We start from the raw sequence: 461,373 nt of genomic DNA on the forward strand, positions 1-461,373 counted from the left end.
TGTGCAAATAGCCAATAAAGGCTTCCTCAAGCGTGGCCTGGCCGCTATCTTTCACTAAGGCCGCCGGCGTATCGCTGGCCAGCACCTTGCCGGCGTGCATCAGCGAGATGCGGTCGCAACGCGCGGCTTCGTTCATGAAGTGGGTGGAAATAAAAATGGTGACCTGGTCGTGGCGCGACAGCTCTATCATCAGCTCCCAGAAGCGGTCGCGTTCGATAGGATCGACACCGGAAGTCGGCTCATCAAGAATCAACAGATCAGGTCGGTGGATCATGGCTACTGCGAGTGACAAGCGTTGCCTGATTCCCAGCGGTAGCGCATCGGGCAAGGTATCTAAAACCGCATCGAGCTGGAAGCGCTGGGCCATTTCGACAACTCGGCCTGGAATTTCCGCCGCCCGCAGATGAAACAGCTTGGCGTGCAATTCCAGATTTTGCCGGACCGTCAGCTCGGAATACAGCGAGAAGGCCTGCGACATATAACCGACCCGTTTGCGGGTGGCCAGATTGCCGGCATCGACCACTTGCCCAAACAATAAGGCCGTTCCCGAGCTAGGTTGCAGCAAGCCGGTGAGCATTTTCATGGTGGTGGATTTGCCGCAACCGTTGGAACCCAAAAACCCAAAAATCTCACCACGGGCTATGCGCAGGCTGACATTGTCCACCGCCAGAAATTCGCCAAAGCGCATGCTTAAATCATGAGCTTCGATAGCGATGTCCTGATCATTGTTTTGCCGGGGCGGAATCACGATGGCATGGTGGCCGCGGCGTTTGGCTTCCGGTAGCAAAAGGATAAACGCTTCTTCCAGACTATCGGCTTTGGCTTGCGCACGCAGTTCGGCGGCGGTGCCGGTCGCCAGTATCTTGCCGGCGTCCATCGCCACCAGCCAATCAAAGCGCTCGGCTTCGTCCATGTAAGCTGTCGAAACCAGCACGCTCATCCCGGCGCGGCGCTGACGCAGGCTGGCGATCAGCTCCCAAAATTGGGCGCGTGACAGCGGATCGACGCCGGTGGTGGGTTCGTCCAGCACCAGCAGGTCGGGGTCGTGGATCAACGCGCAGCACAAACCCAGTTTTTGTTTCATGCCGCCGGACAATTGCCCGGCAGGCCGGTCGCGGAAGGTTTCCAGGTTGGTGCTCTTCAGTAATTCGGCGATACGTTGCTCGCGCTCGGCTTGCTGCTGACCGAACAGCCGGCCAAAGAAATCGACGTTTTCGAACACCGACAAGGTCAGATAAAGATTTTTGCCCAGCCCTTGCGGCATATAAGCAATGCGCGGACACACGGCGCGGCGATGGCTGGCATCGGCCATGTCACCGCCCAACACCTCGATTTTGCCTTGTTGAATTCTGCGTGCGCCGGTCAGCAAGGACATCAGGCTGGACTTGCCGACGCCGTCTGGGCCGATCAAGCCCAGCATTTGATTGGCCGGCAAATCCAGATTCAGATTATCCAAAGCCAACTGTTCGCCATAGTGCAAACTCAGATTTTGTATCCTCACCACTGGTTTGGTAGAGGTTAGGGTATTCATTGCGGCAGTTTGATGGCCAGGTTTACCGGCCACTCGGCTTTCGGGTCTATCTTCACATAGGCCACGCCGGGCACACCGGTTTTGACTTGATTGAGATGTTGTTTCAGCAATTCCGGATCGAGTCTGGCGCGCACCCGAAACATCAGCTTCAGGCGTTCTGTTTCGGTTTCCACCGTTTTGGGGGTGAATTGGGCCACGCTTGCCACGAAGCTGGCCGTGGCCGGGATGACCAAATCCGGCACCGCATCCAGCACCAGCCGGATCTCGCTCCCTAAGGCGACCTTGCCGGCCGCTTCGGTAGGCAGAAAAAAAGTCATATACACGTCGGCGAGATCGACCATGTTCAACACCCGGCCACCAGCCGCCAACACTTCGCCGGGCTCGGCGACGCGGTATTGAATGCGACCATCGCGCGGCGCTTTCAATACGCTGTCTTCTATGTCGGCTTGCAATCGACTGACGGTCGCTTGAGCCGCTTCGATTAGAGTTTGCGACGCCACCGCCTGCGATTTCGCCGCTTCGATACCGGCACCTGCCGCCGCGACCTGAGCTTGCGCTGCATTGATCGCCGCCTGCATACCCAGCACTCTAGCCTGATCGTCATCGACTTCCTGTTGCGGCGTCGCGCCTTCGCCGACCAGGCGTTGCGAACGTTTTAAGCGTTTGCTGGCGGCATCGAATTCAGCTTGGCGTTGTGCGACCACGGCCAGCGCGGCGTTGCGTTCGCTTTCGCGCTGCACGATGACCGCTTTGGCGGTGATTCGGGCGCTTTCGGCGTGACGGACTTGGGCTTGGGCTTCGGTTTGCTGGGCTTGTAATACTTGGGTGTCCATCCGTGCCAACACCATGCCAAACTGCACAAAGTCACCTTCGTACGGCAGAATCTCGACAATCCGACCAGGTGTCTTGGTGGCAATGTCAATCTCGGTGGCTTCAATCCGGCCATTGCCGGTGACAATGGCTTCCGGCAGCGGGGCAGGGCGCATCCACCACCAAATCAGCATCGCTACGGCTAGCAATGCCAGGCCCGGCAAGATGAACTTGCGTATTGAGCGAGCCGGTTTCGTCGGCGGTGCAGTTGCGGTTTCCGGTTTGGCCGGTTCCTTTACGCTAGCCATTATTGATCCTCGGAAAGCTGCGATTGCACGGTGCTAATATCCGGGCCGCCGCCCAGGGCTTTATACACCGCAATCAGATGGGTGGAAGTGTCTGCTTCGGAGCGGGCCAGTTCGATTTCGGCGGCATACAGGCTGCGTTGCGAGTCCAGCACATCCAAGAACGAGATTACGCCTTCCTGATAGCGTAGTTGCGACAGCCTCAGCGATTCGCGCGAGTCCAGCGTGGAATTGGCTAGTAACTGTCGGCGCTGCTCTTCATTTAAATATCTACTCAACACGGTTTCGGTTTCCCGCAGCGCTTCCAACACGGTTTTTTCGTAGGTCAGAAAAGCTTCCTGTTGCCGTGCGTCGGCCAGATCGATGCCGGCGCGGACCCTGCCAAAATTGAGTAAGGGTTGCAGTAGATTGGCGGCGGTGCCATAGGAGAAAGCCGCCGATTTGAATAAGGATTCTAAGTCCGTGCTGCGCAGGCCCAGAAAGGCGGACAAGGAAATTTTCGGAAACAGTTCAGCGACAGCCGCGCCTTGCAGTGCAGTGGCGGCGGCCAGCTTGCGCTCGGCGATTTGCAAATCCGGCCGGTTGCGTAGCGTTGCTGCCGGTGAGGTCAACAGGTCTATGCCCGCTGACTGCGGTACCGCGCCCAACTCGCTTAACTCAAGCGCCAGAGTGCCGGGATGCGCGCCAATCAGCAGTTCCAGTTGCCGCAGCAAGCCGGTCAGTTTGGCTTGCAAGGCCGGAATTTGCGCCATCGTGGTTTCGGTCAGCGCGCGGGCGCGTACCACTTCATGGCGAGCAACCACGCCTTCGTTGAACAGTTTTTCGGTGAGTGACAGCGTGGCTTGCTGGGTGTGCAGATTAGAAGTGGTGATGCGTAGTTGGTTCTGGGTGCTGCGGTATTCGACGTAACCGCGGGCCAGCTCCGCGCTCAGTGTGACCAGCGTTTGCCGGTAGCCGGCGTTTGCACCATCAAGCTCGGCCAAAGCCGCTTCCAGACGCCGTTGTTGGCGGCCGAATAAGTCGATTTCCCATAGCGCGTCGAAACCCAGTTCGAACATGTTGTAGCGCAAACCGGGGGCCAGTGCCGGTAAGGGGTTTTCCTGGCGTTGGGCACCGGCCTTAATATTTACGGTGGGGAATAACTCTGCTTGCGTGCCGCGTCGTTCGGCTCGGGCCTGATCGATTCGGGTCAGGGCGATTTTTAGATCCAGATTGCCGGCCAAGGCTTTGGCCATCAACGCATTCAAGGGCACATCTTTAAAGCGCAGCCACCAGTTTTGCAAGGGCTTGGGGTCTGATGTTGTTATGGCCGGATTGTTGATTTCAGCCTGCCAACTAACCGGAACATCCGCTGTTGGTTCATGGTAATCCGGACCAACGGTGCAACCGCCAGCAGCGATCAAGATGATTATCCATGCCGGCTTATGCGGCATTGGGCTCTTGAAACCGATGAGCTAGACGCTGCCTGAATAACTCAGATTTAGTACGTTCCATGGCACGGTCCTGTATGAATCTTACCCAAGCAGCGTAATGGTTGAGGTAAGTCAGGTCTGTGCGTTAGCGTACTTAACTTGACCCATTTTTTGTTGAACCAATGTGTGGCAGATATGTTCGATAGCGTACAGACGATGGATTTTTTTAAGCCTAGAGTCTGGTATAGAGTTTGGCGCCGCCTTACAACGCTCTGCGGGGGTAATCGATTCCCTAGAGCGCGGATATATTTTTCACTAAGAGGTAAGTAGTCATGAACACGACAATTACAAACGAAAAACCCACCGAAGATTTCGCAGCGTTGAAAAAACTGACTGCAACAGTCTATCTATGCCAAGTATTAACCTTTGCCTTTGCCGGCTTACCGCTATTAGTCGGCGTAGCGATTAATTTTTTCTACCGCAACAATGTCAAAGGCACTTGGCTGGAATCGCATTTTAATTGGCAGATCAAAACCGTCTGGGTGACGTTGGCAGGCTTTGCCTTGTCCGGTCTGGTGTTGATGCTGGACATACAACTTAGTTTGATTGTGTTGCTTCCGACCTTACTGTTGCTGATCTACAGAATCGTCATTGGCTGGACCAATTTGACTGCCGAGAAGTCTTTGCAAGATCTGAGTTAAACCATCGCAGACTCGCTTAGCCAACGTCGTCTACATCGGCGTTGGCTAAGCCCCGCTTCTTCAAGCCCCTAAAATACGCTCGTAAGTGTCCCGCTCGGTTCGATAGCATTCGCAAGCAGCGCCTTCCAGGCCGCCACGATCCAGAACCGTAATATCCCCGCGCCGATAGCTGATCAACTTTTGTTCCTGCAAGGACAGCGCGGCTTTGGTGATGCCGACTCGCCGTACACCCAAGATATAGGCCAGGAAAATATGCGTGACATGGAAGGTGTCGGCGTGCGCGCGGTCATGCGTCATCAGCAACCAACGCGCCAGACGCGCTTCCACCAGATGAAAGCGGTTGCAGGCCGCGGTTTGCGCCAATTGACTCATGGATACATATAAGTAGCGTTTTAACTCCAGCTGTAAGGGCCTGCTACGTTCCAGTTCCTGTAAAAACAGTGGCACGCTTATACGCAATGCCGAACCTGCGCCTTGCACCAGCGCTTGAAATGGCGCGATATCGACACCCAATGTCAGGGTGATGCCCAAAATACCTTCGTCCCCGATTAAACCCACTTCCAGACCGGTATCGCCATCGACCGGCGTTACCAGGGAAATAAAACTATCGATTGGAAAATACACATGCGGAATCTTGGTGCCAGCTAGATAGAGCACTTCCGCAAAGCTTAGATCGACCGGTTCGCAGTGAGCAAGCAAGTGCTGGCGGTCACTATCCGGTAGGGCATTCAAGAGGCGATTGGCCGCGGGAACAGCGGGTATGGACGACACTAGCGTTCTCCGGCGGTGTGTTGAGGTAGCCCGACAGAAGATAACAGATGCGAACAGATGTAAATCGCTATGCCGGTGCTGGTCAGCGGCTTTACGCCAGCTGTTTGGGGGGCAGGTTAGCGGTTAGGGAATTGCTTGTCTGTATGTTAGCGCACGTACTTACAACTAACTAAGCAGGTTCCGGTTCATAAGATTAGTTTTGATTTGTTCGAGCGTATGTGCCCCAGCGTACAGACTTCAGCAAGGCGCTGCCGTAATCTAGTGCCAGCTTAGGTGGAATCACCCAGCAGCCGGGATGTAGACATTCAGTAATAGTTCGGTCGTCGCGGTTTTAGAGCAGGATGCCAGCTCTTGAGCAGCTTTTATTTAAGCGAGCGATAGTGGTTATTTTGCACCTTTATAGAATATATACACCGGGTAAATTTATGAAAATTAGACACTTTTTAATGGCATTGCTGTTATCTTTCGGATCATTGGCCGCGCATGCCGCCGGTAGTCCGTTGAACGAAAGCTTTACCAATCTGCTCGCTCTATCCAACAACGCCTTGGAAGTAGGCAAGACTGGCGATACCAAAGCCTTTATAGAGAGCGCTACGGTCGCTTGGGAGGCAATGAAAGTTCAAAATGAAAAGGGTAGCTCCATTCGTCTACAACGGGCTAACGCCAAATTAAAAGCGGCGATAAAAGCTGCTAAAGCCGGCAACTTGCAAGAAGGTATTGCCGAGGTTGAACAAGGCATAGAAGAAATGAAATTGGCAAAGGTTAACGGACAGTAACAACTACGCTATCCGTTAAAAGCAGTTTTATGTTTTAGTACATCTACAAAGCCGGTCATCACCGGCTTTTTTTGTGGCTGGTGCTCAACGATATTGGTTCACCGTTTTGGCTTGGGGAGGCTTTGTCATGCCGATGAAGGGGAAGAAACTAAGCGGGGGAAGATGCGGATTGGTGCTACTATTCAACTGTTGGTCACAAACACGAAGACCCGCAACTTAAAGCAATATATGTAATGCCCATCTCGTTATGAATCCCGCCGACTTACGCCGCTATGCCGAGCAAAAGCTCGCCGCTCGTCCGCTGAAAAGCAAAAAATCGCCAAACGACGAACAGCGCTTGCTGCATGAGTTGCTGGTGCATCAGATTGAACTGGAAACAGTTATCGAAAATTTACGCCATACGCAAGACGAGTTGGCGGTATCACAGGCGCGTTATTTCGATTTATACGATTTGGCGCCGGTAGGCTATTTGACCGTCAGTGCGCATGACATCATCCTGGAAGCCAATCTTACCGCCACTCAATTACTGGGCGTGCCGCGCCATACTTTGCATTCCCAAGTCCTAAGCCGCTACATCGCCTTTGCCGACCAGGACATTTATTATCTGCACCGCAAAGCGCTAATGGAAAGCAAGCAAGCGCAGACCTGCGAACTTAATTTTGTAAAGGCGGACGGCGCCGACTTCTGCGTCAGACTGGAAATGAATCTGGCGATTGCCGCCGATGGCGAGCAGATTCTGCGGATTGTAATCAGCGACGTTAGTCGGGAAAAAACCAAAGACCAATTTTTACGCCAGGCGGCGGCCATGTTCGAAACCGCCCGCGAAGGCGTGATGGTTACCGATGCCGATATGCGGATTTTGGTGGTTAATCGGGCTTTTAGCGAATTAACCGGCTATTCGGCGGATGAAGTGTTAGGAAAAACGCCGAAAACCCTGAAGTCCGGCCGGCAGGACCAAGCCTTTTACGTGGATATGTGGGGGCAGATTAACGACAGCGGTTATTGGCAAGGCGAAATTTGGAATCGGCGCAAGGACGGCGAGATTTATCCGCAAATGCTCAGCATCAGCGCGGTACGCGACGAAAATAATCGGGTGACGCATTACGTTGGGGTGTTTTCCGATATTTCCCAGCTTAAGGATGCGGTCGCCCGCCTGGAGTTTTTGGCTCACCACGATCCTCTAACCAGTTTGCCTAATCGTTTGTTATTGTTTGCGCGCCTGGAACATTGCATAGGCTTGTCGCGCCGCGAACGGAAAGCGGCGGCCTTGTTGATGCTCGATCTGGATCGATTTAAAGACGTTAACGACAGCTTCGGCCATTTGGCCGGCGACGAGCTGCTGCAACAAGTGGCGGCAAAATTAAGCAGCCGGCTGCGCGGCATCGACACCGTGACCCGTCTGGGCGGCGACGAATTTGCCATATTGCTGGAAGATTTGGCGCATCCGCAGGATGCGGCGCTGGTAGCCGCCGAGATTATCGAATCGCTCAACGAACCGTGGCGTTTGTCCAACGGTTCCGAAGTGCGGGTTGGTGTCAGCATAGGCATCAGTTTACTGCCGGAACATGGCAACAGCTCCGAAGAGCTTTTGCAACACGCGGACGCGGCTTTATATCGCGCCAAAGCGGAAGGGCGCGGTAATTTTAAATATTTCTCGGAAGACCTGACCCAAGCGGCCTTGCGCCGTATCAATTTGGAGTCGTTATTGCGGCGGGCGCTGCGTCGTCAAGAATTACTGGTTTATTATCAACCGCAAGTAGACATCAGCACGGGCCGCATTATCGGCGCGGAAGCCTTGTTGCGCTGGCATCATGCGGAGGAGGGCGTGATACCGCCCAGCCAGTTCATCCCGGTGGCCGAGGAAATTGGCCTGATAGCCGAGATCGGCGAATGGGTGTTAAAGGAAGTGTGTAGGCAAGGTCGGCGTTGGCTGGATGCCGGGTTAGCGCCGATCAAGCTGGCGGTCAATCTGTCCCCGCATCAGCTGCGGCATGGCGACATAGCCGCCAGTATTGCTGCGATACTCAGCCAAACCGGCTTTCCGCCCGAGCTGTTAGAGTTGGAATTAACCGAGAGCGCGTTGATGGAGAGGGAGACGGAGGTGGTGTTGGTCCTCTGTAAGCTACAGGCCTTGGGTGTGCGGCTGGCCATCGACGATTTCGGCACCGGTTATTCTTCGCTGGCTTATCTCAAGCATTTTCCGTTGGACATTCTGAAAATCGATAAAACCTTTATCGACGACATTCCGCAGTTGGAAGACGATAAAGAAATCGCCTCGGCGATTATCGGCATGGGCCATACCTTGCGTTTGCAAGTGTTGGCGGAAGGCGTGGAAACCCAAGAACAACTGGATTTTCTGCAAGAACATGGCTGCGATTTTTATCAGGGCTATTTGAAAAGCCCGGCGCTGGCGGCGGCGGAGTTTTCTGCGTTGTTGCAGAGCCAACTTTGAGGTGTCCGTGATAGGGCCGAATTCATTCGATCTATAAAAGCGGTTAGTGCGAATTCTTCGCACCTGCAAGCTCGCCTTGTCACAAGGCCATTAATTCATCATCGGGGGGGGGGGGGAGAAGCCTATCCGACTCGGCTCTCACCACCTGGTAGCATTCGCAAACCCGTGCTTCCAAACCCGGCCTATCCAGCACCGTTATTTTCCCTCTGCTGTAATGGATCAATCCCGCATGTTGCAGTTTCCCGGCGGCCTCGGTAACGCCTTCGCGCCGCACGCCCAGCATGTTGGCGATCAATTCCTGGGTCATGGTCAATTCGTTAGACGGCAGCCTGTCCATGCTTAACAACAACCAACGACAGAGCTGTTGATCCACCGAATGGTGCCGATTGCACACCGCGGTTTGCGCCATTTGCGTGATCAGCGCCTGGGTATAACGCAGCAGCAAATGCAGCATGCCTTCGTAGCGGTTGAATTCTTGCATCAACAGTTGCCCGCGCAAGCGAAACGCATGGCCGGCACTTTGCACCACGGCGCGGTTCGGCATGCTGCCGCCGCCCATGAACAATGCCACGCCGATGATACCGTCGTTGCCGACCACGGCGATTTCCGCCGATGCGCCGTTCTCCATCACATACAGCAAGGAGACGATACAGGTAGTGGGGAAGTAGACGTAACGCAGCTCGCCGCCCGATTCGTAAATTACTTCTCCCAACGGCATCTCCACGTGTTCCAGGTGCGGTAACAGTCGTTCGTATTCCGCTTCCGGTAACACTTTTAGCAAATGGTTGTATTGCGGGCTATCGAGATCGGTCATCTGCTGCCTAGGTAGTTATCGGACAAAATAGATTGGCTCCTGCAATCGGTGCTAGTGTAAACCTTAATTGTATTTAGAAATGAAATTCCTCTCTGTGCGCTAAGGAACAGAGCAATTGGGCTTTTTGTGCGCAGAGCGCAAACAGGCTTATGTGCGGTAACGTACAGACCGGAATTAACCAGGCTATTACCCTGTCTATTTACGAATCAGGCCAACGCAATATTTAACCTAAGCCTGCATCGCTCTTCACTTTACAGGGCCTCCATGACCATGTGTGCGACTCGCCGCAGCAACGTTCTTCAGTTGCGGCGGTTTTTTTTGAGCGGCTTTTTGCCAGATTGGATGCCGCGTGAAATGCCTACCTGCTCAGTGAAATCAGAGAACTAAATCATGCTAATAGAAAACTCGTCACTATCCGGTGCGGATGTCAGCCACGCGAATATGCCTGGCGGTGCTGAACCGGTAAATCCGGATGCCGGTATTGCATTAGCCAAGGCTGGCTTGCTGAGCTTACAAAACCCGGCCGGTTATTGGGTGTTCGAACTGGAAGCCGATTGCACCATCCCCGCCGAATACATTCTGATGATGCATTACATGGCGGAGATCGACACGGCCTTGCAAGTCAAAATCGCCAACTTCCTGCGCAGCCAGGCCGGCGCGGACGGCAGTTATCCGCTGTACAAAGACGGCCCTGGCGACCTTAGTTGTACTATCAAAGCCTATTACGCATTAAAAATGGCGGGCGACGGCATGGACGCGGTGCATATGGTCAAAGCGCGCGAGTGGATATTGATGCACGGCGGCGCGGCGAAGGCCAATGTGTTTACCCGCATCATGCTGGCAATGTTTCAACAAATCCCCTGGCGCGGTGTACCGTTTATTCCGGTGGAAATCATGCTGTTACCCAAATGGTTTCCGTTTCATATCGACAAAGTGTCGTATTGGTCGCGGACCGTGATGGTGCCGTTGTCGATTTTGTGTACCTATCAGGTCAAAGCCCGCAACCCGCACAAGATTGATATTGCCGAGTTGTTTCTAACGCCGGCAAACTTGGAAAACCATTATTTTTCCCATGTCAAAACGCCGCTAGGCAAAGCTATTTTAGTATTGGATCGAATTGGCCGACTGCTGGAGCCGTTGCTACCCGGCTTTATCCGCCGCAAGGCCACCGCCAAAGCCACGGATTGGTTCATGGCGCGGCTAAACGGCTACGATGGGCTGGGGGCGATATTTACCGCGATGGTCAATGCTTACGAGGCGATGGATTATCTGGGGATTCCGTCGGACAACGCCCAACGCCAAATCGCCAGAGCGGCCATCGATAAATTGTTGGTGGTGAAAGACGATACGGCTTATTGCCAGCCTTGCGTGTCGCCGATCTGGGATACCGGTTTGGCCGTGTTGGCTTTGCAGGAAGTCGATAGTCACGAGCGCGATCCGCGCAGTCTAAAAGCCACGCAAGCGGCCTTGCGCTGGCTGGCGAGCAAGCAATTGAGCGATGAGCCGGGCGACTGGCGTGTACAACGCCCGAACTTGGCAGGTGGCGGTTGGGCTTTTCAATTCGGCAATAGTTATTATCCGGATGTGGACGATACCGCCGTGGTGGCGTATGCGATGCAGCAAGCCGAGATGCCGGAATTTACCGAGAATATCCGGCGCGCCGCACACTGGATTAGCGGCATGCAATCGCGCAATGGCGGCTATGGGGCTTTCGATGCCGACAACGATCACTATTATTTAAACCAAATTCCGTTTGCCGACCATGGTGCGCTGTTAGACCCGCCAACTGCCGATGTGAGCGCGCGTTGTATCATGCTGTTGGGTAAACTGGACATGCCGCAGTATTGCCCTGTTATCGACCGCTGCGTCGCTTATTTACGTGCCGAGCAGGAGGTCGATGGTTCTTGGTTCGGGCGCTGGGGCACCAATTATATTTACGGCACCTGGTCGGTATTGCTGGGATTTGCCGCAGCCGGTATTCCTGCGGGCGACGCCAGCGTGCGTCGGGCCGTGACTTGGTTGAAATCCAAGCAACGCGCCGATGGCGGCTGGGGCGAGGGCAATATCGGCTATCACGACCCCAGGATTCGCGGCGAATTCGAATGCAGTACCGCATTTCATACCGCCTTGGCCGTCATGGCTTTGCTGGCCGCGGAGGAAACAGACTGCCTGGAAGTCAGCGACGGCGTGAACTATCTGCTGAGAAATCAACAGGCCGACGGCTTCTGGCACGACGACTGTTTTAACGCGCCGGGTTTTCCGAAGTTTTTTTATCTGAAATATCACGGTTACGACAAATTCTTTCCGTTGTGGGCTCTAGCCCGTTATCGCAACGCGCGGGCAAGCGGATAAAACCATTATGGCCTTTCCTCATGCAACCCGAACCAGCGCATTCGTCGCCGGCTTGTCGCTATCGGCACCGCTGACCTTGCTTGCCATCCTTAACACCAGCGGTTTACTGGGTGTTGGCATTGCCGACCCGCAAGTTGTGGCATTTTTTGTGATCTACGCGCTGCTGACTGGGTCGGTATTCGTGCTCGATGTGCGGAGTTTTGTACCCAAACAACTGAAAACCCGGATTCCCTTGGTCTATTTTCCAACCGATCAGGCAGGTATGGACTTTCTAATATCGGTATTCGGAAGAATACTAATTTGGGTAGCGGGTGTGGTGGCGGGCGTGGGTATGCTGGTGCCGCTCTGGTACTTCCTGCAGAAGCAATAAAATAAAGTTTCAAAGGTTTCGATTACTCTCGGCGACTCGAAATCCTCGCAAGTTGCCAAAAGTCTGTTCCCTCTCCTGATGGAGAGGAGATTTAAATCAGTAAAAGTAATCTGTTTTTATTCCCCTCGCCCCAGCCGGAGCTTGGTGTTGATACTGCACGCTGAATAGCTAATTAAGGCTTTGCCGCGAGTTTGGCTTTGTCGATTTTCGTGCGGGATTTCTTGGTGGATTTAGTCTCGATCTTGACTTGCGCAGTGCCGTCTTTTTTCATATCCAGCTTGTTCGCCGCACTGCTGGAAAGGTCTATTGCTCTATCTTCCTTGGCCGCCGGGCCTCTATCGTTGATGGTCACTTCTACTTTTTTACCGTTATCCAGATTGGTCACGGTGGCTTTGGTTCCCATGGGCAAACTCGGGTGCGCGGCGGTGAGTTTTTTCTGATCGAAAGTCTCGCCGCTGGCCGTCTCCTGGCCGTGGAAGCCGGGTCCATACCACGATGCTTCGCCGACTTCCTTATGCTTAGTTTCCTTGGGAACGCCTGCTTGATCCGGCGACTGCTGTGGAGCTTGCTCGTTGGAGCGATCCGAGCGACAACCGGAGCTAGCCCATAAACCAATCAGTAATGCGCCTATAAATCCCGAAATTCTACGATGCGTTGCCATGCCCATTCCCCTGCTGTTTTATAGGCAAAACATGCGCCGAATCGACCGGCAAGTCTGTGCGCTAACGTACCTAGTTTTGCGCCCAACCTGCGGGATCGATAGTGCACAAATCGATTTGCTGACACGGCCAAGCAAATTCCGCCTATGTGTCTTTCCGTACATATTCGTGTATCAGGCAAGCGCATAATTTGAAGCTAATGAAACAGCCTGTTTTTAGACACCGGAGGAGGAAGCGGGATATGAGCGCCCATGAATTGCGAGCACAAGCGCGCCGGTCGGTGCAAACGCGCCGTTTACGCGACAGAAGGCAGACTGACTATCCGTTTGGTTCACCGGAGTGGCTGGAAAATATCAAAAACGCTTATGTAGCTTGGCCGAAAGCCGACCGTCGCGACCATATGCGGCGCGCGGAGGACAGGCGTATGGCGGATAGACGACACACACAGGCGTCCGAACAGCAGCGCGCGGCCCAAAAATATTCCCGAGTCGTGTTAACCAGCGAAGAAAGACAGCTAATTCAAAGCTTGTATTTGCCTGATACCCATCAGTAGGATGGTGTGCGGTTTGGCGGACTGAAGTCGATTCAGGATTTGCCTATCTCCGTTATAGAGACCAGCAACACCGATGCATCACCCAGTTCTCGGTGTTGGCAATCAAGATGGGCGGTAAACCGCGTCCCATCGTGGCGCATCATCTCTAAATCCAGAGCCAGTCTCTCGGTTGTAACCAAATCCATCATGTTTCGGAACTGCAAAGACCAACGCTGCTGATCTTCGACGGCCACAAATGTCGAGAACCGCAGCTTGAGTGATGATCCATGCGGGATACCCAGTAATGCGGCGCCCGTCAGGTTAATTTCATCGATTTGTTCTGCAGAATCGATAACGAGATAGCCAATCGGGGCGAAGTCGTACAGATCCCGGTAGCGGTCTCGCGCTGTGGTCAAGGCGGTATCTATTCTTTGCAACTCGTCGAATTGCATTTCCAGTTCAATCTTGTGCACCAACAATTCGTGCAGCAGCATTTCCGCCGGTTTAGCCCTAAGCTGCTCGGGGAATAAGTTTGCCACCATGGCTTCGGCTGTCTTTCTCAGCGACTTACGCCGCTCGATTCCATCCCATTTTTGGTCCATGCCTTGGTTCTCCAGGTCGAGGGGCCGACCAATTGTGTAGGTAGTCACCAAAAAAGGATGGCTGCGGTTTGCGCCGAGCTTAGTCGATTGGTATGAATGACAACAGTGCATGACCGCTATCTGTTGCTTGGCAAAACTGTCGGGTCGAACCTGTCGATGAACCGGTCGGTTTGGCTTATGTACGCTAACGAACTGTGTTTCATCGCACAAAGGCGTCTAATTCCTTATAACGCTTTCCCAGCCCGCGACTCCGCTAATCCTACCACCCGATCCGGCCCGGGGCGCAAAAATTTCACAGGGCGAATCGCTAGCCAGCCGCAACGGCCTAGCCTGGAAAGCCGGTTAGCGATGCTATTCGATGTTTAACTCACAGGAAAAAATCATGAAAACAATTACATACCCCGGATCGTTAACGACGATCTATGGCGTAAGCCTGATCGCGGCGCTCTTTGCCGTCGGTTGCGCGAGCATTCCGGCACCGACCGAACAAATGGCGGTGTCCAAGGCGGCAGTGAACAGCGCCAATAGCGCCGGCGGCAACGAATTTGCACCGGTAGCTTTGCGAGCGGCCATGGAAAAAATGGACGCCGCCGAACGGGCGATGGCGCGCGAAGATTATCTAATGGCCAGACAGCAAGCCGAACAAGCCCAGGTTGATGCGCAACTTGCGGCCTCTACCGCTCGTGCTGCCAAGGCGCAAAAGGCTGCTAGCGAGCTGCAGGAAGGCAATCGCGTGTTACGCGAAGAACTCAATCGCGTAACCCAATAATTCACAATGGAGACCATTATGCATACCTATCGATATTTATCCCTAACCCTGCTTGCCGCTGCGGTTGCTGCCGGCTGTAGCTCGGTGCCCAATGCATCCTTGATCGATGCTCACAACAGTTATAACAACGCCCGTATCAATGCCGACGTCAGCACGCTGGCAGAGCTGGAAATGAAGCAGGCGTCGGATACCCTGAAAAAGGCCGACGACGCTTATGCAAAGGACGACGATGATGAAAGCGTCACCCATCTGGCCTATATCGCTAACCAACAAGTGGCCATCGCGCAGGTAACCGCCAAGCGTAAAACCGCGGAAAAGGCGGTCAACAGTGCCGAAGCCAAGCGCAACGAGGTGCGTCTCGATGCCCGAACCGCGGAAGCGGATGCCGCCAAACGCCAAGCGGCGGCGAGTCAACTGACCGTGGACCGGCAAGCAACGGAATTGGTCATCGCCGGTATCAATAGCGAGCGCGACGAGGCCTTGATTGCGCAACAGGAAATCTTGATTAACCAACTGAATGCGAAGAAAACCGCACGCGGTTTGGTGATTACCTTGGGCGACGTGTTGTTCCGCACTAATAAAGCCCAGTTACAAGCCGGCGGAATGCGCAATGTCGACAAAATAGGCGACTTCCTAAAGGAATATCCCGACTATAAGGTATTGGTCGAAGGCTATACCGACAGCAGGGGTAGCGACGAACATAATTTGGAACTCTCCGACCGCCGCGCTTATGCGGTGCGCACCGCTTTGGTGGACGCCGGTGTGAACAGTGACCGAGTCAGAACGCGTGGTTACGGCGAGGAATACCCGGTTGCCGGTAACGATACCGCATCCAGCCGGCAGTTGAATCGCCGAGTGGAAATTATCATGTCGGACGAGAAGGGCAATATTGCCGCGCGTTAGTGCTATTTAGACAATTCGTCATTACCGGGTACAGCTTTATGTCACTGGGCTCCCGCTTTCGCGGGAGCGACGATTTGCGAACTCACGCGATATACCCTTTACGTCCTCCAACCACGGAGCAAGGACCATGAAACTAATCCAATACGCACTGATTTTGCCTTGGCTTGTCTACAGCTTTTCCGCTAGTGCGGATTCATCGCCACTGCTTACCCAAACCCAAGGCGACGTGGTTTTTGTCAGCGGCGGGATAGGCGGCGATGAACGGGATGCGCTGCAAGCGGTGCGCTCAGATTACAATCTGAGCCTGCAATTTTCCATGCAAGGCTCCGGCGAGTATCTCAGCGACGTGGCCGTCAGGATTAGCGGCGCAAATAATCAGACCGTACTGGAAACGGTCGCCGATGGCCCGATATTGTTTGCTAAACTCAAACCCGGACGGTATCGAATTAGCGCCGAACATGAAGGACAAGAGATCCGCAAAAGTGTAACGATAGACAACAAACACCGGTCGCCACTGTTGTTTACTTGGCCCAATAACTAGAATCGTCAGCTAAGCGTGATTCCTACAAGAGCCCGCAATACATTCAATCGCAGAGTGTGCGGCCAAGTATTAACCCGGCCTTTAATATCGTCGCTCCCGCGCAGGCGGGAGTCCATTTGCACGCTGGATTCGCTTCGCGGTCGCTTTCGCGGGAATGACGGCCACAGGGAGCAAAAGCGCACAGCTACTAAGCCAGCTCTAGCGTAATATTTGAACCACACGATCATCGTGGACTTTACCCGTTCCTGCTAAGATTAATTCAGTTTCGCAGCACTGCGAAGCAATCGAATCTACCAGCTGCGACATTGAAATGTCCCAAATACACGGAGGAAATCCATGAAATGGCTAAATAACACCGAACGTTACGGCACGCTCTCAATGGCGCTGCACTGGATAATCGTATTGTTGTTTGTCGCGATTTACGCCAGCATCGAACTACGCGAACTGTTTCCCAAGGGCAGCGATCCGCGCGAGGCCATGAAAGCCTGGCATTTTATGCTGGGTCTAAGCCTATTGGTGTTGATTGGACCGCGCTTGCTGTTTATGTTTCAAGGGCGGTATCCGGCTATCCAACCCGAACCGCCGCGCTGGCAAAATCTGCTGGGTCGCAGCATGCATCTGACTCTGTACGCGCTGATGATAGTCATGCCCTTGTCGGGATGGTTGCTACTCAGCGCCGAAGCCAAACCAATTCCATTTTTTGGCTTACAACTGCCGGCGCTGATCGGCGAAAGTAAGAGCTTTGCCGAATTGATAGAGGGTTTTCACGAAACCGTCGGTACATTGGGTTATTTTCTGATCGGTTTGCACAGTGCCGCCGCGCTGTATCATCACTATATGCTGCGCGACAATACCCTGCGGCGGATGTTGCCGAAGTGCGGCGATTCCACCAAGGATTTGCCGGAATAACCGAGCCTGCCAAATCGAAAACGTTGTTGCCTAAACCCCGGCGTTCGAGCTATTTGCGGCATCGCTTTAGCTCTAAGCTCGGCGGTCCAAGTTATTTGTTTCATCGCTCAAGCTTTGAGCGTGGCTGTCTGAGTTATCTGCTCGATGGTTCTCGCGCCGAAGCTGGCCGTCGCAGCTATTTTCGGCATCGTTAGTGCTCAGAACCCGGATGGTCGAGAACAATGCCCGATGGTCCGGGCGCCGAACTAAACGCTTGGGGTTTAGAGCCTGACGATCCGACCTCCTGGCCCGGCAACACTTATAGAAAACGAGACCACTATGCGCCTTGATAAATTTATCCTTGAAAATCTTGAAGGTATCCTGCATGAGTGGGAAGAATTCGCCGCAAACTACCTGCCGGACGCGGACGGCATGAATAAGCGCGAATTGGGCGATCACCTCAGACAGATGCTGCTCACGATTGCCGCTGATCTGGCTCGTCCCCAGTCCGCGAAGGATCAAAGCCAAAAGGCAAAGGGTCAACAAATCTCCGATGGTTCCGTAACCGCGGCAACCACGCATGGATCGGAACGTTTAGCGGCAGGTTTCAGCCTCAATTCCACGGTCTCCGAATTTCGTGCCCTGCGTGCCAGTGTGACCAGACTCTGGATAAAGCAGGATTTCAAGCAGATTAATGCAGAAACCGACTTGGGAGATCTGATCCGCTTCAACGAAGCCATCGATCAAGCGATCACCGAGTCAGTGGTCGGTTACTCGACCGAAAAAGAATACGACTCCCGCATGTTCGAGACCATACTGGCGTGTGGTTCCGATCTAATCTTTAGCTTCGATCTTGACGGCAGGTTTGTGTATGCGAATAAACAACTGAAGGATTTATTCGGTCTGACGATGGAGGAAATGATAGGAAAAAATTGCTACGATCTGCACGTGCCGATTGCGGCAGAGCTACAGGCACAAGTTGAGCAGGTGATTCGTTCCAAAGGGTCCGTTAGCCGGGAAGCGCCTTATACAGCCAGCTCCGGAAAACCGGTCTGGCATGACTATGTATTTACACCGGTGTTCAACAAAGACGGTGAGGTAGAGTCAGTCGTCTGTATAGGACACGACGTCACCGAACGTAGAGCCTCGGAACATAATAACTGGACTAAGGCCAACTATGATGATTTGACCGGATTGCCCAATCGCAGCTTTTTCACCCATCGGCTGGAAGAATCCGTCAAACACTCCCACCGTTTTGGTTCGCCCATTGCACTGCTGTTTATTGATTTGGATTATTTCAAGGAAATCAACGATCAATTCGGCCATGAGGCTGGCGACAGTTTGTTAAAGCAAACAGCAGAACGCATTCACGCCTGTGTTCGGGAAAGCGATACCGCTGCGCGTATCGGGGGCGATGAATTTATCGTTATCTTGAAGAACTTACAAAATCCGGAGCACGTTCAAATCGTCGCCGAAAAAATTCGGCAACGGCTGGCCGAACCCTTCGATCTTGGCAACCATACCATTCAAATCTCGGCAAGTATCGGCGTGTCGCTCTCTCCGCAGGATACGACTTATGCCACCGAGTTGGTGAATCATGCGGATTCTGCAATGTATGCCTCGAAAAATAAGGGACGGAATCAGGTCAACTTTTTCTCACCGGATCAGACCCACCAAATGGGCTAATGGCGGATCGCAGGGTTGCTGTCGTGTAACAGCAATTGTTAGCTAAACGTGCTACTGCAAGACCTGTCCATCTTTGTTCAGGCGCTCTTTTTATTGAAGGCTCATGGCCTAAAGCGTAGGAAGCGTCGCAGTGGGGATAGTATCGGGATTCGTGATCACGCGGCGCTGCGGCAGGTAATCGAGCAGCAGATCCGTTTCCTTCTTGACCACGCTGTAGCACTCGCAACTCAGCGTTTCAAGTTTCGGCCGGTCGAGCACCTTGATTAACCCGCGCGAATAGGAAATCACCCCCCGCTGCTGCAAATTTAGCGCGGCCTGGGTGACGCTTTCGCGGCGCACACCGAGCATATTGCTGATGAAATCCTGTGTCATGGTTAAGTGGTTGTGAGACAGGCGATCCATGGAAAGCAGGAGCCAGCGGCAGAGCTGCTGGTCAATAGAATGTTGCCGGTTGCACACCGCGGTTTGCGAGATTTGCGTGATCAAGGCTTGCGTGTAGCGCAGCATCAGCATCAACAATTGGCCGTGGCGGTTGAATTCCTGTTTCACCTGTAGTCTGGGGAGCCGATAAGCAAAACCGGCACTCTGTACCATCGACCGGCTCGGTGTGCTCTCGCCGCCCAAAAACAAGGTGATGCCCAGCAAGCCCTCATTGCCCACCACGGAGATCGCGGTCGATGCCCCGTTTTCCATCATATATTGCAGCGACACTATAGAGTCTGTGGGAAAGTAAACGTGGCGCATGGGCCGCCTGGATTCATACAACAGTGCGCGCAATGGCAAGGGCACCAGTTCCAGGTAAGGAAACAAACGGCTTTGCACGTCCGGCGACAAGGCCGCGAGAAGATGATTGTGTTGCGGCTCAGGTTTGGCGGGCATTTAGACTCTTTTGGAGCTGAAAGGTTAACAGGCTGTTGAAATTCTATACAGAACCTTAATCAGTATACCTAATGCTACCTCCGCCAACTACAACTCATTGAAATACAAATATTAGCATTCGGCATAGTCAGCTTCTTGATATGTTAAAGCCCGTTGTATGGCCCAAGGAAGCGCTCACCATTGAAGTGGATCAGGTGCGACGGTGAATCAGCCACCGAAACCTCAGTCTCCCAAGCGATTTCACCTAGATACCGGCCCATGATTGCTCGGTTCGGGAAAGTGGTCAAATAGACTAGGCCGGCAGTGGCTCCGGCAAATAGCTCTGCGAGTTCTGCATGGCGTTTGCCATCGACCGGGCCGTGACTGGTTACGGATTCGACCAACAGTAGCCAATTTTTTGCGATGTAGTGCAGGACCACGTCAGGCATCTTGCCGTGTGAATCCACGTTGACATCAAGTCCGACTAGCAGGGCAGCGTTGAAGTAGCCCCACTTGTCGCCCGTGTCTCCGACATAGACCAAAACGCTCTCTGGCGCGAAGTCCTCAATGATGGCCCGAATCAGTTCGCTGTGTTGGCCGGGGCTAAGGGTAATTTGCCGGCCCGGTGCAATCTCCAGCGGAATACGGTTATGCTCGCGTTCCATGGCATATTTGGCTACCAGGGTTTCGCGTTCGGCCAGGTACGCGGCGAGATTGCCATGCCACGCCGGCGTGTTGAAGGTGCGAATTAGGGCTAGAGCGGTGGGTTCGATCTGATAGACCGCTTTCGGGCTATTCGCCGATCTGTCGGGTTTGTCTGGGTTATAAAGGACCACACCAGCATCGCAGAACTGGTGCATGGATTGGCGGCGGAATGTCTCGCGGGTGTTGGGTGCATAGTCTTTGGCATAGTATTCCTGAGCCCACTTCATGATTGGGGTAATGCCTAAAAGCGGATTCTCCGATTCGGTCCATGCCTTTCCCGGCGTGAGGTTCAGCAGGGCCAACAGGCACAGTGCGGAACGCTCGTTCTGTTGCGCTCTGGGCAGACCCAAGGAAATGATGATCTGCTGTGCTGCCTTGATGTAGTTGTTCTTGTTGTTCATACGGTCAGGGTTTCTAGCTTGTTGTCGATTTGGTCTTGTGTGAGCGTTTCTCGCTTCATAGCCCACTCGCCAAGCTCGATCAGGGAGATCCGGCTTGGGTACTTTAGCAACTTGAGGTCGGTGGCATTAACCTGCGTATGGCCGTTGAAGCGCCGGAAATACTCATCTACTGCCGTCGTATTCAGGAACACGGCCAGTCCACGGGCCAGCGATTCGGGCAGACCATGTTTGTCCTCGTGAAACAGGTTCATGTGGTTTTCAAAACCCAGCATGGAATGATTGCCAAAAGCCGCAGGATCAACCACGCTCGCCACCACACGTCGCTTTTCCTCCTTCGATGAGAAGCGACGCACCACGCAATAAAACCCCGCTGAAAATCTTGGAAACGGAGCGCCAGCGAAGTGAAGATTTTTAGTCCCCGATAGCCGTAGCGCCGGGCGGGTTTTCGCAGCGAAGCGGAGAAAACCTGCAAGGCATCGCGACACGGCGTTAAGTCATGCGAGAGCCGATGTTTCGACCCCTTGTTGGGCCGGAACGGGGTGACGCGGACGAATCGGGGCGCTGCAGGCATAAGCGGTCGCGTAATTTTTGCCGATTTTTTCCAGCAGGATGCCCGAAAAAATCTTTCGGCAAAAATAGCGACTCCCCGGTCCAAACACCAGATTTAGTTATAACTCGCGGGCTTCCATTATCAGCTAACGCAACGAATTTTAGTGCCTTGTTTTTTGGTGCGGGCCTGCCGATTGCCAACAAGTATCGATGTAAATACCGTACTTGGCAAAAGGATATGGTTGAATGGTCAGGCTATTTTCCGGTGGCGTTTATCTGACATTGCTCAGGTTTGCCGTCCTTATAAGCTGCCGAGATACCGCCAGGACCGGTGGCACCGGTGATCAGCAAATAGGCTTGGCCGTCGATACACACCTTGTGTAAGCGCCAGGTTTGGATCTGGCCTTGAATATTGATGTGCTCCAGGCTTATTTCATCCAATGGCAATGATCTCGCCTCCGGCGGCGGCAGGGCGTTGGCGGTGGCTGATGCAATCGCGAGCAGTAAACCAAACATAAATTGCTGCATATTTTTCACCTGTGTGTTTTAGGGGCCAGCACCGCTTCAGGGCGACTGTATCAATGTTACTCGATGAACCGAACGCTTTCGAAATTATGGTTAGAGCAGGGTAATTGGGACGCTAGGGACTATTGCCTGCGGCAGCAGGTATTTTCCCACAGATTTAAGGGCGCGGCAGTCGTACAGTGACTATGCCGACATCACAGGGATTGGTGATAGGACTGATAGTCGTTCGTTGCCGGTCGGAGAGAAATAGGCCTTACTTTCTGGCTCTAGGCAGAAAATGGACCTTTCTGGTCACGAGCAATTGTCAGTTGAATCGTCCTGCCTTAATGATCGGTTCGGCTTGCGGTTTGGAGCCACCTTTTTACAGGTGGTAATTTTTCGATATTTCAAAGGAGCCAGTCAAATGAACGCTCAATTAAATCAAAGTTTCAGAGTTCTGAATGCTGAAGAACTGCAAAATGTATCCGGCGGTTGGTGCGGAACTACTTACCCCGGTTTTTGGAAAGGACCAAAACCCGGCCCTCTGCCCGACCTGTTCAATAGCGCGGTTAGCAGGCTTAACATGGTAAGCCTTAATCCCCAACCGTTACCACCCGCTGAGATCGGCTTCTTCGTAAAGTAAGAGGTTCTGATCAGAAAGCCGGCCAAGTGCCGGCTTTTTTACGTTTTGGCAAGCAACTAAATAAACGTCTTCTTGGCATAGCTGAGTGACTTTATAGGCAAAAAAACCATGCCGCCAGCAAGATGATCGCCAACGGCATGGCAGGTAGGAAGGAAGGGAGCGCAGGATGATTTACGCGGCGGCTTTTCGACGTTTACCCAATCCCATTACCCCTAGCATGCCGCTCAGGAACAGCCAGGTGGCGCCGGGCAGCGGTACCGCGGAAACGCCGGATACCGAGAAGGCTTGGTTGAAGGTGGTGCCACCGACGATGTCGGTGCCGATTCTCAGCCAGTCAGGGTCCAGGTTTTCATCGCGTATCCAGGATTGCAGATCGGGTGTGAACGGGCCGCTACCGCCGACTATCGGTTTAGCAGCCGACAACCAAATGAAATTACCGTTTTTCAATTCCACCTGCGGCACGAAAAAGTAATGGTCGGCCGCCAGAGAGATTGCGTCGTTAAAATTGATGTCGAATCTGACTTCCTGCCCGGAAACCGCGCCTTCGCCGCCGGTGGTTTGATCGGGCAGCGGATGGATGCCGTTTATTACCGAGTTGGCGGCCGAGGCATTACCATTTAGCAAGGTGACGCTATAACTCAGCGAGTTGCTGGCCGATTCGCGGCCCAAAAAAGCCACATCCGAAGGTGAGTTGACACGGGTCGGGACGCGGCCGGATGGCGGATTGACCGAATCCTTACCGAATACCCTATAGATTTCTACATTAACATTGGCGATGTCGCCGAGCGTGGCACCGTTGGCCAGTAAACCGGTGAATGTGGCCTGGTTTAGCTGGGTATGTTGCGTCAACACGAAATCGTCCGCTGATTCTATTTCCTTGCTGGTGCCGCCAGCTTGTGCGCCGGTGGCGATTCTGTAATCCGAATCGCCGGTGCTAAACGAGAAGGCTGCGGCGTCGGCGTTGGCGGCGAATAGTGTGGAAATGGCCAGAATGGGGATTAATTTGGTTTGCATGGGGATACTCCTAAAATGGTTAAAGTGCTGAGAATTTATCTCGGATAAAGAAACTGCTGGCAGCTTCTGTTTCTAACAATGCGAGTAACGTGCCAAAAGTGTATTTTTTAAATATAGGTTAAAAATCAGTGTATTAAGCCTGTTTTTGACATTATTGCTCTGGCGAGGGGGTGCGCCGAAAGTTGCAGCAAATGTGCTTGAAAGCGGTGTGATGCGAAGCATTAAGCGGCAGAGGACGGTTGTCAGGGCTGCTTATTCAGCAACTTTTGTCGCAGGGTTGCGGTGTTGGGTTCAACGAATTAAGCCGACGATCCCTGTTTATCCGAATGCTGGCATGGATTGAAGCGGTTACCCCGCCCCTGGAACTGGTGCTAAATTTAGGCTTACCGCTATTTCAATCGAGGATAGAATGAAGATCGGATTCGTAAACCAAGCTTCAACACCAGCAAACATGACGCAGAAAAGTAATCCTGGGCTTTTTTTAGCGGGATGTATAGGTATAGCCTTATCGGTTGCCGCGCAAGCTCAAACGCCGGAACCGCTGGCACCGTTGCCGCTCACGGTGGACTTAAATACGCCGCGTGTGGTGTTGGGGCAGCGCTTATTCCACGATCCCAAACTCTCCGACCAAGGTCAGCGCTCTTGCGCCAGTTGTCATCCGCTAGACAGCGGCGGCATGGACGGCAAGGTCCGTGCCGAATCGGCGGACGGTGTTTCGCTGCTACGCAATACTCCCAGCTTGTTCAACGTTTCCTTTAACTACTTTTTCAATTGGGATGGGGTAGTCACCACTTTGGAGGCGCATACCGAAAAAGTCATGCTCAATCCGAAAATCATGAACGCCAAATGGCCGGAGTTGCTCCAGCGTCTGCGCGCGGTTCCTGAGTATGGGGATGCGTTTAACCGGACCTATCCGGACGGATTGACGAAAGCCAACGTGGTCGATGCCTTAAGCAATTTCGAACGCAGTTTGGTTACGCCCAATGCGCGCTTCGACCGTTTTCTGCGCGGCGACACTGCGGCGCTTGATGCTGATGAACAGCAGGGTTATCACCAGTTCAATGCCTTGGGTTGCGTGGCCTGCCATCAGGGTGTCAATCTGGGCGGCAATTTATTCCAGAAGTTCGGCATATTCGGCGCACCGCAAGGCCAGCAGGGCCCCGTGGATCAGGGGCGTTATAGCGTGACCGGCAACGAGCGGGATCGGGGCGTGTTTCGGGTGCCCAGTTTACGCAATGTCGCCGTAACAGCGCCATATTTTCATGATGGTCGTGCCGCCAATCTGGAAGCGGCGGTGGATACGATGGCCGAGCATCAATTAGGTAAACGGCTGGCGGCGAAACAGCGCGATGCTATCGTCAAATTTCTGCGGACATTGACCGGGGAATATGCTGGCAAGGCTTTGGTCGTCAAGAACACAACCAATCCATGACTGCTATTTCCTGGCCGCCCAGGCTGATCGTCGCCGGTCTGTTGCTGGCCTTGACCTATCTCTGGCTACAAAGCGCCAGTCCGGAACTGGAAAGGCGTAACCGCCTGCAAACTACGCTGCGCATCATCGAATTGCGCGATGCCGAATTGATGCGCGATATTTTGCTGGCCCGTGCCGGTCTGCTCGCTAACTACGATTCACTAACCAAAGCCGGTCAGGAGTTGCTGCGTCTATCGCAGAGTTTGCAAACCGAATTGCAACCGGCAAATGCTGACGCCGAAAAACTAATGGGTAAATTCGCGGACCAGCTCACCGCGACTGTCCAGGATAGCTTGGTGCAAATCGAGTATCTCAAATCGGACAATGCCTTGCTGCGCAATTCGGTGATGTCCTTCGACGAGATCGGTAAGAACTTGCGGGCCACAGCAAAGCCCGGTGACAGCGCAAAGCTTGGCAATTTATGGCGCTTGATGTTCAGTTTCATGGACAGCCCGCAGCCGGAATTAGCCAACGAAATTCAGCAGGAGCTTGATCTGCTGGCCGGACTTGCTTCGTTGTCAGATGACTATCGGGTACTGATCGCCCATGGCCGGCTGATCATCGACGTATCGCCCAAAGTGGATACACTATTACGGCAGATCATTGCCCAGCCTATCGTCAGCCGGGTTGATGACTTGCAACAAGCCTTGCGCCAATACAGCGACAGTGTGGAGCAACAAGCCGGAGCCTATCGTTTGGCGCTGTATTTGGTCGCTGTGGTCCTACTGGCGTATTTGCTGTATCAATTTGCACGGCTCAGGGCGAACACACTGGCGTTACGAAAGGCTCACGCCAATTTGCAACAAGAAACCAACGAACGCTTGCAAGCGGAATCCTGGTTGCGAGAAAGTGAAGCCCGGCTGCGGGCTATCACCGACTCAGCCCATGAAGCGATTATCTCCGCGGACATGCAAGGTAATATCGTGTCCTGGAACCAGGGCGCGCAATTGATGTTCGGGTTTACGGCAGACCGGGTGTTGGGGCAGCCATTTCAGCAGTTGCTGGCAAACCCGTCGCCAGACTTTTTCGAACAAATCCGGGAAGAAGGGGCGATAAATCGACTTAATAGCCCGGTGCTGGATTCGATAGCTTTAAGGCAGAGCAGCAGCGAGTTTCCGGTCGAATTGTCCTTGTCCAGTTGGACGCGCGGAACAGAACGCTATCTGACTGCGATCATCCGCGACATCAGCGCCCGTAAACACTTGGAAGAAATAGCCCGCCAGCAAGAATTGCAGCTAATCCAAGCCAATAAGATGACGGCCTTGGGTACCTTGGTATCCGGCGTCGCCCACGAAATCAATAATCCCAATCAACTGATTTTGTTTAACGCCGGTTTGCTCGCCGATATTTGGAGCGATGCGCTGGAGATTTTGGAAGATCGCTATCAGGCGAGCGGTGAATTTTCGTTGGGCGGTTTGCCTTACAGCGAAATGCGTAATAGTGCGGCGGTGCTGATCCATGACATTAACGATGGTGCAAAACGTATCGAACGCATCGTCGCCGAACTGAAAAATTATGCCCGCCCGCAAAGTGCGGAGGCCTCGGTGTCTTTTGCTATCAATGACGTGGTGGAACGGGCAGTGCGCTTATTGAAACATTTGATAGACCAAAAAACGCAGCATTTCAAAACCGATTTTGCCGAAAACTTACCCTTGTCGTGCGGCGATCCGCAGCAGGTGGAGCAAGTGCTGGTCAATCTGCTGATCAATGCACTGGAAGCACTTCCGGACCCGCAAAAGTCTGTTAGCGTTGCCACCAAACTGCTGGACGACGGCGGGCACGTGTGTGTGGAAGTCCGCGACGAAGGCATTGGCATAGCCGCCGAGCATATCCAGCAACTATGCGACCCTTTCTTTACCACGAAGCAGGCCAAAGGCGGCACCGGGCTGGGTTTGGCAATCAGCGCCTCCTTGCTGCGCGCCCAGGGCGGCCGCTTGAGTTTCTCATCCTTGCCGGGTCAAGGCACCTGCGCTCGGGTTATTTTTCCGCTAAACACTATGCCTGAAACGGACGTTAATCATGCAATGTAAAGACCTTGGCAACCTGCCTATCTTGTTGGTAGACGACGAAACGCAGTTGTTGCACAGCGCCAGTCTGGTATTGCGTAGCGCCGGTTTCGCGGAGGTGCTGACCCTGGACGACAGCCGGGCGGTGCTGCCTTTGCTGGCAACCCGGTCCATCGGCGTAATAGTGCTGGATCTAACCATGCCGCATCTGTCCGGCAAGGAGCTATTGGAGCAGATCGCCGCCGAGTATCCGGAAATCCTGGTGATCATGATGACCGCTACCAACGATTTGCAAATCGCGGTGCAGTGTATGCGTAGCGGCGCCAGCGATTATTTGCTAAAACCGGTGGAGCAAAATTGTCTGGTGGCTGCGGTGCGGCGTGCTGTGGAGGCCAGGGTGCTGCGCGCGGAGTTTTTGTCGCTGAAAGACCGTCTGTTAACCAACAGCCCGCACGAACCCGGCGGATTTGCCGACATCGTTACCCAAAGCCCGGCCATGTTTGCGATATTTCGTTACATCGAAGCCATTGCCGCCTCTCCGCAGCCGGTGCTGATCACCGGCGAAACAGGGGCCGGCAAAGAATTGATTGCTCGGGCCTTGCATCGTCTGTCCGGACGGCCGGGCGACTTGGTGGCGGTCAACGTCGCCGGTCTCGACGATACGCTGTTTTCCGACACGCTGTTCGGCCATGCCAAGGGCTCGTTCACCGGCGCCGAGCGGGCTCGGGACGGTTTGATCGCCAGTACCGGCGAGGGCACACTGTTTCTGGATGAAATTGGCGACCTCAGCATCGCTTCGCAGGTCAAGCTGTTGCGCTTATTGCAGGATGGCTCGTTTTATCCGATAGGCGCGGATCGCCCTCGGCAAAGCCGGGCGCGTATCATCGTTGCCACTCATTGCGATGTCAGACGGCAAGTCGAGCTCGGCGCCTTTCGCAAGGATTTATATTTCCGGTTGCGGACCCATCACATCCAACTGCCGCCGCTGCGCGAACGTCGGGAAGACTTGCCGCAACTGACGCTGCATTTCGTGGAAAAAGCTGCCGACAGCCTGGGAAAGCCATCGCCCAGCGTGCCTCCGGCGCTGTTTCAGTGGTTGCATAACTATGCGTTCCCCGGCAATATCCGCGAGCTGGAAGGCATGGCATTCGATGCGGTGGCTCGTAGTCAGGGCGCTGTGTTGTCCTTGCAGAGTTTCAAGGAGACCATTGCTGACCAAGCGCTGATGAATGCAGATGGCGATGCAACGGACGGACTGACCGCTTTGTCCGGCCAGTTTCCGGAGCGTTTGCCAACTCTGAAGGAAGCCGAAGAAGCGCTGATTGCCGAAGCATTACAGCGCGCCCAAGGCAATCAGGGTGTTGCCGCCGGTTTGCTGGGCATAAGCCGGCAGGCTTTAAACAAGCGCCTGATTCGCCGCGACGCGGAGAATTTCTGAGCCGATAACCAGCGCATTTGGGGTGAGGATAGATACTGCGAGACTCCAGATAGAATCTAATAAAACCAAGCTAAGGAGAGCCGTTCATGGCTTTAATATCATTGCGACAACTTTTGGATTACGCGGCGGAACACAGCTTTGCCGTGCCGGCTTTTAACATCAGTAACATGGAGCAAGTACAGGCCATCATGCAGGCGGCCGATGCCTGCGATAGTCCGGTGATCATGCAAGGCTCGGCCGGGGCTAATCGTTATGCCGGCGAGGTGTTTTTGCGGCATTTGATATTGGCTGCTGTCGAGCAATATCCGCATATTCCGGTGGTGATGCACCGAGACCACGCGCCTTCGCCCGACATTTGTGCCCAGGCCATTCAATCCGGCTTTAGCTCGGTGATGATGGATGGCTCTTTGCTGGAGGACATGAAAACCCCGGCTGCTTTTGACTATAACGTCGAGGTGACCAGCCGTGTTGTGAACATGGCGCATGCCTGTGGCGTGTCGGTGGAAGGGGAAATCGGTTGCCTGGGCTCCTTGGAAAATCAGCAGGATTCGAATCATAGTCGCTTGCTGACCGATCCTGACGAGGCGGTAGAATTTGTCGAACAAACTCAAATCGATGCGTTGGCGGTGGCCATCGGCACCAGTCATGGCGCGTATAAATTCAGCAAGCCGCCCACCGGCGAAGTGTTGGTGATCAGCCGCTTAAAAACCTTGCAACAGCGTCTGCCGAATATGCATTTTGTCATGCACGGCTCCAGTTCGGTACCGCAAGACTGGCTGCAAGTCATCAACGAATACGGTGGCAATATTGCAGAAACCTATGGCGTGCCGGTTGCGGAAATTGTGGAAGGCATTAAATACGGGGTCCGCAAAGTCAATATCGATACCGACTTGCGCATGGCGTCCACCGGCGCGATTCGCCGCTTTGTCGCCCAGCCGGAAAATGCTGCGGAGTTGGACGCGCGCAAGATTTACCAGGCCGCCAGAGACGCCATGCAGACGCTTTGTCAGGCGCGTTACGAAGCATTCGGTTCGGTTGGGCATGCCGGTAAAATTAAAGCCAAATCGTTAAGCGAAATGGCGAAACGCTATAAGTGAGCTACTCATGGGCTGCTCGGATCATCCGCAATTTGCAGGAAATCTGCGCACTGCCTTCCGCATTCCCGACGACCGGTCGCAGACACACAGTCGCGATAGGATCCAAGATATTGCCGGGACATTTCCAAGCTACACCGGTCGGTGGCCTCAGTTTTTATACTTGGTTGAACAAAAGTGTTGAGGTTCAGGCTAATGAAAACCTTTTCAGGTCAAACCATGTCATGCCGGATATTTGCGGATCGCTGCAATAAGAGGCTACCAACCGCCTAAGGAATTTGAATTAAACCGCCAAGAACAGCGAGATAGATCGCGGGGTATCCAAGCATGCAGACCGTATTGGCAAGGTAATTAAGATGAAAAAATTATTTATCTTAAAAGTGTTACAATCGGACCTTGTTTAGGTTTGTCTGAAAGTGTGCTGTTTAATTTGTCTGTGATGCCGGGAGCAGCCTACGGCATGATCTTCAGGAGGTAACATGAGAATTTTAGCTATGGTTTTAATTGCATCGCTTGGATGGTCGATGACAGCCTGTAGTAAGGCGAATCAGATCAATGCCCGGAGTTTGCAGTCTGCTCAGAAGTCGGTTTTTTACATTAAAGATCATTTACCGCTGGAAGAACGTATACCGTTTGAGGTGGCTTATTGGCTGTTGCGCGATCAAATCAAGAACAATGATGAATTTTTGCAAGTCATCAATGGTAAAACATCGAAAGAGCTGGTTGGTTTGGGGAAAGACAATTTCGCTAAACGCAAAGCATCGGGCGATACGGAATATGCCCAGTATGAAAACTGGGAGCAGATGATTTCTAAATCCGTGCAACAACATAGCGCTCAAGATAACGGTGACAGTGCCGATCCGCGCGATAAGAAAGGCTATCCGAGGGTCGACTATAAAATGCACGCGATGTAATTTATCCGCCTTCGCCGAACTGAAGTTTAGGTACTTTAGTTACCGGACCCCTCCTTTATACCCATGCAACCAGTGAAGTCAGTCTAGGTATCTTGCAAGTCAAGCAAAGGCTTGATTAGAGGGAGTGTGTTTCCAAAGACTACCCGCATAAGGCTCCGATAGCCTGAAGTTATTAACGAATGGATAAGCCGGGATTGTTGGTATGAAAAATAAAAAATAATTCACACGTTTGTAGCGTTTTGTTATCCTCGCAAAGAATCAGGTTGTAGTTAAGCCTGGAGCTTATGCCGATCAGGCTGGACAGAAAAAGATCAGAGGATTTATATGAAGAATGCCTTGCAATTATTAACAGGATTGTTAGTGGTTGGTGACGTGAGTTTGGTTTTTGCCGAATCATCAGTTCATTCGCCAGCTGTCGGAACGGAATCACTAAAAACGGGCGGGCAAAATATTGAGAAACTTCCTGATATCGAGGTGGCTGAAAGCGTTGAGAAAGCCGCGACCTTTTCCGGCTCGACGGCCGTAATCGATAAGCAAACCCTGGAGCGCGACCAAGTGTTTACCGTCAACGAAGCCTTGCGCAAGGCGCCCGGCGTGTTTGTCCGCGACGAAGAAGGTTTCGGCATTCGTCCCAATATCGGCATACGCGGCCAGAATCCGTTCCGCTCCACCAAGGTGTTGTTTCTGGAAGACGGCCTGCCGTTCAACTTCGCGCCTTATGGTGACAACGACATTTACTATCATCCGCCGATCGAGCGCTACGACGGTATTGAAATTTATAAAGGTGCGGATCTGACCCAGTTCGGCCCTCAAACTCTAAGTGGTGCGGTGAATTACCTGACACCGAAAGTGCCGACCAAACCTGGAGGTTTTGCCAGTTTTACCGGCGGCAATCGCGACTATTTGAACGGTCACGTTCGCTATGGCGGCATGTTCAATGACATTCCCGGCGTCGACAGCACCGGTGGCACCATCGACTACATCCACAAGGAAGGCGACGGCGCCCGCGACAACACTTTCGCCAAACTCGATGATGTTAATTTAAAAAGCATCGTCGATATAAACGCCAAGCACCGCTTGACCTTGCGCGGCGACTTTTATCAGGAAGATTCGCAATCCACCTTCGGTTTGACCGAGGCGGAGTACCGTAGCTTCGGCTCGCGCTACAACCCGTTCAAAAACGACCGTTTTACTACTAACCGCTGGGCGGCGTCGGCGACGCACGAATACAGTTTCAATACCGATGCAACGCTGGAAACCAGTTTTTATTGGTCCGGATTTCACCGCGATTGGTGGCGGCAGGAAAATCAGCAGCCGACTGACGTCGTGGGCTGCGGCACGGCGTTTCGTAGTGCGCGGATGAACGGCGAGGCCGTTAATGTCGATACCGATTGCCCGTGGGTGCGGGGTCGCTTGCGCGATTACGAAACCTGGGGCGTCGCCCCGACTCTTCACGCCAAACATGACTTATTCGGCGTAGAGAGTCAGCTGGACGCCGGGTTTCGCGCCCATATGGAGACTCAATACCGGCGCACCGAGGAAGGCACTTCGGGTACTGCCCGTAGCGGCACGCGCAGCGAATTTCAGGAGCGCTTCGCCGAGGCCTATTCCGGTTTCGTGCAGAACAAATTCATCTGGCGCAACTGGACCGCGACGCCCGGCGTGCGGGTCGAGTCGGTCGGTTACGAGCGCTTGAACAAGTTGAATGGCGCCCGAGGCGGTTCGTCGGTGACCGAGCCATTGCCGTCGTTTGCGATGACCTATTCGCCCATTGACGAAGCGACGCTGTTTTTCGGCGTACACAGAGGATTTGCGCCGCAACGGGTCGAGGATACTATCGGTGCCGACGGCAACAGCGTGGAAATCGACGCCGAGAAAAGCTGGAATTTCGAGTTTGGCGTCCGCGGTCGTCCGCTGCTCGGCGTCAAAAGCGAGTTGGCCTTGTTCCATCACGATTTTCAGGTGCTCACCGCGCTGGGTACGGTAGGCGGCAACGATTCTCCGGTTGCCCAGGGTTCGGCCTTGTTCGAAGGTGTGGAGTTTTTCAATCGTGTCGATCTGGGCGATGTGTTTGGCTGGAACCACAATCCCTATTTGCAGATTGCTTATACCTGGCTGCCGACCGCTGAATCGACATCGGCGTTCCGTTGCATGTTGCGCTCCAACGGTACGCCGCAGCCGGAAAGCAGTTGCCCAAGCGGTAACGTCTACGGTTCTGCAACTGGCAAGCGTCTGCCGTATGCGCCGGAAAACCTGCTGACCGCTACCGTCGGCTATGCGCATCCCAGCGGCTTCGATGCGCATTTCGAAACGGTGTTCGTCGATCAACAATTCGGCGATTTCATGAATCTGCAAAGCGGTGCCCAACACCCCAACGGTGCCAGCAGCGTGGAAGCCCTGTCAGGCCAATACGGTAAAGTTAACGAATACATTGTGGTCAATTTCGCGACCTCTTACAAAGTGCAAAAAAACCTGACTTTGCACGTCTCGCTGAAAAACATGTTGGATAACGATTATCTGGTAGACCGGGTGCGCGGTATGTTGCCGGGCTCGCCAAGGCTGATGCAGGCCGGTATTAAATATGAATTTTGAGAGAATTATTAACGGGGCATGCGGTAGAAAAATTGTAAGAAATTTTATTTTAATTTCATAATAGTGCTAAAATTGCTTTGCCTTCCAAGCAATAAAAGTAGGGTTTGATAAATTCTGAATATGTTTTTGCGACCGGATTCTATGAAGGCTTTTTTCGTGTATGAAGCTTAATGGCGCAATAGGTGCCCCAGGAGGAAGCGCTGTGAATCTCTTTTAAACAAAGTGCGTTTCTAAAACTTATTGCGCCTTTTTTGGGAATTGCCAAACCAAATTGAAAATCAAGTTTTTGAGAGTTTTATCGAGTATTTAGCGGCTTTTTTTTCGATGAAGATTTAGACCTTACCGTTTATTTTTTGAATAACTTCGACATTTTTTAAAACGAAGTTCGCGGATAAACAAGGCAGATTAGCTACTGCCAAACCCAAGTATAGAGAATGCCGTTGCCCAACAAGGCATAGTGGAAATGCAAAATAGATATAAAGGACTTAGGAATTTAGCCGGCTAATTGGGTGAGAAAGTCCGTCAGGCCCCCACCGCTTGAGTTTCTATTGCTTCGGCAAACTTGGAAGTGGCTTGGCGCTTTTGTGTTTTTACGCTGGCAGATACGTCAAGATTTTTTGAATACATACCAAATTCCAGTCACATTTTATGACTTAGCTTAGAGGATAGCCATGAATAGCAAGGCAAGATATTTTCAAATACTCGGTTTGGCGGCATTCTTGCTGCCGCTCTATGTCAACGCTCACCCTTTACACGGGGCGACCGGCGACGTCGGTTTTCTGAGCGGCATAATCCATCCGCTAGAAAGTTTCGATCATGTTTTAACGATGCTGGCGATGGGGTTATGGTTGTCCCGATCCGCTAAACAAACCATTTATTTCATGCCTTGGGTTTTTGTGGCTTTGATGCTAATCGGTAGCAGCCTGATTTTCATGCCTGTTGAAATCGTTCATGCCGAGAACATTATGAATTTATCGGTATTGCTGTTGGGTTTGATGCTGGCGTTTAGATTTAAGGCTTCATTGCTTATAGAAGCGCTTATCGTCGGTAATGTCATGGTGTTTCATGGTTATGTGCACGCCTATGACATATGGTTGGATGTGGATGCCTTCGCTTATACCGTTGGTTTCTCCGTGGCGACTGCGATGCTGATGGCGACCGGAATTGCCGCAAACCAGCTGTTCAATCGGCTCGAAGACAAATATTCGCTCGCAGGGCGGACTATCTAACGCCGTTTTAATGCGGCGACATTCTCAAATTGTGGTTTATAGGGGAGGTCCCAATTAAATAATTCACGTTAAAAGGAGTACAAAATATCCTGAAATAAAACGCTACATTAAATACATCCGTTGTTTACCTACAAAAAAATTATTCATCGAAGAGATTTAGATATGACATTAAAAAAAATATTTATTGCATTTATCATGATTTTTGCAATGCTGGGTTTATCCGGTTCATCCTTTGCAAAGGAAGCCAAGAAAGATGTGCCTGAGATATTGAAAGAAGTGGATGCCAAAGTTCAACTAGCCTTGAATGCTATTCCTTCCGGCAATTCGCAAGAAATTGCCACACTGATTAAGGATATTTCCGAAAATGCCAGCGAGCTTAGCGCCAACTACAAATTTGAATTTGAGCGTGACAAGGTGGTGCTGAGGTTGAAAAAAGCGAGAGACTTAGCAAAAAAGTCTGATTTTGCAGGCACAGAACAAGAGCTCAAAGAAGTCCGCGAAGCATTTGCCAAATTGACAAATTACCTGTAACGGAAAATAAGGACAAGCATACAACCATGGGCTTGTTCCCTGGTTGTATGGTCATCGCACTTCAAATTTCGGTTTTTTGATTTCCTCTCCCCAACCCTCTATCCGAGAGTGCGGATGTGCCGAAACTTGAAGTAGGAAAGTATATATTCTCTCTATTCCCGTCTAGTTATGCCACAAGGCACGAATAATTAAGCAGTTTACAGCTAATTGCCGCTGCCAAACGCCTGATTCGCGAATGGATTAAAGCCGGGTTGCGTCACCACATTAAAACCAAACTCGGTGCCCTGATGGCAAGCATTGCAGGCCGCAGTGAGTGAGTTGTAATTTTCGATAAACATCTGCAAGTTTTTGTCCTTGATAGCTTGTTCAAGTCCCGCTAGTGGCCTATCTATATGCTGAGCAATCAATTCCGGGATCGGCTGTTTAATCTGCTTGTGGGTAGGATGATACTTGCCGGCATCTGTAAAGCCCTCGCGTAACTCATCGACTTCATATGCTGCAAGGTCCCAGTTTCGCGCCTGCCCGGCAAACCAAAGTTTGCTGTGACGAACCGCAGTTTGCGCCATGATTTCACCGAGTCCGGGCGTAAAATATGCACTTTGTTGATGCTCGTGTTCATGATGATGTAGATCGGCGCAGGCAAATAATAAACTCGTTGAGCCAATGAGCATGGTGGTGGCCAAGCGTGATAAGTTCATGATGGAATCCTCAATCGATGGTCTTGGGTTGAATTTGGGTAAGTTTTGGCCGAGTGGGCATGCGGTGCGAGAGCGCGCCGGAGTGGAATAAAACCTCTATTAGTTGGACTCGCTCTGTCGGGCTTTCTTGGATTTACTCAGGCGTTGTAGCGGTTGGTTTTGAGTTCAGCAGGCGTGGCAGGAAGTACGCCAAACCTGCTACCAATAAGCCGATAACGATAAAAAATATCCACAGAGGCTTCTCGCTGGCAGGTTGTTCGACAGCCAAAGCGACCGTCAGCGGGATATGCAAGGCGCTGATTTCCGGATCGATATTCAAATCGGTGTCTTTGACCTGCAATACCGCCTGATATTTGCCGGCAGATTTGAAATCCACGCTGACCGAAACCACCCCTTGCTTGGCGACCGCCATCGGCAGTTCGGCAAGCGTTTGGCCGTCTTCGCGGAGGATTTTCAGCGCCACCTGTTTTTTGCGTACATCTCTATCCAGCAAGTCCAGGGTTATCTGGGTTTTACCCACCAACGGGATGTCGATACATTCCGCGGTCGGCAGAGTTTTCATATCCTTGGATTGGCTGAGATCGGATTGATAGGCCGCGAAGTTGACGACGTAATATTCGTTGCTTTGCATACAACCGTACATATCAAAGGCGCCGCCCACGCCTTTTCGATTTCCGCCCAGCGGCACCGAAGCGCCGGCTTGCCAGGTAAAACCCAACATCAATAGCGCCACTAGACAGATTTTCAAAGTAGTCATGGTTTTGCCTCAGTGCTTGCGGTGTTGTCTGTGACGGTAAATTTCAGTACACCGCTGACGATTAGCCCATCCTCGGTGACGACCCGGTAACGAATCGCATGCGGGCCGGGCTGTAAGGCTTGGGTGCTGGCCGTTAAGCGATGGCGTTCGCCCAATACCAATCGGGTATCGGCATTGTCGACGCGTTTACCTTGACCATCGACTACCACCACGGATGGCGAGCGTTCGCTGACATTGCCGCTAAACCAGAGTTTGATATTGCCATCGAAGTTCGCTACCTCGGTATTGTCTTTGGGCTCGGATTTGAGCAATACGCCTTCCGCATGGCATGCCAGACTGAAGCCAATTAACGCCAGTGCGGCGACCAGGGTATTCGTTGTCTTGTTGTTCATAAATTCCAGTAGGACTTTTCAGAATAAATCCGAAATAAATAGCACGATGGGATCAGATAGCGGATGGAAGAAACCCAGCGTGATCAAGCCTAGTGCGACGATAAAAACCTTAGTCCAAGTATTTAGCGATAAATTTTGTTTTCGCCAAAGCAAATGGAACAGCAGCCAGCTGCCAAACCAGACAGTTAAGGCCAAGGTTTCTTTGCCGGTGTAGGAACCGATACTCCCGTCCGGACCGCTGCCCTGCGAGCCAGGTATCCAGTAGCCGAAGCTGTGTACCATTTTGTCCAGTCCGGGGGATAACCGGGAAATATGGTGGCTAACCATCAGCGTGAAAAAGGCCAGCAACACAGATAAGCTGGCTGCCACGGCAGGACCTGTATAGGGTGGTTGTTCCGAGGTTGGCTGGTCGTGTTGATCAATTTCCATCGTAAGCTCCCCTAAACGAAACGCAATTTGGCCAGGATCAGACCGACCACGAATCCGAGCATCAAAAAACTCCAGGACACCAGGATGGTAATGCCGACAAATTTACATAAATCCCGGCGGATTTGTATCGGCAGGCCGTAGTAATAGAGTAATACGGTGGCGGATAGCATTAACGGAAACGGAAATAGCGAGATGAATTCCTTGAATTCCATCAACACGTTATGAAACAGCGGTCTATGCGCCAAGATCCAGTCGCGCGGCCCATCTTGGCCCCGGTAGCGCATGTAGATCCAATTGCCGCTGATCGCGCCGGCCAGATTCAGCAGAGTGGCGGCCAGCAACCAGCGGCGTAACGACTCCAAATTGACTTTCATGCCTTTAATTAACGGGAAAGCTTTGTGGGTCAAAAAGGTGCCTACCAATACAGCCAAAATGGCGCTTACGCCGTGAATGCCGGCTTTCAGACTGTAGGCGGACGGAAACCAGAAATCCGCCGCCACAAGCGCGAGCAGCAGCAAAAGTGCAATCAAAACCTGGCTGCGTATCAGAATCTTGCTGAAGTTATCGTGCGTATACTGCCCGGCGGACATGAAATGCCTCTGTCAAAAGTGTGCCGGAAAACCGGCGGAATGTTACTTGTTGCTGGAACCGATTCGCGCTGGCGGAGGCTGTCGAGACAGGCGTTGCGCTATAATCCGGCATTTTTTAATAACAATAACGAGGAGCATACTGTGGAACGCTTCACCATCTCACTCAGCGACGAACTTGCCGCGCAATTCGACCAATGGATAGCCGCGCGCGGTTATTCGAACCGTTCCGAGGCTGTGCGCGATTTGTTGCGCAAGGAAATCGAAACCAAGCGTCTGGTTCAGGATCAAGCCATCTACAGTATTGCCACCTTGTCTTATGTCTACAATCATCACGAGCGCAATCTGGCGGAACGTTTGACTAATCATCAGCACGAAGCCCATGATCTGGTAGTTTCATCTATGCATGTGCATCTGGATCACGATGACTGCCTGGAAACTTTGTTCCTACGCGGCTTGACTGCGCAAATTCGGTCCCTCGCCGATAAAATGTCTGCCGAAACCGGCGTGCGGCACAGCTCGCTGAATCTAATTCCGGTCAAAATTGCCGCCCTGCAACATTCCCATCACGGTCACTCTTCTCACGCGCACTTTCATACGCACAGTTAAAAATCGACTAGCCCACGGACATTCTTTCAACTAAGCAAGACGTCGCAGAACCTAGTATTAAGAATGTTTTTTTTATTTTCATACAAAATCAGCCTCAATGTCTAGTTCCGTTTTCTGGTCGACTCGATTCAAGGGGGATTTCATAAGTGTTTCTATTAAAGCCGTGGACAATTCGATGGGGTTGTTGACGGCAAAAGCGTGTGGGAGCAAGCCCCGGTAAAGCTTGCGTTAAGCCGACGTTCTGGCTGGATAAACGCTTCATGGACAATTTTCAAGCCGCGGCGAGTAACTAAATTAAGCTCGAAATTTTTAATTTCATATTTTTGCGGTATCATCGCACCCCTCTTCACCTTGCACTGTGACTTGGGCTGATGTTACTGGGGCTGAATAGAAGAAGGTGACATCTCGCCGAAATGGGGTGGCCTAGCCGGAGAAGGATGCTTTCTATTTCAAGGAGAGCAGTAGAGGTTTTTGAAGTTTGTGTTTTTAATTGAATCGATATTTAAACTAGCTTTTCTAATTTTCCCATAATCGTCATGAAATCCAATCCCACAAGCAAATTCGCCGATACCGGACGCAGTCCGGGCAAGCTATTGCTATCGTTTGGATTGCCGCTGTTTCTCTTACTGGCCTTCCTGGGCAAACAATTTATCGGTTTTGACAGCATAGGTTGGCATAACGGTTTTAATCACCCGCTAATCGGTCTGGACCACTTGGTGACGATGTTGGCCGTGGGCATCTGGGCTGCGCAATTGCGCGGACAGGCTATTTGGATGTTGCCGCTGGCCTTCGTTGGGGTGATGAGTCTTGGCGGTTTGGCCGGCGCTGCAGGTATCGCGCTGCCCAGCGTCGAAGGCATCATCCTGTTATCGTGCGCGGTATTCAGCGTCTTGATTACCCGCAAGGTGCGTTTCAGCGCCAAAGTTAACGTGTTGATCGTGGCGTTTTTTGCGTTTTTCCACGGATATGCGCACGGTCAGGAAATATCCACCTCGGCCAGTCTGATTTCATACACTCTGGGATTCATGCTGGCGACTTTGCTGCTGCATGGCGCCGGCATCTTGGTAGCCAAATTGGTGGTGTTCTGTGCCACTTGCCTGTTGACCGCCATGTTTGCCAATGCGGCGCTGGCTAAATCTGCCGATTCCGTCGAGGAAGGTCAATTGAATGCGTCTGCCAAATTGGTCCAAGATTCCGGATTGCAGCAACCCGCGCTGTTCTGGCTGACGAAGCAGATAGCAGGAGGGGCTGGGGATGATAACGCGCTCTCCCGGCAGCGAATACTCGTTGCCGAATCGACATGTTGTCGAGACCAGCTAGGCAGTGTCGGATCACACAGCGGTTCCAGTGGCTCAAAGTTATTGGTTAGCGCCGAGCATTCGCACAGTCATCAGTTGTTGGCCAAAACCGAGCCTGCTCAGGGTCTGGCTATTTGCCGGGATAGGGCCATATTCGATGGCGATCATCTGGTCAATGCCGGATTGGATTTCAAGCACTACTATCGGGATGTCAATCACACCCCCGGAAAACATCTGCTCAGCAACGGCGTCGGCCTCACTTCGCCGCCCGTATCAAGTGTTTTAGCTCCGCAAGCGTTCCAAAATTCCTGCACCACCCCGAATTCATTCATTGAAGAGTCTGATCTTCAATCGAAATTTGCCCAACCTCATAGCGGCAATCTCCATACCCAAACCCTCGAATACTCCAGGCCTGATTGCGCCGTTCGTAATCAAGATCTTACCCGGCAATCCGCTCATGGCAGCTTTTTCTGCCCCACTAAATTTCTATCGTACTTAACCGCCGATGCCAGGTCTCCAGGCGGCATTTTTAGAGTTCATGTGCTTCCAGCAAGCCGAATTAGCTTGCCGTTTGCAATGTCAGTAAAACCGCTCGACCGAGTGTTTCCCGTTCCAAACATAACAATAAAAATCAACGAAGTATTCAACTTATGAGGAAAGCAATGCACACCCTAACCCACGTCCGCTGTGCCCATGTCTTTTATGCGCTAACACCTGTTAACGGTCAGTAAAGGAGCTGAAATGAATCCGTATATCGCAATGATGAAAAAGAAACCTTTGATTGTCGCCCTGGAAATCATTTTGGGCCTAAGCTGCGCGACGCTCCAGGCTGCACCCGGCACAGAGCAGCCGGAACAACAGGCGCAGTCCGAAGCTACCGATACTGCCGACAAACCGGCTAAAGCCAAGGTGAAGGCCAAAGCCGATAACACGGAAGAGCTAGGCGCGGTGGAAGTGGAAGAAGACGGCCGCGGCAAGAATTTGATCGGTATTGCACCGTCGGCTTCGCAAGGCGAAGTCAGCCAGAAGCAATTCGAATACCGGCCGTTCTCGCGTAACGGCGAATTGGTCGAAGTAGTACCCGGTGCCGTCGCCACCCAGCACAGCGGCTCCGGCAAGGCCAACCAATACTTCCTGCGCGGCTTTAACCTGGACCACGGTACCGATTTTACGACCTACGTCGACGGTATTCCGATGAACATGACTACCCACGCCCACGGCCAAGGTTATATGGACATCAACAGCATCATTCCGGAGCTGGTGAAAAAAGTCGAATACGGTAAGGGTCCGTATTACGCGGAAGTGGGGGACTTCTCGGCGGCCGGTTACGCCAAAATGTTCAGTATGGACAGGCTGGATAAAGGCATCGCCAAATTTACCGCCGGTTCGTTTGATTACTACCGAACGCTGGTGGCCAACTCCCATAAACTCGGCGACGGCGATTTGCTGTATGCCGGCGAATTCAATCTGTACGACGGCGTCTGGGAAGTGCCGGAAGATTCGAAAAAATTCAACGGCCAGCTGCGCTACACGCTGGATCGCGGCGATTGGGGTATGGCAATCAACGGTAAGGCCTATACCAACAGCTGGACAGCCACCAATCAGATACCGCAGGCTTCCATCGATAATCGCGAGATTGGTTTGTATGGCAGCATGGACCCCACCGATGGCGGCGAGACCAACCGTTACAGCGTGTCCGGCAGCTTCTGGAACCAAGGCGATAACTGGAAAAACGATGCCAATATTTATGCGGTCTATACCGACTTGAATTTGTTTTCCAACTTCAGCGGTTTTACCCGCGGCGACGGCGGCGACCAGATTTTGCAGTCCGAGCGGCGCGTGCAAACCGGGGGGCATTTCGAACACACCCGCTATAACAAGCTGTTCGGGTTTGAAATGGACAACAGCATTGGCGTGCAATTTCGTAACGACCAGATCATGGACTTAGGTCTATACGAAACCACAGCTCGGCAGATCGTCAATACCGTCAGCAAGAGCAATGTCGGGGTGACCACCGTGGGCACCTATTTCAAAAACACCACGCACTGGCACGATAAAGTTCGCACCATTGCCGGTTTGCGCGGCGATTTCATCAATAATGAGGTTGAGGTTTTGGCCAGCGGCAGCGGCACAGCCGAGACTAACGCCGCCAACTCCGGCAGCCGCGGCAAAGCCATGATCAGTCCGAAGCTGAGTCTGGTGGTCGGTCCTTGGTACAACACCGAATACTTCGCGAATATCGGTTACGGCTATCACTCCAACGATGCGCGCGGCACCACGCTGCAAGTACATCCAGTGACCGGCACCGATTTGGACCCGGACGGCAATATGGTTAGCCCGCGGATTCGCCCGGCGGCGTGGTCGCGCGGTGGTGAAGTTGGTGCACGCACTAATTTCATTCCCGGTTTGAACAGTACCGTTGCCTTGTGGTGGCTGCAATCCAGCGAAGAGTTGGTGTTCGTCGGCGATGCCGGTACTACCGAAGTCAATGGTAAATCGCAACGTTACGGTATCGAGTTTACCAACTACTACAAACCCACCGAATGGCTGACGCTGGACGCCGATTATGCGCTGACCACCGCGCAATTCAATAAAGCCCCGGACGGTGCCACCAATAAATTCATCCCTAATTCGGTGGGCCGGGTGATCAGTGCCGGTGCTCTGATCGAAGCGCCCAACGGCCTGTTCGGTACCTTGCGGTTTCGACACTTCGGCAGCGTGCCGTTGGATGAATCAGGTGCAGTCTGGGCCGGCGATACCAATATCGTTAACCTGGGTGCGGGCTATAAGCAAAAGCAATACAAGTTCGAGATCGATATCTTCAACATCCTGGGTTCGCAAAGCAACGATATTGCCTACAACTACGAATACAACTATCCGAACGGCGTCGCCGGGGCTGGCTTGATGAAACATCCGGTAGAACCGCGCATGGTACGCGGCACCATCACGGTCAATTTTTAAGGATAGCGTGATGATATTTCGCACCTTTAAAGATGGACGATGGCTGATGGCGGCATTGTTGATGTGCCAATCGGCCTGGGTTTGCGCGCATCCGCCGGGCCTGAGCTCGCTGGATGTGACGATTAAACCCGCACAAATCGACGCCAAGGTGACTTTTGCGTTGCAAGACATCGAAGCCTTCGCGCCGATGGATGGCGATTTGGACGCGGAAGTGACCGATGCCGAGCGTGAAGCGGCCAAGCCCAATATTGCCAAACTGCTAGCCGCGCAACTGCGCGTCAGTGTCGATAGCCGGGATGTTCTGCCCAGCGAACCTGGGCAGGTTAGCTTCGACGATCAAAATAATGCGCGTGTCGAACTGCACTATACGGCCGTGGCGCAAACGGCTTTGTTGCTACAGTCGAAGTTTTTGGCTTTGCTGCCCGATGGTCATCAGCAGTATTTGACGCTCAGGGACGCCAACGGCAAAGCGCTTACCGAGAAAATGCTGGGCAAACACGACGATCAAATCAGTTTACCAATCGCCAGCGCCGCGGCAGCGGAGTCCCCCCAAGCTCCGTTCGCGGCGTTTGGCGATTTTTTTAAGCTGGGCATGGAACACATCGTCACCGGTTACGACCACCTGTTGTTTTTGTTCGCGTTGCTGGCGGTGACGCATAGTTTCTGGCCGGCGCTAAAGATCATCACGTTTTTCACGATAGCCCATTCCATCACCCTGGCCTGCGCCGGACTTAACTTGATCGAGCTGCCCAGCAGTTTCGTCGAGCCGTTCATTGCCGCGACGATTATCTATGTGGGCGTGGAGAACATCATCCGCGGCGACCACCCCAAGGGCCGGCACTGGCTGACCTTTGGCTTTGGTTTGATCCACGGCTTTGGTTTTGCCGGCGTGTTGCAGGAAATGGATATTAGCTCCGGCGACACCGGCATCTTAATGCCTTTGCTGTCGTTCAACTTAGGCATAGAAACGGGGCAAATCGCCGTCGCCGCTATCGTGTTGCCGATGATCTGGTGGCTGAATAATAAAGTCGAGACTGCCGACAAGTTTCTAAAAGCCGGCTCCATTGCTGTCAGCTTGATGGGCGCATTCTGGTTGGTGGAGCGAACCATGCTGTAAATACAACCGAATGGCGGGATCCAAGCCCGCCGTTGCTGCCTCAAGGCCACCTAAACTGGCCTGATTCAATCCTGATCCAAAAAAATGGTTCATCCGAGCCACGGATTGCTATTGCCTGTCGTTTGGGTAAAGCGGTGATGGGTTTTCAGGTAAGCGTCTGAGTAAAAAAGATTTTTTAATAAAACAACAACAATTTTATAGAGGAGGAAGGCCGTGGAACTCACCCATACACTAGAACAAATTCTGTACATGATCTCGTCGTCGCTCTACCTGCCGGTATTGCTGATCGTCACTTTGCTGGCCGCTTATTCGGTCTATGTCTGCGGTCGTTTGGCGCAGGAATGGCTGGAACGACGCAAAGCCGGCTCGCGTACCGTGCGCCTATTCAATCTCGATCTGGCCGTCGCGCTGGGGCGCCAGCAACGCGCCAATGCCGCGCCGCTGGACGTGGAATTGGAGTTGCTGCTGCAAACCCACGAACATCGGCAATTGATCAAGTTGGACCAAGTTCGCTTTGTCATTAAATTGGGGCCGGCGCTGGGCTTGATGGGCACTTTGATTCCGATGGGTATTTCCCTGGCTGCCTTGGCACAAGGCAATATTCCCAGTATGGCCGGCAGCATGGTCACCGCGTTTACCGCCACCGTGACCGGTTTGGGCTGCGGCGTGATTACCTATCTGGTTGCGTTAGTGCGTGAACAATGGCTGCGCGCCGATTTTGCCGCCATGCGCCATCAGGCCGAACTGGCTGCCAGCCGGGTTTTGGATGCGCAGGATTTGGCAATCGAGGAGGACGGCCATGCGCTATCTGAGACGCTCTAGTTTGCATCGCAATAGCGAACCGCTGGAAGACCCGATTGCCGGCGTCGCCAATCTGTTCGATGCCAGCGTGGTATTCATCGTCAGCATGATGGTGGCCTTGTTCATGGCCTACAACATGCTGGATTTGATGAACCCGGAATCGACCGTAACGATGACCAAGGAAAACGCCGATGGCACCATGGAAATCGTCAGCAAGAAAGGCTCGCAAATCAAAGTATCCAAAGTCACCGACCGCAAACTCAGCGGTTCCGGCGAACGCTTGGGTACCGCCTATCGCTTGAACGACGGTAAGGTGGTTTATGTACCGGAATAAAATGTGGGCCTATCTGCTGGCGCTTGGCTTAATGCTGCTGTCTGGGCCGGTGTTTGCCGAGTCGGCGACACTGAATTTGAGCCTGATTCTCGGCGATTTGGATTCACAAACTGCCGTCGAAGCGACCGCCAAACTGCAAAACGATCCGCTGTTAAAAGGCGTGTCGATCCGCGTCTATTCCAGCTCTAAACTCGCGCAAGCCGATAACGCTGAATTGCAAAAATCTAACTTAGTGTTGGCGCAAATCACCGGCCGCGGCATTCTGCGCGAAGGCGGCGACGTCTTTAAACAGATCGCCGCTAACGGTGGCAAGCTGTATGCGGTCGGTTTGAGTTACGACGCCGATTTCGCCGATTACGGGCTGCAACTGGACAAAGCCTTGCAAGCCTATATGTCGGCGGGCGGCGCCGACAATGCCGCCAACATGATCCGGCTGGCCTTGGCCAAATTCAAAAACGTCCAGGCCGACATCGCGCCGCCGCAAGCTCAGCCGGAAATCGGCGCCTTCGACGTGCGCAGCAAGCAATTGTTCGCGGATTTTGATAGCTACCAAAAAGCTTACGCGGGTTTCAAAGCAGGCCAACCGTGGATAGCCATTTTGTTCTATCGCTCCTCGGCGCTGTCCGGGCAAACCGATACGGTAAAAACCTTGGCCGAAAATCTGGAGGCCAAAGGCTACAACGTACTGCCTGTGTTCGGCTACCCGTACGACAAAACTCTGGAAAAAATGCTGATCAATGCCGACGGCAAATCCCGGGTCGAAGCCATCGCCGCGCTAGCCTTGAAGATCGGCGCCAGCCCGGACAAAACCGTACCGACGCTGACGCGTTTGGGGGTGCCGGTGTTAAACGGCATTGCCTTGAATAGCCAAAGCCAGACGCAATGGACCGAGTCCGCAACTGGTCTGGACGTCATGGAGCGGGCCTGGCAAGTGGCCTTGCCGGAATTCGCCGGCGAAATCGCCCCGACCGTGGTCGCCAGCAAGGAGAGCGTACACGACAAGATCACCGGCCAGGATTTCGTCCGCGAAACCCCAATCCCGGAACGCATCGCCCGCTACGCCGACCGCCTGGACAAGTGGGTGAAATTGCGCAGTACCGGCAACGCCGACAAAAAAGTCGCCTTGATGTACTACAACTACCCGCCGGGCAAGGAGAACATCGGTGCCTCCTATTTGAACGTGTTGCCGGAATCGTTGCTGCAAATCTTGGAGAGACTGCGTAAGGAAGGGTATCAATTGGGCAATGCGCCGCAAGATGGCGAAGCGTTGAAAGCCGCTGTCAAAAATCACGGCATCAATCTGGGTAACTGGGAACCCGGCGCGATAGCCGAAGCGGCCGCCAGTGGGCGCGCGGTGTTGTTGCCGATTGAAGATTACCAAAAATGGTTCACCGCTTTGCCGGAAACCTTTAAAGCCGCCATGCTCAAGTCTTGGGGCAAACCGGAAGACAGCAAAATCGGCGCCTGGACCGATAGCAAAGGCCAACGCTTTTTGGTGCTGCCGGCGCTGCAATACGGCAACTTGCTGTTAGCACCGCAACCGTCTCGCGGCTGGGAGCAGGACATCAAGAAACTCTACCACGACGTGACCATGCCGCCACACCACCAATACGTCGCGTTCTACTTATGGCTGCAAAAAGGCTTCGGCGCCAACGCGATGATTCACCTAGGCACTCACGCCACCCACGAATGGCTGTCCGGCAAGGAAGTCGGCTTCACCGCTGCCGATCCCGGAGAGATTCTGATGGCCGACGTGCCGCAAATTTATCCTTACATCATGGACGACGTCGGCGAAGCCTTGCAGGCCAAGCGCCGGGCCATGGCGACCATTATTTCGCATATGACGCCGCCGCTGGACAAGGCCGACTTGAATCCGGAGCTAGCCAAATTGGCCGGGCTGATGGACGACTACAACGTCGCCGCCCAAAAGAGCGAGCAACTGGCCAAGATCAGGCTGGATGAAATCAATCAAATCGCCGGCAAGGCCGGGCTTTTAAAAGATCTGAAAATGGAGCGAGCAGAAACCGGCGACCAGTTGGAAGAACTGGAACACTATCTGAAGGAAATCCGCGAGAAAAAAGTGCCGATGGGCTTGCATACCTTTGGCAAGGCGCCGGACGAAGCAACCCGCTTGCGTTTTGCCGAAGCCATCGTGTCGCGCGACACCAAGCTGAAAGGTGAGGCCCGCAAGCAGAAAATCCAGGCCATGGCCAACATCATAGCCGACAGCGCCAACGCCGAAATGGACGCGCTGATGGATGCGCTGGCCGGCCGCTATATCGCAGCCGGCAGCGGCGGCGACCCGTTGCGTAACCCGGACGCGTTGCCGACCGGCAAGGATTTGTACGGTTTCGATCCGTCGCGGATTCCCAGCGAGTCGGTTTATAACGAAGGCGCACGACTGGCGGAGCAAGTGGTCGCCGATTTCAAAAAGCAGCACGGCCACTATCCGGAGCGGCTGGTATTCAATTTGTGGGGCGTGGAAAGCTCGCGCCACGAAGGCGTGATGGAAGCCGAGATCATGCATCTGCTCGGCGTCAAACCGCATTGGGATGAGCGGGGCCGCACCCAGGGCGTTGATGTGATTGCCCGCGAGCAATTGGGTCGGCCGCGTGTCGATGTCACCATCATTCCGTCCGGTTTGTATCGGGATTTGTTCGCCTCAGTCATCAAATTGCTGGATCAGGCCGAAACCAAGGCTCAGGAACAAGACGAGCCGGATAATCCGTTGCGTCGGCATATCCAGGAAACCCAAGCGGAATTGATGAAGCGCGGTTTAAAGCCCGAGGAAGCGTTGGACATGGCCTCGGCGCGCTTGTTCAGCGTACCGTCCGGCGCGTACGGTACCAATCTGGATCGGGCGATTCCGCTGTCCAACACCTGGACCGACGAAAAACAACTGGCCGACGTGTTCTTCAACCGCATGCACCACGTTTACGGTCGCGGCCATTGGGGCGAAGCAGCCAGCAAGGACGCGACGCTGGCGGTGGACTTATTCAAAATGTCGTTAAAGGATACCGACGCGGTGATCCACAGCCGCTCTAGTAACGTCTACGCCAGCCTGGACGGCGACGACTTCTTCCAATATCTGGGCGGCACCGCGATGGCGGCAAGGCAGGTCAACGGCAAAATCCCGGAAGTGTTGGTCGCCGATTTGGCCGACCCGACCGCTGCCAAGACCATGAGCCTGGAGCGCTATCAGGGCCGGGAGATGCAGAGCCGCTACCTGAACCCGAAATGGATCGAGTCGATGTTGAAAGAAGGCTATGCCGGGGCGCGTTTCATCAACATGGTCGCGGAAAATCTGTGGGGTTGGCAGGTGACGGTGCCGGAAGCGGTCGGCGCCGAAAAATGGCAAGCCATGTACGAAACCTACGTCGAGGACAAATACCAGTTGGACATCCAGAAAAAGTTCGAGCAAGCCGACAATTTGCTGGCCTATCAAGCGATGGTGGATCGGATGCTGGTGGCTATCAACAAAGGCTACTGGAAAGCCGATCCGGCGGTGAAAGCCAAGCTGGAACAAGTTAACAAGGAAGTCATTGCCAAAGCTGGCGTGGCCTGCAACAAGGACACTTGCAGCAGCCCGGAAATCACCAAGCTAGCCGAACAACAGGATGCAGCCAAGGCTGCGAAAGCAGCGGCGCCGGGGGCGCAAGCCCAACCACCGGCATCCGTAGCGGCTCAGTCACAGCCGCAGCCCATACAGAGTCAGCCGCAATCGCAACAGCCACCCGCGCAGTCTCAAGCGCAAACAGCACCGGACGCCGCCAAGCCTCTGGAAGGCTATGAGATGGAAGAGAAGAAAGCCGCCAGCGACAGCGCCGAGCAACAGCAACCGTTAAGTTCGGCGCAAAGCTGGTGGTTGAGTTTCGCGATCTTGCTGTTATTTGTTGCCGGTTATCTGCGCGGTAGTTGGGAGCATCGCGAGCAAAAAACATAGAGGTCGACTGGAAAAACTTTGGTTTTGTCGTTCCAGCCAAGGCGGTAACCCAGGAAAGTCGGAATTCTGGATCCCCGCTTTCGCGGGGATGATGGCTGCAGGGAATTTAGGGGGCTCACTTAGACCCGATATGAATAATAGCGTGGCGCATCGGAGGGGAAACTCAAGAAGTGGCCTGCTCTTGATGTAAGAAGAATTAAAAATAAATCTAACATGACCATGAAGCGCCGTTTTTTTAAAGGTGCATTACCGGAGGAATCGACTTTGTCTCGTTTACACGTAATAACGCTGTTGGCTTTGACCAATTTGGCTTACAGCAATCAAATCCTGGCAGAAGATAGCGACCAAAGTGTCGTGGGGCCAGCCGAAACCGCTAAGACCGACAATCCGGCTAGCAACAATGACTCGCTGGGCACGATGGTGGTTACAGCTACTCGCTCGGAAATCAGTGCAGCGATGGCGCCGGCCAATGTCAGTGTGATTACTGCTGAAACTACCGAAAACCGCCTGACCCAACGTATCGGTGACGCCTTGAAGGATGTGCCGGGGGTGTATTTACGTGGCAGTGCTTATGGCACCAGTTTCCCGGGCTCCAGTGTTAGCTCGTCTGCATTCCATGGCATCAGCGGTACGAATCGATCTTTATTTTTAGTTGATGGGCTGCCGGTAAACAATGCCAATTCAGGGCTGGTTGACTGGAATATCCTAAATATGGATGACGCTCAGCAAGTGGAATATGTACCCGGGCCATTTTCAGCACTTTATGGTAGTGGCGCGATGGGCGGTGTACTCAATGTGATCTCCAAAGTACCCACTAAACGCGAAGGACGTCTGTCATTTGGTGCCGGTGGCGCAGCTGTTGACCAATGGGGCATTAAAGGCCGTTACCGGGATCGTTTCGAAAACGGCGTGGGGATTTCCGTGACCTTCAACCACATGGATAGCGATAACTGGGCGGTGTCGGATTACGTGACGGCTTCGCCGGCTAGCTTTACGCCATCGGCGACAGCGATACCGAATGCGGTAGTAAGAGCGAATACGGCTACCGCGTTAAGAAACGCCGCGACACCGGTATTCGGCGCCATACCGACCACAACCACCCAAGGCGGTTCGACCTATATCGTCGGTGATAAAGGGGAACGCCCTTGGGAGCAGAACACCGCGTCCTTACATCTTTATTACGATTTGACTGAGCGCACCGAGATTGATGGGGGAATGAGCTGGAGTCGGAGCGAAACAAGCGCAGGGACATTTAACAGCTATTTAACCACTGCCGGAGGCTCGCCAATAGCAATTGCTACCGGAAACCCCTCTGTCACTTCAGTTGCCAGTGTGGCCGGCCTAGCGCAAAGCAATAACTTGAATTTGAATGGCCAGCGCCTTTCTGTCTATGAGCAGCAGTTCTTGCATTTTCTGCCGTCAGTGGAAGACACTCGTCGTTATTTTGCTCACCTGAAACATGATTTTGGGCATGACGTGAAATTGAATGTCGATTTTCAATACATGGATCACGAGACTTATTCACCCAGCCCAAACAGCGCGGCGTTCGACGATACCTTGAGCGGTGGAAGAGGCCAATTAACCGTCACGCCTAGCCAACGGATCGACGGTAACGTGGCATTGCGCTTCCCGTTTTTGTGGGATCAACGTAACTTTGTCACGGTCGGTTTTGGCGCAAACCATAACAATTTGGAAGGTCAAAAACGTTTGGCCTTAAGTAATTGGCAAGATTGGTCCTCAGTGACGAATACTGTTTACGATGGTAAGGGCGAGTCGAGTATTTACTCAGCCTTTATTCAGGACGAAATTTGGCTGCGTAAAAACGTAATTGCTCATCTGGGTGTGCGTTATGACGACTGGTCCACATCAGGCTCCATCGTACAAAAGGCCACGGTCACTTCGACAGGTACTACCACTAACCTGACGCAAAGTTACAGCGAGCGTTCAGTGTCGCAATTTAATCCCAAATTTAGTTTGACCTGGTTGCCGGCAGATGGCTACAAGCTGTTTGCTTCAACAGGTTGGGCATTTCGTCCACCCACCAACTCGGATTTGTATTCGACATCGCAAACGGCTAGCGGCAGTGTTTTTACCTTGACGCAAGCGGGGCCAGATTTAAAACCAGAGACCATGTATTCATGGGAAGTTGGCGGAGAGGCAACCCCCATTGAGGGCACAACTATTGCCGCCACCTATTTTCATCACTACATTTCTGATTTGATTTACCGTAAAGATACGACGTTAAGCGCAACCAATCGGCTCCAAGAACGGCAAAATGCTGGTGAAGCTGAGGTTGAAGGCGTGGAGGCCAAATTAAGGCAGAAATTGTATTGGGACTGGCTGCACTTTACGGGAACCTATACTTTAAACGACTCGATAATTACCAAGAACGAGGCGAATCCGCTTTCTGTCGGCAAGCAGATGGTGTTATTGCCGGAGACAATGTTCAGTGGCGGGTTGGATGTCAAATATGAGCAATGGAGCGGTGGCATTATTGGACGCTATGTTAGCCAGCAATATACGAACGACCAAAACCTGGATCAGGTGACCAACGTTCCCGGCAGTTATGACCCTTATTTTCTGGTCGATACCCGTATCGCCTATCAGGCGACGAAAAATATCGATCTGTCGTTTTCGGTAAACAATCTATTGGACCGGGAATATTCCTCTTTTTACCAACAAGCCGGCCGCACGGTTTATGGGGAAGTGTCTTACAGCTTCTAATGTGAGTGAATGTTGTTCCCGCCGCAACCAGCTCCGGATATTCCCAAACCGAGTATCCGGAGTAATGGCTATTTGCAGGTTATAGCGCTCGCTTAGCGTGCACAGTTCACAAAAATTGGCGATGTAAGCGCTGGCTTTGCCGTCTTCATCTGTTCTTAATCTTTTCCTAATCAAGACTTAAACATTGCTCTCTAGAATCAACTCATAGATGAATTATTCTCGATAAAGGGGATTTATGTTTAGAGTGGCAAGTGTCGTTGTAATTAGTCTGTTGGTTTCGCCGTTAGCGATGGCTGATGGGCATGGGCGAGGTCATCACAAACATCACCACCATGACCGGTACGTCGAGGTCGAGCGGGTGTATGTACCGGAGCGGGTTGTGCAATACGTCCCGGCACCGCCGCCTGCACCGCGCTACGACAGTAACGACCAACGATCTACTCAGGGCTTGGTAGGCGGCGCGTTAGGCAGTGTAGCGGGTTACGAAATGAGTAGAGGCGATCCGTTGGGAGCCGGCATCGGTGCCGCCGCGGGCGCTTGGATCGGCAACAGTATGAGTCGTTAATAGGCTACCGCCAATTAATTAACCGGCTTTGAATTTTTGGATGCTCATGCGACAGGAGGACAAAATGAGAATAAAAAATGGTAAAAAATATCAACAAGAGCAATACAGTAGAGTGGAAAAGTTATTGAATGTATTGTTGTTTTTTGTCGTTGTCTATTACAGCTACTATGTGTTGTCTTTCTCCCAAATGGGCGCTTGAGATTACTGGCAGTAGCGGTTTATTGTCAGTCTGCGTTCCCTTTATACAGTCCGGATAAGCAAACGCTAGATCAAATCAAAACCCTGCAAGGTGCAAGACTTGCAGGGTTTTTTATTGCCCGTTGTTGGACAATATCGAAGATGTGTCTAATAAATTGCAGTTCCGGAAAAACTGCCCGTCTATCAGTTCTTGATAAGATTGATGTTTCGGAGATTCAATCCCAGCCCTTGAATGCGCTGGCTGTGCTTAGTTTATTGATTACCTGTTCAAGCCGTTGACAATGCTGAACCCAGCTGATAGCTTTGCTGTCTGGCACTCACCAATATCGAGTGCTAACGGAATTTGGGGGATGACGTGGCTGGCGGACAAGATTTAAACGAAAGATCGCTGTATTTATTGAAAACCTTGGTTGAGCGGTATATCCAGGACGGCCAGCCTGTTGGTTCGCGATTGTTGTCTAAAGATCCGCAACTAAAGCTTAGTCCTGCCAGTATTCGCAATGTGATGGCGGATCTGGAAGAAATGGGCTTGATCCATTCCCCGCACACCTCCGCTGGCCGAGTGCCAACCGTGAGTGGCTACCGTTTGTTCGTCGACAGTTTGTTAACGGTCAAGCCTTTGGCATCCAGCGAGTTGGATCAACTGCAACATGGCTTGAAAGGAGAGGCGGATAAGGCTAGCGACGTGTTGAGCAAGGCCTCTAAATTGCTGTCGGACGTGACGAGGATGGCCGGCGTGGTGACTTTGCCCCGCAGAGAAAGCGTCACCTTGCGGCACATCGAATTTCTGCCGATGTCCAACACCCGGGTGTTGGTGATTTTCGTCACCGACGACCAGGAAGTGCACAACAAAATCATTCATACCCACAAGCAATTCAGTCCTGCGGAATTACAACAGGCTGCCAACTATTTGAATTCGGTTTATTCCGGCCGCAGCTTGGCGAAAATTCGCGATTTGATCGTGCGGGAGATGGAGCACGATCAGCGGCAGGTCAATCAAGGCATGATGGACGCGGTGAACATGGCGCAGCTCACCTTCAGCGAACAACCCAACGACGATTATGTATTAAGCGGCGAAACCAACCTAATGGGTTTTTCCGAGTTGTCGGACATGGAGCGTCTTAAACAGTTGTTCGAAGCTTTTAGCCAAAAGCGTGGCGTCATCCATTTATTGGATCAGTGTCTACAGGCCGAAGGTGTGCAGATTTTTATCGGTGAAGAATCCGGCTATAGCGCATTCGATCATTGTAGCTTGGTGACGGCGCCTTATTCAGTGAATGACGAAGTGGTTGGGGTGTTGGGTGTGATTGGACCGACCCGCATGGCTTACGAAAAAGTGATTCCGTTCGTGGATGTGACGGCAAAATTATTGGGCGCGGCCTTGAATCCCAAATAAATGGCCCTATCGTTAGGCCAACAAAAAAATTTAGAACCATGGAGTAAGTAATGAGTCATCAGCAATCTAGCCACGAACCACAATCGGATAGCGATTTGATCGCCGAAGTCTTGGAGCAAACCAAGCCAATGGACACCGACGAACAGCCAGCCGAAGTGTCTGGTACCAGCGCCGCAGTCACTGTGGAAGCCTTGCAGGAACAATTGGAACAAGCCCAACAACAGGCTGCCGCCAATCTGGATAAAGCCATCCGCACCATGGCCGAGATGGAAAATTTAAAAAAACGCGTGCAAAAAGACTTGGACGACGAACGCAAATACGGTCTGGCGAAATTTGCGAAAGAATTGCTGAGTGTTTTGGATAGTCTGGAATTAGGCCTGCAAGCGGCGAACGGCGATAGCCCGGAAATAGTGAAATTGCGCGAAGGCAGCGAATTGACCATCAAACAATTCGAGTCGGTATTTGCCAAGTTTAATATCGAAACCGTCGACCCCATCGGTCAAGTGTTCAATCCGGAATTGCACCAGGCCATGGTGATGCAACCCAGCGCCACCGCCCAACCCAATACCGTGTTAAACGTCTTCCAAAAAGGTTATGTATTGAACGGCCGTTTATTGCGCCCTGCCATGGTGGTGGTGGCCAAAGCCGACGATAAACCAGCCGATAGCGCAAAAATCGATGAGCAGGCTTGAAATTAAGACGATCAACCGCATATCGCTAACAACTTTTTAATTTATTACCAAATCAAGTCTGGAGAATATCAATGGGCAAAATGATCGGCATCGATTTAGGAACCACTAACTCCTGCGTAGCAGTCCTGGAAAACGGCACCGCGCGGGTTATCGAAAACAGCGAAGGCGCGCGCACCACGCCTTCCATTATCGCTTTCACCGGCGACAACGAAGTATTGGTCGGTCAATCGGCTAAACGTCAGGCGGTCACCAACCCTGAAAATACCTTGTTCGCGATCAAACGCTTGATCGGCCGCCGTTTTAAAGAAGACGCGGTACAAAAAGACATCAAAATGGTGCCTTATAAAATTATGGAAGCCAACAACGGTGACGCTTGGGTGGAATGTCACGGTAAAAAAATGGCGCCGCCAGAAGTATCGTCACGGGTGCTGATGAAGCTGAAAAAAGACGCGGAAGCGTTTTTGGGCGAAGAAGTCACAGAAGCGGTTATCACCGTGCCTGCGTACTTTAACGACTCGCAACGTCAAGCGACTAAAGACGCCGGACGTATCGCTGGTTTGGACGTCAAACGTATTATCAACGAGCCGACTGCGGCCGCGTTGGCGTTCGGTATGGACAAACCAAAAGGCGACACCACCATCGCTGTTTACGATTTGGGCGGCGGAACCTTCGATATTTCCATTATCGAAATTGCCGAAATCGAAGGTGAACACCAATTCGAAGTATTAGCCACCAACGGCGATACTTTCCTGGGTGGTGAAGACTTTGACTTGCGCATAATCGATTTCCTGGCTGGAGAATTCAAACGCGACAGCGGCATTGATTTGCACAACGATCCATTGGCGTTGCAACGTCTGAAAGAAGCGGCAGAAAAAGCCAAAATTGAGCTGTCATCAGCGGAACAAACCGACATTAACCTGCCTTACATCACGGCCGATGCGTCAGGTCCGAAGCACTTGAATGTGAAACTGACTCGCGCCAAACTCGAGTCCCTGGTTGACGAACTGATCGAACGGACCAAAGGTCCTTGCTTGCAAGCGATTAAAGATGCCGGTATTTCGACATCTAAAATCAACGATGTAATTCTGGTGGGCGGTCAAACCCGGATGCCGAAAGTGCAAGCCTTCGTCAAAGAACTTTTCGGCAAAGAGCCACGCAAAGACGTTAACCCTGATGAAGCGGTAGCTCTGGGTGCGGCAATTCAAGCCGGCGTATTGGGCGGCGACGTCAAAGACGTATTGTTGCTGGACGTTACGCCACTGTCTTTGGGTATCGAAACCCTGGGCGGCGTGATGACCAAATTGATCGAGAAAAACACCACGATCCCAACCAATGCGTCGCAAACCTTCTCGACTGCGGACGACAACCAAACTGCGGTCACCGTGCACGTGTTGCAAGGTGAGCGGGAAGTTGCTGCGGGTAATAAATCTTTGGGTCGTTTTGACTTGCAGGACATTCCGCCAGCGCCGCGCGGCATTCCGCAAATCGAAGTGTCGTTCGACATCGACGCCAACGGTATCTTGAACGTATCGGCGAAAGACAAAGCCACCGGCAAGAAACAATCCATTGTGATTAAAGCCTCCAGTGGTTTGTCGGATGACGAAGTCGAACGCATGATCAAGGATGCCGAAGCGCACGCGGACGAAGACCGCAAACTGAAAGAACTGGTGTCGGCACGTAACTCGGCGGAAGGCATGATCCACGCCACCGAAAAATCCCTGAAGGAATTGGGCGACCAAGTCGGCGGCGACGAAAAATCGGCTATCGAATCGGCGATTAGAGATCTGCAAGCAGTGCTCAAATCTGACGATAAAGATGCGATTGAAGCGAAAACCCATGCCTTGACCGAGCTGTCCGGCAAATTAGCCGAGCGCGTTTACGCACAGAAAGGTGCTGAAGGCGGTGCTGAGGCCGGACATGCCGCAGGCGCTGCGGAAGCTGCCGCGGAGCATGATCACAATGTGGTCGATGCCGAATTTGAAGAAGTTAAGGACGATAAAAAGTAAAGACTATACCCGTTCTCCTCTCCACGGCGGAGAGGGGTGAGGCGAAGGTGTATGCTATGCTGGTATCATCCCTCATTCCTTTAATTCAACACCTACTTATAACCGCCGGTTAGCGCCGGCGGTTTTTCTCGTTATGGCAAAAGAAGACTTTTACAAACTGCTGGAACTGGATCGCAACGCGAGCGAAGCCGAGATCAAGAAGAGCTATCGCAAGATGGCGATGAAATTTCATCCCGACAGAAATAAGGACAATCCGGAAGAGGCGGAGAAGAAATTCAAGCTGGTTAAGGAAGCATACGAGATTTTGTCCGACCCCAAAAAGCGTGCGGCTTACGATCAATTTGGGCATGCCGGTGTCGATTCGTCGATGGGCGGCGGTCGAGGTGGATTTAGCGGGGCGGAGAATTTTAGCGATATCTTCGGCGACGTGTTTGGGGATATTTTCGGAGGCGGTCGGCAGCAGCGCAGCAGCGTGCAACGCGGTGCCGATTTGCGCTACAACCTTGAACTGACCCTGGAAGAAGCGGTGGGCGGTACTGAAGCGACCGTCAAAGTGCCGGTATTGGTGGCTTGCGTTGAGTGTAACGGCAGCGGCGCTAAAAAGGGCAGCAGCCCGGTCACCTGTAATACCTGTCATGGTCACGGCCAAGTCAGGATGCAACAAGGTTTTTTCTCGGTACAACAAACCTGTCCGACTTGTCGGGGTACCGGCAAACAAATCAAGGATCCTTGCCCGAAATGTTACGGCCAAGGCCGCGTGCAGGAAACCAAGACTTTAAACGTCAAAGTCCCGGCCGGTGTCGATACCGGTGACCGGATTCGTTTGGCTGGAGAGGGCGAAGCCGGTGCGAACGGCGGGCCAGCGGGGGACTTGTATGTACAGGTGCAGGTCAAGGATCATCCGATCTTCACCCGCGATGGTGCGAATCTTTACTGCGAAGTGCCAATCAGTTTCCCGATGGCCTGTTTGGGTGGCGAGTTGGAAGTACCTACGCTCGACGGCAAGGTGATGTTGAAAATTCCGCCGGAAACCCAAACCGGACGCATGTTCCGTTTGCGCGGTAAAGGCGTGAAACCGGTCAGGGGCGGCGCGGTCGGCGACCTGTTGTGCAAAGTGCAACTGGAAACACCGGTGCATCTGACCAAAGATCAAAAAGCCATGATCGAGAAGTTGGGCGAATCCTTATCCGGCGGCGGCAAACACCACAGTCCGCAAGAGCATGGCTGGATGGATGGTGTTAAAAACTTCTTCGATAAATTAACAGGCTAACTCATGGTAAGGATCGCGGTAGTTGGCGCTTCCGGGCGTATGGGCTTATGTCTGCTGAAAGCTGCGCTGTCGGCGGAAAGCGCCGAGTTAACGGTAGCGGTATCCCGTCCGGATAGTTTGGCAATCGGCAAGGATGCCGGCGAACTGGCCGGTGTGGCGGCGGCTGGTATTAAAGTCGGCGATGATCTGGTAGCACTGGCGGACCAATTTGATGTATTGATCGACTTTACCCGACCCGACGCGTCGATGGATTACATAGAAATCTGTCGGCAAGCTGGCAAGAAAATAGTAATCGGCACTACCGGTTACAGCGATGCGCAAAAAGCCGCGATTGCCGAGGCTGCCAAGGATGTCGCAATTGTCATCGCGCCAAATTTCAGTGTCGGCGTCAATCTGTCTTTAAAGTTGCTGGAGATGACCGCCAAGGTGATGGGCGATTACACTGACATCGAAGTGATTGAGGCGCATCACAGGCACAAAGTCGATGCGCCGTCCGGTACCGCGTTGCGGATGGGCGAGGTAGTCGCCGCTGCGTTGGGACGCGATCTGAAAGACTGCGCCATCTACGGTCGTGAAGGCGATACAGGTGCTCGCGACCGCAAAACCATCGGCTTTTCCACCATCCGGGCCGGCGATATAGTCGGCGAGCACACCGTGATGTTTGCCGACGAAGGCGAGCGGGTGGAAATTACCCATAAAGCCACCAGCCGCATGACCTTCGCCAACGGTGCGGTAAGAGCAGCAACGTGGCTGGCTGACAAACAGAACGGCCTGTTCGATATGCAGGATGTACTGGGTTTGAAAGGCTAAGCCGCCCCAAACCCAGCCTACAGACCAGTGAATCAGGTAAGTCTTATATTCGTAGAGGCGTTACCTCGCCAGTCAGTTTATAATGCCAGTAATCCGCAATAACCTGAGCATGATCGAAAGCCAGCAGGCTTGGCAGATTGTCAAAATTGAACAGTCCGTAGTTTTTCGCATCGTCCGCAGCCATTGGCGTACCATGGGCTTGCGCCAGGTAGACGGCGGTGACAGTGTGATTGCGCGGGTCGCGTTGCGGATTGGAGTAAAGACCCAGCAATACGGTTAGTTCCACATCCAGGCTGGTTTCTTCCTTGGCTTCGCGGATTGCCGCGTGCTCAAGCGTTTCGCCGACATCGACAAAGCCGCCAGGTACCGCCCAGCCGTAGGGTGGGTATTTCCGCTCTATCAACACGAAGGGGCGCTGTGGATGATCGATCAATTCGATCAAAATATCGGCGGCTAATAACGGTGTGATCGGCTTTGCCATGGTCTTCCTGATAATGATGAGTTTTAGCGCATAGAAAATATGAGTGTTCTGCTAAATTTAACCATGTTTTCAAGCGTTGCTGAAATTCTCGATTCTTTTTCCTCGACAAATTAATCATGAATTAATCCGCTTTTCATATCATCCCGGCTGCTTTACGCGGCGCTTTTAAAGTCGAATTAAATTTCCAAGAAGTAAAACATGAATGAGTTTATTCCCGGCCAACGCTGGATTAGTAATACCGAATCCGAATTGGGTTTAGGTATGGTGATGGATGCTGAATTTAACCGTGTCACCGTATTGTTTTTAGCGACCGGCGACCGGCGGGTTTACGCCAGAGATAACGCGCCTTTGACCCGGGTGCAGTTCAACGAAGGCGATGTGATCGAATCGGCGGATTTCGCGAAGATTAGCGTGCAGCAGGTGCAGCAGCACAACGGTTTGTTGACCTACATAGGTGTTGATGAAGACGGTCAGTTGCAGCAAATCGATGAGATGGAGCTTAACCATCATATTCAATTTAACAAACCGCAAGATCGTTTATTTACCGGTCAATTCGACCCGACAGCCTGGTTTTTACTGCGCTACGAAACCTGGCGACGTCAGCAACAGCATCAGCAAGCGGCTACCAAAGGTCTACAGGGCGCGCGAGCGTCACTGATTCCGCATCAGCTCTATATTGCCCATCAAGCCGCCAGCCGAGCCTTGCCGCGCATCATGCTGGCCGACGAAGTGGGTCTGGGGAAAACCATAGAAGCGGGTTTGATCATTCAGCATCGCTTGATCAACGGCTTAAGCAAACGCGTGTTGATTTTGGTGCCGGAGAGCCTGCTGCATCAATGGTTGGTGGAGATGCTGCGGCGCTTTAATCTGCGCTTCAGTATTTTCGACGAAAGCCGTTGCTTTGCCAGTCCGGACGAGAACCCGTTTCTTAGCGAGCAATTGGTACTTTGCAGCCAGCGCTTTTTTGCCGATTCTCCGCATCGTCAGCAACAAGCCTTGGAGGCCGGTTGGGATCTGGTGGTGGTCGACGAAGCGCATCATCTGGAATGGAGCGAAGACGCACCCAGCGCTGATTATTTGTTTGTCGAGCAATTAGCTCTGGCGTCTCCCGGTCTGATTCTGTTGACCGCTACGCCCGAGCAATTGGGTAAGGAAAGTCATTTTGCGCGGTTGCGCTTGCTTGACCCCGACCGTTTTTATCGTTTCGAACAGTTTTTGCGCGAAGAAAGCCAGTTTGAACCGGTGGCACGACTGGCGAATTTGCTGATTTCCGGCGCAGCGCTGGATGCCGAACAGCAGGAGCAATTGAAAAATCTATTAAAACAGGACAATGTCGACACACTGCTGCAACAGGTCAACGACACTCAAACTAATGCTCGGGAAGAACTGATCAAGTTGTTGCTCGATCATCATGGCACCGGACGGATTTTGTTCCGAAACTCTCGGCAAACCGTGCAGGGCTTTCCGGATCGGCAACGCCATGCTTATCCGCTGCAAGGTGAAGACACGGCGGATTTAGCCAACAGCCCTTATCTGCATTGGCTGGTTGTGCAGTTGAAAGCCCTGGGCGACGAAAAAGCCTTGTTGATCTGCAAACGCGCGGAAACCGCAATCCAGCTGGAGCAATTATTACGGCAGCACGTTGGGCATACCGCAGCGGTGTTTCATGAAGGCATGAGTATCGTCGAGCGGGATCGGGCGGCGGCGTTTTTTGCCGACGAAGAAAGTCGCGCGCAAGTGTTGATTTGTTCGGAGATCGGTAGCGAAGGCCGCAACTTTCAATTCGTGCGTCATCTGTTCTTGTTCGACTTGCCTGAAAATCCCGATTTGCTCCAACAACGCATCGGCCGACTGGATCGAATCGGCCAAAAGCACGTGATTCAAATTCATATTCCTTATTTGCTCGATAGTGCTCAGCACGTGTTATTCCGCTGGTACGACGAGGGCCTGGACGCATTCCGGCATAACTGTTCGGGTGCCGCGCAAGTTCTGAAATTGCTTGGCGAAACCCGCGATAACGCGTTGCTTAGCCGCGATGCGGCGGCAGTGGAGGCCTTGATCGCCAACACGAAGGCCTTGAACAGTCAGGTGGAAGAAGAGCTGCATAAAGGCCGCGATTTGCTGTTGGAGCTAAATTCTTGCCGCCCGCAAGAAGCCGCGCGTCTGGTGGACGAGATCACGGCCGGCGAACGCGACGGTAGTTTATGGCCGTTTATGGAAGCGATGTTCGATTGTTATGGTGTCGATGTCGAAGATCATTCGCGCGATTGCCATATCCTGTGGCCCAGCGAAAATCTGCGCATCGCCCATTTCCCGATGTTGCAAGACGACGGTTTGACGGTAACCGTCAATCGTGACATCGCGTTGGCCAGGGAAGACATGCAATTTCTCACCGCCGAGCATCCGATGGTGTTGTCGGCCATGGATTTAGTGTTGTCCAGCGAGACCGGCAATGCCGCAGTGAGTGTGGTCAAGCATCCGCAACTGAAAGCCGGCCAATTCCTGCTGGAGCTGTTGTTTGTTGCGGAATGCAGCGCGCCCGCCGAATTACAAATCGGCCGGTTTTTACCGCACACGCCGCTACGCGTGTTAGTCGATCAGCATAAAAAAGATCTAACGCTTGTTATCAGCCACGACAGCTTGATTGAGACCGGCGATAGCTTCGATAAGGCGCAAATCAGCCAATTTTTGAACAGTCAACGCCAGCATATTCAGGACATGATCAAAGTCGCGGAGCAGTTGGCGAGCGCGCAGATGCAGAAATTGGTAGCAGAAAGCAGTAACCTGATGATTGCGACCTTAACCGGCGAAATCAAGCGTTTGGTACGGCTGAAAAAGATCAACCCCGGCATCAAGGAGCAGGAAATAGAGCAACTCAAGGAAATGACCATGCTCTCGCACGAAAGCATACAGGAAACTCAGTTGCGGCTGGACGCGGTGCGATTTGTTATTACCAGCTAGCTCTGGACGATAGGGGGCTTTAGCCGTGGTGTTGTTTAAACGGTTTTGATCAACACCGTGGTGTCGTCAAGTTCGATGCATTCAAACATCAGGTCGTCGATAGAACCCTCGACGTGGTCTACGTAGTGTAAGCCGCATTCCGAGTCGACATGTTGATGTTTCAGAATGCCGTGTACACTGAACGGCGTTCCCGATTCAGGCAATACCATGGTGATTTTAACTTTGCCGGCAACATCGGGACTGATGGGGTCTTGAAGTTTAACTCGGATGCCGCTATAGCTGATGTCCAGAATTTCCGCATTCAGCGAAATTTCCCGGGCGGTTTTGCTGTGGAAAATAATGCCTGCCTGCAGGCCTCTAGGTTTTACTCTACGGTGAATTCGTTTTTCGAAACTCATTTGTTTTGACCCCTGCTGAAGAATCGCGGTTACGCTATCGAGGATTTATTGTAGGTGTAAAGTTAACTTTTGCTACTTTAGGTGTGTTCATCATGCCATATCTTTTCTATTCATACACCCGTTAATTACGGGTATAAAATAAGGCTTTTTCATGTTATTTTCAGAATTGGGTTTGTCCGAGCAACTACTTAAGGCAGTTGCCGAGCAAGGCTATGAAACCCCGACGCCGATACAGGCGCAGGCCATTCCGGTCATTTTACAAGGCCGCGATGTGCTGGCCGGCGCGCAAACCGGTACCGGTAAAACTGCCGGATTTACCTTGCCTTTGCTCCAGCTATTGCAAGGACAGCCGGTTCCGCAAAAGCCGCGGCCGGTTCGGGTATTGATCTTAACGCCGACCCGCGAGTTGGCGATGCAGGTTTATGAAAGCGTCAGAACCTACGGCAAGCATTTACCGTTTTTTGCGGAAGCAATATACGGCGGCGTCAGTATTAATCCGCAGATTCAAAAGATACAACGCGGCACCGATATTGTGGTCGCGACGCCCGGTCGTTTATTGGACTTGATTCAGCAACAGCATCTGGATTTATCCAAGGTTGAACATTTCGTACTCGACGAAGCCGACCGGATGCTGGACATGGGCTTTATCCGCGATATTCGTCGAATCATCGCCTTGTTGCCAAGTAAACGTCAGAACCTGCTGTTTTCGGCGACCTATGCCCCGGAAATCAGCGCGCTGGCCGAACAAATCCTCACCGATCCAGTTGAAATCGCTGTCGCCAAACGCAATGCCGCCGCCGATACCGTCTCGCAGCTGGTGTATGGCATTAACCGCGAATACAAGCGCGAATTACTGTCCTATTTGATAGGCAATGGTCATTGGCAGCAGGTGTTGGTATTCGTCCGCACCAAACACGGCGCGGATCGTTTGGCCAAACAGCTGATCAAGGATGGAATCCGTTGCGCGGCCTTACACGGCGACAAAAGTCAGGGCGCACGGGTGCGGGCACTGGAAGAGTTTAAAAACGGCTCGATTACCGCATTAATTGCTACCGACATCGCCGCTCGCGGTTTGGATATCGACCAATTACCGCATGTGGTGAACTTCGATTTGCCGCAAGTAGCGGAAGATTATGTGCATCGTATTGGTCGCACCGGTCGTGCTGGCGCCGAAGGTCAGGCCATTTCGCTGGTCGATCCGGAAGAGGCCTATTTGTTGGCTGCTATCGAGAGACTGTTGAAAAGGCAGATTCCGCGAGTCGATGATACCGGGTACCCCAACGTGTCATTGGCGGTGACCAATAGCAAGCCGCAGCCAAAGGCGGCTCAGCCGAACAAGCCAGCGGCCAGACGGCCGCAGAATGGCCGGCCAGGGGAGCCGGCTAAACGCGCGCCAAATTCGCGTAAACCGCGTCCGCAAACAGCAAAGCCCCGCTAATCAGCTTGACTTGTCGTGCCCGGCCATGGGCACGGCAGTCGTCTCCCGCCGAACGCCCGTTTATTCCGCAACCGGCTCCGCGAAAATATGGATAGCCAGCCATATAGATTCAATGTCCGGATGGGTCCATTCCACCCGGTGCCGACAATGCGCCGGAATCAGCAGATAGTCGCCCGGCTTCAGGTCCACAGGTGCGGATTGAGCAAATGTCAGCCTGGCTTCGCCTTGTAACAACATCACCCACTCGTCCTGATTTTGATCGTACCACTCGTTTTCCGAGCTGCAATGCCCCTTGGAAACGATGCGCTCGATGCGAATAGTAGGCTTGCTAAACAAGGTTTGGCATAATTCTATTGGCAACTGAGCTGGAATGTCTGTAAAAATGCACGAACTGCTGATATTCATAAAAGCGGGTACATAATAAAAAATTGGGGGAGGGGAATGAAAATGAATAATACGTCTTTTGCTTCGTTAATGGCGGTGGCCATCGATAAACTACCGGGGATTATGCAGCTGTCCAAACGCATTTGCGATACTGCTAAATGCGTGGATTTTTTGGCGCCGCTGTTTCTGCGGCTTTATTTGGCGCCGGTGTTTTGGATGGCGGGCACCAAAAAATTCGCCAATTTTTCCGACACGGCCGAATGGTTCGGTAATGTTGAATGGGGCTTGGGTTTGCCGGCGCCTTATGTGTTGGTATTTTTGGTGGCGCTATTTGAAATTGTCGGCGCCTTGTTTTTATTGTTCGGCTTTGCTACTCGACCGATTACCGTTCCGTTGATGGTGATCATGGTGGTGGCCGCCATCAGTGCCCATATTCAAAACGGTTGGCTGGCCATTGCGGCCGGTAGCGGTATTTTTGCCACCGAACGCACGATAGGCGCGATAGAACGCCTGGAGCGCGCCAAGGAAATTTTACAGGCGCAGGGCGACTATCAATGGCTGACCGAAAACGGCGCTTTGGTAATACTGAATAATGGGATTGAGTTTGCCGCCACCTATTTCATCATGCTGCTGGCGCTGTTTTTTCTCGGTGGCGGCAGGTTTGTCAGTGTGGATTATTGGCTGGCGCGCAAATACTTGCCTGAACTAGCACCCAAGGCCTGACGACAACAGCCCAAACCGAGCTGTTGGCGCTGATCCATTCGCCGGCCTGTCGATCCGAAACATGACCGATTAGGCCGGCATCCAGCCATTGTGCGACCTGAGTTTTATTGTCGCGCGAAAACTGGTAAGCCACTTCGACCAGATCTAGCTCCTCTGCGACCGAGATTGCCAGTCCGGCTGCGAAAAATCGTTGCAACTCGGCCCAGGGAATGGACGAGGTTTCCAAATTCACCTTGGCTTTTTCCAGATCGGGGAGTGACTCGTTCATTAACATTTTCCGGTTGGGATGTTGTAGTATGCCCAGCTATTTTATCGTAACCCGATTTATAAAACAGAAGTGAGGATTCATCGATGTCGCTATTGAGTTCATTTAAAAAGCGTTCCACCCTGGATGCGGCGATCAAGCAAGTTGCCCAGGCCCGTAAAAGCGAAGGCAGCAAAGCCGAGCAATTATACAAGGGTGCGTATCAAGGCTTTGCTAATGTCATCGCCGACCATTTGATTGTTTCCGAAGCGCTGTATCACTGGGGTTTTGGTTTATTGCACGAGGCCCGGACTCAGGAGCCGAAAGCCGCTATCGAAATTTACGAAGACGCCATTTCCAAGTTTTCTTTTTGCTTGCTGATTTCGCCTAACTATTTAGGTGCGGCGATAGACGGCGGCGTAGCATTTATGGAATTGGCTCGCATTAGCTCGGAAGCAGCCAAACCCGATCTATACGAGTTGGCGGAAGATTTTTTCGAAAAGGCCTGTGCTATTCAAAAAGGCAGTGCGGCTTACAATTTGGCCTGCGTTTATGCGTTGCGCGGCGATAACGATGCCTGCTTGGCTGCGTTGCAAACCGCCAGGGACTTTGGCAGTTTGCCCGACGAACAAAATATATTGCAAGACGAAGATATGGCTGGCGTGATCAATGCCCAATGGTTCAAGGAGTTTATGGAGGAGGTCCGTGCCACGCCGGCACCGGAAAAAACCAAACTCAAGGACATTGAAATCAATGTGGAGCCGGGCTTCAAGATAGAGAAAAAAGAGGATTTTGATTACTACTCTTAAATTATTGGGCCATTCAAACTTTAATACCCTGCGGGAACCGGCTTAGCGGGGTTTTAGGTCCGCATGAGTCGGGCTCTCCATCCGCGCGGTTTTCAATATAGCCAACCCTTTTTTTCTGCGGACGAGGGGTGAAAAGCACTAATTGAATAGAAAGTTAAAGGCGTTATCGGCGCCGATGCCGTTCGATTGAAATCGATACATTAAACAAGCGGCCGATAGCGGTTTCCATCGGCAATTGAAACCCGCTCGCGCATCTTGGTCGAAACCCCAATCGACCATGCGGCGCGTACTTTGGTCATCGCTTTGGCGCCGCCTATCCCGCCCGCCGAGATCAACAGTTCGCAAAGACCAGTTGATAGCTCCCATTTTTGCCGCGTGAATGCGGAACAACCTGTTTGATCCAGCCTTGGAAACCGTTCTAAAAACTTGAGCGCCGGAATTAATCCGGCTTGATCGTTCAGGTCGTTCGTGGTGTCGGCAAGGCGAACTTTGCTAGGTCTTTCAGGATTTAGCTGATAGTGAATGTTCTTCGGTTTCGATAGCAGGCTTGGCGTCGCCGACATCTTTGTAGCGCTGAGCGGTTTCATTGAATGCCTCGGCGATAGCCAAAAAGGCATCGGTGATATCCGGATCAAAGTGAGTTCCCCGGCCTTTCGCGATCAGTCGCACAGCTTCTTCGTGGGGATACGCTTCTTTATAAACGCGTTTGCTAATCAAAGCGTCGTAGACGTCGGCGATTGCCATCAAACGGGCGCTCAGCGGTATTTGCTCTCCCGAAAGCCCTTGCGGATAACCGGCGCCATCCCATCTTTCATGGTGACAATAAGCAATCTCCACCGCGTAATTCAAAAATGACCAGTCGCTGTCGCCAAAATCCCGTGCCGCCGACAAGATGGCAGACCTTCCCTCCTCGCAGTGCGTTTTCATAATCGTCCATTCATCCGGCGATAACTTTCCCGGCTTAAGCAGTATCGCATCGGGAATGGCAACCTTGCCGATGTCGTGCAGAGGTGCGGATTTAAACAACAGCTCGATGGCTCCATCGGAGAGACTATAGCGGGCATTAGAGCTTAACCGTTCGGCCAACAGCTGCACGTATCGTTGGGTACGGCGTATATGGTTGCCGGTCTCGTTGTCCCTGACCTCTGCCAACGCACAAAAAGCGGCGATGATGGAGCTTTGCGCGGCGATCAGCTGCCGATCTTTGCGGAACAACTCTTCCGTGCGCTCGGCCACTAATTGCTCAAGGTTTTCGTTATGCTGTTTAAGCTCGCGTCTGGTGGTGGCTAGGACCAGATGATTATGGACCCGGGCCAACACCACCGGCGCGGAAGCCGGTTTGTGAATAAAATCCTCGGCGCCCAGCGAAAGGCCACACTCCTCGTCCACGGCGCTATCCAAGCTGGTCAGAAAAATCACCGGAATATCGCGAGTCGCGGGGTCGGCTTTAAGGCGCTTACAAACCTCGAAGCCGTCGATACCCGGCATCATGACATCCAGCAATATCAGTTCCGGCGCGTCGCGGCCGATCAGCGCCAAAGCTTCGGCGCCATCGCTGGCAAAGCTCGTGCTGTATCCCTTGCCCAGGATGTTGCTCAACACCTCGATATTATTTAAGGAGTCGTCTACGATCAATATTTTTGGTCGTTTATCTTGGCTATTCATGGTCTGTCCAGCTATTTCGTTCTAAGAGTTTCTCTAATGCGATCAACGCTGCATCGTAGCGCAATTCTTGTGTCGCTTGCGCAATTTCCGCAAATTCCAAGGCTAGTTCGTGATCGCCTATCTTGCGGACGAGATCGGTGACCGAATATCGGGCATCCAGATTCTTAGCTTTCAACTGGCGAAGCAATTTCTTTAGTTCGGGAATCAGGTTGTTATTTTTAAACAGTTCTTTTGAATCGATAGATGAGGCAAGCAGTCTATCGTCAGCATTTTCTAATGACTGACTCAATAAAAGTAGTGCGGCCTCGCATTCCTGTGCAAGTACTTCCGTTTGCGCCATCAAATTCCTCTCCTCACCGTTTTTGAGCATCCGGCACAGTCGGTCGGCCGAGGATTGAAGCGCGCCGAAACCTAAATTGCCGGCCTCGCCTTTCAGGCTGTGAGCGACGAAAAACAGTTGCTCCGAATTGTCATCAGCAAGCCGTTGGCGCAATAGCGTTGCAGCGTTCCGATGCTGTTCGGCAAATGCGAGCAATAGGCGCCGGTAAAGGGCGATGTTGCCTCCCAGTCGGGCCAAAGCCGCTTGCACCGCCACGCCTGGCAGATTGCTCTCGAGTTTGGCAATTGCCTCGGTATCCGGGCAAATCTCGACAGCTTTTTCCTGTTGCGCCGCAGCGGGTTTGGGTTTGACCCACCTCGCCAGCGCATTGGCAAGTTCTTCCGGTTCGACAGGCTTGGCGATGTGGTCATTCATGCCGGCCGCTAAGCAGGCCTCTTTATCCTGATTCATCGCCGCCGCGGTCATCGCGATGATGGGTAATTCCTTTAACGCCGCCGATTGGCGAATCCTGCGGGCGGCCTCCAGGCCATCCAGCACCGGCATATGCAGGTCCATCAACACCGCATCGAAATTAGATTTCTCCAGCCAATCCAAGGCCTCCAGGCCATTGTTGGCAGTCGTGACCTCCAAACCGCCTTTAATGAGAAATTCCTGTGCCACCTGTTGATTGAGTTTATTATCCTCAACCAGTAAGATCCGAGCGCTACGGATGGCTGCTAGCCTGGTTCGGGTGGCGTTGAAAACTTCGGCGACGGGAACAGGCTGGCTGGTTTCGTTTCGTTGCAGTTGAACCAGGGTGTTGAGCAGGCTGGAGGGAGTGACCGGCTTGGCGATGATCGCATCCACCCGAATGTTGCCGGCCGACTTGGCCAGTGCCTCGTGCTCATAAGCCGTGATCATGATGGATATTGGCGGCCGGCTGTTATGCTCGCTATCGGCTATGGTCTCGGCCAGCTCCAGACCGTTCATGCCGGGCATTTTCCAATCCAATAACAACAGCTCGAAGGGTTTGCCACATCGCGCCGCTTCGGCGAACAAGCGCAAACCTGTTTCGCCCGACCGGGCCGTCGCCACCTCGAACTGCCAAGCTTCCAAAATCGAGCGCAGTATCGTCAGCGAGGTTTCCTGATCGTCGACTACCAGGGTGCGCATGGGGTGTAAATCCTGCAAACGCCGGCCCGGTGTCTGCACGCTTGACGAAATGCCGGCCGGCAGGCCTAGTCGAACCGTAAATGCAAAGGTACTGCCGGATTCGGGTTCGCTCTCCAGGGTGATTTCGCCCGCCATCAATTCCACCAGGCGTTTCGAGATCGTCAGCCCCAAGCCGGTGCCGCCGAATTTGCGGGTGATACTGGCGTCGGCCTGCGCGAAAGGCTGAAACAGCTGACCGGCTTGTTCGGCCGTGATGCCGATGCCGGTATCTCTCACCGCAAAACGCAGGCGTATGGCATCGTCCGTCCTTTCCTGTGCCTCGACGCGAAGGTGGACTTCGCCATGTTGCGTGAATTTAATGGCGTTGCCGACCAGGTTGTTAATGATCTGGCTGAGGCGGAGCGGGTCGCCTAGCAGCTGATCGGGCACATCTAACGCCATATCGATGAACAGCTCGAGGCCTTTTTCATCGGCACGTATGGAGAACAAGTCTGCCGTCGCCCGTAGTATTTCTTCCAAGTTGAATTCGATGGCCTCGATGTCTATGCGCCCGGCTTCGATTTTCGAGTAATCGAGAATGTCATTGAGAATACCCAGCAAGGCTCGCGACGAATTCAATACCTTGCCGAGGTAATCGCGTTGCTTCTGGTTCAGCTCGGTATCCAGCGCCAGTTGCGTCAGGCCGATGATGGCGTTCATCGGGGTACGTATTTCGTGGCTCATGTTCGCCAAGAAATCGGATTTGGCCAGGTTGGCGTTGTCGGCTTGTTTTCTGGCGTCCAACAACTCCGTCGTGCGCTCATTTACCAAGTGTTCGAGATGATTTTTGTAGTGCTCCAATTCGACTTCGTAGCGTTTGCGGTCGGTGATGTCCATGCGTATGCCCAGGATGCGGGTGACCATGTCGTCTTCGCCTCGCTGCACGCAGAACGCTTTAACACTTATCCAGCGATAGGTGCCGTTGGCATGGCGCATCCTGGCTTCGTAACTGTAGGCATTGGCCCGTTTCGACAATACGGCACCAATTTTTTCAGCGATGTCGGCCCTGTCGTCCGGATGGAGCCGCTCCAGCCATTCGTTACGATCACCCGGACCGGGTTTCGCCTGATAGCCCAGCATCGTGAAATAAATCGGTGACACCTCGAAACTGTCTTTTTTGACATCCCAATCGAAAACGCCGATTTGTGCCACATCCATCGTCATACGCAGACGCTCTTCCGATGTTTTGAGCTGTTCTTCGACTTGCTTGCGTTCGGTAATGTCGAGTGTAAAACCGTTGATCTGTCCGCTTTCTTCATCCAGGTAGGCGGACATCGAGAACCATTTGGTTTGCCCGGTTATGAGCACCGCTTGCGCTTCAAAGTCGCGTACCTCTTTATCTGTCTGCAGCAACTGATAAAAGGACTTCAATTGATTGAGATCGGCCCACAACTTCTCGGCCGGAACATAACGTTGCAGAAAGGTATCGACGGAGTCGCATTCCAATTGGCGTGCCAAAGTGAGATTCAGAAAGCTAAACTGACCTTCAAAATTTCTCTGAAAAATGCCGACCGGTGCATTCTCGATGATGTAGCGGTAATTTCTTTCGTTGTTCTGCCATGTCAAACGGCTGTGTCGCGCAACCAACGCCAACACTAACGAAGCGATCAAGATGACGAGTCCGGCCGTGCCGTACCAAACCAAATGTTTTCGCCACTCGGCCAGATAATCCTGTTCGGCGATGGCGGCCAACACGTACAAGGGATAATCGCCGACCCGCCGAAAACTATAGAGGCGTTTGACGCCATCGGCCGGGCTGGCCTGTAAGTAGGAACCGTGGGCCATACCCTTGGCAACGTATTGGTTCAGGGGGTGGTTAGGCATGGCCTTGCCTAGATTGGCTTCCAGGTGCGGATGGCGAGCCCAAAGCCGCATCTGTTCGTCGCGGAGTAAAACCGCGCCGTGCTCGCCAAGGTTCAGCGTCGCGTAAAAACTTTCGAACGAACTCAATTGCACAATGACGTTAACGTACCCGGCAAAGCCGCCGTCGGGAAAATCGATGCGCCGGGTTAGGGATATATGCCAGATGCCCAAGGTACGGGATATTTCCGGCGGGGAAATGTGTAAGCCAATCTGGCGATGATTTCTATGAATTTGAAAGCTTTCTTTGTCGGTGACTTTGATGGCCGGCTGAGCGTCGATGGAGCTGTAGATACAATCGCCGTTGGCATTGAATATCTGGATTCCGCCGATCTCGATTACCGCCGCTTGCTGAATATCCTTGGCCTTTTCCTTCAGCAAGGCTCGCATAGCATGGTTTTCAACGGCGTTATCGAACTGGCTGCTGCGCATGTCGTCGGGTCGAATATGCCCCTGAAGATCTTTCAGAATCAGATCGATTTTTTGTATCGTGGCCAGTGCATGCCCCTCTAAGACCAGAGCGATATTTGCCGTTTCGATACGCGCGTGTTCTATGTGGCTATCGCGCTCTTGCTGCAGACTCAAACCCATCAGCGCCGCAAATCCCAAGATACCGACCAAGCCCGCGGCGATTGCCAAACCAAAAGCGGATATTCTTGGAAAACGTTGTTTCATGTGTCACTCCCGGCTATAAATTATCATCTAAATCCGGCAATTGCTAAAAAGCCGGCGAAATGGCCGCGTAATCGGCATAGGCTAATGGGTAGGCTTATTCATTGAACGGTCCTGATTTTCAAGGAGGTTTTTTAGTCATGAATTCGGGTCGCATGGTCTTGCAACAGGCCCTTGCGACAGTCAATTGCCGATATTCAGGCAAGCTCAGCCTTGGTGAGGCATGAAGTGCTTGCCAATTTGCCGGCATCGTCCAGCTGGGGTAAGGGGCTTCCGGTCTCTGCGAATGGGATGGCTATCAATACCCAAAGGAACCAAGTTGAGCCGTGATGAGATCGTCGCGCATAAACTGGCGCGAGACGAATTCCATAGTGAATGGCCTTATCCAATCCCACCGTAAGAACAATTCGACAGGCTTATTTTGCGACGCCGCCTTGCTATCAGAACGCTGCTAATTTTGAAACGAGAAAACCGAACGCATAAGGGCAAAGGTTTCCGCTACTGTTGGTAGCAGGCATTTACAATCGCCCGCAATTTTTCCAGGCCCAATTCGCGGGTAAGCGCTATATTGCGATCGGGAATCCCCTCCGGGTCGGGATGACTAGCGACAGCTTTTTCGATACCGTCCTCGCGAATCAGATGCAGCATGGGGTAAGGGGAGCGGTTGGTGTAATTGCTGGGGTCGTTTGTCGGCGTTTGCGCAAAGCAATAGTCCGGGTGAAAACTAGCCAATTGGTAGATGCCTTCGTAGCCTTGATCGATCAGCAATTGCTCGGCGATAGCCAGCAAATCCAGGAAATCCTCAAAGTCGGCAAACGCCTCGCTAAATATCAACAAGGTAGTTTCGGTGTCGGGTTCGGAATCGAGATGTACGCACTCGGCAATCACCGCTTCCAGGCTATCCTCGATGCTGTTGCTCGACACGACCTGATAGCGAATACTGTCTTTTTCCTGCTCGCGGCGGGCAAACGGGCAAATATTGTATTCAATAACAAAAGTTTTTAGCCAAGCCTGAGTGGCGGCGATAATCTGTTGGTTAGTCATGGTGATCGAAAAAAATGATGAAAAGCACTAAACACTGTCTTTGGCTGTTGGCGTTATTGCCGGCTTTACTGAACGCCGAAGTCTATCAATGGACCGATCAGCAAGGTCGCCGCCATTATGCTGATCATGGCAATGAAAACGCCAAAGTTGTAAGCATCGATCCAGGCGTCGCGTATTACCGGGTAGAAAAGGTGTTCGATGGCGATACTATCTTACTAAGCGACGGCCGGAAAGTCCGTTTTTTAGGGATCAATACGCCGGAGGTTGCCGGTCGTAACAAGTCAGCCGAAGCCGGCGGCGAGCAGGCCAAGGCCTGGTTGAAGCAAAAGTTGGAGCAGCGGAAGGTATTCCTGCAAGGCGATGTGGAAAAACAGGACAAATATCAGCGCACCTTGGCCTACGTGTTTACCGAAGACAAGGAGCATATCAATCTGGAGCTGGTGAAACGCGGTTTGGCGACGGTGAATATCTACCCGCCGAACTTCAAATATCTCGACACCTTGCTTGCGGCTCAGCGCAGTGCCGAGCAAGCCAGGCTGGGGATTTGGGGTGAAGAGGCCTATGCGCCGCTGGCTGCGGAGCTGCTCGATGAAAATAATTATCAGGGCTGGAAGCGCCTGACCGGACGTATCCGCGGGGTCAAAAAGACCGCCAAACACAGTTATCTGCAATTCTCCGATACGGTGTCCATTAGCGTGGAGCCAATATCTGCGGGGTTGTTTCCGCCGCTGGAAACCTATGTAGGCAAAGACGTGGAAGTGAGGGGCTGGGTGAGACGCTCGAAACAGCGTTTTGCCTTGCAGGTCAGGCATCCGGCGGACATCGTGCTGCGCTGATGCGGCCCGTGTCAGGCTAGTCTTCTTCCGCAAATAAAGCCTGAATCATCAGCTTTTCTTCGTCGTTGAGGATATGCTCAGCCGAAAACCAGCGGGTGCGTTGAAACGGGATTTCCCGCTCCGCGTCGCGCATTCCAGCGCGACGATCAATCTCGCGGCGCTCGGCGCGCCGGCGATCTAATACCCGTCGGTCTTGTTTTGGCCACAGCACATATTGTTGCTGAACGAAAGCGATCCACTCCGCTGAGTTGAAGGCGAACGGATTAGTCCGACGTTCTTGCTGACGGCGCGCCCCTCGGCGGCGCGCCGAATCATCGCTAGTCATCATAGTGGCTACCACTGACCTATGCCGCCGCATACACGAATGCTGTAGAGGACAACCGGCGAATTGATGTTGAAAAAATAGTTCCTAAATAACATTCGACCAAAATAATAAACTTCCCAAGAAAATCTGAGTATTTAGGTCGGGATTTTAAATGCACTCGCCAAAATGCTCAATCAAACTTAATCCTCCGATGTCATATTACTGGACAAAGTTCCCGGTAAACGCAGCAGTTGATCGTCCATAGTCAACAATTTGGGTGTCGAGCTAAAAATTCGGCTGCTATTACACTGCGGTTTTTTGTTTTGTAATAAGTTGTTGGTCCGACGAAAGGCCACTACACCGATGCCTAACCTGCAAAACGGCGTTGACATTGCTGATGGAAACCCGGGAGAAATTGTTGGCTATGCCTTATTCCGCCGAATAAGGTAGGCCTGCAACAGCTTTTTTATGGCAAAGCCTTTGCTGTTTTGGCGGCTATGGAGCTATGCGCCATTCGCATCTGGAGAGCTCCGGGAACAATGTATTAATTAATAGCCGCGAATCAACCAAGCCTTTTTTCATCAGCGCAATCAATGTTTTATTAGTGGACCCAACCGGTACGACAGCCCACTCCTTAGGGCATTTATTCAGTAGGTTTTTTTGAGCGGTAGTAAGTTTTTCTCTAGCCATCGTTACACCTATTTTCGGATTTGGTATTGCTAACGAGTCTTGTATATGGGGTTTTACTTGACGTTGGCATACGTTAAGCCAAAAAACAGGATTTGTTAAATTAGTAATATTCATCAGGTCTATTAATAGCGTGCATTTGGGGCTATCTATAATTATTAGGCTCCGCCGGCGTGGAAACAAGGATAGTGAAGGGCCTGACTAACGGGATAGATGCACTCACAGTCGGCAGGCCTCATAGATCCGGGCGAGTTCCAGCAGATTCGTCGCGCCGGTTTTCTCCATCACTTTGGCGCGGTGGATTTCAACCGTACGGTGACTAATGCCCAAGCGCCGGGCTATTTCTTTGTTGGTTAGGCCGGCCACCACCATCTCCATAATCTCCAGTTCACGTGAAGTCAGACCGCTTAGCCGATTACACTGCGCTTGTCCTTTTATGGCCTGTGCGTGAGTGTTGATTTCAATCTGTAGCGCTGCCTGTACCCTGTCGAGCAACAGATCGGTACTGACCGGCTTGGTGAGAAAATCAACAGCTCCCGCCTTCATCGCGCGCACCGTCATCGGTATGTCGCCATACGCGGTCAGAAAAATGATGGGTAGGTGGATGTGGCGGCGGATGAGTTCGGCTTGCAGCTCGTGACCATCCAGTCCCGGCATGTTGACATCCAGCACCAGACAGCCGGGCTGGTCCGGGCAATAGCGTTCCAGAAAGCATTCGGCGCTGGCAAATGTTTGATACGCGAGGCCCGCGGTTTCAAATACCAAACCCAGACTATCGCGGACCGCATCATCGTCGTCCACTACGAATACGCAGGGCTGAGTATTCATTTTGCAAACGGTAAGGTAAAGAACAGGCTCAGACCGTCGCCGACATTCCGCTCCGCCCACATATTGCCGCCATGGGCTTGAATCAAGGCGCGGCTGATGGCCAAGCCCATTCCCAGGCCCGCGGGTTTAGTCGAGTAAAAAGGTTGAAACAGGGTTTTCAGGGCAATGGCATCCGCCAAGCCTTTACCGCTGTCACAAACACAAACTATTGCCATATCAGGATCGTCGGCGTAACGGCCGGTGGTTACGCGCAATACCTCGGACAGCTTGCCGTGTTCCTGCATCGCTTCCAGACCATTGCTGATCAGATTGACCAGCACCTTTTGAATTTGCAGTGCATTGACCGTCGTCTGCGGTAAGTCGACAGCAAGGTCCAGTTCTATGTTAAACGTGTCTAAGGTTCTGTCGTTTTTTACAAATGCGCAGGCTTCTGTCACTAAAAAGTTAATATCGACCCGTTCGCCGACGGTCTCGGTTTTATTCAAATGGCTGAATAGCTGCCGTATGACTTCGCCGGCACGCTGAGCTTGTTGCACGCAGGCTTCCAACACGTGCTTGAGTTTTTGCGCATCCGGTTTTTCTGATTGGTATAGGCGCAACGCCACATCGGCATACGAGGAAATGGCGGCCAGGGGTTGGTTAAGTTCGTGGGCAATCGCCGCTATCGTCTGTGTCGCCAGCGATACCCGAAATGACTGTTCCATCCGATTTCGGCGTTCGCTCAATTCCCGGGTCAATTTGTAGTCGGTGATGTCGAAATTGATGCCCAGCAGTCGATAAGGCCGGTTATTTTTGTCGTGCAATAAGCTGCCGCGCGTATGGATCCAGCGATAGGAGCCATTCTTGTGGCGCAAGCGGAATTCCAGTTCGTAAGCCGACTGATGGCCGGCGAGATAGTCTTCGGTGCTTGCCAAGACCCATGCCCGATCATCCGGATGCAATCGAGATTCCCATTCTTCCCAGCGGTTTAGCAACTCATGATCGTCAAAACCGATTTGCCGTTTCCATTCCGGCGAGAGAAATAAGGTTTGCGACACTAAGTCCCAGTCCCAATAACCGGCGTTCACTTCGTCGATGATCAGCGCCAGACGGGTCTCGGTATGCCGCAATTCCGCGTGGGTGCGCTTCAGTTCGGTAATGTCTACATGGGTAATAATCATGCCCTGGAAACCTTGGGTAATACGTTTGGCATGCATCATAAACCATAGCTCGCCAAGCGCGGTCCGACACGGATATTCCATCATAAATTCCGGCTGATGCCCCGCTATCAGGCTTTCAAGACCGGTCAAAGCCTTCTGCGCGTCCCGGTCGCCTGCTGCCGACGAACGACGGCAAACCTCAAGGTAGTTGGCGCCTTCCGACAATTGACTGGACGAACCGCCGTTCTCGATAGCAAAGCAATCCCAAGGCGTGTTGACTGTAGTCACCAAGCCGCTATCATCCAGCACTGCCACATGCGCGGGCAGTGAATTCAAAATACAGCGCACGAAAGCCTCGCTGCGGCGCAGGGCGTCATCAGCCACTTTGAGCGGAGTAATGTCCAAAAATGCCCCGACGGCCCCGCGCGGTTGACCCTTATCGTCCAGCAATGGCGATGCATTGGACACCACGGTAATGACTTTGCCGTCCGGGCGGACTATATCCAGAGTCTCGTCGGTCACCACTTCTCCCCGGCAAGCACGCTGGATCGGCAGATCCTCGGCGGCCAACGGATAGCCGTTTTGCAATACCGTGATGGCCGGCGGGTTCCCGCTGGACAGCGATAGTTCCGAGGTAGGGGGTAAGCCTAACATTTGCTCATTAGCCCGATTTCCGCGGATATGTTGCCCGCTATTGTCGCCGGCGATGGCGAGTCCAATGGGTACCGTGTTGTAAATAACCTGCATTTCCTCCACGCGGCGCTGCAAGCGTTGGTTCAATAGGGCAATTTTCTGCTCGGACTGTTTGCGCTCTTCGATGTCGATAACATGCACCACAATACCTTTCCGCCGTCCTGTTTCATCAGCATTAGGAATATAGGTCGCATGCACCCAGCGGGGTTTGCCGCTGCCATAGGGGATTTGTTGATCAAAGCTCACCTGCTCGCCCGCTAATGCCCGTTCCAGATACGGGCGGACGATGTCCCACGCCGAGACACCCAGAATATCCGGCACGGTGCGGCCGATAACCTGTTCCGGAGAGATGCCGAACCAGCGTTCGTAAGTCGCATTCACGCGCACATAGCGAAAATCGACATCCAAATAGGCGATCAGCGCCGGCGTGGCATCCATGATCAGTTGCAGTTCCCTATCCTGATCGCGGTATACCGATTCAGCCTGTTTTCGCGCGGTAATATCTTGAAGATAGCCATGCCATAAAATGCTGCCGCCCTGTTCACGCATCGGCATGGAATGCCCTTCTATCCAGATTTCGCCTTTACTGGGATGTTGGTAGCGGAAGGTGTCGCGCCAAGGTTCAAGGCTGCGCGCCGATTCGCTGATGGTTTCGTTGATAAGTTTGATGTCGTCGGGATGAACTCTGGCAAATACCGGACTAAAGTCCTCGGCCACCGCTTCGGGAGCCAGTCCGTACAGGGATTCAAGCGCCTGACTGGCATAAGGCATGCTGGCTGAACCATCCGCAGCCAAACGGAACGAACAAATAACGCCGGGTACGGAAGCCGCCACTTTGGACAGTTGATCCTGCAAATGACGTCCGGCTTGCAGGAGGCTGCGCCCGTCCGCATCGCGCAGAATGAGGGAATACAAGGTTTGCCCGCCAGTGTCTATCTCGGAAATGACGGCTTCCATCGGAAATTCTTCGCCGTTAGCGCGCACACCGGTCACTGTGAGAAGTTCGTTCGCCAGATGATCGCTAGCGTCTCCCGATTTTGGTGCTGAATAAATTGCCGGAAAACCAGCCGGAATAAAGTGTTCGATAGCGTCGCCAATGGCTTGATCCGCGCGGCAGCCGAACAGGTTGCCGGCTGCGGGATTGAATAATACGATACGGTATTTTGCGTCGATGCAGACGATTGCATCCCGCGCCGATTGTATAAGCGCCGCGCACAGCGTCGGGCTTTGCGCCTGCACCGATGATTCTGCTTGTGTTTGTCGAGTGAGGTCGGTGAGGGTAATGCGCAGTTCCGGCTGGTCGGCGAGATCGGTGACCATTAGGCAGTCGAGTCTGGCAGGAAATGCAGTGTTGTCGCCACGCAGCATGTGCAATTCGCAAGATTGATTTTCTCTGCTTTGCTGAATCTGCAATAAACGCCTTTGCCAAAAATCGCGGCTCTGATCGGCAATCAAGTTTGAAAAATCACGGCCAATTACGTTTTGGCACTCAACACCCAACAATGCCGCGGCGGCGAGGTTTATGGCGGATATTAGATGGTCCGGGCTGAGTGTGAGGTAGGCGAGCGGGGCGAAATCGTAAAGATGCTGGAAGCGGTCTCGCGACTGCTGAAGTGTATGTTGGGCCTGAAGCAGCGATTGATTTTGGGTCTCTAATTCAATCTGACGCACTTGCAGTTCTTGCAAGATTGTCTCTGGAGCATCCTGGGAACAGGAGGTTTTTTTTGAGTTTGGGTGTCTGTTCTCCACTTCTGGTCTAAATGGACTTGCAGTGTTTGCAGACTTGTAACGCTCGTCAGTCATGAGTCATCTTCCAGTTGGGATAGCATTGAGACCGCTTCGGGCTTATCTTCGATGGGTGTCACTCAAGCAGTATTGTGCGGATGTGGGTAGCCGGTAAGCCCTGTTTCGGCAACAGAGGGCGTTAGCAACCGGGTTTTTATCCGGCCATAGCCGAAATAGCCAGCCTTAGTTTGTGATGAGCTATGCATGGACTTGGCTTCTTGCCCCAGTTCGCGAAGAAGTATGCTGGCGAAAAATTGACCCTGTCAAACTTATCTTCAATGCTCGGTCGCTTTTGCCCATTTGCAACTTTCAGCGAATTCGCTCCGCAGTGTTTACAGCTTGGCGAGTATAGGGAATCTGCGGGCAAGGTGAATAATCAGATTTCCGCCTAAGTAGCAGTACGTATTTTTACCGGATAGCCGCTGTGTTAAAACGCGCCATGTTGGTATGGATTTCCCGTTTCAGCAATATGAATACCTGATGCAGCCCTCGCCAAACAATCCGGAAATAACTGATGAGTGAAATGGACCAGCCAAGACAAAACCAGCTACTCGCCATGCTGCCCGAAGCCAATTACGCGTACGTTTCAAAACTACTGGAACGGGTTGAAATGCGTTGCGGCGATGTGCTCTGTGAACCGGATGAATCACTGCGTTATGTCTATTTTCCAGTCACCGGCGTGATAGCCAAGCTTTACTTTACTGAGAATGGCGCCTCCAGCGAACTGGCCTTGATCGGCAACGAAGGCATGCTGGGCATTTCGCTGTTCATGGGTGGGGAATCCATGCCGCATCAAGCTGTCGTGGTCATACCGGGCTATGCCTATCGTTTGCGCAGGAGTCTATTTGAGGAGGAAATTGAACGGATAGGTGGACAGCGTAGCGGCGCGTTACATGGCATGTTACTCCGCTATACCCAGGCATTGATTACGCATATGACGCAGATAGCCGCCTGCAACCGGCACCATTCAATTGATCAACAATTCTCGCGCTGGCTGTTGATGATCCTGGACCGGCAGATTGGGAGCGAGATAGCGATAACGCAACAATCCATCGCCACCCTGTTGGGCGTGCGCCGCGAAGGCATCACCGAGGCTGCCGGGAAATTACAGCAAGCCGGGGTGATTCGGTATTGCCGTGGGCACATCAGCGTGCTGGAGCGCGCCGGCCTGGAAGCGCAAAGTTGCGAGTGTTACCAGGTCATCAAAAACGAGTTTGCTCGGCTAGTGGCTATTAGCGCTAAGCTGTCGCCGCTGTCCAAACCTATTACTGCAATAACGTCTTATGGACATGTCAAAGATCTCAGGAAGCGCTACGCGTTTGGCTGATAAAGTCTACCGGCGCTGAAAAATCGCCCCGTGATTTTGTCTGGTCACTCAGGCTATTGAAACCCAGTCACCGATAGGGGGCGATTTTATGAACACTGCATCAGCCAAAGCCAATAGCTGCTTACTAGTTATGGACTACGATCCTGCCAATCGGATGGCTAACAAACATTCCTTAGCGGCGTTTCAAGATCACGATTCGGTATTTTGCGAGGAAGAACCCAGTCATCACGGTCTCAAACTCGCTGAAGACCGTCAGCCCGAACGAATGCGCTGGGACCGGCAATTACCCGATATGCTGGACACTGGCAACTTCGCTGATCAAGCGGAAACGGTCAAACAGGCTAAGGTGTCCATCCTGATGCAGATAGCATCGGATGATGCGGCCTTTGTCGCGGACAAATCTGATGACTGCACTAGCAACGCGGACGCCGAATCGCCCACTGAAGTTTGCCGAATGCAGCATGAACAACAAATGCTTGCGGAGAAGACCGAAGCCCTGGATCAATTGCGTGAGGCGGAAGCTAAGTACCGGAGCTTGGTAGAACAAATGCCGGTCATCACCTATATCGCATCGCTGGAAACGCCGGTAAAGCTGTTATATGTCAGCCCGCAAATTTCTCAATTGGGCTATACCCAGCAAGATTGGCTTGATGATCCGCAAGGTTTGCTTAAGCAGGTGCATCCGGACGATCTGGCCGTGACCGTGGAAGCCTACGCCTATACCTATGAACATCATGCGCCTTTGCGATGCGAATACCGATTACGCAATCACGACGGACACCATCGCTGGTTTCTGGACGAAGCCAATGTGGTGCGGAATGAAGCTGGCGATAGTTTGTTTCTGCAGGGTGTGCTTGTGGACATTACCAAAGACAAGGAAACCGAGCAGGAACTGAGCTATTACCGGCAACGCCTGGAGGAACTGGTATTTAAGCGTACGGAACAACTGGAAAAACAATGCGCGATCCTCAAGTCCGCCAATGCCAGCCTTGACGCCACCTTAGTTAAGCTCAAACACGCCAATACCGAGGCGCGCAACAGCGAGAGGCGCTTTCGCTTACTGCTGGACTCGGCCGGCGAAGGTATTGTCGGTCTGGATGCGAATGGTCGTTGCAGCTTCGTTAACCGGGCCGCGTTGCAAATGTTGGGTTATTCCGAAGAAGACGCTCTGGGGCAAGACATAATCACCATGCTAGCTGACGATTTAACACTAGCCCTGGAAGCTCTCAGGTCGCCCGATCTTGCCCGCGATATAGCCGCTCAGCGCAGTGTCGCCAGTTTTAAGCGCAAGGATGGCGGTTCACTTCCGGTCGAATATTCGTTTTATCCGGTCGCGCTGGATGGATTTGTCGACAGCGTGGTGCTGGTGTTTTGGGACATGTCCGCATCTCACACCAAAATTCGGAGTTTGGCCTATCAGGCCAGTCACGATCCTTTGACTGGACTAGTCAATCGGACAGCCTTCGAACAACGTGTGGCCAGAGTATTGGCCAGTGCCCGCCCCGGCTATTTTCAACACGCGCTTTGTTATATCGACCTGGATCATTTCAAGCAGGTTAACGATACCTGCGGACACGCAGCCGGGGACGAATTATTGCGCAGAATAAGTGCCGTTTTGTCCTCCAAACTGCGGCAACGCGACACTCTGGCCCGGCTGGGCGGTGACGAGTTCGCGTTGTTGCTGGAACACACCACACTTGACCAGGCACGCAATATCGCCCATGAACTCTGCGACAGCCTACGCAATTTCAAATTTAACTGGGGGGGTACCGAATTTACCGTTAGCGCCAGTATCGGAGTAGCCGCGGTGACCTGTACTGTTCGAGATGTTGATGAGTTTTTAAATAACGCCGACAGCGCGTGTTACCGAGCCAAAGAAAAAGGCCGTAATCAGGTACATGTGTTTTTACCCGACAATGTCGAGCGCCTCAATCAATTCGGCCAATGGAAAGCTTATGGATTTTGCTAAAACGCATTTTGTGTATGAAGTATGGAGCCAGCGAATTACTAAGTTGCTAATCCGGCCCTCTTTATTACCGGTATCCCGCTCCGGCTAAGTTTATCGAAGCCAAGTGGGCTATATCTTCCGGCAAGCCCGGAGCAAACGGTATTGAACGACCGGATAAAAACTCAGTGTTCAGGATGAATGTTAACTTACTCGGAGTATCGCCATGAAACACTATCTATTAATAATACTGGGCATTTTGCAATGCCTTATCGTCGTGCAAGCCATTGAACATGCGCCCGCTAAACCCATCAATCAAGAACAATTACAGACAATAGTGCCTTACGCGGTGAAGGGGACGGTACAAACCTTTACCAAAACGGTTCACGGCGGCGTCCAGCATGTGGTAATCAAATCGGCGGACAACACCTCGCAAATCAAATTAATCCAGGCGCATTTGCAAAAAAGGGCCGAGCAATATAAAGCAGGCGATTATTCTGTCACCGAACGTTTGCACGGTGCGGCAATGCCGGGGCTGGCGCAGTTAAAAACGGCTAAAGCCGATGATATTAAAGTGCAATATCAAGCTTTGGATAACGGCGGACAGATTCATTTTTCCACCGAATACCCCCAATTCGTTCAGGCCCTGCATGAGTGGTTCGATGCCCAAACCCAGGACCACGGCAATCCGGACATACCCGGTCACAATAGCCATCATTCACCGCCTGCTGAATGATATTGTTGACTCGGCCCTTAATTACCTGGGGCCTTCATTCCCGCAAAGGCGGGAGCCGTTTAGACTGCGCAGCGAAGCCAATATTGTCGCTCCCGCCTTGACTGGAGCGACAATATTTAAGGGCCGGGTTAGCAAATAGGCATGGGAACTCAACTCGTGGGTTCCCTCATTTCCCTAGCCTTATGCTTAGAATAGAAAAGTGGGGCAATTACTCGACGCTTAAAGCGTTCCTTCTGGCAAAATACTTGGCTATCTACAAGCCGGGTCTGCGTCATGCTCGAAAAATCAATTGGTCAATCAGCCGCAATCCTGAATAGTGATTTCATCGCCATCGCGATAATTAAGGATAGGCACATCGTTTGGGCCAACGCGGCCATGCATCGTATTTTTGCTTACGAGCCGGATGAACTAATTGGGCAGGCTACCCGAAACCTGTTTCTTGACCAGGACAGCTATGAGGCATTCGGGCGTGAGGCTTACGCTGCTATTGCGGAGGGCAGCACCTATACCGGCATCATCCCGCAGAAGCGCAAGGATGGCTCGACGGGTTGGTATGAATTCAATATTTCAAGTTTCGGGGATTGCTCTGATGTGGCCGTGGGGGCAATCGTCGATAGAACCGCAAGCTATCAAGGTCTTCAAAAACTAGAAGTGAGCGAGTCCCGCTATCGGTCAGTCGTGGAAGATCAGACCGAGGTTATCAGTCGGTTCCTGCCTGACGGAACCTTTCTGTTCGTCAATGATGTTTTTTGTCGGGTTTTCGGCAAAGTCGCCGACGAGTTGATTGGTCATCGCTGGCATCCGGCAGCCCATCCCGACGATATTCCCATGATCGAGGCCAGGCTAAGCGAGATGTCGCCGGACCACCCCGTCGTCACCATCGAGAACAGGGTGTATGTCGCTGGGGGCGAACTGCGCTGGATGCAATTCATCAATCGAGGATTCTACGATATTGGCGGCATACTCAAGGAAATTCAGTCGGTTGGTCGCGACATTGCAGCCCAGCACGAAGCTTTGACCAAGTTGCAGGCAAGCGAGGAACGTTACCGAACGCTGGTGGAGGCAACCAGTGTCGTGACATGGTTCTGCCCTGCCAATGGTCTTCAGGTTGCCCCCCAACCGGCGTGGATGGCATTCACCGGCCAGACGGCGGAAGAAATGCTCGGCGCGGGGTGGGCCAAGGTCGTGCATCCCGACGATGTCGAAGCGGCTGCGGCGCTCTGGAAATCCGCAGTCGAGCGCGGCGAACCGTTCTTGAACGTACACCGCATTCGCCGCCATGATGGCGTATGGCGCTGGATGAACGTGCGTGCGGTGCCGGTTCGCGATAGACAAGGCCGCATTCTCGAATGGATGGGCATGGGCCAGGATGTTACCGAGCAAAAGCAGGCCGAAATGGCGCTGGCAGAAAGCGAGGAACAACTCGAAATGGCGCTGGCGGCATCGGGATTGGTTTTATGGGATTGGCATATTCCTGAACGTAAAGTCACAACAGGCAATCGCTGGTTCGAATTACTCGGCTACAACAAGGAGGAGTTGGGCGACAACGAAGACGACTGGATGGATTTGGTCAATCCCAAGGACCTTGAACACTTCAAACAGAAAATCTCAGCGCATTTGCAGGGTGAAACCGTCAGCTTCGAAAGCGAACACCGGTTGAGGCACAAGGATGGCCATTGGGTATCGGTCGAAGCAAGAGGCAGGGTTACCCTTCGGGACAGGCAAAATAACCCGCTACGCATGGTCGGCACGATATTGGATATTAGCCAACGCAAGCGCCTGAATGAAGAAGGTGTGGACTTGCTGAAGCGGATTGAATCGCTCATACGCGAAAGTTCATCGCCTTTAACCTCTAAGGCAGAAAACGTTAAAGCAGCCGAAAGTCTGACCAAGCGGCAGCGGCAGATTCTCGGGATGATTGCTACGGGAATGACCTCTGCCGAAATCGGAAGACAGCTACACCTAGCCACGCCAACGGTCATCTCGCACCGCAGGAACCTGATGGCAAATCTAGGCCTGCACAGCACGGCCGAAGTCACGCGCTTTGCCATCGATCACGGTCTGATTACTACCAAGTAGCGCATCCAAGCTCTTCGATTTTATGTGATTGGCATATATGTGCTAAATAATTACCATATACAGGTGGTTATTTTTTTGGCTCATTACCGTATGCTTTTTACATGAATTTATGTAAAAAGCATACGGTAATGAGCAAAATAGACTTCGGGCAAAATTGCCCACTTGCGCGATTTTTGGAAGAGGAATCGATGATAGACAATGGCGGACGCAAAGCCCAGTTCGCCAGCACTTTGTTACTCGGGCTAGGCTATCCGCTTTATATCAAGCCACCCGACAATAAATTCAATGCGTATTTGTTGCGGCAAATTCAGGAGGAAAGGCAGAATGATCTATTGTCGGAAATGGCAAGCATTTGTTCGCATTGCCCTCAATTAGCTCACTGCGAGGCAGGAGCCTTATTTCAGGTCTGCTAGAGACCAATCCGCAAACCACTCCGGCAATTCGCGCGACTCGCCTAGAGCGAGTAGTCGATGATCGATGCCGTCATGATTGCCCCACACTACTTCGTTCAGCGCGCCATCGGTAACGAGCAATTCGATATCCTTGCAGTAAAGCCCCTGGTCGCGCTGGACATAGAAACCGTAAGTCCGGCAAGCGATAGGGCGGTGGGCATAGACCAGGCAGGCGCCTTTCGCTTGGTCCAGCAGAGGGCAGATGACCGGGCGTGATACTTGGCCGGCCAGCACGGCTATCTCTTTGCTGATTTCCTTAAGTTGTTCTTGGGGTAAGGCCATTAGACCCTCTTGCAGACAATGCCATTCTTCTGCGGTGATTTTGGGTACTGCGGCAAGCCGTCGACAACAGCCATCGCAACCCTGGCGGCATAGCCAATCGGGTTGGCCGTCGCGGATGGTTTTTACGCGCGTGTTGATATCTGTCTGGAGCTGGGTGAGGGTATTCATTTGAATATACTGCCTGTTTAACCAGGTTTTGCAAAGCCTTTCCGAGCATGACGCCGGTTCGGCGCGGTCTAAATAGCCGGCTGCTTTTAACCGGATCCTAATCAAAGCTTAAGTAGATTTTAAGTCGCCAAACTTAGAATTTTCCGCAAGCGAATAACTTGTGGAGTGATTATGTGCGACTCGAATACTTTATTGAATCAACAGCTTGGCGAAAAACGCATTGGCGGCGGCACGTATGTTGCCATTGACGGCATCTTAAAATATTGCATAACAGCGCCCTTATTTGAACTGCCGATAGATTTTAAGGAATGGTACAAACCAGCCGGCAGTAATATCCCGCAACTTTATCACTTCTAATGCGTGCCGCGGTGTCCATCCCGCAGCGGCATCGCTCTATGTCTTAAGCATAAATGCTGAAATGTTATCTAACGATTTAAACATGTCTGTTTTGGAGAAAAAATGACACAAAAATATTTACCCACTATGTTGGTACTTGCCACATTAACCAGCGGCTGCGCATCCATGAGTGGTTGGCATCCGATCATCGATCCGCGCTTGGACCAACAGCCGGAAACCGCGCAGCGTGACATGGTCGAGTGCAAGTCGCTTGCTGAGCAAGCGTCCGATATTACCAAAGAAATCGGTATGGGTGCGGGTGTCGGTGCGGTTACCGGTGCGGCGGGCGGCGCGGCAGTCGGTGCGATAGCCGGCAGCGCCGCAACCGGTGCCGCCGGTGGTGCTATTTTGGCTATTCCCGCCGGACTGTGGGAAGGATACAAAGCTAACGAAGGCTTTAAACGGGCATTTAAAACCTGCATGCGTCAACGCGGTCATACGCTGGTTAACTAAACAAAACCTCTGAAAATACCTGATTGCTGCGTATGCGGGAGAGCCGCTATTTAAGGACCGAGTGAATAGTTCTACACATTATAAATATCCGTTATCAGGCAGTGGCTTGATACTATATCGCCTGGATATTTGTTGAACTTATTTAGAAATGACGATGCGTGAATTAACTGACCGAGAGTTGTATCAGGCCCTGCAATACGCCAAAAGTCAGGATGAAAATGCTGGCCGAGCCATACTTCAGCAATTCCAAACCGAGCAACCGGCGTTGGCGCAAACCGTCTTTGGCGTGTTTTCGGCGTTGATTGCCGACAAGGATAGAAATTTGGCAAATCTATTCATGGATCTTTGCTTCGATGTAATTTGCGTATTCAAGCATGCTTTCGGCGATTTGCCGGATCAGCGGGTCTTGAGCATGGAATGGTTACAGAACACCGCCGCCTTACTCGATGCCGAGTTGCAGGCATTCATGCCGGGTAACCAGATGGATACGAAGTTTCGCGATAAATTTCAGAATCGATTTACCGAGCGCCTGATCGACAGCAACTCGCAACCTGACTTGGTTAAATTCATGGACGAAACGATCAGCGAATATGTCGCCGAAAGCCCGGCTGATCCGGATGCGCTGCGCACCACCCGGACCATGATTTTTGTCGTTATTCAGCTATTTTGCGCGATGTACGATCAGGCGGAACGCCAGACCAAGGCTTAATAATCTCTGCGGCTAGGAGTAGCCCGGCCGTAGATAGATCTTTAGCCTGTTCTTTGCACCGAGCTGAAAGTCGGGCTCGGCGCGCTGGATTTAAGGTTGATGCAGCGCGGCCAACGCGCTGACATAATCGGGCTCGTCGGCAATTTCACTGACCAACTGGGTATAGATCACTTTGTCGTTTTCGTCGATGATGACGATGGCGCGGGCGGTCAGGCCGGCCAAAATGCTGTCCAATAGTTCGACGCCATAGTCGTGGGCAAATTTGGAACGGAAGCTGGAGAGCGGCACGACGTGTTTGATGCCTTCGACTTCGCAAAACCGTACTTGCGCGAACGGCAGGTCGGCTGACACTACCAGCACCACGGTATTATCCAGATGCGCGGCTTTTTCGTTGAATTTACGGGTCGAGGTGGCGCAGGTTGGCGTATCCAGGCTGGGGACAATATTCAGCACTTTGCGCTTGCCGGCGAACTCGGCCAAACCCACATCCTGCATTTTACGATTGGTTAGCTGGAAATCCGGCGCTGGCGTACCAACCGCCGGTAAATCGCCGACAGTGTTGATAGGTTTGCCTTGGAAAGTAATGGTTGCCATAGGAATGCTCCAGGTATCTTGAGTTGTTATTTTTTTCGTTTACTGAAATCGATCAAGCGCTTGCGTTTTTTAACTTGGCGATCGCTTAGTGGATTTTTCTGACCTTGAAACGGGTTTTCCGGCGACTTGAATACCAAGCGTATCGGTGTACCCGTCAGTCGCAGCTGGTCGCGGAAATAGTTCATCAAATAGCGTTTGTAGGCGCCGGGCAGGGAATCGGTCTGAGTGCCGTGTATTACTACTACCGGCGGATTGCGGCCGCCTTGATGCGCGTACTTTAATTTGATGCGACGGCCACCGACCAATGGCGGCTGATGCGCTGTCAGGGCGTCGGTCAAAATCCGGGTCAGCAAGGGCGTGGACATATCGGTCATGGCCGAGTCGTACAAGGTATGCACTACGTCGAACAACTTGCCGACGCCGCTGCCGTGTAAGGCCGAAATGGGGTGTTTTTCGGCAAACTCCAGAAACGACAATTTGATCTCGATCTGTTTTTTCACGAAATCGCGGTGTTCGGCGTTCAGGCCATCCCATTTATTCAGGCCGATGATCAAGGCGCGGCCAGCTTCTAGCACCAAGCCCAGAATATGCGCATCCTGATCGGTGACACCTTCGCGGGCGTCGATCAAATAAATCACCACATGAGCTTTTTCGATAGCTTGCAGCGATTTGATGATGCTGAATTTTTCCACCGTCAACGATACCCTGGATCGGCGGCGCATGCCGGCGGTATCGATCAAGGTGAATTTCTGACCGTTGCGTTCGAAGGGGATATAAATACTGTCGCGGGTTGTGCCGGCTTCGTCGAACACTACGACGCGTTCCTCGCCGAGCAGTCGATTCACTAAAGTCGATTTGCCGACATTGGGGCGGCCGACGATGGCAATGGCGATACCCGGATCTTGTTCTTCGAATTCGTCCTCGACTACCGGCAACAGCTCGTCGATGCGATCCAGCAAGTCGTGGACATTGCGGCCGTGCGTGGCCGCGATACCGATGGGTTCGCCGAGCGCCAGGCTATAAAAATCGTTGGTCACGGTATTGCTGTCTATGCCGTCAACTTTATTGACTACCAGCACTACCGGTTTGCCAAGCTTGCGCAACATGTCGGCAATGGCTTCGTCGATGGCGTTGAGGCCATCGCGGGCGTCGACTAGAAAAAACACGACGTCGGCTTCCTGCAAGGCGATTTCCACCTGCTTTTTGGCGAAGACGTCTATGCCTTCCTGTTCGTTGGTAATCCCGCCGGTATCTACTATCAGACAATCGCGTTCACCGCGTTTGACGCGACCGTATTGGCGGTCGCGGGTCAGGCCGGGATAGTCGGCGACTAATGCTTCGCGACTTCGCGTTAGATAATTGAACAGTGTGGATTTGCCGACATTGGGGCGGCCCACTAGGGCTATAACGGGTAACATGAATTTATTTTGCTCTCAAGGCGGCCAAGGTGCCGTCTTTGGCGTAAATGTAAACAGTGTCGTCCACGACTACCGGCTTGGCTTCTATCGCCGCTTTACTGACCTGAATGCGGCCCAATTGGCGGCCGTCGCTATTGGACAGCCAATGTACGTAGCCTTCGAAATCGCCAACTACCACATAATTTTGATAAACCACCGCCGCCGTCAATTGGCGGTTGTGTAAGTCTTTTTGTTTCCACAACGAGGCGCCGCTACGTTGATCCAGTTGCCAGACCTCGCTTTGCGTATCACTGACATAAAGGTAACGATAATCCAGGCTCAGGCCGGTGTAGGACGACACCGCTTCGTTGCGCCACAGCACGTCGCCGTCCACTTCCGAAACAGAGGACGCGCCGCCGGTGAAGCCGGCAATATAAATGGCCCCGCGCGCCGCGACCGGATCGACATCCAGATCGACTAAGCGTTCGACTTCGGAACGGCCGCTCGGAATCGCGATCGTGGCTTCCCAGATGGATTTGCCGTCTCTTAATTGCAGGGCTTCCAGCTTGCCGTTAGCCGAGCCGGCGATCACATTGTCGTCAATGATGATGGGCGCGCCGGTGCCGCGGATACTCAAGGCGGGTACGTTGTGCTCGAAGGTCCATAGTTGCGCGCCGTTATCTTCTTTTAGGCCAATAATCTTGCCGTCGGTGGTACGGACGATGACAATACCGCGACTGACCACAGGGGCGGCCAATACTTCGCTAGGCACGTCTATTTTCCAGCGTTGTTCGCCGCTGGCTTTGTCAAAACCTATGACTTCGCCGGTGCTGGTGCCCATCACCACCGTGTGCACACCCAGGCCGGGACCGGCCGAGAAGCTGTAATCGGTGTTGTTTTCCCAGGTCAGGCTGCCGTTGCCGGCCCCGCGAGCTTGCAAATGGCCTTTGTTGTCGCCCACGTAAATAGTGCCTTCGGCGACTGCGGGTATCAGTTTCAGATATTTTTCGTCCGCGCCATTACCGATTGATTCCTTCCACAGCACCTCGACCTGCACTTCCGGGGTATATTCCTGCAAGGCGGCCGGCGGATCGGCGTTGTCGTCGTCGCCGGTAATATATTCCGTTAAGCCTGAGATAAAATCGCGTCCGGCATCCAGTCCCGCGCAGCCGGCCAGCATTGGCAGACAAGCAAGCAGCGGGAAAAGTGAGCGGTATCTGATGTTCCTGATTAACATGCTAAAGCGTGTATCCGTTGGAGTGAGCTTAATTGGCGGTCGCCGGGGCAGCGTTGCTCGGCGTCGCGACGTCGTCCAGTTTGAACTGAGTCAACGGCGTGGCTTGACCGGTTCTGATTGCGCTTTGGTAAGCGCTACGAGCTTCGTCCAAGCGGTCCAGCGCCACATACAGGTCACCCTGCAATTCGTCGTAACTGGCGGAAAATCCTTCGGATTTGGCGGGATCGACCGCAGCGATCAATTGCAAGCCTTGTTCGTATTGACCGGTAGCCAACATTAACTGAATCAGACGCAGACGGGCGACATGTCTTAATTCATCGCTGTCGGCTTCTTTGATTGATTTTTCCAGAATCGCTTTAGCGCCTTCCAGATCGCCTTTTTGCACTTTACTTTTGGCCAGTTGCAGGCCGGCATAGTGGGCGTAAGCGGTGCCGGGAAATTCGAGAGGCAAGCGTTCCGCCAGTTTTTCGGTGGATTCGCTATTGTCCTTGGCCGCGCTGTCCAATAATTGTTGGTACATTTGCGAGGCTTGGTTGCGTTTGTCCAGTTGGTGGTTTTGCCAAAGATTCCAGCCGCTCACCAATACTATTGCGGTGACAACACCGGCGATCAATGAAGTCTGATTGGCTTCCCACCATTTTTTCAACTGTTCCAGCTGTTCTTCTTCGGTATCGTAAATTGCCACGGTAGTTCTCTTCTATTCTCAGGTTACAAGGGATTATTGGCTGTGCCAGTCTTGCAGGGTTTGCAGGAGTTGGTCGTGATTGTGCGTGCTTTGTTCAGCGTCGATGCGTAAGGGTTTCAAGGCTACTTCGCCGCGTTGGGCTTCGTCGTCGCCGATGATGATGGCGTACTCTGCACCGGATTTATCGGCTTTTTTAAACTGACTCTTGAAGCTGCCGCCGCCGCAATTGACTTGCAGTTTTAAGCCGGGAATCGCATCGCGGATACGCTCTGCCAAGCGCATGCCGGCGGCTTCGGCGCTGGTGCCGACCCGAATCATGTATACATCGGTAGTCGGCGCGACCGGCACGTTTTCCAGTAATTCCAGCAACGCCAGGATGCGCTCCATACCCATCGCAAAGCCGATAGCATGGTTGGCTTTGCCGCCCAATTGCTCGATCAGACCGTCGTAACGGCCGCCGGCGCAGATGGTGCCTTGCGAACCCAAGTGCTCGGTGACCCATTCGAATACGGTCTTGCCGTAATAATCCAGGCCGCGCACCAAGCGGGTATTCAACTGGTAGGCGATGCCCAGGTCGTCCAGCGTGGCTTTCAGGCTATTGAAATGCGCCAGGCTTTCTTCGCCCAGGTGCTCAAGCAACACCGGAGCTTGTTGTAGCATGGCCTGCATGTCGGGGTTTTTACTATCCAGAATGCGTAGCGGATTGGTTTCCAGGCGGCGCAAGCTGTCTTCGTCCAAAACCGCCAGATGTTGTTGGAAATAGTCGACCAGTTTGCCGCGGTAGGTCAAACGTTCTTCGCTGGTACCCAGGGAATTGATTTGCAGTTCGACTTTATCGCGAATCCCCAATTGCTTCCAAAGCCGGTCGGTTAGGGCGATGATTTCCGCGTCGATATCCGGGCCCGGCATGCCATAGGTTTCCACGCCCAGTTGGTAGAATTGACGGTAACGGCCTTTCTGCGGGCGCTCGTGACGGAACATCGGTCCGTAATACCACAAGCGGTGGCTCTGGTTGTGCAATAAACCGTGTTCCAGACAGGCGCGCAAACAGCCGGCGGTGCCTTCGGGACGCAGGGTCAAGGAGTCGCCGTTGCGGTCGTCGAAGGTGTACATTTCTTTTTCGACGATGTCGGTGACTTCGCCGATCGAGCGTTTGAACAGCTCGGTTTTTTCGACGATGGGCAGACGAATTTCCTGATAGCCGTAGGCGCCCAGTACTTGTCTGGCTTGGCCTTCCAGCCATTGCCAATAAGGCGATTGCTCGGGAAGGATGTCGTGCATGCCGCGGATGGCTTGGATAGCCTGTTGTTGTTTTGCCATGATCTTGTTTGCTGCCGGATTATTTGCTGATCGCGGTTTTTACTTGTTGAGCCTCTTTGGAAGCCGGAAATGAGCTAATCAATTGCTCGCGGTATTCTTCGGATACTTTGCTGTTGCCCAGCGCCCGTTCGGTTTGAAACGCTATCCACAGCGTTTCCGGGGTATGTTTAGCAACGCCTAGATAGCGTTCCAAAAACGCCCTAGCGGACATAAACTGACCATTCTGATAGCTGATGCGTTGCATCTCCTGCAAGGCGGGCGAATAGTCCGGTTGAGATTGCAGTGCTTGACGAAAATACTCTTCGGCGTGCTGCATGTCATTTTGTTTTGCATGGCAAACGCCCAAATTGGTCAGCGCGAACCAGGGTCGGCTGTTCATCGGCGAGGCCATGGATTCTTGCAGCAGGGCGACGCCTTTGTCGAATTTGCCTTGCTCGCACAAAAAACGGCCGTAGTTGTTCTTGATGCTGAAGTTGTCCGAGTCTTTACTCAAGGCTGTTTGATAGCTCTCGCTGGCCGCTTCGGTTTGTTTGATACGCTCGTAGAATACCGCTAGGGCGTTATGGGTTTCCGGGTTGCTGGAATCCAGTCGCACTGCGGTTTCCAGCTTTTCCTTGGCGACTTCGAGCATGCCCATATCCAAATAGCGGGCGCCCATCTGTAAATTGAGCTTGGCTTTTTCGGCATTGCTCATCGTGTCGCGGGTCTCCGGCAGTAAGCCGCAGGCACCCAGCAATAAACCGATCAGCACTAATCCGCGAGCTGTTCGCCTATTGGCCATGGGAGAGTCCTTGCGCTTGCAGCTTTAAATGTCTGCGGCTCTTGTCTTGTACCTGACCGACCAATTGCCCGCAAGCTGCGTCTATGTCTTCGCCGCGGGTCTTGCGGACGGTGGTGACGATGCCGGCATTATGCAGAATATCCCGAAACTTCAGGATAGCGGCGTTACTGGAGCAGCGATAGTGCGATTGCGGAAACGGATTGAAAGGAATCAAATTCAGTTTCGATGGCACGGTTTTCAATAGTTTGACTAGGGTGCGCGCATCTTCCGGGCTATCGTTGATACCGTCCAGCATCACGTATTCAAACGTGATGTGCTTGCGTGGGCCGGTTTTGGCGTACTCGCGGCAGGCTTCCATCAACTCTTTTAGCGGATATTTGACGTTGATAGGCACCAATTGGTCGCGTAATGCGTCATGCGGAGCGTGCAAGGAGACGGCGACACTGACGTCGCAGACTTCGTTCAGGCGCTTCATCGCCGGCACAATGCCGGAGGTGCTGATGGTGACGCGGCGTTTGGACAGGCCGTAACAAAAGTCGTCCATCATTAAATTCATTGCCGCCACGACATTATCGAAGTTCAGCAGAGGCTCGCCCATGCCCATCATCACCACGTTGGTGATGCGGCGTTCCGGCCCCAGTCTTTGTTGCGCCAGATAGAGCTGGCCGATGATTTCGGCGGTGGACAGGTTGCGGTTGAAGCCTTGTTTGGCGGTCGAGCAAAAGGTGCAGGCCAGTGCGCAGCCCACTTGTGAGGACACGCAAAGGGTAGCGCGGCGTTCTTCGGGGATGTAAACGGTTTCCACCCGATTGCCGCAGTGCATCTGTACCGCCCATTTGCAGGTGCCATCGGACGCCAATTGTTCGGCGACGATTTCCGGGACTTTGATCTGGCAGTGTTCTTTTAAATGACTGCGCAGCGATTTGCTCAGGTTGGTCATCTCGTCGAAATCGGAGATGCCTTCCTGATAAATCCATTTCAGCACCTGAGTGGCGCGAAACGGCTTTTCGCCGAGCTCGACAAAAAAGGCTTGCAAGCCTTTTCTGTCGAAATCCAGCAGATTAATCAATGCTGGCTTAGCGGATACGGTCGCAGAGTTCATCAGCAGAGAAGAAGTAAGCGATTTCTCTCGCAGCAGATTCCGGTGCATCGGAACCGTGTACGGCGTTTTCGTCGATGCTGACCGCGAAGTCCGCGCGAATGGTGCCGGGAGCGGCTTCTTTAGGATTGGTGGCGCCCATCAATTCACGGTTTTTCAGAACCGCATTTTCGCCTTCCAATACTTGCACAACAACCGGACCGGAGGTCATGAAGCTGACCAAGTCTTTGAAAAAGCCGCGTTCTTTATGCTCGGCATAAAAGCCTTCGGCTTGTTCTTGGCTCAATTGCAGCATTTTTGCTGCCACGATGCGCAGACCGTTTTTTTCGAAGCGGCTGACAATTTCCCCAATCACATTTTTAGCGACTGCATCAGGCTTGATGATTGAGAAAGTACGTTCGATTGCCATTGTGTAACTCCAGTGAGGATAGTGATTGAAAAATTAATTGCGCATTATATCTTGTCAGGCAGGGTGTTGAGAAACGCCCTGCCGAATAGTGCTTTTCCGAAACGGCTGAATAGGCCCGGTTTGTGCTGCGCCGAGTCTCAATTTTTTGGCTAGATGGAAATTTTATCGGTGCGATGATCGTTGCCGTAGAACCAGTTGACCAACATCCGGGTGCCGGTAACCGCAGTAAATACCGAAGTGGCAATCCCAATCATCAGGACCAGCGCGAAACCCTTAACCGGGCCCGTGCCAAAGCCGAACAATAATACTGCGACGATGAAGTGAGTCACGTTGGAGTCGAGAATGGTCGCAAACGCTTTTTCGTAACCGACGTAAATACTGGCCTGCCGGCTCAAGCCATTACGCAGTTCCTCGCGGATCCGTTCGTTGATCAGTACGTTGGCGTCCACCGCCATACCCACAGTCAAGACGATACCGGCCATGCCTGGCAGGGTCAGGGTGGCTTGCAAGACGGACATGATGGAGATCAGCAGTACAACGTTGAACAACAAAGCAAAGTTGGCGATCAAGCCGAACGCGCGGTAATAAGCGACCATGAAAAACACGACCAGCAGGAAGCCGGCGGTAATCGACATCATGCCTTGATCGATATTTTCCTGACCCAAACTGGGGCCGACCGTGCGTTCTTCGACGATTTCAACCGGAGCTGCCAAGGCGCCGGCTCTGAGTAATAAGGCCAAGGTGCGGGCTTCTTCAGGGCTATCCAGACCGGTGGTTTGGAAGCGTTTGCTGAAACTGTCGCGGATGGTGGCGACGCTGATGACTTTTTCGACTTTTTCTTTATGCTGAACTTTCTCGCCGTTAACGACCCGGGTTTCGGATTTGTATTCGATGAACACCACCGCCATCGGCTTGCCGATATTTTCCTGGGTCATCTTGCCCATCTTCTTGGCGCCGACGCCATCCAGCGTGATGAATACGGCAGGTGAACCGTCTTGATCCAAGCCTGATGACGCATCGGTGATCTGGTCGCCGGTAACGATAACCGCGCGTTTCAATAGCACCGGGGCGCCATTTTTGTCTTTATATAAACGGCTGCCGATAGGTTCGTGACCGCCCAAGGCCGATTGCACATCATGCTCCACGTCCACTAAACGGTATTCCAGTGTGGCGGTGGTGCCTAACAATTCTTTCGCGCGGGTAGTGTCTTGTACGCCGGGTAATTGCACGACGATGCGGCTGTCGCCTTGTTGCTGAATGATAGGCTCGGCTACGCCCAGTTCGTTGACCCGGTTACGCAGCGTGGTAATGTTTTGGCCCAGCGCCGCCTTTTTGATTTCGCGCAGGTTGCGTTCGGGGATGTTCAACGTAAATTCATTCGGACCGCTTTCCACTAAATCCAGTGTGCGGAAATCTTTGTTGAGTACTTCCGTGGCGGCAACTCTGGATTCTTCGTTAGGCAGCACGACTTTGATGCCACCAGATTCCTTCGAAACTGATTGATACCGAACTTTTGCATCGCGGAAGGCCGAGCGAATATCGTTGGTATAACGTTCTTCAGCCTGCTTCAGCGCGCTGTCCATGTCAACTTCCAACAGGAAGTGCACCCCGCCGCGCAAGTCTAGGCCCAGATGCATAGGATTTGCACCGAAAGCGCGCAGCCAAGCAGGGGTGGCAGGCGCTAAATTTAAGGCGACTGTCGCTTTGCCGGACATTTGTTCGCGCAATATGTCCGCCGCTTTCATTTGTTCGTCGGTATTGTTGAAGCGCGCCAGAATTTTGCCGTCGGCAAATTCGAAGCTTTTCAGCGTAAAACCAGCGTTTTTGATACTGGCGGCGACTGCGTCAGCCTGAGACTGCTGCAATGGCGTCGGGCTAGACGAAGCCAATTGCACTGCCGGGTCGTTGCCATAAAGATTGGGCAGCGCGTAAATCGTACCAACCAACAGCACGAAAATTACTAGGATGTTTTTCCAGACAGGGAAATGATTTTGCATGGTTATTCCATTAAAAGCAGTGACAGCCAGGCTGTTGCGAATAAAAGCGGGGGATATCGCAGGGTTAAAGCAAACTTATTCTTTGGTTCTTTTGCTGTTCAAGGTTTTGTAAGTACCTTTTGGCATCATGTTGGCGATGGCATGGCGTTGTACTTGAATAAAGCTGTTATCGGATACTTCCAGTTTGACGAAGTTGTCGTCCAGTTCGGCCACTTTACCTAGAATGCCGCCGGTGGTGACCACTTCCGCGCCTTTACCCAACGCAGCCAGCATTTGTTTTTGTTCCTTGTTGCGCTTGGATTGCGGGCGGATGAACAGGAAATAGAAAAATATCAGAATGCCCAACGGGAACAGCATGCCTTCAAAACCGGGTTGTACGGCGGTGGGCGCTGTTTGGGCCAGCGCATCAGAAATCAAGAAACTCATGGTAATCCTCTTATTGTTATCGTCGTTTTAATGGTCCGGCCGGGCGGACAGGCGCGCATTATGCCACACTAGCAGTGCTTATCACATTACGCTGTCGATTTGCCCGGCTTATGCTAGCGTTCGGCCGATTGCCTCGCCCAGTTGTACCGCTTTGCCGGCGGTCAAGTCTTCGTTCCAGGCGGTTTTTTCTTTACCGAACAAGACGATAATGGTCGAGCCCATATTGAACCTGCCCATTTCCACGCCTTTTTCAAGCGTCGGCGCGTCTTCTTGATAACGCCAAGTTCTGGGTGCGCTGATGCTAGGTGGCGTTACTACACCGTGCCAGACGGTTTCGACGCTAGACACGAAAATCGCGCCCACCAGAATCAAAGCCATCGGCCCGGCATCCGTGTCGAAAATACAGGCCACACGCTCGTTACGCGCAAAAAGGTTTGGCACTGCGCCGACGGTGGTGTTATTCACGCTGAACAGTCGGCCTGGAATATGCACCATTTCTTTCAAAGTGCCGGTTAAGGGCATATGCAGACGGTGATAATCCTTTGGCGATAAGTAAATGGTGGCGAAGGAACCGTTTTCAAAGGCCTGTGCCCGTTCCACATCGCCGCCGAGCAATTCCAGCGCGCTGTAGTCGTGGCCTTTGGCTTGGAAAATTCGACCGTTGCTGATCGGTCCGGCTTGGCTGACCGCGCCGTCCGCCGGGCAGGCTATGGCGTCGGCTGCTGAGATAATCTGCCTGGCGCCGTCTTTTAATTCGCGGGTAAAAAAATCATTAAAGCTAGGATAGTTATCCAGGTCTTGAGACTTGGCTTCCTGCATATTCACGCCGTACATCTGCACGATGGATTTGATAAACAGATTTTTCCAGGTTTTGTTTTGGCAGTGAGTCAGTTTGGACATCAAGCCGGAAAGGGCGTGATGCGGCAATGCGTATTGCGGCAACACGGTAAAAATTTCTTTTAAGTTCATGTGTCGGAATCGGGGGTTTTGCCGCTGATGAAATACGCGAAGGCGATGACTTCGGCGACGGCAATATAAAGTTGTTGGGGGATTTCCTCGCCGAGCGGGACTTGCGCCAAAATTCGCGCCAGCTCCGGTTCGTTTTGCAGCGGTACGCCGTGTTTTTCGGCGATGGCCAGAATTTGCTGAGCGGTAAAGCCTTCGCCTTTAGCGGTAACTTTCGGCGCATTTTTGCCGTCGTACTGTAGCGCGACGGCAATGTCGCTGTTATAGAAGGTTCTGCCGCTCACGGCGATTTAAGGCAGATTGACCAATTCGGGTGCTTGCCAGCTTGGGTCGCGATGCTCGGCGATCACGGTGGTGTAAATGCCGCCGCGCACATTGAATTCGGCGCGCAAGCGCATGAAATTAGGTGAAATCGCCGCGACAATATGATCCAAAATCTCGTTGGTGACCGCTTCATGAAATGCGCCGCGCTCGCGAAAAGTCCACATATACAGCTTTAAGGATTTGAGCTCGACGCACAATGTGTTGGGTACGTATTCCAGAACCAGTTTGGCGAAGTCGGGCTGGCCGGTCATCGGGCATAAACAGGTAAATTCAGGGATGTCGATGCGAATCGTAAAGTCGCGCGCCGGCCTGGGGTTTTCGAAAGTGGTGAGGTCTGCGCTGGGTTTTGTAGTCATTGCTTGATTTGGGTTGCTAGGGATTCCGGAGTGGCGGATATGACATCCGCCGGTTAAGTCTGGTTATATTTTACCAGCTAAGATGCGATAGCGTATTAAGCATTTAAAATCAATTATTTATAGCATTATTTTACGTTGGCGGGTGTGTGGGGTTCCGGGTTTGTCCTTCCTAAACGAGTCTAAACAATTGGTCGGCGGAATTGTCAACAACTTGGGGCGAATGATGTAAAATTAGTGCTAAGGCGAATCGTAAAAACCGCTAGAATGTAAGTTCAATTTGCAGGGGAGTCGACGATGGAAATCAACACTACATACCCAAACCAAAATTCCTTGGCTAGCCAAGGCGTATCCAGAGAGCAAAAAGCCGGCGCAATTGAAGAATTGGCCGAGCGCAGAAAGGCAAGTAATTCGCAAAGTCAGGTTGAGAGAACCGAGCCAAGCCCAAGCGACACAGTCAGTTTGTCCCAGGAATCTTTGAAATTGGCGCAGGCTGCCAGCGGACAAAATAGCGACAGTCAGGCCAGAATCAACAGTCCGGAGCAGGCGCAAGAGGTGGTTGGGAAGTTAATCTCGGACATTCAAAACAATCCAGTTCAAGCCCAATCCGCTGTCGCCAACAGATCGCGCGCCAACTTAGGCGCATTGTTGAATTAGGCTCGTTACGTTTCTTTCAGCAGTTTCCGCAAATAGGGGGCCAGCCTTAATGGCTGGCTCCGCTAAATTCCGGTAATTTCATACCAATCCTCGTCTCGCCCCGATTGACTGAAGTCTTGAAATAGTCGCTGGCGATAAAAACGAAGCGACTATCACTAAAGAAGTGGAATCCTGTGCTGCCAGTTGATCTCGAATGGTTGCTCTACTCGGTATCATTAATCGCCATGCGGTAGCCCACGCCGACTTCAGTCAGCAAATAACGTGGCCGCGCCGGGTTGACTTCCAGCTTGTGGCGCAATTGCCCCATGTAAATACGCAGATAATGTTGATCGTGGATGTGCTCAGCCCCCCAGACTTCCTGAAGTAGCTGGCGATGGGTGACCACTACGCCGGCATGGCGTATCAGAATGCCGAGCAATCGATATTCGATAGGGGTGATGCGTACTTCGTTGTCGGCAACGAATACTTTCCGACGCGTCAAATCTACCTTTAATAGACCGGTTTCGAATACCTCTAGGTTGCTACGGCTGCGAGCGACCCGGCGCATCAAGGCTTGCAGACGAGCGTGCAATTCGCCGCTACCGAAGGGTTTGGTCAAGTAATCGTCGGCACCGGCATCTAGTGCCAGGATCTTGTTTTGTTCCTGGCTGCGCGCCGACAAGATCAGGATGGGCAAATCCGACAATTGGCGCAGGCGACGGGTGACCGCTATACCGTCCATGTCAGGTAACCCTAGATCCAAGATCACCAAATCTGGATGTTCGCTATTCAGCATTGCCAGCCCCGATTTGCCGCAGTCGGCTTCGATTGTGGACCAACCGCGATGGGTGAGGCTGGTTTTTAGGAAGCGTCGGGTTTGTGCGTCGTCTTCTATCAGTAGAATCAGGGGGATTGCTGTCATGCTACGCTCCCAAGCGCTTCCGATTCTGCAAGCAGCGGCGGCGCATGCAGGGGTAGTTCGATGCTAAATTCCGCACCTTTGCCGGCGCGGTTATCGGCTTGAATAAGCCCGCCATGCGCCTCGACGATAGCCTTACACAATGCCAGCCCCAGGCCAACCCCGTTTTGCTGGGTTTCGGTGGCGCCGCGATAAAACTTCTCGAAAATCCGGGTTTGTTGATGTTTGGCAATGCCAGGGCCGTAATCCGTTATGCTTAAGCGGAAGCGCTTCGGCAGCGCTATCGCTTCGATGTCAATGGGGCTGCCCGGCGACGTATACTTAACCGCGTTTTCGATCAGATTGACCAGTACCTGTTCCATCAGTACCGCGTCGATCCACAATAGCGGCAAGCTATCCGGCAGCAGCGTGCGTACCGGTCTGTCCTGTAAGTGTTTATCCAGGCGGTTCAAGGCACTGCCGACGATTTCTTCAATGGCGTTCCAGCTGCGGTGTAAAATGATCTGACCGCTGCTCAAGCGGGCCATATCCAGAATTTTGCCGGTCAACTCCGACATGCGTTGCGCTTCTTCCAATACCGATTGATTCAACTCTTGGCGTTCCATGGCTGATAATCCGGCATCATTCTCGATAGCGGTGCCGACCGCACCAATGATGCGGGTCAAAGGCGTGCGTAGGTCATGGGAAATGGAGCTTAACAACGCATTGCGCAAGGCTTCAGTTTCGGCTTGCAGATTGGCCTCGCGGGCTTGAGCGGCTAGCTGAAATCGCTCCAAGGTTTGCGCGATTAAATGGCAGAAGGTGTTTACTTCCGGCGATTGTCTGACCAATGCTTCAGTTTGTAGGATGGTTAACACACCTTGCACGGCACTAGATCCGTGCAGCGGGTAATAGCTTAAAGGGTGCTGCTGTCTGACTTCGCCTTTCTCGAAGGCCCGTTGTGCCAGAGCAAGATCGATGTTGTGCAGTGAAACGGGTAATACCTGATTTGTCTGTATTTGCAGGCCGTTTTCGGTATTGGCAATCAGCAGCACCGAATCCGTACCAAATTCATTGTCGATATGTTCGGCCGCGATACGGGCAACGGCGTTGTGATCCTGGGCCGCGGACAGGTCACGACTCAATCGATAGAGCGCATTAGTATGCGATTCCCGTTGTTTGGCTAACTCGGCTTGCAAGCGTGATTTTTCAAGCAAGCTGCCGGTGACGTTCGCGACAATGATCATTACCGCCAAGCCGACGATATTTTCCAGGTCGCTAATCGCAAACGAGAAAATTGGCCGGGCAAAATAAAATGCAAAGGTTGGCGCGCTGAGTAGCGAGGCGACGATGGACGCGCTGCGACCATAGCGGCTGGCGACCAGAAATACGCCCAGCAAGTAAGTCATCAGGATGCTGGCCGGTCCCAACAGGTCGCGCAAAGGCCAATCGATCAGCGTGCAAATGAAGGGCGCGGCTAAACCCCAGGCATGGCCGATGAAACGCTCGTTTTTCGCTAAGTTCGGGCTGGAGCCGAAAACGCCAGATAATTTCATCAATCCGTTTAAGGCTTCTGCTGGTCAGAAAGACCCTGCATTGACCAGCATATGTGTGCCGATACTGGCAAAGTATGCCAACAGGATTACCGGACACCATTTCATATGGCTGCCGAACGTATATTGTCCTTTGGCTTGGCCCATTAAACCGATGCCTGGCGCGGAGCCAATTGCCAGCAGGCTGCCGCCTACGCCTAGGGTCAAGGTCAGCAACAGCCATTGTCCTTGCGGAATATCGGGATGCATGGTCAACACCGCGAACATCAAAGTGCCGTTATCGACGAATGCCGATGACAAACCGATCATGACATTTGCCAAGGTCGGGCTAAATTGTCCGTATAACACATGAGAAATAGCATCAAGATAGCCGATAAAGCCCAAGCCGCCTATTCCCATCATCGCGCCGTAGAAGAACAGCAGGGTATCCCATTCCAGGCGGCCGACTTTATCGAAAATATCCAGCCGCTTGGCTTCGACAGACATCGAGCTCAAATCGCCACCGCCGAAAAATAGCGAAAATTCCGATTGTTGCGGATTGTTTGGTTTATCGGATTTTTGCAAAAAGAAATAAAAGAATTGTAACAAGGATAGACCAGCCATCATGCCGGCTGCCGCCGGCAATCCCAACGCCATATCAAAACCAACCGCCAAGCTGATGGTGACGCCGAATAGGAATATGATGCGCTTGGCACCGCGCGGTAACAATATTTGCTGGGGCTCGACGATGGGTTTGTCTTTAGGCAAGGCAAAATGCATGGCTGCGGCCGGCAGCAGAAAATTTACCAGACATGGCACGAACAATTTGAAAAACTCGGTAAAACCCAGCATGCCGTGCTGCCAAACAAACAGCGTCGATATGCCGCCCAGCGGGCTAAATGTGCCGCCGGCATTGGTGGCAATCACGATGTTCAAACAACCCAGTGAGACAAAGCGCGGGCTATTCTTGCCGACGGCTACCACGACAGCGCCCATCAGTAGGCCAGCGGTTAAGCCGTTGACGATACAGGAAATTAGAAAAACTAAAAATCCCGTGATCCAAAATAGTCGCCGATAGCTGAGGTCTTTACTCACCAGCCAGATCTTCAGGGCATTAAAAATCCCCATATCTTCCATGGCGTTCAAATAAGTCATTGAAACCATTATGAACAATAACAATTCTATATAGGCCTGCAAGTTACCCTTGAAGGCGGTGGTCGCCGGTAAGCTATGGCCGTGTTGTTGATACGCCAGGACAATGACAAACCAGATTAAAGCTGCCGCCAGCAGCATTGGTTTGGATTTGCGCAGATTCGTCACATCTTCCAGCATCGCGGCTATATATGCCGTGATCATCACGAGCAGCGAGAAGTAACCGGCCCAATGTTGGGTTAGATCAAGATGAAAGGCTTGTGGCGCTGCCGTCGCGGACTCGGCAAATCCGAGGCAGGGAAATATCAGCGACATCAGTCCGAGCAGATAGACAACAACGTGCAGCATGCGTGCTCCGGTTAACGGGATAAATGAAGATGCCTTAAAATTGCTTTGTTTGTGGTAATTTTTGGCGACCAGCGGATTTTATTTTTTGCTGTGTAAAAAAGGCGTAAAGAGGCAATGTTTGCAAGCAAAGCCGCTACATGTGCAAAATTTGAGATCGCCTTTGTTAAAGGCTGCTAGCGTTTGCTGCCAGGGGCACAGCTGTGGTTGGTCAAGCGACAACAGCAATGTTTTTACACATTGATTTTCGAGACCAAATGCTTCGTTCAGTTTAAGGCGTAGTGTTAAGCGGATTTAAATTCCATTCGAATCGAAATGGCATTTCGAAGATAATAGCCGGCTTTGTAAACGGTCTTGAGCGTCTCTAACCAGTCATGAAGCTGGAAAAAATCAAACTTTCGGGTTTCAAATCCTTTGTCGATCCCACCACGATACCGATCAACGGCAATCTGACTGCGATTGTCGGCCCCAACGGTTGCGGCAAATCCAATATCATCGACGCGGTGCGTTGGGTGATGGGCGAAAGCTCGGCCAAGCATTTGCGCGGCGGCAATATGGCGGACGTGATTTTCAACGGTTCGTCGGGTCGTAAACCGGTCAGTATGGCGTCTGTCGAACTGGTATTCGACAACAGCGAAGGCAAGGCCGGCGGCGAATATTCGCAGTACGCCACCATTTCCATTAAACGCCAGGTCAGCCGCGACGGCCAGTCGTTGTTCATGTTGAACGGTTCCAAATGCCGGCGTAAGGATATTACCGATCTATTTTTGGGCACCGGTCTGGGCTCGCGCAGTTACGCGATCATCGAGCAGGGTACGATTTCCCGGATGGTGGAAGCCAAGCCGGAAGATTTGCGTATCCATATCGAGGAAGCTGCGGGCGTTTCCAAATATAAAGAGAGGCGTTCGGAAACCGAAACCCGCATGCGCCATACCCGCGAGAATCTGGAGCGGCTGAACGATTTGCGTGACGAGGTCGAAAAGCAAATCAAGAATTTGGCCAAGCAGGCGGAAAAGGCCGAGAAATACACCGAGCTGAAAAAGCAGGAACGCCAATACAAGCAAGAGTTGCTGGCAATGCGCTGGCAAAATTTCCAACGCTCCGCGCAGAAGCTGGAAGAAAAACTGCAAAGTATCGCCGCCGAACACAATCGTTTGTTCGTGCTTTTGCGCGATACCGAAAAATCCATGGAGCTGAAACGCGGTGAACAGAAAGCTCAGCAGCAGCATCTGGACAGCACCCAAGCGGAATATTATGCGGTGGTTGCCGAAGTCAGCCGGCTGGAACAGACCATCAAGCACAACCAAAAAAGCCACGAAGAAACCCTGGTCGAAATCAATCGCTTGAAACTGCACGCCGAGCAGGCGCAATCCGAATGCGAGCAGGACCGGCAGCAGCTGGAGGAAATTCGCCAGACCTTGCTGGAAGCCGAAGAAACCATGATTGTGGCCCGCGAACGCGAGGAAGACTTGCTGGGCATTCAACAAGACGCGCATTTGCAAAAGCAGCAATGGCAGCAGCAGTGGGAAGCGTTTTTGGCGGAAAACGCCGGTTATCGCGAACAAGCGGAAGTGCAGCGGACCAAGCTGGTACAGCTGGAAAATCAAAACCGGCAGTTGCAGACGCGCTTGGACAAATTAAACGGCGAACGTGGCGGCCTGGCCGACACCCAGTTGCAACTGGCATTGGAAACGCTGGATAGCAGTATCGAATTGATTGAAGCCGAACGTGATGCGTTGCAGCAGCAACTGGAAGTCGTGCTGCAACGCATCGCCGAACTACGGCCGGCCATCAAACAACTTCACGACAGCCTGCACGCCAGCCGAGCCGAATTGCAGAAGGTTAACGGCAAGATCAGTTCCTTGGAATTGTTGCAGCAGCACGCGATGGGTAAGGATAAAAAAGAGTTGGGCGTCTGGCTGGAGCAGGTAGGCTTGGAGCAACAACCGCGCTTAGCTGAATTTCTGGATGCGGAAGAAGGCTGGGAAACCGCCGTGGAAACGGTATTGGGCAGTTACCTGGAAGCGATCTGTGTAGATAGCGCCGATTCGATATTGGGCGAGTTGCAGGATTTGACCAAACAGTCCTTGGTGGTGTTTGAAACGCATGCCAGTTCAAGCGGTGCTAGTGCTGATTCGGTGGCTTTGGCGAGTAAGTTGCGCAGTCGCTGGGATTTATCCAGTCTATTAAGCGGCATCTACTGCGCCGAGACCATGCAACAGGCCCGGCAAATGAATTTACAGGCGCACGAGTCGGTGGTGTTGGCCGACGGCACCTGGCTGGGTAGGGATTGGATCAAAATCAGCCGGGGCAGCGACAGCAAGGCCGGTGTATTGCATCGCGAAAAAGAATTACGCGAACTGAAGCAGCGGCAAAGCGAACTGCAAATGACGATTGCCGAGGATGAAGAACAATTGGCGAACGCTGAACAGGAGTTAAAGGCCGCCGAAAGCAATCGTGAGCAGTACCAACAAAAGGAAAAGCTGCTGAGCGCCGAGTTTTCCGCGAAAAGCGCCGAGTACAGCGCGCAATCGGCACGTTTTGAACAGCAAAAACGCCGCCTGGAGCAACTCGATTACGAAATTGAAGAAATCAGCCAGCACCTGGCGGAAAACGCTGAAAGCATCTCAGAAGCTGAGATGATCAAGCAGGATGCCGAGCAAGCTTTAGGTGATCTGGGCGACAAGAAAACCGAATTGGAACAACTGAATCAACAAATTCAAGCTCAGCAGCAGAACACCGATGCATCGGTCGACGAGGCGCGTCGACATTTGCATCGTTTGCATGCGCAGATCGAATCCTTGAAATCCTCGGAAGTGCTGACAGCCAAGCAGATTGAGCGTTTGCAATTACAGCATCAGCAGTCGGCTGACCGAATCGCCGAGTTGGAAAACAAATTGCACTATGCCTTGGCACCGCTCGACGACGAGAAATTGCAGCTGGAAGAGTTGTTGGAGAGAAAAGCCGAATTCGAGGATAACCTTCAGTCCGAACGCCAGGCGCAACAAGCCAGCGAACAGACAGTCAGTCAATTGGCTGAGCAATACTCGCAAACCCAACGGTCCTTGGAAAAACAAAAAGAAGCCTTGGATCAGGTGCGTTTCGAGCAACAGGACAGCCGGGTGCGGCAGCAAACGATTGCGGAGCAACTGACCGAAGTCGATGCCGATCCGGAGGCGATACTAACCAATCTGTCCGAAGGCGCAACGGAAGCTAAGTGGAAAAATGCGGTCGATGATTTGACCGATCAGATAGAAAAGCTGGGGTCCATCAACCTGACGGCGATCGAGGAATTCAAAACCCAGTCCGAACGGATGAAGTTTTTAAACGAGCAGCATGACGATTTGGTTGATGCCTTGAATACGCTGGATCAAGCGATCAGCAAGATCGACAAAGAAAGTCGCCAGCGTTTTAAAGAGACTTTCGACAAGATCAATAATGGTTTGAAAGAGAAGTTTCCGCGTTTGTTTGGGGGCGGTCAGGCTTATCTGGAGTTAACCGAAGACGATTTGCTGGAAGCCGGCGTCAACATCATTGCCCGGCCGCCCGGCAAGCGCAACAGCTCAATTCATCTGTTGTCCGGCGGCGAGAAGGCTTTGACGGCGGTGGCCTTGGTGTTCTCGATTTTTGAATTGAACCCGGCGCCGTTCTGTTTGCTTGATGAAGTGGATGCGCCTCTGGATGATGCTAACGTCGTGCGCTTTTCGCAGATGGTGGAAGACATGTCGGCAACCGTACAGTTTTTGTATATTTCGCACAACAAAGTCACAATGGAAATTGCAAAACATCTGGCAGGTGTTACCATGAAGGAGCCTGGAGTATCCAGAATGGTGGCGGTTGATATTGATGAAGCAGTGAGCATGGCAGAAAGCTAATGGATAAAGAATTATTAAGAGTCGTGATTATTTTGATCGGCGTGCTGGTGATGATCGGCATGGTGTTGTGGCATTTCGTCAAATCGTTGCGAGAAAGACGCACGCCCGACGATTATTACGACGAGGACTCTTACGACGACCGCGTGGTTGACGAGTTTTCGGTCGAGGAAGACGACGATGAGATGGATGTATTTGCGTTGGGCAGCGAGTTGGTTGATGGAGATGCTCTGTTAGACGATCAAGCCATCAAGCCCAGCCCAAAACCCTCGACCGATGTCTCGCGTAAGGATGTCGATAAGAAACAAGCCGCGACCTTGGCTAATTCGCGGCGTTTGGAATTGCCGGCCTTGATCGAGTTCAGCATCGTGGCGCGAGCCGATCAGGGTTTTAACGGCGAAGATTTGTTCGAGGCTTTCGAACGCGTGGGTTTGCGTTACGGTAGTGTGCGGGTATTCGAGCGCGTAGATGCCAACCGAATGGTCGATTTCGCTGTCGCCAGCATGGTCGATCCCGGTACTTTTCCCGATACCGGGCTACAAGACTTTTATTGCCCCGGCATCGTGTTTTTCATGCAGCCACGTGAGGTCGATGCGCCGTTGGCGGTATTCGATGACTTCATGGAAACCATCGATACTCTGGCCGACGAACTGGACGGCGTGGTCTGGGACAATCAGCGGCAGCCGCTGACTGCGGAAACCGTCGCGCAGTTTAGACAAATATTGGCCAAGGCCGCCTAAAGCAGTACCTCGCGGGGGCAGGGCAGCCGCCGCATTTATTCTGTAAACCTAACGAATTAACTAGAAGCTAAGTGGATCAAAAAAATATCAGAAATTTCTCCATCATTGCCCATATCGATCACGGGAAATCGACATTGGCAGACCGATTCATTCAAATTTGTGGCGGATTAAGCGACCGGGAGATGGAGGCGCAAGTACTCGATTCCATGGATCTGGAGAGGGAACGCGGCATCACTATCAAGGCGCAAAGCGTCACCCTGGATTACAAAGCCAGCGACGGCGTTACCTATCAGCTGAATTTTATCGACACACCGGGCCACGTGGACTTTTCCTATGAAGTCTCGCGTTCTTTGGCGGCCTGCGAGGGCGCTTTGCTGGTCGTTGACGCCGCGCAAGGCGTGGAAGCGCAAAGTGTCGCCAACTGCTACACCGCTATCGAACAAGGATTGGAAGTCGTGCCGGTCTTAAACAAGATCGATTTGCCGTCAGCTGAGCCCGAGCGGGTAATGGAAGAAATCGAGAATGTTATCGGTATTCCTGCCGACGAAGCACTTAAGATTAGCGCCAAGACCGGTATCGGCGTGGAAGCGGTGCTGGACCAATTGATCCAGAAAATTCCACCGCCGGCCGGCGATGAAAATGCGCCTTTACAAGCATTGATCATCGATTCCTGGTTCGATAACTATCTGGGCGTAGTCTCGCTGGTGCGTATCGTCAACGGCAATCTGCGTAAAAAGCAAAAGATTACCGTGATGTCGACCGGTAAATCGTTTCTGGTCGAGAAGCTGGGGGTCTACACGCCAAAACAGCTGGAGAAACAGCAGTTACACACCGGTGAAGTTGGCTTTATCGTTGCGGGTATCAAGGATATTTTCGGCGCGCCGGTCGGCGATACCATTACCGCGACCGATAACCCTGCGACTGAATCCTTGCCGGGGTTTGAAAAAGTTCAGCCGCGGGTGTTCGCCGGTTTGTATCCGGTCAGTTCCGACGACTTTGGCGCGATGCGCGAAGCTTTGGACAAATTGCGCTTGAACGATTCGGCATTGAATTACGAGCCGGAAACTTCGCAAGCCTTGGGCTTTGGCTTTCGTTGCGGCTTCCTGGGCATGCTGCACATGGAAATCGTCCAGGAGCGACTGGAGCGCGAATACAATATTGACCTAATTACCACCGCGCCTACCGTGGTTTACGAAGTAGAAACCCATGGCAGCGAAATAGTGATGGTCGACAACCCGGCTAAGTTGCCGGATGTTGGCACCATCGTCGAGATTCGCGAGCCTATCATTCTGGCGAATATTCTGGTGCCGCAAGCCTACTTGGGCAATGTGATCAATCTGTGTATCGAAAAACGCGGCATTCAGAAAAACATGCAGTATGCCGGTAGCCAGGTGTCGCTGAGCTACGAGTTGCCGATGAGCGAAGTGGTGCTGGACTTCTTTGATCGTTTGAAGTCGGTCAGTCGTGGTTATGCGTCTTTCGATTACGAATTTTTGCGCTTCGAGCCGGCCCCCCTCGTTAAGCTGGACGTCTTAATCAACGGTGACAAAGTCGACGCCTTGTCAATTATCGTGCATCGCGACTTGAGCCAGAATCGCGGCCGCGATTTGGTCGAAAAGATGAAAGATCTGATTCCGCGGCAGATGTACGAAGTGGCGATTCAGGCGGCTATCGGCGCAAAAGTCATTGCACGCTCTACGGTAAAAGCCATGCGCAAAAATGTCACAGCCAAATGTTATGGTGGCGACATTACCCGTAAGAAAAAGCTGCTGGAAAAGCAGAAAGCCGGTAAAAAACGGATGAAGCAGGTGGGTAGTATCGAGATTCCACAGGAAGCCTTCCTGGCGGTGTTGCAGGTCAACAAAGAATAATAACGATCAATTATGGATTACGATTTTTCATTTTTTCTGGTGGTAGCCAGTTTTGTCACCGGCATTGTCTGGGGTGGGTATAGCCTATATCTGAAGCGGGCCAATCTGCCGTACCCTACCGAAAACGAGCCGCTAATGGTCGAGTATGCCCGCTCGTTTTTTCCGGTAGTATTGATCGTCCTGTTGCTGCGCTCGTTTTTGTTCGAACCGTTCCGGATTCCGTCGGGATCGATGATGCCAACATTGTTGGTCGGTGATTTTATTTTGGTGAATAAATTCAGTTACGGGGTGCGCTTACCGGTGTTGAACACCAAGGTTATCGAAGTGGGTGAGCCCAAGCGCGGCGACATCGTGGTGTTTAGGTTTCCGAAACAACCGGAAGTTGATTACATCAAACGGGTGATTGGTTTGCCGGGTGACCGCATCGCTTACTTTGACAAAAAGCTTCACGTTAACGGTGTTCCTGCCAAGCAGGTGTCGCTGGGGCGTTATCAAGGTGTTGGGCAGGGCAGTAACATGACCGGTGCCGAGCGTCTGGAAGAGGATTTGTTGGGGGTTGAGCATTCCATCTTGGTTAGTCGTGGAGCCTCGTCTGTTGAGGATGTGTTTGTGGTCCCGCAGGGTCAGTATTTCGTCATGGGCGATAACCGCGACAACAGTAACGACAGCCGTTATTGGGGCACGGTACCTGAAGCCAATCTGGTGGGTAGAGCCTTTTTTATCTGGATGAATTGGGACTGGCAAAATAACGGTATTGCTTTCGACCGGCTAGGCACAGTGCTGCGTTGAGCGGTTTACTGCGTGGCAATCCGAAAAGACAATGCTTATTGCGGTGGATTCTCGATAGCCGCTGGTTTATTTCTAATTTTTCTCGGGGGTAGTGTTATGCCGTCATCATTAAAAAAACAACGCGGTTTAACCTTTCTGTCTATTGCCTTTATCTTGGCGCTAATTGGTTTCTTTACCCTATTGATTCTAAAAATTGCGCCGATTTACATCAATCACAGCCGGGTGGTAAACGCCTTGAAAGCCGTGGAAAATACCACCGATATAGTGACTAAAACCAAGTCTGATATAAAAAGTAGTTTGGAAAAACGCTTTGATATGAATTATGTAGAGCACGTGACTAATGACAATATTAAAATTGTTGCGCAACCCGGTTATGTGCGGGTTGATATCGACTACGAACGCGTAGAGCCCATCATGGGTAATTTGAGTGTGTTGGTTGAATTCCACGAAGGATTCGAAGCTGGCAACAGGTGATTAAAAAACCGGAAATTCTTGCCGGCAAGTTGGGTTTAAGTTTTAACGATCCCAGCTTATTTGCGATGGCTTTGACTCATCGCAGCATGGGTGCCAGAAACAACGAGCGTCTCGAATATTTGGGCGATTCCGTGCTGGGCTTCGTCATTGCCCAAAAATTATACGAACTGTTCCCTGAGGCCGGAGAGGGCGCCTTAAGCCGGCTACGAGCCAGTTTGGTCAACCAAAATTCGCTGGCGGAAGTGGCTCGACAGCACAATATCGGTGATTATCTGATCCTCGGTTCCGGCGAATTGAAAAGCGGCGGATTTCGTAGAGACTCGATTCTGTCGGATGCATTGGAAGCCATCATGGGGGCCTTACTGAAAGATCAAGGGGTTGAGGCCTGTCAACAGTGGATATTGCGATTATTCGATGACAAGCTGGCTGCGCTGAAAGTGGACGATTGGACCAAAGACCCGAAAACCCGTTTACAGGAATTGATGCAAGCCAGCCGCAAACCCTTGCCGATTTACGAATTGGTCAGTATGTCCGGCGCGGATCACGCGCAAACCTTTGAAGTGAAATGCACTATCGCATTAACGCCGGAAACTCGTAACGGTGTCGGTATTTCCCGAAAAAAGGCCGAGCAGGCAGCTGCTGAAAATATGTTAAATTTTTTACAATCCAGGGATAAATGAACTGCGGATATGTTGCGTTAATCGGTAGGCCCAATGTCGGCAAATCGACGTTGATGAATCACTTGCTGGGTCAGAAACTCAGTATCACCTCAAGAAAACCGCAAACCACCCGGCATCGAATTCTGGGTATCAAGACGACAGCCGCCGGGCAAGCCATTTTTATGGATACGCCGGGCATGCACAGCGACGAAAAAAAGGTATTAAACCGTTATCTGAATAAGACTGCGGATAGCACCTTGCTGGGAGTCGATGTGGTGATTTGGCTGCTGGACGGCTTGTATTGGCACGAGTACGACGAAAAAATTTTCCAGAAACTCGAGCGAGCCGGACTGCCGGTTATCTTGGCAATCAACAAGGTCGATAAAATCAAGGATAAGGATGCGGTGCTGAAGTTTTTCGCCGAGGCCCAGCAAAAATATCCGTTTCAGCATATCGTGCCGGTTTCAGCACTGAAAAATACCAATCTTGAGCTACTGGAACAGCACATTATGGCCTTGTTGCCCGTGGCCGAGCCGATTTACCCGGAAGATCAAATCACCGACAGGCCGGAGCGCTTTTTTGCCGCCGAAATTATTCGCGAAAAACTGACCCGCCGTTTGGGTGACGAATTACCTTACGCGCTGACCGTGGAAATTGAACGTTACGAGGAGTTTCCGGAGCTTTGCAAAATATACGCAGCGATTTTGGTAGAGCGGGATAGCCAAAAAAGCATCGTCATTGGGAAGCAAGGCGAAATGCTGAAAAAAGTCGGTAGCGAGGCGAGGGTTGATATCGAAAAATTGATCGGCCAAAAAGTCTACCTGGAACTGTGGGTTAAAGTGAAAAAGGGCTGGTCGGATAACGAGCGTGCCTTACAGAGTCTAGGTTTCAGCGATTTTGGTAATTAATGAATGGTTCGGCGGTTTATTTACAGCCAGCGTTTGTGCTCCAGCATCGGCCATACCGGGAAACCAGCGTATTGTTAGATGTCTTCACTCGGGATTTTGGCGTGATGTCCATGCTCGCCAAGGGTGTGCGTAAGGAAAAGTCGAAAATAGCCGGCTTGTTATTGCCTTTCAGTGCCTTGCGGCTGTCTTTTGTCGATAAAAACGAATTAAAAATTCTTTCTCAAGTTGAATATGTCGATTGCTACCCTTTAGAGCGCTTGGCGTTATATTGCGGATTTTATGTGAACGAGCTGGTGCAGATATTTGTGCACAAATACGATCCTCAACCCGAGATATTCAGTTGCTACGAGCGTTGCCTGAGTGATTTATTGCTTGGTGAGCGTATCGAGCAGACTCTGCGTTATTTTGAACTGGATTTATTGCAAGAGGCTGGCTATGCCGTTGCGATGGACTCCGAAGCTAACGGTAATCCAATAATGACAGGGCAACGCTATAATTTTTTAGCGGATTTCGGCATGGTCGCGGATAACGAAGGCTTGATCGGTGGTGAAACCTTGTCAATATTGGCCGCAAGGGCTTCGCTGGAGGGCCGGGCTTTGTTTGAAGCCAAACTACTCTTTAGAAAAATGCTGGATGGGCATTTGCAAGGCAGACAGCTGAAAAGCCGGGATGTACTGGCAAAAATCATTAAGTATTTGTAGGCAAAAGACGAAACTCAGGACGGGTTTACCGTCTTTCATCCATCTTACTCATCCGCTTGCGGACTTATATTCAATGGAAAAGCAAATCATCTTATTAGGCGTCAACATCGACCATGTTGCGACCTTGCGCCAGGCTAGAGGTACCCGTTATCCCGAGCCGGTGCAGGCTGCGCTGATCGCCGAGCAAGCCGGTGCTGACGGCATTACCGCGCATTTGCGCGAAGACAGGCGGCATATTCAGGATAGAGATATTTATTTGTTAAAGGATATGTTGCACACCCGGTTGAATCTGGAAATGGCCGTGACCGATGCTATGTTGGCATTTGCGGTTAAGGTTGAACCGCAAGCTTGTTGTTTGGTACCGGAGCGCCGAGAGGAGTTAACGACCGAGGGTGGTCTGGATGTGGCGGGTGCCGGGGATAGGATGCGTTCTGCCTGCCAACAATTGGCGGATGCGAATATAGAAGTCTCCTTGTTTATCGATCCGGATTGTCGGCAAATCGACGCGGCTGTTGAGGCTGGCGCGCCGGTGGTGGAATTACATACCGGCCGTTATGCCGACGCTGCAAGCAAACTAGAGCGAGAGCAAGAGTTGCAACGAATCCGCACGGCTGCGGCTTATGCGCACCAAGCAGGATTGCAAGTCAATGCCGGTCACGGCTTGAATATCGCCAATGTAGAAGCTATTTGCCGAATCGAGCAGATTGTCGAGCTAAATATTGGTCATTCCTTGATTGCGCAAGCTTTGTTTTCCGGCTTGGATAGCGCGGTTAGGGATATGAAGCGCGTCATGCGGGAGTCGCGTTTACTCGGTTGATTTAATGCAGAAAGAACTCGAATTTTATCAATTAACCTCGATAGGCAATCGCGAGGTCAATCAGGATTGCATGGCGCACCGGGTGTGCGCTGATTACGCACTATTTGTCGTCGCTGACGGATTAGGTGGGCATTACTCCGGCGAAAAAGCTTCACAATTTTTTTGCCGTAGCTTGATTACCCTAGCGGAAAAATATCATGCTCATATAGCCTCAGTGAAGGCAGAGACGGTGATGGCTGCTTGGGTCGCAGAAGCTGTCAGGAATATGAGTGAACTATTTGCCGACGATCCGTTTGCAAGCGATGCCCACACCACCTGCGCAATTCTGTATTTGGACCAGGAACGAGCGATAGTGGCGCATTGCGGAGACTCGCGAGTCTATCGTATCAATTCCGAGCAAGTACAATGGCGCACAAAAGATCATTCTGTGCCCCAACAACTGTTTAACGAGGGCAAAATAAGCGAATGGGAAATGGGGGTTCATCCCGATCAGCATAAGCTGACGCGAAGTATAAATGTGTTGAGTGCGCCTGCGGTCGATATTGCCAGTTTTCCACCTATGAAAAGCGGCGAAACCTTTCTGCTCTGTAGCGACGGTTTCTGGGAGTTTGTAAAGGAGCAGGAGTTGTTGGCGCTATCGCAAGAGGGTAGCGGAAAGCCGGAGTTGCAGAAGATGGCAAAGATGGCCGTGTTACGCGCCCAAGGTAAAAGCGATAATGTTACCGTGCAGTGGATAAGGCGGCGTTAGCTGTTTAGTAGGAGGGCAGGGGCTGAACCAACGCAGCCCCGGTAAACCAATAGCTTAGTGTGTTGCCAAGCCGTGTTTTTGGATTCGGTAAAGCAAGGTGTCTCTGGAAATACCCAATAAGCGTGCCGATTTGCTGCGATTGCCCTTGGTTCTGTTCAAAGCTTGCAGAATCATATCTGCTTCCAGTGCATCAAGTTGTAACCCCAACTCCGGCAAAGTAAAGTCTGAGCTGACTGTTATTGCGCTACGGTTGAACTCGTGGGGCAGATTTTCCGGCTCGATTACTTTGCCCGCCAACAGAATGCTTAGTCTTTCGCAAAGATTGCGCAATTCACGAACATTGCCCGGCCATTTGTAGCTGCGCAGCGTTTTGATGGCTTGTCTGCTGAACGTAGGCGGTTCCAGGGAATGTGTGGCTGAAAAGTGCGTGAAAAAGTGTTTAGCCAGTATTTCGATATCTTCGGTGCGCTGATGCAATGCAGGCAATTCCAGAGGCACTACATTTAAGCGGAAATACAAGTCCTGACGAAACTGACCGTTTTCTATCAACTTGGTGAGGTCGGCATTGGAAGCCGCAATCACGCGCACATTCACCATATACGGCTTGGTGCCGCCAACGGGCAAGCATTCTCCCGACTCCAGAAAGCGCAAAAGTTTTGCCTGGATTCCCAAGGGTAAAGAATTGATTTCGTCCAGAAACAAAGTGCCGCCATCGGCTGCCTGAAACAGTCCTTGCTTGTCCGATACCGCCCCGGTAAAAGCGCCTTTCTTATGGCCGAATATTTCTGATTCAACCAGACCTTCAGGGAGTGCCGCGCAATTTAAGGCAATGAAAGGTTTATTTGCGCGCGGGCTATCCTTTTGAATGGCCGTTGCCAGTACTTCTTTTCCCGTGCCGGTTTCGCCTTTGATCAACACGGTAACGTCGGTCGCCGCAACGATGCGAGCGCTGCGAATCAATGCTTCGATTGCGGGAGATTGTCCAATAATAGGATCGAAGTTATCCACTGTAAAACCTCTCAAAACGTCATGATGTGTTCAACGCGCATCGGATAGAGCCATGGGAAGGCCGCCAATAACGCAAAGATAATAAACAAGGCTGCAACCGCGTGTTTAAAGTGCCGGATTTTTGAAAGCCTCGCCAGTAATGAGGTCATTATACCGACACCCATCACGGCAGGTAAAGTGCCCAATCCAAATGCCAACATCGTGAGCGCGCTGTGGGTAATGCTCCCCGTGGTAACTGCTAGTGCCAATGCCGTATAAATGAGGCCGCACGGTAGCCAGCCCCACACCATACCAAACAACAAAGCTTGGGTGCGATTTTGTACCGGAATCAAGCGGCGGCCGAATGGTTCGATCAGCTTCCAGAAGCGTGCGCCCATTTTTTCTATGTAGGCAAAGTAAGGAAACCAGCCGCCGAGGTAAAGTCCGGCGCCTGCCATCACCACGGCCGAGAGCAGTTGCAAAAACCTGTGCGCCTGACCTTGAGCAAAAGGTAAAGTCAAGAAGGCCTCCAGGACGCCAACCAAGGCGCCGGCCATCGCGTAGCTGAGAACCCGGCCGATGTTGTAATTCAGTACGATGCCGAACAGACGGCGTTTATCGTTGCGAAGTTCGGGTTTCAGGCTGTAAGTTAGGGTGCCGATAATGGAGCCGCACATGCCTATGCAATGCAGGCTGCTGAATAAACCCATTACAAACGCGGCAAGATAGGAAGCATTAAAGTCGAGGTAAAGATGCATAAACAAAAAGCCGGGGTAATAAGGTATCGAGTGAATTAGCGAGGATTATAGACGCTTTCCGACACGGTAACGACGCGCAGATATTTAAACTAACTGCCGTTGGACAAGTTATTCGCACAGATGCGATTCCGCCCTTGATGCTTGGCCTGATACAACGCGTCGTCCGCCGCTTTCAGTAAACTGGCAACGTCGTCGAACGTGTGGGCCTGCAAGGTCGCAACGCCGATGGATATGGTCACGAAATTGTTGGGGTTGCTCTGTGTGTGCCGTATTTTCAGATTCTCTATGGCTTCGCGGTACTGCTCGGCACGCATCAGGGCACCTATACTGTCGGTGTTGGGAAGCAGGATGGCGAACTCTTCACCGCCCAATCTTGCTACCAAGTCTTCGGGTCTGTGGGTAATTGTTTGTAAGGCGCGCGCCACCCGTTTCAGGCACTCGTCGCCCATAGGGTGACCAAAGTAGTCGTTAAATTGTTTGAAATTGTCAATATCGGCAATTAACAAGGAGAGCGGCATGCCGGTGCGTTTGGATTGATTCCATTGGCGTTCCAGCGCGGCGTCAAACGCTCTGCGGTTGGGTATCTCCGTCAGTCCGTCCAGCGACGCCAGCTTTTCCAACAAATCGGATTTGGTTTTTAGCTGAATTTGAGTGCGTACTCTTGCTAAAACAATCGATGGCGAAAACGGTTTGGTGATGTAGTCGCTACCGCCGATTCGAAAGCCGTGCACCTCATCTTCTTCCGAATGTTTGGCGGTCAGAAAAATAATCGGAATATTGCGGGTTTTATCCGATGACTTGAGCTGATGGCATATTTCATAACCATCCATGTCGTCCAGCATGATGTCCAGTAGGATCAGGTCAGGAAGTTGGCTGGTAGCGATATGTAAAGCCAGTTCGCTGTGCACGGCTACTTTTACCGTGTAATGGGGTTCGAGAATATTCTTGATAAGATCCAGATTTTCCGGGCTATCATCCACGGCCAGAATGGTATGCGTGTTTCTACTTTCCATTTTCCTATATCCGATGTTCCAGTATGTGGTTGAGAGCTTGCGCAGCATCTACAAACTGGTAATTGGCAATTTGTTTTTTGATGGGCAATAAGATTTGCAGCAGAGCTTTATCGTCGATATGGCGCATAATCCGTTCAAGTTGCTGGTCCGAGTCGGAATCGAAGGTTTGTAGTTTATCAATCAATATGGCCAGCTGCTGCCGAGTTTCCAGCGTGGAGTAGCGCGGTTCACCGTCGCCGTGGCTCTCGCTGTTGGCCAAATTACTGTTGATACTACTGATAACCTTGGTCATCTCCAGTGTTGTGGCGACAATATTACTGTCGATATGTGGCACATCGGCAATATTGGCACGGAAATCGATTAGCGATTCTTCCAGCCGCACTAAGTGGCTTTGCAATTGTAGCGCGCCGAGCGAGCCGACCAAACCCTTCAAAGTATGGACTAATTGATAGGCCTTGTCGTACTGGTTGTGTGTGAAGGCTTGGTCGATTTCGTTCATGGTATCCGCATGATTTTCAGCAAATTTTAGTAAAACTTTTCGATAAACGGTCAGGTTGCCGGCCGTATGTTGTAAGCCGGCGGAGGTGTCTATGCCATACAGATAAGGAAGCGGATTGCTTGACATCTGTTCGCTGTTCGGATCGGTCTGGGGCATTCCGTCAGCTCGCGGTTTAATCCATTTCGCCAGCGTGGCGTAAAGCGTTTCCGGTAATATCGGTTTGCTGATGAAATCGTCCATATCGGCTTGAAAGCATCTGTTGCGATCATTGCTCATCGCGTTGGCGGTCATCGCTATGACCGGCAAGGTTTGGCAGCCGGGTATTGCTCGTATATGTTTGGTGGTTTGATAGCCGTCCATCACCGGCATTTGCACATCCATTAACACGCAGTCGTAAGTGGTTTGTTGCAGTTTTCCCAAGGCGATTTCGCCGTTTTCGGCCACGTCGACTTGCAAATGTGCTTGTTCCAGCAGCTCAATCGCCACAATTCGATTCACTTCGTTGTCTTCAACCAGCAATACTCGTGCGCCGCTGATATGCTGCAATTTCCCGCTATCGAGGGGGAGCTTTTGTTGGTATTGCGCGTTGCGTATCGAAGCAAGGCTGGTGATGCCGAGTTTGACGCTGAAGGTAAATGTCGATCCAAGGTTTTCTTGGCTGGAGACGCTTATCGTTCCGCCCATTTGTTCGACCAATTGTTTGGAAATGATCAGCCCCAAGCCCGTGCCGCCGTAATGACGCGTGACACTACTATCGCCTTGGCTGAACGCCTGGAATAGCTTGGCCTGTTTTTCTGCATTCATGCCGATGCCGGTGTCGCTGATACTAAACTGCAAACAAGTCTGTTGCGCGGAGCGTCTAAGCTCGGTGAGCGTGACTCTTACCTCGCCATGCTCAGTAAATTTGATCGCGTTCCCGATCAAATTGATAAAAATTTGCCTTAGCCGTTGTGGGTCGCCGATCACCGGGAGAAAAGTCAGACTCTTAGGTGGGCGAATCAAGGCTATGCCTTTGCTGGCGCAGAGTTCGGACATCGTGGAGAACACCTTATCCAGCATTTCTTCTAATAGAAAAGGTACGGATTCCAGTTGCATTTTTCCGGCTTCCATTTTGGAAAAGTCCAAAATATCGTCAATGATGGTCATCAACGAGCGCGAGGCGGTTTCCACTCTTTCCAGGTAGTCGCGCTGTTTGGCGGAGATATTGCTGTTCAGACATAATTCAACCAGGCCGATAATCGCATTCATCGGGGTGCGGATTTCGTGGCTCATATTGGCGAGAAATTCGGATTTTACCCGTGTTGCCTGTTCCGCCTGCTGCTTGGCTTCCAACAGCCGTTGCTCGGTTTGCAGGCGGTCGGTGATGTCTTGCATGGTGCCTTGAATGCCAGTGGGTTTGTCATTAACGTCGCGAATAACTTGTCCGCGTTGGTGGACATGACGAATTTGGTCGTTACCGAGCACTATCCGATGTCTGAAATCGAGACGGCCGCTATTGATCGCGTTTTGCATCGACGTTTTGAAAAAGCTTTGGTCGTCCGGGTGAACCAGCGTGCTTAAAATGCTGGAGAAGTTGGGGGTAAAAACAGCTTTACTGGTTGCGGTGATCCGATACATTTCGTCCGACCAGCTAAAGTGATTGTCCGGCAAATGCCAATGCCAATCGCCGATATGGGAAATGCTTTGCGCATCCAGTAAGCGTTGTTTTTGGTCTTGCAACGCATTGAGGGCGCGGCTGCGTTCCAGCTCGGCGGTAATTTGCAACGCGAATAATTTCAGGGTGTCTGTGGCAAAATTAGTATCGGGAATGGGCCGACAGTAGGATACCGAGATAAATCCGAAACTATTTTGTTGTTTGTCGTGCAATGGAATGCCTAGATAACCTTGGATTTGTTGGTGTCGCAGCCAATCGGCGTCGGGGAATCGTTCCGCTACATTATGTTCGACGCAACAAATAGCCCCGGCGGCAACCTCGCGGCAAGGTGAGTTATCTAGGCTGAATTCGCGATTACCGACAATTTTGCCTTTTGCGCAAAGCGATAGGCTGCGGGCACGTCCATCGCCCGTTGTCTCGGCAATTAATGCAAAGTCGGCTCCCAGGGTTTCCACGGTCAATAGCGTCAGATTATCCAGTAGGGATGTCGCATTTTGCGGCAGATTGCTGGATACGATATTCCTAATCACGCTGGTTTGCTGGCGCTGTTGAGTAATGTCGGTAACCAGGCCCTGATAATCGATAATCTTGCCTTGCTCGTTGCGCACCACCATCTTGCGGTCTTGCACCCATTTTATGCCGCCGTTTTGGGCGACGATGCGATAGGGTTGATGCGCTATTTCGGAACAGTCCGGATCGTTGCGGCAGGTGGCGATTTCGCGAAGGAAAACCCCAACATCATCGGCATGGATCAGGTTGAGATAAAACAGATTGCCGGTAATCAATTGTTCGACGCTGTAGCCGAACAGCTGGCGGGCGTTCTCAGTGGCGAACTCTATCGGTAATCCTTCGGAATTATTCCATTTCAATACCACTGCCGCGCTCTGGCTGATAATTTGATAGGCGCGTTGCAGATTATGCTCCGATTGTTTGCGCACGCTGATGTCTTGGTGCGTGCCGCATAACCGGCTTGGACCGCCGCTGACCGGGTCGTACGCTACAACGGCGCCGGAACCTTGTATCCATACCCAATGGCCGAGTTTATGGCGCATGCGAAATTCCACTACATAGGGGCGGCCGGACTCTATGTGCTTGGCAACCACCTCTTTCACGCGCTGTCTGTCATCCGGATGCAGGCGTTTGTCCCAATCGCTGACATAGTTATCCAGTTCGTCATGGCTGAGGCCCAACATGTCCAGCCAGCGTTGATTCACGGAATGTTTGCCGCTTAGATAATTCCAATCCCAATAGCCCAACTGGGCGCCGTCTATGACCAGGGCCAATTGTTCTTCAATTTGCTTTCGAGGTGTGATGTCGATATGGAACTGGATTAATTCGCTGTTGTTATGCGTGGACAGACGGGCAAGCGAGATTTGCTGCCATGTTTGATTTGGAAAGGCAAAGTCGCTGGCCGGCATGGCCTTGCCGGCCTTGATATGTTGGCATAAGGGACATTCTAATTCGGCATGGTTGGTCGGGTGAAACCAGGCGTGTATGGCTTGTCCCGCTAATTCCGCCGGGGACTTGCCCACCGACAAAGCCGCGGCTTTGTTGGCACTGCGAATAATGCCCCGATTATCGACCACGATGGCGGATTGGGTGAGATGGTCGTAAAAGTCGCCGATGGGCGCCAGTCCGGATGGCAGATGTTGCCGATTTGACAACAGTTCGCTAAAAATCAGCAAGACAGCTAATCCCGGCAGCAAAATTATCAGTATTTCGGTCAGTTCCCTGGTGCCGTTTATGCTCTGATAGAGCACTACGGTCATGTCGCATATCAACAGTAAACACACTGCGACCAGCACGAACCGGCGTATCTGATTGTCAGTGTTTGCGAGTTTATCTGTCATATTTTGCTGATGTCGGGAATCTTGCCGGGAGGGACGGGAAAAATCTTAGACCGGGTATCGGTAAATGTGAATCCATGTCGCCGGAAAACTGTCCGGTGCTCAGCAAATTGGGATTTTATACGCTGCTCCCGCCTGTTCTTTAACGAGTTTGGGCACCAGATAGCCGGGGAGATGGCTTTGCATATGCTCAAGTAGATCCTTGGCAGCGGTTTCGGATACTTCAAAATGGCCGGTGCCGCTGGCGTGGTCCAGCAAATGCAGGTAGTAAGGCAGAATGCCCAATTCAAACAGTTTTTCACTCAATGTACAGAGCGTCGTGCCCGTATCGTTAATTCCTTTCAATAGCACGCTTTGGTTTAACAAGGTAACGCCGCGGTGGCGTAAATCACCACAAATCGCACCAACGGCAGGACTCAGCTCATTCGCATGATTGGCGTGAAATACCATCACAATTTGTTGCGACAGACTGGAGAAGGAGTTCAGCAGTTGCCGGGTGATGCGCATTGGCAACACGATGGGCACCCGGCTATGAATACGAATACGTTTGACATGTTCGATCTCCCCCAGCCGATCAAGCAGTTGGCCTAGTTTTTCGTCATTTAGCAACAAGGGGTCGCCGCCGCTGAGGATCACTTCGCTGATTTCCGGGTGGCTGATGATGTAGCTAAGTGCTTGTTGGACTTTTTGCGTCGACAGCTGCAACTCCGCATAAGGGAAATTGCGCCGAAAACAATACCGGCAGTGCACTGCGCAAGCGCCGGTGCTAATCAACAATACTCGGCCATGATACTTATGAATAATGCCGGCTTCGGCGACTGCGCCCAGGTCGCCCACCGGGTCATGGTTGTAGCCCGGATAGTCGATCAGTTCGTTCTGAGTCGGCAGTACTTGTCTCAGCAAGGGATCATTCGGATCGCCGGGGCGCATGCAGTCGGCAAAACCGCGCGGTACCCGCAGCGGAAAGGCTTTGAAATCCGGTAGCAATGCCACGCTGTCTGTTGGAATATGCAGATAGTCACAAAGGGCTTCGACGCTGGTAAATGCATCGGCAAGCGCCTGTTGCCAGCCGGCGGTTTGGGTGTTCAATGCTGCTCCGGTTTCCGATTAAAAATCTTATCCATTATAATCGTCCGACTATTATTTGTTTCACGAGGAAAAAATGGCGACTTTTAGCACCAACGAGTTCAAGGGCGGTTTGAAAATCATGTTGGACAACGACCCTTGTTCGATTATCGAAAACGAGTTTGTTAAGCCGGGTAAGGGGCAGGCGTTCAATCGGGTCAGGATCAGAAATCTGAAAACCGGCCGGGTCATTGAGCGTACCTTCAAATCCGGTGATACCGTGGAAGGTGCGGATGTCGTTGATAAGGAAATGCAATATTTGTATAGCGATGGCGAATTCTGGCATTTCATGGTGCCCGATACGTTTGAACAGTACCAAGCCGATAAAAATGCGGTGTCCGACGCTATAAAATGGCTGAAAGAACAAGATGTTTGCACGATGACCCTATGGAACGACTCGCCATTGTCTGTCACACCACCCAACTTTGTGGAATTGACTATCACCGAAACCGACCCCGGTTTGAAAGGCGATACCTCTGGTGGTGGCGGTAAACCGGCCACGCTGGAATCCGGCGCGGTGGTGCGAGTACCGTTGTTTGTACAGATCGGCGAAGTGATTAAAGTCGATACCCGAACCGGCGAATACGTGTCCCGCGTTAAAGAGTGACGGTTCTCTGGCAGCCTAGCTGCCCAATTGAGCATTTGCGCACTCGCGCGCAAATGCTGGCGGCGATACGGCGTTTTTTCGAGGCACGGGATGTGCTGGAAGTCGAAACGCCGCTATTGTGCCCGGCCACCGGTACCGATCCGCAGCTGGATTTTTTCAGTAGTCAATTTAATTTCCCCCCGAACAGACCCACCCTGTTTTTGCAAACATCGCCTGAGTTCGCGATGAAACGGCTGTTGGCCGCCGGCAGCGGCAGTATTTATCAGATCTGCAAGGCGTTTAGGAATGGCGAAGCCGGGCGCTATCACAATCCGGAATTCACGATTTTGGAATGGTATCGGGTTGGCTACGATTTGCGGCAGTTGATGGCGGAAGTCGCCGAATTGTTGCAGCAGCTATTGCAGCCTTTTCGTGCCGAATTGCCAACCAAGCAAATCAGCTACCAACAGCTATTTCTGGATTCCACCGGTTTGGATCCCTTGATTTTTTGCCTCAGCGATTATCAGGCTTATGCGGCTGAGAATGCGCTTCCGGAGGCTAGCGAGCTGTGCGGTAACGATCATGCCTTGTGGCTGGATTTCATTTTTAGCCATCGCGTCCAGCAGATGATGGATAACGATACGATTTATTTGCTGCATGGCTATCCGGCGATACAGTCTTCGCTGGCGCGCTTGAATGTCGATGATTCGCGGATCAGTGAGCGTTTTGAAGTGTTTATCAATGGCGTGGAGTTGGGCAATGGTTTTTATGAACTTGCTGATCCACTTGAGCAGGAGGCGCGTTTTGATAAGGAAATTGCCTATAGGCTGAGTCATGGTTTGCCGGCGGTTGCTAAGGACGCCGCATTTTTGCAGGCCTTGAAATGCGGTTTGCCGGATTGCAGCGGGGTGGCGATTGGTTTGGACCGGCTGCTGATGATTGCTCTGGGCTGTGCGTCCATTAGTGATGTGCTGGCTTTTCCTGTCCGCGTTTGAGGCTCAATAATGAAAAGTCCGAAAAAACTCCCCCTTCGCCGAAGGGGGATGTAGTCGGTAGGTTTCCCTAAAAACGATTAATCGATTTGCCTAGTAGGGCCAGCTGAGCGAACTTTTTTGCTGGTCCGGGTGGTCTGCGGCATCTAGCGCTGTTTGTATGTCGTCTACGAAAAAACGTCTAAGGCCGCGGCCAAGGCGATGCGCCAGGACCGGTAGAGCGTGATCTTTGTCTAGATAGGTCACGGGTTCGCGACCCTTGCGGTAATTGTGTAGCGCTCTTCTGACTGCGCCGCACAGATAGCACTCTGTCCCCTCAGGAAGAGTGGTGTTCAAATCGCGAAGTAGATGTGGAGTTATTTTATTCATAGCATCCCCCTCCTCATTCGGAGTGTTGGGCGGTAATCCTTATGCCATGCGAAGATCCGCAACCGGGATCTGTTATTTAATAAAAATAACGTGATTAACTTATCAATTTGGCAAAAAAAGTCAACGAGTATTTGGTGGGCTTTTTTGACGTATATCAATACCTTGGTTCACTGCTTGGCAGGGTATCGCAGGTGGCAAGCTTAACAAGAACAAAGGGCGGACAAGTTAGCCCGCCCTCATATTTACCTTAATCCTGCTTTTCGGTTTTGCCGGCAGGGTTACGCAACCTGATGCCCAATTCTTTCAATTGTTCTTCGCTGACCAATGCCGGCGCATTGAATAACGGGCAAGCGGCAGTTTGGGTTTTCGGGAACGCGATCACATCGCGGATCGAGCTGGCTCCGGTCATCAACATGACCAAGCGGTCCAAACCAAAGGCGATGCCGCCGTGGGGCGGTGCACCGTATTTCAAGGCATCCAAAAGGAAGCCGAATTTTTCGCGGGCTTCTTCGTGGCCAATACCCAGAATGTCGAATACGGTTTGCTGCATCGCGGTGCGGTTGATCCGGATCGAGCCGCCGCCGACTTCGGTGCCGTTCAGCACCAAATCGTAAGCGCGTGACAAGGCGGTGCCGGGATTAGCGACCAAATCTTCCACCGAGCAGCTAGGCGCGGTGAACGGATGATGGATGGCTGTAAAGCGTTGGGCTTTTTCGTCCCAGGCAAACATTGGGAAATCCACGACCCACAAGGGTTTCCACGGTCCGGTCAACAGGTTGCGGTCCAAGCCCAATTTAACCCGCAAGGCGCCCATCGCTTCGTTGACTATGCCGGTTTTGTCGGCACCGAAGAAAATCAAGTCGCCGTTCTGCGCACCGACTTTTTCCATTACCTTGGCCCAGACCTCAGCCGAAGCGAATTTGACGATAGGCGATTGCAAGCCTTCGACGCCGGCAGCCAAGTCGTTGACTTTGATATAAGCCAAGCCTTTAGCACCGTAAATGCCGACGAACTTGGTGAGTTCGTCGATCACGCTACGGCTCAAGTCGCCGCCTTCAGGCAATTTCATTGCCACGACGCGGCCGTTTGGATCGTTGGCGGGGCCGGAGAAGACTTTGAAATCGACACCTTTCATTTCCGCGGCGATATCCACCAGTTCCAGCGGGATACGCAGGTCCGGACGGTCAGAACCGTAACGACGCATGGCTTCTGCGTAGCTAATTACTGGGAATTGCTCCCCCAAGTCGACATCGATAATCTCTTTAAACAAGCGACGAATCATTTCTTCCATCACCGCCATGATCTCTTGTTCATTCATGAACGAAGTTTCGATATCCAGCTGGGTAAATTCCGGCTGGCGATCAGCGCGCAAATCTTCGTCGCGGAAGCAACGTACTACCTGGTAGTAACGGTCCATGCCGGCAATCATCAGCAATTGTTTGTAAAGTTGAGGCGATTGCGGCAAGGCGAAGAATGAGTTCTGGTGGGTCCTGCTTGGGACGATGTAATCGCGCGCGCCTTCCGGCGTAGCCTTGGTCAGGTAGGGCGTTTCGATTTCGAAAAATTCGTGATCGTCCAGATATTGGCGCAGGTTACGGGTCACATCGCGGCGCACTTTCATTTTTTGCTGCATCGCGGTGCGGCGCAGATCGATGTAACGGAAACGCAGGCGGGTCTCTTCGTTGACTTCGATATCGCTCTCCAACGGGAACGGCGGGGTTTCCGACTCGTTCAATACTTCGATATGTTTGCCCAGAACTTCGATTTGGCCGGTGGACATATTCGGGTTATGCGTGCCTTCAGGGCGGTCGCGGACGATGCCTTCGATACGCAGTACATATTCACTGCGCACGTGTTCGGCAATCGCAAAGCTTTCGGCCATATCGGGATCGAACACCACTTGCACCAGGCCGGCGCGGTCTCTCAAGTCGATAAAAATAACGCCGCCGTGGTCGCGGCGACGATGGACCCAGCCGCACAGGGCAACGGTTTGACCTAAATGTTGGGTGTTCAATTCTCCACACTTGTGGCTACGCATAGTTGTTCTCAGGTTAATCAAAATACGGGGTATAGGTAAAAATTAGGAAGTGCCAGTCGTTTCGGAAAACTGGCAGTTACCATGAGATTCCTAATGGTTATGGTTGGGGCAGCCGCTGCAACTGCTGGCTTTTTCCGGGGCTTTGTTTTCGCCGGCGACGTTTTTCTTGTTGCCGCTTTTAAAATCGGTTTCGTACCAGCCGCCGCCTTTCAAACGAAATCCCGCTGCGGAAATTTTCTTTTTTAATTCCGCTTCATTGCAGGCCGGGCAAACGATTAAGGGCTCTGCACCCAGTTTTTGCAGGGCTTCGTGTTCATGTCCGCAAGCATTGCATTGGTATTCGTAAATAGGCATCTGCTTCTCCAGTTGAAAGTGTTTAAATCGGCTTACTAAGGGCGGGGTTTTAATTTTTCAAGGCCCTTAATGTTAGAATAACTGGCTATTTTAAATGAAAACGCCCGGAGATTATGGATAAATTGACCATCCGCCAACCCGACGATTGGCATTTGCACGTTAGAACCGGCAGTATTTTAAAAACGGTGATCGGTCATACTGTTAGGCAGTTCGGTCGCGCTATTATCATGCCGAATCTGAAACCTCCAGTCACAACGGTCGCTCAGGCTTTGCTTTACAGGCAGGAAATTTTGGCAGCTTTACCGCCAGGATCGACATTTCAGCCCTTGATGACCCTGTATCTCACGGCAAGTACGTCGGTGGAGGAAATCAAAAAAGTGGCCGATGCCGAGCATGTGTTCGCCTTTAAATTGTATCCGGCCGGTGCGACCACCAATTCCGATGCCGGCGTGGCAGACATCGAAGCGGCTTATCCTTTATTCGCGGCGATGGAGAAATACGGCGTGCCGCTATTGATCCACGGTGAAGTCACCGATGCTGAATACGATATTTTCGACCGGGAAAAAATCTTTATCGATAGTAAATTAAGCAAGCTTACCCGGCAATTCCCGGCGCTACGCATTGTTGTCGAACACCTGACGACCCAGGAAGCGGTAGAGTTTGTCCAAGCCTCAGGCGCGAATGTCGCCGCGACTATTACCCCGCAACATCTGCTCTACAACCGTAACGCGATTTTGGCCGGCGGTATTCGTCCGCATTTCTATTGTTTGCCCATTTTAAAGCGCGAGCATCATCGCCAAGCCTTAATAAAAGCGGCTACCAGCGGTAATGCCAAATTTTTCCTTGGCACCGACAGCGCGCCGCATTTGACCGGGTTGAAAGAAAATAGCTGCGGTTGCGCCGGTTGTTACAGCGCGCATGCGGCGTTGGAATTGTATGCTGAAGCCTTCGAACAGGTTGGCGCTTTGGACAAGCTAGAAGGATTTGCCAGTTTTTACGGCGCCGATTTTTATGGGTTGCCGCGCAACTCCGCGAGCGTTACTTTAGAAAAACAAGCCTGGATCGTGCCGGAAGCCTATGCCAATCCGAATGGCACTATTACACCATTACGGGCTGGTGAAAGTTTGTCATGGCGCTTAGTCGTCGCCTGATTCCTTATGATAAGTGGGGCAATTCAACCTGATTAGCGGTTTGTTTCAACCGGCCCTGTCACCTTTTTATGTCGACTTTAGATGTGTCGGGCTTTGCCGACTTTGATATTGTTGGCATGAAATTGGCTTAATATTTTGTCATAACGCTGGCGTGATTCTGGTCGCTTGGATGTCCAGTGCTCAGAATCGATATTTTCTCGAAAAATGACCATACCCGATAAACTGATTTACCGCTGGGGCATCCTGCCGCTTTGGCTGCTGTTGACCGCAAGCGTTTATTTTCGTTCGCCCATACCCATCGACGAAACGCGCTATCTCAGCGTGGCCTGGGAAATGTGGCTGCGCGGCGATTTTTTGGTGCCGTATCTAAACGGCCAGACCTATAGTCATAAGCCGCCCTTACTATTCTGGTTGATTCAAGCTGGTTGGGGCGTGTTCGGCGTTAACGCATGGTGGCCGAGTTTGGTAGGACCTCTGGCAGCTTTAGCAAATCTGTTGCTGACGCGAAAATTAGCGGAAAAGCTTTGGCCGGAGCAAGCGGTAGCCGCATTGTTGGCGCCGTGGATATTGATTGCAACCTTGTTATGGACTTTGTTTGCCGCGTCGATCATGTTCGATGTTCTGCTGACCAGCTGGGTGTTGTTAGGCATGCTCGGTGTTCTGGAAGTTGTACAAGGTGAGGAGCGCAAGGGTTGGATATTGGTTGCGGCAGCGTTGGGTTTGGGAATTCTAAGCAAAGGGCCTGTGGTTTTTTTGCATCTAATTCCTACCGTAGTTTTGGTCGTTGTTTGGGCGCCGCGTCCGATTGTTTTCAGCCGCTGGTTTGGTGGCTTGTTGATAGCCGCCTTGATCGGAGCTGCGATAGCGCTAGCCTGGGCGATTCCGGCCGCCATGGCCGGTGGCGAGGAATACGCCAACGCGATACTTTGGCATCAGACCGCTGATCGCGCAGTAAGCACTAAAATCCATACCCGCTCAGTGTTCTGGTATCTGCCGTTTTTGCCGATGTTTTTGTTTCCGTGGTTGTTTTGGCCGCGTTTCTGGGGCAGTTTGCGCGGTAGCCGATTTTTTAGTGATTGCGGTCTACGTTTCTGTCTGGTTTGGCTGGCATCAACCTTTGTAGTGTTCTCGTTGTTGCCCAGCAAGCAGATTCATTATTTGATTCCGATGTTACCGGCGTTTGCGTTGTTGGTGGCCAGGGTGGTAGTGAATGCCCACAAGCCGAAATTAGCGGGCGAGTGCTTGCTGCCGCTACTGTTCGGTGCAACCGGGATGTTTTTAGTTTGTCTGCCCAAAGTGCCGGGCTTGTCGAAACTGAACTGGGTCCAGACTGTGCAGCCAGCATGGGGATTGAGTGTGTTGGCTATTGCCATCATGTTGGCGCTGCTGGTTTGGATTAAACGCAAGTTGCCGGTTGCGGCAATATCGACGGCCTTGGTGGCGGCCATTTTTGTCGGATTTATATTTTTCTTCCGCTATGCCGGTCCGGCATACGACCTGGCGCCCGCGGCAATGCAGGTGAAAAGCTTTACCGAGCAGCACATTCCTCATGTCTATGTCGGCAATTACCAAGGTCAATTCAATTTCTTGGGGCGATTAACCCAGCCACTGCCGGTTTTACCTGCGGAACGGCTTGCCGATTGGGTGGCTCAGCATGCGGACGGGTACCTGATTTCCCTGGAAAAAAACAAGCCTAGCGACGCCGTATACCTACAGCCCCATCGGGAATATTGGCTGGTATTTCGGCGCGCGGGGCAGGCTGCTGAGGTCAAGCCGCTATAACTCAAACCTGTACAAAATTCTTATCTGTGTATAAGCGTTTGATACAATTCACAACTTTTTCAACTTTTACCAAGATATGAAGATTTCTGTAGTGGTCCCCGTTCACAATGAAACGGACAATGTCGAATTGCTGATCGAGGAAATCCATCGCGCGCTGGGCGATGGGGAAACCTATGAAATGATTTTTGTGGACGACGGCAGTACCGATGACACCGGCGTTAAACTGCAAGGTGCGATGCAGCAATATCCGACGCTGCGAGTGCTGACACATCAACGCAGTTGCGGGCAAAGCCGCGCGGTGCATACGGGCGTCTCGGCGGCGCGTTATCCGTGGATTGCCACCTTGGACGGCGACGGCCAGAACGATCCGGCCGATATACCCAATCTAGTCGCTGCCTGGCACGAACAAAACGACAGCCAATTGTGGATGGTGGCCGGCTTTCGGCATCAGCGCAACGACACGGGTTGGCGCAAGTTCTCTTCCAAATTTGCGAACGCGGTGCGGCAGGCAATTTTGCATGACGCCACGCCGGATACCGGTTGCGGCTTGAAGTTATTTCTGCGTGATAAGTTTTTGGCTTTGCCGTATTTTGATCATATTCATCGTTTCTTGCCGGCTTTAATCAGAATGGCGGGCGGGCATGTCATTTCGGTGAAAGTGAATCATAGGCCGAGAAATTTCGGCACATCAAAATACGGAACCTTGGATCGGGCGTTGGTCGGCATCGTCGATTTGCTGGGCGTGGTTTGGTTGAAAAAACGCCATAGCCTGCCGATTGTTAGCGAGATTCAGCGTGGTTAATCGCTGGATTCAATCCGTTTGCCCCGCCGTATCTCAGGAGTAATTAACATGGAAAATGGTATCGTTTATTTTTTTACGCATTTGATCGATAAATGGCAGCACCATTTATCGATCATGGATTCGAATGACATCATTTGGCTCACCATCGGATTGGTAGGGCAGACCTTGTTCATGATGCGCTTTATCGTGCAATGGATACACAGTGAGCGGCACCAGAAGAGCATGATTCCTGTGAGTTTCTGGTATTTCAGTTTGTCGGGCGGTGTGATTGTGTTGGCTTACGGCATCCACCGTGTCGATCCGGTGATTATCCTTGGTCAATTGCCAGGTACTTTTGTGTATGCCAGAAACTTAATGCTGATTCGCCGCGAACATCGCGACGCGTTGGCAGAAATGACCGAGCAAGATGTGGGGACCTAAACGGTTTGACCGTCTGGAAAAGTGCCTAGCCTGATTTTGCGTGAGGATTTTTCCTAACTATTAAAAACAGACTGAATTTTTACCCTAAACTATGGCCCGAGCAAATGGCGTTTTGGCGAGGTGTGCTATGAGGGTGTTAATTTTGCTGGCGATGATTTTGAGTTTTCACTCGGCAAGTGCGGAAGTATTCAAATGTATCGGTAAGGACAGTAAAACCGTTTATCAGGCCAAGCCTTGTCAAACCAGTGATAAAACCGTGCAGTTGGATATTCAAGCCAATGAAGCCCAAGAAGCGGCGGCCAAAGCGAAGCTGGAAGCTCTGCAAAACGAACAGGAAGCTGCCAAAGCCGCCAAGCTGGAAGCGGAAAGACGCGATGCGATACTGAAAAACCAAACCGAATCGACAAATGCCCTAAAGCAAAGCGCAATTGCGCAACAGCAGCAAGTTGAAGCGGAACAGCGCCAGGCGGCAGCCTTGGAAAGACAGGCGCAGCAAAACAATAATCGGGTGCTGATTGTCGCGCCTCCCACCGTGTTACCGGGCACGCCCGCGCCGGTGACCACCGAAAATTTACGTTAGTCAGCCTCGGGAACCTCATGCTCTGGTTAAAAGCCTTACATTTAATTTTTATGGTGACTTGGTTTGCCGGCTTGTTTTATTTGCCCAGATTATTTGTTTATCATGCAATGAGCGACGACAGTATCAGCAACGAACGTTTCAAAGTGATGGAGCGCAAATTGTATTACGGCATCATGACGCCGGGCATGATTTGCACCTTTATCTTCGGCGTTTGGATGTTGGGCGATTACGCCTGGATGCTTTACTCCGCCAGCGGTTGGCTGCATCTTAAGTTGGGGCTATTGGGCTTGCTAGTGGTTTATCATTTGTTTTGCGGCAAATGGTTGCTGGATTTTAAGTATGATCGCAACCGGCATTCGCATGTGTATTACCGCTGGATTAACGAGATTCCGGTATTGTTCTTGGTCGCCATAGTCCTGTTGGCCGTCGTAAAGCCGTTCTAATACGCGGCATCCTCGGTATGTCTGTCGCTGTGGCGAGCATGTTGTTCACTCAGTTCAGCCAAGCGTTCCGGTGTGCCTATGTCCATCCACAGGCCGGAAAATTTCTCCCCGCTAATCCGCTGTTGCTGCATGGCACGATTTAACACCGGTCTTAGTTTTAATGGCGCGACGGGGATGTTGGCAAACAGCTTGGGGTGATAAACGCCGATACCGCTGAATGTCAGTTTGTTCAAACCTTGTTCCGCCAATACACCGTCGGCGTTAAGCGAAAAATCGCCTTCCGGATTATGCGGCGGATTATTGATCATCACCAGATGAGCCAGGTCGACGGCTCTGGTCCGCAAGTTGGCTAAGGGATAATCGCAAATAATATCGGCGTTAAGCACCAGGAACGGCTTATCACCCAGCAAAGGCAGGGCCTTGGCAATACCGCCGGCCGTTTCCAGTGCGGTTTCGCCTTCATCAGAATAACCAATCGATACATTCCAGCGCTTACCATTTCCGCAATAGTCTTTAATCTGCTCGCCTAGATGGGCGATGTTAATGATGATTTCGGTAAAGCCGGCGGCTGCCAGGTTTTCTAGGGTGTACTCGATCAGCGCCTTGCCGGCTGCTTTCAGTAAAGGTTTAGGGGTGTGGTCGGTCAATGGTCGCATTCTTTCGCCGCGTCCGGCCGCCAAAATCATTGCCTTCATGCGGATGCTCCGACACGCGGCAGCACCTGTTCTTGCAGAAACTGCTGCATGTCTGCGAACTCGAGATAGAGGTCGCAAACACTGGAGATGTAAGCCAGGGTGCGCGGGATGTCGGCCAAATAATGGGATTTGCCGTCGCGAAGATGCAGTCTGGCGAAAATGCCCACTGCTTTCAGGTGGCGCTGCATGCCCATCAGGTCGAACCAGCGTTTGAATCGATTAAAATCGGCGTTCAGCAGTCCGATTGCCAACAGGCGTTGATGATATTGCTGGGCCCAACTGATGACTTGCTGTTCGGGCCAGGCGATGTAACAGTCGCGCAGCAGCGATACCAGATCGTAACTGATAGGGCCGATCACCGCATCTTGAAAATCGATAACCCCAGGAGAGTTGTGTTCCAGCACCATCAGGTTGCGCGAGTGGAAGTCTCGGTGCACGCAGACTTGCGGCTGTTCAAGCGCCGAATCGATCAAAATAGTGTTGAGAGTTGTCGCGAGCGTATGTGGAATGGCAATGCCGAGTAGTTTTTCCAAAAACCATTCGTAAAAAATAGCTAGCTCGCGGAGGAGCAGGGCGCTGTCGTAAGCCGGCAAGCCGCAGTCAAGCGGGTTTACGCCGGTTTGTAGTTTGAACAAGCTGTCCATGGCCTGGCTATACAGAAGCTCGGCGTTGCCGATTTGTAAGCGGTCGAGAAAACTCGTAGAACCTAAGTCTTCCAGCAACAGAAAACCTTGGCGACTATTCTGTTGATAGATATTCGGAATATGGATATCGCTTGGTTTCAGCAATCCGGCGACGCGTACGAACGGTTCGGTATTTTCCTTGTCCGGCGGTGCGTCCATGGCAATGTGGCAGCCGTCCCGGTGCTCAACTCGGAAATATCGCCTGAAGCTGGCGTCGCTGGAAGCCGGGGTAATTTGCTGTATATCAAGTGCGACGTCGTTATTGAGCCAATCGACAAGCTCCGCCAAGCGGCGGTCTGAGCTGGAAACGTACATTTTTATTAATTGCGGGTCAACCTAAGGTAAAATGATGGGAAGCATTTTATTCGATTTCCATTCCGCTAAGTCAATTTAGCTGCATTCGCCAAGACATGAATTATCGGTTTTATACAATTTCTTCAGCATTATTGTTTTTTACGGGCGTCGCCTCTGCTGCCAATAATGCGGCGTGGAATTGTGAGCAAACCAAAAATGGCGAATGGACTTGTCTAAATCAAACACCTGCTGGCAACGAGCCAGCTGCTCAGCCGCAAGTGATTAAACCTATCCCGCCCGCCCAAACCAAGCCTGCCCCGCCGGAAACAGTCGCGCAGCCGCCTGTTCCCGTCGTGCCCGCGCCCGTTCAGCAAGCGGTCAAGCCGGAGCCGGAAAAGGTTAAGGTGGTCGAAAAGGTGGTGGAAAAAGCCGTCGCAGAGCCACAAAAGTTGCGGGTTAAAGTCACTGAAAATCAAAAACCGGTGCTGGAAAAAGTCGAGCCTAAAACCGAGACAGCCAATGCCAACACCGGCAAAGTGCCTGGTTGGACTTGCAAAACCGGCGACGACAAGAGCGGTTGGAACTGTAATCTGGTGGGTGCCGATCCGAAAGGCGAGGCCCATGTCGTGGCTGAGGGCGGCGGCAGTGAAGAGTCCGGTTCGTCTTGGTTTACGCCTACCTTTGATCGCAAACAGGAGCGTAATTTTCAAACCTTACGGGCGGAGTTTGATAAAGATCCTTGGCAAAGCTGCGAAGTGTGGGGCGCTAAAAAACGTAAAATCAGAGCCACCTCCGCCGAGGTTCGCGATGCGGCAACCACCGATATCAATGCCGATTTTTCGGAAGTGTTCGACGGCGAAGTGCTTAATTTTGCCGGGAATGTCGATATGGTGCGCGCCGATCAGCATTTGATCGCCGACAAGGCCAGCTACGATACGGTTGCCGAGACGCTAGATGCACAAGGTAGCGTGTTATACAGTGAAGACCAAATGGCGTTTTCCAGCGAGACCGCCTCCTTGAGCCTGGGTAAAGACGAAGCGCGCTTGCGGAAGGCGCAATTTATCGTCGCGGAGGCGCCGTTTCGCGGTAATGCCGAGGTGGTTTATCGCGAGAGCAAAGGTTTGTCGCGTTATAACGACGCCGCTTTTACCAGTTGTGCGCCCGGCAATCAGGACTGGATCGTGCATGCGTCGCGGATGAAAATTAACCGGGACAGTGGGCAAGGTTCGGCGAAAAACGCCTGGCTGGAATTTAAAGGCGTACCAGTGCTTTACACGCCGTATATTTCTTTTCCTACCGACAATCGCCGTCTGTCGGGCCTGTTGGCGCCCACCTGGGGCAGTACGCAGCGGAACGGTTTTGACGTCTCCGTGCCGTTTTATTGGAATATTGCCCCCAACTTCGACGATATTGTCACGCCGCGTTACATGAGTAAGCGTGGCGAGCAATTACGTAATAAATTCCGCTACCTGACCGATATGTCCAGAGGTACGTTTTCTGCGGAATATATGCCCAACGATCAATTGGTCAACAAGGCCCGTTACTCTGCAAGCTGGAAAGATCAAACCAGCTTGTTACCCGGTTTAAATTCCTTGCTGGATTTGAATTATGTGTCCGACAAAACCTATTTCAATGACTTGAACAATGCTTTGGGCTTCCAAAATACCAGTTATTTGCCCAGTACCGCGTTACTGAGTTACGGCGGGTCTGTTGCCGGCACCGGTGTAGGTTTGTCGGTGGGGGCATACCATTATCAATCGGTGGATAAAACCATTCCCGATGCCGCGATGCCCTACGATATGCTGCCTCGTGTCAATTTCAACGTGGCGCGTGCGTTCGAAGGTTTGCCGGTTACGCTGGCGATGAATAACGAGTTCACCCATTTCTATCACACCGATTTGGTTAACGGCCAGCGTATTAATATTGCCCCGTCACTCAGCTTGCCATTGGAAAGTAGCGCCGGGTATTTCATCCCGAGAATCACCGGTCAATACACGCAGTATCAATTGAGCAACCAAACCTTAGCCGGCCAGCCCAGCACTATCAGTCGGACCTTGCCGATCTTCTCGGTTAGTAGCGGTATGAATTTCGAAAAAGACCTTAATTTCGGCGGTTCGCAGTATCTGCATACCTTGGAGCCGCAGGCTTTTTACCTGTATATCCCGCGCAAGGATCAAAGCAATATTCCGGTTTTCGATACCGCTTTGTACGATACCAATTTTTACAGCTTGTTCCGGGAAAACCGTTTCGCCGGTGGGGACAGGATTCAGGATGCCAATCAGGTCACGCTGGCGACTGTGTCTCGGTTTATCGATTCTAATACCGGTCTGGAGCCTTTGAAAGTCAGTCTGGGACAGATTATGTATTTCCAGGACAGAACGGTGACAATGCCTGGGCAGCCTGCCGAAACCAGTAACACGTCCAATTTCGTCGGCGAACTGAGCGGCCAATTCAGCAAACATTGGTCGTATATGACCGGTACCCAATGGGATCCGGAAGCCAACGGCTTTGCGCGCGGCCAGGTGGCATTAAAATACAACATGCAACCTAACCAGATTGTTAACCTGGGCTATCGGTACCGTCGTAATCCCTTGGATAGTTTACAAACCATTTCGCAAACCGACGTGTCGTTCCGCTTACCGTTATTCGGTGAATGGTATGGCTTCGGACGTTGGCAGTATTCTTTGAATTTCGACAAAACCACGGAAAGTTTCATTGGCGTGGAACGGGAAAACTGTTGCTGGCGCTTCCGTATTCTGGGTAGGCGCTTTATCAACGGTGCCAATACCGTCGCCTTTATCGATCCTAGCACCAAGCCGGAAACCGCGTTTTTCGTACAGTTGGAACTGAAAGGTCTGTCCAGCTTCGGCGACAATGTCGATACGTTCCTGCAAACCAACCTGAAAGGCTATCGCAAAGCCAGCTATTTTGAGTAAGCAACGCATGATAAAAAAATGGGTAGTGATTTTCTGTTTGCTGCTAAGCGCTTACATCGCTCCGGGCCAAGCCCAGGTGTTGGACCGAATAGTGGCGGTGGTGGAAGAAGATGTGATTCTGGAACGCGAACTGAATAACGAAGTTGGGGCCATCGTCAGCAAATTGCGTAGTAACAATGTAACGATGCCTCCCGAATATGTCCTGCGGAAACAGGTGTTGGAACGCATGGTAGTCGATAAGTTACAACGGCAACTGGCGGCTAAATCGGGCGTACAGGTCAGCGATGAGATGCTTAGCGCTTCAGTCGCTGATATAGCCAGCCGCAACGGCTTGTCGGTTGAAAGTTTTCGTAACGAGTTGGCCAAACAAGGCATGGAATACAAAGCTTTCGAGGATAATCTGCGCAACGAAATCATCATCAACCAGCTGCGCGGTCGGGAAATCGGTTCGCGGGTCAAGGTCACCGATGCCGAAGTGTTGCATTACATGGAAACCCAGAGCAAAGCCGGCCAGAGCAACTCCCAGTATCATTTGGGGCATATTCTGATCGCGGTGTCCGAGGCGGCTTCGGCCACCGCTATACAAAAAGCCAAGGACAAGGCTGATCAGGTGATCGCCGATTTACGCGGCGGCAAGGATTTCAAACAAGTCGCGGTGAGTGTCTCCGACGACGATAATGCCTTGAAGGGCGGCGACTTGGGTTGGCGCAGCATCGGTCAAATTCCATCCCTGTTTACGGAAGTGGTTACGACGATGAACCAGGGCGATGTTTCTGAACCGATTCGCAGCCCCAGTGGATTTCATATCATCAAAATGTTGGAAACCGAGGGTGCCGGGCAGCATATCGTTACCAAAACCAAGGTCAGGCACATTCTGATCAAGACTAATGAATTGGTGGACGACGCCGAAGCGCAGAAGCGTTTGGTGGCGCTTAGAGAACGGATTAACGATGGCGACGATTTTGCCAACTTGGCGCGCGCGCATTCCGACGACAAAGGGTCGGCGATTAACGGCGGTTCGCTGGATTGGGTGGGTCCGGGCGCATTAGTGCCGCCTTTCGAGGAAGCAATGAACAAGTTGGCGATTAACGAGATTAGTCAGCCGGTGCAAACCCAGTTCGGTTGGCACATGATCCAGGTCTTGGGTCGCGAAAATCAGGACAACAGCGAGCAATTCAAAAAAGACAAGATCCGCGAGGAAATCCGCAAGCGTAAAATCGAGGAAGAAACCGAATTATGGTTGCGGCGCTTACGCGACGAGGCTTTTGTGGAAATCGATCTGGATAGACTGTAAGGCACTATGAACGCTTTCTCTGTCGAAAGTCGTAAGGAAGATAAGTTTAAAAGGCGCTTGCAGCGCATAGTCACCGAAGAAGACCTGGCCCAGCAACGAGAGTTGATACAGCGTACCGCGGCCGAATTGGATATAGATCTATTGACTTGCGCCGCGGCCTTGGTTTATCTGGGTCAACCAAACTTGTATCCCGCACATATCCAACAACCCAAATTATTGGTCCCTCTACCGCAGCCTCACAGTCGCGGTCCGCATGCAAACGGCAAAATGGTGCGTTATCGCCTGGCCGTCGGCAACCAGCACCAAGTTAGCCGTGACGATATTCAAGCGGTATTGGTTGAAGAGTCCGGTGTTGATAAAAAGCGCATCGGCCGAATCGACATTCGCGATACCCACACGCTGGTGGAGTTACCGGACGGCATGCCGGCGGATATTTTTCAGTTATTGACCGAAGCGACTATAGGACCGCATCGCCTCAATATCAAACGCATCAAGCCGAATAAATTCAGGCAAGCGACGCGCACAATCCAAGAAGAAGAGAGCTGATAGCTCGGATAGCACTGTTTTTTCGTAGCTATTAGTTGTTGCTATACCGGTCACGCATACATTTCGGTAGATCAATCCGCAGATATTATTCCGTATCGCCATTAAAAGGGAATTATTCCTATAGGCATTGAGGGAAACGGAACTTAAAATCGTCGCCATCCGATACAAGTTTCCGATAACCAGACCTAGCTATGAAATTTACCTATACCAAATCGCTTTACGCCATCCCCATGGCTTTTATGATGAGCCAAGCCTTTGGGGCGGAGCAGACGGCTCCCGATGAACTTGCCGATGTCGAGGTGATTGAAACCACGCCATTGGACGGGGTAGGTAAAGCCAAAGACCAAATTCCCGCGCCCGTGCAAACGGCAACCGATAAGGACATCAGCAAAACCAATGCGGTAAATATTACTGACTTTATGAACCGCTCCATGGGGAGTGTGTTTGTTAACGATACCCAGGGTAACGGTTTTCAGCCGGACATCAACTATCGTGGTTTTACCGCTTCACCTTTGCTGGGTACTCCGCAAGGTATTTCGGTTTACATGGACGGTGTAAGGCTGAATCAGCCATTTGGCGATGTGGTGAGTTGGGATTTAATCCCCAAGTCCGCGATTAAGTCCATGACCATGATGCCGGGTTCCAACCCTTTATTCGGCCGTAACACCCTGGGTGGCGCGCTGTCGATGGAGACCAAGGACGGCAAAAGCAATCCCGGTACGTCAGTGCAAGGCTTGGGCGGTGCCTATGGCCGTCATGCGTTTGAGTTCGAGCACGGCGGCTCTAACAAGCAAACCGGTTTGAATTGGTTTTTAACCGGTAATTATTTCGGTGAAGACGGCTGGCGGCAAAGCTCGCCGACAACGGTTCGACAAATTTTTGGCAAGGCCGGTTGGGAAGGCGAGCGTACCGATATTAAATTTACCACGGCTTTTAACGACAATGGTCTGTACGGCAACGGCTTGCAGGATTTCAGGTTGTTAAATCAGGATTACACCAGTGTCTATACCAAACCTGATATTACCGAAAACCGTTCGCTGTTTTTGAATCTGGAAGGCAAGCATCAGTTGAATAACACTGTCGTGCTGGCTGGTAACGCCTACTATAGAAATATTAAAACCGGAACGTATAACGGCGATATTAACGAAGGCTCGTTGGACCAGTCGGTTTATACACTGTCCGCAGCCGACCGCGCAGCGTTGACCAGTGCCGGCATCCCATTTCCAGCATCCGCGACAAACAACGCAACCTCGTTTACCTCTTTTCCGTATCTACGCTGCGTCGCTCAGGCGCTGCAAAACGATGAGCCTGGCGAAAAATGTAACGGCCTGATCAACCGCACGACTACGCAGCAGGAAAACTGGGGTGCATCCGGACAGGCTATTGTTTCAAACAAGCTTTTTGGCAGAGACAATCAGTTTTTATTCGGCGGCGCGTATGATCAAAGCGTAATGGGCTTTCGTCAATCCACGCAATTGGGTTATCTCAATTCAGACCGTAGCGTCACAGGTTTGCCGAATTATGCCGATGGGGTGACGGGAGGCGATGTTGATGGTGTGCCGTTTGACAATAGAGTGTCGCTGAACGGCGATACGATAACCTGGAGTTTCTTCACGGAAGATACATTTGAATTGGCTAAAAATCTGCATTTGACTGCTTCCGGCCGTTACAACTACACCTCGCTGAGCAATAAAGATCAAATTACTGCTAGCGGCAGCGAATCGTTGACCGGCAAACATGCGTTTGATCGTTTCAATCCTGCGGTCGGTTTGACGTATAACCCGATCAAAGAAATTGGCTTTTACGCCGGTTACAACGAAGGTAGCCGTGCACCGACCAGCATTGAGCTGGGCTGTGCCAATCCTGATCAACCTTGTAAACTGCCGAACGCGATGGCCGGTGATCCCCCGCTCAAGCAGGTTATTACCGAAAACTGGGAAGCAGGTTTTCGTGGTCAGTTGCCTGGCAAAGTGGATTGGAACTTGGGCTATTTCCATATCGAAAACAATAACGACATCATGTTTGTCGCTGATGACCAGGCGGGCTTTGGCTATTTTAAAAACTTTGGCAAAACACGGCGCCAAGGCATAGAAGTTGGCCTGGATCGAGAAGTGGAAGAATGGAGTGTGGGGGCTAACTATACCTATCTGGATGCGACCTATCAGTCCAATGAAACCGTTAACGGTCAGGGCAATAGCACCGGCAGTCTGGGCGCGGGAGTGGACGGCAGCACCATCGACATTCGCCCGGGCAATCGCATACCGTTAACCCCGCAGCACATGTTCAAAACCTATGTCGATTACCAAATCACTAAAGATTGGGGGACGAATCTAAATATCATGGGTTTTTCGGAGTCGTTTGTGCGCGGCAACGAGAACAATGCGCATCAAGCCAATGGCCGTACGGCTTTAGGTTCGGGTGTGGTGCCTGGCTACGTGGTGGTCAACTACGGCGTGCGGTTTACCCCGAGCTTTGTACGTGGACTGCATATCTTCGGCCAAGTGAACAACATTTTGGATGAGCAATATTCCACCGGAGGTCAGTTAGGGCCGGCGGGATTAGATGCCAACGGTAACTTCACCGCTCGGACATTGGGTGCCAATCAACCCGTACCGCAAACTACTTTTTATTCGCCCGGTGCGCCGCGTACTTGGTGGTTGGGCTTGCGTTATTCCTTTTAAACACTATTCGTAGCCTAGACGGCATTCCAAGGCGGCAGCCGGAATCGTACTCGAGACGATTCCGGCTTTTCTAGGTGCCTTCAGTCAACGGGAGGTCTGCGTCGAATTTTGGGAAGGAGCCGACCGCCAGTACTCGGTATCGGTGCGGCAAATTGCGGTCGATACACAATATTTAAGTCATCCGGTTAAGCGGACGCGGTAAAATGTGCAGTCACGCCGTTTTTCGGCAAGCCCTGTTAATTGCCATAGCGACTATGACTATTCAATATATCAACCGCCCGGATCAACTCGATAGCCTTTGCCAACTGATTAGCCAGGAGCCATGGATAGCCCTGGATACCGAATTCCTTCGCGAAAAAACCTATTACCCCAAGTTTTGTTTGCTGCAAATAGCCGCACCGGGCTGGGTGGCTTGTGTTGATCCCTTGGCGATAGCCGATTTAACCCCGTTGTTAGAGGCGATTTACAATCCCAATATTGTCAAAGTGTTGCATTCCTGCCGGCAAGATCTGGAAATTTTTTACCAGATTACCGGCAAAATTCCCGGCCCGATTTTTGATACGCAGATTGCCGCGCCGCTGCTGGGTTTTCAGGAAAATCCCGGCTACGCGATGCTGGTATCCAGCTTCCTGAACGTCAATCTCAGCAAAGCGCATACCCGTACCGATTGGTCGGAACGGCCCTTGAGTCAGGATCAAATCCAGTATGCCGCCGACGATGTGATTTACCTCTGCAAGATTTACAAAATCATGTGCGATCAGCTGGATAAACTGGGGCGCTCAAACTGGTTGGAGAGCGATTTTGCCTTGTTGAACGATCCGGAGTTGTACCAACTGTCGCCGGAAAATGCCTGGTTGAAGATTCGCGGCAAAAACAAGCTGACCGGCAAGCAATTGTCCATCATGCAAAGTCTCACCGAATGGCGCGAACGTACCGCTCAGCAAGAAAACAAACCCCGCAGTTGGCTGTTGCAGGACGATTTGCTGCTGGAACTGGGCAAATTACAACCCGTGACCTTGGCCGATTTAGCCAAAATCCGCAACATCAATGACCGCACTGTTAATCGCTACGGCAAAACGATTTGCGAATTGATCGATAGCGCCAAACAACGTGCACCCAAACCCCTGGCTGAAAAAGATCAAGCCGGCAAGAAAACTCAGCAGCATGAAGCGATAGTGGATGTGCTCAGCGCGGTGGTTAGGATCCGTGCTGAGGAAAACTCACTGAATCCCATTATTTTGGCTACCCGCAAGGATCTGGAACAATTATTGTCCGGCGATGAGGATTGCTTGTTGTTGCACGGCTGGCGTTACAACATGGCTGGCCGGGAGTTGCAGGGCCTATTGCGCGGTGACTTGACCTTGAGTTTGCAGCCGGATGGCGTGGTGATTAGTGCTGTTTAGTATGCAGCGGCCTGTCATACCTCAGCGATACTGCTGATTTATCAACCCGGCTACAAAATCTTGGTGGCCGGCATTTCCGTATAAGCCCGCGTCTCGATTAACAGCCATTGCGCTGTCGCCTGTGCGGCAGCGAGTGCGATAACAAAGATAACTGCATCGGTGGCGGGGCGCGGGAGAGTCCGCTATGCTGATTTACCGAATTGTTCTTCAAACAATGCCGCCGGCAGCGGTTTGGCAAACAGATAACCCTGACCGTAATCGCAGCCGATAGCGGCCAGCAAATCACGTTGCTGCTCGGTTTCCACACCTTCCGCGATAACTTTTAAGCCCAATTTATGCGCCATCACGATGATGGCTTCGCAGAGCACGAAGTCGTTCGAATCCTGCGATAAATTGCGGACGAACGACTGGTCTATCTTCAAATAATCGATGTCGAATTTTTTCAGATAGGACAATGCGGAATAGCCGGTGCCGAAGTCGTCTATCGCTACTTGCATGCCGGCGTCGCGGAAAGCCATCAAATGATTATGTACAGAAAGATTGGCGTCCAGCAGCAAGCCTTCAGTAATTTCTACCACAATACTTTGGCCCGACAATCCCAGTCGATGCAAATAATTGAACCAGTCTTCAGGGGCATGCTCGGCGCTTTGAAATTGCACCGGGGATTTGTTGACGCTGATTTGAAATTCGGGATGGATAGTGGCTCGCCAAGTTTGCACTTGTCGTGCCGCGGTTTCGAATACCCAATCACCGATTTCTCTGATTAAACCGGTTTCTTCCGCCAGCGGTATAAATTCCGCCGGGCTAATCAAGCCACGCTTTGGATGATGCCAGCGTAGCAAGGCTTCCGCTTTACGCACTTCGCCGTTCAGCAAGTCGACGATAGGTTGATAGCACAGCAAAAATTGCGCGTTGGCCAGCGCGGTACGTAAGTCGCCTAGCATCGCGGCGCGGGCTTCCAGCGCGTCCTGTAAGGCTTGGGTAAAGAAGCGGTAGTTGTTTCGGCCCTGGTTTTTGGCGGCGTACATGGCCTGATCCGCATTTTTTTGTAACTGGCTTAAATCGGTGCTGTCGTTTGGATAAAACGTGATGCCGATACTCGCAGAGACATAAGCTAGTTCGCCGTCCAAGCTAAACGGCGCACTGAGTTTTTGCAGTAGGTTTTTAGCTATCGGTTCGGAGACTTCGATGCAGTCCAGCTCGCTCAAGATAATCGTGAATTCGTCGCCGCCCAAGCGCGCCACGGTATCGGACTCCCGCACGCAGGTCTGCAAGCGCCGCGCGGTTTCCTTCAGTAATTTGTCGCCCATGTCGTGGCCCAGCGTATCGTTGATTTCCTTGAAGCGGTCCAGGTCGATAAACAACAGTGCAAACAATTGTCCCATGCGGTGGGCTTTTTTGATTTCCTGTTCCAGCCGGTCGCGGAACATGCGCCGATTAGGCAGACCGGTGAGCGGATCGAAGTTCGCTTGCCGCCAGATTTGTTCCTCGGATTGTTTACGCTGAGTGATGTCGGAAAACAGGGCGACCCGGCGTTGCGGCTTGCCTTCCGCATTGTAAATGGTGTTGATTGCCAGTTCTTCGACGAACAGGCGGCCGTCTTTAGACCGATTTTTTATTTCTCCGCGCCAAGCGCCGGTAGTATCCAGCGCGTCCCATAGTTCTCGGTAAAACGCCGCATCATGCTCGCCGGAACTGAGAATATGCGGTTTTTTGCCGACAACGTCTTCCGCCGTATAGCCGGTCATCGTCGTAAATGCGGGGTTGACGCTGAGGATGGTATTATCACTGTCCACCACTATCATCGCTTCGCTGCTGTTGTGGTAAACCAGAGCCGCCAATCTCAGGTTTTCCTCGATTTTGCGCAACTCGCTGATATCGCGGGCAAAACCCACTGTACCCAGCAACTGGCCTTGCTCATCCATTACCGGCGCTTTATAGGTCTCGAACCATTTACGTACGCCGCGATCGACAATTTCTTCTTCGACTATCAACTTATCCCTTAAGGCCAACACGCGCCGGTCATCGGCGAGATAACTTTCGGCCAGTTCCGGGGGGGCGATGTCGAAATCGTTTTTGCCGACCAAGGCTTCCGGATTATCGGCGGCAAATACGTTGGCGAATTCCTGGTTGACCGCCAGCAATCTACTTTCAGTATCTTTCAGCCAAATCGCATGTGGAATGTTATCCAGCAATGCGCGCTGATAATATTCTTTCTGTTGTAATGCTTGCTCCGCGCGATGTTGATTGCTGACATCGCGAAAACTCCATACGCGGCCGACAATAATATCGGCGATACTTTGCGGCTTGGAATAGCGTTCAAAAATCCGGCCATCGCTGAATTCGATCAGGTCGTAACTTTCTTGATCCGGGTGATTGTAGAGCTCCTGGACTTTGTCGAAAAACTCGCCCGGATTTTTTAACTGCTTGATGGCTAAATGCAAAAGTGTTGTATCGTCTTTATCTTCTCCAACCGCAGTGTTGGGCAACTGCCAAAGTTCAAAAAAACGCTGGTTGTAAGTAACGATTTGGCGTTGGAGGCTGACGACCAGAATACCGTCAGCCGTGGCTTCCAAGGTAGCCCTTAGCAAGGAAACCGATTGGGCTAATGCGTCTTCTCGGGCTTTATTCTCGCTAATGTCTTCGTAGCTGCCCAAAACCCCGATAATTTCATGATCGGAGTTGCGTAAGGGTATTTTCGATGTGCGCAGCCAAATGGTATTGCCGTCAGGGGTGGTTTGCGGCTCTTCATAAGCCAGTTTGCCCTCACCCGATATGATGACCTGGCGATCATCCGCTTGGTAATTTGCGGCTTGATCTCGCCAATTCAGTTGATTGTCGTCCTTCCCGATTAAATCCTTTGAGCTATGTTGTCCGGCGTCGCCGGCAAATAGCGCGTTGCACCCCAAATAGCGAGAATCCAGGTCTTTCCAGAACACTCGGATCGGCAAGGTTTCCAGGATGGTTTGCAACAATAAATTGGATTCGGTCAGCGCTTTTTCGGATTTTAGTTGCTCGGTAATATCGAACAAAATGGCCAGGTTATCTCCGACATACGATTCGCCCAAGGATACCGAGCCCGCGAGCACAGTACGCCGCTCGCCGTGTTTGCAATGAATTTCCGCTTGGATGGTTTCGAAACTTTGTATGCGACGGGATTTATCAGTCAACTCCTGCCAGGTTTCCATAATGGTCCGGCGGTAGACAGGGTCCGGATAGGCTTTGGGCCACCATTCGTCTAGCGATTTAATATCGTCCAGCGTGTAACCGAAAGCTTTGTTGAAAGCCGGATTTAGCAATGTGAAATTGCCTTTGGCGTCGTAAATGGCCTGGGGCACTGGGGAGTAGTCGATTATTGCCTTCAAACGCCGTTCGCTATCTGCCAGTCCTGTGGTAATCAATTGCTGTTTGTGTAGGGTTAGTGCCAAAGTCGTGCCGGTCCAGGACAGTACCAATATATAAAACCATAGGTTCAGCAACTCGCTTTTCTCAAAATCGTCGCCGAAAAAGCCCAGATGATGTGCGGCTCCGAATAGCGCTTGGATGGTAATCAAGCCGGCAATCAGTGTCACGCCATGACGATTGAAACGGAGGGCGGCCCAAATGGCAAACAGAAACATCCAGTAACCGCGGGCGATTTTTCCAAAGACAGGCTGGAAAGCTTCGAGAAATACTACTTGGCCGGCGAACAAGGTCAGAATGATCAGCAGCAATGCTTCCAGGCCACGTTTTTCAGCAAGCCATTGCTTTGGCCAATTCCGCCAAACCAATAATATCGGCGTGGCCGTGACAATGCCGAAAGCATCCGCCATCCACCAATGTAAAATCGATTGCGGGATAGCCGCTAGTGGTATGAAACCAGCCTGATGTAAAGCCAAAGGGCCAATACCTGCACTGATCAAAGAGCAAGCGGCGCCGGTCAGGGTTAGCCAGATAAAGTGGCCTGGCTCGGTTAAGTCTAAAGAAAAACGCTGTTGGTTTTTTAGCAGGTAGGCGGCTGTCGCCGATTCCAGTGTGTTGCCGGTTGCAATGGCAAAAGACAGTGGGAACGAGTCGTCTACCATCAAGCCGGCGGCAAAAGCACCCAGAAATATGCCTGGCCAATAGCGAAGGCCTTTCAGCAATAAAGCGGCCAATCCCAATCCGCCGGAAAACCACACCAAGGTGACATTGCCGGTTTCCGAGAAATAGGTGAGTACAATTTTAGCCAATAGGCAATAAAGCCCGGCCAAGCCGAGTATCGCCGGAAAGTCTAGCCAGCGGTAATTGGGAAATGCCATGAATCGCTTCACATCTGGTGTTTGGCTAAAGTTGCGGCAGTAAACCCGCCGCTAGCAAGCTTTCGTAGGCTTTATAAGCCGCAATTGCCGATAAAATCAGGAAAAACACGCCGCTGGCTTTATGCAGCAAGGACAAGGGGATTTTTTGCAATACGGTACGCCCGGCCAGCACGCCGAGTCCTGAAGTAAAGGCCAGTGCCAGCGTCGAGCCCAACCAAACCGCAATCGGTTGCGCGGTACTGCTGAACGCTACGACGGCCAGTTGGGTTTTATCGCCAAATTCGGCGACGGTAATCAATAAAAAGGTCGTAAAAAAAATACCGTGGCCGCTTTTCTCGGCGATTTCCTCGTCGTCATTTTCTTCGTCGTGGTTGAGTAAGGCATGCAGACCGAATGCGGAAAAGAGCAGGGCGACGGTGGCCGCGACCAGATATTCCGGTAACCATTTCGCAATCGCCGCACCAAAAACCACCGCCAAGGTGTTGAGCAGCGCGAACGCGGCGATAGCCCCCCACAGCACTGGAGCCGGTCTGTGCTTGGACGCTAAGGTCATGCATACCAATTGGCTTTTATCGCCGATTTCAGCAGCCGCGATCAGCGCAAAGCTGGTGCCGCCGGTCGCCAGTAATTCCGCAAGGTTTAATGCGCTTATTTGGGTGATGAATGCTGCTAAGTATTCCATTCGGCACTGAGGCGTTTGATCGGAAGATAAAACACCCAAAAGGCTACTGCCTTTTGGGTGGCGCACTTGGTTTAGGCAGTTTTTATGTCAGTATTTTGTCCAAGATCATCATGATGATGAAACCGGCCATTAATGAAAATGTAGCGATGCGCGAGCGGCCTTTGGAGTGCGTCTCCGGGATGATTTCTTCGCTGATGACAAACAACATCGCACCGGCCGCAAACCCCATCGCAATCGGCAGTACCGATGAAAACACCGTGACCATGGTAATGCCTAGCAGGCCGCCCACCGGTTCCACCAAGCCTGTCAACGTGGCGATGGCGACGGCTTTCCATTTGTTGTAACCCAAGCCCACCAAGGGCAGTGCTACCGCCAGACCTTCCGGCAAGTTTTGTAAGGCAATCGCAATAGACAATACCAAGCCGTTTTTCATATCGCCGGAGCCAAAGCTGACGCCGACCGACATGCCTTCCGGGAAGTTATGGATGGTGATGGCGATGATGAATAAGGAGATTTTTTGCAGCGAATCCAAGGAATGATCGCTGACCGAATCAAAATGCAGATGCGGCAAACGGCTGTCGGCAAAATGCAGGAACAGCGCACCGATCAGCATGCCGGCCGACACGATCCATAAACCTTTGCCGGGCCAGATTTGCTCGCCGTAGTCCAGGCCGGGCACCAACAAAGAAAACGCGGTGGCCGCCAACATCACGCCAGCCGCGGCACCCAGCAAACTATTGAATAATCGGTCGGATATGTTTTTAAAGAACAGGGCAGGTAAGGCGCCGATGCCGGTCGCCAATCCCGCCAGCACGCTGGCCAGAAAGCCGATGACCACCACTTTGTCAAAAATAAGGTACAGACTGCCGAATACCAAAAGCTGGGAGAGCAAAAACAAACCGATAAATACACCCCAACGTTGCATCAGCGGCAAGGTCATTACATGCAGGTATTGGGGATGGGCTTGCAGGCGAAGATAGTAGTCTTCGAGCGTTTTTTGAATATTCAGCATATTTTTACCTTTATTGTTCTTGTGGCTAAAGCTGGGATTATACTGAATTCATTCGAATTGCCGATTTTTACCCACAATGTTTGCGGGGAGTTTCTCGGTCATCGGTAGCTAACACTAAAGATGTAAGACGGGAATCCGCTGTTGTTCACCTGCGGCGCATGGGTTTTATAAAAAGGCTCAGGTTGTATCCTAGGCCGGTTTCGATTTACAGTGCCGGTTTTGGCGGCCATGATGTGGCTTGATCCGGTATTTAGGCGTTTTTCAGGAGTTCGACAGAATGAAGGTTTTGCAAGGTTTTACAGCAGTCAGTGTTCTTGCGGTGATCAGCGCTTGCGCACCCGTTCAACAGCAGGTTTCAGATCAGACTTTTGCTCTGGGCGGGTCGCAGGCCGGCTATGGTTCTGGTGCTGTGGGTGCCGTCGCCGGGGCAATGGGGCAGACTAGCCAATTGGGATTGATCGATATATTGGTCGGGCAATTGGGAATCAGTCCGCAGCAAGCGCTCGGCGGTGTCGGGTCAATTTTTTCCGTGGCGCAGCAACGCATGAATCCCGGTGACTTCTCGCAGTTGAGCAATGCCGTGCCGGGTATGGACCGCTATTTGTCCTCGGTGCCACAACAGGTTTCCGCTGCCAGTTCACAATCTTTGCTGGGCGCTGCGGGCGGATTAATGGGCGGGCAACTCGGCAGTCTGGCGAATTTGGCCGGATCGTTTCAATCTTTGGGCATGAATCCGTCCATGGTCAGCCAGTTTGTGCCGGTGGTTTTACAGTATGTGCAAAACCAAAGCGGCGCCGGCGCTATGAGTTTGCTTCAGCACGCTTTATATTAAGTTTCGCACCAACTTTTCCGGCTTGAGTCCGGCTAAATTGGTGTCGACCTCAGCGTAATTTTTACAACGACAGACTAAAAAATCATGGAAATATTATTGATCGGCGCAGTTTTGATGATCTTCGCCATTTTGCTATCCGCATGGCTGATGACTTTTGCGAAATGGTTTCCGATAAAAGGCATAGACGGCGAATTTTTGAAGGACTACAAAACCTTGATCAGAGCCCACGTGGATTTTGCATTGATGGCACTGTTTTGCCTAGGTTTTTACGGCGCGAAAGTGCCGTTGCCGGTGACGGCTTGTTGGTTGGTGGTGATCGGCGGCCTGACCAATCCCGGCGTGTTTGTGGTTGCGGCATTCGATCCCGACTTTTGGTCCAAGCCGATCTGGCGGATTTATTCGGCTTTGAGTTTTGTGGTAACCACGCTGGGCTTTGGCTGGATCGGCATCACCTTGCTGCAATATGCCCTGTAAATCGGCTGGCGATGGAACCGACTGTTAAAAAACCGGCCCAAGGCTTTACACTTCTTTGTTTTATTTTCAGGTTAAAAAATGACTGCTGCCTTACCCATACATGATTACGCCTTGCTTGATGATGCCGAATGCGATGCCCGCATCGTTGCCGCCAAAGCCAAACTCGGCAAACGCTGTATCGTGCTTGGACATCATTACCAGCGCGATGAGGTCTTCAAACACGCCGATATCTTCGGCGACTCTTTGAAATTATCCCGGGAAGCCGCGCAATCTGAGGCCGAATACATCGTGTTTTGCGGCGTGCATTTCATGGCGGAAGTCGCGGATATTTTGTCGCGGCCGGAGCAAATCGCGATCTTGCCGGATTTGGCGGCCGGATGCTCGATGGCCGACATGGCCAATAAAGTCAAAGTTCAGCAATGTTGGGATGAACTGGCAAAAATCATCGACGTGGAAAACACGGTGACGCCAGTCACTTACATCAACTCGGCCGCTGATCTAAAAGCCTTTTGTGGGCAACACGACGGCATCGTTTGCACCTCTTCAAACGCACAGAAAATTCTGAATTGGAGTTTTGCGAAGCGCGAAAAAGTATTGTTCTTTCCGGATCAGCATTTAGGACGCAACACCGGCTACCGGATGGGCATCCCGTTGGAGCAAATGGTGACCTGGGATTTCAATAAACCGCAAGGCGGTTTGACCGAGCAGCAAATCCGCGACGCCAAGATTATTCTTTGGAAAGGCTATTGTTCCGTGCATCAAGCGTTTCAACCGGAGCAGATTGACGCGTTCAAGGCAAAACACCCGGAAACCATTGTCATTTCCCATCCGGAAGCCTGCTTCGAAGTCTGTGAAAAATCCGATTTCATCGGTTCAACCGAGATGATTTTAAAAATCGTCCGCGAAGCCGAAGCCAATACCCGCTGGCTGGTGGCGACCGAGCTGAATCTGGTCAACCGCTTGAACCAGGAATGCAAAGCCCAAGGCAAAAGCGTGCATTTCATGGCGCCCACTTTAAGCATGTGCTCAACGATGTTCCGTACCGACCCGCAACATCTGTGTTGGGTGCTGGAAAATCTGGCGGCCGGGCATGTGGTTAATCAGGTCTCTGTGCCTGCCGAGCAGGCGGCGTTGGCGAAAAAGACTTTGGATAATATGCTTTTGGCATCGTAACGCCTTCTAAGCGCATGCCCGCTTTGAGTTATAGCGTTGCTTACCGGCTTGAGTCTCTTTTGACATGTTCCAGCGGTTCAGCGTGGTCTTTCTGGCAACGAATGGTGAAACATCCGGGCTTTATTCACGTATGGGCGGGTGCAATATAGCCGCTGGGTTTCCGCCTTCGCGGGAGCGGCGATATTTGAGGGCCGGGCTAATAATCTGAATGCAGTGCCGGCTGTAACAGAATTTTTCTGACGCCGGCTTGCGCGGCGTGCGCGAATGCGGCCAGTCCGCCGCTAAGTGGGTATTGGCCGTCTATCATAGTTGCCACGGGCAGTTTGCCCTCGGCCAACAGCGTTAGGGCGTCTGCAAACGGCCCGCAACGCGAACCGATGATGTTGATTTCGTAAACCACCACTTTGCTTAAATCCAGAGCCGCGCTGGCCGCGAAGGTGCTTTTTAGTACCAAGGTGCCGCGTGGTTTGACGATACGCAAGGCCTGGGCAAAGCCGGCAGCTTGACCGCTGGCGTCTACGACGCAGTCGAAATTGTTGTCCGGAATCTCGGCAATTAGGTCGGTAGTTAGCTGCCATTGTTCGGGCAACGCCAAGGAGCTTACTGAACGGCCCACCACCGTGACCTGGTAGCCGGCCAGACTCAACACTTTGGCGATCAATAAACCCAATCTGCCGGGGCCGACGACGGCGACGCCCGTGACGGGGACTGCGGCAATTTGTTTGACGACGCGTAATGCGGCGGCCAAGGGTTCGGTAAATACGGCGGCTTGATCCGGCACTGCGTCGGGAACGGCGTACAAGTTGGCAACCGGCAAGCTGAAGTAATCGGCAAATACCCCGTCTTTGCCGCGTATTCCCAGCACTTTGCGATTGAGGCAATGCTCGGGGCCGTCGCGTCGGCACACCTCGCAGGCGTTGCAGCCGATATTGATGGAGCCAACCACGCGCCGATTCAGCCAGTTTCGGTGTTCATCGTCGGCAACGGCTTTTACTGTGCCGACAAATTCATGACCGAGGATGCCGGAAAAATCTGCATAGCCCTTTACCAACTCCAGGTCGGTGGCACAGATACCGGCCAAACTCAATTCAATCAAAGCATCGCCGGCAGCCAATTTGGGTACCGAAATATCGTTGCGGTAGGATAATGATTTGTCTAATCTCAATGCTTGCATGGGTATGGTCAAGGAGCCTTGCAGAATTAACTTTTTACCAAACATTCGGGCCAAGATATACCTTTAGCGTTTTTCAAGTATTTTTCAGGTGGTTTGCGATGAGCTATTTACCGACGACAATTTCCGCGGCAGCATTTCAGCATTTTCTTTCCACGCCATTGGATGCCTTGCTTGCCGGACATCAGGCTGAAAATTCGCAGCAAAAAATGCTGGCTTTATTCCAGCGTTGTGCGGCAGAGGTTCCCGCTTATCGGCAGTTTTTACAAGCCAAGCAAATCGATCCCAAACAGATTAACGCTTACCCGGATTTTCAAAATCTACCGTTAATCAACAAGGCCAACTACATGCATGCCTATCCGCTGCCGGAGCGTTGTTTCGGCGGCAGTCTGAGCGGGGCGGACCGGGTAGCGGTGTCGTCCGGTTCCACCGGCGTGCCGACGTTTTGGCCACGTTCGGCGGCATATGAACTGGATGTGGCGGTGCGTTTCGAGCAAGTGTTCAAGGACAGTTTTCAGGCCGATCAACGGACTACGCTGGCGGTGGTGTGTTTTGCGCTGGGCAATTGGGTGGGCGGATTGTTTACCACGTCTTGCTGCTGGCATTTGGCGGGCAAAGGCTATCCGTTGCTGGTGGCAACGCCGGGCAATAACAAAGCCGAGATTTTTCGGGTGGTGCGTGAATTAGCGCCGCACTTCGAGCAGACCGTGTTATTAGGCTATCCGCCGTTTGTAAAGGATGTGATCGATGCCGGCGCCGCCGAAGGCATAGACTGGGCCCAATTCAAGCCCAAACTGGTATTTGCTGGCGAGGTATTTAGCGAAGAATGGCGCAGTTTGCTGTCCGAACGTATTGGTTCGGAGTCGGTTTGTTTCGATTCGGCATCTTTGTACGGTACCGCAGACGGCGGCGTATTGGGTAACGAAACGCCGCTCAGCATCGCCATTCGCCGTTGGTTAGCGCAACGGCCGGAAGCGGCGCGAAGTTTGTTTGGCGAGTCGCGGTTGCCGACCCTGGTGCAATACGACCCGCATAGCCGTTTCTTCGAAGTACACGAGGGGACTTTGGTGGTCTCCGGCGAGAACAGTGTGCCTTTGCTGCGCTATCACATCGCCGATAAGGGTGGGGTGTTGAGCTACGCGCAAATCTGGGATTTTTTGCGGCAGCACGGCATGCAGTCAGTCGAGGATTTAGGTTTGGACAGTGGGTTTCAAGCTCGTAACCTGCCGTTTGTGTATGTGTTTGGCCGCGCGGATTTTACCGTGTCGTATTACGGCGCCAATATCTATCCGGAAAACGTTACTGTGGGGCTGGAGCAGCCGGAGATCATGGCTTGGGTGACCGGTAAATTTGTCCTGCAAACTCAGGAAAACGCGGAAGGCGATAAATATCTGCATATCGCCGTGGAATTATTGCCGGGCGTGGTGCCCGAACCGGCAATGGCGCCGATGATAGCGGCCTCCATCCGTACTCAATTGTTGCGGCTGAACAGCGAGTTTGCCAATTACACGCCAGCCGAGAAACAACTGCCGCAAATCAGCTTACATAGTTTTGCAGATACGGAATATTTTCCCGCCGGGGTGAAACATCGTTATACCCGACGCTAAATGAACTAAGCGAAGACTCGGTTTGAATTAACCGGCATGGGGCGAGAGGTGCATTAAATTGCCAAGCACCTGCACGCCCCAAAAGATTCCGAAACCCTAGATTGTTACCTTGCTACCATCGAATTTAGTAAAGGTATAGCCATCGAAAGGTTCGTTGTAGGTGTAACGCTGGTCTCTAAGCAGGCTGATCGCCAGTGCTTCGCCTAAGCTATGCGAAGCGGAAATGTCCGCGCGAATATGGAAATTGTTAAAGTTGCGGCCAAAACCAATGTTGTTGACCAGTTTGTTCAACTCTCCGCCCACGGTCAATTTTTCAGAGCCGGTGTAAGGTCTGAGTTTGCTTGGATCGTTAGGGTCCACCTCCACCGGATTCGGTATGACATAGCTTTCGTCAAAGAACGCTTTCAACAGCGTGATAGGTGTTGCTGCGCTGATGGTCGCGCCGCTGGGATAACCCGGATGGGTGGGGGCGCCTACATTGCTGGCGCTGTTCAGTAAATAGCTACCGTATTGCTTGTAAATACGTGCCACGGCTTCCGAATTTAGAATATCGGGATGGATAGGGTAATTGGCGCCGTTGGCCAGAATTTTGTGAACCAAACCGCCGTAATCTTCCGGTCTCAAGCGGCGATTGACGTACCAGTTTTGATAGTAAGACACCCGGTTGGTATAAGCGCCAGCCAGTGCCAGCAAGCCTTGGATAAACGCGGTGCTGAAAGACGAAGCCGTTGATTCCTGGGTTTTGGAATTGACATAAGGATTGGCCGGATTCAATGGTGCACCGACACCGCCTAGCAACGGATTGCTGGCATTGGGTGCGGAGGTAAGTATTTGCAATACGTGCAAGTAAGTAGGACCGCTGCCGCGCGCCAATGTCGCCAAATCGCGGCCATTGATGATATGCCGGCGACCGGCTTCCAAGGTAATGGTGCGGCCTATGCTTTTGCCGTTGCGTAGTGCCAGCCATTCTTCATACGTGGCGCCAAATGTCTCGCCGGCTTTTTGAATCGGACGGGTTTGCGCTTGGCTGGCGATGGTGCCCCAGGCCGGGATAGGACGCAGTAAAAACTGCGAAATATAAGGGCCATCCAGGGTGCCGTCGGGCACGATATATTTGCCTTTTTTGCCGGACGGATCAGCATGGTAATCGACATAGGACGCGGTGCTGCGGAACAAGGTTTCCGGGGTGACCTTGCCATTGATTTTGGGACCGTTGAAGGCTTTCAGGCTATTCAACTCGGTTACCGCCGCCAGCACCAGCTCGTTATTGGTGTCGTCGCGATATTCGCTGAACGGCACATCACGCAACAGCGCTTGCCAATAAACTTCGATGTGATCTGCGGCCAGTTCGGCGCTGTCGAGCGGCGCTGCTTCCGGAATGGCCAACTGGCTATTGGTGATGCCTTCAAGACTAACCGATAAAGGGCCCTGGATACCGGCTAATTTAGTAGTGCCGCCCAGTTTGATTTTTTCAAAATCTTCATGTTTGCCGGTTTTTAGCGCTTTTAAAAATGATTCGTAGGAATCGGGTAGCACATGGCCGTTTGCATCGTGTTGCAAACCTTTCGTGGAAATGGCGATTTTGTTCGGATAGCGTAGTTCGTCGCCATTATTGGGTTGTGGCGGAATATCGATCTTGTATTCGGCTTCGGCGGATTTTAGGCGGGCCTTAAAGGCTTTTTTCCGTAAATCCTTGCTATGCAGGGTATCGAAAACATCGCGCTGATATTTTCTTGAGAAGTCTTGGCCGAGCGATTCGGGGATTGCGTCGTCATCGTCAAAATGACCCCGGCCGACAGCCGCTTGAACCGATGCCGGTAAGGTTGGCGCCAACACACCTACGGCGGAAATCACGGCAGCCCGACCGATAAACGAGCGCCGGCTGATTGTGCTTGCTCCTGCATCCGAGGTTTCGGCGGCACTCTGGCCGTCGTCCGATGGGGATACGTTGGATATAGCGGTTTGTGCGGGAAACGATTTGGTTGACATAGGATTTTGCTCCGTAAAATCTTTTAATGTGGCATGCAATTAAAGTGTCCTGAGAGTCGAGGTTTTTTGAGCCTCAATATAGTTATGTCAATTTCCATGCCAGCTAGAAACTGGCGAATCTTATGGCTTGGCGCCGGTCAATATGTTGCGGATAGAGCATCTATTGGTGTATCGCTGTTGCTTACGTAATACCCTGCAAATGTAAGCGCTTAAGTTTTGGAAGATAAAGTCTTCGTTTAGGGTTCCGTATTTCCGTCTTGCTGGTCTCGAATTGAGTCGCTAAGACACAAGAAAACGGCCATGTTTATTTCCTTATGTTTCATAAGGATTGGACTATAATTAGATACACATCACAAAAATAGTCGGAGCAGGGAACTGGCGATCAAGCCGCAAGCAGCCGGCATACGCTTACGAGGGAACGTTCTGTTGTAAAGGAGATTGAACATGTCTGTTCCATATCCATCAGCCGACGGCGGTATTTCGGTAGAACTCGGCAAGGGTCCTGCTCTGCCAGACTCCGGTTCCGGAAAAATCGACTTATTTCCCATCATCAATCAAGACTTCCAGAAAATTAAAACTCTGAAGGACTTGGCGCTACGTCATATAACGCTGGAACAGTTCCCGGTCGTCAACGCCTGGCGTGAGAAGCTGTTCGCGCCGGAAGGCACGCCGGAGATTTGCGACGAGTTGCCGCGCTTGCTGACCGAATTCTTACGCAGGCCCGAGAGTCAGGCCTTACCGCCTTACACCCGGCGCGCCCAAGCGCTGCGCCACATCTTCGTCAACAAAACCGCAATCGTGCATGCAGAAGACTTACTGCCCGGCCAAACCACCACCAGCTTCGTCGGTCCGGTGGTCTACGCCGACACCATAGGTTATTGCATCTGGCCGGAATTAAAAACCGTCACGACCCGCACCCAAAATCCGTTCAAGATTCGCCCGGAAGTGGCTGACCGCCTGAATCGGGAGATTTTTCCATTCTGGCTGGAACAAAAACCGGTGCAGGAATTAGCTCGGTATAGCAATTACGATAGCGCCGACTATGAAAACCGGGATAGGGTTGGCGGTGATTACCCGCCGTCCATTGATCCGCCGTTAAGTAAAAAAGCCGGAGAAACCCCGAAAGCTCAGGAACTCATGGAGCGGGTGGCGTTCTTCCTATCCGACAAAGCCACATGCGTTTCGCATACGGTGCCGGATTTTGAGCGGGTTTTGAAATATGGCTTCGATGGTTTGATTGAGCGGGCTCGGCAAGACATCGCCAAAGGCGTAGCGGCTACGCCGCAGCAGGTAGAGTTTCTGCAAGGCGTAATCGAGGTTTACGAAGGTGCCAAAATTTACGCGCAGCATCTGGCCGAGGCCGCTGATAAAGCCGGCAATCTGCCGCTGGCTGCAATTTGCCGGAAGATTCCGGCCCAGCCCGCCGAAACCTTGCACGAAGCGCTGGCGGTTGTCTGGATTTGCTATCACCTGTTGCTAAATGAAAACACCAATTTCGGTTTTTCCATCGGCCGCCTGGATCAAATACTTAACCCCTTCTATCTGGCCGATTGGCAAAAACTGGATAGCGCGCAAGCGCAGGACGATTACATCCGGTATGCCGTGGAGCTCGTCAGTCATTTCTTTCTGCATTGTTCTGATCATGTGCCGCTGTCCACGTCCGGCTCTGAGACCCTGTTTGCCGGCAGCGGCTCCAATCAAGCGTTGACCGTGGGCGGCACCCGTTACGAAAACGGCCAAGTCGTCGATGCGGTCAACGATATGACCTACATCATCCTCAAGGCTACCGAGATTTTGTCGATCCGCGACCCTAACGTGCATGCCCGCTATCATCGGGATGTGCATCACAGCGACGCCCAAGGTAATCCGCTGCCAACCGAGGTGATGGACCCGTATTTAAGACGCATTTGCCAGGTGAATATCCTGACCCGAGCCACGCCGGCTCTGCATGGCGATGCGGCGGTGGTGCCGGCCATGGCCAATTACTATGCGGCGCACGCCGGCATTAGTGCAGAAGAAGCCTTGGCGGATGCCTACGATTACACTTCTATCGGCTGCATCGAAGAGAACGCCGCGCATAAACATTACGGCAATACCGGCTCGACCTTGATGGTGCTGCCGGCGGTGTTGGAGCTGGCTTTGTACGGCGGCAAACACCGCAGCGACGGCGTGGCGCCGAAATCGGCTAACCTGTTTTACGGCGACGAGCGTTACACCACTCAGCCTTTGATTGAAATCGATAGCATGCAAGCGTTTATCGAAGCCTTTAAATTTCAATTGAACGAAATGGCCCGCCATGTCGTGCAATGCAATAATTACTTTGGCCGTTTCTACGAACAATCCCGGCAGTCGCCGTTCTTGTCCGGGTTGTTCACCGGTCCTACCAATACGCCGGACAGCAAAGGCGCCAGTTTTCGCGATGTATCCGCCGGCGGCGCCAAATACAATTCGGCGGGGATTGCGGTGATCGGTTTGGCCGATGTGATCGACTCGTTTTGCGTGCTGGACACCCTGGTGTTTGGCGGCAAAATGTCTGCCGGGGAATTGTTGGCGGCGATGCAGGCCGATTTCGATGAAAACAGCCTGCAGCCAAAAAGCGCCTGGGCGGCATTTCTGGCGCGGGTGCAAAACTGGTTGCATCCAGAAGATGCGCCGCTCAGCTTGCCGAATCTAAGCAAAGATCGTTTAAAACAAATCAAGGAAATGGTCCGCTTGGCCCCCAAATACGGTGCCGGCGTCGATCAAACTCCCGGCGGTATTTACAACAACGCCACCGCGGTTAAATACACGCATTTGCTGACGGAAATGTTGCAGGAGGTGTTTGCGCAATACCGGACTCATCGCGGCGGGCGTTATCTGCCCGGGTACTGGAGCATGACCAATCATGCCGGCTTCGGCATGCTCACCAAGGCCACACCCAATGGCCGGCGTAGCGGCGAATCGTTTGCCAGCGGCATCACGCCGTGCCCGGGCGTTGTGAAAGCCAACGGCGAGCCGGTTAATTTGCTGGATCATATGCTGTCGGTCACTGCCGTGAATGCTAATACGGTACAGAACGGCTACACCTACAACCTCAGCCTAACCACTCGCGATCGCGGCCATTTCGCAGAAGATACCGAATTGTTCTCGCGCTATATGAAGGCCTTTGCCGACCAAAACGGCGTGCTGGTACAAATGTGCGTGTCCTCCATCAACGATCTGGTGGCGGCCGACCGCGCCGCCACGGCGGCCGGGCAAGCGGGCGCCGGCGAGGCCGAGCACAAAGCCCTGGAGCCGTTCAAGGATCTGATGATACGCGTGGCGGGTTATTCGGCGTACTTTGTTACGCTCAGCCCGCAAATGCGTAAAGAGATCATTCAAAGAGCCAACTTTGGCTTGGATACCGGCGCCGAGCAACATACGCTCAACGCAATTTAATAGGAGAACTGTCATGCATGCCGGATTTCCCTGTTTATTACCGAATTTACAAAAAACCTTGAAGTTGGGCGCCAAGGCCGCGACCCAGGCCGGCGATCTGCCGGCAGTGTTGGATAAGGCCCAAGGTCGTTTACTGGCCGGCGGTATGGCTGTCGCGCTGCGGCTGGGGTTTGGCTATTTATTGCGCGATTGCCATCTGGATGCTGGACAAGCTGCCAAGGCTCATGCGTTTTTCGAGGAAAATTTCGTGATTCTCGATCCCGCCGCGCCGGCCGGTCGCCGTTATTATCAAGGCAAATTTCTGATCCGCACCAGCCGGCGCGGCGACGATATGAATGTGTTGCTGAGGTTTTGCCCCGATCCCGATGCGCTGTATATCAAGACCCCATTCGGACAGGCGCTGAACTCGCTGGCGCTGGTCGATACGCAAGTGCTGACTGAAAATCAAGCTGACCAAATTGAGAATGACCCCAGCCAGGTCGATCTGGTCGTGCGCTTCAAGGACGTGCAATCCATTATCGGCCTGTTGGGCCGTTCCGGTGTCGATATCGTCGGTTTGCTGCTGGAGAATCTGGTGCAGCTGACCGGCCATGTCGGCCATCTTTTCAAACTGGGCGCTATCGCCACGGATATTCAGTTGTCCCTGGACCTTCCCAAAGCGGCCTGAACATGGAGCAGGAAGATGGACAGCAAAGCCTACATCTTCGATATCAAACGCAATACCAGCGAGGACGGGCCGGGCATCCGCACCACAGTGTTTTTCAAGGGTTGTCCGCTGAGTTGCAGTTGGTGTCAAAATCCCGAAGGGCTAGCTCCGGGGCCATCCCTGTCTTTTCGCCCCGAGCTCTGTGATCCGGACGACTGCGATAGACTTTGTATCAAGGTCTGTAAAACCAAAGCCTTAACCCTGCAAGACCAGCTGCTGCGGCTTGATCGAGAGCGCTGCGATCAGTGCGGGCGCTGCGCGACGGTGTGCTCTCGGCATGCCTTGGAGCTGGTTGGTCAATGGCTGAGCGTGGACGAGCTGTTTTACCGGGTGGCAATAGACAAGCCCTTTTTTGATGCTACCGGCGGCGGCGTTACGGCGTCCGGTGGCGAATGCACCATGCAGATGAATTTTCTGCACGAGTTTTTTAAAAAACTCAAAGCCGTCGGCATTCGAACCGCCATCGAAACCAACGGCATGTTCAACTTTGGCCGATTCGAACGCTTGTTGTTGCCGTGGCTGGATTTAATTTATTTCGATCTAAAGTTAATAGACGAAGCCGACAGCATCCGCCATACCGGCCATTCCAATCAACCGATTTTGGACAATCTGCTACGCCTGACCGAGGGCGCCAGTGTGCCGGTGCGGGTGAGGATTCCGCTGATTCCCGATATTACCGCGACCGATGCTAACCTGAGCGGCATCGCTCAATTCTTGCGGGCGCACGGCATCACACAGATCAGTGCTTTACCGTATAACCCGTTGTGGCAGGACAAACTGCAACGTTTCGGTATCGAGGCCGGCTACCGGCGCGCCACCTTCATGAATGATGCAGAGATCAAACACTGTCTCGATTGTCTGCACACATCCTGATTTCAAGGAGAGTCATCATGCAAACCGATTTCCATCACGCCGTTACCTATGTCACCGCCCGTACTGCCGGTTTCGATCATGACCAAGCCGACATCATCGCCTATTCGGCACAATATGTGGACGACGCCGTCAGCGAAGGCGTCGTGCATTTCGATAACGACGCCTTTTATGCGCGGATTCATTCCTCGCATAAAAGCACCGATGTCGGTAATTTGAACAACGATTACAACCATCTGATCTGGTTGCCGTTCCATTTTTTGCCGGGTAACGGCGGCAAGGGGCCGGGCGAGGATCCGGACGGTACATTTATCCAGAAAATCGTCTGCCTGCCCGATAGTCCGCCGGCCAAGGAGATGGTGCAGGCGGCCGTCGCCGATAAAGGCAAACCCTACAGTCTGCATCGGCTGGGGATTGCTCTGCATGTGTATGCGGATACCTGGTCGCACCAAGGCTTTGCCGGGGTAATTCACGAGATCAACCAAGTGGAACATGCCAGAGAAATCAAAAGCTCCGGTATGTATGCCAAGCAACTCCAGCATATGCTGGAGGATTGGCTGGACGATGTCATTCCGCCCTTGGGTCATGGTCGAGCCAAGATGTTTCCCGATCTACCGTTTTTGCATTGGCAGTATAAGAACGGTCGCGGTGTCTGGGTTGATCGCGATAACCCCACGGATTTTTGCAAGGCTGCGGATGCGATGTGTAAAGCCATGCAGCAGTACCTGAATAAACCCCCAAGCGGGTTGCCGGCTGCGGATAAGGCCTTACTGAATAAAATCTTTCTGGAATTAAAAATTAAAGAAGATAAGACGCGTCATGAAAGATGGCTGGATATCGTAAAAAGCGGCTTTAACGGCGAAAAATTTAGTTTTGGCAGCGCCGAGATTAGTTACGTGGCGGAAGGTGTGGGATCCTGGAAGGAAAAAGCCTTGGGCAGCAGTTGGGATCTGCGCGTTCATCCCTATAAGCCCGGATTTTTAAGCAGTAACTGGAAGTTATTCCACGACGCCTTGCAATTGCATCGCTTGACGGTGCTGCACGATATTTTGCCCAAGTACGGCATTTGCGCGGGCTAAGCCGATAAGCAGGAGACACCTCATGAAGGCCAATACCGAAGCCGATCTATCTTGCCGTACCCTATACCCCATCGTCTTGTTACACGGCATCGGTTACCGCGACGATATGTTGATGCTGAACTCCTGGGGGCGGATCCCTAAAGTTTTGGAAGCCGCCGGCGCTCAGGTGGTTCAGGGCGGTTTGGATGCCTGGAATAGTCATGAAAACAGCGCGCTCGCGCTGAAGCCAAATATTGAGCAGCTGCTTAGCGAAACCGGCTCGACAAAGGTCAATATCATCGCTCATTCCAAGGGCGGCCTGGAAGCACGCTATCTGATTTCCAAGCTGGATATGGCCGAAAAAGTCGCCAGTCTGACCACGGTGTGCACGCCGCATCATGGCTCGGCCGTGGCGGATCTGGTCGCCGGCGACATTCCTGATACCCAAAACCTGTTGAGCGTAAATTTCTTCAAACGGCTGGCGCAGAGATTGGGGTTCGGCGCGATGGACATCCTGGCCAGAATCACCGGCGACAAAAGCCCCCAAGCCGGCATGGCCATTAAACAGCTGACTCGTAGTTATCTGGCGGAATTTAATCAACAAGTACTTGATGCGCCCGGCGTGTATTACCAGAGCTACGGCACGCTGATGCGCCGGGCTATCGACGATCCGGTGTTTGCTGCCACCCATGTGTTGCTGAAACGGATAGAAGGCGAGAACGACGGCATGGTCTCCACGCAATCCTGCCAGTGGGGCAGATTTCGCGGTTTGATCGGTGATAGCAATCTGGACCGAGGCTTGTCGCATGGTGACCTGGTGGACTATCGCGGCCTGCTGCTTACTCATTTCAATGTTCCAGCGGCATACCTCGACATCGTCAAAGACCTAAAACAACAAGGCTTTTGAGCTGGGCCTATACGTCCAGCCTAAGCAAAAAATATAACAAATACAGGGGAAGGACCATGAACAACTATCTCAATGTCGCCAATTTCCCAACCGCTTCGGAGCCTGAAACACAAGCGTTGGCCAATGCGCTCGAAGCTATTCTCGCCAACGATCTTCAAGACGGCGCGCTGCCTATGCTGGGCCGCTTTCGCAAAATTCTGGGAGACAATCTGCGCCGCGAGGAATGGGACGCTGTCCACGAAAAATTGCTGACCTTATTCAAATGCGGCATCAGCACGCTGCTGGACGGGCCGATGATAGGGGTTTCGATGTCTATTCGCGATAGCGATTATTTTAAGGAGACCGCCAAGAAACACGGCGAAAACCGTTCGATGCTGGCGCATCTGGAATGGATGGCGACGCTGTGGAATGTCACTTATGCCAGTACCGGGTTATGGATGGGTAAGACGTTTGAGCCGGTGACTAAAGAGGTGTTTGCCGGCAAATGCGGCCACGATCCCGTCGCGATCTTTAATTACGACCCGGAAACGACTCGTATCGGCCGGAATTTTTTCCGCGAACCGGATGATCCCAATTTCATTCAAAGCTTGGGCATGCCGGTCCTAACCCAGTTCTGGAATCTGCGGGACAGGCCTTTGGATACCAAAGCGCAGGGCTTCGATAGCCAATTGCTTGCGCAAAATCTGGCCAAGGAAAAAGCCATTCCGTATGTGAAAACCGGCGGGATTTTCCTGTCCTTGCCCGGCAAGTCAGTGGTTGGAGAGATGAACGGCAAAGCCGTGTATCAGCTTAACTATCGTTGGCATGACTTACATCCGGCGTTCCCGATGACCCGCCTAATCGACGAGTTGGTACAAATAGAGGAGGGCGTCTATCTGGGTCAACTGGTTATGGCCACCCATCATTACAGTCTCGGCACGTTGCAGATACCTTTGTTTGGCGATCATCCGTCGGAGTGGGAATTGGGCGAAGCGTATACCGGCGATAATTCGGTCGATTACGGCTATCAAAATAACGGCTTTTTTTTGATGATAGATACCGCTCGCGCCAGGGAAGCGTTCGCCGACGCAGCCTTTCCGAACCTGCGGCCCCGGCCCGGCGAACGCGGCTGGAAGGAATTAGGCTACGACAAGCCAGTAAGGGCCAAACCGGGCGCCTCAGCGGACGGCGTGGAATGGACGAGCGGCTGGCGCGACGATCCCGAATTGCAGCGTAAATTCACCACACTTTGCCTGGAAGCGTCGCCAAAAACTGACGATGGCGATGTGCGGGAGTTGCTACAGCCAGGCGAATCAATTTTGCAAATGTTGCAACGCCAGCAAGGCAAGATTTCCGCGGCCAGCGGTTTCGACGATCACCTGCGGCATTTTGAGGTGTTGAATCGTCTGTTTCGTTGCGGCGTTGCGCCACGTATTGCCGATGGCGTGTTTCAAGGCCAGGGCCTGGGCTACAACACCCGCTTCGATGCGCCCGAAGCGCGCGCTTGGTACGGGCAAAGCGATCCTTGCAGCGGCTTTGATTATTACCACGGCGCCACGCTGAATTTGCATTGGGGCTTTGGCGACAGCTTTATCGCCAACATCGCTCGCTCTTTGCAGGAACACAGCATGATTCCGGCCGCGCTGGCCGATAGGCTGCAAAACGATCCGCGCGCGCCTAATTTGCTGAACGCGGTATGGGCCAACATCGGCCGCTTTATATTTCCTTGGGCAGGTAAATCTTTCGAACGGATCAGCGGCCGTAAGTTGAGCATGCTGCTGGACGAGAGCGACGACCTGGCGCAGCGCTATCCGGAGCGGGTAGCCGAGCTAAAAGCCCATCCGGCCAGCTTTCCGCATTACGCCTTAGTTGAAAAAAATCGTGAGCATTATTGGCCAGAGCCGGGTGTTTACGCCGAGCATTTGAGCAGCGGCAGTTGGGACCAAGGCATGTCTAAAGCCGACAAGTCCTTCTGGGAACGGGAAGCTGCCGAACATTGGGTATTTGGCAATAACATCCAGGATTCGCGCATCCTACCCACCGATGCGTTGTTCAGAGTATTGGATATGAATTACCATCCGCCGCTGCCATCCATACAACAGATCACCGATGCCGGACCGTCGCCGTTCGTCAGGCAGGGCTATAGCTTTTTGGGTGTAGATGATCGGGAATCGATTTTGCCGATGAACAACGGACCGGATAAAGCCAAGAAAGTATTCCAGTTTCACTACCGCTATCCGCTAATCGGCGGTCCGGCGCCAATCGGTACGTGTCTGGATGAATTGGTGGAGCTTGCGGAGGGTTTGTTCCTGGGCCAGCTGATATATTCCACCGCTTTGCTGGTGCCGTTTCACTCAGCTACCGATCCGGCGGAATACCAATACCAGCTATTCGGTTATTTCCTATTGCTGGATAACACCTGGGAGAAACATCGGCAGGCGATAGGTTTTGATATCAACAGCTAACTTGGCGGGTCGGCTGGTTGCCGCAGGGACTCTTTTTGCGAGAGCCCCTCGACAAGGTTTTTGTTGGAACGGCAGGATTGGCGCTTAACGTTTTTCGTCAACTTCCTCGCCGATTTCCCATTCCTCGGTAGCGGTTTCGATAATTTTTCCGCTGGCGGCGTCGATTTCGACTTTGGTTTCTAAGCCTTTGTCGTTGACGATGTCGAATTCATAAGATGAGCCGCCGTTTTCCTCGACTTCGTATTCGACTTCCTCAATCTTGCCCGGGTTGGCTTTTAGCGCAATCGTTGCGGCATCTTCCTCGGTGACTTTGACATTCTTTTTGAATGCCAGGCTATTCGGATCGGCCACTTCAGATTCTTTTTCGGTCAGCTTGCCGCTGTCGGCATCGCACATGAACTCCCATTCCTGGCGGTTGCTGTCGCGCAGTTCCAATTCGTAAGCGCCTTTGCCGGCTACGTTGAGCTTTTCCAGTTTGACCAGTTCGCCCGCTTTTTCTTTTTTTACGGCTTGGATGCAGTTTTCCAGGCCTTGATCGGCTGCCACGGCACTAGCGGACAACATGCCAAAACCGGCTAATACAGATAATGTTAACAATGACTTTTTCATAAGCTACCTCGCAAATAAAAGGAAAAATTCCCGAATGACGGGAATCATACGCTGTTATCGATAATCAAGCCATGGCAATTCGCAAACTTTCTGAGCGAGCCTCGATTATCGATAGCCAGTTTAAGTTTGATTTGAGTTTGGCAATTGGACACGGTCTTACTGCTGATGCCCAATTGCAGCGCTATCGCTTGCAATGAACAGCCTTCGGCTAACAGACAAAATACATCGAATTCGCGGGAGCTGAGCGATACAAATGGATCTAACTGCTTTTTGATTTGCCGCATGGCCAACAACTGCGCTATGTTTTGGTCCAGGTAATATTCACCTTGCACAAGCTTGCAGATGATCTCGGCCAACTTCACCGCGTCGGGAAGCACTGCTAACAATCCCGTCACACCGGCCTGCATATAAGTCACGGCATGGGCGCTGGAATGGCGAAGCAGGACCATAAATTTACACGCGGGAGCAATAGATTTTATTTGATCGATCAGAGTCAGATTCTCCTGCAAGGCCGCCTCTCCATCGATCAGGACTAGGTCTAAAGCCGCGAAATTCATCGGGCCCGCAGTATTTGGCTCCATTGTTACGACCACAATACCTTGTTTCTCCAGCTCTACCGGATCAAGGCCAATTTCTGCAAACCCTGGTGGTAGCAATAGTCTGATGACTGACACAATATCTTGCCTTTTGTCTAAACGGGTGTAATTGCCAAGCCAAGCCCTTGTGGTGCAAAAGGCATTGTTCTCTCTGGCGTCGATGGGCTCGCCTTTTGATTAGGGTTTTGGTTTGAGCCTAGCTGACGTTGGAGATTAACAGAAACAGGGCGTGTTAACGCTGTTCTAATGACTCTCGATGTTTTTCAGCATCCGTTCTATGGACTGCATGTAGATCTGTACGCTGCTCTCAAAAGCCGGCGATATGGCGGTAAATTGAAAGCCTATCCGATGCGCCGTGCTTATCGTACTGGTTTTAACGTCGATACTGTATTTGGCGCGCAGCCCGACATCGGCATGATGATGTTCGTGATCGTGCAGGAATAATGTGCAACTGACCGCTTCGATAGACAGTAAATCTTGTTGTAACGCATGCTCGGGATTGATTAAGGCCAGACCGCACAAACCGATATCCAGCAGTTTGAAGGTTTTTGTAAGGGCAGATTGAACGCCAGTGGTGGCGTCGGTTACGTTAAAGTTAAACTGGCAATAGGTGCCGACATGCGATTGCGGTACTTTCACCCGATAATAATTACGCCGCTGCCGCCAATACAGCCTATCAGGCAAGGGCATCATTAACACTGGGCCCTGCGGGCTTTGCACCAGTTTGATGTTCACCCCTTGAAATGTCGCTTCAATCCCATCCACCTGCGTGAAGAAATGCACACGCTTGGTCAGTAACAGACGGTCCGTCAATTCTTTCGTCGGCGCAATGTCTATCGCCAACGTATTATGCTTAAGGTCAATTTGCACGATCGCGGTTAAAAACGATTGATTATTCACGCCGTAGCGAGCGGACAAAATACAATTACGCTGCTGGATTTCAGTTAGGTAATTGACAATCTGTTTCTGGTTAAAAATCGCGTAGTCGTCTTCCATCGATAGTTATCGTAGGTTTTGCAAATATTCGGAAAATATAGGTTAAAAGTCGGATTATTGCTGGCTTGAAACTGGGAGTATTTAATGTTTAATGTGGAGAAGTGTAGAGACGTGTAGGTCAGGGTACGTGACAGCGTTCTCTGACTTAGCGAACTCTATGAATGCAGTGAATTATGTAGGTCACGTTGGCGTGATACGACTGTATGGATGCAGGAAGTAGGGCAACGCAGGAGCAGTTGCCGAGCGGCTACGTGACGAATCGAAGCCAAGTTGTCAGGGAACGCTAGCGCGCACCCTGACCTACGCACTGGCAAAATCTCAATCCATTTCAGTCCATTTATGTTTCATTATGGTTTACCTAAATCACATAACGTAGAGCTAAGGCGCGCGCCTGTCGCGGAAGACTGGCGAAGCCACCGAAGTCGGAAAAACAACAAAGCTTCAAAACCGCCCCGAAAAGGCGCGTCCCGCTTGATCGCAATGTTAGGCTCTGCAATCAGATTTATTAATCCCCTGTTGATCATCATAGTTTATGCTCACTTCCTTTGGTAGATCAAGGCAAGGGATTGCGGCGTTTAATGACTGTGTAAATTGCTTCTTTAGCCTTGGTGTTTTTAGGGCTTTCACAAGAACGTCAATACCCGCTAAGACAGATAAGTCATAAGCTACCTCGCGTGAGATTGCAGGGCTTTCTAGCCACGGCGTAGGATCTGGTTTTCCAGGTTCAATAAAGTCAATCGGAGGACGAGGGAGTTTTATGATTGGGACATAAAAACAGTATTTTTTTCCGCCTAACTCAAAACATGCTTGCATTTTAATTCTCCTAAGCGATTGTTAATATGAATAAAAAACTATTTCGTGTTTTGAAACCTAACGTTAATTAATAACCCGATGCCAGGTCTTTTAAAAAATAAAAATACAAACCAAAACATCGAATTAAGACTGAGTTTAAAACCACTTAATTGTGTTGTCTGTGAACTATTACCGCTGAAGCTTTTGGTTAATTGTGCCTAACGCAAAAGCTAACCCGCGTAGCGAAGTCGGGTTGAGCGGCGGGTTATGCTAAAGGCGCTCACCTTTTTTAAGTTCGTAAACATACGGTTCGGAATCTTTAACGTAGCTTCCGTGATACCCAGCCCGCGTAGGGCGCATCAGCGAAGCGTCATGTGCCGGATCATCAAAAACCAACAAACGACGTATACCGGCAAGCCTATTCGACGGCATACGTGTATATCAAATACGTCATGAAGTACCAGAGCAAATCCTGAATACTTGCTAACTCCGAATATTTTCCGCCATAACATCCCGCAGACTTCCCGCGGCATATTTGTGCAACACGCTGGCAACCAATGTCTGATAAGGCAATCCTTCCTGCAAGGCTCGGCGCTGTAACGCCGCTAAATCCCTGGCGGATATTCTGATGTTGATACGCTTGTCTTTTTTAAAGGTAGCCTCGGCAGTTTTGGTTAAATCTGCCTTGCGCTCTTCGGTCAATATGGATTCGAATTCGTCGGCTTCGAAGGCAGCCAATAATGCCTGTTCTTCTTGATCCAGTTTTAAGTTAGTCATGTCCGCCTCGCAGATAGTGTTTCGTCGCTTTGCGACTGGGGATGATGGTTTTCAGAAAAATCTCTTCGTTGGTCTCGACGTAAGGCACCAAATAAACGTAGCTATCGACATCCACGACAAATATTCTTTGATTGGAATATTTATCCGGATTGGGGTGGGCAACATCATCCAGCAAATCGCCGGATTGAATTGCAAATACTACGTCTTCGAATGAGATACCTCGTTCGGCGATTAGAGTCTGATTTTTCTCTGTGTTCCAGTTAAATTGCTTCATGGCCTAGCCTAACATAGCGTGTGCCTATCGTCATCAGCAGCGACCAATTACCGGTCAACCATAGGCAAACTCAACACAGCCTCCGCCCCACCGCCCTGGGCATTGCCAACCTTGATCTCGCCGCCATGCAACACGGCTACTTCCCGGACGAAGGCCAAACCTAGGCCGGTGCTCTTGCGGCCATTATTGGGGCGCGGCAAGGAGTAGAAGCGTTCGAATAAACGTTCCAATGCGTAGTCAGGGATGCCAGGGCCGTAGTCGCGGATACGCAAGATGATTTGCTTGCCGTCGCGGCGGCCGTTGATTTCGATTGTGGACTCGGCAGGGGCAAAGGCCAAGGCGTTATCCAAAAGATTGGAGATGGCCTGCCGCAATAAAAACTCTTCCGCCAGCACCGGTAGCGGTTCGTCTAGCGTCACGGCGGTTTGCAAATTTAGTTGCAGCAGTTGCGGGGCTTTTTCGGCCAGGACGCTATTCAGCAATTCGCCCAAATCCAATAGCTGTGGATCGGATAATTGCTGGCGCTGCTCCAATTCCGCCAGTCCCAACAAACGTTCGATCAATTGATCCAGGCGTTCGGCCTGTTCTTTGGCGTTGCCGGCGAAACGGCGGCGGTCTGCATCCGGTAGTGGTTCTTCCAGCAATTCCGCAGCGCCGCGGATGGCCGCCAGCGGGCTTTTCATTTCATGGGTTAGGGTTTGTACGTAACGCTCGACGTATTGTTTGCCTTCCAATTCCCGGCGCATGCTTTCCAGGGCATGTGCTAGCGTGGACAGTTCGACGCTGCGCAATTTGGGCGGACTGGCTTTGCCGCCGGACGCGACGCTGCGGGCGTAGCCGACCAATAAGTCGATGGCGCGGGTTAAGCGCCAGTTGAACACCGCGCCGAATAGCAAAGCGCCGCCGAACAGCCAGAAGGCACCGCGCTGCACGGCGGTTTTGCTGGCCTCTACAATGGGTTGCAGCAGGGCGGTGGGGTAGGCGACGGTGACCACGCCTACCAACTTTTCGCCGTCGCGCACCGGCGCGGCGACATGCATGGTCGAGCTGGTTTTATCGCCAGGACTGGCTTGCGTGGAACGGGCGCCGTATTGGCCTTGCAGGGTTAGATAGACGTCGTTCCAGCGCGAGTAGTTTTCGCCGACTGCCGTACCTGCTGAGTCGAATCGGACGATGCCGGTCGCGTCGGTAACGTAAACCCGGTAATCCAGGGATTGTTTGGGAAAACCGAAGATGGTCGCTGACACCGGCCGCTTGCTGTAACGCTTGACCGCCTGGGCGAAATGGCCGTCGGCGATGTTACCCTGCAACAAGTCTGGCGCGGCCAGTTCGGCCAGCAGGTTGGCGGTATCCACCAAGCTGGCTTCCAGCGCGGTGCGCACGCCGGGGCCGATCTGTTTTACCACCAGCAACAACACCAGTTGCCCGGTCACGGCCACCAGCAGGAAATAACCCAAGAACAGCCGTACCGATAACTTCATCGGCCTTGCAAGCTATAACCCAGGCCGCGATGCGTGCGTATCGGGTCCTGGTCGGCGGCGGCCAAGCGTAGTTTGGCGCGCAAGGTTTTGATATGGGTATCGACGGTGCGGTCGAAGACGTCGCCGGGGTCTTGCCAGATTCTTTCCAGCAGTTGTTCGCGGGAGAAAATCCGTTCCGGGTGTTCGATCAATAGTTTCAGCAACAAAAACTCGTAACGGGTTAAATCCAGCAACTGCCCGCAATAGCCGATGCGGCCGGCTTGGCTATCCAAATCAAACTGTGTGTCAGACGTCACTGCTGGCTTATTAGCGTCCGCTTTACCTAGCCGGCGCAGGATTACCCCAACTCTGGTCGCGACTTCGCGCGGGCTGAACGGCTTGGTGATATAGTCGTCGGCGCCGATTTCCAAACCGACGATGCGGTCGATTTCGTCGCTGTGCGCGGTTAGAAAAATCACCGGGATGTCAGAGAAACGGCGCAACTGTCGGCACAAGTCAAAGCCGTTGCCGTCCGGCAGACCGACATCGAGAATAGCCAGAGAGAACGAGTCGGTTTGCAGCCTGGACAACGCAGTTTGCAGCAAGCTGACGTGCTCGGTCTGATAACCGCTGCTGTTCAGAACGTAAATCAAGGTGTCGGCAATGGCCGGTTCGTCTTCGACGATTAAGATGCGTTTCGCGGCAGTCACGGCTTTAATAGGTCATGCAGGCCGCGCTCAATAAGCCCGCCGCCAGCGCAAAACCGGCCAGCACGATGGCCGGCCCCAGTTCGTCGTCGGCGATGCGTTTACACAGGTCGGCAAAGGCCAGCCTCAGGCCGACGAACACTAGTACCTGCAAAAATAAAGCAATGCCGGCCCAGATCAACATGTCGATGAACGACACGCTGTTGGCGACAGCTCCGGACAGCGCCAGCACAAAGCCCAGCAATGCGCCGCTAAACGCCACCGCCGGCGCGGTTTTGCCCTCGCGGATCAGTTTGAATTCGGCGTAGGGCGTAATCCACAGATAGCAGAAAGCAAACACGCAGGTCAGCGCTGCAGCGGCGACGAAGTGCAGAAAAAAGCCGTTGGCGCCGGCCAGGAGGTTAGAGAGTTCTAGCGATTCCATAGTCAATTCTCGACGAAATAATGCGGGATGAAGCGGCTATTGTTGCCGGTGATTTCGGTTTTGTCTTCACGGATGCCGATGCCGGCCGGTTGATCGGCGATGACCCAGGAGCCGATCACCGGAAAATTGCCGGCAAAGTTGGGCAGCGGCGTGTGCTTTTGATAAATGTAAGCAGCGCTGCCGTAACTGCCGCCGGTTTCGACGACGCCAGCGCCACGGCGAATCTGGATGTTGGCGCCTTCGCGGGAATACAGCGGCTTGCGCACATAATCGCCCAGCAGCGGTTGGTCGGCGAAACTGGCCGGCAGCAGATTGGGGTGGTCGGGGAACAGCTCCCATAAAATCGGCAAAATGCCTTTGTTGCTGAGCAGCAGCTTCCAGGGCGGTTCCAGCATAGCGGGCTGGGCTTGCGGCAGGTAGGGGCCAAACTCCTCGTGCAACAGCCATTCCCAGGGATAAAGCTTGAACAGCGCGCTGATAGGGTTGTTGCGCAGATCGACAAAGCGTTGCCCGCTGGCGTCCCAGCCGATTTGGTCGATTGCCAGGCGCTGTGTTTGCAGGCCGGCTTGCACGGCGGTATCGCGCAGATATTCTAGGTTACCGTTGTCCTCGTCGCTGGTTTCGACGCCGGCAAAATGCAGGCTGGGCTGGTGCTCCCGGTAATGTTGCCAAAAGCCGAGCAGTTTTTCGTGTATCGAATTAAATTGATCGGCGTCCGGATAGCATTCCCGCAACCAGAACCATTGCACCACAGCCGCTTCCAGCAGCGCGGTGGGCGTGTCGGCGTTGTATTCCAGCAATTTGGGCTGGCCGCTACCGTCCCAGGCCAGATCGAAGCGGCCGTAAACGCTGGGTTCGCGGCGCTCCCAAGAATCGACGATATAGGGCACGGCCCAATCCGGAATCAGCAGTTGCTTGAACAAATTGCGGTCGATGATGGCTTGGACGGCTTTTAGACACAATGCATGCAATTCGGCGGTGGCATCGTCGAGAATATCGATCTGGCTGGCCGTGAAGCGATAGCAGGCCGATTCGTCCCAGTAGGCTTCGTTGTCCAGGGTGTGATAAGTCATACCCACCGCTTCCACTCGCTGCTGCCAGTCGTTGCGGGGAGTTAGCGCTATACGTTGCATGTTTAGCCGCCGAACGAACTGTGCGATCCACCAAAGAAGCCGAAGCCGCCGCGTCTTGTCGAGCTATGGCTGTCCGAGCCGCCATTACCGCGATAACTGGAGCCGGAACCGCTGCCGTGGCTACCACTGCTTTTACATTCGACCGGGTTGCCCATGTCGTCAACGCAATCTTGTTGGCGTATCCGAAAATCGTTCGGGTTGCCGGCATAGCTGGCTAGCGATAAGCCGCCCAATAAAGCCAAGGACACCTGCATGGAACGGCGGGGAACTGTTACTTGGACCGACTGGGCTTCCGGTGCGGCTTGCAATATGCTTTCCCAGGTGGATAGCCGGGGATAAAAGTCGTAGTAATAAATCGCACCTATCAACAGCATTAGATAAAAATCCAGTCTGTTACCGCACAGCAGAAACAGCGGCAAGCCCAACCAGGCCACGCCATTGGCGATCAATGCGGAACGGAAAGCCTGTTGCTGGGCTTGTGCAACGCGTAAGGAATAGTTAGGCACATTGACGGGCGGCTTGGTCAGCGTTTGCAATAGCGGATACGCCGCCAAGGCCACGGCAACAAACAATAAGCGCACCGGCCACGCCGGCAACTGGGCCGCGTAACCGGCAAAAACCGGATATTGCCAGTACAGCATGGTTGCATAAATCACATACACCAACAGGTATACGCCGGTAAGCACTGCCATGAAGCGGAAAGACGATACCGCTTTATCGAATTCTACACAGACGGCGCTGTTGCTGCTCAATGGGCGGCTGGAAAAGCTGCCCAGCCGATAGATGTTGCGGCGATAAGAATCCAGCCAAAGTCTCAGTTCCGGCGACAAAAAATTGCCTGCTACTTGAATCGACTCCCGGGTGTTTTTGTTGGAGCCATGAAAAAATCGCCAGGATTTTGCGCTACCCTGCTCTTGGCTATCGGCAACCAGCAAAGCATGGGTGGGAATGGTAGTTTCGCCTAGCCAACTGCGCTTGACGATTTTATCTGGATAAAGCGTAATCGATATTGTCGACATGGTGCCAAGAATCACCCAAGCCCAATAAGCCCCTAACAAAATAAAACTAACTTCGAGGATGAAAAAATGGCTCAAAAACCCGGCCCAGGCCATCAGCAAGGCTAGCGCCAATCCGAATAGAGCAAGGAGTTTTTTCCATACACTGTAAGTAAGAACCAGTCTTTTATTTAGCGACGACGATGGCATAGGCTAGGCTACATAGGGCTATGAGGTTGGAATTGGTTGCGGGGTAATCGTCGGCGAAGCATAGCCGCTACTTGGTGTTTTTGCTGAAAATAGGGGATGGGGGCGCGGATGTCGATATTGGCTGGATCGCCGTTGAGCGGTGTATTTTAGATTTGCCTTTTCCTGTTTTGGTGCGTTGGCAATCCGTTTTGGTGCGAAACCTGGGTTTGGCTTGCTTGGATTCGCAGCCTAGAGCTTGCCGTCGCTGGATTCGGATGGCTGGCACAATCCGTGCTGCAAGTTACGCGGTGCAATGGCGCACCCTCGGTTCCCTTCAACAACGGCGTTGAAACGTTGCTGGTTTTATACCCGCTGCATCGTTTACTCGTCCGTCGTGCCTGCCTTTATTTCTTCAAGACATTCGCTTACGAGTAACACACCCGTTTCCAGGGGAGCTTTAGCTTGCGCACACAGGCTTAATCAAACGAATGGCGGTGCTTGCAAAACGCCGGTATTCATGTTGTTCCCACATTTAAAAGGTGAGTTATGTCCTATCTGATCCCGTCGGAATTCGTCACAAAGATGGTCGATGCCGGTGAATCCAAAATCTTCATGTCAACCCGCGATACGCTAATCCGCGCTTACATGGCCGGGGCGATCCTGGCGTTGGCGGCGGTATTTGCGGTGGCGATTACCGTGCAAACCAACTCGCCGATCTTTGGGGCGATTTTATTTCCGGTCGGGTTTTGCATGCTGTATCTACTGGGTTTCGATTTGCTGACCGGCGTGTTCGTATTAACGCCGCTGGCCTGGCTGGACAAACGTGCCGGGGTAACCTTGCCCGGAATTCTTAGAAACTGGGGCTTGGTGTTTTTAGGCAATTTTCTCGGCGCGTTGACGGTGGCGGTGATGATGGCCATCGTCTTTACTTATGGGTTTTCCGTTGAACCGGATGCGGTCGGCAAAAAGCTAGCCGGCATCGGTGAAGCTAGGACGCTGGGTTATGCCAAATACGGCATCGCCGGTTGGTTTACTATTTTTATTCGCGGCATGCTCTGCAACTGGATGGTGTCTACCGGCGTGGTGGGGGCGATGATTTCGACGTCGGTCAGCGGTAAGGTGATTGCGATGTGGATGCCAATCATGCTGTTCTTTGGCATGACCTTCGAACACTCGGTCGTGAACATGTTTTTATTTCCCTCCGGTTTGATCATGGGCGGCAATTTTTCGATTATGGATTATTTTGTTTGGAACGAGATTCCGACCGTGTTGGGCAATCTGGTCGGCGGCTTGGCCTTTACCGGCTTGACGCTGTATTCCACGCACGTCAGAACCGCGCCGAAACGCTCTTTCAACTAATCCTTATTCGATCCGGCCTTGCCGCTGTTATAAGCCAGAGGCCTTTTTCTCGCTGTTCAATGTGCAAAGGAGTTAAAGATGACACGCAATGAAGTGACCGAATTGGTCGTTACGCAAAAACAGGCCAAGCAACTGAGCTGGGCACAACTCGCCGAGTCGATAGGCTTGAGTAAGGAATGGACCACCGCCGCATTGCTGGGGCAGATGACCTTGAACGCCGAACAGGCCGCCACCATCGGCGCGCTGCTGGATTTGCCGCCCGAGGCTATCGCGCAACTGCAAGTGGTGCCATACAAAGGTTCGCTGCCTAGCGCCGTGCCGACCGATCCTTTGATCTATCGTTTTTACGAGTTGGTGAATGTGTACGGCACCACTTTTAAAGCGCTGATTCATGAGGAATTCGGCGATGGCATCATGAGCGCTATCGACTTTAGCATGGACTTGCAACGCGAACCTGATCCGAAAGGTGATCGGGTCAAAATCGTGATGAGCGGGAAGTTTCTGCCTTATAAAAGCTATTAAGGCGAATGTGCCTTAAGTCATGTCCGGGCCATTGAGCGTCGCCGTCGGTCAATATTCCGATAAAGGCCGCAAGGCGCTGAATCAGGATTTTCACGGCGTTTATATTGCTAAAGAGCCGCAGTTAAGCGCCAAAGGCATTGCGATAGCCTTGGCCGACGGCATCAGCAGTAGCGAGGTCAGTCATATCGCCAGTCAGGCGGCGGTGACCGGGTTCCTGGCGGATTATTTTTGTACCTCGGAAGCCTGGTCGGTTAAGAAGTCGGTGCAGCGGGTGTTGACCGCCACCAATTCCTGGTTGTACGCGCAAACCCGGCAAAGCCGCGATTGTTACGACATGGATCGCGGCTATGTTTGCACCTTGAGCGCGCTGGTGATCAAATCCGCCACCGCGCATTTGTTCCATGTCGGCGACACACGGATTTATCGGCTAGTCGGCGATGAGTTGGAACAGCTCACCCACGATCATCGCTTATGGATTTCTCAGGAGAAAAGTTACCTGAGCCGGGCGATGGGTATGGATTCGCGTCTGGAAATCGACTATCAAGCGTTGACCGTTAGCTTGGACGATACGTTCGTGTTGGCGACCGATGGCGTTTATGAATACGTCAGTGCGCACTTTGTGAGCCAAACCATCCGCCAAGCCGGCGACGACTTGGACGGCGCGGCCAAAGCCATCGTCCAGGCGGCCTACGCAAATGGCAGCGGCGATAATCTGACAGTGCAGATTGTGCGCATCGAGCAACTGCCGCTACCGAGTGCTAACGAACTGTATCAATCCTTAACCGCCTTACCGTTCCCGCCGCAGTTGGAAGCCAGGATGGCGTTCGACGGTTACACCATCGTCCGCCAATTACATGCCAGCAGCCGCAGTCACATTTATCTGGCGGTGGACAGCGAGACCCAGGCGCAGGTGGTGATTAAAACCCCGTCCATCGACTTGCGCGGCGATCCGGCCTACCTGGAACGCTTTCTGATGGAAGACTGGATTGCCCGGCGTATCAACAACCCGCATGTATTAAAGCCTTGCGCGCAAACCCGCAAACGCAATTTTCTGTATGTCGCCACGGAATTCATCGACGGCCAGACCCTGAAACAGTGGATGATCGACCATCCGCAGCCGGACCTGGAAACTGTGCGCGGCATCGTCGAACAAATCGCCAAGGGCTTGCGGGGCTTTCATCGCCTGGAAATGCTGCATCAGGATCTGCGGCCTGACAACATCATGATAGACGGCATCGGCACCGTGAAAATTATCGATTTCGGTTCGACCCGAGTCGCCGGCGTGATGGAAATGGGTATTCCCGTCGGCCACCAGCATATACTCGGCACCGCGCAATATGCCGCACCGGAGTATTTCCTGGGCGAGCCGGGCTCGGTGCGTTCCGAGCAGTTTTCCCTGGCGGTGATTGCCTATCAAATGCTGACCGGCAAACTGCCTTACGGCGCGGAAGTGGCTAAATGCAAATCCAGGGCCTCCCAAAACAAACTCAGCTACGACGCTACCTTGTATCGCAACCGGGATATTCCGGGCTGGGTCGACGATGCGATCCGCAAGGCTGCGCATCCCGATCCGCATAAACGTTACGAAGACTTATCCGAGTTTATCTTTGATTTACGCCATCCCAACCCGGCGTTTTTGACCAAGACCGGGCCGGCATTGCTGGAACGCAATCCGGCAGCGTTTTGGAAAGGTGTGTCCTTCATCTTGGCGGGCGTTATCGCGATATTATTGATTAAGCGATAGAATTTCGCCGCAGGTATCGATGTCCCTTATTTTTCCGCCTCTGCTATCCTATGGGCTGTGCCGGAAAACCTAGAAGAATTGATCTGAATTTAACGAAGGGCTGAAATTTAGAAAACACCTCATGCTCCCTGGTATTCTCCCGGAAAATTAGCCCTACGGTTAATACGTAACTTCTTAATAATTACAATTCAAAACAGGAGTTATCCATGTTTTTCCGCCCGCTGCTTCTTAGTTGTTGCGGTTACCTAATAGTCGCGACCGCTCAAGCGCAACCGGTTTCTCCGGAGGAAGAAGAAAGAGCCTTATCGCAAATCTACGGCACCGAGGAAATGGTCAGTATCGCCAGCGGATACAAACAACCGATTTCCAAGGCGCCGTCAATCGCCACGGTAATTACTGCCGCCGATATTAAACAGATAGGCGCCACCGACATCGACGAAGTACTGGAAACCGTACCGGGCTTGCATGTCGAACGCAACACCATCGGCTACAACCCTATCTATACCTTTCGCGGCATTTTTTCGCAGTTCAATCAACAAGTGTTGATGATGGTCAACGGCATTCCGATCACCAATTCCTATACCGGCAGCCGTAGCGAGGTTTGGGGCGGCATGCCGATCCGCGACATCGCTCGCATCGAAGTCGTGCGCGGACCGGGATCGGCGGTCTACGGCGCCGACGCTTTCGCCGGCGTGATCAATGTCATCACCAAAACCAAACAGGATATCGAAGGCACCGAGCTCGGTGGCAGGGTCGGCAGTTTCGACACTTACGACGGCTGGGGTTTGCATGGCGGCGAATGGGCTGGCTTCGACGTCGCGTTGGCTTTTGAATACCATAAGACCGCTGGTCAGGACGCCGTCGTCGATGCCGACCTGCAAAGCCAGTTCGACCGCTTGCTGGGGACCAGCGCCTCGCTGGCACCGGGGCCGCTGAATATGTCTCGCGACAATCTCGATGCCCGGTTGGATTTGTCGCGTGGCAATTGGCGGTTTCGCGGCGGATTGCAACATCGTAGTGATCTCGGCATCGGCTCCGGCGTCGCTCAAGCCCTGGATCCGGTCAACCGCTATGCCGGCGACCGCTGGAACGCCGATCTGACCTACCACACCGACGACATCGAAAACTGGGATTTGACCACCCAGGTCAGTTATTTCGAATCCAGCCAGGAAATCGAGCGTAATCTGACGCTGTTTCCAGCCGGGACTACTTTACCGATCGGTGCCAACGGCCAGATTGGCGCCGGTGCGCCGGTGACGTTTCCGAACGGTTATATCGGCAATCCCGAGGTGTGGGAGCGCCATGTCCGCATCAGCCAAGCCTTCGCTTACAGCGGTTTTCAGCAACATCAATTGCGCAGCGGTATCGGCTTTAATTACGACAGCCTGTTCAAGGCGCGGGTCAGCCAGAATTTCGGCATCGATCCCGCCACCGGCACGCCGATACCGTCGCTGCCGGGCATCCCGCTGACCGACGTTTCCGGCACCTCCTCGACGTTTATCCCCGAGGTGGATCGGAAAGTGGCCTATCTGTTTTTGCAGGATCAGTGGAACTTTGCCAACGACTGGAGTTTGACCGCCGGCGCTCGTTACGACCGCTATTCGGATTTCGGCAATACCTTCAATCCGCGCGCGGCATTGATTTGGGAAGCTCGCTACGATTTGACCGCCAAACTGATGTACGGTTCGGCGTTCCGGGCGCCGTCGTTTCAGGAAATGTATATCATCAACAACCCGGCGCAGCTCGGGAATGCCGCCTTGCGCCCGGAAACCATGGAAAACGTCGAACTGGGTTTTGACTATCGGCCGACGGACAGCCTGCGCCTGGGTTTGAATTTCTTTAACTTCTGGTGGAAGGACATCATCCGCTTCGTGCCGGATGCCGGTGCCACCACTTCGACGGCACAAAATACCGGGACTCAGCAAGGCTACGGCACCGAACTGGAAGCGGAATGGCAGGCCGCCGACACCTTAAAAATTATCGGCAACTACGCCTATCAACGTAGCCGTGACCAGGCCCTGGACCGCGATAGCGGCTATGCGCCGCACCATCAGGTCTATCTGCGGCTGAACTGGCAGTTTCTGCCCGACTGGCAGCTCAGTCCGCAAGCGAAGTGGATTGTGGGTCGGGACCGCAGTTTCGGCGATACGCGCAAGCCGGTCGCGGATTATACTTGGGTGGATGTGACGCTACGCCGGCAGAATTTGGCCAAGCATCTCGAAGTGGCCTTTTCTGTGCGAAATCTGTTCGATGTCAGCGCCCGGGAACCCAGTCTGGCAGGCAATCCGGCCGCCATTCCCAACGACTTGCCGTTGGCGCCGCGCAGTTTTTACGGCGAAATCAGTCTTCATTTTTAGCCAAGGCGCCGTTGGTCGGGTCTTGCTTATACCGTAGTTCGGGAGTCATTTTGTTTTATAGACTATTTTTTCAGCTAGGGTTGGCCTTATGTGTGCTGTGGCCTTTTTGCGGCGGTGCCTGGGCGCAAGCGCCCACCGTTGCCATCGTTTATCCCGATGTGCGCGAGCCTTATCGTTCGGTGTTCATGGAGATTGCGCGCGGCATGGAACAAGAGTTGGGTAAGCCGGTAGGGCATTACTTGTTGAACGAGCGCGACAAGTCCGTCGACAAATTGATTCAGGACCTGAAAAACGACAGGATCGATGTGGTGGTGACGCTGGGCCGCGCCGGATTGGCGGTCGCCAAAGCGGTATCTTCCCAATTTCCGGTGGTGATCGGCGCGACGATGATCCGCCCGGACGAAGTGCAAGGCTTGGCCGGCATCAGCCTGACGCCGGCCCCGGAAGCCATGTTCGATCATTTGAAAAAACTGGTGCCGGAGGTGAAAAAAGTGACCGTGATCTACGATCCACGGCAAACAGCCTGGGAGATCGAGCGCGCCGGGCGGGCGGCTCTTGAACGCGGCTTGACGCTGGTAGCGCAACCGACCGGCAACTTACACGATTCTTCGGATCAGTTCCGGCAGATTCTGCTGGAAATTAAAGACAATTCCATCGCGCTCTGGCTGCCGCGCGAAAACGCCGCCATGGACGAATCGTCCTTGTTGCCGGAAGTGCTGCGCGAAGCCTGGGAGAAAAATTTTGTGGTGTTTTCCAGCAACCTCGACCATGTGCGCAAAGGCGCATTATTTTCGCTGTACCCGGACAATTTCAGCATGGGCCGCAGTTTGGCCGGTCTGGCTATCCAGCAATTACAGGCGGGCGGCAAATTCGAATCGGTCGAACTGCTGCGGGATTTGCTGGTAGCCGTCAATTTACGCACCGCGGAACATCTGGGTTTGCGCTTTTCCAGCCAGACACGCCGCGAATTCGCGATGGTTTTTCCGGTGCCTTAGACGCCATGAAGCGTTTGCGATGGCCTAGGTTCAAGCGGGCGAGTTTCCTGCAACAGCTTGCCGTGACCTTTTGTTTCGGTCTGGTAGTGATATCGATATTGTCGGCATTCGGCATTTCCACGCTGTCTTACTACATCGTCCGCGATAAATGGGTCGCCCAAGGCCGGCAATCCACGGAAGCCTTTGCTGCACAGAGCACGCTGGCCTTGCTGTATGCCAGCAAGGAGAATGCCGAGGAGCCGGCCCGACGCTTCCTGGCGTTTCCCGATGTGCGCGGCGTAGCCATTTACAACAATGCGCTGGAGCCTTTATTCGAACGCGGCGAACCGGCCATGCCCGCCGCCGATACCGACGCGGTGCGCTGGCCGGAATCCCTGGCCTTGGTGCATGAGAACGAACAAGCCTGGTATTTTGCCGCGCCGGTATTCACGCGCAACGCCGCGGGGCAAGAGCCATCACCGTTCGAGGCGCAAATGCCGACGCCGGAATTGGTCGGCTACGTGCGCTTGGTGATGGGCAAGCAATCGCTCAATGTCATGAAAGAAAAAATTCGCTGGACCACTTTGATGGCGTCCAGCGGCTCGGCCGCGCTGTTTCTACTGTTTCTATTGGCGATGTCGCGGCGCTTGACTTTGCCGATTCAACAACTGGCGCTGAGGATGCGTAAGGCCTCGGCCGGCGCGAAAAACGTTCGGGCCCGGTTGAGCGGGCCGCGCGACATCATCGAAATGGGCGAAGCCTTCAACACAATGATGGCGGTGTTGGAAACTCGGGAAAGGCAGTTGGAACGCGCTCGCGACACGGCTTTGGAATCGGCGCGCCTGAAAGGCGAGTTTGCCGCCAATGTCAGTCACGAGCTGCGCACGCCGCTGAACGCGGTGCTGGGTATGCTGGAGTTGTTGCAGGACATGGGGTTGACGCCCAAGCAGCTGGAATACTCGATGGTGGCCCGCAACGCCGGCGAAGCGCTGTTGAAGTTAATCGAAGATATTCTGGATTTCTCCCGCATCGAATCCGGGATGATGAAGCGGCAGCCGGTCGATTTCGTGCTTTACGAAACCTTGGATGAAGTTGTGGAATTGATGTCCGCTCAGGCGCATCGAAAAAATCTGCAACTCACTTACTCGCTAGCCGACGATATACCGCTGGTGTTGAACGGCGAAGCCTCCAGGGTGCGGCAGGTGCTGATTAATCTGGTCGGCAACGCGCTGAAGTTTACCGAACAAGGCGGCATCGCCATCGATGTGCACACCGAAGCGGCGGAAAGCGATGCCATCCAGTTGAGATTCTGCGTGAGCGACACCGGGATGGGTATACCCGAGGCGGCGCAAAGCAGTATTTTTGATGCCTTTGTCCAGGCCGACGGTTCCAGAACCCGGCATTATGAAGGCGCCGGTCTGGGATTGGCGATTTGCCGGCAATTGGTGCAACTGATGGGCGGGCAAATCGGTGTCCAAAGCCGGGAAGGGCAAGGTAGTTCGTTCTGGTTTACCGTACCCTTCAATCCGCCGCGCGGTACCGAGGGCATCTCAGAGGCCCGGCAAGCCTATTTCGCCAATCTGCGGATATTGATCGTTACCGAGAATGACAAAATGCGGCAATTTTTGGCGCAAAGTCTGGAGCGCTGGAAAATTCACTACCGGCATAGCGGCTACGGCATCAAAGCCGTGGATATGTTGCGTTCCGCCAATGATCAGGATCAGGCGTATCATTTTGTCATCATTGATCTGAGAGATGCCGACGACGCCACTTGGGTGGATATGATCGTTCACGATCCGGCGCTCGCGGCTGTCAAAATCGTGTTGCTGTCCGACCCCGGCAATGCCGTCAATCTGCCGCGCTTGCCAAACGTTGCCGCGCAGTTGGCCAAGCCGGTACAGGTTTCCAGACTATACGATTTCATATTAACCGCCGGTCAGGATTATCAGGAACCCGCGGCCGACTTGGCGCCCGAGGTCGAGCAAACAGTCGTGCTCGGGCGGCGGATATTGATCGTCGAAGACAACCGTGCCAGCCAAATGGTGGCGGCGGGCATGTTGGAGCGACTCGGTTGCCGTTACGAAATCGCCGGCTCCGGCGTCGAGGCCTTGTCATGGCTGGAGCATCAGGCTTTCGATTTGATTCTGATGGACTGCCACATGCCGACCATGGACGGCTTCGAAGCTACTCGACGCATCAGACTGTTGCCTGAACCGCTGGGCCGGTTGCCCATCGTAGCAATGACCGCCAACGCCCAGCAAGGCGATAGCGATTTATGTCTGGCGGCCGGGATGGACGATTATCTGGCCAAGCCGATCAAGCTGAAGCCGTTGCAGGAGAAACTGTTGAGTTGGTTCGAGGGCAGGCCGTGCGTGACCGCCGAGCCGCTGTCGCCGGACCACGCGCTCGAGACGCTGGATCACGCGGTTTTACGGCAATTGCGCGATGAAATCGGCCAGGGTTTTGTGAAGATGGTCGGCTATTACCTGGAAGATGCGCCGGCGCAAATCGAGCAAATCGCCCTGGCGCTTGCTACGGACAATCGCTCGCATTTACGCGAATCGGCCCATGGCCTGAAAGGCGCCAGCCGCAACCTGGGCGCGGAAAAGCTAGCGCTTATTGCCCGGCAACTGGAAGAGCAGGCGACTCAAGCACAGATTGAAAACGGCGAGGCCTTGTTGCAGCAGTTGCGTGACGAATACCGCTTCATCGAACAACTGTTGCGCTTGGAAATGGGCGGGGAAGCCGCCGCTGAGCCGATCCCGCAGGCGGGCCCCAGAATCCTGGTGGCGGACGACGATAGAGCCATGCGTTTTGCCTTGCAAGATGTTCTGGAGAAAGACGGCTATCGGGTGGACTTGGCCGGCACCGGCCGGCAGGCGCTGGCGCTGTGCCAGCGGCAAATGGCTGATTTGATCTTGATGGACGCGATGATGCCGGAAATGGACGGTTTTGAGGCCTGCCGCAGAATTCGCGCGCTGCCCCTCGGCGCCGACGTGCCGATACTGATGATTACCGCTCTGGAAAACGACCATTCGGTGGAATTGGCTTTCTCGATAGGGGCTAATGATTACATTCCCAAACCGATTCATTTCGCGGTATTGCGTAAACGCATCGCGCATTTGCTGGAAGCCAGCCTGACGCAACGGACCCTGAATCGCCTGGCTTACCACGATCCCTTGACCAATTTGGCCAATCGCACGCAATTCATTGACCGGCTGAACTCGGTGATCGCCGTCAGCGCGGATCAAAATCAGCTTCATGCTGTGCTGTTCCTGGATTTGGATAGGTTCAAGCTGACTAACGACACCTTGGGGCATGATGTCGGCGACCAATTGTTGAAAGCCGCGGCGGAGCGGATTCAAGGCTGTGTGCGACGGGAAGACATGGTTTCTCGGTTCGGCGGCGACGAGTTTACGCTGTTGCTGGCAAACATCACCAATCCGCAAGTCGCCGCTGCCGTCGCCGACAAGATCCGTATCGCCATCGCCCAGCCATTCGCGTTGATGGAGCAAGAGTTTTACGTCAGCTCCAGTATCGGCATTTCGCTGTATCCGGCCGACGGCACCGACAGCGGTTTGCTGATCAAGCACGCCGATACTGCGATGTATCGCGCCAAGGAACAGGGCAATACCTATTGTTTTTATGAAGACAACATGGAATTTGTCGTGTCGACCAAGCTGCGTCTGGAAAGCGACTTACGCCGGGCGCTACAGCGCGACGAGTTCTTTCTTCACTATCAGCCGCAAATCGATCTGGATTCCGGGCGGATTGTCGGCGCAGAGGCTCTGATCCGCTGGCGGCATCCCGAGCTGGGCTTGATAGCGCCCGATCAGTTCATTCCGGTCGCCGAAGAAATCGGTCTGATCGAGGCGATAGGCGCGTGGGTGTTAGGCGAGGCGTGCCGGCAGAGCCAAATTTGGCGGCAAAGCGGCTATCCGCCCTTCACGATGGCGGTCAACGTGTCGGCTCGGCAATTAGATCAGGAAGACTTTGTCGCGCAAGTCATCGCTATCGTCAACGAAACCGGCTTGCCTGCCGAATATCTGGAATTGGAGCTGACGGAAAGTTTGTTCATCCGCAATCCGGTGCGGAAGCGGGCTGTCCTGGCCAAGCTCAGGGAAGCCGGCTTGCAAATTTCGATAGACGATTTCGGTACCGGTTATTCCAGCCTGAACCAACTCAAGCAGTTTGCCTTCGACAAGCTGAAAATTGATCGCTCGTTTGTGGCGAACATACCCGACGACGCTGACGCCGCCGCCATCGTGATGGTGATTATTTCCATCGCCAAAATCCTGAAATTCAAGGTGATAGCGGAAGGCGTGGAGACGGAGCAACAGGCGCAATATTTGTTGAGAAACGACTGCGACGAGGCGCAGGGTTATCTGTTTGGCAAGCCGATGGCGGCCGAAGAATTTTCGGCCTTGTTGGCGCGAGTCAATGTGATCTAGGATTAGGCGCTGGCAGTTTGCAGCCGCCTCCCCACTTAGCGAGGTTTTCGCTCAGCCATCATTCCCGAGATACCGGCAACATTGCGATGCGATTTTCAATGTCTTGCATCAGTTGTTTGTAGGCTTCGCCATCGGTGCCGCCAAAGCGGCGGATAAACTCGGCTTCGCTTAGCGATTCCGGTAGGTCGGCGGTAGCCGGCATCATCTGATTTTCGTTGGCGACAGCCATAATCGCTTGGATTTTTCGAGCGAGCGCCGGGCTGGCGACGGCTTGTTCGCCCATGCGCGTGCCGGCCCGGTCGGCGGCCAGGTCGTTAAACGAAAAACCGCTGCCGCCGCGGGAATCTTCTATTTCTTTAAACAATCCCACCGCATCAGCCAAGGGGGTGCCCGAATAGGCGGCCAGCATCGCCGAAACCATATAATGTTTGGTCAGGTCGTCTCTATCGTTCAACGTTACCTGGCGCCAAAGCGGGCGCGGCCAGAGCCGCGATTCGGGGATGATTTTCGTCAGGCGCTGTTGATTGACATAAAGCGTCAGTACCAAAATCAATGCCCGGTTTTCCGCAATCGGGTCGCCGCTGGCGCTTCTTTGTAATGCCAGTATAAAAAGTGGTTTGCTGAGATCAGTGAGACTGACGCTTTTATTATCTGTCTGGCTTAGTTCGGCTAAACGCCGCTGATAAGCCTCTAGTCGCTGCAGGTCCTCCGGCGTTAGTAATGCACCGCGCAATTTGCCGGGTAAGTCTGCTTGCCAACGATAGGTAACCGTCAGGCGCTGCGGTTGAAACAGCACATGCTTGACAATATCGGCGAAGGCTTGCCGATCCGCCGCCGGTTGTAAGGTGTTGAGCGCCAATTCCAGCAAGGGTTTGGCCAGCATGCCGGGCAGCCGGAGTTGGCCCAAAGACAGTTGGTGTACTTCCGGTAGGTCGGTGGTTTGTTTAAGCTCCAGCGTCAAATTCAGATATTGGCCTATGGGATTGCGGGGCAAACGCAGGGTGGCGTCAATGTGGGCCCCGCCTTTGTCGATCCGTAAGCCCGCCACGCCGTTGGCGTATTGGTTGGCAAGATAATTGATCGCCAGGTCCAGTTCTTGTTGATCCAGTACGACTCGGGCGATAGCACCTGACTTTAAACGGCGTGGATCGTTTTGCCGAAAAATCAATTTGCCGCGGGCAATCTGTTCCGGGGTCAGGTCGGCGCGGGTCTGTAGTTTCGGCGTGTCGTCAATGGCCAGCCACAATGCCAATCCCAATAATACGGGCAATAGAAAGAGGGTCAGTAGCAAGCTTTTTGCAATCCATTTCATGGGTCGTTCTGTTCATCCTTGCTGTGGGCAATGACCAAGCTAAGTGCTTAATACCTTATCGCCGGCCTTGCGCTAATGCGGTTTATTGCGTTGTTCTTCATATGCGGACGGACTGATGCCGGCGCTTGCCAGATATTCGCGCAGATGTTTGATTTCTTGTTTAGTGCATATGCCGCTGTGATGCGGATGATGTAACACGCCTTCGACGTTATTCAAACTCACGTGAAAGCGCGCGCCGTGGCTAGGTTGCAGGTTGGCGCCCAGGTGGTGCAACAGCGATTCTATTTCCCGCCAATGGATGTTGCCGCTAACCGGATCCTGGAATATCGCGCGTAGCAGATTTAAATGGTGGCTCATGGCTGCATCCTCCTGCATCAAAATTGGTAGCTTAAGTTTGAACCGAGTTGGGGTTCAATTTGGCTGGTGAAAGGTGGTGTTTAACTAAATCTGTTTCAAAATAAGAAACAAATCATGTAATAAATGCCTTATTGTAAATAAATGGCAAAGGTTTATAGTTAAACCGTCTTCAATGAATCGGCTGAAACCCAGTCAAGGTGGAAAAATGAACAAGTCAAGCAATCTGTATAAAGACATCGTCACCGGATTGTTTTTTGCTACCGGTATGTTCAGCTTCCTGTCCGGTCAGTTTGTTCTTTCCACACTGTTTTTTGGCGCTGCTTCCCTGTTTAGCAATATCGAAGTGGCTAAACCGGTCCGATTTTAAGTTTTTTCGTAGTACCTCCTCGTTGTAACGCTACACATTCCACAGCCTCCACCCTGCTCAAGGTGGGGGCTTTTTTTGTATTCAAGCAGGCGATTTCTCAGTCGGACTTGGAGGTTTTTGCCGGGTCTGAAACCACAGTATATTCAGCTTCCAGGCTTTGCCCGTCAACCTGTGCATTTTTAAGTTTTCGCAGCAACCACCAGCCTCTGATGCCGATTATCGTCAACGGAATTAGCAGTAAGGCAAAAAACGCCGAAAACACCACGGTACCCAAGACCGCGCCGGCAATCATCGCCGGAATGGTCAGCAGATTGGACAGCTTGCTTTGTGGAGGTGACTCAAGGCGGGGATGCGCACCGGAGCTGTCGATGCGGATGGTTTTCTTGTAGATTTTTAACATGTCGGGCACCTTTTAAAATGGTACGAGGCCGGCCTCGTTCCCGAAAAGGACTAACGGGTCGTTAGCTTTCCAGGGCGGGTATTTTCGCATAACCGTCGCAAACAGATTGGATGTTAAAAAGTCGTCCAACCAGTGTTGCAAGGCCGGGTAGGGCGAGCTGGCAAACCAAGCGTTATCCACTGCGGCAAACTGCCGGATAAACGGCGCAATGGCGGCGTCGGCCAAGCCGAAAGTTAAGCCGCACAAAAAGCGAGTCCGCTGCAAGCGGGTTTCCAGCTCGGCTAAAAACACCTCGCCTTGTTGACGATAAACAGTTTGCGTTTGTTCCGGATAGCGGTCCGCATATTTGTAGCGGTCCAAATAGTATTTGAAATCGCCGTCGTTCCAGTCGATTAATCGCTTAGCATCTTCCGGCATTTGGTCCAGCCAGTCTTGCGGGTCGTGTTGCGCCAAGGCCCACCGCATAATATCCAGGCTTTGTTCGATCACTTGGCCGTCGGGCAACACTAATACCGGTACGGTGCCTTTTGGCGAAACGCTTAGCATCGCCTCCGGTTTATTGCTGAGCTCGATTTCTCGGAGTGCGACGCTTAGCCCCGATACGGCAATGGCTAAGCGTGCCCGCATCGCATACGGACAGCGGCGGAAGCTGTAAAAGATGGGGTAAATCGGTTCTGCGGTGAGGGACGGTGCAATCATATTGGGATTGTCAGTGACACATTACTGTAAATGATCGTCGATTAAAGTCTGGTAAAATAACCGATTTTAGCGTCAACCCATTTATTTCGTCACACGCCTGAAACGGCGACAACGCTCTTTTTACTCTTAATCCTCGGACACTCTCTTGATTTCTACCGCTAATATCACCATGCAATTCGGGGCCAAGCCCCTGTTTGAAAACGTTTCCGTGAAATTCGGCAACGGCAACCGCTACGGCCTGATCGGCGCCAACGGCTGCGGCAAGTCGACCTTTATGAAAATCCTCAGCGGCGACCTGGAACCTACATCCGGCAACGTCAGCGTCGATGCCAACGAGCGTTTGGGTATCTTGCGCCAGAATCAATTCGCGTACGAAGAGCAACGGGTGCTGGATGTAGTGATGATGGGGCATGCCGAGATGTGGGCGGCCATGTCGGAACGTGACGCCATCTACGCCAATATGGAAGCCAGCGAAGACGACTACATGCGCGCCGCCGATCTGGAAACGGTGTTTGCCGAATTCGGCGGCTATACCGCCGAAGCCCGGGCCGGTGAATTATTGTTGGGTTTGGACATCCCGCTGGAACAACACAACGGCCCGATGAGCGCGGTGGCGCCAGGCTGGAAACTGCGGGTTTTGCTGGCGCAAGCCTTGTTTTCCAATCCTGACATCTTGCTGCTGGACGAGCCGACCAATAACCTGGACATCAACACTATCCGCTGGCTGGAAAACGTGCTGAACGAGCGTAATTCCACAATGGTGATCATCTCGCATGACCGGCATTTTTTGAATAGCGTTTGCACGCATATGGCCGACCTGGACTACGGCGAATTGCGGGTCTATCCGGGCAATTACGACGATTACATGACCGCCGTGACCCAAGTGCGCGAGCAGTTACTGGCCGGCAACGCCAAGAAAAAAGCCCAAATTGCCGAACTGCAAACCTTCGTGGCGCGCTTTTCTGCTAACGCTTCCAAGGCCAAGCAGGCCACGTCCCGGGCGCGGCAGTTAGAGAAAATCAAGCTCGACGAAGTCAAGCCGTCCAGCCGGGTTAATCCGTTCATTCGTTTCGACCAAGCTAAAAAACTGTACCGTTTGGCGGTGGAAGCTAAAGATTTGGCCAAAGGCTACGGCGCGGAACCCTTGTTCAAGAACTTGAACATGATGATTGCGGTCGGCGAGCGGGTGGCGGTGATTGGTCCCAACGGTATCGGTAAATCCACCTTGTTGAAAACCCTGGTCGGCGATTTGACCCCGGACAGCGGCGAAGTGAAGTGGGCGGAAAACGCAGACGTCGGTTATTTTGCGCAGGATCATGCCGAGGATTTTGCTGAAGACATGCCGCTGATTGAATGGATGGGCCAATGGCGCAAGGAATCGGACGACGATCAGACCATACGCGGCACGCTGGGGCGTTTGTTGTTTTCCAATGACGAAATCAACAAATCCGTAAAAGTCATTTCCGGTGGTGAGCAAGGCAGGATGTTGTTCGGCAAATTGATTCTGCAAAAAAACAACGTCATGGTGCTGGATGAACCCACCAACCATTTGGACATGGAATCGATCGAATCACTGAACGCGGCCTTGGAAAACTATCCAGGCACGCTGATTTTCGTCAGTCACGACCGCGAGTTTGTATCGTCATTGGCGACCCGGATTATCGAACTCACGCCGAACGGCATCGTCGATTTCAGCGGTAATTACGAAGACTATTTAAACAGTCAAGACATCAACTAAGGCTAAGCCGCCAGAGCATTCCGGCCCGGATAAATCGGTCAGTAATCTCTGGCACCGCGCACGAACAGTGTCGCACCAACGTCGGTATACACCTCGCGGTGCGCGCTGCCGGCCGGCGCCAGTTGGTAGTCGCCGGCGCGCAGCAAGACGTCGTCGATAAACAAGTCGCCGTCCAGCATCATGCATTCCTCTTCCAGCCGATGGCCGTGTGCCGGGCATTTGGCGCCGGCTTCCAGGCGATAAAAACCGGATTCGCGTTCCCCGTCCTGCCACAGCGGTTTTTTCCAGACGCCGGGGGCAATTTCCTGCCAGTCGTCTATTTGCTTGGTAAACACGCTAAACGACTCAGCCTTGCCAAACGGCAGCAGACCCGCCAGTACTTCCCGCAACACCTCGCGACTATCGCCCAGTGAAGTGCCGCGTAAATAGGCGAGTGCGCCGTTAGCCGACCTTATCCCGCCGTGCCGACTGCCGGCCGGCGAGGCGTGATAGTCCAAGGGGCCAAGCCGCAAGTCGCCCATTTGCAAATCGCCGTGCAAGACGATGCCTTCTTCCAGACAGTTGTGCCGATGCGGTATCAGGCTGGCGCCGGGGGCGAATTCGATCAATACCGAGTGGCCTTGCAGGCCGCCGTCCCAGAGTGGTTTGACGCGGATGCCGGTTTTCAGGGCTTGCCAGGCGCCGTGTCTGGCGCGCACGGTGAGTAAGCCGGCTTGTTTGGCAAGGCTGGCAGAGACTTGCGTCATCAGGCCTTGGCGTAACGAATTGCGGCGTTCGCCGGCAACCGGAATCGGCGCCAAACCGTCGGCCAGCAGCGTTTCGAGTTGCTGCAAATCGTTGGCATCTGCGCTATCCAAAGGCGGGAATTTGTCTGTCATGTTGTTTAGTTAACCTCGCCGGCATCGGCTGTCAATAATTGCTGCATAGTCTGTAGGGCCCGCCGGATATGTGATTTCACAGTACCCAAGGGCAAACCGCTGCAAACAGCGATTTCGTCGTGACTCAAACCCCGGAAAAATGCCAAAGACACCAATTGCCGGGGCAAGGGCTCCAAAGCCGCCAGGGCCGTTTGCAAGCGATGACCTTGCTGCACCGCTGATAGTAAATCCGGCGGCATTTGTTCGGCTGGGGCTTCGATCAGCACCAGAGCGTCCGGTTCCAGCTCGCTTAGATTGCCGTCCAGTTGCCGCAAGGCGTCCAGTGCCCGACTGCGAGCCATCGTCATCACCCAGGCTTTTACCGAACCGCGTTCGGCATCGAAGCGCGGCGCCTGCCGCCAGATCTGCCAGAACGTGTCTTGCACCACTTCTTCGGCACACTGCGACCGCCGGGTGATGCGTAGTGCCACACCGTAGACCTGATCGACCAGGCTATCGTATAAGCGCCCCAGCGCGGCTTGATCCTGATCCACGACGTCGGCGATCCATTCCCGCAGTAAGGCTTCGTCGGCGGTCGTTGCCAGTTGTAGGTGCTGGTCGTCGTCCGAATCGCTATCCGTCATCGTCCTCGCATCCCTTTAAAAGCTATACGCGGCATCGGTTGGTTTGGATGCGAGGCGAAGTTGGGATAGCGCTCAAAGTGTGAACCAGGCGACATAAGGCATGTGGATTTTTCTTGGTTTGCCAAGATTGGTGGCGGCATTTAAGAGGGCAGAGAGTGGGAGTTTGTGGTTGGGCCACTATAAAACAGCCGTTTGCGCGTGGCAAATAGTCAAACTACCGAAGTGATTATTGCTTGTGCTCTGGGTTAATAACACTCGTCGTTTCCTATCGAAAGACGCTTATGTGCCAAGCACCGACCAAGTTCGTTGCACAAACCCGGCCGCAAATATTTTTACCTGTTTTGCATCCAATGCCGAATTGGCCGCGTATCAGTCATCGCAAGCCGGCGCGAATGCCGAGTATCGCCATCCGCATCTGGAATCCGCCGCCGGCTTGCCATTTCTAACCATAGACTGAGAGGAAACCACGATGAAAAAGCTATTTCCGGTTGCGTTGTTAGGCGCCTGCCTGACCGCAGCGACAGCGGTTGAGGCCGCGGACTTTGAATTTAACGGCAACTTTGCCAACGATAACGATAAGCTGAGCTTTGCCTTTTCGCTCGGCTCGCCCGGCACGGTGACCTTGTTTACCTCATCCTGGCTAGACGGCGGTTTCGATCCGATTTTGACGTTGTGGGACGGCTTAGGCAACCAATTGGCCGAGCAAGACGACGGCGGCTTGGGCGGCAGCCAATTGTCGAACGGGGTTAATTTCAATTACGGCGAATTCGACAGTTATTTAGCCATCAATCTTGTCGCCGGGAATTACCTGGCAACCTTGACTCAATACGACAACTTTTCGGTAAGCGCCGCGCTGGCCGACGGATTTTTACGGGATGCCGATCCGCAATTTACCGCCGCCTTCGGTTGTTCGAACGGCCGGTTTTGCGAGGGATCTTTAACCGATAGCAATGGCGATCCGGTGGAACCGAATCGCACGGCGGCTTGGGATCTACACATTCTCAACGTCGCCAATGCCCAGATCGTCAGTGTGCCGGAACCGCCCACCCTGATGCTGCTGAGTTTGTCCGGCTTGTTTTTGCTCGGTGGCCGGCTGGGAAAGGCTAGATCCGCACCGCGAACCGACGCGGAAGCGGCCAGTCCGGTGCGTTTGGCATAAATTCCATTTTCCGGCATCCGTTTGCCGATTTTCCGCGTATTCCCTAACGCAGCTGCTTGAAGCTGCGGCTTTAATTAATGAGGAATTAGACTATGAAAGACTTACATCACTACAGCAGTTGGCCGCTGACCATGTTCGCCAGCGCTTTATTATTGATGGGCGGCATACCGTCCGTTGAGGCCGCCAATCATCGCGAAGCGCCGTTAACAGCGTTGGATACCAAAGCCGACATCACCGATTGGTACGCCTTTGTCAGTTACAACGATCCCAGCAAGGTGACGATGATTCTGAATGTCGATCCTTTGCTGGAACCCAGCAACGGCCCGAATTATTTTCCGTTCGATCCGGAAATTTTGTATGAAATGAAAGTGGATAACAATTTCGACGCCGACGAAGACATTACTCTCCAGTTCAGATTTAAAACCGAAAACCGCTTGCCCGGCGTGTTTACCGGATTTGTCGGTGCCGGCACCGGCATTGTAGCGCCGGCTAATTCACCCAACCCGATCGCAGCCGGTACCTTAATTGTGCCGCCGGCCATTACCGCACTGGATGGCCCTGGCTCGGAAGGTTTGGGTTTGCGGCAAAGTTATACGGTGACGCTGATCAAAGGGAAGGGTGCCAACCGGCAAGTTATCGATCTGACCAATCAGCAAAAGCTCTATGCGGTGCCTTCCAACGTCGGGCCGCGCACCATGCCTAACTATCAAAATCTGGCCAGCCAGGGAATTTATGATTTAGGCGGCGGCGTTAGCGTATTTGCCGGCACCGTCGACGATCCGTTTTACATTGATTTGGGTGCGACTTTCGATACGTTTAATTTTAGGGTTGGCGCGTCCGGCGTCGGTGTGCCGGGGGTGTTTGCCGAGAACCAAAATGATGCGGAACATCAAAACTTCGCGTCCGACGATGTGGCCGGGTACAACGTCAATTCCATTGCTATCGAGTTGCCTATCGCCATGCTTACCCAAGACGGCAAGCAACATAGCGCCGGCGAAGCCTTGGCGGTAGTCGGTACTTACGCCACCACCTCCCGGCCACGTACCAAAGCCTATGCGGATAAACCGGGCGGCAAACCCAAACTTGCCAATGCCTATGTGCAGATTCAACGGATGGGTAACCCGTTGATTAATGAGGTGTTGATCGGCACCGGCGATAAAGACAAATTCAGCATGAGCGAGCCCAAGGACGACGCCAGTTTTGCCGGTTATGTGCTGGATCCGTTATTGGCCAGAGTCGTCAACGCTGCTTACGGCGGTGCGGTACCCATTCCGACGCCACCGCGAGTTAATCCGGCCAATCCCAGTTTCGACCTGGGACCCTTGGTGTTTTATGCCGCGCCGATTTGCCCAGGTTGTTCTCCGTCGCAACGCGGACCGGTCGCGGATTTGCTGCGTTTGAACACCGGCATCGGCCCCGCACCTGTCAGCGCCCGTAAACGCATGGCATTTCTGGCGGGCGATACTGCCGGCTTTCCCAATGGTCGGCGGGTGTCCGACGACGTCACCGATATTGCCGCGCAGGCTGTGGTTGGGGTTTTGAATCCGGCCTTTAACAGCTTTCCGAATAACCGGGTTGCCGACGGCGTTAACACCAACGATAGAAGCTACCAGGAAGTGTTTCCTTATGTAGCTTTTGCCAATAGCGGCCGGCAAAGCCGCCATGTCGATCCTGGTGAGGCCGGTTGTTTCGATGCCGTCTCCCTGGCTGTGGGGAGTTGTCCAAACAATTAGAAAAGAGGGAAGGGGGCGGCGCTGCTCGCCCCCCTGTTCGATAAACATCCGAAGGAGGAGCCAATGAAGCACTGGCTTACATTAGGTTTAATAATGTCTGTTGCTGTACTCAGTGATGCGGAGGCGCAAGCTTATTTACCCAAGACCGATGACGAAATCGTCGAAGTCTTGCCGGCCAGGGGCGAAAGCTGGCTGGAAATTCGTTACTTGCGCAAACAAGTCGCGGCTCAGCCTAATGACTTGGAACCGGCTTTAGCTTTAGTCCGGCGCTATATCGAACTGGGCCGCGCTGAATCGGATCCGCGCTATTTCGGTTACGCGGAAGCGGCGTTGGCGCCATGGCTGACAGTCGCGCAACCGACAGCCGAAGTCCTGACCTTGCGAGCCACCTTGTTTCAAAATCGCCACGAATTTCCGGCGGCTCTGGAATATTTGCATTGGGCTTTGGCGCGTCAGCCGCGCCTGGTGCAAGCTTGGTTGACGCGGGCGGCGATTTTGGAAGTGCAAGGCCAACACGCCGATGCTCTGAACAGCTGTTTACCTTTATTGAAATTGGCAGAGCCGCTGATCGGCCAAGTTTGTCTGAATTCCATTCTGAGTGTTTCCGGCCAGCTCGACACTGCTTATCGCCAGTTGGCACGAGCAGTAAGCGCTGCGCACAGTGCCGCACCGGCAGACCAACAATGGGCATTGACCACGCTGGCGGAAATGGCCGAGCGCATGGGTAATACAGATGCGGCCGACCGTTATTACCGGCAGGCGCTGCAAGTGCCGCGCCGCAATGGTTATCTGTTGGCTACCTATGCCGATTATTTATTAGACCGGAATCGTTTCCAAGACGTGGTGGAATTGTTAGCCAACGATACCCGCGCCGACGGCTTGTTACTGCGCCTGACTTTTGCCGAAAAAGCCTTGCGGCTGCCAACTGCCGCTGTGCATATAGATGCGCTGACCGCTCGCTTTGCCGCTAGCCGGATGCGTGGCGATACCAGCCATCAAGGCGAAGAGGCGCGCTTTTTATTGCATGTGTTAAACCAGCCCGAATCGGCGCTGGCCCTGGCACAAACCAATTGGGCCGTGCAACGCGAGCCGCGCGACGCGCGCATTTTGTTGGAAGCGGCGGTGGCTAGCGGCAAAACGCAACAACAGCTGCAACCGCTGCTGACTTTTTTAACCGAGTCCAAATTGCAAGATGTGCGACTGCAAACGCTACTCGCGCAAATTGGGGGGAGCGGAATATGAACGGGCCGGCAAAATTCCTTCACCCCTTAAATACTGTTTGCCCTGGGCCTCTCGACTGCGCTCAGGGCAGGCCTGTCGAAGGGCAGGCCCCACCAAGCTTAGACGGGTTAAGCTCGAACCGAATACGCGGAATCATTTGGGTCGGGTTAATCATGGTCTGGCTGCTGACTGCAAGTTTTAATGTTTTTGCCCATAAGGCCAGCGATAGTTACATGACGGTGCAGGTTGATGGGTGGCAGATCTCCGGGCAATGGGATATTGCCTTGCGCGACCTGGATTACGCCTTGGGTTTGGATGCAAACGACGACGGTAATATTACCTGGGCGGAGTTGCGAAATAGTCGGGATGTTGTGTATGCCTATGCGCTGAGTCGTTTGCAAATGACGACGGCTAAGCAAGTCTGTTCGCTGCAAGCAGGGGATTTACGGGTGGACGAACACAGCGATGGTCATTACGCCGTATTAAATTTCCGGGCGACTTGTCCGTCTGCGTCCACGCCGTTGTCGATAGACTATTGCTTGCTTTTCGATCTCGACCCGCAGCATCGCGGGCTGATAAGCGTCATTCATGCCGCTAAAACCGATACCGCGATCTTTAGTCCTGACCACCAACGTAGCGAATTTGTGCGGGACGCTGATTATTCCGGGTGGCGGACCGTGGCGCGATTCGGCTACGCCGGGCTATGGCATATCTGGATCGGTTTTGACCATATTCTATTTTTGTTAAGTCTGTTGCTGCCGGCTGCTTTGGCGTGGGAGCGGGGTGCTTGGCAGCCAAAACCAGGCTTTAGACCGGTATTTTTCGATGTGCTAGGTGTGGTCACCGCCTTCACGTTGGCACATTCGTTCACCCTGAGCCTTACGGTGTTGCAATACCTCTGTCTGCCGTCCCGCTGGGTAGAATCGGCCATTGCCGCCTCCGTGGTGTTGGCAGCGTTGAACAATATTTATCCGGTGTTGGTAAAACGCCGCACCTGGTTTGCCTTTGCTTTCGGCTTGATCCACGGCATGGGCATCGCCAGTGTGTTGTTGGACATGGGCTTGCCGGACACGCAGCGGCTGTTACCGCTATTGGGCTTTAATTTGGGTGTGGAAGCAGGGCAGTTGGCGATTGTCGGTGCGGTTTTGCCGTTGATAGTCGGCTTTAGCCGCTATCGCTATTATCCGCTAGTCGTGATGAAAACCGGTTCAGCATCCATCGTCGCCGTGGCTTTGGTTTGGTTAGCGGAACGAAGTCTGGATTTTCAGATGAACATATTTTGAGCAACTTGGCGTATATCGGTGCTGCTGATTATTAACCCGGCCCTTAACTACCCTTCGCCTGTCTAAGGGCACACCAGCCTGGGCTTCGCCACACTCAACCTCAACGGAATGCCAGTGATCAATAGGCCTGGTTAGTAAATATCGTCGCTCCTGCGCAGGCGGGAGCCGGCTATATTGGATTCACTGCGCGGCCTTATTGCAGATCAAGGTCCGGGCCGGATTGCTGCGGATATGACGTGGCAGCCAGCACTGCTTTTTCGATGTGGGCTATCAGCTCCACAATTTGTTGGTCCAGCATAAAGCGTAGCTCCCACTCGACGGCCAAATCGTCGGCCAGATTGTCGATACGATGATGATCGATATAACTTTGCTTTAGACGTGCTTGATGATTGGCAAGCTCGATCCGGTTGCCGGCTTGTTCGCCTTGCAGAAGTCTTGCGGCATATTCCAGGGCGGTTGCCAGCTCGGCATCGAACGCCCGGCTGAGCTGTTGCAATTCATCAGGAAAGTGGCTGAAGCGCTGGCCGCTGAGTAAGCGATAGCGTTTGCGGACTTGCAGCAAGCCGGATAAATGGCCGGCGTCCTTCACAATATTCCGCAGCGCCGCTCGTTCATGCACTTTCTCGACCAAGCGCGCATCGGGTTCCAATACCGCGTGTGCCAACAAGTCTTGAGCGGCGGCCAGCTCTTTTTCCGCCGATAGCCGTAAGGGTAAGGTGTAAGTCAGCAGGTGACTGACATCGGGTAAGCGCTTGGTGAAGCTGGCAAGTGTGCGCAACGCCGCTACGCTGTGGTGGCGGGCCAGTGCAATCGAGCGCCGCGGCCACAGTGCGTAATCGATAACGCCCATCACGATGAGTCCGAGCAATATGCCTATGACCCGGTCGCGCGGCAGATATAGGTCGGTGACTGGACCGAAATCGTGCAACACAAACAAAGCAAACGAAAAACCAAGTTGTCGGCCCAGGTAGGCGATGCGTTCGCTGCCGGCGGTAATCCAGGCTGCCAACGCCCAAAATGGCGTCGTCGCCAGCGCAAAGCCGACGATGGTATCGAGCTGAGATTGAAAGACCAATACGTAAAAATAAGCGCAGATCCCGCCGACGGCGGCTCCCGACACCCGCAACAGCGAGAGCCGGTAGTCGGCGCCGAGACTGGTTTGCGCTGCGACCAGACAGGTAGGAATCGCGGTGTTGATGTCGGGCCAGCCCAGGCTTTCCACGATCAGCATGCATAGAATCGCCCCCAGCGAGAATTTAATGCCGAATTGCACGCTGTCGGCATGGCTTGCCCAATACTCGTAAGCAAGCCAGGCCGGCAGCCAGCTATGTTCAGGGTTATCGTCGGATTCCTGGCCGATGTCCTTACTGTCCGCCACATCTACAGGTTGATGTAAAGCCTGTGTCAAACCGACAATGCGTTGCAAGGCCCGCCACAAAGCGGTTAACAACGACGGATTTGATTCCCGGGCATAGCTTTGCAACACCTCCTCGCTTAACAAGCGCGTGACGGCTGCGGACACATCGCGTGATTCCACCACGCCTTGCCGCAAATTGGCGCAGGCGCTTTGCATAGCCCGATAGACATGCAGTTTTTCCGGCGTCAACGGCTGGGCTCTATATTCCGCCGCAAGCACCTGATTAAGCCAATCCGCCAACTGGCGCAAACCGTCTATTTCCAGCAGCAGCGCCCGATAAGTCTGGTGGCGTTCGTGTAACGCCGGATGGATCAATTCGGCGTTGGCCAGCAAACCCAGCAACTTGCCGAGGCTGCCGGCAGCGGCGTGCATGTTTGCTTCCGGCCTGGGGCTATACGCACCCGCATCGGCCAAACGCGCACTGAAAATGTATTCCACCGCCGCCAATTGTGTGGTGATCTCCACTTTTAACAGTTTCAGAGGATCTTGCGGTTTGATGGTCAGATGCACCGCCGTCCATGTTCCGAGTGCGAGTATGCCGATAATGGGGATATTCCATAAGGCATGGTAAATATTTTCATCGGGCGTGCTGGGGCTGTACAGTACTGCCACCGAATACCATAAAGCAATGCCCGTGGGCCAGGCGATCAGGCGGGCGTGAAACAGGGACAAAGCCAATATAACGAACGACAGCGGCAGCAGTAACCAAGGGTCGTTGCCAGCCAACATCAGCGTCAATACCGACACTAAAGTCGTCACAATCAGATAGCCGAGCTGGCGCATTCCAAACGCCAGGGATTGGCCGGCATTGGCGTGGGCGTCGTAGCTTAAGCAAATCAATATGGAAATTGCTCCCAAGGGCGGGATATGCAGGGTTTGGCTGACGAGCGCAATAGTCAGCGTGACGGCAAACAAGCGCAGGGCGGCTACACGACGCGCAGCCGAATCTTTGAGTTCGGCTTTGAGAAATTGCCCCAGGCTGGTGCCAAACCAAAGCCGGCCGGGTTTTGGCTGCGAGCTTAAACCAGGCCGGCTGTCGCCAATGGTCATGGCGGCAGGGCTGTATCGGCTGCGTCGGCAGTTGGTTTCCGCACCGTAACAAAGGCGGTCATCCCCATACGGAGCGGATGCTCGGGGTCGTGCTCTTTAATCTCGATCCGTACCGGAAAACGCGAAGCCAGAATGACCCAGTTCAGTGTGCGTTCAACTTCCGGCAATACGCCATGCTGTTTGATATTGTCGGGCGAATTGGCCCAGCCGATCCCGGTCACCACGCCGGGATAGCGCTTGCCCGGATATGCGACCAGAAACACTTCGGCTTCCTGGCCGGGTTTGATCGACCGCAAATAGGTTTCCTTGAAGTCGGCGATCACATACCAGTGGCGATCATCCACCAAAGCGAACATTTGCGCGCCGGCCTTGGCGTATTCGCCTTCGCGGGTATTCAAATTGGTGACATAGGCGTTAAACGGCGCGCGCACATAACAATATTCCAGATCGAGTTCGGCGGCGGTAACCATGGCTCTGGCCGCTTCGATGCGGGCATTGACGTCGCCGACCTGGGCAATCAACGAAACGGCGCGGCGACTGTCGCTTTTGGCTTCCTCGATCGCGCTACGGGCCGATTGCTCCTTAGCTTTCGCATCCGCCAACTCGGCGCGCGAAGCCGCATAGCGCGATCGCGCCTGTTTCAGCTGATCGGTGGTGACATATTGTTTATCCGCCAAGGGTTCCAGTCGCTCCAGATAATTATGCAGATACTCGTCTTCCGCCTCGATTTTTTTGACTTCGGCGTCGGCGGCGGCGCGCTGGTGTTCCAGACGCTCGATGGCAATTTCTGCGGAACCGCTGGAAGCACGCCGGGAATCGACATCTTTTTCCGCGAGCAGCAATTCGGCCTTGGCTTTGTCCAATCTGGCCTGATAGGGGCGCGGGTCGATCACGTACAGCAAATCGCCCTGTTTGACATATTGATTGTCTTCGACATGCAATTCCACGATGCGGCCGCTGACTTCCGGGGCGATGCCGACGATGTTGGCCCGCACCATCGCATCGTTGGTGCGCGGATTTTGATAGTTGATATGCCAAACCAGCGAGCCGGTCGCCACAGCACCCAGCACGATGGCTATGCCGATGACCCGACCCAGCAACATCCGATTTTTCAGGCTTAACCCTTGACTATGGTTTTGACTGTTTTCCATCAGGTACCGCCGTTTTCATGCTGCATAAAACACCAGCCAGATGCTAAAGGTGCACAAAGCCCACAGGCTGGGGGCGATCAGCAGCGGTGGCCCCAAATGCGGTGCCAGGCGGTAGTGCACCAATTGCCACATCAGCAGCATGCTGGTCGCCAGCCCGCTGAGGATGCAGATGATCCAGGCCGGCCAGAACGAACCTTGCAGGCTCAACATCGGATCGCAAGCGGTCAGGAAAATCGAGAGACTCGCCGGGAAAAACATTTTAAGGGAACCTCTAAACATTCCCTCGCCCTCAGGGAGAGGGCTAGGGTGAGGGGGGTAAGTAATTGATTTTAATTCCCTCATCCCAACCTTCTCCCGGGGGGAGAAGGAGGTGTATTTATTTTTAGAGGCCCACTTAAGTAAATGCCCAGAGATCATTGTGCGCTTCACCTCAAACGTATGAACATTTCGGTACTCGCTAGAATTCATCATCGACTTGTTCAATATGATTGCCGCGCGCGGTGATGACCGCTTCATGCAGCCTCTGTAAATCCGCCTCCAGCTTCGAGATTTCCTCGGGCGCATAATTGTCGAACAGGCGGCCGATATGGGCCAGATGCTCGGGGAAAGTTTGTTCGTAAACCGCGCGGCCCGCCTCGGTCAAGCGGATGATCTGGCTGCGACCGTCTTTTTTCGAGGCAGACCTTTCCACCAGGCCCTTGTCCTCCAAGCGGCTGACCACACCGGTGAGCGTGCCTTTGGTAATCAAGGTTTCCTCGCCAAGTTTCTTGGGCTGCATGCCGGCGGTTTTGCCCAGCGTAATGATCACATCGTATTGCGGCAAGGTTAATTCAAGCCGGTGAACGTGCCTGGCCGCATACGACAAAAAGGCCTGGTGGGTGCGGAGTAATTGGCGCAGTACGGTCGGAAATGTAGAGTCGGAGGACATAATCTAAAAATAATTGTTCTAATTAGGATTCGATAATAGCTATAAGCTTATTCACGCTCAAGAAAAACCTGGTGAATCGCTTAGCCGGTATTTGCTGTGTTGAACTAGAAATGCTTAGAGGCCACAGTATGAAAGACAGTCATTTAATGCTCATCCAACACTTCCGGATTTTGCTCGCCTGACACATAAACCAGCGTTGCGGCAGAACGTAATAAAGTCGCTCGACTATCGATTTCGGTATAGCGGGCACGCGCCAAATCCTTTTGCGCCGATAACAGCTCGATTACCGTCGAAAAGCCGTGCGTGTAAGACTCCTGGGTGGCGGCATAGGATTCCTCGGCGGCTTTCAACAGAGCCAAGGCAAACTCGCGTTTTTCCAGTGCGGTTTTGGTGTCGGCATAGGCTTTCCAGATGTCGCGCATGATTTCCAGGCGCAAGGCCTCAAGTTGAGCTTGGGACGCCGACCTTTTGGCCTCGGCTTCCCGTACGGCATTGCTGCGTTCAAAGCCGTCGAACAAGGTCCATTCCACATTTAACATGGCCGTATCGACCATGGTGTTGGCGGAATAACTTTCGCCGCCCGATGGCTTGGTATGCACATTGCCCCAGTATTGATTACCCACCATGCCGCGTAGCGACACTTTCGGCCAGAATTCCGCTCTGGCTTTTTTAACGTCCGCTTCGCGGGCACGCAATTCGGCAAGGCGCGCCAGTAAATCGGGACGCTGCTCCAAGGCCTGATCGACAATTTTTTCCACCGATTGCGCCAGTTCTGAGGGCAACGGTAGCTTGCTCAGGTCGACCAGTTGCAGGCTGTAAGCCGGCGATATTCCCAGGCTCGTCGTTAGATCGGCACGGGTCTGCGTGACCGAGCCGCGCGCATCTTGCAGGTCATAACTGGATTTTGCCTGCTCTTGCAGCGCCAGCAACAAGTCGGGTTTGGTGGCCAGGCCTTGTTTGAGTTTGGCTTGAACCGAGTCGGCGTTGGTTTTCGCTGACTCATAGGTGTGCTGAGCCGCCGTCACCTTGGCCAAGGCGGCCTGATAAACAAAAAAACTGCTGGCCACCCGATAGGCAATTTCCTGGTGTTTACGGTCGAAGGCAAAATTAGCCGCGCTCAGCCTCTGTGCACCGGCATCGACCAGCGCTTCCCGGCGGCCGAAATCGAATAAGGTCCAGGCTAAATCCAGACTGGCAAACGCCGCGTAACCGTTGCTGACCAGCGCGCTGCCGGGGATGGGGAAGCTACTGGTAAAATGCTGGCCGAATGCCATTGCCGTCAGGGTGGGATACCAGTTGCTGCGATTTCTTTCCAAGCGCGCGGCGGCGGCTTTTGCTTCCTCCCAGCTAATCCGCGTTTCCGGATGCGTGTGCAGGGCCAAATCCACCAAGGCCGGCAAATCGTAGGTTTGCTGGGTATCGATTCCGGCATCTTCAGTTGGAGAGCTGGACGTATCCGGCGCTGGCGGGCGGTTTTGGGCTTGATAAGCGTGCCTGGACAAAGCCGGCCGGGCAGGGATTGGCGGATCATATTCCGCAATTGGCGCCGGCTTCGGTACGGTGCAGGCTGTCAACAATGTCAGTGCCGCAAGCGCCGCGTTGCGATAGGCTGGCGCTAAATAGGGCAATATTGCCGAGCTGGAAACGAATTTTTTCAAGCGTTTATTGGGTAGTCGAATCACTCGAATTTGGAAAAATCCCCTAGTTATTAATCTATTCTTTGGCCCCCGAACTCTATCATTTATTCGGGGCCTGCGAGCAACAGTTGATTCATGCGGTTACTGTTTTATCAAGTCATCACACTTCAAATTTCGGTTTTTTTGATTCCCTCACCCGGAGGGCGAGGGAACGGATGTGCCGAAATTTGCAGTGTGGGAGATATATCCGGTCTTGAGATTAGGACAAAGCCGGTATCTTGCCGATGGGAGGTACAGTTTCAGCCGTCGGCCTGGGCAATTTGCCGTTGTCCCAGTGCCGTTTTGCCGGCTCGACAGCCTTGGGCGGTGCGATCTTTCGGCCCTGCATCAATTCGTCGATTTGATATTTATCCAGCGTCTCCCAATCCAGTAAGGCTTGCGCCATGTTGTGGAGAATATCCATATGGGCTTTGAGGATGGCTTCGGCGCGCCGATAGTTATTTGCCAGGGTTTGTCTAATTTCATGATCGATCAGGCGCGCCATTTGCTCCGACATCGGTTTGGTTGAGCCCATAAATCCGCTGTCGTTGTCGCCGCAATCCATCGGGCCCAGACGATCGGATAAGCCCCATTTGGTGACCATATTGCGCGCCAATTGAGTGGCGCGTTGTATATCGTTGGAGGCACCGGTGGTGACTTTGTTTTTGCCGTAAATTAAGGCTTCGGCAATCCGGCCGCCGAACAGGCTGGAAATCTGGCCCTCCAGTTTATCTTTGCAGGCACTGTATTGGTCGTGTTCCGGCAGAAACATGGTGATGCCCAAAGCACCGCCGCGCGGCATGATGCTGACCTTATAAACCGGGTCGTGTTCCGGCATCAAGCGGCCGACGATGGCGTGGCCGGCTTCATGGTAAGCAGTCATCAGCAAATCCTCGCGACTCATGATCATGGTGCGTTTCTCGGCGCCCATGATGGCTTTGTCGCGGGCGCTGTCCAGGTCGTGCATTGTTACTTCCCTTTGGTTGTTGCGGGCAGCGAACAAGGCGCCTTCATTAATCAGATTGGCTAGTTCCGCACCTGAAAATCCGGGTGTGCCGCGCGCCAGATCGTTGATGTTAACATCGTCGGCCAAGGGCACTCGGGTGGCGTGGACTTTGAGAATTTGTTCGCGGCCCTTGATGTCCGGCAAGCCGATCTGCACTTGGCGATCGAAGCGGCCCGGTCTCAGCAAAGCCTTGTCCAGCACATCGACACGGTTAGTCGCTGCAATGACAATGATGCCTTCGTTGCCGCTAAAACCGTCCATCTCCACCAATAATTGGTTAAGGGTTTGTTCGCGTTCTTCGCCGCCGCCAATGTTGCCGCCAGTACTGCGCTGGCGGCCGACTGCGTCGATTTCATCGATAAAAATAATGCAGGGCGCGCGCTTTTTAGCTTGCTCAAACATATCCCGCACCCTGGACGCGCCGACGCCGACAAACATTTCCACAAAATCGGAACCCGAGATCGAGAAGAACGGCACCCCGGCCTCGCCGGCAATGGCCCGCGCCAATAAGGTTTTACCGGTACCGGGAGGGCCCACCATCAACACGCCGCGCGGAATTTTACCGCCCAAGGCTTCGTATTTGCCCGGATCTTTCAGGAAGTCGACCATTTCCGCCACGTCCTGTTTGGCTTCCTCGGCGCCGGCCACATCGTTGAAACGCACCTTGACTTGATCTTCGGTCATCAATTTGGCCCGGCTTTTACCAAAGCCATTTTGCGCGCCGGCACCCTGTTGTTGCTTACGCATGAAATAGATCAATACCCCGATCAACAGCAAGGTAGGAGCCCATGAGAATAAAAGTTGCGTTAGGGTAGATTGGGTCTCAGGCCGCTCGACTTTGATCTTGACGTCATACTCCAATAGGTCGTCTATGATCCGCGCATCGCCAGGATTGAATGTGGTAAAGCGCGTGCCGTTATGGCGGCGGCCATCGATAGATTTGCCGTCTATCACCACTTCGGCCACGGACTTGCTGCGCACATCCTTGATGAAATCGGAATAGGAAATGTCGTTTTGCGAGTTGTAAGCAGATAGGCGGGGACTGAATGCCGCGAATATTGCGATAGCGATTCCAACGGTTATGGACAGGGCGATTAAGAGCTTTTTCATGATTGCGATCTCCTGTTTAGGATGCAAGGTTCAAGTAATACGCTTAGGCAAGACTTGGGTTTGTGCACGGACGTTTTCCACATCAAGCCAGGCGAGAAGAGAACACTGGTTCGACATAAGAAAATCAGCAATTTTTGCGCCATTAATTCGATATAAAAAGACCTGCATCGCCGCTTCGCCAGTTGGCGAACGAGTTAACTGTCACGTTTTTCTTTTCGGAGGTAAGAAAACGCTTGGAACATAGGTCCAAGGCCGGCCACGCGCATCAAATATGCCGGCGTTATCGACAATGCAGGTCGTAAAAGGGAGCATTTACACAAGGCTTGGACCCAGTAATGTTCAAGCCTTGTGTCCAATATGCACACAAAACGCCCCTATTTTGTGCACCGATGCGGTCCGTTGATACATGGCTGAACCGGCCTGTGTTTACGGCTTAGTGGCTGGAAACATAAAGTTTGTGCATTTCTTCATAGCGGCTCAAAGCTTCTTTCAACGATTCCCCGGCCAATTGCAAATCGCCGCCGCGCGCTGCTTTCCATGCGGTATTCAGACGTTTGCCGGCATGTTGGCGTTTGACTTCGAGATCGTTGTTCTCGATGTCTTTTTGCTGTTGTTTGGCATTGCTGACCAGCTCGGCGACGGTTTCTTTGTCCGCGCCGTTTTCCACCGCGGAGATGGACGCTTTGACTTTGGAAATGGTGCTTTCCAGAGCGGCTCTTACTTCTTCGTGGCTAAAGGTCGCCGCGGAGACAGGAAAACACAGCGCACTGATAAGGGAGATTGCTATAGAGAAAATTATGAATTCTTTGCGTGACATCATGATGTTAACCTCGGTAAACAAGAAAAAATAAATCGATAGAGGGTTGGGCCTCGGCACTTCAGGATCAAAACGAACTTATGTTTCGAGAGCTTCGTTTCAATTGTTAGTGTGGGTAGAGTTTATCAGATTATGGTTCTGATTAGAACTTAATTTGTTTCCATCAGAACTACTTGTGTGTTTTTCATCACACTTTTTAATTGAATATGCATAATCGTAACGGTGAGAATTGGTACGAAGGCACGTGCTGGATTGAATTGATCGCCAGCAATTCCGTGTTTTATTGGTAAGCTAAGGGCATAACTACTCTTATAACCACGCCTCGGAGAAAATAATGACCACACTATTAAAAATTGCCGCCGCCACTTTGTTGAGTTTGAGCGGCACTTGTGCATATGCCTACGGCAGTAGTCAGAGTTCGCAGCACTGCGATAAACCGATGTTTTCGGAGTTTCAGCCGGCAACCAATAAATATTTGCAATCGTTTAGCGAGTTTTCGTTTATGGCTTCCGCCAACACCACGCCAACTTCGGTTGTGGTTAACGTCAGTGCAGGCGAGACCAAATATCAATTCACCGCTAAACAACTGCAAATTACCCAACAACCTAGCGGCCGCTTAGAGGTAAAGGGCAAAGTGGATAGACCTATAGAAGGTGGTTTCGCGCGCTTGAGTATTACCGCACACAGCAAACCCGGTTGTGAAAAAACCGACGGGTATCTGATTCGCATTCATTGATCGCGTAAATCTCGGTTCACCCGAGGCTTTTACCGACCTAAGCCCCTGGCCAATAACCCGCAGGGGCTGCAATCTCGCTAGTTAGCAAGGTTTTTGAATGCCCAGGGTTCTCTGCATGACTGCTTTCTAAAAATGTTTGAAACACTTTTCCCTTTGTCTTGCCGATTGTTAACCTGGGACTCAAATATCCTAACTCCCGCGCCGACGGGAGCCGGTTGCTGCATGAGATTCTCTGTGCGGGACGGACCGCCATAGGGCATGCAGAGCCTAAACCTTCCCTATCGCCAAACTCAACGACGGAGGAGCATCCGGCAATACTGGATATCTGGTCTATAGTTGCGATTAATCGACAGATCCAGTGTTGGGACGTTAGAGGCGTTCAGAGTAATGCCCAATCCTGGTGCTGTCACCAGCCGGACTACTAGGTTACCCGCGAGGTAATTTCCGGAACGGCTGGGTAGAGATAACCGCACGTCAAGAGATTAAAAAGGTGATAACAATGATTAAAAAGCCTGGGTTTTATCTGTTTCCATTGTTGTTTTTGGCATCCGCAGCTGCCGCCGATTACAAAGCCGATATCGGCTATCAAGCCTTGCTAACTCAATTGGGCGCAAACACTCCGACCGGCGAGGGCGTCAATGTGGTTCAAGCCGAAGCATCCTTAGTGGAATCGAGAGATCACCCTGATTACCCCATCTACGCGCCGGATATTCTTAACGCCCAATTTGCCGGCAAGACGTTTAGTTTCCCGGGTAAAAAAGCCAGTACCTCGCCATCGGCACATGCTACCAGTGTCGGTGCCAGGTTTTACGGTAAGGATTCCATTGCTCACGGCATAAACAATATCGCCAGTTATGATGCCAACGCCTGGATCGAAAGTCTCATTAGTCCAGCTGCCTTGGCTCCTGTCAACGCCAGTCGGATTGCAAACCATAGCTGGGTCGGCAAAGGCGACACCGTGCCGGAAACGGCGATGATTCTGCGCCTTGTTGATCGACAGGTGCAGCGCAACGAATTCATCCAAGTGGTTGGTATGCACAACGGCCTTAGCGACTCACCCTTATTGGGTAGTGCTTACAACGCGATTGCGGTGGGTCGTACCGATGGCAGACAAGATAGGGGATCCGATGCGGTGGATTCTTTGTATATAGCGGGACGGACGCGTCCCGATGTAGTCGCGCCGCAAACCACCACCAGCGGAGCCACACCCATAGTAGCCGCTGCTGCCGCGTTATTAGTTGAGACCGGCCACAAGGGCGCGGCCAATCTATCGCAGGGATCTATTGATATTGAAGGCGTGGGAACGGTTTACAACGCCGAACGCGCCGAAACCGTTAAAGCCGCGCTGCTGGCGGGCGCCGACAGAGCGACGCAGAATACTTCAACCACGGATAATATCGTCGATTACCGCATCAGCGGCCATCAAACGCTGAACGGCCTGGACGATAGATTCGGGGCCGGCCAACTGAATATTTTGCATAGTTACCAAATCATCGCCAGCGGCGAACAAGATAGCCTGGAAGATGGCGGTGCCCAGAACGGCATCGGCTTGGCCGGATTCGACGTGGATACCGAGTTTGGCGGCTTGGCTAGCAATAGTCTGGCGACATATAAGTTCGCCGCCGCGACGGATATGAATTTGCAGGCGTCTTTGGTATGGAATCTTGGGGTATCGAACGACCTGAATCTGACAAGCACTTTGCACGACCTGAATCTGGAGTTGTTCGATAGCACGGCACAAAACATCGCCGCGTTCTCGGCGAGCAGCGCCGACAACAGCGAGAACCTGTGGCTTAGTCTGGTCACCGGTCATCACTACGAATTACGGGTCAAGTCCGGTGAAGCCAGTCCGTTCAACTGGGATTACGCATTGGCCTGGCATATGAGTCCGCTGCAATCGGCACCGGTTCCGTTGCCGGGCACATTTTACTTGTTCTTTTCCGCGCTCGGCGGGCTTGGCTGGCTGGTTCGCGGGAAACGGTGGAACACTCAAGTATGCTGATTTAAGGAAACTCTGGGCAAGCAGTTTTCATCAGCGCTTCAGCGCGCTGATTGCGAGCGTAATCAACACTTTGTATCAGCGGTTGCGCTCCCTCTCTTCAGCCTATTCAGATACCCAAGGGGCATAAGTTGTGGCAAATAACTTTGCACATGAGTTATTTCACGGAAAATTCCCCGCGCATTACCACTCGCCATCTACGTATCTTTCTGTATTTAAAGAAAAATGTTTTGTGGTCTGAATGTTGTATGTGGATCAGCGTGCTTAGCCGTAGGCGTAGAAACGGCTAACACGATTTGGGACTTCCAATCATTCATATTCGGTTCTGTCGCTGACTTTGCAAACTGGACCCGCTGCGCGGATTAACCGCTTCCGAATACGCGGGAATGACGAATTTTTAGAGGCCCTGAAAATCAAGTTCCCAATGCGCTCTAATTTCAATCAACATAAAGGTTGTAATCGTGAATAAACTAATAAAATCAATTGGTATCGCCGGATTGGCGGGGTATGCGTTCATTGCCGAGGCCCAAGCAAATACTCTGGAAGTGTCAGGAACCATTTATAAAGTAAGCGGCGGCACTACTTACGATACTTGGAAAATCAATATGCTTAGCGGCGGTACTTTCAAAGTCGATGTGTTGGCTTATGAGGCCACTCAAAAGCAAACATCCACCGCCGGTTACCAGGAAATCGACCTTAACAACGACGGTGAAATTACATTTCTGGATCCGGATACTTATATCTACCGCGATGACGGCTTGCTGGATGCCGGCGATATGTTGGCGCGTTGCGACGATTCCGACGGCAATCACTGCCCCGATAGCAGCAATCAGCCGATTTTGACTAACACCGACGGTTCGGCGGACGGTTCCCTTTTCTTGCGCGATCCGGCATTTAACGTAACCTTGCAGGCCGGTAATTATTTATATCTGGTGGCCGATTACACCTTATCGACCAGTGAAGCCGTCGCGGGTATCAATACTAACGATAACTTGACCTTACCGACCGGGCTTGCCGCCCGCGATCACGGCGACTATCGGCTTACCTTGAGCTCCGATACCCTGAATTTTTCTCTGGCTGGCAATACCATCACCGTCTCGCAAGTGCCGGTTCCCGGCGCCGTTTGGTTATTCGGCAGTGCGCTGGCCGGATTGGCGGCGGTAGGGCGGCGTAAGATAGTTGCGGTTTGACCTTGGTTAGCAGCGGGAAGCTTCGGCTTCCCGCTGTTTTACGGTCTGGTATCGCACCAAAACTAGCGAACTCCTTACTCGCTGCTGTTCCGAAATTTCCCTGAAAGCCTTTGTTTACGGCAAGCCTAGCCATGCGTTGGTTAGGTCTGTATCTGGATTCTTATATCTCAATATAAGATATTTAATTCTAAATATATCGTTTTTGTTGGTTACTGGCTTTGCGTAGCATACGCAACGTGGTCAAACAAAGCCCAGCTTGTCGCAAGCAGATCCGATAACCCTTTTTCAGGAGCACCCATGAGATTTACCCATACCTTTAAGCCCTTACTCTTCGGTATAGCCCTGGCCCTGAGCGGCAACGCACTGGCCGAACGCACCTTGCTGAACGTCTCCTACGACCCGACTCGCGAGTTATATAAAGAATATAACCAACTGTTTAGCCAATACTGGAAAACCAAAACCGGCGAAGATGTCACCATCCAGCAATCGCATGGCGGCGGCGGCAAACAAACCCGCGCCGTGATCGATGGCCTGGAAGCCGATGTGGTGACCTTGGCCCTGTCGGGCGACATCGATCAAATCCACGAGAAAGCCAACTTGTTGCCAAAAGACTGGCAAAGCAAATTGCCTAACAACAGCTTGCCTTATACCTCGACTATCGTGTTCCTGGTGCGCAAGGGCAACCCCAAAGCCATTAAAAACTGGGACGATTTGGTCAAAGACGGCGTCTCCGTCGTCACCCCCAACCCGAAAACCTCCGGCGGCGCCCGCTATAATTACCTGGCGGCCTGGGCGTTCGCGGAAAAGAAAAACGGCAGCAAGGACGCCGCCAAGGCTTTTGTGGAGAAGCTGTTTAAAAACGTGCCGGTACTGGATTCCGGCGCGCGCGGCTCCACCACCACTTTTGCCGAACGGGAAATCGGCGACGTACTGATTACCTGGGAAAACGAAGCCTACCTGGTGTTGAAAGAATTCGGCGCCGATAAGTTCGAAGTGGTCACCCCGCCGTTTAGCATCCTGGCCGAGCCACCGGTGGCGGTGATCGAAGCGGTGGCGAAAAAGAACGGCACCCAGGACCTGGCGACCGAGTACCTGAAATATCTCTACACCAAGGAGGCCCAGGAGATTATCGCCAAAAACTTCTATCGGCCGACCGACAAAGACATCGCGGCTAAATACGCCAAACAATTCCCGACTTTGGACCTAGTCAGCGTCGCGCAACTGGGCGGTTGGAGTGCTATACAGAAACAACACTTCGACGATAACGGTGTGTTCGACAAAATTTACGGGCGCTAAGAATGCTTAGGCAGTGGAGGGTGTAGCCATGGTGGAAAATACCATCGAATTGCTCCGTGACGATCTGGAACGGGCCTTGTATCTGGATCTGGACGAATTCAAACTGGAAATCCAGCAACAGGAAGTTTTGAGTCGGTTTATTGGCCTGAAATTGCGCAGCGAGTTTCAACCGGTGTTCGATGCCGGCAAATCCCAGGGCCTACTTGGCTACGAAGCCTTGTTGCGCACATCCACCGGCTTGGAAGCCGTAAGTCCGGACTTTGCATTTAGTTGGGCGGATAACCAGGGCAAACTGGTGAAGTTGGATAGGGTGGCGAGAACCCTGCACATGCTTAACTATCTGAATCTGCCGGCGGATAAGGGCTTGCTGTTTTTAAACGTACATCCCAAATTGCTGGTGAGCGTGAATACGCACGGCAAGGTGTTCGAACACATTCTGCATTTACATTCCGTGCCGACTACAAAAGTCGTGCTGGAGATCATGGAAAACGCGGTGGAAGCCGATCAACAGTTGCTCGAAGCGGTGGACAATTATCGTGATCGCGGCTTTCAGGTGGCTATCGATAACTTCGGTAGCCGGCATTCCAATCTGGACTGCTTGTGGCGTTTATCGCCCAGCTTTGTGAAACTGGATTTAAGCATCATCCATCAGGCGCAAACCGATGCCAAGATTCGCCGGGTGTTGCCGAAATTGATCGAAATCATCCAGGCCTTGGGCGCGCAAGCGATCATCGAAGGCATCGAAAACGAAGTGCAACTGGATATTGCCTTGGATGCCGGCGGCAAATTGCTGCAAGGTTACTTCCTGGGTCGGCCGGCCGCGGCTGGGCACTGGCAAAAACCTAGGTCGGTGGTGCAAGACAATCCTTTAATGCCCGGTGCGCCTCAGCATTTTGGTAGTTTCAGCGTCCCGGCCCAGCATGGTATGTAAGGTGTGATGATCGTAAATTTTTAATGTTTTACCGATGGCTCGGTGAGATGGGCTCTCCTGTGGCAATCCTGCTAACCCCGCCGTTTTTCGGCGGGTTCTTTTTGCGGTTTGAGCCAGACTGATTGCCTTGAGCTTCAGTATCCATAGCTTAAATTGCGGATTTTTTTCAACTCGCCGTCTTCAAACTCCAGCAGCTGTTGAAATTTGCGCGGCCCGAAGTTGTAAATCCATTCTTCGATTAGCACCTCTTCAAATTGATCTATCTCCAGTGCGCCGTAGGGATGCCGTAAGCGGCTGCCGCGGATTGCTCGGCGCTGTTCGACCGAATCGGGTTCCCCGCATTTTTCCAACACTTCGGATTTATAGTCACCGACCTGGACCAGTTTATGTCCACAGCGCAGCGCAAGCGCATCGCCGGCAAATGCCAGCATGCCCAATGCCAACAGTATCCCTCTGATTGGCGAACCTGCCATTATGGGCTTACCGTATAACTTTGCGAGTAGCTGCCGCCCTTACTGCAAACATTCCGGCTGGTGGGCGATTCACAGGACACATCGGTAAATTCGGCTTTTAACTCGCCGGCCTTATCCGGCACAAAGTAGAAGCGGAAATTCGGGTCGGCGCTGATCGCAATATCGATTTTCGCGTTGAGTACGGGCTTGCCATTAAACGTCACTTTCAATTGGTCGATGAAGTGCGATTTTCTGATAAATCGGGTCATTTGATCCATCTGCATACCCGTGAGGTTGGGATGGCTGATCATCAATTGCGTCAAGGCTGGTTGACCGCTTTGGATACCGTCATCGAGCCTAAACTTGACTTTGCCCAGCCGCTTCATGGCTTCATCCAGATCAGCGCCGATCGGTGCAGAGCAGCCGCCGCTGGCTTTTACGAATTTTTTGGTCATGCTGAACTTGCCGTCATTGGTTTCGGCAACCGCGCGAATGTCGCTATAGGTATTGACGCGCACGCGCAAGGCTAAATCGGCTTTGCCACTCTCCGGGAAGAACTCGAATTCCCCGACAAACGGAAACGGGTTTTTATCGACGAACAGCCAGATCTTTTTGATGTATTTATCTTTGCTTTGTGCAAACTTGCTGGTGACTTTAACCGGCACAATCGCCGGATCTTCCGCCCGATAAGGGGCATCCAATTCAATGACCGCGTTGGATTCTTCGATATTTTTACCAGCGAAAAATTGGCTTTTCAGAACCGTGTTCCAGGTAATGTCATCGCCTTCCGCGGCAGCGGTCGCGGGCAAAATCATTAAAGCCAGCAGATAAATAAGGTTGTAAGGTTTATGCATGCTTTTACTCTCCTCTGTTTAATCTTCCCATTCCAGCTCGGCAAATGCGATAGTCACATTTTTGCGGTGGAATTGTTCAAATAATTGCCAATGCTTTTTGGCAGGCAAGCCGACGCTATTCACCGCCTGCTCCAATGTTTTGCCTTGCTTGATCATGGCTCTCACTTCCGTTGCCAATCCAGTCAAGTAGGCTTTTTGCGCTTGTAGACTTGCCGGCCAATCCTTCACCAACTGACCATGGCCGGGCACCACTAATTTGTAGTGATTTTTCTCCAAGCGCTCCATCTCCGACAACCAGCCTTTGATGCTGCCGTCTATCACCGGGATATGCTCTAAAAACAATAGATCGGCTAGCCACATGGTATCGGTGGTCTTGTCGTAAATGCTTAAATCGTTATCGGTATGCGCGCTCGGATGGGCGGTCAGGAGCAGTTCGCGATTTCCCAGGTTCAAAGTCATTGTGTCCTTTACTTCTATACCGGGCGGAATGATGTTGTCTTGATTGACCTGAATATCCAGCAATTCTGCTGCACGACCGAGGTAATGGTCGCCGCGCGTGGCCATAGCGCGCGCCAGCTTATGATGGCCGACAAACTGCACGCCCGGTTCCTTGAAGGCGATATTGCCGTAGATATGATCGGGATGCACATGGGTATTGATCACATAACAAACCGGTTTAGCGGTAACTTGCTTGATGGTATTGCGTAGCGCGATTCCCTGCTGCGGACTACCGCCGCTATCAATCACCGCCACGCAGCGCTCACCAATAATAAAGCCGATATTGGCAATCTCGCCGTGATTATCTCGATCCGGCCAATGGTGCGCGGAGGTATGTAGATAGATGCCCGGCGCCACTTGACTGAAAGACAGCGGCGGCAAAGCCATACTGCTGTAACTGGTCAATAGGCCTATTAACAACAACACAAACTTCATTCAGTTGGCTCCTATGCGGCGATGCGTTTGAAAAACTCGGTTTCGGCAATAATATCCTGATTATTTTCAACCCTATCCAGATACACTAGTCCCAATAGATGATCGAATTCGTGTTGGAAGACTCGGGCCGGAAAATCCTGCAACGCCAAGCGACAGCATTCGCCTTGCCGATCTTGATATTGCACTTCGATAGCCTGGTAACGCGGCACCAGCGCACGGATACCCGGCACGCTTAAACAGCCTTCCCAATCTTTATGTAACGTGCTGTCAACAATTGTGAAACTTGGATTGACCATCAGAATTGGGGACATTTCCGGGGCATGCGGATAACGGGCTGTTGGCCGGGAAGCGATGATCAAAATTTGCCGCGAAGCACCCAATTGCGGGGCGGCTATGCCGACACCATTGGCCTCCAGCATAGTCTCATGCATGATTTCAATCAGTTTGTGGAACTCCGGGCAGGCAAAGTCGTCAACTGGCTGCGCCTGCTGGCGCAAAACCTCGGCTCCCAGTTGTGCAATCGGTGTTTTTGAAGTCATGGTTGTGCTGAATAACGCATAGGCAGGTTGCGGAAATTACTCGTTTCGGGCGAAAGTATACTGCCGATTGGCGGAATCTTCCTGCCTTTACTTTACGAGGCTTTTTTGTGATATTAGCAGCAGGCCAGTTGCCGGAAATGCAGGGTTCCGGTGGCAAACCACTTATTAGAACAATTAGTTTTTTCCACAGGAGATAGTATGAAGAAAATAAACAAAACCCCGTTCGCCATCGCAATCGGCGCATCTCTGCTGCCAACGCTGGCGGGCAATTTTGCTCAAGCCGATAGCAATCCGTTTGCATTGTCTGAGTTGAGCTCAGGCTATATGCTGACTGCCGAGGCCAAACCTGAAGCCGGTGCCGATAAAATGAAAGACGGTTCTTGCGGAGAAGGGAAATGCGGCGCGTCTATGATGAAAAAAAGCACTGACAGCAAAGCTGCTACCGAAGGCAAGTGCGCTGGTAACAAACCGGCTGCTCCAGCTGCGGACAAAGCTGCTGAAGGCAAAAAAATGGAAGGAAACTGCGGCGCTAACATGAAATAAGCGCCGATGACGCCGGCTTTATTTAAATAAGAAAGCCGGCGTTTCTTACGCTAAACCGAAAAGCTCTCCCCGCAACCGCAGGTACCTTTTACATTGGGGTTGTTGAACTTAAAGGCCTCGTTAAAACCTTCTTTGGCATAATCCAGCTCAATGCCGCTCAATTTATCCAGATCAGCCTGTTTCACCAGCACTTTTACATCGTATTGATCGAACACCACTTCATCGGCTTCGGCCTTGTCGGCATAATCCAGCACATAGGCGTACCCGGAGCATCCCGAGGTTTTAACCCCTAATCTCAAACCTAGGCCGGTTCCGCGTTTTTGTAACTGCTTTTGGATTTGCCTCGCGGCACTTTCGGTAACGGTAATAGCCATTGCTAATTCTCCTAGTTAATTTGCTATCAATGCTTTTAAGATATCGACGAATTGATCGATTTCGGTTTCTTGATTGTCTTTACCCAAACTGACGCGGATCGCTGATTTAGCCAAAGAGGCTTCCACCCCCATAGCCGTCAACACCGGGCTGATCTCGCCGGACGACGCTGAGCAGGCGGAGCCGCTGGAAACCGCGATATTGCGCTGATCCAACTGCATTAACAACATTTCGCCGCTAATGCCGGGGATACCAAACTGCACGGTATTCGGCAATCTTTTGGCGTGTTTGGCAAAAATCACCAAGCCCGGAATTGTGCGTAGGGCTTGCTCCAAACGCATTCTCAGCGCCAGCATCCTTTGCTCCCTTAAGCCCATTTCCGTCTTGGCCAATTCAGCCGCTTTGCCAAAACCCACTATTGCCGCCACATTTTCGGTGCCGGCCCGCGAGCCATGCTCCTGATCGCCGCCGCGTAGCCAGGGCTTTAAAACAAAATCTTCCGCGACTACCAATGCCCCACAGCCTTTTGGCCCATATATTTTGTGGCTGGACAAACTCATCAATTTAACGCCCAGCTTTTTGAACGAAAATGACATTTTACCCAAGGCCTGGACCGCATCGGTATGCAGGTTGACACCGCGCCCAGCCAAACATTCGGCGATGTCCGCAAGGTCTTGAATAACCCCGGTTTCATTGTTCGCCAACATCACGGACGCCATGTCGCCGGCTTGCCAATTTGCTTTATCCAACCCGAGTAATGGCAGTATTCCGGCGCCATCTACCTCAAGCGTTTGCAAATCGCGAAAACACTGCCGGTAGTACGTGGCGTTCTCGAAAATAGAGGGGTGTTCGGTAGCCGAAATTGCTAGCCCCGTGCCTCTGGCGTTGGCTAGCGCCAAAGCATTGGCTTCAGTGCCTCCGCTGGTAAACACTATCTGAGCTCCTGGCGCATCGATTAGCGCCGAGATTTGCTCCCTGGCGGTATCGATAGCGCTGCGGGCTATGCGGCCGAGCTTATAAAGACTGGATGGATTACCGTACATGCCATGCAAGTAAGGCAACATCACTTCCACCACCCGCTCGTCACAGCGGGTGGTGGCGTTATGATCCAGATAGATCATTACGCGATGCGTTTTTCCTGCCGGGGTTGCATTTCGATCACATGCTCGACTTGTTTGCTCTGTCTTTTTGCCACGTCACTGACAAAATCGCGCTCCAGTAGTTGTCCAAGACTAATTTCTTTTAAATAAGCGCGAATTTGCTCGCTCAAGCCCATCCACAAATCGTGTGTCAGGCAAGGTTCGTCGTTGTGGCAATTGGCTTTGCCACCGCATTTGGTTGAATCGACAGGTTCGTCGACTGCCTCGATAATGTCGGCAATGTTAATATCTCGGGCGCTACGGCTGAGCGTATAACCGCCACCAGGTCCTCGTACGCCTTTGACCATGCCGGCTTTGCGTAAACGAGCAAACAATTGTTCAAGATAAGACAAGGAAATGGTTTGCCGAGTCGCAATGTCAGTCAAAGTCACCGGGTTGGATTGGCTGTGAAAAGCCAAATCCAGCATCGCGGTGACCGCGTAACGCCCTTTTGTGGTAAGCCGCATTTCAAACCCCTTACAAACTAATGAAAATAATGCTGACTATAAATAAACCCAGTAATTTGGTCAAGTATTCAATCGAAACTGGTTCTTGAGGTATTTAACACAGCCAAACTGTAACGCATATTTTTGAATTCTGAGGACAGATCAAGCGTTTTACAGCTTGAACTCGTTGGGAATTTGCGGGGTAGAAATCTCGCGACTCTGCAAGAAGCTCAAGGCAAACGCTAATCAGTTTGAGTCACGCAGATGACAAGCGCTGGAGGGTTTGTTGTTAGAAAATACCTGATTATGTTATTGCTTATCCTTTATCTCACAATCATCCAATGCCGACATGGCCTGACGCTGGCAATCGATGCCGGCATCGTTTAGCACGTGTTGCATATCGGCTATTTGCTTATCGAGCTGATGGATATGATCAAGCATCAGATTGATGGCATTCGCGATGGGGTCCGGCATATCACCAGTCGCCCCGTATGCGTCGAAACCGATTTTCTGGGCCATTGCGTCGCGTCGCGCTTTTTCTTGCTTGGCTTTCGCATCGACGATATGGGCCGGAATCCCGACTACCGTGACACCAACGGGCACCGATTTCACCACCACCGAATTTGAACCGACTCTGGCGCCATCACCAATTTCAATCGGTCCCAGCACTTTGGCGCCGGCGCCTATTACCACGCCGTTGCCCAATGTCGGATGGCGCTTGCCCTTGTTCCAGCTGGTACCGCCCAAGGTCACGCCATGGTATAGCGTGCAATCGTCGCCAATCACCGCTGTTTCGCCGATTACCACACCCATACCATGATCGATAAAAAACCGCCGGCCGATTTGCGCGCCGGGATGAATTTCGATGCCGGTCAGCCAGCGGCCCAAAAACGATAAATAACGGCCCGCCCACCTAAAACCACGTAACCACAGCCAATGACTGAAATGGTGAATCAGTACGGCGTGGAAACCAGGATAGGTCGTTATTACTTCAAAAGCCGATTGTGCGGCCGGATCTCGGGCAAATACGCAGTTTATATCTTCTTTGAGTCTGGCCAGCATGGCGTTATTCGGCATTGTGATTTTGCGAGAAGCGCAGAATGCCTCTCAGGATATCCAGCTCCTTGGTATCGAGCTGGGTCCGATTAAAGATTCGCCGCAAGCGACGCATGATTGATTTAGAGCGCTCCGGGTGCAGAAAACCTATATCCGCCATAGTCTGCTGGAGATGCACATAAAAGGCTTCCATTTGTTCGGCTGTCGCCAGAGGTTCTTCACCCATATCGCCCACCGTGCTGACCATTTCCTGGCCGGATGCGACGAATAGCTCGTAGCACACAACTTGCACTGCCGCCGCCAAGTTCAGTGAGCTATATTCTGCATTGCACGGAATCCGCAACAAATAATGACATAAGTCCAATTCATGATTTTTTAAACCGGAATTCTCACGGCCGAACACCAAGGCTATATTTTGCTCCGGTAATGCACCCACCCATTTTTCGGCGGTTTGTCTGGCAGTCAAACTTGGCCAGCTGATGGTCCTATCGCGCGCACTGGAACCCAATACAATCCGGCAGTCGGCAATAGCATCCTGCAAGGAAGCGAAGACAGTTGCCGATCTAAGCACGTCGTCGGCCCCGGATGCTCTGGCTGTGGCATCGGCATGAGGAAAGCTTTGTGGAGATACCAAGCGCAGTTGATTCATCTGCATATTTTTCATGGCTCTAGCCACCGCGCCGATGTTGCCGGGATGGGAAGTCTCCACTAAAACCACTTTAAAATGTGATAGCAATGCCCGGCCTCTGCGGCTAAAAAAGCAGCGATTCTAGCAAAATTTGCTATGCTATCCGAGTTTTCTAACTGCTCATTTCCAATTCGATCTATGCACCCGATGCTTAATATTGCCGTCCGCGCAGCGCGGAATGCCGGCGACCTAATCCAACGCTCTTCACAAAATATCGAGAAACTCACCATCGATCAAAAAAGCCGTAACGACTACGCCTCCGAAGTTGATCGGGCCGCCGAGCAGGAAATTATCAAAGTCATCCGTGCCGCGTTTCCCGACCATGGCATTCTGGCCGAAGAAAGCGGCGAGCATAAAGGTAACGATTACACCTGGATTGTCGACCCTCTGGATGGCACCACTAATTTTTTACACGGCTTTCCACAATATGCCGTGTCTATAGCGCTAAAAAACAAAAACAAACTGGAATTGGGTGTGATTTATGACCCCAGCCGCGACGAGCTCTTCACTGCCGAACGCGGCGGCGGGGCGATGTTGAATAATCGCAAAATCCGGGTAACCAAACAAAGCAGTATGCGCGGTGCCCTTATTGGCACTGGTTTTCCGTTTAAAACCATGGAAAACATAGAGCCCTATCTAGGTATGTTCAAAGCGGTCTGCGCAGATTCTGCCGGTATCCGCCGCGCCGGAGCCGCCGCGCTGGATATGGCTTATGTGGCCTGCGGTCGTCTGGATGCGTATTGGGAAATCGGCGTGAAGGAATGGGATATTGCCGCCGGAGTGTTGCTGGTGCAGGAAGCCGGCGGTGTTGCCACGGATTTTTCCTTTAACGACAAATACTTACAGTCCGGTAACATTATCGTTGGCAACCCCAAGATGCACCAGTTGATGTACCATGCCATCGAGCCGCATGTGCCGGCGCGTTTAAAATAAAGCGCAATTTGGCATTTAGCCTAGAATTGTTATCGTCTTGTCTTTTCTTTTATACTTACCGGCTAATCAAATTATAAGAGGCCATCATGGAAAAACCCTTTATCCTGCACATGCTGACTACAGCCAAGAACTTAAGCCCGTTCGACGTCAATATGGCGATGGACGCAGGCTGGATTTCAGCAATCCCCTACATCAACGTTGAACCCAGCGAAGTCAGGGGCTTGGTCCAAGATGCTATTTTTTCGCGCAGTCCGAAAGGCCTGTTGCGCACCGCTATTTTTATCGGTGGCCGGGAGACCAAGCAAGCAATGGATATGTTGAAAATGGCCAAGAATTCCATGGTCCCGCCTTTCGAAGTATCAGTATTCGCCGATCCTAGCGGCGCATTCACCACGGCAGCCGGCATGGTCGCAGCAGTTGAAAAAGAACTGGCTGAAAAATTCGACACCACGCTGGAAGGTAAAAACGTGATCGCCCTGGGCGGTACCGGTCCGGTCGGTCAAGCGGCTGCGGTGATTGCCGCTCAAGCGGGCGCTAAAGTCCGAATCATCGGTAGGCAACTCGATAAAGCCGAGCGCACCGCAGAGCTATGCAGCGAAGAATTTGGCGATGGCAAAATTACAGTGCTGGCAGGCGCCGACGCCGATAAGACCGAATACATGAAAACCGCCGATGTGGTTTTTGCAACGGGTGCGGCCGGCATTGAATTGCTCAGCACAGAATTAATCTCCCAAGCTGCGCAATTGAAAGTAGCGGCCGATGTAAACGCGGTACCGCCAGCCGGTATTGCCGGTGTGGATGCGTTCGATAATGGCAAACCCTTAACTGGATCTACCAGTGGCGCGGTAGGCATAGGCGCTCTGGCGATAGGCAACATCAAATACCAAGCGCAAAGCCGTTTGCTGAAAAGAATGCTGGAAAGCGATCAACCGCTATTCTTACATTTCGAACACGCTTTCGAAGTCGCTCGCGAATTCATCAAATCGTCTAAGTAATTAGCTAAGCTCCCCAAAGTCTGCCTATCACAGAGGGTAAGGTAAAAATGGCAAAACGCAGCATACTTCACATGTTCGACCCGATGCCAAACAACAGTCCGTTTGACATTAACATGGCACTCGACGCAGGCTTTGATGTGCTGATGCCGTATTCCAACGTCAAATTGGAGACCATTCACAATTTGACCCAAGATGCGATTTTTTCGCGTAGTCCCTCGGCCAGCAAAAAAACCGCGATCTTTATCGGCGGCAGGGATATGGGCATGGCTATCGACATGTTGCAAGCCACCAAGCCGGCCATGGTGCCGCCATTTGAGGTTTCAGTATTTGCCGATCCCAGCGGAGCTTGTACCACAGCGGCTGCTTTGGTGGCTTGCGTGGAAAAAGCGCTGAAAGAACATCATGGCAAGGAATTGAAGGGTAGCAAGGCGGTTGTGTTCGGCGGCACCGGCCCGGTCGGTATCGCCACCGGCGTGATAGCGTCCTTGCAAGGCGCAGAAACAATCTTGGTGGATCATCTATCGATCGATTCCGCAAAGGACGCTGCCAAACAATACAACCGGCGCTTTGGCGCTAGCATGACTGGAGGGGTTGCCCATAATGACGAAGAAAAAGCAGCGTTAATAGCCGATGCAGACTTAGTATTCTGCACGGCAAAGGCCGGTATCCGCGTCATCAATGCCGCCGTCCTGGCGCAAGCCAAGCAGTTGAAAGTAGCCGGTGATGTTAATGCCGTACCGCCATCAGGTATAGAAGGCATAGAGTTAAACGATTTATCGGCACCATTAACCTTGGCGCATCAAGCGACAAATGCGGTCGGTGTCGGTGCGCTGGCAATAGGTAATGTTAAATACCAGTTACAACACGAATTGTTAAAAATGATGTTGGAAGCTGAAAAGCCGGTATTTCTGGATTTTCGGGAAGCTTTTACCAAAGCCCGCACCTTGGTCTAGCTATTTTTAGGGATGTGTGGCAAACAACCCACATCCCTGCTCCTTAAATGGCATCAAGATAATTAAATTTGACCGCTAATCTGGTCAACTCCACATCGTTTTTTATATTCAACTTGCGATACAAGCGATAGCGATAGGTATTGATGGTCTTGTCGCTCAGTTGCAAGGCTTCCGACATTTCCTGAATACTCCTGCCGCGTAAAATCAGGCGCACCACTTCAGCCTCACGTTGGGAAAGCTGTAAAAAAGGCGAAACATCCGCGCCTGGCAAAAACTGAAAAGCCAAATTACTGGCCACATCCTGGCACAAATAGCGCTTACCGGAAATTACCGATTTAATCGCCGCCACCATTTCGCTGACCGGCGAAGCCTTGGATACAAAGCCGACCACACCTAGTTTCAGCAACTGTTGCGGTATGGGGCCGTCGTTGTGCACCGACAAAGCAATGATTTTAATCGACGGCCGTGATTGCAATATGCGGCGGCACGCTTCAAATCCGCCTATGCCAGGCATATTAATATCCATCAAAATGACATCGGGCGGCTCTTGCTCGACAATCCGCAAAGCTTCCTCGCCACAATTACAAACGGCGACCACTACAATATCCTTTTCAGCTGCCAGCAAAGCTTCTATGCCGCTTCTGACAAGCTCATGATCATCAACCAGCAGTACTTTAATCATAACTTCCTTTTTCTGGGTCTTTTATCTGGTCAAGTTTCCCAAATTTCATCAACAACAGCAACGCTAAAAGTTATTAGGATAGACCCAAATAGCGTCGTTGATTCGTGGTTTTGGCGTTTAGCCGTTAAAATAGCGGTTTTGATAAAACAACCTCAGGGCCAATATGCGCACTTCCCAATTTCCTCTTAGTACCGTCAAAGAAATACCGGCCGACGCCGAAATAGCTAGTCATAAACTCATGATACGCGCCGGCTTGATTCGCAAACTTGCCGCCGGCGTCTACACCTGGCTGCCGCTGGGTTTGCGAGTATTGCGTAAAGTTGAGCATATTGTACGTGCGGAAATGAATAAAGCGGGTGCTTTGGAAGTACTGATGCCGGCCTTGCAACCTGCGGAGCTATGGCAAGAAACCGGTCGTTGGGAAAAATATGGACCGGAGTTGGCGCGACTGAAAGACCGTCACGACCGCGAATTTTGTCTGGGTCCAACGCACGAGGAAATTATCACCGATCTCGCTCGTTATGAATTGAAAAGCTACAAACAGTTGCCAATAACGTATTACCAAATTCAGAGCAAATTCCGCGACGAAATCCGTCCACGTTTCGGTGTGATGCGTTCTCGCGAGTTCATCATGAAAGACGCTTACTCCTTCCATCTCGATCAGGAATCGCTACAAGCGACCTACGACGTAATGTATCAAGCCTATACCAATATCTTTAACCGCTTTGGTTTGAAATTCCGGGCAGTGATAGCCGACTCCGGCTCAATTGGCGGCGCGGTCTCCCATGAATTCCACGTACTTGCCGAATCCGGCGAAGACGCAATTGCCTTTTCCACCGTCAGCGATTATGCCGCGAATGTCGAAAAAGCCGAAGCTCTCATGCCGGACGGGACACGCGCCGAGCCGACCCAAAGCAAAACTTTGGTGGATACGCCAAATCAGCACAGCATCGAAGAGGTCAGCGGATTTTTTAAGGTTGATGCCAAGCAATGCCTGAAAACCTTGATCGTCAGGGGCGAAGACGACAGCTTGGTTGCGCTGTTACTGCGTGGCGATCACGAATTAAACCCGATTAAAGCCGAAAAAATCGACGGTGTCCTGTCGCCACTGCAATTTGCCAGCGATGAAGAAATTCTCGGCGCCTGCCACTGCAAACCCGGTTCGATAGGTCCTATCGACTTGAGCGTCAAGATAGTTGCTGATCGCAGCGTGATTTTGATGTCCGACTTTATTTGCGGCGCCAACCAAGACGGCAAACATTACCAAGGCGTCAACTGGCAGCGCGACCTGGCCTTACCTGAGCACATTGCAGACTTGCGGATGGTAGTAGAAGGTGATGCTAGCCCGGACGGCAAAGGGCAAATTACCATTGCCAGAGGCATTGAAGTGGGCCATATTTTTCAGCTGGGCACTAAATACAGCGAAGCGATGAACGCCGCCATTGTTAACGAAGCCGGCAAAAACCAAATCATGATCATGGGCTGCTATGGCATTGGTATCTCGCGGGTGGTCGCGGCGGCTATCGAACAAGGTCACGATGAACGCGGCATTATCTGGCCCAACGAACTAGCACCGTTTCAAGTGGCTATTTGCCCAATGAATATGCATAAGTCGGATCGCTTGATCGATACGGTCGAGAAAATCTATAAAGATTTAACGGATGCGGGTATCGAAGTGTTACTGGACGACAGAAAGGTTCGAGCGGGATTCATGTTCTCGGATATGGAACTGATCGGCATTCCACACCGGATTGTAATCGGCGACCGCGGCCTGGATAGCGGCACCGTCGAATATCAAGGACGGATGGATAAAGAAAGCCAAAATGTTGAGTTCGGCAATCTAGTTGGTTTTATAAAGGACAAACTCGCTTAGTGTCGATTAGATTAATCAGACGAAAAAGGGCGCAAATTGCGCCCTTTTTATTGACTGCACTAGACGCTTGTTAACGTACCAGAGTAAACATAGATTTTACCGCGCCGCATTTAGGGCAGCCCCAATCTTCCGGTACATCTTCCCAGCGAGTACCAGGTGCGACGCCGTTGCGTGGATCGCCCAATTGCTCGTCGTAAATGTGGCCGCAGGTTTTGCATTTGTATTTTCTATACTCTGCCATGGATTGATTCCTCGAATTGTAATCACGGTTTAAAGAAAGCCCGGCGATTGTAGCCGATGCTCTGCGCACAAAAAACCACGAAGATTTGGAGGAGATTGTTCGGACTGCCTGAAAGTCGTCCGGCCGGGCTTAATCAGTCTATCCTTAAAACGATCTAATGGCATGAATTTGATAAATAAATGTCATTTTTGTCCTGTTCAATATTTGGCTGGTTTACGGCGCGCAGCATGATGGGATGGTATTTATTCTGTCGTATTCGCAATGATCTTATGAATTCGTTTGGTGCTAATGCCGATGATGACCAAAATAAACGGAATCGATGCGCCTTCCACCAACTCGGCGTCCACATGCCATCCTAAGCTGTGCAATGCTTCGGCGATTTTGCCGATTAGGCTCGCAGCATAATAGGTGATGGCTACCATCGAAATGCCTTCAACCATTTGTTGCATGCGCAACTGCATTTTGGCGCGCAGGGCCATGGACGATAACAAGCCCTGATTTTGCCGCTCGATAATAATGTCGACTTTGGTGCGTAACAACTGGCTGGCATTGCTCACGCGTTCGGAGACCAGAGTAAAGCGGTGGGATACGGAATTGCAGGTATGCATCGCCGGTTCCAAACGCCGTTTCATGAATTCGCCCAAGGTTTGAATGCCCTGAATCCGCACTTCACGCAAGTCTTCCAGGCGTTGGCCGACCAATTGGTAGTAAGCGCTGGCTGCGGCAAAGCGAAATTGATGGGTGGAAATATGGTTCTCCACTTCAGCCGCCAACGCCGTTAACTCATCCAGTAGTTTGGCGTCATCGTTATCCGGCTGGGTCATGGAATTGGTGATGGTATACAACTGCCGATCAGCCTTTTTTAATTCCGGATACAGTTTACGCGCGATAGGGAACGCTAACAGCGCCATCACGCGGTAAACTTCGATATCGAACAAACGATGCAATAAGCGTCCGGCCTGCGCGGTTCTCAAGTTTTGATTGACCACCAAAAATCGGCTAAAGCCATCGACATGAATCCGAAAATCAGTAAATACGGCTGCCGCGCCGCCGGTTACTTTTGAGCCGACGATCGGGTTGCCGGCAAAGTAGGTGGTTAACGGGGATAAATCCATTTCGTCTTGGTAATTAACGTCTGCTGCTGAGACGACGCTGGCATGAGCGGCAACGATCACTTTTCCGCTGATCTGCGATAACCAATCGACTGGGACTTTTTTTAAAGCAGGGTCTGCAAACGGCTCCGCGGCGGTGTCGTAGGCATAAAAGCTGTAGGTGCTGAATTCGCCGTGTTGCTCCCAACTCATCTGAAACGCATCGAAGCTGGCGCTAAAGTGGTCCGCATCCAGGTCGGGCGGTGCAGTTCCAAACCGTTCGCAGAGTGCTTTCAAATGCCGACGTTCTTGCATTTTCTCGTCGCTTGTTAGCGATAACGCCAAGTAACTGGCCCTGACCGGCAAGCTGAGAATAGACGAGGCCCTAGCATGGACTTCGTTGTGCAAGATAAACCGTTGCGGATGATTTTCCGGGATCTGAAATAGAGTAGTCACAAGTAAATTGGGTAGCATCAAGGGTTAGCGTTTATCGCTTTTACCGATGAATATAACGTAGAGAAGGGTAGGTTGCTACTGCCCAAGCGGATGCGGACAACGGGCGATAAAAAATCCGAGTATCAGAACTGTGTGATGCTCTTATTCAGGTGTGTAGATGAAACGGTTTGTGCCACGCAAATTATTGATTTTAAATGGATGTCGATATTGGAAATCCCATTGGCTCTGACGCAGGCCGTTTTTTGACAGCGATGTTTCTCGGGTTTGAGTAATCGGTTGCGGCTTTTGGGTCCGCGGCTGAGTATTACTCCAGTTTGGTAAATTTGCTCACAAAGCTGATTTGGCAGTTTTGACCTGTTATCCCAGATGCAAAACTCCTTTGGTGGCGTAAATAAGAGTCGTACATGGCGCAGCCATCATGCGAATGAAAGTTTATGAAGGGGTCGTAGCCTTTTTGGGAAAAAAAGGAATGACAGAGCTGCTGGGACAGTGTCAGTTGATTTTGGGCTTTAATGAGCTTTTCCATGTCGTTCTCCAATGATTTGCAGTCGATATACCATACGCTTTCTAACAAAATGCTTCTGTGACACGCGGTTCGTAGTTAAAAATATTTTGCGTTTTTTTTAAAAAAATGGCGAGAAAACAGCCTGAGTCACAAAGCTGGTGTTTTCGTTTTATGGGGGGCAGTTTGTCCCTCGCAAGTTTTAGCGGCTTAATTTTCAAGTCAGCTTTTACAGTACTTTGCGGACAGCAACTGATTATTTCGATAGGGCGCGGCTTGGCTGGCTTCGCATATCAAAACGGTTACATTGTTTGGGTTTGTCCGCAGTTGTCAGGCTACTCATGTTGCTTTTATTCCTGCCCGGAAGATTCTAAAAGCGCGAATAGTAAGCGGAGAAAGTGAGGTTTCAAGCTGAATTGAGTGGCAGTTTGGTGTGGGTTGAATGTCTGCAAGCTTCTCCTGTGTAAGCAATCCTTGTGGCAAAATGTCGGCAAAAGCAAATTTGAAATGTGACAGAGTGCTATAATTACAAAACACCGATAGGCATTAGCCTTCGGAATCATCACTATCCGAATGATGTTTAATCAGGAGATTATGGATGCTGAGACATAATTTAGAAAATCAAGACAATAAGCAAGACGACGTAGAGCTGTCTCGACGCAGCTTCTTTGGACGTCTGGCTGTTGGTGCTGTTTTATCTATTGCAATGCCCGGCGTAGTTCATGCTGCGAAAAGCGTAGCGGTAAAAGCAGATAAAAATCATCGATTGGCGAAGTCGGCAAGGAGCGCAGTGCGTTTGCCTAAACATGGAGTCATTCAGGCGACCAAGGCTGTTCGTCAACCTGCCAAACTAAGCAAAAGCGCTGGCGGAAACAACCTTAAATCTGTTGTCGGCGAGCATGGGCACCTGCATACCGCCCATGCGGAACGCCACTCCCTGCATGAGTCTCGCGTGCGAGATATTTACACAGGCAAAAAGCAACACGTAAACACGGCGTCATACCATGCCAATCGTCATGGTAATCAGGGCGGTAGAGTACATTCTATTATTCAGCCGGCGCCAAGAGAGTCATTCATGGAATCTAGCCAAGATTCGTTGTTCTTGGCTGATCACGGTCGCTTGGCGACACATCGGGCGTTGGCGTTTCAAAATCCGCACACTGGGGACAAATTAAGCCTGACGTATTTTGAAAGAGGCCGTTATCTTACTGATGCGTTGGATGAAATCAGCTTTTTGTTGCGCGATTATCGCACCGACGATGTGCATCCTATCGATCCGGAATTACTGGATCAATTACACGATTTGAAACAAATTTTGGGTTTAAATCAACCGTTTGATGTTATTTGCGGTTATCGTTCGCCATTGACCAACGCTAAACTGCATGCCGAGAATTCCGGTGTTGCGAATAACAGCTTCCACATGCATGGGCGGGCAGTAGATATTCGTATCGAACGCTTTGACCTTCGGCGTATTCATAGTGCAGCGCTGGCTATGCACCGTGGCGGAGTCGGATATTACCCTGAGTCAAACTTTATCCACCTGGACACTGGAACCTTCAGAACCTGGAAGTTATAGAGTCGTTCGCTCATAAAAAAAGCGCCATTTGCGGCGCTTTTTTTATGTCTGCTCGATTTTGCGGATTATGGATTGGCGCCGACGTCCGGGCTTTTACTCATCACTAATTGATTATTCGCTGTCGAACTAGCCGTAGTGGGAGCATGGATTTTGTCCAGGGCCTTTTTCAGTTGCTCGTCCTGGCCGTAAACGTCCGGGTAAAAACGTAACTGGTTTTGATGATCGACAAATGTCGTGCCGTAATAAAACAGTACCGGTACGGCGCGTTTTAGCGTCACGTGGCGGGTTTTAGGGGCCGACATTGCTTGCTTGATGGTTTCTTTGTCCCAGCCGGCCTGATCGCCCAGGACGAATTGGGCTAATTGTTCCGGTGCCGATACCCGCACGCAGCCGTGGCTTAAATCGCGACGTGGGCGGTTAAATGCGGCATGGCCGGGGGTGTCGTGTAAATATACGTCCGCCGTATTTGGAAATACGAACTTAACCCGTCCTAACGGATTTTTCTTGCCCGGGCGCTGCCGCGCGCGCAAATAGCTGCCGCCGCCTTTCTCTTCACTGTTTTGGTGTCTTACCAGTTCTATTTCCTGGCTGGCTAAATAGCCTTGGTTATTTGCTGCTTTTGGCAGTATTTCTTTTTCATAAATAGTTTTTGGAATGTTCCAGTACGGCATAAATTCCAGATATTTCATTTCTTCCCACAGTACCGGCGTTTGGTTGCTCGGGGACTTGCCTACTACTACTTTCATGTTCAGCGGGTTAGGGTCGTCAACTGAATTAAACGCCCATAACTCAAATGCCGGGATATTAACCACAATCATCGGTCCGTCGGTGGTATCCGGAATCCAGCGCGCGCGCTCCATGGCCAGCGCGATCTGGGCGATTTTTTCGCTCGAAGATTGATTGAATAAGGCGGCAGTGGCCGAGCCAATCACGCCATCTGCTGTTAATCCTTGTTGTTGCTGAATTTTTTTGACGGCGGCAACCAAATCGCTGTCGTAAGTTTTACTATCGGCGGCGCTATTGTCCAGTAAGCCCATGTCTCGCAGTCGTTGGCGCAAATGCACGATATGCGGATGCTTATCGCCTGGACGTAGCATTTTGCCGGGCTTGAATTCCTGAGGCCCCGTTTGATTTCCCAACTGCTGCAAGCGGGTCAAAATTTGTTTGAGCTGCTGATATTGCTTGGTTTTAGGCTCGAACTGACCGACCACTTCAGTCAAGGTTTGCGCCGCCAGGTGCTGTTTCAATAAACCAGCCAAGTCTAAAGCGGGTTTGGGAGCAATGTGTACCGGATACTCAACATCGCGCGGATCCACTTGGCCTTGCCGCAAATCGTGCAGATAACGTACTAAGGATACGGTCAAAGCCACATCGTAACCCGCAACGGCAGAGTTATCAGGATTTGGGCCACTGATCAGTTGTTTCAGGCGGTCAACGTCATAATTGGCAGGATTCAACGCATCGTTGGATGCATTGTTTAATATGCTCAACAAATCGTTAAGGTTTTTTTCCGAGCGATTTGCCGTAAACCAGATCGGTTGAAATTGAGTATTAAGATAGATTTGGCTAACAAGCTCGCTAACGCGGCTAAAATCGGCGCGTAACAACAGCGGATGTCGTTTACTAAGCAGAATCGCGCCAATTGGGTTGTCGGCAGGAATAGGATTAACGATCTCGGAAACGCTATTTATCGAAGGCAGACTGGTTTCCTGTACTGTAGCGGGCATATCTGCGCTCCACACCTGCTCTGTTCCAGCATAATAAATACAGGCCGCCAACGCTAACCGAGCATACCTATGGCGCGAATCTTTCAGGGCGTGCGATTGAGTTGTCATGGTTACACGAATAGGGTTCGAATTGGGTGTTTATCGTATGCTTTACGGTTAAGACAGGCCGCAAAGCTAAGCGATATAATGTTAGTCTAATTGTACCCTGTTATGACAACAATTGACGCGAAAAGCTTGCCAAAGCTTTGTAATTTGGGGTATCAGGGGAAGGGCGAAGTTGTTTACCGATTTCCTAAATTTCCTCGTCATTCCTCTTTAGCTTTCAAAAGACAGTTTATCGGCAAATGCCGCTTGCCAGTCGTGGCTGAATTTCGCAACGGCAGTGTCGGTAGCTGGAGTGGTCAAGATTTGCTGGGCAATGTCCAGCGGCAAGGTTACCGCGCCCACGCCGAGTTTTAACACCTGCAAAACCTGATTGACGTTTTTGAAGCTGGCAACCAAAAGTTTGCTGGGCAATTGGTAGCGGTCGATTAAGGCTTGCAAATCGCTGACTACAGCAATCCCGTCAAAGCCTTGATTGTCGATGCGGTTGAGATAGGGAGCCAGGTAATCCGCGCCATGCAGCGCTGCAAGCATCCCTTGCTGCACGTTGTAAATCGCAGTGGCTAATAGAGGGATATTATCTTTTTTCAGTTGTTTGATAGCACTTAAACCAGCGGTATGCGCAGGTATTTTGACAATGATGTCGAACGGTAACTCGTGGAGTTTGTGCGCTTCCGCGATGATACCGTCAACCGAGTTATTAAGCACTTGTACATGAAACCGCGCTTGTGGGCCAATGATGTCTGTCAGTATCGGTAACAGTTCATGTAGACCGATTCCGCCGGTCGCCATAATCGACGGATTGGTGGTAACGCCCGCCAAGGGTAAAGCTGGGCAAAGGTTTTTGATGCCGGCTACATCGGCGCTATCTAAATATATTTCTAACATCGAACCAGGATTGTGATTTTGCGGATAAAGGCGGCCAGTATAACCAGTGCTGTTAGATAGCTTTAGAAAATCACCTCGGTAAAGCGTGCGTTCGGCGTCAGTACTTGCAGTTTTGCCAGTTGATCCAGCGCGATTTTCCCAATTGAGTTTTGGTCCAACAACAAAAATTCGTGTCTTTCTTCGGTCACGATATTCAGTGCCCGGCCCTCGACGATTCCTTTGTCTTTTAACGTCAATCTGACCCGATAGCCATACAGACAGGCAATTTCGATATAGTCGTGCAAATCGCAAGCGATCCGGCATTCGCTCATGGCAGTCTCCCCTTGAGTTTTTTGTTCATCAATCTTACCCTCGGTGTCTTCGATAGCCAATCATGCGGGGCAAATTACCTTGGATACCGTTTCATCTTCCAGACGCTTAGCGTCTATCGACATCTTGCGCGGCTTGGTCATGGTGTTGATGACACTGGATCATACCCGCGATTTTTTCAGTGCCAGTCATTTCAGCCCTACCGATCTGGATAAGACTTCAGTGGCCTTGTTTCTGACCCGCTGGATCACGCATTTCTGCGCGCCGGTGTTCGTGTTTTTGGCCGGCACCAGCGCATATCTGTGGCAGAGTCGCCGGGGAGCGGATGCGCCGTTGAGCAGATTTTTGCTGGAGCGTGGTCTGTTACTGCTGGTTTTGACCTGCACCGTGGAAGCCTGGTCGTGGAATTTTCGCGCCGATCTGCGGCACATCGATGGCGGCGTGTTGTGGGCGATTGCTTGGTCGATGATCGCGCTGGCCGGGCTGGCAAAGTTGCGGTTGGGTTGGTGTGTGGCGTTGGGTGCGACCATGATAGTGGGGCATAACGCTTTCGATGCACTCAAGCCTGTCGACTTGGGAAGTTTCGGGCCTTGGTGGGCAGTGTTACACACTGGGGACGATGTGCCGTTCGGTGACGGCTGGCTACTTAATCCCTATTACCCGTTGATTCCATGGATAGGCGTGATGGCCGTGGGCTTCGGATTTGGAAAGTTATTGACTAACGACGTCTGGCGCACGCGGCGTAGGCTTTTTACCTTGGGCCTAACATTGATAGGCGCATTCTTGGTACTGCGTTTCAGCAATCTGTACGGCGACCCCAAGCCTTGGCAAAACTATCCGGACCCGGTGTTTACCGTATTGTCGTTTATCAACTGCCACAAATACCCGCCGTCCTTGTTGTATTTGTTAATGACCTTGGGGCCGGCGTTGCTGATCTTGGCGCTGGCCGAGGGCAAGGCAGCGGAACGCTTCGGTTTTTTACAAGTATTCGGCAGGACCCCGCTGTTCTTTTATCTGCTGCACTTGTACCTGATTCATGGTCTGGCAGTATTGATGGCGGCAATCACGGACGGACCGGTGGCGGCAATAATCGGCGGCGGTATTTGGTCGCCGGAATTACCGCAAGACTACGGTTATGGTTTGCCGGTGGTTTATGGCATTTGGCTGTTTGTGGTGCTAACGCTGTATCCCATCTGCCAAAGTTTTGAAACCTTAAAAGCCCGCAAGCCGCATTGGCGCTGGCTCAAATATCTGTAACACGCACGGTGTGTTTTCCCTAGAAGCCGGTGCGCAATCTGCGGCGGCAGCTTTACGTTTAAATGTGAATGCAATAGTTTGCAAGCGACTTTACTGTCGCAATTAATCCCTTTTGGAGGTCAGTATGAAACGCACTATCGGCTGGATTATTCCTACTTTGCTGGCAACAGCGGCTTGGCAGGTGCAGGCTGACGAATCGGAGGCTAGTAGGGGACTTAACGTCGCTTTTACGGATTGCACCGAGTTCGTGGGCGTTGCGCCTGTTGCAGAAAGTAAAGCACGGGCTCTGGTACCTAGCCAATACCAACTTGTCGTGGATGACTCCGGCGCAAAATTGGTGGTGCGCATTGCCCATTGCCAAGGTGTGGCAGTGAATAATCGCCCAGCCCAAGCCGGTACGGTGGCCCACCTTGGCATCATGCTGTATTCACCGGACGGTACCGGAACCGATCCCAATACTGCCATCAATAATTACACCCTGACTTATGCGAGCAACGTGCCGGCCTTGGTTAACGGTTTGCGTAAACAAGGCGTGCCTGCACAATGGGACGGCAATTTGACCTATGAAGTGACGCCGACAAGCGCAACAAACGAGTTTTACGCAGCGGTTTCTCCCGATACTCCGGATGCTGTCACTTGGTTTTTACATGGCAATGTTGCCGAGCCGCAGATAGCCAGTCCGTTTCTGGCAAATTGGTGGTCTTATTCCAAGAAAGGCGAAGTGAAGATGGCAACCAATATCGAGCAAATTTATTTCGACTTTAGTTCTACTGTGTCTTTCTTTACAGCTAGAGCTAGCATTATCGGCGACTTGCTCGGCGGCAATAGCATTGCCAATTTTCCTTTGAGTTTTCGCGGCAAGTTTGCCAGCGCGCAAATGACGGTGACCCGTGCGCGCTAAAATTTTAAACAGCCATTAAGCAGGCTTAGCTTCCTTGGTCTGCTTTTGTTTATTTAACTGAGTTAAAAAATAGCTTTGATAATTCCAGCCGGGACGAGTCGGTGGTGGTTGGTGAGCGAAGGGCATAATAAACCTCTGTGATGCATTGATTAGGGATAAAAGATGCTCCCGCAGATTCAGCAACGATGCGCTCTATTGCTTTAATCGAATCTACGGGAGCACAAACTAGGAAATATTGAAACTAATACACTGCGAGGGAGAATCTACCAGCGAAAAGCCGACAAGCAAGAGCGGGTAAAATTTTACTGCGATGAAATAGAGTCCAACTGTGTCTCGCCGTTTTGTCGATAAAGCGACTGACGGAACGGCGAGGTGTCCTAGGTTTTGCTCACCAAATTAACTGTTCGGTGAGCGTGGATTGACTTAACTTAAGCGGCCGAGAAGCCGTCTACTTGCTCGCGGGGTATTTGCAGGCCTATTAGTTTTTCCACTAGACGCAAGGCCTGATATTCGTCTTGCGATACCAACGAAACCGCCTGGCCGTTTTGTCCGGCCCGGCCGGTTCTGCCGATGCGGTGTACATAATCGGCGGACGAGCGCGGTAATTCGAAATTCACCACGTGCGGCAATTGGGCAATATCGATGCCGCGCGCTGCCACGTCGGTGGCGACCAACACGCGAATGTCACCGGCTTTGAAACCCGCCAAAGCGCTGGTTCTGGCGCCCTGGCTTTTATTGCCGTGAATCGCGGCAGCCTTGATATTGGCGATGTTCAGTTTTTCGGTGAGTTTGTTGGCGCCGTGCTTGGTACTGGTAAACACCAATACTTGCTGCCAGTCTTTAGTTTTCACCAGATGGGTCAACAAGGCGGTTTTCGCGGTTTTACTGACGGTATAAACCCGTTGGTCTATCAAGTCGGCGGCGGCGTTTTCCACGGCCACTTCGATTTTGACCGGATTAACCAGCAAATCGCCGGTTAACTTGCGAATATCGGCGGAAAAAGTCGCGGAAAACAACAGGTTTTGGCGTTTTTTCGGCAGCATGGCCAGGATTTTGCGAATGTCTTTGATAAAGCCCATGTCCAACATGCGGTCAGCTTCGTCCAGCACCAACATTTCTACTTTATCCAGTTTTACTGCGTTTTGACTGACCAAATCCAGCAGACGCCCCGGCGTTGCGGTCAGAATGTCCACGCCGCCGCGCAAGCGCATCATTTGTGGATTGATCTTCACGCCGCCAAACACCACTTCCGACTTTAAGCGCGGTTGCTGATGCGCGCCGTATTTGGCAACGGATTCGGCAACTTGCGCGGCGAGTTCTCGTGTGGGCGTCAAGATCAGGGCGCGCACGGGCCGATTGCGGCCATAGTCGGTTTGCGCCAAACGGTGCAAGATCGGTAAGGTAAAGCCGGCGGTCTTGCCGGTGCCGGTTTGCGCGGCGGCCAGTAAGTCTCGGCCTGTTAACACGGCGGGTATGGCTTTACTTTGAATAGGTGTAGGGGTGGTGTAGCCGGAATCGGCAATAGCTTTTATTAAAGCCTCGGATAAACCGAGATTGGAAAATGGCATTAAGGTCTCAATGGGGAAAATAAGGGGAGAAATCTGGGTTCGGCAGTACTGCTGTCGCGATGTCCGCCCGGGGACTAAGGGAATTACATATTGAAGATGAACTTTCAGCGGGCAGTCTATCACGGTTACTGGTTTAAGGTTAGGAAACCGGCGCTAGCCTGATTGAACGGCTGATTGCGCCGGCGAAATTGATGCGCAAAATCCGTTTTCAAATAGCCAAACTGGCCAGATCGAGTACTATGCCGCCGATTTTTTCCGCGGCGCCCAAATGGTTGGCAATACGTATGTCGATTTGCGGATGTGTGTCGCGTATCCTTTGCACGTGTTCGGGAATATCGATGCTGACGTGGCGTCCCGCTGACAGGAAATAAGGCATCACGACAATCTGCCGCGCGCCCTGGGCTATTTGTTGGCGTAAGCCTTGCTCGATAGTCGGTTCGGCGATCTCCAGAAAAGCACAGTCTATTGCCGCGAAGCGGGTAGCCGTCAGTCGCAGTTGTTTTATCAGCTCACGAATTTCAAGGTTAGAGGCTTCCCGACGGCTGCCGTGCGCCACCACTAACAAATGTGTCACCGGAATGCCTTATTCGATGTCTATATGGATTTCGTTGCGGCGCAAGGCGGGTAAAGTCCAAGGCGGATCGTATGCCGCCGAACGCGGGGCAGATAGAGGTGTGAGCTGTTGTTGTTCAAGCCAAGCCAGTAATAGTTGGCTTTTGTCGTTAATTTGTTCCAGGTTAAGACTGCCGGAATAGCGCAACACCGCGACTTTTTTCGCGGGTAAGACTTTGATAGTCACTTGGGGATCGATTGGAGTCGGTAAGGTCTCCAGACTATAGCCCGCCGGCATCACGAAAGCCATCGTCCATTTGTTACCGACAGCCTGCTGCAACACAGGCGCGGTCATCTCGATTTGTTCGCCGGCATTTTCGCGAAACACCGGGGCGGTCATGGCCATCTGCTGTTTTTGCTGATTGCCGCCAAAAATATAGCCGGCCAAGCGATTGAAACCGATATTGCCGGCTTGCGCGTAATCGGCGTCAATGACGGTTTCGGCGATTAATAAGGGCGGATACTGCCTGATTTGCACGTCCCCACGTTCGGAGAGCAATTGGTATTGCGGTTCGGCGCTGCTTCTAATGCCCATTACTGTGCATCCGGTCAAAATCAGGCTGCCGAGTAGGGCTAAGGGGTTTTTCATAGGATAGGTTCTCGTCAAACGGGGTCATGTTTTTTCATGTCCGGAGCGAATGCTGCAACTTGCATCTTGGCAGCGTTTGGCGCCTAACAAGGTACCGAAACGTAAACGGTGCCGGGCAAACCATGCATACAGACGGTCAAACAGCGGTTTTAGCAGGGGCCAGCGGGTGGGAGCCATCAGCCATCCCAAGCCGACAGCGCTGTAAGCAGCGTAAAACACCGGCATCCCCTTGATCAGGCGGCCATCGGCGCACACACCATGGATTTCCGCCATCAATTCGTCCAGCGATTTGTCATAGTGCGCTGGATTGAAATCCTCGGCATGAATATCTTGCAAAGCCAGTTTGTTTTGCTTGTTTCGCGACTGTAACCAGGTCACTTCCTTCCGGCAAATCGGGCAGCGGCCATCGTAAAGCAGAGTGAATTCGTATTCGTTATTCATTGGGCGGTTCTGGGAAGTGGTGCTAGCGGGCTTGTCGCTGGGACTGGCGGCTTAATAGCCCTGCAAGTCTGTATTGGTTTGCTTTGTAATTTCACAATGTTTGCGTATTCCCTAGCTTCGGATACCGCAAAAAAAGTCCCCTCGCGATGCGGGGCTCGCGCAGTCGGCGAGATACTCGCGTCGAAGGGGATTGCGGGCTATGGAGCACCCCTCTGAGGACGGAACGTGTGTCAGGAATCAAAAAACTTAACACTCCGCAATCTACCAGCAGATGTGGTGGAAGCAAGGAGGCGAATGCTAAAAAGGTAGGGTGATCACGTCACATTTTCCCTTTCTGGGCGGCAGTGGTGAAAACGATGTGGATAGGCGATTCCAGCAATAGTTCCTGTTATATTGTTTATTAAAAGGGAATTATGAATAACTTAAATGGCTAATTGTAAATTTTCGACAGGGGATTATAGTGAAGTCGTACTTTAAATTGACTGCAAACGGTTGAGGCGGATCAGATGTACGTTCCAGGTACTCTTAGGAAAGACAGTATTGCCGGTATTCAGTTTGCTACCGGTATTTGGAACTTTTCGATGGGTGAGTTTGTTATATCTACGTTGTCGTTCGCTGCTGCGACTATTTCCAGTATTTTGCTTTTTGTTGGACCCGCTAGTGCTTTATGTTTTATGTGTGACCTCCCTCGTAAGCAGTGACTCCGGCACTGCACACTCTATAGCCTCTATCGTTGTGTTCGGTAGAGGCTTTTTTTTATCTACATGACGGACTATTTGCTCCGGACGTGGTAAATCGCGTAGCCGGCAAAAAACATGGTTAAAAGGTAAATTGTCACTGTAATCATTTGGTACTCCTGGTTATCTTTATTGTTGTGCGCCATTTATAACAGAAATCCGGGCACATAATCCGGTAATTGCTTTGGCGACAGTTTTCACATGTTAGTGTTGTCGCCGATGATCGTGGTTTTCCACAAAAACTGTGGATAAGTTTGTTGGTATGCTGATAAAAGTAAGCGCAAGTTGCTGTATTCAAGCAGGCGCTCGCAAATTGGCTAATAATTGACCACGGTTACTTGATTGATCACGTTGTCAGCACCGGAAATCCAAAGCCGCAATAGCCGTTTGTCGGCCACGGTGACGGAAATTTTTCTAAGCCCTTAGCCGCTCTTCGCCTAGAATGTCCAATCTGCATGGCAAACTTTCAGGACATTTTATGCAAATTCTCGGTGTGGATATTGGCGGTTCGGGTATCAAAGGTGCGATTGTCGATAGCTTGACGGGCGAACTGGTTTCCGAACGGCATCGGATCGATACGCCGCAACCTGCAACACCGGAGGCGGTAGCAGCGGTGCTGGCGCAATTGGTATTGCATTTTGGCTGGACGGGGCCCATTGGTTGCGGTTTTCCAGCAGCGATTCAACAGGGCGTGGTGCGCACGGCGGCGAATATTTCCAAGGCCTTTATTGGCACCAATATCGATAAATTGTTTTCAGAAGCCACCAACTGCGAGTGTCACAACTTAAACGATGCAGACGCCGCCGGTATCGCGGAAATGCATTTTGGCGAGGGTGCGGGCCAAGTGGGTGTAGTCTTGTTGATTACCATCGGCACCGGCCTGGGGACCGCGCTGTTTACCGATGGCAATCTGCTACCCAATACGGAACTGGGTCATGTGTATCTGGAAAACGGTCTGGAGGCCGAGCGCTTCGCATCCGATGCCGCCCGTAAATTGCAAGATTTGGGTTGGAAAGCTTGGGGCAATCGCTTCAACGTTTATTTGAGTACGATGGAAAAACTGTTCTGGCCCGATCTGATCATTTTGGGCGGTGGCGCGAGTAAAAAATTCGATAAATTCAAAGAGCAGATAGCCATAAAAACCCCGGTCAAGCCCGCCGCTTTTTTGAATCAAGCCGGTATCGTCGGCGCGGCGCTGTATGCCAAATCCAAAGTTGTCTGAGCAATGGCGCTTGAGTCCCAAACAGTATTCACAGAAACGGCAAAACCAGGGCTTTTTCAAGTAGCCGTTAATACTTCCATCTTTAATAAATTCTGTTTCCAAGTCGCCTTGACTATCGAATCACCTGCGGTAACCTGATTCTCATGAGGTTGCCGGTGGTGAAAAATTCAATTTTTTCCGTGAGAGCAATCAGACAAGATAGTCGGCAGCCTCATATTTTCCATATGTAGTAAAACTAATTTTCTGACTTGTTGCCTTGCAAGCTTGCCGGAGATTAGCGCAAATCATGGGTGGTGCTGGTGACGCAAGCCTCTAGGTCGGGAGATAGCTAGAGGCCCGTCATCAGTATCATTCCTGGTATTGTCTATATTCCAAAATAACTGAAGCGAATGCTCATCCTGCGTTTTAGATTATTCCCAAACCAAGTGCCTTTACTGCCAAATCCCGCCCGTGTACCATGCTGCGAACTATCGCGCCGATGTTGTTGATGGATGTGCCGGCGCCGTTATCAACCGCCGACTGACGCGAGAAAACTCATGACAACGCTTAATATCAACGGTAAAAGCCGCAAGATAAATCTGCCCGCTGACACACCACTGCTTTGGGCGCTGCGCGACCAATTAGGATTGACCGGCACGAAGTACGGCTGCGGGATGGCGTTGTGCGGTGCCTGCACGGTACATGTGGATGGAGAACCGACCCGCGCCTGTGTCACGCCTATTTCGGCTGCGGCGGGCAAAAAAATTGTCACTATCGAAGCTATAGAGCAGGACGAGACCGGTAAAAAAGTCCAGGATGCCTGGCTGAGTTTAGGTGTACCGCAGTGCGGCTATTGCCAGGCCGGGCAAGTCATGAGTGCTACCGCACTGCTTAAACAGCATCCGCAACCCAGCGATGCCGATATCGATAAAGCCATGAGCGGCAATCTATGCCGTTGCGGCACCTATCCGCGCATTCGCGCCGCGATCAAGCAGGCCGCCGGTTTGCCGGAGGTGCAATCATGAAAAATTCAGCAGAATTTCTGCAAGCCGATATCGAGCAAAGCGATACCGACGACGGGTATTTGATCGACAACATCAGCCGCCGGACCTTTATCAAGCAGTTCGCCTTGAGCGGCTTTGTGTTGGCCGTTGGCCTGCCTACTTTGCTCAGAGCGGACGAAGCCGCCGCGCCGGCTGCTGCCGGCAAGTTCGGTGCTGATGCGATGCCGCACGGTTGGGTCGATAATCCTTTGGTTTTTGTGGCCATCGCCGCCGATGGCGCGGTAAGTATCATCTGTCACCGTTCCGAGATGGGGCAGGGGGTACGTACCAGCTTGCCGATGGTGGTGGCCGATGAGCTGGAAGCTGATTGGTCTAAAGTACATGTTGTGCAAGCGCCTGGTGACGAAAAGCGTTTCGGCAATCAAGACACCGACGGCTCGCGTAGCATGCGCCACTTTTTCATGCCGATGCGCCGAGTCGGCGCGGCTGCCAGACAAATGCTGGAAGCTGCCGCCGCAGCGCGCTGGCGCGTGCCGATAACGGAAGTCCGCGCCGAGCAACACCATATACTGCACATCGCCAGCGGCAAAACCTTGGGCTACGGCGAGTTAGCCAAAGCCGCGGCAAAGTTGCCGGTGCCAGACCGCGACAGCTTGCGTTTGAAGAATTCGACGGAATTTCGTTACATCGGCAAAGGCCGGCAAGGCGTTTACGACGGCGCGGATATTGTGTCCGGACGCGCTATGTATGGCATCGATACCCAACTGAAAGGTCTGCTTTACGCCGTCGTGGCGCGGCCGCCGGTGTTGGGCGGCAAGCTTTCAAAATATGACGCTAGTGCCGCGCTTAAAGTGCCGGGAGTCATAAAAATTGTCGAATTGCCTAGCAGTCCGCTTCCTGCCGAATTCAATCCGTTGGGTGGTATCGCGGTGATTGCAAGCAACACCTGGGCGGCGATCCAGGGCCGAAATGCCTTAAAAATCGAGTGGGACAATGGGGAACACGCCGGCTACGATTCGCTAGCCTACAAAGCCGAACTGGAAGCCGCCGTCCGCCAGTCGGGTAAGGTGGTGCGCCAACAAGGCGATGTCGATGCCGCATTGCAAGGCGCAGCCAAGCGCCTGGAAGCGGAATATTATTTGCCGCATCTGGCCCAAGCACCGATGGAACCGCCGGCGGCGACGGCCCGCATCGTCAAGGGACATTGCGAAATCTGGACGTGTACCCAGGCGCCGCAATTATCCCGGGATAAAGTCGCAAAATGGCTGAAATTGCCGGAAGACAAAGTGACCGTCAATGTCACGCTGTTGGGCGGCGGTTTCGGGCGTAAATCCAAACCCGACTACGTCATTGAAGCGGCTTTGTTATCGCAGGCTATGCGAGGCAATCCGGTGAAAGTGACCTGGACCCGCGAAGACGATCTGCATCATGCCTATTTCCATACCGTTTCCTTGGAGAGGTTGGAAGCGGGCTTGGATGCACAGGGTAAGCCGGTAGCCTGGCTGCACAGAACCGCTGCTCCTAGCATTTCCTCCACATTCGGACCGGACAGCAAGCAACAAATGCCGGTGGAATTGGGCATGGGTGTGATCAATGTGCCGTTTGCAATCGACAATCTGCGCATCGAAAACCCGGCGGCGGCGGCGCATACCCGTATCGGCTGGTTTCGCTCGGTGTCCAATATTCCACATGCGTTTGCCGTGCAGTCGTTTGTGGCTGAAATGGCGGCGGCAGCCGGACGCGATCATCGGGATTTTCTGTTGGATTTAATCGGCCCGGCCCGGCGGATCGATCCGACCAGTTTAAATGACACCTGGAACCACGGCGAATCGCCCGCGCTTTACCCCGTCGATACCGGCCGTCTGCGCCGCGTAATCGAAACGGTGACCCGCGAGGCCGGCTGGGGGCGTCAGCTGGCCAAGGGGCAGGGCTTGGGTTTGGCCGCGCATTATAGTTTCGTGACCTATGTCGCTGTGGTTGTGGAAGTAGCGGTCGATGAGACCGGCAAGTTGAGCATCCCCAGAGTCGATGTGGCGGTGGATTGCGGTCCGCAAGTCAATCCCGAGCGGATTCGCTCGCAAATTGAGGGCGCTTGCATCATGGGTGTTAGTTTGGCGACGCTGGGCGAAATTAGTTTTAAAAACGGTGCGGTACAGCAGGATAACTTTCATGCGTATCAGCTCACCCGCATCGACGATGCGCCGCGCGAAATCAAAGTGCATTTGCTGCCGGCCGCGGAATTCGATACACCCTTGGGCGGTGTTGGCGAACCAGGCGTGCCGCCGATTGCACCGGCCCTGTGCAACGCTATTTTTGCGGCCACGGGTCAGCGGATTCGGCAATTACCGATACGGGATCAGCTTTTGAAAGACTGAGGGCTTATGTGCAAGGCAGCGAGCTCAATTGGCTGGCCGCGGCCTTTTAAAGCTTTGGTAAAACCGGTCGATAACCGGATGCCAGCCGAAACATGGCCGGTACTATTCAATCAAGAGGAGATATACCATGTCATCCGTATCGGGAGTGGGTTCAACACCGTATTTCCCTATCACCAATCAACCGAAACAGCCCGCAGCCAATCAGCAAGCAGCAACGCCGCCAGTGCAAGCTGTTGTGAAAGATGCAGATGGCGATAATGATGCAAGAAAAGGCAGCAAAATCGATACCTATGCCTGATAGTGCTAGCGGTTCCAAGCAGTAAGAAAAAGCCGGGTAAAACCGGCTTTTTCTTTTTTGTGCTTTGCCGGAGGCAGCGAATTATGGAGTCTGTAAAAAACGCTGCTTGGCCTCGTTTTCTTCGCGGGCCGCGTCTATCTCGCGGATCACGCTACGCAGGTCGGCGGGTTTGGCGTTATCTTCGAAGTGGCCGGTCAGATTGGTTTCAGGGTGCAAGTCGCCGCTTTGATACAGTTTCCACATTTCCTTACCAAAGTTAGTCTGCAACAATTCCGGCGCGAACTGGCCGAAATAGGCGGCCATATTGGCCACGTCGCGCTCCAGCATGACTCGGGCGTTGTTATTGCCAGCGGCATCGACGGCTTGCGGTAAATCAATAATCACCGGCCCGTCACGACCGACCAGTACGTTGTATTCGGACAAGTCGCCATGCACCAGGCCATCGCAAAGCATGCGCACGATCTGACCAATCAGAAACGCATGATATTCGCGCGCCAGCTCCGCCGGCATTTCCAGATCGTTGAGTCTAGGCGCCGGGTGGCCGTCGGCATCGGCCACCAGTTCCATCAGCAAGACGCCGTCGATGAAATTATAGGGTTTTGGCACTCGGACGCCGGCATCCGCCAGGCGGTATAAAGCTGTCACTTCAGCATTTTGCCAAGCCGACTCCTGCTCTTTGCGGCCGTAGCTGCTGCCTTTTTCCATCGCCCGGGCACGACGGCTATTTCGCACTTTGCGGCCTTCTTGATACAGCACGCTTTGCTTGAAACTGCGCTGGTCGGCCTCCTTGTAAACTTTGGCGCAGCAAATTTCTCCGCCGCAGCGCACTACATAGACAGCCGCCTCTTTGCCGCTTTTCAACGAGCCAATGACCTCGTCGACCAGGCCGCTATCGATTAATGGTTCGAGTCTTTTCGGTGTTTTCATACTGCCTATTATGCCGCGCTCGCACGAATATCGCGCAAAACTTCCGCCAAATGATCCATTCTGGAGGCGAGAACAATCCTTTCGGCCCCTCCGGCTCAAATCGATAACCGGCGTTCGTAAAGCCGAGCAACTGAATCGCCATTGATTTCTCGGCGGTTCCGACCTTAGGTTAAACAGGATTTGTCGGGCCTGCGTAGCGTGTGCTTGTGCGCTTGGATTTTATTTTGGTGTTGGCGAATAGGTCGCTTTTTGACATTTTGCTGTTACATTAGCGCTTTTATAAAACGACTCGGCAAGCACCGCTCTCTCATATCATGGCAGATTCAAAACATATCATCATCGTTGGCGCCGGCCCCGGCGGCTTGTGCGCCGGCATGTTATTAAGTCATCGCGGCTTTAAAGTATCCATATTTGATAAGCATGCCAACGTCGGCGGCCGCAATAGGGCCATTACGATGGATGGTTTTACCTTCGATACCGGCCCGACCTTTTTATTGATGAAGGGCGTACTGGATGAGATGTTTGAATTATGCGGCCGGCGTAGCGAAGACTACATGCAGTTCATGCCGCTCAGCCCTATGTATCGTTTGCTGTATGATGATCGCGAAATTAATGTCTATTCGGACAGAGAAAACATGCGCGCGGAACTGGAGCGAGTATTCGACGAAGGCAGCGCCGGCTATGAGCGCTTCATGGATAACGAACGCAGCCGTTTTAATCGGTTGTATCCGTGTATTACCCGCGATTACTCGAATTGGTCTTCGTTCTTCTCGTTGGATCTGATCAAAGCTATACCCTGGCTGGCGTTTCCGAAAAGCGTGTTCAACAACCTGGGCCAGTATTTTGATAAGGAAAAAATGCGCCTGGCGTTTTGCTTTCAGTCGAAGTATCTGGGCATGTCGCCTTGGGAGTGTCCGGCGCTGTTTACCATGTTGCCGTACCTGGAGCATGAATACGGTATTTACCACGTCGCTGGTGGTTTGAATAAGATTGCCACGGCGATGGCGCAAGTCGTCACCGAATCCGGCGGCGAGATTCATCTCAACGCCGAAATCGCCTCGTTGATCGTCGAAGACGGCGCGACCAAGGGCGTGAGATTGCAAAACGGCGAGGAAGTACGCGGCGATGAAGTGATCGTCAATGCCGATTTTGCCCACGCCATGACCCATTTGCTGGAACCGGGTACCTTGCGGAAGTACGATCATCAACAGTTGGAAAAACGCGAATATTCCTGCTCGACCTTCATGCTGTATTTGGGGCTCGACAAGCTATACGACCTGCCGCATCACACCATCGTGTTTGCTAAGGATTACCGTACCAATATCAACAATATCTTCAGCAATAAAACCTTGACTGAGGATTTCTCGTTTTACGTGCAAAACGCTTCGGTTACCGATGCTAGCCTAGCTCCAGCAGGCAAATCGGCTTTGTATGTGTTAGTGCCGATGCCCAACAATGACAGTGGCGTCGATTGGCAAGCGCATTGCCAGGAAGTTCGCGAACAAGTGCTGTATACGCTGGGAGCACGTCTGGGTTTAACCGACATTCGTGAACATATCGAATGCGAAAAAATCATCACCCCCGGCACCTGGGAAAGCGAAGAACACGTCTACAAGGGCGCTACGTTCAGCCTGTCGCACAAATTCAGCCAGATGCTGTACTGGCGGCCGCATAACCGCTTTGAAGAGTTGGACAACTGCTATCTGGTTGGCGGCGGTACCCATCCCGGTAGCGGATTGCCGACGATTTATGAGTCGGCGCGGATTTCTTCGAATCTGATTTCTCGCAAGCACCGGGTGCAATTCAAGGAAATCCAGCAAAGTGCCTGGCTGAAAAAAGCCAAGGCCTAATCCAATGTCGACCATACAGGCCGTTTCGCCGGTCGAAGGCCGGGTGTTGGGTGATTTTCCGGTTAGCGATCAGGCGGTTATTCAAAAGCAGATGCTTGCCGCCCGAGCCGCCGCGCACATTTGGGCCAAGCGACCGGTCGCCGAGCGGGCCAAAATCTTAGCTAAGCTGGTGCCCGTATTGATGGTCCAGCTGGACTCGATTTGCGAGTTAATCAGCCAGACCACCGGCAAAGTGCACACCGAGGCCTTGCTGGGCGAGATATATCCTGTTTTGGATTTAGCGCGCTATTACCAAAAGCATGCCGCCAATATCTTATCGTATCGAGGTATCCCTACCTCGCCGTTTGCGTTTCCCGGCGCCACAGCCGGCATCGAGCGTCGGCCTTTTGGTGTGGTGGCGGTCATCTCACCGTGGAATTATCCGTTTCAACTCTCGGTCGGGCCACTGCTGACTGCGTTGTTTGCCGGCAATGCGGTGATCCTGAAACCCTCCGAATTAAGTTTGCCGGTCGGCCAGCTAATTATTGATCTGTTCAAACAACTGGATTTACCGGAAGGCTTGGTGCAATGGCTGGTCGGTGACGGTGAAATCGGTGCGCAGTTGATTGACGCCGGCCCGGATTTGGTGTTTTTCACCGGCGGTCTAAATGGCGGCAAAGCCGTGATGCAACGGGCCGCGCAGCATCCGATTCCGGTATTGCTGGAATTGGGCGGCAAGGACCCGATGCTGGTGTTCAACGACGCACAAATGCAGCGCGCTGCCGACGCGGCCTTGTATGGCGCGTTTTGCAACAGCGGTCAAGTCTGCGTATCGGTGGAGCGTTTGTACGTGCAACAGCAATGTCACGATGAGTTTTTAAGCTTGTTGCAGCAAGGCGTATCGCAACTGCGAGTCGGCCACGACCCACAAGGCGACTTGGGTGCGATGACCACGGAGCGGCAGTTTGCGACTATCGAAGCGCACTATCAGGACGCCATCGCCCAAGGCGCGCAAGCCTCTGGTCCGCTGGAAAAGCAGGGCAATTACCTTAAGCCGGTCGTGCTGTGGAACGTGCATCACGGCATGCGGGTGATGCGTGAGGAAAGCTTCGGGCCACTGCTGCCGGTGATGGCTTTTAGCGATGAAGCGGAAGCAATCCGTTTGGCCAACGATAGCGAATTTGGCTTGAATGCCAGCGTGTGGAGCCAGGATATTCCTAAAGCCGAGCGAATTGCCGGCCAACTGCAAGTCGGCAATTGGGCGATCAATGACGTCATCAAAAACATTGGTCATCCAGGCTTGCCGTTCGGCGGCGTGAAAAAAAGCGGCTTCGGCCGTTATCACGGCGCGGAAGGCTTGCGCAATTTCACCTATCCGGTGGCAGGCATGACCAGCCGCAGCCATTTGCCCAAGGAACCGAACTGGTTTCCGTATTCCGAACAACGCTATCAGGACTTTAAAGGCTATATGGACTTTGTCTATGGCGAAGGTTCGCTCATAGAACGCATCAAACGCAACTGGCCGGCGCTGCAAGCTTTTCGCGAATACTCAGCCTTCGATTTAACGCAACGCTGGCAAAACTTTAAATTACTGTTGTCATGGAAACGGGACTACTGATGAAGCAAAACAATACTAAACGCGTCGTCATCATCGGCGCCGGTCTGGGCGGTTTGTCTGCAGCGATTTCGCTGGCTAGCGAAGGCTTTGCAGTGGAAATGGTCGAGAAGAACGACAAGGTCGGCGGCAAACTAAACATCATGACCAAAGACGGCTTTACCTTTGATTTAGGGCCGTCAATTCTGACCATGCCGCATATCTTCGAGGCCTTGTTTACGAAGGTCGGTAAAAACATGGCCGATTATGTCGGTATCGAAAAAGTCGAGCCGCACTGGCGCAATTTCTTCGAAGACGGCACCACCATTGATTTATGTGAGGACCAGGAAAATCAACGCCGCGAGTTGGACAAACTGGGCCCGAACACGGCCGCCGAATTCGCTAGCTTCATGGCCTATTCCAGAAAGCTGGGTACCGAAACTGAAGTCGGCTATTTTGCCAAGGGCCTGGATACATTCTGGGAGTTACTGAAGTTTTACGGCCCGATCCGCGCCTTGAATTTCGACGTGTTCCGCTCGATGGATCAGGGAGTGAGACGCTTTATTTCTGATCCCAAACTGGTCGATATCCTCAATTACTTTATTAAATATGTCGGTTCCTCGCCCTACGATTCGCCGGCCTTGATGAATCTGATGCCCTACATTCAATACGAATACGGGCTCTGGTACGTGAAGGGCGGTATGTACGGTTTGGCGCAAGCCATGGAAAAACTGGCGATAGAGTTGGGCGTGACAATACGCCTAAACAGCGAAGTCGAGGAAATTCAGTATCAAGCAGGCCGGGCTACCGGGATTAAGCTGCAAGGTGGAGAGGTACTAGCGGCGGATATTGTGGTGTCGAATATGGAAGTGATTCCGGCCATGGACAAACTGCTGCATAGCTCGCCCGCCGAACTGAAAAAAATGCAGCGCTTCGAGCCGACCTGTTCGGGCCTGGTTTTGCATTTGGGCGTGAATCGGCTGTATCCGCAATTGGCGCACCACAATTTCTTTTATTCCGATCATCCGCGCGAGCATTTCGATGCGGTGTTTCGTAGCGGCAAATTGTCCGACGACCCGACTATTTACTTGGTCGCGCCGTGCAAGACCGATCCTAGCCAGGCGCCGGAAGGCTGCGAGATCATCAAAATTCTGCCGCACATCCCACATATCAACCCCGACAAACCGCTGACGGCGGAGGATTATTGGGCGCTGCGCGAGCGGGTGCTGGCTAAGCTGGAACGGATGGGCTTGACCGATTTGCGCCAGCACATCGTTACCGAGGAATATTGGACGCCGTTGGATATTCAGGCCAAATACTATTCCAATCTGGGCTCGATTTACGGTGTGGTGGCAGACCGCTGGAAAAACCTCGGATTTAAAGCGCCGCAACGCAGCCATCAGCTATCCAATCTGTATTTCGTCGGCGGCAGTGTCAATCCCGGCGGCGGCATGCCAATGGTGACGTTATCCGGGCAGTTGGTGCGGGATAAGATTTTGGCGGACTTGGGGCAGGCATAGCCCAAAGCAGACAAAAAAATCCGGATATGCCTAAGCCCATTAAATTTAAGCCTACACTTAAGCGGCGTTTGCATGGCTTAGGTTTTCGGCGTTTCCAAGTCCGGTATAAACGCATCCGCGCCGGAAACGCGCTATTTTTAGGGCTTCCGGCTTATTTTTGTCTGCCTACTGTTAGCTAGATTTTTTATGCTGCTTTTTTTTCGGAATATTCCGGCACCGACCCGGCCCAACGAATTGTATTTTTACGTGGCGATGGCGGTCAGTGAAGATTTAATAGAACAAGCCAAGCAGGTAATAACGGTCGATGTGATGGTGATTCGGGACAAGCGCAGCAATCAGCTGGAGCATCATGGCTTGGTGTCGGTGAATTCCGATGAAGCCGGCATTCGCGCTATCAAGAATCTGAACGGCTTGTTGTTTAACGGCTGCGAGGTTTTGGTCCGAGTTTACAAACAGCGTGACGTCAAAAATGACCGGCGCCGGAATGGGTTGCCGGTGCCGCAGGAGATTGTCGACAAACGCATCCAGGACCGCCGCCGCGGCGCTAGCGTGGAAATTTATGTCGATTTTTCCAATGTGTTCTATCCCATCACGCTTTAAAGGCGCTTTGCAGTTTTGGCATTAGACCGCTAAAGCCAGACGCGTACGCAGTTCCTGCCATTTTCCTTAGCGGTGTATAGCGCTTTATCAGCTTTGGTCAATACGCAATCCGCCGTACCGCTATCGGCATGCATTAAGGCAATCCCGATACTGACGGTTATCGGAATCGTATGCTTATCAATAACCAACGGTGTATCGGCCAGCACCTTACGTAAGCGTTCGGCAATTATCATGGCTGGTTCGGCGTCGGTCTCAGGCATGAATATCGCGAACTCCTCGCCGCCAATCCGGCCCACGACATCGATCTCGCGTAATTCCGCGCGCATAATCCCGGCAAAGTGTTGCAACATCGCGTCGCCGGTGGGGTGTCCGTAACCGTCGTTAATCTGCTTGAAATGATCCAGGTCCAGCATTAATACCGCTACCCGGTGATTACTGCGCTTTACTCTGGCAAATTCGTTTTCCAGGCGGGCCATAAAGTGCCGGCGATTTAAAAAACCGGTCAAGCCGTCGGTTGTTGCCAATTCCCACAGCTCGGTTTGCATCCTTTTGCGTTCGCTAACATCCTGTTTAACGCCGACGAAATGGCGTATACAGCCTTGCTGGTCCTTGACGGGGGAAATCACCAGCTCTTCGTCATACAGTTCGCCATTTTTGCGCCGGTTGACGATTTCGCCGCGCCAGGTGTTTCCAGCTAGTATGGTCTCCCATAAAGCCTGATAAAACGTCGGGTCTTGCTTGCCGGATTTAACCAACTCGTTGGGCCGCATGCCTATGGCTTCTTGGCGACTAAAGCCGGTCAGCGTTTCAAAGGCTTTATTGGCCCATTCGATATTGGCATTTATGTCGGTAATCACTACACCGTGTTCCACCGTTTCCAGGGCCGATATTAACAAGTGGTCGCGCAACTCCGACGCCTTACGTAAGCTGATATCCTGATGGATACCGACCGCGCGAATCGGTTGGCCATGAAAATCCCACTCCAGTACGCGGCCGGTATCGTGCACCCAAACCCAATGGCCTTGCTTGTGCAGTAAGCGATGTTCAGCAGAGTAAAGGTCGGTTTCGCCGCGCAAATGCGGCTCCAGAGAGGCTGTGATTAAATGCCAATCGTCCGGATGCACCAAGCGTTTCCAAATGTCGATATCGGATCCCACTTCGTCAAGCGTGTACCCCAGCATCGAGGCCCATAGGTCGTTGAAAATCACTTTCCCGCTGGGAATATGCCAATCCCATAAGCCCAAGCTTGCGCTCTGTATGGCCATACTCATCCGTTGCTCGGACTCGTGAAGCCGCTTTTCCAAGCTTATCCGCGTCAGCGCGTAGCGTATTGCCCTGACCAGGCTGTCGGTGTCTATGCTGCTTTTGATCAGATAATCCTGCGCGCCGCAGTCCAGAGCCTTCAGAGAAAACTCGGTATCGTCGTGCCCGGTCAGCACGATAATCGGCAGTACTCGGGTCGCTTTGCGGATGCGTCTGACGGTATCCAGGCCGCGCGAATCCGGTAGGCTTAAATCCACCAGCACCACGTCGATTTTTTGTTGGGCAATGATTTGTTCGCCGTCCGCCAAATTCTCGCGCCAGATCAATTCGAAACGCAGATTAGGCGAGGCGCGCAAATATTGCCGAACCAGGCTGGCATCGCCCGGTTCGTCTTCGATTAATAAAACGCAGCAATTTGTCGCTTCGGTCATAATTATTGCTTGCTTGGTAAGCGCACTACATTAAACCAATAGCCTTCGATTTGCCGAACCGCCGCGATAAATTGTTCGACATCCACCGGTTTGGTAATGTAGCTATTGGCGCCTAGTTGATAGGTTGCGACCACGTCGCGCTCAATATCGGAAGTGGTCAGGACAATAGCCGGGATGCTGGAAAAGTCCGGTTCCGACTTGATTTTAGCCAGAAACTCGCGGCCGTTCATGCGCGGCATATTCAGATCCAGCAGGATCAAATCCGGGCGCGGCACGTCTACGTAGTCGGCGCCTTGCCGCCGCAAAAACGCCAGCGCCTCGACACCGTCCCAGACATGATGCAGATTGCAACGCACCCGGTTTTCCTTGAAGCTCATTTTCACCAGATGGGCGTCGGCGGGTTCGTCTTCCACCAGTAACACATCGAACAGCGGCGTTGCTTTATCCGTCATGCTTATTTCCTTCGATATTGGGTAGCTCGAACAGCACAGCCGTACCGTTCTGCGCTGTACTTTCAATCCAAATTTTGCCGCGACAACTGCTGACGATGCGGCGGGCTATCGACAGACCAATGCCGGTACCGGCCTCGTTGTCGCGATAATGCAGGCGCTCAAAGATTTCGAAGACGCGTTGCCGGTATTCCGCATCTATCCCATCGCCGTTATCGCGCACATAATAACGATTTACGTCCAGATCGGATACGCCGCCAATTTCGATCCGTAAGGGGTGTTCAGAATTGGCCGGCCGGCCGTGCTTGAGTGCATTGTCCAAAAGCAATCTAAATAGCTCGGCCATGCGGGGGTGATCGATATAGGCATGCGGTAGTTCGCCGACGCTGACACTTGCGCCTGCAACCTCTATCTTGTTCGCTAATGCTTGGATAGCCGCTTCGGCAGCAGCTTTGGCGTCCACCTGAGTCATTTTGTCGCGGGATTGATCGGCGGTCACGTAAAGTTGAATGTCACGTACCAGACCGAGTAAACGCTGGGCGTCGTGTTCCAGATAATCCAGGCAACTATTAATGTCTTCGTTGCCTAAGGCCTCCGGATACGCCTTCAATGAGTTGCGTAAGCGTTGAGTAAAGCTGCCGAAGCGGCGAGTCGGCTCCATCAAGTGATGGGCGGAAATTTCCGCGAAACGGCTCAGATCGGCGTTGCTGGATTCCAGAGCCATGCTGATTTGTCTACGCTCGGTAATATCGATGCAAGAGCCGATATAACCGACGAATTCGCCGTGGTCGTCGTAACGGGGAATACCGGTGTCGAACAACCAGCGATATTCGCCATCGTGGCGTCTCATACGATATTCCATGCTGAACGGTTGGTGTTTTTCAAAGTGTTGGGTGTAGTGGTTTAGACAAAACTCCAGATCATCCGGATGTACCGTTTCTGACCAGCCATTACCTAGTTCTTGTTCGATACTGCGCCCGGTAAAGTCTAACCAGACTTTGTTAAACCAGTAATAGCGCTTGGCTGTGTCCGAGAGCCAAATCATCACCGGCGCCGAGTCCGCCATGGCCCGGAACCGGCTTTCACTCTCTCGCAATTCGGCGGTCATGTTCTGCGCCAGGGCCATTGCCCGGCTGCGGCTGTTCACCAACTGCCAGGTTAGCAAACTTAGCAGCAAGCTGAGGCTAACGCTGCTGCCGGCGATAATTAATGGCTTGTCTTGATCGACCCGCGCTTGAAAATTCGGTTCGGCATGAATCAATACGGTCCACGGGTGGCAAGCCAAAACAATCTGTTGTTTGGAGGTCAATAGTGGTTGAATGTTTGCCGGCGGTGCCGAGCCGTACATGCGGCTTTCTTCGTTTAATGTTTCCCCGTCGAATATTTCCAATCCCAAATCGCTTTCTAGTTCGCCGCCAATCCCGGCCATTAAGTCCTTGGTGCGGAATGGCGCGTAAACCCAACCCAATAGATTGGCGCGGCGCTGCTCCAGCGTGTCGTGCGGTACGTCTTTTTTATACACCGGCAGGTACATTAAAAAGCCGGCTTGCACGTCTTGTTCGGTTTCCTGTATTAACTTAACTTTTCCGGTAACACCCAGGCTGTTGTTATCGCGGGCATAGCTTAATGCTAGGTTGCGGGTGGGTTCGGAGAACATGTCGTAACTGAAGGCGCGAAGATTCCGGCCGGAAAACGGTTCCAGATAAATAATCGATGTGTAAAAATCCCGCTCGCCGATAGGATGGATGTCGTAATCGGCGAAGCCCTGTTTGCGCAACTCGGCAACATGCCGGTCTTTCTCGGTTTTAGGTATCCACAGCGAAAATCCTACGCCTTGGATGCCGGGAAAGCGTTGATCGAGGCTCAGTGCGGAGACATATTCCCGATATTCGTGGCGTTGCACCAGTCCTGATGCCGCAAATAATCCCCTGGCGCCGTATAACATTTGCTCGTAAGCGGCTAGCCGTTGCTCGATACTTTGCACCAATTGCCGGACGCGGAAATCGAAATAGAGCCGCCGCTCGTGTTCCAAGTCCTCGATCGCAATCAGCCAAGCCTGGTAGCTGGTCAACAGTGTAATTAGCAGGACTGCTACCGTTAGCCAGTGGCTGTAATACCGAGGTTTGCTCAGGCTTGAGCGTGGTTGGGCGCCAACCGAGGTTTCTGGGTGATTATTCATGTCGGCTGACTGTCGGTAGCGGGGGTATAGCCCAAGGGAATTTCAAAAGTAAAACATGAGCCCTGGCCTTCGCCGGCTGAATCCACCCAAATTTTGCCGTTGTGATGTTCGATTATGCGTCGGCACAAAGCCAGGCCCATACCGGTGCCTTCGAAACGCGTGCGTGCTTGTAGGCGGCTGAAGAACTGAAACAGCCGATCAAATTGTCCAGGGTCTATACCGATACCGTTGTCGCGCACACTCAGCCGCCAAAAGCCGTCACTGACTTCGGAGTTAACGTCGATAACGGGAGCTTGGTATTCTTGGCGATAGTGCAGGGCATTAACCAGCAGGTTTTGCAGCAAGCGGCTCAGTTCGTCGCGGCTGGCATACAGAATAGGCCAATCGCCTTGGCAACGGATGTTGGCTTGGCATTGTGCCGCCAAGGGTTCGACGAATTGCAACACTTCATCGCGGACCGCATCGCTGGCAATCCAGGATTTCTCTTGGGTTTTACGGCCGACGCGCGAATACTCCAGCAGCGAGACGATCATCGCGTCCATGCGCTTGGCGCCTTCCAAGGCAAAATTCAGATTTTGCCGCGCGTCTTCGTCCAGCGATTCAGGCAGATTGCGTTGCAAAAACTGCAAATGGCCGGAGACCATGCGCAAGGGTTGCCGCATGTCGTGGGATACGCTATAAGCGAACTGCTCCAGATCAACATTGGAGCGCAACAAGGCATCGTGGCTTTGCCTTAATTCCTGCTCGATCTGTTTATGCTTGTCGATATCGACGTGCGTACCCAGCATCCGTTGCGGTTTGCCTTCCGGTGTGTGCGCTACCACCATGCCCTTGGCGAGTATCCACTTATAGCGTCCGTCCTTGCAGCGCATGCGAAACTCCACCCAATACAATTTATTCTTGCCGTCGAAGTAGTCAGACAGGATCTGCAGCACCCGCTCGGTGTCGTCCGGATGTAGGCTGTTCCGCCAGGCGTCGAAGTTATTGGCGAATTCTTCGGGTTCATAACCTATCATCGACTTCCAGCGCGGCGAGAAAAATACCTCGCCGCTGACGATGTCCCAATCCCATACGCCTTCGTCGGCACCTTCCAGGGCAAATTTCCAGCGATATTCGCTGTCCGCCAGCCGAATATTTTGTTCGCGGACTCGGCGCCGTTCCGCCGCCAGATAACGGTTCATCGAGAATAAACTCAAACTGAGCAACACCACCAGGAATACGCCGGCGCTGATTGCCAGCACCGGTGTAGGGTAACGTTGCCAAATATCCGTCAACGTGAACAGCGGAACGGCGTCGAAGGGCTTGGCACGCAAGTGCCGCAGTAATTGTTCTACCGAATTGTAATCGGCCGGTATGGTAAAGCCATCAATCCCTGGAATAAGGTCGGGGCCCATCATAAACAAAGTACCGGCGACTTTTTTGGCCAGCTCGCGGTCTACGCTCGGCAAGGCTACAAACGGCCACTCCGGATAAAGTTGCGTCGATAACAGTGCGAAGTTCGCGGATGTTTGCAAATTGAGGATTTTGATCCGCCCCAAGTCGAGCTGGCCTCTGGTGGCCAAATCCTCCAGAACGCCGCTGCGGATGAATCCTATATCGGCTTGCCCTGACAATACCGCTTCCATTACTGCATCGTGCGGCATCCCGGTCAGCAGCAATTTTGAGGTTTTGGTAAGGTCTATTCCGGCTTGGGCGGCTTCGTAAGCTTGCATCTGGAATCCGCCCAAGGAATCTTGGCTGGTAACCGCGATTTTTTTGCCGCGCAGATCGCTTAGCGCGTTTATATCCCCGCGTTCGGCCAGCGCGAAGATCACGCCGCCGAACACATCTTGGGAGCGGCCGTTCTCGTGTCTGAGCAATGTTGCCAGCGGTGCTGAAAAACCATGCTGATAGCTGATATGGACATAGTGGCCGGGATTGGTCAGCACAAAGTCCAATTGTTTACTGTTTACAGCGGCTTCCAGTTCGTCGTAGTTCAAAGCTTCGATGATGAATTCGCGCTCAGGTATAGCTTGGTGCAAGACTTTACGCAGTGCTTGCCATTGTTCCAGGGTTTGCGGCTTGGGCCGATAGGCTAATACGCCGATTCGCACCGGTACGTCGGCCAGCGCTGCAAAGCTGGCTAGCAAGCAGCAAATAAGCAGGAATTTAAATGGGCTAATCAAAGTGTTTTTGGTCATTGATAAATGGTCACTGCTCATTTAGGTAAAACCCAATACTCAGCTGTTCAGTGTCCCAAACATTCTCTAATGCTTAGGCGGGTTGCCTTACGCGCCGGCCAGAAAGCAGCGATCCAAGCTACCGTAAGTACAATCAGCAGCCAATACAGAATTGCCCATAAGTCGAAGCGGAAATCCAGTTGTATGCCAAGCATAGTTCGTCCGAGTGTTTTGGCTAGCGGCTCGGCGGCCAAATAAGCCAACGGAATACTCAGTAACCAAGCCATGCCGCCATGCAGCAGGCCTTCCAGTAAGAACATGCGGAACACTTTTGTGGAGGGGGCGCCGATGGCGCGCAATACGCCAATTTCGCGAATGCGCTGCAATACGCTAATTGCCAACGTGCCGGACAGACCGATACCGCCGACTGCCGCAATCATGCAGGCCAGACCCAGCAGGGTGTTCAGCACTGGTTTGAACTGGTTGCGGGTAAACTGGCGTTGTTCCAGTTTGGCGAGCGTGGTGTAAACATCCAGTTGTACGCCATGCTCCTGAAACTGTTGTTGCAAGTTGCGTAGATAGTCGGCCTCCTGATGCAGGTCTGCTATCGGCGCATTGAGCAACGCAAACGATGCCAATTCCCGGTTTTGGGTAATCTGCCGGAGGGTTTCCAGCGGCGCATAGGCCGGTTCCACCGCATAGCTGTTGCCGGCCAACCAACGATAGATGCCTATCACTTGCCATCTCTCGTGATCGGCTCCGAGCGCGACGTCCAGCATATCGCCGGCTCGGATACCGTTCAGCTCTGCCGTATCCGCACTTAGCACCAGCACGCGCTGGCCGGCATCGCTGGCTTGCAACCAGCGACCGGATTCGATCAACGGTTGGTACATATTTGAGATGGCCGGCAATGCCAGCAGGTGCATGCCCAGGCTGCCTTTTTGCGGCAAGGCCAGGCCGTCCTTAGAAATTTGCATGCTGGATCGTTGCCAGAATTCTATTTGTTCCGTGCCGGCCACCGCTGCGGTAATGTCGCGAATTGTTTGCTCGGATTGGTCTTGGGTAAAGCCCAGCCGCACGGCATAACGGCTACGGGCCATTTCCCGGTCCAGCGTTAAATTCAACGAGGCGATCAAACTGGTCAGCACTAAAAACATCACGCCGGCACAGATCAATACGCTTTGCGTCAATAACAGCCTGGCTTTACGGCGGAACAAATTCCCTAAAGCTGCGGCGGATAAAGTCGGTAGAAAGCGCGCGCCGAACTTCTCTATTAGCAGATCGAAACGGTTGTAGCCAAAATCCGCGCCCACGCCATAACTGGCGATTGCCGCACGCACCGTCATTGCCGCACCGCGCAGAATTGGCGGCAACCCCGCCAGCAACGGCGCCAGCAGGCCACCGAGCAGCATGTAAGCAACGGCGGGCACGGAAATTACGAACGCGCCGCAGTCGATATTGAATAAAGCCAGTAGTCGGCAAGCGCTGAAATAAGCGGCGGCTAGGGCAGGCGGTATAGCCAAAACGATCGCCACCAATGATAAAAATAGGATTTCCAGTAGATACAGTTTGGCAATCGTTATGGTCTTGGCGCCCAGCGCTTTCATGACGCCGATCTGATCGGTTTGCTGGGTAATGTGGGCCGATACGGTGTTTAAAATCAGTACGCTAGCCAGGGCTAACGAGACTAATGCCATGATTTGCAGCACGCCGTTGATCCCGGCTAAAAACGGCCGGCCCCAATGTTGTTCCGGGTCTTGCAACAAGGTGACATTGACGCCGATATGCTGCGCGCTCAGCAGGCTACGAATTTGCCCGGCAACGTTACGGGCGGACTCGCTGCTGTAAGGTTCGGCGATTTGCACCAATAACTGCCGGAAACTGTTTGCCGGAATCCCGAACTGGGCAGCATGGGCTGCGCCGGCAAAAAAATGCACCTGGCCGCCGAATTTGGGCGGTTTAACAAAGGGATGGCGGACGATGCCGCCGATAGCCCAGGTTTGTGGCCCTAGGGCGGTTTCGAATTCGATGTTGCCGTTTTGTATGCCACTGGACAGCGCGGAGAGGTTTTCAATCGCAATTTGATCTCCGCTTGGCCAATTACCGGATTGCAAAGCGGTTTTGTCGAAATGTTGATTGTCATAGTCTGGGCGGATTATTAGCGTACCCAGGCGCCAGTCGGTTTCGCCGGGTTGGCGGAAATGCACGCTCAGCGGTGTCATCGTATCCACGCCGGCTACGCCAGGTATGGCCTTGATTTGCTCCAGCAAACCGATGTCTGCATCCTGTCGCAAAATCAGATTGATATGTGAGGGTTGCGACTGCCGATGCGCGGCATCCATTTTACTTAGTAGCAAGTCGATCATGCCGAATAGAGTGCCGACACAGCAGACGCCGACGGCGATGCTAATAATCGCCAGGGCAGTGCGGCTTTTTGTCAGCCACAAGTCGGCCCAGACTTTATGCCAGAGCGTATTCACCTGCTGCCTGCCGGCTGGCTGTCGGCGTGGATTCGTCCGGAACGAATTTCCAGTTTGCGGCTGGCGGCGTCAGCCAGCGTGTCGTTGTGGGTGACCATCACCAGGGTTTTGCCTTGGTCGCGCAAGTGTGCGAATAAATCGAACACGGAGTCGGCGGTGGCCGCATCCAGATTGCCCGTCGGCTCGTCGGCGACGATCAGTGGCGGGTCGTTTGCCAGCGCGCGGGCAATCGCCGCCCGTTGTTGCTGGCCACCGGAAACCTGGCTGGGCAAGCGCTCCGCCGCATCGGTTAGGCCGACCAGGTCAAGTAAATGCATGGCCCGCTCGCGGCGCTGGTGTTTGTTTAACGAGCCGAGAAAGTCCATCGGCAGTACGATATTTTGCAGCAGATTCAGGGCTGGTAATAACTGAAAAAACTGAAACACGATGCCGATATTGGCGCCGCGCCAACGGGTGAGCTTTTCGTTACTGAGTTTTTGCAGCTCGGCACCATTGACGATGACTTGGCCTTGGCTGGGATGGTCGATGCCGGTAAGCAGATTCAATAAAGTGGATTTGCCGTTGCCTGACGGCCCGACGATGGCGACGAATTCGCCGGGGTAAATGTCCAGATTGATGTCGTGCAAAACGGTTTGCAGCGTGCCGGCTTGCGGGTAATCCTTATAAACCTGTTTCAGTTCTATGATCTTTTTCATAACAGCCGGCAAATTGCGGTATGTTACACGAGGCGCGGGCATCCTGGCATACCCGTCATTTCACTGACTTTTTCGCCGGAGGGCGATCAATGACATCGGTACGGATTTTGTGGCTAATGCTGTGCTTAATTTGGATGGCGGCGGAGATTATGTTGGCTCGCCGCACTGCGGTGCATGCAGGGTCGATTTTGAGTACCGAACGGCGTTCGCAACGTGTATTGTGGATCAGTATCTTGGTCAGTCTGGGGCTGGCCTTATGGTTTAAAAATCTGGCTTGGGCGCCGATCAAGCTTGAGTATCTGCCTAGACAAGCAATGGCAATGGCGTTGTTTGCCGCCGGACTTTATCTGCGTTACACGGCGGTGATGCAATTGGGGCGATTTTTTACGACGAATGTAGCGATACAGCAAGAGCATCGTCTGATAAAGGAAGGTCCGTATCGCTGGCTGCGGCATCCGGCCTACACCGGCTTGTTGATAGCCTTGTTTGCCGCCGGTGTGGCGATGGGGGATTTTGTCGCTTTGGCGACCTTGCTTGTACCAACGATTTGGGCGTTTACCCGGCGCATAGAAATTGAAGAGCGGATGCTGTTGGTAGAGTTCGGCAGCGTTTATGCAGATTTTTGCGCATCCACTTGGCGGCTGTTGCCCTGGGTATACTGAATGTCGGTAGGTCAGGGTGCGCGATAGCGTTCCCTGACTTATTCGGAGCCGCTGGACTTCGATAAGTCACGTAACCGCTGTCGCGGCAACGTGACCCACAGTTACAAAAGCAAAGCGCTAGCCGGCCAATTCATCCAGATATTTTTCCACATCCAAAGCTGCCATACAGCCGGCACCGGCCGAGGTGATGGCTTGTTTATAATGCGAGTCCATCACGTCGCCAGCCGCGAATACACCTGGCACACTGGTTGCTGTGGCGTTGCCGTGGATACCGCTGTTAACCACGATATAACCGTGCTCCATTTTCAATTGGCCTTCGAAAATATCGGTATTCGGTGTGTGGCCGATGGCGATGAACACACCGTGCACATCCAAATCTTTGGTCGAGCCGTCCTGGCTGTTTTTAATGCGCAGACCGGTCACGCCCATCTCGTCGCCCAGCACTTCGTCCAGTTGATGGTTCCACTCGATACGCACATTGCCGGATTTTGATTTTTCGATCAGTTTATCCGACAAGATTTTTTCGGAGCGGAATTTATCGCGTCTATGTACTACGATCACCTCGGAGGCGATGTTGGACAAGTACAAGGCTTCCTCCACAGCAGTATTACCGCCGCCGATCACCGCGACCGGTTTATTGCGGTAGAAGAAGCCGTCGCAAGTGGCGCAGGCGGAAACGCCTTTACCTTTGAAAGCTTCTTCGGAGTCCAGTCCCAAATATTTGGCCGACGCGCCGGTGGCGATGATCAAGGCATCGCAGGTGTAGACGCCGGCGTCGCCGGTCAAGGTAAACGGCTTTTGCGACAGATCGGCCGTGTGGATATGGTCGAAAATGATTTCGGTGTTGAAGCGTTCTGCGTGCAGGCGCATTCTTTCCATCAAGTCAGGACCTTGTAGGCCTTCCACGTCGCCGGGCCAATTGTCCACTTCGGTGGTGGTGGTCAATTGTCCGCCTTGTTGCATGCCGGTGATCATCACCGGATTCAAGTTGGCGCGCGCGGCGTAAACGGCTGCGGTGTAACCGGCCGGGCCGGAACCTAAGATCAAAAGTTTGCAATGTTTTGCGGCAGCCATTATGTCGAGTCTCCATGCGGGTTAGGGTAGCAAAATTATAAGGGCATTCCCCTGCGGATAAAACCGATTTACTAACTAGTTTTTAAGGCTGTGGCCCGTTAAGCTAATGTGAAATCGATTTACATCATCTATAATCATGTTTTGTGACGCTTTTATTGTGAGCCGACAACTATGGTTGCTGTTGTGGAAGAGAAAGCCGCGCGAGGCTATCGCGAAATCGCATTACTAGGATTTTCGAGTTGTGCGTTGTTTTTTTTAATTGCCCTAGTCACTTTTAATTCCAACGATCCGGGTTGGAGCCATAGCACATCGTATCAATCCATCAGCAATGCCTGCGGTTTGTTTGGCGCTTGGCTGGCGGATTTTGTCCTGAGTTTCCTGGGCTTGATGGCGTACCTGATTCCCATCATGATTTTCTGGTATGGCTACATCTTGTTTCAAGGCTCCCGTCAGACCGGTGGACAATGGGCGCTGGCTTCACGCTCGGCCGGTTTTCTGGCTACAACAGTGTCCGGTTCGGCGATTCTGTTTTTGCATCTGCATTTTCTGCGCACCAAAGTTGATTTGCCGGAGAGCCCTGGCGGTATTCTGGGACGGGAGATCGGCGACGCCTTGGTGCATTTGTTAGGCAACTCCGGCTCTACCTTATTGTTACTGGCGATTTTCATGACCGGTGTCACCTTGTTTACCGGCTTGTCCTGGCTGACAATGATGGCCTTTATCGGCAAATGCGCGATGACGGCTTGTTCGGTGGTGGGCCGGCAGGCGGTTGAGGTGCCCGAGCGCTACCGCTCGGACAGACCCGCGCGACCCGAATCTGCAAAAGAAGCCAAAAAGCCGCGTAATCAGCAGCCGGAGGCTAAAACCGAAGACCGCGCCAAAAAACCGCAGATTCAAGTACTGGAAACCGCGCAACCGTCAGCTACTGCCGCAGTTAGACCCTTGCGTAGAAAAGATAGCAAGCCCGTGGATGATATGGAACCCGGCGCCTATATCAATGCCTTGCCAACCTTGTCATTGCTGGATAAGCGCGAAATCAAAGTTAAACGCTATTCCAAAATAGAGCTGGAAGAAATTTCCCGGCAGGTGGAAGACGTGTTGCAGGATTACGGTATCGCCGCCGAAGTGGAAGCGGTTTTGCCTGGGCCGGTGATTACCCGTTTCGAATTGCGTTTGGCGGCCGGCGTTAAAGTTAGCCGGATCAGCAGTTTAGCCAAAGACTTGGCGCGCGGCTTGTCGGTGACTAGCGTGCGTATCGTTGAGATCATCGAAGGCAAGTCCGTCATCGGTTTGGAAATTCCGAATCAGGAACGGGAGATGGTTTCCCTGCGCGATTTGTTGGTATCGGATGAATTCGAACGTGCTAAATCCAAACTCAGCATCGCGATGGGTAAGGATATTTCCGGTACGCCGGTGGTGGCGGATCTCGGCAAAATGCCGCATGCGCTGGTGGCCGGTACTACAGGTTCCGGTAAATCGGTGGCGATCAACACGATGATTCTCAGCTTGCTTTATAAATCCAAGCCGGAAGACGTGCGGATGATCATGATAGACCCGAAGATGCTGGAGTTGTCGGTGTACGAAGGCATTCCGCATTTGCTGACGCCAGTTGTTACGGATATGAAGGACGCACAGAATGCCTTGCGTTGGGCCGTGGCGGAAATGGAGCGTCGTTACAAATTGATGTCCAAAGTCGGGGTGCGGAATCTGGCCGGTTATAACCAGGCGGTCAGAGAAGCGGAAGCTGCTGGTCAGCCGATTCGCGATCCTTTGTTTCGTCCCGAAACCCCGGTGGCCTTGGAAGATTATCCGCTATTGGACACGCTACCTAGCATTGTCATCGTCATTGACGAGTTGGCCGACATGATGATGGTGGTCGGTAAAAAGGTTGAAGAACTGATTGCGCGTTTGGCGCAAAAAGCCCGTGCTGCCGGTATTCACTTGGTATTAGCAACGCAAAGACCTTCCGTGGATGTCTTGACCGGTTTGATTAAAGCCAACGTCCCGACTCGAATTTCTTTCCAGGTATCGTCGCGCATTGACTCCCGGACCATTATCGACCAAGGCGGTGCGGAAGCCTTGCTGGGTAACGGCGACATGCTGTTCTTGCCGTCCGGTACCAGCATTCCGTTGCGTGCTCACGGTGCGTTTGTGGATGACCATGAAGTGCATCGCGTGGTCGAGTTTTTGAAAAAAACCGGCCCGACCAATTATCTTGACGAAATCACCCAGGAACGTACCGATAGTGGCGAAGTGGCCGGTTTGGACAGCGAGGACAGCGAGTCCGATGCGCTCTACGACGAAGCAGTGGCTTTTGTCACCGAGTCGCGCAAAGCGTCTATATCCAGCGTGCAACGCCGCTTCAAAATCGGTTACAACCGGGCGGCGCGCATTATCGAAGACATGGAAAACGCCGGCGTGGTCAGCATGCCGGAAACCAACGGCTCCCGCGAGGTGTTGGCGCCGCCGCCGCGCTAATTGCGATGAGTATCGTTATAGCTGGCTTGCTGGTCGTCGCTGTTATTTCCGGCATTGGCGGTTGGTTGCTTAGTTCCAAACAAAGCCAGGAAACGCCGGTTAAAATCATGATGTTTGTGGGTTATTTCTGGCTGCTGGCTTTTGCGCAATTATTGCTCGTCGCCTTAAGCTACTTTGGCTGGCAACATTTCACGGCTTGATTTTTCTGATATGGACCTAATCCCCGAGCTGATCGGTTATCTGGCGGCGACCTTGACTACGGCCTCTTTTCTGCCGCAAGCGATTATGACCTTCAAAACCCGCGATACCGATTCCTTATCGCTAGGCATGTACAGCATGTTTACGCTGGGAGTGTTGCTGTGGTTAATTTATGGTATTTTTCTGGCGAACGTAGCCATCATCGTTGCCAACGCTATTACGTTTTTGCTGGCAGCGGCTATTCTGTGCTTTAAGATTCACAATCTACTGCGTAAATGAGAATGCCGGGTCAACCACAATGCCTTCCAGTGTTTCCAGCAATATCGAAATAACAGCCGATACTTCCGCCGCCAATGATAGCAGCGCTTTCATTGAGAAAATTCGCCCGAACACCGGGATTTCCGAGCCTGTCTACAAGCAATTGCAAAGACGCATTACCGATATGATTCAGTCCGGCGAGCTCGGAGATGGTTTTAGTCTGCCATCCGAGCGGGCTTTAGCGGAAGCGCTGGATCTCAGTCGCACTACGGTGCGGCGTTGTTACGAAGAATTGCGGGCTCAGGATTGTATTGCCACTCATGGCCGCGCCGGCGTCACAGTCAAAGCGCCACCTTCGCGGATTAATCCGGAGATGGGTAAGTTGAAAGGTTTTACCGAGGAAATGCGCGAGTTGGGAGTTACCCCGTCCACGCAAATTCTCGAGCACAAGATTGTCGTCGATAGAACTATCGCTTCTATTTTTAATCGTCCCGCCTCTACTCGATTTCTACGTTTGGTAAGGGTGCGCTTGGGAGACGGTATGCCGCTATCGCGCGAAGTGGCTTGGTACGATCTAAGCGTGGCACCGGCTTTGGCCGAGTGGGACGGCGAAGGATCTGCTTATCAATACCTTGAGACCCACTGCGACTTGGGCTTGGTCCATGCTGAGCAATCCATAGAAGCAGTGCTGAGCGATGAAGTGGAAGCGGCCGTATTCGGTTTTGACCAGCCGGGTCCCTGCTTATTATTGAAACGCAAGACTTACGCCGACAACGGCCAGATCGTGGAGTATGTCGAAGGCACGTTTCGTGGTGACGCCTACACCTACCGAGTCAATCTGAAAATCCGGCCGAACTAGACTGTTTTTGGCCTTGGATTGGTTTGCATAAAGTTGTCAATCTCGGCTTGGCTCGGCAAGCATCCTAATACGCCACGATGCTTGGCGACCCAGGCACCGCTGGCACAGGCTCGGCTCAAAGCCTCAGTTAAACTCAGATTATTCATTAAGGCAGTCGCCAGGCCGGCGCTGAACGCGTCACCGGCGCCGGTGGCGTCCAGTGCGGCAACGGGCCAAGCCGGTTGATATACGACGTTATCTTTCGTTAAGGCCACGCATCCCGCTTCACCTAGCGTTACCACCAGTAGCTCTCCTGACCAGGCAATTTGTTCCGCACAGTTGGCTAAGTTATTCATCCACCGCTCCAGACTGATTTCACTGTTGCTTAGGCCGAATAGTGACGCGGCTTCGGTTTCGTTTGCCACCAAAATATCGGTTAGCTTTAATAAGCCAGGATCAGGTTGGCGCCAGGGTGACGGATTCAGCATCGTTCGGATGCCGCGCTGACGTGCAATCTCGAACGCTTTGCGGATTGGTGCTTCCGGGATTTCAAACTGGGCGTAAATCAAATTTAGGTCTGGAAAGGCGGCTAAGGCCTGTTCGACATGTTCCTTATTCAACAGGGCGTTGGCGCCTGGATAGACGGCCAAAAAATTCTCGCCATTCGGGCCTATAAAGCCGACACCAAAACCGGATTGTGGTCCTGTTCTTAGAAGCCAGCGGTCGTCCAGTCCTTCATTCTTCAGTAATGTAATCACACTGTCCGCAACTGCATCCATTCCCAGCGGCAATAGCATTGCCACCTCAGCGCCTTGTTTATGCGCGGCTAAGCCGACATTCAAACCCTTACCGCCGTGCTCCTCAATTATGCCGGTAGCTTGCACGGATTCGCCTGAACAGGGCAGGCGCTCAACGTGCAGGCAGTGGGCATGGACATAGCTGGCTAAAACTAGGATGGACACGCAAGCTCCAATTCTCGGAAAAAATCTGTGAAATAGTACCGAAATAAATCCAAGAATTTACGATTGACGCAAATATTTCTATCTGGTATTTCTATGGTACCTAAATTGAATGCCAAAAAAGAGGGTCGTCATGAAGCGTCAATACATCATAGCTGGGCTATTACTTTGCAGCTCACCCACACTACATGCTTATACAACATTCGCCAGCGCAGGCGCTAAAGTAGGGGGGCATTCGTATCCTGATCCATCGCCGTACACGGTATTGCCGTTTGCAGATGGTCAAACCGATTCTCATACAAACGCAGTGTCACACGCTTATGGTTCGGTTTACGATCAAGGGTTCGATGCCAACACCGAATCAGGCTATTCCTATAGAAGACAAGCAATAGCTTCAGCCGACGCTAGTCCAGGCATATTAAAAGCCTACGCCAGTGCCGGTTATTTTTTAGATGGCCCACATCCAAATAATTTGGGTGTGGTTGGAGTTGGCAATGCCGAATTCACGGATACTTTCTCTATTTTTTCGAGTAAATTATTCGTCGACATTAATATCGAATATCACTTAAGCGGCAGTTTGCAGGGGTTAGCAAAAGTCAAAGGCGGCTTAAAAATATCTTCGTACGATGACACGTTTAACATTAACGCGAGTGAGGCTTTGGCCTCCCCCCTGCAGTTTAATTGCTCATCAAACATTAACTCGTGTACCGGCAAAGCCACTGTTTCAGTACCTGCCAATTGGGATATATCGATTTCCGGTTTTTTGGAAGTTCTTGCTGCAGCCAACACCGATGAAAGCCATAAATACGGCGATGCTCTTGCCAATTACGGCAATACTGCCCGGATATTTATTAGCCCGGTAGATACGAGACAACGCATAGTCAGTAGCAGTGGTTTTGATTACTCCCCTATACCACTTCCAGCGTCCGTTTGGCTATTTGGCAGCGGCATTCTGGGTTTGCTTTTTCGGCTGAGAAAGCCTTTATGGCGGTAACGCCAGGTTAAAATTTTTTTCAACCTATCTTCCCAGAGGTTCGCATGAATCGATTTACAATTTTACTGCCGTTATTTACCGTAATGGCTTATGTGCCGGCGGCCAACGCGTACACCACATCCTTGACCGTGATAGCCAGCGCCAATGCCGCCTACGGTAGTCAATCCTATGATGCTGATTCCAATGTCGTGAATAGTATCGATGGCCCGTCCGCGGATTCCGTCAATGCGTTTTATAAAGTACCCAATAACGGTGAGCCGGGCAGTCTCTCGGAGATTTATCGTTCGTCCGCTAGCGGTTTTGTGAGTCCGGGTGTACTGAAAGCTAGCGCCAGCGCCAGCGCGACGGCCTATGCCGCCAATGTCGCCAGTGGTAGCAGCAAAGTGTCGTTTGCCGATAACTTCAAGTTGGTGGGGCCCAGCGGTCGAAACATCGATCTGACCTTGACTTACTTAGTGTCAGGAGCGCTATCGGGAACCGCCGCCGCTAGCGGTACCGTTCAACTTAGTACGGGTGACAGGATCTCTTTCACGGAAAACGGCTATACGCCGCGTAGTTTCAGTTGCTCATGGATAGCGTCATGTACCGGGGTGGCGACATTTTCGGTGCCGGTCAATACCTTGATTTCGTTGGACGCCTTTCTAGAAGTTGGTGCGGGAGCCAGCAGCTATTTCAAACCTACCATAACCGAGTCTTCCGCCAATTTTGGAAACACCGGTTTGGTGTATCTCGGTATTGCCGACAGCCGTTATCAGTTGCAGAGCGGCAGCGGTTTTAGCTACGCCCCCGTGCCATTACCCGCCGCGTTTTGGACCTTTGCTGCCGGTCTGTGTGCATTTGGTTTTTCTAATTTGCGCAAGCGGGTAATAGGCTAGTTCAATACCCGATTGCCGCTACTCAAGCACGGCAAAAGTATTCGAAACCGAATCCTTTGCCGTTCCGGAAGGTTCTAAGATCGGCGGCGGTGCCGTAATCCCACTTCTGCCTCTCGGCCGCTGATAAGTTGTTACAATGCTCGACCAATTTAAACAAGCTGCTGATACACGGGCTAGAGAAGCATAATTAATGAAAACCAGAGATAGAAGACACGGAGTAGTATTGGTACATACCGGCGAAGGTAAAGGTAAGTCCTCAAGTGCGTTTGGCATGGTGTTTCGCGCCGCCGGCTGGGGCATGAAAGTCTGTGTGATCCAATTCATCAAAGGTCAATGGCAAACCGGTGAGCAACGGGCGGCGACGCGTTTCGAAGAAATAGAATGGCATGCCTTGGGCGACGGTTTTACTTGGGATACCAAGAATCCGGAACAGGATATTAAAACCAGCCGGGAGATTTGGGAATTTAGTAAACAAAAAATCCTCTCCGAAGAATTCGACCTGGTGATCCTGGACGAAATCAATTATTGCTGCGGCTACGGCTGGATCAGCGGCCAGGAAATCGCCGATTTCATCAAAAACGACAAACCCGCCTGGCTGCATTTGGTGATGACCGGCAGGAATGCGGCGCCGGAAGTTATTGAGGCTGCCGACACGGTCACCGAGATGACCAGAATCAAGCACGCTTATGCCGCCGGCATCAAGGCCGAGCAGGGCGTGGAATTTTAAGCTGAAAAAAAGCCAGGCTTCTGGCAAAATTGACGGTTTTTAATCTAGGCTCAAGACCACTATGCAACAAGCAAAAAAACTTATCGAACAGTACTATCAAGCATTCAACAGCGGCGACATGGATACCTTTCTGAGCTTGTTGACCGACGATGTGGTACATGACATTAACCAAGGCGACCGCGAGCAAGGCAAGGCCGCTTTCGCAGAGTTCATGAAAAAAATGAATCACCACTATAAAGAACAGTTGGTGGACATGGTGATTATGGCCAACGAAGAAGGCACGCGCGGCGCGGCCGAGTTTGTGGTGTTGGGCGAATACCTGAACACCGACGAAGGCCTACCGGAAGCCAATGGCCAAACCTACCGGTTGCCGGCCGGCGCGTTTTTCGATATCCGCGACGGCAAAGTAGCGCGCATCACCAACTACTACAATTTGGGCGATTGGATTGCGCAGGTTGATCCGCAGTAAGGCTTTTGTCAGGCGCATTGCCGATACCGGTCAATTGGCATAGAATCCGAAGGGTGACAATTCGGATTCGCCGAAAAAATAACTACAAAACAGAGGAGAGCAACAATGGGTGAAACACAGAAATTGATGATCGCTGTCGTGGGGGTGTTTGTAGCCGGTTTTATCATGGTGGGCGTCAGCAAGGATCAATCCAACGAGGAAAAAGAGGCAGCCGCGCAAATTCGCACGCTGGTGGCTATGCAGGAGATGGCTACCCAAAAATGTCCTAAATTGATCGAAAACAAAACCGGAACTCAGGTTTATTTCCCGTCCAAAACCGATACCGACAAAACCACCTATGTAACGATGGAATGGATAGGCGAGAAAGACTCCAACTTCAAAACCGCATCATGCACCTTGCATTTGGCATTGGGCGGCGTCTCGAAGCTGGTTATTGACGACAAGGTTTTGATTGATAAGAAATTTTAATTAGAGGCGGCGTTTTGCGCGATAGCTGGAAACGTCGTCTTGTCTCCAATCGGATCGGTTAGCGGTGAAAGATATCGTTAGCCGATTTGTCAGTGTTTTTCTGAACATCGACGCCGGGTGTGGTCGTCGTCATTCGCAAACTAACCGTAGCAACCGAACAGGCAAAACGGTAGGCTGTTCGCCAATCCTGTTTGCAGGTAAAACAGTTAACGCATCTATGACGGATGCTCGGTTTGCCGGTGATCGTAAAGTCAGGAAAGGCGTAATCGATCAGAAGCGCGCAAGTCGGGTTTTATGGTTTCGGGGCGGAAGCAGGGATATGACGTTTCCCGGATGTTTCAGACTAAAAACACAAGAATAATAATTAACTAGAGGTGAAAAGATGGCGGATACGACCATCCTAAAGGGTGTTTTAAAAACCTGGAAAGACGATAGAGGTTTTGGCTTTATTCAGCCGGATAATGGCGACAAAGACATTTTTGTCCATATTTCTTCTTTAAAAGGCATGGCCCGCCGTCCTGTGCGCGGCGATGTGATGTTCTATGAAGTTGCCCGCGATACCGGCGGTAAATTAAAAGCCGTCAATGCTCGCATCGAAGGCGTGGCTTACGAACAAAAAACCGCGAAACCTAAAATCTGGTTGTGGCTGCTGGCGTTGGTACTTGGTTTGGTAAGTGCGGCGGTAGCGGCTTATTTTTTATAGCGTGCCGAACAGTTGTCATTGGTAGCAGATACTATTGACCGAGATTTTTTAACCAAAAAGAGTAAAACATGGACTGGCTACACTATTTGACCGATATTCTGCTGCACATCGATAAACATTTGGCCAATATCATCAGCGACTACGGCACGCTGACCTATGCCATTTTGTTTTTGGTGATTTTTGTCGAGACCGGTTTCGTGGTGATGCCGTTTTTGCCCGGCGATTCCCTGTTGTTCGCCGCCGGTGCATTCGTGGCGATGGATGCTTTCAATCTGCCGATATTGCTTGGCGTCTTGGCGGCTGCGGCGGTGCTGGGCGATACCGTCAACTATTGGATAGGCCGCAGCATTGGTCAGCGCGCCTATTCGCTGAGCTGGGTAAACCGCGAACACCTTGATCGCGCCCAAGCGTTTTACGATACCTACGGCGGCAAAACCATCGTGTTGGCGCGCTTTGTACCGATTGTGCGCACCTTTGCGCCGTTCGTGGCCGGGATAGGCAAAATGCCTTACAGCACTTTCATTCTGTATAACATTGTCGGCGGAGTGGCATGGGTGTTGATCTGCGTGTTTGCCGGCTATTTCTTCGGCAATATTCCGCTGGTGAAGAAAAACTTCGAGTTGGTAGTGTTGGGCATCGTGCTGATTTCGATCTTGCCGATCGTGCTGGAAGTTTGGAAAGCCCGTAAACAAGCCAAGCAATAAGGGCGCATGATGGTAGAAATGAACGATTCGCAAAAGTGGTTTGTACTGGCCTTTATATTGGCGTTCGGCGGTCTGTTGTATGTGTTGGCGCCAGTGCTGATGCCTTTTGCCTTCGCGGCGATTCTCGCCTACTTGGGCGATCCGGTCGTGGATAGGCTGGAAACTTTGCAATTCCGAGGCTGGCGTTTAAATCGGACGCTGGCGGTCGTGGTGGTTTTTTCCGGTATCATTTTTTCGATAGCGGCGCTGCTGATCGTCATTATCCCGGCCCTGGAGTATCAGATCGGTGAATTCATCGACAAACTGCCGTCGTATCTAAACTGGATAAACAAATCGGTCGTGCCGGGTTTACAAAAATATCTGGGACGGACGATTAGACCGTTGCGCGAAGATCAGTTAATCAATCTGATCAGGAGTCATTGGCAAGATGGCGGCGGCGTTGCTGAAAACCTGATTCAATCGGTCTCCCATTCCGGTGCCGTCATCGTCGGCTGGGTGATGAATCTGGTATTGATCCCGGTAATCACCTTCTATTTGCTGCGCGATTGGGACGACTTGGTGGCGCGGATTCATGATTTGTTTCCACGTCGCTTTGCCGGCACCGTTGCCAAACTCGCTAGCGAAGCCGACGATGTGCTTGGCGCGTTCATGCGCGGCCAGTTTTATGTGATGCTGGCGTTGGGCATTATTTATAGTGTCGGCTTGTGGCTGGTGGATCTGGAGTTGGCTTTGGTGATAGGCATGCTGGCCGGTTTGGTTAGTTTTGTACCGTATATGGGCGCCATTACCGGCATCGTGTTTGCGTGCATCGCCGCGCTGCTACAGTTTCAGGATGCAATGCATTTATTGCCGGTGTTGATGGTTTTTGCGGTAGGGCAGAGTATGGAAGGCATGCTGTTGACGCCCTGGCTGGTCGGAAACAAAATCGGTTTGCATCCGGTAGCGGTGATGTTTGCCGTGCTGGCAGGCGGTCAGCTGTTCGGGTTTTTAGGCGTCTTGTTGGCCTTGCCGGTGGCGTCGGTGATTATGGTGCTGTTGCGGCATATCCATGAGCGCTATACCTTCAGCGGTTTTTACAGCAAGGGTTAGTGTTCGCCATGCGCATTGCGTCGTTATTCGCGGCATTATTGCTAATCTCGACGCCGGTGTTTGCGACCGATAGCAGCAGAGAGCAGGACTTCGCGACGGCCATACAGCAACAATTGTCCATGGGGCAGGCGATTTGGTTAAAATCCGCCGGCAACACTTTTCTGGCGCTCTACACCGACGCGGAAAAGACCGACAATAGTCGGGTGGCAATCATACTGCACGAAATGGGCGAGCATCCCGATGCCAAGCCCTTGATTCATCGCTTGAGAACCACATTACCGATGCATAATTGGGCTACGCTTGCCGTACAGATGCCTATCAGGGAAAGCGGTGCGCAGTCTGATGACTATTACCCGCTGTTCGACGAGGCACGTGAGCGCATTGATGCGGCTGTAGAGCATCTCCTAAAAAACGGTGCGAAACATATCGCGATTATCGGCTATGGCATGGGGGCGTTGATGGCCGCGTATCGGCTCGGCGATAAACCCAATGATGTGACGGCGCTGGTATCGATTAGTTTGCCGGTGCCGCAAACGACCGCAACGCAGGCGCAAAGCCTCGATTTGATTAAAAAAGTGCAATTGCCTTTTTTGGATGTGTATGCCGAGTTCGATTTGCCGGCAGTGCTCGATAGCGCCCGGCAACGGCGCATGGCCGGCAAGGATAATCCGGTGTATCGGCAGATAAGAATGGATGGCGAGGATCACGGCTATCAACAAGATTACGATTTGCTTGTAAAGCGCGTATATAGTTGGCTGACCACGACGGTCAGCGAAGATTAATAATTATTACAAAGGGTGTAACACATGCTTTTATCCGAGGAATTGGTCGCGGAAATTAAATTTTTATCCTTGTTCAATCTGGAGTCCGTACAAGAAGGTGTCAAGGTGCATGGAAATGCCGATCCGGTGTTGATCGGTGCGGCGCAACGCCTGTTCGACAAAGGTTTGGTTACCCAGCATGACGGCGGTTATCTGACCGACCTGGGTATAGAAGTGGCGGAACACGCCCAACGGATGTTGACGATTTTGCAGTCTAACTAACTACGATTCAAAGGCCCAACTCGAACAACCATTTCAAGGAGACGTAAAATATCAGGACTATGACCAAGCTATAGCCGATAAAGCGGACGGGTTTGTTCAGGTTGTGGCGTAAAAAGCCATGGTATTCGCCTTGGGCCATTAACTGCCGGTACAACGCGCGTTGGTTTAGGGCGCGTTGTTGCTGGTATTCGTCGAATAATTGTCTGGCTTTATCGACGTCATCGCGTTGATAAAGCCAGATAGCCGGCATTGAAATACCCCAGTTGCCTGCCGAGGTTTCATAAAATTCAATGTCGTTGTCGGCCAGTAACTGCCGAACATCGTCCGCTTCGTCCGTGGGTACGCCTCTTAGCGAGAAAAATAAAATCGTCATAGCCAGCCGTATGGTGTGAGAAGCGCAGATTATAAATCAATAAGCATTCATCGAGAGCCGAGCACTATCTTCAGAATGAATCATCCGAACCCATTTCCACTGCCTGCTCAAACCTCTGTTGTTTTGCTGGAGGATACTGGAGCGAATTCAAATGCGGATAGTTTGCAGGGTGTGTTGCGCGCGCAGGATTTTCGCTGTGCGGTGGCGTCGAGTGCGGAAGAGGTGATTGAACTGCTGACAAGCGCGCCGGTGGATTTACTGATTATTGCCTGTCGCGATTGGCCCTGGCGACAGGTAGCGGATATGCGCGATGCGGCCGATTCCTACTTACCTATCATATTGATTGCCGATGCTTTGACCGACACGTTATTGGATCATTGCGCGGCGGTTGAGATTGACGCAGTAATTTGTCGACCGGTCAATCAGCATTTATTACTGTTAAAAATTCGCTCGTCCTTAAAACTGCGGATGTTGTATCAGCACGAGCACGCGCAAAAAACGCAGTTGCTCGACTATTGGCAGACATCCGACCTGGAACATGAAGTCGCGGCGAAACTGTTCAACGATGTCTTAAAAGCCGACTTTCTGGAAACCGAAGCCGTGGCCGTCGTGATGTCGCCCATGGCCTTGTTCAACGGCGATTTGGTTTTGGTTGCCAAAACGCCGGAGAATCATTTGCATGTGCTGTTAGGCGATTTTACCGGCCATGGTTTGTCCGCATCGATAGCCGCCACGCCTTTGGCCGATATTTTCTATGGCATGACGCGTAAAGGTTTCGATATTAACGAAATCGTTGCAGAGATTAACGCCAAACTTTATCGGATGTTGCCGGCTAACCGTTTCTTGGCGGCCACGGTGGTGGCGCTGTATCCCGAGTCGTCTTCGATGAAAAGCATTACCTGCGGGTTGCCCGAGCATTTTTTAGTCAATCATGCCGACAACAGCTTTTTGGCGATACATTCCCTGAATATTCCGCTGGGTATTCAGCCGTCGATTGATATTGAAGAACAACTGCATCGGGTCAGCGAGAACCAGCGTTTGTATCTGCTCACAGACGGTATTTTTGAGGCGGAAAACGCCGAAGGCGAGCTTTTCGGCGGGGAACGTATCCTCAACGCTATCCGGCAAAGTAAATCCGACGACATCAGAAACTTGCAGGCCAGCCTTGAGGCGCATACCGGCGGCGCGGTTCAGAAAGATGACAATACCTTGGTTATTGTGAGCTGTGCGGTCGATAGCGTGCCCTGGGGGCGCCGAGAAGTGCGGCTACCCAGGCAGCGTATCGCCGCGACGACCTGGAAGCAGGTCATGGAGTTTGACATCGATAGTCTGCGACTTATCAATCCGGTGCCGGTAATGGTCAACACCGTAATGGAAATACAGGGTTTACAGAATTATCGCCAGGATATTTTCATGATAGTCAGCGAATTGTTCGCGAATGCGTTAGACCATGGCGTGCTGGGTCTGGATTCCGATTTGAAGAGCAGTCCGGAAGGTTTCATGCGCTTTTATGCGATGAAGGACGAGCGCTTGCAACAGCTCCAGCGCGGCAGAATCCGTTTATCGTTTATACATCAAGCGACCGAGTCGGGCGGTCGCCTAGTCGTTAAAGTCCTTGATAGCGGCAACGGCTTTGATTGGCAGCGACGCAATAGCGTACGAAAGGGAGACGAGGCCTACTGCGGACGCGGAATTGTCATGTTGGAGACTTTATGTAGCAGCTTGGTTTACCACGGTTGCGGCAATCGAGTGACAGCCGTTTTCGATTGGCAACATTGATGGGCTTAGGTTTGACAATTTCCGCAATAGTAGCTGGCGCGTTGCCCTATTTTGAGTTGCTGAATCGGTTCCTCGCAGCGCAGACAGGCTTGTCCGCCGCGACCGTACACATTTAGGGATTGCTTAAAATACCCTGGTTTGCCCTCGGCATTGCTAAAGTCGCGCAGCGTGGTGCCGCCTTTATCGATGGCTTGTTGCAATACGGTTTTGATCGCCGTCACCAACGCTTCGCACGCCGGCGTATCCAGTTCTCCGGCGGGACGAACAGGCTTTACTCCGGCTAAGAACAAGGCTTCGCTGGCATAAATATTCCCCACCCCCACCACGACATGGCTGTCCATAATCAAGGATTTGATCGGCACCGCGCGCTTTGCCGCCCGCTGCTGCAAATAGCTTGCATCGAATGCCGTCGATAAGGGTTCAGGCCCCAGCGTTGCCAGCAAGGGATGTAACATCGCGTCCTCGGCAGTCCATAAGGCCGCGCCGAAACGGCGCTGATCGTTAAAGCGCAATATTGTGTCGTCGGCAAAAATGAAGTCGATATGGTCGTGCTTGCGCACAGTTTGCTCGGGAGTGGTGATCCGCAAATTCCCCGACATGCCCAGATGCAGAATCAGCGTACCACGCGCAGTGGCTAGCAATAAATATTTGCCGCGCCGTTCGACGCTTTCCAGGCGTTGGCCCGGCAAATCGGTGGTCAGCGCCTCAGGCACCGGCCAACGCAACTGGGGGTGACGGACAATGACGGCTTTAAAGGTTTTTCCGGCAATATGCGGCGCTATGCCGCGCCGACTGGTTTCAACCTCTGGAAGTTCCGGCATGCTGGCGTCAGATTTGGGTGAGTAGAAACTTGGCTTCGTCCTGGATTTTTTTGCGGAAGAACAATAACTTCCAACGGCTGCCGCCGCATTGCCGCCACAATAAAGTGGCGCGAATGCCTGCCAACAGCAAAGCGCGAATTTTGTTTACAGTACTTTGATTACCCAGATATTGCTGGTCGCCTTGTACCATGATTCGTGGCTGCAGGGTACTGATCGTGCTGTGATACACGTCGGCCAGATTGGCCAGCACATTTTCATGCAGTATGCCGAAATGTTCGGCTTGAGCCTGGGCCTTACTGACACCAGCCTGTATGGTGTTTTGCATATCCGGCTGCTTGATCAGTTGTTTTTGCAAATAGACGATCTGCGCGGCGTAACGGGCTTGCTCCGGGCTGGCCAGCACCCGGCTGCCGAGTTGCGTCGTAAGCTGTTGTAAGCCGTGTTCGACACCGATCAAGCCGCCGTAGACATCGACCACGCTGTCTGCGTCAATTTTCAGCAGACTGGCGATGCTGGCTTCCAGCGCCGCGTTTGGGCAAGTGCCGGTGCCGGCAAGCTGATGCACCAAGGAGCAGGCCTGGGCGATGCCGGCCAGCGCGATGGTTTGGTTACTGAGCGTGTTCAGGGACATATTACTTACAAGCTGTAGTCAAACAATCGGCTTTAACCGGGTGGCCGTCTTTGATCCATGACTGGATACCATTGGATAAATGATAGACATTTTTCATGCCCAGTTGCTCGGTGAGGATTTGGCCGATCTTGCCGCTGCGATTCCCGGAACGACAGACCAAAATAACGGGTTGGTCCGGCGACGATTTCATTTTTTCCAGGTTGGCTAACCATTTTTCCTGGTCGAAGTGGCCGTTGCCGTCAAACGATTCCAGTTTCTGGCTATTGGCGATGACACCGGTGGCTTGCCATTCCGGCGCGGTGCGCACGTCCACGACCAGCGCATTGTGGTTTTGCTGCATGCTTAGCAGTTGTTCCGCCGTGACCACGCCTAGTTCGGTGGCGTAAAGATGGGCCGCGAACAGACAGCCTAGCCAGAATAAAGTCAGTCTCAATTTCATGATGATGTCGGTAGGGTAGATGGCTCAAGCTGCCAAGAAAGGTAAAATGCGCGTCGCCCACCAATCTATGCTCTCCAGATAGATGTTGGCGATACGCTCGGGATTTATATCACGAAAGGTGCTAAGGCCCGGCTCCCAGCGCTCGTAGGCGATGCAGAATTGTAACGCTTCGCCGGCGTTGCCGCGATATTTCAAAATGGCATCGTCGACATCTTCCGCCAGCGGCAATTGTTCCAATACTTTGGTCGCCGGCATATCCAGCAGGCTGTCCAAACCCGACAGCATTCCGATTAAAAAATAATGCTCCTGATCGTCTTTAAGTTCTCGTGCTATCAATTCGCACATTTTGGCGCGGATCAGCACGTTTTGCAGCACCGAGGACGGTTTGCCGGACATAGACGATAAGGCCAGAATATTGACCCAGCGTTTGATCTCGACCAGCCCCAGGCAGGCAATGGCATGCTGAATGGATTCTATTTTTTGCGGGAGGCTAAAAAATGCGGAATTTAAATAATGCAGCAACTTAAAACTCATCCCGACGTCTTGCGAGATAATCTTGCCGATTTCCGCAAAGCTGGCATCCGCCTTGTTCACGGTGGATAGTAATTGGATGGCGGCGGTCTGGCTGACGCCTAGCCGCTTGCCCTCAACGATATTGGGTTTGCTGAAGAAAAACCCTTGAAACAGCTCGCAGCCCCATTCTCTCAAGGTTTCAAATTCCTGATGTGTTTCGACTTTTTCCGCCAGCAATTTGAGTTTATAGGGTTTTAGCTGTTCAATCAGTTGCCGGGTGCCTTCCAGGCCGTCGGCCATCACATCCAGCTTGATTATGTCGGCAAACTCCAGCAAAGGCAGCCACTCCGGTGACAAGACGAAGTCGTCCAGCGCGATGGTATAGCCCAGTTGCGATAATTCTTTCAGGTTGGCGACGATGTTGTCATCGATAGCCACGCTTTCCAGTACTTCAATGACGATGCGCTCTTTGGGCAAATGCAGCGGCGTTTTGTCGAGTATGTTTTGCGTGGTGAAATTAATGAAGGCTTTGTGCGGGCCGACCAGTTCGTTCAGGCCGATTTCCAACAGCGTATCGGTGATGACTTGATTAGTGGCGTTGGCGGCACCATCTTTCAAACTGAGATCGAAATCCTTGCCTCTGAATAAAATCTCGTAGGCGAAAGTGTCCAGATGGCGGTCCAGGATTTGCTGTCTGCCAATCAGAAAATCTGTCATTTATTTACGGGCTCCCGATCATTGCACTATCATGAGAATAGGTCGCGCCTTATACCATGTTCAAATAGTTTAAGTCGAGAATGGCCGGCCAGTCTCAATTTCAATCATATGGAGATTTATATGTCCGAATCAGCGTCATTGACAGTAAGCGGTATGAAATGCGGCGGTTGCGAGAGCAGTATCGTCAGTAAAGTGTCGGCCATCGCCGGTGTGGTAACGGTGCAGGCTTCGCACAAAGACAAGCGGGTTGAAGTCGAATTTGATCCGGCCCAAACCGACTTAGATGAAATCGAAGACGTTATCACCGACGCCGGTTTCAAGGTCGAATAAAGCCCGCATCGGCGGTCGTCCGCTTTTGGGCGCAGATCAAAACGGTATTTCTCGGGAATCCTCATTATGACTTTAGAGCAATCGACTAATCAGCAACAGGAAATACGCCTTTCCATACTCGGCATGCGTTGCGCCGGTTGCGTCAGCGCGGTGGAAACAGCCTTGCAATCGGTACCTGGGGTCGAGTCCGTTGCCGTTAATTTTGCCGATCATTCCGCCACTGTCGGCGGCAATCCGGACCATCAAGCCATGAAGCAGGCCTTGAAATCCGCCGGCTACGATGCGGCGGTGATGGAAGGGTTGGAAGACCCGAGCGAAGAGGAAAAGCAGGAAGAAGAGCGTTATCGCGATTTGCTGCGCAAGGCAGGCGTGGCCGGTGTATTGGGCCTGCCCTTAATGGCGGGCGCGCATCTGGACTTGTTTCCGGCGATGGGTAGTGCCGCCGGCACGGTGTTTTGGTCCGAAGTGGCCTTGCTGACGCTGGCGGTGATGTTTTATTCCGGCGGGCATTTTTTTCATAGCGCGCTTAAATTGCTGCTGGTCAAGCAGGCCAATATGGATACCTTGATCGCGCTGGGTACAGGCTCGGCGTGGTTGTATTCTTGTATTGTCATCGATTATTCCAGTCAATTGCCTTCGCTTTCCGCTCATGCTTACTTCGAGGCCTCGGCGGTGATCTTGGCGTTCATCAATCTGGGCAGTGCGCTGGAAACTCGGGCGCGGGGTAAAACCTCGGCGGCGATACGCGCGCTGATCGGTTTGCAACCCCGTACCGCTCGGGTGGTGCGAGAGGGACAAGAGATCGATATTCCTATTGAGCAAGTCGGTCTGGGTGAAACTTTGCGGGTTAGACCCGGTGAAAAAATCGCCGTGGACGGCGTGGTACTCGAAGGCCACTCGACTATCGACGAATCCATGCTGACCGGCGAATCGATGCCGGTTGAGAAAGTTGAAGGCGCTAGTGTCGCCGCCGGCACCATCAATCAGCAAGGCAGTTTTTTATTTAGCGCGACCCGCATTGGCCGCGATACCGCTTTGGCGCAGATTATTCAAAGCGTACGGCAGGCACAAAACAGCAAGCCGGCGATTGCCAAACTGGCCGACAAGATTTCCGCCGTGTTTGTGCCGACAGTCGTGATTATCTCAGTACTGACCTTTTTAATTTGGTTAAGCTTTGGTCCCGACCCGGCCATGGGTTATGCGTTTGTGACATCGATGACGGTGTTGGTAATTGCTTGTCCGTGCGCGCTGGGTTTGGCGACGCCGATTTCGGTGATGGTCGCGGTGGGCCGCGCCGCGCAAATGGGCATATTGATCCGTAAGGGCGAAGCCTTGCAAAGCGCCGGCAAACTGACTTGTCTGATTTTGGATAAGACCGGCACCGTAACCGCCGGTAAGCCCAGTCTGGCAGAGGTGATGGCTTTTGGCGATTACGACGAAGCCCGGGTGTTGCAGTATGCCGCCAGTCTGGAATCGGGCTCCGAACATCCCTTGGCCGCGGCGATACTGACGGCAGCGGAGCAAAAACAGTTAACGCTGGACAGGGTCAGAAAGTTCCAGGCGGTGGCCGGTCACGGTATCGTCGGGCGCATTGCCGACCAGCAATGTTTGTTCGGCAATTCTGCATTGCTGGCGGAATACGGCATCGACGAGAGCAGTCATCGCGACAAAATGGCCGAACTGGCAGGAAAAGGCCAGACGCCAATGTTCTTGGCAGTGGAAAACGCGGTGGTTGGTATTGTATCGGTGGCCGACCCGATTAAAGCCGATTCTGCCGCAGCGGTGCAGCAATTGCGGCAGCGCGGTATACGCGTACTGATGGTGACAGGCGATAACGAAATCACGGCGCGAGCTATCGCCGCGCAGGCCGGTATCAGCGAAGTCCGTGCGCAAGTGTTGCCGCAAGATAAAGCCGCTGTGGTCAAGGCCCTACAACAGCAAGGCGAAATTGTCGGTATGGTCGGCGACGGTATCAACGATGCGCCAGCTCTGGCGCAAGCCGATGTCGGTTTTGCCATCGGTACTGGCACCGATGTGGCTATCGAAAGTGCCGATATTGTGTTGCTGCAAGGTTCTTTATTAAAGGTCTCCGAGGCGATGGCGCTTTCGAAGTTGACGGTTGCCAACATCAAACAAAACCTGTTGGGCGCGTTTTTCTACAACACCATCGGCATTCCGGTGGCGGCGGGTTTGCTGTATCCGCTGTTCGGCATACTGCTGAACCCGATGATTGCCGGTGCGGCTATGGCTATGTCGTCGGTAACGGTAGTCAGCAACGCCAACCGTTTGCGTTGGATTAAACTGGATATTTGAGCAGGCGTAAAAAATGAATAGCGTACCTAAATCCTCTACGCATCCATTCAGCGTCGCCGACTATCTGGGTTGGCCGGACGACGAGCGCTGGGAGTTAATCGACGGCGTTCCTTACAACATGAGTCCGGCGCCGAGTATCAAGCATCAAAATGTGGTGATAACGATTGCCGCAAAGTTAATAGCCGCATTGAAAGGTAAGCCTTGCAAACCGTTCATAGCACCTGTAGACGTCATTCTCTCCGAGCATGACGTCGTGCAACCGGATTTGTTAGTGGTCTGCAACCCGGAAAATATCGGCGAAAAAGCCATACACGGTGCCCCGGATTTAGTGGTGGAGGTATTGTCCCCAAGCACCGCGCTGAAAGATATGCGTGAAAAAAAAGCGCTCTACGAACGTGCCGGCGTGAGGGAATATGTGGTGATCGATCCTTTGGAAAATTACGTGCAACGTTTTTTTCTGGGCGCGGACGGCCGCCATGCCAATGCCGACGTATTCGGTGTCGACGAAGATTTGCCCCTTTTGAGCTTGCCTGAGTTGATTCTGCCCTTGGCGGAGGTATTTGAGTTGTAACGACGCGCTATTGGCTTCGACGCCGAAGCGAATAGCGCGTTGGGCTGTTTACAGCTTGAACTGTGAAATCGTGGTATGCAAATTACCGGCGATTTTTTGCAAATGATGGGCTTCTTGCGCGGTTTGCTCCGCGTCCCTTGAGTTGTTGATGGTGACGTCATTAATCGAGTTAATGTTTTGATTAATGTGCTCGACCACAATTTTTTGTTCTTTCACCGCGTCGGAAATATGCGTATTCATCGTGGAAATTTGCGCCACCATGCTTGAGATGTTATCCAGCAACTCGCCGGTACTTTCGATCACTTCAACGGTTTCTTTAGCCTGATTCCGGCTTTCCGACATGGCTTTTACCGCTTCCCGTGAGCCTTGCTGCAAGCGTTCTATCATCGCTTGAATTTCATGCGTGGAGTCCTGGGTCCGGCTGGCCAGCGTGCGCACTTCGTCCGCCACTACCGCAAAGCCGCGACCTTGTTCGCCGGCTCTGGCAGCCTCAATGGCGGCATTTAGCGCCAATAAATTGGTCTGGTCGGCGATGCTCTGAATCACATCCAGCACTGAGCTGACATTCACGCAATTTTGTTCGACATTACCGATCACCGTACTGGCCCTGTCGATATTGTTCGACAGCGCGTGAATGGATTGCACGGTATTGGTTACCACCGCCTTGCCGTTGTTGGCGGCGACGCTGCTTCTCTGCGCAGTTTGTGCGGCGTTGGCGGTGTTGTTAGACACTTCTGTGACTGTGGCGGACAATTCCGTCACTGTTGCCGCGACCTGGTCGGTACCCATTTGCTGTTTCAGAATATCCTCTTGCACCCGCTCGGACATTTGGCTCAAGCGGTTCGAAGCGGTGTTTAACTGATCGGACTCCATCGCCACTTGCCGCATCAAACTGTGTAACACGCTTAAAAATTCGTTGAACTGGGTGACGATAATGCCGACTTCGTCGCTGCCTTCGTGCGGAATGCGTCGGGTCAAATCGCCGCCGCCTTGTCTTAGCAGATATAACGATTTTTGTAGGGCGGTCAATGGCGGCTCTATTTTGAAATAAAGCATGCTTAAACAGACCATCACGAACAATAGCAACACGATGGAAAAAGCAATTCTCGATAGGCTGTAATCGTGCAAAGAAGAACTTAATTGCTCTTTGGCTAGGGTCAGTTCCCGGTCAAGTTGCTCGGTAGTCCTGTTTAATTCGCCGGTTAGGCGGACAGCTGTATCGTCAAGCCCCGTGTTCGGTGCTTTCATGGTTGCCGTGCCGGCCTCGTTGCCCAGATTGATATAGTCCCAGCCCATTTTTACGCCGGCATCATGCATGTCCTGGATTTGCTGTCTTAAGCTTGCCAGTTGCGTTTGCAAACTGGGGTAAGACTGTGCCGCCTTGTCGATATTCTCGAATGCCGCGTCCAAATTTTGCTTGGCTTCCGCAAATCCGCCATCACTGTGCGTGGCGCCGACGTCGGTAAGAAATTGCTGAATCTGCACAACATGAAAACGCACATGAGACAAATAGTCCGAGGTGTTTTGTTTTTGAGTCGCTGCCTGCAAGTTTTCGTCTATGGATTGAAAAGCGTGCCATAGCGAAAAAACAAACAGTAGATTGGCAAAAGCCAAGGCTGATGCAATTAAGATCAGTGAAGATTTGATCGAGGTATTTTTAAACATGGGATTTGATGACAATTATTTTTCTAGTTTCTCTAAATCAGTCACCAACGCCGCCATTGCCGCGACGGCATGGTGTTGGGCTTCTGATAGTGCGTCGCCGTTGTTTAAGGCGTACAAGCCGATTTGCCGGTTGAGTTCGGCAATTAAGCGCGTGCGATGGTCCCGGCGGCTGCGGAGCTTGGCAACCATATTCGAGAACGATAGCGCCAAATCTTGTAGCTGATCGTGTTCCCGCAAGTGCGTGACAGTATCGAGTTTGCCGTCGCCGACCTCTTGGCACAGGGTTTCGAAGCGGTATAAAGGGCCGGCGATTTTGTGCGAGGCGTACAGAACGGTGCTCACCGCAATGCCGCCGGCAACCAAAATGGCTACCAAGTTGCCGATTAAAATCGATACGCCCAGTCGTTCCGCGGCGTTGACGATATTGGCATGCGCCGATTGGGATTGAGCTTGCAGATCGCCGCCGGTCATCCAATAAATCAGGAGTGCCGAACACAATCCGGCGAGCAATATCAGCGCAAAAGCGCCGAGGATGAAACGGCCTTGGAAGTCCTTTTTTATAAAAATTTGGCGGCGTTTGGTAACGGTATTGTTCATTTTCAGGAACCTTAGTTGACGTTATGACAAGTTAAACAGAGCTCGCCGTCGCTGTTGTTACGGCGTAGTAAAAAGCTTTTTTTCAGCCTTTCGGCATTCATTAGTTTATCCATGAAGCTGTGGCTGGCTTGCGGCCGGTCGCTATCTAGTTTGCCGTGTGTGTAGTGACAGGTCAGACAGGTAATGTCGTTTTCCTCGTTAAGCGGCAAGTCGGCGGGTACCGGAAAGTCGATATTCAGGCCTACTTTGTGGCCTTGGTTGGGATTATGGCACGAGGAACACATGGCCACGCCGTCCTTGCTAAAGGTGGCTTGATCGGCTGTTATATTTTTGCTGTTGAAAATGCCGTCATCTTTTAGCTCCGGTGTCGCGGTATGGCAATTACTACACCCCGCTTGCGGCGATTGCTTGGAAATAAGGTGCGGATTGTCGTCGGCGGTATGCGCACCGCTGACGAACAACAGCAAAAGTGCGCCGGTGCCGCCGGCCAATAAGCATTTGTATAGGAGCTTGTTCATGATTAAAAAGACATGACGATTTGGGCTATGCCCAGTTTTCTGTCGAAATAACGCTCGGCTGTTTCCGTGCCCAGCGAATCGTTGTATTCAAATTTGACCCGCAAATGATCGCTAAATTTATAGTTAAAGCCCAGGCTAAGCATGGAGATGTCGTTGATCGCCACGGTGCTGCCGTCGAAGTCCAGGCCAAGGTCTTGTGAAGGTTGCCAGCGGCTGTAGCGGGCGAACGCCACGATGGGCTGTTTGCTCAGGCTTTCCAAATCCAGGGTCAGCGTGGAGTGATAGCCCAATTGGTGGCCCTTGCCGAACGGGCTGGTGTTTGGATCGGGGATGATGATCGGCAATGGATTGCCGTCCGCATCTTGTTCCAAAAATACCTGTTGATGCGCATTCAGCAGCATGAATTCGTTTTGTAAACGCCACATGCCGTAGCCGATACTCAGGTCCGCGCCGTAAACGGTATTGCGGATCCGGTTTTCGCCATCGAACTCGCTGAGGTGGGAAACACCGATTTCAATGCCTTCAGGATTGGCATTGTGGATCTTGTAGGTGTTTTGCCCCAAAGCCAGACCCACCCGGCCGCCGACGGTATGGCCGTCGTTGGCATACAGCGCGTCGGTCCAGAACACCGAATAGTTGAACATATCCCAGGCGCCGTAGGAACGAATACCGTCGGCATTGTAACCGCCCAATTGCATGCGAGAGGTGGTCAACGGCGCGGTAATAGTGATGCGGTCCTTGTTGGCGAAATTTTGGTAGTCGTTACCGAACGGTAAGTCGAAACGGCCGGCCTGGATGTGAAAACCCTTGTTATTGAAAATCCGGCCACGCGGCGGAATACGATCATTGAACGAATGATAGTCGACCAGCGCGACGGCGATGCCGGCCATCGTGCTGCCGCCACTTAGCGCGCCGGGGCCGCTATTACCGCAGAATATCGCGCCGGGCGCGCCATAGTCGGCGTTGGATGAATTGCCGCACAGTACTAACGCCGAGCTGGCACCAAAGTGGTCGTCATGCACATAGTCGAGATCCAATTCCACCGAGCCGACACTGAAGGTTTGGTCGGTGGAGTTGCCGGTTTTGGCGTTGATGTCGAAAAAGCCGCTCATTTGCAGGCCGTTGGCTTCGGCAGCTTCTTTCAAAGCAGCAATTTTTTTGTCCAGCGCTTTCAGTTTGGTATCCACTGTCGGCTCGGGCTTAGCATTGGCAGCGGTTTTTACCGGTGCCGGTGCTGGCGCCGGCGTCGGTTCGCCGGCCGGAGCTACTGTTGGGTTTGCCGACACCGCGACCGAATTGTTTCTTTCCTGCTCCAGTTGTTTGATGCGGGCTTCCAGCTGTTCGATTTTCTGGTCTTTTTCCTTCAGCACGCCTTGCACAATCTGTCGAATATGCTCGTCTTCCGCAGCGGTTGCATGCGCGTTGGCTTGGGCTGCCAGGCTGAGCAGGGCGATAGCTATTCGCTGGTTTTTTGAGTGCATATCTGTCTCTGAGTGTAAGCTTAGGACTACGTTTGTTTCAGAATCGTCGTAATGAGGCAAGGTTAGTTGCTTTTGTCGGCATTACAAGTTGGTGCATAGGGCTGGGTTTATTCACCCAGCCCTATTTATCCCTGGTGCCCCGTTCGGGCTGAGCTCGTCGAAGCCTCTTATGGTTGGCCTTTCGATAGACTCAGTACCCGCAAGGGCATAAAGGCGAATGGTATTTAAGGGCCGGGTTAATAATTCGCCGATCCGTTTCCGAATGACGGTGCGGCTTATTCAACACAGAATCTAATGTTACAATGAACGGTTTTATGCCCGGCGCGCGTCTGTCAAAGGCTGGGGAACCGCGAATCAAGCTTAGGTCGTTTATGAATAAACTGAAATGTGCCGTGATAGGTGCCGGATATTTAGGAAAATTTCATGCGGAAAAATACGCATCGTTAAAGGATTGCGAATTGGTGGCGGTGGTTGACATCAATGCCGAGGCGGCGCAACAAGTCGCCGAAAAAACCGGCTCTCAAGCTCTAACGGATTACCATGAATTGCTCGGCAAAGTCGATGCGGTTAGTGTTGTGGTGCCCACCAGCTATCATCACAGCGTATCCAAAGACTTTCTGAACGCCGGCACGCACGTCTTGGTAGAAAAGCCGATCACCGTTACGGTTGAAGAAGCCGATGAGCTGATCGCGATTGCCAAGGAAAAAAACGTCATTCTCCAGGTCGGGCATTTGGAGCGATTCAATCCGGCCGTGCGCGGTTTGGAGAAAATGGAAGATAAGCCTCTGTTCATCGAGTCGCATCGCTTGTCGCCGTTCAATCCGCGCGCCAACGACGTTAGCGTGGTGCTGGATTTGATGATTCACGATATCGACATCATCATGGCCCTGGTCGATTCGGAAGTGGAAAAAATCGATGCCAGCGGCACGGCGGTGCTGACCCAAGGCACCGACATCGCCAATGCCCGCATCACCTTTAAAAACGGTTGTGTGGCGAATGTCACCGCCAGCCGGATCAGTATGAAAATGGAACGCAAGATGCGCATGTTCCGCCCTTGTTCCTATATTTCCGTGGACTTTCAGAACCGGGTTTTGATTAAACACAGAACCGGCGAGAAGGAAATGTTTCCCGGCATTCCGGAAATCGTTACCGAGGAATCGGTATTTGAAAGCGGCGACGCCTTACTCGATGAAATTAAACATTTTGTCAATTGCATCAAGACCGGCGAGAATCCGCTGGTTCCCGGCGAAGCGGGCCGTAAAGCCCTGGCTACCGCGATAGAAATCACTAAATTCTTAATCCATCGATAAAAAGGGCTGACACTATGATCCCCATGGTCAATCTGCAAGCGCAGTATGCGGAAATTCAAGATGAAATCGTCGGCGGTTTCAGCGAAACCCTTAATAACTGCGCGTTTATCCTGGGGCCGAATGTACAGGCTTTTGAGAAAGAAGCCGCTGCCTATCTGGGTGTTAAACATGCCATCGGCTGCGCCTCGGGTACCGATGCTTTGCATTTAGCCTTATTGGCGGAAGGCATAGGCGCCGGCGACGAAGTCATTACCAGCGCATTTACCTTTATCGCCACCGCCGAAGCAATCAAATATGTCGGCGCCAAACCGGTGTTTGTCGACATCGATCCGGGTACGTTCAATATCACCCCGGCCAATATCGAAAAAGCCATTACGGCCAAAACTAAGGCCGTGATGCCGGTGCATTTATTCGGCCAGCCCGTCGATTTGCCGGCCATCAAAGCTATTTGCGACAAACATGGCTTGAAACTGATTGAAGACTGCGCGCAATCCTTCGGCGCTACCGTCTACAACAAGCAAACCGGCAGTTTCGGCAACGCGGCCGGTTTTAGTTTCTTTCCCAGTAAAAACCTGGGCTGTTTCGGCGACGGCGGTTTGGTGACCACCGATTCCGACGCGACCGCCGCCAAGATCAAGCAATACCGCAATCACGGCTCCGACGTGCGCTATTACCATGATGTCATAGGCTACAACAGCCGGCTGGACGAGCTACAGGCTGTGGTATTGCGCGCCAAATTAAAACGCATCGACCGCTACAACGCCGCTCGCCGCCATGCCGCGCATTTGTATTCGGAACTAATGGCCGATTTGCCGCTGACTACGCCATATGAAGACGGCATTGGCGTGCATGTCTATCATCAATACACTTTGTTGTCCGACCGCCGCGACGAGGTGATGAAAGCCTTGCAAGAGCAGAAGATTGGCTGTGCCGTCTACTATCCGGTACCGCTGCATCAACAAAATGTCTTTAAGGAGGAATGTGCCGGCTTGGCTTTGCCGGTCACTGAGTCGGTAGCCGCGCGCTGTTTTTCTTTGCCGATTTGTTCCAATCTGAGCGACGATACCGTCAAGCAAATTGTCGGTGTGATACGCGGCGTTTTCCAAGCGTAAATTCCCAAACGCATTTATGTAGGGTGGGCTGCGCAACACGCAGCCCACCAACCATTCTCAAATGACCAATCAATCTGCTTACACGGTGTTGTTTAGCGCCGGTGAATCCTCCGGCGACCAACACGCCGCCAATATGTTTCTGGAGCTGAAACAGCGTTGTCCGGCGCTTCGCGGCCTTGGTATGGGCGGCAGCAAAATGCGTCAGGCCGGTATCGACGTACGTTACGATTCGGCGGGGATTGGCGTGATTGGTCTGGTGGAAATTCTGAAGCACTACGGCGAGATCCGCCGCGCATTGAATTTACTGAAACACATCATTGCCACCGAAAAGCCGGATTTACTGGTGTGCGTCGATTACAAAGAGTTCAACCTGAAGCTGGCGCGCTTTGCGAAAAGCCAAGGCGTGAAAGTGCTGTTTTACGTCAGCCCGCAAGTTTGGGCGTGGCGGCCGGGCAGGGTAGTGACTTACGGCAAGGCCATCGACATGATGGCGGTGATCTTTCCATTCGAAACTCAATATTACGAAGCCGAAAACGTACCGGTCCGTTATGTGGGCCATCCTTCCGTCGATAAAGTCCATCCGCAACGCAGTCGATCAGAAGATTTCGAGTTGTTTGGCCTGGATCCCAATCGGCCTGTCGTCGGCATACTACCGGGCAGCCGCGGCAACGAAATCAAGCGCATCTTGCCGGTGATGCTGGCTGCGACGGCAATATTGTCGGCACAGCGGCCGGAGTTGCAGTTTGTCTTGCCGCAAGCCGATTCGATCAGCGATGCGGAGTTGGCTGAACATCTGGGAAACACTTCGCTACCGGTTAAGGTGATCAAACATCAGCCCTATGATGTCATCCAATGTTGTGAGGCGGTGATGACCACCTCCGGCACCGCCTCGTTGGAAATTGCCTTACTCGGCGTGCCGATGGTCATCGTATACCGGCTGGCTGCCTTCAGTTATTGGCTGGGCAAACGCTTGGTGAAAATTCCGTTTATCGGGCTGCCGAATATCATCGCCGGCAAGGCCATCGTCAAGGAATTGATCCAAGAACAACTGACCGCAGAGAATCTGGCGGCGGAGATTCTGAAACTGTTGGGCGACGGGGATTATCGCCAGCGCTGCATCTCGGAATTGCAGGCCGTCAAACACCAGCTTGGCGATGGTGGCGGCTCAAAAAATATGGCTGAACTGGCTTTGGCGATGTTGGGTGGGCAAATAGCCGCCCAGGACCGGTAAAACATCCGGGCTGCTCTGCTGGCAAGCAGCCGGGTTTTGAAGATTAACAGAACTTATTAAACCGGACTGCGACTGTCGCGTTGGTCGTAAAATTCTGCCACAAACGTATCGAAATTTTGATTTTCAATAGCGTCCCGCAACCCCTGCATCAATTCCAGGTAATAGTGTAGATTGTGGATGGTGTTGAGCCTGGAGCCCAGCATTTCCTTGCATTTGTCCAAGTGCTTTAGATACGAACGCGAGTAGTTTCGGCAGGTGTAACAATTGCAATCCTCGTCCAGTGGCCGGGTATCGAATTGGTATTGCTGGTTTCTGATTTTGATCACGCCGTGGCGGGTGAATAAATGGCCGTTGCGGGCGTTGCGGGTCGGCATCACGCAATCGAACATATCGATGCCGCGCCTCACGCCTTCCACGAGATCTTCCGGGGTGCCGACGCCCATCAGATAGCGGGGTTTGTCCACCGGCATTTTTAGATGAATCGCATCCAGCGTCGCCAGCATTTCGTGCTTCGGTTCGCCTACCGACAGGCCGCCGATGGCATAGCCGTCAAAGCCGATGTCGGTCAAGCCGGCGATGGATTCTTCGCGCAATTGCGGATACATACCGCCTTGCACAATGCCGAACAGGGCGGAGGAGTTACCTTCGTGGGCGCGCTTGCTGCGTTCCGCCCAACGCAGGGACAAGCGCATGGAGTCAGCGGCTTCTTGATAGGTGGCCGGGTATGGGGTACATTCGTCAAAAATCATCACGATATCCGACCCGAGATCGCGTTGCACCTGCATCGACTCTTCCGGGCCCATGAATATTTTGCTGCCATTGACCGGCGATTTAAATGTGACGCCTTGTTCGCTGATTTTGCGCAATGCGCCTAAACTAAATACTTGAAAACCGCCGGAGTCGGTCAGAATAGGCTTTTGCCAACGCATGAAATCGTGCAGATCGCCGTGGGCTTTCATCACCTCCATGCCGGGCCGCAGCAACAAATGAAAGGTGTTGCCTAGAATGATTTGTGCGCCCAAATCCGTTAAATCTTCCGGGGTTAAAGACTTTACCGTGCCGTAGGTGCCGACCGGCATAAAGATCGGTGTTTCCACCACGCCGCGGGCAAAAGTCAGCTGGCCGCGGCGGGCGTGACCGTCTGTGGCTTTGAGTTTGAATTCCATGCAAATCCGGCAAATGAAAAAAGGCGGAATTATCGGTCCTTTTCGTTCCGCAAGCCAGAGAAGTTGTCGTTTTGAGTTCAATAAGCGAGAGTGGCGGCTTTTGTCCCCTGAGAAAACTTGTTGGTGCCGGATTGTGTTATAAATTTGAGGCACTTGCCGCAGCTTTTCTATCGAAATACCTAATGTTCGGTAATTCCGTTTATTATCGGGATATTGTTCATTTCACTATATAAGCTAGCAAAATTGATGAATTTTCTTCAGGCCATAAAAACAATAATCGGCCATTCTCGGGAGAGCTATGTTGGATACTAAAAGCAAAACCATTTTGGTAGTCGATGATTCTCCGGAAAATCTCACCGTCATCAGCGAATTACTGCAACCGCAATACCGCGTGCGTGTCGCTACCTCCGGGCAACGAGCGTTGCAGATGGTCGCCAACCCGCCTTACCCCGATTTGATTCTGCTTGACGTGATGATGCCGGGCATGGACGGTTACCAAGTATTCGAGCATCTGCGCGCCGATCCCATTACGCGTACGATTCCGGTGATATTCGTCACAGCGATGGACAGTATGGAGTCCGAGTTGCATGGATTGGATGTCGGCGCGGTTGATTACATCACCAAACCCGTTCTGCCGCCCATCGTTTTAGCGCGCATCCGCACCCAGCTGGAGTTAAAGCAGGCCAGAGATTGGCTGCGCGACGAAAACACCTACCTGGAAATGGAAATAGCTAAAAGGATGAGCGAAAACGAGCTGATTCAAAAAGTCAGCATTCGCGCCTTAGCGCATCTGGCGGAAATTCGCGATCCGGAAACCGGCAACCACATCCTGCGCACCCAAGGCTACGTTCAACATTTGGCCCTGGCCTTGCAGAGCCATCCGCGCTTTTTCGCGACATTGACCGATCATTACATCGAATTGCTGACGCGCTCCGCGCCCTTACATGATATTGGCAAAGTCGGCATACCGGACGCAATCCTGCAAAAACCTGGCAAATTAACCGGCGAGGAATGGGCGGTGATGAAGACCCACGCCAAATTGGGCAGCGACGCGATAGAAATGGCGGAACGTGATGCCACGCGCTCGGTGGAGTTTTTGATTTTGGCTAAGGAAATTGCACATTGGCACCATGAAAAGTGGGACGGTAGCGGCTATCCGGAGGCGTTGGCCGGCGATGCCATTCCGGTTTCCGCGAGGATTATGGCGCTGGCCGATGTATTCGACGCCTTGATTTCCCGGCGTGTTTACAAAGAGCCCATGGCTTTCGCTGAAGTCAAGACTATTATTGCTGAAGGACGTGGTCGCCACTTTGATCCGGATATGGCCGATGCCTTTTTAGCCGATTTCGATGCCTTCTGTGATATTGCCCAACGCCATCTCGATTCCATCGCGGAGTAAATGATTTATGACCCAAAACGCTCGCATATTGTTGGTTGAAGACGAGGAAATTATCGCCATCATTATTCGGGATTTATTGGTCGCCGAAGGTTTTCTGGTGACGGTCTGCGCCAATGGCTGCATTGCCTGGGAAACCTTACAGCACGACCGGACCGGCTACGATTTGGTGCTGTTGGATAGGGGCTTGCCGGGGATGAACGGCATGGAACTGCTGCGATTGATCAAGGGTGACCGGGCCTTGGCTGCCATTCCGGTGATTATACAGACCGCCCGCAGCGACAAGAAAAGCATCCAGGAAGGGCTTAGTCAGGGGGCTTATTACTATTTGACCAAACCGATTCAACCGGAAATATTGATCGCCGTGATCAATGCCGCACTGCAACAACGTCGTGAGTTGCAGGAGATGTCCGAAACAGTCAATCGCGCCGGACGTCCGTTGACGCTAGTCCATTCCGCCGTGTTTCGTTTTCGCGATCTCGATGAAGCAAAGATGTTGAGTCATTGTTTGGCCCAATCCTGCCCGGAGCCCGAGCGCGTAATCCAGGGTTTGCAGGAGTTGATGGTGAATGCGGTTGAACATGGTAACTTGGGCGTTTCCTATGCGGAAAAAGGCGAGCTGATGCTGGCGGGAGTCTGGCTGGAGGAAATTCAACGACGTTTGACACTCCCGGAATTTAGCCGACGCTTTGTATCCGTTCATTTCCAGCGTCTGCCGGATAAGCTGGTGTTTACCATTCAAGACCAGGGTGACGGTTTTGATTGGCAGGACTTCCTGGATTTTTCCCCGGAACGGGTGTTCGATTTGCATGGCCGCGGCATCGCGATGGCCAGATTGATGAGCTTTGATCGTCTGGAATATCAAGGTAACGGCAATACGGTAACGGCTGTGGTTAACGGCGTATCTTCTTTGTACGGCTTAGACAATTAATTCGACTTTGCAAGCCCATGCTGTCGAATAACGATCAGTCAAACTCAGCGCAGGTCAGCCGCAAAAGCGTCTTAGCCGTCGTGCTGGTATATGCCATTTTCGCCGCCAGCTGGATTTTGGTATCGGATCAATTGGTACACCACTTTTTCAAAGATCCGGACCAGCTGACGCTAGCCAGCATGCTGAAAGGCTGGGTTTATGTACTGGTGACGTCTTTATTGCTTTACGGTTTGATGCGGCGCTGGTTTGGCCGAAGCCGCGAACCGCAAACAGTTCCCCCCGCTCCGCGAAGTCATTTGTTGTCGCTAGGCTTATTGATAGCCGTCATCCTGGCTTTGATGGCGGCGAGCGTGACTCTGACCATCGAGCAACACACCCAAGAAGAGTTCGGCAGGCTGCAGGCGGTCGCCGGCCTCAAGTCCAGGCAAATCAGCGACTGGCTGAATGAACGGCGCGGCGACGCGGATTTTATCCAAACCAGCGAATTTATCATCGACCTGTATCAACGCTGGCAGATGGATGGCGATATGCAAAGCGCCGAACGCCTGCAAAACCGTTTGGAACAATTTCGCAAAAGCAGGGGAATCTCGGCCATCAGCCTGCTTAAACCTGAAGGCGAGCGTTTATGGCGTTCCGCGAAAGCCCCCGCCACGCTCTTGCCTGGGCAGCTAAAGGTTGCAGAGCTGTCGACAAAAACTCGGCAAATCCAATTAGTTAATCCTTACAAAGATGACGGCGGACGTGTCCTGCTGGATTTGGTTGTGCCGCTGACAGCCCAGCATCAGGTAGCGCCGCCGCTGATTGTTTTACATCTTGATCTTAGCGAGTGGCTGTTTCCGGTTCTGGAGAGTTGGCCGGTCGCTAGCGGTACCGGCGAAACCTTGTTGTTTCGGCGTGAGGGCGATGAAATTCTCTATCTGAATCCGCTGCGCTTTCGTCCGGACGCTGCGGCGTCGTTTCGGCTGCCAATCAACACTGCAAATTTATTGGCCGGCAAGGCGCTGCGCAGTCAGGCTAGCCTCGATAACATCCTGGAAGCCAAGGACTACCGCAATGTCTCCGTCATAGGCCTGGTACAGGCCATAAGCGGCACGGACTGGTTGTTACTGACCAAGCTGGATAAGGCCGAAATCTATACCAAGGCCAGTAGCGAAGTAGTGTGGATCGTGTGCGTAGGTAGTTTGACCATTTTTATAGTCTGCGCCGGTTTTTATCTGTTGCGGCAGAGTCAGAGTCTGGCTTTGGCCACGGCGGTGCAGAAGGCGCAAGCGGAGCGTTTGCGGGCCCTCGATTTATTAGGCGCCATATCCGATTTGTCCGTGGACGCGATATACGCCAAGGATCTACAGGGTCGTTACATCCTGTTTAATACCGCCGCCGCCAATTTTGTCGGCAAGCCGGTAGAGGAAGTACTTGGTCAGGACGATAGCGCCATATTTCCACAGCAACAAGCCGAGCACTTAAAAGAGTTTGGCCGCCGGGTGATGGCGGAAAATATAACTCTGACGGAAGAAGAAGCCCTGGATACGCAATTCGGACAGCGGATTTTCCTGGCTACCAAAGGGCCACTGTGCGATGAACACGGTAAAGTAATAGGGATGTTCGGTATCTCACGGGACATTACCGAACGCAAGCGGGCCGAGCTTGAATTACGCGAGAGCGAGGCGCGCTTTCGCGGTTTGGTGGAACAGTCGTTGGCGGGCATTTATATTATTCAAGACGGGCGTTTCGTTTACGTCAATCCGGGTTTTGCCGCGATCTTCGGCTATCAGCGGGCTGAGGATATTATCGACGGCAAAACAGTGGCTGATCTGGTCTGTCCGCAGGACAGGCAGATGGTGTTGGAAAATTTGCGCCGACGCATTGATGGCGAGATCGAAGACATTAACTACCGCTTCGAAGGCTTACATCGCAACGGCCACTGCATTGACGTTGAAGTACATGGCCGCAGTTTCGATTACAAAAACCGGCCGGCGGTGATTGGTTTTATTCTTGATGTCAGCGCCCGTAAAGCCGCCGAAGACCAGCTCAATCTCCAAGCCGCGGAATTAAAGGCTCGTAATGATGAATTGGAGCGGTTTAATCGGGCCATGGTCGGCCGCGAGCTGGATATGGTTAATTTAAAGCAGCAGGTCAATCAGCTGGCTGCGGAGCTGGGCCGCCAGCCCCCTTATGCATTAGCGTTTCTATCAGCCCAACCTGAAAATACTGTTGGTCATGATTCTGCTGAAGCTCACGCCGAATCTGGCTTGGACCCTCTCAAACCGAGCGCAATATCAGTAAACAATGGCGCCGGGTTGATTGGCGGCGATACATCGGCTGCGGAAGAAGACCATTTATGATTATCCCCGAGCCGCCATTCGGCGATTTTTCCGATTTGGTGCGCTCCCGTTACCGGAGCAGCCTTAGACTCGCCTATGTGTCGGCGGTGATTCTGGTATTGGTTGCGCTGGCAATTCGCCTGTATTTGCCGGCATCCTTTGGCCTGCGCCCGATGTTGCTGTTGTTTTTATTTCCGGTGATCGTGAGCGCCTTTTTAGGCGGTTTGTGGCCTGGATTATTGGCTACATTGCTGTCGGCCATTGTTAGTAATTTCCAACTGCTGCCTCCCTATCGCAGCTTGGCAATTGCCGGCATTTACGATGTTGTGCAATGGACGTTATTGATCGCAAATGGGATTTTAATCAGCCTGCTTAGCGAATTCTTGCTTCGGATTCGGCAACGCGAAAACGCGCACTGGTGCCAATTACTGGAAACGCGGGACCGGCTGCGGTTTAGCCAAACCTTATTCCAGACCACGTTCGAACAGGCGGCGAAAGGCATTTGTCTATTGGCGCCGGACGGGCGCTGGCTGAAGGTTAACCGCCAGTTTTGCGAGATAGTCGGTTATAGCCAGGACGAGTTGCTAACCGGCAATTTTTCGGACATTGCCTATCGGGAGGATTGTGACGCTCTGTTGCGGCTGCCGGCGGACGAAGTGGATGGTTTTTCCGGAGACAAGCGCGTTATTCGCAAGAACGGTAGTATCGTCTGGGTTAAATTAAACGCTTCCGCAGCGCGCAAACCGGATGGTAGCCCTGAGTGTTTTATCTTGCTCATGGAAGACATTGAGCAGCGTGAACAAGCATTACTAGCGTTACACGAAAGCGAGACGGCCTTGAAAATTGCCCAGCGTTTAGCCGCCTTGGGCAGCTGGGCCTGGGACTTGCGCACCGGCGAATTGAAGTGGTCGGAACAGATTTACAATCTGTTCGGCCGCGACCCTCATTTACCGCCCGCCGATTATGAAGAGGTTGCCCGGTATTTTAAGCCCGAGAGCTGGCAGCGCTTGCAGGCTGCCGTAGCTCAGGCTTGTAGCGACGGCGTGCCTTACGAATGCGAAGCGGAATTGCAGAACGATGGCGAGTTGCATCGCTGGGTAGTGGCCCGCGGCGAGCCGGTCCGCGATGAGCAGGCTAACATCGTGGCTTTGTATGGCACCGTGCAGGATATTACCCCACGTAAACAGGCCGAGCTTGCGCTGCAAGACGCGCAGCGGGTGGCCCTGGAAAAGCAAGGCGAGGCCAGGCTAGCCGCGCTCAATTTGATGGAGGATGCGCTTACGGCCCGCAAAGCGCTTGAAGTGGCTAATGCGTCGCTACGCGAAAGCGAAGAATTCAAACGGGCTATTTTGGATTCGGTGAGTGCCAACATCGCGGTATTAAACCGCGATGGCATGATAGTCTCTGTGAATCGACCCTGGCAGCAGTTTGCTGAGGATGATGCCCTAGCGTGCGGGCAAGCGGTTGATGTATGCGGCATAGGCACTAATTATTTGCGGATTTGCCAGCAGGCGTCGGGCCCGTATAGGCAGGGATCGTTGGCGGTGTTCAGCGGATTGTCGGCTGTTTTGGAAGGTCGGCTTCCCCGCTTCAGGTATGAATATGCCTGCCATTCCGCGCAGAAGCAGCGCTGGTTTGCCATGGTCGTCACGCCTTTGGAAACTGCGGAAGGCGGTGCGGTGGTTTCTCACACCAATATCACCGAGCGCAAATTGGCGGAAATGGCCTTGGTTGAAAGTGAGGAGCGCTTACGTCTGGCCCAAAGTAGTGCCAATATCGGCATCTGGGATTGGCATATTGATAACGGCGAAGTGCAATGGACTGCCGAACTTGAGGCCATGTTTGGCTATGCACCAGGGACTTTTCCGGGTAATTATCAGGCCTTCAGCCAAGTTGTGTATCCAGGGGACCTGCCTGAATTGGAGCGTCGGCGAGATGCGGCCCTCGTGGCTCATCAGTCTTTTGATTTTGATTTTCGGGTTCAACCGGAGCCGGGGCAGATCAGATGGCTCAACTGTAAGGGTGGCGCTAATTACGACGATAGGGGCCGGCCGCAACGCGTGTTTGGTATTTGTATCGATATTACCGAGCGCAAAAATACCGAAAGCGAACTTAAACTCTGGGCGCAAGCGTTCGAAAACGCCGAATTCGGCTTGGCGATTGCGGACGCGCAGACTAATTTGTTTTTGGCGGTGAATCCGGTCTTTGCCGGGGAGCGCGGCTACACTGCGGAAGAACTGATCGGCAAACCGGTAGCGATGGTTTATCCGGCTGATTTAATCGATCAGGTACAACACCGTATCTCTAGCCTGGATACCTCCTGTCATGGCGTATTTGAGACCGAACATCAGCGTAAGGACGGCAGCCGTTTCCCGGTAATGATAGACGTAACCGTCATTAAATCCGGCGACGGTAAACCGGTGAGACGAGTGGCCTACGCCTTGGACATTAGCGAGCGCAAGGCCTCCGAGCTAGCTTTGCGCGAGCAAACGGATGCGCTGCAGCGTTTCAATCGGGCCATGGTCGGCCGGGAAGTGGACATGATTGCGCTAAAACAAACCATCAACGAGCTGTCCAGGCAGTTGGGGCTGGAACGCCCCTATCCTCTGGCGTTTATCGATCAGGCCGGGATAACCCCGGCCAGGAGTGTTCCGCGATGAAACGCGTCCCGCTGATTATCAGCCCGGGCTTTAATTACCGTTGCTCCGGCGCAGGCCGGAGCCCGGTAATACTGCTGGATTACCGCTTGCGCGGGGCTGACGGCTACTCGGAATTTAAGAGCCGGGCCACGAGTAAACGCAGGAAAACGCCAGATCATTTGGTTTTGGCGCGTTGGGGTGCTTATTACTTAGCCGCCATCGTAATCGTGATGGGCCTATGAATCCTGTATTGAAATTACTGATCATCGAAGAATTACAGGCTGCTTATCTGGCGCGGGTGCACCACTTGCAACAGAACGGCCTAACCGTCGAATGCCGGCGGATAGAGAGCCACGCGGCGCTGGTGCTTGCCTTGCAAGACGACTGGGATCTGGTGCTGTCGGATTACAAGGTACCGGGATTGGATATTCGCGACACCTTGCAATTTATTCAAGCTCACAGTAAGGATTTGCCGGTTATCCTGGTGTCCGATAGCGTGGGTGAGGAAGTCGCGATGGAGTTGTTGCGGCTGGGTATGGTCGATTTCGTGTTCAAGGACAATCCGGTCCGCTTAGTAACGTCGATACTTAGGGCTGTCGAGGAGCGCGATCAACGCCGATTAAGGCGTGAAGCGGAGCAGGCCTTGCGGCAAAGTCAGGAGCAGGCGCTGTTAGAGCAACATCAGGCGCAGCTGGCGGCCTTGAATTTGATGGAAGATGCCATCGCCGCCCGCCAACGCGCGGAAGCGGCCGCGGAAGCCTTGCGCGAAAGCGAACGGCGTTTAATGATGGCGCAGGAAGGCGCGCATGTCGGGATTTGGGATTGGGATATTGTTAAGGATCACTGTTACTGGTCGCCGGAATGCGAGCGATTGTACGATGTAGAGCCCGGCGGTTTGCGTTCTAACGCCGATTGGCGAGCACGCGTGCATCCGGACGATCTGCATTTGATAGACGATCAGTGGGAAAGCCGCATTTTGCGCGGCGAGCCGTTCGAGGTCGAGTTTCGCTTTATCCTGCAATCAGGCGACATCCGCTGGCTGAGCAGCAAAGGCCGAGCGCAATACGACGCCGACGGTAAACCGGTAAGGCTGTTTGGCGTTAATCTGGACATTAGTGAGCGCAAACAAACCGAACAGCAACTACGTAAGTTGGCGCAGGCGGTGGAACAAAGCCCGGCCAGTATTATCATCACCAACCTGATCGGCGAAATTGAATACGTAAACGAGGCGTTTTTGCAGGTCAGCGGCTACCAGCGGGACGAGGTCATCGGTCGCAATCCACGCCTGTTGCAATCGAGAAAAACCCCACCCGAGAATTATCGGGCGTTGTGGACCGCGCTCGGTCAAGGTCAGACTTGGAAAGGCGAATTCATCAATAGACGTAAGGACGGCAGCGAATATGTGGAATTTGCCATTATCGTGCCCATCCGCCAAGCCGATGGCAGCGTTACCCATTTTGTAGCGGTACAGGAAGACATCACCGAGAAGAAACGCGTGGCGCTGGAGCTGGATCAGTATCGGCATCACCTCGAAGATTTGGTTGCCAGCCGCACGGCCGAACTGGAAGCGGCGAAAGTGTTGGCGGATGCCGCCAATCAAGCCAAGAGCGCCTTTTTGGCCAATATGAGCCACGAGATTCGTACGCCCATGAATGCCATCATCGGCTTGACGTATTTGCTGCGGCAAAGCAGTCCCAATCCGGAACAAAGCGAGCGTCTGGACAAAATCGACGGCGCCGCTCAGCATCTGCTGTCCATCATTAACGATGTGCTGGATTTATCGAAGATCGAAGCCGGGCGGCTGGAACTGGAGCAAACCGATTTTTCCCTGGCGACGGTGCTGGACCACATTCGCTCCATTATTGCCGAGCAGGCGCGGGCCAAGGCGTTGAGCATAGAGTTGGATGGGGAGGGCGTCCCGCAATGGTTGCGCGGGGACCCGATGCGTCTGCGGCAGGCCATGCTCAACTACGCTACTAATGCCGTGAAGTTTACCGAACGCGGTTCGATTCGGTTGCGGGCGATGGTACAGGAGGAAACCGCTGCCGGTTTGCTGCTGCGCTTCGAGGTGAGCGATTCCGGAATCGGGATTGAAGCGAAACAACAAGCCAGCTTATTTCAGGCTTTCACCCAGGCCGATGTGTCTACCACCCGTAAATATGGCGGGACCGGCTTAGGCTTGGCAATTACCCGTCGGCTGGCGAATATGATGGGCGGTGATGCGGGCGTCGATAGCGTACTGGGTCAAGGTAGTCGCTTTTGGTTTACCGCTCTGGTGCAGCGCGGGCACGGCATAATGCCTTTACAAACCATTGAAAAACCCGCCGACGCGGAAATGATGCTACGCCGAGATTATGCCGGCGCGCGCCTGCTTTTAGTGGAAGACAATCCGATTAATCGGGAAGTGGCACTGGAGTTGTTGCATGGTGTTGGTTTGGCGGTGGACACCGCCGAGAACGGGCGAATCGCCCTCGAAAAAATCGGCAAGAACACCTACGATCTGGTGCTGATGGATGTACAAATGCCGGAAATGGACGGTTTGGAAGCTACGCGGGCGATACGCGCACAGCCGGGTTTTACCCGGTTGCCGATTTTGGCGATGACCGCCGCCGCGTTTGAGGAAGACCGGCATATTTCGCTCGCTGCCGGTATGAACGATTTTGTGGCGAAACCGGTAATTCCGGAAGACCTTTACGCGGCCTTGTTGCGCTGGTTGTCGCCGCGTTCCGGTGCGCGTCATGTCAAGTTCGATAAAGCCGAAACCGAGCGGTTTTCGCCGAAAACAGTGGTAAACGGCGATACCGTGCCGTCGGCCTTACTGACCATCAGTGGCCTGGACACCAGGCAAGGACTTGCAGTGGTGAAGGGCGACGTGGATAAGTATCAACGTCTGTTGAGCATGTTTGCCGATGCCCATAATAAAGACTTGAAACAAGTCCAGACCTACTTGGTCGATGGCAAATCCGATGAAGCAAAACGCATCAGTCACTGCTTAAAAGGCGTTGCCGGTACGCTGGGTGCCAAACAAGTCGCCGATTTGGCGGCTAAGCTGGACCGGGCGATAGCCGAGAGCAGGGATTTGGCGGTCTGCATGGAGTTAGCGGCTTTGTGCGATAGCGAATTGACGAATCTGGTCCGCGCTATCCTGGCTTTACCTGCGCAATCGGCGACTAGTGAAGTGGGCGAGGCGATTATCGATGCGGAAAATACGCGTCAAGTCGTTGCCGCGATCGCAAGCTTGCTGGCAATTGGCGATGCGCAAGCCAGCCGCCTGGCGCGCGAATATGCGGTGTTGTTGCGGGCGAAATTGGGGGTTGCGTATCCGGATTTTGCCAGGCAGATCGAGGCTTTCGACTATCAAGCGGCATTATTAACTTTACAGGCCGCGGATTAGCCAATGATGCAGTTAGTAAACGCTGAACGATGGGCGATGATTAGCGCCTTTCGGTTTTGAACCGGTAGCGGCGGATACAAAAAAGCCGCGGCGTCAGGAGACACTGCGGCTATCGGTAAGCATAAGGCCAAGCCGATTTAGGACATTTGCGATTGCAGATAATTCGGCAAACCAATCATATCGATCAAGCCCAATTGTTTTTCCAGCCAGTGCGCATGATCTTCCTCGGTGTCGTCCAACATCACTTCCAGAATTTCCCGGGTTTGATAATCGCGTACGGTTTCGCAATAGGCAATGACTTTGCGCAAATGCGCAACCACTTTATATTCGACCGCCAGATCGTTTTTCAGCATCTCCGGGACGTTGGTCCCGACCGCTAGCGGTTCGCGTTTGGATAAATCCGGTGTGCCTTCCAGAAACAAAATCCGCTTGATCAAGGCATCGGCATGGTTGGTTTCGTCTTGAACCTCGTGATTGATGCGTTCGTATAATTTGTTGAAGCCCCAGTTTTCATACATCCGGGAATGAATAAAATACTGGTCTATAGCGGTCAGTTCGCCTGCCAGCAATTCGTTTAAGTGAGCTATGACTTGTTTGTCGCCTTGCATATGCCGCCTCCCGGATAAATTTGATAACGCCCTTCGCTATGTTAATACAAAAAGCCGCCGGGTTCTTGGTTTGCGTGGATGCCCGCTGTGCCTTTAACTGATTTTGTCATGCAATAGCGTATGGCTATTAACGATACGGCTTTACGCCGAAATTGCTCCACCTGTCTATGCAAGTAAGCCGCCTGTCGGTTCAACTCGCTGCTAGCGGCACATGCCGTAGTGCCGTTTTCCACCAGCCGGCCGACTACTTCGCCTATGGTAGTTAAGTTTTTATCCGGATTTTACGTGACATGGCTTTGTTCCTTAACCGCTTGGGTAATGTGTTTGTCCATGTCGCTGATGCGATTAACCGAGTCGTTGATGACAAACAACGCCTTGTTCGACAGCTCAGGATGCACGGTATTTAAGGGCCGGGTTAATAAATCAATGCAGTTTGATGGCGTTCCCGCTGAGCAGCGGAGCAAAAGCCTTGTTTAGATCGGTGGCAAGTGCCTTTGGCTCGCCATTTACGATGAAGACCAAGCGGCCGCGGTGGTCGTCGGCTGCTCTCCGGGGTAACGGGGCAGGCCGGTACAGTCGATTGCTGGCCGCTTGAATGACCATGGGTTCGGTTTGTTCGGCAAGATAAACCACGCCTTTGATGCGGAGTAAGTCTTGCGGATGGCGAGTCAGGAGTTCTTGCAGGATGGCTTGCAGTTGTTGCCAGGGCAGAATTTGTTCGAGATGCAGCGATATACTGCGAAAGTTATGTGCCGGTAACGAGCCGTCATCAGGCAAGCGGCGCAACGTCGGGCCTGCATTAGTCAGCAGGCTACTAGCCGCGCGAACGTCTCCTGTCATAAGTATGGGCGTGGCCGGTGCCAGAACTCGCAAGCGTTTTGCCAACACGGCTTGCTGGTCGGCATTGCTCAAGTCGGCATGGGTCAGCAATAAGGTATCGGCCCAAGCCACCTGCGCCCGAGCTTCGGCAAAACTATCCAGTTGTGCAGTAGCCGACGGTATGGCCAGGGTAGTGATGACGTTCTGCAAATGATAGCGGCTTGCCAGCCAGCGCTCGCGCAACAGAGTATCCAGAATCGGTTCCGGGCTGGCGATGCCGCTGGCCTCGATAATCATTCGTTCGAAGGGTTTGGTCTGGGCCTGATCCCACGCCATCCACAGGTTTTTTAAAGTGGGTGCCAGCGTGCCTTTAATCTGGCAGCACAAACAACCGCCGGCCAGAGTCGTCAACGGCATACCGGTTGGTTGCAGCAAATCCTGATCGACGGGGGTGGCGCCGAATTCGTTGATGATTACTGCGGTTTTGGGATGTTCCGCGAGCAGACGGTTCAGCAGCGTGGTCTTGCCACTGCCGAGGAAGCCGGTGAGGACGATAACGGGGATTTTGCGTGGATCGTTCTTTTTCAAGTGGTAGCCGTTTCCTCAATGAAAGGCCATGCTTATTTGGCCCATGCGAATGCAGTGTGTTTTACTCATTCGGATGGGGCATACCTGGAATGACGAATTATGCCTGTTTTATAAGCCGGAACGCCAACGTCAATCAGCGCCTCGCTTGCCTCATTGCTCAGAGACCAATTCAGCGACTTTGTCTAAAGGCCTACCCGACATGAAGTCAAGGCCTCTAACATATCCTCCTTAGGTAAGTTGCGACCGATAAAGACCATGCTCGACTCCCGCGTTTCATCTGCTTGCCAAGGGTTACCGAACGTCTCGGTCATCAGCATATGTACGCCTTGATAAATCACTTTTTGCTCGCAACCAGCAATGTTAAGAATGCCTTTGTAGCGGAGTAAGTCGTTGCCGTAGTCGCGGATCAGGATGTTCAGGAATGCCAGAATCCGCGCAGCATCAAGGGGTTGGTCGGTTTGGTAGACCATTGAGCTGATGTCGTCTTCATGCTCGTGGCTGACGTCTTCCAGAAAGTCCGGTTCGATTTTCAAAATGTCATCCAGATTAAAACCATCAATATCCAGAATATCGTGCAGTTCGGTTTGGCCGAAATGCACATGTTTGATCGGTGCTCTGGGGTTCATAGCCCGGAGGCGGGTTTCCAGGTCTAAAACAATTTCCGGTTCCTGAAGGTCGGTTTTGGACAGCAGGATGCGATCAGCAAAGCCGACTTGCTCTTGCGCTTCGTGGTGTTCTTCCAGTTGTTGATGGGCATGCACGGCGTCAACCACGGTGATGATGGCGTCTAGCTGGTAGTTGTCGGCAATGATTTCGTCGATGAAAAAGGTTTGTGCAACCGGAGCCGGGTCGGCCAAACCGGTGGTTTCGATGATCACTCGGTCGAAGCCGACATCGCCGTTTTCGCGGCGTTCCGCCAGCTCGCTGAGGATACGCACCAAGTCGCCACGCACGGTACAACAAATACAGCCATTATTCATGGTCACAATTTGTTCGTCGGCTTGCACTAACAACTCGTTATCGATACCGGCTTCGCCGAATTCGTTTTCGATCACTGCAATCCGTTTGCCGTGGTTTTCACTGAGAATTCGGTTCAATAAAGTGGTTTTGCCGGCGCCGAGAAAGCCGGTGAGAATGGTCACCGGCACGGCGGCGTTGCTTTTGAGGTTGGCGTTCATGAAATCTCCGTCAGGCTGGGGCTTTAACACGCGGTATTTGCGTGTAAGCCGAGTGATTATGGAGCGGGTCGAAATTTTAGATAAATTTGATCAGCTATGCCCGGCCCTCACAGCATGTCCAGTGTCAGTACCAAGCGCCGCGGCTGCACCGCCGTTGGCGTAGGGGAACGATGCACAAAACCCTGGCCTTCGTTACCTTCCCAGGCTTCGCCTTTCATCAAGCCGACGGCGTAGGCGGGCATCCGCCGAATCGCAGTTTGGTCGGTGATCAAGCCGGACTGCGCATCATCCAGGCCGCAACTGCCCATTCCCAATTTTCTTCGATCCAGCGCATATTCCGGCAGCCATTCGGTGCCGATGCCGCCGTAACTGCAAATCATCCGGGCAGGCACTCTATCCACATGAAAGCGGGGACACATGGCAGTTTGCAAAGTTCGCAGGCGCAAGCCGGCTTGTTTGAGTCCGAACAGTTCGCAGAATGCCGACGTCAATAGTTCGATATCTTCCAGCCATGTGTTATAGCCATCGAGCTGGCTGGCTTGTGGCCACAGGTTTGTAAAGTCGAACTGCGTCGGATTGACCGGCTGACTGAGTTCCAAACTGCCGAATTGCTTCAAGGCTTGATAGATAAACTGTTCAATCCTGGCTGGCAACGGTCGTTCTATTAAGCAAAAGTTCACGCCGTCCTCGTAGATGCGCGTCAAATCCACAAAGTTTGTTGAGACGACGGTTCGGGTCGATGGCCGATACGACAAGGGCTGGAAGGAAGTTGGTCTTGTGAGCGGTGACAGGGATGATTGACGAAAGGGTATGCGAGCAAACACAAAAAACTCCTTAACTAGCGATCAGGAACTGTTCGAAAAATACAATGAATTGCATGAACACAATTCCGAAACCAAAAGCGGCGGTTTGTCCGCTCAGGCAGGGAAAACTGCAAGGTTCGTGTAATGCCGGAATCAGATCGGAGGCGGCGATATAAATAAAACCGCCGGCAGCGATGGGTAATAACAGCGACAAGGACGATTCTGCCAACTGGCTGAGTAATAAGGTAAAGATCGCTCCCGGCAAAACGGTCAGCGAGCAATAAAAGTTGTAGAGTACGGCTTGTTTGGGTGAATAGCCGCCGCGCAGCAGGGCGCCGACATCCCCGAGTTCCTGCGGGATTTCGTGGGCAATAATGGCCAAGGTGGTGGTCAATCCCAGGGCCGGATCGGCCAGAAAGCTGCCGGCGATCAAGATGCCGTCAACAAAGTTGTGCATGGCATCGCCGATCAGATTCATTCTAGCCAATGGCATAATCTCTCCGCCCGTTGGCGTGGTGTCGACGTTATGATCGTGCCGCCAGCGCACCAGTTTTTCCAACACAAAGAAACCGAATACACCAATCAACACCGTCAGGCAGACGTCGCTGACGCTGCCGTGGCGGTCTATGGCATCGGGTATCAAATGAATGAAAGCATCACCTAAGAGTACTCCGACTGCTAGTGCGACCAGATAGGGCACTACCCGATTCAAGACGTCGGGTTTCAGCCATAATGCAAATACGCTGGACAACGAGCAAATGCTGACGGCGAGACAGGCCGCAATGGCGCCGGCAATAGTACTGATAGCGATAGTCATGTGCGATAGGGTGCCTTAGATTTGAGCGAGTGGTATTCGTGCTGAGAGCTGTAAATAAATCGGGCTAATTTGTTCGGCAAAGCATGGGTGGCGAAATGCGTCAGCATGAACCCCAACACACTTAAAAAGAGTTTTGATAGCACGCGTTTGGCGGGCGCTCTGTCAATCAAGGGCAAGACAATTGCCAGAATAAGCAACAATTCAATACCGATGATATGCAGATAGCCGTCGATACTAGCCATCGGCAAACCATTGCGGAAATTCATCATGATAGTGTCGCCAAACCGTCGGACCGGCTGCAAGTTCGGCGTCAGTTAACAGGCATTCGTCCAACTCGCGGCGCACTTTGTCGATGTCGACATTTTGACCGATGAATACCAGTTCTTGGCGGCAGTCGCCGTAGGGTTCGGCCCATTGCGACTGGATATCCGGCAGATAATCTTGCGGCCATTCCTGGCGCGGCACTGCCGCCCACCAGCGACCGGCCAAACCATGGTGCATCACGCCGCCGGCCTGTGACCAGCTGCCGGCGTGATCCGGGCGCGACGCCAGCCAGAAGAAGCCTTTGGAACGGAGCAATGTGCCGTTATCCCATTCGCCGGCGTGCAGATGATCATAGAACCGCTGCGGATGGAAGGGGCGACGGGCGGCGTAAACGAAGCTGCCTATGCCGTATTCTTCAGTCTCCGGTTTATGTTCGCCCCGCAATTCTTTTAACCAGCCCGGGGCTTGCTCGGCTTTTTCGAAATCGAACAAGCCGGTGTCGAGTACTTTGTGTAAATCGACCTGACCCATCACGATTGGGAGAATTTCCGCGTCGGGGTTGAGGCTGTGTAACACCGCTGTTAAATTGATGATCTCGTCGCCGGCGATCAGATCAATTTTGGAAATCAGAATGATATTGGCAAATTCGATTTGATCGACCAGTAAATCGGCGACGTTACGTTCGTCATCTTCGCCCAGTGACTCGCCGGTTTCTTTTAAGCTCAAGGCTTCTAGGTAATTGCGCATAAAGTTGACCGCGTCCACCACGGTGACCAGCGTATCCAGGCGAGCATGGTCGGATAAACTCGCCCCGGCTTCATCGCGAAACGTGAAGGTCTCCGCAATCGGCAGCGGCTCGGCAATGCCGGTGGATTCGATTACCAAGTAATCGAAGCGGCCTTCCTTGGCCAAATTGCCGACCTCGATCAGCAAGTCCTCGCGGAGGGTGCAACAAATGCACCCATTGCTCATTTCGACCAGTTTTTCCTGGCCACGATTCAGTTGTACTTGGTTTTTGACCATCGCCGCATCGATATTCACCTCGCTCATGTCGTTAACAATCACGGCTATCCTTAAATTCTCCCGATTGTTGAGGATGTGGTTCAACAAGGTGGTTTTACCCGCACCGAGGAAGCCGGATAGCACGGTGACAGGGAGTTGTTTAGCTGGGGCGTGTCTAAGAGTCATGGTGATTCTGATGTTATATTGTAGCGTTATGGCGGTCAAAAAAAGGCGCTGTTGGTAAGGACAGCGCCGATTTCAGCGGTTCTAATAACTGACTCTAAAACCTACTTCCGCGCCGCGTCCTGCTTCCGGGGCAAAATTTCGCAAGTACGATGTCGAGTTGCGGATGTTTTGATCCAGCAGGTTATTACCTTTGGCGAATATCATGAGCTTGGCGTCTTTATAGGCCTTGATTTGATAGTTGGTGCCTACATTCAGCAAGAAATAGCCGGCAGTGGAGGTTTCGAAATCGCCGGCATGGGGCTGAGATTCGGCTCGGGTAAAGCGCAGATAAGTGGACAATTTCTCCCGATTGAAATCCAGTTGCAGGCCGTAGCGTAACGGTGGCATGCGCGGTACGTCGCTACCGTTGAGAAATTCGCCGCGGGTGTAATCGCTGAATAGGGTCATCTCCAATAAGCCGACATGGTTTTCCATCATAGGCACGATCAGTTTGGCTTCATAACCCTTGAAGATAGCGTCGTGTTGTCCGCTGGTGACCAAAGGCACACAATCCGCTACGCAAGGATTGCCGTCTTGATCGACGAATTCGCCGTTGCGTTGCTGGAAAATATAATCGCTGGCCCAGTTGTGGAATAAGTCGAATTCGGCGCGTAACCAATCGGTTTTGAAGCGGTAGCCCAAGTCCAGGTTGTAGGAGGTTTCTTCTCTTAAACCCAGGTCGCCTCTGTCGTAACTGCGGGTGGCGTCGTGGTAGCCGTCGGACAGCAATTCTTGGACCTGCGGCGCGCGCGAGGAGCGAGTCACTGCCAGATTCAAGCTGTTGCGATTATCCAGTTTCCATACCGCGGAAGCCGACGCGCTGACCGGGATGTAGCTGAGATTGGCGAAACCGTCCGGGCGAATATCGGTTTGTTCGACGCGGGTGCCCAGCTGATAAGTCACCGCCCCAAGGTCGAAAGATTCCACAGCGAAGACACCGTAACTGGTAATGTCCGAGCGTGGCACGATGCTGTCGCCGGTGAGTTTTTCGATCGCATTAAAGTCGCTGGCCTGGGCTTGAAAACCCACCACGCCGCGCAGCGGTCCCAGATCCTGGTGAGCCAATTCCATGCGGCCTTCGTAGGACTGGTTGGTGTAATAAGCACCGGGTTCGCCGTTGGCGATTTCGGTATGCTGGTAATCGGTGTAACCCAGCCGGGTACGTAGATTTTTTGCAAAGCGGAACGGGTTGTTCAGTTCGCTCTTAAAGTCGTATTTGGTTTGCCGCATCGCGATGCGTACCGTTTCGTCGCCGGTGCCGTCGGGAGCGATGGCGTAGTTGTTGTTTAGGTTATTGATCGACACACCGGCGAAACCGGGCGCACCGATCCAGGACAAGCCGGCCGAACCGCTGATTGCTTCCGCGCCGGTGTTGTTCAGATAGCCTTTGGGGTTATCGACAATCTCCAAGCTGGGATCGGTGACGGCCACTTTCGCGGTGTCTATGCCGCTGCCGCCTATGTCCAGATTGTTGCGATGCCGATAAAAGCCGTCCAGGTGATAAGCAATATTGTCCTTGCCGCCTTCGACTTTCATGGTGGTGCTGGTTTCGTCGGAGGTGGAATCGAAACGTTGCTCGAGCGCGGCACCTACCAGTTTGTCGAACTGGCGACCGGGGATGCGGTTGTCGATGACGTTAACCACGCCGCCCATCGCGCCGCTGCCGTAGAGTAGCGTGGCCGGGCCGCGCAGCACTTCGATGCGCTCAGCCAACAGAGGTTCGACGCTGGTGGCGTGGTCGGGACTGATTGCGGAAACATCGTTGCTGCCGATACCGTTGTTCAATACCCGGACTCTGGGCCCGGCTTGACCACGTATCACCGGAGTACCGACGCCGGGGCCGAAGGATTGGCTGCTGATGCCCAGCTCGTTTTTCAAGGTATCGCCGATGCTGTGGCCGGTTTTCATCCGTAAATCGTCATCGCTCAGCACGGTGACCGGTACCGGGCTGTCCGACTTTTTGTCTTGTAGCGGTGCTGTGACAATTATTTCGTCCATTGCTTGTATCGCAGGTTCTTCGGCCATCAAGACCGGCGATGGCAGTATTAAAATCAGGGCAGCGGTTTTTTTCATGAGAAGTAGCGCAGTCAGGAATGATGTGCAAAGATGTTATATTATAACAGACGTGGATGCAATATTATCGCATTAGTTTTTACATCGTCTTCTTGTGGCTTATTGGGTGATTTGAGTTTGATTCGTTGTGAAAGCAGCAAACTTGACAGCAATAATCCCGAAGGGCGATATGGACCGCTTTCGAGATCATATGGTTGAAATGTTACGGAAATGTTTCTTTGCGCCTCGGAATGAAATACTTATTCCCGGCGGTGTTGATAACGCGGAGTAATTTGCGCCTAAGCCCTGCTAATTTAGGGCCTGCGGCTGTTCCAGACATTGCTGGGCCTGGATTGCAATTTCCAATTCCTCGTTCGTGGCAATCACCAATATCGCCACTCCGGAGTTGGCTGGATTGATGCTGTCGCATGGTCTCACCGGTTTTCGGTTTTTTTCCTGGTCTATCGCAATCCCAAAGAGGGTCATATCAAGGCAGACTTGTTCGCGCAGCCAGGCATCGTTCTCGCCGATGCCGCCGGTAAATACCAAGGCATCGACTCGGCCCAGCACCGCAAAATAAGCGCCGACGTATTTTTTAATGCGATAGGCGTACATCGCTAAAGCCAGCTTTGCCTGTTCGTCGCCGGCTTCGGCCATCCGGTGTATCGCCCGCATATCGTTTTCGCCGCAAATACCCTTGCAGCCGCTTTCTTTATTTAACAAGGTTTCAATGGCGTCGTTGGACAAATTCAGCGTGCGGCTCAGATAAAAATGGATTGCCGGATCGATGTCGCCGCAGCGACTGCCCATCATCAAACCTTCCAGCGGTGTCATACCCATCGATGTGTCGATGCTCCGGCCGTTTTGGATCGCTGTGACGCTGGCGCCATTACCGAGATGCAGCGTGATTAGATTGGTCGCCGACACCGGTTTGCCGAGATACTGCGCAGCTTGCTCGGCAACATAACGGTGCGAAGTGCCGTGGAAGCCGTAACGTCTTACGCCATGTTGGGTATAAAGGTGTTCGGGCAGGGGATAGCGATAGGCATAATCCGGCAGGGTTTGATGAAACGCTGTATCGAATACCGCGACTTGCGGCGTCTCGCCCATTTGGTGGATGGCTTCCTCGATACCCAACAAATTGGCGGGGTTATGCAGCGGAGCCAATGGAATAACCTCGGCAATGCGTTGCATCACTTGTGTATCAATCAAGGCCGGTTCACGAAAATGTTCGCCACCATGCACGACTCGATGGCCGATGCAGGCCAACTCCCGACGGTCCTTCAACACGCCGCACGCTGCCAGCGTTTCGAACAGCAACTGCAAGGCTTGTTGATGGTTGCGGCAATTGATTTCGTCGCGTGTCCGGTCATTATTCGCCAGCGCATAACTATGGCTAGCGGAGTCTTCGCTGATGCGTTCGATGATACCTGCGATCAATACTGAGCGATCAGACATCTCGAATAAGCTGTATTTAACCGATGAGCTGCCGGCGTTAAGCACCAGAATTTTCATGAATATCTCGAAAGGGTTAGGCGATTAATGGGCAAGTTTCGCCGGTGGCGGCGGGATATATTGGCGATCCAGATCATGGTCGATTTTAGTGGTCAGGCTTTCCACGGCTTTGATGGTCAGACTGGCGTTGGGGCCCTTGGATTCGGAAATGTAGTCGCCGATCAACTTGCCATCGGCTACCTTGACCAAGCGCCCCATCAGATAAGCGAATAAAAAGCTGGGTTTGTGTAGCCGTCCAACCAAAATGTAATCGGCTTGAAATTGCTTGCCCAGTTGCGCGGCGGCATCGGCATGGTCGAATAAATAGCCGACGCCACTGTTGGCGGCTTGCTGTACCTGGTTCGGTATGGCTACGATTACATAGCCGGCGCGCTTTAACTCTTGCTCCAGCAGCGGTTTGATTGACGCGGTTCGTTGCAATTCAGCGGGGACGCCGGGCGCCAGAGTTAGGTCTTTCAATTCAAAATCCAGCACGGCGATGCGGGTCTGCGCCAGTGAATTAAAGCTCAGCATGCAGAACAGCAAACTGCTTAATAGGGTTTTTTGCATCATGTTTTGTTGGCTTCCTGGGCTTGAATCGCGGTGATGACAACCGTATTGACGATGTCTGTCACTGTGCAGCCACGGCTTAAATCGTTGACCGGTTTGTTCAAACCTTGCAGGATGGGGCCGACGGCGATTGCACCGGATGAGCGTTGCACCGCTTTATAAGTGTTGTTGCCGGTATTGAGGTCCGGAAAAATTAATACGGTGGCCTGGCCGGCGACTTCGCTGTCGGGTAGTTTGGTTTTAGCGACGCTGGCGTCCACGGCGGCATCGTATTGCATCGGGCCTTCCAGCAGCAGGTCCGGACACAGACTTTGGGCGATTTTGACGGCGTCTCTGACTTTATCCACCGCCTCGCCCTTGCCGGATTCGCCGGTGGAGTAGGACAGCATAGCAACGCGCGGTTCGATGTTGAACATGCGTGCGGTTTCGGCGGCGTTAATGGCGATGTCGGCCAATTGCGCGGCGTTGGGATTGGGGATCACTGCGCAATCGCCGTAAACCAATACGCGATCTTCCAGGCACATAAAAAACACGCTGGAAACAATTGACGCGCCGGGCCTGGTTTTGATGATTTCGAAGGCTGGACGAATGGTATGTTGCGTCGAATGCACCGCACCGGAGACCATGCCGTCAGCGTAATCGAGATGTATCATCAATGTCCCGAAATAACTGGGATCGGCCATTAGGTCGAAGGCGGTATCGTAAACGATGCAGCGATGTTTACGGGCTTGGTAATAGGTTTCCGCGAACAACGGCCGCAGATCCGATTTAATCGGGTCGATGATGTTGACATTGTCCATCTTCAAGGCCATGGCCTGAATTTTCTGGCGGATCTCGGCTTCGTTACCCAGTAGGGTGATTTTCACCACATCGCGCAGCAGCAAAATCTCCGCTGCGCGCAGAATCCGCTCTTCATTGCCCTCCGGTAGCACGATATGTTGCTTTCTGGCTTTGGCGCGCTGCAACAGATCGTATTCGAACATCAGCGGCGTGATTTTGTGCGAAACCTTGCTGCACAGTCGCAGCCGCAGTTCCACCATGTTGATGTTACTTTCGATTAATCCCAGTGCAGTGGCAATTTTGCGATCATCTTGAGAATGCAAGCGGGCGGTGACCTGACTGACTTGTAAAGCGGTGGTGAAGGTGTCGGAATCGACGCCGAGCACTGCGAACGGCGTATCGCCCAGGCCGTCAATCAATTTTTGCACTTGCGGGGCCGGTTGTTGATGGCCGGTTAATAACAGGCCGGCAATCTGCGGATAGTTGCTGGAGTTGTAGGCCATCAGGCTGGCCATGATGATATCCGAGCGGTCGCCAGGGGTAATCACCAAATCGCCGGTTTCCACATAATCCAGAAAGTCCGGCACCAACATTGCCGCGACTTTGTAGTGATACACCTCGCGGCTCATCGTCGCGTTTTCACCGGAAAATACTTTGGCGCCGATGACTTTGGCGATGTTGCCGATGGTGGGTTTTTCCAGGGACGATTCGGCGGGCACCACGTACACCGGGAATTCGCTGGAATGATTTAAGCTGTGGCGCAGGCTGGCAATTTGATTTTGCGCGACACCGATGATGACCGTGGCCAGCAATTCGCAGTCGTGTTCGTGTACGGAATGTTTCAGGCTGGCCAAGCCGTTTAAAATTTGTTCGTCGCTAAGATCTTCGCCCTGCATAACCGGCATCATCAGGCAGCCCAGATTGTTGGCGACATCGGCGTTGAAATCGAATTCGAAAATGGCGTTGCCGTGTCGATAGTCGCTGCCGACGCAGAGCACATGATCGCAACGCGCCTTCAAGGCCCGGTATTTGGCCAGTATGGTTTTCAACAGTTCGTCGTATTGTTCGGCGGCCAAAAATTGCCGGGCTTCCGCGCTGGTACAGCCATACATGGCTTCGTATGGGGTGGGGAGTTGATAGCGGTGGCTAATGAATTGAATCAAATCGTCTTTGTCGGTATCGCCTTGAATAATCGGCCGAAAAAAACCGATATTGTCCGCGTAGCCGGATAACATTTCGATGATCGCCAGCATGATCAAGGATTTACCGCTACCCTCGTCGACGCCGGCAATATAGATGTCTTGCGAAATAACGGGTTCGCTTTGCGGATGGGGCTGAGTCGGATTCATGATCGATGACTTATATATTAATGGGAAAGTCTAGCGGAGGATGTTGCCACATGGCGCGCCGCTTGGCGACTGTATATTTTATTTATTCGGGCACCGCGCAGAGGTTAGGCGCATGCAAATAGTCTTTGGCTATCATAGGTTTGGATTTATAAAATAATGTAATATCAAAATAATTATTGATTAATCTGCAAGCTCGGCTTTAATGGCTATACTACTAGCCGGGCGCAGGGATTACTTGAACAACAGAGATGGCGAAATTTACCGTTTATTTTAAAGACAATGCAATCCATACAGGTGTTTTTGATTCTGGTGTAGTGCATATTGGTCGTGATGAAACCAATGACCTAGTGGTTGATAGTCTTGCCGTCGCGCCCGCGCACGCCGTTGCCGTGATTAAAGACGGCACTTGCGTTCTCAAGCAATTGAACGAAAAATTTCCGCTTTTGGTAAACGATCAGCACACCAAAGAATGGAGCCTGCAAAACAACGACATCATCAACATCGGCAAACACTATATCGTCTACAACACTACCGATGAATTTTCGGAAAAAGTCCTGGTATCCACGCCTGCCGACTTTGGCGATGCGGATGTGCGGGCGTTAAATGAGAAGCTGGAAGAAGCCGTAAAATCGCCCGAAGCCAATTTGCAAGTATTAAACGGCATGCATATCGGTCGAATTCTGCGCTTGAAGAAAGCCATGACGCGCCTGGGCCACGAAGGTGCAGGGGTTATTGTGATAGCTAGGCGCAAGGACGGTTATTTCCTTTCCGCCCTGCAAGGGCATGAGGGCCTGGCGATTAACGACGAGCCCTTGGGCGACCGCACCGTGCAGTTGCAAAGTAACGATGTAATTGTCGTTGACAGTACCTCAATGCAATTTTTCTTGGATTAAGCGTATGACATTTGAAAAAAACGATGATAAACGCCGTTTTCACAGGATTTTTTACCATACAGGGGCTGTTTTAACCGGTTCGGGTCAAACCTATCCTTGCAAAATTATCGATCTGTCCTTGCGCGGTTGTCTGTTGGATTTAGAGCAGCCTTTAGCCGGTCAGGCCGATGCTTTATATTCCTTGAAATTCGATTTATCCGAAGAAATCAGTATTAGTATGGAAGTGGCGGCAACCCATGCCGATGCCAACAGGGTGGGTTTTAAGTGTGTGCATATCGATATAGACAGCATTTCCAACTTACGCCGATTGGTGGAACTCAACCTGGGCGATAGCGAGCTGCTGGAGCGGGAGTTGGCGGCCTTGGGTGATTTGGCTGAACACGCCGATCATTGATAGGGATTGTTGCTTCGATAAAGTCAGCTCAATCCTGCCAGCCAAAGTCTAAAACGCATACCCCATTCTGACGTATACCCTACCGTCGTAAAGACAATATCGCCGGCGGCGTTAATGAAGAACACAGCTGGTACACCTTTAATCCCGTAACGTTGACCGATACTGCCGCTGTTGTCGTTCACAACCGGCCAGTTAAGTTGTTTGTTGTTTAGATAGTTCTGTAATGCGCTGTCGTCGCCGGAGCGCACCGCTACCGTCAAGCCCGGATAATCCCGCATTATGTTGCTGATGCTGCCCTGCATGCTTCGGCATATCCCGCACCATTCCGCCCAGAAGTACAACACAGCCGGCCCTTTACTTATGCGTGGCATAGGGTTTTCGCCGGTTAGCGTGGTTTGCACGATGGGCGGCGGCGTACCGCTGACTAAATCCTGATTGACCAGAAATTGCCCGGCAAAGATAAATAACGCCGCAAAAATATAAAACCCCAGCTTTTTCAGCATTACAAGCCTTGCATCACGCTAGCGCCGTGTTGTTTAAGCCAGAGCCGGCGTTGCTTAAAGTCGGGTAGATGTTCGCCAACCAATTGCCAAAAAGCCGGAGAATGATTTTTGTGTTTGATGTGGCAAAGTTCATGGACTACCACGTATTCCAAAACTGCGGCTGGAGCCAGCAGCAGCAGCCAATTCATATTAATGTCGTTTTTCGGACCGCAACTGCCCCAGCGGCTTTTTTGGGTTTTGATGCGGATGCTGCGCGGAAACAGGGCAAAGCGCGGCGCGTGTAGATCGACCCATTGCTGTACCTGCTGCTTGGCTTGGTTTTTCATCCAGCGTGTCAAAGCTTGTTGAATCAGGGCGGAGTGTTGCTCATCGGCAATTCCAGCCGGTAATTTCACCCAAAACATTTCGTCGTTCAGCAACTCGATGCGGACAGTTTTGGCTTTACCGGTGGTGGTTTTTAGCGGTAAGCGGCGGCCTTGGTAGGGGATATGCGCGCCATCCGTGTACTCGCTCGGCGCTAGCTTGGGGGCAGCGGTTTGCACTCTGCCGGCAATGCGTTTTAGCGCGGCTTCTATCCAGTCTTTTTGGGCATGCACAAAATCCTGAATGCGCCGTTCGGACACTTTGAGCGGTGCCACCACTTCTATTTTGTCGGCGGTGACTACGATGCGGGTGTTTTTGGCGCGGCTGCTGCGGCGTAGGTTGTAAGGTAAGGGGACGGTTTGCTTGTTCAAAAAGGCGATTCCAGCATTCTTAATTTAAGCTCGGTCCACATGCTTAAGCGGTCCGAACCGCCGACATGTTGCCCGGAACCTTTACTTTTGGCAAGCCATAAGCCGGTACCGTTAAAGCTGTACACAGGCTGTAAGTCGCTGCGCTGCGTAGCAGGGACTATGTTCGGCTTCAGATTATCCAGCACCAAGGGTACCGCGCGCGGCGAGTCGAAGTAGGTCAGTACCATATGTGCCTGATTCAGTTCCAAAGCCTTGACGTAGGTAATCCGCAGTTTACTTTCATCGACGCCCATTTCCACCAAGGTGAAATATTTGGCTATGGAGTAATCTTCGCAATCGCCGGCACCTTTGGCCAGAAACTCCGTGGGTGCTGCCCAGTAATCGGTTTTTTGCCACAGGATAATATCGTCAATAAACTCGACGTTACCGTTGAAAAAGTCGTTGACCCGTTCCAGTTTCGTCGCTTCCGGCCAGCCTTTGCCGTTCTCGATCAAGCTTTGCCAGTCTAAGAAACGTTGCTTGGCTGTTGAGCCGTATTTTTTTTCTACTTTATCCAGCAGGCTCTGATCGATTAATAAGCCGGCCGCCAGCACCATGCCGCAACACAGGCTAAAGACAATAAGGGCGATTCCGGCTGCATTAAGTGCGCCCTTATTAACGGCTGGCACCGACGATTCCTATCGCCTTTAAGCGGCGATAATCCTTATCCGACTGTACGTTTTCGGCCAAGATCGAAATATCCAGCAATGTGGAAATTTCTTGCATGGTTTGCACGAACGCGTGCTTTTGCGAGGAACTGTCGATACCGTTGCCGATGTCGCGGGCCAGACGGATAAAGTCCGGTTTCAGGCGCTTGACCAATTCCGCCGACATGGATTGGGTTTCGAAGCGTTTGATCATCACCCGCGCGCCCCATTGATGCACGGTTTCTATGAAGGCCTGATAGGCGTCTATATCCTTGACGACAGCATAAGCGGATAAGCTGAATACCAGCTTTTTGGCTTCCGCCGGATTTTGTTTGATTAGTTTTTCCAACCAGAGCCGGAAATCGCTGTTTTTGATGGTGCGGGTCGATACGTTGACGGCGATGGCATGTTCGATATGATTATGTCGAATATGCTCCAACGCGATGCGAATGACGCCTTTATCCAGATCGACGATTTTGGCGAATTTTTCAGCAATCGAGATGAATGGACCGATTGCCACCAGGCCGCCCTGTTTATCGTGCACCTGAATGAAAGCTTCTTCCATCAACAGTTCGCCGCTGCTGAATGCGGCGATCTGCCCGATATACCAAACCGAGTAACCGTTATGGTCGACGCAGTCGAAGACCAAATCCCGCCAGGTGGCAATATCGCGGGCTAAATTATCGCCGGTGCGGATGAAATAACTGTTGGTGCCGATCAGATGCGCTTGTTCATAAGCTTCGTGCGCGGCTTCCAACAGAATTTCGGTGGTCAGCAGCGGATTGAAAGCAACCACGCCGATGTGGGCCAAATCGGTTTTTTGGTAACGTTCGCCCAATTCGGTTACTTCGTTGCTCAGGGTTTTCACCAACCCTTCCAGTTGTTCCGAATTCCCAATCTTCAGCACGAGTGCAAATTCGGCGCCGTAGAATCGATAAGCTTTGCCGGCTTGTGCTCCAGCAAGATCGGCGATTTTTTCCAGTATGGCGGCAAACGCTTGTAAGAATTGATCGATCACGTCGCTGTCGCGCTCTTTAACCAGATCGACCAAGCTGTCGATTTTTATCAATACCACATAGGCATCCGCGTCTTCCAAGGCCAAATTTTTCATGTCGGTTTCGAACACGGCTTTTTTATACAGCCCGGTCAAATCGTCGCGCAACAAGCTGGCGCCCATTTGGTCCAGTTTGCCGTGCAGTGCGGCAATCGTGGTTTTTATTTTGTGCGACATGGTGTTCATGGATGCCGCGACATTGCGTACTTCGCGGGTCCAGGGCAATTCTTCGATGCTTTCGAAATGGCCGTCGCTGATCTGCTGAGCCAATAGATCGATTTTTCTTAGCGAGGCTAATGTGACGCGTAAAAGCAGTGCCAGCAGGGAGATGGAGAACAAAAATGCCGCAAGGGAATAGTAAAACCCGGATTTGGCTTGTTCATACAGCTTTAGATAGGCGTAGCCGGAGTTGACCGTGACGTAGATCACCCCGCTCATGTTCCAGCCCGAGCTGATTTCGCTTTCGGCGGTGGCCGATGTCATCGGCAGCAGGTCGGTAAACCAGTCCGGCACGCCTTCTATGCGCTTGTCGCTGCTTAGAGCCACCAGTTCTTTGTTATCCGCATCGACCAGCCTGATTTCTTTGTAATAACCCATATCAAAAATTGCGCTCATCATGGTTTTAATCACCGGATCGTGGTTATCAACCATGTAAGGACTGAGCGATAGACCCAGCGAGGTGGCGGTATCCTGGGCATGATTCTTCGATTCGCCTTCCAGGTAGTCCTTGATGTTGTTGACGCTCAACGCGAAATTGACGCTGAAAATCATCAAAAACAACGCCGATATCAGGATTAACAATTGTTTGGATAATGACATGAGCTTCAGCTTCCCGTGGCTTCTTGATTGATCATATGCGTCGCGAGTTGTTGCAAGGCGGTGCGGATATTCTCGCGCAGGCGCGGGTCCGTCTCAATTTCGTCCAAAGCCTTGTTCATACAGAGCATCCATTGATCCCGCTCCGATTCGCCAATCGAGAATGGAAAATGCCGGGCCCGCAGCATCGGATGGCCGAATTCTTCGATAAACAGGTTGGGGCCACCCAGCCAGCCCGAGAAGAACTTGAACAATTTGTCTTTGGCGCTTGCCAGGCTGGGGGCGTGCATGGCGCGGATACCCTGGGCTTCCGGCAGAATATCCATATAAAAGTAGAATCTATCGACCAAGCTGCGCAAGGCAGTCTCGCCGCCGATTAACTCGTAAGGGGTGGGGCTCATGTCCTATTTAACCTCGTATGTACAATTTCTTTAGGTATACTAGCAGACGGTATCGACAATGCCTTGAAACTCCGGGGGCATTGCGCGGTCACAGCATTACTTGTAACTTTGAGAGGATAACTGATCATGCGTTTAAATACTGCAACTGCTCGTTCGGAAGCCGGCATACTGGCGACCAATAAGGTTTTAAAGAATACTTATTTATTGCTATCGATGACATTGCTGTTCAGCGCGGCTATGGCTGCTGTAGCCATGACCCTGGATTTGCCGCATCCTGGCTTGATTATTACCATAGTGGGCTATTTCGGTCTGCTGTTTTTAACCACCCGTTTCAGTAATAGTGCGCTGGGTTTGGTGTTCGTGTTTGCGTTGACCGGTTTCATGGGGATGACTCTGGGGCCGATTTTAAACATGTATGTACACGCGTTCAGCAACGGCCATGAGCTGATTTTAACCGCACTGGGCGGTACCGGCGTGATTTTCCTGGGTTTGTCAGGCTACGCGCTGACCACCCGCAAGGATTTTAGTTTTATGGCCGGCTTCCTGATGGTGGGCGTGCTGGTAGCGTTCTTCGCGGGTTTGGCGGCGATCTTGTTCTCGGTACCTGCGTTGTCGTTGGCGGTTTCCGCGATGTTCGTGTTGCTGATGTCCGGTATGATTTTGTATCAAACCAGTGAAATCATCCACGGCGGCGAAACTAACTATATTTTAGCGACCGTGTCATTGTACGTGTCCATCTACAACCTGTTCACCAGCTTGCTGCAATTGTTGGGCGTATTCGGCGGTAACGACTGATAATTCGGTCAAATACGCTATTCGCTGCGAGTGTTAAACAAGGCGGATTGATAAAGCAAGGCAATTAAAATAAAAATGCCCCGTTGGGAAACCGGCGGGGCATTTTTTTATATGGGCATTACAGCTTGTTCAGTTCTGCAATTGGCCGGTTTTCGTCTGTCATTTAACCGGGCCGCAACGATGCTCGGGCAGTTTTAGTGTTGCTCAGGGCTATACCAAGCCTCAGCCGCCATTTTGTACATTTCTTGAAAAATGACTTTCAATAATTGAAAAGCTGAAATAGCTATCAGTGCGCCGATAGTGACTCCGGCCATAGCGACAAGTGCGATTTTCATAATGCCTCCTCTTTTTATCGAATAAAGTGTGAACAGCGTCATAAAAATGCCGCTTCGGGCGCGATTTTCCTATGTTAAACGAGGATTTCAAGTGGTTTTTAAACTACATCTGTGGCCTGATTTTTCAATGTTATTCATCTTCATAGACTTAACATTCGACGTTAATGTTGTTTGCTAAAAATTTTTTTTCAAATGCTATGTCTTTGCCTGCCAGCTGCTGATTTTAGAAAAAACGTTTAAGCGGATATTGCCGGATCGGACTTATACTCTGGCGCTGCGTTTAGTAGACGTAAAAGGGACGTACTCATGCGGCATTTGATTTAAGCAAAAAAGCTGGTTAACTATAAAGCAGGGGGATTAAACGATGAACAACAAACTATTACCTAAAATTGACGAGAACCTGGTGTCGAAAATTGTGGATATTTTCTATGCCAGTATGCTTGATGACTATCGAATCAACCGATATTTTTACTCTAGGCCCATCCAAGAACAAGCCAAGCCGCTAAAGCAGCTTGTAAACGCGTTGCTCAGAGCCGAACCCGTCGAGCCTAAAAAACTGTCCGAATTGGCTGATGATTATTTTGCGGCGGCTTTTGCCAGAGGGAACGCCAAGCCCAGTTTGGTCAATAATCGAGACTTTGCGTTTTTGGAGATGTTTGTTACTGGCGATCTTGTCGGCAGCGACGAGAAACCCCACCTAACCCTGCTCTGTCCCGGCCATTCCCATTTTTTGAGATTACAGCCGATTGACGATAACTACGATGTGGTATTGGAACTATTGCAAAACAGCCTCAACCAATTGGAAGTCCCGCAGGAAACGGCTATGCAGATCATGGCATTCGCGGCCTCGGGCCGGGACGGTATCCTTGGCAGAGGCCAAGCGATTTATGATGACGGGGATATAGCGACCGATTTCCGAACACATGGTTAATTTTACTATCGTATAAAGTTCGGAAATTGCTGAACGTTGCTGTTTCGTTTGGTCGGTTGGGCAGGCTTTTTGTTAGACGCGCGAGTTTTAACGACTCTACAAATCTTGGGCTTGCATAAACCTGAGTTGTCAGCATTCAATCAAATTTACCGCCAAACCGCCGCGTGAGGTCTCCTTGTATTTGGTTTTCATATCGGCGCCGGTTTCGCGCATGGTTTTGATTACCTTGTCCAGGGATACGAAATGCTTGCCGTCGCCGCGCAGGGCAATGCGAGCGGCGTTGATAGCCTTTACCGATCCCATCGCGTTACGCTCGATGCAGGGTACTTGCACCAAACCACCGACTGGGTCGCAGGTCAAACCCAAGTTATGCTCCATCCCAATTTCGGCGGCGTTCTCGACCTGCTCGGGCGTGCCGCCCAATACTTCGGCCAGTGCACCGGCCGCCATAGAGCACGCAACGCCGACTTCGCCCTGGCAGCCGACCTCGGCACCGGATAGTGAGGCGTTCTCTTTGTACAAGATAGCTATCGCAGCTGCCGTCAGCAAGAAGCGAATCACACCTTCCTCATTCGCGCCGTCGCAAAAGCGCCAGTAGTAATGCAATACTGCCGGGATGATGCCGGCAGCGCCGTTGGTGGGTGCGGTCACCACGCGCCCGCCCGAGGCATTTTCCTCGCTGACGGCAAGCGCGAACAAATTTACCCATTCCATCGTTCCGACCGGCATGCTTGGCGTTTGCCGGGGTATTTCGCCACTGAGCTGCCGATAGAGATTGGCTGCTCGACGTCTGACTTTCATCCCGCCCGGCATAACTCCTTCTTCGTGTAGTCCTCGGTCGACGCAAGCCTGCATCACTTGCCAGATGTTTAACAGTTTCTGGCGGATTTCCTCTTCACCCAGCCAGGCTTTTTCATTGCTTAGCATCAAGTCGCTGATTGATTTGTTATGTGTCGCGCACAGTTTTAGTATCGCTGCACCAGTTTTGAAAGGGTAAGGCAAGCACGTATCGTCATTGCTCAGCCGATCAGCGGCCGCTGCGGCGTCGGTCACCACAAATCCGCCCCCTACGGAATAGTAGTCGCTTTGCAACAGTTCGGCGCCATTTGAGCCGAATACGGTAAAGCGCATGCCGTTGGAGTGATAGGGCAATACTTTGCGTTGGAACAGTAAGTCGGCCTTCTCGTTAAAAGGCACCGGGTAACGATGCAATAGCCTAACCGCCCCGGTTTCGCGGATAGTCGCTAGTCGTTGTGGAATGATGGCCGGGTCAATCAAGTCGGGTGCTTCGCCTTCCAGACCAAGCAATACCGCTTTGTCGGTGCCATGGCCTTTGCCGGTCGCGCCAAGTGAGCCGAATAATTCGATGCGCAAGCGGTGCACCTTATCAATGATGCCTTGTTGCTCCAGATTATTGACAAACGTCCGTGCTGCCCGCATTGGTCCGACCGTGTGTGAGCTGGAAGGTCCGATACCGATTTTAAAAATATCGAAGACGCTGATAGCCATAATAGTTACCTAAATAGTGCTGAAGAAAGAGTGTCTGGAGTAAAGGGGCTGCATCCCCTCCTCGATAGCGAAGCAATTAATATGCCCCGTCGCGTAGGCTGTAATACAAGGGCCTAGTAAAGTCAATGCCTCGAGAGGGTGAAAAATAAAATAGGGGGCTTTGGTTCGGGTTTATTTTGGCACAAAAAAAGCCGGTATTACCCGGCTTCAATGCTTTGCTACGATAGCAATCAAATGACCACTATAAAGGGGTGACGTTTTCCGCTTGTGGGCCTTTAGCTCCGCTGGTTACTTCCATGGTGACGCTTTGGCCTTCACTCAAGGTTTTGCGACCGCTACCTTGAATAACGCTAAAGTGTACAAACACATCTTTGCCACCATCTTGTTCAATGAAGCCGAAGCCTTTGTCATCGTTGAACCACTTAACTTTGCCTTGTACTAATGCTGCCATAAATTACTCTTAACTTTTAAAAAACCATTTCTGGTGTGTTTCCGGTTGTTTTCTATATTAACCGAATTCTGATTATGCACCAATTAGGGCGGGAATGCCCCAAAATAAAAGCCGATGACCCGCGAATACCACCAGCTCGTTGTTGCTAGCGGTTTGATATGTCGACACTTTTCCGGACACACAGCTAAGCAGCTTTAAGCTGTAATTCTTAGTCAACGGGCGACAGGTAGCCATTGGCGCAATGAAGTCGCTCGCGGTTAGCATCGGTATCACCCAAAGGGCTATGGCAGCCAATCGGCGCATCTCTTGGAGTATTTCAGCCGCCTGCGCGCAGCTGACTAGCTGATCTTTTTTGGTTTTCATATGATCGGCACGGATCAGCATCTCGCCTTTCTCGAAGTGGACCTCACCAGGCTGCGCCGGTCAGCTCTTGTTTGCGTAGTGCCAGCAAACAGCAGGTGTAACGGCAGTTTGTGAGGGCGGTAGCATGCTTTGCCCCCTATTTTTGGACGGATCCTAGTCTATTTCGGAATAGGGGGCAAAATAGGGGGCAAAAACTTGGGCTTCAACGGGTTTTGTTGGGAATGCTTGAGACATAAAAAACCCCGCTAAGCCAAGCGGCTTGCGGGGTTTTGGGTTGGCTTGGGACTGCCTGAGACAGTCTTAAAACCTATAGGCTGTAGTACATATCCAGTTCAACTGGGTGAGTGCTCATGCGCAGACGAGTCACATCTTCTTGTTTCAGTGCAATGTAGCCATCGATTACGTCGTCGGTGAATACGCCGCCACGAGTCAAGAACTCACGGTCTGCATCCAGAGCGGCCAATGCTTCGTCCAGAGAGAAAGCAACTTGTGGAATCGCTTTTTCTTCTTCTGGCGGCAAGTCGTACAAGTCTTTATCCATTGCTTCACCTGGGTGAATTTTGTTTTGGATACCGTCAAGACCGGCCATCAACATGGCAGAGAATGCCAAGTATGGGTTAGCAGTTGAGTCCGGGAAACGTACTTCGATACGGCGACCTTTAGGGTTGGTGACGTAAGGAATACGGATAGACGCAGAGCGGTTACGTGCAGAGTAAGCCAGCATTACAGGCGCTTCAAAACCAGGAACCAGACGTTTGTAGCTGTTGGTTGATGGATTGGTGATTGCATTCAATGCTTTAGCGTGTTTGATGATACCGCCGATGTAGTACAGCGCGGTTTCTGACAGGCCGCCATACAAGTTGCCGGTGAACAGGTTAACGCCGCCTTTAGCCAAGGATTGGTGAACGTGCATGCCGCTGCCGTTGTCGCCAACCAGTGGTTTAGGCATGAAGGTTGCGGTTTTGCCGTAAGCGTGAGCAATGTTGGCAATCACATATTTCAAGCCCAATACTTCGTCGGCTTTTTTAACCAGCGTGTTGAATTTAACGCCGATTTCGCACTGACCGGCAGTTGCCACTTCGTGGTGATGTACTTCAACGGTTTGGCCGATTTCTTCCAGAACCAAGCACATTGCGGAACGCATGTCTTGGAAAGAATCGACTGGTGGTACGGGAAAATAACCGCCTTTAACGCCCGGACGGTGACCGATATTACCGTTTTCGTACACTTTTTCAGAGTTCCAGCCGGCTTCTTCTGAGTCGATTTGGTAGGAGCATCCGCCCATGCTGGTGTTCCAGCGGACGTCGTCGAAAATGAAGAATTCGTTTTCAGGACCGAAGAACGCGGTGTCGGCGATGCCGGTAGATTGCAAATAGGCTTCAGCACGTTTGGCGATAGAGCGTGGGTCGCGAGCGTAACCTTGCATATCTTTCGGTTCGATAATATCGCAACGCAAGATCAGAGTTTTGTCGTCGAAAAATGGATCGATAACCGCTGTGCTGGGGTCGGGCATCAGAATCATGTCCGATTCGTTGATGTGTTTCCAGCCGGCGATGGATGAACCGTCGAACATGTTACCTTCTTCAAAGGTATCTTCGTCGATAGTGTGCGCTGGGAAAGTAACGTGTTGTTCTTTGCCGCGCGTGTCACAGAAACGGAAGTCGACAAATTTTACGTCGTTTTCTTGGATTAATTTCAGAACGTGATCAACAGACATTAGTGAGGGTCTCCGTGGGTTGTAGTTGTTTTGGTTGAGAAGCTAAACGTTTTAACAATATCATCAAACGTAGTAAAGAGCTATAACAAACCAAGCCTCCAACAAAGCGTCGGAGGTGTGTTTATATCAATTTTCGTGGCTATAACTTCAAGATTAGAAAGTGATTACAGCGTCTGCAGTGAACAGTACTTGGTCATGACTGTTGCCGCCGGCGAATGCCTTGGTTTGATCACTATGATCCCAACGAACATTAGGCCGCAGGTTAATCCATTTGGCAGGTTTGTATGTCAAACCTGCTGTAAGAGCATAGTAGCCGCTACCTTGTGACAAGAAAGCGGCGTTGTCACCATAGTAGCCGCCCCAGGCAGCACCACATGCCGAGTTGCTACCGTCGGGTTGTGCGCCAGCAACGCAACGGCCTGGACCGTTCACGCGGAAACCGTTGTTGTCCCTGAACCATTCAGCGCGTAGGCCGGCTGAAAGTTTGTCTGTTACATCGTAAATCAAGTATTGGTTGATGCCGTACCATTCAGCATTTTGTGTTCCAACCGTGGCTGTTCCTGCTGCCAAAGTGGCGGCTGCGGAAGCATTGCCGGTTGCTACGTTGTCTGCATAGCCGTGGTCATGTTGAATAATGTAATGCAATTTGTCGGTGAAGTTGTGTTTACCAACCAAGCTGTACATCGCCCATTTCGAACTATTGACTTCTGACTGTTCGCCGGCGGTTGAGGTCAGTGCCAGCGAGGTTCCAGCGTCATCGCTAGTCCAGGTTACACCGCCCAAGAATGACCAATTGCCAACATTTTTATTAAAGTTGCCATCCCAGCCACCTGTGCCGCTACCCGTGACGGCGCCAGCGGAGATTGCCCAGTTTGGGTTAACTGTGTAGCTAGCCAGCATACCTGTATGGGTAAACGGTTCGCCATACTGCATGGTGTAGGGTTTTGTGACAAAAAAGTTGTCCGGTGAAGTAACTACTTCGTAGCCGATAGGCGTGTAAAAGTGGCCTAATTTGACATCAATACCATTGCCGACCGGCAAGTTAAGTTCGGCATAGACTTGCGGTAAAGCCAGGTTGTAAAAGCGGTCGTCCGAAAGATAGAGGTCCCAATCGCCGCGGCCGCCTGTTGCTAAGGTTGTCGTAGGGTCAAATGAAGGATTGCCGTAAGCTTGAGTAAAAATAGCGTCGGTACCGTACATAAAGTCGGCGCGGCCGCCAATGTCGAATGCATCACCACCAACCGTAATTGCTTTTTGCAAGTAAAAGTACAGCTGGTTCATTTGTACTTCAGCTGTTCTATCGTTAAAGGTTACTGGGCCATTGTAAGCGTCATGTGTGGCGTTGAGATTCGCGCCGACACTTCCTTCCAGCCAGCCACCAATTTTAAGATTGTGATCCTTCATGAACTTGGCTTCGTTCGGATCAATGCCTGCTGCACCCAGCAGTCCGGATGCTTCTGTCCAGCTGTCCGCCATAGCGGAGGCACTGCAAATCACCATTAACCCGGCTAAGCAAGCGCGGCTGTGTGATTTTGTTAACGTTGTGTTGTTTCTCATGGTGGTTATCCCCTTGGTTCAGTGACTACTGAAGATTGTACAGCAGTTTTTAGGCCATATTCGATTTATTAAAAATCAATAAGATAGGCGGCATATGTAGACTAGTTCATGATTCGCAATGGTGCAAATTCTTTTTGTTGCACCAAAGTAATGCGGTGTTGCTATGTTGCGACAACGCCCCATTTATTCTTAAAGCAAACCGCTGAAACTGGCAGATCAAGGCCTGTAGGGTGGTATTGAGTTGCAATGGTGCAATCCAAAAAGCGTTGCACTGCTTTGGTGCGATTCTGTTGTCCTTTTAATTGATGTGTTTAATAAATCTTTAAAAATCATGGGAATAAATAGTGGCATGCATCATGCTTTGCTTGTTTCGGGAATTTATTAACTCAAGCAAAGAGGTGTTGAACTATGAAACTGATAACAGCGGTGGTTAAGCCGTTTAAGCTAGACGACGTGCGTGAGGCGTTGTCGGATATCGGTGTATCTGGCGTGACGGTTACTGAAGTAAAAGGCTTTGGTCGGCAAAAGGGCCATACGGAACTGTATCGTGGTGCCGAATATGTGGTGGATTTTTTACCCAAAGCAAAAATCGAGGTAGCGGTTGCGGATGCTTTGCTTGAGCAAGCCGTCGAAGCGATTGTGAAAGTAGCCAATACCGGGAAGATCGGCGATGGCAAAATTTTTGTAACCGATCTGGAGCAGGTGGTTCGGATCAGAACCGGCGAATCCGGCGAAGAAGCTCTTTAATATCAAGATGGGGAAACCAACAATGAAATATTTAACAGGCATGGCGCTGTTCGCGCTGTTTGGACTCTCGGGCATGGCGTTTGCGGAAGAAGTGGCGGCACCGGCCGTACAAGCCACCGTTAACAAAGGCGATACCGCCTGGATGATAGTTGCCACCGTACTGGTTGCGTTAATGGTAATACCTGGCTTGGCCTTGTTCTACGGCGGTATGGTGCGAGCCAAAAACATGCTGTCTATCTTGATGCAGGTCTTTGTTATCTTTTCGTTGACGGCGATTATGTGGGCGACGTTCGGCTACAGCGTCGCGTTTACCGAGGGTAACGCCTTCTTCGGCGGTTTCAGCAAGGCATTTTTGAAGGGTATTACCCCGGATTCGATGGCGGCCACTTTCAGCAAGGGGGCTTATGTACCGGAGTTCATTTATGTAGCGTTCCAGCTGACATTCTCGGCTATCACGCCGGCTTTGATTATCGGCGCATTTGCCGAGCGGGTTAAATTTTCAGCGGTGCTGTTGTTTACCGTGATCTGGTTTAGCTTCTGCTACTTACCGATGGCGCATATGGTTTGGTACTGGGCAGGCCCTGATGCGTATACCGATGCTGCCGCAGCGGAAACAGCCGGTGCGACGGCGGGCTTTTTATTCCAAAAAGGCGCGTTGGATTTTGCCGGCGGCACCGTGGTACATATCAATGCCGGTATCGCTGGTTTGGTCGGTTGCTTAATGATAGGTAAGCGCATTGGTTATGGTAAAGAGTTTATCGCGCCGCACAGCGTGACGATGAACATGATAGGCGCGTCCTTGTTGTGGATAGGTTGGTTCGGTTTTAATGCAGGCTCCAACCTGGAAGCCAACGGTCTGGCGGCATTGGTTTTCCTCAACACATTGTTGGCGGCAGCGGCGGCAACCTTGGCCTGGATGGGCGCAGAATGGGCTGTGCGTGGTAAACCCAGCATGTTGGGCGCCACGTCAGGCGCGGTTGCCGGTTTAGTCGCGATAACTCCAGCTTGCGGCTGGTCAGGCCCGATGGGCGCTATCGGTTTAGGCTTGGTGGTCGGCGCAGTATGCTTCTGGTCAGTAACCTTTTTGAAACACGCGATGAACTATGACGATTCGCTGGATGCGTTTGGTGTGCACGGGGTAGGCGGTATCATCGGCGCCTTGGGTACTGCTGTGGTTGCCAGCCCTGCCTTGGGCGGTACCGGAGTATGGGATTACGTCACCAACGCGACCTTGCCTGACTACAGCGTGCTTACCCAGCTTGCCAGCCAAGCTTGGGGTGTAGGTATCGCCATCGTTTGGTCCGGCGTGGTGTCCTTCATTGCCTTCAAAATTGCCGACGTGGCTCTGGGTCTGCGGGTTAGCGAAGCGACTGAGCGTGAAGGTCTGGATGTCACCGAACACGGCGAAACCGCTTATCATGTTTAGGGTTGAAAGCTGCGGTTAACGCGAAAAGAAACGGGTGGTCGGCGATGGCTGCCCGTTTTTGTTATCATGAAGCACTACTTTGGTGCTTTTGCTCGGGTAAATTGTAGGTTCTACCGGAATTATTTATTATGGTGGCAACAGTGACGAAACAGCTTTTTAATCATTCGAATTTGGGGATAGCATGAAATTAATTACAGCGATTATCAAACCATTCAAGCTGGACGACGTCAGGGAAGCCTTGTCCGAGATCGGCGTGGCCGGTGTGACGGCAACCGAAGTTAAAGGTTTTGGCAGGCAAAAGGGCCACACAGAGTTGTATCGCGGCGCCGAGTACGTGGTGGATTTTCTGCCTAAGGTCAAGCTGGAAATCGCAGTGGCCGAACACGTTGTCGACCAAGCCGTGGAAACTATCGTCAAGGCCGCCAACACCGGCAAAATTGGCGACGGTAAAATTTTTGTGACCAACCTGGAACAGATCATTCGTATTAGAACCGGCGAGACCGGAGAAGATGCTATTTAAGTCTTCAAGACAAATATAAAAAACAGCGAAACATCAAAAATCGCCCTGGTCTGCGCATTATTCGCAGACCAGGGCGATTTTGTTGTTTATAGACTGCTTAAAAATAACAACACACCATCATCTAGTGAAAGACAATGACAACAATAAAAAGAACGCTGATGCTGATGGCATACAGCTTGATGTTGCCCGAGCAGGCTTGGGCTGAAGGCATTAACCAAGCCAATACCGCTTGGGTTTTAACCTCCACCGCACTGGTTTTATTCATGACCATTCCCGGCCTATCGCTGTTTTACGGCGGTTTGGTCAGAAGCAAGAATGTGCTGTCGGTGCTTATGCAATGTTTTGCGATTACCTGTCTGGTATCGATATTGTGGCTGGCCGGCGTTTACAGCTTTGTGTTTACCGATGGCGGCAACTGGCAGCAGTTTTTGGGTGGCGGCAGCAAGCTTTTTTTGCCGGAAATGAACACGCAAAACTTGATCGGCGATATTCCGGAAACCGTGTTTTTCATGTTTCAAATGACTTTCGCGATTATTACTCCGGCGTTGATCGTTGGCGCTTTTGCCGAGCGGATGAAGTTTTCGGCGATGCTTTGGTTTAGCGGGCTGTGGTTAATCGTGGTGTACATGCCGATTTGCCACTGGATCTGGGGCAACGGTTGGCTGGCGGCTTTGGGGGCCAAGGATTTTGCCGGCGGGATCGTGATCCACGTCAACGCCGGGGTTGCTTCCCTGGTGGCGGCATTAGTGTTGGGGCGTCGCAAAGGCTTTCCCACCGTGGCGATGCCGCCGCACAATATGACCATGGTGGTCACGGGCGCCGGTATGCTCTGGTTCGGCTGGTTCGGTTTTAACGGCGGTAGCGCGTTAAAAGCCGACGGCAGTGCCGGGATGGCGATTGCCGTGACGCATATTGCCGCCGCTGCCGGTGCTTTGACCTGGATGATGATCGAATGGCTACGTTTTAGTAAACCGAGTGTGCTGGGTATCGTCACCGGGATGGTCGCCGGCTTGGGCACCATCACGCCGGCTTCCGGTTTTGTCGGGCCGATTGGTGGTTTAATCATCGGCGTTGTCGCCGGCGCGGTGTGTTTTTATGCCACGCAATTCGTCAAACGCCGGTTAAAAATCGACGATTCCTTGGACGTGTTTCCGGTGCACGGCGTCGGCGGTTGCGTCGGCTCGATTTTAACCGGCGTGTTCGCGGCTGAAAGTTTCGGTGGCTTGGGTTTAAACGGCGTGACCATCGCCGAGCAAGTTGGCGTGCAAGCGCTGGCGGTTTTGGTGACGGCGGCCTGGAGTGCTTTGTTCAGCTATGTTTTGTTGAAACTCATCGATGCGTTCATCGGCCTACGCGTCAGTGAAGACGAGGAACAGCAAGGTTTGGACATCGTGCTGCACGAGGAAACCGGCTACCACAATCTGTAAAAATTAGCGCTTAAACTATAGGCTTCTCATAGCGGGCAGGGCGGATAGCCACACTGCCCGCATCCCTACAAAATTAGGAAAATCATGCCCATCACTCTCGAAGCTTTAGAAACCATCGTACGCGCGGCCGGCGAAGTAGCGATGCGATATTTCAACGATTTAGATTCTCTGGCGATCAATAAAAAAAGCGCGCGCGATTTGGTCACCGATGCCGATGTCGCGGTGGAAAATTACTTGAAACAAGCGCTCAGCGAGCACTGCCCGGAATACGGTTTTTGGGGCGAGGAAAGCGGCCAAACCGCCAATCAAACCAGTCGCTGGATCGTCGATCCGATTGACGGCACTCATTCATTCTCGAAAGGCCAATATTTTTGGGGTATAAGCGTAGCCTTGGAAATTGACGGCGAATTGATGATGGGCGCGGTTTACGGTCCGGCCTTGGATGATTATTACTGCGCGGAAAAAGGCAAGGGTGCCTGGAAAAACGGCAAACCTATTCGGGTGTCGGACGAAACCAGTTTGGCCAGCAGCATGGTGTCCACCGGATTTGCCTGCCTGCGCCAATATCTGGAAGATAACAACCTACCGCGTTTCAATCGCATCGCTCAGGCCACTACCGGTCAACGCCGTCTGGGTTCGGCTGCGCTGGATTTATGTACGGTTGCGGACGGTCAGGTCGATGCTTTTTGGGAGCAGGAGTTGAATCTTTACGACATCGCGGCGGGAGTGTTGATCGCCAAAGAAGCTGGCGCAACCATCACCGACTTTAAAGGCAATCCCGGTATATTTCCAAAGCAGGTCTTTGCCACAAACGGCAAGATTCTCGATCAGTTATTGCCGCTGATGTGAGTGTTTTTCATCAAAGTCTCACAGCGTTTGGCAATATCGATAGCTTGTTGTGAGGAAGAAAAGCTGGCGTATTTTTCTGCAAACTGTTGGGCGGCCTGTGTGTGTTTCGAATTACGCAATAGCTCAGTCAGCGTTGCCTTGTAGTTGGGGTTTTTGCTTTCTGCGGTGATGTAATTGCCCGCGCCGAGAGCTGCGAGGTTTTGAGCGCTGATCAGTTGTTCGAGCTGAAATGGCAATGCCAGCAAGGGTTTGCCAGACAGTAAAAATGCCGACAATGTCGCCACACCGCCATGGCAAATAGCTAAATCGCATTGTTTGGCAGCCGCCGAGATTATTACCGGCTGCGGAGTGATGTGTAGATTGGCGCTGCTGTTTTTCTCTATAAACGCGGGCGTTGTGCCGGGGATATGCACCAATATCGACCAAGGCGACGCGCGCAATTGTTTTAGCAATATCTCCAGGCCGGGATATTCGGGGCGCAAATAGGCGAATATTTTTTCAGTTCCGACGCTCGGCCAGATCGGCTCAATACCGGCGGTTTGCAAAAGGGTTGGTCCCCAATAGTTTGCGCTGCGGTATTGCCGATAATGGTCCAGCTCTGGAAACGTGCAGATAAAGTCTTCCGCAAACTTGAATAAGTCCGCCAAAATCCTTAATGGTGGTGTATTCAGACGCGCTAAAACCGAGTTTGTCGTGCTTAACACCTGGCTTTCGATAGTGCTTAAGACCTTATCGCCAACTCGCAACCAGGGGCGGATATTGGGCATGGGACTGAGGCGCGGCGGCGAGAAAAAGCCAGTGCCGAACCCAGCTCTTGGGATGTTTAATTCGCGCGCCGCGAGCAATGCAGTCGGCGCATGGTCGAATATGATCAGGTTGGGGGCTAGATGCCGATATAAGAATTGCCAAGCTTTTGCTCGGGTAAACAGGCCGGTTTCATCGGTAAATCCGACATTCTGTAAAACTCCCGGGTAACTGGAGGCGGGTGGTTGCACTCGACCGTCGGGCCAGCGTATCGGTGCCTGTAGATAACAAAAGTGATCTTCAGCTAACAAAGTTTCGGCGTATTCCAAATCTTTCAGCACGAATATTACTTCGTGTCCGAGTGATTTAAGTTGTCGGGCTACCGGAAGGAATGCGGCGGTATGACCGTAGCCGGCACCCAATTCCCAGCAATAAAGTACTCTACTCATGGTTACGGATTTTGAGGTGATTGAGTGGGTAATATATAAAGTATTTGCTACCGGAATTATTTTTACCGGCCTAAATCATCCTCCGGCATTTGCTAATCAAGCGAAATTACGCTATATCGTCATTAACCATTGCGCGCAAACCTAATTACCGAAATTGGATTTCATTTTAATTTACGCAGTATTAACTCACTGAATTTCTCATGAGCTTACCAATACAACATCCCGAAAAATTACTTAGTTTAAGCGAAATGCCGCCTGTGCGTTTATGCCGCCGGCTGCGCGGCACTATTCGTCCACCTGTTCATAGCTCTAAACAGGTGTTATTGGCGGCTGCCGCTGCTTTATCGATGACTCCGTTTACGCTGCAAGCGTCGACTTTGTCCTTCTCCACCAGTTCTTATAGCGCGACTGAAGCGGGCGGCAGCGTGCCTGTCACTGTCAACATGAATACGGCGGCGTATGGCGGTTGCACTATCAGTGGCGAAGTGGTTTCCACTGGCGGCAGTGCGACTTCAGGTAGCGACTACAACATATCCGGCGGCACCTTTTCTTTCAACGTGCCATTTACCGGCGGACCGCATACCGATAGCGCAACAGTGTTTATCAATATTGTGGACGACACAGTTGTAGAAAGCACTGAAACCGTGAATTTGGCTATTCAAAACGCAATCGAAGATTGTTCGGGCCCGCCCAACACCAGCAGTACTGCTGTGCTCAGTATTGCTGATAACGATACGGCGCCGATAACGCCTACGCCCCCGACGACGCCGACAACACCAACAACTCCAACTCCTAATTTAAGTCCCGATCCCGGCTTTACCCCCAACCAGCAATCAATTTACGAAGGTTTAACCAGTGCTTGCTCTGGAGCGAGCGGCGATTTATTGAACCGCTGCAATGAAATAAACAACGCAGACCTGAATGCGATTATTCCTGATGCGGTTGCCGCGCAAGGTGCGGCGGCTGTAGATTTCGGTTACAAGCAATTTTCCGTGGTGCATGGTCGCATCGTTAATCTGCGTAATTCCCAGCAGCAAAGTTCCTCCTTGCTGGGGTATTCCACCATCAATATCAACGGTGAAACGATACCGGTGGGCAAGGCTTTGATGACAGCTTTGGGCCCGGCGCGTGGCGGTGCGGCAGGCGACGATCCAAACGACCAACCGTTTCGCGATAGCCCCTTGGGTTTCTTTTTAAAAGGTCAATTCAATGTCGGCGAGAAGGCCAACACCACTAGCGAACGAGGATTCAAAGCCGACAGAAAAGCCGTTACTTTTGGTTTGGATTACAGCCTCACGGATGAATTGGTGTTGGGTGCGGCTTTCGGCTACGGCTCTACCGACACCAATTACAATTTAAACAGCGGTAGCATGTCGGCGGATGCTTTCGAGTTTTCGTCTTACGGCAGTTATTTCCTGCCGCAGTCATTTTATATCGACTGGATCATGAGTTACGCGTTGCATTCGTTTGATATCAACCGGCGCATCCAATATACCGGATTCGACAATACGGCCACCAGTGCCGCCAATGGCGACCAATACGGCTTTAGTTTGGGGTTTGGTAAAGATTTTGCGCTGCAAAGTTTTGTGATTAATCCCTATGTAAGGCTGGATTACAGCAAAACCGAAGTGGATAGCTATCAGGAAAGCGGTGGCGGCGGTTTGGCAATGGAGTTTGCCGGCCAATCTATCGATTCGGCGACATCGACTATCGGCGGCCAAGCCAGTAACGCGATCAGCACGTCTTGGGGTGTGTTGTCACCCGGCGTGCGCTTCGAATGGGTGCATCAATATCTGGACGAAAGCCGTTTGATCCAGGCGCGCTTTAGTCAGGCGGCTGTCGGCGCCGGTACATTCAGCGTCAAAACCGATACACCGGATCGCGATTATTTCAATATCGGCACATCCTTGGCGTTGAGTTTGCCGGAAGGTCGGGCGGGCTTTTTACGCTACGAATACCGCTTGGGGCAGGCGTATATTACGGATCACACTATCGAGTTGGGGGCGAGAATTCCGTTTTAAGGAATTTGCAGCGAATGCTTTGGGGAAGGGGCCGCTCCGGGAGATCCCGCAGCGGCTGTCTTTAATTCAGACTTATTTGGCGGCGGCTAATTCCGCGCGCATGTCGTCGATGACTTTTTTGTAATCCGGCTTGCCGAAAATTGCCGAGCCCGCAACGAAAGTGTCCGCGCCGGCTTCTTTAATTTCCCGAATATTGCCGACGTTTACGCCGCCGTCGATTTCCAGGCGGATATCAAAACCGCTGTCGTCGATAATTTTTCTGGCTTGGCGCAATTTATCCAACGCGGATGGAATGAAAGATTGGCCACCGAATCCGGGGTTAACCGACATCAGCAAAATCATATCGACTTTGTCCAGCACGTGTTCCAGATAATGCAGCGGGGTGCCTGGGTTGAATACCAGACCGGATTTGCAACCCAGGTCTCTGATCATTTGCAGTGAGCGATCAATATGTCTGGAGGCTTCTGGGTGGAAGGTAATGTAGCTAGCACCGGCTTTAGCGAAATCGGGAATGATGCGGTCTACTGGTTCCACCATCAAATGTACGTCAATAGGTGCGGTAACGCCATGCTTACGCAGCGCTTCGCAAACCAGCGGACCGATAGTCAGATTGGGCACAAAATGGTTGTCCATCACATCGAAATGCACAATGTCTGCGCCCGCATTTAAGACATTAACAACTTCTTCGCCCAAGCGTGCGAAGTCTGCGGAGAGTATGGAAGGTGCAATCAGATTGTCAGCCATCTTTTGATCCTTTTGGTGAGGTTAAAAACCGGCATTATAACTTTTTTCCGGCGTTTGGCTAAAACAGTGGATTGATTGCACATTTCAGGGCGACCGAGGCGTGTTTCAAGCCGTAACTGTCAGCCGATTGCCGGCATATGATTGTTGTTAGGAAAGTGGTCGGTGAGAAATTTTTCGAATTCCGCTATCGGTAGCGGCTTGCTGACCAAATAACCTTGGTAAAGATCACACTGCCGGCTTTTCAGAAAAGCCAGTTGCTCGGCGGTTTCCACGCCTTCCGCAACCACTCGCATACGTAGCGTCTTTGCCATGGCGATGATCGTAGCGGTGATTTCCATATCGTCGGTGTGTTGGGGGATGTCTTCAATAAAGCTTTTATCGATTTTTAAGACATCCAGCGGAAAGAGTTTCAAATAAGCCAGCGATGAATAGCCGGTGCCAAAATCATCGATAGCCAGATGCACACCTAACCCGTGCAGTTTATGCAAAATTTCGATGGCTTCTTTTTCCCGCTTCATCAAGGCGCTTTCAGTGAGTTCGAGTTCCAGGCACTCGGCTGGAAAACCGGTTTCTGCCAAGACCTTGGCGACGAGGTCGCTAATGTCGCTATGCAAAAACTGTTGCGGCGACAGGTTAACTGCCAGACGCAAGGGCGGAAAACCGGCTTTTCGCCAGCGTTGGCCAGTGCGGCAGGTTTCTCTCAATACCCAATTGCCGATACTGGTGATCAGACCGGTTTCCTCGGCAATCGGTATGAAGCGCAGCGGCGGTATCAGTTCGCCGCTGGCAGTCTGCCAGCGGACCAGGGCTTCGGCTCCGATAATCGCGCCAGTCTCGATGCAAATTTGCGGTTGGAAAAATACCCTTAATTCGCCTTGCTCGATAGCTTGCCGCAGGCGGATTTCTATATCGATACGTTCGCGCGCGGCGCGCGTCAAATCTTCCGAGAAATATTTGAAACGATTACGGCCCTCGTTTTTGGCTTGATACAAGGCCGTATCGGCTTGTTGGATCAACTCGTCCGGCGAAGCGCCGTGTTCGGGAAACATCGCGATGCCGACGCTGACGCCGATGCGTACCTCATGACCGCTGGGTAGCTGCCAGGTTTGGTTCAAGGCATTGATGATTTGCGTGGCTACGTGAGCGACGGTTTCGGGTTGGTTGACTTCTTCCAGCAACACCACGAACTCGTCGCCGCCGAGGCGGCAAATGGTATCGCTGGTACGCAGCCGGGTAGTCAGGCGCTCGGCGACCATTTGCAGTAAATCGTCGCCGGCCAAATGGCCGAAGCTATCGTTGACGTCCTTGAAACGGTCCAGATCCAGCATCAACACCGCCATCTTATTGGCTTGGCGGCGGGCTTTCTCGATATTATGTTGCAGGCGCGACAGGAACAGCATGCGATTAGGCAGTTTCGTCAGCGGGTCGTGATGGGCCAGGAATTCCAGTTCCATTTCCGAAGCCTTTAATTTGGATATGTCGGCAAATACGCCCACATAGTGGCTAATCTCGCCATTCCCGTCGCGCACGGTGCTGATGCTTAATAGTTCCGGATACACTTCTCCGCATTTACGGCGATTCCAAATTTCGCCTTGCCAATGATCCGTCGTGGCAATATTGGCCCACATTTCCCGGTAAAAATCGGCGTTATGGCGGCCGGAACTCATGATGCCGGGACTATTGCCGATCACATCCTGATTGGCGTAGCCGGTAATATCGGTAAACGCCTTGTTGACCATCGTAATGCGGCGCCGGGCATCGGTGATCATCACGCCTTCGCGCGTGCTTTCGAACACGGCGGCGGCTTGTCCCAAGCGCTCCTCGTTGGCTTTGATGTCGGAAATGTCGGTGATGGTGCCGACGTAACCGCGCAATCCGCCGGTTTCATCCAGTTCCGGCTCGGCGCGTCCCACCACCCAACGCACACTGCCGTCCGCCAATTGAAAACGGTATTGCATATTGAAGGGTTGCAAGGCGGATATGCAACGCTGCCATTCGGCAATCACGGATTCGCGGTCGTCGGCGAGCAGCCCGGCTATCCAGCCGTCACCGTGCGAATCAATAAAGTGCAAGCCGGTGATTTCGCACCAGCGGTGATTGACGTAGTCGCATTCGCCTTTTTCGTTGGTGCGAAAAATGCCGACCGGGGCAATTTTGGACAGCGTATGGAAGAGTAGTTCGCTTTCCTGCAAAGCGATTTCCGCTTGCTTACGAGCCGTGATGTCACGCAGTCCGATGACATAGGCCGGCGCGCCTTCCCATTCCAGCGGCGTGGAACGCAGTTCCGCCCAGGCTATGCCGCTGGGACGAATCAGATTGATGTCTTGAAATTGAATTTTGTCGGCCGAAATCGGAATTGCCAATGAATGACCGATCAGGCTGCCGCGTTCCAGTAATTGTTCTGCTGCTTGATTGGCATAAAGAACGACGCCTTGCGGGTCGACCACCATGACGCCGTCGGTAATGGTGTCAAGGATCAGATTGAGTTGTTTGAGTGTTTGTGGCATTTAGGAGTTACGACCGGGCATCAAACGATCACTGTCTGCACACCTGTACCAACATTTTGAGTAGTGATGGCCGCCATCACCGACGACATTCGGGAAAGATCGCCTAGCAGTTTTAGCACTGGTTCCGGTAGATCGCGCACCAGCATCGGCGTGGCAAAGATTTCTTTTTCCAGGGCTTTTTCCGGCATGCCCAATACTTCCACCACATCGAATACCCAATGGCCCGGCTCGTAAATGCCGGCCAGCACCGCGCTGATTTGCTCGACCAGCCTGCGGGTTTCCGGATTCAGCGACACCACGTACAAGGTCAAAACCAGCTTATGGTGGTTGGCTCTGCGTTCTTCATGAACTTTGGCGATGTGTACCACTTGGGCGATATTGCGGATTTGCGACGCCGACAAGGGTTTGCTGGCCAGCTCGAATTGCAAGCCTTCTTCATGGGCGTCTTTCAGCTGATCCATGAATTCGGCGGCAAAGGCCGTGACAATATAAACATTCAGGCTGGTGTCCAACGCCTTTAGGCGGCGTAAGGTCTCCACACCATCTATGCCGGGCATGCGTAAGTCCAGAAATATCAAGTCGGGACGATCAGCTTCCACCATGGCGATACCTTGCAGACCGTTCTCGGCTTCGCGCACATGGTAGCCTTCTTCTTCCAGGATAAGCTTGAAGGCACCACGTACCGCCGGGTCGTCGTCAATCACCAGAATGTTGTTTACCATCGCCTCTGTCTCTATTCGTTAAAAAATACTAAAAGTGGGGGAATTTTAACCGTATGCGGCAACCTTCGCCAATGCGGCTTTCCACTGCTATCGAGCCATTGGCATCCTGAATCAAGCGGCGGGTGACGGATAAACCCAGCCCGGTGCCCTGGCCGGGCGGTTTGGTGGTAAAGAAAGGATCGAACATGCGGCTTTGTACCTCGTCGGGGATGCCGGGGCCGTTGTCTTTTACAATCAACTCTAGCATTTTTTCCGCACAGCGGACGCTGATTTCAATTTCGGGTTGCGCAATCCCGCGCAGCGCATCGCGGGCATTGATTAATAGATTGATCAGTATCTGTTGCATGCTTTCCGCTGTGCAGGCGAGTTTGGGCAAGTTTTCCGGTATCTCGGTGCGGACTTGGATAGCGGTTTTGCGCAATTCGCCTTCCAGTAACAACAGGGTTTGGCCTAAAACCTCCTCTAGCGAGCAACTGCCGGTTTGCGTGGTTTTTTGATGCATGAACACCAGCATATTCGAAACAATGTTTTTGATACGTTGAATTTGCTGCAACGCTTGCGCAAGGACTTGTTTAGATTTGGCGTCTTCGGTGCGGTCCGAGACAAATTCGACGAAGTTCATCACGCCCATCAGCGGGTTATTGATTTCGTGGGCCACGCCGCCGACCAGCGTACCCAGCGCCGACAGCTTTTCCATTTGCAGCATATGATCCTGATTTTCCTGTAATTGTTTATAAGCTTGGCGGGTTTGTTCCAGCAAGCGGGCATTTTCCAGCGAGATAGCGGCCTGCGCGGTCAACAGCTCGGTCATGCTGATTTTTTCCGGGGTGAATACGCCTTCGGATAGCCGGTTTTCCAGATACAGCAAACCGATTAATTCGCTTTGCTTGATGACCGGCAAACACAATACCGAGCGCAAGCCAAACGCTATCACCTCGGGGGCGTTTTGAAATTCGCCTTCGCTACAGGCGTCGCTCAGCACGACTTTTTCGTGGGTGCGTTGCACGTAATTGACGATGGCGTGGCAGATGCCGCGTACTTTGTTCAAGCTGTAATAGTGTTTGTGTATCGTGCGTTTTTTGCCGACGTGCTGCTCGGCAGCCACCAATAATTCGTCATTTTGTTTGATCAGCAAATAACCGTGCTGGGCTGCGGAGCTTTCCAACACGACGGCCATGATTTTTTGCATGAGTTGTGTCAGATCGATTTCCGCCGATAGTGCCAGCGCCGATTTCATCAAATAGCTGATGTCCAGACTAGGTAAGGTAGTGGGAGCTGGCTGAGGTTTGGTTATTCTGGCACCGGTTTCCGGGCTGACGTATTGATGGCGCTCCTGCAGCTGGTTGTTTTTTGCATCGGCACGACATAAGCGGTAATGGCGGCGGGCTTCGCCGTAATAAAGTTCTGCGTCGCCCAAGCCGTGCTTCAGTAGCAGATCAGCCAGGGCTTCGTATAGATGGCCGGTCAGCAGGCCATAGTTTTGCGCCAGCGCTAGGGCGATAGCATCCATATACAGATTGCGCGCGTCACGGTATTGGCCTTGCCGATTGGCTAATTCCGCATGGATAAACATCAGGTAGGGCTTTAGCAAGGGGCCTAGTTGCCCCCATACTTCCAGTTGCGCAAGCAAGGGCGTCATTTCGGCGTCGATAAGCGCAGCATCCGTTTCCGACCGCAGCAGGTTCAAGATCCGAAATATATACCAAAGACGTTTCAAAACATTGTCGGTTAAACCATGCAAATAGTTTTCCACGGTTTGCAACGATAGCGCCGCCGCACTATAGTCGCCCAGGTAATATTGGGCAAAACCCAGCAATGCGAAGTAACTGCCGGTAGCGGCAACATAATTATTGGCTTGCCAGTCAGCCAGGGTTGCTTGCATATCGACTTGCCCATTGTCGGGCTTCATCGGCAATACCCAACCGGCCATTACCGCTTGAGCCAGACCTATCGAAAACGACAACTGGTTTTTACGAGAGAATTGTAAACACTCCTCGGCGGCTTCCTCGACCCAGCGCAGGTTTTTACCCTGAGCTATTAGATTCCACATCAACGGGCCGTAGGACAAACCGGCGTTGTATAAATCGCCGCAGTTTTTCCCGGATTGAATGGCTTTGTGCGCGTAATCGACAATATCGGCCGGGTGGCTACGCGAGTGCATATTGCACCAAACAATGCCGTTCATGCCTCTGGTCGCGCCAAAGGTGTTGGGATACTTTGCGCATAAATCGTGAGCCAAATCCTGATAGCGAAACGCCTGCGCGAATTTGCCCTGTTCGCCCAGATTGAGGCCCATGATGGAAAACGAATAAATCACCGATTCGTCCATCCCACCTTCCAGACAATGCAAGGTGGATTGGGCGGCGGATAAATACAGCTGCGGCACCAGACCGCACATGTATAAATCCGGAATCAACTCGCTATAAAAAGCCAGTTCGATTTTGCTCTGCCGCTGCTCCGTAAACGGCATATTCAGGATTTTTTGCCAGACATCGTCTTGCTGGTCGATGATCAGCATCAGATTTTCCATGCGTTGCCGGGCTTGCTCGGGATCGTCGGGAATGGACTTGTTGAAATAGGCTAAACCGCGATTGGCGGTGGCGATAGCTTGCTTGAAGTTGCCGAACGAGGATAGCGACGTGGTCTGATCGGCCAGTGCCTCGGCTTTGTCCAGATCACTGACCGCATGCTCGATCAGCCGATTCAATAAGGCTTCCGAGCTATCGTAGCGGCCGCACATCAAATCGGTTTTCGCCAGGCGCTGATAAATTCGAAACGTCAGCGCATAGGCCGTTTCCCAACAATCGGTCGGTAGATAATCGTGGGCTTTCAGAAAAAATTCGTTGGCGGCATCGCCGGCCAGGGCGTCCAGGGCTTTATTGCCGGCGTTGAAGTTGATATTCACCAGCCAATAGGCCGTTTCCTCGTCGACTATAGCCGGGCAGCCCTGATTGAGATGGGCGGCGATGGTGAATAAATTGTCCAGGCTGACAAGCTCGGTACCAGGCGGAACCACCGACAGCAAGCGATTGCCTATGCGCCAATGGATGCCGGGGCGGGTCGCGGCGTCCACTTGCTGTAATACCGCTTCCTGCACCCGGTCGTGGACAAACTGCAAGTCGGCTTTGTTTTCCAGCAATAGCCCCATGCTTAATACCGGCTTTAAATCCTCGAACAGTTGCTCGATACGCGTATCCAGCACCAGCGCGACATCCTCCGCGGTGAAGCGGTTGCCCATGCAGGCGCAATGGTAAAGGATGTGTAAAGTCCGGCTTGGCAGTTTACGCACTTTGGCACTGAACAGCTCCACCACGCTGGCCGGCATTTGCGTGTCGCGGATGCGGTTCATATCCCATTGCCAGTGCTGTTTGGCGTCGATACCGAGTAAGCCTTCGTTGTACAACCAGGCCAGACTTTCGCTGACAAACAAGGGATTGCCTTCGGTCAGATGCGCGATAAAGTCGGCTAAATTTGCCGTGGCGGTTAACGACGAATCCAGAATGTAGGCGACCATTTCGTGGCAATCGGCGTCGCTGAGTTCGGTCAAATGAATCTCGGTCAGCGGACCGGCGTTTTCTCGCACGCTACGGATCAGTTTGGTCAATGGATGACCACTATCGACTTCGTTGTGACGATAAGCGCCCATAAAAAACAGGTAGGGGTGTTCGCGCTGATTGGCGAACAGATTTTGCAAGAAATCGAAAGTGGCGCTGTCGCACCATTGCAGATCGTCGATGAATAACACCAAGGGATTTTCTTCGCTGGCTAGACAGGCTAGGAAGCGGCCGAACAGATTGTTGAAACGGTTACGGGCCTCTACCGGCGGCAAGGGCTGGGCCTCAGGTTGTGGGCCGATGATGAATTCCAGCTCCGGCACCACGTCTACAATCACGCCGCCGGCATGCTCCAGCGCTTCGAGGATTTTGGCGGACCAATAATGTACTTGCGCGTCGCTTTCGGTCAGAAAGGTGCGTATCAGATTGCGCAAAGCCTGGATCAGCGAACTGTAGGGAATGTTTTTTTGATACTGATCGAATTTGCCGGAGCTGAAATAGCCGCGATTTTTTACCAGCGGCTTTTGCAGTTCTTGAATCAGCCGAGTTTTGCCGATGCCGGATAGGCCGGATATAAACACCGAACGAAACCGGCCTTGGGTTACCTGGCTATATTCTTGGCGGATTAGCTCGGTTTCGCTTTGCCGGCCGACCATTTTCGAAATGAAAATCACCCGGCGGCTGCGGTCATGCTGGCCTATGCCAAAGTCCGATACGCTGCCGGTGATTTCGTGCTCTTTCTGGCAGCGCAGCAAATCCGCCAGCAAGCCGGACGCACTTTGGTAGCGTTTTTCCGGTTGTTTCAAAATCAGTTTGGCGATGATTTCGCTCAGCGTGTTGGGAATGCCGGGACTGATGTCATGGACTTTGACCGCTTCCTCGGCCAGATGCGAGTGAATCAATTCCAACGGATCGTCGGAAAAAAACGGCAGTCGGCCGGTCAGCAGTTCGTAAAACACGATACCCAGCGAATATAAGTCGGTGGAGAAATCGACCCGGTAGTTGATGCGTCCGGTTTGCTCAGGCGAGGTATAGGCTAAGGTGTTGCGGACAAATTCCGGATCGTAAATAAAATGACTGACATCGCGGATGTCCAGCGGGGTGATGAAGTCGGTCAGGCGCAGGTTCAAGCTGCCGGATTGCACCAAAATATTGTGCGGTTTGATGCCGCCATGGGTGATGCCAGCATCGTGCACCGATTGCAAGGTGTCGGCTAACGAACAGGCCAGCGTAAAAAAATCGGCTAGATTCACCGCCTGTTGCTGGGTGATCCATACATTCAGTGGTTGGCCGTTGAACCAGGGCTGGACGATAAATTGATCGCCGTCGTTGGATTCCAAAGCCAACGGCGTGCAGACGCGCGGGTCGTGCAATACTTTCAGGCGTTCGATTTTTTGCCGCAGATGCCGGGATTGGTCGTCCCAGCTCGACAATAGTTTCAGGCATTTAACCACCAGCGGGTATTCCGGCACATGTTTATGGTAGCCCTTGTAAACCGTGGCTTGCAGGCTCTCGCCGAGTTTGTCGGTCAGCACGTAGCTGTCCAGTTGCGGAGCGTTTTGGAGTGGAACTGTTCGGGTACTTATGTCGATCATGCGCTGGCGAGTGGAAATGTTAAGGCGATTTTCGCGGCAGTTCCGGGGGAGGGCTGTTTTATAATTCTAGTCTTGTTTTGACTCAACAGGATTAGCCATGGCCGCGACAGCCTCCACTATGCTGCCTCTGGGCAGTATCGCCCCAGACTTTTGTTTGCCGGATACCGTAACCGGCCGCGAGTATGCTTTGCAGGACTTGAAAGGCGAGCGCGGCACCTTGATTTTGTTTATCTGCAACCACTGCCCGTATGTGTTGCACATTAAAGAGCAGTTGATCGCTATTGCCCGGCAATACGCCGCCTCAGGCATTGCGACGGTGGCGATCAGTGCCAATGACATCGAAAACTACCCGCAGGATGCGCCGGATAAAATGCAGCAGATGATGGCGGAATGGGGGCATCCCTTTGCCGCGTATTTGTACGACGAATCGCAGGCGGTGGCCAAGGCGTATCAGGCGGCCTGTACCCCGGATATTTATCTGTTCGATGCCGGTCTGGCTTGCGTTTATCGGGGCCGCCTGGACGGCGCCACGCCGAAGAATGCGGTGCCGGTAACCGGCGAGGATTTGCGCAAGGCCCTGGATCAGTTGCTGGCCGGACAGCCTATCGACGCGGCACAAATTCCCAGCATCGGCTGTAACATCAAATGGAAACATGCGGAGTAGTTGACGGTAATCCGGAGCAGGTTACCACCCTGGTAAAACCGCCGTTTAGGTGTTTGATCTTTCCTGGCTTCTGCCTGTGCAGAAGCGCTCTCAGACTTTGCCGTGTGCGTTTCTAGCGTTGTATATCGTCGAATTGCTCAACCAACATATCAAGTTCTTTGCTGAGTTCCGAGACACCGCCGCTGGCCGTGCTGGCATGAACCGCATGCTCTGTGGTTTGTCGCGATAAGGTGCCGACGGCTTCTACCGTTCTGGAAATTTCTTCGGAAACGATATGCTGTTGTTCGGCGGCGCTGGCGATCTGCACGATCATGTCGTTAATAATATTGACCGATAGCGTGGTTTGTTGCAGTGATTCGGTGGAGTTTTTTCCGTGTTCCGCACCGGTTGCCGCCATTTCCCTGACTTTAGCCATTTCCTCTACGGCGTTGTTCACGCCGGAGCGCAGGCCGTCTATCATTTTGTGAATTTCCTCCGTGGATTTTTGCGTGCGTCCGGCCAAGGTTCTGACTTCGTCGGCCACCACCGCAAATCCCCGGCCTTGCTCGCCGGCGCGCGCCGCTTCAATGGCGGCATTGAGTGCCAAAAGGTTTGTTTGTTCGGCAATCCCTTGAATCACATCAAGTACGCCGCCGATTTTCTTGCTGTGATCGGCTACAATTTTGATGACCGTTTCGGCTTGGTCGACCGCGATCACTAAGCGGTCTATCATTTGGATGGTATTGTTGACCCGCGATAGCGTCTCCTGCGATTGCTGATTGACGTCGTTGGCGGCTTGGGCGGCGTTGGCTGCGCTGCGGGCTACCTCGCTGACTGTGGCGCTCATCTGGTGTATCGCCGATGCAATCTGTTCGATTTCCGACAGCTGTCTATCCATTGCCACGCTGACTTGGTTGACTGCTCTGTAACTCGTATCTGCTTTGCCTGCCAAGGGCTCGGTCGCTTGAGTTAGACGGCGAATGATGGTTCTGGATTTTGCTTTTAACAGTTTCACCGCCAACAGTAATTGCCCAACCTCGCTGCTGTCAGCGGTGTAAATCTGCTGCATCACCGGATTGTCGATAACCCCGCGAGCTTCCGCCGCGGCAACTTTTAAGGGTTGTAAGACTAAAGAAACCCAGACATAACCGGCAGCTAGAGGGGCGGCAAAAACTGCTGCCGCTACCCCAAAACCGCTAGTCTCGGTCATGTATAGGCTGACGGCGGTCGTCAATTGAATCAGCGCAAACCCGGCGGTCAGTTTGCCGGACAAACCGATGCGGCTCAGAGGCGAATCGATATTTTTGCCGTTGTTCAGTTTTTCGTAGACAGTATTGGCGCGGGCTACGCTAGTGCTGTCCGGTTTAACCCGCACCGATTCGTAGCCGACGATCTTGCTATTTTCGAAGCGTGGTGTGACAAAAGCATCCACCCAGTAATGGTCACCGTTTTTACAGCGATTTTTGACGATACCCATCCACGGCCGGCCGCTCTTCACGGTTTGCCACAAATCGGCGAATGCGGCGGACGGCATGTCGGGATGGCGAACGATGTTATGGCTTTGGTTTAACAGCTCTGTCGTGCTAAAGCCGCTAATCTCCAAAAAATCTTGGTTAACATAATTGATGTTGCCGGCGGGATCGGTCCCGGAAGTGATGGTGGCCGAAGACGCGTAAATCACTTCACGTTGGGTAACGGGTAGGTTTTTTCTCATTTTTATACTGGGTAGGCAGAGATAGAAAGGTAAGTCCCCACGCAAGTGCTTGCTGACTTGGCTGTACCGCTATTGTTGACAAAGTATAAAGGGCTTTACCGCGTTTGCAAAAACCGGCCAATAATTAGGGTTTGGTATCCGCGCCGGATTTTGTTGTTAGATACCGGCGATGCACTATGCTTGCAACGGAAAAACCTAAAAAGAGGATGGAAATGACAGAATATCAATCACGGCAGTTGCAATTCAGCGGTAGCGGTGGCGAGTATTTCCGGATTTGGATCGTCAATGTCTGCTTGAGTATTGTCACTTTGGGAGTTTACTCGGCCTGGGCCAAAGTCAAACGTAATCAATATTTTTACCGGCACACTACTTTAGCCGGCGCGAGTTTTGACTATCACGGCGATCCTAAGGCGATTTTGAAGGGACGGATCGTCGCCTTTTTATTGTTTGCTTGCTATACCTTGGTCGGTAAATTCGATCAGGTGGCGGGGTCGGCTATTCTGCTGGTGATCATAGTCGCCATGCCCTGGCTGCTGATGCGTTCGCTCCGCTTCAGGCTGCATAACACCAGTTACCGGGGCTTACGTTTTGCCTTTCATGGCAGCACCGGGGCGGCGTATTTCAATTTTCTGCTATTGCCGGTGTTGTCGGCGTTGACCCTGGGTTTGCTCTGGCCGCTGGCGCAACAGCGCATGGCCCGTTATACCCGTGAAAACAGCACGTATGGCAGCGAGTTTTTTAAGTTCTTCGCCGGTAGCGGCGCTTATTACCGTATCTATTTTATGACGATATTTATCGGCGTATTAGTGTTTGCCGGTCTGATGACCAGCGTCATGTTGCTCGGCAGCAAAGAGCTGATTCCGGTGGAGGCAGACCAATTGGTGGCGATGAGCGTCTTGGTAGCCTCGATAGGTACATATTTGGCCTTGTTTTTACTGGCTTATCCCTATGTTGCGGCGCGTTTGCAGAATTTGGTCTGGAATAACACACAATTGGGGCCGCATGGCTTTCAGGCCCAGCTGCGGGCGCGGGAGATGCTGGGCATCATGTTTGGTAATGTACTATTGACTTTGTTGACCTTGGGCTTGTACAAGCCGTTTGCCGACATCCGCTTGGCGCGTTATCGCATCGAGCACGTGGCCTTATTGCCGCAGGGCAGCATTGACGATTTTGTGGCCGGTTTGCAGACTAATAGCTCGGCGGCAGGAGAGGAAATGGCCGAGATGTTTGATTTCGATATTGCCTTGTAAATGTGGCTCACGGCTGTTTACTACGACGGGCGGCAAGCCCGGCCGCATCCCGTCACCCTCTGTGTGGAAGGGGATAAACTGTTGTTGCAGGGCCGGGACATTGTGCGGCGCGAAGAGTTAAACGGTCTGAAAATTCCGCCGCCGCTCGGCAGCACGCCGCGCCTGATTTTGTTCGCCGACGGCGGCCGTTGCGAAGTGGCCGATCGGCAAGGCTTTGCCGAGATGTTACAGGATGCAGGTAATAGTGCGGTGGCCGGTATGGAGAACAGCTGGTGGTATGCGTTGGCGGCGCTGCTGTTAACTTTGAGCCTGCTTGCGGTTGTGTATTTGTTTGGACTGCCTTATGCGGCGCGGGTCGTGGCTGACCGGGTGCCGGTTTATCTGCTGGAGCGGATGGATAATCAGTTTTTCGCCAGCCTCGATCAAACCTTGTTGATGCCCAGTAAACTAGCCGAGGAACGTCGGCACACCGTTCAGGATGGCATGCAGCGCCTGGTCTTGCCTCCGGGTCAGGACCGTCCGGCGCACATTGAATTTCGCGCTAGCCCGACCTTGGGCGCCAACGCCTTCGCTTTGCCCGGCGGCAGCGTACTTGTACTTGATGACTTGGTGAATTTGGCAAGTAACGACCAAGAAATTTTGGCGGTTCTGGCCCATGAAATGGGCCATGTTCATGAAAAACATGCCTTGCGGCAAATGTTACAGGCGTCCGTGGTCGGTTTGGCGATGGCTTGGTACATTGGCGATGTCAGTAGTCTGCTGGCCGTCGCGCCGACCGTATTATTACAAACCCGCTATTCGCGCGATTTCGAACGCCGGGCCGACGCTTTTGCCGCCGAATTGTTGCGCGCTAACGGTATTCCGGTTAGCCGGCTGGCCGATATATTGGAAAAACTGGAGGCCGCTCATCAAACCGCCGCGCCGAAACAGCCGGTAGAATCGGTTGAAGCGCTGGATTATTTATCCAGTCATCCCAACACCGAGGAACGGATCAAACGCTTGCGCGGCTTGTAACATGCTCGGCAGCCGGGTTAATTGATATGTATCAGGAGAACAAAAAACCATGAAACGTCTTTATGTCCTTGCGCTGGTGGGGCTACTGGCAGTCGGCGGAACCGGCTGTGCCTATACTGCCAAGCCAGACCAGCAGGCGCAAAATCGCAAAGTGCATCACGTGGTCATAGTCTGGTTGAAACAGGCTGGTGATGAAAAACTGCGGCAACAATATATTCAAGACAGTGCAGGCTTGGCTAAATTGCCGGGCGTGCTGGCTTACGATGTCGGTACACCGGCGGCGATTAATCGTGGACGTGCGAACGCTGCGTTAGATGAAAGCTATGATGTGGCGGTATCCAGCGTTTACGAAAGTCAGCAGGCTTACGAGGCGTTTTTAAAAAATCCGGACTATCTGCGCGTGGCGCAACAGGTGCTGCGGCCCTTAGTGGATAAGTATAGGGTTTACGATTTTATTGAATGATACCGAGCAAGTTTGAGTCGGGTTGGGCGCTGGCCGCAACCCGACTCTGTAGTCTATTTTTTCAAAGCGGAGGCTTCCGCGGCGCGGCGAGTAATTTCCGCCCAATCGCCGGCATCGACCAGTTCGGATGGTGCCATCCACGAGCCGCCCACGCAGGCGACATTGCTTAGCGCCAGATATTCCACCGCGTTTTTCGGATTGACGCCGCCGGTCGGGCAGAAGGTCACTTGCGGCAAGGGGCCGCCGATGGATTTCAGCATCGGGATGCCGCCCGCCGCTTCGGCCGGGAAAAACTTCATCGCGGTAATGCCTCTGTCCATCAAGCGCATTACTTCGCTGGGGGTGATGACGCCTGGCAAAATCGGTACGCCGGAAGCCAGAGCCGCATCCAGCAAACTGTCCGTGACGCCTGGGCTGACGATGAATTCTGCGCCGGCATCAATGGCGTTTTTCAGCGTTTGGGTATTGATAATGGTGCCGGCACCGACAATTGCGCCCGGTACTTCGGCTTTGATGCGGCGGATGGCATCCAGTGCTACCGGCGTGCGCAAGGTGATTTCCAATACTTTTAATCCGCCTTCCACCAATGCGCGGGCCAAAGGCACGGCTTGATCGAGTTGATTGATTACCATCACCGGCATTACCGGCGAGGTGGTCATGACTTCTTTTATTGATACGGTCATTTCTTATTTTCCTAATGTGATGGTGCTTGGAAAACCCACGCCGTGAAGCGTGCGTGTTTGACAAAACAGTAACGGTCTAATGCCTTAGCCTTAAACCGTATAGGTTGTCGATGCGGTTTTGCCGCCGTGTCCGGTCCAGTCGGTATGAAAAAACTCGCCTCTGGGTCGGTCGGTACGTTCATACGAGTGCGCGCCGAAATAGTCTCTTTGTGCTTGCAGCAGATTGGCTGGCAGTCTTTCGGTGCGGTAGCCGTCAAAATAGGCCAAGGCAGACGAGAAGGCCGGCGTTGGAATGCCCAATTGTATGCCCAGTATCACGGCTTGGCGCCAGCCCGCTTCGGCTTGTTTCATGGCATCGACGAAGAAATCGGCCAGCAGCAAGTTTTCCAGATCGGGGTTTTGCTGGTAAGCCTGTTTGATGTCGTTCAGAAATTGGCTACGAATGATACAGCCACCGCGCCACATCAAGGCAATCTCGCCGTAATTCAGCGCCAGTTTGTATTCCTTGGCGGCTTCGCGCATCAGCCGAAAACCTTGTGCGTAGGAAATGATTTTCGAAGCGTATAAGGCTTGGCGGATAGCCTGAATCATCGCCGCTTTGTCGCCGCTAAAGCTGGCGCTGGTTTTCGGCAAGGCTTTGGCTGCGCGGATGCGCTCGTCTTTTTGCGCGGACAAACAGCGGGCAAAGACCGATTCGCCGATCAGAGTCAGCGGGATACCTAAGTCCAGCGCATTGATGCCGGTCCATTTGCCGGTGCCTTTTTGGCCGGCGGTATCCAGGATGCTGTTCAACAGCGGTTGGCCGTTGTCTTCTTTGTAAGCCAGGATGTTGGCGGTGATTTCGATCAAATACGAGCTTAATTCGCCTTGATTCCACTCGGCAAAAATCGCCTGCATCTCGTCCGTGCTCAAGTTCAGCCCTTCGGCCAGCAATTGATACGCTTCGCATATCAGCTGCATGTCGCCGTACTCGATGCCGTTATGCACCATCTTTACATAGTGACCAGCGCCGTTATCGCCTACCCATTCGCAGCAGGGGTCGCCGTCGACATGGGCGCTGATCGCCTGAAAAATCGGCTTAACCGCCGGCCAGGCTGCTTGGTTACCGCCGGGCATGATAGACGGACCGTGCCGGGCGCCTTCTTCCCCGCCGGATACGCCGGTGCCTACGTAGAGTAAGCCTTTTTCCTGCAAATATTGAGTGCGGCGGTTGGTGTCGGTAAACAGCGAATTGCCGCCATCGATGATGATGTCGCCCGCCGATAGCAAGGGGAGCAAGTCGTCGATGTATTGATCGACGACAGTACCGGCCTTGACCATTAACATCACCTTGCGCGGCGATTCCAGGCTATCCACCAGTTCTTCCAGAGAATGCGTGCCGACGACTTGGGTGTTTTTAGCCGGGCCGTCCAGAAACTCATCGACTTTGCTGGTGGTACGGTTATACACCGCTACCTTGAAGCCATGATCGTTCATGTTCAGGACCAAATTTTGTCCCATGACGGCCAGGCCGATTAAACCGATATTTGCTTTCATGTGCTTGCCTACTGTAAACGTTGTCGTTGTGGGGTTATGACACAATGTTGCTTAATTCTGGTTTCAAGAAAGACGTCCTTCCGTGGAAGGACGGATTTGGCAAAGTGAAACTAAGACGGCATTGCTTAAAACGTGTGAATATCAGTCCACGAAAAACAGATTGGTCGCCCCGGTTTCCGAGGTGGAGGCGTTTGCTCGCATCGCGCCAAACAGTTCGCGACCCATGCCGAAATGGTGGCCGGTAGCGCTGTTAGGAGTCGGCACCCGGGCATCGAATTCGGCTTGATCCACTTGGACGTTGACTTCGCCGGTTTGCGTGTTTAAGGCAATGATGTCGCCGTCGCGGACTTTAGCCAGCGGACCGCCGTCTATGCATTCCGGCCACATGTGGATCGCCGATGGCACCTTGCCGGACGCTCCGGACATTCTGCCGTCCGTGACCAAGGCGACATGAAAGCCGCGGTCTTGCAATACGCCCAGCACCGGGGTCAGTTTATGCAATTCCGGCATGCCGTTGGCTTTCGGGCCCTGGAAGCGCAGCACTACGATCACGTCTTTTTCCAGTTCGCCGCGTTTAAAGGCCGCTACCACGTCCAATTGGTCATCGAAGACCATCGCTGGCGCAGTCACCACCTGATGTTTTTCCGCAACAGCGGAAATTTTCGATACGCCGCGGCCCAGGTTGCCGTGCATCACATGCAGACCGCCACCCGTAGCGAAGGGTTGTTCCACGCTGCTAATCACTTCCGGGTCCAGTGAGCTGGCAGGCCCTTGCTCCCAAACCAGTTTGTCGCCGTTCAAAGTTGGCACTTGGCTGTATTGAGCCATGCCGCGCTGGTCGCCGATGGTCAGAATGTCACCGTGCAATAAACCATGCTCGAGCAATTCCTGGATCAATAAACCCATGCCGCCGGCGGCCTGGAACTGATTGACGTCGGCCGGGCCGTTCGGATAAATCTTGGTCAATAACGGGATGGCTTTTGACAGATTATCGAAATCGTCCCAGTTGATGATAATGCCCGCCGCGCGGGCGATGGCGATCAAATGGATGGTATGGTTGGTCGAGCCGCCGGTTGCCAGCAAACCGATAATCGCGTTGATGATGGCTTTTTCGTTGACGACGTGGGCAATCGGCCGGAAGTCGTCACCCAGTGCGGTGAATTTCAACACTTGTTTGGCGGCGGCTTTCGTCAATTCGTCGCGCAACGGGGTATACGGGTTGACGAAGGAACTGCCGGGCAAGTGCAAGCCCATGATCTCCACCATCATCTGGTTACTGTTGGCGGTGCCGTAGAACGTGCAGGTGCCGGGGCTATGGTAAGCCTTGGATTCCGATTCCAGCAGTTCTTTTTCGCCGACTTTGCCTTCGGCGAACTTTTGCCGGGTGCGGGATTTTTCCTTGTTGGAGATACCCGTAGTCATTGGGCCGGCGGGCACGAAAACGGCCGGCAGATGGCCGAAGCTCAAGGCGCCGATCAGCAAGCCGGGCACGATTTTGTCGCACACGCCCAAATACAAGGCGGCGTCGAACATGTTGTGGCTCAAGCCGATAGCGGTGGAGAGCGCGATCACGTCGCGGCTGAACAGCGATAACTCCATGCCCGGCATGCCTTGCGTCACGCCGTCGCACATGGCCGGCACGCCGCCCGCGAATTGGGCGACACCGCCGGCTTCGCGTACGGCCTGCTTAATCAATTCCGGATAGTGTTGATACGGTTCGTGCGCCGACAGCATGTCGTTGTAGGCGGAGATAATGCCGACGTTGGCTTTCACGGCATGCGACAGGGCGTCTTTTTCAGCCGCCGAACACACGGCAAAACCATGGGCCAGATTCGCGCAAGGCAGGTTGGTGCGTTGAGGGCCGTTGGCAATAGCGGCATCAATGCGGGCCAGATAGGCAGCGCGGCTTTCTCGGCTACGTTCCACCACGTCGGCGGTCACTTTTTCTAAAACAGGATGCATAAGCTCTCCAGGGCAGCAGATGGGGTGGTGTCGACGCGCCGAACGGCGTTTTGGAATCGAGAGTAAGTGGTTATGCGCGTCTAACCCCCCCCTAAAATTAAGCGACTAAGGTGCCCAGTACAATTCCACCGGCACGTCTTCCTGATTCAATAAGGCTCGGATCGGCATGTCCTCTAACGGACCCTGTTTCTGGGCGCTGTTGAATACCGCCAACTTATCTTCGCCGGTGAACAAAATAACGATGCGTTCTGACTTTAATAAGGCGCTGCGGGTCAAGGTCAGGCGTTCCGTATTGGGGCCAGTCACTTCGCTCTGAATGGCGGTGATGGCTGCGGTCAGATTTTGATTGTCCTCGCTCAACGCGTAGGCCAGACCTTCGGCGTGCGGAAACAGCGAGGCGGTATGACCGTCCGGTCCCATGCCGACGATGCTCAGCGTGAAAGGCTGCGGCAGTTTGGCGTAGCGGTCTTCGGTTTCGGCTTGGCCTTGTTTGGCTGTGCTAGCCAGGGTTTTCATACCGATAAACTCGACGTTTTTGGCGTTGTTAATCAGCAGACTGCGGCGGATTAATGCCTCGTTGCTGGCGCTGTGTTGATTATCCACCCAGCGTTCGTCCACCAATGCCACCTTGATTTTTTTCCAATTCAAATCGGATTTGGACAAAGCTTCGTAAAGCGGGGCAGGGGTGCTGCCGCCAGATACTAATAAAGTCGCTTGACCGTGTTTGCTGACGGCTTCGGATAAAACATCCTGGCATTCGGCGACCAAGGCGGTAAACAGGTGACTACGTTGTTCGAAAAAAAATTCTCTAACCATGTTCGTTGTTCTCGTGATGGATACAGATTGATTACTCTTCCCAGGAACGGCCGTCGCGGGCCAATAATGCCACTGAGGCAATCGGCCCCCAGCTGCCCGCCGGGTAAGATTTTGGAGCGCTGTGGCTTTGTTCCCAGGCGTCTTGGATCGAATCGACCCAGGCCCAGGCTTGCTCGATTTCCTCGCGGCTTAAAAACAGCGTCGGGTTGCCGCGCAGGGCTTCCAGAATCAGTTTTTCATAGCCACCGAAGATGCTGTTCTTCTTGAAGGTTTCCGAGAAACTCAAGTCCAGCTTGGTTTGTTGCAACTTGATGTTGCCGTCTATGCCAGGTACCTTATTCAGCATCACCACGTCCACGCCTTCGTTGGGCTGTAAATGGATCACCAGTTTGTTGGCCGGCAAATCGCGGAAGCTGTCCTTAAAGATGTTATGCGGCAACTGCTTGAAGTTGACGACGATTTCGGTACGCTTATTGGGCATGCGTTTGCCGGTACGCATATAAAACGGCACGCCGGCCCAGCGCCAGTTGTCGATGTCCACCCGAATCGCCACGAAGCTTTCGGTGGTGCTTTCTTTGTTGGCACCTTCCTCTTCCAGGTAACCCGGCACCGCCGCGCCTTTGATGAAACCGGCGGTATATTGGCCGCGCACGGTTTTCTCTTCGACATTGCGCGCAGTAATCGGCCGTAAGGCTTTTAATACCTTGATTTTTTCCATGTGGATGCTTTCCGCTTCCAGATCGGCCGGCGGCTCCATCGCCACGAAAGTCAGAATCTGCAGCAAATGGTTTTGCAGCATGTCCCGCAGCTGGCCGGTTTTATCAAAGTATTCCCAGCGGCCTTCGATGCCAATATCCTCGCCCACTGTGATCTGAATATGGTCGATGGTGTTGTGGTTCCAGTTGGTGGTAAAAATGGAATTGGCGAAACGCAGGGCCAGCAGGTTCAATACCGTTTCTTTGCCCAGGTAATGGTCGATTCGGTAGACCTGATCTTCCTGGAATACTTCTTCGACGACGTCGTTGATTTCCTTGGACGATTTCAGGTCATGGCCGATGGGTTTTTCCATGACCATCCGCGATTCGGCGGTCAATACGCCGCAACTTTGCAGGCCCTGGCAAATGCTTTTGAATAGAAACGGCGCCACGGCGAAATAGTTGACCATCACCCGCTTTTCCGGATCAACTGCGGCATTCAACTGTAGATATTGCTCCGGTTGAGTCAGGTCGATTTTCAGATACGATAATCTTTGCGACAGCCGGCCCCAGATTTCGGGGTTTATCTCTTTGTGTAAGAACGATTTCAGGCTGTTATGAGCAATTTGGACGAAGCCTTCGCTGGTTTCCTCCAGTCGATCAACGCCGATAATGCGGGTATCGGCTTCCAGCAAATTGGATTTTTCCAGACGATACAACGAAATCAGTAACTTTCGTTTCGATAGATCACCCAATGCGCCGTAAATCACCAGGTCGCAAGGTTTGTAATTTTGATTTTTCATCAGTGATACCAGGAATGAAGAAGAGGGTTGATCGGCTTTGGCATGTCGATTTCAGCGCGCAAAATAAACGCACGTTGCAGGAAACTCTGGGCCCGGATCAGTCGAAAATGCCGCTATTATAATGTTCGTTGCCGGTTCGGAACAAGATCAAAGGCCGCCAAGGCCGGATTTACTTGGGTTGGTGGCGCACGAAACGGTTGACAGTTAGCCGAACATCTCGGTGGTATAACGATAGGCTTGCATCGTGTCCGACCAATAGGCGGCGGGTAAGCCGGCCTTTTGTTTTAGGTGTTGTAAAAACTGGGCGGGATCGGGTAAATCGTCCCATACCGAGGGCAGGAAAGTGCCGCGCCGTCCGTCTTCCTGCAAGATGATGCCGTCGATGCCGGGGCGAAGTTGTGCAATCAGATCCGCTTCCGAAGCGAATTTCATCGCGACGGCGGGGCTAAGTACGGAAATATGCAGATCAAGATCGGCCAGTTCCTCGGCAGCCAGCGGCGGAAAACGCCGATCCCGGAAAGCGGCCGCAAAGGCGTTTTCCGCCACATCTTCCGCCAAAGGCCTTACCGCTTCCAGCATGCCGATACAACCGCGCAATTGGCCGCGGAGTTCCAGCGTGACGAAAGTCGCGCAGATTTCGCGTAATTCCGCTGGATAGCTCTCCAAATCGACCGGTAACGGCCGACCGGTTTGCAGGCCGTGGGCTATGGATTGCCGGGCTAGTTCCAGCAACCGAGTTTGCAAGGTTTTAGTCAACGACATAGGCGCCGTACCCCACGACTTGCTGTTTGTCGCCGGCCGTGTCGCCGGAATTGCGCAGATCTATGGTTTTAATAGACAGGCCTTTTTGTTTCAGTAGTTTCAACAAGCCGTTGACCGGCACCTTGCCGCAGGCGGCCTCGCCGCAGATTTCGGTGTATTGCAAATGCTCTATCATTCGGCTGGTCGCCTGGTCCAGGCGTTTGGCGGTGTCGTAGTCGTGATAATGGCTTAGGTCGGAACTGATGACCAGTAAGGTTTCATCGCCGCCCCACAACAGCTCCAGCGCCTGACTGACTTGCTCGGGACTGGCGTCGCCGGCCACGATGGGGACCAATGTGAATTGCTGTAACACGGCCTGCAAAAACGGCAGATGTACTTCCAGGCTATGTTCCAGGGTGTGGGCTTGTTCAATGTATTCGACAAACGGCAAATTCAATAAGGCTTCGATGGCGGCTTTATCTACCTCGACATCGCCGAGCGGTGTGGTGTAAGCGTGGGTTCTACTGACAGCCAGACCGCGAAAAGCCACGCGATGTGAGGGACCGATCAGTACCACGCGGGTAATACTGGCAGCGGCCGGCTTCAAACGGGCATAGGCGGTAGCCGCTATCGGCCCGGAATAAATGTAGCCGGCATGCGGCACGATCATGGCTTTGGGTACTTTGCCCGATTGGCTGACGTCCTGTAAATAGCCGGACACCGCGTCATGGAGTTGCTGGGGGTGGGCAGGATAAAACCGTCCTGCCACGGCGGGTTTTCTGTTCATGCGCTGATCCTTTTTTTTTAAAGTTTTAATACGATCAGAGGCCGGGTGGACCGCGGCCTATCAAAAAATTGAATACCACGCTCGCCCAGGGTTTATTCTACTGCTAACTCTTGCAGATAACGACCCGATTTTATGCTTGGGGTTCAAGGAGCATCGCCATGACTACTTTACTCAGCGCGGATACCGCAGCCACCCATTATTGGCATGTTGTGGCGGACGGCAAAGTGCAGTGCGACTTGTGTCCGCGCTTTTGCAAATTGCATGAAGGCCAGCGCGGCTTGTGTTTTGTGCGGCAGAATCTGCACAGTCAAATCGTGATGACCAGTTACGGCCGCTCCAGCGGTTTTGCCATCGATCCTATCGAGAAAAAACCACTGAACCATTTTCTACCCGGCACGCCGATTTTTTCCTTTGGTACCGCCGGCTGCAATTTGGCCTGCAAGTTTTGCCAGAATTGGGACATCAGCAAGTCGCGGGAGATGGATACGCTGATGAGCCTGGCCTCGCCGGAAGCAATAGCCAGAGCCGCGCTGGAACACGCTTGCAGCAGCGTCGCCTATACCTACAACGATCCGGTGATTTTCCACGAATACGCCATCGATACGGCTCAAGCCTGCCGGGAGCTGGGTTTGAAGTCTGTGGCGGTCACGGCCGGCTATGTCTGTGCGGAGCCGCGCGCCGAGTTTTATCGCTACATGGATGCCGCCAATGTCGATCTAAAAGCTTTTTCCGAAGATTTTTACCACAAGATCACCGGCGGCCATTTGCAAGCGGTGCTGGAAACGCTGCAATATTTAAAACACGAAACCCCGGTCTGGTTGGAGTTGACTACGTTGCTGATTCCCGGCGCAAACGATTCCGAGACGGAGTTGGAAGCCATGACGCAATGGGTGGTCGAGCATTTGGGAGCGGATGTACCCATGCATTTCACTGCGTTTCATCCGGATTGGAAAATGACGGATACGCCGCCCACGCCGCGATCCACATTATTGCTGGCGCGCAGCATTGCCTTGAAAAACGGCGTGCGTTACGCCTATGTCGGCAATGTTCACGACAAGTCGGCGGAGAGCACTTATTGCTATAGTTGCGGCAAAATTTTGATCGGTCGCGATTGGTATGAGTTGTCGGATTGGAATTTGGATGCCGCCGGCAATTGCCGGTTTTGCGGTAGTTCCTGCGCGGGCGTATTCAATCCCTTACCGGGCGATTGGGGCGCTAAACGCCAGGCGGTAAGGCTTTAATTGGCTGATTTACTGCTAAGACCAGGCATCCGCATTGATTTGGCCGATAGCCTGAAATGCGGGTTTGCAGAATAAGTAACCTTGAAATAGCGTGACGCCGCAGGCCAACAGAAAATCGCGCTCAGCCTTGGTTTCAATGCCTTCCGCCAGCACTTCAATGCCGAGTTCGCGGCAGATTTGCACAACCCCGGCGACAATCGCCTGCTTGGGCTTACTGAGATTGATGTCGCGTACTAAATCCATGTCCAGTTTCAGTACATCCGGCTGGAATTCGGCGAGCAGGTTCAGGCCGGCGTAGCCCGCGCCGAAATCGTCGATTGCGGTTTTAAACCCGAAGCGCCGGTATTCGGTGAATATATCGATTAAATGCGGACGGTCGGACACATCCTCTCCCTCGACCACTTCGAAAATGATGCGGTCTTTGGAAAAGTTGTAGCGTTGCGCAGCCTCAAAAGTCGAGCGGATGCAGGCTTCGGGTTGGTAAACGGCATTCGGCATGAAATTAATCGACACAAATTCTTGGATACCCAATCTCGCTGCGCCTTCCACAGCTTTAATCCGGCAGTTTTGGTCGAAGCGATAGCGGTTGGCATCGGTCACTTTGCCTAATATCGATGCGGCCGATTCGCCGTTAACGCCGCGCACCAGGGCTTCGTGAGCAAAAATGGTTCGGGCAAAAAAATTGACGATGGGTTGATAGGCAAAACTAAAGTCGAAATCCAGTTCCTCCAAGTCTCGGCAACGGTTGCAACCGGGTAGGTCGTTACTGGTGTGGGCTTGCGGGGAATTTGGCGCGGTTTTTTCTGGCATAGCGTATTCTCGAAATCGATATCAGGATGTTAGCCATCCTTGCTTAAGCGGGGGCGTTCTTTGCGGTCATAATTATCAAGTGTAGCGAAGTTCATTGGAATAAATGTTTAATTCGCAAGCTTTCGATGCTACTGGATCAGCTTGATTTCAGGATTCACTTAAGTATTTAAGTGTCAAATCCTAAGATTTAATTATTTGAACCAGCATGAACTTTGATTATGCATGGAAACTTGCATATGATAGTCCAACAAATTTAAGTCGGTGCCTGCTCACACTCTCCCTGCAAATATTCAGCAGGCTTGGCAAACGGAACTTAAGGGAATTCCATGAAAAAACCTCGATCACTCGATCACGACGGCCTGGATGGCATCATTCCGTCTACGGACAAAGCGCGGCTTAAATCCGGCAATCCGCAAGGCAAATCAGACAAAACCCTAAAAAAGCCTATGCACAGCAATGTGCCATGGTTGCTTGGTGTGATTGGTTCACTGGCCTTGCTTGCGGTATTTGTGCCGGATTTAACGCAAAAGCCGGAAGCCGTTACCCAGACCGCAGCCCTAAATAATCAGGCAACGCCAGTCAAAAGCCCGGCGTCAGAGCTGCTTGTAGCCGCGGAAAATGCTGATACCCCAGCGCCGCAGCCCCCAGCCGAAGCGGCTCCAACAATGGTTGCCGAGGCTAAATCGGATCACGCGCTTGCAGCAAATCAAAACGCACAACAATCGGCCGCCGGCGATGCCGACATTCAGACCCCTGACGCATTGCCTGAGTTACCCACCGAACCGACCGCGGCGGGTATTCCCAAAGCGTCACCGGATACCGTTGCGCAAACGTCTGTCACGACGCCTTTTACCGTGTATTTCAAATTCGATTCCAGCAAATTGACGCCGGAATCAGCTAATAGCGGCAACGAACTATTGAGCGCGGCCAAAGGCTGCCAGAAGCGGATAAAGCTGATCGGGCATACCTGCAATTTGGGTAGCGATGCCGCCAACTTACAGTTGGGCTTGGCGCGGGCCAATGCCGTTAAAAAACTGTTGATCGCCAAAGGTATCGGCTCAACAGCCATCTTCACCGCATCGGAGGGCATGAGAAAACCGGCGGCGCCGAACGATACCAAAGAGGGCCAGGCCTTAAATCGTCGGGTCGAATTGCAGTGTGTGGATAATTAACCGAATTGAAGAGGGTAGACGCCATGATACAAAACAGTAAATCAGACTATCAGATAGCCCAACAGCAAATTCTCGACGGCATTATTTCAGGCGAGTTCGATATCGAAAACCGCAAAGATTTGGGGCCCTTAATTCCAATCCGCTTGTTTCAAGCTCTGCGCATGGTGGCGCTGGGATCGAACGTGGAAGACATATTAGGGCAGGGCGCGCCGTCGCTGGTTTACCATTCCGGCCAGAGTTTGGGCTTGGCCATGGGGCAGATTGCCGCCGCCAATATCGATAAAGACCTGGAAACCTATGTCGGCAAAATCAAATTGCTGTGCCGACAGCTCAGCATTGGCTTGGTAGTGCCGGATAAAGTGGACTTGTCAGCGGGGGTGTTGGAGTTAAGGGTGGACGAATGCGTTTCCTGTGCCGGTATCCATCATGTGTCTGCGCCTATCTGCCATTTCGAAGCCGGCATGGTCGGCGGCATCGTCAGAACCTTTTTCAATCGCAATGTGAAGGCGACCGAAACCAAGTGCAATGCGCTGGGCGACAAGACTTGTTTAATCCGCGTCGATTTACTGTAGGTTGATAATTATTAAAAGAATCAGGAGAGCAGCATGAGTAGTAATGTCCAATTTCTCGACCCGCGAAAATCTCAGAACAACGAAATCGATTCCATTTTGCGTAATCTGATGAACATCCAGGGCGTATCGGCGGCGGCCATTGTCGACAGCGACGGCTTTGTCACGCATATCCACCGCGATTTCGAAATCAACACCGACGCCATCGGCGCCTCCGTGCAGGTGGTATTCGGCGCGGCGGCGAAAGCGGCGCAACACGTCGGCCATCATTTGACCAATATGGTGATTTGCGAAAACAACGATGGTTATATTTTATCCACGCCGATTGACGGGGGCTTCATTTTGGCTCTGGTAACCCAGCGGGAAGCCTTGTTGGGCCGGGTGCGGTTTGAATTAAAAGAAACCATTCCGGTATTGAAAAAATTGTTCACCAGTTATCTGGCCAATTAACCGCTGCCTAGAGCCTGAATATGCATTGGTTTGAATCGCAGTTGGCGCAGCTCGATACGCTCGCCGACGACTATCTCGCCGCGCGCCGACAACCTGCGGCCGACATCGTCAATGTCAGCGAAGCTACCCGCCTAAAGCGCGCGGCATTTATCGACGCCGTGCAGTCTGTGGTGGATAAAGTGGTCAAGATCGATGGCGTAAGCGCTTGTGCAGCCTACCACGACGGCCTGATTCTGGCCCAATCCGCCGAAGCGTCCAATATGGATGCGTTCGGGGCGATTATTCAGGAAACCATTCGTGCAGCGCAGCACGGTGAAACCTCGCTGGGTCTGGGCGAGATCGAACAGATCGTCATTGTCGGCGCCGTCAACAAGCTGGCAATGCTCAGCGTCGGGCCTATCATTTTGTGTATCTCCAGTCCTAAGGGCGTCAATTTGGCTTCTGTGTTGAGTCAGGCCAAATAGACAGCGGCAGCTGTCTACACACACCGTCGTTTCTTCCTTCTCGCCAGGTGGTTGCAAGAAACGCCATTCCCCTTGTTCGTAGAAATTGCCCTCCGTAGCCAACTGAACTAAGCTGATTAGCGAACGGCGGGCGTTGTCCCGCGGTTTCAAAAAAGAATAACTAGATCTTCGTTATTTACCCGGCCCTATTGATCACGGGGATGCCATTCGGGCTGAGTTCGTCGAAGTCCAGGCCGGTGTAGGCAATGTTTAAGGGCCGGGTTAATAAATCACTGAGGGGGGATGCAAAATGAAAGACTGTTGGTCTCAATTTGGCGTCGGCTTGGCTATCAGACTGGTTTTTGTGTTTAGTGTGTTGCGTCAGCCCGTAACGATGGCGGCGGAATTCGGCGGCGACTTCGAAGCTGATTCCCAGGCTGGCCAGACGTTTTCGGCTGATTTGAAAGCGGCTGACGATACCGTTATCGACACCAATCTTGCCGAACAGGCCGATGACGCCAGCAGGGATGTTGCGGATATGGATCTGGTTGAGCTGGTGAATGTCAAGGTGTCGCCGTTCGATGTCTCCTCGCAGCTCGATAGCGGGTACCTCGCCTCGAATTCGGTGTCCGGCTCTCGTTTCGATGCACCGATCAGCGACTTGCCGTTTGCGCTGCAAGCTTTCACCGAGTCCTTCATCAAGGATCAAAAGCCCCGCGATATTTTCGACATAGCCCGATATTCGCCAGGAGTCACTTACCGCAGCAACGACTTCAACGAAGGCAACGCCAATCTGGCGATTCGCGGCTTCGCAGTGGGTTCTCTGGCCGGCGGCAATATCCACACGCTGCGCGACGGCGTCCACGGTCCGTCCATTCTGGATTTCACTAATATCTCGCGGCTTGAAGTGGTCAAGGGGCCGGCATCGTTTCTGTACGGTCAGGTCGCACCGGGCGGTATTGTCAACGTCATCACCAAAAACCCGCAGCGGCGGTTTGCTGCTAACGCGGATGCGCGTTACGGCTCCTACGGCGAGTACCGTTTCGACGTTGACGTCACTGGACCGGCTACAAAAACCTTGTCCTACCGGTTGGCGGCGTCCTACGACCAGGATATGCATTACTGGGAGCCCTACGATGCGCATTCCTGGAATATCTCGCCTTCCTTGCTTTGGCAACCGAGCGACCGCCTAAGTGTCTCGTTAAAATACGAAAACTTCGAAAAAATTGAAGAGCCCCAGCTGATGCAAAAGCCCGGCTACAGCACCCAGGCCGGCGCGTTGCCTTCTGCCGCGGACCCCAACCTCTCCGGCGTCGATGTTCCGGGCTTGCCTAATAATTGGAACAGCATGGCCTACAGCGACTATCGGCATAGCAACACCCATAATCTCAGTACCTGGATGGACTTTAAGGCCGACGAACACTGGAATCTGCGTACCGGCTATTCGCATCTGGAATACGATGTCGATGCGTTGTTTACCGGTAACTTGGGCATGAGTAATAACACCACGTTGATGCAGGGTCGCCGGGTCAGGCAGCAAGCCTATAGCAACCGTGACGACACGATAGAACTGCAAGGCGTCGGCAAGTATGACCTGGGCTTCGCCAGTCTGCGCTTGCTGCTGGGCGGTCAATACATCGATCGCAACTTCCATCGCACTGCCGGCCAGGCGCCTAACGATCCGGCCTTGGGCAGCATTCCCACCGCTTCGCCCTTGCCTTTGTGGGATCTTGGCAATCCCCGCACCTGGAACCGCGATACGGCGATACCCTTATCCCGGCTGACGACCAGCGGCTCGGACGAGAATTTGAATGCGGTGGACAAATCGGTCTACGGCAGCTCTACCTTCGGTTTTTTCGATGACCGATTGTTGTTGTTGACCGGTTGGCGCTGGACTTCGACAGAAAGCCAATACACAAACCGCCAGACCAGCCAGGCGCAAGCTTCCACCGCGAGCACGGTCACACCCCAATATGGCCTACTCTACAAACTGACACCCGAATGGTCGTTGTTCGCCAGCTACGCCGAATCCTTTGTGCCCGGCACTTTTCCGGTCAACAATCTCGATGGCACCTCGTCGATTCCTAAGCCGACCGAGGGCTGGGGCTACGATGTCGGCATTAAGGCCGACTGGTTTGGCGGTCGGTTGTCCAGCACGCTGACTTACTTCGAGATCTTAAATAAAAACATCGTCAACGATATGGCGTTGACCAACTCCGCCGGCGGCATCACCATCTACGGTCTGCAAAGCGGCGAACAGCGTTCCAGGGGTATTGAATGGGACGCCACCGCTAAACTGACAGACGACTGGCAACTGTATCTATCCTACAGCTACATGGACGCCAGGATCACTGAATTCAGCGGTCGGGACCATGCCATCCTCGCCCAAGATCCCAGCACGCTCGACGCGGCTGGGCGGGCTAACTACAAGAACGTCAATCGTTTCCACAACGCTCCGCTGCAAATGAGCGCGCCGCATCTGGCCAACCTGTGGACGCGTTATGACTTTAGTGTGGAGGCGCTGCGCGGCCTGCATCTGGGCGGCGGTGTCAATCTGGTCTTCGATCAGACTTTGTTACCCGATAGCCCGGCTAGCTCGCGGCAAACTTATGCCTTGTTGAACGCCTTGATTGGTTATACCTGGGAAGTGGGAGGGCATAGTATGAGCGTGGATCTGATGGGCAAAAACCTGCTTGACGAACAATACCGGCCTTCGCAAAGCAGCCGTAGCAGGCCCCGCGAGTTGATGATCAACTTTTCGGTGAAGTTCTGAGCAGGGGCTAAGACTATGAAACTAGCCGACTATTGGTATTGTTTCGCTGCGGTAAGCCGGTGGGCCTTGGATGTTGCCGATATTGGGATTTATGCTGGATGTGTTACGCAAGGAGTAGGGGTTTGAGCGCGAATGCGGAGCTGTGTTGCGAACACTGCGCCGGCAATAGGGTATGTTCGAGGCGCAATGCCAAGGCAGCTCTTTGGCTGGTTGCGCTACTGCTGTTGCCCGGGTTGGCAGTCGGCCAGGAGGTGGTAGTAGATAACCCCTACAAAGTAAAAGCGGCCTTTCTGCGCAATTTTGCCCATTACGTCGTTTGGCCGGAACAGGCGCTTCCAGCCGGAAATGCGCCTTGGTGTATCGGAATTCTCGGACCCGATCCGTTTGGCGATATTTTGGAAACGACCTTGCGGGGGCGGACGGAGCAGGGCCGTACTTTTGTCATTGTTCGCGCCGCTACCCTGGCAGAGTTGCCGCCGTGTCAGATTGTGTTCATGACTTATCCGGATCCCGCAAAACGGCGCACGGCGCTGGCTGTATTAAAACAGCAACCGGTTCTGACGGTCAGTGACGAGCCGGAATTCTTGCCGGACGGTGGAGTCATAGGATTTGAAGTGACGGATAGGGTGCGGATGAGCATCAACCTCGACCAAGCCCGAGCGGTTTCCTTGACGATTCAGACCAAAATGTTGGAAGTTTCCAGCGAGATTTTGGAAAACGGCGAGATGCGCCGAATGAGATAAGCCATGTCCATCCATGCCACTATTTACAACAGACTTGCGGCCGTGCTTTGGGGGGCGGCGCTGTTGGCCTTTGTGTTGGCTGTGGCTGGGCTGGCACTGTTTCACCGCATGACCTTGGAACAACGCGTCCGGCAGATCATGGAACCTTACGCGCAGTTGGTCGCCGTGGGTACAGAGGCGGCGGTGGCTTTCGAAGACCCCGTGCGGGCTCAGGAAGTTCTGGATACCTTGCGCGCCAATCCGCAAATTCAAGAGGCGGATATTTTTTTGGATATAGGAAGGATGCTGGCCAGCCTCAACCACACCGCCTCCGAGCCGCCGCGGAATATGCCGGCCTTGCCCGATGGTATTTATTTAAACCACGATACCGCAGAGTTGCTGCAGGGGCTAAGCAAAGGCGGGCGTCTGCGCATTGTGATGGGTTTGGAGCAATTGAGTCAGCAAACGCACCAGTTATTCTGGTTATTCGGTGCCGGCATGCTGGTGCTGTTGGCGGCTACCTTAGGGCAGCTGGCGGTGCTGCGACGCACTATCATCCGGCCGATTGCTTCCTTAACAGTCGCTACCGAGCGTGTTCGGCAATCCGCCGACTACCGGCATCGAGTGCCTGCCGTCGGTACCGATGAGGTAGCGCGTTTGGCGCAAAGTTTCAACGCGATGATGGCTGCGGTGGAGGAACGCGAAATCGAACTGTCCCGGCTTAACGTCTTTCATCGCACGATTTTGGACAATGCGGCCTACGCTATTGTCTCTACCTCCACGGACGGCACTATCACCAGCTTCAATTTAGCGGCGGAGCGCTTGTTGGGTTATACGGCGGATGAGTTGATAGGTAAACAAACGCCGGCGCTTTGGCATGATAAAGCCGAGGTCGAGCGGTATGCTCAGAAATTGACTGAAGAACTGGGTGTCTTGATTCCTCCGGGATTCGAAGTCTTTACCGCGCGTCCCCAACGCCATCTACCCGAAGAAAACGAGTGGACTTTCATCCGCAAGAACGGCATACGCGTGCCGGTGAATCTTTCCATAACGGCCTTGCAGAATGAGGGCGGCGGCATCAGCGGATTCGTCGGCTTGATCTACGATCTTACCGAGCGTAAACAGGCCCAGCACCAACTGCAATTGCTGACTTTTGCCCTGGATCAGGTGAAGGAATCCATATTTCTGATGCCGGAGAACGATCCGAAGTTTCTCTATGCGAGCCAGGGTGCCGCCACCAAGCTAGGATACAGCCGTGATGAGCTCACCAGCGGTATGGGCGTGTTTGACATTGATCCCGGCTGGTCGCCGGAAGTGTGGGAGACATTCTGGCCGGAGTTGTCTGTGCGCCGCCAAATGCAATTCGAAACCCATCACCGGACGCGTGATGGCCGCGTGTTCCCGGTAGAAGTGACCGGTAACTACTTTGAGTTCGACGGGAAGATATACAACCTGGCAATTTGCCGGGATATTAGCGAGCGAAAAAACGCCGAGAAATTGTTGTCTGAATACGCCGCGATTGTTGAATCCACTGAAGATGCCATCATCGGTAAAACCCTCGACAGCATCATCACCAGCTGGAACAAGGGTGCGGAGCGCATGTTCGGCTACAGCGCCGACGAGATTGTCGGCGATTCAATTGCTATCCTGATACCCGACGAGTGCCGGAATGAAGAGAGGGAAATCCTGGATAGAGTGCGACGCGGAGAATCGATCAGACATTATGAGACGGTCCGCCGCTGTAAGCATGGGCAATTGATTGATGTCTCGGTAACGGTGTCGCCGCTGCGAAATTCGCAAGGCCAAATTGTCGGGGCTTCCAAAATTGCCCGCGATATCACTGATCGCAAACGCGCGGAAAACGAACTGATACGCTATCGAAATGAGTTGGAAGATACGGTACAGCAACGCACGGCTGAACTGCTGCTGGCTCGCGATGCCGCCGAAGCGGCTAATAAAGCCAAGAGTGTGTTTCTGGCCAATATGAGCCACGAACTGCGCACACCGATGAACGCTATTCTCGGCTTTTCCGGCATTCTGCTGAAAAACTCCCGGCTTCAGGACAGTGATCGCGCCAACGTCGAAATTATCAATCGTAGCGGCGAACACTTGCTGAACTTGATCAATGAGGTGTTGGAAATGGCCAAGATAGAAGCTGGCCGCGTCCAACTGGAAGAGGCGCCGTTCGATTTGGGGGAAATGGTGCTGGATGTGATAAAGATGATGCAGGTACGCGCTGCCGAGAAAAACCTGCAATTAGTCGTCGATCAGTCTTCGGCATTTCCGCGCTATATCATCGGGGACCAGGCCCGCTTGCGCCAGGTATTGATCAATCTGGTGGGCAACGCGTTGAAATTTACCCAGCAAGGTGGGGTCGTAATACGCCTGTCCACCAAGAACAACGCTATTGCCCATCTGTTGATTGAAGTGGAGGATTCCGGCCCTGGTATTACGGCTGAAGACCAAAAGCACATTTTCGAACCCTTTGTGCAGATCGGGCCGCTTGCCGACAACAAAGGCACGGGGTTGGGTTTAAGCATCACCCGGCAATTTGTGCAATTGATGAAGGGCTCTATCAGTCTGGAAAGTACACCGGGAAAGGGTTCGCTGTTTCGGATCGATGTGCCGCTGAAGCAGGCGCAGGAAGCCGATATTACCGATTTGTACCGATTGGAAGAACGCATGGTTCTGGGGCTGATGCCGGGGCAGGATAATTATCGGATTCTGATAATCGAAGATCAGCTGGAGAATCAATTATTGCTGGTGAATTTGATGGAAGCGGTGGGCTTTCAGGTTAAGGTAGCCGAAAATGGCGAGTTGGGCGTGGCATTATTCCAAAGCTGGCAGCCGCACTTAATCTGGATGGATAGGCAAATGCCCGTCATGGATGGTTTGGAAGCGACTAGAATCATTCGAACCTTGCCGGGCGGCAAACAGGTGAAAATAGTGGCGGTCACGGCGTCGGCTTTCACCGAGCAACGGACGGATATCATGGCGGCCGGCATGGACGACTTAATCTGTAAGCCTTACCGAGCCAACGAAATCTACGACTGTCTGACCCGGCTATTGGGCGTGCGCTATGTTTATGCCGACCCGCCGGCAATGTTGCCCGAGGACCTGATTTTGACCCCGGAGATGCTCGCAGTAGTGCCGCAGAATTTACGCGAGGATTTGGAGTTGGCGGTGAAAAATCTGGATAGCGAGCGTATAGGTGGCATTATTCAGCAGATTGCGGCGTACGATCTGCGGGTGACCGCGGCATTGACTCGGCTTGCCGAAAGTTATGAGTATCCGACGATACTCAAGGTACTGGGGACGAACTAAAACATCATGATAAATACAGGCAAAATTCTGGTCGTTGACGACACTTCGGCGTCTTTGAAGTTGCTGTCGGACCTTCTCAAGGCCGAAGGGTATGAGGTGCGCTCGGCGATAAACGGCGAGCTGGCGGTTAATTTTGCCATCGCCAATCCGCCTGACTTGGTGTTGCTGGATATTCTGATGCCCGGTATGGGGGGCTTTGAGGTTTGCCGTTTGCTCAAAGCGCATCCCGATACCCGCAATGTGCCGATTATTTTCATCAGTGCGCTGTCCGAGCCGGATGAAAAAGTCCAAGGCTTCAAGCTCGGCGCGGTGGATTTTGTCACCAAGCCGTATCAACGTGAGGAGTTGCTGGCGCGCGTGCGCACGCATCTGGAAATCGACCGCTTGCGCAATCATTTGGAAGAACTGGTGGAACAGCGCAGCCACCAACTACTGGAAAGCGAGAAAAAGCTCAGGACCAGTCTGAACGACCTGGTGGCGGCTCATAGCCTAATGCATACCTTGCTGCACACTATTCCCGATCTGGTCTGGTTAAAGGACCCACAGGGCGTGTATATCACCTGCAATCTGCAATTCGAACGCTTATACGGTGCCAAGGAAGCCGACATTGTCGGCAAGACCGATTACGAGTTTACCTCCAGGGAACTGGCCGACTTTTTCCGGGAGAATGATCGCAAAGCCCTGGCCGCCGGCCAGGTTTGCGCCAACGAAGAATGGCTGACTTTCGCTGATAACGGTTACTACGGCTTGTTCGAAACCCTGAAGACACCGGTGTTGAATCAGGACGGCAAACCGATAGGCGTGCTCGGAATTGCCCGCGACGTGACCGAGCGTAAGGCGGCAGAAGCGAAAGTCCAACGCCACATGCAGCTCTATGCGGCCTTGAGTCAGTGCAATAAAGCCATCGTACACAGCGCCGACGAAACCGAATTGTTCCTGGGAATCTGCCGCGCCGCCGTGGAGTTTGGCGGTATGAAAATGGCATGGGTTGGCTTATTTGCCGCTGATCGGTGCTCGATACGCCCGGTCGCCAGTTTCGGCAAAGGTGCGGAAGAGTTGGCCACGATAGACATGTCCATGGCTACCGACAGCGCTTTCGGCCATAGTCCTACCAGCATTGCGATCCGCGAACAACGCCCTTACTGGTGCCAGGATTTTATTAACGATCCGATTACCGTGCCATGGCGAAAACAAGGTTTGCGCGCCGGCTGGGCCGCGTCGGCTTCGTTGCCGTTACTTAGAAACGACAGGGTGGTCGGTGCATTCGTACTATACGCTGACGAGGTTAACGCCTTCGACGATGCTGCGCGCGACCTGTTGGTCGAAATGTCGATGGATATTAACTTTGCCTTGGAAAATTTCAGCCGCGCGTTGGCCCAAAAACAAGCGGAAGCGGAGATCGAGCGTTTGGCGTTTTACGATCCGCTAACCAATCTACCGAATCGCCGTCTGCTTTACGATCGCCTGCAACAAGCAATAGTGACTAATGCCCGGCATGATAAACACGGCGCGGCCTTGTTTATCGACCTGGATAACTTCAAAGCGCTTAACGACACCAAGGGCCATACGATTGGCGATTTGCTACTGATCGAAGTCGCCCAACGTCTCCGAGATTGTGTGCGCGAAGGTGATACCGTCGCCAGGCTGGGCGGCGACGAATTTGTGATGATCCTCAACGGTCTGAGCCCGGAAGAAACGCTGGCGTCTGCTCATACCAAAAAGCTGGCCGGCAAAATCCTTTCTGCTATTGATCAACCCTATTCTTTGCAGGGATACGATCACCATTGTTCGGCCAGCATGGGCATCTGCATGTTCCGGAATCAACCTATTACGGCGGAAGAATTGCTGAAATACACCGATACCGCCCTATACCAAGCCAAGCGCGGCGGCCGTAACAAGCTGCTGTTTTACGATCCGGTCATGCAGGCCGCTTTGGAAACACGCGCGGTATTGGAAAGCAATTTGCGCGTGGCACTGAGCGAGCGGCAATTGGTGCTGTATTACCAGATGCAAGTCAACCACGCCGGTCAGATTCTCGGCGCGGAGGTATTGATACGTTGGCAGCACCCGCAACGCGGTTTGGTTTCGCCTTTGGAATTTATTCCACTGGCTGAGGACACCGGTTTGATCTTGCCGATAGGCAAATGGGTTATGGACTCGGCTTGCGCCCAGCTCAAAGCTTGGGAAAGCGATCCGTTCAAGTCTAAGCTACAGCTTGCGGTTAACGTCAGTGCCATGCAGTTTCATCAAGAGGATTTCGCTGAGCAAGTGCAGCGAACGTTGGCGCGCTACGATTTGAGTCCTAATCGGCTGAAACTTGAGCTCACCGAGAGTTTGGTGCTGGATGACATTGACGATGCGATTGTGAAAATGCAGCGACTGCGAGAGTTTGGCGTGCGTTTCTCAATGGATGACTTTGGCACCGGTTATTCGTCCCTGTACTATCTGACCAAGTTACCGATTGATCAGTTGAAGATCGACCAGTCCTTCGTGCGCAATATTACCTTGTCCCAAAGTGATGCGGTGATTGTGCAAACCATCATCGGCATGGCCGACAACTTGGGTATCGAAAGTATCGCCGAAGGCGTTGAAACCGAAGAGCAGTTGAGATTCTTGGAACAGCAAGGGTGTCATTTATATCAGGGCTACTTGTTCGGTAGGCCGGTACCGTTGGCTGATTTTGAAGCCCAATGCGATTATTCGGTGCAGCTCGGTTTACGGGCTAAAGAAAGTTAGAGGTGGATGATTTGCCCATCTTCTGCCTGCACAAAGGCTGAGGCTTGGCGGTATAGTCTATGTGTCTATGCTGCTTACTTTGTTTTCAAACGCCGATTCCCAAGACATCAAAAGCTTAGGCTGGCAAACTTGGAGTGGCTCAGGGGTTGTTGCCGCTTCGAAGAGATAGCCTTGAAACGCAATTTTGAACCTGTTGTCGCTGGCATGCGATTAGATTAAGTTACCCAGGTAAAACGGCAACAACCAGTGGTTGAGCTGTAAATAATCATTATAAAAATAATAAGCGAAGGGGTTGTTGGTGGGCAGCGAGGGAAAACAAAAAAAGTGCGAAGTCGTCGGTATTGGCGCTTCGGCGGGTGGGCTACAGGCCTTAATCCCGGCTATTTCCGCATTAAAGCCGCGAGGGAAATTTGCCTATGTTTTGGCTCACCATCTATCGCCCGATAAGCCCTGTTCACTGATAGAACTGTTGCAGAATAAATGTGCGCTCAAGGTCTCCTGGGCTCAGGATGGTACTGAACTAGTGCCCGATCACCTGTATGCCTGTCCACCGGGACACAATATCGAGGTGGTGGATGACAAATTGCTAGTGTTTCATGCCGAAGAAGCGCAACCCATCGCACCGTCGATAGATCGATTATTTCGTTCCATCGCTGACAGCCGCCAGGAAAAAGCCATTGTCGTCGTTCTATCCGGCTCGGGACACGATGGTACCTTGGGCGCTGAAGCAGTGGCCGCGGCCGAAGGCTTGGTCATCTTGCAAAACCCGGCAGACGCCGTGCATAGCGCAATGCCCGAGTCGGTCATCAAATTAGGTTTTGCGGATTTGGTGGGTAGCTCGCAACAGATTGCCGAGTGGTTGAATCACACCGACGACATCGATGGCGTAATGAACGATGAAGTGATGGGTTCCGCGAATGCATTTTCCGAATTAATCCGTTTGGTCCACCACACGACTGGGCTGGATGTAAACAGTTACAAGGAAGGTACTTTGCGTCGCCAGGCATTTCGCCGGTTTCGCAGCCTGGAAATCGACTCCTTGGAACATTATGTCGATTATGTCAGAGAACATCCGGAAGAACTTAGCCTATTGCAACAGCGCTTTATGGTATCGGTATCATCGTTCTTTCGGGATGAAACCGCCTTTGCGGCAATGGAAGCTGCATTGCGGATTTTGATCGTTGGTAAAGCCGCCGGCGATTCGATCAGGGTTTGGGTGCCGGGCTGCGCAACAGGTGAAGAACCTTATTCCATCGCGATGGTTTTGGCCGAGATATTGGGCGACAGGTTAAGCCTTTTCGAGGTCCGGGTGTTTGCTACCGACATTCGCGATGAAGCCATCGAGTTTGCTCGGGCCGGGATATACACATCCAGAGAAATGACCAATTTGGGCGCGGAGCGGCAGCAACGCTGGTTTAAAAATGAGGGGAGCGGTTGGCGGATTCAGCCGGTCATCCGTGAATTATGCATATTTTCCACGCACAACATTATCCATCACCCACCCTTCATTAATATGGATTTGGTGAGTTGCCGGAATTTGCTGATTTATTTCAAACCGGCGCAGCAATCGGATTTGATCAACGCTTTTCATTACGCCCTGAAACCTGACGGCTTGTTGTTTTTGGGAAAATCAGAATCAGTAGGGCTAAATTCGCCTTTGTTCGAGGTATTGGATGGCAGTAACAAACTCTATCGTCGGCGGGCTGTGGAAACGCGGCATGTACTTCGCTATTCGCCGTTTAATACTGCCATCGAAACCAACGGAGCCAAGTTGACTATGGGCAACGCGCACTATCGGCAAGCGTTAACCGAGCTAGCTATTAATGCTTTGATGCGGGATTTCGCGCCGGCCGGCGTGCTGATCAATGATAATTTTGAACCCTTACGCTTTTTCGGCAATGGGCGCCGCTTTTTCGGTTTGCCTGAAGAAAGTACCGATTTTTCAGTGTTTTCGCTGTGTTTGCCCGAGTTGCGAAATGAGCTGAAAGCGCTCTGTTTCAGGTTGATGCAAGAAAACCTGAACGTTGCCGAGGGTGTAACGCTCGACATAAGTATTGATGGCGCAGCATGCCGGGTCAGGCCGAAAGTGACGCGGGTTGAGCAGACGCCGGGCAGCCATGCGTTTGGCATCTTGATTACGTTTATCGAGGTAGCACCGGTTTTGCTAGCCGAAAATACGTTGGTAACAGCCGAACAACCCTACGCCGAAATAGAACAAATTCGCCGAGAATTGGCGGATAGTCGCGAACTGTTGCACAGCGTGATTAACCAACTCGAATCCGCCAATACCGAATTGCAAATACTGCGGGAGGAAGTGCAATGCTCCAGCGAAGAATTACAGGCCTCCAATGAGGAACTGCAAGCCTCTAATGAAGAATTAACCACACTAAACGATGAGTTGCGGGTCAAGTCTGTGGAGTCTGCCCAGCTCAATGCCACGCTGACCAGTATTCAAAACTCCCTGCGGAGTAGTCTGGTCCTGGTCGACAAAGAAGGGCATGTCACGCGCTACAACGCCTTCGCTACCCGCGTGTTCGGCTTGGTCCCGGACGATATTGGGCAATTTTTGTACGGGATTCCCTGTCATATCCCCATACCCAGGTTACGAGATTACGTAAGCAACGTCGTAGCTAGTGGCGAGTCGGTGGTGGAACAGATTCACCACGGTGATTTTCATTTTTTGATGCAAATTGATCCGTTCGAAAACGAATTGGGCGATATTGCCGGCGCGGTGTTGAGCTTTTCCGACATTTCCGAATTGTATTCCGCCGAAGAAGCCCAAAGAAATATCGAAGCCCGCTTCCGGCTGTTTATGGATAACAGTTCCGCTGCGGCTTGGATTAAAGACAAAGACGGTCGTTACGTGTATTTGAATAGAGTATTCGAGCAGCGCTTTCATACTAAGCTCCAAGACTGGCAGGGCAAAACCGACTTTGATATGTGGCCGAAAAGCGTTGCCGAAGAATTGCGCGCCAATGACCTGGTAGTCGTGCAGACGGGTCAGGCTTTAGAAATAGATGAAACGATCATCGAAAAAGATGGGTGCGAACAAATTTGGCACAGTAGCAAGTTTAGCTTCTGCGACGTGGAGGGCCGTTGTTATGTCGCCGGGGTGGCGACAGAAGTGACGTCTCAGCGGCAAGCAGAGCGAGCGCTACGCGACAGCGAGCAACGCGTACGTTTGGCCATGGACGCAGCCAGGGGCGGTTCGTGGGAATGGGAATTGGCGACCAATCGGAATTATTGGTCTGACGAGCTATGGGGTTTGTATAACATTCCTTATGGCTCGGTCGAACCCTGTTATGCGTCTTGGCGGAAAACGGTGCATCCGGACGACATTGCGCGGGTAGAGGCCATCAACGCAGCTGCCGTCGCTCGTTCGGGGCCATTTGAAACTGAATGGCGGGTCGTGCTCCCTGAAGGGCAGGAGCCGCGCTGGCTAATGTGCCGAGGTCGCCCTCTATCGAATGACGATGGCAGTGTGATCAAATATATCGGTGTGGTCATCGATATATCCGCGCGGAAAAAATCCGAAGAGCAATTGAGCAAAAACGCCCTGTTAGAGGAAGAGTTGAACCATTTACAGGGGCTTTTGGAGTCGGCTTTTGCGGGCTATTGGGATTGGAATATTCCGAAAGGTACTGAATATTTTAGTGATACCTTTAAAGCTATGTTGGGTTATGGGGATGACGAATTCCCTAATGTCCCGGAAACCTGGCAAAAATTAATTTTTAGCGGGGACTTGCCCGCTGTTATCGAAAAGTTCGAGCGGCATGTGGCCAGTCATGGTGCAGAACCTTATTACAACGAAGTAAGGTATCGACACAAAAACGGCTCCACGGTGTGGGTGATTTGCGCAGGTCGGGTTGTACAGTGGGCGGAAACCGGTGAGCCGCTTCGAATGGTGGGGTGTCATATCGATATTACGCAGATGCACCAGCGCTTGGACGAACTGGTTGAAGCGAATCTGCGTGCCGATACCGCCAACCAGGCAAAAACGGCATTTTTGGCCAACATGAGTCACGAAATTCGCACCCCGCTCAATGCCATTGTCGGTCTCACCCATATTTTGTCTCGCAAAGTGACGGACCCTGAGCAAACCAATTTCTTGAAGCAGATTGGCGACTCGGCCCAACATTTGCTTGGCGTGATCAGCGATATTCTCGATTTGTCCAAGATCGAGGCAGAAAAGTTGGTGTTGGAATCCGTGGAGTTTGATTTAGGTGAAGCGGCGGCCAAGGTCCGGACGATTATGCACGAATTGGCTGAAAACAAAGGCCTGAGCTTAAGCGTGGATTGCGCAACTTTAAACTATCTATTGTGTGGAGATCCGATCCGCTTTAGTCAGGCGTTAATAAACTACATCAGCAACGCGATCAAGTTTACTGACAAAGGTTTTGTGCAGGTTCGGATTTTCCCGGTCAGCGAACAGGGCGATAAAGTGCTGTTGAGGGTGGAAGTGCGTGACAGCGGTCGCGGCATCCCGTCGGATATGATTCCAAAGTTGTTCTCCGCGTTCGAGCAAATCGATACTTCCATCACCCGCAAGCACGGCGGTACCGGCTTGGGCTTGGCAATTACCAAACGGCTCGCTGAGCTAATGGGCGGTCAGGCCGACGCCACGAGCGCGGTAGGACACGGCAGTACATTTTGGTTTACCGCTTGGTTAACCAAGGGCAGCCATATTAGCGGCAGCAGGCAATTGTTGGATGGCAGCGACGATACAGCGGAGCAGATTTTGCTTAGCCAATATGCCGGTACCCGTTTGTTGCTGGTAGAAGACGAACCGATCAATCAAGCGGTTGGCGTCATTCTGCTGGAAGCGGCCGGTTTTGAGGTCACGGTAGCGGATAATGGTGCCGACGCACTGGCGCTGGCCAAACAACAGCGGTTTGCTTTAGTGATTATGGACATGCAGATGCCGGTGATGGATGGGCTTGAGGCTACCCGGCAGATCCGCTTGCTGGACGGCTGGCAAAATGTACCGATTATTGCGATGACCGCAAATGCTTTTGCTGAAGACCGTGAATTGTGTTTGCAAGCGGGTATGAATGATTTTCTCTCCAAACCGTTTGATCCCGCCAGCCTTTGTGCTCGACTGTTGTATTGGTTGGAGCACAGTGCGCGGGCTTGAATTGGAAGCTTTGCTGCTCGTTCTCAATGCGCATCATGGCGTTGTTGGTTTTTACTGTAAATTCCCTGGAGTCGTCATTCCCGCGAAGGCGGGAGCGACGATATTTAAGGACCGGTTTAATAATCTCAACTACCTGGAATGACGTTGCCGTGATTCGAATTTCCATACTTGTAGCCGCTATTGCCATCCTTAGTGCTTGTGCAGCGCCGGATGAAAATCCGAAGACGCCATTGACACTGGAAGCGGCTGTGGCCGGTGAGTGGCGAGATCCCGCTAATGTCGCTCGCGACAAGTGGCGGCATCCTTTGCAAACGCTGGCGTTTTTCGGCGTGACTCCTGGGCAGACTGTGATCGAAATTACGCCGGGTTATGGCTGGTATGCCGAGATTCTGGCGCCTCTGCTCAGAGTAAATGGCCATTACGTTGCCGCCGTGATAAACCCTGATAGTGCCGTCAAGCAAAGCGCCAGGAATTACTACGCGAAGCAACTTAACGCCCTTGAGCGTCAATTTCTAGCCTTGCCAAACTTATACGGTAGTCCGGAGATCCGGCTTTTTGATGAAGCTAAGCCAACCTTCGGCGCACCCGCGTCAGCGGATGTGGTATTGACGTTCCGCAATGTCCACAACTGGCGGGAAGCGGAAAGCGTGGCATTGATGTTCAAGGGGTTTTTCGACGTACTCAAGCCCGGCGGCACGCTGGGTCTGGTGGAGCACCGGGCAAATGGCGATGTGGCGGACGACGATTTTTCAGGCTATATCGGCCAAAATCAATTGATTGCTTGGGCCGGTGCGGCCGGCTTTGTGTTACAGGCTGCCAGCGAGATCAATGCCAACCCGTTGGACAGCAAAGATCACGAGGGCGGGGTGTGGAGTTTGCCGCCGGCATTCAGCAACGGCAGCAAGGATAGAGACAAATATGCCGCGATTGGCGAAAGTGATCGAATGACCTTGCGGTTTATAAAGCCTGGAGCGGCGCTCAGTGCTGTTAAATAGGCGTTGGAGTTAACCCGCAAAAAGATATTTGCTGACAGATAACGTTGACTATTTCGAATAGAAGGGATTTACTCCGTAACAAATTTTCTTTGTCAAAGGTGCTGAATCGATGAACGAAACACTGATTGCCGTAGCTGTTGAAAACGGTGGGAATATTGCGCCGCATGCCGGCAGGGCATCGCGCTGGCTGGTCTATGTTGCTGGACAAGCAGCGGAGGCGAGTCTGGCCTGGACGCTTGATCTAACCGAGATTGGCAGCCTGCACGAATGGCATGTGCGCGGCGACGGCAATCGGCACCCACTGCATTATGTGGATATAGCGATTGCCGGATCGGCGGGAGACGGGGTAAAGCGTAACCTGCTGGAGAGAAATACCGAACTGCATACCACCAGCGAGACATCGCCATTGAAAGCGGTGGCCGCCTATCTGGCTGGCGAACTGGTCGATGGCCTGCCGCACGAGGAAGCACATTGCCTAAAAACTAGCGATCAGTGATTCGAACTTAAATAGCGTCGCTCCACACAGGCGGGAGCCCGGATGCCTGACTAGGTTTGCTACGCGGCCCTTGGGCTCCAAGGAATTTAAGTGGCTGTGTCAATAACCGGCTCGGCGCAGTCGTTTTACTACAAACTCAAAACTCCCAAACCACTTTGCCGTAAACGCCGCGTTGCACTTCGGTGGCTTGGGTGAAGGTTTCCTGGACATATTCCAAATGCTGGTTATCCAATAGATTTTGCCCAACCAGCGATAGCTCGACAGCTTGATTCAGCTTCCAGGCCAGACGCAAATCCAGGGTGGTGTAGGCTCTAATATAGGCTGGCCCGCTGAGGGTAAAGGCGCTGGCATTGTCCACATACCGCAGCCAGGCATCCAGGGTAACGTCCTCGGTGGGATTGAGCATCGCGCGCAACGAGGTTTTGTGCTGCGGCGATACCGCTTCCTGATAATACGGATTGCTGGAAAGCTCGGTTTTAAGCACGCTATAACTCAGGTCCCAGCGCCACCAATCCAGCATCTTCCAAACCACTGCGGTTTCCACGCCATAGGTTTTGCCCTTGCCGGTGTTGTCGATGATCAACGGCTGTTTGATAAAAAACGGCACATTTGCCGGGTCTGTCGCCCCTGGATGGTAAGAGCGCAGATTTTCATAATCGTTATAAAACAGCGATAAATCTATGGAAAAACTATTGCTGGGCGTGTATCGATAGCCGGTTTCATAGGCCAGGACCTCTTCGGCTTGGAAAGCGTTGGAACCGGTTACCGCGAGGGCGAGCGGTAAAGGCGTGCTATTGGGGCTGGTCAGCGGCGGCACGACTTGGCCGATCAACTCCATATGTGCATCCACCCGCGACGGAATGCGCACGCCGCGGGAGACCGCCGCCCACAGGCGGTGATTGGGGTCCGGTCCCCAGAGTAGGCGGGCTGTAGGTTGCACTTCTATGCCGGTGTAGTCGTTATGCTCCAGTTTGGAACCCAGCGTGAGCCACAGCTGTTCGTCCACCAAGGTTAATTGGTCCTGCAGGAAGGTACTGAAATAACTCTCGCCGCGTTGAGGTGGCGTGAAATTAACAATACTCTGCTTAACTTGGTTTTCTTTGGTGTAGGTATACCGATAGCCAGCCCCCCAGACTATGTCGTTCCAGTCGTTTAAAGCAAAGCGGTGTTGAAAATCCACATCTCCGGTATAGCGTTCCTCTTCAATATAACTTTCTCTGCGGTCGTAACTGTCAAAGTACAGTTGCAGGGCGTAATTTGACGTATCGGAAATGCGATGTTGCAGACGACTAAGCAAGTTGCCGCCGGTGGCTTGGACCTGGTCGGAAATGGTTTCTCGATAGGGAGTCGTGAGCGCGGCTAAACCGATTTGTTGGTTTAAATCGCTATGATAAACATCGCCTTGCACGGTGGCGGAGTCGGCGGCGGACCAGTCTGAGTCTATGCGAAAGCCGCCTTGCATTTTGCTCCAGGCATCGCCGGCGGGCTGGCCGGCAGGTCTGCTGAGGGCGTCGCGCTCAAAACCTTTGATATACGCCCGGCCGCTGGTGGTTTCGTTGAGTTTGCCGCCGTAACGGAATGAGCCGAAGCCGCGTTCCTCGCTGCCGCCGCCGGCGCTGAGCAAGCCGCCTTGGGTATCTGCGGCATGTTTGGTGATGATGTTGATCACGCCATTCACGGCGTTGGCTCCCCATAGTGCTGCGCCAGAGCCGCGTATTACCTCAATGCGGTCCACGTCTTCCAGCATGACATCTTGCATCTCCCAATACACGCCGGAAAACGCAGGTGTGTAAATGTTTCGGCCGTCTATCAACACCAGTAATTTATTGGAAAACCGGCCGTTAAAGCCGCGCGAGCTGACCGCCCATTTGTTGGCGTCTATGCGGCCGACGTCAATGCCGGGCGCCAGACGCAGTGCGTCCGGAATGTTGGTGGCGCCGGCGCGTTTGATGTCGTCGTTGCTGATGACAAATACCGCAGCCGCCGCATCGCCCAGCGCTTGGGCTTTTTTTGAAACGGATGTGATTTTTACCGATAGCAGTTCTTCTATATTCAACTCGGTTAAATCGGTATCGGCCGAAGCAATTTCCGCATGGACAGCCAAACATAGCGCACCTATCCAAACGGTGTAAAAGGTATTTTTCATTCTGTAGCAAATGGGGCATGGCGAGAGACAGAGTGTCTCTCGGGTTAATTCTTCAGTTGCAAATGTAGCGCAGCATCGGTTTATCACAAAGTTTTTGTAACATTTATTCATTCTACTTTGTTAGATGCGAAAAGGTGCTGGCCATTCCGGCAGCGATTGGCGTAATCCAGGCCCCATGGCCGGGGTGAAGCTTGCCATCCATGGCATTGGATGTCCGCTCTTGCGCCGTTAACTATCGTGGTTCCCGCCTTAGCGGAAATGACGAATGCAAGATATTAAACGCTGGGTAAATGGGTCAATGTAATGGCTGACAGTGTTGCTGATTGTAAAAATTTGGTGAAGCGTGGGGCGCTGAGGGCTAAGCAAATGGCGGAGGGCGAATCCCGTTGGCCGTTGGAGGGATGAAGTTAAAGTTTTCAGCGGCATGCCAACTGAAGTGGCAAGAGGACTGAAGTTGACGCGGTTTGTTGTTACCCGGCCCCTACATATTGTCGCTCCCGTTTTCGCGGGAATGACGATACTGGGCCTATAAGAGCCGGGATTACCATCAGGCGTGTTTCACAGCTCCGCCCACATCCTTAGCAGGTTGTGGTAACAACCTGTCAGGTTGACGGTCGGGGCGCTGTCGCCCGCCGTGTTGCGCAATTCCAGGATAGCCATATCCATTTCAAATAAAAGGCGGCGACGCTCGGTTTCCCGTACCATGCTTTCCAGCCAGAAGAACGAGGCCAGCCGCGCGCCGCGCGTCACCGGCGCCACCCGGTGCAGGCTGGAGCCGGGGTATAGCACCATATCTCCAGCCGCCAGCTTCACGGCATGCTCGCCGTAGGTGTCTTCGATGACCAGTTCGCCGCCATCGTAACTGTCCGGATCGGCGAGGAAAATCGTCGCCGACAAATCGGTGCGTACCCGTTCGCCGCTGATCGGGCAGTGGCGGATGGCGTTATCGATATGGTTGCCGAAGGTGTTGTGTTCACCGGCATAGCGATTGAACAAAGGCGGGAAAATCTTTTTCGGCAGTGCCGCCGACAGAAACAGTGGGTTGCGATTCAAGGCGCCCAGCAAGATGGCGCGGGCGGCGTGACTTTGCTCGGTTTGCTCCGGCAGTTGCCAGTTGTTTTTGACCTGTGCCGACTGACTGCCGGCAGTGATGCGGCCATCCGCCCAAGGCGCGTCGGCCAGAATGTCGCCAAGCTGTTGCAGTTCGGTAGAGGAAAGAACTTCCGGAATTTGGATCAACATCGTCTAGCCCGAGATGGCTTGCATGGCAAAAAACACCGCCAAACTCATGGAGCCCAGCCCTAATCCGGCGGCGGCTAAGCGGTTGCCGTGCAGCCTGGTCCACAGCAAAGTGCCGGTCAAGGCCAGCAGGATCAGGCCCCCCGCCAGGGTATCCACCAATAAGACCCAGCCGACGCCCATGCCGGTGCCCTTATGCAGACTATTCAGAGTAGTCAACAAGTTTGCCTCGCCTTGCTTGACCGTGACAAAGGCGTTGCCTTCCCAGTAGTCGGCGGACAACATCTTTTGCGGATTACGGACGTTAATTTGCCAGGATGCCGGTTGCTGGACCGGTTGATTGTTCCAGGTCACGGTTTTACCGGGTTCCTTGCGGATTTTGGCGTGGGTGGTATCGACGCCTAAAGTTTGGCCTAGCCAGGCGGCCAGCGCTTTCGGGTCCGCGGGGTGCGGTTCCGGCAATGCCAGTTGAATTTCTTTTTGTTCCATGCGGCCGATGGGGATTTTCAGTACGTCGCGGTGGTTCATTAAAATCCCGGTAAAACCGAATAGCAGGCCCAGCGCGGCGCCCCATAGCCCGAACCAGGCATGGGTGCGGCGCAACCATTTCAGGAAGGCGCCGCGCGACAGGTTTTTCGGTAAAAACAGATAGCCGCCGTTGGTTTTCTTGGGCGGGCGGGCGACTGGCGTCAATAATGAATCGGTTGCGGTGTTCATGGGTCGGGTTCCAAAATCTGGCTATGGCAATTGCAATTAAGGTTTTTGCGGATCGGGTGGAACGGTTAAACAATCTCGCTACTGGCGGATGTTGCTTAACAGTTCAAACACGCAGAGTTTAGTATTTAAAGCTCACCGTCAATTGCCCGGACACCGGCATGCCCGGCAAGGCCGAGTTGGTTTGTCCGGATTCGTAATAGACGGTATCGGTCAGGTTAAACACATTGAGTTGCACGTCGTAATGTTTTTGGTGATAGGCCACCACCGCATCCAGGCGGGCGTAACCCGGCAATACCGCTTCGTTGACGCTGTCGGCATAGCGGTGGCTGGCGTAGTACACACCGCCGCCGACTTCCCAGTTGTCGGTCAAGTGGTAGGTGCTCCAGGCTACGCCGCTGTGTTCCGGCACGTTGACGGCCGTCATCCCCTCAAACGATTTCACTAAGCCGCTGACCGAGCCGGTTGCTGTTGATGTAGATTTGGTGATTTTCGAATCAAGATAGGCATAGGTCAACGAGACATCCCACTTCGGTAATACTTCGCCAGCTAATCCGGCCTCGAAGCCGTCGGTACTTTGCTCTCCCGCGAGGACTTGCAGGTTGGCATCCAGCGGCGAGGTGGTGCGGGCATTGGTTTTTTCCAGTCGGAACAAGGCGGCAGTGGCTGACAGTTTGCCGTCGAACAGCTCCCATTTGCCGCCGATCTCGTAGTTGTGATTTTGCTCGGGCGGCAGGTTGGCATTATTGGCTGATAGACTGAGGCTTTCCGCAGACGGATTAAACGATTTGCCGTAACTGAAGTAATAGGACTGGGCTTTGCTGGGTTGCCAGACGATACCCCCGCGCGGGCTCCATTGGTCAACACTGGTGTTAAAGTCGGCTGTGCCAATGCGGTCGGTCTGTTGAGCGTCGAACACATCGTAACGGGTGCCGGCCAACAATTTCCATTCCGGACTGATCTCGAATTGATCCAAAACGTAGCCGGCGTAAGTTTGGGCTTGCGTCAGCCGATTGGTATCCAAAGTGCCGCTGAAGTCGTACGCCAAGCCGGTCACGCTGGCGGTAAGACGGGGATTGAATATCGACACCCGGCTGACGCCAGTCGAGTTTTTCGATTTGAAATCGTATTCTTCCCAGCCGAATTCGCTACCGAACATCAAAGTATTGTTAAAGCCGAACAAGGGTTTTTTATAGACAAAATCGGTCTGGTTGTAGATGTTTTCCTGGGTATTCAGGCGCAAGGCTTGCGAACGGGCGATAGTGCCGGCATCGGCTCCGGTGTATGCCGCCGCGCCGGAATAAAGATGGGTCAGGTATTTACGTTCGTAATCGCCGTAGCGGATCGAGTTTTTCACCGAAAAATCCTGGTTGAAACGGTGGGTTAATGCCACCGTGGCCACATTGACATCGGTGTCCATCATCCGGTTATCGGTAAAGCCATAAAAGGTGTTGATAGGCACGCCGGCCGGCCGGCCTCGGTACATAGGCACGCCGTAATCGAATACGCCTTCTTCCTGTTGATGCAGTAGATTTAGAGTTAAATCGGTATCGGCGCTAATGTCCCATTTGAACGAAGGCGCGATACCCCAGCGATTGCTGAAGTTGTAGTCGCGGTAGGAATCGGCGTCTTGGTACATTACATTCAGCCGGGCCGATAAATCTTGATATTTGGTTTCGGTGTCGATGGCGGTGCGTTTGAAATCGTACAAGCCATAGGTAAAACTGCCGTTAATCCCGGTTTTACCGGTGGGTTTCTTCGCGACTTGATTGATCACGCCGCCGGTGGCGCCGCGGCCGAATAATATCGACGAAGCGCCTTTCAGCACTTCGGCTTTTTCGATGAAGAATGTGTCGCGATTGTATTGGCCGTTGTCCTTGACCCCGTCCAAATATTGATCCGAGCTGGCGGCGAAGCCGCGTAGGGTAATCGAGTCGCCGGTGCGGCCGCCTTCGCCGGCGGCAATCGTCAGGCCGCTGACGTTGCGTAAAGCGTCGCGCAGGTTGAAGGCGTTTTGCGACTCGATCAGTTCTTTTTTCACCACGCTGACAGACTGCGGAATATCGCGCAGCGCCATCTCGGTTTTACTGCCGGTGGTCGAGGTTTCGGCTTTGAAACGAATGGCTTGCTTTTCGCGGTTGGCTTTGACTTTAACGTCTTCCAAAACCACTTCTTGATCATTGTTGGCCGCTACGTCGGCGCTCGGGTCGGCGGCGAATGCCGCCCCGCTCAGAGCCGCGCCCAGCGGCAAGAGCGCCCCTAAGCGCCACTTGGCAGGGGTGTTTTTTTTAGTGGTCGAATGGTTTGCAGACATAGTATTCCCGTGACTAAATAAATGTTGCTGGCTGCCTGGCGGGGAATGCTGGGTGGCTAAGATTTTACGAACCGACAGTTATTGTCCATCGGTTATTGATCGCTATTCGAGCTATGCGGCTCCAAAAAGCCGAGAAATAAGATCATTCTCAAATAATAACGATTCTCATTTTATTTTTTTTGAGGCTAATGTCAACTCCGGAATTTGTGTGCAGACCGTTTCCCCATTCGAAATCAAAGTTTGGATAGGCTTACATCTTTGAAAGCATTCGAGCCGTTTCGGGAGCTCGGTAGCCTAAAGGTTTGCGGAAAGCAGCCTTACGCCTGCAAAAAAAATGGCGAATTAACGGCTGAAATTTTCAAGGGCGAAGAAATACTTTACTTTTCAAATGAGAATAATTATCATTTGAGTCAGATTAAAAATCAGCTGCCGTGACGTGAAAAGATTATTCCCCTTATTTAGAGAACCCGAGGCTGTGCGCTTGGCAATCGCTCCGGACGTTTTGGCGGCGTTGGTCGAAAAAGGCGAAATCCATGCCACGGATTTCCGATGTCTTGATCTAGGGTCGAAACAAATCGTTTGGAAAATGTTCTTGTCTCAGACAAAAGCCAAGCTCAGTCGTGGTTTAGCGAATCCGGAGCGGCAATAGTTTTTAATGCGCTTAAAAGTTTTTACCCAATCCCAGACGATTTTTGAAGGAGTAAACGTATGAGCAAGAAACCCTGTACCCACGAATGTTTGGCGGCGACGGAGTTAAGTAAGGTATTGATTTGCCGCGAATGCGGCGTTGTACATCTGCATTTGCAGAACATGTCCTTGCGCCTGGAAGTTGCCGACTTCCTGAGCTTTGCCGACACCATGTCCGAAGCCGCGCACCAGGCCAGAGCCGGTCAAAAAGACAAAAGCAAACGCGCCGGATTTACTGTTGTTAAATCCAGTACCAGACTCAATTAGCGAAACCCCACTTGCCGGAAAATCCCCGGCGGTTTTCCTAAAATAGTCGCCCCTGAATAAATCAATTGGTTAGAATTTATTCAGGGTCAACTTAATAGTTGGATCGCGGAATAGCCTTCAGAAACTACCCATTCTGCTTTCGCTGTATATGCTCTTATCCAGAGAGACGACTCTGTCCGCCATGTCTATGGTTTCCGGTCTATGGGCGATGGTTAATCGGGTGATGTTTAAAGAATTAATTGCCAAATTCACCTTCCGCTCTTTTTCGACATCCAAGTGGCTGGTTGCTTCGTCCAGGACCAGTACTGACGGCACTTTGTAGAGCGCCCGCGCGATGATGAGCCGTTGCTTTTGCCCGCCGGAGAAACTGCTGCCCATGTCGCCAACCTGGGATAGATAACGCATGGGTAGAACCTCGATTTCATGGTCGATCCCGGCGAGTTGAGCGCTTTGTTTAAGTAGTTCGAAATTGGTTTGTAAATCGAATCTGGAAATATTTTCCTGAAGGCTCCCCGAGAATAACTGGTCTTCCTGCTATACCGCTCCCACCAACCGGCGCCAATTGGCCAATCCGAATTGGCTTATAGGCATACCGTCGATTTCGATGAGGCCCTCGGTCGGTTCCAGCGGACCCAAGCAGAGCTTGACCAAGGTGCTCTTTCCGCAACCGGACGCACCGACGATGGCGATGTGTTCGCCGGGTCGGATGGACGGATGCAAATCGCGAAATACCCATTGCCCGTCTTCTGGCCACCATATAGCGTGTGGTGAGGTAACGAAACCTCACGGGATGAGTTAAGTCGTTTCGCGTATGGTGCGGTTCGCAAGCTCACCGGCAACCTAGGTCACACACATTAAGGGTTGCAACTTGTCTTGCCGTAGCTCATGTTTTCAACCTTTGTTCTTGAGGCATAACGTAAAAATAACCGGCGCTGCGCGGCTTTATTGAGCTGCGTTCGGTTGACTGCCTGGTTGGGGGGCATGCGGCTTCTTGGCTGCTTCTTCGCACTGCTTCAGTAGCTTTATCTGTTCATCCATTGGTAGATCGCTAAAGTCCGGGACATTAGCGCCGATGATTTTGGCTGGGCCGTTGCTTGTGATTATGTAACCACCGTCTCCATCGACTTCAAGCAGTTGGAACGAACTACCGCAGGAAGTGCAATAAAGGTCTGTTGTCGCATGCGGGGGAACCCACGTTCTTGTTTCGCCGCACATACATGTGAGTGGAATCGATGAACTTGAACCGATCAAGCCGGTTTTGATGAAGAAGTACTTGGAGTTACGAGTAGCAATCGCATCGGAAAGCGCAGCGGCGTTTTGATGCAGTAATGCGGAAAATCTGTCCGCCTGAGATTTCAGCATCAGTTTTTCCAAGCATTTGACGAGGCTTGGAATGTACGTGGCTAGTAAAGCCTTGCATGAAGTTTCGAGTATTTCGTACTTCAACTCACTGAAGTTTTCCGTGCTCGGTAGATATGGTTCGTCTTCGTCGCCGAAGATAACCTCCGCGCCAGCCGTGGACGTGAAGAAGGTAGATATGTAACCAATGTGAGTGAACTCAGAGGAGAACTTGAATAGGTTTTTTAGATCGTCCGGCAGATCTGGGTCGGATGGCGCACCGAGGACTGAGAAAAGGAAATCGACCTTCTGGGCGAAAGTGCTGTGATTGCATTCAGTGATGTGAGACTTTGCCCAATCCTTGAATTTGATGGTTCCAAACTCGTTCAGGGCGCTTTCGACCTCGGCATTGAACAATGCATGAGCCAGGGACTTGGTCGCGTACTTGCTAAAGCTATTGAGGGAGACGAGGACGTGATAATTGAACGACTTTGGATCAAGCAGACATAGCTGGTAGGAATCAGAGACGATGCTGTCTATGTACTGTCTGGTCGCGGTAACGAGATCGTTATAGTCGCGAAGCCTCTCGAAAGCGCCGACAGGCTTTCCAGCGTTATGTGCGCCCGTTCATCTGGCCCAGTAAGCGCAGCGAGCTTCTCGAAGACAGAAAAGCTGTTGAGTTGGAGCCGGCTGACTATTGGGACAAACGCATTCAGATCAGTGCCGGACTTGTACTGCGGATTCAGATGCGAATCGTCCGCGAGGGATGACTCAATCTGTCTATGTATGCCTCGCAAAGTGGCAATGGCATTCGCGAAAGCCTTGTTCAAGAATGCAATGTTGCTGCAAAGAACACGATAGTTACTGAGAGCTGCGGAATTCTTGCGCTCTGTGAGGTTCGAGGCAATCTTTTCAGAACATCAATCTCGTTCATGGTAGTTCCTATGGCCCCAACTAGTAACTAAACAGTTTTCGCATATCACCAAGCTAATACTCATTTTTGCAATAACTGATTGGTTAGCACGGGATTTTCCTGTCTGCATACCATTCGGCAATCAAAACTGATCACCGGTAACGGAGCAATCGGCAAAATTGAATCACTGGATCGACTGATCGCAACAGGGCTAGCGTTCGCTGCCAGTTTATTCGATTTCACTTCCAATATACCATCGCCATACCGGAAAAACTGTGGCATTGAATCGTAAGGTGCCGCCTTCCCTGGCGGCTTTTGTTAACGCATTCCTCATTGCCCCACAACGCCCGGCGCGGCCTGCCGCCGCGGAATCACCAACGGCGCGCCCGGGATTTGCGGATGACTACTGATGCTGACCGGGTGAGCGAACACTTGCCGGATCACCTCGCTGTTCAGGGTTTGCGCTGGCGTGCCGATGGCGGCCAGCCGGCCTTGATGCAATAGCGCGATGCGGTCGGCATACAGCGCGGCCAGATTCAGGTCGTGTAAGACCGCCAGCACGCCGGCCTGTTGTTCATCTGCGAAGCGGCGAGCGATGACCAGCACCGCGTGCTGGTGGGCCAGGTCCAGCGCCGAGGTCGGTTCGTCCAGCAACAAATAGCGGTGCAACGGGTCTTGCGGCTCCCAGATTTGCGCCAGTACCCTTGCCAGTTGCACCCGCTGGCGTTCGCCGCCGGACAGCGTGGTGTAGATGCGCTCGGCCAGATGGCCGGTATCGGTCATTGCTAGCGCTTGTTCGGCGATGGCCCGGTTTTGCGCGGCGCTGTGGCTTTTGCGTTGCGGGCTGCGGCCCATCTGGGCCACGTCGCGCACCATGAATCGGAATGCCAACCCGGAACTTTGCGGCAACACGCCGCGCAGCAACGCCGTGCGCTGCGGCGGCCATGCGGCCAGCGGCCGGCCGTTCATCCTCACTTGGCCGGCCAACGGCGCCAACTCGCCGCTCATGGCCCGCAACAGGCTGGATTTGCCGGCGCCGTTCGGGCCGGCCACGGCCAGCACTTCGCCGGGGCGCAGTTCCAGCGTCACGCCGTCCAGCAAGGTTTTCGCACCGATGCGTAAGCTCAGGTCTATGGCTTGCAGCATGTCAATGGCCCATCAGTTTTTGCCGGAACAGCAGCCACAGAAAAAACGGGCTGCCGAGCAGGCCGGTGACGATGCCGATCGGGATTTCGGCCGGCGCCGCCAAGCTGCAGGCCAGATAATCGGCGCAGATCAGCAGCAAGGCGCCGAGCAGCGCCGACGCGGGCAACAGCCAGCGGTGATCCGGCCCCAGTGCCAGCCGCAATAGATGCGGCACCACCAGGCCGATGAAACCGATCACGCCGGATAAGGCCACCGCCGCGCCGACGCCAAGCGCGACTAAGGCCACCACGCCGGTTTTGATGCGTTCGACCGGAAATCCCAAATGGCCGGCTTCGGCCTCGCCGAGCAGCAAAGCGTTCAAGGCATCGGCCAGCCACGGCAACAGCAGCAAATTGGCCAGTAAAAACGGCGCACCGATGGCGACGCCGTCCCAGCCGGCACCGTTAAGGCTGCCCAGGCTCCAGAAGGTCAAGCTGCGCAACTGGTCGTCGTCGGCCAGATAGACCAGTAAGCCGGTGGCCGAGCCGGCCAGCGCGTTGATGGCGATGCCGGACAGTAACAGCGAGGCTACGTCCAGCCGGTCGCCGCTGTCGGCCAGCCGGTACACCAGCCAACTGACCGCAAAGCCGCCGAGTATGGCCGCGACCGGCAATAAATAGGCGCCGAATGCGCCGGCCACAGCGCCAAACAGACTGTCGCGCAAAACGATGACGGCCGCCGCGGCCAGCGCCGCGCCGCTGGAAACGCCGATCAAGGCCGGATCGGCCAGCGGATTGCGGAATAAACCCTGCATCGCCGCGCCGGACGCGGCCAAGGCTCCCCCGACCAGCAATCCCAACACCAGGCGCGGCGCGCGAATCGCCAACAGCACCGCTTGCTGGTCGGCGCCGAACGGCCAGGGCAGGGCGATACCGAACCGGTCGGCGACGATGGCGACGGCCTGGCCGGCCGAGATGGCGACCGCGCCGCTGCCCAGAGCGGCCAAGGCTACGGCGACCAGCAGCAATGCCAGCAGCCAGCACAGGCCGGCGCGGCTCAAGGCCGGTTTCAGCCGAAGACGCGGTCCGGCTAATGCGGCCGCAGCATGGACTGTCATCGGCCGGCACCCGCGTCGATAGCGACCGCCGGCTCGCCGTGCAGTCGTTTGGCCAGTTCCAGCACCGCCTGACCGCTGTGCAAGCCAAAACCGAGCAAGGCCAGGGTATCGACCACGAAGACTTTACGCTGTCGGCCGGCCGGGGTTTGGGCGATGCCGGGTTGTCGGTAGAACGCCTCCAGACCGCCGATGGCGTTGGCGGCCACGTCGGTTAACAAAATCACGTCCGGCGCGGCGGCGATCATCGCTTCGGTACTGATGGGTTTGTTGCCTTGCAGTTCGCCGGCGGCGTTGGTGGCGCCGGCCAGCGTTAACACCGCGTCGGCGACGGTGCCGCGTCCTGAAGCCAGCGGCGCGCCGTGAGCCACCGCCATCAAAAACAGCACCTTGGGCTGTTCACGGCTTTGCGCGCGCCACTGCGCCAACCGGTCGAAATCGGCTTGCACTTGGCCGGCCAGTTCCCGGCCTTGCTCGGCTTTATCCAGCAAACCGGCAATCGCGCCGATTTTGGCGGCAATGCCGGCGGCGGAATAATCCTCGGCCAGCGTTTCGATACGCACACCGGCCGCGCGTAATTGTTCCAGCACCGCCGGTGGCCCGGAGTGGGCGCTGGCCAGCAGCAGGTCGGGACGCAGCGACAGGACGCCTTCGGCCGACAGTGTGCGCATGTAGCCGACTTGCGGCAGCGCCTGGGCGGCGGCCGGCATCAGGCTGGTGCTATCGACGCCGACCAGACGCTCCGCGCCGCCTAGGGCGTAGACGATTTCGGTCAACGCGCCGCCGACCGAAACGATGCGGCCCGGCCCGGCGGCGGCCGGCACGACGGCCGATAGCCAGAGGAGGGCCGCGCATGCCGCTTGCGCAAGTTTATGGCTTAGGGATGTGGTCGGTTTCATATTGGGGTTTTAGATGCTCTCTACAAATCAAAAGTCGGTGCGAGTCGCGACCAAGCGCTTCCAACCGAATGCCTAGCCTCGGCGCATTACCTGGGTTTGCAATTAAGCCTGGGCATCGGCTTCCGCTTCGGCTTTACGCTGTTTATGGCCGACATCGTTGACGTGGCGGATTTGCGCCAGATCGTCGCCTTCTATCGAAAACGCCTTGGCAAAGCCTTGCACGAAACTGCCGCGTTGCGGACGGATGCAAAACAGATGAAAGTCCTGCATGTTTTGTAACTGTTTCATGAACGCGCCGAATTTTTCCTCGAATAAGCCCATGATGTATGCGAAAGCGTCGGTATCGCGGTCGATTTCGCCGGCCGAGCAGTGATAGGTAACGCGTTGCCGGGCGAACAAATGCGCGGCTTTGTCTTCGTCCTCGACGAACAACAGACAAACCCGGCCGTTGTTCAACAGGTTTTGGGTGTGGGCCGATAGTTCGCTGACATACACGTAATATTGGCCGTCGTGCCGCACATAGGCGGCGTAACTGGCTTCGGGTTCGCCGGAGGCGCTGACCGTGGCCATTAGCGCGGAGGAAAATGTTTGCGGCAGAGCGGTATAAGCGGCTCTGACTTGTTCGAGATCGATGGTCTTGTGGTTCATGCTGGTTTCCAGGTGTGGGGGAATCAATAAAATGTGTCGGTTTACGGTTTTGGGTAGCGATGCAAAATGCTAGGAACCTCCTGTAACCGCCGAGGCTAGTAGCAAGTCGCGCCAGAAAACGCTTTCGCCGTTGGTTTCGTCGTAACCGCCGAAGATGGAGGCGATGCTCTGTTGGTTTTGGTCACGAACCAGCAGGCCGGTCAAATCCCGCTGCTGGTAAGTGAGTTGGACGATGTTCGCGCCGGCCACGGCCATTTCGTTAAGATGCAGATTGAAACCCTGATCCAGGACATTGAACCAGGGGCCGGTAATTTTCAGGTTTTGAATCGGGCCGTCGTGCAGTTGCATCGCGCCGGGATTGCCGACCAGCACTTGTATCGGCAACAGCAGTCCCGCCAGTTGCCGCATGAGCTCGCGTAGCGCCGGCGTGGCAATCCGGCCTGCGAGAACAGCCTCGGTCGTGTGGGCAAGCAGCAAACGCCGCCAGTGTTCCGGTAAATCCTGTGATGAGGCGAGGGCGTCAAGCGCCAGCTTGGTGCCTTCGGTGGGTAGTTCCAGATTGGGCGACTGATCGTCGGCACGAAAGATGTCGACTAAGCGCCGGTAAGGGCCGGCATTGGAATGATCGGTCAGATAAATCTTGTGCACGGCCTCGCCGTCTGTGTCGAAAAATTGCAGGCTGTGGCGCGGGCCGAGATGCGATTCTTCCATCACTGCGAAACCCGAATGCCAAACGCCGGTCGAAAGGCACAGCTCGATATGGTGTCCGGTAATCAGGATAAAGTCGCCGCATGGACGTATATCCTCGTAGAGCCCGGTTTTTTCGTGCACCGCAAAAGCGTTGCGGGTCAAGGCCATCACCGGACCCAAGGTGCCGACCGCGCCCAGCAGCGCGGGCCAGTGTTCCCGCAAGCGGGTGACCCGGTTGCCGCAGTCGGTTGCCAGCAGTTCGGCTTCGCTGACGCCCAAAGTCGCCGCGGCATCGCGAATCCGCATATGCGGGTGATCGGCGCGCAGGTCTTGCCAAGCTTGTTTCAAAGTGTCCGCGCTGGATTCGGGATGTTTAATCATGGATTTTGCCATTACGCTGAGCTCCGTTAAGCGAATGCGCTGTATGTTTCCAAGTCAGCGCAGGTTAGGGACTTTGCAGCCGGGCCGCGCGGCCAGGATGCAAAGCGTTTACAGGTCGACGTTTATGCCGCCAGGCCTTTTTTACGATTTAAACCCAGCAAGCCCATGAAGCCGGCGCCGAACAGCCATACTGCCGCAGGCAGCGGCACACTGGTTACGGGATCGGTGCTGGGACCGATGTCGATAGCCACTTGACCCAAACTCAAGCTATGTCCGGCGCTGAATGAGAACAGATAATTGCTTGCCGGTCCGGATAAGTCCCAATAGGCCAGGTATTGCACCAGTTCGACAGGGCCGAACGAACTTTCGTAGTCGTCATCGTAGAAAGTTTGCGTCGTAAAGGTAGGCGCTACGCCATTCAGTAACAGGCTGTTGTAGTCCATCTGTATGCCCCAGGTTTCGAATTGCAATGCCGCTCTTAAGGGCTCGTTGTTGGTAGAGCCGCTTAGCGAAGCCGTGAAATTCTCGGTAACGCTAAAGCTGTACAAATTGCCCGATCCGGCCGCGAATGTGCCGGCGTTCCAGCCGATATTGGCGTCGGCGCTGCCGGCGCTGCCCACGTCCGCCGCTGCGGTGCGGATGCCGGGATAAGAGTTATCCACGAAGCTGTCCCATTCCGCATACAGCGTGCCGGCATCGCCACGGTTCCAGTTGCCCCAGCTGGCTTCGCTTGGGGTGTCGAAGCCGTAGCCGGCGGCGTAAGGGTCGGGACCATTGGTCAAGTCAGCCGAAGCGCTACCGGAAACGGCCAACAGGCCGGCGATTAAGGTCAGTTTTTGTGCAGTTTTCATGGTTGGTTTCCTATGTAAATAAATTGACGTATCTCTTCATCGCAAAGACGATCCGTTGCTTTCGTCAAAAATAGCTTCCGCCGCTTCGGCCCCATGCCGGCTATCCGCGCTGGCCAATGGCCTTTGCGGTGGCGGACATTTAAAACTCAGTGCGGCTCGTGGCATTCGAGTAGCGGGTTGCTATCGCGATTGCCGTTCGGCGCCCCTTGCACCTGAAAGTCCAGGACATAACGGTACTGTTTGCCGCAATAGATGATCACTTCCTTTTGCCCGCGCTTTAACAGCCGCATGTCTACCCGCAGCTCGCCGAAACCCTCGTGCTCCAGCAATTCTTCGAACAGTGTTTCCAATTTTTTTTGGGCCTCTTTCTTGGCCCTGTATCCCTTGGTCATAAGATTTTTCTCCATCAAAAGGCCAGTTTTACGGTGACGCCGAGATTGCGACCGGGCCGAGAATAGCGGTCGGCCCAGTGCTCCGCGCCGGCAAAATTGCCCAGCGTGGTATGCGGGTCGCCGGCGCGGGTGTTGATGTCTTCCCAATCGATATATTTCTTGTCGAACAGGTTGAATACCCCGAAATTGAATGAGAGATGCTTGCTGGCGTTGTAGTAGGCATTGAAATCGATGACGCCGTAACCGCTGGGCAGAAATAGGGCGTCCGCCGGCGCGGTATTGGCTTGTTTGGCGCCGACCAAGGTCAGGTTCAATTCCGTGCCCCAGTCGCCGCTGGGTTGGTCGTAGCGTAGGCCGACGACGGCTTTCATCGGGCTAATTTGTCTGAGGGCCTCGTCGTCGTTGCGTTGGGTCTTTAGATTCATGCCTTCAGTAAAGGAACCGCTGAACAGCAGGCTGGCGCCGATTAGCGACGGATTTAGCCAGTCCAGATAAAACCGGCTTTTGATTTCGATACCCTGAATGCGGATCGGGTCGGCACTATTGATGTTTTGATAGGTGGTAAACCCCAACGGCGGACAGGCCGCGGTCGCCGGGTTACAAATCACCGCGTTGTAGATGAAGTGGTCGTAATCGTTACGAAAAAGGCTTATGTCGAAAGTCCCGGCAGCGCCATGACCGCGCAAACCCACTTCGGCGCCGACGCTGGTCTCCGGCTGGATATTGTAATTGGGCAGATTGGTGTATCCGCCGGTAATATTGGTAAAACCGAGATTGCTCTCGCTGAAGTTGGGACCGCGAAAGCCATGCGCATACTGGCCGTGCACCGTGAATATCTCGGTGAGATGCAGCAAGGCGCCGAATTTGGGTAGAAAGGCGCTGGCGTCGATAATGCTCGGTACTATTGGATCGGCGCCTTCCGCGACGGCTGCCGCGGACGCCTTGTCGAACAGATAGTCGGTTTTCGGCAACAAGCGGAAATATTCCCAGCGACCGCCGGGAATCAGCTCGATGTGCTTGTCGAACAGACTGACGGCGTCTTCAATATACGCGCCGGCCTTGGTCACCGTAGATAAGGGAAAATCCCGTACCGGAAACTCGTCCGGCGTCACGGTCTTGCTGATCCGGCCTTTGGGACAAATGCTATTCGGACGTCCGGTGCGCGGGTTAACCGAGCCGCTGACGCAAGTAAAGCTACCGTCGCGTTGTTGCGCTATGCTGTTTTTGCTGATTTGGCCGCCGTATTGCAGCGCATGCGTGGTATCGCCTAAATCAAAATTCTTCCCCAGTTTTAGTTCGCCGCCGAAGTCGTCGTTGGCATAATCGAAAATCCGCTCGGTGAGTGTGTTGCCGTCCACGTTGGCGGTGCGATCTTGCAGAGTGACTTGCCCGGTAGCGGATTTTTGCGTGTAAAACTTCCACAACACATCGTTGAACAGCGGCGTATCCAGATGCATTAGGGTGTGATCCAGCGTCAGCCGCCAACGCGATTGGGTATCGGTGGTGAGCATGCTGTTGACGTTGCGCAGGCTGATGTCGGCACCGCGCAGATACAAAGCGTCGATATCGGCTCGACTGTCCAGCCATTCGCCGGTCAGGCGCAACACGTTGTCGTCGTTAAAACGATACAGTAGTTTGGCTAGCAGGTTATAGCTGAGGTTTTCTTGCGGGCTGGGCGTGGTGCGGCGGCCGTCTGCGAAATCCGCCGTGCCCTTGTTGTCGGTCTCGTTACTTTGATTGTGGGTGAATAGCACCATGCTTTCCCAGCCGCCCAGCGCGCCGGCCACGGTGCCGGTTTGCACGAAACCGTTGTCCGAGGTGTTGTAATTCAGTTTCACGCCGGTGTAATAATCTTTACCGAATACGCTTAAATAATCGCGCGGGTCTTTGGTGACAAAGTTGACGGTGCCGCCCATGGCGTCGCCGCCGTAATACGCCGAGCCGGAGCCGCGCACGATTTCCAGGGCTTTTAAGGCGTCCATGTCCACCGCATTACGATTGGCGCTGGCAAACGAGCCGATGCGGAAGGCTTCCGGCAGGCGCACGCCGTCGATCTGCATCAACACCCGGTTGCCGCCTAGTCCGCGTATGGTAAAGCCGCTGGCCCCGAAACGTTGCGGGTCGTTACCGACGTTGACGCCGGGTTCGTAGCGAATCAGATCTTTGATGTTACGCACCATGCGTTGCTCCATGGTTGCGGCGTCTATGGTCGATTCGGTGCCGGCAACGGCTTTTGCCGACGGAGGGTCGATTTTGGCTTTTACCGTGACGGGGGCGAGTTCTACATCCGCGGTTTCATCGATATTGTCTAATGCAGCTTCGCCGGCCTTGGCGGTTATCGCGCTTAGCAGCAATAGGGCGCAGATTGTCTGGCCGGCAAGCGGACGGAAACGGCTGAATTTCGAAGCGTTAACAACGGGACGTCGACCGGTCTGGTCACGCCGCGCGCGAACACAGTAGTCTGCGCGGGGCATGGTCAAGCAAGGTCGAGCGCTTAAAGATAAAGGCATAGCGATTCCAACAGGCAGTGCAGTGTCAAATGCTGGCTGCCTGGCGCGAATGGCTAGGTGGCTGTTTTGTTTGGTTTTGTAATCGCGGCTGAAGTCGCGATTACGGGTGTGGCCCTTGAGTTTAACGGGCTATGTGCGGCCGGTTTCGGGGTGTCTGACGCTTAGGCATCCTACTTTGTTCGCCTTTACAATTCGGCAGTCCTTGCCTTGCCTAGGTCAGACACCCCGAAACCAGCCGTTATTTTTCTTTGTGTGACCTTGGCTTCCCTTTATAAGTGGGGAAGCCAGGGCTTGTTTTACTTTTTTTCCGGTTCGGAAACGAAACCGATTTTACTGACCCCGGCTTTGGCCGCATCCGCCAGCGTTTCGGCGACGAAGTGGTACGGTACGTTTTGATCGGCACGGATATGCAATTCCGGTTGCTGCGGCGATTGCGCGACTTCAGCCAGGCGTTGATTCAAAACGGTGCGGTCGATTGCTTCCTGATTCCAGAATAATTGGCCTTCGCCGTCCACCGATAACGCAACCGGATCGTCGCTGGGTTGCTGCGGCACGCTGCTGGCTTTGGGCAGATCGATTTTCACCGCATGCGTCATTAGCGGCGCGGTGATCATAAAAATCACCAGCAGCACCAGCATCACGTCGATTAACGGGATCATGTTGATTTCGGCGACGGTATGGCCGCCGCCCTTGTTTTGATCGAAGCCGCCGAATGCCATTAGTGTTCTCCGTTGGCAAAGGCCAGTTCGACGCCGGCAACGGCGGCTGGCGCGCTGGCGATGGTGGCGCCGGTGGTTAAAAAGGCAAACAGGTCGTGGGCAAAGCCGTCCAGCCGGGCCAGCAGCAAGCGGTTGCTGCGCACGCAATCGTTATAAGCCAGTACCGCCGGAATCGCGACCGCCAGACCTAAGCCGGTCATGATCAGCGCTTCGCCGACCGGACCGGCGATCTGATCGAGTCCACCTAAGCCACCTTGGCCGATGTTGACCAAGGCGTGATAGACACCCCAGACAGTGCCGAACAAACCAATAAAAGGCGCGGTGCTGGCGATGGAGGCCAGCGCGGTCAGGCCCCATTCCAGTTGCGCGGTTTCCTCGTCTATGACGCGGCGCATCGAGCGGGTCAGGAACTCGGCGGTCGAGCCCGCCTGTTGTAAGCCATGGCTGCCGTGGCGGGCGTGATGCTGAGAGGCGGCCATGGCGTGGCGGGTCAGGTTCGAAAATGGGTCTGCCTGGGCGCCGCCCGCCAGATGTCCGGCGACATCGGCGAGCGTGTCGCTGGCCCAGAATTTCTGTAAAAACAGTTCGGCGCGGCGCCGGACTTGGATGCCATTCCAGGCTTTGACCACGATGAAATACCAGCTGGAGACCGACATGATCAGCAGCAAGCTGAATAGGAAGGCGCCGACACTGTCGGTTTGCGCCAGGAAATGGTCGAGACTTTGATTGAGTGCCATGATTTATCCTTCGAGAGAGAATGAAACGGGAACCACGACCCAGGCGGAAACCACCTGTTCGCCGCGGCGAGCGGGGACGAAACGCCATTTTTGAACGGTTTCTTGGGCGGCTTGGTCGAGGCGTTCGTGGCCGCTGGATTTACGTAGCATGACTTGCTCGACTTGGCCGTCGGTGTTGACCAACACCCGGAGCAATACCTTGCCTTGTTCGCCGAGTTGCCGCGATGCGCTGGGGTAGGCCGGGGCCGGGTTGTTCAAGTAATCGGCGTTGAGATTGGGCAAGGTTATCGGCGCCGAGGCGGCCTCGCTGGTGCTGGCTGAACTGGGTGCCGGGGCAGGGGTAGCAGTAGTGGCGGCAGGTGCGGGTTCGGCACGCGGCGGCTCTGGTGTCGGCTCGGGTGCCGCGATGGCTGCCGGCGCATTGCTGGCGGTTGACAGCAGGTTTGGTTTTTTAACCGGTTTGGGCGGCGTTTTGGGTTTGCTGACGGCTTTTTCAACCGGCTGCTGAGGCTGCTGCACTGGGGGTTTGGCCGGTGATTGCTGAGTTTGCGTATTGCCGATCCACTGCACCATGATCGGTTGCGGTGGCGTGACAGGCTCTTGTTTTTCGCTGTTCGGCATCAGGCCGAACCAGGCTAAATGCAGGCCGAGGGCGATGACAAATCCCAGGCCGCGTTCGTTATATTCGGCTTTTGGAGTAACGGTTATCGATTTAGAAGGCCCTTCGTTGGCTACGAAGCGCATGGGGGCCAGGCAGGCAAGCTGGCGAAAACTGGCAGTCGGTAACATACAGGCCTCTCGATTAACTTATCTGAAAACGATTGGCTGGCTACCGTGAGGTTGGCTGGCTGGTGTTGTCGGGTCTAGCGGTTTATTTGGTCAAAATTAATTTGCCGTTACTAGTAATGCGCAGGCGATATTCGTCGCCTTGATGTTCGATCACAATTTCGTTTTGGGTGCCGAACAATAATCGGCTATTCAGCCGCTGCCTGCCTTGCAGTATTTCCGGCGGCGTTTCGGCGGTTGATGGGCCAAGTCGCACTGGGTTAGACGGGTTTTTCATAGGACTAAAAATGGTGACGAATAAATGCCAATCCCGCTCAATGCGCTGCTACCGGCTGCTGGTGAGCCGATTTGCGCTCTAACAGCAGATTGGTGACTGTTTGCCAGTGTTCCAGAAGTTGCAGGTACATATCGCGGCTGGAAGCACTATGTGCCAGTTCCGGGTGGCTTAGCAGGCGCCCCAGTTGCTGCACGATCAGATGTGCAAGCTTCGGGTTGTGATGGCCGTTGATGAATTGGGTCATTAACACACAGGTCGCGGCATGAATTTGCGCCACATCGCGGCTTTTCGGCGCGCCGATAGAGTTGTCTTCGAACATGATGACCTCGGGTTGCATAAGTTAGAAAATAAACTGCCGCACACTGGATAACTTAGGAGGCTGTGCAGGTGCGGCAATGACAGCACGAGAGATGACTGTCGGATACAAATGATAATGATTATCATCTTCTTGTCAAGCAAAAGTATTTTGCTGTTAGTGGTTTGGGGATTTTTAGGAAGCGGTTGGCAGGGCCGATGCTATTCGGAATGCGATAGAAATGCTTTGTGTGCGGTAAGTCAGCTGAAAATAGGGCTATGCCCATAGCAGCGCAAGTCGCCACCGTACGTCCGGCTGATAGCGTGGATTCCGCCGGCCCTATTTATCACGGGTATGCCGTTCGGGCTGTGCTCCTCGAAAGTCCAAGCTGGTGTGCCCTTCGACAAGGCGAACGGTATTTAAGGGCCGGGTTAATATTTAGATTTAGGGTAGTGGTATATAAGCCAGCAGTCCGGCCAGCGTTTCCAGTAGTTCGCCACGGGGATGATTCTTGATCCAGACCAGCGCGATTTGCCGGCTGGGCCGTTGGCGGATGTTGATATAACGAATGTCCGGATCATCAGGCTGCACGGCGACCGAAGGCATCAGCGTCACGCCGACGCCGTTTTTGACCATGAAACGCAAGGTTTCCAGGCTGGATGCCCGAAAGTCGTGTTCCACGAAGCGGGACGGATGACACAACTTTAGCGCCTGATCGCGTAAACAATGTCCCTCATCCAGCAACAGCAGATTTTCTTTGGCCACTGTGTTCAGGTCAATTTCTTCCTGCTCGGCAAGTGGATGGTCGGCGCACACCGCCAGGGTGAAAGGGTCTTCGAATAGGGTTCGAGATTCCAAATTCGCCTGTTCGACGGGTAAAGCCAGCAAGGCCGCATCCAGCTTTTTGTCGAGCAGTAAGGCGACGAGAGCGTTGGTTTTTTCCTCGACCAGTTGGATTTTCAGATCAGGGTAATGCTGCTTGATGCAAAAAACGTATTCCGGCAACACGTAACTTGCCAGCGATGGAAACGCTCCCAAGGACAGCATGTTGCGATGCCGATCACTGGCGTGTGCGGCGATTTGGCGAATGGAGCGAGCATCGTCAAGTATGCGGCGGGCGATCGGTAAAATTTCCCGGCAAATTTCGGTGGTTTCCACCGCATTTTTTTCGCGCAGGAACAAATCCACGCCCAAATAATCCTCGAGTTTCTTAATCTGCGTGCTCAACGTAGGCTGACTAATCGAACAATGCTCAGCCGCTTGACTGAAATTTTTCAACTCCGCTACTGCCACTAGATAGCTTAAATCTCGCAAGTTCATCGACTATATATCCGCTGTTGAGTTAAGTGTTCCGAAAGCGCACCCGGCTGGAATCATATCAGCTCGGAAGCGCTTATTATTGACTTGGCCTATCGGTCTATCGAAGAAATCAATTTCAGTTTGCGGGTAATCTCCCGTTGAATATGTCCACCGAACCCTTTTATTGGAGGGATATGGTGCCGATGCAACTAAATGCCGCTACAGTTAATCCCAAGCGGTGTTTAAACAGAAAAACAACGGCGGATTTTTATCTTAAATCACAACAAGGAACAGAGGTGCACCATGACAACCAAACAAATTTTCCTGGCTTCCACATTGGCGGTAGCCATATCTACGGCGTTGGCCGCTACACCGGTGCCGGCCCTGCCGGAACCGACCATGAACAGCTTCTGGTGGCCGGAGCAACTGAATCTGCAACCGTTACGCCAGAACGCCGCCGAATCCAACCCCTTGGGCAAAGCCTTCAATTATGCCGAGCAATTCAAAACCCTGGACTTGAAAGCCGTGAAAGCAGACATCGCCAGCGTGCTGCATACCTCCCAACCTTGGTGGCCGGCAGATTATGGTAACTACGGGCCGTTTTTCATTCGCATGGCTTGGCACAGTGCCGGGGTCTATCGCATCTTCGACGGTCGCGGCGGTGCGTCCGGCGGTCAGCAACGTTTTGAGCCGCTAAACAGCTGGCCGGACAACGTCAATTTGGACAAAGCCCGCCGCCTGTTGTGGCCGGTCAAACAAAAGTACGGCGCCAAACTATCCTGGGCTGACCTGATGGTGCTGGCGGGTAATGTTGCCCTGGAAGATATGGGCTTCAAAACCCTGGGTTTTGCCGGTGGCCGCGCCGATGATTGGGAGGCCGAAGTGGTCAATTGGGGCACGGAAAAGAAATTTCTGGCCGACGAACGCCACGACGGCAAAGGTGAGTTGGCTAAACCGCTGGCTGCTGTGCAAATGGGCTTGATTTACGTCAATCCGGAAGGGCCGGGAGGTAATCCCGATCCCTTGGCCGCTGCCAAGCATATCCGCGAAGCGTTCGGCCGGATGGCGATGAACGACGAGGAAACCGTGGCGCTGATCGCCGGCGGCCATACCTTCGGCAAGGCGCACGGTGCCCATAAACCTGACGATTGCGTCGGCAAAGAGCCGGCCGCTGCCGGCATTGAAGAGCAAGGCTTAGGCTGGGCGAATAAATGCGGTGCCGGCAACGGCGTCGATACCGTCAGTAGCGGTCTGGAAGGCGCCTGGTCGACCAACCCCACTCGCTGGACCCACGACTATCTGACCTGGCTATACACCTTCGACTGGCAACAAACCAAGAGCCCGGCCGGTGCCACGCAGTGGATACCCAAGGACGGCAAAGGCGACAACTTTGTACCGGACGCGCACGATCAGACGAAACGCCACCCGCCGATCATGTTTACTACCGATATTGCCTTGAAGATGGACCCGGATTATCAAAAAATTTCCAAGCGCTTTTTGGATAATCCCAAGGAGTTCGAAATCGCGTTCGCCAAGGCCTGGTTCAAACTGACTCATCGCGATATGGGGCCCAAAGCTCGCTATGTCGGTGCCGAAGTGCCGGCCGAGGATTTCATTTGGCAGGATCCGATTCCGAAAGCTGATCATAAGCTGATCGACAGCAAGGATGTTGCCAAATTGAAGTCTACTATCCTGGCCTCGGATTTGACGATTCCCGAGTTGGTGAAAACGGCCTGGGCGTCCGCAGTGACCTTCCGCGGTACCGACATGCGCGGCGGGGCCAACGGCGCGCGGATTCGGTTAGCACCGCAGAAAGATTGGGAGGTCAATGATCCCGCCGAACTGGCCAAAGTGCTGGCAAAACTGGAAGCCGTCCAAACCGAATTCAACCGCTCCTTAAAAGGCGGCAAAAAAGTGTCGCTGGCCGATGTGATCGTGCTGGGCGGTTCGGCAGCCGTGGAGGAGGCGGCCAAAAAAGCCGGTTACAAGGTGCAAGTGCCGTTCAAACCGGGGCGGATGGATGCGGCGCAAGAGCAAACCGATGTCAATTCCGTCGCGGTGCTGGAGCCTAAAGCCGACGGTTTCCGAAATTACTTTGGCAAAGACAATGCGCATTCGCCTGCCGAAATGCTGGTCGAACGCGCTAATTTTCTGACCTTGAGCGTGCCGGAGATGACGGTGCTGGTGGGCGGCATGCGGGCCTTGGATACTAACGCCGGCCATGCCAAACACGGGGTGTTCACCAGTCGTCCGGGTACACTCAGCAACGACTTCTTCGTTAATTTGCTCGATATGTCCACGAAATGGAGCAAGTCAGCTACCGAAGGCATTTATGAAGGACGGGACCGGACCAGCGATCAAGTTAAATGGACCGCCACACCCGTGGATTTGATTTTCGGCTCCCACTCTGAGTTACGGGCGGTGGCGGAAGTCTATGCCTCGGCAGATGGCAAGGAAAAATTCGTGCAGGATTTTGCGAATGCCTGGGCTAAAGTGATGGAATTGGATCGATTTGATAAACGCTGAGCTTGGCATGCAAGGCACCAAATTTGGCCGAGATTGGGTCAAGTCGGGTGCCTTGCGCAAAAAGACCTTTCATCGTCAACTTAACAGACTAGCGTCAACCCCTGTCGCTTGTGCCAAGTGTCACCATAGTCCGTCATAGAGAAAAAGTAAAAAAAGGGCAATCCAAAGATTGCCCTGTGAGGGAGAACTCAAGGTGAATCAAATCCAGTCGGAGTCGTCGCTTTCGTCCGGCACGCTATAGTCTGCGTCGCTAAGCGAAAAATCGTCACTATTATCCAAGTTGGCTTGCTGGATGGCGTCGTCGCCGTAATAGTTATTGACCACGGTTTGTTCCTGAACGCCGCTGTGCTCGCCCAGTGCTTGCTGGCCCAAGGCGTTGGAACCGTGATGCCCCATCAGACTTTCGATGCCCTGGAATAAAAACGAACCGGCTACGACACCGGCTGCTGTGGTCGCGACATTGCCCAGAAAACTGCCGCCAGCGCCACCACCACCGAAAAAGCCTGGCGATTGCGCGGGAGCAGCAGCTCTCGGCACTTGATAATTGCCGACACCGGGCACCGCACCGCTATTGTTAGTGGGTTGCGCCCAAGGATCGTTGCCCAGAAACCCGCTACGTTGTGAGCCTGTACCGGCTTGCAATTGATTTTGCAACTCGGCGATTTGTGCTTTAGCCGCAGTCAAAGCTTGATCCTGCAACAAGGCGCGTTGGACCAGCAGATAAGCGGCATCGGGTTGTTTGGCAACCGCATCTTTAATCAACGCTTCGGCCTCGGCATCTTTTTGCGTGAGCTTTACTTCGTTCAGTTGATTCAGAAACTGGCTGAGCTGGTTGCGTTCCTGTGAATTCATTCAATAACTCCTATCGTGAAGATATAACCCGGCTAACTGCCGGCATGGGCAAAGACTTTAAAATGGCTGCAAAGTTTCGTTAACAGTTGGGTGAAGCTACAGAAGTTTCAATAGCCGGATCGAAATAATTACCCGTGATTCAGCTTCGAGTTGTCTATGCGGTGTGGATTTCGGCATTCCTCATGTGCCGAAGAAGGTATGCCGACCTGACGATTTTGAGGATATACGAGGTACTCAGTAGAAGCAGCTTGCTAATCAGGTAATTTATTGGGTTTACTGCTCTTTCGGTATTCTTGGGGTTACTCGCAATTGTTAGTCAAAATTACCCGAGGGTTTCCCGCTGTAATGGTCGCCGATTGGCTTGGCTTAGGGGGAAAATAACCAAGCCAACAGGCTACCGTATGGCCGGATCGATTATTTTACCAGGGTGCCGGTGCTCGCCGGTCCGGGAATAGACATCTCGCCCGGGTTTTGCGGGTCGTAATAAATGTCAACGTAAGGTCCGGTAATTGCCGGCTTTACAATAGCTCTCAGCCCAGCGTTTTCACAATCCGGGTTATCTGTAAATGTCGCGGCGACTTCCGCCGCGCAAGCGTCGGGTTGCATCGGAATCGCAGGAAGATTCAGATTAACCGCACAGCCTTGGTCCGGGCCTGCTACTACTTGATTGTTATCCCAACGCAATACATCCCAGCTAACCGCTAAGGATACGTCCGGTTCAGGGGTGCCTTTGCAAGCCGTCGTCAGTGGGCAGCGCACTGAGACGGGATGCTCTCCAGATGAAAAGTGTATGCCGCACGCAATCACTTGCGAGCGTGGCGGCACTTTGGAACCCAGCCCCAACGGGCCAGCCTGACTGAGCGGGCTAACGAGACAAGCTAAAAAGCCCAATTTCGCACAGTGTTGCAAAATCTTAGAGCTAGTTGTTGTGGTCATGATCGACTCCCGATTAATGTTTAAGGGATTTATTTCACCCGTTCCTAACTGGATATAACGATTTTCAAGGCCCGGGCGACTAAGCCATGTTTCAAGCACTGTCACGTTCCTACTGTAGGAGGGTCGGTTAGCAGAATCAGTGAGCTAGTAAACTCCGAGGATGTTAAAAGTTTCATTGATTTGGCGCTTTCTAGCCTTGGCTATTGGCTAAAAGATCGGCATCGTATATCCCGGCGCGCGGCGGTCGAAATAAAAAAATTCTTATATCTGGCCGGATTAGGGTAAGAAGCAATCCGCTTACGTTCTCGGAAAAACGTATGCGAAAAACAGCATTGCCTGTTAATCCGGTTAGCGTACAATCCAGAGTGCTTATCGATAGTCGTTTCAAACCCACTTCAATCGTTAGTCAGCAGCCGGCCGCTAAATCATACGTGAGCAGTAACCCGAACAAACAAGCAGCAATTCAAGCGGCACAGCTGCGGCAACTGTTTGCGGCAAGCAATGTGTCATTGATTAGCAGTACGCTATTGGCGGCGATTCTGGCCTATATGCAGCGCGACATGATTGCGGCCCCCGTGGTGCTCAGTTGGTTGACGCTAATTGTGTTGGTGGCGGTTTCCCGCACTTTGCTGGTCAAGGCTTATCGATCCGCCGCGCCGGAAGTCGGGGAAAGCACTCGGTTCTGGATGAAAAGATTTCGGATTGGGGTGCTGGCCGTGGGCTTGGTGTGGGGAGCGGCCGGTTTTCTGATGTTTCCGGCCAACAACTCGCAACATCAACTATTCCTGGTTTTTATGCTGGCGGGTTTGTCGGCCGGCGGCGTGGTGGCATTTTCCGCCGATCTGCTCAGCGCGGTGCTATTTTCTTTGAGCTCGCTGCTGCCCATCATTGTTCGCTTGTTCATGTCAGGCAATGGATTGTTTGTGGCGATGAGCGTGGCAGGGTCTTTATACCTGTGCTTCATGGTGATCAGCTTGCGTCGTATCAATCGAAGTATCACCGAGAATATTGTGCTGCATCTGGATGCCGCGGAAAGAGAGGAGGCCATGCGTATCAGTGAGCAGCGCTATCGCTTGTTGCTGAAACACTCGCCCATCGGTATTTTTCATTACGACACCGATCTGATCGTTACTTACTGTAACGAACCTTTCGCCGCTATTTTGCAGAATACCGTCGATAACATTGTCGGATTGGATATTAAGGGGTTTAAAGACGGTTCAATACTCGCCGCCTTGCATCAGGCATTGAACGGTGAAAAGGTGAGTTATGAAGGCGAATTCCGGCCGGCGCTGGATGCCGCCGGCATAGTGATAGACATGATCTGCGCGCCGTCGCGAGACGGTGCCGGCAAAATTGTTGGCGGCATTGCGATTATTCGGGACATCAGCGAGCGTAAGCAGGCGGAAGAAATGCTGCGTATCAGCGCCATCGCCTTCGAATCGCAGGCGGCGATGATCGTCACCTCCCCGGACGGAGTGATCCTGCGGGTGAATAGGGCCTTTATCGCGTTGACCGGCTACAGCTCGGAAGAAGTGCTGGGCCAAACGCCGCAAATGCTCAACTCCGGGCGCCACGACAAGGGCTTCTTTGCGGCTATGTGGACTGTATTGCAGGAGACCGGCCATTGGCAAGGCGAAATCTGGAATCGCCGCAAAAACGGCTTGATCGTCGCCGAATGGCTGACGATAGCAGCCGTAGTCGCACCTGATGGCCGCATTACCCATTATGTCGGTACATTTTCGGATATTACCGAGAACAAGGAGGCGGTGGCGGAAATCCACCGTTTGGCTTATTACGATCCTTTAACCCATTTGCCTAACCGGCGTTTACTGCAAGATCGTTTGGGCCAGGAGTTGGTTGCCGGCGCCCGCAACGGCTTATATGGTGCGATTCTGTTCTTGGATCTGGATAATTTCAAGACGCTTAACGACACGCGCGGGCATGATGCCGGTGACCAGTTATTGGTCGAAGTGGCGCGGCGTTTACGTACTAGCGTGCGCGAATGCGACATCGTCGGACGCCTGGGTGGCGATGAGTTTTTGGTGTTGCTGGCGGATTTGAGCGCCGATGTCGAGCTTGCCGCGATGCAAACCAAGCAAGTCGGCGAAAAATTGTTGGACGCGTTGGCTCATCCTTACGATTTAAACGGCTATGAGTTCCATTGTTCGGCCAGTATCGGCATTCGCTTGTACCGCGATCATGAGGGTGCGGAAGAATTACTCCGGCACGCCGATCTTGCCATGTATCAAGCCAAAATTGCCGGGCGCAATACCGTGCGCTTCTTCGATCCGAGCATGCAGGCGTTGGCCACGGCTCGCGCCGATTTGGAAAAAGATTTGCGCCTTGCTCTGGCTCATAATCAGTTCAAGCTGTATTTTCAACCGCAGATGTATCGAAACCATCAAGTGGTGGGCGCCGAGGCGCTGTTGCGTTGGCAGCATCCGCAACGCGGATTGGTATCGCCGTTGGAGTTTATTTCCCTGGCGGAAAAAACCAGTTTGATTCTGCCGATTGGCCAGTGCGTGCTGGAAGCCGCCTGCACGCAACTGAAGCAGTGGGAGGAACATGCCTATTCGCAGCAGTTTCGGTTAGCCGTCAATGTCAGTGCGCGCCAGTTTAGATCGGCGGATTTTGTCGAGCAGGTGCGGCGGGCGCTGGATAACAATGGCGTTAACCCGGACTTGCTGGAACTAGAACTGACTGAAAGTCTGGTACTGGAGAATATCAACGACACTATCCTGAAGATGCACGCACTCAGAGAGATAGGGGTGCGCTTTTCGTTGGACGACTTCGGTACCGGATACTCGTCGTTTTCCTATCTGACTCAGTTGCCGTTCGACCAGTTAAAAATTGACCGCTCCTTTGTGCATAACATCGGTGTCAAGACCAGCGATGCGGTGATCGTGCAAACCATCATCGGCATGGCCCATAACTTGGGGATAGAGGTGATTGCCGAAGGGGTCGAAACCGATGCGCAACGTTTGTTTCTGGAACAGCACGGCTGCCACGCCTGTCAGGGATTTTTGTTCAGCAAGCCGGTGCCGATAGACGAGTTTATGGCCTGGAGCCGGCGTTTGCCCAAGTGTTAACCCAGCCTGTCAATGTAGCCGCTCCGGCTATCAGGCATGCACCTGGCCTTCAGCGGAATTGTTGGTATATTTCTATTTCTTGCCGTTTTTTACTAAATTGGATTTGCCGGGGCTCCGAATGAAATCGTCTGATACAGATCCGTACAGTTTCCGGCAGGCAGTCCGCGAGGCGTTGAAGGGCGCAAGCAATGACTATCATAACCGCTTAAATCAACACAGTTTGCTGGTTGGAATAACCCGGACAGGCTATTCGCTGGATAAATACCGAAAACTGTTATCCGCTTACTACCATCTCTATCAGGCTTTGGAAGATCGGTTAATTGCCTTTCAGTCTTCTCAACACTGTCAATTCGACTATTCTCAACGTGTCAAGCTGCCCTGGATTTGCCGCGACCTGGATTTTTTGGGAGTAGACCCGCTTGCAGCGGGATATGGCATAGCGCAAAACGCACTGGCGCCGCAGGTAGCCAGCATGGGTGAATATACCGGGGTTTTATACGTGATCGAGGGGTCGATGTTGGGCGGACAGCTTATTTCGCGTAGCCTAGAGGCATACCATGGGTTGAGCGGCGAAGCCGGTGCTTGCTTTTACCGCGGCTATGGTCAGGACACCGGGCTTATGTGGCAAGATTTTCTGCGGTTTGCGGAAAACCTTGCCGGTGACGATCACCAGCGTTTGGCAGCCGAGCACGCGGCCTGCCAAACGTTTCAATTTTTTATTCAGGTGTTGGATGACTATGCCTATTCGTAAGTCACATGTTCTGCGCCTTGTCTAATGGGTGATATTGATCAGCAGGCGTTGCAACAGGCCCTGGAAAAGTGCGCGGCAGAGCCCATTCACCAGATCGGGCAGATTCAGCCGCACGGCGTCTTACTGGTTCTGAGTGCGGATCATCCTTACCTGGTATTACAGGCCAGCGCCAACTTTAGCGAATTTTTCAGCGAATTGACCGGCGATGTTTGCGGCAAACCGCTTCAGGAACTGGTCGGCGAAAAAACTGCCGGGCAAATCGAGCAAATGTTTCAATCGGCGCAGTGTAAGAATACTGCCGCCGGGAAACTCAGCATACCCCAACACCGCGGCCCTCTTGATCTACAAGCCCATGCTTATGTCAGTGACGGGCTATATGTGCTGGAACTCGTGCCTGATCTCGATGCCGACCAAGAAGGCAGACTGTCCGAATTGCTGATGCAGATGCAGGAATCATTGCTGCGATACGACGCGAATAGCGATTTCTCACGCTATTTCGATGATGTCGCGCTGTTGGTGCGGCGGATGAGCGGCTACGATAGCGTGATGATCTATCGGTTTGACTCCCATTGGAACGGTCAAGTGATCAGCCAAAATAGCGTGGACCATGCACCGTCCTATCTGGGGTTGCACTTTCCGGCCAGCGATATTCCGGCCCAAGCACGGCGGCTTTATACGTGTAATCTGGTGCGCTTGGTTGCCGATATTGATGCCGAGCCTGTGCCCATTTTACCTGGCGTCAATCCCGTTACCGAAAGGCCCTTGGATATGAGTTACTCGGCGTTGCGCTGTCTGTCGCCGATACATATCCAGTATTTGCGCAATATCGGTGTGCAGGGTTCGATGGTGATTTCCTTGCTGCAAAACGGCCGATTGTGGGGGTTGATAGCTTGTCATCACTTCACGGTAAAACGCGTGTCGATTGCCCAACGTGAGGCCGTGACGTTTATAAGCCGGATGGTGTCGTCGAAATTGTCGTCGATTGAGGCACTAGAGCAGTACAACTGCGTTGCCAGCGCCAATCATGTGATCGGTGAGTTGCTGAATTATATTTTTACCGATCAAGAGCAGATGGTCCTCAAAAGATTACTACCGCAATTGATGTCGTTGCTGGATGCTAACGGCATAGTAGCTGTGGTGGAAGGTAAGCGGCATGTTTACGGGGAGATGCTGAAGCCTGGGGACCTAAGGGCGTTATTACTCTGGCTGGGCAAACAAGCCAGCGGCCAGATATTTAGTTCTGATCATCTTGCCAATGATTTTGTCCCTGCCGAAAAATACCAGCATATCGCCTCGGGGATATTAACCACTCCGCTGCCCGGCGATATGCGCAATGTCATCGTGTGGTTCAGGCAGGAAAAGCCGCGCACTGTCAATTGGGCGGGCAAGGCTGAGAAAGGCTTGGTGATGGATCAGAACGGAAACTATCAACTTACCCCGCGCCAGTCATTCGAAATGTGGACGGAATTGTGGCGCGGTCGCAGCGAACCTTGGTCGCATGTACAAATCGACATTGCCCGGATGTTGGCGATGACCTTGCCCGAGGGCTTGGCGCAAAAAAGTCGGTTGGAGCAGGCGCTGAGGAAACAACAGTTATTGGACGCGGAGCTGCGGATTGCCGCTACCGCTTTTGAGTCGCAGGAAGGCATCGTAGTCTTGGATGAGAATCGCTTGATATTACGGGTAAACCAGGCGTTTACCCGCATTACCGGTTACCTCAGCGAGGAAGTAGTAGGCAAGAATCCGCGGGTACTGGAATTGGATTTGCAGGGCGTAGGCTATTACGCGGAAATGTGGGAAAGGGTCGATAATTCAGGGGTCTGGGAAGGCGAGATTTGTAGTAAACGCAAGGACGGTAAGGTGTTTCCCATTCATTTGGCCATCAGCACGGTGAAGGATCAGGAGGGTTGTGTCAAAAATTATGTGGCCACGTTTGTTGATATTACCTCCATTAAAGCGGCTGCCGAGGAAATCGAGCGCTTGGCGTTTTACGATCCGCTGACCGGTTTGCCCAATCGCCGCCTACTGCAAGATCGCTTGAAACGAGCCCTGATTGCCAGTGCACGTAGTGGACGGGAGGGCGCCATACTGTTTATCGATCTGGATAATTTCAAAACTCTGAATGACACCCTTGGGCATGACATGGGAGATTTGTTGTTGCAATTGGTGGCGCAACGTTTGGTGGCTTGCGTACGCGAAGGCGATACTGTGTCTCGATTGGGTGGGGACGAGTTTGTCGTGATGTTGACCGATCTGAGTGACGAAGTGCTTGATGCCGGTGCACAGACCGAAATTATAGCCAATAAAATCCTCAGTGCCTTGACGCAAACCTACCGGCTTGCCGACCACGAATATCGCAATTCACCCAGTATCGGCGCGGTGTTATTCAACGACCACGAATCGGACATGGAAAGTTTGCTGAAACAAGCCGATATTGCCATGTACCAGGCAAAAAAAGCCGGGCGGAATACCATACGTTTCTTCGACCCGGCAATGCAGGCCAGTATCAATGCGCGGGTCAAACTGGAGGCGGACTTACACTGCGCTTTAGCGAATAAGCAATTCCAACTGTATTATCAGCCGCAAGTCTCACAGGGTTTGGATATTATCGGTGCTGAAGTCTTAATCCGTTTTCAACACCCCGAACGCGGCTTGGTTTCACCGGCGGAGTTTATACCCTTGGCCGAGGATATCGGTTTGATAGTGCCGATAGGGCGTTGGGTACTGGAAACCGTTTGCCGCCAGCTTAAGAGTTGGGAAAGCCGCGCGCATACCCAGCATTTGCAACTGGCTGCGAATGTCAGTGCCCGGCAGTTTAGGCAATCTGATTTCGTCGACGTGGTGCGGCAAATCATTCGAGAGAGCGATATCAATCCCAATCGGTTGAAGTTGGAGTTAACTGAAAGTCTGGTGCTGGACGACATTGATGAGACCATCCGCAAAATGCATGCGCTACGGGAAATTGGCGTAGGTTTTTCAATGGACGATTTCGGTACCGGGAATTCCTCGCTATCCAATCTCAGAAAACTGCCTATCGATCAATTGAAGATTGATCAAAGCTTTGTGCGGGATATTTCTGTTGATCCGGACGATACGGTGATTGTGCAAACGATTATCGCCATGGCGAATAATCTGGGTCTGGACGTCATAGCCGAAGGGGTGGAAACCGAAGAACAACGTCGGTTTCTGGAAAACCATGGCTGCCATACATTTCAAGGCTATCTCTACAGTAAACCTTTGCCGTTAGATGGTTTTGAGCGCTTATTAGCCTTAAGGGAACATTGAACGAGCTGATTCCGCTCACAGCGCTACAAACTCGCCGAACGGAATTACCGACTACCGGCCCCATATGTTCGCCGAAGGGTCTGATTCGAGCCTCCTAACGCGGGCTGCACTTGTTTTATTCTGAGGTGAGTCCAATCATCATGGGCGGCATCTGACCTGGTATATACCGGTCAAAAAATTCCCACGGCAAATACTTATCTGTAGAATCGCGGTTTTTTGCCAAGCGATCCGGGGAGCAAAAGTCGAATGGGTAGAGCGTATCAAAACCGTAAAGTGTCCATGGCCAAAACGGCTGATGCCAAGGCCAAGGTTTACAGCAAATATGGCCGGGAAATCTATATGGCCGCCAAATCCGGCGGTATCGATCCATCCGGCAATTTGACCTTGCGGGGGTTGATCGATAGAGCCAAAAAAGACCAGGTGCCTACCCATGTTATTGAAAAAGCCATCGATAAAGCGAAGGGCGGCGGCGGGGAAGATTTCGCGCCCGCCCGCTACGAAGGCTTTGGACCTGGCGGTTGCATGGTGATAGTCGATTGCTTGACCGACAATCCTAATCGCACCTTTGGCGATGTGCGCCTGTGTTTTACCAAAACCAAATGCAAGATCGGCACCCAGGGTGCGGTCAGTCATATGTTCGATCATGCGGCCATCTTGGCTTTTAAATATGGCGACGAAGATGCGGTACTGGAAGCGCTACTGAGCGCGGATGTGGATGTGTCCGACATCGAAAACGAAGACGGCAAGTTGACCGTGTTTACACCCCACGCCGACTACGCCAAAGCGAAGCAAGCCTTGACGGATTTGTTGGGCGAGATCGATTTTGAAGTGGATGAAATTCAATTTATGCCCAGAAGCGTTACCCCTATCGGTGGCGACGATGTGGCGATGTTCGAAAAGTTTTTGGATATGTTGAACGATCTGGACGACGTGCAAAACGTTTTTCATGATGCCGAGTATTAAGAGCAAAACCGCTCAGTAACTTGGGATATTAAATTCAGGAACCTTAGCGTTCCTGAGCTATTAAAACGCGTTGCCATTGCTTGTTTTAGCGTAATAACGCGGCTATTGTTTCCTTTTGTAAAACAAATAATGCTTATTCAATGGTATTGTTAATAAATTAGATCTATCTTATAGTGTAAGCGTGTTTATTACGGAGTAGAAAAAATGAATGACTTACAAAAAGATATCTTGAACGGTTTGGCCTTTATCACCGGCGTGATCGGTTTTATGTCAGGCGAATTTATTCTTTCATCGGCATTATTTGCTTCAACGACTGTCGCCAGCAATATCAGCGTAAATCGGAAGAAAAACCGCGATTAAGCGAGCTTGCAATAGGGTTTTACAGGGAAACAACGCATCGGCTGAGGCCGGGTGTTTTCCCGAACCTGCTGTACCTTATTTGGCTTTGTCCTATCTGAGCGATCAATAACTTTGCATGTGATCGACGGGTTTAAAAATCTATCCGCTCCGGTGCCACCCGTAAAACTTCCTCGATGGTGGTAATGCCGGCGGCAACTTTTTCCGCACCACTTAGCCTTAAAGGGCGCATGCCTTCTCTGATTGCTTGGCGTTGCAGCAAAAGTGTGTCGCAGCCTTCCACGATCAGTTTTTGCAGAGTCGGGTGGTTTTCGAAAATTTCGTAGATACCGATACGGCCGGCAAAGCCGGTATTACGGCAGCTCTTGCAACCAACAGCCTTATAAATGTGCTTAGGGGTAGCGACTTTAAAAGGCGCGACCAATGCCTGCCACTGCGCTTGGTCTAAGGTTGTCGCGGTTTTGCATTGCCCGCACAACACCCTTATCAAGCGTTGCGCCATTACCCCCAAAATGGTTTGTTGAATCAGATAGCCCGGCAGGCCAAGATTTAACAAACGCGTCACCGCAGCCGGCGCGCTATTGGTGTGGAGGGTGGAAATCACTAAATGTCCGGTCAGCGAGGCTTGCACCGCCATTTCCGCCGTCTCCAGGTCGCGAATCTCGCCCACCATAATAATGTCCGGATCTTGCCGCAGTAGGGTGCGAATACCGCTGGCGAAGTCCAAACCGATATTGGCCTGAGTCTGCATTTGATTGAAAGCCGGTTCGATTTGCTCGATCGGGTCTTCCACGGTGCACAGATTGATTTCCGATGTGGCCAGGCGCTTTAGCGTGGAATACAAGGTGGTGGTTTTACCGGAACCGGTCGGGCCGGTCACGAGAATAATGCCGTGGGTCTGTTCGGTCATCCGGTTCCAAATCGCCAGCTCCTGTTTATTGAAGCCCAACTGCTCGTAATCGCGCAGCAACACTTCCGGGTCGAAAATCCGCATTACCAATTTTTCGCCAAAGGCCGTTGGCATGGTCGAGAGTCGCAACTCGATTTCCTTGCCGTTGCTATTCTGAGTTTTGATCCGGCCGTCCTGCGGTAGGCGCTTTTCGGCAATATTCATCCTGCCCAGTATCTTCAAGCGACTAAGTACTGCATTCATAATCGGCATCGGGAGTTGATAAACCTTGTGCAGAATACCGTCTATCCTGAACCGCACATTGCCTTGTTGACGGCGTGGCTCGATATGAATATCGCTGGCACGCTGGTCGAAGGCATATTGCAGCAACCAGTTGACCAGATTGACCACATGCTGATTGTTCGCATCCAGATCGGCGCTTTTACTCAGTTCGACCAATTGTTCGAAGTTTTGGCCTTCTGCGGCGCGGCCATCGTTATGGGTTTGCGCGCCTTTCAGCGATTTGGAAAAGTTATAAAACTCATCCAGATAGCGCTTGATTTCGTCCGGATTGGCAAACACGCAGCGAATTTTGCCGTGGTGCATCTTCGCCAAGTCGAGTTGCCAGGCACGGATGAAGGGTTCGGCGGTGGCTACCACGATTTCATCGGCGTCGATCTTGATCGGCAGAATATTGTAATTGCCGGCGTAAGCTTTACTGAACAAGGCAGTGACCGTAGGTACGTCGATTTTTAGCGGGTCGAAATAGTAGTAAGGCATAGCCAGTTTTTTCGCCAGCCATTGGGTCAAGTCTTCCTGAGTCAACGGGGTGCCGAGCTGGCTTTGGTCGGCGAGTTCGCACTCCGCCAACACTTTTAACGGATGCTTGTTGAGATTGATTTTGGCGACCGCGTACTGCCGGCATTTTTCGACATCCTTGGTGGACAACATGCCGTCCTCTTCCAGCCACTTCACGATCTGGTTGATGTCCAGCTTTCTGTCTTCGGATTTGTGTTCTTCCCGCATGCGCCTGGTTTGCTATGATATATAGGTTTAGTCTAGCCAAATATGCCGGACGCTGTGTAGATTTGAAGCTTGGTGGTGGAATTTTTATGCAGAGCATGGAACACTGCGAAAAAAGCATTGTGAGACGATGACAAAGGCTATAATAGCGAATCGATTCTTTAATTCCGGGGTAGCTTAAGCCTTAACCCTATAATTAAAGCTTCCAGAAACAATATACTTTCAGGATTTTTAAGCGATGTTTACCCAATTGCATCCAGGCAAGAACCGTGCACTTTTGATCGAAGTGTGTTTATTGACCAGTGCACTGCTGCTGCCCGGATGCGCGAGTACCGAAAAGCGTGACGAGCTTTCGGTTTATGAGGCAGGCCACGCCGATCCGTACGAGGGATTTAACCGGTCTATGTACGGGTTTAACATGACACTGGACAAATATTTTTTTAAGCCTGTTTCCGATGGTTATAAATTTATTACGCCCGATTTCATGGAAACCGGTGTTAATAATTTCTTCACCAACTTGAAGGGTATTAACGTAGTGTTGAACGATGTCCTTCAGGGTAAATTCCAACAGAGCGCTTCGGACGCGGGACGCTTTTTAACCAATACCACCATTGGCGTGGGTGGCTTAATAGACGTCGCCAGCGAAGTCGGTTTAAAAAACAACGTTGAAGATTTTGGGCAAACTTTGGCTGTCTGGGGAGTCGGGCAGGGAGCGTATTTGGTGTTGCCGGTTTTTGGGCCCACCACTATTCGCGATGGCGGCGCGGGCATCCTCGATAGAGCTGCCAACCCAGGTACCTACGTGCCGGGCACCGGTATTCTCGAGGGGATAAATGATCGTGCAAATGCCGAAGGGGCATTGAACTTTATCAACGAGGCCGCGTTAGATCCCTATGTGTTCACCCGGGAATCCTTCCTGCAATACCGGCGTAATTTGGTGAATGACGGTAAAAACGAAAGTGCGAACTATGATCTGGATATTGATCCCACCGCTGACGTTGCGGCTGAATCTAAGCCCAAAAGCTCTGAAGCTCTCAAGCCATCGCTAGACACCACCAACAAGATTGAACAGAGTGTGTCACCATCCGTTCAGCCTGCTGTCGGCATTACTGCTGATACCGATGCCTTTAACAACATGTTGCAATCGTTTGAGGAAGCCTCAAACAAGCTGGATCAACTAAGTAAACACAGACGTAGAAAATGAGGTAAAGCCCTGGTTGAGGCCCTCTATGCGGCCCTCTCCAGGTAAACCCCTTTTGACTGTTTCTTAACGTATTAGGGAGGGCATTTTTTCCTCAACGGCGTATGCAACAAAGCCGCACGGGTGTAATCAGCAGTTTGTTGTTTCCGCGAATTTGACTTTTTATACCTCGGTTTAATCCGATGGTGCGGAATTATCGGATACAGATTGCTTTGCGGTTTGCCGCTTTTTCCTGACGGCATAGAAGTAGGTCATGCCGGAAATGGTGCCGCATACCGTGGCTAATTTATCCAGAATAGGCGCGACGGTTACTATCAAAGGTTCATCGACCAGCCCCAACCACACGCCAAAAGCGGTTAGTCCGGTCGGCGTGGCTATCGTCGCCGCGACAGCGGATAGGCCGGCGATGATACCGGTCGCCATGGCGATATGTTCCACCCTAGCGGCAATGGCTTCGTGATTCATGTGGATTGCGGGCGTATTATCGTGGACTAGTCGCAACCGGGTTTTCCCGGCAGCTAAGCAGAAAAATCGCCTGTATTTTAGTCATTTTCGAGGTGCTTGTCAGTGGGTGTGGGTAGCGAATGCTGGTGTAGATTATCTGCAATCGTTGGCGTTATCGGACTGAGGTTTCCTTGCTGTGCTGAGTGCTTTCAAGATTCGAAATTGGTGGTTGACATTCTTTTAAATCTGGAGTAATACGGTGTTCTATGGGAGTGAAACCCGCATGTTCATTCCGAAACCTGCCGCTGGCCTGCGGTGTATTGAGGGAGTTTAGATCGCTATGTCTTCCCTAACTGTTTCCAGTGTTAATCAATCCGGCTTTCAACAGTTGAGCGCGCTGACGGCCAAGAGAAATGCGGATCAGGCCGAGCAAATGGCGCAAGCGTTGCGAAAGCAGGCGGATGCCGTTCAAGCGCAGGCCGACCAATACGCAGCCAAAGCGCAGGATCTCGATTCTCAAGCCAGTAAGGCTAAGTCGAACTCCGACGCTGCACACTTGAGATTGAATCTGTCCAACGCTTTTCAAGAAGCGGGCACCCAGTTAACTAACACCATTCAGAACGCCGAGGTAAGACCGTCTACCTATTCGCAAACAGTGGTGGGTATAACGACAAGTTCTGCGGCTGATGACAATAAAGCCGTGGGGAGCACTATAGACATTGTTGCTTAGCCTGATTACCGTTTAGGCAGATAAGCAGTAGAGTTATTAACCCGGCCCTATTGATGACCGGTATGCCGTTCGGGCTGAGCTCGTCGAAGCCCAGTCTGGTGAGCCCAGGCCCAGTAGCTTCAGGGGCATTAAGGCAAACGGTATCTAAGAGCCGAGTCAATAGTCAAAAAATAGTAAGCGAGGTGACATCATGTTGTCGTCAATCAACACCACCACCAACCTGGATAAATCCCAAAGTCTGATCCAAACCAGCATCCAGCGCCTTAGCTCCGCGAAGCGGATCAATTCGGCCGCCGACAACCCGGCTGGGTTGGCAATTGCCGACGCGATAAGCAGTCGCTTGGGAGGCCAAAATCAAGCAATCGGCAATATCAACAGCGGTCTGTCGTTGACGGAAACCGCCGGTAGCGCCTTAACTCAGGTAACCGACAATCTGCAACGCATCCGCGAGTTGACGGTGCAAGCCGGTAACAGCTCTTTGTCGGCCTCTGATCGGCGAAGTATTCAGGACGAGATCAATGGATTGGGCAAAAGCATCGATGGGATTGCCGGCAACACCCAGTTCAACGACCAAAAGCTATTGGACGGCAGTTTCTCCGGCCAATTGCAAATCGGCCCCAATGCAGACGATACGCTTAGCTTAAGCTTGGGGAATGCGTCCAGCGCCGCCTTGGGTGTTTCGGGATTGGATGTATCCAGCGCTACGAATGCGGCCAATGCGCTGGATACGATAGACAGCGCGATTAACAACGTCGGGAATGAGCAGAGTAACTTGGCCAGCACTGCTGCGGGCTTGAATTCGAACCTAGCCAATCTGAACAGCAGCTATCAGAATCTAGCCGAAACGCGCAGCCGTATTCAAGATACCGACTACGCGCAAACGGCTGCGGACTTGAACAAGGGTAAAGTGCAAAACCAGGTGGCTAACTATGCGCTCAAGCTATATCAAGACAATCAAAAAGCGGCATCCGCACTGTTAACTGGAATTTAAATAAAGCTAGATCCTCATCAGTTTAATAGGGTTCTGATCTGCCAGGAATCGCGCCACCGCTATTCAGCCACCTCTTCGGTCCGGACCATAAAGCTCAGTAGCGTATTCGGACCGAAGCTACAACTAATCGGTACGTCGGCCGCATCGCGGCCGCGAGCGATCAGCACCCGGCCGATGCGGGGGATATTGTTGCGGGCGTCGAAGGTGTACCACTGGCCGTCAAGATACGCCTCAAACCAGCCGGAAAAATCCATCGGACCATAGGGCGGCGGCATGCCCATGTCGCCCAGATAGCCGGTGCAATAGCGTGCCGGGATGTTCATGCAACGGCAAAAGGTGATGGCGAGATGAGCAAAGTCGCGGCATACGCCGGTCCTCTCTTGATAAGCCTCCCAGGCTGTCTTGGTGCGGCGGGCGTGCTGATAGCCAAACTCGATATGCCGGTTAACATAGTCGCAAATCGCCTGCACCCGTGCCCAGCCGGTCGGCGCATTCTCAAACAACTGCCAGGCTATCTCAGTCATATGATCGGTTTCGCAATATCGACTGCCTAACAGAAACACCAGCGTTTCGTCGGGCAGATATTCCACCGGCGTTTGCTTGGCCTGAGAAATAAGCCGGTCCGGCACGCCGCTATCCCTGACTAAGCCGTCTGCGAAAAGTCTGAGCCTGCCCTTGGGCGCGACGATGCGATTGCACCAATTGCCGAAGGTGTCGCGATAAGCGTTGATAGGAATGGTCGGCTCCGTCATCAGGTAGTCCGGAATGATGACGTCGGAGACGCGAGAGTAGTGTACGCCCAAGGTCAGCAGCATCGGGGTCGGCTGCGGACAGTCGTAAATGATTTCGTAGCCTATGCGGATTTTCATTGGATTACTCCTGGGTGGGCGAAATAACGAGCTAGGGTTTGCTGAAGCGATACGACGATCTTCTGGCGCAGCTCAGACCAGTGTCGGTCCGCCGCCAAAACGTGCTTTTGGTTTATTTCCAGTTCGATACCCAGATAGGCATCGGCGGGTAGCCGTTGGCGAAACCAGCGGGTTTGCCCATCGTCCTTACCGGCATAGGGATAATTTCGGCGGATTTGCAGTTCGGGTGCACACGCTTTTAGGCTTGCTTTCCAGCATTCGCAGAATGCCGCCTCGCCGGCTCGCGCCGGATCATAAAGCAAGCCGATATCGGCATTTCTCAGCTTACCTTCCAGCTCGGGCGTAAAGCTGTGAGAGGCAAGATGAATCACTTGGCTATGCTCGACAAGCGTTTGCCGAATCAGGCTATCCACCTGCGTCCGATAGGGCTGGTAATAGTGCTGCACGATCTGTTCACGCACCTGGGTCGGGGCATTTTGTATGCTTTTAACGTGCAGATTTGGATGACCTAGGGATCGATTCAGATCGACCAGCAAACGGCTGACGGTGGACGTCACAAGCGGTGCGGAAAATGCCTTAGCCAAAGTTTTAGCCATGAGCAGCGCGCCGGGATCAAAGCCGCGATGGGAGTTCAGCAAAGCCTGATAGTCGTGAAAATAAGCTTGATAGGGTTCGGGAATCCGGTTGCCGCCGTGTTCGCAAGTGATCACCAGGCTATATTCGCCGCGTTCATCGACCATCGTCGGTTCCGGGCGCATCTGCGCGCTTCACCAATCCAGATCGGACAATTGATCGAATACTTGCCGGGTGCCTTCGGTCCACTGTTTACCCAACTCGAGGAAATAGGCGTCGCCTTCGCCAAAGCGCCGCCGCATCTTTACAACCAGGCTGTCACGTTGATAGCAGAGTAGGTCGATAGGCATGCCCACCGATAAGTTGCTGCACATGGTCGAGTCGAACGAGACCAGCACGCATTTGGCGGCATTGTTCAGCGAGGTGGAACGGGTAATTACCCGATCTATGATAGGTTTGCCGTATTTGGTTTCACCGGTCTGAAAATACGGCGTCTCAATGCTGGCCTCTATAAAAGTGCCCTCGGCATAAATCCGAAACAGACGCGGCGCTTCGCCGGCGATTTGGCCGCCCAAAATAAAGGAGGCGTTGAAGCTGATTTTGCTGGCCGCCAAATGTGGACTGTCGCGCCTATCAACCTCGCGCATCGCGTCCGAAACCAGCAGCGCGGCATCGAACATCGATTCTGCATTCCACAGATTCGGCGAACCGGGCTTGGCGCTCCTTTGTTTCAAAATGCTGATCACAGCTTGGGTGCCGGCCAGGTTGCCGGAACTTAATAGCACGATAACGCGGTCGCCGGCTTTTTCAAATACCGTCATCTTGCAGAAGCTGGCGATGTTGTCGACCCCGGCATTGGTGCGTGAGTCCGATGCAAACACCATCCCGGTGTCGAGCATGACGCCTATGCAGTAAGTCATGAATGTGTCTTCTTTTTTTGATTCGGTGATAAGGAGTATTTGCAGGTCGGCCTGCCGTTTTAGATGGGATCTTAGCCGGCTTCTTCGGCTTTATCTGTACGCTGTCGCACCTAACATCGCGCGGAGTCTAGCCTTTTAGCTTGCCGGTTGAGATTCCTCAGCGGCAGCAGCTTTTGCAAGGCCGCAATCGCTTGTTCGGCTTGATGCCGCCGCAAGAACGAGAAACAGCCATTAATTGCTATTACACCGAGCATGGCATAACCCAAGGTCGCCATGCCTTCCCCGGGTTGCTGAAACTCGGCGAAAAACGCCAATCCGGCCGCCAGCCACAAAATCAAGGCAAAAAAGTGCAGGAATTCTTATGCGACTGCCAATAAAACCGATTTTTTCCGGCTTTCTTCGATACGGTTAAAACCGAATGCATGCAGGCGACCTTCAAAGGAGGTATCGGCCAGGCCTTCCATGCTGGAGTCTAAACTGTCCAGGGCTGCTGCGGGGGTGAGATGATGGATTTTCATGAGCGTAATCCAATAAGCAAGAGTTTAGAACGAATCGGATTATTTCCGATATGCACGACGGGCTATTCTTCATCGTGCTTGTTTTTTGGTAGGCATAGCAGGCAAACTTCACCCATTTTTTATGTGTACACGGTAAGCAGATGAGTCTTAATAGCCCATATTCTCTCGTATCGTTCGCCACCAGGTGTTTGGCTATGCTGATTTTATGCGGATTGCAGGGCTGTTTTTCGCCGCTGGCGCTGGATAGGGCTGTTGTCGAATACGATAAGGTCACCACCGATATTTTGTCGAAACAGTTGTTGCTGAACATCGGCCGTGCCCATCAGCACCAACCCATGCATTTCACCGGTGTTTCGAACATCGCCGCTACGTTTAATTTTCAGTTCAATGCTGGTGCCACGCCGGCTTTTACCGGTGAAGTCGGTTCGGTGATGACACCTGTATTTGGCGGGACGATGTCGGAAAATCCAACTATCAGCATTGTGCCCATCGAAGGCGAGGAGTTTACCCGGCGCTTGTTGACACCGTTTCAGGAAAACAAGCTGACCATGTTGTTGCGCCAAGGCGTGGACGTGGATTTGGTGTTGCGTCTACTCGCCGGCGAGCTACGGCTAAACGGCGGCGAGCAGGCCGGTGTGTATTTGAATCAACCGGCGGATGGCGACGGTTATCGATTGTTCCGGCAAGCTGTGTTGCATTTGTCCGCCATTCAGGACAACCATAAGCTGTTTGTGGAACCGTTGATATTCAATCGCAGCTGGAGTCTGCCTGCCGAGGCGCTAAACGTCGAGCAATTGGCGGCCTTGCAAAAAGACTATAAAGTTGAGTTTAGCGCCGACCAAAAGCAACTGACCTTAACTAAGCGGGTGACAGGACGAATCTTGTTGACCAATTACGATCCCGCAACATTGAGCAACGAAGAGCGTTTGCGTTTGCATGAAGAAGCCGATCAAGGCGCCGAAAACGATGTCAGCGTCGATATTCGCGCCGGCTATCCGGGCGGCGAGTGGCCGTTGCACGGTGTGTTTCGCTTGCGCAGCTTTCACAATGTGTTGAATTTTATCGGTCAAACGATCAATGATGATCCGGAATACGCTGTCGATAAGCATCATCGGACGCCTTCGGTGAGCGAGAACCCGGTGCAAACCATGGCCTTACTGGTCAGCGAAGACGAGCCTGCGTCAACCGAGATTAGCGCGCGTTTCGGCGACAATTATTATGCCTTGCAGCCGGAGCCCGGCTATCAATGGAATCGCGAAGGTTTTAGATTGTTGTGTCAGATTTTTCAAATGACCATGACCGATTTGGCACGCAAAGGCGCGCCGGAAATCACTATTTCCAAATAAACGGGAGACATTTTGAGCGAAACTATCGATAAAAACATGGTCATGCGCTGCGTGGCCTATCAAAAAGGCGTGGGCATCGGCGACGTCACCATCGAAGACATCAGCGAAGTGCTGCTCCAGGACGACACCTTTATTTGGTTGGGCTTGCGCGAGGCTAACACCGAGATATTGAGAAAAATTCAGCAGGAATTTGGTTTACACGAACTGGCGATCGAAGACGCTTGTGCCGCGCACCAACGGCCGAAGATCGAGGAATATGGCGATTCGCTGTTTATCGTGCTGCATACGGCGGAATTGATTGAGAAAAAAGTGGAATTCGGCGAGACGCACATTTTTATGGGGCCGCGTTTTGTGGTCACCGTACGCCATGGCGCGTCGCAGAGTTTGAGCAAGGTGCGCGAGCGTTGTCAGGCCATGCCGCACCAACTCAGCAAGGGACCGGGCTTTGCCCTTTACTCGATTATGGATTTCATCGTCGATAATTACATGGTGGCGATAGCCGGCTTGCAAGACCGCTTCGATGTACTGGAGTCGGCGATATTTCAATATCGGCCCAGCCGGCAAACCATGGAAGATCTATACGAACTAAAGCGCGAATTATTGCTGCTGGAAGGTGCGATTAATCCGGTGATAGACATTTGTAACGAGTTGATGCGCTTTCATGGCGGTCTGATACACAAGGATGTCAGAGTGTATTTCCGCGACATCGCCGATCATATCAAACGCGTCGATCAGGCTATCCATGGCATGCGCGAGATGTTGTTGGCGGCGATGCAGGTGCACCTTACTTTTGAAACGGTGCGCCAAAATGAAGTAGTTAAACGCTTGGCCGGTTGGGGGGCGATTTTGGCGATACCGACCATGGTTTTCAGTTTGTACGGTATGAACTTTCGGTACATGCCGGAACTGGATTGGGTGTACAGCTATCCCTTAGTCGTTGGCAGCGTGGTGATTTGCAGCTTGGCCTTGTATTTGCGTTTGAAGCGGGCCGGGTGGTTGTGACCGCTCTCTTGCTAACCCAGCCCTTAATTACCTGTGGCCGTCGTTCCCGCAAAAGCGGGAATCTAGAATAGTTACTGGGCTCATTCCGCCTGCGCAGGAGCGACGATAATTAACGGCTGGGTCGATAATACGTTTAAAATTGCATCAGTTGCCGTTCGCCTGCAACTGCTTCAGCATTTGCGCGACGCGTTTGGCATCCAATGCGGGGTCTACTTCGTCATCGATACGGCGTATGGTTAAATTGGGATCGACGATAAAGGTCCAGCGTTTGGCCATATTCAATATCGGCATTTTTACGCCGTAGGCTTCGCTGACTTTGGCATCCGCGTCGGATAACAAGGTAAAGGTCAGTTTATGTTGCTGATGAAACGCCAACAGATCCTTGACGTCATCGGTGCTAATTCCGTAAACCTCGGCATTTTGATCACGGATCAGTTTGATGGCGTCGCGAAAAGCGCAGGCTTGCGTGGTACAGCCGGGTGTACCGGCTTTAGGATAAAAATATAATACCGTCCAACCTTTCCCGCGCCGAGCGGCTAAACTTATCGGGTCGCCATCGTGCGCTTGCAATTGAAATAACGGTGCCGATTGACCGACTTGTAAAGGGGCCGTGTTTGCCGTCTGCGAAAACGTTAGCAAGGCGAACAGCATGAAGACCAAGAGTCTGAACGTAAGAGTGAATTTTTGCATACATGATCTCCCTTAGGCAGTATGCGATGATGAAGTGTCGAATGTTTTTGTATTTATTAGCGTCGCAGTATTCCGCAAAAAGCCGGTTACACAATGGTGATACAGACATTCACGGTGATTCGCTTGGATTTGCCCGACATCCATTTTGAACAGATAATTCCAAGGGTTTGGATGTCCGGACCGAAGGCCGGAAAACTTTAGTGGTATGGTTTACCTAAAATATCACTTATATTGTTCGTGGTTTTTGGCCGGTTGCATCTAAGTTTTTTACAGGCTAGTGTCTATTTTGGAGTCGAATAGCGGAATAAGCAAAATGACGCGTCCGTATTACTTTTCCCGGTTTTCTCGAATTTTGTGGCTGAACCTGGCCATGTTTGTGATTTTCGCCATCGCATTCGCGATTTACGTGCGCGCGGAGAAGCAAATTGATCGCGCCAACGAAATCCGCTTTGTGTCACATTTACTGGCCGACGAGTTTCGGCAATCGTCCAACGATCTTTCACATTTGGCGCGCAGCTATGTAGCCACCGGCGATTCAATCTTCAAACGATATTATCAAGACATTATCGACATTCGCGACGGCAAATTGCCCAGGCCCGAAAATTATCACGATATGTATTGGGACTTGGCGATTGCCAATGGTCATCCCGCACCGCAATCCGGTAGTCAAGCGCTTGCCTTGCTGGAGTTGATGCGGCAAGCTGGGTTTTCCGAGCAGGAAATGGCGAAAATGGCCGAAGCCACGGCCGATTCCGCGGCTCTTATTCAAATAGAGCGCACGGCGATGGACATGGTTGATTCGAATCAGGAAATGCCCAACGCTACCTGGCGTCAGGCCAATCTGATGCTACACGATGCGGCTTACCACCAAGCAAAAGCGAAAGTCATGCAGTCGATCATCGCAGCCTTCGAATTGATGGACCTGCGCACGCAACAGAGCGTAATTGCCAGAGCGCGTATTGCTTTTTGGTTGCGGATGGTATTCGTGCTGTTCGGGGTAATGTTGATTTTGACGCTTTGGCGGGCGTATCGGACTTTACACGCGATATTGGGCGCGTCGGTCGATGAATTGCACGATCAGATCGTTCGTTTGGGTAGCGGCGATTTTTCCGAAACTATTTCGGTTGGCAAGGGCATGCGCAACAGCGTGTTGGGCTGGCTGGCGGAAACGCAGTCAAGTTTGGCAACTGTCGAAGCCGCGCGTCGGAGTGCCGAAGCGAAAAATCTGCGCTTGACCCAATTGTATGCCGCATTAAGTCAATGTAATCAAGCCATTGTTCGCTGTACCAGCGAAGCCGAATTATTCCCGCAAATCTGCCGCGACGCGGTGGTCTTTGGCGGCATGAAAATGGCCTGGATCGGAATGCTTGACCAAGCCAGCCAAACGATCAAACCGGTTGCCTGTTACGGCATCGGCATCGAATACCTGGATGGCATTGCAATATCGATAGACGAGAACCTGCCGACCGGGCGTGGACCAACCGGTATCGCGGTTAGAGAGGACAGGCCATACTGGTGCCAGGATTTTCAACATGACCCTGCTACCATTGCCTGGCATGCGCGTGGGGCAAAATTCGATTGGCAGGCTTCCGCTGCCTTACCCTTGCATCGCAATGGCAAACCCGCCGGTGCGTTTATGTTATACGGCGACGAAATAAATGTGTTTGACGATGCCGCGCGCAATCTTTTGTTGGAAATGGCCATGGACATCGACCATGCCATTGGCGGCTTCGAGCGTGAGGACGAGCGTCAGCAAGCGCAGCAGATGGAAAGTTTGCGGGTGTTTATGCTGGAGCGACTCAACGGTAACGTGCAACTGATGGATATTTTGCGAGACGTGGTCGCTGAACTTGAAACCTTGCTGGTAGGCAGTCTTTGTTCGATTTTACTCGTAGATGAGGAGCAGCGTTTGCGGATAGGCGCAGCGCCTAGTCTCCCGGATTTTTACAATCAGGCGATCGATGGTCTAAAAATAGGCGCCGGGCTTGGATCGTGCGGCAATACCGCATATACCGGGCAAAGAACTATCGCTGAAAATCTTGCCGAGCATCCATATTGGCAGCCTTTTCTGGCGTTGGCGGAACGGGCAGGCTTGGCGGCATGCTGGTCGGAACCGGTGCTTTCTGCCGGGAAAAAAGTGCTGGGCACCTTTGCGATTTATCATCGTCACCCTGCCGTTCCTAACAAACATGAATTGCGCTTGCTGGAAATGGTGGCGCATTTTATCGCCCTGGCTATCGAACGCAAGCAGGCAGAAGAGCACATTTATTATTTGGCCAATTACGACTCGCTCACCGGCTTGCCGAATCGCAGTCAATTGGACGATCATTTGAAATATGCATTGAGTTTGGCAAAACGGAGTAACGGCCACTTAGCGCTAATGTTTCTTGATCTCGATCATTTCAAAAATGTTAACGATACCCTGGGGCATAGCGTCGGCGACGCGCTGTTGGTGGAATTAGCCGATCGGCTTTGTGCCGTGCTGCGCGAAGAAGATACCGTGACGCGTTTGGGCGGCGACGAATTTATTTTCCTGTTACCGGGCACCGATGCCGGTGGGGCGGCGAATGTCGCGCAAAAATTACTGGATGCTATAGCGGAGCCTTACCGAATTGAGGAGTTGGATTTGACGATGAGCGCATCGATCGGCATAGCCTTGTATCCGGACGATGGCGAGGACCTGGAAAGCCTGTCCAAAAGTGCCGATGTTGCGATGTACAGGGTCAAAACGGATGGTCGACACGGTTACCGCTTTTTTACGCCGGAAATGCAAGCCCGTGCCCAGCGCAATCTGCAACTGGTTAATGCCTTATGCCATGCCTTGGATCGCCAACAACTGCATGTTTATTATCAACCGCAGGCGGATATTCATAGTGGGCGCGTGATCGGTGCGGAAGCCTTGTTGCGCTGGCGGCATCCCGAGTTTGGCATGGTTTCGCCGGCCGAATTCATTCCGGTGGCAGAGGACAGCGGACTGATTCTGCCTATCGGTGAGTGGGTGTTGCAAACGGCGGTGCGGCAAGCGAAAACCTGCCTTGATCAGGGGCTGGGGCCTTTGATCATGGCGGTCAATCTATCGGCTGCTCAATTTAGCCATCCGGCCTTGCCTGAGATGGTTTCGCGTATTTTGGAAGAGGAAGGCTTGCCGCCCGAGTATTTGGAGCTGGAGTTGACCGAAGGGGTGTCGATGCAAAACCCCGAAGCTGCGGTGGCGGTGATGAATAATCTGCATGAGCGTGGCGTACGCATGTCTATCGACGACTTCGGCACCGGTTATTCGTCATTGAGTTATCTGAAGAAATTTAAAGTATACAAGTTGAAGATCGACCAATCTTTTGTCCGTGACATCAGTACCGATTCGGAAGATAAAGCCATCGTCAGCGCGGTGATCAGTTTGGCCGGCAGCCTGGGCTTGCGGACCATAGCCGAAGGTGTGGAAACCGTCGAACAGCGGGAGTTCTTGCGTGAACAGGGCTGTCAGGAGATTCAAGGCTATTTATTCAGCAAGCCGATGCCCAGCGACCAATTTGAGCTGTTTTTGCGGCAAAGCGTCATCGATTCGACTAGAACGTCTTGAAGGATATTTCGGTGGCGTGCGGTCGAGCTTGCGCAGCTTACAAATTGACGAAAGGGTGGAGCGGGTCCATGCTTGTTTACTGAGTTCGGCGGTGCTGGTGACTTCTCTATTATCCCGGCCCATAAATATCGTCGCTCCCGCGAAGGCGTTAGCCCAGCGGCTATATTGGATTTTCTGTGTGGTCTTACGGCTCCCGCCTTCGCCGGAATGACGACTCCAGGGAGTTGCAGGGCCGGTTTGATAACGCTACGCAATTTGATTTTTCGCCGACTTAACGGAGCCAGTTCTTGAACGACGTCAATCCCATTTTTAAAAATCTGCCCGATTCGCTGCCGATTTCGCCGTTGGCGATCCTGATTATCGTCACGGTGCTGGTCGGCGCGAGCATGTCGTTTTACACCATCCCCGCCGAATCTGAAGGCATTGTGTTGCGCTTCGGCGAATTCATCGAAAAAGTCCCGTCCGGCTTGCATGCCAAACTCCCGTTTGGCGTGGATAGCGTCATTACCGTGCCCACTCAGCGTCAGCAGAAGCTGGAGTTTGGCTTTGCTACGCCAGGCTTCACCAACCCGGATCAAATTGGCGATGAACCGGCTTTGGAAAAGTCTATGGTAACCGGCGATCTGAATTCGGCGCTGGTCGAGTGGATCGTGCAATACCGGATCACCGACCCGGAAAAATATCTGTTTGATGTCCGCGATCCTGGTCTGACTTTGCGGGACATTTCCGAAGCGGTGATGCGAGAGGTGGTGGGTGATCGCACCGTCGATGAAATTATTACCATCGGTCGGCAGGAGATTGAGGACACCGTTTTGGCGCGTGCCCGCTTACTCGCGGAACGCTACCAGTTAGGGGTGTCGATCAATCAAGTGCAACTGAAAAACGTCAATCCGCCCGAACCGGTACAGCCCTCGTTCAATGAAGTGAATCGTGCTCAGCAAGACCGAGAGAACGTCATCAATCTGGCGAATGGCGAATATAACAAAGCAGTGCCGCGCGCGCGTGGTGAAGCGGATCAGAAAATTCGCGCCGCTGAAGGCTATCGTTTTAAACGAATTAACGAAGCGGAAGGGGATGTCACCGCTTTCAATCAGGTGTTGGAACAATATTTAAAAGCCCCGGAAGTGACGCGCGCCCGGATTTATCTGGAAACGATGGGCGAGGTGTTACCGCAAGCCAGCCAGCAAATTATTGTCGATGACTCGGTGCAGCAAATATTGCCGATGTTGCCGTTTCCCGGTCAGGCAGCGGGAGTAGTGAAATGAATTTATCGACAAGAAACTGGCTGTTAATCGTTGTTTCGGGGTTTTTGCTATGGCAATCGGTGTTTACCGTCGATCAAACCGAGCAGGTTATCATCACCCAATTCGGTAAACCGGTCGGCGAGCCGATTACCAGCCCTGGTTTGCATTTCAAGATCCCTTTTACCCAGCAGATCAATAGCTTCGATAAGCGTTACCTGGCCTGGGATGGACCGATGGTGGAGATGTCTACCAAGGATAAAACCTATGTACAGGTCGATACCTTCGCCCGCTGGCGCATTACCCAGCCCATGCAATATTACTTGCGCTTGCGTGACGAGCGCAGCGCCCAATCGCGGTTGGAAGATATTTTGGGTAGCGAAACCCGCACTGCGATTGCCCGTCACGAATTGATCGAAGTAGTGCGTTCGGACAAGGATCGTAAACCCCTGCAAGACGAAAGCTTGGGGCCGTTGACCGGTGAGGGCACGATAGGCGTGTTGCGGCCGATTCGGGTGGGTCGGGCGGCAATCGAGAAAGACGTGTTCGATGCCGCAGCGCCGAAATTGGCCGAATTTGGTGTCGAATTGCTGGATGTGCGCTTCAAACGCATCAATTACAACCATCAGGTACTTGAACGAATCCATCAGCGGATGATCAGCGAACGCTTGCAAATTGCCCAGCGTTTTCGTTCGGAAGGCGAGGGCGAGGCGGCCAGGATTAACGGTAATCGGGACCGGGATCTCAATGAAATCGAATCCACCGCTTACAAACGAGTGCAAGAAATTCAGGGCGAAGCGGATGCCAAGGCCACCGAAATTTACGCCAAAGCCTATGGGCAAAAACCCGAGTCCGCCGAGTTTTACAAGTTCTTGAAGAGCATGGAAACCTATCGCAAAGTGATAGATGGCGACGCCACCATTGTGTTGTCCACTAATAGCGATTTATTTGGCCTATTGAAGCGGGTGGAGCAAAAGAATCGTTAATACCCAACAAAACGGCGATGCCGTTTATAACGCCAATAAGCAAAAATTAAGCTGGTGACGGCAAACTTTATCGCAAGCAAATAATTGACTAACAGGAGGTTTGCGATGTTAAAAACAACAACAGTCATCGTTTTGGGTTTATTGGTGTCGTCGGCTGCGTTGGCCGACCATGAGCATTGGGAGCATCATCATGGCCACCATCATCACGGGCACTATCGGCCGATGTACCGGGAAGAGGTGATTTATTATCAACCCGCGCCGGTCGTCGAGTATGTGCCGGCTCCTCAGTATTACGCTCCACCTCCGCCGCCAGCTTATTACGGCTACGACCAACGGTCGCCGCAAGGTTTGTTGGGTGGGATGGTTGGAAGCGCGATGGGTTATCAGCTTGGCAATGGCGACCCGATAGCCGCCGGTATTGGTGCTGCCGCCGGGGCTTTGCTCGGTAACGGTATGTACTGAGGCTGCCTGGTCGGAGCGGTCAATATGCCAGTAATTTGAAAAAACTTTTCGGCGCGCCGCAAATCGGACAGTCCCAGTCGTCGGGGATATCCTCCCAGCGGGTGCCGGGTGCGATGCCGCTATCCGGGTCGCCCTTGGCTTCGTCGTAAATGTGCTCGCATTCCATGCAGTGGTATTTCTGGTAATCGCTCATCGGATTCACTCTGGGTGTTAAGCGGCACAATCGCCGAGAAATCGTTCGAAAGCCGTCGCCATTACTGGCAATATGCTTAATAAGCGGTGGTCGGCATCCAACATATGTAGGCGCGCGTGATGTTCGCGGCAGAAGCGCCAGGCGTTTTCCGGGGCTACTACATCGTCTTGCCAGCCATGAAACACTTCGATGTTGGCTGTGCCTGGCTTAAACTCGGTACGCGCATAGCCTGGCAAATAGAATGCCGGCGCGATCAAAAACAAGCCCTTCGGTTTGATGATTTCCGCCGCGACGGTCGAAACATAAGCACCCATGCTGGAGCCCACCAGCACTATCGATTCATATCCCGACACATCCAGCGCCAATAGCTGCTTTACCCGCCAGTCCGGGTCGTTGCTGGCTTGATAATCCGGGCTGATAAATTCAAACCCTTGGCGTTTGGCGACTTCCGCCAATGCCAGGGGTTTTTCTCCCCAAGGAATACTATCCTTACCGTGGTTGTAAATGACCAGTTTGCTCATGATCTTTTCTCGCTGTTCGAAAGCTTATTTTCTGAAAAATAAATTGGCCAGTAACGTGATCAGCGCGCTGATCACAATCATCGACGTAATCGGAATAAACACGAAGCTATTTCTACCCTGAATCCGAATATCCCCCGGCAGTTTGCCGAACCAATTCACCAACCACGGGGCGTAGTTCAAAACCAAGCCGAGCACCAGGATGGCCGAGCCGATAAGAATTAATGCTTTGCCGGGTTCCATCTCTTTTCCTGTAAGTTACGGGATCACCACCACTTGCGCGAAACCGCCGCCGGGTGTCCGAAAGTTAGTGGTTTGGCCTTGGTAAAGGCGGGCGCAGACCAATTGGGTTTGGCCTTGATAGACATAGTGGCGTAGATCCAATTTTAACTCGCCGGCATCAAGATGGCGTTCGCTGGGTTTTACCAGGGTCTGCGCCACATAATCGTGTTGCAGAATATCCTCGAAAACTCGCCGGGTCAGTTTATCGCCCCGATACGCCGCTTTGCTGCCGTAGCCTCTGGCTGGTTTGAAAAACAGCTGCTTGCGCTCGTCCCAGAACCGCTCGGCATTTTGCGCATCGACCAGCACCGTGTGAGCGATGCCCTCTCGCAATAGTGTTCGAGTATGCTCATCGACGCCGATTGCTTTTAGAAAATCAGTGTTGCCCAGCCAGACCAGATTCCTTTTATCGGCATATAGCGCATGATTTCTGGGGTGCGGTGTCAGCACTACTGCACCGGCCAGATAGGCTTCCCGCAAAGTATGGGTTTCCAGCGATTCCAAGCCAAAGTCGGTCAAGCGGTTATAAACCAGATCGATTGGCAGATCATCGTGCCAGAGTCGGTCGTCTCGATAGTTTAAGGCCCCAGGATCGCAGATTACAGTTTGGATTTTATGTTGTTCGAACAAGTGTTTAAACAACAGAAACTCCGGCCACATGTATTGGTTTTGCGGGTCGTCGTCGACGATGGCAATCCTGCGCAGGGGCGCCACATCGCGCTCCGCTCGCCATTCCAAGTAAAACATGTCCATGAACAGGGTTTCGGTTTGCTGAGTATCTTGCCTGGGCAAGTTGAGTTTGCCGGGCTGTTGATTGCCGACGATTTCGCAACAGCTGTTTTGTGCGCGAATCAATAGCGCGTTAATCATCGCACCGCCGGCATTAGAATTGATTTCGATCAGTTTCGGGCCGTCGGCGCTCAGATGAAAGTCGTAGCCTAGAAATACGCCATGAGCTTTAGTTAAAAATCGTGCGGCGTCCGGTGCGTATGTAAGTACCTGTTGTTGATACGCCGGCAGTGCAATCACCCGTTCCAGTGCAGCGATGATCGCCAATTGTTGATCCAGGCAAGCTTGATCGATAAACACCGCCGACTCCGCGAACAAATTCGGCCGCTCCTCGGCGATCAGCCGATACAAATCGTCGTTTCCGTCCAGCCTATTCAGTTCGCTGCGCAGCGCTTTGCGATTTAGCGACGAGCAGCGGCAATTGCTATTTAGCTGTTTGGCGTTGGGTGTTTGCTCGGGTTCTGGATGGGGATGCATGAAAAACGATAGGCGTGGATTAATGGTCAAACAGGATTTACGCCCGCTATTCTAGCGCGATACGCTCGCCCACAAATCGGTAAATTCTTATACGGATGCCTGCAGAAGTGGCAAAAACAATTTACAAACAGGCGGTTAAGGTTGTGTGTTGTCAGCTAGTCGATATGCTGATGGGAGTTTTCTGAACAGCTGGATCCAAACTTGTGAAACCAGGCACCGCACGGTATTTTTATGACCGTGGTATCACGTTTACCGAAATCGCTGCGAATTTTTATAGGGCGCAGCAATGATCGGTGCATTCAATGCAATTAAGCCCTTTTTATCCGGCGCAGCTAGAACTTGAGCGCGTATTTTGTCAATATGGCAACCTTTGTCCGAATTTGAACTTGCAAAAATCATGACGCAGCAAGCCGTATCAAGCAGTAATCAAACAACATGGCGCAACTCCCCACCGTATCTGCTGACGATATTGGTGCTGCTGTATTTTTTTTCGCAATCCGCCAGCAGCCAAAGTCCAGAACTTAGTGTTAGGCAAGCCATAGAGTCGTTGCTGGCTAGCAAACAGCAGCCTTTACTGTCGCAAGCGGATTTTTCGCAGTATAGCGACGCGTTGAAACAGTTGTATCAGATGAATGCCAATCAGCTGATTTGGCTGGGCGAAGGTCGCACTGCGAAAAATCGCGAAGACGCTTTGAGTCTGCTAAGCAATGCCAAGGCCGATGGTTTGAATCCGGATACATACGAAGTCGAGCGTTTGCGCGGCTACTTACAACAGGCCGTTACATTATCGAAAAATGCGACGACGGAGTTGGTCTCTTACGACGTGGCCTTGTCGATCGCGCTGGTACATTACGCGCGTGATCTGCATGTCGGCCGGGTCGATCCGCGCGACTTCGATTATCCCGCGCAGTTTGCCGCCAAATCGGCAAGCGATGTCGCTGTGTTGCTGAATCAACATATTCAACAACAAACGCTTGCCGAACTGCCGGCGGCGCTGGCACCCAAATTCAAGCAATATCAGAAATTAAAGACTTTGTTGGCTGCTTATCGTCAACAAAATACCGCCGCGCAGAAGCCAAAACTGCTTTTGGCAAAATCGCTGCGCCCTGGTGAGCAAGACGCGCAATTGCCCGAGTTACGCCGGCGTCTGCTGGAATTGGGTGAGCTGAAAGCGGAAGAAGTCATTGGTGCCGGCAGCACTGAGACGCTGTACGATGCGGCGGCGACGGAAGCGGTGAAACGTTTGCAGCAACAGCAAGGCTTAAAAGCCGACGGGGTGATTGGCAAACAAACCCTGGCCTTATTGAATCAAACGCCGGCCGATAAAATTGCCATGCTCGAATTAGCCATGGAGCGTCTGCGTTGGATGCCGGAGTTGCCGGAAGGGCCAAGGATTTTTGTAAACATCCCGGCGTTTCAGTTATGGGCCTTCAATTCTCGCGACGATCAACAGCCCTTGACCATGAAAGTGATAGTCGGCAAGGCTGAAAAGAACCAGACCCCGGTGCTCTGGGAAGAAATGAAATATCTGGAGTTCATGCCGTATTGGAATATTCCGAAAAGCATCATGGATAAGGAAATGCTGCCGAAACTATTGAGCGATGAAGAGTTTCTGACCAGTCAGGATATTGAATTGGTAGGACGCTATGCCGACGACGACGAAGACGACGACGAAAATCAAGACAGCATTGTCGACGAAATCAAGAGTGGTCGGGTGCGCGCCAGACAACGCCCTGGCAGTAACAATCCCTTGGGGCGGGTGAAATTTATTTTCCCGAACAAAGCCGATGTGTATTTGCATGATACGCCCGGCAAAGCGGCGTTTAACCGGGATCGCCGCGATCTCAGCCACGGCTGCGTTAGAGTGGCGGAAGCTGGAAAGCTGGCGGAATTTGTGCTCGGCGACCAAAGCGAGTGGGATCAGCAAACCATACAGCAGGCCATGGCCGGGCCTAAAACCCAGCGGGTCACTTTAAAAAAATCGATACCAGTGTTGTTTTTTTATACCACTGTTTTTGTGGGTCTTGATGATAAACCGCGCTTTTACCCGGACATTTATGGTCAAGATGAATTGTTGCAGACTGCTTTGAGCAAGGCCGCCGATCCGAGCGTTAAGCAGCAGTTAGTCAGTAAAACTGTGAATAGTGCTGGCGGCGGTTAACAGGATTCAGTTTTGCCTGTATTGGATTATGCTGTTAGTTGGCGTGTTGATTTTTAGGAGACAGGGGTATGACGCAAGCAAAAATAGTAAACCAAGCTGTGGCCGAGAAAGTTAAGAAGTCGCCGACGCGCAAAGGCAAGAAAGGCAGAATGGCGCCGCCAACCAATGGCGAGATCCTGGTCAAAGGTGTGGTGATGGGCATCGTTATTTCCGGCTTGACGCACGCCAGCAAAAGCATCACGCGCGCGCTAATCCGCCACCCGCTCGCCTTGTTCTCAGGTGGATTGCTGGTGGGGTATCTGGCGCATAAACATCGCAAAGACATCATCGTGCTGGGTAGTCGCACCGCCGAGGAAAGCCGGAATTTCGTGCTGAGACAACGCGAGAACCTCGGCGATTTAATCGCTGAAATCAAGGAAGAAAGCGGCAAGATTCGATAATCTTGGATTTGTTTGGGTTTATCCGACATCTGGTTTCACCTGCGGGCGAGTTGATTTCCGGACTGGTGCATCCGCGTGACTGCGCTGCATAAGCAGCACTACCGCAAAAATTTTTTTACGGTAGAGTGCTGGCTATCGCAGTAGCTCGGCATCGTCATCCGCAAATATTATGAAAATTTATCACATCCACCGGCAGCAGCGCTTGGCGCTTAGTCAGCAGCAGGCGTGGGATTTCTTCTCCTCTCCGCACTATCTAAATCAAATTACGCCTGAGTTTTTTCATGTCGATATTACTTCGCCGGTGCCCGAGGATATTTACCCAGGCTTGCTGATCCGTTATCGGATGAAGGCATTGTTTGGCGTGCCCATGTCCTGGTTATCGGAAGTCAGTCACTGCGATAAGCCGAATCGGTTTGTCTATCAACAAGCGGTCGGTCCGTTCGGCTTCTGGAGCCATGAAGTTTGCCTAAGTTATTGCGAGTCGGGCATCGTATTGGAGGACATCGTGTTTTATACGATGCCCTTAGGCTGGCTAGGCCAATTGCTGCATAGGTTTATCGGTAATAAGTTGCAGCGTATTTTCGATACGCGCCGCGATTATCTGCAAGCAAAATGGGGTGTTGCCGAGCCGTAACGCATAAAACCGGTATCGGTCAGGCAGTTGACTTTTTTCATTCGCAGGCATCTAATCATTGACCTGCACATTCAACCTGAAGGAGACGAATATGGCTCAAGACAAAGGTTATTTGGATCAGTCCGGCAATCAAGTGGTTGCCATCGTTAAAAATCTGGATCGCGATGTCGAACGCGGTGAAGACACGCTGATGTTGGGTTATGGTTTGGTATTGCTGGCGCCGGCTTTCGCCCCCTTGTTGCCGCCCAGCATTCTGTTACCGTTGATGGCTATCACCTTTGCGGTATCGGCCATCACGGCACGCCTGCATTTTTATAAAATGGCCCGCAAGCTGTCGGTATCCTTGGACGAGTTGGAAATCCGGGATAAACACACGTTTAAACCGATAACCGACGTGTTTGACGAACACCCCCAGCAAACCCTAGCTGTGGCGTTCAACCCCTTGAAAAATTTGCAACGGACCGGGAAGAGCATACTCGGCGGTTTGATGATCAACCCGTTTTGGGGGCCGATTTTTTATATGTTGGGTGTGCAGTTTGTTGAGGATAGACAACTGGTCGTGCTAAACAAGGCAGTAATTGAAGTCGAAGATAAAGTGATGCCTATCGTACTGCGCGACGACTGGTCTGAATAAACTAAGGAACTGCGAGTTTTAGGTGGCCGATAAGCTGCCGGGGGAGGATTAACAAGCTTGAATTTATGGGTTAGGGGCTATTGTTCTCGGCGGCAGCCATTGTCCAAAAGTACAGTTATACACAGAAGTTGTGGATAAACTTGTGATCAAATCGTGAGCAAACCAGCCAATCGCCCGTCCTGTTTGGGACATCTTTAAATTGACTAAAAATTAGTCAGGCATTTTTTGACTATGCTTAGAGCATCTTAGAAAAACAGCCGCCGGCACTTGCCCGGCGGCTCCCCCGTTTTATTTCCTGAAAAGGTTATTCCATGCAAAAGCAAACCCTCACCATCGACGGCAATCAGGCTGCGGCCAGTATTGCCTACAAACTCAATGAAGTGATTGCGATTTATCCGATTACCCCGTCCTCGGCGATGGGCGAATGGGCCGACGAATGGGCGTCTCGCGATCAACCCAATCTTTGGGGCACGGTGCCCCGAGTAGTCGAATTGCAAAGCGAGGCCGGCGCGGCCGGTACCATTCACGGCGCCTTGCAAGCCGGCACTTTGGCAACCACTTTTACAGCCTCCCAAGGCTTGCTGTTGATGCTGCCAAACATGTACAAAATCGCCGGCGAACTTAGCCCGACCGTGTTTCATATTGCCGCCCGCTCGCTCGCTTGTCAGGGCCTGTCTATCTTCGGCGATCACAGCGATGTGATGTCGGCGCGGATGACCGGCTACGCCATGTTGTGCTCCAACTCACCGCAAGAGGTGCAGGATTTGGCGCTGGTGGCTCATGCCGTCTCCTTGCAAAGCCGCATCCCGTTCATGCATTTTTTCGACGGTTTCCGCACCTCGCACGAGGTCGCCAAAATCGTCGAGATCGACGACGGCGTGATCCGGGCGATGATAGACGACAACTGGGTCAGCGAGCATCGCGGCCGAGCTTTGACGCCGGATAACCCGGTACTGCGTGGTACCGCGCAAAACCCGGACGTATATTTCCAGGGTCGGGAATCGGTTAATCCTTACTATGCCGCGTTGCCTGAGATTGCCCAACAAACCATGGATAGGCTGGCCGCTTTGACCGGCCGCCAATACCGCTTATTCGAATACGTCGGTTCTCCGCAAGCCGAAAGGGTGATCGTGATTATGGGGTCCGGAGCGGAAGCAGTTGAAGAAACCCTGGATTATTTGAATCGCCAGGGCGAAGCGGTTGGTTTGTTGAAAGTACGCTTGTTCCGGCCGTTTGCGCCGGAGCGCTTGATCGAAGCTTTGCCGGCCAGTTGCCGAAAAATCGCGGTACTGGATCGCACCAAGGAACCGGGCGCCGATGGCGAGCCTTTATACAAAGACGTCTTGGGTGCGGTAGCGCAAGCCTTCAGCGACGGCGAAAAATTTACCAGCCTGCCCAAAGTGGTGGGCGGCCGTTACGGCTTGTCGTCCAAGGAGTTCACGCCGGGCATGATTAAGGCGGTTTACGACGAACTGAAAAACGATAAGCCGAAGAATCATTTCACTGTCGGGATTCTCGATGACGTCAGCCACACCAGTTTAAATTGGGATGCGGCTTATCGCACCGATACCCACGATCAAACCTTTCAGGCCATGTTTTACGGGTTGGGTAGCGACGGTACGGTGGGTGCGAACAAAAACACCATAAAAATCATCGGCGAAGAAACCGATTTATACGCCCAGGGTTATTTTGTGTACGACTCGAAAAAGTCCGGCGCTATTACCGTCTCGCATCTGCGCTTTGGGCCGAAGCCGATTCGCTCCACCTATTTGATCGGCGAGAACGACGCGCAATTTATTGGCTGTCATCAAACCGTATTTCTGGAACGCTACGACATGCTGGTCAACGCCGCCGACAAAGCGGTGTTTCTATTAAACAGCCCCGCATCGTCGGATGAAGTTTGGGAAACGTTGCCGCGCAAGATGCAGCAGCAAATGCTGGATAAGAAAATTAGGTTTTATCTGATCGACGGTAATGCGGTCGCGGAAAAATCCGGCATGGGTAAGCGCATCAATACCATCATGCAGACTTGTTTTTTCGCGATTTCCGGGGTGTTACCGCAGGAACAGGCGATTGCCGCCATTAAACACGCCGTTGAAAAAACCTATGGTAAAAAAGGCCAGCGCATCGTCGATTTAAACTTCAAAGCTATCGACGAAACCCTGGCCGGCTTGCGGCATGTGCCGCTACCGAAACAAGCCGACAGCGGTTTCGATATTGCCGCCTTGATCGCCGACAGCGCGCCCGAATTTATCCGTCGCGTCACCGGCGAAATCATCGCCGGCCGTGGCGACTCCTTGCCGGTCAGCGCGATGCCGGTAGACGGCACCTTCCCGACCGGCACCGCTGCTTACGAGAAACGCAATCTGGCGCTGGAGATACCGGTTTGGGAAACCGATCTGTGTACTCAATGCGGCAAATGTCCGATGGTGTGCCCGCACGCGGCGATTCGCAGCAAAATCGTGCCCAACGAAGCCTTGAACAACGCGCCCGAAACCTTCAAGCACGCGGCGATGCTGGGTAAAGATTTTCCTGCCGGTCTGTCGATCAGTTATCAGGTGGCGCCGGAAGACTGTACCGGCTGCGGTTTGTGCGTGGATATTTGCCCGATCCGCGATAAATCCAACGCTAGCCGCAAGGCCTTGAACATGCGGCCACAAGCGCCGCTGCGCGAACCGGAAAGTCAAAACTGGGATTACTTCCTATCCTTGCCGGAATATGATCGTCGCTTATTAAAAACCAACACCATCAAAGGCTCGATGGTGTTACAGCCCTTATTCGAATTCTCCGGCGCCTGCGTCGGCTGCGGCGAAACCCCGTATGTGAAATTGGCATCGCAGCTGTTCGGCGATCGCATGGTGGTAGCTAATGCCACCGGTTGCTCGTCGATTTACGGCGGCAATTTGCCGACCACGCCCTGGACCAAAAACCCCGAGGGCAGGGGGCCGGCCTGGAACAATTCCTTGTTCGAAGATAACGCCGAGTTCGGTTTGGGCATGCGGGTGGCAATCGATAAACAAGCCGAGCATGCGGCCGAGTTACTGGTGTCGCTACGAGAAACCTTGGGCGGCGAATTGGTCGATGCGATTTTACACGCCGACCAAGCCGATGAAGCCGGTCTTTACGAACAACGCCAACGTGTGGCCGAGTTGAAGCAGCATTTACCCTCGCTGAAGCAACCTGCTGCCCAGGCTTTGTTAACGTTAGCCGATTATCTCTGCAAGAAAAGCGTCTGGATCATCGGCGGTGACGGCTGGGCTTACGATATTGGTTACGGCGGTCTGGATCACGTTCTGGCCAGCGGCCGCAACGTCAATATTCTGGTGTTGGATACCGAAGTGTATTCGAACACCGGTGGTCAGACCTCCAAATCTACACCGCTGGGTGCGGTGGCCAAGTTCGCGGCCGGCGGTAAGGCCACCGCGAAAAAAGACCTGGCACTGCTGGCGATGGATTACGGCAACGTTTATGTCGCTCACGTTGCATATGCCGGCAAGGACACGCAAACCCTGAATGCCTTCCTGGAAGCGGAAGCGCACAATGGTCCGTCCATCATCATCGCCTACGCGCCTTGCATAGCCCACGGTGTGGATTTGTCCAACAACCATAGACAGCAAAATCTGGCAGTAAAAAGCGGGCATTGGCCTTTGTTTAGATTCAATCCCGGCCGCATCCAGCAAGGTAAGAATCCGATGCAACTGGATTCCGCGGAACCGTCGGTGCCGCTACGCGAGTTTGTGATGAGCGAAACCCGCTTCAGCATGCTCTGGCAAAGTCATCCCGATCACGCCGAAGCGTTTTTGAAACAGGCGCAGCAGGACGTCAAAAACCGTTACCGCTACTATCAACAATTGGCCGCGCTGGAATGGAGCGATGCCACCAGCGTCGCGGCCGCCAAAGCCGCACTGAAAGCCGATCTTGCCCAGGAGAGCCAACATGGTTGATTTAACGACAAATTATTTGGGCCTGAAACTGGCGCATCCCCTGGTACCGTCGGCGTCACCGCTGAGTAAGGATTTGGATAGCGCCCGTCGGTTGGAAGATGCTGGAGCTTCGGCTTTAGTGATGTATTCATTATTCGAAGAAAAAATCGAAGCCGAACAGCAACAGATGGAGCGGTTTTTTTACGGCCAGGGCATTGGCTATGGTGAAGCGGATTCATTTCATCCAGTGCCAGAACATATATTGACCTATCAGGAACAATATCTGGAACATCTGCAACGTTTGAAAAGCAGCTTGAATATTCCGGTGATCGCCAGCCTGAACGGCATTTCCCAGGGCGGCTGGATCGAATACGGCCAAGCCTTGCAACAAGCCGGGGCGGACGCACTGGAGCTGAATATCTACCATCTGGCCGCCAATGCCGATGAGAGCAGCGAAACCGTGGAAAACCGTTATTTGGATATTCTGCGCGAGTTGAAAAGCCGGGTGAGCGTGCCGCTGACCTTAAAACTGTCGCCGCAATTCAGCTCGCCGATTCATTTTGCCCAACGCCTGGAAGCCGCTGGCGCCGATGGTATTGCGATATTCAATCGGTTTTATCAGCCGGATATCGATCTGGAGACTTTGGAAGTAGTGCCGAAGTTGCAATTGTCTACCCAATCGGAAGCCTTGCTGCGCATTCGCTGGACCGCTTTGCTGTATGGGCGGGTGAAAATGTCGCTGGCGGTGACCGGCGGTTTTCATCACAGTGCGGATGTGATCAAAGCCTTGTTGGCCGGTGCCGACGTCGTGCATTTGTGCAGCGTATTGCTGGCGCAAGGCGTGGGCAAACTCGGCGAGATTCGCGCGGAACTGGAGCAATGGCTGATCGAACACGAATACGAGTCCATCAGCCAGCTAAAAGGTAGCGTCAGCCAGCAACATGCCATCGACCCCAGCGCATATGAGCGCGCCAATTACATTCATGTGTTGGACAGCTACACGCCCTCTGCCGGCGTGTTGAGATAGTCTTAAAACCGTGCGGGATTTGGACGAACTGTTTGCCGGCTTGGCTAAGTCCAAGTTTCGCAGCCAGTTTCGTCTGAACGGCAAGGACTTGGATTACTTGCGCAACAAAGGCTGATCTGAAATGGTCTAATAACTCCAGACACTTCTAAAGGCAGAATTTATACTGCTAGCAGAGGTGACCATGAGTAACGAAAAAAAACACAATCGACCCAAATACAGCCTGGAGTTCAAGCAAGATGCGACGAAGCTGGTTTTGGAAAAAGGCTACAGTCAGCAGCAAGCGGCCGATCATCTGGGCATATCGCAAAGCGCCATCGGACGCTGGGTACGAGCGGAACGCAAGCCTTCGGCCAACGAATCGGCAACCAAAAAGTTTTGCCTGAATCTGGCGGATCATGACGAATTGGTCCGGTTGCGAAAGGAAAACGAACAACTGCGGATGGAGCGCGAAATCTTACTTGTGCCCTGTGGGTAAAAAAGGCCGCCGTCTTCTTTGCGAAAGAAGCCGAATAAAGTACGGATTTATTCAGGCGCAACAGAAGACGTATCCCGAGACCGTGCTGTGTCGAGTCATGCAGGTGAGTACCAGAGCTTATTATGCTTGGTGTAACAGTCCGCCAGACGAAGACAAAAAACATCAAGATCAACAGCTTGCCGATAGCGTGCGGCAGCTTTTTACCGACAACAAGCAGTGCTTTGGTTCGCGTCGTTTAGCGGATCGCTTGCAAAAACAAGGTTTTGCCGTTGGACGCTTTAAAACGCGACGGGTCATGCGGGAGCTGAAGTTAAAAGTTCGCTATCCCAAACGATTTAAAGTGACCACGGACAGCAACCATAGTGAGACCATATCCCCCAATCGGCTGGATCGCCAATTCAAGGTCGCTCAGCGGAATCAAGTGTGGACGACGGATATCACCTATGTATGGACGCTGCAGGGCTGGCTTTATGTCGCGGTCGTGATTGATCTATTCTCCCGGCAAGTGATGGGCTGGGCGATTGACGACCACATGCGGACCTCGCTCTGTGTCAAGGCATTACAAATGGCCTTCTGGCGTCGTAAACCGCTGCCTTGCTTGCTGCATCATTCGGATCGTGGCAGCCAATATGCCAGTCGGGAATATCGGCAACATCTGGCTGTGATTCGCATGGAGCAGAGCATGAGCCGGAAAGGCAATTGTTGGGATAATTCGCCGACGGAACGCTTTTTCCGTAGCTTGAAGCATGAACAACTCAACTACGAAAAATTCAAAACCCAGGAAGCGGCGAAACTCAGCGTGATCGACTATTTGGCTTTTTACAACGGTCGTCGATCGCACTCAACATTGGGCTATCAATCCCCGATCGAATTCGAGCAGGAATTTTCGAAAGACGCTGCCTAAACAGGTGTCCGGTTTTTGTTGACCATTACATTACCATCCCGGTTTGTTGAATCTTATTTTGGCTATCGTTTCAAACCAATATCAGTTTTCCGTTGGTAGAGAATGGATTGTGCTTTGGACAATATTGTTGATAAATGCAACGTCTTGGGCGTTCTGTTGCACGTATTTCTCTCTCGCTAGTTCGATATCTGTTATTTGTGCCTCGATATTGTTTTGTGTTAGCTTGACGCCAAAATCGTCTGGAATTTGGCTTTGCGATTGTTTGACACCGAGCACTCGTTCCAATATCCAGCCGCCAACAAGGGTTCGGTAGTGTGAAAACTCCCAGAAATATTGCATGTTGGTATGTGCCACTGTTGACGCTGGAATGTTCTCAGTTGTGATGCTGTTGTAGCCGGAAAAATCCCATAAAACGACTTTAGCTTGCTTCGTGTCCTGTTCTTGAGGAGTCTGATCGTCAATCACCTTCACAAGATCGCGTTTCCAATTCAGAAATCTATTCCATTCACCCCACGCCCTAAGATATTCCAAATCCCACGCATGGGTTGGGCTAATAAAAAAATAAAGCTCGATATTTTGCTGTTTCGCTAGTTTTAGCATCGACTGGATATCGTCCCACTGAAATGACGCATTTTGGTTTTCGACCGTTGTGATCTTTTTACGGTTGTGGGATATTTCTTTCATATATCCTTCACAGGCGGCTCTCACTCCACCGTATTCATTGATGAAATTCGCGTAATATTCGTCTGTACGCTGACCGTCGTGGGTGAATTCAGAAGGAGTCTGTTGCGATTGGACGGTTTGGTATGAATCCCATAAGGTTTCAATAGACAGAGATGCCCTAAAAATTTCAAGTTGCCGAGAATCTGATCGTTGCCGACCACCAATATCCATCAAATCATGTCTGAGTTTAATATTGCCGGTATTGTTGCTGAAAGACACTAGGTCCAGTCCAATGATCGCAATATCGATTTTGGACGTATTAACTGAATGTTCGAACAACTCCTTTATTTCAGCAATTTGTGCTCCGTCAGTTGCGAGGTTATAAGTTATTTTACCGGCTAGCGCTGGGTGGAGCGGATCAAGGCCATGTGCGGCTCGGGATGTGCCCAGAAATATTACTGAAGGACGCTTTCGGGAGACTTCGAACACCTTGGCGATCCACTGATTACCTCGGAATGCCGGTTTTATGTAATTGAAGCCAGACTTTTCAATCCAACCGTTCAGACTGTATGGATCGACGATTAAGTTTATCGACACAATCAGTAAACAAGTCGATAAACTCACAATGACAAAATGTGCTAAAAAATGCCTGTCGGGCGAATATCGTTTCATCTTTGGTTTAGAACTGGAAATACAAAAATTCAGAGACGCGGCGCATGCTGCATAATGCGAAAGCGAAAATCAGGCCGGTAAGCACGGCAAAATGCCAATTGGGGCGCCATAGTAGAATCTTAGAAGGACTTTTTATCTCCTCGATAGTCGGATTAAATGCTGCCAGAATCTGTTGCGTATTTGGCGCCAGCCAAACCAATGACCAAAGCGCTATTATCCAAATTACTATGACACTGTGCTCGCCATAAATTGCCGGCAGAGGGCCAAAATGAATTCCGGCACTTGCCATGGCTTGCTGAATTCGCCAGTGGAATAGCCATTGCCAGCTTCCATGTAGATTAATACCGTTAAATCCGCCCATGCCTTTCAGTATCGCAAGCGCCGCGTCCAAATTTTCAGCGCGGAAGAATACCCAACCGATCACGACAAAAACAAAAGTAAGTATTCTACTCGCCAAGCGACCTTGAAACGTACTCTGTGTCAAATTGTGTCCCAGAGTTCGGCGAAGCTGATGCCAGCCGTGGTTGATGACCAAATAAATGCCGTGCAGGCTTCCCCAAATGATAAAAGTCCAACCTGCACCGTGCCAAAACCCTCCTAATAGCATCGTCGCCAGCAGGTTGATATAGCGCCTCACCGAGCCTTTACGGTTACCTCCCAACGCAAAATACAAATAATCGCGTAGAAAACGCGATAATGTCATATGCCAACATCGCCAAAATTCGGTAATGTTGACCGCCTTGTACGGTGAATTGAAATTCAAGGGCAGTTTTACGCCGAACAAGCGGGAAATGCCGATAGCCATGTCTGAGTATCCCGAGAAATCGAAGTAAAGCTGGAAAGTATATGCAAGCGCTCCACCCCATGCTTCGAGAAAGGTTAGCGTTCCTTTTTGCGTGGCGATTTCGAAAATCGGGGTTGAATAAGGGCTGATGCCATCGGCCAGTACTACTTTCTTGAAAAGGCCGATGCTGAAAATAGTGAGACCCACGGACAAATTTTCCCAATTTAGCCGATAGGTTGCGCGAAGCGCGAATTGCGGCATCATTTCGTTATGGTGCAATACCGGTCCGGCGATCAGATGGGGAAAGTAAGTGACAAATAATCCGTAGTGAATGAGATTTGCCTCTTTTACTTGGCCGCGATACGCATCAACCAAAAATGCGATTTGAGTGAATGTAAAAAAAGAAATCCCGAGTGGCAAAATTATTGGTTCGATGTGCCAGTTTAAACCCAAAGTCGCATTGGCATTTTCGATAAAAAAATTGGTGTACTTGTAGTAACCGAGAAGCAGCAAATTGATTGATACACCAAACCCTAAAATCCACTTATTATGTCCAGAATTATTTCTTTTTTGTTTAGATAGTACAGTGCCAACTCCATAGTTGAAGAGAATTGAGCCCATTAGTAGGCCCACGTAGGCAGGATTCCACCAACCATAAAAAAACAACGATGCCCCAAATAGCCATAATCCCGCCAACGTTTGGCTATGTCGGCCAAATTGGAAAAAAATCAATAAAGTGATTGGGAGGAAGCAAAACAAAAACTGAAAGGAATTAAAAAGCATGTTTGGGCAATGAATTTTTGTTGTTATCGATTGTGGGACTAGTGCTAAGTTATGAAACCAAAATCAACAAGTCAACTTTTTTGATCCAAAGATTGGTTTTGGTATTTTGATCGAGTATGCCCGGCAACTTTTTTGAATCGGCGGTCTTGATCTGCTGCTTCGGCCTTCCTGGTGCAATATACTCTGACTTTGCCAGAAGACGGTTCACTGCGCGCTCCTTCGCGGGGCAATGCTTGCTGTTGATGTGTGTTGTATCCCGTCCCCGGACCTGAGCATTATCCTGAGGGGTAATTTAGATAGATGGACATTGCGGTGTGCAGGCTCAAGCTTACTATCCCAATTTTTTCAACAGGAGAGCGAGCCGCTCATGGGTCAAGAAATTCATGCCGCAGCCTATCAAGATGCCGACTTTCAGCGTTTCCGGCAACGCTTATCCACGGAAACTGAACTACTCGCTAGACTGATCAAAAACCGAGCCTGTTCGGAAGCCGAGCCGGTGGCCGGTTTTGAAATCGAAGCTTGGCTGCTGGACGACAACATGCGGCCGGCACCATTGAATCAGGCATTTCTGGAATCCTTTGCCCACCCAATGGCCGGTCCGGAACTGGCCAAATTCAATATAGAACTCAACACCCCGCCCGTGCCGTTGACCGGCGATGCGTTTAGCCGCATGCATGCCGATTTGCAAAACACCTGGAGCCAAGCCGAACAGCATGCCCGGCAAATGGATTTAAATCTGTTGACGATAGGCATCTTGCCGACCTTGCAGCAAAGCGATTTGCATTTGGGTAATATGTCGGACATGAATCGTTATCGGGCCTTGAATCAACAAATTTTGCGTTGCCGGGGCAAGCCTATCGTGTTGGATATTTGCGGCCACGAGCATTTGAAAGTGGAGCATCACGACGTGATGCTGGAGGCCGCCACGACCTCCTTTCAATTGCACATCCAAACTCCACTCAGCATCGCCCACCACATTTACAACGCCTCAATTATTGCCTCGGCGGCGATGGTGGCTTTGGACGCGAATGCGCCGTTTTTGTTCGGTAAGGATTTGTGGGCGGAAACCCGCATCCCGTTGTTCGAGCAGGCTATTGCCACCGGCGGCTATGCCGGCGCCGCCGATGGGCCGTTGCACCGGGTTAGTTTTGGTTCCGATTTTGCCCGGCAGTCGATCCTGGAATGCTTTGTCGAAAACCAACAGCATTTCCCGATACTATTGCCTGAATATTTTGATGACGCACCGGAAGCGTTTCAGCACTTACGCTTACATAACGGTACGATCTGGCGCTGGAACCGGCCGCTGGTGGGTTTCGATACAGACGGCACCCCGCATATCCGCATTGAACACCGTACTCCGGCTGCCGGGCCGACCGTGTTGGACATGATCACCAATGCCGCGTTTTATTACGGGCTGGTGAAAAATTTGGCCGACGAGCGGCAAGCGGGCGGGGCGGAGTTATCCTTCGCCCAGGCCAAGGATAATTTTTATCAAGCTGCGCGGCACGGTTTGGATAGCCATGTTGTCTGGTACGGCGAACATAAACTACGGTTGGCGGTGCTGATCGAGCAGGAGTTATTGCTCCGCGCTGCCAAAGGTTTACAGGCTTTGGGTATTTGTATCGCCGACCGAGACGGCTATCTGGATTTGATACGCCGGCGCCTCGCCAACCAGCAAACTGGTAGTGATTGGCAGCGGCGGTTTATTAAGGAAAATCCGAGGGATTTTGTGGAGCTGATGAGGGTATATTTGCGGAGGCAACGGAGTGGAGAACCTGTTGCCGCGTGGGGGATATGAATAACTGCAACATCATCGTTCCCATGCTCCGGCGTCACTGCCATTAAGTTAAGAAAAAGCTCCCTCTCCTGCTGGAGAGGGTTGGGGTGAGGAGAATAAAAATAAGGCAAGAGGCCTTATTGGTCCCCTCATCCTAACCTTCTCCCAGAGGGAGAAGGGACAGTTAGACCTTAACTTAAAGGCAGCGACGCTATCATGGGAACGATAAACACGCGATCTACACCAGCCGATCAATCAAGTTCAGAACGTAATAGCAGATCTCGAAGTACCTCTTCGTTGTGAAAGGCCAATGACATTGCTTTTCCGAGACGTTCCAGCGCGAAACTGGATCCTTGCGCCGAAAACATTCCTGCCTCAAGATCGAAATCAAGCTCGTCTTGTAAATCGGGTAGCTGTTCGGCCACGATGACTTGAGCAATTGAGTTCCAGTCATAGCCGTTTCCATTCCAGCCTTCGTCAGCCCGCTCTTCGAATACATGAAATTTCTCTACTATGTGCTGGTCGGAAAGCAGTAGAGACCTATATTCCCCCGAGTCCAAGAGGATAAACGGTAAGCGCCCTTTTAACCGCGTCTATCCCGCCAGTTTAAAAGCGCACCGGGGAGTCGCTATTTTTGCCGAAAGATTTTTTCGGGCATCCTGCTGGAAAAAATCGGCAAAAATTACGCGACCGCTTATGCCTACGGCGCCCCGATTCGTCCGCGTCACCTCGTTCCGACCCAACAAGGGGTCGAAACTTAGGCTCTCGCATGACTTAACGCCGTGTCGCGATGCCTTGCAGGTTTTCTCCGCTTCGCTGCGAAAACCCGCCCGGCGCTACGGCTATCGGGGACTAAAAATCTTCACTTCGCTGGCGCTCCGTTTCCAAGATTTTCAGCGGAAGATAGTGTCCACGTATAACAAGGTGGACACTTATGATAGAGAACAAGAGTCGCTTATCGCGATCACTGGTCGTGGGGCACCGGAGCGATGGCCGTTGTCGGTATGCACCGGAAGCCAAAAGGGAGCTGGTTGAAGTTTGTCTACAGCCAGGGATATCGGTAGCTCGGATGGCACTAGAACACGGCATCAATGCCAATCTGCTGCGCAAGTGGATTAACCAGTATCGTGACAATACCCGCTCTGTGATCCCTGGCACCCCGACCACGCGATCGGCCTTTGCACCGGTGCTGTCACTGACACCCCAGAAGCTGGCAGAGGCGTCCCTCAGTGTGACCTTGCCCAATGGGGTTAAGCTGGCGTTGCAGGGCGTTAACCTGACCGATCTTTCGCCGTTATTGATGGGCTTGGCCGCTTTGCCATGTTCCGTTTCGAGCCAGGATTAAAGGTCTACCTGCACCGCGAGCCGGTCGACGGTCGCAAGGCCATTAACGGCTTAGCACTGCTAGTTGAACATGCGTTAGGCTTGAACCCCTTTGAGCCGGCCATCTATGTGTTCAGTAATCGGCGCCGGGATCGTATCAAGCTGCTGTTGTGGGATCGTACCGGTTTCTGGCTGATGATCAAGCGACTGGAAGCCGATCGATTTTGCTGGCCGAAAGACGCTGCCGTGGTGACCTTGACGGTCGAGCAACTCCATTGGTTATTAGCCGGTATCGATCTGTCCGCGACGCGGCCACATCCGGTGCGGATGTATACAAAAACCAGCTGAAACAATGAGTTAAATCACGTAAAATAGCGGCATGACGACGACCATCACGCTGTCCTCCGACGATTATCAGGCCCTGCTAAACGAACAGCAACGGCTGGCCAATCAACTGCGGTTGGTGACGGTCGAGCGGGATTGTTTGAAAGAACGCGTGGATGCCTTTTTGCATCGGCTCTATGCGGCCAAGTCCGAGGCGCGAGCTAATCCGGCCCAGCGCGACCTATTCCTGAACGAAGCCGAAGCGTTAGCCCCACAAGGGGCACCGATTGCCGAGGAAGCCACACCTGAAGTACTGGAAGTCGCCGCTCACAACCGCAAGAAGCGTGGCCGCAAACCGCTCGATCCCCATCTGCCGCGCGAGATCATGCGCCATGAATTACCGGAAGCCGAACGCATTTGCGCCCATGATGGCGCCCAGCTGGTGGAAATCGGCGCCGAAATCAGCGAGCAACTCGACATCGTGCCGCAGCAAGTGCGGGTGATCCAGCATCATCGTATCAAATAGCCTGCCCCTGCTGCGGCAACAGCATTCGCGTGACGCCGGCACCGGCGCGCATCATTCCCAAAGGCTTATTGACCGAAACGGCCTTGGCCTGGATCGTCACCGCCAAATACCAGGATAGCCTGCCACTGTATCGGCAAGCCGTGTTGCTCAGCCGATTCGGCGGTGATTTGTCGCGGACTACCCTGGCCGCCAGTATGGTGCGTGTCGGGCAGGCGGTGCAGCCGATCATCAATTTGCTGCGCGACCATCTGCTGGAAGCCGATCTGATCCTGGGCGACGAAACCGTCGTTCAGGTGCTCAAGGAATCCGGGCGAGCCGCGCAAACGAAAAGTTATTTGTGGGCACAGATGACCGGTTCCGGGCCGCCGATCCGACTGTTCAGCTATACGCCGGGGCGTGGGGGCACGCATGCGCAGCCGCTGTATGAAGGCATCAAGCCCGGTGTGGCCCTGATGAGCGACGGTTATGAGGTCTATAACGGCATGACAATCGCCCGAGGATTAATTCATCTGGGCTGCTGGGCGCATGCGCGCCGCTATTTTGTCGAAGCGGAAGCCGCCATCCCCAAAGCCGCGCGTGGACCGGAATCACTGGCGATGCAGTTTATCGCCGCGATCGGCGAGCTGTATGCCATTGAAGCCAAGGCGAAAGACCTGAGTGCCGAACAGCGCGGACAAGAGAGACAACAGTTAAGCAAGCCGGTTTTGACCAAGATCGAAGGCTTGCTGATACAGCATCTGCATGGGATAACTCCCGGCAGTTTGCTGGGCAATGCCTTGCATTATCTCTCGTCGCAATGGCCGAAGCTGATTCGCTTTGTCGAGAACGGTGCTTGGCCCATCGACAACAACCTCTGCGAAGACGCCATCCGTCCCTTTGTCGTCGGTCGCCGCAACTGGTTATTTTGCGACACCGTAGCCGGTGCCCAGGCCAGCGCCAATCTCTACTCGCTTATTGAAACCTGCAAAGCCAACAACCTCGAACCCTACACCTATCTGGTGGCGTTGTTCCGTCAATTACCTCTGGCTAAAACCGTCGAAGACTTCGATGCATTGCTGCCTTGGCAACTCGTCGAGCCTATAGCCCCATAAACTGCCACCGATCTTCGTTCTGACAATCAATAGCGTGGTTTAAAGGGCGCTTACGATAAACGGCGCATAGGTAATCTTGTCTGTCTTATCTTCTTCCACAATGAACTCTTTGTTTTTACTGATGAATGCCTAGGGAAAGGTCGCTGGCGTAATTGGCAATATCGAATCGCAGATCTATATCTTTGGATAATTTTATCGGTAATCAAACATGCGTGGGCTAGCTTCAAAAACTCGCCTCGCAATCTTTGGTGTATCCGCGCCCAAGCGAACAAGATCTCCTGCAAGGTTTGGAAATGCCTTTAGATCGTACTGGAATTCTTTAATCTCATGCGTTTCCGGATGTGTTTCGAGCCGAATGAATGAATATACTCCGTTAACAGGGGGCGAATCAGAGAGTGCGCCGTGAACCAAATCATGGCGAGTTTGGGTAAGCGCCTCAAAATTGCCAAGAAGGTCTTCGATTTCATTGCGGAACGGTGCCAAAGAAGGTATCAGCGAAGTGCACTCTTTCACGAAAGCGATTTTTTCACCAAGCTGCTTGGGCATTCGCTTTCTCTTAGGCAAGTTGTTACTGCCGTATTGTAGGAAAAGCGTATTAACTAGCAATTCAAGCGATTGCTCGCAGTGTCCCCATTGGACAACAACGAAACCTATTTGGCTATACAGGGCGTTCTCTTCGTCTTCTCTGGGGATATTCATACTTGATTGTTGATCATCAGTTAAATTTGTCTGATTAAGTTGATATTGCACGAAGTTTCCGGCATGTTGGTGTCGCCGTACAAAAATTATGAAAACTAGGTTGAACCATTAAGCATGAAGCCGATTTTACCCGCCACCCAGCCTATAAAACAATTCGACAGCCTACCAAACGGCTTGCTGGATATTTCGGTAAATGCCCTACATGAGCTAATCCCCAAACCAGCCTTATTTCACCTCCCCGGCAAACGCCCCGAAACATTGTTCGTCTCGGTCCTGCTGCACGGCAATGAATCCACCGGCTTCCTGGCTATACAAAAGCTGCTGCAAAAATATCACGGCCAGACCTTGCCGCGCGGCTTGACCTTGTTTTTCGGCAACACCCAGGCGGCGCGTTTTAATTTACGACGGCTAGACGGCCAGCCGGATTTCAACCGCATCTGGCCCGGTACTGCGTTACCCGAGTCGCCGGAAACGGTTTGGGCGGCGCAGATTTGCCAGATCATGCGTCAGCGCGGCGTATTTGCCAGCGTTGATGTGCATAACAACACAGGCCTGAATCCGCATTACGCCTGCATCAACAAGCTGGATAAGGACTTTCTGCATCTGGGTGCGCTGTTCGGCCGTTTGCTGGTGTATTTCACGCATCCCAAGGGCACGCAGTCCAGCGCGTTCGCCGAGTTTTGTCCGGCGGTGACTTTAGAATGCGGTCGGCCCGGTCAGCCGCACGGCACCGAACACGCCTTTCAATTTTTGGACAGTTGCCTGCATTTGCACGAGTTTCCGGTTCAGCCGATTGCGAAGCAGGACGTGGATATTTATCACACGGTGGCGCAAGTCACCGTTGCCGACGAGGTCAGTTATAGCTTTAGCGACCCAGCGGTTGACCTGCGCCTTGATCCGGAATTGGAAAGCCTGAATTTCACCGAAATTCCGGCCGGCACCGTGTTGGGTACAACCGGCTCTGCGCTGATGCCCTTGATCGCCAAAGACAACGACGGTAAGCCGGTTACCGAGCAATTCCTGACCGTTGCGGATGGCCAAGTGCAAATTACTCGGCCGACGATGCCGTCGATGCTAACGCTGGACGAGCGGGTGATCCGCCAGGATTGTTTGTGTTATTTGATGGAGCGCTTGCCTTTGGAGACTGGCATTTGAGTTTCACTGCGGCGGGAAGCGGTAAAAAACCAAAAGCCTGGACGCTGCCTTTGCAGGGATGTTAGATTCCTTCAGCCGCAATGGTTTTCCACAGGAGAATAACGATGTTGAAGTCACTGGACGTGTTGCTGGGTTTGTCGGTAGTGATGTTGATCGTCAGCATGGCGGTGACCTTAATCAGCCAGGGAATGCTGAATTTAATGGCCAGCCGCGGTCGCAATCTGCGTACCGGTCTGGCCGATTTGCTGGAATTGCTGGATGCAAGGTTTTCCAGAGCGGAGGCCGAGGCCATCGCCGCGTTAACCCTCACGCAACGGGCTATCGGCGGCCGCTGTCGCTGCCGCTTGCCGGAGTGGTTGCAGTTTTTTCAGTTTGGCGAAGTGATCCATCGCGAAGAGTTCATCAAGATTTTGCTGGATTTGGCAGCTGGCTATGATGTGTCGATCAAAACGGAATTCGAACAGATCAAAGCCAGGCTGGCGAATAAAACCATCAATGTCGGCCAAGCCACCGAGGCGCTGGAATCAAAGCTGCTGGAATGTCCGCTGTTTTTTAAGCGCTTGGGTATTGAAAGCTTGCTTGCCAAGGTCAAAAAAGCCAAGGCCGAACCGAAAAAGCAGCACTACCACAAACTGGAGAAAGTCGTCGCCGAGCAAATCTATCTACTGGATAAATTGAAAGCGGTGCTGCACGACAACGGCATCGAAGATCCGGCCGCTACCTTGAAAAACACCCGAATGCTGGCGCTGGAGTTTGAAAAATCCAACCCGGAACTGGCGCATGACGTGCGTGAGGCTAATGCCTTGTTACAAGAAGCATCCAGTGATTTTCTGGCGAAAATCTGTTTGAATTTTGATCATTTGATCGACCGTGTCTCCGTTAGATTCACCGCCACCACCCGCGTGGTTAGCGTGATCAGCGCCGCCTTGGTAGCCATCGTCTTGCAGTTGGACACGGTGAATTTGATCAACCGCTTGTCCATGGACGAGCAAATGCGGGCGGTCTTTGTGGAATTGGCGCCCAAACTGACGGAAGATCCGCAAAGTAAGGATGCGATTCAATCAGACGATGCCAAAGATCCCGACGGGCAGGGTGCCGAGGCGCCGACGGCAGACGCTAATAAAGCCAAAGAAGGCATCGATCTGGAAAAGCAAAAGTATTATCTTAATTTTTTAGCGGAACAGGGCTTGATCAGCCTGCCGGTTGACCGGAAAAACTGGTGCAAACATTGGAAAATGGTGAGCATTCCCGGTTTGATCTTGTCGATTTTTCTGCTCAGCTTGGGTGGGCCGTTTTGGTATAACGCCTTGAGTAAGCTGGTGCAATTGCGCTCCGGCCTCGCACGTAAGGATGACGAGCAGAAAGCTATCCGTCAAACCACGCAGGCCGTGGGTGGTGGCGATCCGCAAAACCCGGATACTCCGCCAGCCTCCAATCCATTGCAGGGCGAGCGCGGCGATCTGAAGGCGCAGGGTTGAGGAGGGCTTATGGAAAAGCAATGGATAGGCTGCGCGCAGGGTAATTTTCGGGTTGGTCGCCCGGCTGGCTTCAAACCGGAAGTCATTGTTCTGCATTCTGCGGATGGCAGTCTGGCAGATGTCAGTATGCGCTACAACAAGCAGGGGGCTTTACAGTCCATGCATTACGCCATCGGCTACAACGGCGAGATTCATCAATACGTCCAGGAAGCCGACACGGCATTTCATGCCGGTTTGGTGGTCAATCCGGCCGCCGAATTTATCAAGCAGCGGCCCAACACCAATCCCAATTTTTTCTCGATTGGTGTTGCCTTAGAAGTGTCGGTGCTTGGCCCGCCTACGGCCACGCAATTGGCGGCATGCTCGAAATTGCTCCGTGAGATTGCCGACCGCTGGCATATCACCGTCGATGGGGATCATGTGTTGTCGCATAGCGCGATTCGTGCCTCGGTAAACTGCCCCGGTGCCCGTGTCGATATTGCCAAGCTGATTGCCACTGCGTTGCCCGATCCGGCAGCCGATTTGGTGGCCGGCAAGCAAATCGGCTTGCTGAGTAAAGTAAATCTCCGCAGTCGCGCGTCTGTCAGCGCACCGGTGCTGCGCGTCTTGGATGCCGGCAGTAAAGTCGAGGTCGTCAGCTTTACGGCAGGGGATATGGTATCCGGCAACGGCTATTGGTATCAGGATAAGGATGGTTGTTTTTTCTGGGCCGGTGCCACGGATCTACCTAATCCGCGAGTGTTGGTAACGCCGAACGAAGGCGAGGCGAGTACCGATACTATGGTGCTCGGTGACCAACCCGGCGCTGCTGTCACCGGTTTGAAGATCAATCGCTCCCGGTTCCGCTTGCCGGCCGGGCAGTTTTTTACCGAGAGGCCGAAAAAAGATCTGATTGTTTTGCACTTCACGGCGGGTTCGTCAGCCAAGTCGGCGTTCGATACCTGGGTCGGCGATACACAACATATAGCCGCCGCCTATCTGGTCGATGTCGACGGCACGATCTATGAAGTATTCGACCCGACGCAGTGGGCTTATCATCTGGGGGTGAAGGGTTTTAATGGCCGGCTGGATCAGCGCTCGATAGCGATAGAAATTGCCAATGTCGGGCCATTGCGGCCGGCGCCGGATAACCCGGAGGTCTTGAATTGGTGGCCGCCGCGTCGGGGCCAAACCCAGTTATTCGGCACTAAATACTGTGACAAAACCCAAACCGATAAATATATGCAAACCAGCTATCGGGGCGAGCAGTATTTCGCTACCTTTCCAGCGCAGCAGGTAGAAGCGATTCGCTTGCTGCTGAACGATTTATGCGGGCGATTTTCCATACCGAAAACCTTGCCTCCCAAAGCCAAGCAATTCGAACGTGATCTGGATTTTTTTCAGAGCTATTCAGGCATCGCCAGTCATGTGAATTTTCGTAGCGATAAATGGGATATAGGCCCAGCCTTCGATTGGGCGGCGTTGGCTATTACTAATGCGCACGGCGCCTGATTCGCGCTGGTATAAGCCAATGCCTGGCTGGTGATCAGGTATTTGTGGCGCCTTATCACAAGGTTATTCTCACAACCGATGCGGCCGTCACAGTTCTGCCCGGCCGCCGGCATGAATGTTCGCTGCGGCTGTTAAGATGGTTTAAGTAAGCGGTCGGGCAATTTTGGCCCGGACCGCTATGCTTATTTGGCACACTCTATCGCCTCACCCGCAATTCCAGGAACCCAGGAAATATCATGCCCGAAAAACCATTCTGTATTTTTGTAGTGGATGATGATGCTCTGTTGCGTTTGGTCATAACCGACCAATTGCAGGGGCATGACTATCAACTCCACGAGTTTGCCAATGGCGAGGAATGTTTGGCGGCGATGGATTTGGCCCCCAATCTGATTTTGCTGGATATCGAAATGCCGGGCCTCAGCGGTATCGAGGTTTGTCGGCAGATTCGCGCCGACGGCAATGACGATGTGCAGGTCATGTTTGTTTCCGCCCACGACGATCTGGAGATTTTGCTGACCGCGTTCGATGCCGGCGGTAACGATTTTATTCCGAAAAATGCCAAAAAAGACGTGTTGCTGCGTAAGGTCGATTTGGCTATCGAAGCCGAGCAGCAAAAACGGCAATTGCAATCGCAACTGTCTTATGCGCAAAAAACCGCATTTACCGCTATGTCCAGTTTGGGCGAAACCGGCACGGTGTTGCAGTTCTTACGCTCATCGTTTCAATGCAATACGTTTCAGCAATTGGGTAGTTTGTTAATCGAGACCTTGCAGCAATACGATCTAAACGGTTTGGTGAAATTGACCGATACCGCCAACGAATACGACTTTAGTCCGGAAACAATCTGTACTCCGCTCGAAGCCTCCATCCTTACCTACGTGGCCAAGCTGGGCCGAATTTATCAGGCCGGTGATCGCTTGGTGTTTAATTTTCCGCATGTAACGCTATTGGCGACCGGCTTGGATACCGATGATCCGGATGCCATCGGCCGATTGCGCGATCATCTGGCGATACTTGCCGAAGGTGCCGGTGCCCGCGTCGAAGCCATGATTAGCGAACAACAACGTCTACAGGAAGCGAATGCCCGCCTGGAAGGCGTGAAAGAACTGACCGATTTATTGATCGAGATCGAGGCCAATCAACAAAGCAATCACTCGCAGATGGTGAATTTGGCCGAACAGCACAAAATGAACATGGAAAGCGCCTTTATTCATTTGGGGTTGACCGATAGCCAGGAGTTTTTGCTGCACGGTTATGTGGACGAACTCACTTCGCAGATGGACAACCTGTTCGAGAACGACAACAGGCTGGCCTTACGTTTGAACAAAATTGTCGAAAAGCAAAAAGCCTTGCTGCTATCGGCCGAGGATAGCCGCTAAGTACCCGCCTGAATCGCTACCGATCTAATATTCGCACCGAGGATTGCCTATGCAAGCTTTGTTTTCGCCCGCCGTGGCGCTGATGAATCGATTGAGTTTCAGCAAGAAGTTTGTGGTGATAGGTTTTCTGTCGCTGCTGGCCGTCGTCGTGGTGTTCTACAGTCTTTATCAAAGCTTGAATCGGGTGATTCTGGATTCCGAGCGCGAGCTGCAAGGACTGTTACAAATCAAGCATATTACGCAGACCATGCAATTTGTGCAGCAGCATAGGGGCATTACCGTAGCGGTGCTCGGCGGCATAGAGAGTTTGCGCGATAAACGTGTCATATCGGAAACCAAAGTCGCTACGGCCTTATCGGCTTTGGGGCAAGCGCTGGTGGCGGATTCGTTGACCGCTGCTGCATACGCGGATATAAAAAACGATTGGGAACAACTCCGGCAAAACGCTGCCAATCTAAGCATTCAAGAAAGCTACCGCTTACACAGCCGTTTGGTAGAGAAGTTATTGGATTTAGAGGAACTGATTGGCGAGGAATCCTTATTGTTCACCGACTCCAATCTGGATTCCTACCATCTGATCATGCTGGTAACCGAACAAATGCCAAAGGCTTTGGAAGGGGTTGCGCAGTTGCGCGCTTATGGCATTGGGGTACTGACCAAAAAGCAGATTAACGATCAGGAAAAAATCGAAATTTACCTGATTAAGGACAGAATCGAATCCGGCATCAGGGTCATTGAAGAAACGACTCATGACTTTAAACGCTATAAACCGGAACTGCACCCGATACTAGCCAACACCAGGGAAAATATTGTCAATGCAGCCAGTCTGATTACTCAGCATGTAATTGCCGATATTGTTCAGGAAAAATTCTCCATCAATCCGGAATACTTTTATTCGACCGTTACGATAGCGCTGGATGCCGCTTATTCCGAAATTTACGACAGCTTTATTCCGGCAGCCGAACAACTGATCGAGGCCAGAATTGGTGCGGCGAAAACGACGCTAGCGCTGAGCATAGGCATCCCCGGTGTTATATTTATGCTGATAATTTATTTTGCGATTGGCGCCCATCTTGCGGTTAGCCAATACGTAGAGAGGCTGGCGAAAACCGCAAAAGCGTTTTCCGGCGGCGATTTTCAGCAAAGAATGCCGTTAACCATGCGTGATGAAATCGGACAGGTTGCGGAGAGTTTTAACGAAATGGCCGATGGCTTTGCTGCGCTACTTACCGCGAGGCGCGAGGACGAGATCCGCATCCGTAGTATTGTCGATACTGCTTTGGATGCCTTGGTGCAGATGGATGCCGATGGTTTTATCAACGGCTGGAATCGCCAGGCCGAACAGATATTCGGTTGGCCGGCCGCCGACGTCTTGGGCCGCCTGTTGCACGACGTGATCATTCCGGAGCGCTATCGGCAAGCCCATCAGCAAGGTATGCGGTGCTATTTGGACACGGGGCGAGGAACGGTCTTGAATCAGCGAATTGAAGTGGTGGCGCTGCACCGCGACGGGCATGAGTTTCCGATTGAATTGGCTATCACGCCCAATAACATGGGAAAGGCCATCGAATTCAGTGCTTTTATCAGAGACATATCCGCGCAAAAACAGGCGATACACACTTTGCAAGCCAGCGAACAGCGCCATCGGGCGCTGTTCGAATCTTCGCGGGATGCACTCATGACCCTCAGTGCCAGCCGTGGCTTCATCTCGGTTAACCCGGCGGCACTCAGTCTGTTTGCTTGCCGGGATGAACAAGAGTTTTTAGCGCAAACTCCGGCTTCATTGTCGCCGGAATACCAGCCTGATGGCCGATCATCCAACGAGTTGGCGAGTGAAAAGCTTAAGCTGGCTATCGCCAATGGCTCGGTTATCTTCGAATGGCTGCACAAACGGTTAAACGGCGAAACTTTTTACGCCGAAGTGCAACTCAGCAGGGTGGAGATCGACGGTGAAATTGTAGTGCAGGCCACGGTGCGCGATATTAGCGAAAACAAACGTGCCAAGGCGGCATTAGTCACCAGCGAAGCCAGAACCAGAGCGGTGCTGCGGACGATGTCCGATGCCGTTGTGTTGATTGATAGCAAAGGCATCATGCTGCTGGTTAACGATGCCATCGGCGATTTGTTCGGCTACGAGGAAGACGAATTATTGGGGCAGAATGTGAAGATGTTGATGCCGGAGCCTTACTATTCCGAGCATGACGGCTATTTGAGCCGGCATCTGGACAACACCAAGGAACGCGTGATTATAGGCCGGCGGATCGAGGTGGAAGGCAAACGTAAAGATGGGTTGCTGGTGCCGATAGAGTTGAGCGTCAACGAATTGATGGACGACTTTGGTAGTACATACATCGGCGTGATGCGCGACATCAGCCATCGCAAGGCGGTAGAGCAGGCGCACGAAGCCGCGCGTTTGGAGGCAGAACATCTGGTGCATATGAAAAGCGAGTTTCTGGCCAATATGAGTCATGAAATTCGTACACCGTTAAATGCGATTATCGGCTTGGCCAAAATGAGCCTGCGCGATAATTCCGGGCAAAAAATGCAGGAAAACAGCGCTCGTATTTACGATGCCGGCATGCATTTGCTCAGTGTGGTCAACGACATTTTGGATTTCTCCAAAATTGAGGCCGGCAAGATGACCTTAGACGAGCATCCGTTTCGCCTGGATGCGTTGATTCAAGATGCCATCAGCCTGGTGGATATGCGTGCCAAGGAAAAGCAACTCGATTTAATAGTGCATCGTCCCCAAGACTTGCCGGAATGGGTGAACGGCGACCCGTTGCGACTGAGGCAGATTTTGGTGAATTTGTTGTCAAATGCCGTGAAGTTTACCGATCAAGGCTATGTCAGCCTGGAAATTTATCGGCAGAATGATATGACGGACATCAGCGTGACGGACAGCGGTATCGGCATGACCGCCGAGCAGATTGGTCGTCTATTTACCGCTTTCGAGCAAGCGGATAACTCTACCACCCGTAAATTTGGCGGCAGCGGTTTAGGGTTGGCGATCAGTAGAGATCTTGCCAACTTGATGGGAGGCGATATTGTCGTCAAAAGTACGCTGGGGGCGGGCAGCAAATTCACTTTGAGTGTGCCGCTGCCGGCGACGGACGCCGGTGTCGAACATTCGGCCGATTATCATCAGGACGCCGGCGGACGCTTGCGCGGTTTTAGAATATTGGCTGCGGAAGACGTGGCTTTAAATCGATTGGTGTTGGAGGATTTGCTGAGCCACGAAGGTGCGCAGGTGACTTTTGCGGAAAACGGTCAACAGGCGCTGGATCGCTTGGAAGAAGTCGGCTACTCCGGTTTCGACGCGGTGCTGATGGATATTCAGATGCCGGTGATGGACGGTTATCAAGCGGCGCGGCGTATTCTGGAAATCGCGCCGGATTTACCTATCATCGGTTTGACCGCTCACGCCATGCCCGAAGAGCGGCAGCGCTGCCTGGAAATGGGAATGCGGGATCGCGTTACCAAACCGATTGATGCCAACGCTCTGGTGGGCGCATTGCGGCAGCATTTGTCGATCATCAAAGTACCTGGTGAAGCCAGTGGAAAGGGCGAGCTCGCCGAGGTAATCGACAGTCCGGAAACGGCAAATGAGGCTATGGAGACAGTAGCGACCGAAAGCCTGATCGATTGGGAGGCCTTACAGCAGCGTTTTGACGGTCGTCAGGCCTTTATAGACAAGTTGATAGACAACGCGCTGGATGGCGCTCAGCAGGCTAACGTCGAAAAACTAAGACTGGCCGCTCAGCAACGCGACTATGCCGCCATTAAATTTGTCGCGCATAACTTGAAAGGCTTTGCCGGCATTTTCGAGATTCAGCAAA

396 protein-coding genes and 4 pseudogenes (2 of these 400 running past the window's edge) are annotated in these 461,373 nt (G+C 52.6%); 202 read left to right on the forward strand and 198 right to left on the reverse strand.

Annotated elements, in window-relative coordinates; all coding sequences use genetic code 11:
* The 3 genes in view from rbbA to G006_RS0121030 are tightly spaced (each overlapping or abutting the next) and all read right to left on the reverse strand, a layout consistent with a single transcriptional unit that may run on beyond the window.
* A protein-coding gene (gene rbbA, locus G006_RS0121020; protein WP_020485190.1) for a ribosome-associated ATPase/putative transporter RbbA crosses the window boundary here: on the reverse strand, nucleotides 1-1,531 show its 5' portion. The gene continues 1,217 nt to the left of window position 1, outside the view; 1,531 of the gene's 2,748 nt are visible here — the first part of the coding sequence; its start codon is at nucleotides 1,529-1,531; the stop codon falls past the left edge of the window.
* Nucleotides 1,528-2,649, reverse strand: a complete 1,122-nt coding sequence (locus tag G006_RS0121025) for an HlyD family efflux transporter periplasmic adaptor subunit (RefSeq protein ID WP_020485191.1) — start codon at nucleotides 2,647-2,649, stop codon at nucleotides 1,528-1,530. Before G006_RS0121025 ends, rbbA begins: the two co-directional genes overlap by 4 nt.
* A complete protein-coding gene (locus G006_RS0121030; RefSeq protein WP_020485192.1) occupies nucleotides 2,649-4,079 on the reverse strand; it encodes an efflux transporter outer membrane subunit in 1,431 nt (476 codons plus the stop codon). The genes G006_RS0121025 and G006_RS0121030 overlap by 1 nt, the downstream gene beginning before the upstream one ends.
* A 311-nt stretch (nucleotides 4,080-4,390) precedes the next feature.
* Here G006_RS0121030 and G006_RS0121035 point away from each other — a divergent pair, with 311 nt between their 5' ends.
* A complete protein-coding gene (locus tag G006_RS0121035; RefSeq protein ID WP_020485193.1) occupies nucleotides 4,391-4,759 on the forward strand; it encodes a DUF4870 family protein in 369 nt (122 codons plus the stop codon).
* A 60-nt stretch (nucleotides 4,760-4,819) separates the two neighbouring features.
* Here G006_RS0121035 and G006_RS0121040 read toward each other — a convergent pair whose 3' ends face one another.
* A complete protein-coding gene (locus G006_RS0121040; RefSeq protein ID WP_020485194.1) occupies nucleotides 4,820-5,530 on the reverse strand; it encodes a Crp/Fnr family transcriptional regulator in 711 nt (236 codons plus the stop codon).
* A gap of 425 nt (nucleotides 5,531-5,955) precedes the next feature.
* Between G006_RS0121040 and G006_RS0121045 the strand changes: the two genes are divergently transcribed.
* Nucleotides 5,956-6,306 (forward strand): hypothetical protein, encoded by a 351-nt coding sequence (locus G006_RS0121045; RefSeq protein ID WP_020485195.1) that lies wholly within the window; start codon nucleotides 5,956-5,958, stop codon nucleotides 6,304-6,306.
* A gap of 247 nt (nucleotides 6,307-6,553) precedes the next feature.
* Nucleotides 6,554-8,758 (forward strand): putative bifunctional diguanylate cyclase/phosphodiesterase, encoded by a 2,205-nt coding sequence (locus tag G006_RS26155; RefSeq protein WP_020485196.1) that lies wholly within the window; start codon nucleotides 6,554-6,556, stop codon nucleotides 8,756-8,758.
* Nucleotides 8,759-8,837: 79 nt separating this feature from the next.
* Here the strand turns inward: G006_RS26155 and G006_RS0121055 are convergent, their stop codons facing one another.
* Nucleotides 8,838-9,572, reverse strand: coding sequence for a Crp/Fnr family transcriptional regulator (locus G006_RS0121055; RefSeq protein ID WP_020485197.1), 735 nt, complete (start codon nucleotides 9,570-9,572; stop codon nucleotides 8,838-8,840).
* A gap of 390 nt (nucleotides 9,573-9,962) precedes the next feature.
* Between G006_RS0121055 and shc the strand changes: the two genes are divergently transcribed.
* Nucleotides 9,963-11,924 carry a squalene--hopene cyclase gene (gene shc / locus G006_RS0121060; RefSeq protein ID WP_026147204.1) on the forward strand — a complete coding sequence of 654 codons (1,962 nt, stop codon included), beginning with the start codon at nucleotides 9,963-9,965 and terminating at the stop codon, nucleotides 11,922-11,924.
* 7 nt (nucleotides 11,925-11,931) lie between these two features.
* Complete coding sequence (locus G006_RS0121065) at nucleotides 11,932-12,294, forward strand: hypothetical protein (RefSeq protein ID WP_020485199.1); 363 nt, start codon at nucleotides 11,932-11,934, stop codon at nucleotides 12,292-12,294.
* 172 nt (nucleotides 12,295-12,466) lie between these two features.
* On the opposite strand, the gene G006_RS26160 is transcribed toward G006_RS0121065, so the two are convergent.
* On the reverse strand, nucleotides 12,467-12,955 hold the full coding sequence (locus G006_RS26160) for a septal ring lytic transglycosylase RlpA family protein (protein WP_026601600.1): 489 nt from the start codon (nucleotides 12,953-12,955) through the stop codon (nucleotides 12,467-12,469).
* 239 nt (nucleotides 12,956-13,194) lie between these two features.
* Between G006_RS26160 and G006_RS0121075 the strand changes: the two genes are divergently transcribed.
* Entirely contained in the window at nucleotides 13,195-13,506 is a 312-nt protein-coding gene (locus tag G006_RS0121075; RefSeq protein ID WP_020485201.1) for a hypothetical protein, read from the forward strand.
* A gap of 32 nt (nucleotides 13,507-13,538) precedes the next feature.
* Here G006_RS0121075 and G006_RS0121080 read toward each other — a convergent pair whose 3' ends face one another.
* Nucleotides 13,539-14,087 (reverse strand): PAS domain-containing protein, encoded by a 549-nt coding sequence (locus tag G006_RS0121080; RefSeq protein ID WP_020485202.1) that lies wholly within the window; start codon nucleotides 14,085-14,087, stop codon nucleotides 13,539-13,541.
* A gap of 382 nt (nucleotides 14,088-14,469) precedes the next feature.
* On the opposite strand from G006_RS0121080, the gene G006_RS0121085 reads away from it, so the two are divergent.
* The 5 genes from G006_RS0121085 (at nucleotide 14,470) to G006_RS0121105 (ending at nucleotide 18,874) form a co-directional block, all read left to right on the forward strand.
* A complete protein-coding gene (locus G006_RS0121085; RefSeq protein WP_020485203.1) occupies nucleotides 14,470-14,856 on the forward strand; it encodes a DUF4398 domain-containing protein in 387 nt (128 codons plus the stop codon).
* Nucleotides 14,857-14,874: 18 nt separating this feature from the next.
* Nucleotides 14,875-15,759 carry an OmpA family protein gene (locus G006_RS0121090; protein ID WP_020485204.1) on the forward strand — a complete coding sequence of 295 codons (885 nt, stop codon included), beginning with the start codon at nucleotides 14,875-14,877 and terminating at the stop codon, nucleotides 15,757-15,759.
* Nucleotides 15,760-15,886: 127 nt separating this feature from the next.
* Nucleotides 15,887-16,300: a hypothetical protein gene (locus G006_RS0121095; RefSeq protein ID WP_020485205.1), complete on the forward strand. Its 414-nt coding sequence runs from the start codon at nucleotides 15,887-15,889 to the stop codon at nucleotides 16,298-16,300.
* 336 nt (nucleotides 16,301-16,636) lie between these two features.
* Entirely contained in the window at nucleotides 16,637-17,209 is a 573-nt protein-coding gene (locus G006_RS0121100; protein WP_020485206.1) for a cytochrome b, read from the forward strand.
* A 318-nt stretch (nucleotides 17,210-17,527) separates the two neighbouring features.
* Entirely contained in the window at nucleotides 17,528-18,874 is a 1,347-nt protein-coding gene (locus tag G006_RS0121105) for a diguanylate cyclase domain-containing protein (RefSeq protein ID WP_020485207.1), read from the forward strand.
* Nucleotides 18,875-18,982: 108 nt separating this feature from the next.
* Here the strand turns inward: G006_RS0121105 and G006_RS0121110 are convergent, their stop codons facing one another.
* The 4 genes from G006_RS0121110 to G006_RS0121125 form a co-directional block, all read right to left on the reverse strand.
* Entirely contained in the window at nucleotides 18,983-19,753 is a 771-nt protein-coding gene (locus tag G006_RS0121110; protein WP_020485208.1) for a Crp/Fnr family transcriptional regulator, read from the reverse strand.
* Nucleotides 19,754-19,896: 143 nt separating this feature from the next.
* Nucleotides 19,897-20,838: a BsuBI/PstI family type II restriction endonuclease gene (locus G006_RS0121115; RefSeq protein WP_020485209.1), complete on the reverse strand. Its 942-nt coding sequence runs from the start codon at nucleotides 20,836-20,838 to the stop codon at nucleotides 19,897-19,899.
* On the reverse strand, nucleotides 20,835-21,194 hold the full coding sequence (locus G006_RS0121120; protein WP_200860481.1) for a hypothetical protein: 360 nt from the start codon (nucleotides 21,192-21,194) through the stop codon (nucleotides 20,835-20,837). Before G006_RS0121120 ends, G006_RS0121115 begins: the two co-directional genes overlap by 4 nt.
* A gap of 448 nt (nucleotides 21,195-21,642) precedes the next feature.
* Nucleotides 21,643-21,915 carry a hypothetical protein gene (locus tag G006_RS0121125; RefSeq protein ID WP_020485211.1) on the reverse strand — a complete coding sequence of 91 codons (273 nt, stop codon included), beginning with the start codon at nucleotides 21,913-21,915 and terminating at the stop codon, nucleotides 21,643-21,645.
* A 400-nt stretch (nucleotides 21,916-22,315) separates the two neighbouring features.
* Between G006_RS0121125 and G006_RS28690 the strand changes: the two genes are divergently transcribed.
* Nucleotides 22,316-22,534 carry a bacteriocin gene (locus G006_RS28690; protein ID WP_155931176.1) on the forward strand — a complete coding sequence of 73 codons (219 nt, stop codon included), beginning with the start codon at nucleotides 22,316-22,318 and terminating at the stop codon, nucleotides 22,532-22,534.
* A gap of 171 nt (nucleotides 22,535-22,705) precedes the next feature.
* On the opposite strand, the gene G006_RS0121135 is transcribed toward G006_RS28690, so the two are convergent.
* The gene (locus tag G006_RS0121135; protein WP_020485213.1) at nucleotides 22,706-23,548 is read right to left on the reverse strand and encodes a hypothetical protein; all 843 of its coding nucleotides are present in this window, start codon (nucleotides 23,546-23,548) and stop codon (nucleotides 22,706-22,708) included.
* A 451-nt stretch (nucleotides 23,549-23,999) separates the two neighbouring features.
* On the opposite strand from G006_RS0121135, the gene G006_RS0121140 reads away from it, so the two are divergent.
* The 8 genes from G006_RS0121140 (at nucleotide 24,000) to G006_RS0121175 (ending at nucleotide 34,823) form a co-directional block, all read left to right on the forward strand.
* Complete coding sequence (locus G006_RS0121140) at nucleotides 24,000-24,980, forward strand: cytochrome-c peroxidase (RefSeq protein WP_020485214.1); 981 nt, start codon at nucleotides 24,000-24,002, stop codon at nucleotides 24,978-24,980.
* On the forward strand, nucleotides 24,977-27,049 hold the full coding sequence (locus tag G006_RS27295) for a DAHL domain-containing protein (protein WP_020485215.1): 2,073 nt from the start codon (nucleotides 24,977-24,979) through the stop codon (nucleotides 27,047-27,049). The genes G006_RS0121140 and G006_RS27295 overlap by 4 nt, the downstream gene beginning before the upstream one ends.
* On the forward strand, nucleotides 27,039-28,463 hold the full coding sequence (locus G006_RS0121150) for a sigma-54-dependent transcriptional regulator (RefSeq protein ID WP_020485216.1): 1,425 nt from the start codon (nucleotides 27,039-27,041) through the stop codon (nucleotides 28,461-28,463). The genes G006_RS27295 and G006_RS0121150 overlap by 11 nt, the downstream gene beginning before the upstream one ends.
* 86 nt (nucleotides 28,464-28,549) lie before the next feature.
* Nucleotides 28,550-29,560: a class II fructose-bisphosphate aldolase gene (fba, locus tag G006_RS0121155; RefSeq protein WP_020485217.1), complete on the forward strand. Its 1,011-nt coding sequence runs from the start codon at nucleotides 28,550-28,552 to the stop codon at nucleotides 29,558-29,560.
* A 476-nt stretch (nucleotides 29,561-30,036) separates the two neighbouring features.
* On the forward strand, nucleotides 30,037-30,471 hold the full coding sequence (locus G006_RS0121160; protein ID WP_026147206.1) for a hypothetical protein: 435 nt from the start codon (nucleotides 30,037-30,039) through the stop codon (nucleotides 30,469-30,471).
* A 324-nt stretch (nucleotides 30,472-30,795) separates the two neighbouring features.
* A complete protein-coding gene (locus tag G006_RS0121165; protein WP_020485219.1) occupies nucleotides 30,796-33,063 on the forward strand; it encodes a TonB-dependent receptor family protein in 2,268 nt (755 codons plus the stop codon).
* 671 nt (nucleotides 33,064-33,734) lie between these two features.
* Nucleotides 33,735-34,292: a HupE/UreJ family protein gene (locus G006_RS26170; protein WP_020485221.1), complete on the forward strand. Its 558-nt coding sequence runs from the start codon at nucleotides 33,735-33,737 to the stop codon at nucleotides 34,290-34,292.
* A gap of 162 nt (nucleotides 34,293-34,454) precedes the next feature.
* Entirely contained in the window at nucleotides 34,455-34,823 is a 369-nt protein-coding gene (locus G006_RS0121175; protein WP_020485222.1) for a hypothetical protein, read from the forward strand.
* Between the two features lie 203 nt (nucleotides 34,824-35,026).
* Here G006_RS0121175 and G006_RS0121180 read toward each other — a convergent pair whose 3' ends face one another.
* The 5 genes from G006_RS0121180 to G006_RS0121200 form a co-directional block, all read right to left on the reverse strand.
* Entirely contained in the window at nucleotides 35,027-35,521 is a 495-nt protein-coding gene (locus G006_RS0121180; protein ID WP_020485223.1) for a hypothetical protein, read from the reverse strand.
* A gap of 133 nt (nucleotides 35,522-35,654) precedes the next feature.
* Entirely contained in the window at nucleotides 35,655-36,278 is a 624-nt protein-coding gene (locus tag G006_RS0121185; protein WP_020485224.1) for a hypothetical protein, read from the reverse strand.
* On the reverse strand, nucleotides 36,275-36,670 hold the full coding sequence (locus G006_RS0121190; protein ID WP_020485225.1) for a copper resistance CopC family protein: 396 nt from the start codon (nucleotides 36,668-36,670) through the stop codon (nucleotides 36,275-36,277). The genes G006_RS0121185 and G006_RS0121190 overlap by 4 nt, the downstream gene beginning before the upstream one ends.
* Nucleotides 36,671-36,688: 18 nt before the next feature.
* A complete protein-coding gene (locus G006_RS0121195) occupies nucleotides 36,689-37,099 on the reverse strand; it encodes a hypothetical protein (protein WP_020485226.1) in 411 nt (136 codons plus the stop codon).
* Nucleotides 37,100-37,110: 11 nt separating this feature from the next.
* Nucleotides 37,111-37,689 (reverse strand): hypothetical protein, encoded by a 579-nt coding sequence (locus tag G006_RS0121200; protein ID WP_020485227.1) that lies wholly within the window; start codon nucleotides 37,687-37,689, stop codon nucleotides 37,111-37,113.
* A 141-nt stretch (nucleotides 37,690-37,830) separates the two neighbouring features.
* Here G006_RS0121200 and nikR point away from each other — a divergent pair, with 141 nt between their 5' ends.
* The 14 genes from nikR to dapB all read left to right on the forward strand — a co-directional run bounded on the left by nikR (nucleotide 37,831) and on the right by dapB (nucleotide 58,410).
* Entirely contained in the window at nucleotides 37,831-38,295 is a 465-nt protein-coding gene (gene nikR, locus G006_RS0121205) for a nickel-responsive transcriptional regulator NikR (protein ID WP_026147207.1), read from the forward strand.
* A gap of 536 nt (nucleotides 38,296-38,831) precedes the next feature.
* On the forward strand, nucleotides 38,832-40,247 hold the full coding sequence (locus G006_RS27300; protein ID WP_020485229.1) for a HupE/UreJ family protein: 1,416 nt from the start codon (nucleotides 38,832-38,834) through the stop codon (nucleotides 40,245-40,247).
* Nucleotides 40,248-40,334: 87 nt separating this feature from the next.
* Nucleotides 40,335-42,554, forward strand: a complete 2,220-nt coding sequence (locus tag G006_RS0121215) for a TonB-dependent receptor (RefSeq protein ID WP_020485230.1) — start codon at nucleotides 40,335-40,337, stop codon at nucleotides 42,552-42,554.
* Nucleotides 42,555-42,564: 10 nt separating this feature from the next.
* On the forward strand, nucleotides 42,565-43,671 hold the full coding sequence (locus G006_RS0121220) for a HupE/UreJ family protein (protein WP_020485231.1): 1,107 nt from the start codon (nucleotides 42,565-42,567) through the stop codon (nucleotides 43,669-43,671).
* 213 nt (nucleotides 43,672-43,884) lie between these two features.
* Nucleotides 43,885-44,493: a MotA/TolQ/ExbB proton channel family protein gene (locus G006_RS26180; protein WP_200860482.1), complete on the forward strand. Its 609-nt coding sequence runs from the start codon at nucleotides 43,885-43,887 to the stop codon at nucleotides 44,491-44,493.
* Complete coding sequence (locus tag G006_RS0121230; RefSeq protein ID WP_026147208.1) at nucleotides 44,471-44,806, forward strand: DUF2149 domain-containing protein; 336 nt, start codon at nucleotides 44,471-44,473, stop codon at nucleotides 44,804-44,806. Before G006_RS26180 ends, G006_RS0121230 begins: the two co-directional genes overlap by 23 nt.
* Complete coding sequence (locus G006_RS0121235) at nucleotides 44,793-48,749, forward strand: cobaltochelatase subunit CobN (protein ID WP_026147209.1); 3,957 nt, start codon at nucleotides 44,793-44,795, stop codon at nucleotides 48,747-48,749. Before G006_RS0121230 ends, G006_RS0121235 begins: the two co-directional genes overlap by 14 nt.
* Nucleotides 48,750-49,013: 264 nt before the next feature.
* Nucleotides 49,014-51,473 carry a TonB-dependent receptor gene (locus tag G006_RS0121240; protein WP_160167692.1) on the forward strand — a complete coding sequence of 820 codons (2,460 nt, stop codon included), beginning with the start codon at nucleotides 49,014-49,016 and terminating at the stop codon, nucleotides 51,471-51,473.
* A gap of 235 nt (nucleotides 51,474-51,708) precedes the next feature.
* Entirely contained in the window at nucleotides 51,709-52,038 is a 330-nt protein-coding gene (locus G006_RS0121245) for a glycine zipper 2TM domain-containing protein (protein ID WP_026147210.1), read from the forward strand.
* Nucleotides 52,039-52,591: 553 nt separating this feature from the next.
* A complete protein-coding gene (hrcA, locus tag G006_RS0121255; protein WP_020485238.1) occupies nucleotides 52,592-53,632 on the forward strand; it encodes a heat-inducible transcriptional repressor HrcA in 1,041 nt (346 codons plus the stop codon).
* Between the two features lie 50 nt (nucleotides 53,633-53,682).
* Nucleotides 53,683-54,324 (forward strand): nucleotide exchange factor GrpE, encoded by a 642-nt coding sequence (gene grpE, locus G006_RS0121260; RefSeq protein WP_020485239.1) that lies wholly within the window; start codon nucleotides 53,683-53,685, stop codon nucleotides 54,322-54,324.
* Nucleotides 54,325-54,395: 71 nt separating this feature from the next.
* On the forward strand, nucleotides 54,396-56,330 hold the full coding sequence (gene dnaK, locus G006_RS0121265) for a molecular chaperone DnaK (protein WP_020485240.1): 1,935 nt from the start codon (nucleotides 54,396-54,398) through the stop codon (nucleotides 56,328-56,330).
* 133 nt (nucleotides 56,331-56,463) lie between these two features.
* Nucleotides 56,464-57,600: a molecular chaperone DnaJ gene (dnaJ, locus tag G006_RS0121270; protein ID WP_020485241.1), complete on the forward strand. Its 1,137-nt coding sequence runs from the start codon at nucleotides 56,464-56,466 to the stop codon at nucleotides 57,598-57,600.
* Nucleotides 57,601-57,603: 3 nt separating this feature from the next.
* Nucleotides 57,604-58,410 (forward strand): 4-hydroxy-tetrahydrodipicolinate reductase, encoded by an 807-nt coding sequence (gene dapB, locus G006_RS0121275; protein WP_026147211.1) that lies wholly within the window; start codon nucleotides 57,604-57,606, stop codon nucleotides 58,408-58,410.
* Nucleotides 58,411-58,453: 43 nt separating this feature from the next.
* On the opposite strand, the gene G006_RS0121280 is transcribed toward dapB, so the two are convergent.
* Nucleotides 58,454-58,891, reverse strand: coding sequence for an NUDIX domain-containing protein (locus G006_RS0121280; RefSeq protein WP_020485243.1), 438 nt, complete (start codon nucleotides 58,889-58,891; stop codon nucleotides 58,454-58,456).
* A gap of 198 nt (nucleotides 58,892-59,089) precedes the next feature.
* On the opposite strand from G006_RS0121280, the gene rapA reads away from it, so the two are divergent.
* A complete protein-coding gene (rapA, locus tag G006_RS0121285) occupies nucleotides 59,090-61,852 on the forward strand; it encodes an RNA polymerase-associated protein RapA (RefSeq protein ID WP_020485244.1) in 2,763 nt (920 codons plus the stop codon).
* Between the two features lie 35 nt (nucleotides 61,853-61,887).
* On the opposite strand, the gene G006_RS0121290 is transcribed toward rapA, so the two are convergent.
* A complete protein-coding gene (locus tag G006_RS0121290; RefSeq protein WP_020485245.1) occupies nucleotides 61,888-62,250 on the reverse strand; it encodes a PilZ domain-containing protein in 363 nt (120 codons plus the stop codon).
* Between the two features lie 151 nt (nucleotides 62,251-62,401).
* Here G006_RS0121290 and G006_RS0121295 point away from each other — a divergent pair, with 151 nt between their 5' ends.
* A complete protein-coding gene (locus tag G006_RS0121295; protein WP_020485246.1) occupies nucleotides 62,402-63,688 on the forward strand; it encodes a DEAD/DEAH box helicase in 1,287 nt (428 codons plus the stop codon).
* 60 nt (nucleotides 63,689-63,748) lie between these two features.
* Here G006_RS0121295 and G006_RS0121300 read toward each other — a convergent pair whose 3' ends face one another.
* Entirely contained in the window at nucleotides 63,749-64,093 is a 345-nt protein-coding gene (locus G006_RS0121300) for a cupin domain-containing protein (protein ID WP_020485247.1), read from the reverse strand.
* A gap of 42 nt (nucleotides 64,094-64,135) precedes the next feature.
* On the opposite strand from G006_RS0121300, the gene G006_RS0121305 reads away from it, so the two are divergent.
* Nucleotides 64,136-64,795, forward strand: coding sequence for an HvfX family Cu-binding RiPP maturation protein (locus G006_RS0121305; RefSeq protein WP_200860483.1), 660 nt, complete (start codon nucleotides 64,136-64,138; stop codon nucleotides 64,793-64,795).
* On the opposite strand, the gene G006_RS0121310 is transcribed toward G006_RS0121305, so the two are convergent.
* Nucleotides 64,737-65,063: a DUF2288 domain-containing protein gene (locus G006_RS0121310; protein WP_020485249.1), complete on the reverse strand. Its 327-nt coding sequence runs from the start codon at nucleotides 65,061-65,063 to the stop codon at nucleotides 64,737-64,739. The genes G006_RS0121305 and G006_RS0121310 overlap by 59 nt on opposite strands.
* 83 nt (nucleotides 65,064-65,146) lie before the next feature.
* On the opposite strand from G006_RS0121310, the gene G006_RS0121315 reads away from it, so the two are divergent.
* Nucleotides 65,147-65,848 (forward strand): TPR end-of-group domain-containing protein, encoded by a 702-nt coding sequence (locus G006_RS0121315; protein ID WP_020485250.1) that lies wholly within the window; start codon nucleotides 65,147-65,149, stop codon nucleotides 65,846-65,848.
* A gap of 200 nt (nucleotides 65,849-66,048) precedes the next feature.
* Here G006_RS0121315 and G006_RS28500 read toward each other — a convergent pair whose 3' ends face one another.
* The 4 genes from G006_RS28500 to G006_RS0121335 form a co-directional block, all read right to left on the reverse strand.
* Nucleotides 66,049-66,435 (reverse strand): hypothetical protein, encoded by a 387-nt coding sequence (locus tag G006_RS28500; protein WP_152428989.1) that lies wholly within the window; start codon nucleotides 66,433-66,435, stop codon nucleotides 66,049-66,051.
* Complete coding sequence (locus G006_RS0121325; protein ID WP_020485252.1) at nucleotides 66,350-67,513, reverse strand: response regulator; 1,164 nt, start codon at nucleotides 67,511-67,513, stop codon at nucleotides 66,350-66,352. The genes G006_RS28500 and G006_RS0121325 overlap by 86 nt, the downstream gene beginning before the upstream one ends.
* Nucleotides 67,506-71,579: a response regulator gene (locus G006_RS26185; RefSeq protein ID WP_020485253.1), complete on the reverse strand. Its 4,074-nt coding sequence runs from the start codon at nucleotides 71,577-71,579 to the stop codon at nucleotides 67,506-67,508. The genes G006_RS0121325 and G006_RS26185 overlap by 8 nt, the downstream gene beginning before the upstream one ends.
* A gap of 495 nt (nucleotides 71,580-72,074) precedes the next feature.
* The gene (locus G006_RS0121335; protein ID WP_020485254.1) at nucleotides 72,075-72,620 is read right to left on the reverse strand and encodes a DUF1415 domain-containing protein; all 546 of its coding nucleotides are present in this window, start codon (nucleotides 72,618-72,620) and stop codon (nucleotides 72,075-72,077) included.
* 14 nt (nucleotides 72,621-72,634) lie between these two features.
* On the opposite strand from G006_RS0121335, the gene G006_RS0121340 reads away from it, so the two are divergent.
* Nucleotides 72,635-73,456 carry a thermonuclease family protein gene (locus tag G006_RS0121340; RefSeq protein WP_020485255.1) on the forward strand — a complete coding sequence of 274 codons (822 nt, stop codon included), beginning with the start codon at nucleotides 72,635-72,637 and terminating at the stop codon, nucleotides 73,454-73,456.
* A gap of 16 nt (nucleotides 73,457-73,472) precedes the next feature.
* Here the strand turns inward: G006_RS0121340 and G006_RS26190 are convergent, their stop codons facing one another.
* The 4 genes from G006_RS26190 to G006_RS27305 form a co-directional block, all read right to left on the reverse strand.
* Entirely contained in the window at nucleotides 73,473-73,784 is a 312-nt protein-coding gene (locus G006_RS26190; protein ID WP_020485256.1) for a hypothetical protein, read from the reverse strand.
* Nucleotides 73,785-74,255: 471 nt separating this feature from the next.
* Nucleotides 74,256-74,564, reverse strand: coding sequence for a hypothetical protein (locus G006_RS28505; RefSeq protein ID WP_152428990.1), 309 nt, complete (start codon nucleotides 74,562-74,564; stop codon nucleotides 74,256-74,258).
* A 102-nt stretch (nucleotides 74,565-74,666) separates the two neighbouring features.
* Nucleotides 74,667-75,275, reverse strand: coding sequence for a response regulator transcription factor (locus G006_RS0121355; RefSeq protein ID WP_020485258.1), 609 nt, complete (start codon nucleotides 75,273-75,275; stop codon nucleotides 74,667-74,669).
* Complete coding sequence (locus G006_RS27305; protein WP_020485259.1) at nucleotides 75,272-78,793, reverse strand: PAS domain S-box protein; 3,522 nt, start codon at nucleotides 78,791-78,793, stop codon at nucleotides 75,272-75,274. Before G006_RS27305 ends, G006_RS0121355 begins: the two co-directional genes overlap by 4 nt.
* A gap of 613 nt (nucleotides 78,794-79,406) precedes the next feature.
* On the opposite strand from G006_RS27305, the gene G006_RS0121370 reads away from it, so the two are divergent.
* The 5 genes from G006_RS0121370 to G006_RS0121390 all read left to right on the forward strand — a co-directional run bounded on the left by G006_RS0121370 (nucleotide 79,407) and on the right by G006_RS0121390 (nucleotide 85,392).
* Nucleotides 79,407-80,219 carry a Crp/Fnr family transcriptional regulator gene (locus tag G006_RS0121370; RefSeq protein WP_020485261.1) on the forward strand — a complete coding sequence of 271 codons (813 nt, stop codon included), beginning with the start codon at nucleotides 79,407-79,409 and terminating at the stop codon, nucleotides 80,217-80,219.
* Between the two features lie 88 nt (nucleotides 80,220-80,307).
* Entirely contained in the window at nucleotides 80,308-82,188 is a 1,881-nt protein-coding gene (locus G006_RS27310; RefSeq protein ID WP_020485262.1) for a diguanylate cyclase, read from the forward strand.
* 202 nt (nucleotides 82,189-82,390) lie between these two features.
* On the forward strand, nucleotides 82,391-82,900 hold the full coding sequence (locus G006_RS0121380; RefSeq protein ID WP_020485263.1) for a hypothetical protein: 510 nt from the start codon (nucleotides 82,391-82,393) through the stop codon (nucleotides 82,898-82,900).
* A gap of 273 nt (nucleotides 82,901-83,173) precedes the next feature.
* Complete coding sequence (locus G006_RS0121385; protein ID WP_020485264.1) at nucleotides 83,174-84,979, forward strand: helix-turn-helix transcriptional regulator; 1,806 nt, start codon at nucleotides 83,174-83,176, stop codon at nucleotides 84,977-84,979.
* Nucleotides 84,980-85,107: 128 nt separating this feature from the next.
* A complete protein-coding gene (locus G006_RS0121390) occupies nucleotides 85,108-85,392 on the forward strand; it encodes a hypothetical protein (RefSeq protein ID WP_020485265.1) in 285 nt (94 codons plus the stop codon).
* Here the strand turns inward: G006_RS0121390 and G006_RS0121395 are convergent.
* The gene (locus G006_RS0121395; protein ID WP_026147213.1) at nucleotides 85,375-85,881 is read right to left on the reverse strand and encodes a YkgJ family cysteine cluster protein; all 507 of its coding nucleotides are present in this window, start codon (nucleotides 85,879-85,881) and stop codon (nucleotides 85,375-85,377) included. The genes G006_RS0121390 and G006_RS0121395 overlap by 18 nt on opposite strands.
* A gap of 171 nt (nucleotides 85,882-86,052) precedes the next feature.
* Here G006_RS0121395 and G006_RS0121400 point away from each other — a divergent pair, with 171 nt between their 5' ends.
* The 3 genes from G006_RS0121400 (at nucleotide 86,053) to G006_RS0121410 (ending at nucleotide 87,439) form a co-directional block, all read left to right on the forward strand.
* Nucleotides 86,053-86,238, forward strand: coding sequence for a hypothetical protein (locus G006_RS0121400; protein ID WP_020485267.1), 186 nt, complete (start codon nucleotides 86,053-86,055; stop codon nucleotides 86,236-86,238).
* Between the two features lie 102 nt (nucleotides 86,239-86,340).
* Complete coding sequence (locus tag G006_RS0121405; RefSeq protein ID WP_020485268.1) at nucleotides 86,341-86,730, forward strand: glycine zipper family protein; 390 nt, start codon at nucleotides 86,341-86,343, stop codon at nucleotides 86,728-86,730.
* Between the two features lie 154 nt (nucleotides 86,731-86,884).
* Entirely contained in the window at nucleotides 86,885-87,439 is a 555-nt protein-coding gene (locus G006_RS0121410) for a hypothetical protein (RefSeq protein WP_020485269.1), read from the forward strand.
* A 90-nt stretch (nucleotides 87,440-87,529) separates the two neighbouring features.
* On the opposite strand, the gene tpx is transcribed toward G006_RS0121410, so the two are convergent.
* The 13 genes from tpx to queF all read right to left on the reverse strand — a co-directional run bounded on the left by tpx (nucleotide 87,530) and on the right by queF (nucleotide 99,030).
* Nucleotides 87,530-88,033, reverse strand: a complete 504-nt coding sequence (gene tpx, locus G006_RS0121415) for a thiol peroxidase (protein WP_020485270.1) — start codon at nucleotides 88,031-88,033, stop codon at nucleotides 87,530-87,532.
* A gap of 26 nt (nucleotides 88,034-88,059) precedes the next feature.
* Nucleotides 88,060-89,451: a ribosome biogenesis GTPase Der gene (der, locus tag G006_RS0121420; protein ID WP_020485271.1), complete on the reverse strand. Its 1,392-nt coding sequence runs from the start codon at nucleotides 89,449-89,451 to the stop codon at nucleotides 88,060-88,062.
* A 4-nt stretch (nucleotides 89,452-89,455) separates the two neighbouring features.
* Nucleotides 89,456-90,667, reverse strand: coding sequence for an outer membrane protein assembly factor BamB (gene bamB / locus G006_RS0121425; protein ID WP_033194296.1), 1,212 nt, complete (start codon nucleotides 90,665-90,667; stop codon nucleotides 89,456-89,458).
* Between the two features lie 28 nt (nucleotides 90,668-90,695).
* Nucleotides 90,696-91,352: a YfgM family protein gene (locus G006_RS0121430; RefSeq protein ID WP_020485273.1), complete on the reverse strand. Its 657-nt coding sequence runs from the start codon at nucleotides 91,350-91,352 to the stop codon at nucleotides 90,696-90,698.
* Between the two features lie 33 nt (nucleotides 91,353-91,385).
* Nucleotides 91,386-92,672, reverse strand: coding sequence for a histidine--tRNA ligase (hisS, locus tag G006_RS0121435; protein WP_020485274.1), 1,287 nt, complete (start codon nucleotides 92,670-92,672; stop codon nucleotides 91,386-91,388).
* Nucleotides 92,673-92,691: 19 nt separating this feature from the next.
* Complete coding sequence (pilW, locus tag G006_RS0121440) at nucleotides 92,692-93,453, reverse strand: type IV pilus biogenesis/stability protein PilW (protein WP_020485275.1); 762 nt, start codon at nucleotides 93,451-93,453, stop codon at nucleotides 92,692-92,694.
* Nucleotides 93,443-94,555, reverse strand: coding sequence for a bifunctional tRNA (adenosine(37)-C2)-methyltransferase TrmG/ribosomal RNA large subunit methyltransferase RlmN (locus G006_RS0121445; protein WP_020485276.1), 1,113 nt, complete (start codon nucleotides 94,553-94,555; stop codon nucleotides 93,443-93,445). The genes pilW and G006_RS0121445 overlap by 11 nt, the downstream gene beginning before the upstream one ends.
* Complete coding sequence (gene ndk, locus G006_RS0121450; protein WP_020485277.1) at nucleotides 94,530-94,961, reverse strand: nucleoside-diphosphate kinase; 432 nt, start codon at nucleotides 94,959-94,961, stop codon at nucleotides 94,530-94,532. Before ndk ends, G006_RS0121445 begins: the two co-directional genes overlap by 26 nt.
* Nucleotides 94,962-95,110: 149 nt before the next feature.
* The gene (gene secD, locus G006_RS0121455) at nucleotides 95,111-96,958 is read right to left on the reverse strand and encodes a protein translocase subunit SecD (protein WP_020485278.1); all 1,848 of its coding nucleotides are present in this window, start codon (nucleotides 96,956-96,958) and stop codon (nucleotides 95,111-95,113) included.
* Between the two features lie 75 nt (nucleotides 96,959-97,033).
* A complete protein-coding gene (yajC, locus tag G006_RS0121460; RefSeq protein ID WP_020485279.1) occupies nucleotides 97,034-97,384 on the reverse strand; it encodes a preprotein translocase subunit YajC in 351 nt (116 codons plus the stop codon).
* A gap of 108 nt (nucleotides 97,385-97,492) precedes the next feature.
* Nucleotides 97,493-98,353 carry an archaetidylserine decarboxylase gene (gene asd, locus G006_RS0121465; protein ID WP_020485280.1) on the reverse strand — a complete coding sequence of 287 codons (861 nt, stop codon included), beginning with the start codon at nucleotides 98,351-98,353 and terminating at the stop codon, nucleotides 97,493-97,495.
* Nucleotides 98,350-98,634, reverse strand: a complete 285-nt coding sequence (locus tag G006_RS0121470; protein WP_020485281.1) for an EscU/YscU/HrcU family type III secretion system export apparatus switch protein — start codon at nucleotides 98,632-98,634, stop codon at nucleotides 98,350-98,352. The genes asd and G006_RS0121470 overlap by 4 nt, the downstream gene beginning before the upstream one ends.
* Before the next feature lie 6 nt (nucleotides 98,635-98,640).
* Nucleotides 98,641-99,030, reverse strand: coding sequence for a preQ(1) synthase (gene queF / locus G006_RS0121475; RefSeq protein WP_020485282.1), 390 nt, complete (start codon nucleotides 99,028-99,030; stop codon nucleotides 98,641-98,643).
* 294 nt (nucleotides 99,031-99,324) lie between these two features.
* Between queF and G006_RS0121480 the strand changes: the two genes are divergently transcribed.
* A complete protein-coding gene (locus tag G006_RS0121480; protein ID WP_020485283.1) occupies nucleotides 99,325-99,684 on the forward strand; it encodes a hypothetical protein in 360 nt (119 codons plus the stop codon).
* Between the two features lie 202 nt (nucleotides 99,685-99,886).
* On the opposite strand, the gene G006_RS0121485 is transcribed toward G006_RS0121480, so the two are convergent.
* The 3 genes from G006_RS0121485 to nhaD are packed head-to-tail and all read right to left on the reverse strand — an operon-like array spanning nucleotide 99,887 to nucleotide 103,593.
* Nucleotides 99,887-100,585, reverse strand: coding sequence for a response regulator (locus G006_RS0121485; RefSeq protein ID WP_020485284.1), 699 nt, complete (start codon nucleotides 100,583-100,585; stop codon nucleotides 99,887-99,889).
* Entirely contained in the window at nucleotides 100,582-102,117 is a 1,536-nt protein-coding gene (locus G006_RS0121490) for a DUF4118 domain-containing protein (protein WP_020485285.1), read from the reverse strand. The genes G006_RS0121485 and G006_RS0121490 overlap by 4 nt, the downstream gene beginning before the upstream one ends.
* 24 nt (nucleotides 102,118-102,141) lie before the next feature.
* On the reverse strand, nucleotides 102,142-103,593 hold the full coding sequence (gene nhaD / locus G006_RS0121495) for a sodium:proton antiporter NhaD (RefSeq protein ID WP_020485286.1): 1,452 nt from the start codon (nucleotides 103,591-103,593) through the stop codon (nucleotides 102,142-102,144).
* A gap of 371 nt (nucleotides 103,594-103,964) precedes the next feature.
* Here nhaD and smc point away from each other — a divergent pair, with 371 nt between their 5' ends.
* The 10 genes from smc to G006_RS0121545 all read left to right on the forward strand — a co-directional run bounded on the left by smc (nucleotide 103,965) and on the right by G006_RS0121545 (nucleotide 115,169).
* A complete protein-coding gene (gene smc, locus G006_RS0121500) occupies nucleotides 103,965-107,465 on the forward strand; it encodes a chromosome segregation protein SMC (RefSeq protein ID WP_020485287.1) in 3,501 nt (1,166 codons plus the stop codon).
* Nucleotides 107,465-108,202, forward strand: a complete 738-nt coding sequence (locus G006_RS0121505) for a cell division protein ZipA C-terminal FtsZ-binding domain-containing protein (RefSeq protein ID WP_020485288.1) — start codon at nucleotides 107,465-107,467, stop codon at nucleotides 108,200-108,202. Before smc ends, G006_RS0121505 begins: the two co-directional genes overlap by 1 nt.
* 71 nt (nucleotides 108,203-108,273) lie before the next feature.
* Nucleotides 108,274-110,073: a translation elongation factor 4 gene (gene lepA / locus G006_RS0121510; protein ID WP_020485289.1), complete on the forward strand. Its 1,800-nt coding sequence runs from the start codon at nucleotides 108,274-108,276 to the stop codon at nucleotides 110,071-110,073.
* Nucleotides 110,074-110,085: 12 nt separating this feature from the next.
* On the forward strand, nucleotides 110,086-110,862 hold the full coding sequence (gene lepB, locus G006_RS0121515; protein WP_020485290.1) for a signal peptidase I: 777 nt from the start codon (nucleotides 110,086-110,088) through the stop codon (nucleotides 110,860-110,862).
* A 96-nt stretch (nucleotides 110,863-110,958) separates the two neighbouring features.
* Complete coding sequence (locus G006_RS0121520) at nucleotides 110,959-111,336, forward strand: DUF4845 domain-containing protein (protein ID WP_020485291.1); 378 nt, start codon at nucleotides 110,959-110,961, stop codon at nucleotides 111,334-111,336.
* Entirely contained in the window at nucleotides 111,333-112,016 is a 684-nt protein-coding gene (rnc, locus tag G006_RS0121525) for a ribonuclease III (RefSeq protein ID WP_020485292.1), read from the forward strand. Before G006_RS0121520 ends, rnc begins: the two co-directional genes overlap by 4 nt.
* Nucleotides 112,013-112,903 (forward strand): GTPase Era, encoded by an 891-nt coding sequence (era, locus tag G006_RS0121530; RefSeq protein ID WP_020485293.1) that lies wholly within the window; start codon nucleotides 112,013-112,015, stop codon nucleotides 112,901-112,903. Before rnc ends, era begins: the two co-directional genes overlap by 4 nt.
* Nucleotides 112,903-113,604 (forward strand): DNA repair protein RecO, encoded by a 702-nt coding sequence (gene recO, locus G006_RS0121535; RefSeq protein ID WP_020485294.1) that lies wholly within the window; start codon nucleotides 112,903-112,905, stop codon nucleotides 113,602-113,604. The genes era and recO overlap by 1 nt, the downstream gene beginning before the upstream one ends.
* A gap of 73 nt (nucleotides 113,605-113,677) precedes the next feature.
* Nucleotides 113,678-114,421, forward strand: coding sequence for a pyridoxine 5'-phosphate synthase (pdxJ, locus tag G006_RS0121540; protein ID WP_020485295.1), 744 nt, complete (start codon nucleotides 113,678-113,680; stop codon nucleotides 114,419-114,421).
* A 4-nt stretch (nucleotides 114,422-114,425) separates the two neighbouring features.
* A complete protein-coding gene (locus G006_RS0121545; protein WP_020485296.1) occupies nucleotides 114,426-115,169 on the forward strand; it encodes a PP2C family protein-serine/threonine phosphatase in 744 nt (247 codons plus the stop codon).
* Between the two features lie 54 nt (nucleotides 115,170-115,223).
* Here G006_RS0121545 and G006_RS0121550 read toward each other — a convergent pair whose 3' ends face one another.
* The 5 genes from G006_RS0121550 to epmB all read right to left on the reverse strand — a co-directional run bounded on the left by G006_RS0121550 (nucleotide 115,224) and on the right by epmB (nucleotide 123,016).
* Nucleotides 115,224-116,177 (reverse strand): sigma-54 interaction domain-containing protein, encoded by a 954-nt coding sequence (locus G006_RS0121550; RefSeq protein ID WP_020485297.1) that lies wholly within the window; start codon nucleotides 116,175-116,177, stop codon nucleotides 115,224-115,226.
* Nucleotides 116,178-116,188: 11 nt separating this feature from the next.
* Nucleotides 116,189-116,914 (reverse strand): sulfite exporter TauE/SafE family protein, encoded by a 726-nt coding sequence (locus G006_RS0121555; protein WP_020485298.1) that lies wholly within the window; start codon nucleotides 116,912-116,914, stop codon nucleotides 116,189-116,191.
* An 89-nt stretch (nucleotides 116,915-117,003) separates the two neighbouring features.
* Nucleotides 117,004-117,927 carry a diguanylate cyclase domain-containing protein gene (locus tag G006_RS0121560; protein WP_020485299.1) on the reverse strand — a complete coding sequence of 308 codons (924 nt, stop codon included), beginning with the start codon at nucleotides 117,925-117,927 and terminating at the stop codon, nucleotides 117,004-117,006.
* Between the two features lie 4 nt (nucleotides 117,928-117,931).
* Entirely contained in the window at nucleotides 117,932-121,930 is a 3,999-nt protein-coding gene (locus tag G006_RS0121565) for a PAS domain-containing protein (protein WP_020485300.1), read from the reverse strand.
* Between the two features lie 99 nt (nucleotides 121,931-122,029).
* Nucleotides 122,030-123,016 carry an EF-P beta-lysylation protein EpmB gene (gene epmB / locus G006_RS0121570; RefSeq protein WP_020485301.1) on the reverse strand — a complete coding sequence of 329 codons (987 nt, stop codon included), beginning with the start codon at nucleotides 123,014-123,016 and terminating at the stop codon, nucleotides 122,030-122,032.
* A 73-nt stretch (nucleotides 123,017-123,089) separates the two neighbouring features.
* Between epmB and efp the strand changes: the two genes are divergently transcribed.
* Complete coding sequence (gene efp / locus G006_RS0121575) at nucleotides 123,090-123,659, forward strand: elongation factor P (protein ID WP_020485302.1); 570 nt, start codon at nucleotides 123,090-123,092, stop codon at nucleotides 123,657-123,659.
* Nucleotides 123,656-124,633, forward strand: coding sequence for an EF-P lysine aminoacylase EpmA (gene epmA, locus G006_RS0121580; protein WP_020485303.1), 978 nt, complete (start codon nucleotides 123,656-123,658; stop codon nucleotides 124,631-124,633). Before efp ends, epmA begins: the two co-directional genes overlap by 4 nt.
* Before the next feature lie 613 nt (nucleotides 124,634-125,246).
* On the opposite strand, the gene aspS is transcribed toward epmA, so the two are convergent.
* Together aspS and G006_RS0121595 are read right to left on the reverse strand one after the other, a co-directional pair.
* Entirely contained in the window at nucleotides 125,247-127,037 is a 1,791-nt protein-coding gene (aspS, locus tag G006_RS0121590) for an aspartate--tRNA ligase (protein WP_026147216.1), read from the reverse strand.
* A 90-nt stretch (nucleotides 127,038-127,127) separates the two neighbouring features.
* Nucleotides 127,128-127,391 carry an FmdB family zinc ribbon protein gene (locus G006_RS0121595; protein ID WP_020485305.1) on the reverse strand — a complete coding sequence of 88 codons (264 nt, stop codon included), beginning with the start codon at nucleotides 127,389-127,391 and terminating at the stop codon, nucleotides 127,128-127,130.
* Nucleotides 127,392-127,504: 113 nt separating this feature from the next.
* Between G006_RS0121595 and pyrC the strand changes: the two genes are divergently transcribed.
* From pyrC to hemJ, 6 genes are all read left to right on the forward strand, one after another.
* Nucleotides 127,505-128,542, forward strand: coding sequence for a dihydroorotase (gene pyrC, locus G006_RS0121600; RefSeq protein WP_020485306.1), 1,038 nt, complete (start codon nucleotides 127,505-127,507; stop codon nucleotides 128,540-128,542).
* 204 nt (nucleotides 128,543-128,746) lie between these two features.
* Nucleotides 128,747-130,324, forward strand: coding sequence for an ArnT family glycosyltransferase (locus G006_RS0121610; RefSeq protein WP_020485308.1), 1,578 nt, complete (start codon nucleotides 128,747-128,749; stop codon nucleotides 130,322-130,324).
* 76 nt (nucleotides 130,325-130,400) lie between these two features.
* Nucleotides 130,401-131,126 carry a glycosyltransferase family 2 protein gene (locus G006_RS0121615; RefSeq protein WP_020485309.1) on the forward strand — a complete coding sequence of 242 codons (726 nt, stop codon included), beginning with the start codon at nucleotides 130,401-130,403 and terminating at the stop codon, nucleotides 131,124-131,126.
* Between the two features lie 48 nt (nucleotides 131,127-131,174).
* Nucleotides 131,175-131,546 (forward strand): lipid-A-disaccharide synthase N-terminal domain-containing protein, encoded by a 372-nt coding sequence (locus G006_RS0121620; protein WP_020485310.1) that lies wholly within the window; start codon nucleotides 131,175-131,177, stop codon nucleotides 131,544-131,546.
* Nucleotides 131,547-131,673: 127 nt separating this feature from the next.
* The gene (locus G006_RS0121625) at nucleotides 131,674-132,126 is read left to right on the forward strand and encodes a DUF4124 domain-containing protein (RefSeq protein ID WP_020485311.1); all 453 of its coding nucleotides are present in this window, start codon (nucleotides 131,674-131,676) and stop codon (nucleotides 132,124-132,126) included.
* Between the two features lie 17 nt (nucleotides 132,127-132,143).
* Nucleotides 132,144-132,569, forward strand: coding sequence for a protoporphyrinogen oxidase HemJ (gene hemJ, locus G006_RS0121630; RefSeq protein WP_020485312.1), 426 nt, complete (start codon nucleotides 132,144-132,146; stop codon nucleotides 132,567-132,569).
* Here hemJ and murU read toward each other — a convergent pair.
* On the reverse strand, nucleotides 132,566-133,264 hold the full coding sequence (gene murU, locus G006_RS0121635; protein WP_020485313.1) for an N-acetylmuramate alpha-1-phosphate uridylyltransferase MurU: 699 nt from the start codon (nucleotides 133,262-133,264) through the stop codon (nucleotides 132,566-132,568). The genes hemJ and murU overlap by 4 nt on opposite strands.
* A complete protein-coding gene (locus G006_RS0121640; RefSeq protein WP_020485314.1) occupies nucleotides 133,261-134,262 on the reverse strand; it encodes an aminoglycoside phosphotransferase family protein in 1,002 nt (333 codons plus the stop codon). The genes murU and G006_RS0121640 overlap by 4 nt, the downstream gene beginning before the upstream one ends.
* A 257-nt stretch (nucleotides 134,263-134,519) precedes the next feature.
* Between G006_RS0121640 and G006_RS0121645 the strand changes: the two genes are divergently transcribed.
* From G006_RS0121645 to rnd, 5 genes are all read left to right on the forward strand, one after another.
* Entirely contained in the window at nucleotides 134,520-137,177 is a 2,658-nt protein-coding gene (locus tag G006_RS0121645; protein WP_235048896.1) for an LPS-assembly protein LptD, read from the forward strand.
* Nucleotides 137,178-137,184: 7 nt separating this feature from the next.
* The gene (locus G006_RS0121650; protein ID WP_020485316.1) at nucleotides 137,185-138,471 is read left to right on the forward strand and encodes a peptidylprolyl isomerase; all 1,287 of its coding nucleotides are present in this window, start codon (nucleotides 137,185-137,187) and stop codon (nucleotides 138,469-138,471) included.
* 6 nt (nucleotides 138,472-138,477) lie between these two features.
* Entirely contained in the window at nucleotides 138,478-139,017 is a 540-nt protein-coding gene (locus G006_RS0121655; RefSeq protein ID WP_020485317.1) for a DbpA RNA binding domain-containing protein, read from the forward strand.
* Nucleotides 139,018-139,208: 191 nt separating this feature from the next.
* Nucleotides 139,209-141,698, forward strand: coding sequence for a TonB-dependent receptor (locus G006_RS0121660; protein ID WP_020485318.1), 2,490 nt, complete (start codon nucleotides 139,209-139,211; stop codon nucleotides 141,696-141,698).
* A 254-nt stretch (nucleotides 141,699-141,952) separates the two neighbouring features.
* Nucleotides 141,953-143,101, forward strand: coding sequence for a ribonuclease D (rnd, locus tag G006_RS0121665; RefSeq protein ID WP_033194401.1), 1,149 nt, complete (start codon nucleotides 141,953-141,955; stop codon nucleotides 143,099-143,101).
* Between the two features lie 182 nt (nucleotides 143,102-143,283).
* Here rnd and G006_RS0121670 read toward each other — a convergent pair whose 3' ends face one another.
* The 3 genes from G006_RS0121670 to G006_RS0121680 form a co-directional block, all read right to left on the reverse strand.
* On the reverse strand, nucleotides 143,284-147,381 hold the full coding sequence (locus G006_RS0121670) for a bifunctional diguanylate cyclase/phosphodiesterase (RefSeq protein WP_020485320.1): 4,098 nt from the start codon (nucleotides 147,379-147,381) through the stop codon (nucleotides 143,284-143,286).
* A gap of 25 nt (nucleotides 147,382-147,406) precedes the next feature.
* A complete protein-coding gene (locus G006_RS0121675; RefSeq protein ID WP_020485321.1) occupies nucleotides 147,407-148,063 on the reverse strand; it encodes a TMEM165/GDT1 family protein in 657 nt (218 codons plus the stop codon).
* Nucleotides 148,064-148,145: 82 nt separating this feature from the next.
* A complete protein-coding gene (locus tag G006_RS0121680) occupies nucleotides 148,146-149,075 on the reverse strand; it encodes a ZIP family metal transporter (protein WP_020485322.1) in 930 nt (309 codons plus the stop codon).
* A 277-nt stretch (nucleotides 149,076-149,352) separates the two neighbouring features.
* On the opposite strand from G006_RS0121680, the gene G006_RS0121685 reads away from it, so the two are divergent.
* From G006_RS0121685 to nadA, 3 genes are all read left to right on the forward strand, one after another.
* Nucleotides 149,353-149,907: a DUF2780 domain-containing protein gene (locus G006_RS0121685; protein ID WP_020485323.1), complete on the forward strand. Its 555-nt coding sequence runs from the start codon at nucleotides 149,353-149,355 to the stop codon at nucleotides 149,905-149,907.
* Nucleotides 149,908-149,991: 84 nt separating this feature from the next.
* Nucleotides 149,992-150,381 (forward strand): hypothetical protein, encoded by a 390-nt coding sequence (locus tag G006_RS0121690; RefSeq protein ID WP_020485324.1) that lies wholly within the window; start codon nucleotides 149,992-149,994, stop codon nucleotides 150,379-150,381.
* 78 nt (nucleotides 150,382-150,459) lie between these two features.
* Entirely contained in the window at nucleotides 150,460-151,554 is a 1,095-nt protein-coding gene (nadA, locus tag G006_RS0121695; RefSeq protein WP_020485325.1) for a quinolinate synthase NadA, read from the forward strand.
* A 196-nt stretch (nucleotides 151,555-151,750) separates the two neighbouring features.
* Here the strand turns inward: nadA and G006_RS0121700 are convergent, their stop codons facing one another.
* A complete protein-coding gene (locus G006_RS0121700; RefSeq protein WP_020485326.1) occupies nucleotides 151,751-152,773 on the reverse strand; it encodes an alcohol dehydrogenase catalytic domain-containing protein in 1,023 nt (340 codons plus the stop codon).
* 53 nt (nucleotides 152,774-152,826) lie between these two features.
* Here G006_RS0121700 and G006_RS0121705 point away from each other — a divergent pair, with 53 nt between their 5' ends.
* Complete coding sequence (locus tag G006_RS0121705) at nucleotides 152,827-154,332, forward strand: phenylacetate--CoA ligase family protein (RefSeq protein WP_020485327.1); 1,506 nt, start codon at nucleotides 152,827-152,829, stop codon at nucleotides 154,330-154,332.
* 96 nt (nucleotides 154,333-154,428) lie between these two features.
* Here the strand turns inward: G006_RS0121705 and G006_RS0121710 are convergent, their stop codons facing one another.
* Nucleotides 154,429-156,321 carry a hypothetical protein gene (locus tag G006_RS0121710; protein WP_020485328.1) on the reverse strand — a complete coding sequence of 631 codons (1,893 nt, stop codon included), beginning with the start codon at nucleotides 156,319-156,321 and terminating at the stop codon, nucleotides 154,429-154,431.
* A gap of 444 nt (nucleotides 156,322-156,765) precedes the next feature.
* Between G006_RS0121710 and G006_RS0121715 the strand changes: the two genes are divergently transcribed.
* The 6 genes from G006_RS0121715 to G006_RS0121740 are packed head-to-tail and all read left to right on the forward strand — an operon-like array spanning nucleotide 156,766 to nucleotide 165,723.
* Nucleotides 156,766-159,738 (forward strand): pyruvate formate lyase family protein, encoded by a 2,973-nt coding sequence (locus G006_RS0121715; RefSeq protein ID WP_020485329.1) that lies wholly within the window; start codon nucleotides 156,766-156,768, stop codon nucleotides 159,736-159,738.
* Between the two features lie 13 nt (nucleotides 159,739-159,751).
* On the forward strand, nucleotides 159,752-160,405 hold the full coding sequence (locus G006_RS0121720) for a hypothetical protein (protein ID WP_020485330.1): 654 nt from the start codon (nucleotides 159,752-159,754) through the stop codon (nucleotides 160,403-160,405).
* A gap of 15 nt (nucleotides 160,406-160,420) precedes the next feature.
* The gene (locus G006_RS26205; protein ID WP_020485331.1) at nucleotides 160,421-161,317 is read left to right on the forward strand and encodes a glycyl-radical enzyme activating protein; all 897 of its coding nucleotides are present in this window, start codon (nucleotides 160,421-160,423) and stop codon (nucleotides 161,315-161,317) included.
* 17 nt (nucleotides 161,318-161,334) lie between these two features.
* The gene (locus G006_RS0121730) at nucleotides 161,335-162,393 is read left to right on the forward strand and encodes a DUF6765 family protein (protein WP_020485332.1); all 1,059 of its coding nucleotides are present in this window, start codon (nucleotides 161,335-161,337) and stop codon (nucleotides 162,391-162,393) included.
* A 22-nt stretch (nucleotides 162,394-162,415) separates the two neighbouring features.
* Nucleotides 162,416-163,279 (forward strand): esterase/lipase family protein, encoded by an 864-nt coding sequence (locus G006_RS26210; protein WP_020485333.1) that lies wholly within the window; start codon nucleotides 162,416-162,418, stop codon nucleotides 163,277-163,279.
* 56 nt (nucleotides 163,280-163,335) lie between these two features.
* Nucleotides 163,336-165,723, forward strand: coding sequence for a hypothetical protein (locus G006_RS0121740; RefSeq protein ID WP_020485334.1), 2,388 nt, complete (start codon nucleotides 163,336-163,338; stop codon nucleotides 165,721-165,723).
* An 84-nt stretch (nucleotides 165,724-165,807) separates the two neighbouring features.
* Here G006_RS0121740 and G006_RS0121745 read toward each other — a convergent pair whose 3' ends face one another.
* The 11 genes from G006_RS0121745 to G006_RS0121795 form a co-directional block, all read right to left on the reverse strand.
* Nucleotides 165,808-166,332, reverse strand: a complete 525-nt coding sequence (locus tag G006_RS0121745; RefSeq protein ID WP_020485335.1) for a PepSY domain-containing protein — start codon at nucleotides 166,330-166,332, stop codon at nucleotides 165,808-165,810.
* 44 nt (nucleotides 166,333-166,376) lie between these two features.
* Nucleotides 166,377-167,006: a LuxR C-terminal-related transcriptional regulator gene (locus tag G006_RS27315; RefSeq protein ID WP_152428991.1), complete on the reverse strand. Its 630-nt coding sequence runs from the start codon at nucleotides 167,004-167,006 to the stop codon at nucleotides 166,377-166,379.
* Between the two features lie 165 nt (nucleotides 167,007-167,171).
* On the reverse strand, nucleotides 167,172-167,924 hold the full coding sequence (locus tag G006_RS0121755) for a flagellar brake protein (RefSeq protein ID WP_020485337.1): 753 nt from the start codon (nucleotides 167,922-167,924) through the stop codon (nucleotides 167,172-167,174).
* Between the two features lie 483 nt (nucleotides 167,925-168,407).
* The gene (locus G006_RS0121760; RefSeq protein ID WP_020485338.1) at nucleotides 168,408-168,737 is read right to left on the reverse strand and encodes a hypothetical protein; all 330 of its coding nucleotides are present in this window, start codon (nucleotides 168,735-168,737) and stop codon (nucleotides 168,408-168,410) included.
* Nucleotides 168,738-169,199: 462 nt separating this feature from the next.
* Nucleotides 169,200-169,493 carry a hypothetical protein gene (locus G006_RS0121765; RefSeq protein ID WP_020485339.1) on the reverse strand — a complete coding sequence of 98 codons (294 nt, stop codon included), beginning with the start codon at nucleotides 169,491-169,493 and terminating at the stop codon, nucleotides 169,200-169,202.
* Entirely contained in the window at nucleotides 169,486-169,767 is a 282-nt protein-coding gene (locus tag G006_RS0121770) for a BrnT family toxin (protein WP_020485340.1), read from the reverse strand. Before G006_RS0121770 ends, G006_RS0121765 begins: the two co-directional genes overlap by 8 nt.
* Nucleotides 169,768-169,814: 47 nt before the next feature.
* Complete coding sequence (gene creC, locus G006_RS0121775; protein WP_020485341.1) at nucleotides 169,815-171,248, reverse strand: two-component system sensor histidine kinase CreC; 1,434 nt, start codon at nucleotides 171,246-171,248, stop codon at nucleotides 169,815-169,817.
* Nucleotides 171,245-171,937 carry a two-component system response regulator CreB gene (gene creB / locus G006_RS0121780; RefSeq protein WP_020485342.1) on the reverse strand — a complete coding sequence of 231 codons (693 nt, stop codon included), beginning with the start codon at nucleotides 171,935-171,937 and terminating at the stop codon, nucleotides 171,245-171,247. Before creB ends, creC begins: the two co-directional genes overlap by 4 nt.
* A 4-nt stretch (nucleotides 171,938-171,941) precedes the next feature.
* Nucleotides 171,942-172,358: a DUF350 domain-containing protein gene (locus G006_RS0121785; RefSeq protein WP_020485343.1), complete on the reverse strand. Its 417-nt coding sequence runs from the start codon at nucleotides 172,356-172,358 to the stop codon at nucleotides 171,942-171,944.
* A gap of 2 nt (nucleotides 172,359-172,360) precedes the next feature.
* Nucleotides 172,361-173,491, reverse strand: coding sequence for a glutathionylspermidine synthase family protein (locus G006_RS0121790; protein WP_020485344.1), 1,131 nt, complete (start codon nucleotides 173,489-173,491; stop codon nucleotides 172,361-172,363).
* A 2-nt stretch (nucleotides 173,492-173,493) separates the two neighbouring features.
* Complete coding sequence (locus G006_RS0121795) at nucleotides 173,494-174,696, reverse strand: hypothetical protein (protein ID WP_152428992.1); 1,203 nt, start codon at nucleotides 174,694-174,696, stop codon at nucleotides 173,494-173,496.
* 525 nt (nucleotides 174,697-175,221) lie between these two features.
* Here G006_RS0121795 and G006_RS0121805 point away from each other — a divergent pair.
* The 6 genes from G006_RS0121805 to G006_RS0121830 all read left to right on the forward strand — a co-directional run bounded on the left by G006_RS0121805 (nucleotide 175,222) and on the right by G006_RS0121830 (nucleotide 186,082).
* Nucleotides 175,222-176,034 (forward strand): formate/nitrite transporter family protein, encoded by an 813-nt coding sequence (locus tag G006_RS0121805; protein ID WP_020485347.1) that lies wholly within the window; start codon nucleotides 175,222-175,224, stop codon nucleotides 176,032-176,034.
* Nucleotides 176,035-176,112: 78 nt separating this feature from the next.
* Nucleotides 176,113-176,556: a cyanase gene (gene cynS, locus G006_RS0121810; protein WP_020485348.1), complete on the forward strand. Its 444-nt coding sequence runs from the start codon at nucleotides 176,113-176,115 to the stop codon at nucleotides 176,554-176,556.
* Between the two features lie 19 nt (nucleotides 176,557-176,575).
* Nucleotides 176,576-178,300 carry a bifunctional protein-serine/threonine kinase/phosphatase gene (locus G006_RS0121815; protein ID WP_020485349.1) on the forward strand — a complete coding sequence of 575 codons (1,725 nt, stop codon included), beginning with the start codon at nucleotides 176,576-176,578 and terminating at the stop codon, nucleotides 178,298-178,300.
* 206 nt (nucleotides 178,301-178,506) lie between these two features.
* The gene (locus tag G006_RS0121820) at nucleotides 178,507-180,657 is read left to right on the forward strand and encodes a TonB-dependent receptor plug domain-containing protein (protein WP_020485350.1); all 2,151 of its coding nucleotides are present in this window, start codon (nucleotides 178,507-178,509) and stop codon (nucleotides 180,655-180,657) included.
* A 50-nt stretch (nucleotides 180,658-180,707) separates the two neighbouring features.
* Nucleotides 180,708-181,652 (forward strand): ABC transporter substrate-binding protein, encoded by a 945-nt coding sequence (locus G006_RS0121825; protein WP_020485351.1) that lies wholly within the window; start codon nucleotides 180,708-180,710, stop codon nucleotides 181,650-181,652.
* Between the two features lie 5 nt (nucleotides 181,653-181,657).
* Nucleotides 181,658-186,082, forward strand: a complete 4,425-nt coding sequence (locus tag G006_RS0121830; protein ID WP_020485352.1) for an EAL domain-containing protein — start codon at nucleotides 181,658-181,660, stop codon at nucleotides 186,080-186,082.
* A gap of 58 nt (nucleotides 186,083-186,140) precedes the next feature.
* Here G006_RS0121830 and G006_RS0121835 read toward each other — a convergent pair whose 3' ends face one another.
* Both G006_RS0121835 and G006_RS0121840 read right to left on the reverse strand, forming a co-directional pair.
* On the reverse strand, nucleotides 186,141-187,394 hold the full coding sequence (locus tag G006_RS0121835; protein WP_020485353.1) for a hypothetical protein: 1,254 nt from the start codon (nucleotides 187,392-187,394) through the stop codon (nucleotides 186,141-186,143).
* Nucleotides 187,395-187,466: 72 nt separating this feature from the next.
* The gene (locus G006_RS0121840) at nucleotides 187,467-187,751 is read right to left on the reverse strand and encodes a hypothetical protein (RefSeq protein WP_020485354.1); all 285 of its coding nucleotides are present in this window, start codon (nucleotides 187,749-187,751) and stop codon (nucleotides 187,467-187,469) included.
* Nucleotides 187,752-187,956: 205 nt separating this feature from the next.
* Between G006_RS0121840 and G006_RS28955 the strand changes: the two genes are divergently transcribed.
* Nucleotides 187,957-188,118: a hypothetical protein gene (locus G006_RS28955; protein ID WP_165786391.1), complete on the forward strand. Its 162-nt coding sequence runs from the start codon at nucleotides 187,957-187,959 to the stop codon at nucleotides 188,116-188,118.
* 97 nt (nucleotides 188,119-188,215) lie between these two features.
* Here the strand turns inward: G006_RS28955 and G006_RS0121850 are convergent, their stop codons facing one another.
* Entirely contained in the window at nucleotides 188,216-188,518 is a 303-nt protein-coding gene (locus G006_RS0121850) for a hypothetical protein (protein ID WP_020485356.1), read from the reverse strand.
* A gap of 12 nt (nucleotides 188,519-188,530) precedes the next feature.
* A complete protein-coding gene (locus G006_RS0121855) occupies nucleotides 188,531-189,217 on the reverse strand; it encodes a glutathione S-transferase (protein WP_081607989.1) in 687 nt (228 codons plus the stop codon).
* A gap of 145 nt (nucleotides 189,218-189,362) precedes the next feature.
* Between G006_RS0121855 and G006_RS0121860 the strand changes: the two genes are divergently transcribed.
* On the forward strand, nucleotides 189,363-190,955 hold the full coding sequence (locus G006_RS0121860) for an ABC-F family ATPase (RefSeq protein ID WP_026147221.1): 1,593 nt from the start codon (nucleotides 189,363-189,365) through the stop codon (nucleotides 190,953-190,955).
* A 38-nt stretch (nucleotides 190,956-190,993) separates the two neighbouring features.
* On the opposite strand, the pseudogene G006_RS29555 reads toward G006_RS0121860, so the two are convergent.
* The 3 genes and pseudogenes from G006_RS29555 to G006_RS0121870 form a co-directional block, all read right to left on the reverse strand.
* Nucleotides 190,994-191,209: pseudogene (locus tag G006_RS29555) on the reverse strand (cupin domain-containing protein); the annotation flags it as partial.
* 204 nt (nucleotides 191,210-191,413) lie between these two features.
* A pseudogene (locus tag G006_RS29560) lies at nucleotides 191,414-191,833 on the reverse strand (cupin domain-containing protein); the annotation flags it as partial.
* A gap of 5 nt (nucleotides 191,834-191,838) precedes the next feature.
* Nucleotides 191,839-192,456: a sigma-70 family RNA polymerase sigma factor gene (locus G006_RS0121870; protein WP_020485360.1), complete on the reverse strand. Its 618-nt coding sequence runs from the start codon at nucleotides 192,454-192,456 to the stop codon at nucleotides 191,839-191,841.
* Nucleotides 192,457-192,739: 283 nt separating this feature from the next.
* Here G006_RS0121870 and G006_RS28695 point away from each other — a divergent pair, with 283 nt between their 5' ends.
* The 5 genes from G006_RS28695 to G006_RS0121895 all read left to right on the forward strand — a co-directional run bounded on the left by G006_RS28695 (nucleotide 192,740) and on the right by G006_RS0121895 (nucleotide 197,852).
* Nucleotides 192,740-192,913, forward strand: a complete 174-nt coding sequence (locus G006_RS28695; RefSeq protein WP_160167693.1) for a hypothetical protein — start codon at nucleotides 192,740-192,742, stop codon at nucleotides 192,911-192,913.
* A 12-nt stretch (nucleotides 192,914-192,925) separates the two neighbouring features.
* The gene (locus G006_RS26220; protein ID WP_020485362.1) at nucleotides 192,926-193,615 is read left to right on the forward strand and encodes a DVUA0089 family protein; all 690 of its coding nucleotides are present in this window, start codon (nucleotides 192,926-192,928) and stop codon (nucleotides 193,613-193,615) included.
* Between the two features lie 92 nt (nucleotides 193,616-193,707).
* On the forward strand, nucleotides 193,708-195,348 hold the full coding sequence (locus G006_RS0121885) for a DUF4331 domain-containing protein (protein WP_020485363.1): 1,641 nt from the start codon (nucleotides 193,708-193,710) through the stop codon (nucleotides 195,346-195,348).
* Nucleotides 195,349-195,441: 93 nt separating this feature from the next.
* The gene (locus G006_RS0121890) at nucleotides 195,442-196,590 is read left to right on the forward strand and encodes a hypothetical protein (protein ID WP_020485364.1); all 1,149 of its coding nucleotides are present in this window, start codon (nucleotides 195,442-195,444) and stop codon (nucleotides 196,588-196,590) included.
* Nucleotides 196,591-196,742: 152 nt separating this feature from the next.
* Complete coding sequence (locus G006_RS0121895) at nucleotides 196,743-197,852, forward strand: HupE/UreJ family protein (RefSeq protein WP_020485365.1); 1,110 nt, start codon at nucleotides 196,743-196,745, stop codon at nucleotides 197,850-197,852.
* Between the two features lie 193 nt (nucleotides 197,853-198,045).
* On the opposite strand, the gene G006_RS28510 is transcribed toward G006_RS0121895, so the two are convergent.
* The 7 genes from G006_RS28510 to G006_RS0121935 all read right to left on the reverse strand — a co-directional run bounded on the left by G006_RS28510 (nucleotide 198,046) and on the right by G006_RS0121935 (nucleotide 207,010).
* Nucleotides 198,046-200,319, reverse strand: coding sequence for an FUSC family protein (locus G006_RS28510; RefSeq protein ID WP_020485366.1), 2,274 nt, complete (start codon nucleotides 200,317-200,319; stop codon nucleotides 198,046-198,048).
* Nucleotides 200,316-201,470, reverse strand: coding sequence for an efflux RND transporter periplasmic adaptor subunit (locus tag G006_RS0121905; RefSeq protein ID WP_020485367.1), 1,155 nt, complete (start codon nucleotides 201,468-201,470; stop codon nucleotides 200,316-200,318). Before G006_RS0121905 ends, G006_RS28510 begins: the two co-directional genes overlap by 4 nt.
* Before the next feature lie 15 nt (nucleotides 201,471-201,485).
* Nucleotides 201,486-201,749 carry a YtcA family lipoprotein gene (locus G006_RS0121910; protein WP_152428993.1) on the reverse strand — a complete coding sequence of 88 codons (264 nt, stop codon included), beginning with the start codon at nucleotides 201,747-201,749 and terminating at the stop codon, nucleotides 201,486-201,488.
* Between the two features lie 178 nt (nucleotides 201,750-201,927).
* The gene (locus G006_RS0121915; RefSeq protein WP_020485369.1) at nucleotides 201,928-202,398 is read right to left on the reverse strand and encodes a MarR family winged helix-turn-helix transcriptional regulator; all 471 of its coding nucleotides are present in this window, start codon (nucleotides 202,396-202,398) and stop codon (nucleotides 201,928-201,930) included.
* Between the two features lie 143 nt (nucleotides 202,399-202,541).
* A complete protein-coding gene (locus tag G006_RS0121920) occupies nucleotides 202,542-204,056 on the reverse strand; it encodes a TolC family protein (RefSeq protein ID WP_235048897.1) in 1,515 nt (504 codons plus the stop codon).
* 238 nt (nucleotides 204,057-204,294) lie between these two features.
* Entirely contained in the window at nucleotides 204,295-206,190 is a 1,896-nt protein-coding gene (ftsH, locus tag G006_RS0121925) for an ATP-dependent zinc metalloprotease FtsH (protein WP_020485371.1), read from the reverse strand.
* Nucleotides 206,191-206,623: 433 nt separating this feature from the next.
* Nucleotides 206,624-207,010: a hypothetical protein gene (locus tag G006_RS0121935; protein ID WP_026147224.1), complete on the reverse strand. Its 387-nt coding sequence runs from the start codon at nucleotides 207,008-207,010 to the stop codon at nucleotides 206,624-206,626.
* A gap of 331 nt (nucleotides 207,011-207,341) precedes the next feature.
* On the opposite strand from G006_RS0121935, the gene G006_RS0121940 reads away from it, so the two are divergent.
* From G006_RS0121940 to G006_RS26225, 5 genes are all read left to right on the forward strand, one after another.
* On the forward strand, nucleotides 207,342-207,743 hold the full coding sequence (locus tag G006_RS0121940; RefSeq protein ID WP_020485374.1) for a hypothetical protein: 402 nt from the start codon (nucleotides 207,342-207,344) through the stop codon (nucleotides 207,741-207,743).
* A 499-nt stretch (nucleotides 207,744-208,242) separates the two neighbouring features.
* Nucleotides 208,243-209,745, forward strand: a complete 1,503-nt coding sequence (locus G006_RS0121945; protein ID WP_020485375.1) for a hypothetical protein — start codon at nucleotides 208,243-208,245, stop codon at nucleotides 209,743-209,745.
* A gap of 458 nt (nucleotides 209,746-210,203) precedes the next feature.
* Nucleotides 210,204-210,932 carry a VPLPA-CTERM sorting domain-containing protein gene (locus tag G006_RS29245; RefSeq protein WP_020485376.1) on the forward strand — a complete coding sequence of 243 codons (729 nt, stop codon included), beginning with the start codon at nucleotides 210,204-210,206 and terminating at the stop codon, nucleotides 210,930-210,932.
* A 297-nt stretch (nucleotides 210,933-211,229) separates the two neighbouring features.
* On the forward strand, nucleotides 211,230-212,228 hold the full coding sequence (locus G006_RS0121955) for a sulfate ABC transporter substrate-binding protein (RefSeq protein ID WP_020485377.1): 999 nt from the start codon (nucleotides 211,230-211,232) through the stop codon (nucleotides 212,226-212,228).
* Between the two features lie 28 nt (nucleotides 212,229-212,256).
* On the forward strand, nucleotides 212,257-213,159 hold the full coding sequence (locus G006_RS26225) for an EAL domain-containing protein (RefSeq protein ID WP_020485378.1): 903 nt from the start codon (nucleotides 212,257-212,259) through the stop codon (nucleotides 213,157-213,159).
* A 134-nt stretch (nucleotides 213,160-213,293) separates the two neighbouring features.
* Here G006_RS26225 and G006_RS0121965 read toward each other — a convergent pair whose 3' ends face one another.
* The 4 genes from G006_RS0121965 to def are packed head-to-tail and all read right to left on the reverse strand — an operon-like array spanning nucleotide 213,294 to nucleotide 215,937.
* Nucleotides 213,294-213,632 (reverse strand): DUF2845 domain-containing protein, encoded by a 339-nt coding sequence (locus G006_RS0121965; protein WP_020485379.1) that lies wholly within the window; start codon nucleotides 213,630-213,632, stop codon nucleotides 213,294-213,296.
* Entirely contained in the window at nucleotides 213,632-214,465 is an 834-nt protein-coding gene (locus G006_RS0121970) for a quinoprotein dehydrogenase-associated SoxYZ-like carrier (protein ID WP_020485380.1), read from the reverse strand. Before G006_RS0121970 ends, G006_RS0121965 begins: the two co-directional genes overlap by 1 nt.
* 18 nt (nucleotides 214,466-214,483) lie before the next feature.
* Nucleotides 214,484-215,398 (reverse strand): quinoprotein relay system zinc metallohydrolase 2, encoded by a 915-nt coding sequence (locus G006_RS0121975; protein WP_020485381.1) that lies wholly within the window; start codon nucleotides 215,396-215,398, stop codon nucleotides 214,484-214,486.
* Nucleotides 215,399-215,409: 11 nt separating this feature from the next.
* A complete protein-coding gene (gene def / locus G006_RS0121980; protein ID WP_020485382.1) occupies nucleotides 215,410-215,937 on the reverse strand; it encodes a peptide deformylase in 528 nt (175 codons plus the stop codon).
* A 150-nt stretch (nucleotides 215,938-216,087) separates the two neighbouring features.
* Here def and G006_RS26230 point away from each other — a divergent pair, with 150 nt between their 5' ends.
* Nucleotides 216,088-216,480, forward strand: coding sequence for an HvfA family oxazolone/thioamide-modified RiPP metallophore (locus G006_RS26230; RefSeq protein ID WP_235048898.1), 393 nt, complete (start codon nucleotides 216,088-216,090; stop codon nucleotides 216,478-216,480).
* 50 nt (nucleotides 216,481-216,530) lie between these two features.
* Here the strand turns inward: G006_RS26230 and G006_RS0121990 are convergent, their stop codons facing one another.
* The 5 genes from G006_RS0121990 to G006_RS0122010 form a co-directional block, all read right to left on the reverse strand.
* The gene (locus G006_RS0121990) at nucleotides 216,531-216,854 is read right to left on the reverse strand and encodes a HesB/IscA family protein (protein WP_020485384.1); all 324 of its coding nucleotides are present in this window, start codon (nucleotides 216,852-216,854) and stop codon (nucleotides 216,531-216,533) included.
* A gap of 15 nt (nucleotides 216,855-216,869) precedes the next feature.
* On the reverse strand, nucleotides 216,870-217,973 hold the full coding sequence (locus tag G006_RS0121995) for a cysteine desulfurase family protein (RefSeq protein WP_020485385.1): 1,104 nt from the start codon (nucleotides 217,971-217,973) through the stop codon (nucleotides 216,870-216,872).
* Complete coding sequence (iscR, locus tag G006_RS0122000; protein ID WP_020485386.1) at nucleotides 217,973-218,458, reverse strand: Fe-S cluster assembly transcriptional regulator IscR; 486 nt, start codon at nucleotides 218,456-218,458, stop codon at nucleotides 217,973-217,975. Before iscR ends, G006_RS0121995 begins: the two co-directional genes overlap by 1 nt.
* A 288-nt stretch (nucleotides 218,459-218,746) precedes the next feature.
* A complete protein-coding gene (gene cysE, locus G006_RS0122005) occupies nucleotides 218,747-219,499 on the reverse strand; it encodes a serine O-acetyltransferase (RefSeq protein ID WP_026147227.1) in 753 nt (250 codons plus the stop codon).
* A 4-nt stretch (nucleotides 219,500-219,503) separates the two neighbouring features.
* Complete coding sequence (locus tag G006_RS0122010; RefSeq protein WP_020485388.1) at nucleotides 219,504-220,229, reverse strand: RNA methyltransferase; 726 nt, start codon at nucleotides 220,227-220,229, stop codon at nucleotides 219,504-219,506.
* A 90-nt stretch (nucleotides 220,230-220,319) separates the two neighbouring features.
* Here G006_RS0122010 and G006_RS0122015 point away from each other — a divergent pair, with 90 nt between their 5' ends.
* The 3 genes from G006_RS0122015 (at nucleotide 220,320) to G006_RS0122025 (ending at nucleotide 223,062) form a co-directional block, all read left to right on the forward strand.
* Nucleotides 220,320-221,114 (forward strand): inositol monophosphatase family protein, encoded by a 795-nt coding sequence (locus tag G006_RS0122015; RefSeq protein ID WP_020485389.1) that lies wholly within the window; start codon nucleotides 220,320-220,322, stop codon nucleotides 221,112-221,114.
* Between the two features lie 86 nt (nucleotides 221,115-221,200).
* Nucleotides 221,201-222,109 carry an NAD(P)-dependent methylenetetrahydromethanopterin dehydrogenase gene (locus G006_RS0122020; protein WP_020485390.1) on the forward strand — a complete coding sequence of 303 codons (909 nt, stop codon included), beginning with the start codon at nucleotides 221,201-221,203 and terminating at the stop codon, nucleotides 222,107-222,109.
* Nucleotides 222,110-222,156: 47 nt separating this feature from the next.
* Complete coding sequence (locus G006_RS0122025; RefSeq protein WP_026147228.1) at nucleotides 222,157-223,062, forward strand: NAD(P)-dependent methylenetetrahydromethanopterin dehydrogenase; 906 nt, start codon at nucleotides 222,157-222,159, stop codon at nucleotides 223,060-223,062.
* 43 nt (nucleotides 223,063-223,105) lie between these two features.
* Here G006_RS0122025 and G006_RS0122030 read toward each other — a convergent pair whose 3' ends face one another.
* Nucleotides 223,106-223,744 (reverse strand): response regulator, encoded by a 639-nt coding sequence (locus G006_RS0122030; protein WP_020485392.1) that lies wholly within the window; start codon nucleotides 223,742-223,744, stop codon nucleotides 223,106-223,108.
* 163 nt (nucleotides 223,745-223,907) lie between these two features.
* Between G006_RS0122030 and G006_RS0122035 the strand changes: the two genes are divergently transcribed.
* On the forward strand, nucleotides 223,908-225,617 hold the full coding sequence (locus G006_RS0122035; protein WP_020485393.1) for a proline--tRNA ligase: 1,710 nt from the start codon (nucleotides 223,908-223,910) through the stop codon (nucleotides 225,615-225,617).
* Between the two features lie 70 nt (nucleotides 225,618-225,687).
* On the opposite strand, the gene G006_RS0122040 is transcribed toward G006_RS0122035, so the two are convergent.
* The 3 genes from G006_RS0122040 to G006_RS0122050 all read right to left on the reverse strand — a co-directional run bounded on the left by G006_RS0122040 (nucleotide 225,688) and on the right by G006_RS0122050 (nucleotide 227,931).
* Nucleotides 225,688-225,858: a rubredoxin gene (locus tag G006_RS0122040; RefSeq protein WP_020485394.1), complete on the reverse strand. Its 171-nt coding sequence runs from the start codon at nucleotides 225,856-225,858 to the stop codon at nucleotides 225,688-225,690.
* Between the two features lie 242 nt (nucleotides 225,859-226,100).
* Nucleotides 226,101-227,423 (reverse strand): DUF3422 family protein, encoded by a 1,323-nt coding sequence (locus G006_RS0122045; protein WP_020485395.1) that lies wholly within the window; start codon nucleotides 227,421-227,423, stop codon nucleotides 226,101-226,103.
* A 286-nt stretch (nucleotides 227,424-227,709) separates the two neighbouring features.
* Nucleotides 227,710-227,931 carry a hypothetical protein gene (locus G006_RS0122050; protein ID WP_020485396.1) on the reverse strand — a complete coding sequence of 74 codons (222 nt, stop codon included), beginning with the start codon at nucleotides 227,929-227,931 and terminating at the stop codon, nucleotides 227,710-227,712.
* Between the two features lie 574 nt (nucleotides 227,932-228,505).
* On the opposite strand from G006_RS0122050, the gene G006_RS0122055 reads away from it, so the two are divergent.
* On the forward strand, nucleotides 228,506-229,483 hold the full coding sequence (locus tag G006_RS0122055; protein WP_020485397.1) for a YcbK family protein: 978 nt from the start codon (nucleotides 228,506-228,508) through the stop codon (nucleotides 229,481-229,483).
* Nucleotides 229,484-229,548: 65 nt separating this feature from the next.
* On the opposite strand, the gene G006_RS0122060 is transcribed toward G006_RS0122055, so the two are convergent.
* The 3 genes from G006_RS0122060 to G006_RS0122070 form a co-directional block, all read right to left on the reverse strand.
* The gene (locus G006_RS0122060; RefSeq protein ID WP_020485398.1) at nucleotides 229,549-231,210 is read right to left on the reverse strand and encodes a L,D-transpeptidase family protein; all 1,662 of its coding nucleotides are present in this window, start codon (nucleotides 231,208-231,210) and stop codon (nucleotides 229,549-229,551) included.
* A gap of 315 nt (nucleotides 231,211-231,525) precedes the next feature.
* The gene (locus tag G006_RS0122065) at nucleotides 231,526-232,200 is read right to left on the reverse strand and encodes a transaldolase family protein (protein ID WP_020485399.1); all 675 of its coding nucleotides are present in this window, start codon (nucleotides 232,198-232,200) and stop codon (nucleotides 231,526-231,528) included.
* A gap of 62 nt (nucleotides 232,201-232,262) precedes the next feature.
* Complete coding sequence (locus G006_RS0122070; protein WP_020485400.1) at nucleotides 232,263-232,511, reverse strand: Rho-binding antiterminator; 249 nt, start codon at nucleotides 232,509-232,511, stop codon at nucleotides 232,263-232,265.
* A 79-nt stretch (nucleotides 232,512-232,590) separates the two neighbouring features.
* Between G006_RS0122070 and G006_RS0122075 the strand changes: the two genes are divergently transcribed.
* A complete protein-coding gene (locus tag G006_RS0122075; protein ID WP_020485401.1) occupies nucleotides 232,591-233,766 on the forward strand; it encodes a DUF1624 domain-containing protein in 1,176 nt (391 codons plus the stop codon).
* Nucleotides 233,767-233,890: 124 nt separating this feature from the next.
* Nucleotides 233,891-234,667, forward strand: a complete 777-nt coding sequence (locus G006_RS0122080) for a hypothetical protein (RefSeq protein WP_020485402.1) — start codon at nucleotides 233,891-233,893, stop codon at nucleotides 234,665-234,667.
* A gap of 428 nt (nucleotides 234,668-235,095) precedes the next feature.
* Here the strand turns inward: G006_RS0122080 and G006_RS0122085 are convergent, their stop codons facing one another.
* From G006_RS0122085 to G006_RS0122105, 4 genes are all read right to left on the reverse strand, one after another.
* Nucleotides 235,096-236,235, reverse strand: coding sequence for a DEAD/DEAH box helicase (locus tag G006_RS0122085; RefSeq protein ID WP_020485403.1), 1,140 nt, complete (start codon nucleotides 236,233-236,235; stop codon nucleotides 235,096-235,098).
* A gap of 208 nt (nucleotides 236,236-236,443) precedes the next feature.
* On the reverse strand, nucleotides 236,444-236,809 hold the full coding sequence (locus G006_RS0122095) for a sirohydrochlorin chelatase (protein WP_020485404.1): 366 nt from the start codon (nucleotides 236,807-236,809) through the stop codon (nucleotides 236,444-236,446).
* A gap of 9 nt (nucleotides 236,810-236,818) precedes the next feature.
* Entirely contained in the window at nucleotides 236,819-237,436 is a 618-nt protein-coding gene (locus G006_RS0122100) for an SOUL family heme-binding protein (protein WP_020485405.1), read from the reverse strand.
* A gap of 24 nt (nucleotides 237,437-237,460) precedes the next feature.
* The gene (locus G006_RS0122105) at nucleotides 237,461-237,877 is read right to left on the reverse strand and encodes a thiol-disulfide oxidoreductase DCC family protein (protein ID WP_020485406.1); all 417 of its coding nucleotides are present in this window, start codon (nucleotides 237,875-237,877) and stop codon (nucleotides 237,461-237,463) included.
* A gap of 1,215 nt (nucleotides 237,878-239,092) precedes the next feature.
* Between G006_RS0122105 and ppgK the strand changes: the two genes are divergently transcribed.
* From ppgK to G006_RS28700, 4 genes are all read left to right on the forward strand, one after another.
* Nucleotides 239,093-239,836 carry a polyphosphate--glucose phosphotransferase gene (ppgK, locus tag G006_RS0122120; protein WP_026147229.1) on the forward strand — a complete coding sequence of 248 codons (744 nt, stop codon included), beginning with the start codon at nucleotides 239,093-239,095 and terminating at the stop codon, nucleotides 239,834-239,836.
* A gap of 536 nt (nucleotides 239,837-240,372) precedes the next feature.
* Nucleotides 240,373-240,840, forward strand: coding sequence for a (2Fe-2S)-binding protein (locus G006_RS0122125; protein ID WP_020485409.1), 468 nt, complete (start codon nucleotides 240,373-240,375; stop codon nucleotides 240,838-240,840).
* Nucleotides 240,837-243,194 carry a xanthine dehydrogenase family protein molybdopterin-binding subunit gene (locus G006_RS0122130; RefSeq protein ID WP_020485410.1) on the forward strand — a complete coding sequence of 786 codons (2,358 nt, stop codon included), beginning with the start codon at nucleotides 240,837-240,839 and terminating at the stop codon, nucleotides 243,192-243,194. Before G006_RS0122125 ends, G006_RS0122130 begins: the two co-directional genes overlap by 4 nt.
* A 127-nt stretch (nucleotides 243,195-243,321) precedes the next feature.
* Nucleotides 243,322-243,492: a hypothetical protein gene (locus G006_RS28700; RefSeq protein WP_020485411.1), complete on the forward strand. Its 171-nt coding sequence runs from the start codon at nucleotides 243,322-243,324 to the stop codon at nucleotides 243,490-243,492.
* A gap of 81 nt (nucleotides 243,493-243,573) precedes the next feature.
* On the opposite strand, the gene G006_RS26240 is transcribed toward G006_RS28700, so the two are convergent.
* Nucleotides 243,574-244,419, reverse strand: a complete 846-nt coding sequence (locus G006_RS26240) for a PA4780 family RIO1-like protein kinase (RefSeq protein WP_020485412.1) — start codon at nucleotides 244,417-244,419, stop codon at nucleotides 243,574-243,576.
* 314 nt (nucleotides 244,420-244,733) lie between these two features.
* On the opposite strand from G006_RS26240, the gene G006_RS0122145 reads away from it, so the two are divergent.
* From G006_RS0122145 to G006_RS0122160, 4 genes are all read left to right on the forward strand, one after another.
* Complete coding sequence (locus tag G006_RS0122145) at nucleotides 244,734-246,269, forward strand: phytoene desaturase family protein (RefSeq protein WP_020485413.1); 1,536 nt, start codon at nucleotides 244,734-244,736, stop codon at nucleotides 246,267-246,269.
* Nucleotides 246,270-246,273: 4 nt separating this feature from the next.
* On the forward strand, nucleotides 246,274-247,866 hold the full coding sequence (locus tag G006_RS0122150) for an aldehyde dehydrogenase family protein (RefSeq protein ID WP_020485414.1): 1,593 nt from the start codon (nucleotides 246,274-246,276) through the stop codon (nucleotides 247,864-247,866).
* Nucleotides 247,866-249,362, forward strand: coding sequence for a phytoene desaturase family protein (locus G006_RS0122155; protein ID WP_020485415.1), 1,497 nt, complete (start codon nucleotides 247,866-247,868; stop codon nucleotides 249,360-249,362). The genes G006_RS0122150 and G006_RS0122155 overlap by 1 nt, the downstream gene beginning before the upstream one ends.
* Nucleotides 249,363-249,548: 186 nt before the next feature.
* The gene (locus G006_RS0122160) at nucleotides 249,549-249,962 is read left to right on the forward strand and encodes an RNA recognition motif domain-containing protein (RefSeq protein ID WP_020485416.1); all 414 of its coding nucleotides are present in this window, start codon (nucleotides 249,549-249,551) and stop codon (nucleotides 249,960-249,962) included.
* 29 nt (nucleotides 249,963-249,991) lie between these two features.
* Here G006_RS0122160 and G006_RS0122165 read toward each other — a convergent pair whose 3' ends face one another.
* From G006_RS0122165 to G006_RS0122190, 6 genes are read right to left on the reverse strand one after another with little or no spacing between them, the layout of a single operon-like run.
* On the reverse strand, nucleotides 249,992-251,656 hold the full coding sequence (locus G006_RS0122165; protein ID WP_020485417.1) for a diguanylate cyclase: 1,665 nt from the start codon (nucleotides 251,654-251,656) through the stop codon (nucleotides 249,992-249,994).
* 2 nt (nucleotides 251,657-251,658) lie between these two features.
* Complete coding sequence (locus G006_RS0122170; protein WP_020485418.1) at nucleotides 251,659-252,108, reverse strand: response regulator; 450 nt, start codon at nucleotides 252,106-252,108, stop codon at nucleotides 251,659-251,661.
* Entirely contained in the window at nucleotides 252,098-254,284 is a 2,187-nt protein-coding gene (locus G006_RS0122175; RefSeq protein WP_020485419.1) for a CHASE domain-containing sensor histidine kinase, read from the reverse strand. Before G006_RS0122175 ends, G006_RS0122170 begins: the two co-directional genes overlap by 11 nt.
* Nucleotides 254,281-256,464 carry a PhnD/SsuA/transferrin family substrate-binding protein gene (locus G006_RS26245; RefSeq protein ID WP_020485420.1) on the reverse strand — a complete coding sequence of 728 codons (2,184 nt, stop codon included), beginning with the start codon at nucleotides 256,462-256,464 and terminating at the stop codon, nucleotides 254,281-254,283. Before G006_RS26245 ends, G006_RS0122175 begins: the two co-directional genes overlap by 4 nt.
* A 47-nt stretch (nucleotides 256,465-256,511) precedes the next feature.
* A complete protein-coding gene (locus G006_RS0122185; RefSeq protein ID WP_020485421.1) occupies nucleotides 256,512-258,923 on the reverse strand; it encodes an ABC transporter permease in 2,412 nt (803 codons plus the stop codon).
* Nucleotides 258,920-259,618 (reverse strand): ABC transporter ATP-binding protein, encoded by a 699-nt coding sequence (locus tag G006_RS0122190; protein WP_033194414.1) that lies wholly within the window; start codon nucleotides 259,616-259,618, stop codon nucleotides 258,920-258,922. Before G006_RS0122190 ends, G006_RS0122185 begins: the two co-directional genes overlap by 4 nt.
* A 116-nt stretch (nucleotides 259,619-259,734) precedes the next feature.
* On the opposite strand from G006_RS0122190, the gene G006_RS0122195 reads away from it, so the two are divergent.
* Nucleotides 259,735-260,280 carry a methyltransferase family protein gene (locus tag G006_RS0122195; protein ID WP_020485423.1) on the forward strand — a complete coding sequence of 182 codons (546 nt, stop codon included), beginning with the start codon at nucleotides 259,735-259,737 and terminating at the stop codon, nucleotides 260,278-260,280.
* Between the two features lie 117 nt (nucleotides 260,281-260,397).
* Here G006_RS0122195 and trxB read toward each other — a convergent pair whose 3' ends face one another.
* Complete coding sequence (trxB, locus tag G006_RS0122200; protein ID WP_020485424.1) at nucleotides 260,398-261,354, reverse strand: thioredoxin-disulfide reductase; 957 nt, start codon at nucleotides 261,352-261,354, stop codon at nucleotides 260,398-260,400.
* A 171-nt stretch (nucleotides 261,355-261,525) separates the two neighbouring features.
* On the opposite strand from trxB, the gene G006_RS0122205 reads away from it, so the two are divergent.
* Genes G006_RS0122205 through G006_RS0122220 form a run of 4 tightly spaced genes read left to right on the forward strand, consistent with a single transcriptional unit; the run spans nucleotide 261,526 to nucleotide 265,147 of the window.
* Nucleotides 261,526-263,832 carry a DNA translocase FtsK gene (locus G006_RS0122205; protein WP_020485425.1) on the forward strand — a complete coding sequence of 769 codons (2,307 nt, stop codon included), beginning with the start codon at nucleotides 261,526-261,528 and terminating at the stop codon, nucleotides 263,830-263,832.
* A 5-nt stretch (nucleotides 263,833-263,837) separates the two neighbouring features.
* Nucleotides 263,838-264,032 carry a hypothetical protein gene (locus tag G006_RS0122210; protein ID WP_020485426.1) on the forward strand — a complete coding sequence of 65 codons (195 nt, stop codon included), beginning with the start codon at nucleotides 263,838-263,840 and terminating at the stop codon, nucleotides 264,030-264,032.
* A gap of 10 nt (nucleotides 264,033-264,042) precedes the next feature.
* On the forward strand, nucleotides 264,043-264,309 hold the full coding sequence (locus G006_RS0122215; RefSeq protein WP_020485427.1) for a SemiSWEET transporter: 267 nt from the start codon (nucleotides 264,043-264,045) through the stop codon (nucleotides 264,307-264,309).
* Between the two features lie 19 nt (nucleotides 264,310-264,328).
* The gene (locus tag G006_RS0122220; RefSeq protein ID WP_020485428.1) at nucleotides 264,329-265,147 is read left to right on the forward strand and encodes a GntR family transcriptional regulator; all 819 of its coding nucleotides are present in this window, start codon (nucleotides 264,329-264,331) and stop codon (nucleotides 265,145-265,147) included.
* Here G006_RS0122220 and G006_RS26250 read toward each other — a convergent pair.
* Entirely contained in the window at nucleotides 265,144-266,088 is a 945-nt protein-coding gene (locus G006_RS26250) for a ribokinase (RefSeq protein WP_051067731.1), read from the reverse strand. The genes G006_RS0122220 and G006_RS26250 overlap by 4 nt on opposite strands.
* 130 nt (nucleotides 266,089-266,218) lie before the next feature.
* Here G006_RS26250 and G006_RS0122230 point away from each other — a divergent pair, with 130 nt between their 5' ends.
* The 10 genes from G006_RS0122230 (at nucleotide 266,219) to G006_RS0122275 (ending at nucleotide 273,157) form a co-directional block, all read left to right on the forward strand.
* Entirely contained in the window at nucleotides 266,219-267,079 is an 861-nt protein-coding gene (locus G006_RS0122230) for a PEP-CTERM sorting domain-containing protein (RefSeq protein ID WP_152428996.1), read from the forward strand.
* Between the two features lie 44 nt (nucleotides 267,080-267,123).
* Nucleotides 267,124-267,954, forward strand: coding sequence for a hypothetical protein (locus tag G006_RS0122235; protein ID WP_020485431.1), 831 nt, complete (start codon nucleotides 267,124-267,126; stop codon nucleotides 267,952-267,954).
* Nucleotides 267,955-268,144: 190 nt separating this feature from the next.
* Nucleotides 268,145-268,681 carry a cob(I)yrinic acid a,c-diamide adenosyltransferase gene (gene cobO, locus G006_RS0122240; protein WP_026147233.1) on the forward strand — a complete coding sequence of 179 codons (537 nt, stop codon included), beginning with the start codon at nucleotides 268,145-268,147 and terminating at the stop codon, nucleotides 268,679-268,681.
* Nucleotides 268,682-268,742: 61 nt separating this feature from the next.
* Nucleotides 268,743-269,150 carry a ketosteroid isomerase-related protein gene (locus G006_RS0122245; protein WP_020485433.1) on the forward strand — a complete coding sequence of 136 codons (408 nt, stop codon included), beginning with the start codon at nucleotides 268,743-268,745 and terminating at the stop codon, nucleotides 269,148-269,150.
* Between the two features lie 105 nt (nucleotides 269,151-269,255).
* Nucleotides 269,256-269,618: a hypothetical protein gene (locus tag G006_RS0122250; protein ID WP_020485434.1), complete on the forward strand. Its 363-nt coding sequence runs from the start codon at nucleotides 269,256-269,258 to the stop codon at nucleotides 269,616-269,618.
* Nucleotides 269,619-270,000: 382 nt separating this feature from the next.
* Nucleotides 270,001-270,321 (forward strand): cold shock domain-containing protein, encoded by a 321-nt coding sequence (locus tag G006_RS0122255; RefSeq protein WP_020485435.1) that lies wholly within the window; start codon nucleotides 270,001-270,003, stop codon nucleotides 270,319-270,321.
* A gap of 68 nt (nucleotides 270,322-270,389) precedes the next feature.
* On the forward strand, nucleotides 270,390-271,025 hold the full coding sequence (locus G006_RS0122260; RefSeq protein ID WP_020485436.1) for a DedA family protein: 636 nt from the start codon (nucleotides 270,390-270,392) through the stop codon (nucleotides 271,023-271,025).
* An 18-nt stretch (nucleotides 271,026-271,043) separates the two neighbouring features.
* Nucleotides 271,044-272,114 carry an AI-2E family transporter gene (locus G006_RS0122265; RefSeq protein WP_033194416.1) on the forward strand — a complete coding sequence of 357 codons (1,071 nt, stop codon included), beginning with the start codon at nucleotides 271,044-271,046 and terminating at the stop codon, nucleotides 272,112-272,114.
* 8 nt (nucleotides 272,115-272,122) lie between these two features.
* Entirely contained in the window at nucleotides 272,123-272,896 is a 774-nt protein-coding gene (locus tag G006_RS0122270; protein ID WP_033194417.1) for a DUF3530 family protein, read from the forward strand.
* Nucleotides 272,897-272,920: 24 nt separating this feature from the next.
* Nucleotides 272,921-273,157, forward strand: a complete 237-nt coding sequence (locus G006_RS0122275) for a TIGR02647 family protein (protein ID WP_020485439.1) — start codon at nucleotides 272,921-272,923, stop codon at nucleotides 273,155-273,157.
* 7 nt (nucleotides 273,158-273,164) lie between these two features.
* On the opposite strand, the gene G006_RS0122280 is transcribed toward G006_RS0122275, so the two are convergent.
* Complete coding sequence (locus G006_RS0122280; protein ID WP_020485440.1) at nucleotides 273,165-273,530, reverse strand: DUF6164 family protein; 366 nt, start codon at nucleotides 273,528-273,530, stop codon at nucleotides 273,165-273,167.
* Between the two features lie 75 nt (nucleotides 273,531-273,605).
* On the opposite strand from G006_RS0122280, the gene G006_RS0122285 reads away from it, so the two are divergent.
* The gene (locus tag G006_RS0122285) at nucleotides 273,606-275,309 is read left to right on the forward strand and encodes an ATP-binding SpoIIE family protein phosphatase (RefSeq protein WP_020485441.1); all 1,704 of its coding nucleotides are present in this window, start codon (nucleotides 273,606-273,608) and stop codon (nucleotides 275,307-275,309) included.
* Between the two features lie 5 nt (nucleotides 275,310-275,314).
* On the opposite strand, the gene mutM is transcribed toward G006_RS0122285, so the two are convergent.
* Genes mutM through G006_RS0122305 form a run of 4 tightly spaced genes read right to left on the reverse strand, consistent with a single transcriptional unit; the run spans nucleotide 275,315 to nucleotide 278,430 of the window.
* A complete protein-coding gene (gene mutM, locus G006_RS0122290; protein ID WP_020485442.1) occupies nucleotides 275,315-276,130 on the reverse strand; it encodes a bifunctional DNA-formamidopyrimidine glycosylase/DNA-(apurinic or apyrimidinic site) lyase in 816 nt (271 codons plus the stop codon).
* Between the two features lie 7 nt (nucleotides 276,131-276,137).
* Nucleotides 276,138-276,761 (reverse strand): high frequency lysogenization protein HflD, encoded by a 624-nt coding sequence (gene hflD / locus G006_RS0122295; RefSeq protein ID WP_020485443.1) that lies wholly within the window; start codon nucleotides 276,759-276,761, stop codon nucleotides 276,138-276,140.
* A 1-nt stretch (nucleotide 276,762) separates the two neighbouring features.
* Nucleotides 276,763-277,200 (reverse strand): rhodanese-like domain-containing protein, encoded by a 438-nt coding sequence (locus G006_RS0122300; protein WP_020485444.1) that lies wholly within the window; start codon nucleotides 277,198-277,200, stop codon nucleotides 276,763-276,765.
* 24 nt (nucleotides 277,201-277,224) lie between these two features.
* Nucleotides 277,225-278,430 carry an EAL and HDOD domain-containing protein gene (locus G006_RS0122305; RefSeq protein WP_020485445.1) on the reverse strand — a complete coding sequence of 402 codons (1,206 nt, stop codon included), beginning with the start codon at nucleotides 278,428-278,430 and terminating at the stop codon, nucleotides 277,225-277,227.
* Between the two features lie 120 nt (nucleotides 278,431-278,550).
* Here G006_RS0122305 and G006_RS0122310 point away from each other — a divergent pair, with 120 nt between their 5' ends.
* The 3 genes from G006_RS0122310 to G006_RS0122320 all read left to right on the forward strand — a co-directional run bounded on the left by G006_RS0122310 (nucleotide 278,551) and on the right by G006_RS0122320 (nucleotide 281,644).
* On the forward strand, nucleotides 278,551-278,760 hold the full coding sequence (locus G006_RS0122310) for a heavy-metal-associated domain-containing protein (protein WP_020485446.1): 210 nt from the start codon (nucleotides 278,551-278,553) through the stop codon (nucleotides 278,758-278,760).
* 66 nt (nucleotides 278,761-278,826) lie between these two features.
* Nucleotides 278,827-281,073, forward strand: a complete 2,247-nt coding sequence (locus G006_RS0122315) for a heavy metal translocating P-type ATPase (protein WP_020485447.1) — start codon at nucleotides 278,827-278,829, stop codon at nucleotides 281,071-281,073.
* Nucleotides 281,074-281,086: 13 nt separating this feature from the next.
* On the forward strand, nucleotides 281,087-281,644 hold the full coding sequence (locus tag G006_RS0122320) for a Uma2 family endonuclease (RefSeq protein WP_020485448.1): 558 nt from the start codon (nucleotides 281,087-281,089) through the stop codon (nucleotides 281,642-281,644).
* Between the two features lie 48 nt (nucleotides 281,645-281,692).
* On the opposite strand, the gene G006_RS27320 is transcribed toward G006_RS0122320, so the two are convergent.
* Genes G006_RS27320 through G006_RS0122345 form a run of 4 tightly spaced genes read right to left on the reverse strand, consistent with a single transcriptional unit; the run spans nucleotide 281,693 to nucleotide 285,905 of the window.
* Entirely contained in the window at nucleotides 281,693-283,309 is a 1,617-nt protein-coding gene (locus G006_RS27320) for a methyl-accepting chemotaxis protein (protein ID WP_020485449.1), read from the reverse strand.
* Between the two features lie 15 nt (nucleotides 283,310-283,324).
* On the reverse strand, nucleotides 283,325-283,906 hold the full coding sequence (locus tag G006_RS26260; protein WP_020485450.1) for a hypothetical protein: 582 nt from the start codon (nucleotides 283,904-283,906) through the stop codon (nucleotides 283,325-283,327).
* 11 nt (nucleotides 283,907-283,917) lie between these two features.
* Nucleotides 283,918-284,424: a cytochrome c3 family protein gene (locus G006_RS0122340; protein WP_020485451.1), complete on the reverse strand. Its 507-nt coding sequence runs from the start codon at nucleotides 284,422-284,424 to the stop codon at nucleotides 283,918-283,920.
* A 2-nt stretch (nucleotides 284,425-284,426) separates the two neighbouring features.
* Nucleotides 284,427-285,905, reverse strand: coding sequence for a hypothetical protein (locus tag G006_RS0122345; protein WP_020485452.1), 1,479 nt, complete (start codon nucleotides 285,903-285,905; stop codon nucleotides 284,427-284,429).
* 371 nt (nucleotides 285,906-286,276) lie between these two features.
* On the opposite strand from G006_RS0122345, the gene G006_RS0122350 reads away from it, so the two are divergent.
* From G006_RS0122350 to lpxB, 3 genes are all read left to right on the forward strand, one after another.
* Entirely contained in the window at nucleotides 286,277-287,215 is a 939-nt protein-coding gene (locus G006_RS0122350) for a Gfo/Idh/MocA family protein (protein ID WP_020485453.1), read from the forward strand.
* A 14-nt stretch (nucleotides 287,216-287,229) separates the two neighbouring features.
* Complete coding sequence (locus tag G006_RS0122355; RefSeq protein WP_020485454.1) at nucleotides 287,230-288,327, forward strand: DegT/DnrJ/EryC1/StrS family aminotransferase; 1,098 nt, start codon at nucleotides 287,230-287,232, stop codon at nucleotides 288,325-288,327.
* A 61-nt stretch (nucleotides 288,328-288,388) separates the two neighbouring features.
* The gene (gene lpxB / locus G006_RS0122360) at nucleotides 288,389-289,558 is read left to right on the forward strand and encodes a lipid-A-disaccharide synthase (RefSeq protein WP_020485455.1); all 1,170 of its coding nucleotides are present in this window, start codon (nucleotides 288,389-288,391) and stop codon (nucleotides 289,556-289,558) included.
* A gap of 56 nt (nucleotides 289,559-289,614) precedes the next feature.
* Here the strand turns inward: lpxB and tgt are convergent, their stop codons facing one another.
* Nucleotides 289,615-290,724, reverse strand: a complete 1,110-nt coding sequence (gene tgt / locus G006_RS0122365; protein ID WP_020485456.1) for a tRNA guanosine(34) transglycosylase Tgt — start codon at nucleotides 290,722-290,724, stop codon at nucleotides 289,615-289,617.
* A gap of 298 nt (nucleotides 290,725-291,022) precedes the next feature.
* On the opposite strand from tgt, the gene G006_RS0122370 reads away from it, so the two are divergent.
* The 6 genes from G006_RS0122370 to G006_RS0122395 are packed head-to-tail and all read left to right on the forward strand — an operon-like array spanning nucleotide 291,023 to nucleotide 301,405.
* The gene (locus tag G006_RS0122370) at nucleotides 291,023-292,123 is read left to right on the forward strand and encodes a response regulator (RefSeq protein ID WP_020485457.1); all 1,101 of its coding nucleotides are present in this window, start codon (nucleotides 291,023-291,025) and stop codon (nucleotides 292,121-292,123) included.
* 7 nt (nucleotides 292,124-292,130) lie between these two features.
* Complete coding sequence (locus G006_RS26265) at nucleotides 292,131-293,051, forward strand: response regulator (RefSeq protein ID WP_020485458.1); 921 nt, start codon at nucleotides 292,131-292,133, stop codon at nucleotides 293,049-293,051.
* A gap of 17 nt (nucleotides 293,052-293,068) precedes the next feature.
* Nucleotides 293,069-295,393, forward strand: coding sequence for a PAS domain-containing protein (locus G006_RS26270; RefSeq protein ID WP_020485459.1), 2,325 nt, complete (start codon nucleotides 293,069-293,071; stop codon nucleotides 295,391-295,393).
* Nucleotides 295,390-298,032, forward strand: coding sequence for a PAS domain S-box protein (locus tag G006_RS27325; RefSeq protein WP_020485460.1), 2,643 nt, complete (start codon nucleotides 295,390-295,392; stop codon nucleotides 298,030-298,032). Before G006_RS26270 ends, G006_RS27325 begins: the two co-directional genes overlap by 4 nt.
* Nucleotides 298,029-298,253 (forward strand): hypothetical protein, encoded by a 225-nt coding sequence (locus tag G006_RS0122390; RefSeq protein ID WP_020485461.1) that lies wholly within the window; start codon nucleotides 298,029-298,031, stop codon nucleotides 298,251-298,253. The genes G006_RS27325 and G006_RS0122390 overlap by 4 nt, the downstream gene beginning before the upstream one ends.
* On the forward strand, nucleotides 298,250-301,405 hold the full coding sequence (locus G006_RS0122395; protein ID WP_020485462.1) for a response regulator: 3,156 nt from the start codon (nucleotides 298,250-298,252) through the stop codon (nucleotides 301,403-301,405). The genes G006_RS0122390 and G006_RS0122395 overlap by 4 nt, the downstream gene beginning before the upstream one ends.
* A gap of 137 nt (nucleotides 301,406-301,542) precedes the next feature.
* On the opposite strand, the gene bfr is transcribed toward G006_RS0122395, so the two are convergent.
* From bfr to pta, 11 genes are all read right to left on the reverse strand, one after another.
* Nucleotides 301,543-302,013: a bacterioferritin gene (bfr, locus tag G006_RS0122400; RefSeq protein ID WP_020485463.1), complete on the reverse strand. Its 471-nt coding sequence runs from the start codon at nucleotides 302,011-302,013 to the stop codon at nucleotides 301,543-301,545.
* Between the two features lie 423 nt (nucleotides 302,014-302,436).
* Nucleotides 302,437-303,420 (reverse strand): CobW family GTP-binding protein, encoded by a 984-nt coding sequence (locus tag G006_RS0122410; RefSeq protein WP_020485465.1) that lies wholly within the window; start codon nucleotides 303,418-303,420, stop codon nucleotides 302,437-302,439.
* A gap of 182 nt (nucleotides 303,421-303,602) precedes the next feature.
* Nucleotides 303,603-304,598, reverse strand: a complete 996-nt coding sequence (locus tag G006_RS0122415; protein ID WP_020485466.1) for a CobW family GTP-binding protein — start codon at nucleotides 304,596-304,598, stop codon at nucleotides 303,603-303,605.
* A 107-nt stretch (nucleotides 304,599-304,705) separates the two neighbouring features.
* A complete protein-coding gene (locus G006_RS0122420; protein WP_020485467.1) occupies nucleotides 304,706-305,308 on the reverse strand; it encodes a DUF1826 domain-containing protein in 603 nt (200 codons plus the stop codon).
* Between the two features lie 124 nt (nucleotides 305,309-305,432).
* Nucleotides 305,433-306,218 carry a ZIP family metal transporter gene (locus tag G006_RS0122425; protein WP_020485468.1) on the reverse strand — a complete coding sequence of 262 codons (786 nt, stop codon included), beginning with the start codon at nucleotides 306,216-306,218 and terminating at the stop codon, nucleotides 305,433-305,435.
* On the reverse strand, nucleotides 306,215-306,487 hold the full coding sequence (locus G006_RS0122430) for a hypothetical protein (RefSeq protein ID WP_235048901.1): 273 nt from the start codon (nucleotides 306,485-306,487) through the stop codon (nucleotides 306,215-306,217). Before G006_RS0122430 ends, G006_RS0122425 begins: the two co-directional genes overlap by 4 nt.
* The gene (gene zigA / locus G006_RS0122435; protein WP_026147236.1) at nucleotides 306,453-307,670 is read right to left on the reverse strand and encodes a zinc metallochaperone GTPase ZigA; all 1,218 of its coding nucleotides are present in this window, start codon (nucleotides 307,668-307,670) and stop codon (nucleotides 306,453-306,455) included. The genes G006_RS0122430 and zigA overlap by 35 nt, the downstream gene beginning before the upstream one ends.
* 81 nt (nucleotides 307,671-307,751) lie before the next feature.
* Entirely contained in the window at nucleotides 307,752-309,782 is a 2,031-nt protein-coding gene (locus G006_RS0122440) for a TonB-dependent receptor (RefSeq protein WP_020485471.1), read from the reverse strand.
* Between the two features lie 288 nt (nucleotides 309,783-310,070).
* Nucleotides 310,071-311,276, reverse strand: a complete 1,206-nt coding sequence (locus G006_RS0122445) for an acetate/propionate family kinase (protein WP_020485472.1) — start codon at nucleotides 311,274-311,276, stop codon at nucleotides 310,071-310,073.
* A 24-nt stretch (nucleotides 311,277-311,300) separates the two neighbouring features.
* Nucleotides 311,301-311,828 carry a DUF2380 domain-containing protein gene (locus G006_RS0122450; RefSeq protein ID WP_020485473.1) on the reverse strand — a complete coding sequence of 176 codons (528 nt, stop codon included), beginning with the start codon at nucleotides 311,826-311,828 and terminating at the stop codon, nucleotides 311,301-311,303.
* Entirely contained in the window at nucleotides 311,825-313,954 is a 2,130-nt protein-coding gene (gene pta / locus G006_RS0122455) for a phosphate acetyltransferase (RefSeq protein WP_020485474.1), read from the reverse strand. Before pta ends, G006_RS0122450 begins: the two co-directional genes overlap by 4 nt.
* Before the next feature lie 248 nt (nucleotides 313,955-314,202).
* On the opposite strand from pta, the gene G006_RS0122460 reads away from it, so the two are divergent.
* Together G006_RS0122460 and G006_RS0122465 are read left to right on the forward strand one after the other, a co-directional pair.
* Nucleotides 314,203-314,847 carry an FHA domain-containing protein gene (locus G006_RS0122460; protein ID WP_020485475.1) on the forward strand — a complete coding sequence of 215 codons (645 nt, stop codon included), beginning with the start codon at nucleotides 314,203-314,205 and terminating at the stop codon, nucleotides 314,845-314,847.
* 4 nt (nucleotides 314,848-314,851) lie between these two features.
* Nucleotides 314,852-315,241, forward strand: a complete 390-nt coding sequence (locus G006_RS0122465) for a PilZ domain-containing protein (RefSeq protein ID WP_020485476.1) — start codon at nucleotides 314,852-314,854, stop codon at nucleotides 315,239-315,241.
* 23 nt (nucleotides 315,242-315,264) lie between these two features.
* Here the strand turns inward: G006_RS0122465 and G006_RS0122470 are convergent, their stop codons facing one another.
* From G006_RS0122470 to G006_RS0122490, 5 genes are read right to left on the reverse strand one after another with little or no spacing between them, the layout of a single operon-like run.
* A complete protein-coding gene (locus G006_RS0122470; RefSeq protein ID WP_020485477.1) occupies nucleotides 315,265-315,744 on the reverse strand; it encodes a protein disulfide oxidoreductase in 480 nt (159 codons plus the stop codon).
* The gene (locus tag G006_RS0122475; RefSeq protein WP_020485478.1) at nucleotides 315,744-316,478 is read right to left on the reverse strand and encodes a M48 family metallopeptidase; all 735 of its coding nucleotides are present in this window, start codon (nucleotides 316,476-316,478) and stop codon (nucleotides 315,744-315,746) included. Before G006_RS0122475 ends, G006_RS0122470 begins: the two co-directional genes overlap by 1 nt.
* A complete protein-coding gene (locus tag G006_RS0122480) occupies nucleotides 316,475-317,146 on the reverse strand; it encodes a transglutaminase-like cysteine peptidase (RefSeq protein WP_026147237.1) in 672 nt (223 codons plus the stop codon). The genes G006_RS0122475 and G006_RS0122480 overlap by 4 nt, the downstream gene beginning before the upstream one ends.
* Nucleotides 317,133-319,037, reverse strand: a complete 1,905-nt coding sequence (locus G006_RS0122485) for a bifunctional diguanylate cyclase/phosphodiesterase (RefSeq protein WP_020485480.1) — start codon at nucleotides 319,035-319,037, stop codon at nucleotides 317,133-317,135. The genes G006_RS0122480 and G006_RS0122485 overlap by 14 nt, the downstream gene beginning before the upstream one ends.
* A 5-nt stretch (nucleotides 319,038-319,042) precedes the next feature.
* On the reverse strand, nucleotides 319,043-319,435 hold the full coding sequence (locus G006_RS0122490; RefSeq protein ID WP_020485481.1) for a group II truncated hemoglobin: 393 nt from the start codon (nucleotides 319,433-319,435) through the stop codon (nucleotides 319,043-319,045).
* A gap of 126 nt (nucleotides 319,436-319,561) precedes the next feature.
* Between G006_RS0122490 and G006_RS0122495 the strand changes: the two genes are divergently transcribed.
* A complete protein-coding gene (locus tag G006_RS0122495; protein WP_020485482.1) occupies nucleotides 319,562-320,230 on the forward strand; it encodes a Bax inhibitor-1/YccA family protein in 669 nt (222 codons plus the stop codon).
* Between the two features lie 194 nt (nucleotides 320,231-320,424).
* On the opposite strand, the gene G006_RS28705 is transcribed toward G006_RS0122495, so the two are convergent.
* Nucleotides 320,425-320,565, reverse strand: a complete 141-nt coding sequence (locus G006_RS28705) for a hypothetical protein (RefSeq protein WP_155931185.1) — start codon at nucleotides 320,563-320,565, stop codon at nucleotides 320,425-320,427.
* A 364-nt stretch (nucleotides 320,566-320,929) separates the two neighbouring features.
* Between G006_RS28705 and G006_RS0122510 the strand changes: the two genes are divergently transcribed.
* The gene (locus tag G006_RS0122510; protein WP_020485485.1) at nucleotides 320,930-321,496 is read left to right on the forward strand and encodes a hypothetical protein; all 567 of its coding nucleotides are present in this window, start codon (nucleotides 320,930-320,932) and stop codon (nucleotides 321,494-321,496) included.
* 129 nt (nucleotides 321,497-321,625) lie between these two features.
* Here G006_RS0122510 and G006_RS0122515 read toward each other — a convergent pair whose 3' ends face one another.
* The 5 genes from G006_RS0122515 to G006_RS0122535 form a co-directional block, all read right to left on the reverse strand.
* Nucleotides 321,626-323,005 carry an L-serine ammonia-lyase gene (locus G006_RS0122515; protein ID WP_020485486.1) on the reverse strand — a complete coding sequence of 460 codons (1,380 nt, stop codon included), beginning with the start codon at nucleotides 323,003-323,005 and terminating at the stop codon, nucleotides 321,626-321,628.
* A gap of 241 nt (nucleotides 323,006-323,246) precedes the next feature.
* A complete protein-coding gene (locus G006_RS0122520) occupies nucleotides 323,247-323,456 on the reverse strand; it encodes a cold-shock protein (protein ID WP_020485487.1) in 210 nt (69 codons plus the stop codon).
* A 72-nt stretch (nucleotides 323,457-323,528) separates the two neighbouring features.
* On the reverse strand, nucleotides 323,529-323,840 hold the full coding sequence (locus tag G006_RS0122525; RefSeq protein ID WP_020485488.1) for a hypothetical protein: 312 nt from the start codon (nucleotides 323,838-323,840) through the stop codon (nucleotides 323,529-323,531).
* Between the two features lie 286 nt (nucleotides 323,841-324,126).
* On the reverse strand, nucleotides 324,127-325,536 hold the full coding sequence (gene glnA / locus G006_RS0122530; RefSeq protein WP_020485489.1) for a glutamate--ammonia ligase: 1,410 nt from the start codon (nucleotides 325,534-325,536) through the stop codon (nucleotides 324,127-324,129).
* A gap of 153 nt (nucleotides 325,537-325,689) precedes the next feature.
* Nucleotides 325,690-327,093: a porin gene (locus G006_RS0122535; protein WP_026147238.1), complete on the reverse strand. Its 1,404-nt coding sequence runs from the start codon at nucleotides 327,091-327,093 to the stop codon at nucleotides 325,690-325,692.
* 408 nt (nucleotides 327,094-327,501) lie between these two features.
* Here G006_RS0122535 and G006_RS0122540 point away from each other — a divergent pair, with 408 nt between their 5' ends.
* The 5 genes from G006_RS0122540 (at nucleotide 327,502) to G006_RS0122560 (ending at nucleotide 332,062) form a co-directional block, all read left to right on the forward strand.
* Nucleotides 327,502-327,840 (forward strand): P-II family nitrogen regulator, encoded by a 339-nt coding sequence (locus G006_RS0122540; RefSeq protein ID WP_020485491.1) that lies wholly within the window; start codon nucleotides 327,502-327,504, stop codon nucleotides 327,838-327,840.
* 22 nt (nucleotides 327,841-327,862) lie between these two features.
* Complete coding sequence (locus G006_RS0122545; protein ID WP_020485492.1) at nucleotides 327,863-329,266, forward strand: ammonium transporter; 1,404 nt, start codon at nucleotides 327,863-327,865, stop codon at nucleotides 329,264-329,266.
* Between the two features lie 181 nt (nucleotides 329,267-329,447).
* Nucleotides 329,448-329,786 carry a P-II family nitrogen regulator gene (locus tag G006_RS0122550; protein ID WP_020485493.1) on the forward strand — a complete coding sequence of 113 codons (339 nt, stop codon included), beginning with the start codon at nucleotides 329,448-329,450 and terminating at the stop codon, nucleotides 329,784-329,786.
* A 134-nt stretch (nucleotides 329,787-329,920) separates the two neighbouring features.
* On the forward strand, nucleotides 329,921-331,213 hold the full coding sequence (locus tag G006_RS0122555; protein WP_026147239.1) for an ammonium transporter: 1,293 nt from the start codon (nucleotides 329,921-329,923) through the stop codon (nucleotides 331,211-331,213).
* An 84-nt stretch (nucleotides 331,214-331,297) separates the two neighbouring features.
* Nucleotides 331,298-332,062: an inositol monophosphatase family protein gene (locus tag G006_RS0122560; RefSeq protein ID WP_020485495.1), complete on the forward strand. Its 765-nt coding sequence runs from the start codon at nucleotides 331,298-331,300 to the stop codon at nucleotides 332,060-332,062.
* On the opposite strand, the gene G006_RS0122565 is transcribed toward G006_RS0122560, so the two are convergent.
* A complete protein-coding gene (locus G006_RS0122565) occupies nucleotides 332,041-333,255 on the reverse strand; it encodes a glycosyltransferase (protein ID WP_020485496.1) in 1,215 nt (404 codons plus the stop codon). The two genes, G006_RS0122560 and G006_RS0122565, sit on opposite strands and share 22 nt — an antisense overlap.
* Before the next feature lie 200 nt (nucleotides 333,256-333,455).
* Here G006_RS0122565 and G006_RS0122575 point away from each other — a divergent pair, with 200 nt between their 5' ends.
* On the forward strand, nucleotides 333,456-335,276 hold the full coding sequence (locus tag G006_RS0122575) for an autotransporter domain-containing protein (protein ID WP_020485498.1): 1,821 nt from the start codon (nucleotides 333,456-333,458) through the stop codon (nucleotides 335,274-335,276).
* Nucleotides 335,277-335,348: 72 nt separating this feature from the next.
* On the opposite strand, the gene rpe is transcribed toward G006_RS0122575, so the two are convergent.
* The 4 genes from rpe to G006_RS0122595 all read right to left on the reverse strand — a co-directional run bounded on the left by rpe (nucleotide 335,349) and on the right by G006_RS0122595 (nucleotide 344,398).
* Nucleotides 335,349-336,020, reverse strand: a complete 672-nt coding sequence (gene rpe / locus G006_RS0122580; protein WP_020485499.1) for a ribulose-phosphate 3-epimerase — start codon at nucleotides 336,018-336,020, stop codon at nucleotides 335,349-335,351.
* 119 nt (nucleotides 336,021-336,139) lie between these two features.
* Entirely contained in the window at nucleotides 336,140-338,527 is a 2,388-nt protein-coding gene (locus tag G006_RS0122585) for a sensor domain-containing protein (protein ID WP_020485500.1), read from the reverse strand.
* 20 nt (nucleotides 338,528-338,547) lie between these two features.
* A complete protein-coding gene (locus G006_RS0122590) occupies nucleotides 338,548-339,249 on the reverse strand; it encodes a response regulator (protein ID WP_020485501.1) in 702 nt (233 codons plus the stop codon).
* 28 nt (nucleotides 339,250-339,277) lie between these two features.
* Nucleotides 339,278-344,398: an AAA family ATPase gene (locus G006_RS0122595; protein WP_020485502.1), complete on the reverse strand. Its 5,121-nt coding sequence runs from the start codon at nucleotides 344,396-344,398 to the stop codon at nucleotides 339,278-339,280.
* Between the two features lie 97 nt (nucleotides 344,399-344,495).
* On the opposite strand from G006_RS0122595, the gene G006_RS0122600 reads away from it, so the two are divergent.
* Complete coding sequence (locus G006_RS0122600) at nucleotides 344,496-345,062, forward strand: thioredoxin family protein (RefSeq protein ID WP_020485503.1); 567 nt, start codon at nucleotides 344,496-344,498, stop codon at nucleotides 345,060-345,062.
* A gap of 112 nt (nucleotides 345,063-345,174) precedes the next feature.
* On the opposite strand, the gene G006_RS0122605 is transcribed toward G006_RS0122600, so the two are convergent.
* Nucleotides 345,175-346,755, reverse strand: coding sequence for a methyl-accepting chemotaxis protein (locus G006_RS0122605; protein ID WP_020485504.1), 1,581 nt, complete (start codon nucleotides 346,753-346,755; stop codon nucleotides 345,175-345,177).
* Between the two features lie 212 nt (nucleotides 346,756-346,967).
* Between G006_RS0122605 and G006_RS0122610 the strand changes: the two genes are divergently transcribed.
* From G006_RS0122610 to G006_RS0122620, 3 genes are read left to right on the forward strand one after another with little or no spacing between them, the layout of a single operon-like run.
* Nucleotides 346,968-348,005: a YjgN family protein gene (locus tag G006_RS0122610; RefSeq protein WP_160167694.1), complete on the forward strand. Its 1,038-nt coding sequence runs from the start codon at nucleotides 346,968-346,970 to the stop codon at nucleotides 348,003-348,005.
* Nucleotides 348,006-349,019 carry a M48 family metallopeptidase gene (locus tag G006_RS0122615; RefSeq protein WP_020485506.1) on the forward strand — a complete coding sequence of 338 codons (1,014 nt, stop codon included), beginning with the start codon at nucleotides 348,006-348,008 and terminating at the stop codon, nucleotides 349,017-349,019. It begins immediately after the preceding gene.
* 49 nt (nucleotides 349,020-349,068) lie between these two features.
* The gene (locus tag G006_RS0122620; RefSeq protein ID WP_020485507.1) at nucleotides 349,069-349,482 is read left to right on the forward strand and encodes a Dabb family protein; all 414 of its coding nucleotides are present in this window, start codon (nucleotides 349,069-349,071) and stop codon (nucleotides 349,480-349,482) included.
* 53 nt (nucleotides 349,483-349,535) lie between these two features.
* Here G006_RS0122620 and G006_RS0122625 read toward each other — a convergent pair whose 3' ends face one another.
* From G006_RS0122625 to amrB, 7 genes are all read right to left on the reverse strand, one after another.
* Nucleotides 349,536-350,165: a bifunctional 4-hydroxy-2-oxoglutarate aldolase/2-dehydro-3-deoxy-phosphogluconate aldolase gene (locus tag G006_RS0122625; RefSeq protein WP_020485508.1), complete on the reverse strand. Its 630-nt coding sequence runs from the start codon at nucleotides 350,163-350,165 to the stop codon at nucleotides 349,536-349,538.
* Nucleotides 350,166-350,255: 90 nt separating this feature from the next.
* The gene (gnd, locus tag G006_RS0122630; RefSeq protein WP_020485509.1) at nucleotides 350,256-351,701 is read right to left on the reverse strand and encodes a decarboxylating NADP(+)-dependent phosphogluconate dehydrogenase; all 1,446 of its coding nucleotides are present in this window, start codon (nucleotides 351,699-351,701) and stop codon (nucleotides 350,256-350,258) included.
* A 141-nt stretch (nucleotides 351,702-351,842) separates the two neighbouring features.
* Nucleotides 351,843-353,663, reverse strand: a complete 1,821-nt coding sequence (gene edd, locus G006_RS0122635; RefSeq protein WP_020485510.1) for a phosphogluconate dehydratase — start codon at nucleotides 353,661-353,663, stop codon at nucleotides 351,843-351,845.
* Between the two features lie 105 nt (nucleotides 353,664-353,768).
* Nucleotides 353,769-354,479, reverse strand: coding sequence for a 6-phosphogluconolactonase (gene pgl, locus G006_RS0122640; protein WP_020485511.1), 711 nt, complete (start codon nucleotides 354,477-354,479; stop codon nucleotides 353,769-353,771).
* Between the two features lie 31 nt (nucleotides 354,480-354,510).
* Nucleotides 354,511-355,977, reverse strand: a complete 1,467-nt coding sequence (gene zwf / locus G006_RS0122645; RefSeq protein ID WP_020485512.1) for a glucose-6-phosphate dehydrogenase — start codon at nucleotides 355,975-355,977, stop codon at nucleotides 354,511-354,513.
* 204 nt (nucleotides 355,978-356,181) lie between these two features.
* Entirely contained in the window at nucleotides 356,182-356,739 is a 558-nt protein-coding gene (gene amrA / locus G006_RS0122650) for an AmmeMemoRadiSam system protein A (RefSeq protein WP_020485513.1), read from the reverse strand.
* A complete protein-coding gene (gene amrB, locus G006_RS0122655) occupies nucleotides 356,726-357,505 on the reverse strand; it encodes an AmmeMemoRadiSam system protein B (protein WP_020485514.1) in 780 nt (259 codons plus the stop codon). Before amrB ends, amrA begins: the two co-directional genes overlap by 14 nt.
* A gap of 158 nt (nucleotides 357,506-357,663) precedes the next feature.
* Here amrB and amrS point away from each other — a divergent pair, with 158 nt between their 5' ends.
* A complete protein-coding gene (gene amrS / locus G006_RS0122660; RefSeq protein WP_020485515.1) occupies nucleotides 357,664-358,746 on the forward strand; it encodes an AmmeMemoRadiSam system radical SAM enzyme in 1,083 nt (360 codons plus the stop codon).
* 15 nt (nucleotides 358,747-358,761) lie between these two features.
* Here the strand turns inward: amrS and G006_RS0122665 are convergent, their stop codons facing one another.
* Nucleotides 358,762-359,556: an EAL domain-containing protein gene (locus G006_RS0122665; RefSeq protein ID WP_020485516.1), complete on the reverse strand. Its 795-nt coding sequence runs from the start codon at nucleotides 359,554-359,556 to the stop codon at nucleotides 358,762-358,764.
* Between the two features lie 326 nt (nucleotides 359,557-359,882).
* Here G006_RS0122665 and G006_RS27330 point away from each other — a divergent pair, with 326 nt between their 5' ends.
* The 11 genes from G006_RS27330 (at nucleotide 359,883) to G006_RS0122725 (ending at nucleotide 378,370) form a co-directional block, all read left to right on the forward strand.
* Nucleotides 359,883-360,728 (forward strand): OmpA family protein, encoded by an 846-nt coding sequence (locus tag G006_RS27330; RefSeq protein WP_020485517.1) that lies wholly within the window; start codon nucleotides 359,883-359,885, stop codon nucleotides 360,726-360,728.
* 23 nt (nucleotides 360,729-360,751) lie between these two features.
* Nucleotides 360,752-361,300, forward strand: coding sequence for a V4R domain-containing protein (locus tag G006_RS0122675; protein ID WP_020485518.1), 549 nt, complete (start codon nucleotides 360,752-360,754; stop codon nucleotides 361,298-361,300).
* Nucleotides 361,301-361,333: 33 nt separating this feature from the next.
* Nucleotides 361,334-361,747: a roadblock/LC7 domain-containing protein gene (locus G006_RS0122680; protein ID WP_020485519.1), complete on the forward strand. Its 414-nt coding sequence runs from the start codon at nucleotides 361,334-361,336 to the stop codon at nucleotides 361,745-361,747.
* 20 nt (nucleotides 361,748-361,767) lie between these two features.
* The gene (locus tag G006_RS0122685; RefSeq protein WP_020485520.1) at nucleotides 361,768-362,211 is read left to right on the forward strand and encodes a roadblock/LC7 domain-containing protein; all 444 of its coding nucleotides are present in this window, start codon (nucleotides 361,768-361,770) and stop codon (nucleotides 362,209-362,211) included.
* A gap of 289 nt (nucleotides 362,212-362,500) precedes the next feature.
* On the forward strand, nucleotides 362,501-364,963 hold the full coding sequence (locus G006_RS0122690) for a TonB-dependent siderophore receptor (protein WP_020485521.1): 2,463 nt from the start codon (nucleotides 362,501-362,503) through the stop codon (nucleotides 364,961-364,963).
* Between the two features lie 122 nt (nucleotides 364,964-365,085).
* Nucleotides 365,086-365,706: a YfiR family protein gene (locus G006_RS0122695; protein ID WP_020485522.1), complete on the forward strand. Its 621-nt coding sequence runs from the start codon at nucleotides 365,086-365,088 to the stop codon at nucleotides 365,704-365,706.
* 3 nt (nucleotides 365,707-365,709) lie between these two features.
* Nucleotides 365,710-369,009 carry a PAS domain S-box protein gene (locus tag G006_RS0122700; RefSeq protein ID WP_020485523.1) on the forward strand — a complete coding sequence of 1,100 codons (3,300 nt, stop codon included), beginning with the start codon at nucleotides 365,710-365,712 and terminating at the stop codon, nucleotides 369,007-369,009.
* Nucleotides 369,010-369,015: 6 nt separating this feature from the next.
* Nucleotides 369,016-371,745, forward strand: a complete 2,730-nt coding sequence (locus tag G006_RS0122705) for an EAL domain-containing protein (RefSeq protein ID WP_020485524.1) — start codon at nucleotides 369,016-369,018, stop codon at nucleotides 371,743-371,745.
* A gap of 298 nt (nucleotides 371,746-372,043) precedes the next feature.
* A complete protein-coding gene (locus G006_RS27335; protein WP_160167695.1) occupies nucleotides 372,044-376,879 on the forward strand; it encodes a CheR family methyltransferase in 4,836 nt (1,611 codons plus the stop codon).
* 149 nt (nucleotides 376,880-377,028) lie between these two features.
* Entirely contained in the window at nucleotides 377,029-377,874 is an 846-nt protein-coding gene (locus G006_RS0122720; RefSeq protein ID WP_026147241.1) for a class I SAM-dependent methyltransferase, read from the forward strand.
* Nucleotides 377,875-377,983: 109 nt separating this feature from the next.
* On the forward strand, nucleotides 377,984-378,370 hold the full coding sequence (locus G006_RS0122725; RefSeq protein WP_020485528.1) for a NifB/NifX family molybdenum-iron cluster-binding protein: 387 nt from the start codon (nucleotides 377,984-377,986) through the stop codon (nucleotides 378,368-378,370).
* A 136-nt stretch (nucleotides 378,371-378,506) separates the two neighbouring features.
* Here G006_RS0122725 and G006_RS0122730 read toward each other — a convergent pair whose 3' ends face one another.
* The 4 genes from G006_RS0122730 to G006_RS0122745 all read right to left on the reverse strand — a co-directional run bounded on the left by G006_RS0122730 (nucleotide 378,507) and on the right by G006_RS0122745 (nucleotide 384,783).
* Nucleotides 378,507-380,516, reverse strand: a complete 2,010-nt coding sequence (locus G006_RS0122730; protein WP_020485529.1) for a TonB-dependent receptor plug domain-containing protein — start codon at nucleotides 380,514-380,516, stop codon at nucleotides 378,507-378,509.
* 558 nt (nucleotides 380,517-381,074) lie between these two features.
* A complete protein-coding gene (locus G006_RS0122735; RefSeq protein WP_020485530.1) occupies nucleotides 381,075-381,758 on the reverse strand; it encodes a Fe2+-dependent dioxygenase in 684 nt (227 codons plus the stop codon).
* 3 nt (nucleotides 381,759-381,761) lie between these two features.
* A complete protein-coding gene (locus tag G006_RS0122740; protein ID WP_020485531.1) occupies nucleotides 381,762-382,472 on the reverse strand; it encodes a PepSY-associated TM helix domain-containing protein in 711 nt (236 codons plus the stop codon).
* Between the two features lie 118 nt (nucleotides 382,473-382,590).
* Nucleotides 382,591-384,783, reverse strand: a complete 2,193-nt coding sequence (locus G006_RS0122745) for a TonB-dependent receptor (protein WP_020485532.1) — start codon at nucleotides 384,781-384,783, stop codon at nucleotides 382,591-382,593.
* A 708-nt stretch (nucleotides 384,784-385,491) separates the two neighbouring features.
* Here G006_RS0122745 and G006_RS0122755 point away from each other — a divergent pair.
* Nucleotides 385,492-385,737, forward strand: a complete 246-nt coding sequence (locus G006_RS0122755) for a hypothetical protein (protein ID WP_020485534.1) — start codon at nucleotides 385,492-385,494, stop codon at nucleotides 385,735-385,737.
* Nucleotides 385,738-385,854: 117 nt separating this feature from the next.
* Here the strand turns inward: G006_RS0122755 and G006_RS29250 are convergent.
* The 16 genes and pseudogenes from G006_RS29250 to G006_RS0122850 all read right to left on the reverse strand — a co-directional run bounded on the left by G006_RS29250 (nucleotide 385,855) and on the right by G006_RS0122850 (nucleotide 400,732).
* Nucleotides 385,855-386,457 (reverse strand): annotated as a pseudogene (locus tag G006_RS29250) (ATP-binding cassette domain-containing protein).
* Nucleotides 386,458-386,679: 222 nt separating this feature from the next.
* Nucleotides 386,680-387,492: a hypothetical protein gene (locus G006_RS0122770; RefSeq protein ID WP_020485537.1), complete on the reverse strand. Its 813-nt coding sequence runs from the start codon at nucleotides 387,490-387,492 to the stop codon at nucleotides 386,680-386,682.
* Between the two features lie 826 nt (nucleotides 387,493-388,318).
* A complete protein-coding gene (locus tag G006_RS0122785) occupies nucleotides 388,319-389,134 on the reverse strand; it encodes a heme ABC transporter ATP-binding protein (protein ID WP_020485540.1) in 816 nt (271 codons plus the stop codon).
* A gap of 1 nt (nucleotide 389,135) precedes the next feature.
* Nucleotides 389,136-390,230, reverse strand: coding sequence for a FecCD family ABC transporter permease (locus G006_RS0122790; RefSeq protein WP_020485541.1), 1,095 nt, complete (start codon nucleotides 390,228-390,230; stop codon nucleotides 389,136-389,138).
* The gene (locus tag G006_RS0122795) at nucleotides 390,227-391,126 is read right to left on the reverse strand and encodes a heme/hemin ABC transporter substrate-binding protein (RefSeq protein ID WP_020485542.1); all 900 of its coding nucleotides are present in this window, start codon (nucleotides 391,124-391,126) and stop codon (nucleotides 390,227-390,229) included. The genes G006_RS0122790 and G006_RS0122795 overlap by 4 nt, the downstream gene beginning before the upstream one ends.
* Nucleotides 391,127-391,228: 102 nt before the next feature.
* Entirely contained in the window at nucleotides 391,229-391,774 is a 546-nt protein-coding gene (locus tag G006_RS0122800) for a HugZ family pyridoxamine 5'-phosphate oxidase (RefSeq protein ID WP_020485543.1), read from the reverse strand.
* Nucleotides 391,775-391,843: 69 nt separating this feature from the next.
* Entirely contained in the window at nucleotides 391,844-392,845 is a 1,002-nt protein-coding gene (locus G006_RS26295) for a ChuX/HutX family heme-like substrate-binding protein (protein WP_020485544.1), read from the reverse strand.
* Between the two features lie 122 nt (nucleotides 392,846-392,967).
* Complete coding sequence (locus tag G006_RS0122810) at nucleotides 392,968-393,696, reverse strand: VPLPA-CTERM sorting domain-containing protein (RefSeq protein ID WP_020485545.1); 729 nt, start codon at nucleotides 393,694-393,696, stop codon at nucleotides 392,968-392,970.
* A 146-nt stretch (nucleotides 393,697-393,842) separates the two neighbouring features.
* Nucleotides 393,843-394,088 carry a hypothetical protein gene (locus G006_RS0122815; protein ID WP_020485546.1) on the reverse strand — a complete coding sequence of 82 codons (246 nt, stop codon included), beginning with the start codon at nucleotides 394,086-394,088 and terminating at the stop codon, nucleotides 393,843-393,845.
* 14 nt (nucleotides 394,089-394,102) lie between these two features.
* Nucleotides 394,103-396,598, reverse strand: coding sequence for a TonB-dependent hemoglobin/transferrin/lactoferrin family receptor (locus G006_RS0122820; protein WP_235048902.1), 2,496 nt, complete (start codon nucleotides 396,596-396,598; stop codon nucleotides 394,103-394,105).
* Nucleotides 396,599-396,894: 296 nt separating this feature from the next.
* Nucleotides 396,895-397,317, reverse strand: coding sequence for an ExbD/TolR family protein (locus G006_RS0122825; RefSeq protein ID WP_020485548.1), 423 nt, complete (start codon nucleotides 397,315-397,317; stop codon nucleotides 396,895-396,897).
* The gene (locus tag G006_RS0122830; RefSeq protein ID WP_020485549.1) at nucleotides 397,317-398,054 is read right to left on the reverse strand and encodes a MotA/TolQ/ExbB proton channel family protein; all 738 of its coding nucleotides are present in this window, start codon (nucleotides 398,052-398,054) and stop codon (nucleotides 397,317-397,319) included. Before G006_RS0122830 ends, G006_RS0122825 begins: the two co-directional genes overlap by 1 nt.
* 3 nt (nucleotides 398,055-398,057) lie before the next feature.
* Nucleotides 398,058-398,843, reverse strand: a complete 786-nt coding sequence (locus G006_RS0122835; protein WP_020485550.1) for an energy transducer TonB — start codon at nucleotides 398,841-398,843, stop codon at nucleotides 398,058-398,060.
* Nucleotides 398,844-398,925: 82 nt separating this feature from the next.
* The gene (hemP, locus tag G006_RS0122840; protein WP_020485551.1) at nucleotides 398,926-399,117 is read right to left on the reverse strand and encodes a hemin uptake protein HemP; all 192 of its coding nucleotides are present in this window, start codon (nucleotides 399,115-399,117) and stop codon (nucleotides 398,926-398,928) included.
* Between the two features lie 37 nt (nucleotides 399,118-399,154).
* Nucleotides 399,155-399,436 (reverse strand): hypothetical protein, encoded by a 282-nt coding sequence (locus G006_RS0122845; RefSeq protein ID WP_033194429.1) that lies wholly within the window; start codon nucleotides 399,434-399,436, stop codon nucleotides 399,155-399,157.
* A gap of 420 nt (nucleotides 399,437-399,856) precedes the next feature.
* The gene (locus G006_RS0122850; RefSeq protein WP_020485553.1) at nucleotides 399,857-400,732 is read right to left on the reverse strand and encodes a LysR substrate-binding domain-containing protein; all 876 of its coding nucleotides are present in this window, start codon (nucleotides 400,730-400,732) and stop codon (nucleotides 399,857-399,859) included.
* 282 nt (nucleotides 400,733-401,014) lie between these two features.
* Here G006_RS0122850 and katG point away from each other — a divergent pair, with 282 nt between their 5' ends.
* The gene (katG, locus tag G006_RS0122855) at nucleotides 401,015-403,237 is read left to right on the forward strand and encodes a catalase/peroxidase HPI (protein WP_020485554.1); all 2,223 of its coding nucleotides are present in this window, start codon (nucleotides 401,015-401,017) and stop codon (nucleotides 403,235-403,237) included.
* A 198-nt stretch (nucleotides 403,238-403,435) separates the two neighbouring features.
* On the opposite strand, the gene G006_RS0122860 is transcribed toward katG, so the two are convergent.
* The gene (locus G006_RS0122860; protein ID WP_020485555.1) at nucleotides 403,436-404,089 is read right to left on the reverse strand and encodes a DUF2076 domain-containing protein; all 654 of its coding nucleotides are present in this window, start codon (nucleotides 404,087-404,089) and stop codon (nucleotides 403,436-403,438) included.
* Between the two features lie 414 nt (nucleotides 404,090-404,503).
* Complete coding sequence (locus G006_RS0122865) at nucleotides 404,504-405,025, reverse strand: hypothetical protein (protein WP_152428998.1); 522 nt, start codon at nucleotides 405,023-405,025, stop codon at nucleotides 404,504-404,506.
* A gap of 317 nt (nucleotides 405,026-405,342) precedes the next feature.
* On the opposite strand from G006_RS0122865, the gene G006_RS27340 reads away from it, so the two are divergent.
* The 5 genes from G006_RS27340 to G006_RS28960 all read left to right on the forward strand — a co-directional run bounded on the left by G006_RS27340 (nucleotide 405,343) and on the right by G006_RS28960 (nucleotide 413,473).
* A complete protein-coding gene (locus G006_RS27340) occupies nucleotides 405,343-408,114 on the forward strand; it encodes a bifunctional diguanylate cyclase/phosphodiesterase (protein WP_020485557.1) in 2,772 nt (923 codons plus the stop codon).
* A 118-nt stretch (nucleotides 408,115-408,232) separates the two neighbouring features.
* Complete coding sequence (locus G006_RS27345; protein WP_152428999.1) at nucleotides 408,233-408,865, forward strand: biliverdin-producing heme oxygenase; 633 nt, start codon at nucleotides 408,233-408,235, stop codon at nucleotides 408,863-408,865.
* A 24-nt stretch (nucleotides 408,866-408,889) separates the two neighbouring features.
* Complete coding sequence (locus tag G006_RS27350) at nucleotides 408,890-412,150, forward strand: bifunctional diguanylate cyclase/phosphodiesterase (protein WP_020485559.1); 3,261 nt, start codon at nucleotides 408,890-408,892, stop codon at nucleotides 412,148-412,150.
* Nucleotides 412,151-412,396: 246 nt separating this feature from the next.
* Complete coding sequence (locus G006_RS0122885) at nucleotides 412,397-413,113, forward strand: YebC/PmpR family DNA-binding transcriptional regulator (RefSeq protein ID WP_020485560.1); 717 nt, start codon at nucleotides 412,397-412,399, stop codon at nucleotides 413,111-413,113.
* Nucleotides 413,114-413,317: 204 nt separating this feature from the next.
* The gene (locus G006_RS28960) at nucleotides 413,318-413,473 is read left to right on the forward strand and encodes a hypothetical protein (RefSeq protein WP_020485561.1); all 156 of its coding nucleotides are present in this window, start codon (nucleotides 413,318-413,320) and stop codon (nucleotides 413,471-413,473) included.
* A gap of 130 nt (nucleotides 413,474-413,603) precedes the next feature.
* Here G006_RS28960 and G006_RS0122895 read toward each other — a convergent pair whose 3' ends face one another.
* Nucleotides 413,604-415,385: a GspE/PulE family protein gene (locus G006_RS0122895; protein WP_020485562.1), complete on the reverse strand. Its 1,782-nt coding sequence runs from the start codon at nucleotides 415,383-415,385 to the stop codon at nucleotides 413,604-413,606.
* A gap of 235 nt (nucleotides 415,386-415,620) precedes the next feature.
* Between G006_RS0122895 and G006_RS0122900 the strand changes: the two genes are divergently transcribed.
* On the forward strand, nucleotides 415,621-416,586 hold the full coding sequence (locus G006_RS0122900; RefSeq protein WP_020485563.1) for an MlaA family lipoprotein: 966 nt from the start codon (nucleotides 415,621-415,623) through the stop codon (nucleotides 416,584-416,586).
* A 171-nt stretch (nucleotides 416,587-416,757) separates the two neighbouring features.
* On the opposite strand, the gene G006_RS0122905 is transcribed toward G006_RS0122900, so the two are convergent.
* Nucleotides 416,758-417,048 (reverse strand): hypothetical protein, encoded by a 291-nt coding sequence (locus tag G006_RS0122905; RefSeq protein WP_020485564.1) that lies wholly within the window; start codon nucleotides 417,046-417,048, stop codon nucleotides 416,758-416,760.
* A 319-nt stretch (nucleotides 417,049-417,367) separates the two neighbouring features.
* Between G006_RS0122905 and G006_RS0122910 the strand changes: the two genes are divergently transcribed.
* Together G006_RS0122910 and G006_RS0122915 are read left to right on the forward strand one after the other, a co-directional pair.
* Complete coding sequence (locus tag G006_RS0122910) at nucleotides 417,368-417,757, forward strand: hypothetical protein (RefSeq protein ID WP_020485565.1); 390 nt, start codon at nucleotides 417,368-417,370, stop codon at nucleotides 417,755-417,757.
* Nucleotides 417,758-417,947: 190 nt separating this feature from the next.
* A complete protein-coding gene (locus tag G006_RS0122915; protein ID WP_020485566.1) occupies nucleotides 417,948-418,748 on the forward strand; it encodes a flagellin N-terminal helical domain-containing protein in 801 nt (266 codons plus the stop codon).
* A 59-nt stretch (nucleotides 418,749-418,807) separates the two neighbouring features.
* On the opposite strand, the gene G006_RS0122920 is transcribed toward G006_RS0122915, so the two are convergent.
* The 5 genes from G006_RS0122920 to G006_RS28970 all read right to left on the reverse strand — a co-directional run bounded on the left by G006_RS0122920 (nucleotide 418,808) and on the right by G006_RS28970 (nucleotide 421,628).
* The gene (locus tag G006_RS0122920) at nucleotides 418,808-419,617 is read right to left on the reverse strand and encodes a transglutaminase-like domain-containing protein (RefSeq protein ID WP_020485567.1); all 810 of its coding nucleotides are present in this window, start codon (nucleotides 419,615-419,617) and stop codon (nucleotides 418,808-418,810) included.
* On the reverse strand, nucleotides 419,614-420,375 hold the full coding sequence (locus tag G006_RS0122925) for an N-formylglutamate amidohydrolase (RefSeq protein ID WP_020485568.1): 762 nt from the start codon (nucleotides 420,373-420,375) through the stop codon (nucleotides 419,614-419,616). The genes G006_RS0122920 and G006_RS0122925 overlap by 4 nt, the downstream gene beginning before the upstream one ends.
* Nucleotides 420,376-420,384: 9 nt before the next feature.
* The gene (locus G006_RS0122930; RefSeq protein WP_026147245.1) at nucleotides 420,385-421,110 is read right to left on the reverse strand and encodes a peptidase; all 726 of its coding nucleotides are present in this window, start codon (nucleotides 421,108-421,110) and stop codon (nucleotides 420,385-420,387) included.
* A 110-nt stretch (nucleotides 421,111-421,220) separates the two neighbouring features.
* Nucleotides 421,221-421,448: a hypothetical protein gene (locus tag G006_RS28965; protein WP_200860484.1), complete on the reverse strand. Its 228-nt coding sequence runs from the start codon at nucleotides 421,446-421,448 to the stop codon at nucleotides 421,221-421,223.
* A 21-nt stretch (nucleotides 421,449-421,469) separates the two neighbouring features.
* Nucleotides 421,470-421,628, reverse strand: a complete 159-nt coding sequence (locus tag G006_RS28970) for a cation-transporting P-type ATPase (RefSeq protein WP_020485571.1) — start codon at nucleotides 421,626-421,628, stop codon at nucleotides 421,470-421,472.
* A 194-nt stretch (nucleotides 421,629-421,822) separates the two neighbouring features.
* Here G006_RS28970 and G006_RS0122945 point away from each other — a divergent pair, with 194 nt between their 5' ends.
* Both G006_RS0122945 and corA read left to right on the forward strand, forming a co-directional pair.
* On the forward strand, nucleotides 421,823-422,974 hold the full coding sequence (locus tag G006_RS0122945; RefSeq protein ID WP_020485572.1) for a hypothetical protein: 1,152 nt from the start codon (nucleotides 421,823-421,825) through the stop codon (nucleotides 422,972-422,974).
* Between the two features lie 36 nt (nucleotides 422,975-423,010).
* The gene (gene corA / locus G006_RS0122950) at nucleotides 423,011-423,976 is read left to right on the forward strand and encodes a magnesium/cobalt transporter CorA (protein WP_033194433.1); all 966 of its coding nucleotides are present in this window, start codon (nucleotides 423,011-423,013) and stop codon (nucleotides 423,974-423,976) included.
* Nucleotides 423,977-424,120: 144 nt separating this feature from the next.
* On the opposite strand, the gene G006_RS0122955 is transcribed toward corA, so the two are convergent.
* Nucleotides 424,121-424,666, reverse strand: coding sequence for a peroxiredoxin (locus G006_RS0122955; RefSeq protein ID WP_020485574.1), 546 nt, complete (start codon nucleotides 424,664-424,666; stop codon nucleotides 424,121-424,123).
* A gap of 313 nt (nucleotides 424,667-424,979) precedes the next feature.
* Between G006_RS0122955 and G006_RS29255 the strand changes: the two genes are divergently transcribed.
* From G006_RS29255 to G006_RS0122975, 4 genes are all read left to right on the forward strand, one after another.
* Nucleotides 424,980-428,243, forward strand: coding sequence for a bifunctional diguanylate cyclase/phosphodiesterase (locus G006_RS29255; RefSeq protein ID WP_020485575.1), 3,264 nt, complete (start codon nucleotides 424,980-424,982; stop codon nucleotides 428,241-428,243).
* A gap of 287 nt (nucleotides 428,244-428,530) precedes the next feature.
* Nucleotides 428,531-429,508, forward strand: coding sequence for an FtsH protease activity modulator HflK (hflK, locus tag G006_RS0122965; protein ID WP_020485576.1), 978 nt, complete (start codon nucleotides 428,531-428,533; stop codon nucleotides 429,506-429,508).
* Nucleotides 429,505-430,470, forward strand: a complete 966-nt coding sequence (hflC, locus tag G006_RS0122970) for a protease modulator HflC (RefSeq protein WP_020485577.1) — start codon at nucleotides 429,505-429,507, stop codon at nucleotides 430,468-430,470. Before hflK ends, hflC begins: the two co-directional genes overlap by 4 nt.
* A 105-nt stretch (nucleotides 430,471-430,575) precedes the next feature.
* Nucleotides 430,576-430,932 carry a hypothetical protein gene (locus G006_RS0122975; RefSeq protein WP_020485578.1) on the forward strand — a complete coding sequence of 119 codons (357 nt, stop codon included), beginning with the start codon at nucleotides 430,576-430,578 and terminating at the stop codon, nucleotides 430,930-430,932.
* 19 nt (nucleotides 430,933-430,951) lie between these two features.
* Here G006_RS0122975 and G006_RS0122980 read toward each other — a convergent pair whose 3' ends face one another.
* The 4 genes from G006_RS0122980 to G006_RS0122995 are packed head-to-tail and all read right to left on the reverse strand — an operon-like array spanning nucleotide 430,952 to nucleotide 433,221.
* The gene (locus G006_RS0122980; RefSeq protein WP_020485579.1) at nucleotides 430,952-431,125 is read right to left on the reverse strand and encodes a rubredoxin; all 174 of its coding nucleotides are present in this window, start codon (nucleotides 431,123-431,125) and stop codon (nucleotides 430,952-430,954) included.
* Between the two features lie 17 nt (nucleotides 431,126-431,142).
* Nucleotides 431,143-431,646, reverse strand: coding sequence for a YqiA/YcfP family alpha/beta fold hydrolase (locus G006_RS0122985; protein WP_020485580.1), 504 nt, complete (start codon nucleotides 431,644-431,646; stop codon nucleotides 431,143-431,145).
* 24 nt (nucleotides 431,647-431,670) lie between these two features.
* Nucleotides 431,671-431,886, reverse strand: coding sequence for a DUF2905 domain-containing protein (locus G006_RS0122990; protein ID WP_020485581.1), 216 nt, complete (start codon nucleotides 431,884-431,886; stop codon nucleotides 431,671-431,673).
* A 15-nt stretch (nucleotides 431,887-431,901) separates the two neighbouring features.
* Nucleotides 431,902-433,221, reverse strand: a complete 1,320-nt coding sequence (locus G006_RS0122995) for a hypothetical protein (RefSeq protein WP_235048903.1) — start codon at nucleotides 433,219-433,221, stop codon at nucleotides 431,902-431,904.
* 367 nt (nucleotides 433,222-433,588) lie between these two features.
* On the opposite strand from G006_RS0122995, the gene G006_RS0123005 reads away from it, so the two are divergent.
* The 8 genes from G006_RS0123005 to G006_RS0123045 all read left to right on the forward strand — a co-directional run bounded on the left by G006_RS0123005 (nucleotide 433,589) and on the right by G006_RS0123045 (nucleotide 443,389).
* Entirely contained in the window at nucleotides 433,589-435,352 is a 1,764-nt protein-coding gene (locus tag G006_RS0123005; RefSeq protein WP_020485584.1) for a L,D-transpeptidase family protein, read from the forward strand.
* A 68-nt stretch (nucleotides 435,353-435,420) separates the two neighbouring features.
* Nucleotides 435,421-435,792: a hypothetical protein gene (locus G006_RS27355; protein ID WP_020485585.1), complete on the forward strand. Its 372-nt coding sequence runs from the start codon at nucleotides 435,421-435,423 to the stop codon at nucleotides 435,790-435,792.
* Nucleotides 435,793-435,961: 169 nt separating this feature from the next.
* Nucleotides 435,962-436,426: an SRPBCC family protein gene (locus G006_RS0123015; RefSeq protein ID WP_020485586.1), complete on the forward strand. Its 465-nt coding sequence runs from the start codon at nucleotides 435,962-435,964 to the stop codon at nucleotides 436,424-436,426.
* Between the two features lie 91 nt (nucleotides 436,427-436,517).
* Nucleotides 436,518-437,060, forward strand: coding sequence for a hypothetical protein (locus tag G006_RS0123020; protein WP_020485587.1), 543 nt, complete (start codon nucleotides 436,518-436,520; stop codon nucleotides 437,058-437,060).
* 311 nt (nucleotides 437,061-437,371) lie between these two features.
* Nucleotides 437,372-441,004, forward strand: coding sequence for a pyruvate:ferredoxin (flavodoxin) oxidoreductase (gene nifJ, locus G006_RS0123025; protein ID WP_020485588.1), 3,633 nt, complete (start codon nucleotides 437,372-437,374; stop codon nucleotides 441,002-441,004).
* Nucleotides 440,997-442,010, forward strand: a complete 1,014-nt coding sequence (locus tag G006_RS0123030) for a dihydroorotate dehydrogenase-like protein (protein ID WP_020485589.1) — start codon at nucleotides 440,997-440,999, stop codon at nucleotides 442,008-442,010. Before nifJ ends, G006_RS0123030 begins: the two co-directional genes overlap by 8 nt.
* Nucleotides 442,011-442,191: 181 nt before the next feature.
* Nucleotides 442,192-442,485: a transposase gene (locus G006_RS0123040; RefSeq protein WP_020485591.1), complete on the forward strand. Its 294-nt coding sequence runs from the start codon at nucleotides 442,192-442,194 to the stop codon at nucleotides 442,483-442,485.
* The gene (locus G006_RS0123045; RefSeq protein ID WP_081607996.1) at nucleotides 442,406-443,389 is read left to right on the forward strand and encodes an IS3 family transposase; all 984 of its coding nucleotides are present in this window, start codon (nucleotides 442,406-442,408) and stop codon (nucleotides 443,387-443,389) included. The genes G006_RS0123040 and G006_RS0123045 overlap by 80 nt, the downstream gene beginning before the upstream one ends.
* A gap of 81 nt (nucleotides 443,390-443,470) precedes the next feature.
* Here G006_RS0123045 and G006_RS0123050 read toward each other — a convergent pair whose 3' ends face one another.
* Complete coding sequence (locus tag G006_RS0123050) at nucleotides 443,471-444,676, reverse strand: hypothetical protein (protein ID WP_152429001.1); 1,206 nt, start codon at nucleotides 444,674-444,676, stop codon at nucleotides 443,471-443,473.
* Nucleotides 444,677-444,731: 55 nt separating this feature from the next.
* On the reverse strand, nucleotides 444,732-446,291 hold the full coding sequence (locus tag G006_RS0123055; RefSeq protein ID WP_026147248.1) for an MBOAT family O-acyltransferase: 1,560 nt from the start codon (nucleotides 446,289-446,291) through the stop codon (nucleotides 444,732-444,734).
* Nucleotides 446,292-446,658: 367 nt separating this feature from the next.
* On the opposite strand from G006_RS0123055, the gene G006_RS0123065 reads away from it, so the two are divergent.
* Nucleotides 446,659-448,089, forward strand: coding sequence for a hypothetical protein (locus tag G006_RS0123065; RefSeq protein ID WP_020485596.1), 1,431 nt, complete (start codon nucleotides 446,659-446,661; stop codon nucleotides 448,087-448,089).
* A 230-nt stretch (nucleotides 448,090-448,319) separates the two neighbouring features.
* Here G006_RS0123065 and G006_RS0123070 read toward each other — a convergent pair whose 3' ends face one another.
* Nucleotides 448,320-448,628: an Imm51 family immunity protein gene (locus G006_RS0123070; RefSeq protein ID WP_020485597.1), complete on the reverse strand. Its 309-nt coding sequence runs from the start codon at nucleotides 448,626-448,628 to the stop codon at nucleotides 448,320-448,322.
* 374 nt (nucleotides 448,629-449,002) lie between these two features.
* Here G006_RS0123070 and tnpA point away from each other — a divergent pair, with 374 nt between their 5' ends.
* From tnpA to tnpC, 3 genes and pseudogenes are all read left to right on the forward strand, one after another.
* A complete protein-coding gene (tnpA, locus tag G006_RS29395) occupies nucleotides 449,003-449,413 on the forward strand; it encodes an IS66-like element accessory protein TnpA (RefSeq protein WP_026147250.1) in 411 nt (136 codons plus the stop codon).
* Nucleotides 449,389-449,739: an IS66 family insertion sequence element accessory protein TnpB gene (gene tnpB, locus G006_RS0123080; protein WP_020485599.1), complete on the forward strand. Its 351-nt coding sequence runs from the start codon at nucleotides 449,389-449,391 to the stop codon at nucleotides 449,737-449,739. Before tnpA ends, tnpB begins: the two co-directional genes overlap by 25 nt.
* A 31-nt stretch (nucleotides 449,740-449,770) precedes the next feature.
* Nucleotides 449,771-451,332: pseudogene (gene tnpC / locus G006_RS26720) on the forward strand (IS66 family transposase).
* A gap of 192 nt (nucleotides 451,333-451,524) precedes the next feature.
* On the opposite strand, the gene G006_RS0123090 reads toward tnpC, so the two are convergent.
* Nucleotides 451,525-452,082, reverse strand: a complete 558-nt coding sequence (locus G006_RS0123090; RefSeq protein WP_020485600.1) for a hypothetical protein — start codon at nucleotides 452,080-452,082, stop codon at nucleotides 451,525-451,527.
* Between the two features lie 63 nt (nucleotides 452,083-452,145).
* Here G006_RS0123090 and G006_RS0123095 point away from each other — a divergent pair, with 63 nt between their 5' ends.
* The 5 genes from G006_RS0123095 to G006_RS27365 form a co-directional block, all read left to right on the forward strand.
* Entirely contained in the window at nucleotides 452,146-453,186 is a 1,041-nt protein-coding gene (locus G006_RS0123095) for a M14 family metallopeptidase (RefSeq protein ID WP_020485601.1), read from the forward strand.
* Nucleotides 453,187-453,290: 104 nt separating this feature from the next.
* The gene (locus G006_RS27360) at nucleotides 453,291-454,664 is read left to right on the forward strand and encodes a hypothetical protein (protein WP_020485602.1); all 1,374 of its coding nucleotides are present in this window, start codon (nucleotides 453,291-453,293) and stop codon (nucleotides 454,662-454,664) included.
* A 9-nt stretch (nucleotides 454,665-454,673) separates the two neighbouring features.
* The gene (locus G006_RS0123105) at nucleotides 454,674-456,155 is read left to right on the forward strand and encodes an N-acetylmuramoyl-L-alanine amidase (protein WP_020485603.1); all 1,482 of its coding nucleotides are present in this window, start codon (nucleotides 454,674-454,676) and stop codon (nucleotides 456,153-456,155) included.
* 236 nt (nucleotides 456,156-456,391) lie between these two features.
* A complete protein-coding gene (locus G006_RS0123110; protein ID WP_020485604.1) occupies nucleotides 456,392-457,534 on the forward strand; it encodes a response regulator in 1,143 nt (380 codons plus the stop codon).
* A 49-nt stretch (nucleotides 457,535-457,583) separates the two neighbouring features.
* Nucleotides 457,584-461,373: the 5' portion of a PAS domain S-box protein gene (locus G006_RS27365; protein ID WP_020485605.1), read on the forward strand. It continues 137 nt past the right edge of the window; the window shows 3,790 of its 3,927 coding nt (coding positions 1-3,790); its start codon is at nucleotides 457,584-457,586; the stop codon falls past the right edge of the window.

Origin of the sequence: Methylomonas sp. MK1, assembly GCF_000365425.1 — a bacterium.
Lineage (GTDB): Bacteria > Pseudomonadota > Gammaproteobacteria > Methylococcales > Methylomonadaceae > Methylomonas.

What these genes read in the sequence shown, in the direction of transcription:
- G006_RS0121620 (WP_020485310.1), top strand. Translation starts at nt 131,175, where the DNA reads ATGGAAAATGGTATCGTTTATTTTTTTACGCATTTGATCGATAAATGG.
- rpe (WP_020485499.1), bottom strand. Translation starts at nt 336,020, where the DNA reads ATGGCTGACAATCTGATTGCACCTTCCATACTCTCCGCAGACTTCGCA.
- G006_RS26225 (WP_020485378.1), top strand. Translation starts at nt 212,257, where the DNA reads ATGGTGGAAAATACCATCGAATTGCTCCGTGACGATCTGGAACGGGCC.
- G006_RS0122590 (WP_020485501.1), bottom strand. Translation starts at nt 339,249, where the DNA reads ATGGTAAACAACATTCTGGTGATTGACGACGACCCGGCGGTACGTGGT.
- pdxJ (WP_020485295.1), top strand. Translation starts at nt 113,678, where the DNA reads ATGGAAAAGCAAATCATCTTATTAGGCGTCAACATCGACCATGTTGCG.
- der (WP_020485271.1), bottom strand. Translation starts at nt 89,451, where the DNA reads ATGTTACCCGTTATAGCCCTAGTGGGCCGCCCCAATGTCGGCAAATCC.
- G006_RS0123105 (WP_020485603.1), top strand. Translation starts at nt 454,674, where the DNA reads ATGGAAAAGCAATGGATAGGCTGCGCGCAGGGTAATTTTCGGGTTGGT.
- G006_RS0121805 (WP_020485347.1), top strand. Translation starts at nt 175,222, where the DNA reads ATGTCCTATCTGATCCCGTCGGAATTCGTCACAAAGATGGTCGATGCC.
- G006_RS0121445 (WP_020485276.1), bottom strand. Translation starts at nt 94,555, where the DNA reads ATGAACTCTGCGACCGTATCCGCTAAGCCAGCATTGATTAATCTGCTG.
- G006_RS0121715 (WP_020485329.1), top strand. Translation starts at nt 156,766, where the DNA reads ATGTCTGTTCCATATCCATCAGCCGACGGCGGTATTTCGGTAGAACTC.
- G006_RS27300 (WP_020485229.1), top strand. Translation starts at nt 38,832, where the DNA reads ATGAAATCCAATCCCACAAGCAAATTCGCCGATACCGGACGCAGTCCG.
- G006_RS0121705 (WP_020485327.1), top strand. Translation starts at nt 152,827, where the DNA reads ATGAGCTATTTACCGACGACAATTTCCGCGGCAGCATTTCAGCATTTT.
- G006_RS28970 (WP_020485571.1), bottom strand. Translation starts at nt 421,628, where the DNA reads ATGAAAATCCATCATCTCACCCCCGCAGCAGCCCTGGACAGTTTAGAC.
- G006_RS0122730 (WP_020485529.1), bottom strand. Translation starts at nt 380,516, where the DNA reads ATGAAAAATACCTTTTACACCGTTTGGATAGGTGCGCTATGTTTGGCT.
- G006_RS0122275 (WP_020485439.1), top strand. Translation starts at nt 272,921, where the DNA reads ATGCTTTTATCCGAGGAATTGGTCGCGGAAATTAAATTTTTATCCTTG.
- G006_RS0121610 (WP_020485308.1), top strand. Translation starts at nt 128,747, where the DNA reads ATGACCATACCCGATAAACTGATTTACCGCTGGGGCATCCTGCCGCTT.
- G006_RS0121885 (WP_020485363.1), top strand. Translation starts at nt 193,708, where the DNA reads ATGAAAGACTTACATCACTACAGCAGTTGGCCGCTGACCATGTTCGCC.
- G006_RS0121200 (WP_020485227.1), bottom strand. Translation starts at nt 37,689, where the DNA reads ATGTCCGCCGGGCAGTATACGCACGATAACTTCAGCAAGATTCTGATA.
- G006_RS0122925 (WP_020485568.1), bottom strand. Translation starts at nt 420,375, where the DNA reads ATGCGCCCGGAACCGACGATGGTCGATGAACGCGGCGAATATAGCCTG.
- G006_RS26220 (WP_020485362.1), top strand. Translation starts at nt 192,926, where the DNA reads ATGAAAAAGCTATTTCCGGTTGCGTTGTTAGGCGCCTGCCTGACCGCA.
- G006_RS0121915 (WP_020485369.1), bottom strand. Translation starts at nt 202,398, where the DNA reads ATGTCCTCCGACTCTACATTTCCGACCGTACTGCGCCAATTACTCCGC.
- G006_RS0122610 (WP_160167694.1), top strand. Translation starts at nt 346,968, where the DNA reads ATGACAGAATATCAATCACGGCAGTTGCAATTCAGCGGTAGCGGTGGC.
- G006_RS0121090 (WP_020485204.1), top strand. Translation starts at nt 14,875, where the DNA reads ATGCATACCTATCGATATTTATCCCTAACCCTGCTTGCCGCTGCGGTT.
- G006_RS0121745 (WP_020485335.1), bottom strand. Translation starts at nt 166,332, where the DNA reads ATGAAAAAGTCATTGTTAACATTATCTGTATTAGCCGGTTTTGGCATG.
- G006_RS27295 (WP_020485215.1), top strand. Translation starts at nt 24,977, where the DNA reads ATGACTGCTATTTCCTGGCCGCCCAGGCTGATCGTCGCCGGTCTGTTG.
- G006_RS0121970 (WP_020485380.1), bottom strand. Translation starts at nt 214,465, where the DNA reads ATGCATAAACCTTACAACCTTATTTATCTGCTGGCTTTAATGATTTTG.
- G006_RS0121190 (WP_020485225.1), bottom strand. Translation starts at nt 36,670, where the DNA reads ATGAACAACAAGACAACGAATACCCTGGTCGCCGCACTGGCGTTAATT.
- G006_RS0122615 (WP_020485506.1), top strand. Translation starts at nt 348,006, where the DNA reads ATGTGGCTCACGGCTGTTTACTACGACGGGCGGCAAGCCCGGCCGCAT.
- G006_RS0122210 (WP_020485426.1), top strand. Translation starts at nt 263,838, where the DNA reads ATGAGTATCGTTATAGCTGGCTTGCTGGTCGTCGCTGTTATTTCCGGC.
- G006_RS0122790 (WP_020485541.1), bottom strand. Translation starts at nt 390,230, where the DNA reads ATGACAGTCCATGCTGCGGCCGCATTAGCCGGACCGCGTCTTCGGCTG.
- edd (WP_020485510.1), bottom strand. Translation starts at nt 353,663, where the DNA reads ATGCATCCTGTTTTAGAAAAAGTGACCGCCGACGTGGTGGAACGTAGC.
- G006_RS0121110 (WP_020485208.1), bottom strand. Translation starts at nt 19,753, where the DNA reads ATGCCCGCCAAACCTGAGCCGCAACACAATCATCTTCTCGCGGCCTTG.
- queF (WP_020485282.1), bottom strand. Translation starts at nt 99,030, where the DNA reads ATGACTACAAAACCCAGCGCAGACCTCACCACTTTCGAAAACCCCAGG.
- pyrC (WP_020485306.1), top strand. Translation starts at nt 127,505, where the DNA reads ATGGATAAATTGACCATCCGCCAACCCGACGATTGGCATTTGCACGTT.
- G006_RS0121870 (WP_020485360.1), bottom strand. Translation starts at nt 192,456, where the DNA reads ATGACGGATAGCGATTCGGACGACGACCAGCACCTACAACTGGCAACG.
- G006_RS0122905 (WP_020485564.1), bottom strand. Translation starts at nt 417,048, where the DNA reads ATGAATCACGAAGCCATTGCCGCTAGGGTGGAACATATCGCCATGGCG.
- G006_RS0121485 (WP_020485284.1), bottom strand. Translation starts at nt 100,585, where the DNA reads ATGACAGCAATCCCCCTGATTCTACTGATAGAAGACGACGCACAAACC.
- G006_RS0122220 (WP_020485428.1), top strand. Translation starts at nt 264,329, where the DNA reads ATGCCTTCCAGTGTTTCCAGCAATATCGAAATAACAGCCGATACTTCC.
- G006_RS0122460 (WP_020485475.1), top strand. Translation starts at nt 314,203, where the DNA reads ATGGCGAAATTTACCGTTTATTTTAAAGACAATGCAATCCATACAGGT.
- G006_RS0121520 (WP_020485291.1), top strand. Translation starts at nt 110,959, where the DNA reads ATGCCGTCATCATTAAAAAAACAACGCGGTTTAACCTTTCTGTCTATT.
- G006_RS0122155 (WP_020485415.1), top strand. Translation starts at nt 247,866, where the DNA reads ATGAAGCAAAACAATACTAAACGCGTCGTCATCATCGGCGCCGGTCTG.
- G006_RS0121390 (WP_020485265.1), top strand. Translation starts at nt 85,108, where the DNA reads ATGAGCAAAATAGACTTCGGGCAAAATTGCCCACTTGCGCGATTTTTG.
- G006_RS0121615 (WP_020485309.1), top strand. Translation starts at nt 130,401, where the DNA reads ATGAAGATTTCTGTAGTGGTCCCCGTTCACAATGAAACGGACAATGTC.
- G006_RS0122675 (WP_020485518.1), top strand. Translation starts at nt 360,752, where the DNA reads ATGATACAAAACAGTAAATCAGACTATCAGATAGCCCAACAGCAAATT.
- G006_RS27350 (WP_020485559.1), top strand. Translation starts at nt 408,890, where the DNA reads ATGGGTGATATTGATCAGCAGGCGTTGCAACAGGCCCTGGAAAAGTGC.
- G006_RS0122170 (WP_020485418.1), bottom strand. Translation starts at nt 252,108, where the DNA reads ATGACGGATAAAGCAACGCCGCTGTTCGATGTGTTACTGGTGGAAGAC.
- G006_RS26260 (WP_020485450.1), bottom strand. Translation starts at nt 283,906, where the DNA reads ATGAACAATACCGTTACCAAACGCCGCCAAATTTTTATAAAAAAGGAC.
- G006_RS0122700 (WP_020485523.1), top strand. Translation starts at nt 365,710, where the DNA reads ATGTCCATCCATGCCACTATTTACAACAGACTTGCGGCCGTGCTTTGG.
- G006_RS0122705 (WP_020485524.1), top strand. Translation starts at nt 369,016, where the DNA reads ATGATAAATACAGGCAAAATTCTGGTCGTTGACGACACTTCGGCGTCT.
- G006_RS0121770 (WP_020485340.1), bottom strand. Translation starts at nt 169,767, where the DNA reads ATGAAGCAATTTAACTGGAACACAGAGAAAAATCAGACTCTAATCGCC.
- G006_RS0121760 (WP_020485338.1), bottom strand. Translation starts at nt 168,737, where the DNA reads ATGCAAGCATGTTTTGAGTTAGGCGGAAAAAAATACTGTTTTTATGTC.
- G006_RS0122900 (WP_020485563.1), top strand. Translation starts at nt 415,621, where the DNA reads ATGTTTACCCAATTGCATCCAGGCAAGAACCGTGCACTTTTGATCGAA.
- G006_RS0121565 (WP_020485300.1), bottom strand. Translation starts at nt 121,930, where the DNA reads ATGACAGATAAACTCGCAAACACTGACAATCAGATACGCCGGTTCGTG.
- G006_RS0122815 (WP_020485546.1), bottom strand. Translation starts at nt 394,088, where the DNA reads ATGACCAAGGGATACAGGGCCAAGAAAGAGGCCCAAAAAAAATTGGAA.
- def (WP_020485382.1), bottom strand. Translation starts at nt 215,937, where the DNA reads ATGACTTCAAAAACACCGATTGCACAACTGGGAGCCGAGGTTTTGCGC.
- tpx (WP_020485270.1), bottom strand. Translation starts at nt 88,033, where the DNA reads ATGGCAACCATTACTTTCCAAGGCAAACCTATCAACACTGTCGGCGAT.
- G006_RS27340 (WP_020485557.1), top strand. Translation starts at nt 405,343, where the DNA reads ATGCGAAAAACAGCATTGCCTGTTAATCCGGTTAGCGTACAATCCAGA.
- G006_RS0122265 (WP_033194416.1), top strand. Translation starts at nt 271,044, where the DNA reads ATGAACGATTCGCAAAAGTGGTTTGTACTGGCCTTTATATTGGCGTTC.
- G006_RS0122280 (WP_020485440.1), bottom strand. Translation starts at nt 273,530, where the DNA reads ATGACGATTTTATTTTTCTCGCTAAGAGGCGTACCCACGGACGAAGCG.
- G006_RS0123040 (WP_020485591.1), top strand. Translation starts at nt 442,192, where the DNA reads ATGAGTAACGAAAAAAAACACAATCGACCCAAATACAGCCTGGAGTTC.
- G006_RS0122320 (WP_020485448.1), top strand. Translation starts at nt 281,087, where the DNA reads ATGAATAGCGTACCTAAATCCTCTACGCATCCATTCAGCGTCGCCGAC.
- G006_RS26170 (WP_020485221.1), top strand. Translation starts at nt 33,735, where the DNA reads ATGAATAGCAAGGCAAGATATTTTCAAATACTCGGTTTGGCGGCATTC.
- bfr (WP_020485463.1), bottom strand. Translation starts at nt 302,013, where the DNA reads ATGCAAGGCGACAAACAAGTCATAGCTCACTTAAACGAATTGCTGGCA.
- G006_RS0122105 (WP_020485406.1), bottom strand. Translation starts at nt 237,877, where the DNA reads ATGAATAACGAATACGAATTCACTCTGCTTTACGATGGCCGCTGCCCG.
- G006_RS0121405 (WP_020485268.1), top strand. Translation starts at nt 86,341, where the DNA reads ATGACACAAAAATATTTACCCACTATGTTGGTACTTGCCACATTAACC.
- G006_RS0122465 (WP_020485476.1), top strand. Translation starts at nt 314,852, where the DNA reads ATGACATTTGAAAAAAACGATGATAAACGCCGTTTTCACAGGATTTTT.
- G006_RS0122305 (WP_020485445.1), bottom strand. Translation starts at nt 278,430, where the DNA reads ATGACAGATTTTCTGATTGGCAGACAGCAAATCCTGGACCGCCATCTG.
- hflD (WP_020485443.1), bottom strand. Translation starts at nt 276,761, where the DNA reads ATGTCCCTGAACACGCTCAGTAACCAAACCATCGCGCTGGCCGGCATC.
- G006_RS26160 (WP_026601600.1), bottom strand. Translation starts at nt 12,955, where the DNA reads ATGGCAACGCATCGTAGAATTTCGGGATTTATAGGCGCATTACTGATT.
- G006_RS0122395 (WP_020485462.1), top strand. Translation starts at nt 298,250, where the DNA reads ATGAATCCTGTATTGAAATTACTGATCATCGAAGAATTACAGGCTGCT.
- G006_RS0121180 (WP_020485223.1), bottom strand. Translation starts at nt 35,521, where the DNA reads ATGAACTTATCACGCTTGGCCACCACCATGCTCATTGGCTCAACGAGT.
- corA (WP_033194433.1), top strand. Translation starts at nt 423,011, where the DNA reads ATGGTCATGCGCTGCGTGGCCTATCAAAAAGGCGTGGGCATCGGCGAC.
- G006_RS0121965 (WP_020485379.1), bottom strand. Translation starts at nt 213,632, where the DNA reads ATGGCAGGTTCGCCAATCAGAGGGATACTGTTGGCATTGGGCATGCTG.
- G006_RS27310 (WP_020485262.1), top strand. Translation starts at nt 80,308, where the DNA reads ATGAACACTGCATCAGCCAAAGCCAATAGCTGCTTACTAGTTATGGAC.
- G006_RS0121820 (WP_020485350.1), top strand. Translation starts at nt 178,507, where the DNA reads ATGTTTTTCCGCCCGCTGCTTCTTAGTTGTTGCGGTTACCTAATAGTC.
- G006_RS0121790 (WP_020485344.1), bottom strand. Translation starts at nt 173,491, where the DNA reads ATGCAACGTATAGCGCTAACTCCCCGCAACGACTGGCAGCAGCGAGTG.
- G006_RS0121150 (WP_020485216.1), top strand. Translation starts at nt 27,039, where the DNA reads ATGCAATGTAAAGACCTTGGCAACCTGCCTATCTTGTTGGTAGACGAC.
- G006_RS0121955 (WP_020485377.1), top strand. Translation starts at nt 211,230, where the DNA reads ATGAGATTTACCCATACCTTTAAGCCCTTACTCTTCGGTATAGCCCTG.
- G006_RS0122340 (WP_020485451.1), bottom strand. Translation starts at nt 284,424, where the DNA reads ATGAACAAGCTCCTATACAAATGCTTATTGGCCGGCGGCACCGGCGCA.
- fba (WP_020485217.1), top strand. Translation starts at nt 28,550, where the DNA reads ATGGCTTTAATATCATTGCGACAACTTTTGGATTACGCGGCGGAACAC.
- G006_RS0121595 (WP_020485305.1), bottom strand. Translation starts at nt 127,391, where the DNA reads ATGCCTATTTACGAATACCAATGCAATGCTTGCGGACATGAACACGAA.
- G006_RS28505 (WP_152428990.1), bottom strand. Translation starts at nt 74,564, where the DNA reads ATGAATATTACTAATTTAACAAATCCTGTTTTTTGGCTTAACGTATGC.
- G006_RS0122100 (WP_020485405.1), bottom strand. Translation starts at nt 237,436, where the DNA reads ATGAAAAACCCCTTAGCCCTACTCGGCAGCCTGATTTTGACCGGATGC.
- G006_RS0122515 (WP_020485486.1), bottom strand. Translation starts at nt 323,005, where the DNA reads ATGGCTATCAGCGTCTTCGATATTTTTAAAATCGGTATCGGACCTTCC.
- G006_RS28700 (WP_020485411.1), top strand. Translation starts at nt 243,322, where the DNA reads ATGTCATCCGTATCGGGAGTGGGTTCAACACCGTATTTCCCTATCACC.
- trxB (WP_020485424.1), bottom strand. Translation starts at nt 261,354, where the DNA reads ATGGCTGCCGCAAAACATTGCAAACTTTTGATCTTAGGTTCCGGCCCG.
- G006_RS0121555 (WP_020485298.1), bottom strand. Translation starts at nt 116,914, where the DNA reads ATGCATCTTTACCTCGACTTTAATGCTTCCTATCTTGCCGCGTTTGTA.
- G006_RS0122835 (WP_020485550.1), bottom strand. Translation starts at nt 398,843, where the DNA reads ATGTTACCGACTGCCAGTTTTCGCCAGCTTGCCTGCCTGGCCCCCATG.
- G006_RS0121160 (WP_026147206.1), top strand. Translation starts at nt 30,037, where the DNA reads ATGAGAATTTTAGCTATGGTTTTAATTGCATCGCTTGGATGGTCGATG.
- G006_RS0121220 (WP_020485231.1), top strand. Translation starts at nt 42,565, where the DNA reads ATGATATTTCGCACCTTTAAAGATGGACGATGGCTGATGGCGGCATTG.
- G006_RS0122255 (WP_020485435.1), top strand. Translation starts at nt 270,001, where the DNA reads ATGGCGGATACGACCATCCTAAAGGGTGTTTTAAAAACCTGGAAAGAC.
- G006_RS0121730 (WP_020485332.1), top strand. Translation starts at nt 161,335, where the DNA reads ATGCAAACCGATTTCCATCACGCCGTTACCTATGTCACCGCCCGTACT.
- G006_RS26205 (WP_020485331.1), top strand. Translation starts at nt 160,421, where the DNA reads ATGGACAGCAAAGCCTACATCTTCGATATCAAACGCAATACCAGCGAG.
- G006_RS0122560 (WP_020485495.1), top strand. Translation starts at nt 331,298, where the DNA reads ATGCCCATCACTCTCGAAGCTTTAGAAACCATCGTACGCGCGGCCGGC.
- lepB (WP_020485290.1), top strand. Translation starts at nt 110,086, where the DNA reads ATGGATTACGATTTTTCATTTTTTCTGGTGGTAGCCAGTTTTGTCACC.
- G006_RS0121095 (WP_020485205.1), top strand. Translation starts at nt 15,887, where the DNA reads ATGAAACTAATCCAATACGCACTGATTTTGCCTTGGCTTGTCTACAGC.
- G006_RS0122985 (WP_020485580.1), bottom strand. Translation starts at nt 431,646, where the DNA reads ATGAGCAAACTGGTCATTTACAACCACGGTAAGGATAGTATTCCTTGG.
- G006_RS27330 (WP_020485517.1), top strand. Translation starts at nt 359,883, where the DNA reads ATGAAAAAACCTCGATCACTCGATCACGACGGCCTGGATGGCATCATT.
- G006_RS0123020 (WP_020485587.1), top strand. Translation starts at nt 436,518, where the DNA reads ATGGCTCAAGACAAAGGTTATTTGGATCAGTCCGGCAATCAAGTGGTT.
- rnd (WP_033194401.1), top strand. Translation starts at nt 141,953, where the DNA reads ATGACTATTCAATATATCAACCGCCCGGATCAACTCGATAGCCTTTGC.
- G006_RS27320 (WP_020485449.1), bottom strand. Translation starts at nt 283,309, where the DNA reads ATGTTTAAAAATACCTCGATCAAATCTTCACTGATCTTAATTGCATCA.
- G006_RS0121035 (WP_020485193.1), top strand. Translation starts at nt 4,391, where the DNA reads ATGAACACGACAATTACAAACGAAAAACCCACCGAAGATTTCGCAGCG.
- G006_RS0122050 (WP_020485396.1), bottom strand. Translation starts at nt 227,931, where the DNA reads ATGGAAAAGCTCATTAAAGCCCAAAATCAACTGACACTGTCCCAGCAG.
- G006_RS0122355 (WP_020485454.1), top strand. Translation starts at nt 287,230, where the DNA reads ATGATCCCCATGGTCAATCTGCAAGCGCAGTATGCGGAAATTCAAGAT.
- G006_RS0121815 (WP_020485349.1), top strand. Translation starts at nt 176,576, where the DNA reads ATGTCCGGGCCATTGAGCGTCGCCGTCGGTCAATATTCCGATAAAGGC.
- secD (WP_020485278.1), bottom strand. Translation starts at nt 96,958, where the DNA reads ATGCAAAATCATTTCCCTGTCTGGAAAAACATCCTAGTAATTTTCGTG.
- G006_RS0122800 (WP_020485543.1), bottom strand. Translation starts at nt 391,774, where the DNA reads ATGAACCACAAGACCATCGATCTCGAACAAGTCAGAGCCGCTTATACC.
- G006_RS0121990 (WP_020485384.1), bottom strand. Translation starts at nt 216,854, where the DNA reads ATGGCTATTACCGTTACCGAAAGTGCCGCGAGGCAAATCCAAAAGCAG.
- G006_RS26270 (WP_020485459.1), top strand. Translation starts at nt 293,069, where the DNA reads ATGCTGTCGAATAACGATCAGTCAAACTCAGCGCAGGTCAGCCGCAAA.
- G006_RS0121295 (WP_020485246.1), top strand. Translation starts at nt 62,402, where the DNA reads ATGTTATTTTCAGAATTGGGTTTGTCCGAGCAACTACTTAAGGCAGTT.
- G006_RS0122575 (WP_020485498.1), top strand. Translation starts at nt 333,456, where the DNA reads ATGAGCTTACCAATACAACATCCCGAAAAATTACTTAGTTTAAGCGAA.
- G006_RS0122495 (WP_020485482.1), top strand. Translation starts at nt 319,562, where the DNA reads ATGCGTTTAAATACTGCAACTGCTCGTTCGGAAGCCGGCATACTGGCG.
- G006_RS0121135 (WP_020485213.1), bottom strand. Translation starts at nt 23,548, where the DNA reads ATGCAAACCAAATTAATCCCCATTCTGGCCATTTCCACACTATTCGCC.
- dnaK (WP_020485240.1), top strand. Translation starts at nt 54,396, where the DNA reads ATGGGCAAAATGATCGGCATCGATTTAGGAACCACTAACTCCTGCGTA.
- G006_RS0121395 (WP_026147213.1), bottom strand. Translation starts at nt 85,881, where the DNA reads ATGAATACCCTCACCCAGCTCCAGACAGATATCAACACGCGCGTAAAA.
- creC (WP_020485341.1), bottom strand. Translation starts at nt 171,248, where the DNA reads ATGAAGTTATCGGTACGGCTGTTCTTGGGTTATTTCCTGCTGGTGGCC.
- G006_RS0122045 (WP_020485395.1), bottom strand. Translation starts at nt 227,423, where the DNA reads ATGCTACCCAATTTACTTGTGACTACTCTATTTCAGATCCCGGAAAAT.
- era (WP_020485293.1), top strand. Translation starts at nt 112,013, where the DNA reads ATGAACTGCGGATATGTTGCGTTAATCGGTAGGCCCAATGTCGGCAAA.
- G006_RS0122690 (WP_020485521.1), top strand. Translation starts at nt 362,501, where the DNA reads ATGAAAGACTGTTGGTCTCAATTTGGCGTCGGCTTGGCTATCAGACTG.
- G006_RS0122740 (WP_020485531.1), bottom strand. Translation starts at nt 382,472, where the DNA reads ATGAACACCGCAACCGATTCATTATTGACGCCAGTCGCCCGCCCGCCC.
- G006_RS0121185 (WP_020485224.1), bottom strand. Translation starts at nt 36,278, where the DNA reads ATGACTACTTTGAAAATCTGTCTAGTGGCGCTATTGATGTTGGGTTTT.
- G006_RS0122915 (WP_020485566.1), top strand. Translation starts at nt 417,948, where the DNA reads ATGTTGTCGTCAATCAACACCACCACCAACCTGGATAAATCCCAAAGT.
- cobO (WP_026147233.1), top strand. Translation starts at nt 268,145, where the DNA reads ATGAAAACCAGAGATAGAAGACACGGAGTAGTATTGGTACATACCGGC.
- G006_RS0122665 (WP_020485516.1), bottom strand. Translation starts at nt 359,556, where the DNA reads ATGCCAGAAAAAACCGCGCCAAATTCCCCGCAAGCCCACACCAGTAAC.
- G006_RS0122425 (WP_020485468.1), bottom strand. Translation starts at nt 306,218, where the DNA reads ATGACTATCGCTATCAGTACTATTGCCGGCGCCATTGCGGCCTGTCTC.
- ftsH (WP_020485371.1), bottom strand. Translation starts at nt 206,190, where the DNA reads ATGAAAAAGCTCTTAATCGCCCTGTCCATAACCGTTGGAATCGCTATC.
- G006_RS28510 (WP_020485366.1), bottom strand. Translation starts at nt 200,319, where the DNA reads ATGACCATTGGCGACAGCCGGCCTGGTTTAAGCTCGCAGCCAAAACCC.
- G006_RS0123065 (WP_020485596.1), top strand. Translation starts at nt 446,659, where the DNA reads ATGGGTCAAGAAATTCATGCCGCAGCCTATCAAGATGCCGACTTTCAG.
- G006_RS0121045 (WP_020485195.1), top strand. Translation starts at nt 5,956, where the DNA reads ATGAAAATTAGACACTTTTTAATGGCATTGCTGTTATCTTTCGGATCA.
- G006_RS0122520 (WP_020485487.1), bottom strand. Translation starts at nt 323,456, where the DNA reads ATGGCAGCATTAGTACAAGGCAAAGTTAAGTGGTTCAACGATGACAAA.
- G006_RS0121795 (WP_152428992.1), bottom strand. Translation starts at nt 174,696, where the DNA reads ATGCCATCGTCGTCGCTAAATAAAAGACTGGTTCTTACTTACAGTGTA.
- nifJ (WP_020485588.1), top strand. Translation starts at nt 437,372, where the DNA reads ATGCAAAAGCAAACCCTCACCATCGACGGCAATCAGGCTGCGGCCAGT.
- G006_RS0122440 (WP_020485471.1), bottom strand. Translation starts at nt 309,782, where the DNA reads ATGAAAAAAACCGCTGCCCTGATTTTAATACTGCCATCGCCGGTCTTG.
- G006_RS0121025 (WP_020485191.1), bottom strand. Translation starts at nt 2,649, where the DNA reads ATGGCTAGCGTAAAGGAACCGGCCAAACCGGAAACCGCAACTGCACCG.
- G006_RS27325 (WP_020485460.1), top strand. Translation starts at nt 295,390, where the DNA reads ATGATTATCCCCGAGCCGCCATTCGGCGATTTTTCCGATTTGGTGCGC.
- G006_RS0122585 (WP_020485500.1), bottom strand. Translation starts at nt 338,527, where the DNA reads ATGCCACAAACACTCAAACAACTCAATCTGATCCTTGACACCATTACC.
- G006_RS0121840 (WP_020485354.1), bottom strand. Translation starts at nt 187,751, where the DNA reads ATGAGCCACCATTTAAATCTGCTACGCGCGATATTCCAGGATCCGGTT.
- G006_RS28500 (WP_152428989.1), bottom strand. Translation starts at nt 66,435, where the DNA reads ATGAAACCGCTCAGCGCTACAAAGATGTCGGCGACGCCAAGCCTGCTA.
- G006_RS0121905 (WP_020485367.1), bottom strand. Translation starts at nt 201,470, where the DNA reads ATGGAAAACAGTCAAAACCATAGTCAAGGGTTAAGCCTGAAAAATCGG.
- G006_RS0121400 (WP_020485267.1), top strand. Translation starts at nt 86,053, where the DNA reads ATGTGCGACTCGAATACTTTATTGAATCAACAGCTTGGCGAAAAACGC.
- G006_RS0122920 (WP_020485567.1), bottom strand. Translation starts at nt 419,617, where the DNA reads ATGAAAATCCGCATAGGCTACGAAATCATTTACGACTGTCCGCAGCCG.
- tnpB (WP_020485599.1), top strand. Translation starts at nt 449,389, where the DNA reads ATGTTCCGTTTCGAGCCAGGATTAAAGGTCTACCTGCACCGCGAGCCG.
- G006_RS0121690 (WP_020485324.1), top strand. Translation starts at nt 149,992, where the DNA reads ATGGAAATATTATTGATCGGCGCAGTTTTGATGATCTTCGCCATTTTG.
- G006_RS0122250 (WP_020485434.1), top strand. Translation starts at nt 269,256, where the DNA reads ATGGGTGAAACACAGAAATTGATGATCGCTGTCGTGGGGGTGTTTGTA.
- G006_RS26245 (WP_020485420.1), bottom strand. Translation starts at nt 256,464, where the DNA reads ATGACCAAAAACACTTTGATTAGCCCATTTAAATTCCTGCTTATTTGC.
- G006_RS0122540 (WP_020485491.1), top strand. Translation starts at nt 327,502, where the DNA reads ATGAAACTGATAACAGCGGTGGTTAAGCCGTTTAAGCTAGACGACGTG.
- G006_RS0122525 (WP_020485488.1), bottom strand. Translation starts at nt 323,840, where the DNA reads ATGCTGATCCGTGCCGATCATATGAAAACCAAAAAAGATCAGCTAGTC.
- tnpA (WP_026147250.1), top strand. Translation starts at nt 449,003, where the DNA reads ATGATAGAGAACAAGAGTCGCTTATCGCGATCACTGGTCGTGGGGCAC.
- G006_RS0121505 (WP_020485288.1), top strand. Translation starts at nt 107,465, where the DNA reads ATGGATAAAGAATTATTAAGAGTCGTGATTATTTTGATCGGCGTGCTG.
- G006_RS0122025 (WP_026147228.1), top strand. Translation starts at nt 222,157, where the DNA reads ATGGCAAAACGCAGCATACTTCACATGTTCGACCCGATGCCAAACAAC.
- tgt (WP_020485456.1), bottom strand. Translation starts at nt 290,724, where the DNA reads ATGGAATTCAAACTCAAAGCCACAGACGGTCACGCCCGCCGCGGCCAG.
- G006_RS0122390 (WP_020485461.1), top strand. Translation starts at nt 298,029, where the DNA reads ATGAAACGCGTCCCGCTGATTATCAGCCCGGGCTTTAATTACCGTTGC.
- G006_RS0121310 (WP_020485249.1), bottom strand. Translation starts at nt 65,063, where the DNA reads ATGAACGAGTCACTCCCCGATCTGGAAAAAGCCAAGGTGAATTTGGAA.
- G006_RS0121215 (WP_020485230.1), top strand. Translation starts at nt 40,335, where the DNA reads ATGAATCCGTATATCGCAATGATGAAAAAGAAACCTTTGATTGTCGCC.
- G006_RS0122990 (WP_020485581.1), bottom strand. Translation starts at nt 431,886, where the DNA reads ATGGAACCCGGCAAAGCATTAATTCTTATCGGCTCGGCCATCCTGGTG.
- G006_RS0121850 (WP_020485356.1), bottom strand. Translation starts at nt 188,518, where the DNA reads ATGTTAAAAATCTACAAGAAAACCATCCGCATCGACAGCTCCGGTGCG.
- G006_RS0122605 (WP_020485504.1), bottom strand. Translation starts at nt 346,755, where the DNA reads ATGAGAAAAAACCTACCCGTTACCCAACGTGAAGTGATTTACGCGTCT.
- G006_RS0121545 (WP_020485296.1), top strand. Translation starts at nt 114,426, where the DNA reads ATGCAGAAAGAACTCGAATTTTATCAATTAACCTCGATAGGCAATCGC.
- G006_RS28955 (WP_165786391.1), top strand. Translation starts at nt 187,957, where the DNA reads ATGAACAAGTCAAGCAATCTGTATAAAGACATCGTCACCGGATTGTTT.
- G006_RS0122415 (WP_020485466.1), bottom strand. Translation starts at nt 304,598, where the DNA reads ATGAACGCCAACCTCAAAAGCAACGCCGCCGTGCCGGTGACCATTCTC.
- G006_RS0122190 (WP_033194414.1), bottom strand. Translation starts at nt 259,618, where the DNA reads ATGAAAAAGATCATAGAACTGAAACAGGTTTATAAGGATTACCCGCAA.
- G006_RS0122020 (WP_020485390.1), top strand. Translation starts at nt 221,201, where the DNA reads ATGGAAAAACCCTTTATCCTGCACATGCTGACTACAGCCAAGAACTTA.
- G006_RS0122810 (WP_020485545.1), bottom strand. Translation starts at nt 393,696, where the DNA reads ATGAAAACTGCACAAAAACTGACCTTAATCGCCGGCCTGTTGGCCGTT.
- G006_RS0122445 (WP_020485472.1), bottom strand. Translation starts at nt 311,276, where the DNA reads ATGAAAATTCTGGTGCTTAACGCCGGCAGCTCATCGGTTAAATACAGC.
- zwf (WP_020485512.1), bottom strand. Translation starts at nt 355,977, where the DNA reads ATGAAAAATCAAAATTACAAACCTTGCGACCTGGTGATTTACGGCGCA.
- G006_RS0121340 (WP_020485255.1), top strand. Translation starts at nt 72,635, where the DNA reads ATGATGAAAAGCACTAAACACTGTCTTTGGCTGTTGGCGTTATTGCCG.
- G006_RS29255 (WP_020485575.1), top strand. Translation starts at nt 424,980, where the DNA reads ATGACGCGTCCGTATTACTTTTCCCGGTTTTCTCGAATTTTGTGGCTG.
- G006_RS0121995 (WP_020485385.1), bottom strand. Translation starts at nt 217,973, where the DNA reads ATGATCTATCTGGATCATAACGCCACCACCCGCTGTGACGAGCGGGTG.
- G006_RS0122785 (WP_020485540.1), bottom strand. Translation starts at nt 389,134, where the DNA reads ATGCTGCAAGCCATAGACCTGAGCTTACGCATCGGTGCGAAAACCTTG.
- G006_RS0122510 (WP_020485485.1), top strand. Translation starts at nt 320,930, where the DNA reads ATGAACAACAAACTATTACCTAAAATTGACGAGAACCTGGTGTCGAAA.
- G006_RS0122165 (WP_020485417.1), bottom strand. Translation starts at nt 251,656, where the DNA reads ATGACCGAAGCGACAAATTGCTGCGTTTTATTAATCGAAGACGAACCG.
- G006_RS0121640 (WP_020485314.1), bottom strand. Translation starts at nt 134,262, where the DNA reads ATGTACGTTTCCAGCTCAGACCGCCGCTTGGCGGAGCTTGTCGATTGG.
- G006_RS0121355 (WP_020485258.1), bottom strand. Translation starts at nt 75,275, where the DNA reads ATGAATACTCAGCCCTGCGTATTCGTAGTGGACGACGATGATGCGGTC.
- G006_RS0121895 (WP_020485365.1), top strand. Translation starts at nt 196,743, where the DNA reads ATGGTCTGGCTGCTGACTGCAAGTTTTAATGTTTTTGCCCATAAGGCC.
- G006_RS0122725 (WP_020485528.1), top strand. Translation starts at nt 377,984, where the DNA reads ATGAACGAAACACTGATTGCCGTAGCTGTTGAAAACGGTGGGAATATT.
- G006_RS0122600 (WP_020485503.1), top strand. Translation starts at nt 344,496, where the DNA reads ATGGCCGCGACAGCCTCCACTATGCTGCCTCTGGGCAGTATCGCCCCA.
- ppgK (WP_026147229.1), top strand. Translation starts at nt 239,093, where the DNA reads ATGCAAATTCTCGGTGTGGATATTGGCGGTTCGGGTATCAAAGGTGCG.
- G006_RS0121480 (WP_020485283.1), top strand. Translation starts at nt 99,325, where the DNA reads ATGGAAATCAACACTACATACCCAAACCAAAATTCCTTGGCTAGCCAA.
- G006_RS0123095 (WP_020485601.1), top strand. Translation starts at nt 452,146, where the DNA reads ATGAAGCCGATTTTACCCGCCACCCAGCCTATAAAACAATTCGACAGC.
- G006_RS0122195 (WP_020485423.1), top strand. Translation starts at nt 259,735, where the DNA reads ATGCTGTGCTTAATTTGGATGGCGGCGGAGATTATGTTGGCTCGCCGC.
- G006_RS0122595 (WP_020485502.1), bottom strand. Translation starts at nt 344,398, where the DNA reads ATGATCGACATAAGTACCCGAACAGTTCCACTCCAAAACGCTCCGCAA.
- G006_RS0122845 (WP_033194429.1), bottom strand. Translation starts at nt 399,436, where the DNA reads ATGTTCGAAGACAACTCTATCGGCGCGCCGAAAAGCCGCGATGTGGCG.
- shc (WP_026147204.1), top strand. Translation starts at nt 9,963, where the DNA reads ATGCTAATAGAAAACTCGTCACTATCCGGTGCGGATGTCAGCCACGCG.
- G006_RS0121655 (WP_020485317.1), top strand. Translation starts at nt 138,478, where the DNA reads ATGAACGCTTTCTCTGTCGAAAGTCGTAAGGAAGATAAGTTTAAAAGG.
- G006_RS0121740 (WP_020485334.1), top strand. Translation starts at nt 163,336, where the DNA reads ATGAACAACTATCTCAATGTCGCCAATTTCCCAACCGCTTCGGAGCCT.
- G006_RS0122895 (WP_020485562.1), bottom strand. Translation starts at nt 415,385, where the DNA reads ATGCGGGAAGAACACAAATCCGAAGACAGAAAGCTGGACATCAACCAG.
- G006_RS0121385 (WP_020485264.1), top strand. Translation starts at nt 83,174, where the DNA reads ATGCTCGAAAAATCAATTGGTCAATCAGCCGCAATCCTGAATAGTGAT.
- amrB (WP_020485514.1), bottom strand. Translation starts at nt 357,505, where the DNA reads ATGAACAGAAAACCCGCCGTGGCAGGACGGTTTTATCCTGCCCACCCC.
- G006_RS0122370 (WP_020485457.1), top strand. Translation starts at nt 291,023, where the DNA reads ATGTTGGATACTAAAAGCAAAACCATTTTGGTAGTCGATGATTCTCCG.
- G006_RS0122270 (WP_033194417.1), top strand. Translation starts at nt 272,123, where the DNA reads ATGCGCATTGCGTCGTTATTCGCGGCATTATTGCTAATCTCGACGCCG.
- G006_RS0122945 (WP_020485572.1), top strand. Translation starts at nt 421,823, where the DNA reads ATGCTGATTTTATGCGGATTGCAGGGCTGTTTTTCGCCGCTGGCGCTG.
- rapA (WP_020485244.1), top strand. Translation starts at nt 59,090, where the DNA reads ATGAATGAGTTTATTCCCGGCCAACGCTGGATTAGTAATACCGAATCC.
- G006_RS0121835 (WP_020485353.1), bottom strand. Translation starts at nt 187,394, where the DNA reads ATGAAATGGATTGCAAAAAGCTTGCTACTGACCCTCTTTCTATTGCCC.
- G006_RS0121675 (WP_020485321.1), bottom strand. Translation starts at nt 148,063, where the DNA reads ATGGAATACTTAGCAGCATTCATCACCCAAATAAGCGCATTAAACCTT.
- bamB (WP_033194296.1), bottom strand. Translation starts at nt 90,667, where the DNA reads ATGTTAATCAGGAACATCAGATACCGCTCACTTTTCCCGCTGCTTGCT.
- G006_RS0121085 (WP_020485203.1), top strand. Translation starts at nt 14,470, where the DNA reads ATGAAAACAATTACATACCCCGGATCGTTAACGACGATCTATGGCGTA.
- aspS (WP_026147216.1), bottom strand. Translation starts at nt 127,037, where the DNA reads ATGCGTAGCCACAAGTGTGGAGAATTGAACACCCAACATTTAGGTCAA.
- G006_RS0122865 (WP_152428998.1), bottom strand. Translation starts at nt 405,025, where the DNA reads ATGACCACAACAACTAGCTCTAAGATTTTGCAACACTGTGCGAAATTG.
- G006_RS0121370 (WP_020485261.1), top strand. Translation starts at nt 79,407, where the DNA reads ATGAGTGAAATGGACCAGCCAAGACAAAACCAGCTACTCGCCATGCTG.
- G006_RS0121935 (WP_026147224.1), bottom strand. Translation starts at nt 207,010, where the DNA reads ATGATGTCACGCAAAGAATTCATAATTTTCTCTATAGCAATCTCCCTT.
- G006_RS0122065 (WP_020485399.1), bottom strand. Translation starts at nt 232,200, where the DNA reads ATGTTAGAAATATATTTAGATAGCGCCGATGTAGCCGGCATCAAAAAC.
- G006_RS0122910 (WP_020485565.1), top strand. Translation starts at nt 417,368, where the DNA reads ATGTCTTCCCTAACTGTTTCCAGTGTTAATCAATCCGGCTTTCAACAG.
- G006_RS0122245 (WP_020485433.1), top strand. Translation starts at nt 268,743, where the DNA reads ATGCAACAAGCAAAAAAACTTATCGAACAGTACTATCAAGCATTCAAC.
- grpE (WP_020485239.1), top strand. Translation starts at nt 53,683, where the DNA reads ATGAGTCATCAGCAATCTAGCCACGAACCACAATCGGATAGCGATTTG.
- G006_RS0123030 (WP_020485589.1), top strand. Translation starts at nt 440,997, where the DNA reads ATGGTTGATTTAACGACAAATTATTTGGGCCTGAAACTGGCGCATCCC.
- G006_RS26210 (WP_020485333.1), top strand. Translation starts at nt 162,416, where the DNA reads ATGAAGGCCAATACCGAAGCCGATCTATCTTGCCGTACCCTATACCCC.
- iscR (WP_020485386.1), bottom strand. Translation starts at nt 218,458, where the DNA reads ATGCGGCTTACCACAAAAGGGCGTTACGCGGTCACCGCGATGCTGGAT.
- G006_RS0121065 (WP_020485199.1), top strand. Translation starts at nt 11,932, where the DNA reads ATGGCCTTTCCTCATGCAACCCGAACCAGCGCATTCGTCGCCGGCTTG.
- G006_RS0122230 (WP_152428996.1), top strand. Translation starts at nt 266,219, where the DNA reads ATGAAGCGTCAATACATCATAGCTGGGCTATTACTTTGCAGCTCACCC.
- G006_RS0121280 (WP_020485243.1), bottom strand. Translation starts at nt 58,891, where the DNA reads ATGGCAAAGCCGATCACACCGTTATTAGCCGCCGATATTTTGATCGAA.
- G006_RS0122820 (WP_235048902.1), bottom strand. Translation starts at nt 396,598, where the DNA reads ATGCCTTTATCTTTAAGCGCTCGACCTTGCTTGACCATGCCCCGCGCA.
- G006_RS0121335 (WP_020485254.1), bottom strand. Translation starts at nt 72,620, where the DNA reads ATGACTAACCAACAGATTATCGCCGCCACTCAGGCTTGGCTAAAAACT.
- G006_RS0121230 (WP_026147208.1), top strand. Translation starts at nt 44,471, where the DNA reads ATGCGCTATCTGAGACGCTCTAGTTTGCATCGCAATAGCGAACCGCTG.
- G006_RS0122080 (WP_020485402.1), top strand. Translation starts at nt 233,891, where the DNA reads ATGAAACGCACTATCGGCTGGATTATTCCTACTTTGCTGGCAACAGCG.
- G006_RS26265 (WP_020485458.1), top strand. Translation starts at nt 292,131, where the DNA reads ATGACCCAAAACGCTCGCATATTGTTGGTTGAAGACGAGGAAATTATC.
- recO (WP_020485294.1), top strand. Translation starts at nt 112,903, where the DNA reads ATGAATGGTTCGGCGGTTTATTTACAGCCAGCGTTTGTGCTCCAGCAT.
- G006_RS26190 (WP_020485256.1), bottom strand. Translation starts at nt 73,784, where the DNA reads ATGATGACTAGCGATGATTCGGCGCGCCGCCGAGGGGCGCGCCGTCAG.
- G006_RS0121195 (WP_020485226.1), bottom strand. Translation starts at nt 37,099, where the DNA reads ATGGAAATTGATCAACACGACCAGCCAACCTCGGAACAACCACCCTAT.
- G006_RS0122620 (WP_020485507.1), top strand. Translation starts at nt 349,069, where the DNA reads ATGAAACGTCTTTATGTCCTTGCGCTGGTGGGGCTACTGGCAGTCGGC.
- G006_RS0121765 (WP_020485339.1), bottom strand. Translation starts at nt 169,493, where the DNA reads ATGACTAACTTAAAACTGGATCAAGAAGAACAGGCATTATTGGCTGCC.
- G006_RS0121125 (WP_020485211.1), bottom strand. Translation starts at nt 21,915, where the DNA reads ATGCAGCAATTTATGTTTGGTTTACTGCTCGCGATTGCATCAGCCACC.
- G006_RS0121175 (WP_020485222.1), top strand. Translation starts at nt 34,455, where the DNA reads ATGACATTAAAAAAAATATTTATTGCATTTATCATGATTTTTGCAATG.
- G006_RS0123110 (WP_020485604.1), top strand. Translation starts at nt 456,392, where the DNA reads ATGCCCGAAAAACCATTCTGTATTTTTGTAGTGGATGATGATGCTCTG.
- G006_RS0121680 (WP_020485322.1), bottom strand. Translation starts at nt 149,075, where the DNA reads ATGCTGAATATTCAAAAAACGCTCGAAGACTACTATCTTCGCCTGCAA.
- G006_RS0121700 (WP_020485326.1), bottom strand. Translation starts at nt 152,773, where the DNA reads ATGTTTGGTAAAAAGTTAATTCTGCAAGGCTCCTTGACCATACCCATG.
- G006_RS0121890 (WP_020485364.1), top strand. Translation starts at nt 195,442, where the DNA reads ATGTCTGTTGCTGTACTCAGTGATGCGGAGGCGCAAGCTTATTTACCC.
- G006_RS0121030 (WP_020485192.1), bottom strand. Translation starts at nt 4,079, where the DNA reads ATGCCGCATAAGCCGGCATGGATAATCATCTTGATCGCTGCTGGCGGT.
- G006_RS28960 (WP_020485561.1), top strand. Translation starts at nt 413,318, where the DNA reads ATGAATGACTTACAAAAAGATATCTTGAACGGTTTGGCCTTTATCACC.
- hflC (WP_020485577.1), top strand. Translation starts at nt 429,505, where the DNA reads ATGAATTTATCGACAAGAAACTGGCTGTTAATCGTTGTTTCGGGGTTT.
- G006_RS0122625 (WP_020485508.1), bottom strand. Translation starts at nt 350,165, where the DNA reads ATGACCGTATCAATAAAAGAAGTCATGACCACCTCGCCGGTAATGCCG.
- G006_RS27360 (WP_020485602.1), top strand. Translation starts at nt 453,291, where the DNA reads ATGTTGAAGTCACTGGACGTGTTGCTGGGTTTGTCGGTAGTGATGTTG.
- amrA (WP_020485513.1), bottom strand. Translation starts at nt 356,739, where the DNA reads ATGTCGTTGACTAAAACCTTGCAAACTCGGTTGCTGGAACTAGCCCGG.
- G006_RS0121235 (WP_026147209.1), top strand. Translation starts at nt 44,793, where the DNA reads ATGTACCGGAATAAAATGTGGGCCTATCTGCTGGCGCTTGGCTTAATG.
- G006_RS27345 (WP_152428999.1), top strand. Translation starts at nt 408,233, where the DNA reads ATGAAATCGTCTGATACAGATCCGTACAGTTTCCGGCAGGCAGTCCGC.
- G006_RS0122285 (WP_020485441.1), top strand. Translation starts at nt 273,606, where the DNA reads ATGAATCATCCGAACCCATTTCCACTGCCTGCTCAAACCTCTGTTGTT.
- G006_RS0123055 (WP_026147248.1), bottom strand. Translation starts at nt 446,291, where the DNA reads ATGCTTTTTAATTCCTTTCAGTTTTTGTTTTGCTTCCTCCCAATCACT.
- G006_RS0122235 (WP_020485431.1), top strand. Translation starts at nt 267,124, where the DNA reads ATGAATCGATTTACAATTTTACTGCCGTTATTTACCGTAATGGCTTAT.
- G006_RS0121300 (WP_020485247.1), bottom strand. Translation starts at nt 64,093, where the DNA reads ATGAATATCAGCAGTTCGTGCATTTTTACAGACATTCCAGCTCAGTTG.
- G006_RS0122150 (WP_020485414.1), top strand. Translation starts at nt 246,274, where the DNA reads ATGTCGACCATACAGGCCGTTTCGCCGGTCGAAGGCCGGGTGTTGGGT.
- G006_RS0121165 (WP_020485219.1), top strand. Translation starts at nt 30,796, where the DNA reads ATGAAGAATGCCTTGCAATTATTAACAGGATTGTTAGTGGTTGGTGAC.
- G006_RS0121785 (WP_020485343.1), bottom strand. Translation starts at nt 172,358, where the DNA reads ATGGAATCGCTAGAACTCTCTAACCTCCTGGCCGGCGCCAACGGCTTT.
- zigA (WP_026147236.1), bottom strand. Translation starts at nt 307,670, where the DNA reads ATGACTCTTAGACACGCCCCAGCTAAACAACTCCCTGTCACCGTGCTA.
- lpxB (WP_020485455.1), top strand. Translation starts at nt 288,389, where the DNA reads ATGACCAATCAATCTGCTTACACGGTGTTGTTTAGCGCCGGTGAATCC.
- G006_RS0121940 (WP_020485374.1), top strand. Translation starts at nt 207,342, where the DNA reads ATGACCACACTATTAAAAATTGCCGCCGCCACTTTGTTGAGTTTGAGC.
- pilW (WP_020485275.1), bottom strand. Translation starts at nt 93,453, where the DNA reads ATGGCCAATAGGCGAACAGCTCGCGGATTAGTGCTGATCGGTTTATTG.
- amrS (WP_020485515.1), top strand. Translation starts at nt 357,664, where the DNA reads ATGACTACTTTACTCAGCGCGGATACCGCAGCCACCCATTATTGGCAT.
- G006_RS0121855 (WP_081607989.1), bottom strand. Translation starts at nt 189,217, where the DNA reads ATGATTGCACCGTCCCTCACCGCAGAACCGATTTACCCCATCTTTTAC.
- G006_RS0121075 (WP_020485201.1), top strand. Translation starts at nt 13,195, where the DNA reads ATGAGCGCCCATGAATTGCGAGCACAAGCGCGCCGGTCGGTGCAAACG.
- G006_RS0121650 (WP_020485316.1), top strand. Translation starts at nt 137,185, where the DNA reads ATGATAAAAAAATGGGTAGTGATTTTCTGTTTGCTGCTAAGCGCTTAC.
- G006_RS0122755 (WP_020485534.1), top strand. Translation starts at nt 385,492, where the DNA reads ATGAGCAAGAAACCCTGTACCCACGAATGTTTGGCGGCGACGGAGTTA.
- G006_RS0122830 (WP_020485549.1), bottom strand. Translation starts at nt 398,054, where the DNA reads ATGGCACTCAATCAAAGTCTCGACCATTTCCTGGCGCAAACCGACAGT.
- G006_RS0121670 (WP_020485320.1), bottom strand. Translation starts at nt 147,381, where the DNA reads ATGGCATTTCCCAATTACCGCTGGCTAGACTTTCCGGCGATACTCGGC.
- G006_RS0122555 (WP_026147239.1), top strand. Translation starts at nt 329,921, where the DNA reads ATGACAACAATAAAAAGAACGCTGATGCTGATGGCATACAGCTTGATG.
- G006_RS0122300 (WP_020485444.1), bottom strand. Translation starts at nt 277,200, where the DNA reads ATGAAATTGAGACTGACTTTATTCTGGCTAGGCTGTCTGTTCGCGGCC.
- G006_RS0122160 (WP_020485416.1), top strand. Translation starts at nt 249,549, where the DNA reads ATGCTGCTTTTTTTTCGGAATATTCCGGCACCGACCCGGCCCAACGAA.
- dapB (WP_026147211.1), top strand. Translation starts at nt 57,604, where the DNA reads ATGGTAAGGATCGCGGTAGTTGGCGCTTCCGGGCGTATGGGCTTATGT.
- G006_RS0122885 (WP_020485560.1), top strand. Translation starts at nt 412,397, where the DNA reads ATGGGTAGAGCGTATCAAAACCGTAAAGTGTCCATGGCCAAAACGGCT.
- G006_RS0121315 (WP_020485250.1), top strand. Translation starts at nt 65,147, where the DNA reads ATGTCGCTATTGAGTTCATTTAAAAAGCGTTCCACCCTGGATGCGGCG.
- G006_RS0122550 (WP_020485493.1), top strand. Translation starts at nt 329,448, where the DNA reads ATGAAATTAATTACAGCGATTATCAAACCATTCAAGCTGGACGACGTC.
- G006_RS0122315 (WP_020485447.1), top strand. Translation starts at nt 278,827, where the DNA reads ATGACTTTAGAGCAATCGACTAATCAGCAACAGGAAATACGCCTTTCC.
- asd (WP_020485280.1), bottom strand. Translation starts at nt 98,353, where the DNA reads ATGAACTTAAAAGAAATTTTTACCGTGTTGCCGCAATACGCATTGCCG.
- G006_RS26155 (WP_020485196.1), top strand. Translation starts at nt 6,554, where the DNA reads ATGAATCCCGCCGACTTACGCCGCTATGCCGAGCAAAAGCTCGCCGCT.
- G006_RS0122030 (WP_020485392.1), bottom strand. Translation starts at nt 223,744, where the DNA reads ATGATTAAAGTACTGCTGGTTGATGATCATGAGCTTGTCAGAAGCGGC.
- G006_RS0121115 (WP_020485209.1), bottom strand. Translation starts at nt 20,838, where the DNA reads ATGAACAACAAGAACAACTACATCAAGGCAGCACAGCAGATCATCATT.
- G006_RS0122975 (WP_020485578.1), top strand. Translation starts at nt 430,576, where the DNA reads ATGTTAAAAACAACAACAGTCATCGTTTTGGGTTTATTGGTGTCGTCG.
- G006_RS0122175 (WP_020485419.1), bottom strand. Translation starts at nt 254,284, where the DNA reads ATGAATAATCACCCAGAAACCTCGGTTGGCGCCCAACCACGCTCAAGC.
- G006_RS0122055 (WP_020485397.1), top strand. Translation starts at nt 228,506, where the DNA reads ATGCTGAGACATAATTTAGAAAATCAAGACAATAAGCAAGACGACGTA.
- G006_RS26185 (WP_020485253.1), bottom strand. Translation starts at nt 71,579, where the DNA reads ATGAAACAACGTTTTCCAAGAATATCCGCTTTTGGTTTGGCAATCGCC.
- G006_RS0121755 (WP_020485337.1), bottom strand. Translation starts at nt 167,924, where the DNA reads ATGGAAGACGACTACGCGATTTTTAACCAGAAACAGATTGTCAATTAC.
- G006_RS0122545 (WP_020485492.1), top strand. Translation starts at nt 327,863, where the DNA reads ATGAAATATTTAACAGGCATGGCGCTGTTCGCGCTGTTTGGACTCTCG.
- ndk (WP_020485277.1), bottom strand. Translation starts at nt 94,961, where the DNA reads ATGGCAATCGAACGTACTTTCTCAATCATCAAGCCTGATGCAGTCGCT.
- G006_RS0122485 (WP_020485480.1), bottom strand. Translation starts at nt 319,037, where the DNA reads ATGTCATTATCCAAACAATTGTTAATCCTGATATCGGCGTTGTTTTTG.
- G006_RS26240 (WP_020485412.1), bottom strand. Translation starts at nt 244,419, where the DNA reads ATGAAAACACCGAAAAGACTCGAACCATTAATCGATAGCGGCCTGGTC.
- hisS (WP_020485274.1), bottom strand. Translation starts at nt 92,672, where the DNA reads ATGGCAAAACAACAACAGGCTATCCAAGCCATCCGCGGCATGCACGAC.
- G006_RS0122085 (WP_020485403.1), bottom strand. Translation starts at nt 236,235, where the DNA reads ATGCCATTTTCCAATCTCGGTTTATCCGAGGCTTTAATAAAAGCTATT.
- G006_RS0122450 (WP_020485473.1), bottom strand. Translation starts at nt 311,828, where the DNA reads ATGATGCAAAAAACCCTATTAAGCAGTTTGCTGTTCTGCATGCTGAGC.
- G006_RS0121100 (WP_020485206.1), top strand. Translation starts at nt 16,637, where the DNA reads ATGAAATGGCTAAATAACACCGAACGTTACGGCACGCTCTCAATGGCG.
- G006_RS0121830 (WP_020485352.1), top strand. Translation starts at nt 181,658, where the DNA reads ATGAAGCGTTTGCGATGGCCTAGGTTCAAGCGGGCGAGTTTCCTGCAA.
- G006_RS0121410 (WP_020485269.1), top strand. Translation starts at nt 86,885, where the DNA reads ATGCGTGAATTAACTGACCGAGAGTTGTATCAGGCCCTGCAATACGCC.
- G006_RS28705 (WP_155931185.1), bottom strand. Translation starts at nt 320,565, where the DNA reads ATGAAAATCGCACTTGTCGCTATGGCCGGAGTCACTATCGGCGCACTG.
- gnd (WP_020485509.1), bottom strand. Translation starts at nt 351,701, where the DNA reads ATGAAAGCAAATATCGGTTTAATCGGCCTGGCCGTCATGGGACAAAAT.
- G006_RS0122345 (WP_020485452.1), bottom strand. Translation starts at nt 285,905, where the DNA reads ATGCACTCAAAAAACCAGCGAATAGCTATCGCCCTGCTCAGCCTGGCA.
- G006_RS0121380 (WP_020485263.1), top strand. Translation starts at nt 82,391, where the DNA reads ATGAAACACTATCTATTAATAATACTGGGCATTTTGCAATGCCTTATC.
- G006_RS0121305 (WP_200860483.1), top strand. Translation starts at nt 64,136, where the DNA reads ATGAATAATACGTCTTTTGCTTCGTTAATGGCGGTGGCCATCGATAAA.
- G006_RS0122980 (WP_020485579.1), bottom strand. Translation starts at nt 431,125, where the DNA reads ATGAGCGATTACCAGAAATACCACTGCATGGAATGCGAGCACATTTAC.
- G006_RS0122260 (WP_020485436.1), top strand. Translation starts at nt 270,390, where the DNA reads ATGGACTGGCTACACTATTTGACCGATATTCTGCTGCACATCGATAAA.
- G006_RS0121290 (WP_020485245.1), bottom strand. Translation starts at nt 62,250, where the DNA reads ATGAGTTTCGAAAAACGAATTCACCGTAGAGTAAAACCTAGAGGCCTG.
- G006_RS0122955 (WP_020485574.1), bottom strand. Translation starts at nt 424,666, where the DNA reads ATGCAAAAATTCACTCTTACGTTCAGACTCTTGGTCTTCATGCTGTTC.
- G006_RS0121685 (WP_020485323.1), top strand. Translation starts at nt 149,353, where the DNA reads ATGAAGGTTTTGCAAGGTTTTACAGCAGTCAGTGTTCTTGCGGTGATC.
- G006_RS0123045 (WP_081607996.1), top strand. Translation starts at nt 442,406, where the DNA reads ATGACGAATTGGTCCGGTTGCGAAAGGAAAACGAACAACTGCGGATGG.
- G006_RS0122735 (WP_020485530.1), bottom strand. Translation starts at nt 381,758, where the DNA reads ATGTTGATCCAAATTCCGGAAGTTCTTTCCTCTACCGAACTGCAACAG.
- G006_RS0122850 (WP_020485553.1), bottom strand. Translation starts at nt 400,732, where the DNA reads ATGAACTTGCGAGATTTAAGCTATCTAGTGGCAGTAGCGGAGTTGAAA.
- G006_RS0122310 (WP_020485446.1), top strand. Translation starts at nt 278,551, where the DNA reads ATGTCCGAATCAGCGTCATTGACAGTAAGCGGTATGAAATGCGGCGGT.
- nhaD (WP_020485286.1), bottom strand. Translation starts at nt 103,593, where the DNA reads ATGCTGCACGTTGTTGTCTATCTGCTCGGACTGATGTCGCTGATATTT.
- G006_RS0121625 (WP_020485311.1), top strand. Translation starts at nt 131,674, where the DNA reads ATGAGGGTGTTAATTTTGCTGGCGATGATTTTGAGTTTTCACTCGGCA.
- G006_RS0122565 (WP_020485496.1), bottom strand. Translation starts at nt 333,255, where the DNA reads ATGAGTAGAGTACTTTATTGCTGGGAATTGGGTGCCGGCTACGGTCAT.
- G006_RS0122490 (WP_020485481.1), bottom strand. Translation starts at nt 319,435, where the DNA reads ATGAGCCCCACCCCTTACGAGTTAATCGGCGGCGAGACTGCCTTGCGC.
- G006_RS0121325 (WP_020485252.1), bottom strand. Translation starts at nt 67,513, where the DNA reads ATGAATAGCCAAGATAAACGACCAAAAATATTGATCGTAGACGACTCC.
- G006_RS0122130 (WP_020485410.1), top strand. Translation starts at nt 240,837, where the DNA reads ATGAAAAATTCAGCAGAATTTCTGCAAGCCGATATCGAGCAAAGCGAT.
- G006_RS0122795 (WP_020485542.1), bottom strand. Translation starts at nt 391,126, where the DNA reads ATGAAACCGACCACATCCCTAAGCCATAAACTTGCGCAAGCGGCATGC.
- hemP (WP_020485551.1), bottom strand. Translation starts at nt 399,117, where the DNA reads ATGAAAAACCCGTCTAACCCAGTGCGACTTGGCCCATCAACCGCCGAA.
- G006_RS0123005 (WP_020485584.1), top strand. Translation starts at nt 433,589, where the DNA reads ATGACGCAGCAAGCCGTATCAAGCAGTAATCAAACAACATGGCGCAAC.
- G006_RS0121945 (WP_020485375.1), top strand. Translation starts at nt 208,243, where the DNA reads ATGATTAAAAAGCCTGGGTTTTATCTGTTTCCATTGTTGTTTTTGGCA.
- G006_RS0122035 (WP_020485393.1), top strand. Translation starts at nt 223,908, where the DNA reads ATGCGCACTTCCCAATTTCCTCTTAGTACCGTCAAAGAAATACCGGCC.
- G006_RS0121975 (WP_020485381.1), bottom strand. Translation starts at nt 215,398, where the DNA reads ATGAAGTTTGTGTTGTTGTTAATAGGCCTATTGACCAGTTACAGCAGT.
- cysE (WP_026147227.1), bottom strand. Translation starts at nt 219,499, where the DNA reads ATGCTGGCCAGACTCAAAGAAGATATAAACTGCGTATTTGCCCGAGAT.
- G006_RS0122060 (WP_020485398.1), bottom strand. Translation starts at nt 231,210, where the DNA reads ATGCCCGCTACAGTACAGGAAACCAGTCTGCCTTCGATAAATAGCGTT.
- G006_RS0121560 (WP_020485299.1), bottom strand. Translation starts at nt 117,927, where the DNA reads ATGGAAAGTAGAAACACGCATACCATTCTGGCCGTGGATGATAGCCCG.
- G006_RS0122430 (WP_235048901.1), bottom strand. Translation starts at nt 306,487, where the DNA reads ATGATGAATTTCCGCAATGGTTTGCCGATGGCTAGTATCGACGGCTAT.
- G006_RS0122470 (WP_020485477.1), bottom strand. Translation starts at nt 315,744, where the DNA reads ATGCTGAAAAAGCTGGGGTTTTATATTTTTGCGGCGTTATTTATCTTT.
- G006_RS0121105 (WP_020485207.1), top strand. Translation starts at nt 17,528, where the DNA reads ATGCGCCTTGATAAATTTATCCTTGAAAATCTTGAAGGTATCCTGCAT.
- G006_RS26295 (WP_020485544.1), bottom strand. Translation starts at nt 392,845, where the DNA reads ATGATTAAACATCCCGAATCCAGCGCGGACACTTTGAAACAAGCTTGG.
- G006_RS0122145 (WP_020485413.1), top strand. Translation starts at nt 244,734, where the DNA reads ATGGCAGATTCAAAACATATCATCATCGTTGGCGCCGGCCCCGGCGGC.
- G006_RS0122745 (WP_020485532.1), bottom strand. Translation starts at nt 384,783, where the DNA reads ATGTCTGCAAACCATTCGACCACTAAAAAAAACACCCCTGCCAAGTGG.
- G006_RS0122070 (WP_020485400.1), bottom strand. Translation starts at nt 232,511, where the DNA reads ATGAGCGAATGCCGGATCGCTTGCGATTTGCACGACTATATCGAAATT.
- G006_RS28690 (WP_155931176.1), top strand. Translation starts at nt 22,316, where the DNA reads ATGAACGCTCAATTAAATCAAAGTTTCAGAGTTCTGAATGCTGAAGAA.
- smc (WP_020485287.1), top strand. Translation starts at nt 103,965, where the DNA reads ATGAAGCTGGAAAAAATCAAACTTTCGGGTTTCAAATCCTTTGTCGAT.
- G006_RS0121140 (WP_020485214.1), top strand. Translation starts at nt 24,000, where the DNA reads ATGACGCAGAAAAGTAATCCTGGGCTTTTTTTAGCGGGATGTATAGGT.
- katG (WP_020485554.1), top strand. Translation starts at nt 401,015, where the DNA reads ATGACAACCAAACAAATTTTCCTGGCTTCCACATTGGCGGTAGCCATA.
- G006_RS0122930 (WP_026147245.1), bottom strand. Translation starts at nt 421,110, where the DNA reads ATGACTTACTGCATAGGCGTCATGCTCGACACCGGGATGGTGTTTGCA.
- G006_RS0121080 (WP_020485202.1), bottom strand. Translation starts at nt 14,087, where the DNA reads ATGGACCAAAAATGGGATGGAATCGAGCGGCGTAAGTCGCTGAGAAAG.
- G006_RS0122680 (WP_020485519.1), top strand. Translation starts at nt 361,334, where the DNA reads ATGAGTAGTAATGTCCAATTTCTCGACCCGCGAAAATCTCAGAACAAC.
- G006_RS0122825 (WP_020485548.1), bottom strand. Translation starts at nt 397,317, where the DNA reads ATGGCATTCGGCGGCTTCGATCAAAACAAGGGCGGCGGCCATACCGTC.
- G006_RS0123015 (WP_020485586.1), top strand. Translation starts at nt 435,962, where the DNA reads ATGAAAATTTATCACATCCACCGGCAGCAGCGCTTGGCGCTTAGTCAG.
- mutM (WP_020485442.1), bottom strand. Translation starts at nt 276,130, where the DNA reads ATGCCGGAACTTCCAGAGGTTGAAACCAGTCGGCGCGGCATAGCGCCG.
- G006_RS0121660 (WP_020485318.1), top strand. Translation starts at nt 139,209, where the DNA reads ATGAAATTTACCTATACCAAATCGCTTTACGCCATCCCCATGGCTTTT.
- G006_RS0122535 (WP_026147238.1), bottom strand. Translation starts at nt 327,093, where the DNA reads ATGAGAAACAACACAACGTTAACAAAATCACACAGCCGCGCTTGCTTA.
- G006_RS0122125 (WP_020485409.1), top strand. Translation starts at nt 240,373, where the DNA reads ATGACAACGCTTAATATCAACGGTAAAAGCCGCAAGATAAATCTGCCC.
- yajC (WP_020485279.1), bottom strand. Translation starts at nt 97,384, where the DNA reads ATGAGTTTCTTGATTTCTGATGCGCTGGCCCAAACAGCGCCCACCGCC.
- G006_RS27355 (WP_020485585.1), top strand. Translation starts at nt 435,421, where the DNA reads ATGACGCAAGCAAAAATAGTAAACCAAGCTGTGGCCGAGAAAGTTAAG.
- murU (WP_020485313.1), bottom strand. Translation starts at nt 133,264, where the DNA reads ATGAAGGCAATGATTTTGGCGGCCGGACGCGGCGAAAGAATGCGACCA.
- pta (WP_020485474.1), bottom strand. Translation starts at nt 313,954, where the DNA reads ATGAATCCGACTCAGCCCCATCCGCAAAGCGAACCCGTTATTTCGCAA.
- glnA (WP_020485489.1), bottom strand. Translation starts at nt 325,536, where the DNA reads ATGTCTGTTGATCACGTTCTGAAATTAATCCAAGAAAACGACGTAAAA.
- G006_RS0121710 (WP_020485328.1), bottom strand. Translation starts at nt 156,321, where the DNA reads ATGTCAACCAAATCGTTTCCCGCACAAACCGCTATATCCAACGTATCC.
- G006_RS0121490 (WP_020485285.1), bottom strand. Translation starts at nt 102,117, where the DNA reads ATGAAATTATCTGGCGTTTTCGGCTCCAGCCCGAACTTAGCGAAAAAC.
- G006_RS0122215 (WP_020485427.1), top strand. Translation starts at nt 264,043, where the DNA reads ATGGACCTAATCCCCGAGCTGATCGGTTATCTGGCGGCGACCTTGACT.
- G006_RS0121910 (WP_152428993.1), bottom strand. Translation starts at nt 201,749, where the DNA reads ATGTTTAGAGGTTCCCTTAAAATGTTTTTCCCGGCGAGTCTCTCGATT.
- G006_RS0121720 (WP_020485330.1), top strand. Translation starts at nt 159,752, where the DNA reads ATGCATGCCGGATTTCCCTGTTTATTACCGAATTTACAAAAAACCTTG.
- pgl (WP_020485511.1), bottom strand. Translation starts at nt 354,479, where the DNA reads ATGGTTAGAGAATTTTTTTTCGAACAACGTAGTCACCTGTTTACCGCC.
- G006_RS0122205 (WP_020485425.1), top strand. Translation starts at nt 261,526, where the DNA reads ATGGTTGCTGTTGTGGAAGAGAAAGCCGCGCGAGGCTATCGCGAAATC.
- G006_RS0122685 (WP_020485520.1), top strand. Translation starts at nt 361,768, where the DNA reads ATGCATTGGTTTGAATCGCAGTTGGCGCAGCTCGATACGCTCGCCGAC.
- G006_RS0122350 (WP_020485453.1), top strand. Translation starts at nt 286,277, where the DNA reads ATGAATAAACTGAAATGTGCCGTGATAGGTGCCGGATATTTAGGAAAA.
- G006_RS0121055 (WP_020485197.1), bottom strand. Translation starts at nt 9,572, where the DNA reads ATGACCGATCTCGATAGCCCGCAATACAACCATTTGCTAAAAGTGTTA.
- G006_RS0122860 (WP_020485555.1), bottom strand. Translation starts at nt 404,089, where the DNA reads ATGAATTCACAGGAACGCAACCAGCTCAGCCAGTTTCTGAATCAACTG.
- G006_RS0122040 (WP_020485394.1), bottom strand. Translation starts at nt 225,858, where the DNA reads ATGGCAGAGTATAGAAAATACAAATGCAAAACCTGCGGCCACATTTAC.
- G006_RS0122015 (WP_020485389.1), top strand. Translation starts at nt 220,320, where the DNA reads ATGCACCCGATGCTTAATATTGCCGTCCGCGCAGCGCGGAATGCCGGC.
- efp (WP_020485302.1), top strand. Translation starts at nt 123,090, where the DNA reads ATGGCGACTTTTAGCACCAACGAGTTCAAGGGCGGTTTGAAAATCATG.
- dnaJ (WP_020485241.1), top strand. Translation starts at nt 56,464, where the DNA reads ATGGCAAAAGAAGACTTTTACAAACTGCTGGAACTGGATCGCAACGCG.
- nadA (WP_020485325.1), top strand. Translation starts at nt 150,460, where the DNA reads ATGACTGCTGCCTTACCCATACATGATTACGCCTTGCTTGATGATGCC.
- hemJ (WP_020485312.1), top strand. Translation starts at nt 132,144, where the DNA reads ATGCTCTGGTTAAAAGCCTTACATTTAATTTTTATGGTGACTTGGTTT.
- G006_RS0121245 (WP_026147210.1), top strand. Translation starts at nt 51,709, where the DNA reads ATGTTTAGAGTGGCAAGTGTCGTTGTAATTAGTCTGTTGGTTTCGCCG.
- cynS (WP_020485348.1), top strand. Translation starts at nt 176,113, where the DNA reads ATGACACGCAATGAAGTGACCGAATTGGTCGTTACGCAAAAACAGGCC.